We start from the raw sequence: 461,373 nt of genomic DNA on the forward strand, positions 1-461,373 counted from the left end.
GCCCTTGATCCTGAAATGGTTGGAGACGTACTTGAAGTGATGCAAAAATTAGCTGATCAAGGCATGACTATGCTAGTCGTGACTCATGAGATGGGCTTCGCTAAAGAAGTAGCAGACCGGGTTATTTTTATGGATGGCGGCTACATCGTTGAAGAAGGCAAACCTGAACAAATCTTTAACCATCCACAACACGAACGGACTAAAAACTTTTTAGAAAAAGTTTTAGTCTAAAAAAAAGATTCTCCACTACATAAAATCGTGTAGTGGGGAATCTTTTTTATTTCAAACCTTTTATCTATCCTATGCTTCAGCTAGTTCTTTTATTTTTTCTGTTTCCTGTTCGTTATTCCTTACACTCTTTCTTTCTAGATTGAACATCGTCAGTATAAGTAAGCCGTTGAAAACTAGTATTATACTAATCATAATAACACTTGCTTCCCAATAAATATCATTTCCTAAACCACTGCTGATGGCTTGTCTAAAGCCATAAACTGAGTAGGTCATTGGCAACAGTAAGTGGATAACTTGAAAGAAATCATTCGTCAATGGAATAGGGAACGTTCCACCTGAACCGCCTAATTGCAAAACGAGTAATACCATTGCTAAAAAGCGGCCAACATTATCGAATGCAACTACTAGCATTAATACAATAGACATGAATGCTAGTGAAGTAAGTATCGCTAGTAAAAAGAACTTTCCGACAAATAGTACTTCTAAACCGATCATTAACAAAATCCCACATTCAATAACAGCCATCAAAATTGCAACAAGCATGGCAACCGAAGTTTTACTGTGCCACCACGCTAAGCTTGATTGTCCTTGAAGTGCTTTCTTGCGGACAGGGTAGATCGTCGTGAAGACCAGTGCTCCGATATATAATGCCATCGACATAATGTACGGAGCTAATGCTACACCATAGTTTGCGACTTCACTATATTTTTCTTGTTTTAAATCGATCGGACTTGCAAACATATCCGTTGTTTTATCCGTTGCATCTACTTCATTAACATTTACAGAACCCTCTAATAAACTAGTTGTTAGTTGACTGGTTCCATCTTTTAATGTTTTAATTCCATTTTCTAATGTTTGCGATCCACCACTCAATGCTTGTGAACCTTCATTAAGTTGTAAGGACCCCTCTGCTAATTTTGTTACACCACTATTCAGACCAGCTGAATTCTCGTTCAAAAGAGACGTTCCTTGAACTAATTGATTTGAACCACTATTCAATTGATCGATCCCTGCAACAAGATTTGGCATTTGAGCAGTTAATTGTCCTATACCATTGCTTAGTTGTTCAGAACCTGTATTCAATGCTGTTGAATTTGCGTTCAATTCATCTGTTCCAGATTGTAATGAATTCACTCCATTTGTGTAGTTTGTTACTCCATCTACTAGACCATTTTCTCCTGACAAACCACTTTGGATACTGGCTAAACCTTGATTCAATTCAGTCATCCCTTGAATGATCCCTTTATTTTCGTTAGTTCCTTGTCGTTCTAAAACTGATTGAATGCCTGTTAAACCTGCAATCAACTCACTCATTGCTTGATTCGTTGCTGGCAATAGTTTGTTAGAACTTTGAGCTAACGTATCTACTTGCACTTTAAGTTCAGTTAATTGGTCAGTAAATCCGCTAATGGTTACCAATTCTGTCTGCAAATTAGTTAATGAAGTGCCGGCTTCAGTAGCATCAGATACCGTTTGGTTTATATTTTGACTTGTATTATCGATTTGCTCTTTTATTGTAGTCAATTCATTTAATTCACTATCTTTTAGGTTAGTTGTTGTTGTTTCTACCGCGTTCAACAATTCATTTTGCTGTTCAGAAGATAGACTGTTGAATGCCGTTGTACCAGATAATGCTGAAATGGTCGCTTCATTACCTGATTGGACCGTTTTCTCAAGTGTATCAACTGCAGCTGTTACTTCAGTTAAACTCTCCCCCGTTCTTCCGGTGTCTTGAGCAACTTCGGTTAAACTTGCTCCAGATTGCTGTAAATTCGTTTGGATACCACTAAAGTCAGCACCACCTGTTTGTTCATTGAGAAGAACATCTAATTTTTGAATTCCTTCGTTCATCGAAGACAAGTTTCCCATTAAAAATTCCAACTGTTCAGCATTTTCAGTTGATAAACTTTGATCTAATTCTGAGGAAAGTTGATTCAAACCGGTCAACAATTGATCACTGCCTAACTTAACTTGATCAACTCCATTGCTAACTTCAACAGTACCATTTTGTAGGGCTAAAGAATTTTCATTCAATACTTTTGTTCCATCAGCAAGCTGTGAAACGCCTGCAGTATAAGTCTTTAGTCCGTTTGTTAGTTCTGTTGAACCATTTTCTAAAAGCAATCCGCCATTTTCTAATGGCTCTACATTTGAAGATAGTTGATTGATTCCATCGTTTAGTTGTTCTGCTCCATTGTTTACCTGTGCCACTCCATCTGTGTACTTTCTTACTCCAACTTCAAGCGTCTGTGTCCCTTCTTCAAATGTCAACGTGCTTGAAGCTAACTTTTCTAGATTCTTTGTTAATTTTTGGCTTCCATCAGCTAACTCTCCAGTTCCTTCGTTGATTTTCCCAGCCCCATCTGCCGCCTCTGAAAAACCTGCTCCGATAGTGCTTATTTGTTCAAAAATTGCTTCAGTGTAAGCTTTTGTTACATTAGCAGATACCTCTGATTTGACTTCTTTTGCCGCAGAATTGCTGATGACCTCTCCAATGTAATTTAAAGACCCGTTTGTTTCATAGTCGATCATCATCTTTTTTGGATCCGTCTCCATCAAGGTGGCAGCATTTGTTGAAAAATCAGACGGTAGTGTCATTACCATATAATACTCACGGTTTTCCAAACCCTTTTCTGCTTCTTCTTGAGACACAAAATGCCAATTTAATGTCTCATTTCCCTTGAGCTTTTCAACAACATCAGATCCTATATCAAGTTGTGAACCTTGGTAGTCGACAGCATGATCTAAATTAACTACCGCCACAGATAATTCGTCTGTACTCCCATAAGGATCCCAGTTTGATTTCAAGAAGAATCCAGCATACATAATAGGTATAAATAACATAACGATACAAGAAATCAGCATCATTTTATTAGAGACTAATTCCTTCCATTCTTTTTTTAACATTTCCATTACTACATACATTCCTTTCAATTGATCCTTATCTCTTGTTCCAATCCATAACCGGTAATTCACTATTTCCTATCGTAGACCAGATAAGCTGGTCTACAGTTTGCTGTTTGAGGAACTCTGTATAATGCTTATCCGCTTCTTCAAAGGTTTTCATTAATATTTTTTCACCGTTGATAGCTTTTTTACTGATATCTGAGAAAACTTGGTTGATCATCCCAGAATTCGGATAAGTAATGATTTTTCCTTCAAGTGCTTCAACAATTTCTAATAAATTAATTTTTTCAAGTCTTTTTGCTAATGTAAAACCGCCGTTACTTCCTGGAATCGATGTTGCTAATCCGCCGACTACTAATTTTCGAATGATCTTTCGAATATAAGAATGAGACGTTCCCTTTAAGCGATCATTTAGTGCATGCGAAGTGAGCGGAATCCGCTTATCTTGAGTAGAAAGCATGGCTAAGATACAGATTGCTTGTTCTAACCCTTTTGTTAACTTCATTATTTTCCTTCTTTCTTGTTCGTAAACTATACATCCGCACTTCTAATGTGGACTTCAAATGTCCACGATGAATAATATACCTCTTTACTTATAAAATTGCAACTGGTTTATTACTACCTTTTATATGGTTATACTGGACAAGTCTATTTGTTCAAGTTATCATAAATTTAAAGAATCAGAAGGAGGTCGTTTACATGTTTTTGGACATAACTGAACGTGCTCAACAAAAAATCAAACATGCATGCTCTCACCATCAGGGTCAACTAGTGCTCTATTATGAATCTAGAATTGGCTGTACATGTGGAAATAATGGTATCTTTTTATTAAAAATCACACAAAAAAATGATCCTGAACTTGATTCAACATTGCCAACATCATTAGGTGACTTACCCATTCAAGGCTGGAGCCTGTCTTTCTTAGATGAAAAGATGAAGCTAGATTATATTCAATCTAAAAATGCTCTGGTTCTAAGCAGCGATAGCGGTCTTATAAATAACAATGTCCTAATTCTAAATGACGATGATCAGCCCATTTCTTAAAACTGTTAGCTATATTGGACCACAAAAAATAGTTTGATTTTAAAAAACGGTGGTAGATGGATCAATAATAAAGTAACTATTTTAGATGATCATAATACTAAGCTTATTTAACTTGTTTCAACATTAAAAGCCGAGACAAAGGATTTTTCCTTTGTCTCGGCTTTTTCAATTCTCTATTCAAGAGCTTCTTTAATTTTTTCAGCTGTTTTTAGGGGGATGCCAAGCCCTTTTATTTCTTCAACACTTGCTTCTTTTACTTTTTTCATTGATTTAAAATGCTTTAGTATTTTTGTCCTTGTCTTTGGTCCAACGCCTTCAATACGATCTAACTTAGAAGATAAGCTATTTTTCCCGCGTAACTGGCGGTGGAATGTAATCGCAAAACGGTGGACTTCATCTTGGATCCGTTGAACAAGGTAAAAAGCTTGACTAGTTGTTTTAAGGGTCACTTTTTGAAGGTCTTCTCCAAAAATCAGAGAAGAAGTTCTATGTTTATCGTCTTTTACCATACCGGCTACAGGAATCGATAATCCAAGTTCATTTTCAAGGATATTGATGGCCCCATTAACCTGGATTTTTCCACCATCCATTAAAATCAAATCTGGTAAAGGCTTGCCTTCTTTTAAAAGCCGCTCATAACGTCTTCGAATAACTTCTTCAGTTGTAGCCAATTCATTACTTCCAGAAACATTTTTTATTTTATATTTTCGGTAATTACTCTTATCTGGTCGTCCATCCAGAAAAGATACCATCGCTGAAACTGGATTCGTTCCTTGAATATTAGAGTGATCAAATGCTTCGATGCGACTGACCAGAGGCAAATGCAATGCTTCTGACAGCTCTTTGATTGCGCCAATCGTTTTACGATCATCCATTTCAATGAGTTGGAATTTTTCATTCAACGAAATTTCACTATTTTTTGTTGCGAGATCCAGCATATCTTTTTTACGGCCTTGTAACGGAACTTTGACTGGTATTTCTAATACTTCGGATAATGTTTTAGTGTCTAAGCCACTTGGAACCAACACTTCCCTCGGTAACAAATGGTTCTCTTCTTGATAAAATTGAACGATATATGACGCTAATTCTTCCTGCGGTGTATCATAACAAGGAAAGATAGTGGCTTCTCGTTTGATCAACGTAGCCTGTCGAATAAAGAATACTTGAATCGAGATCCAACCTTTGTCCATATAATAACTGAAAACATCTCTTGTCGTAAAATCATTGGTGATGATGTTTTGTCTTTCTACGGTCGTTTCGATATATTGAATTTGATTACGGTATTCTGCTGCTCGTTCAAAAGCCATTTCATCAGCTGCTTGTATCATTTTACTTTTCAATGCTTTTTTGATTTCCTTTACATCGCCATTCAAGAAACGCCTTATTTTATCGATTTGAGCATCGTATTCTGCTTTAGGTATCTCATGATCACAAGGACCAATGCACTGTCCGAGTTGATAGTACAAACACGCTCTCTTTTGATATCCGTTGCATTTCCTCAATGGGTATACTTTTTGAATGAATTGTTGTGTTTCACTCGCTGCATATACATTTGGATAAGGGCCAAAATAATGACCCCCATCCTTTTTCACTTCAGATGTAATAATCAGTTGTGGATCTTTTTCATTTGTAATTTTCAAATACGGGTAACTTGTTCCTTGTTTTAATTTAATATTGTATTTCGGTAAGTGTTTTTTGATCAATGTAATTTCGAGCAATAAACATTCTTTATCTGTTGAGGTGATAATAGTTTCAAAATCTGCGATCTCATCAACCAGCAGTTGGGTTTTTCCTTCATGTGTTCCTCTAAAATAAGAACGGACTCTTTTTTTTAAATTTTTAGCTTTCCCGATATAAATAATTTCATTTTCTTTGTTTTTCATTAAGTAGCATCCTGGAAAATCAGGAAGTAACGTCAGTTTATTATTAATATTTGTACTAACCATGTTCATGATTCTCCTTATAGTAATTCATTTTTTTATTATTGGGTATTATTTTTATTTAACTAGTTTACCACTAAACAGTAAAACAACGACAGAAATATTCCTCTGTCGTTGCTTCCACCCTTTTTATTATCTTTTAGCAGCACTAAATAAAAACCAATTATTAAATGTACTGTAATCTGAGTAACCTACTTTAACCTCTTTATATGAGAACGATTTTCCAAGTTGATGTTCACCCGACTGATATTTTGATTCAATATCTTGTGCAATTTCTTGGTACAACTTTTCTAATTGTTCTTCATTGAGTTCACCGTACTTGTCTTCCCATGATTCTAAAAAAGTTACTTCATCACTATCTAAATAAAATTCTATCTCTACTTGATCTGCCATTTGACTCACCTTTTCTAAAAGAACTCTTAATTTAAAATATTGACTGTAATCGTTTTTCTACCAAAATTATTAGCTTGTTGAACAGTAGAAAAATGGATATCGATTTTGTTGCCTTTAATTGCCCCACCAGTATCACCAGCTATGAACGTGCCATATCCCGGTATTTCAACTATAGAACCTAAAGGAATCACACGTGGATCTACCGCAATAACCATTGGATTGCTTTCTAAATTGATCCCAGTAGCTGTATGAGTACTCAAATTAGCTTGTTTTGTTGAATAACCGGTTGCAGATACAACGATTGATTTTCCTTTTGAAGCTGTTTTAGTACTTTCAGCAGCTTTAGTTGTTTCAGTTGTTTTAGTTTCCACTGTTGCTTCTTGTTTTTTACTTTCTGCTTGATTATTTGAAGAAGCTTTTGCTGTCTTCGTTACTGTTGCAGTTTCTTTCTCAATTTTTGTTTCGATTGCTGCAGCAGTTACTTTTTCTTCTTTTTCAGCTGCTTCTGCCTCTAATTTTTCTTCTTTTGCTTTAGCTTCTGCAGCTTCTTTAGCTTCTTCCTCAGCAATTCTTGTTTCTTCAGTAGTACGTTGTTTGTCTAATTCATTTAAAATTTCTTGGTTGTTGTCCATTGTTTCTTGAAGACTTGCAACTTGCGTATCCAATTCAACTTTTTGTTCTTTAGCTTCATTTGTTTGACTTTCTAATAAAGTTAAATTATCTTCAAGTTCAATTTTTAATGCTGCTAACTCTTCTTGCTCATCTTCAGCTAATTCCAATTGATCATTTCCAGCTGATTGTAAGGTAACGAGAACATAAGCACGATTAAATAAATCTGTAACACTTTCAGATTCGAATAATGACACTACTACGTTCTGGTTGATTTCGGTTGTCTGCATTGATAAGATACGTTCTTTTGCTTGATCCAAACGTTCTTCGACAACTTCTTCTTGTTCATTGACCGTTTCACCGGTTGCTTGGACTGTTTCTTTTAAAATATCAATTTGAGTAGTTAATCCTTCTAGCTCACTATTTTTTTCATTTACCTTTGTTAATGCTTTATTGATTTCGCTATCGATTTCTGCCATTTCTTTTTCTTTTATAGTTTGTTGCGATTCAATCTCATTTAATGTCGCTGCAAAACCTGTTGCAGGAATGACGTTAACCAATACTAAAGCCAACATAAGGCTAGAAACTAGTTTTTTTATACTCACAAATTGACAACACCCTTCTTTATCTACTTTTTTATCTTCTATTCTTGCTCTCCAATGATTATAACGAAAAAGACACCTTGTTATATTTCTTTACGGTTACTTTTTATTACAAAATCTTTTTATAGTATGCTAAAATTGTAATAATCGTATTAGGAGGAGAAAAAATGCCGGAAAAAGTCTATTTTTGCAAGCCCACTCTTTTCAGAAATGGAGCGACTTTATAATGAAAAAATTGTACTAAGTATTCGCGAAACCTATCCTGAAATTGAAGTTTATGTTCCTCAAGAACAAGGAGAGATCAATGATAAAAATGCTTACGCTGATTCTATGGCTATCGCTAAATATGACACGGATGCTTTATTAGCAAGCCGATTGATGGTTGCCGTTTTAGACGGATCCACTATTGATGTTGGTGTTGCTACCGAAATTGGGGTTGCCTATCAAGCTGGTATTCCTATTATTGGTTTATATACCGATTCACGTCAGCAAGGTGCTGAAAACAAGCAAAAATTAGCCGCTTTAAAAGAGGTCGCAGAATCTCAATTCTCTTATATCAATCTTTACACCGTTGGTATTATAAAAATGAATGGTGCCATTTATAATACTTCAGAGGACCTTATTACAATTATTAACGATTATTTGTAATATTTCGCAGATAAAAAGAGCAATGGAAACGAAAATCGTTTCCATTGCTCTTTTTAATTTTGAATCAAGTTCATTAACATGTCTTATATGACACGAGGATTCGGTTTAGTAACTAGACTGATCAGGATCCCAACGATAAATCCGATTGAAGCTGGCAAGATCCATCCCATTCCAATAGTAAACAAAGGAAGGTACTCACTGCAAAAAGCTAAGAAACTTTGGATACCATTTAAATTACGAACAGTTTCAGGCAAAGCATTTAACAAGTCTGCGATACTTACAATTATAGTGAAAAGTGTTGTAATGACATAAACTACTTGACGGTTTCTGAAAAACGGAGACAATAGCGCTAATAGGATCAGCGTTATAGCTAATGGATATAAGAACATCAATACTGGTAATGAGTAGGTAATAATATTTGTTAAACCTACATTAGCGACTAATGTTGTCAATACACTGAAAACAACTACGTACATTTTATAGCTGATAGAGTTAGGGAACATTTCTTTAAATGTCTCTGCACAAGCCGTAATTAAACCAATAGCCGTTTTTAAACATGCGATTGTCACAATAATAGCTAGTAATACGTTCCCAAGTGAACCAAAATAGTATTGCGAAATTTGTGTTAAGGCGATCCCACCATTTTCTGAAATTGGAAATTGTCCAACACTCATTGTTCCTAAATAAGATAAGCTGGCATAAATGATACCCATTAAAATAATGCTGATCAATCCAGACTTAACAGTATCTTTTGCAATTTCACTTGGTTTCGTCACACCCAAACTTTTAATGGTTTGAACAACAACGATCCCGAAAGCCAGAGAAGCTAAGGCATCCATTGTGTTGTATCCCTCAAGGAAACCACTAACAAAAGGCTCATCGACATAATTACCAGTAATAGGTGCCTCAGCGACCGTGCCCATTGGACGAATAAATGCTGTTACAATTAAAATACCTAAAAAAACTAAGAAAATAGGATTTAGTACTTTCCCAACATAGACTAAAATCTTTGTTGGTTTTAAAGAAAGAAATAATGTTACTCCGTAAAATAAAACAGAAAAAATGGCTAACCCTATTATTTGGTACTCTGGGTTGATATAAGGTGTCAATCCAATTTCATAAGAAACGGTACTTAATCTTGGTAGTGCAAAAAATGGTCCAATCGTTAAATATAAAGCAACTGTCATAAAATAGCCGTAATAAGGATGAATACGACTAGCTAAATCAAATAATCCATTGCTTTTAGAAAGCCCGATTGCTATTACGCCTAAAAATGGCAATCCGATACCGGTTACTAAAAAACCTAATGTAGCCCAACTTACATTTGCTCCAGCTGCTTGACCCATATGAACTGGAAAAATCAAATTTCCTGCTCCAAAAAATAAACCAAACAACATAGATCCTATGTATAAGTAGGAAGATAATGATAATTCTTTTTTCATAAAACCGTCCTTTCTAACGTATTTATGCAACACGTAACTTAAATAATAGCTTTTTTGGCCTCCCCCTTCAAGCAAAATTCGTTTTTATTTGTTCTTTCTACTATAAAAAGATCCTCATCTGCCAGATTACGACAAACAAAGATCTTTTGGATTTATATTTTTTGATATTTTTTTAGATCCTTGATATGGCTGCAAGCAACTTAACTTCACTTATTTTTTATTTTATTACACCAATAAGCTTTGCCAAACGACCATTATTTTATCTATTTCAGTTTATATAGATAGATGCTTTCTTTTCTAGATAACGCTGAAAAATTGTGAATACGCTACATATAGCCCAATAGATTAAAGCCACTAGAATATACATTGTCATATAATCAAATTCTCGCCCTCCAACAATCTTAGCCTGCTGGAAAATTTCTGGCACCGTGATCATGGCTGCCAAAGAGGTCCCTTTAATAAGATCCAACATAACGTTACTCATTGGCGGTATTGCGAGCCTCATTGCTTGAGGTATGATTACTTTTCGCATAATAAATGGCCATTTTAAACCAAGTGCATAAGCAGCTTCCCATTGCCCATGATCAACAGAATGCAAAGCTGCGCGGATGATTTCTGCACTATACGCTGCAGAATTTAGACTAAAACCTATTATGGCTGCATTTACAGCTTCAAATTGGATTCCGATAAAAGGAAAACCAAAATACAGAATAAACAAAAAGACTAAAATGGGTGTCCCTCGCATAAATGAAATATATGTACGGGCGATAATACTTAAGCTTTTACTATTCGACATGCGCATGATCGCTAATAAGAATCCTACTATTGTTCCAAAAACCATACTGGATAATGAAATTCCTAAAGTGTATCCTAACCCCTTTAGAATATAACTAAAGTTGTCAATAGCTAATGCAGGATCAAAAATATATTGCCATTGAATTTCAGACACATCCTGTCACCTACTTTCTATTAGCCTTCTACTAGTTCAATTTCTGGAAAATCATACTCAATTTGTTCTGATACATCATCACCATCATAGAACTGTTTAGATAATTCTGTTAAAGTTCCATCAGCTTTCATTTCTTCTAATGCTGTATTAATTTTATCGGTCAATACATCATTTCCTTTTTTGATGGCAAAGTTTGTTTCACTAGGGTTATAAAAAATGTCGTGTACTTTTACTGGGATTTCCGGTAAAGCAGCCACAGCCATTTTTTGTGAATAGAAATCATTCAGTATTACGTCTGTACGACCATTGGCTACATCTTGAAGATACTGGTCATTAGTTGCATTATCATAGATCACTTCTTCAGCTCCGTAATATCTTGCGACTTTCATGTAGCTCGTCGTAGCTGCACCGGCTGCTTTTTTCCCTTCTAAATCTTCTAAATTTTTAATATCAGAATTATCTGATTCGCGTACGACCATTGCTCCAAAAGAATATTTATAAGGTGTCGTATAATTGTATTTATCTGCATTTTCACCATTACGATCTATTCCCATTGCAGCAACATCAATTGCACCGCTGTTAACTGAAGTTAACATGCCGTCTACTCCCATTTCTGTAAATTCTATAGCTAATGCTAATCGATTTGCGGCTTCTCGAATAACTTCTACTTCGTATCCAGTCAAATCATCCGTTTCCGCTTCATGGAAAGAACCTGGATAAAGTGTTCCAGATGTGGCTACTTTTAAGGTTCCTGTTTCTTTAATTTCACTCCAACTTGTATCCGGAGTATTTACAGACGAATCAATAGCCACTTCATTCGATCCACACGCTGCTAAATTTAATGATATAAAAGTAAGCAATCCAAAACTTGTAATTTTCCCCAACATATTCGCATCCTTTTTTACTTTTTTTAACTTCATCAACAAGAATAACAGTGCTTCTTTTTATAGTCAATTTCCCTTTTAAAAAAAGATTGATTTTCAATTTCCAAAAAATCAAACACATAAAAACAGCGTTAAATCAGCGTTTTTTCATTTTTCAAGAAACACAATCATGTTTTCATTTAAAATATAACAGCTAGAAAAACTCTTCTGATCATAAATATTTTACAAACAAAAAACACCTCTTTAATCAAAATGAGGTGTCTACATGAACTCAAACTTTTTAGTATTGGTTATCGTAGTCTATTAAATTGATTGGCAATGTTTCTCCATCTAAGTAAGCCTTTAGATTTTCTTCAAAAATGGCAAACAATCTTTTTTTGAAGTGTTCTGCGATCCCAGCAATATGAGGCGTGATCAAAACATCTGCTCTGGTCCATAATGCGCTTGTTTCTGACAAAGGTTCGGTTTCAAAAACATCTAATCCGGCAAATGCTAATTTCCCACCATCAAGAGCCTCTATTAAATCATCCGTTTTAACCGTCGGGCCTCTTCCAACATTGATAAAAAGAGTTCCATTCTTCATTTGTGAGAAAATCTCTTGATTGAAGAAATGATGGGTTTGATCCGTAAACGGCAAAATATTTACTACGATATCAGCTTGTTTCACTTGTTCAATTAACCTTGGCTGCTTAATCAACAGGTCCATGTAAGCAACTTCTCTTCCACTACGATTTACGCCAATTGTCTTCATATTAAATGCTTTAGCTAAGCGCCCAACTTCAACACCTATTTTACCAGTCCCAACGATCATAATAGTTTTCCCATGCAATTCCATTAGCTTATCTACTTGTTCCCATTTTTTTGTTTGTTGATCTTTCACAGCTTTTTGAATGCCTCGAGCATAGGCCAGCAACATACCAAAAACTGATTCTGCAATCGAAATACTATGTATTCCACTTCCGTTAGTCAGCAACACCTTGTTCTCTTTAAGCTTTTCTAAATCAAGAAAATCGACACCAGCGGCTTTCCCTTGTACCCATTTCAAATTATGTTTACCATCCAATAACAGTTCTTCTGATCGTTGCCCTGTCCATCCATATATGATTTCAACAGACTTTAAAGGAACATTTTTTTCGTCTATTTCCCATCCATTGATCAACTTGTATTCCGGAGCTAGATCTTTTAAGGTTTGAAGTTGTTCTTTTGTCGTTTCTTGTATTAGCCATATACTCTTTTCAGTCATTTTTTTTATCTCCTTTTCATTTTTTCTTTTTATTATCTCATTCAAAAAAAGGATAGCAAATATTTTTTCTATTTTCATTTTTCATTAATTTTAATCGATTAAATGGTACAATAGATGAAAGATTCAGCTTTAGAACGGGGTGTTTGAATGGATAAAGAGCATTTACTAACGACAAAATTGATCATTGATGGCCAATTCCATGATTTTCAGCTCTACAGTGGAAAATTTTATTTATGGACTTCTCAAAAAGAATTGAACGTCTATGACTGGAATAAATGGATGAAGCAACTCGCTGACATTGATCGACCTATTTACCTTGAGCCTCAGCCTACTGAACAATTATATGTCACCCTTGAAGAGTTGACACCTTTTTTAGAACGCACCATTTCTTTTATTGAGCCGATTTATGATTGTGCGATATTCAATCATATCTTATATTTTTCTGACTATAGCGGCTTTTATCGTTATCCTTTAACAAAAAAAGACGCTCAAAAAGTTCGAATATGGGAACAACCGATTTATTCTATTTCACTTTCTACTAAAGGGAGGATGGCTCTGTCTGCAGGAGAAGCGGGCCTTTTTGAATATTTACTTTCCTCCCATTACTACTATGACCAGCTTGACCGCCAAATAACAGCGCGTGTGTATCAGTTAAATCAACACTTTGCTTCTCAATCAGTATGGGATCATCATGATCTTATCCAATATGACAAACACAAGAATAGCCCAACTTACTTGAATCAATTCACTGTACAAAAAGGCCAATTGCACCTAGCCCGTGTTCTTCCTGTCACTCAACTAAGTGAACCTTTAACTAACCATGTAAAAGAATACTTACTGCCTTTGTCTTTAAATCCACCTTCTATGAAGGATGGTTTGCTCTTTTCTTTCGAAATGGACCACCAAAAAGTAAAAAAAGATTCTTTGTATCGCTCAAAAACGATTCGTTTGGTCGTTAAGCCGCCAGCTATTCTTGAACAGCAACAAGATTTAACCGATTTTTTGATTGTTGTCCCTGATTCGCTCTTCTTCAAAGTTATTTTACAAAACGATTGTTTATTAGAGATCCCAACCAAAGATATCAAGAAGTTCAGAATTTACGATCGAACCAGACATTACCGTAATCAACTACACATCTTAAAAAGTGATTCCTTGATCTTATACCTTTTTACAGAAATCAACCGTTAAAAAGAGCCCTTAGATTAACACCTAAGAGCTCTTTGTTTTTGATTTTTTTATTTTTTAAGCATCAAGAGGATTTTTACCTAGATAAGCTTGCAGCATCCAAATCGTCTTATCTATGCCAAATTTGTACCCGATCAATAAGTCTTGTGTTGGATCATCTCCTGCTTTTCCAGTAAGATCGATTCCTTTTTGTAATTTTTCGCCAATAATTTTATAATCGGAAATAGTAGAGGCAACCATTTCTTCAGCCGTTTCTTTTCCATTATATGGTGTTTCCTTAACTAAAGAATGTTCTAAAAATTCTCCTAAAGTTGCGTAAGGTTTGCCGCCAATTGCAATGAGACGTTCTGCTAACTCATCAAATTGTTCGGTCACCCCATCATAAAGTTCTTCAAATTTTTCATGTAGGTTAAAGAAATGAGGTCCTTTTACGTAGAAATGATGTTGATACAATTTTATGTTAAAGACACCAAAAGTTGCAACTAGGTCATTTAATTGTTCTTGTACTTCCACTTGTTTTTCCACTATCTAATTCCTCCTATTTTTAATTATTTTATTGACTAACTCGGATTTATTATAATCTTAAAATTAACTATAGTCTAACGATACGATTTTACTTCTCATTATTTTGTCTTCACGTATGATATCTGTAAATGGATACTATTTTTTGAGCATTTACAATAGAATACTGCCGATTTGACAAGAAAAGAATCCCAAACATCGCATTTATTGATTATTTGTGCTAAAATAGTCAAGATATATACAAAGAATAGGGGTAAATAAATTAAATGATTACAGTAACTAATGTAAGTTTACAATTTTCAGATAGAAAATTGTTCGATGACGTAAATATAAAATTCATTCCAGGCAATTGTTATGGTCTTATTGGTGCAAATGGTGCAGGTAAGTCAACTTTCTTGAAAATTTTGGCTGGCGAGATCCAACCTTCAACCGGTAATGTTTCTATGGGTCCCGATGAACGTTTGACTACTCTAAGTCAAAATCACTATGGTTTTGAAGATTCTACTGTTTTAGAAACAGTTATCATGGGTCACAAACGTTTATACGAAATCATGAAAGAAAAAGATGCTGTCTATATGAAAGAAGATTTCACTGATGCTGATGGTATCTTAGCAGCTGAATTAGAAGGCGAATTTGCTGAATTAGATGGTTGGGAAGCTGAACCTCAAGCAGCGGTTATGCTTCAAGGTCTAGGTATTACAGATGATATGCAAGATAAAAAAATGAGCGAATTAACAGAAGGCTTTAAAGTAAAAGTATTGTTAGCACAAGCTCTATTTGGCAAACCAGATGTTCTTTTATTGGATGAGCCAACCAATGGTTTAGATACTCAATCGATCGAATGGTTAGAAGAATTCTTAATTGATTTCCCAAATACCGTTATCGTTGTTTCACATGACCGTCATTTCTTAAACAAAGTATGTACGCATATGGCTGACGTTGACTTTAGTAAAATCAAGTTATATGTTGGGAATTACGATTTCTGGTTAGAATCAAGCCAATTAGCTTCTAAATTACTAGGTAACGTAAATGCTAAAAAAGAAGAACAAATCAAAGAATTACAAGCCTTTATTGCTCGATTTAGTGCGAATGCATCTAAATCAAAACAAGCAACTTCCCGTAAAAAAATGTTAGAAAAAATTACATTAGATGACATTCAACCTTCTTCTCGTCGCTATCCATTTGTTGGATTTACACCTGATCGTGATATCGGGAACGACTTACTGCGTGTTGAAAATCTTTCTAAATCAATTGATGGTAAAAAAATATTAGATAATATTACTTTTACATTGAATAAAGACGATAAAGTTGCTTTCACTAGTAAAAATGATATTGCCATTACTGTTCTATTCAAAATATTGATGGGCGAAATGGAACCTGATTCAGGTACATTCAAATGGGGAGTAACGACTTCTCAATCATATTTACCAAAGGATACTACTGACGAATTTACTAATGAAAAGTTGACCGTTGTTGATTGGTTACGCCAATTCGCTGCTGCTGAAGAAAATGATAATACATTCTTACGTAGTTTCTTGGGTCGTATGTTATTCTCTGGAGAAGATGTTTTAAAAGAAGTCTCTGTCCTTTCCGGTGGAGAAAAAGTTCGTTGTATGTTGTCTAAAATGATGTTGAGTAAATCGAACGTTTTAGTAATGGATGATCCAACAAATCACTTGGATCTAGAATCTATCACAGCTTTAAATGACGGTTTGATTGCTTTTAAAGGCTCAATTTTATTTGGATCACATGACCACCAATTTATCCAAACAATTGCGAACCGTATTATCGAAATTTCTCCAAATGGAGTAGTCGATCGTGCTGAAACAACTTATGATGATTTCTTAGATAATAAGTCTGTTAAAGAACAAGTTGCTTCTTTATATAATTAATAGTCCATTAACAGATGGTATTAGTGTTCCAGAAGAAATTTCTTTTGGGACAACAATACCAAAAATTGTAGACTCTCATTAATGGGACAATCAAAAAAGCACTTACGAAAATAATTATTTTCGTAAGTGCTTTTTTTTATTTTCTAGCTTTACGTACTTTCAATGTCTTACCTTTGATCGTACGACTTTGCATTTCTTCAATCACTAATGGACCTTTTCCATTTAAAATATCAATGTAAGTAACATTTTCTTGGATCGTGATGATCCCAATGTCCTCCGCATCAACACCTGGAATTTTAGCAATCGTTCCAACAAAATCGACTGCACGCATTTTTTTCTTTTTTCCACCATTAAAATAAACTTTAGTAATGTCGCGGTTCAGTTCTTTTGAACGAACTTGCTTCAAAGGTGGGCGTTCTTGTAATTTCTTCTCGAAAGCCGATTTATGACTTTGAACGACACGTGTAGTTGGCAACGAAATTTCAATAACTGTTTGACCAGCGTATTCTTTGACTTCCGTCCACCATCTTTCTTCTCTAGGTGTAACCAATGTCAATGCCATCCCCGTTTTTCCGGCTCTTCCTGTACGGCCAGTACGATGCACAAAACTCTCTTTTTCTACCGGCACATCAAAGTTGACTACATGTGTAACATTTTCAATGTCGATTCCCCTTGCAGCAACATCTGTAGCTACCAAATAACGGAATCTTCCTTGTCTGAAATCTTCCATTACAGAGAATCGATCTTCCTGGACCATTCCACCATGGATTTTATCAATTGGCAAACCAGCTTTACTCAAAAATGTGTATAAGTTATTCACAGCTTCTTGCGTATTACAAAAAATCATACATGAATCCGCATTTTCTACTGTTAATAAATCCAGCAATTGTTGTTCCTTTTGGTCTTCTTTTACCTTGACACTTGATTGAATGATTTTTGGTTTTGATAATTCATTTGTCTCAATTACAATAGACTGTTTGTCCGACTTCATGTAAAAACTTGCTATGCGTTCAATTTCTTTAGGCATTGTTGCTGAAAAAAGCAACGTTTGGCGTTCTGTAGGTAAGAAGTTGATAATGGCTTCTACTTGATCCGCAAATCCCATATTCAGCATCTCATCAGCTTCATCTAGCACTAAACATTGTATTTCCTCGATTTTAAAAGTTCCCTTTTGCAAATGGTCTAATACTCGACCTGGTGTTCCTACAACGATATGGCTTTTTTGCTTTAACTCAGATTTTTGAGTATCGAATGAGGCTTTGCCATATACTGCAGTGGCTTTCACTCTCTTTAGACGACCAACATTCATTAAGTCTTCTTTTACTTGAATTGCTAATTCTCTTGTTGGTACTAAAACAAGCACTTGCGGTTTGTTTTCTTCCCAATCGACTCTTTCACATAGCGGCACTCCATAACTAACTGTTTTCCCGCTTCCTGTCTGCGATTCTACAATAACATCTTTTCCTTCTAATGCTAATGGAATGACTTCTTCTTGAACTTTAGTGGGATGAAAATAACGCAAACTTGTTAGCGCCGTAACTATTTCATCACTGATTGCAAATTCTTCAAATGTTTTCTTTTTATTCATAATAACCTCTTTCAATTGTCCATTTTCTTTCAGTATAACAGCATATTCACAAAAATACCGTCATTTGGAAGGATATTTTAATAAAAATACCCAAATAACAGCAAACTGTCAAAAATCCGACCATTTTCAGCTCTAATTGTCAGCTGTTGGAAAAGACTGCAAACGTGGTATACTACTAAACGAAACGAAAACAACCAAGCTATATATTTGAAAACCAATGTCTATTCCGATTTGATTGAACTAAGGCTCGTTGCACTTACTCAAATGAAAAATGATTCTGAGCTAGTCGAACTAGAGCTTGTTGCGCTTACTCAAATGAAAAATGGTTTTGAGTTCATCGAACGAAGCCTCGTTGCGCTTACTCAAATGAAAAATGGTTTTGAGTTCATCGAACTAAGCCTTGTTGCGCTTACTCAAATGGAAAATAGTTTTGAGTTCATCGAACTAAGCCTTGTTGCGCTTACTCAAATGGAAAATAGTTTTGAGTTCATCGAACTAGAGCTTGTTGCGCTTACTCAAATGGAAAATGGTTTTGAGTTCATCGAACTAAGCCTTGTTGCGCTTAACGAAACAGTTTTAAAACACTCATAAGGCTCTTATTTATTTTTATTCTTGTATTGGAGGAATTATTGTGAAGACTATTCTTGTATTGCATACCGGTGGAACCATCTCAATGAGCGAGGATCAAACAACTGGAAAAGTTTCTCCTAGTTCAGAGAACCCTTTGAACAAACGCGGTCACTTGTTTGATGATGTGGCCAATATGATCGTAGAGGATTTTTTACACCTGCCCTCTCCACATATAACACCTAAAGAAATGCTCCTTTTAAAAAATCGAATCGAAAAAGCAATTGTTGCTAATGAAGCAGATGGCGTTGTGATCACTCATGGGACAGATACATTGGAAGAAACAGCTTATTTTTTAGATTTAACACTTAAGACAACGATCCCGATCGTTGTGACAGGAGCCATGCGCTCAATCAATGAAATTGGTTCAGATGGATTATACAACTTTCAAAGTGCTATTTGGGTAGCTTTATCTGATGATGCTAAAGAAAAAGGTGTTCTGGTCGTGATGAATGATGAAATTCATACTGCTCGTTATGTCACTAAAACACATACAAGTAATGTTGCTACTTTCCGTACACCTACATTTGGTCCAATTGGATTGATCTCAAAAAATGAAGTCTTATTCTTCCAGAAATTAATTGAAGAGGAAATCTACGCTATTAACAATGTAGCTAAAACGGTCTATTTACTTAAAATTTATGCTGGTATGGATGGAACGTTATTTGATGCTATCAATCAACCAACTACTGATGGACTTGTTATTGAAGCGCTAGGTGCGGGAAATTTACCGCCTGCTACTCTGCCTGCTCTTAAAAGGATGCTAGCCAATGATATTCCTGTGGTTCTTGTATCACGCTCATTTAACGGTATTGCACAAGATGTGTATGATTACGTTGGTGGTGGCAAACGCCTGAAAGAAGATGGTGTTATTTTCACAAATGGATTATCCGGTCCAAAAGCACGAATCAAACTACAAGTTGTCTTGAGCCAAAGTACTTTGAACCGTTCCCTGGAAGACTATTTTTAGGTCAACAAAAAGCAACTTCATCTTCTGAAAAAACTACTTTTGTTTTTTCAAAAGATGAAGAGGTTAGCTTTTACAAAATCAAGTAAGAAGAGTATGATAAAAATATGAGAGCGTTAACTTTTCCGGAAACTTTCTAAGCCAGCTAGGCACTCCCTTGTCTGGACCATGTTGAAAGAAAAGGCCTTAAGTAACTACAAAATCCTGATGTACTTGGGTTCGGAAGGAGGTGACAAGAGATGACAGTCTTCAAAAAAAGTATTTTCATCAATGCTCCGTTGGAAGAAGTCTACAAGTACACGATAAATCCTGAAAATTGGTCACAATTCTACAACGGCTTATCTGAAGCGGAGAGAATCAAAGGTGACGGCGAAGTAGGGACTATCGTAAAAACCAAATATTCGATGTTGGGTATACACTTCCCGGTAAAGATTGAAGTAACCGCATGCGAGATGACGCCCGAAGGTGCAAAATGGAGCGGCGATATGACAGGAAATTTCCCTAGCGAACAAACAAGTATATATGTACCAAAAGACGATGGTACTGAATTGACCTTCGAAATCGACAGTAGTGGTACCCCAGAAAATTTATTCGGTAAGATCATCGATAAACTGGTCACGGATAAAATGGAAGAAAATTCGGCTATGCACACTTTAGAGAACATTAAAGCAATTTGTGAAGGAGCCCATTCAGTATAAGGAAAGCATCAGGGAAAATCTCCCTGATGCCTTTTTTGAGTAGTCGTATTATTTTTTTTGATTATTTTATAGTTTGTATTCTACCCTGATGTTCCTTTTATAGTATTCAGGATATGTTTCTCCACTGAATTTCTTATAGGCAGTTATTTACGCAATCCATTTGGCCCCAAGGTTTTGTACGCATTGACCCACCGCTTAAGAGGAGAAACACTTGGCATTTCGTTCTTTCCGGCGACTGATATACACTCAAAAGGTCCTTCCAAATAATCTTTTACTGCTTTCAATTTAAATTTATAACTATAACTATTTCTCATCAAAAAGCGACCCCCAAAAGTTAGATTTTCACTCTAACTTTTGGGAGTCGCTACTAAGTACAGCGATTTCTATTATTCCTTTAAAAATTTCATTTAGGCTGTTACTTTCCAAACAATACTTGCCTCACAATTTGTAACGCCCTCCGTTAGGATCCGATGAGCCGTAACGATCCCGTTTTCTTGGTTTTTAGTTGAGCTTATTTCGCTTTGGATCAACTGGCCATAATGAACTTCTTTTTCAAACTTGATCGTCATCGTTTCTATTTCATGAGTTGTCAGAAATTCAAGATCTAACGTATCCATTGCCCATTCAATGTATTTAGAATTATTCACATGGCAATTGCTATCGATATCAAGGTATCTCACTTGATATTCTTTAGATGTCATTTTTTCTTCATCAACTTTTACCGGTTTTGGCATACGAATCAATTTTTTAGAAAATTCTGATTCATATGGTGCTATAAGTTCAGCTGGTACTCGTGCCATCTTACGTTCTTGTACATTCATTAAGGCAAATGTACTGTTAACGCTCACACATAGATTGCCTTGGCTATCATATACTTTAAAAGCCCGATAGCAAAACAACTTATTATAAGAATTTGCTTGTGTTGTGATTTTAATTGACTCATAAAAAGCCGGCATCCGTTCAACTTCAACTTCGTATTGAAGGATGATCCAAGCTAAGCCTTTCTCCGCTACGACTTCATCTCCTACTCCTAATGAATAACTTTGCTCACCAGATACGTGTAGCATGATATTTATTAACATAGAAATCGTCATTTTTTGTTTTGTATCACACTCGTAATATTTTATTTGATGCTCTTTTTCATATATTTTACCACTCATTTAAGATCCTCATCTCTTTGTAAATATTCCACTTTAAGAATAGCACGCTTTTATTAAAAATGCCTGAAAAACAAAAATCATTATTCCCATTTTAATCATATAAAAAGATCTGAGACGCTCGAATTGACCCCTAAAACTAGCTTTTTAAGCTGAATTTAAGGAGTCGCTACGGCTTTATCTCAGATCTTTTTGTTTACATTTTCTTCAATAATTCGGCTTGTGTTGAATATAATTGATAATACAAACCTTTTTGCGCCATCAATTCATCATGGCTGCCTGATTCTCTAATTTTCTTATCTGCAATATAAAAAATACGCGAACTATTTTTGATAGTAGACAGTCTATGGGCAATAATAAATGCCGTCCTACCTTCCAGTAAACGGTCTAAACCTTCTTGTAATAGCATTTCTGTTTGCGTATCGATACTAGACGTTGCTTCATCTAGTATCAATACTTTCGGATCAGCCAATAAAGTACGTGCAAATGAAATCAACTGCCGCTGCCCAGCGGATAAGGTGCTTCCGCGTTCTTTAACAACTGTACGATAGCCATCTTTTAAAGCTATGATAAAGTCATGTGCTCGGACGATTTTTGCAGCACGTATGATTTCTTCTTCTGTGGCATCCAACTTGCCTAAACGAATATTTTCAATAATGGTTCCTGAAAAAATAAACGTATCTTGAAGCATGATCCCAATTTCATTTCTTAATGAATTTAAGGTTACTTTTCGAATATCGATCCCATCTACCAGAATTTCGCCGTCATCTACATCGTAAAAACGAGTCATTAAATTGATGATCGTTGATTTACCTGAACCAGTAGGACCTACTAATGCGATTGTTTCGCCGGAACGAACGCGGAAAGAAAGATTTTCAAAAATAGGTTGGTCTTTTTTATACCCAAAAGTTACATCATTAAAAACAACGTATCCTTGAATAGGAGGCAATTCAAAAGCATCAGGTGCATCTTGGATCTCCGGTTCAATATCCATTACTTCAAAAATGCGTTCCAAGTAAACCATACCTGTTACTAGACTGTTATAAAAATTACCAATATTGATCATTGGGTTCCAAAAGTTATTAACATAACCGATAAAAGCTATTAAAATACCGGTAGAAACATCAATGCCAAAACCAAAATTACTCAGACCAACAAAGTAAATAATTGAAATAGTGATTGCTGCAATATTTTGGATAAATGGGGCTAATAGAAATTGGATTTTCACTGCATGCATCCAAGAGGTGCGTTGGTCTTCACTAACCTCCGCAAAGATATCTTTATTAACATTCTCTCTTGTATAAGATTGAGTAACCTTTATTCCGGCTACACTTTCATGGATATACGCATTTAGACCAGCTTGTTTGCTACTGACCTCTTCGTATGCTTTACGTTGTTTATTTTGGATCACAACCGTTGCAATAAATAAGATTGGCAATAAAATAAAGCTATAAAGTGTTAATCGAACATCCATGGTGAACATAATAGCTAACGTAACAACTAAACTCATTATGTCAGATAATACGTTGATCAAACCATTTGACAGCAGATCGCTTAATGAATTGATGTAATTCACGACACGTATAACGATTTTTCCATGCGGACGACTATCAAAAAATGAAAAGGGCAGTTTTTGCAAATGGACGAAGATATCCGTACGCATATCTCTCAGCACATTTTGGCCTAATAAGGTGATATTTTTGATACGGTATCTTGAAGACCAGCCTCCAAATAACTGCGCTAGTGAAAATAGAATAATGATCCATGTTAGTTGCGTTGTATCTTTATTTGGAATGCTCTCATCTATGATCACGCTCGTAAAATAAGGTCCAAGGACCAGAACAAAATTGGAAACTAAAATCGCAAAAATGAGTTTTAAAAACCCACTTTTATAAGGTGCTAAATACTTCGCTACTCTTCTTATGAGATGGGTATTTTTTCGACTGTTTTTTTCTTCAGTTGAGGGATTAGTCTGTTCCATTTGTCCCCACCTCCTCTTCATCAGATTGTCCTAATTGTTTCTGATAAATTTTATAGTAGTAGCCTTTCTTATCCAGTAATGAAGCATGATTGCCTCTTTCGATTATTTCACCTTTAGACAGGATGATAATTTCATCAGCTTTTTTTACAGAAGATATTCTATTGGCAATAATAAAAGTTGTTTTTCCTTCCATTAATTCGCCTAATCCTTGTTGGATTTTCACTTCTGTTTCCATATCCACGGCAGAAGTCGTATCATCTAAAATGAGAATAGAAGGATCCTTCATTAATCCTCTTGCTAAAGATAACCTTTGTCGTTGTCCACCAGATAATCCGCTGCCCCGCTCTCCTAAATACGTGTTGTACTGATCAGGCATAAGTTGGATAAATGGATCTGCATCTGCTACCCGTGCACTTTTTTGAACTTGTTCAAGGTCTGCTCCAGGAGTTCCAAATGAAATATTCTTTTTGATTGAATCTGAAAATAGAAAAACATCTTGCATAACAATAGCAATGTGACTTCTCAATTCTTTTACATTCCATTGTTTTGCATTAATGCCATCAATCAATACATTTCCCTCTGTAGGATCAAAAAAACGTGAAATAAGGTTGACCAATGTTGATTTTCCAGAACCCGTCTCGCCTAAAATACCAATCGTCATCCCCGGTTTAGCCTTTAAAGAAATATGACTTAAGATAGGCGTTTCAGGATCATCTGCAAATGAAAACGAAACATCTTGGAATTCAACGATCCCTTGAATCGTTTTAGCCGATTCTTTTTCTTCGATTGGGATCATTGGCTTAGCGGCTAAAAGTTCTCTAATTTTATAAGAAGAAGCAATAAATCGTTGCAGATCATTTACATACCAACCAACATTTCGCATAGGCAAGTTTAACATCCAGATAAAGCCATTAAAAGTAACTAAATTCCCTATGGTCATTGAACCGTTGATTACTAAAAACCCTCCGTAGCCTATCGTAATGACCGATAAGAACCCCGCTAGCGTTTCTAGTGGCGGCAAATAAGTTTTTGTGACATCTGCAGAATCCATATTGCGTTGTTTGTAATCATCATTGAACTTATCAAATTTTTCTTTTTCATAGTCTTCTCTAGCAAAGGCTTTGATAACTTTATTTCCACTTACGTTCTCTTCTACCATCGAATTTAATCTAGAAAAACTTTCTCGGATCTCATAATAAACAGCATTTGCTTTTCCCGACAATAAAACCGTCAACAAACCAATAAACGGTGTAACGATCAATAAAGCTAACATTAGCCGCCATTCTATGAATCCCATAACTAAAATAGCCGACACTAAAAGTAAAAGATTATCTAAGACATTATACGATAACCATGAAATTGCATGGCGAATGGCATCCGTATCTCCTGACATCCGAGCCATGATATCTCCTACTCGTGTATTATTAAAAAATGCAAAATCTAATTCTTGGAGCTTCTTGTACATTCTTTCCCTTATTTGGTAGATAGCATCCTGTCCTATCCGTTCAAACATGATTTGATACACATATCTTAATACTGTACGTAATACTGTTGAGCCTATCATGAGGGCTAATAAGGGGATAAGCATATTATTCTGCTCATCAATGATCACCCTATCAACGATTTCTCCGCCGATCAATGGTGAAACGATATTCAATACAGCAACTATTACTACCATAATGATTCCCACCAACGTTTTAACCTTGTTTGATTTAACGTATTGCAAAACCCATTTAATGCTTTCCATATGGATGTACCTCCTTATCTTACTTTTCACTTTATCCTTTAGACTAAATCAAGAATATCAGCGGTACAAAAGTTATTCATATGACTCTTTTGAATAGTCGTGCTCTTAAAAATCAACCTATGATCTCCTATACATTATATTTGATTAAGAAAGTGAATACACTTATTCTGCTCGCTGATTGTATTTATGTAAAAAGCTATTCACCATTTTTTACGGTCAGCTCTTTAAAAATAATCTTAAGAATTTGAAGTATTGTACTTAACTACCAAAAAAAGATGAAGTGGAACAAAAAGTTCCAGCTCATCTCTCTATTATGGTTGAATTTGTCTTGCTGCTCCTTAGAGTGATTTGGTTTCTTTTTTGATTGGGAAAAAGGTTTTTCCGCGAATATCAAAATAATTTTCTTTAAATGGATGGTTAGAATCTGCATTCCATGGTTTCGCATGCCCACAGAAATGAATGACAGCTGGTTTTTTTATCGCTTCATCCCATCTTGCTTGTCCTTGAATCGTTGGATGTTCCTTTTCTTGCAACATCATGTACGTTTGAGCATTCCAACGCGGATCAAGTTCTAACCATCGGCCATGTAGAATAGCATTCAATGCATCTTGATCATGAAATGTTAATTTTCCAGGATTGTTTTCAATGAAGCCTAAAACTTTTTCGGTTATTTTTTCTTCGCGCCATTTCTCTAGATCCATCACCATAAGACCTGAATTAAAGTAAAGATCAGTTTCACTTTCAATTCCCATCTTTTCTAGCCGATCATGGAACCCCGCATCTTCTACTGCACCTAACAGTTGTTCACCTAAGTCAGCTTCCCACAAGGCTTCAATATCTTCTAACGTGATCATATCGCAATCCATATAAATCGCACGTTTATTTTCTTTTAATAAATTCGGAATTGAGATACGGTAATAAGCGGTTTGTGGAATACGGTCACTTTCTACTGCGCCTGAAAAATCGGTAGGGTCAATCGTAACATAACTGATTCTAGCATTGAATTCCCCAACTGTCCGATTTAACAGGAATTTTGACCGTAATGAAATATCATCATCAATTACATAAAAGTGAAACGTTGTATTTGTTTGTTTTGTTGTTAAAAGGGATAGAAAGAGCGTTGCCAAATGTGGTACAAATGCTTCATTGCTCGACGAAACAATTGAAATACTTCTTTGTTCAACCATTAATGATTCCTCCTTAAAATTGCCGCTTTTCTGATCCTGACTCATTCATATTTATGAACGATATCGGACTAACATTTTTTAGAAGAATATCTCTTCTAATCCTTTAAAAGTTAAATTAAAAAACTAGTTGACCATATCTTTTTTGGTTTTTCTATCGCTAAAAGGTGTTTTACTTAATTCTGCTAAATATTTTTCATTATAGGGATGGTATTCAGCTGAATTCCATGGTTTATCGTGTCCCGTAAAGTGTACGATGGATGGCTGGCGAACCGCTTCTTTATATAACTTAGCATATTCACCATTTGGCGGTTGATGCCTTTCAAATATTAGGGAAGTTTGAACATTCCATTTTGGATGAAGTGCATACCAGTTCCCATAAAGCGTTCCATTTAAGGCATCTTGATCATGATAGATAATTTTATCCATTTGCTCTTCAAGAAATAGTAAGGTTTTTTCAGTAATTTTTGCTTTGCGCCAATTGTTTAAATCGATCAAGAGCAATCCTGAATTAAAATAATAGTCAGCTGTTTCAATTCCTAATCTAGGGTGAACTAAGGCTTGTCCCGGATCAACAACAGCACCTGCTGCTTTTTCTCCTATATCCGTTTCATATAATTTTGAAACATCATCTAATACTAAAACATCACTGTCTATATACAACACTTTTTCATAATTTTTGTCTTTAAGCAAATCTGGTAACGAGATCCTATAGTAAGCTGTTTGTGTTATATGATCGCTTTCCATTACATTCGCATACAATTCTGAATCAACTTCTAAGTAGTCGATCGTAGCCGTATGATTGGAAATAACGTCTGCTAATTTTTTTTTATTGTCTGCAGATATGTGATCATCAATGATATGAAAAGCTACTTCATAATCGTCAGAAAGATGATCTAAAATCGTTTTTAGAGTGACACTCAAATATGGTGCGTAGTTGTTATCAGCAGCACTTACAATTGGAATTAGTTTTCTTTCTCCCATTTCCAACCATCCTTTCTATTTATTTATTAAATGAAAGTGAGTATTTAATTAACATTTGAGTTCTATCTATCCAAAATACTACCCCTTTATTCTTTTTTTTACAAACGAAACGCCTTGATATAACAATGTTCATTTTAATTTCTTTGAAAAATCGCTTCATTTATAAGTGTTAAAATATAGCATCCGCTTGCTTTCATTCTATTATTTAAAATGAATTTAGTCTTTAACCTACTAGAATTTTTTTGAGATTCATGTATACTAAAAATGGGTTCTAAAAGATGAAAAAATTACAAATTATCCTAAATTCAATAGAAATTGAGTCTATCTGATTTTTATTAAATAAAACGTAAAGAGATGAAGGTCTTATAATGAAAATTTACCTTATGTTAACAGATACAAATACTATTCTTTCTAAAACCATTAAATTATATACCAAAGCAACTTATAACCATGCTTCTATTGCATTAGAGCCTACTTTACTAAAACCTTATAGTTTTGGCCGGAAGTATGCGCATAATCCTTTTTCAGGTGGTTATGTAGAAGAAGATCTATCTCGCCATTATTTTTTAAGAGCTCAATGTACTATCTATTCTTGTGAGATATCGGAACAACACTATGAAAATCTAGTTGAACTTCTCTCTTTCTACAATGAGACTCAAAGCCTTTATCGTTATAATCTACTTGGTTTAGTCACCTTAGCCCTAAATGTTGATTTTGATCGGAGAGATGCTTTCTTTTGTTCGCAATTTGTGGCATCTGTTCTTAGTGAAAGCGGCATTTATGAATTTGAAAAAGAACCTCATTTTATTACTCCTGAGGATCTAAGCCAACTCCCTATCTTTGCACCCATCTATTCTGGTTCATTGCAAGATTATTTGTTCAGTATTTCCGAAGAACAGACCAAGCCACAGTTATTATTATCATAAGCACAAAAAAAGTTGCTAGGAGAAAGCCCTGGCCAAAAAAGCAGGCAGAGAAGTTTTTCTTCTCTGCCTGCTTTTTAATTTGCTAGACTTTGATCGTAGCATAACTTCCATTTGAAGATTTTGTTACTTCAATATGGACTGGTATTCTTGTTTTCAACTCTTCAACATGCGAAATAACACCCACTAAACGACCTCGTTGATTTAATTCAAATAAGGTTTCAATCGCACTATCTATCGACTCAGCATCCAATGTCCCAAAACCTTCATCAATAAATAACGTGTCTACGCTAACTCCACCGCTACGATTTTGAACCACGTCACTTAACCCTAAAGCCAGTGCTAAAGAGGCTTTAAAACTTTCCCCGCCAGATAAGGTCTTGACACTTCTTTTCATACCCGTGTAATTATCGAATACATCTAAATCCAATCCTTTAGGGCCCGCACCCTTTGTTTTATCTTTATTTCGAATAAGAGCATACCGATTAATGGTCATTTGAGTAAATCTTGTATTGGCTGCCTCAATGATCTCTTCAAAATAGATCCCCAAGACAAAGCGTTCAAATGAGATATAGTCTGTTTCTTTTGAACCATTAGCCATTTCTGACAATTCTTTGTATAGCAAATATTCTTCTTGTTCTTCTTTTTTCGCATGATCGTTCAGTTGGATCTGAGAAAGAATAGATTGGTTTGTTTTTTCTGTTCCAATCAGCTCACGTTGCTGTTCTTTTAATGTCTTACTTTCCAGTTCTATTTCTTGATTCTTCGTTACGTAACCTTCAACTGGTTGATCAGTTCCTTCTTTTTCAAGAGCTGTTCTTTTCTCCGAAAAATTAGTTTGATTCAACCAATTTTTTTTGTCAAAAGCTTCTATTTCTTCGATCAACTGCTGTTTAATTTCTTTTCCCAACAGATATTTTTCAAATGCAGCATCTAATTGCTTTGCTGCTAGCTGTTCAGTAAACGTTGTTTGCATGTCGACCTCACGCTCGATCAATGTGCTCAATTGTTTTTCAAAAGCTTTTGTACTTGTCTGATACTGTGTTTGCAATTTTTCTAAATCAACTTTATTTTCTTGTGCCTTGCTATAACCTTCTTCGATATGACTAATTTCATTTGTTTTTTCATCAATTTGAACTTGTATCGCAGATAGACTAGTCGCCGTTAGTTTAGTTATCAGTGTGTCAATTTCACCTTTTAATTCAGCAATGCGCTTTGCATTATGCTCAACAGCAGCTTTTAGCAGTTGGATTTTCGATTCTGTTTCTCTTACTTGAAGTGCCGTTTTTTGTTTCTCTTTTTCTGCTGTTTCCTCGTTATCCACGGTTTTTTGCAACGCTTTTACTATTTCAGTTAATTTTTCTTGCTTTTCAGCTTCCTCAGACAATCGTCGTTGGATTTTAGCCTGTTCAGCAGGTACCTCACTTTGTTGCATGGCCAACTGTTTTTCACTTGATTGAATGGCTTCGCTTAATCCTTTCAATTCAATCGAGATTCGGTCAAACAGTTTACCTATTTCATTTTTTTGCGCTTCTGATTCTTCTAAAGCCTCTTTTGATACCGAGTTCCGACCTAATTTTGCAGGAGCAGGGTGATCCAGCGATCCACAAACAGGGCATTCTTGCTCTTCTTTCAAGTCACTAGCTAGCATTCCAGCTATATTTCGGTTATACGTCAATCGTTGCTCTTGGTAGTGACTTTCTATTTGAGTGTACTTATTTTCTATTTCTTGAAATTCTTCCTGCTTAGCGTCTTTTTTGGCTAAATATCCGCTGAACTCGATCAGCGCTTCTTGCTGTTTTTTAGTTTGATGTTGTTCTTGTTGCAGACTGCCTGCCTCGCGTTGTTTCTCCATAATGCTTGTTTTAGCTTGCTGGATTTCTTTCAGTTCATACTCTTGTTCTTTTAACTGCGCTCCATCAGCGATCACTTGCTTGTTCAACTCATGGATCACTTGTTGATTATTCTGATTCTCTTTCACTAACTCAGTTCGAGCTTCTTCTTTAGCTGCTCGTTCGCAAAGTTGTTTTTCTTGCTCTTTTAAATCCGCTAAAACTTCTCGCTTCTTCGGCAATTCTCTGTGTGCTGATTGTAGTACATGATAGTTTTCCTCTGTTTCTAGTAAGCGCTCTGACGTTTCAGCTAACTGCTTTTGTTCTTTGATCAGCTCTTGTTGAATGGCTCTTTTTTCATTGGAAATGTTCTCTACTTGTTGTTTTATTTCAAAACACTCTTCAGCTTTTTTTGCTAAAGATACGCCCAAACGTTTCGCTTCGATCAGCTCTTTGTTGGCTTCTAATGATTCTTTTTCTTTTTCAAGGACAGCTAAAGCTGCTATCAAATCGATTTTCCGTTGATTATCATGGTACGTTTCATCTAGTGCAATCAACTCTTTTTCAAGTAAATGGATCTTTTTTTGATGACTTTCTACTAAATGGCTCAATTCTGTTATGATTACCGGAATATCAAATAAACGGATTGCTTCTTCTAATGTTTCATTGGTATCCTTAGCGATCATGCCAACAAATTGTTGTAAGGTACTTTCATTCTGATCTATTCCTTGTTTTAAGCTGCTAGCTTTATCTTTTAATAAAGATTGAAGTTCTTTGATCGTATCCGTTTGAAAAATATTCCGAAAAATTTTTTCTTTATCCGCACTGTTGGATTCCAACATTTTTTTAAATTCACCTTGGGGCAGCATGACGATTTGTTTGAATTGTTCATATGACAACGAAAGTAATTCCTGTATCTCTTTATTGGCTTCTTTGATTTTAGTGGTCACTGTTCCATTATGATGAAATTCAACTTCTGATGACCACTTTTTCAACTTTCCATTTTTTCCTGGGCCTTTTTGTTCCGGAATTCTTTTTATAAAATATTTTTTTCCAGCTAATTCAAATTCTAACTCTACGAAACACAATACATCATCTGAAACAAATTGTGATTTAAAGGAATCTTTCCCTCGACTTGTTCCACTTGCATCATCATATAGTGCGTAGGCAATAGCATCAAAAATGGTGGTTTTTCCTGCTCCTGTTGGTCCACTAACTAAAAAAAGTGTTTGGTGATGAAATTGAGTGAAATCGATTACGACTTTTTCTTTATAAGGACCAAAAGCATTCATAACTAATTTTAATGGTCTCATCTTATTCGCCTCTTTCCATTTGATGCAACATAGTGTCAATAATGTCTTTACGCTCGACCGTTAACTCTTTTTCTTTGTAGTAAGCATAGAAATCCGCAAAAATATCTTGAACGGATAATTTTTCTAACTGTGCTTGATGGATGGCTGATATACTTTCTGCTCGTTCTTTCTTAGCTGCGTATTCCAAGCCCATTGCGTTTGGATAGCGTCGTCGCAATTGATTCATTGCATCCATAACAAAATTTTCATCTAGTAGTTCAAAAAAGACATAATCATCTGATTGCTGTCCCATTATTGTATCAAACAAGCCTTTTATGACCCGCATATCTCGTTTTGGCTCGATATATATCGGTTCGATAGCAACATGATTCTTTTCTAACGTCACTAATGATACTTGTTTTTTATGCACAGCTTCTGATTTAGAATACTTTAATATTGAGCCGCTATAGCGTATCCGGTCGTGTTTTACCTTTTGAGCTTTATGCAAATGCCCTAAAGCGACATAATCAAAATCTTCAAATAACTCCACACTTACATATTCGGCTGTTCCAATGCTGAGTGGTCTTTCTGATTCAGTTGTTTCAGATGTATCATTACTCAAATTAATAACATATCCATGGGCAATCAAAACATTGATTTCCGCTGGGTCCATTTCTTTTTTTATCATTTCGATTTGTACTCTAGCAGCATCTTCTAAGCTTTTGATCGTCTCATCCTGCAGCAGTTCTCTAATATAGGCATAGTCCGCAAAAGGCAATAAATAAAAGTTGACGCCTTTGATAGTTGCTTTTCGTGTCACTTCTTTTACCGTTCCTTCAATATACAACTGACTGGTTGCCAACAGATCTGCTCCATACTCTACACGTTCATTGCTATCATGATTTCCAGCTATAACCAAAACAGGTACTTTGACTTCTTGAACGATCCTAGTCAATACCTTGTTAGCTAAGGCAACTGCTCCTTTAGAAGGCATAGCACGGTCATATAAATCACCTGCCATGATCAGTGCATCTACTTCTACCGTTTTCAATTTTTCAATGAGTTGATCAAGAAAATATTCTTGGTCTTCCAACATCGACATTTCATTGACAATTTTCCCAATATGCCAGTCTGCTGTGTGTAATAAGCGCATCGCTATTCTCCTTTGTAACATTTATTTAAATATACCTGCTTATGCTTTTTTTAATTTCGTCTTCCCAATAAGTATACTACGAATAATTCAATGAAAACACTAAGTAAAGAAAATGAAATCGATCTATTTTTATTCTATTCAGTTGCGCGTTAAAAAAAGGTTATTTAAATAATATTCTTACTTATGCTATCCTATGATTAAACAATAGATAGGAATGAGGCATAAACATGGAAAGAAATTTCGCGTTATACGAACACCAAGCACAATATTATGAAACCGACCAAATGGGGATCATTCATCACTCAAATTATATACGCTGGTTTGAAGAAGCAAGAACTAATTTGTTGGATCAAATGGGTTTTGGCTATGATCAAATGGAAAAACTTGGTATTATCGTCCCAGTTCTAGCTATTACCTGTACCTATAAATCAATGGTCTATTTCAATGACCGCGTTTATATTATTCCTAAAATTGAAGCATTTAATGGTATTCGCTTGAATATCTCTTACCAAATATTTGATAAACTGACCAGTGAATTGCGAACGACTGGCGAAAGCAAACATTGTTTCTTAGATAAGAATAACCGGCCTGTTTCATTAAAAAAACAACAACCAAAAATATATGAATTGTTTAATGACTATTTAGGAGTCGATTTATCAAAGTAAAATGACACCGCAACGAATAAACCAAGCAGACTTTTTCCCTTAGTCTGCTTGGTTTATTTAGTTCTAGGTAAAATAGTGTGGATGCTTCAAGCTAAAATTTCTTCTGGAATATACGGCTTTGCTTGTGGAGCCATGGAAGCGCCTGAAGCCTAAAAGAAAGTTGTCATGGTTGTTGCTGCTTTAGCAGCTTACAAACAGGATACACTTGGGCGTTATTTGCCCACAGTGCTTCATTTTAGGCTACAAGCAACCCCTATTCCGCCACAAATTTTTAGTGTGTCATTTAATTAATTTATCTACACCTAAAATTATACAGCCGTTTATTTTTATTAAGAATTTATTTCAGTAATAATTTTTTGAACAGGTATGTCAAAAGATTCGATTGGAAGTCCTGATAGTACTTGTTTTGAATAGATAAGTGCAATCGTCTGATTGGGGAAGTCTTTTAAAAAGCGATCATAATACCCTCCACCAAAACCGATCCGATATCCTGTCCTATCAAAAATCAGACCAGGGACTAAAACTAAATCGATATCTGTTTTATTCACTTCTTTTGTCTCTTGAGGGTTAGGCTCAATGAGCTGATGGAATCCCTTTTCTAATTGCTCCAATTTCGTAAAGTCATAAAAAACCATCGCTTTATATTGTGGGATACACTTTGGAGCACAAACCTTTTTGCCTTCTTGCCATGCTCGTTCAATGATACCTAGCGTATTCCATTCAAATCCCTGAGAGAGCGTCACCCCGACACGTTCAGCTGCTTTCCATTCTTTTGAATCAAATAAATTTTTCTCTAACTTTTTTTCAATAACTACTTTTTCTTCTAAAGAGATTTTTTTCAAGAAAGAAATCATCTTCTGACGTGAGACTTGCTTGTCTTCTTTTTCTGTCATTGATTGCCTCTTTCTATTCCTATATTTTATTGATTTGGTAATGTATAAAACTAACCTGTTTTTTGGTAAACGTTAATTAAAACTAAGTTTCTTTTCCTAACAGCTGACCAGTATTTTGGTTGAAGACTTCTTTATCTTATAGAGGAATTAAAATAATCCAGTGACTCTGCCATCAGCCATAATATCGATCGATTCAGCCGCTGGCACTTTAGGCAATCCTGGCATCGTCATGATGTCCCCTGTTAAAACAACGATAAAACCTGCTCCGGCAGAAACAGTCACTTTTTTTATCGTAACGGTGAAATCTTTTGGACGCCCTAATTTATTCTTATCATCTGAAAAAGAATATTGCGTTTTTGCCATACAGATAGGCAGATTTCCGAATCCAAGAGCCTCTAAACGGTTGATTTCTTTTTTCACTCCAGGAGCTAACGTGATTCCTTCACCGCCATATACTTTTTGAACGACTTTAGTCATCTTATCGACTAACGCATCCTCTAATTCATAAGCATATGTCAAGGTACTTTCTTGATCCGCCAACTCCACAACTGCTCTAGCTAAATCTTGACCACCATTACCGCCGTTTTCCCAGACATCTGATAAAACAACATTGACACCAAGTGCTTGACACTTTTCTTCTACTAAAGCTAATTCTTTTGTGGTATCTGTCGGGAACTTATTGATGGCTACAACGGTCGGCATTCCAAATACCGTTTGCATATTTTCGATGTGCTTCATTAAATTCGGCATCCCTGCTTCAAGTGCTGAGAGATTTTCTGTCACCAATTCTTTTTTGGCCATCCCGCCGTGCATTTTCAAAGCTCTAACCGTTGCTACAACAACAACTGCTGCTGGTGCAATCCCTGATAAACGGCATTTGATATCCATGAATTTCTCTGCTCCTAAGTCAGCTCCAAAACCTGCTTCTGTCACTACATAGTCAGCGTATTTCAATGCCAACCTTGTTGCTTTGATGCTGTTGCACCCATGCGCGATATTAGCAAATGGCCCACCATGCACAAAAGCCGGCGTATGCTCCAATGTCTGAACGATATTTGGCTTCAATGCATCTTTTAATAATACAGCCATAGCTCCGTGTGCTTTTAAGTCTCCAGCTGTAACCGGTTGTCCAGTCAAGGTATATCCTACAATAATGGCTTTTAACTTTGCCTTCATTTCTTCCATATTCATGGATAGGCATAAGATAGCCATAATTTCAGAAGCCACAGTAATAGTAAATCCATCTTCGCGCGGGACACCATTTGTTTTGCCATTTAAGCCATCAACAATAAATCGTAATTGCCGATCATTCATATCCACTACCCGTTTCCACGTAATGCTGCGTGTATCGATTGCTAGCGAATTTCCGTGATGGATATGATTATCCAACATAGCAGCTAATAAATTGTTAGCTGCTCCGATCGCATGGAAATCACCTGTGAAATGCAGATTCAAATCTTCCATCGGTACAACTTGAGCATAACCGCCTCCAGCTGCACCGCCCTTCATGCCAAATACTGGTCCCAATGAAGGTTCTCTTAAGGCAATCGCTGCTTTCTTGCCTATTTTTTGAAGACCATCTCCTAATCCCACTACTGTAGTTGTTTTACCTTCTCCAGCTGGTGTAGGCGTAATAGCCGTCACTAGGATCAATTTCCCTTCTTTTCTAGTAGCCAAGTCAGCAATTTCTGTTTCATCAATTTTCGCTTTGTATTTCCCATATTGTTCAATAGCATCACTATCGATCCCTAACTTTTCAGCTATCCCTACTATCGGTTCCATTTTAGCTTCTTGTGCGATCTGTACGTCTGTTTTAAATTCCAATGGTATCCCTCCAACTTGTTTTAAATTATTTCTGTTTAACTGTATATTACCATTTTTCTTGTATGATTCAATCTAATGACGAACATTACCTATTAATTTTTCAAAAAAAAGACGTTTTTGCTCATTATAAGCTCAAACGTCTACTTTTTTGGTTCTATTCAATCGGTTCTTTTAAAATATGTTTATGATAAATTTTATCCATGATGACCGCAATGGCATTATCTCCTGAAACATTCGCTGCTGTTCCAAAACTATCTTGTGTCAAATAAAGTGTGATCAAAAGGTTCCCTAGCGTACCCGTAGGATCTATGCCAACCATCGTCATGAAAGGTAACGCGCTCATGATTGCTCCACCCGGTGCTCCAGGTGCTGCTACCATTGCTACACCTAACATAGCGATAAAACCTGCCATCATACCGAACTGTGCGGGCATATTGTACATTAGAAGTACCGCTGTCACACATGAAGTCACCGTTACGATACTTCCAAGTAGATGGATCGTCGCAGCCAATGGGATAATAAATTCACGTATTTGAATCGATACGCCATTTTTTTTAGCAATCTCTAAATTCACTGGAATAGTAGCCGCCGAAGATTGTGTTCCAACAGCTGTTATATAACCTGGAATCTGGTTTTTCATCAAAATCAACGGATTTTTCTTTGTATAGACTCCTGCAATAACAAAAAAGATTGTTACAAGTATCAGTTGCAAGCTGATAATAATAATAAATACTTTCCAAAAAATTGAAAGAATTGAAAATACACTTCCTGCATAGCTCAAGTTTACAAAATTACCAAATATAAAAATCGGTAATCCAGGAATAATCAGCGAACTAAGCAACTTAACGATAATCAAATTGAATTCGCTAAAAAAGTTGTACATCGTTTCCCCCTTACCTTGTCCCTTTAACCAAGAAATAGAAATACCAAACATAAAAGAAAATACGATGGCAGAAGTGACATCTAGTAGAGGTTCTAAAGGAATGGAAAATAGCGGTTCAAGGCTTGATTGATCACCTGAAACACCCTCACTTAAACTAGCATCAATAAACAAAGGAAATACATTTATAGCAACAAAGTAAGCGGTAATCCCCGCAATCAATGTTGACGAATATGCCATCAATGTCGTGATCCCAAGTAGTTTCCCTGCTCCTTGTGTCAAATCTGCGATCCCAATTACGACAAATCCAAGAATCATTAGTGGGATAATAAACTTTAACAAACTGCTAAATATAGCAGAAATCGTAACGGGTATCTGAATAATAAAATCTGGTAAAAACGCCAATTGACCAAAAATAATACCTAAAACAATAGCTATCAGTAACTTAGCTACTAATCCCAATTTAATTCTTTTCATCTTTTCCACTCCTCATATAAAAAAAAGCAAAATTTATTTTCCAATAAATTCTTCATAAGCTATAATAACACATTTTTTTATTTCTAACTGTTTTTTAATCGAATTTTAATTTTTATTTAAATTATCTTCTTGTATCGATTATAACCTGTTCTGATCCTCTAAAAAGAAAAATAAACAAGGGTATGAAGTTAATAATTCTTCAACCCTTGTTATCCATTTATTTATTTAACTAATGCTAAAGCACCCATAGGGTCCCAAGGTTCTAATTCGATCGTAGGTTCCTCTAAAGCTTTTAACCATTTCTCAGAAATATATTTTTTATCCACTGCGATTTGGTAATTGAACTCTTCAAACCATTTATCACTCATAGAATAGATCCCTTTTTTACCAACTTTATCTCCCCAGCTATTTTCAACTTTCCAAGTTAAAGGTTGGCCTTGTTCATCTAGATCTACTCCAACAAAAACCATTGCATGAGTCAAAAGACTGTCTCCATAATCTAGACGCTGAGCTTTTGTCAAACCACTGCCCTCACCTAGTGTCAATTCATAATGATAGCTATGTTCATCCATGATACCAGCATCTTTGATTAACATTTTGCCTACATCACAACCAAACCAAACTGGTTGATTATCTTTAATAGAAGCAACCGCTGCTTCTTTTAAAGCTTGAATGGGTACATTGATGTATTGGATCGGTTTAGCTTCTTTGACCGTTCCTAAATATTTAACCGTGTATGCTCTACCAAATGGTTTATCTTCTGTTGGTGCATTCAATAAACTCACTAGGTTTGTCAGATCCCAACCCACATATTCTTTGAAAAAAGCTTGTGGTGTAGTGTCTTTGATGCGACAGTATTCGCCGTCTTTAGTTCGATAAGAATAATCGAACGTTTCAGGAACTTCTCCCAATGCTTTTACCAGTACGCTGTAAATAAAATACAACATACTCTCTTTTTTAGCTGTTGATTCATCTAATGATGATCCTGCATGATGTCCTTCGCGCAGTTGGCAAGCAAATTCTCTTAATTTAGATGTCAGTACTTCATTTAATTTACTTGTGTTAGAAGAATGAAAGGTTTCTGGCATAGCTGATTTAGGAACAGCACCATATTTTTCTAATAACCCTGAAAACATATCCCATTGTCCGCCATCTTGAACTGGATCCATCAATAGATGAGAAATGATTCTCGAATCTTGAGCTTCATCGAGTGTTTCCAAAATGCTATCTAAGAAATAATTTGATTTCTCGAATTTATCCCAAAACAATGTATAATTTTGTGAAAATTCAAAGCTTTCCATATTTAATTTCTCCATTGTATCTACTCGAGCCGTATTCAAAGCCGCAAACATCCAACAACGACCACTAGACTTTTGATTCGTCATTGTTCCGCGTTTTGTTTCATTTGAAAACTCAAAAGAGTGCCTTCTTAAAACGTTATTATCTAAAGAAGCGTCATTTATGCCTACTTTTGCAATTGCACCTTTAATTACTTGATTTGTGCTGTCTGCATCAAATCGGTTCTTAAATTCTGTTAATAATTTATTATCGATTCCCATTTTCATTCCCCCTAAAACATACTTGATATGTTACTCTTCTTTGTTTTATCTAGCAAGTCGATTTATTTAAGCCATAAAAAAAAGGCTGGACATATTCCAGCCTTTCTTGGTGTTTATTTAACTAATTTGTAGTTTGTATCGCTTAATGCTTGGATAAACGCCTTTTCATCAATCTCATTTTGGCTTTCAACGGTAGCTTGTTTCTTTTCTAAATCAACGACTACACGTTCAACACCTTCAATAGCTTGGAATTTTTCAACTACTGTGCTAGCACAACCTTCACATTTCATACCTTCGATCGTCAATTCTTTTTTCATTCTTCATCGCTCCATTTCTTATAATTTTTTTAACTCTTCTATTTAGAAGAAGGTTTAAATCTTTTTAAGCGCAATGCATTGATCAGTACCGAAACTGAACTAAAACTCATTGCGGCACCAGCTAACATCGGATTCAATAATGGACCGCCAAAAATATGGAGCAGTCCCATAGCAATTGGAATCCCTAAAACGTTGTACCCAAATGCCCAAAATAAATTTTCTTTGATATTTTTGATAGTCGCTTTACTCAATTCAACAGCAGTTGGTACATCCATCAAATCACTTCTCATCAGCACAATATCTGCCGATTCCATTGCAACATCTGTACCCGATCCAATAGCGATCCCGATATCTGCTTGAGCTAAGGCTGGAGCATCATTGATTCCATCCCCAACCATCGCAACGGTTTTTCCTTCAGCTTGTAATTTTTTCACTTCATTTGCTTTTTCTTCTGGCAATACCTCACTCAAAACACGATCGATCCCGACCTGTTTTGCAATAGCTTCAGCTGTCCGTTTATTATCACCCGTGATCATTGCTACTTCTAGACCCATCTCATGCAATTTTTCGATGGCTTTCAGGCTGCTTGCTTTCACCGTGTCTGCCACGGCGATCATGCCAGCTAGTTGACCATTTTTAGAGATATACATTGGCGTTTTACCTTCTCCAGCCAACGCGTCAGACGTTTTTTCTACTGCATCAAGTGCAATCCCGCGGTCGATCATTAATTTTTTATTGCCTAATAAGAGCGTTTGATTCTCAATCGTCACCTCAATGCCGTGTCCTGGGATCGCATTAAACGAGTGCGTTTTAAGAAGTACTAATGCTTTCTTTTCTGCTCCATGAACGATGGCTTCTCCCAATGGATGTTCGGATCCTTTTTCAGCAGATGCTGCAAGAACGAGCAATTCATCTTCCGTCATTCCATTCACGGTTAGGATATCTGTCACTTCAGGTTTTCCTTCCGTGATCGTACCCGTTTTATCAAAGATGATCGTCTGGATCTTATGTGTTTTTTCTAATGCTCCACCACTTTTAATTAAAACGCCGTATTCTGCCCCTTTACCTGTTCCGACCATAATAGCGGTCGGTGTCGCTAGACCTAGTGCACATGGACAAGCAATCACTAATACAGAAATGGCGATCGTTAAAGCAAACACGCCTGATTCTCCTGCTAGATACCAAGCTGATCCAGATAAAACAGCTAGCACGATCACAATTGGTACGAAATATCCAGAAATAATATCGGCTAGTTTGGCAATTGGCGCTTTTGAACCTTGTGCGTCTTCAACCAGCTTAATAATTTGAGCTAATGCTGTATCTTTGCCGACTTTTGTAGCTTTGTACTGAATCGTTCCGTTTTTATTGATACTGGCTCCAATGATCGCATCGCCAATTGTTTTTTCAACCGGGATACTTTCTCCAGTCAGCATCGCTTCGTCTACTGAAGTGATCCCTTCAACAACGACCCCATCGACCGGCATTTTTTCACCTGGTTTAACGATGATGATGTCATTTACTTGGACTTCATCAATGGCCAGTTCAACTTCTTGTTCGTTCCTTATCACTCTAGCTTTTTTAGGAGCCAACCCGATTAATTTTTTTATCGCCTCAGATGTCTTTCCTTTTGAAAGAGCTTCAAAGTATTTCCCAAGCGTGATCAATGTCAAAATAACGGCCGCAGATTCATAATAAAGATCCATCGCTATCTCCGTATTTCCTATCCATATGCCTATCGTTACAGCTAAACTATATAAGAAGGCTGCACTCGTTCCTAACGCAACAAGTGAATCCATATTGGGGTGGCCTTTGAATAGAACCTTAAAGCCTACTATGAAGAACTCTCTGCCTAAAACTAAAACAGGCAATGTCAAAATCAATTGAATTAAAGCAAACGATCCGGCATTCATCATAGGATCGATTACTCCGGGCAAAGGCATTCCTAACATATGTCCCATTGAAATATACAGTAACGGAATGGTAAACACTGCTGATATCCAAAACCGCTGCCACATATCCTTTATATGCTGAGCTTTTTTTTCACGATCTAAGTCGATTGCATCCCCTGTTTCAATTTCTTCATGAGCTTCATAACCGGCTTCTTTAACAGCATTGGTAAGATCAGATAAGACCAATTGTTCTGGATTATATTGAACAGCCATTTTTTCTGTCGCTAAATTAACATTAGCACTCATGATGCCGGGTAATTTCCCAGCAGCTTTTTCAACTGTTTGAGCACAAGATGCACAGGTCATCCCTTCGATCACAAAGGTTTTCTTTTTGGTATCTGGTGCGACTTTATAGCCAGATTGGCTTACGGCTTCTTTGATGTCTTTATCTGTAAGACTGGCTTCATCATATTTAACATGCATTTTCTCAGTAGCTAAATTGACACTTACTTCTTTTACTCCTGTCATCTTTCTCATTGCTTTTTCAATGGTTTGAGCACAAGATGCACAACTCATACCTTCAATCTTAAATGCTTTTTCGATCAATTCCATTCACCCCTTTTTATTAACCGTTATGTTTATGATTCTGGCACTCGCATTGCCCCGGTATACAATTACATGGAACAACATCGACCGCTTCGGCTTTTTTTTGTTGTAGAAGTTCCTCTAACATTTGAATGTCCGTATGGCTCAATGTTGCTTCCCTAACAAGATCGGCAATAGTTGTCCCAACTTTCCGATTACATAGGTGATCAAAGAAATCGCTGGTTTTACTCTTCAAGCTCTCTTCTTCAGAAATGAGTGGACTATATAAGTACTTATTGCCAACAGCTTCTGTTTTCAACATTTCTTTTTCAACTAATCGGCCGATCAATGTTTTTATTGTTGCTTGTTTCCAATTCATTTTTTCTTTTACTATTTCTGTGATTTGTTTGCTGGTCACGGTTTGGTTCGCCCAAACTACCCGCATGATCTCCCATTCAGCATCTGAAATATTGGGTTTGATTTTGCTGATCATCGTGATTCCCTCTTTCTTTCGACTACATTCGTAATCGTTTCAATGATTTAAGTTTACACTCGTAACCGTTTTTTGTCAACAGCTAAACTCTCATCTCTATTCAACAAAAAGACCGGTCATTCTACGCGAATAGAATGACCGGTCTTTTTAATTTCTGTTATTGTCTTTTTAAAACTAGTGATCTGGTAGATTTAAACCATTTCGTTAAGCGGACTATTATTTAAGCAAGTGCAACAAGCCTTAGTTCGATCCAAATATTAGTTACCGCTATTTCCCAATGTCAGACCAAAAAGCTAGAACAATCATTAGTTTTTAACATCATTTCTTTCTTCTAAGCTTTTAAACTCATTATTCAACGATTTCAAACCCCTTTTGAATGCCTCATTACCTATGTCCGTTAGATCGCACTGAATGATTTCATTTAAGATTGCTTTTGAAATAGCTTTTTTAGATTGCTGACTTTTTTCAGTTAATGTGACGACCACTGCTCGCTTATCACTATCTGAGGCTACTTTTTGGATCCAACCTTGAGCTGTCAATCGATTGAGTATGGGATTCAATGTTCCGATACTCATCCCTAATCGATCACTAATATTTTTTATGAAGATATGATCTTCATCCCATAATGCTAGTAAAACAAGGTATTGAGGAAAAGTTATCCCAAATGACTTCAACGCTCTGCCGTACATTCTTGAAAATCCGTTCGAAGCTTTGTATACTTCAAAACACAACTGGTCTTCTAATGATCGGACAAATGTCGTTTCATCCAAATAAAGCTCCCCTTCCATTAAATTGATTTTTTTCATCTTGAACTAAGATTAGTCGGATTCTCTTAATGTTAAAATACCATCCTGCATAACATACACTTTATCACACTGACTGATCAATCGTTCATCGTGAGTAACCATTATTGTGGCTTTTTTCTTACTTTTCGTTTCGCGTGCTAATATTCCAACTACTTCAAATGCCTTTTCAGAATCTAAACTAGCTGTTGGCTCATCTGCTAAAATGACAGATGGATCATGATATAAAGCTCTAGCGATAGCTACACGTTGACGCTCTCCACCTGATAAATCGCTAGGATATTTGTCTTTCAAATCAAGAATGCCTAGTTCCTCTAGTAATTTTTCTTGTTTTTCTTTATCTACTTTTGACTTTTCGACTTTATTCACCAAATTTAGTTGGTCTTTTACCGTTAAAAAAGGAACCAGATTGGATGCTTGTAAAATAAATCCAATCTCTTTGAAGCGCAAAGCAGCTCGTTTTTTTTCAATAACGTTGCTGAATGGTTTTTCATTTATCTTAACAGTGCCTTTTGAAGGCATCTGTAAACCTCCGATAATCGTCAAAAGTGTACTTTTCCCTGAACCGCTTGGGCCAATAATGGCAATGAATTCTCCTTCTTCTATAGAAAAAGAGGTGTCTTTCAATGCATCTACTCGTTTATGTCCTTCACCAAACGAACGACTTACGTTTTCCAATTCGATTAATTTCATATCTCGTGTTCCTCCTTTTTATCCGATTGCTTTCAGTGGATCGATTTTAACAACCGTTCTTACTGAGAACAATGCTCCTAAAACAGCTATTATTATCAGTAGCGCTGTTATTCCTGCAATAAACAACCCATTTGTAGTGTAAGGGACCGCTGTCGGAAGAACAAGGGATGTGATAAGCGTTAAAATCAAACCTATTCCGACCCCGATAGTAGACAATAAGAATGTTTGTGCTACAACTGACTTCGCTATATAGCCTGAAGAAATTCCTTGGGCTTTCATAACGCCAAACATACTCGTTTTTTGTAAAGTCAATACATAAATAAAGATTCCAATAACGACTGCTGCGATCACAATCAAGAAACCGATCATTAAGCCGAATGTCAATACTTGAGCGTTATACCCAGGTATTTTTAAAATATAGTCTCCAATAGAATAAGCGGCTAATTTTTCGGAATCTGCTACCACTTCGTCAAAAGATTCTGCTGCATCGCGAACCACTACTGCACTGATTCGACCATTGGCTGAATCATCAGTTGCTTCAAAGCGTACTTCTTGGTAGGCAGCAATCGTAGTATATAAAACAGGTGCCACACTGAACTTAGCATTTTCAGTAAACCCCACTACTTCCACTTCTTTATCGCTTCCAGCAAGTTGAATAGTATCTTCTAATTCAATACCAGTTTCTTCTTTCAAGCTGATGTCAGCCACAACTTCATCATTATTTTCAAATGCTCGCCCATCGATAACTTCAGGCATAATAAATTCATCTGCATCGACTCCAAAAAAAGTAACATTGATTTTCGCTGCTTCGCCTGTTTCGCCTGCTTTTCTAATTACACTAGGCGCTAACCCTAGCAAAGCTGTTTCATCTGCTCTGACTTTACCTGCCTGTTCAAAGGTCATCATTGACATATTGATGTTGGTATTTGATTCATCGGTTAGAACAATGGCATCAGCTTCCCATTTATCCACACTTGTCCGATTATCTTGTGCTAATCCATACGCTAATCCGGTCAAAAAATAAACCAAATAAGATACTAATACCATGACCCCAATAATCAAAGCGAATCTGGTTTTTGAATGTTTAATTTCTTTCCATGCTAAAAACATGTTGAATCCTCCTCTTAAAATAGCTATTTCTTTTAAAATAATGAACTAAATTGCTTGTTTTATGTATGCAATCCACCCCAATAATATATCTCACACGATATATTATACAGCAAATAAAATGCATTGTATATTTTTTAATTATTATTTCCCACTCTTTTTTCTCTAATTTTCCGTCTTCTTTTTCGTCCGATTTTTGTGCTGCTTTAGTAACTCTATAAAGTGATCTGTGAAGCTGGCTGTAAATCCCCATAATGTGTGTTCATTCAAAGTATAGAATGGTACAGCATGCTTTCCTTGCTTCCAGTTGTATTTCTCACCTCCTGGTATCAGGTCAAAAGGGAAATCTTTTTCATGTTCTAATTTTACGTTGGCACTATAATAAATAGGTTTGTGAGCTAAAAAATAAGTTAGCGGAACGGTATATAGTTTCTCTACTTCTTCATTAAATTGGATATCTTCTAGCTTGATATTTTTAAGTTCTCCCACAAAAGCTCGAATAACCACTTGCTCATTCACAATGTAATCCATTTCGCCTAAAATTTGGATGGTTTCTCTTGAAATAGTCAATTCTTCCATTGTTTCACGAATAGCTGCCTCTTTATACGTTTCACCCGCTTCTACTCTTCCACCAGGAAAAGACGTTTCGCCCGGTTGAGAGATTTTTTTACTGCGTATTTCATATAAAAGATGGATTTCGTCATCAACTTTTATCAAAGGGATCAGCACTGCAAAATGACGTTGCTTACTGATTGGTTTTACTTCATGGTGCTCCAACATATCATTTATATCTTCTAACATTATTATTTCTCCTCTATATTACATCTTTTAATTTATTTTAATTGATCAGATTGTCATACATTCATATAATTCTTGCTAATTCTACAATGAGTTCATTACAATAGAAGAAACAAATCAACTCATTCTTTCATACAAAAGGGAGATCATTATGGAACAAGTAGAAGAAAGCTTTTATTTTATAAACGACCAAAAAACACCTGTAGAGGATACCACTGTTTTTAACCAATTGGAAGGGAAAACGATTTATGAAGTTATCCGCGTTCAACAAGGGATCGCTCTTTTTTTAGAAGATCATTTAGAACGGTTCAAAGCTTCCGCTGCTGCTACAGATTTGTTTTTGAAAGATTCAGATGCTGCGATAACGCAGCGTATTTACCAACTGATTTCAATAAACCAGGTTACCCATAAAAATATCAAACTTATTTTGAACGCTTCAAAAGGATTATTGATTTTTTTCACAAAAACCGTTTACCCACCACAAGCTTATTATCTAAACGGTATGCATACGACCTTATTTAAAATGGAAAGAACCGATCCAACCATCAAGACTTTGCGCAATGATTATCAGAAAGCCGTTTTAGCTGAGCGAGAAAAACAGCAGGCCTATGAAGTGTTGCTCGTTGATCAAACCGACCATGTGACAGAGGGCAGCCGTTCAAATTTGTTTATTGTCAAAAACAATAAGTTATATACGTCTCCTGCCAAAAATGTACTACTTGGTATTGTTCGAAAAAAAACATTGGCATTATGTGCAATGTTAGGTCTTGAAGTCATAGAAGAAAACATTTCTGTCTCAAAATTAGTTGAAATTGATGGAGCTTTTATTACAGGAACCGGAAATAACATTCTGCCTATCCAATCAATTGGAGATCTAACTTTACACTCTACCAACAATCCGATCATTAAAGCCTTGATGAGCGAGTATACGAATCTTGTTGCAACGTATATCAATGAGCATCAGGCTATTGATCCGCTCATTTAATTAAAAAATCAATTTTAAAAATCAGACTTTGTCCGACAAACTGAAGAAGCCAAGATCACAAACCGTGATTTTGGCTTCTTCTATAGGATCTAGTCTGCTTTTTTCATATACTGGACTCTTGTTATTACTTTAAAAATCGTATCCATAGTAAAAATAGCCAATGCAATCATCCCTGCTACTTGCATCGTATTTTGCAGATGCCCCTGTGCTAATGCATTATTGCCTTGAATAAATTCATAGACTGTCAAATACATACCTGAGCCTGGAACTAATGGATAAAAACCAGGTAAAAAGAAAATCGTTACTGGAACTTTAAATATCCGCGAGAAAACATGTGATAGGGTAGAGATCACTAACCCTGAAATATATGTAGCTAAAACAGATCCTAGTAATCCAATACAAAGTAAATAAGCTCCCCAGCCCACAGCTCCTACAATGGCTGCTGAAAAAATATGTTTTTTTGGGGCTTCCAAAATTATAGTAGCTGCCAAAACTGCTAGAAAAGCTCCTATGATTTGACTGATCAATACAATGCACCTCCAATAACAAGTCCGATCGCAACTCCCAAAGCAATGGACAAGGCTACTACAAATGCCTCTAGAGCTTTAGCCCCGCCAGACATGTAATCCCCTTGTAACGTATCTCGGATCGCATTCGTAATAGCTGTTCCTGGTACTAATGGCATGATCGTACCTATTATTACTATATTCATATTGACTGTTGGGAAAATAAAGGACTGCATCAATACCGCACCTACTGATATAACAGCAGATGATAAAACATTTCGTACAAATGATCCCATATCTAATTTTTTTTCACCTTTTAGTACTAGGGCCAATAAACCGCCGTTGATTCCAGCAGCAAGTATTTCAAAAAAACCGCCACCTAATAATAATGCAAAAGAAGCCGTTAAAGCTGCTGTAGCAATATCTTTGTAGAGCCGTTTATACTGTACTTCCCCAATACTCTGCAAGGCCGCATACGCCTCTGGAATCGTTATTTTCTCACTGGTCAATTGGCGCGAAATAGTATTTACTTTGGTAATATTGTTTAAATTTATATCTCGTATGCTGATCCGTTTGACGATCGTGATTGGGTCATCGATACTAGGGTCATCTAAAGTAGCAACTAGTCCCGTTGTCATTGCTAATGCTTCGGTTGTTTCAAATTTTGATGTTTTTAAAATACGATTCATCGTGTCTTCTACACGATAGGTTTCAGCGTTACTTTCTAACATGATTTTCCCTGCTAGTATAGCCGTATCCATTAATGTTTTGTAATCCATTCCGGGTCTTCATCCTTTCCCTACACTAGCCATTATTCATTTTTCCAATTACAGTATGCCCTGCAAATTCAAATTTAGTATAGCATAGTTTCTTTTACCGATTAGACCCTTTCCATTCTTTCTTATCTCTTTATTACTAATCTTTGAAGAGTCGATTATTTCTAAACAAAAAACAGAGTAGGATGCCCTACTCTGTAAACTATTGACTGGTCTTCTTATTAGGCTCTTTGCTGATTTAACTTAATCAACTTCGATCATAATTTTACGAACTTTACTCATTTCTTTAGCTGTTTTTTGATAAATTGGAATAATCTTCCGGTATTTTTCTGCGGTCCTTTCATTAGGCTGCAGCCAGATTCCCGTTTCTTCTCTGTCCTTTAGCAAACCAGCACTCTTTTGTGGTGAGGAACTTCCCGAGATTTCTTCGGCTAAGTTTCCCAACATTACTGCACCTAAACAAGAACTTTCAAAACTGGTCGGCTGTTGCATCGCTCTGTCGAATATATCTACAAGCATCTGTTTCCACAAAGGCGAGTTCAAAAAGCCACCCGTTACTTTAATCGTTTTAGATGGTCCTCCAACTTCTTGGATAAGTTGCCAGACTTCATAAAGATTAAATAAGACGCCTTCCATTGCTGCTCTTACCATATGTCCAGTAGCGTGACGAGAAGCTAAGCCAATGTAACTGCCAGTAGCTTCTGATTCCCATAATGGTGCACGCTCACCATTTAAATAAGGTAAGAAGAACAGTCCATCCCCACCTGGAGCGACAATTTCGGCAAGTCGATTGAGCTGCTCCAACTCTGTTTCGACAGCGTTGCCCACTTGTCGCTTTCCTTCTGGGAAAAAGACAGCTATCAACCAGGCCATCACATTGCCGCCGTTATTTACAGCGCCGCCGATGACCCATCGACCTTTGGACAAATAGTAGCAAAATGTTCTGCCTTCTTCGTCCAATACAATTTGGTTGGTTACCATTCGGATTGCTCCGCTAGTACCGATCGTGATCGCTGTTTCACCAGGTTCTAATGCCCCTACGCCAAGATTGGATAAGCAGCCATCGCTAGCACCGATCACTAAATTCGTTTTTGGATCGATCGTCATTTCTTCAGCATAGGATGCTCGGATAGCATCCCATTTATAAGTCACATCAACTGGTTCAGCTAACATAGACTCTTCAATTCCAACAAGTTTTAGGATATCTTTATCCCAGGTCAACTCATGGATATTAAACAGTCCTGTTGCTGAAGCAATCGAATAATCGATTTTGTATTCTCCAGTCAATTGGTATAAAATGTATTCTTTGATACCGATAATTTTTTTGGCTTTTTCTAAGCTACCAGGGAAATATTCTTTCAGCCACATGATTTTACTCAGTGGTGTCATAGAATGAACTGGCGTCCCCGTTTTCTGATATATTGCTTTCCAATCCGAAGTTTTTTTTAATTGTGCAACCAGCTTTGCTGGACGATTGTCCGCCCATATAATACAATTGGTCAACAATTCATCTTCTTCACCCACAACAATGACACTGTGCATAGCACTTGAGAACGAAATAAAGTCCACTTGCTGTCTGATGCTCTTGTTTTCTTGCATCAACGATCGAATAACCGTAAGTACAGCTTGGAAAATCACTTTTGGATCCTGTTCTGCCATGCCTATCTCTGTTTGAATAATGTCATATCCTATATAAGTACTATCGATTACTTGCAGATCCTCTTTGTACAATACGGCTTTCGTGCTTGTTGTGCCAATATCGACTCCAATCGTATATCTTTGCTGCTTTATCATTTTTTGACCCTCCTTGCTTTGAACCGAATTCATTGCCGATCATACTACCTTTTTTTAAAAATAATTTTAATTTTGTGGAAAAATAACAAATCGTCAAAAATTTTAAAATTACTGGAGCCGGAATATACAGTTTCAGCTGTTCTTGATTTCCGCCAATTATCATCAAAACCAGAAAATTCATATTATTTATTTCCACTAAAAAAGCAAGAAAAGGTGAGCGTATTCCACTTTTCTCGCTTAGTTCATTATACTCTTTTTAGCTCAATTCTGGCCAGAAACCTTTATTAGCTAAAATCAACTCATCCAATATATTTTTAGCAACTTCTGCACTTGGAATTGTTTTGGAAAGTGTTAATGCTTGCCACAATGTTTGGTAGCTTCCAGTAATATAGGCTTCCACAACCAATTTTTCTACCGTTACTTGTTGGTGCATCAAGGCTTTTTCAAATGCTGGGATTTTACCTTGAGCTAGCGGCTCTGGTCCATCACTGCCCACGATACAAGGAACTTCAACCATTGCGTCATCATCAAAATTAGCGATTGCTCCATTATTTTCTACGATCATCAGCATTCTTTCATGCGTATTAAAGGCAATAGCACGTGCTAAATCTACAATAAATGACGCATGACTATCTATGGTGAATCCGCTGTTTTCGGCAGTTCCTTTTTCGACTATTTTTTTAGCTGCTGTAAAGACCGTTTTTTCTCTGCCATCCATTACTTCATTTGCACGTGAATAAGTACAGTTTGAATGTTTTACTTCATAATCTGGAAAAAGATAATATTTTAAATACGTATTTGGTAAATATCTTGGGTTGACTGCTATCAAGTCTTTAGCTTTCTTATGAGTTTCTTGCCAGCTTTGATCCATGTGTTGTGTATCAACTTCAACTTTTGTTAAGTAGCCATTCTCAGCGACATATTCGCGAATTTCCGGTAGATATTCATGTCCTTCTTTATCTTTTACGCTCGTCCACCAGCCAAAATGATTTAAGCCAAAATAACGGACTTCTAGATCTCCAGGATTTTTATTAATGATTTGAGACATTCTTCTTAACGTTCCCACTGGCATATCACAGATATTCAAAACCTTAGCTTTTGGACGCATCACTCGGCACGCTTCTGCAACAATGGAAGCGGGGTTAGAATAGTTTAGCATCCAGCATTTTGGAGAATATTTTTCCATGTGATCAATAATTTCCATCATGCCGCCGATACTTCTCATTCCATAAGCGATTCCGCCTGGTCCACATGTTTCTTGGCCAACTACTCCATAATTTAATGGGATTTTTTCATCTTGCTCACGCATCGCATATTTACCAACACGAATATGCGCCATACAAAAATCGACATCTGTAAAAGCTGTTTCTGGATCTGTTGTATAAGAAAATTCAATATCAGGAGCTTGCTCCTTTAATAGTATTTCAAGAGCGCCGCCCAAAATAGCTTGTCGATCTCCATCATTGTCATATAATTTCAACTTCCGAATTGGAAAGCGATCAATATTATCCAGCATCATCATAACGATCCCTGGCGTAAAGGTACTTCCGCCACCTGCGATTACGATTGAAAATTTTTTCATTTTATATACTTCCTTTCATTTCGCCTAATTGTTTTATTCCTCTGATTCTCTACCTAAATAATGATCGACAGCTTTTCTGACCTTACTAACTTGTAAGCCGTAAACAACGTGGACATTATGGTCTTTAATAATCACACCACTTGCTCCTGTATTATTTTTCAAAAATATTTCATCCACTTTATCAGGGTGGTTTAATGTTAATCTTAATCGTGTGTAACAATTGGTCACAGTGTTGATATTATCTGGTCCACCTAATGCCCCTACGATTGCGCTAGCTAAACCTGTATCTCCTTGTTCCTCTACAGCACTTGAGGAAGTTTTTTTAGTCTTACTTTCGTTGTATTCACCTTTAGAATAAAGTTTTGTTTCCTCACCAGTATCCTCACGACCAATCGTTTTAAATTTGAATTTCGTAATCAAGAAACGAAATGTCATATAATAGATTGCGAAGAACATAATACCGACCAAGACATACATTGGCCATCCTGTTTTTTCGATACCTAATGGCACATTGTATAACAAGAAATCGATAAATCCATTTGGTCCAATAGCTCGAACACTCAATAGATTTAATACAACCATGCTTAATCCACTTAGAACTGCATGGACGATAAACAGTAACGGAGCTACAAACATAAATGAAAATTCGATTGGTTCTGTTACCCCTGCTATAAATGAGGTAACAACTGCCGGGATTAGAATAGCTTTTGCCTTATTTTTATTTTCTGGGCTTGCGGTATGGTACATTGCTAAACATGCACCAATCAGTCCAAACATTTTAGAAATCCCACGCGCATCCCAGATAACGCTGCGAGACAGAATGCTGACACTAGGATCTGCAATCTCTGCAAAATAAATGTTTCTTGCACCTTCAAATATTTGGCCCCCAACTTCTTGGATACCTCCTAGTGAAGTGTATAAGAAAGGCGTATAAACTAAGTGGTGCAATCCAGTCGGGATCAATAAACGCTCTAATGAGCCATATAAGAAAATCCCGAAATTCCCACTTTGGTTTATCAATGTTCCTAAACTATTGATGCCACCTTGGAAAAACGGCCAGATGTACGTGAATAAAATAGCCAATAAAACAACAACTGGAATCAGAAGAATGAAGACGAAGCGTGTTCCGCCATAAATTTGAAAAGCATTATTAAATTCTTTTTCACAAAATTTATTGTGTACAAGCGCTGTTACTATACCTAATATAATACCAAGAAAAACACCCATATCTAGAACTTGGACACCCATTACCATAGTCTGTCCTGTTCCCTGTAGGGACTCTCCTTCAAATAATGACCCGTTAAGTTCCATGAACTTATTCATTGCATTAATAAATACTAAGTAGCCTAATACAGCTGTAAACCCTGCTTCGGATTTTTTCTTGTTTGCTAATCCTACTGCTAATCCCATACAAAATATTAGGCCTAAATTAGTTAAAATTGACACTAAGGAGCCTGATAAAATCATTCCAAATCCCATTGTGATAGGATTGTCCAAAAAGGGAACGGTTTCAATTAGCTTTGCATTTGTGAACAGATTGCCGATCGCAATTAATATCCCTGCAATCGGTAAAATTAACACGGGTATAAACATGGCTTTTGAAAAACGCTGCATGCCATTCATTAATTTCTCCTTCATCATTCTTACCTCCAATTTTTTATTTCACTTCCTTTTATGAACTCAGTTTATCTTGAAAGCGATTTATTGTATAGCTCTTTGAGCATATAAAAAACGTGTTCCGCAATTTAGAAACACGTTTCATTTATTTGCTATTTTCTTTTGTAATCCATCAAGATAAGTTTTAAAAATAAATTCTACTAACATCAACAGTCTAGGGAAAAAACTATTCGGCAACATGTTCCGATCGTCAAGTTTATAATTATCTGTAATTTTAAAATTTAAATCCGATAATTCCGCTGCCCGATTTGCTGTTTCTTTTGTAAACGTGATCGTAAAAATGCCCTGATCTTTTGCTACAAGTAATTTATCAATGACTTGCTGTGTTTCGCCAGATTTTGAGATCACAATAAATGCTCCAATATCTTCTAAATTATTTTCGAATACGCCAATAGAGTCAGTCCCTGTTGCAATAACCGTTTTTTTACCTAATACCAATAGTTTTTTATATAGATACTCTGCCGCTATTGCAGAAAATCCTGTTGCATAAATAAAGATGTACTCTTGCTTCAAATGTAACACTTGTTGAACAAACTGATCGATATCTTCTTTTCTATTTTCTTTAAAAAAATCTTGTTGACTGATACTTAGAAACGCTTCATCATTATCTAATTGAAGCCCTTCAGTCTTTTTAACCATTGGAAGCAACTGATAATATAAGTCGATAAAACCTGTATAGCCCAATTTCTTTGATAATCTTATGACGGTTGATGGAGAAGTGTAGTTGTCCTTTGCTACACCTCGTACACCTTTTTCTAACACATTGTCGATATTTTCAATAATATAATGCACGATTTTTACATCTAATTCTGATAATTTTTTCCCTTGAATTAGTTTACTGATGTCTTTCATCCACATTCACTCCTATTTTTGATGAGCATTCCAGTCTTTCCCTACTACTTCAATCTGAATTTTCACACTGCTAGTATGTCTTACTAACATAAGGACAAGGCAACTCGAAAGTTTCCCTTAAAACGATTTGAAACGCCCGTTCATTTTTATTTTAGCGAACCGATTATTTTAACTTTTACATTTTATCATGTTTCCTGTAAAAAAAAATGGTAATCTAGCTTTTTCATTATTTTTTTGTTATACTAATATGGTAAGGGTTTTGAACGTACTTTTCTAGTTTGACTAGCAAAAGTTAACATTAACCACTCATTACCATAGTTTGAAAGGGGAAAAATATATATGAAAATCAATGCTACTTTAAGAACAGAGGTCGGATCTTCAGCGGCTAGTCGTTTCAGAAGAGAAAAAAAAGTTACAGCCGTAATTAATGGAAAAGGCGTCACAAGTACTCCAGTATTATTAGACAGCAAAGAATTAGATGTTATTTTAAAAAAATTAGGTAAAAATGCGATTTTTGATGTTGCCGTTCAAGATGGAGATACTCACCAAGTGATTATCAAAGAAATCCAAAGTGCAACTCTTATTGATCAAATTTTAGACGTTGAATTACAAGTTATTAAAAAAGGTGAAAAATTAACGGTTACTGTTCCAATTCATGTTGAAAACGCTGATAAAGTTCAACGTGGTATCGTTTCTCAAACATTGAATGAACTAGAAATCGAAACTCTTCCAGCTAATATCCCAAATTCATTTACTGTTGATGTTGGTGAACTTGAAATAGGAGACGCAATATCAGTTGCTGATATTAAGGTTGCTAAATCTATCACAGTATTAAGCGATCTTGAACAATCTGTCGTAAGTGTATTGCCTCCATCTGCTGAAGAACCTGAAACAGCTGCTGAACCTACTGAAGCTGCTGAACCTGAATTAATTGGTGAAAAAGAAGAAGCTTAATCATCTTCAACCAGCTAAGTAAGGTATAAAATAACCTTTAAAAACCTTTCATGTGTTACTCTTAGGAGCAATGCATGTAAGGCTTTTTATTTAGGCTAAATATAAATAATTTCAAGTAACTGAATAGAGTATGGTAAACTTTGGATAAAAAAAAGCGCAAGGAGAATACTGCTATGGATAAAACCCATTTAGATAAATTTTATAAAAAAAACCATGCTGAAAGAATGAAGGCCCTTATTGCTGCAGATATTCTAACTTCAGATGATTTACTATTAACAGATGCCTTACATTTAACAGATGAGCTAGCAGATAATATGATTGAAAATCATTTGGCTAATTATGAACTTCCGCTAGGAGCAGCCCTAAATTTTCTAGTTGATGGAAAAGAATATGTTGTCCCAATGGCTATCGAAGAGCCTTCTGTTATCGCAGCTGCCAGTGCTGGTGCAAAAATTATTGCTCAAGCTGGTGGATTTAAAACAACGATTTCTGATCGTACTATGATTGGCCAAGTTGCTTTGAAAGATATCCCTGATTTAACAGTTGCAAAAAGTAATTTGGTTCAACACAAAAAGGCTATTCTAAAAAAGGCTAACGATGCGCATCCCTCTATTGTTGCACGCGGAGGCGGAGCAACCGACCTTTTCGTTCGCTTTATTGAAGCCGATAATGAAGCCGCAACGCCTGAATTTTTAGTGGTGCATTTGCATGTATCCACTCTGGAAGCTATGGGAGCGAATATTATTAATACTATGTTGGAAGGCATTACAGCTTACCTTGAAGAATTAACTGGCGGTACAGCTTTGATGAGCATCCTTTCTAACTACGCAACTGAATGTCTGGCAAGTGCTGTTTGCCAAATTCCAGTGGACCTGCTGAAAAAGAACGATTATACGGGTGAAGAAGTACGAGATCGTTTAATTGAAGCTAGTCAATTGGCTTATGTGGATCCTTATCGGGCCGTCACTCATAATAAAGGCATTATGAATGGCATTGACGCAGTTGTTTTAGCCTCCGGAAATGACTGGCGTGCTATTTCTGCCGGTGCACATGCTTATGCCTCACATAGCGGGCAATATCGTTCTCTTTCTGTGTGGAAAAAAGCTGATAACGGCGATTTGATTGGACAATTGACTTTACCGCTTCCTGTTGGATCAGTTGGAGGCTCTATTTCCATCCATCCGGCTGCCCAATTCAGCAAACGATTGATGGGCTACCAATCGGCAAAAGAATTAGAAGCTGTGATCGTTTCTGTCGGCCTGGCTCAAAATTTTTCAGCTCTTAAAGCCCTTGTGACTGAAGGGATCCAGAAAGGTCATATGGGACTTCAAGCTCGATCTCTGGCTATCAGCGCTGGTGCTTCAGGGAACGCTATCGAAAAAGTAGCTGAACAATTAAAACAATCTAAAAATATGAACCTCGCTACAGCAAAAGCCTTGCTGCAAGAAATCCTGACTTTAGAAGAGTAAAAAAACAGTGGTGTGAGGATAAACCTCACACCACTGTTCATCCTCACTTTCCCATGGATAAGTGAGGATTTTTTTTGCGTTCACTTCTACATGAAACTAGCCTTGACGGAAGAGTTCATTTCGATTTTAATGTCACTCTTTCGTCAAAAGCCTTTCCACGAAGAAGTATACTTCGTTTTCTGCTCTACTCTTTCGTCAAAAGCGGTTACACGAACGAGTGACACTCCCCTGTCTCCTAACTATTAAAAAAATTCAAAAAAGAACCCATTATTATTTTTGATGATAGCTTTCATCAGAAGTAAGAATGGGTTCTTTGATAGGAATTCATCCTATTAATATCGATTTTTTAGTTTGTTTTATTCTCGTATTGGCGCATATTATCTTTTATACCTTTTAATTGAATCGGTGCAGGATCATTTGTGCTACCAAACACTGCAGTAGATCCATCAACTGGAACCGTTTGTTGGAACATTTTTTCATACTCTTCGATCGAAACTTCTGTCCTAGAAGCAAATAATTCAGCGTGTTTTTCGGAATACAGATATTCTTGATAATTAGGTTGCAAGATCCCCGTAAAGAATTCTCCTACTGCACCTGAACCATAACTAAACAATCCTATTCTTGAACCAGATTTGAACTGTTCACTTTGTTCAAGCAAAGAAACTAGGCTTAAATATAATGACCCTGTATAAATGTTCCCAACATTTCGATTGTAGAGCGTGCTTGATTGGTAATTAGCCAATAAGCGTTCTTGACTTTCTTCTGATGCTTCTTCTAGAATAGTTCTCAATGCTTTGAGCCCTATTTTAGTATAAGGTAAATGGAAACAGATGGCTTCAAAATCATTCAACCCTAAGTTCGTTTTTGTTTTGTATTGTTCCCAGACTGTTTTGAAAAATAAAACATATTGTTCGTTTGAAAATTTGCCATCAACAAAAGCAAAATCTGAATAAATAGGACGCCAAAAGTCCATAATATCAGCCGTTAGATAAGCACTTTGATCTTCTAACGCCAAAATTTTAGGATCAGCACTGATCACCATTGCTACAGCCCCAGCTCCTTGTGTCGCTTCACCAGCTGTATTCAATCCGTATCGTGCGATGTCAGAAGCTAATACCAATACTCTGCTGTCTGGGTTCAAAGCAATATGGCCTTTTGCCATTTGAATTCCCGCAGTCGCTCCGTAACAAGCTTGTTTCACTTCAACAGAACGAGCATTAGGGTTTAGACCTAACAAGCGATGAACATAGACCGCTCCTGATTTCGAATTGTCGATACCCGACTCTGTACCAAAAATAACAAAATCAATTTTCGCTCTATCTTCTTCATCTAATATAATTAGTGCTGCATTTGCTGCTAGGGTTACTGGATCCTGTGTGATTGGTGCAACTGCCATTTTTTCTTGTCCTATACCGATTGTAAATTTTTCGGGCTCTACATTTCTAGCCGCTGCCAACTTGTTCATGTCCACGTATAAGTGTGGCGCATAAAAACCAATTTTGTCTATTCCAATTTTCAAAAGAAAGGACTCCTTTTTTATTTAATGACTTTTTTTATAAAAAGCTTTATTTCAGTGTATGATTGCCTGTTGGCTCTTTTGACTGAGCATTATAATAAATAATAAATTATTCTTAGTTAAAAAACAACCGTTTACGCCTAATCTAAAGAGAAGCTTAATAATCTGTCCTAAGAGTTATGTAAGAGATGAAAAGAGTTGGCTTTCTTTTTTCTATTTCTAGTTTAATTTCTGCTAATTTAGCGGTTCCCTTTTTTAACCAACTCATCAAAGACTAGCATATTAACTACGATCGTTTCTTTATTCAAGTTTTCTCTTCCTTAATAAATTATTTCATTTTATTGTAAGCAAAAAATGGCGACCCATTACTACTAGGTTACCATTTTCCGCCTATTTAGTCTTATCAACTTTTAAAGGGAGATTTCTTTAGTTGATTTCTGTTTTATCTGCAACTTCAAAAGTACGGCTTTCAATCAGATTTTTGTACCAGAAAGCCGATTTTTTTAATGAGCGATCGCGGTTATTATTTAAATCGATTCGAACCAATCCATAGCGATTCTTGAACGCATTCATTGGAGATACACAATCTGTAAAGGCCCACAACATATACCCTTTGCAGTTTGAACCAGCTTCAGTGACCTCGATCAAACAATTCAAATGCTCTGAAATAAATTCAATTCGGTAATCATCTTGTACGACTCCATTGCTGTCCATGAACCGTTCTTCGTCTTCGATGCCCATGCCATTTTCTGTAACTATCCATGGGATATTCTCATAGTCATTTTTTATACGCATACCAAAATCTACCATCATCTGGGGATAAATTTCCCAGCCTCTTGATTTGTTCATTTTACGTCCTGGTAATTCAAAATGGTCATAGTAATAAGCTGGGTGAAAGGGTGTTTGCTCATTCCATTGGTAGCTTGGAGCTTTCACACGATTTGGATAGTACAAATTGATCCCTAAGTAATCGACCGTATTGTGTGCAATACTATCTATTTCTTCTTTTGTGTAATCAAATTGGATACCGTGCTTTTTAAGTAGCGGGAACAATTCCTCAGGATAACTTCCCTTAACTAAAGGATCTAAATAAATACGATTAAAAAATAAATCATACATTTCAGCTGCTTTTTTATCTGCTTCTGAGGATGATCTTGGATACGTTACTTCTGGATTCAGCACAATACCGATTTGACCATCGTAGTTTTTCCTATGATATATTTCGACAACTTTTGCAGTTGCCAAAACTTTGTGGTAATTCCACTGCATCCATTTTTTTGTATCTTGCTCATGTGGATAACGAATGGCATCTAAGTAAGTACGCGTTTGAATAACGACCGGTTCATTAAATGTAAACCAATATTTCACACGGTCTGCATAACGGTCAAAGACAATTTCCGCGTATTGAGTAAAAAGGGCAACGACTTTCTTAGAACTCCATCCATCATATTTATCTTGTAAGTAAGTTGGCAGTTCATAATGTTCTAGACAAAGCATCGGGGTAACACCCGCTTTAATCAAGCTATCCACGAAACGATCGATATATGCAGCATAGTCTTCATCCACCTCTAGAGTCTCATAATCAATGAAAAATCTTGACCAGTTAATAGACGTTCGAAAATGAGTCAAGCCGATTTCTTTCATTAAATCAACGTCTTCTTGGTAGCGTTCATAAAAATTAGTTGCGACTCCCGGTCCATATCCTTCGTGCCATACCTGTTTTTCATTTTTATACCATGTATCGAGATAAGAATCCTGTCCTTCTTTTTTACCTTTCCACCCCTCTGTCTGCCATGCTGATGAGCCTGCACCGATAATAAAGTTTTCTGGAATCCGCTTTTTCAATTTATATTCTCCTCCATTTATCATTCCACCTGAAAACGGCATTGTTCTATGAAGACGATAAGGTCAATTTATCATCTTAGTAGAACGATAAAAAGCCATAAAATAAAGCTTTTATGACTTTTTATGAACCACTATGAAATTATAGTTAATCTATTGACACGCCTGCCATTTTTTTATACACATCAACAACTTCAGATGCTAGATCTCTAAACGTAATAGCATTCATCAGATGATCTTGACTGTGCACGGCTAATAAAGAAACCGTTAATTCCTCACCAGAAGCTTCTTGTGTTAATAAACTTGTTTGCGCATGATGAGCTTCTACCAATGACTTGTTTGATTCTTCTAATTTTTGGGTTGCTAATTCAAAATCATCATTCTTTGCAGCGTGAATAGCCTCCATTGCATCACTTTTAGCATTTCCACCATGAATGATCAAACCCATGATTGTTTCCATTTCTATTGCTTGTCCCAATTTACAACTTCCTCTCAATTATCTGTTTTTTTATTCTTTTATTAATTTAAGAGCTTGATCTAATACGTTTTCGCCATTCATTCTGCCATAATCTAGCATATCGATTATTTCTAAAGGAATATTTTTACCAGCTAATTTTTTCTCGAATTGACCTTTCATGAAGCGGACTTGCGGTCCTAATAACAAAACGTCAATTTTTTTATTTGCAATATTTTCATCAGCTGCTGCTGCGGATACTGCAAAAATTTCTGTATCCAGATTACGTGCTTTTGATGCCGCTTGCATTTTAGTTACCAATAAACTTGTACTCATACCTGCTGAACATACTAACATAATTGTTTTTTCTGCCATTATTTATCACTCCAATTATTTATTTGCTTTACATCTATATATTGCAATTATCATGCCAACTTTAATAAATGCAAACCCATTCAGAAAGCCTTTTCTTTAAATATTCACCGTTACACACTCGAACTAAAAAAATACACACTTAGAAAAGTGTGTATTTTTTGGCTGTAGGTCAAATGGTGTGGATGCTTCAAGATAAAATTTCTTCTGGAATGTACGGGTTTGCTTGTAGAGCCATGGTACCGCCTGTAAGCCTGTAGTCTTACAGACTTTCAAGCTTCAAACAAACCGTAATCGCGCTAAAGCGCCAACGGTTTGTAATTCTCATTGAATCCTTTACATGGCTACAAGCAACCCTATTCCTCCAGCAATTTTGGGTGAATCTTTTGATTAATTTATTCATCCACACCAAAAATTAGACAGCCAATTTTTTAGTTCATTTTAACTTTATTTTCAATAATCATCTGAGTAATATAAGCAATCTCATCTTCCGGAATAATAAGCTGGTATTGCTTTTCTAACGGAATCAAGGTTGCTTTAACAACATCCATCATCATTCTATTTTTTTTAGCATATTCTTCTAATTCAGAAAATTCTCGGACGATCGTACCTGTTTTTAATCCTTCAATTAGAAAAGCTACATGCAATATAATACCTGTTTCTACACCTGCTGGAATCATGATGTTCAATTCCTTCTTTAATTGCTGCATTAATTTTTGCAGAAAATACATCAACTGTTGAATAGATCCCACTTTTTTCAAGGTACCTGTCAACGATTGTATCATCTCGTTTATCGGAAGCTCTTCTTCTATTTGGGTCTTTAACAACAGCAATTTCTCATCATTAAATACATCATAAGCTGTATAAAAGGGAATATTTTGATAATCAAATTCTACCGTTCCAACTATAGCTTTAATATCATACGATTCCATTAATTGATCAATTTGTTGTTTAAAGGCTTCGCGATGTAAAAATTGTAAAGGAATGATCGTTACCTTAGTAGAGTCCAAGACAGGTTTAATGCGTTCCTCTAATTTTTTTGCTACTCCTTCACCCGTAAAACAGGTTACCAGTACGGCTTTCATTTTCTTTACGTCTACTAATGTTAACTGCTTTGTACTGCTTTTTAATACTGTTTGACAACTTTGGTAAATGTCTTCTAGGGTACGGCCAATGCTTGCCATTCTCACTGCTTCTAAAACGACTGGAGTACTCACCATCGGCAATGATTTGATCCGCAAACCCAAATCTTCTGCTAACATATTCCCGAAAGTATTTAGTGAACCCATATCCGTCAAAATCAACAGTCCTTGCTGATACCTTTCCTTGTCCTTTAAAATCGTTTGACGCACTTGTTTATACATGTCTTGGACTTTCATCGTCAGCGGCATATTGATAGCTATACCGACAGTTGTTTCTAATAACTCTTGTACTGTTTCCATCATGCTGCTTGCCGTTGTTTTTCCATGCATCAAAACCATAACAGAAGTTGTTTTCTCTTGTTTTTGACTCATTTCTGCTTCTTCTTGTTTGGTCAAAAATAACGCAATAAATCCGATTTCTTCAAAAGGAACATCAACTGAGTAGGTTTCTTCAACCATAGCCGATAAATCGATCGCTACTTGAAATTCTTTTGGATAATTTTTCCGAATCGCGTTTAAGTTAGAAATATCGATCGGCTGCTTCTCTTTTATACGTTCCAAAGCACTTTGTAAATGCAAAGCAAAGGCAAATTCGATCTTAGCAGAATATGTGCGCTGCAGCTGCTCTTTAGCAACTAAATACATTTTTTCAACTAATTCTTTTAGCACTGGATCAATGATATGTTTGCGTATATCAGATGTTGTGGAAAGGGTTTTGACATATTCATTAAAATAAGATTTTTGTTCTTTGTGATCTGATCCTTCTAAGTGATACGTTTCTAAAAGATTCTCATTTGTTTTTTTTATGAGATTTTTGGCCATCAAAGGATCGATAGCTGTCTTATTGAGTTGGTTTGCTAAGTTCTCTGTTGGTTCACTTGTAGGCATATAGGTAAATTCAGCTTTATCTTGTTGAATCAACCGCTCCATTTGTTTGGGCATCTCTTTGATCGACAACAATCCTTTTTGAACTTGAAAAGGCAAATCTTTTTGATCGATTTTTAAGCTTTTCAAAGACTGACTTTTCTCTGTCTTAAAATTCAAATAAGCTTTAGCACAAACTAACTTTAGATCTCTTTGAAATTGTCCAATATTTCCTTCTGGCTGATACAACATAAATGCGAGCAAAACTTCTCTTTTAATCGTTATTTTTTGGTTAAGGCGCTGAGCTTCCTGTTTTAAAAAGCTATCAACCAGTTCATACCGTTCTTCAACTGTACGTTCTACTAAATCGGGTAAGGTTATCGTCATTGGGATCCTACGAGTAAACGTTGATAGCATCACATCAGGTTTTTCCGTCGTTGCCCCAATGATCAATACATTTGCATGATACGTTTCATTGCTTTCACCTAAAGGACGATAGATGCCTTTATCAATAAAAGTAAACAGCATTTCTTGCCCTTCAGGTGGCAATCGGTGAATTTCATCTAAAAATAAAATACCATTATTCGCTTCATGGATGAGCCCTGTCCGGTCTTGAGAAGCACCGGTATATGATCCCTTTTTCACTCCAAAAATATGTCCAAATAATAATTGCGGATTTTGAGCATAATCTGCACAATTATAGGTTATAAAAGGAGCATCTTTAGCTAAGACGCGCGCTTCTAAAGCGTATTCGTACATACATTCTGCAAATAACGATTTTCCTGTACCCGTTTGCCCAAAAATGATGGTGTGTAGTCCATTGGGAGGATATAAAATAGCTGCTTTGGCCTGTTGAACCATCTCTTTTAAAGACGCTTCATAGCCAATTAAGCGAGAAAAAGCTTTTTCATCGTTGCCCTCTTGTTTACCTTCCTGCAAAGAAATGGCTTGATACAATACTGGACGTCCAGGTATCTTTTTTATTTGATTTTCCTTATGCAATTCATTCAAATATCGACTAATGTTGGTTCGATCTAAGGATAATGCCGCTGCAATTTCTTTTGCGGTAACAGCTTTACCTAATGTGTTTAAATGATCCAATACTAATTTTTTACGATTATTGATCACTTTACCTCCACCTTATTTTAAGAGTGTCTTTTTTTAATTCAGTCAAATTTTTTTATTCATATCAATAAAGGTATAACTACGTGTGTCATAACGATGACGGCTTCGCGAATACTCAAAAGGACGTCCATCTTTTAAGTACACAATTTGTTCCACTTCTAATATAGGATCATGAACGCCACAATTCAAGTATTCTTGATCGTATTTTGATGACTTATCCGCGCGAATTTTGCGATAGGCTCCGCTAAATTTAATCTTTAATTCATCATGAATATATTTATAAATAGAACCTTTGATGATATCTTCCGTTAAGCCTGTTGTTAAATCTGTTGGCATATAGGTATGTTCTAAAACATATGGCTTATCGTCAACAATTCTTAACCTGACCAGATTATAAACCGGCATATTTTTTTCAATCATCAAATGCTGCATGATCTCCTCATCTGGAAACTCAACTGTAAATTTAATGATCCTACTTTCTAATTTATGGCCCTGCATCTGTTTGGTCAAGCCGTCGTACTCATTGACTGCGGCATTTTCTTCGTTTAAAGGAGAATTTTTCATTACAAATGTTCCAGAACCACGCTGGCGATAAATCAATCCTTCTAAAGCTAAAATATCCAATGCTTTCTTTATGGTCATTCTGCTGACTTTAAATTCTTCTGATAATGACACTTGATCTGGAATAAGAGATTCCACTTTGTAAGTTCCATCTGTAATGCGATGTCTTATTTCATTTGCTATCGCTTCATATTTTACCATTATGGTACCTCCATGTTCTTGTCTATACAATTATCATAGCTCAAACAAAATAATAAGACTAGCCTTTTACTACAAAAAAACATTTTTTATTAAAACATTTTTGAAAACTAATGACTGGTCTAATTTTTGATCTAATAAGTGAAGGCATGAGTCAATTCAATTGGTTTTCTATTCTGAGTTCATCGAATTAAGCCTTGTTGCATTACCTCAAATGGAAAACGACTTTGAGTTACTCGAACTGAGGCTCGTTGCATTAACTCAAATGGAAAATGGTCTTTGAGTTAATCGAACTAAGCCTTGTTGCACCTACTCAAATCGAAAAGTGCCTTTGAGTTCATCGAACTAAGGCTCGTTGCATTAACTCAAATGGAAGAGTGCCTTTGAGTTACTCGAACTGAGGCCTGTTGCATTAACTCAAATGGAATAGCGCCTTTGAGTTCATCGAACTAAGGCTTGTTGCATTAACTCAAATGGAAGACAGACTTTGAGTTACTCGAACTAAGGCTCATTGTTGCAACTCAAATGGAAAACGGACTTTGAGTTACTCGAACTGAGGCCTGTTGCATTAACTCAAATGGAAAACGGACTTTGAGTTACTCGAACTGAGGCCTGTTGCATTAACTCAAATGGAAAACGGACTTTGAGTTAATCGAACTGAGGCTCGTTGCACCTACTCAAATCGAAACCGGACTTTGAGTTCATCGAACTAGACCTCGTTGCATTAACTCAAATGGAATAGCGCCTTTGAGTTACTCGAACTAAGGCTCATTGCACCTACTTAAATAATATTCAACGTTGAGTCAGCATTTGCCTCTGCTCTCACTATCAATTTGGTTTATTTTCGGAGCAATGTGGCCTATTGCAACCTAGTATGTAACTTCAAAAAAATTTGATTAACCTTTGTCTATCTGGCAGCTATTTTTCGCTTAACGAATGTTTTTAAAATATGCCTTAAAAGCAACAAAAAAGAACTTGCCTCCAAGGAAGAGGCAAGTTCTTTTTATATTATTGACTTTATGATTCGTCAGCCATAGAAACAGTATTTAGATTTACTTTATCGACTAATTTAAGGAATGGGAACCAAATTACTCCGATAAGAGCCATATCGATAACTTGAAGTAATCCACCCATAAATGAGCTTGTGGCCATAATACCGTTAATAACAACTGGTATCGTCCATGGGACTATGACACCTGTTGGAATTGGGAATATTCCTGTAGCCATCATAGCATAGTTGAATGCTGTTGTTACCAATGGAGCAAGGATCCAAGGAATAAAAATGGAAGCATTTAAAACTAAAGGCATTCCGAAAATCAATGGTTCATTTACGTTGAAAATTGCGGGTCCTAAAGCTAAGCGGCCGATATCTTTATTTTGTCTGCTTTTCATAACAAAAGCTAATAATAAGACAACGACTAAAGTACTACCAGATCCACCCATACCAACAGTGTAAATTTCCATAAATGGTTTAGTTACAATATGTGGTAAAGCTTCGCCAGCTTTATACGCATCAAGATTTTCTAAAGCTAAGGTATTCCAGATAGGATCCATTACTGAGTTAACAATAATTTGACCATGTAGTCCGAAGAACCATAGGAATTGAACAAAGAATACGGCAATCAAGGTAGCAGGTAATCCACTTCCAAGAGCTGTTAAAGGTTGTTGAATAGCTGTATACACAACATCATGTAAGTTTGTATCAAAGAAACCAACAACTGCTGCATTAACTAGTAAGAAACTAAATAATGTAATAAGAGCTGGTAACAAAGCTGCAAATGAATTAGCAACTGCTGGTGGAACACCATCTGGCATTTTAATTACGATGCCTTTTTTAACAATACGAGTATAGATCTCACCAGCTATGAAGGCTGCGATCATACCAATAAACATTCCTTTTGCACCTAAGCGATCTAATGCTAAAACACCTGTTACGGCTTCGCCTGATTCAGTCAACATTGAGAATGGTGTCAGAATAAGGTAAGCAGCTAATGAAACAGCCCCACCAAAGATAGCTTCAACATCGTATGATTTACTTAAATAATAACCGATACCAAATGTAACAAAAATGGTCATGATCGACATCGTCGCATTTTGTCCGTTTCCGAACAAGTTTCCTAAAGTTCCTTTTGTTGCATCATTGAAAAATGGCAAGTTATTTAATACGACAACAATTGATCCAAACATCGTAATAGGGAAAGCAAGCATAAATGCATCACGTAAAACTTTAAGGTAACGATTTTCACCAAGTTTTCCGGCAATAGGAAGTAATTTTTCTCCTAATTTATCAATAAATCCATCCACTAGTATTCCTCTTTTCTTTTTCTATGTTATAAACTCTAACTAAAAAGAGGCCTCTTTTTAGTTTTATCAATTATTTGAAATCGATTACATATAGATAATATCATTATATTTTTTATATGTCTAGTCTTTTGTTTAAAAAAACTAAACTTATTTATTTAGTAGTATTAGATTTCCCGAGAAGGGAAAATCTAATACTATCACTTTTTTTCTTAATCAAAACCATTAGCATCGGATACTTTTTTAAACCAGTGTCCACTCTTCTTCACCGTTCTTTTTCCTTGGTTCTCGATATCAACTGCTATAAATCCATAGCGATTTTTATAAGCATTTGTCCATGACCAATTATCCATACATGTCCACATGTGGTAGCCAAGCACATTACTGCCTTCTTGGATCGCTTGATGCATGAATGTCAAATGATCTTCGACGAATTCGATCCGGTAATCATCTTCAATTACGCCATCTTCATTTACAAAATCTTCTTCGCCTTCTACACCCATTCCATTTTCAGAGATGTAGCAACGAATATTGCCATAGTTTTCTCTTAGGTTCGTTAAAATATCATAAACCCCTTTTTCATAAATTTCCCATCCACGGTATGGATTCATTTTACGATCAGGTTTGATGTAATTGTCAAAATAATCATCTGGCATAGGGCCATCAGCTAGTTTTTCGTTAGATTCTTTGGCTTTGATTCGACGAGGTTGGTAATAGTTAACACCTAACAAATCGACCGTATTATTTTTGATTGTTTCTAAATCGCCTTCTTCGATCACTGGTAAATGATCGATTTCTTTTAATAAATCGACTAAATCTGTTGGGAATTCCCCTTTAACTGAAGGATCTAAGAATGAACGATTAAAGAATGCATCAGCAAGTTGTGCTGCTTTTACATCTTCAGGATTAGATTCATCTCTTGGATAACTTGGTGTTAAGTTTAGAATAATTCCAATTTCACCGTCTAAGTTCATTTCATGATAAACTTTGATTGCTTTAGCACTCGAAAGCACTTCATGATAAGCAACCTGAACAGCTTTTTTCATATTCACTTCATTTGGATAATGGAATTGGTATAAGTATCCACCCTCAACCGGTACGATAGGTTCATTATGTGTAAACCATTTTTTAACTCGATCACCAAATAGTTCAAAACATATTTTGGCAAATTCTACGTACGCATCTACCGTTTCACGGTCTAACCAGCCGCCTTTTTCTTGCAACTTCATAGGCATATCAAAATGATACAAGTTGATAAACGGTTCAATATCATTTGCAATCAATTCGTCGATAACATCATTGTAGAAAGCAACTGCTTTTTGATTAACTTCCCCAGTTCCATTGGGAATTAAGCGACTCCATTGGATTGATGTTCTAAACGTCGTATGACCTGTTTCTTTCATCAATTGAATATCTTCTTTATATTTTTCATAAAAGTAAGAAGTTTTTTCTGGTCCTACTTGATTGAAGAATTTTTCTGGTTCTTCGCGGTACCAATGATCCCAAATATTGTCCCCTTTGTTATCGCCTTCAAAAACACCTTCTGTTTGCGGTCCACTTGCTGCAGATCCCCACCAGAATCCTTCTGGAAATTCATATTTCATGGTATTAAACACTCCCTTTTTTATCTTAAAAGCTAAACTAATTGTCTAGTCTTTTGTATAAAACGATTATACATTTATTTCGATAAAATTACAAGCTGTTAGCGCTATATTTTAAAGTCTAAAAAAGAAGGAAAACAACTTTAGCAGTTGTTTTCCGGCTGTATAATTTTTGGTGTGGATGAAGAAATTCATTCGCACCTATTTTTTTATAAAAAAATAGAAACAAATGAATTTTCCAGTTAGAATAAAGTCACGACAACCCACTAGAAAGGAAAATTCATATGTCTCATAATAATTGTATCCGAACTGCACTTGATTTAAAAGATAAAAATATCTTTTTTGATGAAAAATTTTGCGAGGAGAAACGAATCAAAGGGTTCAGATCAAAAGTTTTCTATGCCACTTTAACGTACAAACCCACTCACTGTGAGTGTTGTGGGATGAAGAACCACGCCTACTCTATTGTAAAGAATGGGTATTTAACCTCTAGGGTTAAATGGGTCAGTTCGACTCATTATGCAACGTCTATTCGATTAAAGAAGCAGCGGTTTCTTTGTAGAGCATGCGGTGTTACCTTTGTTGCACGTTCTCCTGAAATTGAAGAAGGTTGCTTCATCGCTAAACGGGTCAAACAGTCTATCGCGGTTGAATTAGCCGACACTATTTCTATAAAAGACCTGTCTAAACGGCATTTTGTTTCTCCTACCACTGTAGACAGAGTCTTGAAACAACTCAATCAGTCTGTTAAAAATACCTTCAAATCCTTGCCGCAACACCTCTCTTTCGATGAATTTCAATCCGTTAAAAACGTCGAAGGAAAAATGAGCTTTATTTATTCGAATGCAGACACACATGAACCAATCGATATCTTGCCAACTCGGCTGCTACTAGCTTTACGCCGTCACTTTCTTCGCTATCCCTATAAGACGAGGATGAACGTAAAAACGATTGTCGTAGACATGAACGCGGCCTACTTTACATTAGTTAAAGATCTCTTTCCTAATGCTAAAGTGATCATTGACCGTTTCCATATCGTTCAGTTGATATCACGCTCGTTGAATCAAACCAGAGTTCAAACAATGAAACAATTCCATACCTCTAATTCAGAAGATTTAAAGAATTACAGAAAATTTAAAAGGTACTGGCAACTCCTGTTAAAGGATTCAGACGACTTAAATTTTAAGGATTACCGCTATCAACGACTCTTTAAAAAACCTTTACCGAATACAGAAATCATCGACTACCTACTTACGCTCGACGAGACTCTTAAAGCGACGTATGATTTGTATCAAAATCTTCTTTATTATTCTAAAAAAAATGACTATAAAGGGTTTAAAAACCTTGTACTTAAGGCTTCTCCTAAAGAGTTATCTCCTTTTATGCAGACTGCCCTTAAAACCCTGCGTAAACACTTGCCTAGGATAAAACATACTTTTATGTATCCCTATTCTAACGGTGCTTTAGAAGGGTCAATCAATAAAATAAAAGTCATCAAACGGGTTGCTTATGGTTATCGGAATTTTCAGAACTTTAGATGTCGTATTTTGATTAGTTTTAAAGCAAAAAAAAGCAGCGCGAGAAGATTCTCTCACGCTGCTTAAACAAGACGTTATTTCCAACTAAATTTAGCTCATCCACACCATTTGACGTAGAGCCTGTTTTCCTCCTTTTTTAGACTAACCAATCGATTTGATTAGAACGCTATTTTTTTGGGTTCCCGTTTTTCAAATACATAGATCCCTTGAAATCCGGCTTCTTTTGCCATCTTGATCGCAACTTCTTGATTTGATCCTACTGTTTCCGTACGATGCGAATCAGAACCAATCGTTAAGATTTTTCCTCCTAATGAATGATACAACCGTAATACGTCCATTGAAGGCAATGTTTCGTTTAATGCTTTGTTTGATAAACCAGAAGTATTGATCTCGATTCCAATACCACGTTCAATTGCTTTGCGCATTATTTTTTCGATGATCGACTTGTAGTCATCAAATTCGTAGTTGCCCGTTGATTCTACTGCATACCGTTTGATTAAATCTAAATGAGCGATCACATCGATATCAGCATGAGCAACCATTGCGTAGACTTCTTCAAAATACTTCTGATAGATTTCTTGCGGAGTTTTACCTACCATGAAGGTTCGTAATTTTTCTTCTTTGATATTATGAACAGACCCCATTATAAAATCTATTTCTAGATCGTTTAAAACGTCTCTGTATTTTTCTTTCATTAGGTGGGGTTCACATAATTCAATTCCAGCTTTGATAGTTAATTGATTTCCAAATAGTTTACGACATGCTTCAATTTGGGAAAAATATTTTTCAAAATTCATATGTCCGTACGTAGGTACTTTAGGATTAACAGAAAAATGTTCAGTAAAACAAATTTCATTTAGTCCTTTTTCTATAGCATGTTCGCATACTTCTTTCATTTGTGCTTGAGAATCAAATGAATTGTCTGTGTGATGATGGTAATCTGCTAAATACATATTTATCTGCTCCTTGATCTGCTTTTAAAAAATAAGGTGATTTCGATTAGATTCTCCTATTTTAGTTGATACTTGAACACTTAGCCACCTAATGTGACATCTTGATCTTGATACCATTGCAATGCTGCATGGACTTGACTAGTATTGTAATCTGGCCATAATTCATCGACTACGTAAAAATCAGAATAAATCGATTGGATCGGTAAAAATCCACTTAACCGTCTTCTACCGCCCCAACGGATGATGAGATCCATTCTTGAGATATCTGACGAAGCAATGGTTTTGGTAATATCATCTTTCGGATCAAAATCTGCTTGTTTTACGCCATAATTCAAGTCCCAGCTCCAACTGTAATTTACCAAGAAATTGATTTTTATCAAACCTTTGCCGAACTTAGTTCTTTTAGTATAAGGCAATAGTTCTTTTGGAAACAGTTTAGAATTAGTGTTTCCAACGACCAATAGATCCACATCTCCATCTTTCAGTTTATTTACCGCAGCTACACAAGCATCTTGAAAAGCTTTTGTCTGTTCTGCTGGGCGTTTAGTATTGTCTACCGTGAATCCGTAAAAAGTCATTTCTTTAATGCCCAACTCTATACAAAGCTGATACAGTTCTACCCCAGGCTCTACCCCAAATTTGTAGCCTTCTTGTTTTTCAAGACTATGCCCTTGAGCCCATCTTCTATTTCCATCTGGAATAATCCCTATATGTTTGGGTAGACGTTTGTATGTTTCCATGTGATTTCCCCCTTTGACTTAACACTTCACTATTATTGTAACTGAATTCTGACTAAATAAATAATATATGGCATTAGACCAAAAAGAAATCGCTCAAATTAGTGCTTTTGAGCGATTTCTTTTTTTATTCAATTTATTATTTTATTCATTTTGGAATGAACGAAGACTATAAAGTGTCATTAGTTTCTCTAAAGGTTTATCCATATATTTAAAATTCAATAGATGGTTTGTTTCATCCACAAAATACCTCAACGTGAAAACTTCTTCTCCTTTGTTCAAAAACAACTCTACTAATGAGCTTTCGACCAATAATCGTAACTCTGTCAGCTCATGCGTTAAAAAAGCTGTTCGTTCTTCTCTTGCATTCGTTTTCCAATTTGTTCGTGTTACGGTCATTTTTTTAGTTTCAGCTTGATAATGGATATCAAGCTCATTTCTTAGATTTATGACAAAGTCAGGTGCTGCTGAATTCCATTCAATCAGAATATCTTGTTGCAGCGAAGGCAGATGGATAACTTCATTTTCAGCATTCTTACTAGTTATCGGATTTGCTTCTCTCAATTTTATTGTTTCAGAAAGCGGGTATTGAGTAAGTTGCCCATTTTTATAATGCACCTCTCGCGGACTGGTTAATGCATGCAGCCACCCTTGTTTTATTGTAGGTACCGCCTTTTCAACTTCAGGTTCCATAACGCCGGCCCATCCATATAAAATCGTGCGGCCACTATCATCAAGGAAGGTCTGAGGAGCATAGAACTCAAAGCCATGATCCATTTCTTCAAATGGCTGATCGTCTTTAATAAATTTCCCATTTTCTAAAAAGCGTCCTGTAAAGTATCCTGTTTGATAAATATTCTTGTATTTTTCACCTTCAGCTTCTAAACCTTGTGGGGAAAAGACGAAAACATCTTTTTCAGCAAACTTCAATAAATCAGGACATTCCCACATGAACCCTAATGAAATAGGTTCATCTAACATTGATCCAGTTAATGTCCAGTCGACTAGATTGGTGGATTTGTACATCAACACATCACCTGTTAAATTTTTTTTTTGCGCTCCTAACACCATCCACCAGTTTCCATCTTCTCCTTGCCAGACTTTAGAATCTCTGACATGGGCGGTGTAACCTTTTATTGGGAACGCTAATATGGGTCCTTTTTTCTCAAAATGGATGCCATCTTCTGAAACGGCTAAGCATTGATAACTACTTCGTTCACCCTGTTCTCCTCGAACATTTCCCGTATAAAATAAATAGAGTTTTTCTTTAAAAACAACAGCACTTCCAGAATAGCATCCGTCTTTATCATACCAATCAACAGGTTCTAAGGCTGGTTTGTGAGACTTCCAATGGATAAAATCCTTAGTCGTAACATGACCCCAGCTTTTTGATTGATGCGTAGTGTCTGTCTGGTTCCACTGAAAGAATACATGATAAACACCTTTATAATGTACCAATCCATTGGGATCATTTAATAATCCTTTAGGAGGTGTAATATGGTATCCAAGTTCGTAATCGTGCACTTTTTCAGTTTCTTTCATCTTTCTAAACGTCCTTTCGAGCTTCGATTTCTTCTTTCATTTTATCACTAAATCCAAATAGATAAGTTAATACAAAGGCTACACCTATTGCAATAATATTAGTTAAAATGTATAAAAAGATTTGATCATTTAAATAAAGTAACGTTCCAGGTATAACGGTGACTGCCATTCCGGTTGCTTCTAATCCAACCAAATCCCCGAAGAAACCACCGACTCCTCCGCCGACTAATCCAAAGACGAATGGCTTAAAGTACCGTAAGTTTACCCCGAAAACAGCAGGTTCAGTAATACCCAAGAAAGCTGATAAAGTAGATGGATAAGCCAATGCTTTTAATTTTTTTGATTTTGTCTTCATTGCAACAGCTAATGAAGCTCCACCTTGTGCTGCAATACTGGCTGTGATAATTCCGTTAAAAGGATTCACTCCAGTGTTTGCCAATAATTGAATCTCCAAAAAGTTGAAGAGATGATGAATACCCGTTACAACAATGATTTGGTTTAAAGTACCAATGACTAAACCGGCTAGTCCAAATGGCAATCCTAATACCCAAATTGTTCCGTTTAATACTACTTCTTCTAAAGAATGAAAAACTGGGCCAATAATAAACAAAGACAAGATACTCATGACTAGCAATGTCATGAACGGTGTAAGCAATAGATCAAGACTTTCCGGTACCCGTTTGCGGATCCATCTTTCTAATTTTGCGCCTACAAAACCAGCAATAAAGGCTGGTAATACAGTTCCTTGATACCCAACTACTGGGATAAAACCAAACATCGTGATTGGATCTGCTGTTCCACCTGCTACTGCATAGGCATTTGGAAGAGCAGGATTAACTAGCATCAATCCTAAAACGATCCCAATAATGGGTGATCCTCCAAATACTTTAAATGAAGACCAAGCGATGAGCGCTGGTAAAAAGGCAAACGCTGTATCCGTTAACACTTGAGTGTATAATAAAAAATTAGGGCTGATATCCGTTGGTACCATTCCAAAAACAGCTAAAACTTGCTCTTGAGTCAATAACCCACGCAATCCCATAAATAGACCGGTTGCAACCAAAACTGGGATGATAGGAACAAATACATCACCGAATGTACGAATCATTCGCTGGAAAGCATTTCCTTGTTTCTTAGACTCTTCTTTCACTTGACTGGCGGATCCTTCACTTGCACCTAATCCAACAACTTCTTCATAAATCTTATTAACGGTACCGGTTCCAAAAATGATTTGAAATTGTCCGGAATTATAAAAGGTTCCCTTTACTTTTTCAATATCCTCTACTTTGTTTTTATCTATTTTACTTTCATCGCTCACCATGATTCGTAATCTAGTTGCACAGTGCGTAACAGAATTGATATTCTCTTTTCCACCAACTGCTGCAATGACTTGTTTTGCTATTTCTTTGTTATCTGACATGATTTTTTCCCCCTTTTCACTTTTTGGAACCGGTTTCTATTTTTATCTTACCTTATTTTTGTTTTTTTGTCTACTAAATTATATTAAAAAGTTCGAAGCAACTGAACACGTTACTTCGAACTTTTTAAATATACAGTTGACTCTCTTTTGATCAGCTCATTAGGTAATTCTAGGTTGCTTACGATCTCTTTCCCTTCAACTAATTCAATTATATTAGCTACTGAAAGGGCACCCAACTTCTTATAGGGATATTTCACTGTCGTTATAGATGGTGTGACGATCGATGCGACTGTATAGCCCCCAAATCCTGATAAGGAAAAATCGTTTGGGATGCTCAATCCTAATGTATGTGCTGCTTTCATGACCGCTAAAGCAATATTATCAGTAGCACAAAGAACATACGTAGCAGAAGTAGCAGGTAATACATCCATAGCCTTTTCGTAAGCCTTTGAAAAAGAAAAATTTGTTTCAATAATTTCAATAAAAGTATCTGGATATTTTCTCAATGCGTCTAAAACACCTTTTGATCTCAACTGACCTACTGCTTTGTCTTCTTCAGGTACCGTAAAAAACAAGAACTTTTTATGGCCTAAATCAATTGCATGACTCCCCATCTTGAAACCAGCTTCATACTCTTGATGGACGATCGTATGTAACCCTTCTGCCGATTGCCCCAGCAATAAGACTGGTATTCCAACTGCTGCTATCGCTGCTCTATGAGCCTCAGTCACAACGGTTGCCAATAATATGATTCCATCTACTTTTTGTTTTGCTAAAGTATAAATATTTTCCACTTCACGTTCAATATTTTGATTTGTATTTGTAATGATCAATTGATACTGTTTCTTTCTTAATTCTTCGTCAATACTCGCTAAGATTGCATTTGTTGCAAATGAATCTAAGCGTGGAATAATGGTACCAATCATATTTGTTTTTTTCGCTTTTAAACTTTGCGCAAAAGTATTCGGTGTATAGCCCGTTTCATTAACGATTTGATCCAATTTGGCTTTGGTCTTTTTACTGACTGATCCGCCGTTCAGATACCTTGAAACAGTACTTTTAGCTACTCCAGCTTGTTGAGCGATATCTTTTATGGTCACCATCTTATCACCTTATATTTCTTTGAACTTTTTTTATTTTTCTTCACTAGCCATCAGCAAACAACCCATGATCCCCGCATTATCTTCAAGTTCAGGCGTCACGATGTACTCATCTAAAGAAGGAGTATCGACATACCCTGCCATCAATTTAGTGAATTCTTGTTTGATCAAAGATAGCAGTTTTGTTTGCTTCATAACGCCTCCGCCTAAAATGATTTTTTCTGGGCTGAGAATCAAAGTATAATTCACTAGAGCTTGCGCCAGATAAAAAGCCTCTATTTCCCAAACTTTTTTATCATCTGCTAAATCAGTTCCTTTTTTCCCATATCGTTTTTCAATAGCTGGGCCTGCAGCAATACCTTCTAAACAATTCCCGTGGTAAGGGCAAGCACCTTTAAAATCATCATCAGGATGCATTCTAACTAAGAGATGTCCCATCTCTGGATGGCCAAAACCACTCAATACTTTGCCGTCAACAACTGCTCCGCCTCCAATACCTGTTCCAATGGTCAAGTATAGGCAGCTCTCAGCCCCACGTGCACTTCCCTTTTTGTATTCACCGTATGCAGCTGCATTGACATCTGTCGTCCAAGCTACGGGAACACCATATTGCTGTTTGACCGCTCCTAAAAAATCGAAATTCTTCCATGCTGTTTTGGGAGTTGATGTCACATATCCATATGTAGCTGATTTTTCATTTACATCGATAGGACCAAACGAACCTATCCCGATCGAATTTAACGTATACTGATCAAAAAAATCAAAGACCTGTTTGAGCGTTTCTTCAGGTGTAGTGGTAGGAATACTTACACGTTCTTTTATCTCTAATTGCTCATCACTAACTGCACAAACAAATTTTGTTCCGCCTGCTTCAATTGCGCCATACATCATATATTTTCCTCCTACTGTTCTCAGTATTGACTACTGAAAAGGTTTTCTTAGCTCTAATAGTACCACAGAATTTTTAGGAGTACTAGAAGAGTATCGGCCATTATATAGGCTAAAACAAAAAAAACTCTTCGAAGAGATCTCTCTTCTTTAAGAGCTTTTGGCAGTCATTCTTTGATTGCGATAACCTTTTTATACAAAGATCAACGCTTCATTCTGTATAAGAATTGAAATAAATGAGGTCTTTAAACAAGAAAAACTTATGATCATAGGCTAACTTATCCATTTCTTTCAACTTTTTGATGGTGTTTCCCACTGTTTCTCTCGAGCAGCCGCTCATATTCGCTATTTCATTAATGGTTATAGGATATTCGATTTTGACCATGGTAGGGTTTGTATAATCACCTAGCTCTTGCATCAAATAATTCAACGTTTTAATAATACGATTACTCGCATTTGATACGACCATATACTGTACCCTTTTTTCGTGGCTTTCAAGAATTTTGGATAATTTATGATAGAAATAAATGATTTGTTTCGGCTTTTCGGCTACAAGACTTTCAAAAAGAGCTGTCGGAATATAGTACAACTCAATATCTGTAACAGCACTCGCAGAATAATGGTACATTTCATCGGAGAACATGCCACCATATGGAAATAAGGTTTCTTTTTTCACATAATCTGTGTAAGTGTAAAAAGCACTCTCATCATATTTTTCGAGTCTAACTAATCCATTGACTAAATAAAATATTTTCTCACGAACGTCACCTTCATCAAATAGAACTTGTCCTTTTTTATACTTACGTAAACACATGTTTTTGCGGATAAGATTAAATTCGGGATCAGTAAATTCTGAAAAAATTGGACTATAACGAAGTTCGTATAAATTGGTCATCTTTTTTTGAATAGTTGTCATCAAAACACTCCTCAACTCAACGTTCTTATTCGTTCTACTGATAGCTTTAATAAAATGGTATAGATAAATTATTCACAATCTTATTGTAACATAAAAGCAAAAAAAGCCTTCATAAAAGGTGCTGACCCCTAAAAGTTAGAGTTTTTATTATTCAGCTGATTGGCTGGTTTGAATTCGGTATTCTACCGGACTTAAGCCAGCCAATTTTGCTTTTGATCGAACATGATTATACCATTCGATATATTCTTCAATTCTTGATTTCAATTCCTCATAACTGACTAATTTCTCCCCATGATACATTTCTTGTTTTAGGATGCCGAAGAAATTTTCTATTGCCGCATTATCTGCACAAGTCGCCTTGCGAGACATACTCTGAAAAACGTTATTTTTCTTTAGTGTTTTGACCCAATGATTATGCTGATACTGCCAACCTTGATCAGAATGAAGAGTGGTACGAACCGTGGCGTATTCTTTAAGCATGCCGATGGCTTCTTCCAAAGGTTTCATCACTAAGTCCAGGATAGGTCGTTTATTTATTCCATAAGCTATCACTTCACTATTAAATAGATCTAGAATAGGACTAAGGTAGAGCTTTTCTCCGCCTGTACATTTAAACTCTGTCACGTCGGTGACGAGCTTCTGTAAAGTGATGGATGTAGAGAAGCGTCTATTTAACTTATTCTTGGCAATAGTGCCTACTTTTCCTTTATAAGAGTTATATTTCCGAGATTTTCTAATAAATTTAACACACTTCAAACCCATTTCTTTCATGAGACGATAAACTTTCTTGTGATTGACACTATAACCTAGTTTCTTCAGTTCATTTGTAATGCGTTTGTATCCAAATCGCTCTTTGAACTGAAAGAAAAGTTGTTCAATCTGTTCTTTTAGTCGCTGATTACTATCTATTTTTTTTAATTGCTTTACGTAATAGTGATAGGTTGACTCTGGAATACCCACCACCAGAAGGATATCTTTTAGTTTGAATCCTTCTTCTTTAAGTTCGTATGCCACTGCTGCTTGTGCTTTTCGAGAAAGACGTCGGGATTCTTCTGAAAAGCTTTCAACTTTTTTAAATAGGCATTCTCCAATTTCAGTAGTTCAATTTCTCGTTCTAATTCTTGTCTAGAACAATCTGCTGATGTGCCTGGTTTCAGTTGCTGTTTTTTTGGTTTTTTAGTCATTGAAGGACGCCCCTTTGGGTGTGGTTTTAGGCCTTCAATTCCCTTGCCTTGGAAAGCTTGATTCCAATTTGCGATAAGGGAAGGATTATTCATGCCGAAGGTAATGGCTGTATCTGAATAAGAAGTGCCTGTCTGTTTTATAAAGTGTAATACATCTACCTTAAATTGAACAGAGTAAGCTGCTTTCGTCTGTTTCCTTTTTAAACCGTCCAAACCAAGTTTTCGGTATGCCTTTACCCAATTATTAAGGGGAGTTGTAGAGGAAAGAGCATATTTCTTCGCTAGTAATTGAAAGCCCAAAGGGCCGTTTAGATACTCTTGAACAACTTGTAACTTAAATTCTTCACTATATTTTGTCATAAAAACAACCCCCAAAAGTTTAGATTTCACTCTAACTTTTGGGGGTCGCTACCAAAATAGGCTTTTTTGCTTTATTATGTGTTGTTTCTAATAGCGCTTACTTCATTTTGTAATAATTGTGCCTGCTCCTTCTGTTAGTACATGTTCAATATTTTCTAAAGAAGTAATGATTGCTTTTCCACCTTTTGAGTTTTCGACAAAAGCAATTGCAGCTTCTACTTTTGGCAACATGCTTCCCGGAAGAAATTGATTTTCAGCAATATAACCTTTCATTTCTTCAACGGATACTTCATTTAATTGTTTTTGATTTGGTTTATTGAAATTGACGAATACATTATCTACGCCTGTTAAAATAACCAACAGATCAGCTTCAATCAATTCTGCTAATTTTTGAGAGGCAAAATCCTTATCAATTACGGCTTCTATCCCTCTTATTTCGGTACCTTTTTTCACAACTGGGATCCCGCCGCCACCAACGGTAATAGGAATCACACCGTTCTCAACCAATTGATTGATCACAAGATGTTCCTTTATACTGATTGGTTTTGGAGAAGGAACTACTTTACGCCAGCCTCTCCCTGCATCTTCTTTGAAAATTGCTTGGGATTTTTCCATTTCTTCTTTAGCTTCTGCTTCAGATAAAAATGGACCAATTGGCTTGCTTGGATTCTTAAAGGCTGGATCAGCTTCATCTACTATTACTTGAGTGATCAATGAAACCACTTGATTCGTTAGATTTCGTTTTTCTAATGCACGTGAGAGCGCATTTTGCATCCAGTACCCAATGCTTCCTTGAGTCATCGCTACACAAGTATCTAATGGCATAGCTGGATTTTTAACACTATCCGCTGCAACTTGCTGTAACAACAAGTTCCCTACTTGTGGACCATTACCATGAGAAATAACTAAATCGTCCCCATTTTCAATAAATTTAACTAGGTATTCTGATGTTTCTTCAAGAGCTTTCTGTTGAGCTTGCGCACTTGCATCGTTTGACAATATAGCATTTCCGCCTAAAGCTACGACAATTTTTCTTTTTCCCATATTTATCACATTCCTCTACATATTAGTAATTACAATTACATATTACCTATATCAATTGAACCATTTATTATTTGGAAGATTGCTACTAAGAAAAGTGCTACTACGACTCCAGCTGCAACCCATTCACTTTTAGTAAAGATTTTTTCTTTATTTTCTTTCTGTACCCAAGCATAAATGATGATTCCTGGTGCGTATAAAAACATTGTTAAGAGCAAGTAATCCATCCCACCTGCATAAATCAACCATACCGCATAAATACTTGCTACTAATCCAATAAAGATATTTTGGTTACGACGCGGTGTAACGCTTTTTTCCATCAATGAAAGTTTCAATTGATAGAATGCAGTAAATGCATATGGAATCAAAATAGCTGATGAAGCTAGTGAAAAGGCAAAATTATAAGCTCTTGAACTAATCAAGAAGGTAAATAGGAATATTTGGATCAATATATTTGTGAACATCAATGAATTGACTGGTGCGCCATTTTTATTTTCTTTAGCAAAGAACTTAGGAAAGGCACCTTGTTTAGCAGCTTGGTAAGGCAATTCAGCCGCAAACATCGTCCAAGCAAGCCAAGCACCTGATACAGAAATAATTACACCGATATTAATTAATATTGCACCCCATTTACCTACAACACTTTCTAACAAATAAGCCATTGCTGGTTGAGGCAATTCTGACAATTCAGGTCTCGTTAAGACGGCCATTGACAGAATCGTTGTCAATAAATAAATTGAGATAACGGTCACTAAACCAATGATGGTTGCTTTCCCAACGTCAGATTTATTCTTGGCACGGCCGGAGAATACCACAGCTCCTTCAATACCAATAAATACCCATACCGTTACTAACATTGTTCCTTGAACTTGAGCCATTACTTCTGAGAATGTAAAGTCTCCTGAAATCGTTCCCCAGAAATCAGCTGTAAAAACATCTAATTTAAAGGCTACAAACATTGCAACAAAAAAGATTGCTAATGGAATCAGTTTAGCTGCTGTAACGATCATATTGATGAAAGAAGCCGTTTCGATCCCTTTTAATATGAGTGCATGAACTGACCATAACATGATAGACGCCCCGATAACTGAAGCGAAGTTTTGACCATCCCCAAAAATTGGAAAAAAATACCCGATCGAACTAAACAATAACGTCCCATAAGCGACATTTCCTAAGAAAGCTGATAACCAATAACCCCAAGCAGAATTGAATCCCATATATTTCCCGAATCCTTCTTTTGCATAACTATAAATCCCAGCATCTAAATCAGGGCGTTTAGCTGATAAATTCTGAAAACTAAATGCTAAAAATGCCATACCTATGCCGGCAATGGCCCAACCAATAATAACTGGACCTACAGAAGCTTCAACTGCCATATCTGACATTAAATTAAAAATTCCACCACCAATAATTGATCCTACAACTAGGGCAACTAAAGGAGCCAAACCTAATTTCTTTTCTTCCATTATTTTCTTCCTCCATTTTCCAACTTTACTGTGCAGCTAATTTATTCGTATAAACAAAAGTATGAGAAGCTACAATTCTCATACTTTTTTATTTATACAAATTTTATTATTAAACTTTAGGAATAAATAGGTTACCTAATGTTGCAGCCATGATAGCTTTGATTGAATGCATGCGATTTTCAGCTTGATCAAATTGACGTGCATGCTTACTTCTGAATGCTTCATCTGTAATTTCCATTTCTTCAATATTGAATTTCTCTTTTACGTCTTGGCCATAATCTGTAGTTGCATCATGGAAAGCTGGAAGACAATGTAAAATGATCATATCTTCTTTGCCAGTTGCACGGACCATATCCATATTTAGTTGGTAAGGAGTCAATAATTCGATTCGTTCTGCAAACTTATCTTCTTCTCCCATTGATACCCAGACATCAGTATATAAAACATCTGCATCCTTAACACCTTCTGCAACATCTTTTGTGATCATTAGTTTGCTACCAGATTTTTCGGCAAAAGCTTGAGCCATGTCTACTGTCTCTTTTGTTGGGAACAATGATTCAGGAGAGACGATTCGAACGTTCACACCTAAAAGTGCACCAGTAACTAATAAACTGTTTGCCATATTATTGCGGCCATCTCCAACATAAGCTAAAGTAACACCCTCAACGTGACCAAAGTTTTCTTTAACCGTTAAAAAGTCAGCAATCATTTGTGTTGGATGCCATTCATCAGTCAAACCATTCCATACAGGAACACCAGAAAACTCAGCTAATTGTTCCACTACACTTTGTTTGAAACCGCGAAATTCGATACCGTCGAACATACCTCCTAATACACGTGCTGTATCTTCAACAGATTCTTTTTTACCTAATTGGATATCATTTTTCCCAAGATACTCAGGATGTGCACCTAAATCGATTGCTGCGGTAGTGAACGCTGCGCGAGTACGAGTTGAAGATTTCTCAAATAGTAATGCAATGTTTTTTCCTTCTAAATAATGATGTGGGATTCCTCTTTTTTTCAAGTCCTTTAAATGTGCAGATAAATCGATCAAATACATTAATTCTTCTTTTGTAAAATCTTTTTCAGCTAATAAACTACGTCCTTGGAATACTTGTTCTGTCATTTTTTATTCCTCCATATACTTTTAATTTATTTTAAAATCAATTTTATCTTGCTGGTAGATCTTCACGTACTAAAGGCATACTCATACAACGAGGACCACCACGACCTCTAGATAATTCACTTGAAGCAACTTCAATAACTTCGATACCATGTCTTCTTAACAGATCATTTGAAACGTAGTTACGGTCATAAGTGACCACTACTCCTGGTGCAATAGCTAATGTGTTAGAACCGTCATTCCATTGTTCACGAGCTGCAATGATCGCATCTCCGCCACCACAAGGAATCAATGTTAGTTTTGGTACATCCAATGCTTCACGTAATATTTCTTGTAAATCAGAACGATGAGTTATCTTAACCGTTCCAGGTTTTTCGCCTTTTTCTAAAATATACGTATCTACTTCGCCATTGTTTTTTTGTATTCCTGGATGAATAGTAAATTTATCGTAATCAACCATTGTAAACACTGTATCCAAATGCATCATAGCACGAACATTGGGTATTTTTATTGCTAAAACTTTTTCAAAATTAGAATTGTTATCAAATAATTCAATTGCTAGATCTTCAATAGCTTTAGCCGAAGTCCGCTGTGAAATCCCAATAGCCAATACTTTATCATTTAAAATCAATTCATCTCCGCCTTCGATCCGAGATGTATGATTACGGTCACGCCATACACTCACGTCTTGACCGGCAAATCTTGGGTGATGATCCATGATCACTTCCATGAATAATGATTCTCTATTGCGAGCTTCAAAAGCCATATGGTTGATAGTCAAGCCATCTCCCATAGCTGCAGCTGGATCTCTTGTAAAGTAAAGATTTGGCATAGGATCCATAAAGAATGGGTACACTTCTTCTTCTGAAATATCTGACAAATGATTGCTCTCGATAGTTACATCTTTTTTACGTACACCAGCCATGATGACATCCACCATTTCCTGTGTATCAAAACTTAACAAGTATTTTTTTAGTCCTTCTCTAACAGGTTTTGTTTCAAGATTTGATTCATCTAAAATACGCTCAACAAACTTCTCTTTGTAGTTTCCTGCATCGATTGCTTCTGCAGATAATTTTTCCAAATACAGTACTTCTACTCCACGATCGATCAAAGCTTGAGCGAATGCATCATGTTCTTTTTGGATGACTGACAAGTGAGGAATATCGTCGAATAATAAGCGCTCCATAATTTCAGGGGTTAAATTTTCTACCTCTTTGCCTGGTCTTTTCAATAAAACAGTCTTCAATTTTCCAATTTCAGACATTACATGAATGGGTGTTGTCATTGTTGTTAACCTTCCCTTCTTGTTGCTTCTTGTTGCTTCTTATTGATTACATACATATAATAACGCTTACTTATCTTTATTAAAAGTTTAAAGCCTGCATCAGGAATGTCGATTTGGTCACATTATTTTTCCTCTTTTTCATATATATTCTTTTTATAGAATATTCACTCCAAAACAAATCTTTATACTGTATATGAATCGCATTTATACATTTTTTATGAATTACTTTTTTTTAGAAAAAATTTTTAGAGAAGAGGATTATCATGAAGAAAAATAAACGATTATTTGCAATTAAAAATCTTATTCTTACCCACGATATTGCGACACAACAGGAATTGATGGAGCTCCTGAAGAAAGAAGGATTTCAATCTACTCAAGCCACATTATCCAGAGACATAAAAGAATTAAATTTGATCAAGGTAAGTCAATTGGGTCGGACAACGAAATATGCCTTCTACCATGATGTTTATCGTGAAAAAAGTCTTTATTTCAGATTAGAAAAAGCGCTGCGTAATTACGGGATAAAAGTTATATCTGTCCACTTTTTAGTTATACTTCTAGTTGCACCCACATATCCAAATATTATCGCTTCTTTGATCGACGAATTAAAACTGCCAGCAATTGCTGGTACGATCGCTAGCTTCGATACTTGTCTGATTATTTTAAATACAGACGATGACGCTCACTTATTATCCGAAATTTTTTCTAAAGTTATTCACGACCAATCCATCACTGATTTTGAAAAAGCGATGTCTCCCTTAGTACAAAAACAACTTATGTAACTATACAAAAAAACTAACCTGAAAAAAGAGGCTTCAAGACCTCGCTTCTTCAGATTAGTTTTTTATTTTGCTGATTTTTTTATTTGTATTCTACAACTTTTATTGCAACATCGATATTGTTTTGAACAGCTTTAGAATATGGGCAGAATGCATGTGCTTTTTCTGCTAATTCTTTTGTAACTTCAAGGCTTTGTCCTTCAATTGCGACAATAAGTACCACAGAAAGTTTAACACCATTATCAGTTGGATCTGAATGTAAAGAAACCTCAGCCGTAACTTCCGATACAGCCTCGATTTTAGCTTGTTTGACCATGATTTCTAGTGCTGAATTGAAGCATGCACTGTAGCCTAAAGCAAATAATTGCTCTGGGTTGCTGCCTTGTCCAGGACCACCCATTTGTTTTGGAGTTGATACTTTTACCGAAAAAGAGCCATCTGGTAAATGACTTTCTCCATTACGCCCGCCTGTGTTGATTGCTGTTGTTTGGTACAATATTTTTGATTCAGTCATTATTGATTCAGTCATTATTGATTCCTCCTAAAGTTTTTGTTAGTTGGTTCATCTTTTCTAATAAGTCAAAATAATCTTGTTCGTTCAAATTTAGCAGGGCTAAGCAGGCAGAGACCTTTTTAAGTAACTCATCCTTTAAGTTATCAGCTTTTGGAGTAGTTGCGATGATTACTCTTCTTTCGTCTTCCGGATGACGTTTTCGAGTAATAAATCCGTTTGACTCCATCCGCTTTAGCATCGGTGTTAGTGTTCCGCTATCCAATCCTAGTTTTGTTCCCAATGATTGAACACTTAGATCAGATTTCTCCCACAGTACCAGCAAAGCTACATACTGAGTATACGTAAGAGCATACGGTTCTAAAACTGGACGATAAAGTTTCGTAAACTGCTTCGATAAAGTATAAGTTGAAAAACATAATTGTTCTTCTAATAAAAAGTTGTTCCCTTTCATTTTTGTTCCTCCTAAATAAGTTGTGCACAATTAGATTGTACACTATCTTTTTTTCGAATACAATCCTTTTTGACGATTCTTAAAATTTTTCATTATTTTTAGCCTTCAATAATTTTCACAAAAAAAGTTCGATTCCTTGGACCGTCAAATTCGCAAAAGTAAAGACTTTGCCAGGTTCCTAAAATAAGACGCCCTTTCAAAATAATCAGTGTTTCACTGGCCCCTACTACTGACGATTTTATATGTCCATCTGAATTCCCCTCCAGATGAGCATATTCGGCTTTATTAGGAAACGCTTGATTTAATCCTGAAATCAGATCTTTTTTTACGCCTGAATCGGCATTTTCATTAATTGTGATCCCAGCTGTCGTATGAGGACAAAATACCAACATAATGCCGTTTTTCACGCCACTTCTTGATAAAGCCTTCTGTAAATGATCATCGATAGTTATAAATGCTTGTTTCTCCTCTGTCGAAATATCAAATGAATAAAGGTTATTAGTCATACTGTTCAGCTCCTTTTACTCTTTGCTTCCATCATACAGTATTCTAAAGTATTCCTAAACATATAAGTTAGCAACTGGTATACTAAGACTATAAAATGATTAGAAAGTCGGTGAAATCTTGCAAATTTATATTGATGCAGATGCCTGCCCAGTAAAGAATATTATTATTGAAGAAGCTTCAGCAAAAGAAATACCAGTGACACTTGTGACTAGTATTTCGCATTTTTCGACCAAGGAACAACCTCCAGGAGTAGAAACAGTCTACGTTGATACAGGAGCAGAAGCAGCAGATTACCGTATCATTAAACTCATAAAAAAAGGAGATATCCTTGTTACACAAGATTACGGCTTAGCTTCATTAGGGCTAGGAAAAGGCTGTATCGTTCTTCACCATACGGGTTATGTCTACACCTCTGAGAACATAGATCAATTGTTGCAATCGCGTTATTTAAGCGCTATGATTCGAAAAAGCGGTAAGCGAACAAAGGGTCCTAAACCTTTTACAGAAGAGAACCGTAAAGAATTCAGACTGCGATTCAAAGAAATCCTTGCTCAGTTTCAAGATTAACTTTATTAAAAAGGCTAGATTAGGACAAGTTTCCATCCCAAAATCGATTGCCAATAGAGGTCACTCTTTCGTGGAAGGACTTTAAACGAAAGAGTGGAGCGAAAAATAGCCGTCACTTCTTTATAGATCGGTCTTTCACGAAAGAGTGACACCAAAGAAAATCGTCTCTTATACGTCAAAGTTGCTTACACGTATAAGTAAATCAAAAATTAAACCTCACTCTTCCATGAAAGAGTGAGGTTTTGTCATTTATATGATTGTTTAACAAATGGTGTTGGTATTCTAAAAGAAATTTCTTCTGGAATGTACGGGTTTGCTTGTGAAGAGCCATGGTACCGCCCTGAAGCCTTTCGTCTGAAATTCCAGGTAAGTGATCAAACTAATAGTTGATAGTCAAACTTGTAGAGCTTGAATTGGTTTTATTTTTTGATAAAAAAATAGGTGTGAATGAATTTCTTCATCCACACCTATAATTATACAGCCATTTATATATGACTGATTTTTATCTAGGCTTTACTTTTAACTATCTTTCGCTTATATCTTGAAACGCCCAACCATTTCAGCTAGATTTTCAGCTAAACTTGAAAGCTGTTCAGAATTCCCAGCAACTTCTTCCATTGAACTAGTGATTTGTTGTGAAGCCGCAGAGGTTTGTTCAACTCCAGCAGCTGATTCTTCTGAAACGGATGCAATTTCTTCGATTGAACTATTCATGATCTCACTATTGAATTTGATGCTTTCCAAGTTCTCAGAAATACCTTTGATACCCTCTGCCATTGTAGTAACAGAAGCGTTGATTTGGTTGAAGGTTTGACCAGTCTTAGCGATCTGACTCGTACCTTCTTCTACTTCAGCGTAGCCTGTTTGTAATGAATCGCTTACTCTTTTAGATTCAACTTGGATTTTTTCGACAAATCCGGTAATGTCTGCGATAGAAACGGCTACTTGTTCAGCCAATTTTCGAACTTCATCGGCCACTACAGCAAAACCTCGGCCATGTTCGCCAGCACGTGCTGCTTCAATTGCTGCGTTTAATGCCAATAAGTTGGTTTGATCAGCAATTTTTTGAATTATCACGACTAAATTATTGATTTCTTTTGTCTGATTGTCTAAAGTAGCCATTTTTTTCACGGCATCTTGAACGATTCTGTCTATTTTTGCCATTTGTTGGCTTGTGTCTTCCATGTATTGCTTGCCTTCATTGGTCATAGACAATACGCCAATTGAAGAGTTTTTGATCTTTTCCCCACTCTTGTTTGTATTTTGGACTTTTTTAGTGAAATTTTCCATAACCACTGCCAAATTACTTGCCGTCGTCGCTTGTGTTTCTGAACCTGTTGCCAATTCTTGCATCGTGATCGCTACTTGTTCAGAACCTGATTTCACTTCACTTGCAGCTTGGGTAAGTTCTTCACTGTGACTGCTCAACTCTTCAGATGCATGTGATATCCCCTCCATCACACTTTTAACCGTTTGTTGCATTTTATTCATAGATACACTTAGTTTCCCTGTTTCATCTTTTTCTGTTATTTTTAACGGTTCTAAGCTGAGATCGCCCTCAGAAATACTTTGCATCCGTTTCATCACTACGTTAAGCGGTTTTGTAATATTGTTAGCTGTTAAATAGGCTACGAGTAAAGATAATAGCGCTACAAGGATCATGATACCTACACTGATGACCCTAACACGCTCACCATTTTCAATTACTTGTTGACCAATCACAGTAATATCTTTTTCACGTTCATCAGCTAGAGCAGAAAATCCTGCAACTAGTTCTCTTTCGATTGGCTGAGCTTGTTCGATCATAATTTCGCTGACTTTTTCCCGTTCCCCATTATCATAGGCTGTCAAAGCTTCATCAGTTAAAGTGCCCCATTCGATTTTCTTGCTGATCAAATCATTCAATTCTTCTGAATTGCTTAATTCCAAAGCTTGATTTTCTAATGCAATGCTTGCCGTTAGTTCATCTTCAAATTCCTGTCTGTATGATTCATCTTCATACAGCATGAATCCTCTCATAAGACTCGTGCGTTTGTTCATATTCACTGAAAGTTTTTCGTCAACGATCAGAAGTGCCATCTCTTTTTCTAATATATCCCTTATTGAATCATTTGTATTATTTACTGAGTTGATCGTATAAACACTTAATATAAGCATTAATCCGATTGTGATCATAAAACCCGCTAAAATTTTTGCTCGAATACTTTTCAACAAAATCCTTTTTTTCATTTGTTTACTCCTTCTTATCTATTAATGGGTTTAAACTGCCTAAATGACCGTTTAAACCCACTAAATTCCTTTTGTTATCTTTTTTACAGGTACCGTTATTAATATTAAATAAATCTATTTTTAATACTAGGCTTTAGATTTTAAATTCTGCGACCATCTCGGCTAAACCTTTAGCTAAGTCTGCAAGTTGTTCCGAATTCCCTGCAACTTCTTCCATAGAACTAGTGATTTCTTGTGAAGCAGCAGACGTCTCTTCGACACCAGCAGCAGATTCCTCTGAAACAGAAGCAATCTCTTCAATCGAACTATTCATGATCTCACTATTTACTTGGATACTTTCTAAATTATCAGATATGTCTTTGATGCCTTTTACCATTGTCGTAACAGAAGCATTAATTTGGTTAAAGGTATCTCCAGTCTTCTTGATTTGGCTGGTTCCCTCTTGAACTTCAGTGTAACCTGTTTGTAAAGAGTCGCTCACTCGTTTAGACTCAGTCTGGATTTTCTCAACAAATCCGGTAATATCAGAAATAGATACGGCAACTTGTTCAGCTAATTTACGGACTTCATCTGCGACCACTGCAAACCCTCTGCCGTGTTCACCAGCTCGTGCAGCTTCGATTGCAGCATTTAAAGCCAATAGGTTCGTTTGATCAGCAATTTTTTGGATGATCATAACTAAATTTGTGATTTCTTTTGTTTGGTTATCCAGTGTGGCCATTTTAAATACGGCATCCAACACAATTTCATCGATTTTAGCCATTTGACGGTTCGAATCTTCCATGTATTCCTTACCTTGAGTAGTCATGGATAACACACCCATTGAAGAGTCTTTGATTTTTTCGCCGCTTTTATTTGTGCTTTGGACCTTTTTAGTAAAATTACCCATCACAACGGATAAATTGCTTGCAGTTGTCGCTTGTGTTTCTGATCCAGTTGCCAATTCTTGCATTGTTATCGCAACTTGCTCAGAACCTGATTTCACTTCATTGGCAGATTGGGTAAGTTCATTACTGTTGTTGGTCAACATCTCTGAAGCTCTTTTTATGCCTTCCATAACTTCTTTTTCCATTACTTGCATTTGATTAATAGCCATAGCCAACTGTCCTGTTTCATCCTTGGCAGTTATTGCTAACGGTTCGGAGGTGAGATCACCATAAGCGATCGTCTGCATGCGTTCCATAACTTTTTTGATTGGTTTTGTGATCGAATTAGACGTTAATAAAGCAATCGTGATTCCAAGTATAATCACTAAAACACTAATGATGAACGTTAACATCAATGAGCTCTTACCTAGATTGGTCACCGATTGGGCTTGTGCATTGATAGAATCCATTCGTATATCTGATAGTTTTTCAAATTCTTTTATTAAATCATTTGAATAGGGCTCTACAGAAGAACGCAAATAACTGGCTGCTCCAGCTTCATCCCCACTGTCGTATCGTTCAAATACATCCGTAAGGACCATTGCTTCCCAATCTACGCTCCTATCGATCACTTCTTGGGTTTCTTTTTTAGTTGATAAAGCTAAAACTTGTTTTTCATACTTCTGACTTTTTTCAGTATATTGATCAAACAAATTTTTATATAGGCCATCTCCAAACAATATGTATCCTCTCGCTGCTGCGATCCTTTGCGAAATACTCAATGTCAATTGATCATTAGCTATCAAAAGTGTTAATTCTTCGTCGATCATTTGTTCTGTTTTATTATTTGTCTTTGAAATAGTTACGATCATTATCGTTGCTAATACAATAACTAGTAAAATAATTGTCATAAAAGCTAAGAGGATTTTAGTTTTTAAACTCTTAAAGTTCAATGCACTTTTTAACTTTGTTAGATCCCAGTTTTTAATATTCCATTTGCTTGAGGCGATATTTTTTTCTTCTATATTATTTTCCAACTACTTTTCACCCTTCCATTTCTGTTAAAAATAACTTGATTCATTTTTTACTCTTCGCATATCTTCTATTATATCGGTCTATTTTCAGAAAACTTTAGCCTAACTTTATGAATCTTTCAATCTAAATTTGACCACATAAAAAAGACAAGCTTAGCACCCTGAATCAATGCCCTAGCTTGTCTTTTTTATGATCTAACATCTTATAGAGCTGTCTTTTACATTATTACACAGCCACGTATTCTCCGAGCGAGATATCGTATTGGATCACGTCATCGCTTCTATTTTCATCCCAAATAATTTTACCTTGTTCTATTTCCACTACTCGATTACGAAATTTTTCTACAATACTACGATTGTGGGTGACCATTAAAATGGTCGTTCCTCTTTGATTGATGCGATAAAATAAACGCATGATCTCTAAAGCCGTTTTTGGATCTAAATTACCTGTTGGTTCATCCGCAATGATCAACTTAGGTGAATTAACGATTGCACGAGCGATCGACACGCGTTGTTGTTCTCCACCGGATAATTCGGTTGGTTTATCATTTGCCTTGTCTTCTAGATTAACATACCGCAAAGCTTGCATCACAAGCGGCCTGATTTCTTCTGGTTCAGTACCGATCACTTCTAATGCATACGCAATATTTTCAAAAACAGTACGGTCTAACAATAATTTGAAATCTTGAAAAACGATTCCAATCTGTCTTCTAAGTTTTGGGATATCTTTTCCCTTCATTTTAGAAAGCAGTTGACCACAAACTTCGATCTGACCTTTGTTTGCTGCTTCTTCTCGGTACAATAATTTTGCCAATGTTGATTTTCCAGAGCCGCTAGCTCCAACTAAATAAACAAACTCGCCATCTTCAATTGTTAGATCAACGCCTCGAAGAGCTTTTACTCCTTTAGAGTAGCTTTTAACAACATTCTTCATTCTAATCATGATCAATCACCCGATTTACCTCAAATTCTTTCCTGACGCTCGTTTTTGCGTCAACCCAAATCCGATAGTGTATGTGCCTAAAGATATATGTACCTTTTCCTGTTATTCGTCTAACTCTTATTGTTTAAATTGGTTGATGACCGAAGCCATTTCATCTGTTCCTTGTGCGACTTTAAGGTTCAATGAATATGACCGTTGTGCCAACATCATTTCAGTAATAGAAGAGGCTAAATCAACATTTGATGCTTCTAAATAATTTTGTTGGATCGTACCGTCTCCTGCTCCAAATGTCCCATCATAGCTGAATTTATTCTCTCCAACAGGCTGCATAGCATTCGTTCGAGTAGGATAAAATAAAGGGATCGTTCCAACCAGCGTACTGCCATTCTCTGAGTGGATCGTTACTTCACCATTCTCAGCAATGGATACATCTCCTTCAGGCCATTGGTTGGTTGGAATAGTTGCTTGGATCTCCAAAGTATCCCCATTACCGTTTGTGATCGATTTGTCTCCATTTACCTGAAAAGCTCCGTCTCGTGTCAAATACTGCTCGCCGTTTTCGCCGATCACCCCAAAGAACCCTTCTCCGGCAATAGCCAAGTGGTAATCGTTTGAATCGGAAACAAGTGAACCTTGTGCGAAGTTGGTAGAAGTAACAGCGCTCTTAGATCCGATCGCAATTCCTGAACCTTGAACAGTATCTGATAAGTATGAAGCTTCTGCGTTCATATCATTCAGCAACAACTCATTAAAACTGATATTCTTTGACTTATAACCAGTTGTATTGATATTTGCGATGTCATTTGATACTGCATCCATTTGATTTTGAATGGCATTCATGCCACTTTTACTAACACTTAACGGTATACTCATCTTCTCATCCTCCTAAACTTTCCCAACTTCATTGACTGCTTTTCTTAACGTTTCATCCGCTGCACTGAGGGCCTTTTGATTCGCTTCAAATGCTCTTGAAACTTGCATCAAGTTCGTGATCTCATCGACCGTTTCGACATTAGATGTTTCCAAGTAACTTTGTTGCACAACCGTGCCGCCAACTTGTGCTGTTGTGCCACCTTGCCCCGTATATAATGTGTCGCCAGCTCTTGTCAAGCTAGCCGTGTCTTCAAATTCAGTGATCATCAAACGGTTTCCCGTTCCAGCAATGTTGCCTCTGTTATCAATTGCAAAATCCGCTCCATTGACTTGGATAGGTGCCGATTGCCCATCAGCTGACACTCCCATGACGCGATAGCCTTCTTGCGTGACCAATTCTCCTGTATCGTTAACGTTGAAATTCCCGTTACGTGTGTAGGAAGTTTCGCCGTTTGGTGCTTGAACTGTGAAAAAGCCGTCCCCTTGGATCGCTACATCTGTTGTAGAAGTTGTTGCTTTTAAACCACCTTGACTAAAATTTTGAACGATCTCATCAATTTGATTGCCAAAAGTGAATCCGCCGATATCTTGCTGACGATTTAACAATGGTCCATCTAAATGGTTTGACATCACTTCTGATGCGCGTGTGCTTTGAATGATTTCTTGTGATTTATATCCAGCAGTATTGATATTAGCTACATTTGCACTAATATTTTCTTGCTTTTTTTGCAAAATGTTAAAGCTATTGTTGAGCGTTGTTAAACTTCTAATCATCGTATTCTCTCCTCATCGATTCTTTTAATTTCAAAATCGTTTTGCCATGTATCTGTGAAACTCTAGGAACCGAAATATCAAAGATATACGCAATTTCTTTAAGTGACAACTCTTCAACATAATACAAATTCAAAATCGTTTGCTCTCTCTTATCCAATTTGGTCACATTTTTAGTCAGCAGTTGTTGACGTTCCTTATCCAACAAGACATCTTCAGAACCTGTTTCACTTTTGTCTTCTAAGAAATCCATCAATTCGATTGAATTGCCATCATCGCTAAACATCACTTTTTCTAATGATACCGAGGCCAAATTATGAACTGTTTCATGGATCTTTGCTAAAGCTTTTTCATCGATTTTCAATTCTGAACAAATTTCTTTCTCAGTTGGTGTACGCATGAACGATGCTTCTAATTTTTCTTTGGCACGATAATAGTCGTTCAGTTTTCCCATCCGGGTCCGCGATACCGGAGCTGTTTTTCTGATTTCATCAATAATCGAACCCTTAATTCTAATATACGCATACCCTTCAAAAGGAACTTTTTTCGATTTATCGAATTTTTCCAGTGCATCCATTAGACCAATGACTCCTATATTATATAAGTCATCTCTGTCATACTGGCTTCGCTTAACATCTATTCGATTAACGATTTTTTCTACTAAGGGAAGGTATTTAATGATTTCCTTTTCCCTATCATTTTCGTAATACATTTATACCCCTCCCCCATTAAGAACTAGCACGAACTGACATGAAAAACAGTCACACTATCCCAATCCTTTCACCAGTCTACTTAGCTCTTATCTATCATCATCCATTGATCATACCCACTGTTTCAATTGGAATGTCATTCGGTACTTCGTTCAATGACACAACTGCTAAATCAGGAAAATTATACGAAATCAGATTTTTCATTGCTGGTCTTACTTTTGGTGAAGCCAATAAAACATGCGGGATCCCTCTTGCCGAAAGCTGATTGTGAATAGCTGTGATACTGTCAAAAATTTTCGTAACCGTTTCGGGCTGCAAAATCGGGATCGATCCAGCAGAAGATTTTTGGATACTGCGTGTGATCTGCTCTTCCGTATCCGGCAGTATAGTCACGACTTGAAGAACATTTTGTTCATCTAAGTAAGGTTTAACGATCGTCCGTTTAAGCGATTGGCGCACATATTCGGTCAGCATTTCGATGTCTTTCGTTGTATTTCCATAGTCCGCTAACGTTTCTAAAATAGTCACCAAATCATTGATTGGGATACTTTCTTTCAATAAGTTTTGTAAGACTTTTTGGACTTCTCCCAAACGAAGGATATCTGGGATCAGTTCATCGATCACCACGCCATATTTATCTTTGATGCCTTCAAGCAATTGTTTGACTTCTTGTCTGCCTAGCAATTCATAACTAGATTTATAAATCGTCTCTTTTAGGTGAGTAACTAAAACGGTTATCGGATCGACTACTGTGTATCCCCTCAAATCGGCCGCTTCTCTATCGCCTTCGTTGACCCACATGGCGTCTAGGCCAAAAGCCGGTTCTTTTGTTGGGATACCATCGAAGTCAAACTCTGTTTCGCCTGGGTCCACGATCATATATTTATCTAAGTACAATTCGCCGCGAGCCACAACGTTACCTTTGATTTTGAGCACATAATCATTGGCTTTGAGCTGTAAGTTATCTCTGATGCGTATCGGACTCAATAAGATCCCCAATTCATGAGCACTTTGTTTACGAATCGTTGTGATATGACTCATTAAATTATTGTCTTGATTTTCATCGGTTATTGGGATCAAACCATAACCGATCTCGATGGAAATCGGATCCACTTGAAAAGAAGCCACTGATTCATCTGAGCTTTTTTCTTGTTTCGTCCGCTGCAAAGCTTTCGAACGCATTTCTTTAGCTTTTTGATTCGAGTTCTTTGATTTTTCATTTTCCATCAATAAGTACCCGGTCGCACCTGCCATCAATCCTAATACTAGAAAGGGAAACGTTGGAAAACCCGGCATAACTGAAAATGAAATCAAAATCACTGATAGTATCAGCATAACTTTTGGTGAATGGAATAATTCTTCCCCTATGGAACTACCAAAACCTTTGATACTTCCAGAGCGGGTAACTAAAATTCCCGATGCTACCGAGATCAATAATGAAGGAATTTGACTGACCAGTCCATCACCAATCGTTAACTGCCCGAATGTTGTCAAAGCTTCCATGACTTCCATGTCATTTTGCAGCGAATGGATCGCTACTCCGCCGATCAAGTTGATGATCGTGATGATCAGACCAGCAATAGCATCTCCTTTGACGAACTTACTTGCTCCATCCATTGCTCCGAAAAACTGGGTCTCTCTTTCAAGGTCTGACCGTCTTTTTTTAGCCTGTTCTTCGTTGATCAGCCCTGAGTTCATGTCCGCATCGATAGCCATTTGTTTACCTGGCATAGCATCGAGTGTAAACCTTGCTGAAACTTCAGAAACACGACTGGCCCCATTTGTTACGACCATCATTTGAATGATCACGATGATGATAAAGATGACTGCTCCAACGATGAAATTACTTCCGGTTACGACGTTAGCAAATGTTTCAATAACCGCTCCTGCTTTTCCTTCAGTTAAAATCAACCGTGTAGAAGAGATGTTCAGTGCTAACCGAAACATGGTAGTGATCAACAACATGGTTGGAAAAGTCGAGAATTCTAACACGTTTTTTGTAAACAGCGTCAGCAGCAATATGGTGATCGATAATGCTATGTTGATGATCAGCATAAAATCGAGTAGTCCAGCTGGTAATGGAATAATGATCATGCCCAGAATAGCCATGACCAAAAAAGCAACGATCACATCCAAAGAACCGGTTAGTTTTTCAATTTTCCCCCAAAAGGCAGTAGACATATTTTTGAACTCCTCATCTTAAAAAGCATTAAATCTTGTATTTGTTCATTTCTTCCGTTTGGTAAACCAATGCGAGTATTTCAGCAATAGCTTGGTAAAGATCCATTGGCACTGGCTGGCCGATTTCGACCGCCTTATACATAGCTCTAGCGACAGGTTTGTTTTCAATGATTGGAATATCGAGCGCTTTAGCCAGTTCTCTAATTTTTGCAGCTTGATGATCTGCCCCTTTAGCCACGATGATCGGTACTTCGTCTTTGCCTTTCTCATAACGAATCGCAATGGCTAAATGAGTCGGGTTTGTGATAATGGCCGTTGCCGTCTCCACATCGTGCAAGCCCCCTTTTGTCAACTGACGGTAGCGTTGTCTCCTTTGAGACTTGATCTGCGGGTCACCTTCAGCTTCCTTGTATTCATCTTTTAATTCTTGTTTGGACATCTTCAAATTTTTCCGGTAGTCATAAACTTGATAAATGTAATCGATCAAGCCTAATATAAGCAGCAACACACCTAATTGGGTTGCCAATTCCATGACAAGATCAGACATTAAAAAAAATAATTTTTCTGTCCCTACATTGCTGGAATTAAGGATCAAGTAAACCGATGTTTCAAGTGTTTTATAGGCCATCCAAAAGACTAAAGTTAACTTAGCAACATTTTTAAACAGTGTGAACACGGTCTTTTTACTGAACATATTCTTAAATCCACTGATTGGGTTTATTTTGCTTAGCTTGAATTTAATAGGTTCTATCGAAAATAAAAAGCCAGTCTGTACAATAGTGGATACAAATGCTGCGACGAATGCAATAACGAGGAACGGACCAGCCAACACCATTATAAATATGATCGACCTCATCCCAATATTTGCTAAATTATTTTCTAAGCCATCTACTGTCAATCCAGCCGATAAGTAATTTTGCAAATAGAGCAAACTATATTTCAATATGTAATTTCCTAAAAAGGTTGCTGCAAGGATAAAGACGATAAATGTCACAGCGGAAGTTAAATCTGGGCTCTTAGGAATCTCGCCTTTTTTTCTAGTGTCCCGCAGTTTTTTGGGACTGGCTTTTTCTGTTTTCCCATCTTTTTCCGCCATTCATTTTCACCTCGCCTTTTTTTACAATAACTGAATAAATTCATTCATGTATTTCACCATAAGTGGCAGCGTCGTTTGGATCGTTTCGATTAACGTTGGCAAGAATATCAGCATCAGAACAAAACTAGCCGCTATTTTTAAGGGCATTCCCAAAATCAATACATTGATTTGAGGAACCGAACGTGAGATCAACCCTAAGATAACTTCTGTCAATAAGGCCACGATTACCATTGGTGCTGCTATATTAAAAGCCAATTCAAAAATAATGCCAAGTAGCTTCATCATGCCTTCTACACCAAAATCACCTAATTCAGTACTGAAGATTGGCACGGATCGGAACGATTGTACCAAGCTTTTGATCACGACATGGTGGAGGTTGGTGATGTAGAATACACACATGGACAACCAATAATAAATCTTCCCATAATAAGAAACATTTATCCCCATGGTTGGATCATAAACAGCTCCCATTGAGAACCCAACTTGAAAATCTACAAAATTACCGGCAATCTCAATTGCAGAAAAAAAGAGTTTTGTAATAAATCCAATAGCCATCCCAAGCAAAACTTCTTTTAGGATCAAAATCGCAAAAAAGAGCGTATCCGCTACTTCATTCATGGCCGGTACGGCTGAATAAGCTGCAAGTGTGATCCCCATTGCTAAAGCGATTTTTGCTACATTGGGTAGACCTTTAATGGAGAATCCAGGACTTACAACTATAAAAGATGTCACCCGTATGAATATTAAAATGATGGTTTGCAATTGTATGGTCATGGTCGCTCACAGTTCCGCGATCATTTCGAAAATTTTCTGCGTGAACATAATAAGACTATTCATCATAAAATTTCCAAAAACAATCAATGAGACGATTACCGCTAAGATTTTAGGTACAAAACTCAACGTTTGTTCTTGAAGCTGTGTGGTTGCTTGGATGATACTAATAAATAGCCCCACCACTAGGGCAATGATCAACGTCGGACCTGCTACGATTATCATCACCATGAAGGCTTCTCTTATAATGTCTAAAACTTTTTCCATTGTCATTTTTTTACACCTCTACTGAAATCCTGTAACTAGCGATTCGACCACTAAATACCATCCATCGACTAAAACAAATAATAATAATTTAAATGGCAATGAAATCATCACCGGAGACAACATGAACATCCCCATCGACATCAGGATACTAGCCACGACAATATCAATGACTAAAAACGGAATAAAGATCAAGAATCCAATACTGAATGCTGTTCTCAATTCACTGATAATAAAAGCTGGGATGGCTATATTCAATGGCAAATCATCTATAACTGTTGGTTCGTCAGTTTCAGATATATCCAAAAACAATTGAATGTCTTCATCTCTTGTTTGTTTGTACATGAATTTTTTAATAGGTTGTGCGGCTGATTCAAATGCCTCTTGACCAGATATTTCTTCATTTATGTATGGCGTAATAGCATCCGTCATCACTTCAGTGTATACAGGTTGCATAATAAACAAAGATAGAAATAGTGCGATCCCTATTAACACCAAATTAGGCGGATTTTGTTGCGTCCCTAATGAACTTCTGACAAATGACAGCACAATAATAATGCGTGTGAAACTTGTCGTTAGTACTAGAAATGTTGGTGCGATACTCAATGCAGTTGTTAAAAGAAATAACTGAACGACTTGAGAGGTTTCTCCAGCGCCATTTTCAAATACCTTCGATAACCCGCTCAGGCTATCTGTTAGTTCAGCCGCCGAAGCGACTTTTGGAAAGAGAACGAAGCTAATTAAAAAGAGGGACAAGCCTAAAATCCATTTATTTTTCTTTTGCAACTTTATTTCCTCTTTTCATAGAAAGACTGATACCGGGACCGCAATGATTTAAAAGTCTGAACCAAAATCTGAACCAATTTCTTACCCATTTGTTGGTTATCTGATCTCGTAGGGAAATATGGTATCTTTTCTTCTATACTACTTGCGATTTTCTCTTTTTCTACTGCTGTCAGTTCTTTTAAGATTTCATTGCGAGTATCTGTAAAACTCATTAAGTAGTACGTATCTGCAATTTCTACAATACTCAATGCCGAACTTTTACTGGTTGGGGTTCTCTCAATCACTTTAATTACTTGGTTTTTTTTCGCCATAAACGTATTTAAGTACTTTAACCCATAATTTGCTGCCCATATGATAACAATTAATGCTACGACACTTTTCAATACATAAACCAGTCCAAGTCCCAATTTTCTATTTCTCCTTCTCGCTTCTTATTATTGCGTCACAATATTCGTGATAAAGATAGCATCCACAAGATCCTCATCCATTTTGACATTAACGGCCTCGATCAATTCTTGTTTGATCAATAACTTATTATCTTCTTCTTTAAAGACAGTATCTTCTGTTTTATTCCGCAAAACAGTAATAACTGAATCTCTAATTTGAGCCATATTTGCAGTCAATTTTTCCCCTGCACCTTCTTTTGAACTATGTAAAGAAAGTTCTATTTTTAAAAAGGTCTTTTTAATAGATGTACCAGAGTCTAAATTGATTAAAAATTCTTCTAAAGGAACCGTTGTTTCTACAATTTCTTCTTTAAATAAATCTGAAATGATTACCTGTGCCTTACCAGAAGTAAAACCATAACTAACGACTCCTATTATTACTATTGCAAAGAAAATACTAACAACCCATAACTTTTTTTTCTTTCCTTTAGTTCCTTTAGTCGTTTTACTTTTTTTTGTCGGTTTTGCTTTTTCAGATGCCATATGTATCTACTCCTCCTGATGCTCATAAACGAGTACAATGTTTACTCGTCTATTTCTCGCTCTATTTTCATCTGAATTATTTGGAACAGATGGGTGATACTCCCCATACCCCTTAGCTGATAATCTTGTTGGTGTAACGCTTCTCTCTTCACTTAAATACCGTAAGACGGATAAAGCTCTGCTTGTGGATAATTCCCAGTTGCTGCTAAAATTAGCATTGTTCATTGGAACATCGTCCGTATATCCTTCTATTACGACATCATTTTCGAATTGTTGGACCAACTCTCCTAAATTATTTAATGTATTTATTCCAGAATCAGCAATAATAGCACTTCCACTTCCAAATAAAATAGATTCTTGAATGTTTACATAAATCCCATCTTGATCGTATTTAACGCTTGCTTGAGCTGTCATATCTTTTGTTTCTAAAAATTGAACGACTTCGTCATACATCTTGATTAATTCTGGATCAACGGCATCTTCACTTGGTACTGCTATAATATCTTCGCTTGGCTCAGTTTCAGTATCGGTTACTGTATTTTCTTCGATTACGGACTCTCCACCATTAAAGGCTGATTGGATCGAATTAGACGCTTCATTAAATTTGTCTAAGCTTACACTTGACATAGAATAGAGCAGGATAAAGAATGTCAGCAATAACGACATCAAATCTGAAAAAGTCGTTATCCACCCTCCTCCGCCAGAGCTACTGCTATTGGTTTCTTTCTTTTTCCTTCTTCTAGCCATAATTTTGTTCCTCTTGTTGGAGCTTCGCTGCAGCTTTCAAGGTTTCTTCTTTATTTTCAAAAGGCAAATACCCTTTCAATTTTTGTTCGATCACACGTGGGTTTTCTCCAGCTTGTAAGGATAAGACACCTTCAATGATCATTTCACAACTTTTCATCTCTTCATTCGTTTGCATTTGCAAATTGCTTGCGATTGGAATAAACACCAGATTAGCTAAGAAGCTTCCATAAAAAGTTGTTATCAAAGCCGTTGCCATTCCTACACCAATCGTACTAGGGTCATTTAATTCTCCCAACATAATGACTAAACCAATCAGTGTACCGATCATTCCGAAAGCCGGAGCCATTTCGCCCCATTTTAAAAAGATGTCCTGGCCGATTCGGTGTCTTTTCTCAATATTTTCTGCTGTGATTTCCATGATGTCTCTGACGGTTTCTGGTTCTAGCCCATCAACAGCCATCTGTAGTCCGATTACCATTAATTCATTATCTTGTTCCTCAATATCTGCTTCAATCGCTAAAATTCCTTGGCTTCTTGCTTTTCTAGATAATGCCGCAAACGTTTCAATCAATTTAGCGTAATCAGGATTTGGATCAAGCAATAAGTTTTTTAAAATAGACGGCAATTTCTTGATCGATTTCAATGGAAAACTAATCAAAATCGCACTAAATGAACCGCCAAGCGTAATCACTAGAGAAGGCGCATTTAAAAAACTAGCAATATTTCCACTAGAAGTAATCGACCAAATAATCAACCCAATACCTAAAAATAAACCGACTATTGGTACAATATTTTTTTTCATAATTCTCCTTCTGAAAAACCGTTGACTATTTTTCTTCTGTACTGAATGATTTTTTCCACTATTTCTTTTTCGGTCTCGGCAACGCGTAAGCTTTTACCATCCGTCAATGTAATAATAGTGTCGAAAGAACGGTCTATTCGATAAATTAAATCGCAATTCAAATAAAATTCTTTTCCTGAAATAGTTGTTAAAGCAATCATACCTAAACCCCAATCTGCTTTCGTTTTCTTCATCAAGATAGAAGGCTTCTCGGACTTTCAGAAAAACCTCCTTACTAGAAATTAATTATCTTTTTAGATTGATCAATTCTTCTAACATCGTATCAGAGGTTGTAATACTTCTTGAGTTTGCCTGGTAAGATCTGCTAGTAATGATCATTTCAGTAAATTCATTCGCTAAATCTACGTTAGACATTTCTAAGAATCCAGAACGTACACTCCCATATCCAGCATCTCCCGGATTCCCTGCTACTGGATCACCTGAGTTAGCCGATTCGGTATATAAGTTTCCACCACTTTTTTCTAGTCCATCTGGGTTAGAAAATGAGGTCAATCCCACCCGGCCTAGTACCATCGATTTTCCACCGCTGTATGATCCTACAATAAGTCCATTGCTGTCTATGTTATAACTTTGTAATTCAGCTCCATCAATGGTTTGAGGAATAGTTATAGGTGCCATCGTTGTTCCTAAAGCGGCAGGATCAAAGCCGTCAATATTTTCATCAGGCATACCTGCCTTGAATCCTTGTACTTGTAGCCCCCCGCTTGTTACCAAGTTGCCATTAGGGTCTACGTAGAATCCACCATCTCTCGTATAAAAAGTTTTTGTTCCATCTGTTACATTGAAAAATGAGCTGTCGCCATTTTCGATTCCGAAATCTAGTGCTCTTCCAGTCGATTGCAAAGAACCACCTGACATAACGGTATCGATTGATCCAACTTGAACCCCTAAACCAACTTGTTGTGCATTGGTACTTGCTTGTGCTGATACATTTGTTTGACTCAACATATCCTCAAAACGAACTCTGCCTGTTTTAAACCCAGTTGTACTGACATTGGCAATATTATTTGAAATTACGTCCATTTTCGTTTGAATATTTCTCATTCCGGTAACACCTGAGTATAGTGATTTTAACATGTCTTTTCCTCCATTCAATTGTCCCACTTCAGTCGATCCATGGGATGATAGCCTCTTTTTCAGTCCAGCTAGTTATACGTTTATTTTTTTCACACTGTCAATGTTAGTGATGGTTTCCATTTCACCGGTGTTCATAGCCGTGATAATGGTTCGATTATCAATACTGGCAATCAACGCTATATCTTTATACACGATCAATGAATTTTTTGATCCCTTTTGATCCAACTCCTCTAATGCATCTGCAATAGTTGTTAAGTCCGATTGGTCTAACAGAATGCCTCTTTCGTTCATGCGTTTTTGGGCATGATTAGAAACTTTTATTTCTGTAGAAGGACTCTGCTGTTGGAGCGATCCTGTCAAAAAAGAACCGAATGTTCGATCAATTCGTTGATTGATTGGATTGGATTTGTTAGCTAGTGTTTGATTTTGCATACCTTCAACGCGAAGAGACATTAAGCTTGGTCACCGACTTCTAAAATATCATTTAATACGTAATCTTTCCCATCTACTTGGATCGTCGCGTAACCTTGATCGAATTTAACCTTATCCACGGTTCCACTGATAAAACCTGATTCTGCACCCGCTACTTTGACTTCTTTTCCTAATAGACTGAGTGCTTGTTGCTGTTGCGTCATTAAAACGTTCATATTCATCATTTCTGACATACTTGTCAACTGATCCAATGTATTAAATTGAGCTAATTGAGCCAGATAATCCGTTTCGCCACCGCCACTGCTGCCACTACCGCTTTCTCCAGGCATAGACGGCATTTTTATGGATGCTGCCATGATCTGTAGAAAATCTTCTGTTGAGAGTTCTGCACTTTTTGTTTCAGTAGATGTACTGTTATTGATTGATCCCATCATAAAATCGGTTGGAAATTCCATTTTTTTCTTCCTCTCACACTAAGATACTGAGTCTGCCTGTATCTATTTTTCCCTCAGATTTCAGTGTCTTTATTTCATTATCTGAAATTTTTGCTTGTTTTTGTCCAAAAGTCCGTTTCTGCTCTTCTCCCTGTCTTTCTTGAGAAGCCGAATCAGCTGTTGCATGCTCGTTCAATTGAATCGTTAATTCTCCTAAGCGAATGTTTTGGCGGTCTAAATTATCTGTTAACCGGTTCATACCACTTGTCAGTAATTCTCTCGTTTCAACGTTATCGACAACGATTTTAGTCATCAGCACGTTGTCGATCAATTCTACTGTGATTCTCACTTCACCCATTTTTTCAGGTGATAAAGTCACATGTGCAATGGATTTTTTGCCGCTTAAAAGGGATTCAGCTTCTTGTATGATCACTTCGCTCACCAGCTGGATACTCGCTTGTTTGACCGATTCTACTACACTTGATTGCTTGATCGCTAAAGCTTCAACCATCGACTGCTGTTGGATTGGTTGCCCCTGCTGATCTACTTCAGCAATTTGTATGGATTGTTCGGTGCTTTCTAGATCTTTCATAAAAGAAATGGGATTTTTAAGCAATTTTTCATTTGAGTTAAGTTCCGCTAAGCCTCCCAATTTGCTCTCGATTATATCCGATTTTGGTTGTTGCAGCTGCTCATTGTCGCTTATTGTTCCACTCAGTTCAATTGGTTGAACGGGTTCAGCTATGAGTTGGGTAATACCCATTCGTTCGTTTTTCCATTCCTCAGTCAAAAACCGTCCAGTTGGTAAAATCGTTCCACCCAGTTTATTTTCTTTCACAGTCACCAGAACCTGATTTGCTTCACTCGGATCAGATTCTTCCGCTAAAAGGTTATCCCCATTTTTTATAATTTGAGCCTTTTGATTATCCAGCATGCTAGCTTCTTTTTGATCAAAGGCGTCTATTTTTTCCGATTCATCTGCTACTTGTGCTGCAAAAACCGGTTCACTACTATTTAGTAGTTTGTCCACTTCAACTAGTGGCTGTTCACTATCATTCAGAGCACTTTTTACTGGTTGTTGCTCTTGTCTTGCGTTAAATGGCCCACTATAAAGCAGCGATGATTCTGAGGTAAGTATTTCCTCAGTTGGTTCCTCTTGACTGTCTTCATTTGTTTCTTCTTCAGGCATTTCTTTCGAACTTTCTTTATGTAACGTATGAGGTTTTTCTTTTGCTAAATACCCGGTAAATTGTGCTTTAAATTTTTCAGGACGTACTTCTTGCTGAAGCTTAGGTTTTAGTTGGATGCTATTACTACTGGCAGAAACAGGAGTTGGGTTCAATGTCATTTTCACCTCCTTTCAATGGATAATGGATCCACTTTCTAGTACCTATGTATATTAATAAAAGGATTTTCCAAAACTTAAAGCTGCCATTTCATCTAATTGTTTTTGTTCATCTTGTTTTTCTTGTTCCATCGTAAAGGTGTATTCTTTTTCCCTTAACTTTTCCATAACTTTTCGGTCTTTATGGGCTTCCATTAATGCAATACGTGCCACTTCTACATTTTTTTCCGCTTTATTAACCACATTTTTTTGGTGAATAATTTTTTCATCGATCATATCTTTGTATAAATTTTGACGCCGCAAAACATCGATACGACTAGTTGTTAAACTATCATTCTTTATTTTTATGTTTTCTCCTATCAATCGTTGTAAGATGGTTTCTTGTTGCAGTTTATTCTGTTGGACTTGTGCTAGATTCTTTTTCTTTTCTTCTTCAGTATCAGAACGCCAATCAAGAACTTTTTCCATTGAAAATGTATAGTTTGCCACTTCATCCACCCCAAGTCATTTATTGATTACCGAACTGCTGTACGTCAAAGAGTGTTTTTAATTGGTCAACAACTTCATCAAAGGCATATCTCTCATCAACTCGTTGTTTTAAAAAGTTTTTTATTGGCGTATTTAACTGAACGGCACGATCGACTAGCGGGTTGCTTCCCTTACGGTAAGCTCCTACATCGATCAGATCTTTTGAATCCGCATAAATCGCCATATTTTCTTTTAATTTCCCTGCCGCAGCAGAATGCTTTTCGGCCGCAACGTCTTTCATCAAACGGCTGATGCTATTTTGAACATCGATCGCTGGGTAATGGTTTTCTGATGCAATTTTTCGCGATAACACAATATGTCCATCCAAGATTCCACGTACGGAATCGGCGATAGGTTCATTCATGTCATCCCCTTCAACCAATACAGTATAAAAGGCCGTTATCGAACCCGTTTCAGACATTCCGCTTCGTTCTAATAACTTAGGCAATGTTGTAAAAACAGAGGGCGTGTACCCTTTAGTTGTTGGTGGCTCGCCAGTTGCTAACCCAATTTCACGTTGGGCCATAGCGACACGCGTAACCGAATCCATCATCAAGACGACTTTCTTGCCTTGATCTCGAAAATACTCAGCAATAGTGGTTGCTACGGCTGCCCCTTTTAACCGAACCAATGGAGGCATATCTGACGTTGCACAAACTACGACTGATTTCCGGTATCCTTCTTCACCTAAATCTTTTTCGATAAATTCCAGTACTTCTCTTCCACGTTCTCCAATCAATCCAATTACGATGATGTCTGCTTCAATGTAGCGCGCCATCATGCCTAGCAACGTACTTTTTCCGACCCCGCTACCTGCGAAGATCCCGATTCGTTGTCCTTCTCCGACAGTCAATGTTCCATCAATGGCTTTTATCCCTGTCGACATAACATCTTTAATTTTTTTTCGCTTAAAAGGATTTGGTGAGCTTCGATTGACATCGTAAAACGTACCATCGACTTTTAACGAGGTATCCATCGGCCGGCCTAAACCATCCAACGTATTGCCGAGCAATTTTTCACTGATTTCAACTTTTAATGTTTTGCCTGTCGGTTTAACTAAACAGCCCGGTCCAATGCCTTCTAATTCATCCAAAGGCATCAGTAAGACCGTCTCATCTACGAATCCAACGACTTCACTCAACGCCACTCTACCAGATGATTTGATCAGTATCTCGCACACTTCACCGACAAATGCATCCAATCCATCTACTTTAATGATCAGACCGGTCACTTGACTGACTTTCCCCATCTTTAAGTAGTAACTTTTCCTATTCAATTGATTATGATACGTTTCAAAAGGAATATCAAACAACATCATCACTCCGAATTCTTCATCTCGTCTATCATCGCGTCTAATTGTTTTCTAACTTGCAGGTCAACGATTGCGTGGGCGTTTTCAACAATACACCCATTTTTATCCAATGTATTATCTGACAGTACTGCAAACCGAATATCTTGGTTCTCTTTTTCAAACTCTTTTACCTTTTCTTTGACCAACTCTTTTTGTTCCGGTCTGACCATTAACGTAATAAATTGATCCTCTCGTTTCAAACGATGCAGGACCGGTTTGATCAAATCCATCACTTGATCCGATGACACATCAATGCTTTTATGGACGATTGTTTCAGCCATATGTCCCGCAAGATCTATGAATGCATTTTTTTTAGCTTGATAATAACTTTCAACTACTTCTTGGGCTTCATCCAGCATATTATGGATCGTTTCTCTCAAACGCAAGCTTTCTTCTTCAGCCTTTTTCATGCCATCTGTGTAGCCCATCTCGTATCCTTGTGCCGTGCCTTCCTCAAACCCTTTTTTTTTTGCCTTTTCTTTCAGCTGTTTCGCTTCTTCTTGGGCTTCAGAAAGGATCACCCTTTTTTTTTCATGTGTTTCATCTAATAAAACTTTAGCTTGCATGACTTCAATGGGTTCTACTACCGGCAACTCACTTGAGTGCCCTTGATCTGACTCTTTAGGTCGTTTCACGGCTAGCATTTCCGTTTGGATAAATGAACGACTTTCTTGAGTAAACGACTGGCCTTGTTTGATGATTTTATGAGATGATGGCATCTTGATCGCCTCTTCTCAAATAAATCTCCCCTTTTTCATCTAAGCGACGAATCACAGTCACAATAAGCTGTTGAGCTTCTTCGACGGCTGATAAGCGAATAGGTCCCATGAATTCAAGTTCTTCTTTGAGCGACTCAACTGCACGAATGGAGAGGTTACTATAAATAAAGCTCTTGATTTCATCCGATACTCCTTTAAGAGCCAATGCCAAGTCATCATTGTTAACGTCTCTAAGAACTTTTTGGACATCGCCTTTTTCAAGCGTAATAATGTCTTCGAAGGTGAACAGACTAGCTTTGATTTCTTCAGCCAATTCTGGTTGTCTTTTTTCCAATACACTAATGATGTTTTTCTCAGTACTTCTGCCAACAGAGTTCAAGATTTCAACCAATGTACGAACGCCACCGACTAATTCCAAATCATTTTCAATGTAAGTGAAAAATTTGTTTTCAATAACCTTTTCGATCTTCTCTATAATTGCTGGAGATGTACTCGTAATGGTTCCAATTCTTTCAGCGATTTGCGATTGCATTTCAATCGGAAATTCAGACAAAATCACAGCTGCTTTTTCCGGCTGCATGTAGCATAAAATCAAAGCGACCGTTTGCGGTTGCTCATTTAACAATAAATTGATAAGCTGTTGCGGATCGGCTTTTCGGGCAATATTAAAGGGACGCTCTCGCAATTGAATTTGATTCAACATATCAATGATTTCTTTAGCTCTTTGAGGACCAATCGCCTTATTCAATAAATTTTTAGCGTAGTCGATTCCTCCTTCAATCATGTATTCTCTTGCTTGAGACATCTCAATAAATTCATTGATAACCGAATCTCGTTCTTCTGGGTTCACCTGATCAATATTGGCTATTTCATAACTCACTTTTTGAATATACCTATCCGGTAGATTTTTCATAATCTTCGCTGATGTTTCCGAGCCTAACGATATCAGTAATATAGCTGCTTTTTTTAACCCATCTACTTCATTCATATCTTCACCTACTTATCTTTCATCCAAATTTTGATCAAATCAGCCGCGCCCTCTGGACTTTCTTTCGCATATTCTCTTACTGTACTTTCTTTTGCAGACATATTTTTGTTTAACTCTCTTTTAATTTCAGCTTTTTCTTTTGCTTCCTTTTGATCTGCTGTGGGTTGATCGGATCGGATCGGTTTTGCTGTTGGTTCTTCCTCATCAAAGAAATCCAATTCATCGTCATCTGTGCGTTTACGCATCAGAAGAATGATGAAAATCAGTATCCCTAAAAGAACGGATCCTCCCACTAGATAAGGCCAATAACGTAAAAGCATATCTCTGATACTGATCTTTAATTGTTCTGTTTCATTCTCTTCGGTTGCTTCAACAGCAGTAGCAAAATCTATTCCTTGTACCGTGACCACATCGGCACGTTCTTCAACTGTGCCGATTGTTGTGGCAACAATCGCTTCTAAAGATTCTTGATCAGCTGGACTTAAATTGCCATCAAAAATAACTGAAGCACTTAGTTTTTCTACTTCTCCGGGTGCTTTAATGGTGTTCGTAGTCTCTGAGTTCAGTTCATAATTCGTCGTTCGGTCATAGGTAGCGTTACCGCCTTCCTCACCACTTTGTACCTGGTTGATGCTATTGTCGAATCCTTCTCCTTCTTCAACATCAATGGTCTCACCACCTGCAGAAACAGTTTCACTGCGGACAGAAGAGTCGCCGTAATTGATAATCTCGCTTTCATTGGAATCGAAATTCATATCGGCATTAACTGCAATGGTCAATTTATCGATTCCATAGATTGGTGCTAGCGTTTGAAGCAGCTTTTGTTCCAATTCTTGTTCATAACTTTTGGTAATAGCTTGGTATTTACTGACCAGATCGGTCGCATTTAAGTTCGCTTCATCTTCTAGCGCTGTGCTTAATAAATTGCCAGCTGTATCGACAATTTTAATGTTTTCTTTTGGCAGATTATCGACTGCTCCAGAGATCAATGACGCGATTCCTTGAATAGCCGAAACGGGAACTTGAGACCCGCTTAACGGAGTCAATACAACAGAAGCTGAAGCTTTTGATTGATTTTCTTCATTTGTAAAAACACTATCTTCCGGTAGCGATAACAATACTTTTGCCTCTTTAATAAAGTCCAGTGCCGAGATGGATTGTTCCAATTCACCGGTGACTGCTCTTTGATACATGATTTTACGATCTTCGTCAGTTGCCATCATACTGGTTTCATCAAAAATTTCAAAACCGGTCGTACTTTTTGGCAGTAGATCATCTACTGCTAATTCAATTCTATATGTATCAACTTGGGATTGATCAATTAAAATGGTTGTCCCATTATCTTCCAACTTATATGCAATTCCTTTTGTTTTAATATCATTTACAATCGTACCCGCATCTGCTTCTTCTAACTCTGAGAATAGTGTGGCATACTCTACTTTCTGCGTATAGTAAGTCAAGCCTGTTACAATGCTGATGACAAAAAAGAGAACCAAAACTAGTCCGATTCGTTTACTTTTGTCAAGATCAGTCCAACCGTCCTTAATTCCCGTCCAAATTTTCTTCATTCCATCCATAATTAACCTAACTCCCTCAAGTACTCATTAAAATTGCATGTTTTTTATTTCATTGTATGCTTCTAGACCCTTGTTTCTTAATTGCAAGGCCATTTCTAATGACAATTGTGCCTCGGAAGTTTGGATCATCACATTATGTAAATTATCTGTGTCTCCAGTTATCAATCCTTGCACACCTTGATCTGCTGCAACTTGTTGATCATTTAATGAACTCATTGCGTTTTCTAACATACCTGAGAATGAGGATAAACTGTTTGGTACTTCGTCCGTTTGCGGATTCATTCCACCAGTCAAGCCTGTTTGTGCTGGACCGTTTACTAAGTTGCTAAAAAGTGCATCGACATTCATTTAAATTCTCCTCTAAATTGATTTATTAACCGATTGTGATTTGTAGCGCCTTTGACAGCATTTCTTTGCTAGCGTTCATAGCGGTCACATTGGCATCATACGTCCGTAATGTCGTCATCATATCGACCATTTCATCGGCCATATTTACATTTGATTGCTGAACGTAGCCTTCTTCATTTGCATCTGGGTGAGTTGGGTCGTATTCCATGACGATATTTTCTGTATTTTCACTGATTTCAATCGGTTTGACCCCAAAACTTTTTTCGGTACCTTGGCCAATCAAAGACGTTTCAACTTGTTTCAAGCTCTCTTCAAATAGGACCGTTTTTTTCAAGTACGGGCCTTCGCCATCCTCTGTTCGTGTGGTGTTCACGTTCGCGATATTAGTTGAGATCGTATCCAACTTCAATCGTTCTAAACTCAATCCGCTCGCATTTATCTGCATGGAATCAAATATCGACATTGTGCTACCTTCTTCCTTTTTTCAATGACTACTTAGTAATTACACTACGCAACATGGCGTATTTAGCGTTTAATTGAGTCACTAAACCATTGTAATAAATACTGTTGCTAGCTTCTTCTGCCATTTCGATATCGATATCGACATTATTGCCATTCTCTTTCACTGAAGTGTCTGTTCTTTTTGACACGACTGGTGTTACTTCATTTAAATTTCCGAAACCCATATGTAAATCATTCGTTTTTTTCATCGCTGTACCATTTGAAACATTTTCTAAAATATTTTCAAATTCTACTTTATTTACTTTGTAACCATCTGTATTCACATTCGAAATATTGCTTGAAATCATTTCTTGTCTCATTGATGCGGCATCTAATGCATTTTTTATCAGATTATAAGTAGGGTCACTCATTGATTTTTCCTCCCTAAATCGATTTTTCACCTAGTTTATACTAGGCTGTTGCTGTATTTATGTATAATAATCGATAAAATACATACGTTATTAATTATTATGCAGTTATTTTTCGTTTTTTTGAGTAACTATTCAGTTATATCAATACTTAGAAAGTATATACGATTTTTTTTTATTCAGCAATAGACTTTACCGAAATATTACATTCATTAAAGAAACAATCTTGTTTTCTATGAATGTTAATTTTCTCTAAGTATTTTTTTCTAGTTTGATCATCAAAGCAAAATGCCTTTGCTCTACAATTCCAATAAAAAAAGCCTTACTTTTCCCAAGTAAGGTGGAGGGTAGGTTATTTGATTGACCGTTTAATTTCGACCATTTTTAAAATGTGTCCAAAAAACAACACTTGTCGTTTTGAAAAATTAGTCCATTTCGATCCAAGCATCGCGTAATTCTTCAACCAATCGACGATTGCGTTTTACATCTTCTGCATCTTTCGATACATTTGCTTTAATCAATTCACTAGCGAGGTATTCATACATCCGGTATAGATTTTCTGCGACCTCTCCGCCTTTTTCAAAATCCAACGTGTTCATTAATTCAGCAATGATATCTTGTGCTTTAATCAATGCTTGGTTTGTTCTTTCAATGTTCTTTTCAGCAATATGTAATTCAGCTAATTTTAAATTTTTGATACAGCCTTCGTACAAAAGAACAATCAATTTTTTTGGCGATGCATTTAGAATTTGATTTTGTTTGTAAATGTCTGATCCATTTTTTTGGTACATGCTCTTTACCTCCTGCTTCTCTATTAAACGCCTTTATCTATAAATACCGAAGCGCGTTCTACAGATACATAATTGTCTCTGACTTTATTTTTTTGATTGATCTGCTTCATCTTATTCATTAACTTTAATTTTTCGCCCCGAATTGCCGCCATCATTTGTTGTTGACAAGGAATAATCACGGTTAACAATTGTTTTTCAGCTTGCGTATATTGAAACGCTGCATCCTCGCTCAATTTTTGCTCAATAGCTTTTAAATGATCCAAATTCTCTTGATTCCCAGCTATTATCTCAACAGCCTCATCCGGACTTCCATTCCATGTTTCCATTAAAATCATAATATTTTTTAACACATTCGTTCGCAATTCCGCCCATTCCGTATCAGTTGTCATAATGAGCACTCCTTTCTTAACCGGTTAATCAATAAATCGTGTCAGTGTTTCAAAAGAAATTTCTTCTGGAATAAACGGGTCTGCTTGTGGAGAGCCACGGGAACACCTGAAGCCTAAAAATAAATTTTCAGGCTTTCAAACTTCAAACACATCGTAATCGCTGAAGCGTTAACGCTGTGTAATTCTCATTGACTCCTTTACATGGCTACAAGCAATCCCTATTCCATGAGAAATTCTAAGTAAGTGATCCACCTGTTCTAGCAATACAAAAAGTAAGATTTATGATATTTCAATAAGAAATTTCTTCTGGAATAACGGATTTGCTTGTGGAGAGCCATGGGAACGCCTGAAGCCTGAAGAGAAAGTCTTCCGGCTTTCAAGCTTCAAACACAACGTAATCGCTGAAGCGTTAACGCTGTGTAATTCTCATTGAATCCTCTACATGGCTACAAGCAATCCCTATCCCATCAGAAATTTCAAGTAAGTAATACACCTGATCCACTAACTCTAAAAATGATAGACCTTCTTAAAATCTTAAACTACTTAATCGGTTGTGCTAAATTGACTTTGTAAGTAAGCTAATTGCGATTCAGCTTCCATCATAGCCGAATCTAAACGAGAAAACATGGCCACATAGTTTTCGCGCTTTTTATCTAACCGTTCATTAAACTTTGTGATGCTTTCAGAAATATCTTTCAATGATTTATCAAAGGTATCCGATTTGGTAGCAATAATACCCGTTTCATCTGAAATATATGTATCCACTAATGAACGCATCTTTTGCGCCATGCCGACTTCTTTTTCAGTCGTTACCGTCGTTACAATTCCATTCTCATCTGTACTTGTTGTATCAGTTGAGATGGTTTGGAACAACATTTTTTTTACAGCCGTTGGGTCATCTGCTAAAGCGGTCTTTAATTTAGTTGTATCAAGAGTAGCTGACCCAAAACGGTCGACTGAGATCCCAATCGATCCTAGATGGTTGTATGCAGGATTGCCAGAATTCACACTCTGAGTCATTAACGAACGCAAACTAGATTGCAACCGCATTAAAGAACTGTCACCAGCTAACGCTCCGGTCTTATTTTTATCAGCAGAAGGATCCCCGACATCTAGTTGATCGCTAACAAATGTCATCGTTGAATTGTATTGATCCACAAAGGATTGGAACGCTTTAACTGTCGTGTCCGTATCTTCTTTAATTCCGACTACAACAGGTTTTGAAGCTTCCGTTAACCCTTTTAATTCAATAGTCAAACCTTCTACAGCGTCTGTGATGCTATTCGTATCACGTGTAACTGTGATACCATCTATTGTAAGTACAGCTGACTGTCCAGCTGCTTGATCTGAAGTTGTTCCAAAACCTAATTCTTCGACCATACTACCCGTACTTCCACCAGAAGTTAATGTTCCACCAAACGTCATCGTACGTGCGCCCATCTTGCTATCCGTCATAATGATACGATTATCAACAATTTTTGCTTCTATGCCCGATTCTTTTGACTGCTCATTGATTTTGCCCACAATGTCATTCAAGCTGTCCTCTGTTAATATATCAATGTCAAAACTTCCAGTAGCGGGCTCACCATTTGCTATTGCATCAGCATTTTCTTGATTCATGATCGTAAATGTACCATTAAGTCCAAGACCATCTTTAACAGTTTTACCTTTAGCTGAATCGATTATACCTGATGTTGCTTGGGTGGAAGTTGCTAATTTGGTTACTTCGATACTATAATTGCTCGCTGCTGCATTTGTACCTGCTGTAATAGCAACTTTAGTCGCATCACTTGAAGTGGTTGTTTTTGATTGGAAGGTTTTATCTTCTTCAAGAGTACCTAACTTGGTAAACAGACTATCTAAACGCGTATTGATGTCTTTCCAAGTATTTTTTTCTGCTGTAATGTTTGTTTGCTTATTTGTATATTGAACAAGCTTACCGGATTCTGCTTCAATCAATGAATCGATTGTTGCCGTATCGATCCCTGAATAAGAACCTAAAAAACTAATACTACCAGCCATACCTTCACTCCTTTAGATCCACTAAAATTCCTGCTGATTCCCATATATTCGCTAACACATCAAGCATTTTTTCTGGTGGAATTTCTTTTATTACTTCTTCTGTCTGTTTATCAATTAGCCTGACAACTGTTTTACCAGTACCTTCATGGACTTTGAAATCAAACTGCGTTTTCAACCCCAATAAAAATTGGTTTGCTTTTTCTACCGCTTGTTCCAGCTCTTCTTTGGTTATTTCAGAAACAATGATAGGTTCTTCTTTTTCTCCTGAACCTGATATTCCTTTTATGTATGATTCTTTTTTATCGGATTGATGAATCGTACTTGATTCAATGGGACGAATTTGAAGAGATTTAGTGACCGCCTGTATGATATCCATATCTGACAACTCCGTTTCTCAACATCGTATAGTTTACTATAAATAAAAAGCCGGCACAACGCCGGCTTTTTTGTGTTGTATTTTTAATTTAGTATTTGACTATTATTGTAGTAATGAAAGAACACTTTGTGGCATTTGGTTTGCTTGAGCCAACATTGAAGTAGAAGCTTGAGAAAGGATGTTTGATTTAGTAAAGCTCATCATTTCTTCAGCCATATCTACGTCAGTAATACGAGAATTAGCTTCAGACAAGTTTTCTTTAGTTGTTGCTAAGTTAGAAACTGTGTGATCCAAACGGTTTTGAACAGCCCCTAAGTTTGCACGTTGAGAAGAAACAGATTCAATTGCTTTATCTAATTTACCTAAAATGTCATCTGCTGTTTGAGTTTCAGAATTCACATCAAGATCTGCAATTCCTAATCCTTTTGCACTCATATTTTCAATTTCAACACTAATTTTTTCACCAGCATTTGCACCAATTTGAAATGAAAATTCTGTTGACTCTGTAGTTTTAAGGTCATTTGCTGATAGATTGTTTTCAGAATTGTATTTTTTAGCAACGTTAGCTTTTTGATTAGTCGTTAGCTCACTTAAAGCAGTTTCTGCATCACCAACATCAGCAAAGGTAGTGCCCGTAGTGCCATTTACTTCATCATAATTCTTAGCCAGCGCAGATAAATCAGCTGTACCACTTACTCCTCCATCTGCTTCAGCTATTGTAATATTATTAGTTGAGTTATATGATTCTATAACTTTATTTAATTCACTATCACTTAATTTCCCAAGGGCTTCAGCTCCAGTATCCTTGTCAAAATCAACAGCTATTGAAGCCCCTGTTCCATCATTATAAGCAACTGTTAAAGCTTTATAGTCTGGATTTGCTGCGTCTAAAGTACTACTATCAGTAACTTTCCCAGCGTTCATCAAACCTTGTGTATTAAATTCAGTATCGTCAGAGATACGATCAATTTCTTCAGTTAATGATGTCAATTCAGCTTGAATGGCTGTTTTGTCATCATCTGTATTAGTTCCATTACCAGCTTGAACTGTTAAATCACGCATACGGTTTAAAATGCTATGCGTTTCGCTTAAAGCACCTTCAGCTGTTTGGATTAATGAAATACCATCTTGTGCATTACGTGAAGCTTGAGTCATACCTGAAATTTGATTTTTCATTTTTTCTGAAATTGCTAAACCTGCTGCGTCGTCTCCTGCTTTATTGATGCGTAGACCTGATGATAATTTAGCTAATGAGCTGCTTTTTGAAGCATTAGCTGAAGTAAGGTTAGTATAAGTATTCATTGCTGCTGTATTTGTATTAATTCTCATGATTGTGTTCCTCCTAAAGTCTATTTTATGTTTATGTTGCCTTATACTTCTTATATCGGCAGGTTTCATTATCTGTTAAGGATGTTTTTATTTTTTCTTTTATTCTTACTTAACATTCTAAACTTCTTCTTGAATCTTGCCTTATATTCCTTATATCGGCAGAATTATTTAGGAGTTAAGTCTTTTTATACTTAAAGTTAAAAAAATACTGAACTATCTTATAGATAGTCCAGTATACTGGTTTGCAATATTTTTGTTCCCATGGATAAGGCAGCTTGATAGGCCGTTGATTCCATCGTATACTCCATGTATTTTTCTGCTAAATCAATATCTTGATTTTCAGATAACATTGTTTTTAGGTTTAACTTTTCACTATCATTCCGTTCTAACGTTGCATTCAAACGATTATAGATAGAGCCTGTTTTTGCGCGATTAGAAACCACATTTTCGATTTCTTGATCAGCTCTGTCTAACAAACTGGATAATTTTTCGGTGTCATCTGAATCTAAAGCTGTTAACACCTCAGAAAAAAAGGTACCTAGATCATCTGATCCATCGGCATTTTGAGCATTCATGAATTTACGGCCATCGGTATTCAGTTCAACTAAAACACCTGGTGCAATTTCACGAGAAAGATTTCCTTTACCCTCATCTGTTCCATTGTAAGTAATACCCGTGATTTCACCGTTGTCATTTTCATCTACTTTAAATGGTTTTTCTGTTGTGTTCATTCCGGCAAAAACGTAACGACCGCCAAAGTTAGTATTTAAAGCATCAACAGTCCCTCTGATTTCAGATTCAATCTCGACTTTATTAGCTTGACGATCGGTATGGCTAAGCGTGTCATTAGCTGAAGATTGAATCAAAGTTTTGATTCGTTGCATCGATTCTGTTACGCTGCTTAACGCAGAATCTTGTACATTTGTCCATTGTATCGCATCATTGATAGTTGCTTTATATTGATCATTTTGAATGATTGAGTTGTTTAAGTCTAAAATCTTTGACACTTTCAAAGGATCATCAGATGGTTTACTGACTTCTTTTAACGTTGACAATTGATTTTGGTATTTCATGACGTTCTCTGTATTAGCTGAAAGATTGCGTAAAAAGTTTTTCGACATTAACGAATCGGTTACCCGCATTTATTACACCCCCGTTCGGTTGATCAATGTATCAAGCATTTCTGAAACCACTGAAATAATCCGAGCGTTGGCTTCAAATGCAGTTTGATAGGTAATCGTATTGGTTACTTCTTCATTGATTGAAACACCTGAAACAGAATCTCTACGGGCTTCAAGCAGACTGACGAGGCTTCCTTGACTGTCTACCATGTTATCCGATTGTTGCTTCACAATTCCCATTTGTGTGACACTATCATTGTAAGCACCAGAAACCGTTGAACCTTTTGTTGAATTTATAATCGACAATGTCATAGTGTCTTTATCGTAAGTCATTCCGGCCTGATTACCAGAGTAATCTAGTTTGGTATTTTGCATTGAAGCAATCGCTTGAGCACGTGTACCGTCTCCACTAACAACTTTATCAAGATTTTTTCCTGCATTGATTGTTGAAACATCATTTAATATTTCTTGTCTCACTTGAATAGAAGCAGCGTAATTACCATCTTCTGTCCCCAATTCAAAAAAATCAGCACCTGTTCCACCGTCACTGTGTATGTTATTTACAGCCGTCGCAAAGGTAAAGGCTAAATCATTTAGTTCTTGTTTTTTAGTATCGATTTCCGTTAAGGCTTCTTGCGAACCTTTTATGTTTCCTGATGTAATAGCGATAGTTTTTCCACCAATACTTAATTGACCATCTATTGGGTCTGTTCCAACACTTAACTCAGCTATTGAATCTTCGGTTAGAACGGATTGGCCACCAACCGTTATACTTAAACGGTTAAATTTATCGTAATTGGCTTCAACTCCAGCAATGCCTGTCAATTCCTTTAACAATTTATCTTGTTGATCCAATAAATCATTAGGAGCTTGGCCTTGAGACGTCACATTGAAAATTTGGTTGTTCAATGAATCTAATTGCGCTACTTTTGAATTAAAATCTAAAACATTTTTTTCAATATCTTGCACTGTACCCTCATGTAGATTATCGATTTGATTTGACATATGGTGCAGAGTATCGGTAAATGTTTCGGAATTTTGAGCTACCATTGTTTTAGCCGTTGCAAGTTCAGGGTTAGAACCTAGATAAGTCCAAGAAGAAAAGACTTCGCTCAAGTTATTATTTAAGCCAGTTGTTGAAGGTTCATTAAAGATCCCTTCCAATTGACCCAAGACATCTGATTTTTGGCTGTACATTTCTAAAGAAGAGTTTTCATTTCGCAATTGGTTGTTCACGTATGGATCAACGATCCGATCAATGGACGCAATTCTAACTCCCGTACCCACTTGGCCGATTCCACCAAGTGTATACGGATTGTCCGCTACCATAGTAACTTTTTGCCTAGAATAGCCTTCTGTATTCGCATTTGAGATGTTGTGACTAGTTGTTTGCAAAGCAGATTGTTGTACATTCAGCCCTTTAGTTGCGTTGTTTAATGTTCCAAATAAACCTGACATTCTTTCACCTCTTTATAGGGATTGATCAATTAGATTGGCTTGTTGTGCGGCACTGTAATCTCCCTGTTTGGAGTAAGTAGAGCCACCTTTTTTGACCCCTGTAGTAATAGCTTTCATCATCATTTCTTGATAACTGATTACTTGCTGCGTCAGAACCAAATTTGTTTGTTGTAGATTTTTGATTTCTTCAACCACTCCGATTAGGTCTTCTTTTTTCAATCCTTCAGTCGTTAAAGTGGGAAGTCTATCTAAAAAAGTTTGTTTTTGTTCTACAAGTGCTTTTACTTTTGCACTGTCATTTTTGATCAACGCGTTTTTTTCATCCATTAATACGGTTTTAAATTGGATTAGCGTATTGAGTGCTGTCGCTTTTTTACTCATTACTCTGAATACTCCCTTTGGTTATTCATCGCTTGCATCATGCCGCTCGCAATTTTTTCAGGTGACACATTGTAAGTGCCATTCAATACCGCTTTTTTGATAGCTTCTACATTTGGTGTCATTGCTGTGCTGTCAGCTGATTTAGCTTTAGCCAGTTGTTTAGCTGCATCAGATATATTGACTGTTACAGATTCTTCATTAACCGTTTCGTTTGTCTTAGCCAATCCTTTACTATGTGTGTTTTCTTGATTTTGACGGACACTGTTGACGTATTGATTGTAGCCATTATTTCCTATTTTCATGGTTAGTGCTCCTTTCCCATACTTTATTCTCTTTTTTATTATTGGATTTTAGTTTTGAGTTTGGTTACTGGCAGTTTATGCCTTACATATTTACTATCGGCAGTTTTTCCAGATACTTAAGCCTTTGATCTAAAATAGTCGCCAGCAATTTAGTATTAATAGATCAGTTGGATCACTCATTTGAAATTTCTGGCGGAATAGGGTTGCTTGTAGCCATATTTTGGATTCAATGAGAATTATACAGCGTTGGCGCTTTAGCGATTACGCTGTGTTTGAAGCTTGAAAGCCGGAAGACGTTTTCTTTAGGCTGCAGGTGTTCCCATGGCTCTCCACAAGCAATCCCGTTATTCCAGAAGAAATTTCTTTTGAATCATCATAAGTCGCTATTTTTAGTATTGAAAGACAATTTGCATCACTCATTTGAAATTTCTGACGGAATAGGGTTGCTTGTAGCCATGTTTTGGATTCAATGTGAATTATACAGCGTTGGCGCTTTAGCGATTACGCTGTGTTTGAAGCTTGAAAGCCGGAAGACGTTCTCTTTAGGCTTCAGGTGTTCCCATGGCTCTCCACAAGCAATCCCGTTATTCCAGAAGAAATTTCTTTTGAATCATTGACACTATTTATTAAACATGCTTATTTTATTATGTACATCCGTTCATGGACTAGACTCTTCTATACTAGCAATTGCTTTTCGATTATTCAAGCAAAAAATAAAAAAGCCAGAACGGTATGTCCTGACTTCTTTGCCTTTTTAACACATTATGAATCATTATCTTTTAATTTGTTTTATGATTAGTTCAAATGTTTGATTCGTTGTTCTTTGCTCAAGATATTGGTGATGCGAATTCCGAAGCTCTCATTGATTACGACAACTTCACCTTCAGCGATCAATTTGCCATTTACATAAATCTCCAATGGCTCATCAGTCATCTTGTTCAATTCAACAACTGAACCTGTTCCCAGTGATAAAATGTCTTTGATCGTTTTTTTACTTTCGCCTAACATAACACTAAATTGCAATGGCACATCCATAATCAGATCCAAATTACGTGGTGTTTTCAAACTGCCGGCATGCGTAAGTTCTTGGAATTCCGGTTTTTGGATCCCAATCTTGCCTTCGTTATCTCGCGTTGGTTGACTAGCAGCCTGTTTAGTTGGAGCGGTCATCTCTTCCGTCTCAGCTTTAGCCTTAGCCACTTGGCGATCTTGGATCACTTCGCCTTTATCTGCTAAGACGATACTTGAAATCGTTCGAACAGTTTCAAGCGTGAAGATCTGCATGATTTCACTTTCAATCAACCCATCTACGACCATTTTAAAAGCGATCTTACACACAACTGTGTCACCGCTGATTTTATCGTAATTAACATTATCTTGATCTTTCCACACTTCAACGTCAGGTGGGAAGATATCTACGATGCGTTCTAACATAGTAGCCATTGCTGTTGCAGCAGAGCCCATCATTTGATTCATGGCTTCTCCTACAGCACTCAATTCAAGTTCCGTAAATTTTTTCCCTTCAGCGTCTCCATCACCATCCATCATTAAATCAGCAATAATAATGGCATCTCTTTCATTCATCATCAATAAGTTACTGCCAGCTAATCCTTTTTTGAACTCGATCGTTGTCACCACTTTTGGTGTCATACTTTCATCAAGAATCTCTTGGAATTTCAGAGTAGATACAACTGGAGTCGTGATCGTTACGCGACGATTTAAAATAGAAGACAGTGTTGTAGCAGCTTGAGACATGGAAATATTCCCGATTTCTCCAACAATATCTATTTGTGTTTGATCAAGGATGTCCGTTAGTTTTGGCTCAGGAGCACTTGCATTTCCACTCATCATTGCGTCAATTTCTTCTTGCGTTAATTTTCCACTGCTCATTCGTCTGTCTCTCCTCCAATATACTGTAATACTTCAACCGCCATTTTTTTTCCTTTTAATCCAGGTTTAACAAAATACCTTGGGAATTTTTCCACTGTCAAGATTAACGGATCAGATGTCTTACCATCCAAAGGAATGATGTCTCCCAATTCTAACTGTAGAAAATTTTCCAATGTCATGATTGTTTCTCCTAAAAGTACTTCCATATTTACTGGGGCAGTCTGTAGATTTTTTTCTAATTTCCCGCTATCTGAATGGTCCGTTTCCTTTTCAGAATGGAACCAATTGCGTAAACTTAATTTATCTAACATCCCTTCAAAGAAGATATAAGGAACACATAAATTTATAAACGTTCGAATATTATGCACGACAACAGTAAACGTCACCAATACGACTGGTTCATTTGGCGACATCGTCTGCATGATTTGCGGATTAGTTTCGGTTGACTCGATTTCACTTTTGATTTTCACTACATCGCGCCACGCCAATTCAAATGAATGGACAAAGTTGTTTAATACATCTTCTAAAATAGCCATCTCAATATCTGTAAAACTTTCTTTCGTTATTTCCTCTCTACTGTCACGAATTTCTAAACTGCCACACAATAGATCAACCAATTGTAAGCATAGTTGCGGACTGACTTCAATTATCTGTGTCCCTTCTAAAGGAGCTGAATGGAATAAGCCCATCAACGTAAAGCGAGGGACTGAGTGCACAAATTCATCAAAACTCACTTGTTCGATTGAAGCTAGCTGCACGGTTATATTGGTTCTGACTTGAGTAGACAAAATATTGCTAGCTATCTTAGTGAATTCTCCGAAAACCATATTCAAGGTACTTATGTATTCCTTTGCAAGCCGAACAGGACGTTTAAAATCATACAACTTAACTCTATTTTCTTGATCATCGTCATCTAGATCTAAGGTATCGATTTTCCCACTTTCTACTGCCTTCAATAACGAGTCGATTTCTTGTTGTGATAAAACTTGCTTCACTATTTATCCCTCATTTTTATAAAAATAGTTTCTCCATATTGATGACACTCACTATTTGGTCTTTTACTTGAATCACGCTGGACACTAACTCATCAATTTGGTCATCCAACTGTTGAACTGCGGATGGCTCAATATCCAAGACCCAGGCGACATCATCCACCATGAATGCTATTTTTTCCTCATCATTTTTCACAATGATAATATTATTGTACCATATTTCTTTTGTTTCATCAGTGGGAGAAAGTAATTTATAAAAGTTTATCAATGTGATCACATTGCCACGCAAGTTAACGAGTCCTTGGACCCAGGCTGGAGATTTAGGGACTGGGGTCCATGGGATCTTAGTTGTTATCTCTTCAACGTTTTCAGAAGAAAAGGCATAATATTTTTCGTTTAGAGTAAAAATAATCATCTGCATATTTTTGTCACCTTTATAAACTTGCTTTGTCTAAAGCTTTAATAACGCGATCACTATCGAATGGTTTCACGATAAAATCGACTGCTCCAGAACGAATAGCATCCATAACCATACCTTGTTGACCCATTGCACTACACATTACAACGCGAGCAGTTGGATCAAATGCTCTAATTTCTTTTAAAGCATCTACCCCATCCATCTCAGGCATCGTAATGTCCATAGTGACTAAGTTTGGTTTTTCAGTTTTATATTTTTCAACAGCCTCGATTCCATTTTGTGCTTCTGCTACTACATTGTAGCCATTTTTTTCTAAAATATCTTTCAGTTTCATCCTCATAAAGGCTGCATCGTCTACGATCATTACATTTTTTGTCATTTGTTTTTCTCCTCTCAAACTGTTAGTACTTGTAACATTTTTTCTATTATCCCTGGTTTTGGCACGAAATACAATGAAGACTCTAATCGATCTCCTAAATAATAAAACTCATTTTTTATGATCATAATGGAATCATCATACTGATTTTGCTCTATATAGATGCTGCTCATGATCGCACCAAACATATCCTCAATAATAAGAGGCACCGATGTGACTAGGTTTCGATCCATCAATTTCATGACAGCATTCAAAAATGAATTCACTAATATATTTACCAGCTCTTGTAAAGCTGAATCAGCCATAGCTTCCGAGTAAGGTGTATCGTCCGGCAGCATCATAGACACTAGATCTTTTGAAAATTGCTGATCAACCGTAAACAGGAATACGCCTTCTGCATCGCCCATCATTTTTATGACGATTGCTTTTATGACGGTTTCTTCGGCCATGATCTGCTCATATACATCTTCATAAGCCATCATTTCAATCACTGGAACAGTCATATGGACCGGTTTATCAATTAATTGGGATAAACTAGTCGCAGCATGTCCACCACCGATATTGATGATTTCTTTTAGCACATCTAATTCCATTGCTGAATAATTAGACTTCACTGTATTCACCAACTCTTTCATTGCAAATGGCTGACACATCCAAAATCAAGATGATACTACCATCTCCTAGAATAGTAGCTCCTAAATAATTTTTCAACATATTTAATTCTTGGCCTAATTTTTTAACAACGATTTCTTGTTGTCTGATCAAATCATCTACTGCCAAAGCATTGTAACTGTCTCCTTGTTTCACCAAGACCAAATGCAGATTGGATTCTTCTGTTGCTTCCATACCCAATGTTTTATTCAATCGTACGACTGGAACAGCCAGTCCTTCGTATTTATAGACTTCCCGGTTGTGTACGCGAATGATGTCTTGTTCAGTCACTTTAACGATCGTTTTGATTATCCCTAAAGGAATAGCAAAAGCATCTTGCCCGACTTTTACCAATAGCGATTGAATAATAGATAAGGTCAACGGTAGGTTGATTCTAAAAACGGTTCCTTTATTGACCACACTTTCCAATTCAACCGTTCCACCTAATTCAGTGATTTTTTGCTTGACCGCATCCATTCCGACACCGCGCCCAGAAATATTGGTCACTTCTTTGACCGTTGAAAAACCGGGATGGAAGATCAGTTGTTGGATCTCTTTGTCGCTCATCCCTTCAGTTGAAACGCCTTTTCGTTCAGCACTTTCTTTGATCACTGCTGGGTCAACACCTTTGCCATCATCCGTCAACGTCAATACTACTCGGTTTCCTTCTTGATAAGCCGTGATTTTGATCAGACCTTTTGGATCTTTGCCTAATCTCACACGTTCCTCTGGCATTTCTACGCCATGATCTGCTGAATTTCGAAGTAGATGCACTAAAGGCTCACTTAGTTCTGAAACCACTGTACGGTCCAGTTCGGTGTCTTCTCCTTCGATCACTAAATTGAATTCTTTGCCTAATTCGTTACCTAAGTCACGGATCATACGAGGGAAACGAGTCATTACTGTGCTGACAGGCTGCATTCTGATTTTTAAAACCAGTTCTTGCAACTCTGAACTGATCCTGGCAACATGTTCAAGCGGCTCTTTCATTTCAGAAACCAACAATTGGTCGCTTAGATCTTCTAATCGTGTGCGGTAAATAACCAGTTCAGAAACTAGATTCATAAAAGAATCTAATTTCCCAATATCGACTCGAATCGATTGATTCATCGCATGGTTTTGCGCTTTTGCTTTACTTGCTGCTTTCGTTGGTGTTTGACTAGTTTCAACGATGGCTGCTGTTTTTTGTTCCTCAAGTTTTTCAAATTGTTCAGGTTGAACTTTTCCAGCCTCTTTTATCAGCAAGTCATCCGCTTGATGGATCGTTTGGATCAAGACTTCCTCAATTTCGCTGTTGTCTAATGCCAAGTTAAGGACCGTTTCTTCGTCTAGTTTACTGACATAGATCAATTTAAAGATATTGCCAAAGTCATCATTTTCTAGCACTTCTGTCCCTGGTTCTGAATATAAGACGTCTCCGTGCTGTTCCAACTTGCTCATAACGAGATACACACGTGCATTTTTCATTGAACTGTCTTCATCGATTCCGATAGCTAACACATAAGCATTGTAGCCATCTTCTTTAGCTGCTTCAATGATCATTAAATCGGAATCCTCAACTTTTTCTAAAGATAAGTTAAGCAATGAGTCCGTTACCGGTTCGATGACGGATACTTCTATTGTGCTCTCGCCAGAAGACACATGATCCAAATGTTGGATCAGATTTGTGATATCACGCTCTGCATCATTTCCTGCTCTTAGATCTTCCACTAAGTCGGATAATGTATCCAAGCAATCAAACACCAATGCAATCGACGTTGCATCAGCGATGATGATTTTTTTCTTCAACAAATCGAATACGTTTTCCATCTTATGCGTTAATTTAGCCATCGTATCGTAACCCATGGTTGCGGCCATTCCTTTGATCGTGTGAGCTGATCTAAACATAACGTCTACAATACTGGAATCTGCTGGATTGTTCTCTAATTCAAGCACTTGTTCATTTAAACTTTGCAAATGTTCATCTGTTTCTTCAAAAAATAAATCGAGGTATTTGCTATTTTCATCCATAGTATCCCTCCCTTTCATTGTTTCTCATACTTGTACATTAGATTTTTTCATAAATAAATGAAGCGCGTTTAATCAAGCCGTACTTTTCTGGACTGTAAATCGTTTCTGTGGCTCCTGTGAAAAATAAGCCGCCTGGAACGAGCGCATCACTGAATTTTTGATACAATTCTTCTTTTACTTCATTTTTGAAATAAATGGTCACATTGCGGCAAACGATAACGTGATAATCTCTTCCAAATCGATCGCCAATCAAATCATGTTTTTTAAATGCCACTTTATTTTTGATTTGATTAGACAGATAAAAAGTATGGTCTTCATGAGTGAAGTACCGCTTGCGGTTTTCTTCATCAACATTTTTAATTTCGACACTCGTAAAGATCCCTTTTTTAGCTTTTGCTAATATGGTCTCATCAATATCGGTAGCTGTTATTTTCTCTGCTTGGGCAATTTTATGTTTGTCCATGATCATTGCCAGTGAAAAGGCTTCTGCTCCAGTAGAACACGCCGCACTCCAGACTTTTAAAGGACCAAAACGGGGTTCAAGATACGTTACCATCAAGTCTTCAAATTCATCAAAAACTTCTCTATTGCGGAAAAAATCAGTCACATTAATAGTGATATAATTTAAAAAGTTCTTTTTAACGATCGGATCAGCTTGGATTTTAATCGCATATTCTTCTAACGTTGCAGCACCAGTATTCTTCATAATTGTTCCGATACGTCGTTGAAGCTGTTTTTCTTTGTATCCATCTAGATTAATATTCAAATGTTCTTTTGTCCATGCATAAAAAAATTCGAAATTTAACATTAGCTTCGCATCCTTATCATCCAATTGATTAATTCTGATATTTCATTTAAACTCGCAATTTCATCGATCACGCCTTTTTGTACCGCATTGCCCGGCATCCCATAGACAATTGACGTTTCACGGTTTTGCGCCACGGTAAACCCGCCAGCTTTTTTGATTTCAGCTAATCCGGAGGCTCCATCTTGACCCATTCCCGTTAGAATAAAACTAGCTAAGTTACTGCCGTAAGCAGCAGCAGCCGTTTCAAACAAGTAATCTACAGCTGGCCTTACACCGTGGATCTTATCTGCTTCGTTCAATTTGATGCGATTATTTTCGATCAGCATGTGGTATCCGCCAGGAGCGACATAAACGATTCCGCCTTTTATTGCCATACCCTCTTCAGCTTCTACAACAGTTGCGTTTGATTCTTTATCCAACCGTTTGGAGAATGATGTCGTAAATCCTTTAGGCATATGTTGCACAATAAAAATCGGAAAGCTTAAGTTTTCTGGTAAAGAGCGAATGATTGAAAATAATGCTTTAGGTCCTCCAGTAGAAGCACCTATCGTAATAGCTTTTATTTTTTTAGGCAACCTTTTTTCCAATCCGTTTATCTGCAAAAGAGATTTTTCTACTGGCATATCCATTTTCTTTTGTTCAAATAATGGTTTTATCTTGTCTGCTACTTCATTTTTAAATACTTCCGATTGATTTCTGATATCATGCGGTTTTTCAATGAAGTCCATTGCTCCTAAGTCTAGGGCTGCGATCGTATTGTCTTCCCCACTGAATGAACTCATCATGATAACCGGTACATTGTGTTCTTTCTTTATGATCTCAAGTGTCTCTAACCCATTTAATCCCGGCATTTCAATGTCTAAAGTAATGACATCTGGTTGCAGCTGCGGAATTGCCTTTAGTGCATCACGGCCATTTCTAGCCGTGCCAATAACTTCCAACCCATCGATACTCGTTATTGTTTCAGTGATAATTTTTCTCATGAAAGGAGAATCATCCACAACTAATACTTTTATGTTCATTATTTAATATTCCCCTGTCCCTTTTCACAATACGATTATTTCTCTATTCACCATTCGAACCGTTACTGTAAAGGTGGCCAAATCGACGATCATTGTTCTGCCCATGTTCCCTCCAGTATGTATGGCCAATAAAGGAATCCCTAGTTGTTTCAATACTTCTTTAACAGCAATAACATTTCGATCTCCGATACTTCCATGCGGAAGATCTTTAGAAAACTGAAACATACTTGCCCCACCCGCTATCTTAGCAACTAACGGATTGTTTTTTGTTTGTTTATTTATTTCGGATACCATATGAGGGATGGCTAGATCAGCAAATTTTTCGATCTTGTTGGGCTCTTTAAAAGCACTGCTGTCAGGCAGCATAATATGGCTTAAGCCGCCAATTTTTGTTTTAGGATCATATAAAGCGATCCCTACACATGAACCTAACCCCACCGTTATTAAAGAATTCGGCTGCTGTGCTACCTTATAATCTGAGATCCCAACTCTTAATTCATCTGCCATCTATTTTCACCATTCCTCTAATCTACCCATTTTTATCGATTGATCAATGATACTAATTCTTGTTTGCCCGTTCCTGAAAAAATACTATCCACATCTAATTGTAAAATGATACCTTCTTCTGTTCGAATAAAAGCTACTATATAACTAGCTGATTCTTGATCAGCCTCTTCTGACGATTCATGGTCTGTACTTTCAAATGAACGAATATTCGTCACTTTATCTACAGCTAATCCAATTTTTTTGTCTTGCCAATTTATAACGATTACTTTCGTGTCAGGCGTTATCGCTGTTTTATTTTGAAAGAATCGTTCACTTAAATCAATGATTGGTATAATACCTTCATCATAATCTATCGCTCCTAACACATACCCAGAAGTATCTGGAATTCGTGTTAGGTCTTCAACGTGTATAATTTTTTCAGTTACTTCGATCGGAATGGCAAAACTCTGGCCACCGCTACTAAAAACAACGAACTTTCCCATTATGCTTCTCCTCCAGGTTCTCTATTTGATCATATAGGTTCATTCTTATCCGAATGAACCTATATCCGTTTTTTATCTTGATAGGCTACTTTATTTTAAATTGATCTGTTTCTTCTTTTAATTCATTTGCAATGGTTTCTAGTTTAGCAATACTTGATGAGAACTCTTCCATCGTAGCCAAAATTTCTTCTGCATTTGCTGATACTTCTTGAGTTCCAGCCGAATTTTCTTCCGCTGATGCAGCGATGTTTTCAATAGCTACTAATGTTTCATCTTTCTTAGCAGAGATAACATATCCTAAGCTAGCAACGTTCATAATACTTTCAACAAGTTTATCCATTTGGTCGGTTACTTTATTTGCTGAACTGATAGCTTCATCGATCGTTTTTGTTTGGAGTTCACTTTCTGAATGCGATTGTTCAACTTTGCTGACCATTTCATTTGATTTCTCTTGGATCCCTTTGATAATAGCGGCGATATCTTTTGTAGACTCATCACTTTTCTCAGCTAATTTCCTGATTTCATTAGCCACAACAGCGAAACCTCTGCCGCTTTCGCCTGCACGGGCGGCTTCAATAGAAGCGTTTAAAGCTAATAGGTTGGTCTGGTCAGATATTCCATCAATGACTTTAACGATTTTCTCAATATTTTGGATATCTTCATTTACGGCATGGATACTATCACCCAATCTGGCCATTGTTTCGATCGTCGTTTCCCAGTTCACATGAACTTCAGCCATCATTTGGTTGTTTTTCCCATTGGCGATAGTTGTGTCATCCGTGTGTTGTCCCATTTTTTGGATGTTTTGATCGATCTCACCCACTGTTTTCGCTAACTCTTCCATTTTGCTTACGGTATCTTCAGTATCTTTCGTTTGGATACTTGTTGCCTGAGCGATTCCGGTAATCGTCTCAGATACTTCCTCTGTTGCTGAAGTTGTTTGTTTAGAAATATCGTTCAGTGTTTGGGTCATATCCGTTAAGCGATTGCTCTTTTGTTGGATGCCTCCAACCATTTCCCTGAATTGTTGCATCATTTTATTGAACGCAAATGCGATACGTCCGATCTCATCACTATTTTCATCGATTGCTTTTGGTTTTCTGAATTTTTTTAAATAGGGTTTATCCGGCAGCATATTGAAATCATTCCCAGTGATTTCAGTCGTCAAGTCGCCCTCTGCAACTCTGTTGAAGGCCTTAGTTAAACTTGCTGCAACCGTCATAACGAACTTGGAGCCCACCAACGCACTTAGAATGGCAATCATGAGTCCACTAGATAATGAAATCATAGCTGCTCTACCCATAGCATTGATTTCATTAGCCATTTCGTCTTCGCCGACTACTCCATAAACAGTCATACCGAGACGGCTGACTTTGGCATAATAACTGCCAACTTCTTGCTTATCGTGAATATATCCCGTTTGTTCGGTAGCTTCTTTAATCAAATCACTCTCACCGATATTTGTTCCAATTTTCTCCGGATCATTAGACATCATATACTCGCCTGCTTCAGAAAGCACAAAAAAGTTTCCGGTATTTCCATTTTGGATAGAGGTTAAATAATTATTCATTCGCGTTAAATCTAAATCAATGGCTAGGACGCCATAAAAAACATCGTCGACAATGATTGCTCTAGAAATCGTCATCGCCATCGTCCCTGTAATGGCATCGCTGTAAGGATCACTCCAGATCAATGCCCCATTGCGTTCAACCGCTCTTTGGTACCAAGTTGTTGCACTTGCATCAAAGTCCGTTGGCAAATTTTCGACCGTTCCGATTATTGCTTGATCTTCAGGAGCATAATAAGCATTTCCTATGTACATACTATTAGTCTTAACAGATTGCATATCTTCTTGGATAGCTGTTTGGATAGCTTCAGATTGAAATTCATTAAATTCTTGGAATTCCGTTTTTTCTGCCAAAGAATTGATTGTATTTTCTAATTCTAGACCGATCCAGTCTAATTGGGTCGTAAATTGGGTCGCTAAATTCTTTTCACTTTGCTCAATACGTTGGGATAACAAATTTTGTGTGCTGTAATAATTCATAACCAACACAATGACAATCGGTATGGTGATCATTGCTATTAGTGTAGGAATGATCACTACTTTTATACTTTTCTTTCTGCTATTCTTCTTTTTGCGTCTGTTTTTCACCGACAGTTCCTCCTTATATAAACCTTCTTTAAAAAACACTTTTCACACCCCAACGTGTATTTGATTGGAAGTTCTCACGAGTACTTTTTTTAAACGTTTACTAAATAACATATCGGTATTTTCCTTTATTTCTTAAGGGGCTAATTTTCTTTTTTTATTTGTCTGATTTGTCAAATTAAGCTATACAAAATATCTTCATCCATGTAACTCATAAAAACTTCCAGCGGTGTTTGGTAATTTAATGACTTTCTTGGAATTATATTCCGTTTGTGTGCAACAGACGATACGAAAGCCTGATCAACTTCGTTGAAATCCATTTCTTTTGGCAATCCATCTTTTCGAAGAAGCCCATTAGAATTCTCGTTTAAAGCTCGTTGTGAAGGCGTTCCAGGGTCAGCGAAGTAGATAGCGACATCATGCTGGTTGCACAAAGATTTCCAGTTGGAGAACTCCTTACCGCAATCAAAAGTAATGGATTTGAATAATTTTTTTGGTATGGATTGGAACCATTGATTCATAGCACTCTCAATGTCGCAGGCTTTACGCCCTTTGGGCTTTAAGGTAATGATAGCTTTCGATAAAATCTCTACTAGAGTAATGACCGCACTTTTGTGGCGGACACCTACAATGGTATCTCCTTCGATATGACCAAATTCTTCTTTAAATGTTGGATAATCTATTATTCTTTCAGAGATATTTCGTTTATAAGCTTGTCTACCTCTACGTTCTTGATGTCCGTTAGGCTTTCTTTTCCCTTTCATTGGAAGGGTAGCTTCATCGAATGTTTTTTCTTTAAATTGTCTATAAAGTGTTCGTACGGAACAGTCTATTGTCATTTCTTTACGGCCAATAATGACATCAGGCGTCCAGCCTTCAGCTACTTTTTCCTTGATATAAAGATGTTGTTCTTCTGGTAAAACAACTTTTTCGCGTCCACACTGCTTCTTGTTTTTCTTATACCGTAGGTAATACTCGAAAGCTGTATGTCCTGCTCTGAAGAACCTGATAACATTATTAATCGGTGTTCGAGTACGATTCAAGTAAGCAGCTATTTTAGCAACTGGAATACCTTGATGGTAATAAGCTTCTATCATCACTAGTTCATCCATGGTAATATGGGTATAGGTCATTTGTGATCACTCCTTGTTTTCTATGGTTGGAAATACAATTAGAGTGTATCACGAATGGCTTTTTTATTTGTATAGCTTAATCTTACAATCCACGTTGTTCTTAAATACTGTCACACATTATTTATTTTGACAGAAAAAAAGGTATTCCTTTGATCGATGATACCCTACCCGAAAACTAGACACTCAAAAAAAAGAGTGTTTTTAGTTTTTGGGTTATTTTTTTATTTTATTTTCGTTATACTTTAATAGAATTGTTTCTAAGTGGAGGTTTCTTTGATGAGCAAAAAATTATATACAGAATATGAAATAGAGATATTGCAAAAGAATCCTAATGTAAAATCAGCATCTTCAAAAAGCATTACCTACTCACCTGTTTTTAAAATTAAAGCAGTAAAGGAAAGTAAGAGCGGAATGACCTCAACGGTCATATTTGAAAACGCTGGTCTGCCTGAAAATCTTCTAGGCAAAGGAAAAGCTCATAAATGTGTGGGTCGTTGGAAAAATAGTATGGCAATAAGAGGACAAGAAGGTTTCCATACTGAGACTCGCGGGAAAGGTACACGATCAGAAGGCGAAAAAATGGGATCTATCGAGGAGCAGTTGGAAGAAGCAAAAGCACGTATAGCTTATCTGGAAGGCAATTTGGAGTTAGTAAAAAAATTAGAATTTCAAGGAAGGAGCGTGAAAAACGAAAAAGGAAACGTTCTGAAAACCCGTGAGCGGTATGAATTAATCAATTCAATCATAAGAGAATATAGTCTTAAAGGCATGGTTAAGTCTTTGTGTGAAATTGCCGAAGTTAGTCGTAGTGGTTATTATTATTGGAAGAACAATGAGGCCACACGTTATAAGAGGTACGAACAGGACAGCAATGATTTCGAATTGCTTTATCAAGTATACATTGAGAAAAACAAATGTGGTGTAGAAGAAATAAAGATGGCATTAGAAGCTGAATATGATATCGTAATGAACCATAAAAAAATTCGAAGAATCCTTCGAATCTACGGTATCATGTCGCCCATTAGAAAAGCTAAACCTTACAAGAAAATGATGAAGGCAACACAAGAACACAAAACCAAGAAGAATCTTGTTAATCGTGATTTTGATAGAGGAACGCCTTATAAAGTATTGCTTACTGATATTACATATTTACCTTACGGTAATAGCCAAATGGCCTACCTCTCTGCCGTTAAGGATGGTGCAACAGGAGAGATCGTTGCCCACCACTTCGCTACTTCTTTAAAGATGAATTTGGTTTATCAAACTTTAGAAAAATTAGAATGTATCACAAGTGATATGCCTGATACAGAAAGATACTTGCATTCTGATCAAGGCTTCCACTACACTAATCCTACATATCAAAGTAATGTTGAAAAAATGGGATTTATACAATCCATGTCTAGAAGAGGTAACTGCTGGGATAATGCCCCAATGGAGTCCTTTTTTGGTCATATGAAGGACGTAGTCCTCTCAGAAAGACATGAAAACCTTCAGGGTTTGTGGAATTCTGTAGAAGAATATATTTCGTTTTACAATCATAGTCGTTATCAAAAAAAATTAAAGAAGATGACCCCCGTTGCTTATCGGGATCATCTTCTTTGGACTGCATAATATCGTTTTTTTAAGTGTCTAGTTTAAAGGTAGTAATTCACGAAGTCAAAAGAATACCTTTTTTATTTTATTCTATTTGCAAAAATACTTTTTGCTTACCGTTTATGGCAAAATATTTCCAGCAGCTAGATAGATCTCATACCATTCATCATGAGTCATCGTTACTTCAGAAGCTTTTGCATAACCTTTCAAGCGCTCTAATGTCATTGTTCCAACAACCGTTTGCATATGAGCAGGGTGACGTAGAATCCAAGCAACAGCCACAGCTGCATTAGACAAGCCGTAACGCTCACCGATTTCTTTCAATTTGGCATTCACTTCAGGATAGTTTTTATTATCTACGAAAATATCTCCACCATCTTTTATTGGTGACCAAGCTTGCAAAGTAATATCCTCCAAACGACAATAATCCAATACTCCGCCATCGCGGTTTATCCCACTATCAAACTTCGTATTCACATTGATCCCAGCATCCACCATGCCGGTGTGCTTCAAGCTAAATTGCATTTGATTCGCAACTAAGGGCTGTTTGACGTAACTTTTCAATAATTTAATTTGATGAGGGTTATGATTGCTGACACCAAAGTTGCGTACTTTACCGCTTTTTTCCAATTCATCAAAAACTTCGGCTACAATTTCAGGTTCAACTAATGCATCTGGACGGTGCAACAGCAGTACATCTAAATAATCTGTTTGCATACGTTTAAGGATACCGTCTACACTCTCAAGTAAATACTTTTTCGAAAAATCGTAACTGTCTTTTCGAATACCTACTTTAGATTGAAGCAACATTCTTTCGCGGATAGCAGGGTCCATTTCAATGACCTTTCCAAAAATCTCTTCAGCTTTTCCTCCGCCGTAAATATCAGCTAAATCAAAAAAATCAATTTCTAAGTCCAATGCATTGTTAACTACTTTACTCGCTTCTTGAGGTGACAAATTGCCCATTGTCCAGCACCCTAATGCAATATTTGGCACCATTAATTCACTTTTTCCTAAAAACATTCTTTTCATATCTGTCAGCTCGCTTTCTTTCTATCTGAGAAATCGTTTTCAGTATACCACTCATAAACCTTTTTTACTAAAAAAAATATCTTCATGAGCTTAATCTCTGGAGTTGCTTTAAGTTAGATTCGTTGACGGAGAAGTGAGGACATTTCCATGGTCTACTTTTACATGGAACCTCGTTTGACGTAGGAGTAAACCCATTTTCACGTCTCACTCCTTCATGAACGGCCTATTGACGAAGGAGTTCGGAAGTTTTCTTGTTTCACTCTTTCGTACTAGACCGTTTCACGGAAGACTGTAGCTCCTTCTCTTCTCTACTCTTACATGAAAACTTATTCCCCGAAAAAAACATTTTCATGAACAACTCTCCCATTGAAATGAGGATATAAAAAATGACTTTTGCTATTTTCTTCTTATATTAAAGGAGAATGATCAAAATTAAGGAGCGCGATAAACTAATGCTATTAAAAGAACGAACAAAATCGGTCACCCACCGCATCTTAGAATCTTTGAATTATCGAATGAATTTGCCGGATGAGGAAAAAATAAAATATGAAAATCAATTAAAAGGTTTTGCTGGTGAAAAACAATTTGATGTTTGTATGAGTCGATCTCACCAGTCATGTCTCATATTGAACGATCTTGTTCTGACCCATAGAGATACTGTTTTTCAAATCGATTCCCTTCTCATCACGACTGATGCCGTCTATTTGTATGAAGTTAAAAATTATGCCAGTTCATACTTTTATAGAGAAGAGTCATTTTTCACGGAATCGGGCTACAAAATCCTTAATCCCCTGAGACAAATCGACAGAAGTGTGACCTTTCTTTATAATGTGATGCTTAGTCTAGGGTACCGATTGCCGATACATCCTCTTATTGTTTTTATTGATCCAGAATTCAATCTTTACTCTCTGCTGCCAAACAAACTATTTCTATTTTCAAATCAATTGCCTAAGCACCTTAACACCTTATCTGATCAAAATTTTTCAATCACAGATAAACAGGTGGAACTTGGGAAGAAATTAAAAGCGTTACATAATGAAAATTATCGTCCCGATAATTTACCTATTTATCATTTCGATCAATTGCAGAAAGGAATCTTATGCCCCATTTGCTTCTCAACAAGCTATAGAGATACAAGACAAACTTACTTTTGTGCCGCATGCGGCCACAAAGAAACCATTATAAGTGCCATTGAGCGTAGTATTGTAGAATTTAGACTGCTCTTTCCTGAAAGCTTAATGACGACAAATCGGATTTACCAATGGTGTGGAGCAATCTACTCTAAAGAACGGATCCGCGTGATCTTAAAAAAAAATTACCATCGTCATTTGTCCCGGCAGATGACGTATTATAGTGAAAAGTAGTCAACGCCATTTTTTTCCCGTTTGGCGCATGTTTCATGAAAGAGTGAAAGCCTTTCTAGGGTCTACTTCTACGAGCAGCCTCATTTGACGTAGAAGTAAACATATTTTCATGTCTTACTCATTCGTTAGTACCCTGTTGACGAATGAGTTGACACTATTTCCTACCTTACTTTTACGTGGAAGGTTATTTCACGAATGAGTGCGTATCACAGCCTCACTAAATCACCAACTCATTAAAGCTAAAAAAAACGTTCACCACTCCTAAATCAGAGTGATGAACGTTTTGCTGTTTGATTAAATTGTTTCGCTTTCTAGTGCTGGTTTTTCTTTCAAAATAATGTTCAAAAATAAGGTAACGATCGTTCCAGCGGAAATCCCTGATGAAAATAATCCACCAAGAATTCCTGGCAACCCGGCTACTACTTCAGGCCGGAAAGCCACGCCAAGTCCAACACCTAATCCGGCAGCGACAATGATCAGATTGCGGTTGTCAAAATTCACACGAGACAATGATTTCACGCCAGACGCGGCTACGTTGCCGAACATCAGAACTCCTGCTCCACCTAGAACAGCCATTGGCATGATCGATACAAGTGTCGCAAATTTAGGCAAGAAACTCATTAACATCAATAGAACACCGGCTGCGATCGCAACTGAGCGAGAGGCATTTCGCGTTAAAGGGATCAATCCAGCATTTTGGCTAAAAGTCGCCACCGGGCCTGACCCAATCGCCGGTCCAATAAATGACCCGACTCCATCAGCACGGACACCATTTGCAATATCATCATCGGTTAATTCGGTTTCTGTTACCACACCAATAGTCTGCATCACACCCACTGTTTCAATAACTGTTACTAAGTAGCCTGAGATAAATGGAATAGCAAATTTCAAATCAAAACTCACACCATATTTAAAGAGCTGCGGCATAGCGAACCAATTAGCTCGAGTTACTTGACCGAAATCAACCATTCCAAGCGGGATACACATCACATAACCAACAACGATCCCGATCAGTACTGCTGCAGGCCCGATTTTCGAACTCCCATAATGATTCAGTATAACAATGATCAAAAATACAATTGTAGCAATCGTTAAGTTAAGCAGTGAACCATAGTTAGCTGATCCTACTCCACCGGCTACCCAATCAAAGGCAACAGGCATCAACGTTAATCCCATCAGTGAAATAACGGTCCCTGTTACGGCTGTCGGAAAAAATTTCATTAAAGGTTTAATAAAATAACTTAAGCTGATCTCTAAAACGGCTCCCATCATGGTCCCACCAAAATAACCAGCTATCCCTCCACCCATTGTATTGATGACTGCATTTGCTGGACCGACGAAACCAAAATCGGTTCCCATGATCGTTGGAAGACCGGCTCCTACACGAAACCACTTCGGCCCGATTCCTTTGGATTGAATGATTGAAACAACGCCCGAACCCAACAAGGCTGCACTGATCATATAAGAAGTATCTGCGACCCCAAATCCTGCAATACCAGAGATCACTAAGGGCACAGCTACGATCCCGCCAAAAGCAGTCAGTATATTTTGAAATCCTAAGAGAGTCATCAAGAAAAAGCCTGGTTTATCGTCTACTTGATAAATAAGATTCGATTCGGGTTTCGGTGCAATTCCCCCTTCTCCCCTCTTTTTTTCGGTAATACGATTTTTCTTTCTGGATTTCCTATTCTTTCTTCCAAAATAACCCTCCCGTTAAATACGAACATTTATTTTTAAAAACGTTTCATACTTCGTCTTTATTACTACTTTTTTAGTATAACTGCTTGAAAACATTATGTAAAGCATTAAAAAGCAATCTCTCTATTCTTTTCATAACTAGATTGTTCGTGTTTCCTCCTCAAAAAAAAGGCTGGGACATAAGTCCAACCCCTCTTCACCTTACCCAACCATTGATTTTAAATGTAGCCTCATTGGTAGAAAATGAGACTGCAATTGACTATCATGCCTTAACTCTTTTTAGCAAAGAATTTAGTGGTAATAGATTAGTTTAATCACTTCCTTGAAATTTCTAGCGGAATAGGGTTTGCTTGTAGCCTAAAATGAAGCACTGTGGGCAAATAACGCCCAAGTGTATCATGTTTGTAAGCTGCTAAAGCAGCAACAACCATGACAACTTTCTCTTTAGGCTTCAGGTGTTCCCATGGCTCTCCACAAGCAAACCCGTTATTCCAGAAGTAATTTCTTTTGGAACACTATTTTTTAAACAATCGATATATATATAACAAAATAAGAGTCTGTTCATCAGTTTCCTGATAAGGTGCTGACCCCTAAAAGTTAGAGTTTTTATTATTCAGCTGATTGGCTGGTTTGAATTCGGTATTCTACCGGACTTAAGCCAGCCAATTTTGCTTTTGATCGAACATGATTATACCATTCGATATATTCTTCAATTCTTGATTTCAATTCCTCATAACTGACTAATTTCTCCCCATGATACATTTCTTGTTTTAGGATGCCGAAGAAATTTTCTATTGCCGCATTATCTGCACAAGTCGCCTTGCGAGACATACTCTGAAAAACGTTATTTTTCTTTAGTGTTTTGACCCAATGATTATGCTGATACTGCCAACCTTGATCAGAATGAAGAGTGGTACGAACCGTGGCGTATTCTTTAAGCATGCCGATGGCTTCTTCCAAAGGTTTCATCACTAAGTCCAGGATAGGTCGTTTATTTATTCCATAAGCTATCACTTCACTATTAAATAGATCTAGAATAGGACTAAGGTAGAGCTTTTCTCCGCCTGTACATTTAAACTCTGTCACGTCGGTGACGAGCTTCTGTAAAGTGATGGATGTAGAGAAGCGTCTATTTAACTTATTCTTGGCAATAGTGCCTACTTTTCCTTTATAAGAGTTATATTTCCGAGATTTTCTAATAAATTTAACACACTTCAAACCCATTTCTTTCATGAGACGATAAACTTTCTTGTGATTGACACTATAACCTAGTTTCTTCAGTTCATTTGTAATGCGTTTGTATCCAAATCGCTCTTTGAACTGAAAGAAAAGTTGTTCAATCTGTTCTTTTAGTCGCTGATTACTATCTATTTTTTTTAATTGCTTTACGTAATAGTGATAGGTTGACTCTGGAATACCCACCACCAGAAGGATATCTTTTAGTTTGAATCCTTCTTCTTTAAGTTCGTATGCCACTGCTGCTTGTGCTTTTCGAGAAAGACGTCGGGATTCTTCTGAAAAGCTTTCAACTTTTTTAAATAGGCATTCTCCAATTTCAGTAGTTCAATTTCTCGTTCTAATTCTTGTCTAGAACAATCTGCTGATGTGCCTGGTTTCAGTTGCTGTTTTTTTGGTTTTTTAGTCATTGAAGGACGCCCCTTTGGGTGTGGTTTTAGGCCTTCAATTCCCTTGCCTTGGAAAGCTTGATTCCAATTTGCGATAAGGGAAGGATTATTCATGCCGAAGGTAATGGCTGTATCTGAATAAGAAGTGCCTGTCTGTTTTATAAAGTGTAATACATCTACCTTAAATTGAACAGAGTAAGCTGCTTTCGTCTGTTTCCTTTTTAAACCGTCCAAACCAAGTTTTCGGTATGCCTTTACCCAATTATTAAGGGGAGTTGTAGAGGAAAGAGCATATTTCTTCGCTAGTAATTGAAAGCCCAAAGGGCCGTTTAGATACTCTTGAACAACTTGTAACTTAAATTCTTCACTATATTTTGTCATAAAAACAACCCCCAAAAGTTTAGATTTCACTCTAACTTTTGGGGGTCGCTACCTAAGCAGACTCTTACTGTATAATCTATCATTTTTAATGTTTGTTTTTATTAATGAACAATTGGAAACCAACCCGGTCGGCTTTCAATGTACTCCCACATGGCGTCTGGCAACATAAGATCTTTACGATACTCTGGTTTGATTTTTTTACGAATCGCTGTTTCATTACCTAATTTTACTTTTTGGATCCAGTCAGGCTCAACAATTAATTCCCGACCGATTGCAACAATTGGTATACCCAATTTCATTGTCTCCAAAGCATCATCCGGCGTGATGATCGACCCTACTCCAATGATAGGGAAATCTTTTCCGACAAATTCTTGGATACGTTGAACAATAGGAGTCGCTTCAGCTGGATTGCGAACTGATCCTTGAGACCATTCATTCGTTGAGACATGAATGTAGTCTAATCCTTGCTCTTTCAATTTAGCCACAAGCTGAAGGGTATCATCTATTGTGATACCGGGTTCTTTTATTTCTTCAGGAGAAATACGGTACCCAAAAATAAATGGTTTTTCAGCATAAGTTTGAATGGCTTTTTTTGCAGCTTGGACGACTGCCAAAGGAAAGTTCATACGCTTTTCAAGTGATCCTCCCCAATGATCTTCACGACGATTCGAATGTGGTGAGAAAAATTGTTGGATCATGTAATTATTTGCCCCATGTAATTCGATCCCATCAAATCCAGCTTGGATCGCTCTTCTAGTCGCTTGTCCAAATGCATCAACTAGTTCGTGTACTTCTGCGTCGGATAACGCTCTTGGTACTTCTGCTCCTGCAACATCCAAAGCTACTGCACTTGCACTAACCGGTTGTTCACCTCTTAAAGTCCTTCTGGATCCAAGTCGGCCCACATGGAAAATTTGCAAAATAGCTTTTGGTCCTTCATCTTGGATCGTTGTTGCTAATTTTGAAAGACTATCGATTCGGTTATCGGATGCGGCACTTAACGAACCAGCGAATCGTCCGTTTTCCATCACTTGAGCACATGAAGTCACGACAGCTCCTAGACCTGCAACACGTCTTTTATAATATTTTTTTTCATCTGTTGTGACCATTCCGTTTTCAAAGGAAGAATTCGTTGTCATTGGTGCCATAATTAAACGGTTATCGATTTTGACTCCTGATGCAAATGTAAAAGGTTCAAACAATGGATCGTATTTTGGTTTCATAAATTTTCTCCTACTTTTATTCATTTATTTTTTTTAGTCTTGTCATCCCCTAATGATAAAAGAATTAAACGCTTTTTTCAATCAATTCCACTTACAATTTATCAAAAAACATCTCCGCTAACCTTTTAGGTTTACTTTTGGTATACTAGTCAAAACAACTTATCTTACTGGAGGAATAACTGATGAAACAAGAGAAATCATGCGGGGCCATAATTGTCACAAAAGGAATAGAACCGCCAAAATTTTTATTGATCAAACACCACAATGGAGGACATTGGGCTTTTCCAAAAGGACATGTAGAAGGAACGGAAACGGAAGAAGAAACTGCACTACGAGAGATCATGGAAGAAACGCATCTAACGGTTGAACTAGATACTCATTTTAGACACGTTGTTCACTACTCACCATATGAAGGCACTGTAAAAGACGTGATTTATTTTATTGCGTATGCTGCTGAACAAGCTATTCAAAAACAAGAAGAAGAAGTCCTAGACAGTACTTGGTTAAGTTTCGAAGCAGCCTTGGCTCTCATTACTTATGAAAATGATCGGATCGTCCTCGAAGCGGCCATGAATTACCTCATTAAAAATTAGGTGAATATGGTTCTTAAAGCAGACGTCTGGTTTGTTTCTCGAGATACATTCGATATAAAAAGGTGTTGAGACAAAAGTCTCAACACCTTTTTGTGGTCTTTTTAGTTGTTTAGTGAATTTCAATTTGTTTAGGATCATTTTCATCTGAAACTTTTTTAGGTAATGTTACTGTTAAAATACCATTTTCAAAAGCTGCAACAATGTCTTCATCTTTGACATTTTTTAATAGGAATTGGCGGCTATACGATTTAGTTGAACGTTCTCTGCGGATGTAGTTGCCTTTATCATCTTTTTCATCTTTACTTGTTTCTTGGGTTGCCCCAATAGACAGAACATTGTCTTCATATTTCAATTGAATAGCCTCTTTAGCCATCCCAGGTAATTCAGCTTCTACGATATAAGCATCGTCTTCATCCCGAATATCTACATTGAAATTCGCTGTGCTTGGTAATAAGTGGTCAAAAGGATCTTCGAAAAAATTCTTACTAAAATTCATGAAATCACGTCCTGCTGGAAATAAATTACTCATAAATCTCTCCTTCTTTCTCTTTTTTTTAGACCTTTTGAGCAAGTACATCCTTTGCTCAAATTTAGTATAGGACGTTTAAAAATCTTAGTCAAAGAAGATGATTTATTTTGCCTTTTTTCTGCTATCTTATTATCAGCTCTTTTATCTCTTATTCGTATTAATATTCTTTATTTGTTATACTAGCTAAACAAACACTGTACGGGAGGTATGCGTTATGTTTAACATTATAGGAAAAATTCTATTAGTTATCGGTCTGATGATCATCGTTTTTGGTTACTTTGGACCTGTTAAATCAGGAGACCCGATTATTGGCACACTATTTATTCTAGTCGGCTTGGTTATCATAGCTTTGGCTTTTATCTTAGGGAAAAACCGGACACCTAGAATGTAAACTCCCTAGCACTAAAAAAGGGCATCACTCTCCTGAAAGAAAAAGGAGAGTGGTGCTTTTTTTTGATCTGTCATTAAAGTAACAGCTGATTCTATCATCACACATCCCGGTATATGAAATCCGCTGCTTGTATGTATCGAAGCACTAAATTCTAAGACTTCGAAAATTCATTAGCCTCAGTTGATCCAGTTTAAAAGCGTTCGTAATGTGTCATTTTCTACCATGATAAAGACTCCTAATCCAATAAATACTATTGGTACAATAACTCGTTCATATTTTTCTAAAGTAGTCGAGACAAAAGAAATTTTTGCCAATTTATAACTGATAAAGCAAAGAAGAGCAATAGAGATAACAAATACAACTAGGGCAATGATGATTTCTGAAACAGATAGAGAAGCAAAGTAAGGAATATAAATACCCAGATTATCGCCACCAGAAGCAATCGTTATCAAAGAAACTGTCCAGAACAAGCGACTTGTCCCTCTAGCTTCTAGCTTTTCAGCAACTTCCTCTTCTTCCTCCTCTTCGCCTGTTACAGCAACTCGGATGCCTAAGTAAATCGGGATCAATCCCAGGAGACCAATGATCCAATCTTGCGGAATAAAATTCAGCACATAAGCTGCAAACAAACTTACCATTACTAAAATCCCTGTTCCAAGATATTGGCCCCAATAAATCTGACGTAACCCTTTTTTGGTATGACTTTGGGAAAAGATGATCAGCAAGATAAATAAATAATCAATGCTGGTGGAAATATAAACAGCACTAGCTGAAAAAATACTTTGTAACAAAATAACTCACTCCAAACTAAAATTTTATCGCTAACATTTCTGAGAACTCTATCTATTGTAATACATATGATTTTAATTTGCTCATTCAGTTCAGATTGCTTTATCTGTTATAAGTAAAGGAGGTATACTTTAGTTAACAAGATGGTTGGAGTAAGGAACTGGCTGGATTTAAAAAATAGGATGGACAAATTTATTGAGGAGGAATAAAACTCATGGACACAATAAAGCAATATGTCGAATCGATTTTTGTTAATTTACCCCGGACTTCTAAAATGCTGCAGCTTAAAGAGGATATGCTCACTGATATGGAAGATAAATATCGTCAACTAAAAGCAGAGGGTAAAAGTGAAAATGAAGCCATTGGTGCAGTTTTATCTGAATTTGGCCATACTGATAAACTTATTGCAGAGTATCATTCAGAAACTGAATCAGAACAAACTGATGACCATTCCGTTTATTTGTCAGAAACACAAGTTGAAGCGTTTATGCAGCACCGATCCAAGTATGGAATGGCCATTGGAGCTGGTGTTGCTCTTTGTATTTTAGCTCCGGCTATCATGATTTTATTCCGTGAAGTTGCCATTCTAGTTTTTTCTTCAGCAGCTATGGAAAATATTGATATATTATCAGTTATTCCACTTTTTATTTTTATTGCTATCGCTGTTGGCATTTTCATCATTTTTGGGTCGAAGGAAGAACAATTTGATCTTAATAAAAAAAATATCATTCTTGATCCCGATACGCGTGTCAACTTGAATCGAGAAATGAAAGATTTCAAGCCTAGTTTTGCGAAGGCCATTGCTTCTGGTGTGATCCTTTGTATTTTAGCTCCCATTTCGTTACTGCTAGCGGTTGTTCTTTTAGGTGAAGATAGCGCTTGGTCTGTCATTTTCCTATTGGGTTTTGTAGCTGTTGGTGTTTTCCTATTTGTCTTTTATGGCACTCTGAATTCCACCTATGAAAAGCTGCTCTCAATTGGTGATTATAAACCTGAAAGAGTCATTGCTAGCAAACTGACCGATACGATTGCAGGGGTTATCTTTCCATCAGCTACAGCTGTTTATTTATTCTTAGGTTTTGTTTACAATGCTTGGGGTACGGCTTGGATCATTTTTCCAATAACCGGTATCCTCTTCGCCGCTTTCTCTTCACTCTACCAAGGTTTTATTGAAACAAAACGAAAAAAATAACCTTTTTGATGAACGGGTCGATACAGTTAGACAGGATCTAACTGTATCGACCCGTTTATTAGTTACATAAGTATATTTTATTAGCTGCCAACCAAATATTTAGCTTCTTGATCGAACCCGTTATTTTAACTTTAATTAAATATGTTTCATTACCTTTCTTACAAAAATAAGTCATCTTTTAGGAAACTATTGTTATGCAGAATACCACATTGTATACTTAAGTTTGTCGACGATACACATTAAAAAGATTGGAGTTCTAGTTTATGTATAATACTAAAAAAAACACTCAAAAATGGCCAACTATTTTATTTTCTCTTTCAATCGTGTTGACCATCCTCTCAATTTTTATTCAAAGTCAATTTTCATTGTTTAGCTTTCCTGTTTTTCTTGGTGTTCTCATTGTTGCTGTTTTATTAAGCACGTTATCAATGATTTTATCCTTGAAAGCCAGAAGTCAAACATACACGATTGTCTTTTTCATCCTTAATTTACTGATCATTGCTTTCTTAGCTTTTACTATTTATACACTTTTGATGGCTTGAATCAAATAAAGCTTTCTTCCTAAAATCTTCACACTTTCTTTTATTCATTGTCACAAAATAGGAAGAAATGATCATTAAGTTTTCACACCTAGCGTTTATACTAAAGACATACCAAACCTGAAACTTTTTTTTCTACTTATTTACCCCCATAAATGAGTAATCCATACCCCTTTTAAAGCCTTTGCGATTTTAGCAAAGGCTTTTTCTATGGAAAGGTAGGATCCCAAGAAGCCTTTAGATCTGATTTAAGTAAAAAGGGTCCGAAAAAAACTTTGCTGCACGATAAATCACCTTTGCACTATTTTCATAGCGGAGTAAGAATTTTTTCTTGCTTCACTTTCACGTGAAAACGACTTTGACCAAAGAGTGATGACTTTTTTTAGTCTCACTCTTTGGTACCGGGCTGTTTCATAAGGGAGTGATACTAATATGCCGCTCTACTTGTTCATAAAAAGTCCTTTGATGAACAAGTGGCTCCCGTGGCTCCCGTGGCTCCCGTGCCTCCCACTTCCCCTATCGCTTACCAAGCAAATAGCAAAGTTCAAAAATAGTTGATCCGAAAAAGACTCAGATCTATTTCTGATGAAAGAAACCATCAAAAATGGAGCTGAGTCTTCTGCTAATGATTTAGACAAACTTGTTCTTTTTGCGGATGAAGTTTAAATCGTAATCTCTTTGGTCAATGCAATGATCTTATCAACGGATTCATCTAAATAGTGGATCGTATCAGATAAAGGTTTATCAGTCGTGATGTCAACACCTGCAATTTTAGCAGCTGGAGCTGGACGGTATTGATCACCTAAAGCTAGGAATTCCAACCACTCTTCTACTGCTGGTTGGCCCAGTTCTTTGATGCGTAAAAATGCTTGAGTCGCGATCGTTAACCCGGCAGAGTATGTGTAAGAATACAATCCCATATAATAATGGCTTTGGCGCATCCACGTTAATTCTGCTCCTGGATTGATTTCAACTGCATCTCCCCAGAATTTATTCAATACAGATCGTTTAATGTCGCTTAATGCCGCTGCATCGAAACTTTTGCCTTCATCGATCAGTTGATAAACTTCTCGTTGATAAGCAGCTTCCAATAAATGTGTAATGAAGTTATGGAAGTACGTGTTAGAAATCATATTAGACAAGGCAAAGCGTTGTTCACGAGGAGCATCACTTTTGCGTCTTAAAGATTCTGTTAATAATAATTCATTGAATGTTGATGGAGCTTCAATCAAGTAAAGCGATGGTTCTGATCCTAAAAGGGCATTGTTTTCGCCAGAGAGCATCCCTTGACCAGCATGTCCTATCTCATGGATCAATGTGTAAACGTCAGATAATTGGTTGTTCCATGACATTAAAATATAAGGGTGTTTGCCATATGGAGACGTACAGAATCCACCAGTCGATTTCCCTTTATTTTGAACAAAATCTACCCAGCGTTCTGGATAAGCTTTCATGATCCGATCAACGTAATCTTGCCCTAAGACACTCAGTGCATCTACTACGACCTCTTTTGACTGCTCAACCGTGATTTTTGATGAATAATCGGCATCCAAGTCGATTTTCAAATCAGCATAGGTCATTTTGTCCAACCCATTTACTTCTTTCACATGGCTGATGTACTTTTGCATAACAGGAGCTAGATCATTCATAATGCTGTCGATTTGACGGTTGTATAATGTGCGGTCAACCTCTTGATCGTACAAAAGATAGTCAATAACTGAATCAAAACCACGCATAGTAGCAATTGTTTTTTCTTTTTGGACTTGTGTATAATAAGCTGCTGCTACAACATTTTGGTAATCGCTAAGGACTGCTGAAAATTTATCAAATGCTGCACGTCGAATAGTAGTGTCTGCATGATACATGTACAAGTCTTCGTATAAGACAAAACTCAATGGGTAGTCTTTCCCAGCAGCATTAAATGTTCCAAAATCCATATCTGCCAAGCGTGCTTGTTCGTATATGGCTTCAGGTGCACCAAGGACTGGTGAAAGTTGTGCTAAGGCTTTTTCAACTTTAGGGTCCAATTGAATTGATTTGTCTTCTTTGATGTGACGAATAAAAGACGCAAATTGAGGTTCTTCTTTTTCAACTTGGTCTAAAACAGTCGTATCCACTGCTTTTAATTCAGAATCAAAAAAGGATAATTGAGCACCAATTTCTGCTAATACATTGTCCATGGAACGAGACAATTGGGTATTTTCAGGATTGGTCAAATCAGTAGCAGCTGGTAAAAAGGCATAATGATTTGTCCAGTCTGCCGTTTGCATGATTTCACTGTATTGTTTTAAAGCCGTGCAGATCATTTTAGCATCCGTTAAATTTCCTTCATAAGTCGTACTGAATTGCTTGACCGCTGCTTTCATATCTTCTACTGCAGCTTCAAAGGCTTCTTTAGTTGGGTATAAACCTGTGAGATCCCACGTTAATGCTTCGGAGACCTCAGATCTGTTTTTCAATTCTTCTTGTGCCATTTTATCAAGCTCCTTTATTGGTTACTATCAGTTGATTTTTTTTGATAAATTACTCGTCTAGTATAACACTACTGATGGAAAGGTTGCTAAACTTCTTCTCTATCACTAACAAAAAAATCAGTTGACTTAAGTATTTAAATAACAGCTATTCTTGTATAAAATGCATTCTTTAAAATAGAATCAATCTCTTTTCTAGCAATCAAACTATTTGGATGGTATACTGCTAATTGCGTTTAAAATGAGTTGGATAATCCCTCTTTACTTTTCGGCTTTTGAAAGGAGCTTATTTCATTGAAAAACAGTCTATCTATGGAACAACAACGTGTCCAAACCGTTGTAAAACAAATTCAAACTGAACTGAATCAATTAAAACAAACCGTAGCAAACGATAGTGAAATACAAAAAATGCGTTTAAAAGAATCCGGTGAAATCAAGATCAATCAAGGTTCAAGTGAAAGTATGTGGGAATCAGCAGGCGAATTGCGTTCGATCGAACAAGATTTAATGATTCGTAGTAGAACACTGCTTAAAAACCAAAATCGCGTCATGGCATTAGAAAAAATGGTCAATGATCCTTACTTTGGGCGAATCGATTACGAAGATGAACTTGGTAAGGAAACTATCTATATTGGCATTAGTTCTGTCTTTGACGAATATGATAATTTAGTAGTCGATTGGCGCTCTCCCATTGCTTCGCTTTATTATGAAGGCAATGTAGGCGACACGATCTCTTTGAAAATTGGAGAAGAGAAATTAGCGCTTTTGATTGAATTGAAACGCCAATTTCTAATTCGCCAAGCAAAGATCATCCAACTATTGGATACAGATAATATAATGGGTGACCCTTATTTGCTTGAAGCCTTAGAAGACCGATCCACTTATCAAATGGGTGCTGTTATTTCGACGCTGCAAAAACAACAAAATCAAATCGTACGAGAAACTTCTGCAAAGATCACTTTGATCGAAGGTGTTGCCGGATCTGGAAAAACGGTTGTTTTGATGCAAAAAATCGCATATCTGCTTTACACGTTCAGAGATCAGTTAAAAGCATCTGAAATCATCCTATTCTCACCCAATAAGATTTTCCAAACCTATATCTCTCAAGTTTTGCCTGAATTAGGTGAACTGAATGTGACGAGTCACACTTTCCCCGAATTTATGAATCAAAGAGTTCCAAAATACACGCTCATTTCTAATCAAGATGAAGAGTTGTCTGACGTCACTTTATTAAAAGGGAGCCTACAATTTTCAGAGGCGTTAAAAGACTATACTGATCGATTAAAATCGAACTTTATGCGTTTTTCTTCGCTATCCTTCCAAGATGAAATCATCATTTCAAAAGAAGAAATCAAAGAATTGTTTTACAGTATCGAAAGTGAGGGTACCTTAGCTAGTAAGTTGGCCTTGCTTCAAACATTGTTGCTTCAAAAAATAGCTCAATTTAAACAGACGCAAAGAACAGCTAATTGGGTCGAAGATGCTTTGCTTTCAATGTCTGACAGTGAGTTGCGCCAATACGAAAGCGAATCAAAAAACGAACAAAAGGCTGAAGAAACTTTGATTGATTCGATCCTAGAAACAGCTTATTCACCAGTCGTTAAAAGAATTAAAAGATTAACCTTCATTCGCTGCCAGCATCAATACATCCATTTCTTAAAAACTGTACCAAAATTGCTTTCTTTAGCAGACTTTTCAATTGATGATGACATGTGGACAGAGCATATCCAACAAGTTGTCACGAATATGGCCCATAAAGAATTAGTGTTAGAAGACTTGGATGCCTTTTACAGCCTGTTCCAATTGATGCATGGACCGATCAGCAGCACAAAATTTAAATACATTTGTTTAGATGAAGTGCAAGACTTCTCTCCATTCCAATTACAAATGCTAAAAGATTTTTACCCAACTGCCTACTTTGTTTTGAGCGGTGACTTAAACCAAAATATCCTAATGAAACGTATCTCTTTTAATGATTTAGATGCTATTTTCGCTGGAAATTCTTTTCAACGATATCAGTTGTTAACGAGCTACCGTTCGACAAATGAGATCATTCAATTCTCAAATCGCTTTTTAGAAGAAAATTCTGTAGCGGAACCTAATTTTCGTGAAGGAAAAAAACCAGAATTAATTTTAACTACTGATAATGATCATTACTTGGATTACGTGAAAACAAAAATTGCTGAAAATCAAAAAGCTGGTTTCCGTACAGCTTTTATCAGTAAAAATTATGCAGAAGCAGAACGTTTCTATCAAGAGTTAACAAATAATGGCATTGAAAGCAATTTAGTGTTGAAAGATACTGATAATAGTCATTACCCTGTTATTGTTATCCCTGTTCAGTTAGCTAAAGGATTGGAATTCGACAGCGTATTTGCTCTTTTCCATTATTCGACTCCTACTTCTTCCAATGATTTATCGACTGCTTATACTATCTGCAGTCGTGCTATGCACGAGTTATATTTCATTGCACCTGATCTTCAAAGTCCATTAGTAAGTCGTCTTGAATCAGCTGATTATCATTTAGTTGACTTGAATTAAATAAAAAAAGGGATAAAAAGCAGTCGCTTTTTATCCCTTTTTTTATCTTTTTATTCAATTTAAATAGATTGAAAGCACTTCAGGATTTTTTGTTCCTCTGAGGGCAACGGTGTCTGGTTGGATTTTTAAAACAACGATATTCGGGTCATCTTTCCCTTCAAAGATAAGCTTCATATAGGGGCTCCAAAGATGTTCGATCATCGCTCGATCATCAATGATAGAGACCTGGCCTGCTATTTCAACATAGTTAGTATTCAACATACCAGAGTCATAGCCCAATAAAATAAACGTATAGGGATTTTTTTCTAATTCTTTCACTTTATGTGTTCGCTTGTCTGTTAATGTATACAGAATGAATCCTTCATTAAAAAAAGTCATATAACGAGATACAGGTTTACCATCTGAAACAGTAGACATCGTTCCTATATTATTTTTTTCAATAATTTTTAAAGCTTTATCACGCTCATCAGCCACAATTGCATCCCTCCATTTTTAATTTATTATGACATACCAAGTATGCTTATTCAAAGAATATGTTCCAGTTTTTGTATGCGTTTACTTTAAAAACTATTCAACTTCTGAAACTACTGTATAGCGTTCATTAACGTGTGCTGCCTGCTCGATCTCATCAACGATCGCAATAGCAAAGTCAGCATAACTGATGTAACTTTGATTAGTTGAATTGACAATTACTTGGTCCGTCCCGACTTGGTAAGCACCCGTTCGCTTACCGGTAGCATCAAAATCTAAGGCAGGGCTGACAAAAGTCCATTTTATACCAACTGATTCTTTTAAATCCTCTAGATTTTTAGCTTGATTGATTGCTGTCGGTTTAAAAAAGGTTGGCAAGTCTGGCGTATCCATTACTCGAAGTGTTTTTGCTGCGTTGACATACAAACTTCCTGCTCCACCTACAACGATCAATCTTGTATCAGGTGCTCCTTTTAATGCTTCAATTAAAATTTTGCCAAATTGTACATGTTTCACAGCTTGTTCTTGCTCCATGCCTGTACCAAAAGCATTAACAACGACGTCATATTTTTTCAAATCTTCTGAAGTCAAAGAAAAAAGATTTTTTTCTACTACTTTCAAATCTTTATCTGCTAATCTTTCTGCGTTTCTTACAATTGCAGTCACTTTATGCCCTCTATTTTTTGCTTCTTCTGCAATCAAACTTCCTGCTCTTCCTGTTGCTGCGATAACGGCTACTTTCATCTTGTTTACCTCCTTTAGCTTTACTATCTTCTTTTTATCAGATTAACACATGGGGTATTGTAAATGAAATTTATAGCCTTCTAATATCTTGTTATTTTTTTGTTGAATTAGTCTAAATGTCACATAAATGTGAACTTTAAATGACATTTAGTGTTGCGTTTTGTACATATTCATAGTAACATACTACTTACAATTGATTTTTAATTTTATTTTATAAATTATTAATTAGTTTAACTCTAATTAGGAGAGTGGATATAATGATTACTTTGTATACAACACCTAGCTCGGCTTCATGCCGTAAAGCAAAATCATGGCTAGAGGAAAATAATCTATCTTTTATTGAAAAAAATATTTTCAACGAAAGTTTGACTATTTCAGAATTAAAAGCCATTTTACGTCTGACAGAAAATGGGACAGAAGATATTATCTCATACCGTTCGCAAGCTTTCCAAAATTTAAATATTTCACTAGATGACTTCTCATTATCTGAAGTGTTGGCATTGATCCAACAAAATCCAAGTTTGATTCGTAGACCTATTTTAATTGACGATAAAAAATTGCAAATTGGATTCAACGATGATGATATTCGTCGCTTTTTACCAAGAGAAGTTCGTCGTATCGATTTGTTAGAGATGCAAAAACAGCTTTCTGATATCTCTTAAACTTAAATCAATACTTGATCTGTTTTCTTCACACTTGTAGATCATGCTGCAGATAAATAAAAAGCTAAAAACTAAAAATTTAAAAAACAGCTCTTCCAAAAAATTTCGGCTGTATAATTTTTGGTGTGGATGAAGAAATTCATTCGCACCTATTTTTTTATAAGACGGTTTGTCAAATTAAGTGCAACACCTTTTCCATAAACGCTTCGTATGGTGTTTTCCAGTCCAGGCATTTTCTGGGCCGATTATTAATCAAGGAAAGAGCTTCTTCAACTTCCTCTGTGAGAATGGTATCAAAATTCGTTCGTTTTGGGAAAAACTCCCTGAAAAGGCCATTACTATTTTCATTACTTCCTCTCTGCCAAGCAGCGTACGCATCAGCGAAGTACATTGGAATGTTCAACTCTGATTCAATCACGGTATAACAGGCAAATTCTTTTCCTCTATCCGTTGTAAAGCTTTGAAAGGCTTCTCGTGGATAAAGAGCATGAAGAGTTCGAATGGCTCGCTCCATTGACTTTGCGGAACGATCCGGTATAAGAATGGCTTTATACCAACGGGTTTGACGTTCTACAAAGGTGGCAACACAGCCCTTCGCTTGACCACGACCTGAGACAACAGTATCCAACTCCCAATGACCAAAAGTCGTGCGTTTTCTGATTTCTTTTGGCCGTTTGGAAATCGGTGTGCCGACAACAAATCGACCTCTTGTTTCCTTTGGTTTTTGACGCTTCCCTTTCTGACGCAAGACCGTCAAAGGCACGTCAAGCAAACCGGCATAAATCCAGCGGTAAATGGTTTTGAAGGTCAAGGATCCTTGAAGTAAACGGCCACTAATTTGTTCTGGAGACCACGTTTGATCCAACTTTTCTTGGATAACTATTTTTAGCGAGGCTGTTAGTTTAGAATGAGCCCCGCAGGCAGCTTTCCTTTGATTATAAGATGTTTGAGCTTTTTCCGCTTGGTAGTTTGGGTTTCGTTGGCATTCTCTAGAAACGGACGAGGGAGAGCGATTTAGCTTTTTCGCAATTGTACGAATGGACATCTTAAGTTCAAGATAGACTTCTATTTTGGAACGTTCGGTTATGGTAAAATGAGTGTAGCTCATGACAACTCCTCCAATCGAATGGTAGTGTGGTAACTTCATTCTATACGAGGACGTCATGGGTTTCTTTTATTTCGTCTTGGGTGTTGCACTTAATATTACAATTCATCATAAAAAAATAGAAACAAATGAATTTTCCAGTTAGAATAAAGTCACGACAACCCACTAGAAAGGAAAATTCATATGTCTCATAATAATTGTATCCGAACTGCACTTGATTTAAAAGATAAAAATATCTTTTTTGATGAAAAATTTTGCGAGGAGAAACGAATCAAAGGGTTCAGATCAAAAGTTTTCTATGCCACTTTAACGTACAAACCCACTCACTGTGAGTGTTGTGGGATGAAGAACCACGCCTACTCTATTGTAAAGAATGGGTATTTAACCTCTAGGGTTAAATGGGTCAGTTCGACTCATTATGCAACGTCTATTCGATTAAAGAAGCAGCGGTTTCTTTGTAGAGCATGCGGTGTTACCTTTGTTGCACGTTCTCCTGAAATTGAAGAAGGTTGCTTCATCGCTAAACGGGTCAAACAGTCTATCGCGGTTGAATTAGCCGACACTATTTCTATAAAAGACCTGTCTAAACGGCATTTTGTTTCTCCTACCACTGTAGACAGAGTCTTGAAACAACTCAATCAGTCTGTTAAAAATACCTTCAAATCCTTGCCGCAACACCTCTCTTTCGATGAATTTCAATCCGTTAAAAACGTCGAAGGAAAAATGAGCTTTATTTATTCGAATGCAGACACACATGAACCAATCGATATCTTGCCAACTCGGCTGCTACTAGCTTTACGCCGTCACTTTCTTCGCTATCCCTATAAGACGAGGATGAACGTAAAAACGATTGTCGTAGACATGAACGCGGCCTACTTTACATTAGTTAAAGATCTCTTTCCTAATGCTAAAGTGATCATTGACCGTTTCCATATCGTTCAGTTGATATCACGCTCGTTGAATCAAACCAGAGTTCAAACAATGAAACAATTCCATACCTCTAATTCAGAAGATTTAAAGAATTACAGAAAATTTAAAAGGTACTGGCAACTCCTGTTAAAGGATTCAGACGACTTAAATTTTAAGGATTACCGCTATCAACGACTCTTTAAAAAACCTTTACCGAATACAGAAATCATCGACTACCTACTTACGCTCGACGAGACTCTTAAAGCGACGTATGATTTGTATCAAAATCTTCTTTATTATTCTAAAAAAAATGACTATAAAGGGTTTAAAGACCTTGTACTTAAGGCTTCTCCTAAAGAGTTATCTCCTTTTATGCAGACTGCCCTTAAAACCCTGCGTAAACACTTGCCTAGGATAAAACATACTTTTATGTATCCCTATTCTAACGGTGCTTTAGAAGGGTCAATCAATAAAATAAAAGTCATCAAACGGGTTGCTTATGGTTATCGGAATTTTCAGAACTTTAGATGTCGTATTTTGATTAGTTTTAAAGCAAAAAAAAGCAGCGCGAGAAGATTCTCTCACGCTGCTTAAACAAGACGTTATTTCCAACTAAATTTAGCTCATCCACACCATTTGACGTAGAGCCAAAATTTCGAAAGAAATGTTTTTGGGAAAGCTGTTTTTTATCAATTTCTGATTTGTCAAATTAAGCTATACAAAATATCTTCATCCATGTAACTCATAAAAACTTCCAGCGGTGTTTGGTAATTTAATGACTTTCTTGGAATTATATTCCGTTTGTGTGCAACAGACGATACGAAAGCCTGATCAACTTCGTTGAAATCCATTTCTTTTGGCAATCCATCTTTTCGAAGAAGCCCATTAGAATTCTCGTTTAAAGCTCGTTGTGAAGGCGTTCCAGGGTCAGCGAAGTAGATAGCGACATCATGCTGGTTGCACAAAGATTTCCAGTTGGAGAACTCCTTACCGCAATCAAAAGTAATTGATTTGAATAATTTTTTTGGTATGGATTGGAACCATTGATTCATAGCACTCTCAATGTCGCAGGCTTTACGCCCTTTGGGCTTTAAGGTAATGATAGCTTTCGATAAAATCTCTACTAGAGTAATGACCGCACTTTTGTGGCGGACACCTACAATGGTATCTCCTTCGATATGACCAAATTCTTCTTTAAATGTTGGATAATCTATTATTCTTTCAGAGATATTTCGTTTATAAGCTTGTCTACCTCTACGTTCTTGATGTCCGTTAGGCTTTCTTTTCCCTTTCATTGGAAGGGTAGCTTCATCGAATGTTTTTTCTTTAAATTGTCTATAAAGTGTTCGTACGGAACAGTCTATTGTCATTTCTTTACGGCCAATAATGACATCAGGCGTCCAGCCTTCAGCTACTTTTTCCTTGATATAAAGATGTTGTTCTTCTGGTAAAACAACTTTTTCGCGTCCACACTGCTTCTTGTTTTTCTTATACCGTAGGTAATACTCGAAAGCTGTATGTCCTGCTCTGAAGAACCTGATAACATTATTAATCGGTGTTCGAGTACGATTCAAGTAAGCAGCTATTTTAGCAACTGGAATACCTTGATGGTAATAAGCTTCTATCATCACTAGTTCATCCATGGTAATATGGGTATAGGTCATTTGTGATCACTCCTTGTTTTCTATGGTTGGAAATACAATTAGAGTGTATCACGAATGGCTTTTTTATTTGTATAGCTTAATCTTACAATCCACGATTCTAAAAATCATAGAAACTAGCCAAATTTTAAAAGATTAGACCATCATCCTTTTTTTCAACTCTCTCAGCACTTCTGCTCGATAAAAAATAAAATTGACGATCAGCATAACGGTACTCAATCCTATTGACAGCCATGCTGGTAAAGGATTTGTTACCCAATCAAAGAAAAGAAAAACAGCTGGGATCAAACCAATCAGCGCTGCACACAACAAATATAGAATATAATCTTCGACTTCTACTTTCACCAAACGAACCGCGATATACATAGCGATAAGTGCAAAAATGCAAATCATCGGCACCGCATGAGTGGTTGACCAAGCTGACCATCCCTCTACATAATCCCAATAGATACTTAATAAAGATAAGGAAATAATCAAATAGACGATACTTTTAGCAATGTTTCGGCGTTTGCGAATAATAATCAAAACAACTAGCCACATACTTACAATACCAAAAGAAATAATGTTGAGGCCTCTGGTTGAATTCAAAAAGAACAGTTCAATGATAAGAGATATACTGATAGTCGCAATAGAAATACTCGTCAAAATACGCAAAACTTGTTGCTTATTAAAACGTAACGGGATATCTGGATAAGGATTAGGTGTTGGTATTTCAGAAACCTTTTCCAATGGTTGATGACAAAGAGGACAATTTAACCAATCGCCATTAACAGACACCTTACATTCTTGGCAATATCTCACTCTTCTTCACCTCTCAATTCTAAACCATCTATTCTATTAGCTGAAATAGTTATAGGTACCCCCAGAGCGGTTAAATCTCTAACAAATTGTTTATACAATGTGGTTTCGACGAATGGCGAATTTAAACAAATAGATAAATAGTCTTGGTGACTGATGACACAAAACTGCGGTCTTACGGCAGACGTTTGAAAATAAAATTGATGCACCTTATCATCGATTGATTGAGGTAATTGAACGCTTCCTAAATTAGACATTGCAAAAGTTAACCCGCGATTGTTAAAGTAATTGATCACTTTTAAAATACCATCCTTGACAGGTCTAAAAATTACACGCGTAATAGGATTAAATTCATAGGCAATCAATTTGTTTAATCGTGTTTCTAAACTATTTGGACTAAGTTGTTGCTGCAATTGTTCTTTAAGTGTCTTACAAATAACCGCTAAATTTGTTTCCTCTGACGGCTCATACGTATATTCCAAATGCGTAGTACTAAAAAAGTTTCGAGCAGAAGTTGAATCATAAAATTTCCTCAAGTTGACTGGAACCGATACCGCTATTGTCATCCCGTCTTCTACAACAGGGTTCGTTTTCTGGATGGCTTCGATGAATAATGCCGTTAAATAAATTGTAAGCGAAGCGTTTTGTTCATGTGCTAATTTCAACACCGGTTGAACCGACATATTTAATTCAACGACATGCGTCCGATTATCAATTGTTCGCTTGCCTTTTATTTGATAAACTTTCTTTCGCTTCTTTTTATTTTCTTGATTGGTCATTTCATACCGCATAGCTTTTTTTCCATATTCTAGTGCAAATTTACCAGCTGTCTTACTTGCACCCGTTAATTTACGGATAGAAGACTGCGCGGCTTCTGCATAGGTGCGTTGTCCTTTATGACGGAAGTGATGGATAAAACTATCTGTATGTGCACCCTCTATAGCGCGCTCTGACTGGGAACTTTCCTTGTTTGTTTCAGCAGAGATAAAATCATTTTGAAGGAGAACGTATTCACTCAACAAATCTTCAAAAAACCACATCGCTCCCGTTCCATCTGACAAAGCATGAAACACTTCCAAATGAATTCGATTTTGATAATATACTACTCGGAACAGCAATTCTTTACGATCAAAATGATACAATTGAGAACAAGGAGGTTGTTCATCCAATAAGACTTGCGGTTTCAAATCACTTTCTTCTAAATAGTACCAGAATACACCTCGTCGTAAGACACTATGATAGAGCGGATAGGCTTCAAAGTTCTTGTCTAATGCTAGTTGCAATAATATTGGATCAATGGCTTCTTCCATAGTTGCACTCAGTCGAAAGACCTTCGTATCAAAATCAGTCATGGACGCGAGAAAAATATTAGACGCATTATCAAGACGAACCCAATTTTTCCGTTTCATATTATTTCCCCTTCACTCTACTAAAATTCGCCTTTTTAGTTTACTTTTCGTTTAAAAAATTATTTATAGCCTGATAAGCAGCTGTCACTGGTACCGCGAATTTAGGGTAGGTAATGAAGCCATGTACTGCTCCTCCGATTCGCTGAATGACTACATCATTTCCGGCTTCTCTTAAAGCTATTCCATACATTTCGCCTTCATCGCGTAATGGATCAAATTCCGCTGTAATGATCAATGTTTTAGGCTGATTTTTTAAATCTTTTGCCATCAGCGGCGAGATGTAAGGATTCTTACGGTTAGCTGGATCAGGTTCATACATCTCCATATATTCTTGAACTTTTTTGGCTGTCAAGCCATATTCATACCCATTTGTACGAATGGATTCAAACGGAGAACTCTCTGTATGGTTCCAATAAGTGACTGGGTAAAGTAAAATTTGCTTAGTTGGGACTGCTTTTCCTCTGTCCCTCAACAATAAAGAAACGGCAGCTGCTAAATTCCCGCCGGCTGAATCTCCGATCAACGTGATTTGTGAAGCCTCCATGGATCCGCTTAGTTCCAGATGAGTCATTAAGGTTTCTGCGATTCGGTAGCAATCTTCTAAGCCAGATGGATACGGGTACTCTGGAGCTAGCCGGTAATCGACTGAATACACTACTCTTCCTGTTAAGTCAGCCATATTTGTACAAGCTGTTGTATAAGTATCGATATCCCCGATTACCCATCCCCCTCCATGAAAGAAAACTAAAACATCTTCATTTAAAGGTTCCTTTGGATAAAAAATGCGTACTGGGATATCATGTGATCGATCCTCCGAATAAATTTTCTTATCTAATATTCGATACCCTCTTTTTGGTTTTGACGAAAAGAATTGCTGCACTTTTCGTACCCAGAGATAATCTTCTTGCATGTTTATTTTTGGTGAAGATACTAATTTTAATACGATTCTAAATAATGGATTCATTTTTTTCCTTTCACACTAACCTATTCTTTTTATTCAGCATGAGTTATTCGTTTAAAATTGTCAAGACAATACACCATTGGAATAGGATTGATTCATCATCACCAAAAATTGTAGGACCTAAAAAGCCATTATTTCCAGCTGCAAATAATGACTTTTTTCTTTTTATTTGTCTAATAGACAGCATCTATAAAGGCTTCTATCTCAACAATAGCAGTCATTCTGTATTCGCTATATATTTTTTGAATTTCACTTATCATGGCCTTTCCTACTCCTTCTCCGCGAAATGAAGGGATAACAGCTAAATGTTGGATCAAAAACCCATCTTTTTGGAGGCTGATTCCTATTATTCCAATATATTTTTCATCTTCTTTCCACAAATACATTTCCCAGTTAGGATCTTGTTGATAGCGTTGCATCGTTAGTTGGAGGTGTTTTAATCCCTGCTCTTTTGGCATAAGCGATAGTAAACCTTGAGCCACTTTGTTATGGCTACTTCTATACTTAACTAACACTAGCTACCCCTTCTCTCCTTTAAAGCAAAGCACTTTTCAAACATTTTGATTATAAGAAAATAGTATCATATACCTGATTGTTGCCTAATTGATTGGACCATTAAATTGATTAGATTTTTGACTTTTTTATTCCACGTGGATTGTAAGATTAAGCTATACAAATAAAAAAGCCATTCGTGATACACTCTAATTGTATTTCCAACCATAGAAAACAAGGAGTGATCACAAATGACCTATACCCATATTACCATGGATGAACTAGTGATGATAGAAGCTTATTACCATCAAGGTATTCCAGTTGCTAAAATAGCTGCTTACTTGAATCGTACTCGAACACCGATTAATAATGTTATCAGGTTCTTCAGAGCAGGACATACAGCTTTCGAGTATTACCTACGGTATAAGAAAAACAAGAAGCAGTGTGGACGCGAAAAAGTTGTTTTACCAGAAGAACAACATCTTTATATCAAGGAAAAAGTAGCTGAAGGCTGGACGCCTGATGTCATTATTGGCCGTAAAGAAATGACAATAGACTGTTCCGTACGAACACTTTATAGACAATTTAAAGAAAAAACATTCGATGAAGCTACCCTTCCAATGAAAGGGAAAAGAAAGCCTAACGGACATCAAGAACGTAGAGGTAGACAAGCTTATAAACGAAATATCTCTGAAAGAATAATAGATTATCCAACATTTAAAGAAGAATTTGGTCATATCGAAGGAGATACCATTGTAGGTGTCCGCCACAAAAGTGCGGTCATTACTCTAGTAGAGATTTTATCGAAAGCTATCATTACCTTAAAGCCCAAAGGGCGTAAAGCCTGCGACATTGAGAGTGCTATGAATCAATGGTTCCAATCCATACCAAAAAAATTATTCAAATCAATTACTTTTGATTGCGGTAAGGAGTTCTCCAACTGGAAATCTTTGTGCAACCAGCATGATGTCGCTATCTACTTCGCTGACCCTGGAACGCCTTCACAACGAGCTTTAAACGAGAATTCTAATGGGCTTCTTCGAAAAGATGGATTGCCAAAAGAAATGGATTTCAACGAAGTTGATCAGGCTTTCGTATCGTCTGTTGCACACAAACGGAATATAATTCCAAGAAAGTCATTAAATTACCAAACACCGCTGGAAGTTTTTATGAGTTACATGGATGAAGATATTTTGTATAGCTTAATTTGACAAATCAGACCATTTAAAAACTATTCTTTTCAAAGTTTTTATGATGCATTAACAGAGTCACACAATTCGTGTAACTCTGTTAGGTCTGAGAGGAAACAAAATGCACGTAACCACTCTTATAACTTTTGGTTCTAAAACAAATGGTGTGGATGTTTCAAAAAAATTTCTTCTGGAATGGACGGGTTTGCTTGTGGAGAGCCAAGGGAACGCCTGAAGCCTAAAAAAAATCTTCCGGCTTTCAAGCTTCAAACACACCGTAATCGCTGAAGCGCCAACGTTGTGTGATTCACATTGAATCCTCTACATGGCTACAAGCAACCCTATTCCTCCATAAATTTTGGGTAAGTAATGCCATTAGATTAAATCTATCAACACCAAAAATTATACAGCCTAATTTTTTACCTTTGCATTTTTAGTTATACTTAACTATTTTCCAGCTTATCTTCTATATCTAAGATATCGATTTGAATCAGGGATTTTTATCTTCACTAGAATCGTCTTTTGCCGCTCCAGATTTCTTTACAACACCAGGAATGATAGGACCTGCGCCAAATCCAGGAACACTATTATTTATAGTCGGCGTTATAGGGACGGTGCGCTTTTCTTGATCATAACTTGAGGGCTCTGTTTCATCATCAATGATCACTACATATTCCCCATTTTTGATAGCTTTCGTATAGTCTTCTGTTTGCTTTTTATTAAAACCATATTTTTTAAGTGGATCATCTTCATCATTTGAGAAAACCTGTTTTACTTTTTCCCATATCGAATCTGGCTCCTCTTCAGTTGTAACGGCCTCAAATTCTGCAATAATATGATCTTTAATAGCCTTGATTTTTTCTTCTTTTGCCACTACCGTAATATTATCAGATCTATAGCCTTCCTTTTGCAACCGTTCAACTTTTGCTGTTGTTTTTTCAAGTGTAGGATAAGCTCCTAAGATTTTTTTCATTGATTCTCACACCTTTCATCTTCTATTTTTTCTTTATCATACCAAATAAAAGAACTGCTTCCAAAGATAACGCTTTCTTTATTTATGTTGGCTATTTCATGCTAGTTTGCCTTATACGATCGTTCATTTATCTAGTTACGATTGCTATTTTTAAAAAATTATAAGTGCTATAATAAAGAAACAAAATAAAATTGGTATAGAGAGAAATCATTATTTGATTTTAAAGGAGCGTACATATATGAAAGTGCAATTTTATAAACTTGGATTACTATCTTTTACCTCACTTGCAGTATTAAGTGCATGCGGAGATGCAGAACAAGAAAATACTGAAAACACTGGTGAAGAGCAGCAAGTTTTACATTTAGCCGCTGAATCAGAAATGGATACGATGGATACAACGATATCCACCACTAATTTCACACCGATGAATAATGTTTTTGAAGGCTTGGTTACCTATGATCTAGATGGCAACTTAGTTCCTGGGAATGCAGCTTCCATGCCTGAAGTATCAGAAGATGGACTGACTTATACGTTTACTCTTCAAGAAGACGCTAATTGGTCAAATGGGACTACTGTTACTGCAAATGATTTTGTTTTCGCTTGGAAAAGAATGGTAGATCCTGAAAATGGATCCGGATATGCCTATCTGTTTTCGGGTATCATAAAGAATGCTGAAGCTATTTTAAATGGTGAAGCAGAAGTTGATACATTAGGTGTTGTTGCCCTTGATGACAAAACGTTAAAAGTAACATTAGAAAAACCAGTTCCTTATTTTCTTGATGTCTTAACGATTCCCAGTTATTTCCCCCAAAACGAAGCTTTTGTGACCGAACAGGGTGAAAATTACGGATTAAATGCAGAAAATGCTATTTACAATGGTCCATTTACATTAGCTGACTGGGATTCTGCTTCAGGTGATTCTTGGAACTATCAAAAAAATGACGAATACTGGGGCAAAGATACTGTTAATTTAGATGAAATCACTACACAAGTTGTCAAAGAAGTCGGTACCGGACTTAACCTGTATGAATCTGGTACCCTGGATTCCATTTCTTTATCCGGTGATTTTGTTGCTCAATACACAGAAAATGCTGATTTTAAAACAAATGACAAAGCCTGGATTTATTATATTGAAGTCAACCATGAAGTACCCGAATTAGCGAATGAAAATATTCGCAAAGCTTTATCTTACGCTATCGATCGTCAAGGATTCACAGATAATGTTCTGTTAGATGGATCTCAACCTATTTTTGGGCATGTTCCAAACGGATTAGCTAAAAATCCAGAAACAGGCGTCGATTTCCGCGAAGACGCTGGAGATGTTGTGCAATCTGATGTAGAAACGGCTCAAGCAGCTTGGCAAGCAGGTCTGGAAGAATTAGACATGGATACTTTCTCGTTGGAGTTGACGACATCTGATTCTGAAGATAGTAAAAAATTAGCTGAATTCATTCAAAGTGAGTTACAAAATAATTTACCTGGTTTAACGATCGATATTCGTCAAATGCCCGATAACTCAAGACTGGACAATATTAAATCAGGAAACTACCAAATTGCTACTTCTTACTGGTTAGCTGATTTTGCAGATCCGATTAATTTTGTCGAACGTTTTGACACAGATATTAACCGCGGCAATTACTCCTTCGAAGATATCGATGCACTCGTGGATCAAAGCAACCAACAATATGATGATGCCTCAGCAAGATGGAATACATTGATCGAGATTGAAAAAACAGCTTTAGGCGAACATTATGTCGATGTTCCAATTTATCAAACAGCTGAAGCTTACCTTGAAAAGCCTTATGTAAAAGATATTTATCGTCCTGTATTTGGCAGCAGAAGTTTTAAATATGCTTCCATCGATGATACTCAAAAAGAGTAAAGCAATTTGTAAATAACCTAAAAAAAGTTAACTTTCACTTAAGTGAAAGTTAACTTTTTTAGGTTAAAATCATTATTCAAAAATAATTTATATTTTTCTGATTTGTCAAATTAAGCTATACAAAATATCTTCATCCATGTAACTCATAAAAACTTCCAGCGGTGTTTGGTAATTTAATGACTTTCTTGGAATTATATTCCGTTTGTGTGCAACAGACGATACGAAAGCCTGATCAACTTCGTTGAAATCCATTTCTTTTGGCAATCCATCTTTTCGAAGAAGCCCATTAGAATTCTCGTTTAAAGCTCGTTGTGAAGGCGTTCCAGGGTCAGCGAAGTAGATAGCGACATCATGCTGGTTGCACAAAGATTTCCAGTTGGAGAACTCCTTACCGCAATCAAAAGTAATTGATTTGAATAATTTTTTTGGTATGGATTGGAACCATTGATTCATAGCACTCTCAATGTCGCAGGCTTTACGCCCTTTGGGCTTTAAGGTAATGATAGCTTTCGATAAAATCTCTACTAGAGTAATGACCGCACTTTTGTGGCGGACACCTACAATGGTATCTCCTTCGATATGACCAAATTCTTCTTTAAATGTTGGATAATCTATTATTCTTTCAGAGATATTTCGTTTATAAGCTTGTCTACCTCTACGTTCTTGATGTCCGTTAGGCTTTCTTTTCCCTTTCATTGGAAGGGTAGCTTCATCGAATGTTTTTTCTTTAAATTGTCTATAAAGTGTTCGTACGGAACAGTCTATTGTCATTTCTTTACGGCCAATAATGACATCAGGCGTCCAGCCTTCAGCTACTTTTTCCTTGATATAAAGATGTTGTTCTTCTGGTAAAACAACTTTTTCGCGTCCACACTGCTTCTTGTTTTTCTTATACCGTAGGTAATACTCGAAAGCTGTATGTCCTGCTCTGAAGAACCTGATAACATTATTAATCGGTGTTCGAGTACGATTCAAGTAAGCAGCTATTTTAGCAACTGGAATACCTTGATGGTAATAAGCTTCTATCATCACTAGTTCATCCATGGTAATATGGGTATAGGTCATTTGTGATCACTCCTTGTTTTCTATGGTTGGAAATACAATTAGAGTGTATCACGAATGGCTTTTTTATTTGTATAGCTTAATCTTACAATCCACGTTTTATTAAAGCTTTTCCTATATACTCAATTTACAACTTATTTTAAGAAGAGCATTCAATGAAATTAAAAATTGTAACCGATTCAACTGTCGAATTAACCGATGAAGAAGTAGCTCGTTATGGTATTCAGATTATCCCGTTATCTTCTATGATCGACAACGTGGTCTATCATGATGATATTGAGATAACAAATGAAGAATTTCTACAGAAAATGAAACAATCACCTGAGCTGCCGAAATCCTCTCAACCACCTGTTGGGAAATTTTTAGCTACCTATAATGCTTTAACGGCTGATGGAAGTGAAGTTTTGTCTATTCATGTAACCGAAACATTGAGCGGGACTGTCCATTCAGCACATCAAGCAGCAGCATTAGCTGATGGTAAAGTAACGGTCGTCGATTCTCAATTTTGTGCTCGCGGTATGGCTTTTCAAGTCCTTGCAGCAGCCGAATTTGCAAACCTTGCTTCATCAACAGAAGAGATGCTCGATCATTTAGAAAACGTAAAATCTAGAACGATACTTTATATCAGCATCGTAAATCTTGAAAATATGATAAAAGGCGGCAGAATAGGTAAAACGATGGGCAAACTGACTTCCCTAATGGATATCAAAGCAACTTTACAAATGACAGATGGAAAACTCCATTCCGATTCAAAAGGACGTGGAACGAAATCAATTGTAAAACGCTATAAGGCAATTTGCCAAACCTTACATGATGCTCCAAAAAAGGTAAGCGCTATCGGATTTACACATGTTGGAATGAGCGATTACTCGACTACTATTTTAGAAATGTTAAAAACGACTTTCCCCCATATTGAACCTATGGTGTCTTATGCAAGTCCTAGTGTGATGACTCATGCTGGTCCTGAAGCCGTCTCTGTCCAATTTTTATTAGAAAAATAAGTAAGCACTGTCTATTTGACACAGAATCAACCTTAGTACTAAATGTAATCCTCTATTTATGATTCAGGTATATAGAGTCTATATTTTTAGGTGTTAATAGATTCGTTTGATCACTTACCTGGAATTTCTTTTAGAACACCGACACCATTTAGTAAACAATCGATATATATACAGCCAAAAAAATCTGTTCATCAGTATCCTGATAAACAGATTTTTTTTATTTAGTTTTTTAATTGTTTTCGGTCGTTATAAAATTCTTTATACGCCATATAACTTGCTATGACGGATGCGATACTTGTTGTGGATAATAGCATAAACGTTACCATGATTTGATATTTGATGGCGCGCGTTGGATCCACACCGGCAAACATCAAGCCGGACATCATACCTGGTAAACTAACAATACCAATTGTTTTTGCTGAATCAATGGTCGGTGACATTCCAGCACGAATACTATCACGCACAATTGAAACGGAAGCCTGTTTTAGATCTGCTCCTAAAGCTAACTTCTCTAAGACCTGCTGGCGTTGATCGGTAAATTTTGCATTCAAGTTTCGGTAAGCGATGCCGATCGCAATCATTGAATTACTGGCGATCATTCCTGTAATAGGTATCACTTGCGAAGGAATAAATAGAACAGAACCCGATAATATTAAAACGAGCAACGTTAGACCTGTTGCAGTAAAGATGGCAATAAAAGAGATTTTAAATGCATTTGATATCCCTTTGCTCCTCTTACCTGCGTTAAAAGAAGCATTAAAAATAATCACTAAAACAAGTGCTAATGTCACAATAACATTATTCAACTCAAAGACGTAACCTAATAAATAACCAACTGCAAATAACTGGATAACAGCCCGAAAAACACTTATAAGAATATCTTTACCTAAACCTAATTTTTCTTTGTAAACGATTAGCAGTGCTATCCCAACTAGCGCTGTTGCAAAGAATAACGAGGTATTGTTTATTGCTAGATTCATTTAGCTTCCTCCATTTCTCCATCGACCAAATGAATGACTCGATTTGACAAGTCGATTTCTGTCTGATTATGTGTCACCCATAATACTGTGACACCACGCTCTTCGTTTATGGTACGGATCAACTTACGAATAATTTCTTGGTTCGCTGAATCTAAAGCACTTGTAACTTCATCTAACAACAATATTTCAGGTAAAAATAATAGATTACGAATCAATGCTATCCGCTGCTTTTCCCCACCAGACAAAGTCGTTACTTGTTTAGTCAGATACTCTTCCCCTAAACCGACTTCATTTAAAGCCGAAACAGCTTTTTGTTCATCAAAAGTTTGATTTCTGATTTCATATGGAAAGGCTAAATTATCTTTTACAGTCTCTCCAAAGAGGGTGGCTGTTTGAAAAGAATAAGAAACTTCTTTTCGATAAACAGTTGGTTCATACTCTTCAATGCGTTTATTTTGATACAGGATATCTCCCGAAGTTTGTGATACCATAGAAGCAATGATTTTTAACAAGGTGCTTTTGCCACTTCCAGAAGGTCCAGTGATCGTCACAAATTCGCCTTTTTCGACTGAAAAATCAATACCTTTCAGAATGACTTTCCCATCTGTTTCGTAGCCTAACTGGTCGATCTTTAATAACGGTACATTCATTTATTTTCCTCCCAGAATCATTCTTATTTATGTATCGCTAAAGAATAACCACTATTTCTATTTGTAACAATTATTTATTTATAATAATTATAAATAAAACGAATGTTTATGTCAATTAAAATTCAGAATACCAAAAAAACTGCCTAATCTCAAGAGAGGAGGCAGTTTTTTGTATCTTTTAATCATTTTCTACAGATAAGAATTCCCCAGTTTCAGCGTTTAAATGAACATCTACTTCGTTATTTCCTTCTTCAAATTCTCCTGTAAACAATGGTATATTCGTATCCTCATCTGCTTCTAAATTCCAAGAAAGAAGGACTGCATTCGGAGCTTCTTCCTCCGATTTTGCAATCAATTCATTAATGGTCATTAAATTGTCTACTGCTAATTCTTGATCATCAAAGTCTGGATCTTTCTTCTCTATGTTATTTTTTGTTTCTACTCCATTTTCAGCATTTACTTCCCATTCAATTTCTTGCATATCATCGAAACCACTGATTTCAAATGTATACTTACCAAAATCCTTGTCAAAATCAACTGAAGAGATAACTGCATTTGGATAAGCTTCCTGGAAATCAGCAACAGCTTGTTCATACGTTACGGAGAAAGTTTTACCATCAAAGTTTTTTGATGTAGAACTAACATCATCTGATCCTGTTGTTGTTGAACTTTCCATTGAACTAGCGGTTGATTCTGATGTTGAATTTATGGAATCATCTGTAGGCGCTTCTGCATTGCCACAAGCTGATAAGAGTATCAAAGCAATTCCACTGACTGATCCTGCTTTTATTGTTGTTAACAGGGTCTCACCTTCTCTTATTAATTCTATAGTACCAAACTAACTAAAACATGGTATTTTATGGCTTCCATTATAGTAGGAATCAATTTTAAATTGTTATTTTAACCGGCTTTAAGCTGATCACTAGATTCTTCTCACAAAGAGAACCGTGTTACCTTTTCTCAAGTTCTGCTTTCAAAAAGTTCGCCAACTTTAACATGGCATACTTTTCAGCAATTTTTTCAGCATCTGCATTATAATTTGTATTTGTATTTACATCATAGGCATAGGCTTCTCCGTTTGCATCAAATATAAATTCAATGGCCGCTACATCAATTTCTTGTTCTTTTAGAAACTGCTCATACAAATCAACTTGTTCACTTGGCAGGGAATCAATGATCGTAAACTTGTTAGTCGCTGGTATATCACCGATTTGGCAGCTGTCTGCTGGACACAACTCAAATCCATCGCTTGAATCAACTTTTACGGCATAGAAGAATTTTCCACCGATAAATTCAGAACGGACGATCGTTCCATCAGCCGGTTTGATGTATTCTTGGATCAAACTGATTCCATCAATTGAATCTTCAAATCCCAGTCCATAAACATAGGCTTTTAATTCTGCGATCGAATTTAATAAACGGACACCTAATCCTTTACCGGCACGATTATGCTTGATGATGAAAGGAAATTGATTTAATTTTTCAGCTGCTTTAAGAATCTGTTCTTTACCAACTGCTCCGTATGTTTCAGGTGTTTGGATACCATTTTTTTGTAAAGCTAAGTGTTGTTTCAGCTTGCTGACTTCTAATTCAATCGCTTTTGTCCCATTAAATACAACGGCATCACGACTTTCCAGCCAAGTCAAAAGATTATCCGTTAACTCAGGTGCGTAACGGTGGCCACGTGTATGCGAAGAAGCACTCATACGGTTATAGAAAATTCCTTCCGGCGGTTCTGCTTGAATATCGATCATGCCATCAGATAGATCCCACAACGCATAAGGTGCATTGATTTCATCCAGTTGTGCTGTCAGATGTCTTGTCCAATCATTATTTTCATGAATAACATAAATTTTTTTCATTTTATCTTCTCCTCGTCTTTTTTAAATTGCTTTATTTTTATTCATTCATTTCAGTCGCTGTTTTTTTGTAGTCTACTGTTTTATTGTATACAAACGCATCTTCAGATTGAGCAATCAGGACTGGGGCTAAAGCGTTCCCTATCACATTGACTGCAGAACGACCCATATTGATAAAGAAATCAACTGAAACCATTAGCGCTACTCCCTCAGCAGGTAAACCAAGTTGTGTTGCTGCTGCTAACAATACCACTACTGCCCCTGATGGAACAGTTGCGATTCCCTTGGTAATGACCGTTAAAAATAAAACGAGTGCAACAATTTCGCCGAATCCTAAAGTCACATCATACATATTAACAATAAACATCGTAGCCAAACTAATGTAAACACCTGCTCCATCGAGATTAAATGAATAGCCTAGTGGTGTTACAAACGAAGAAACTGATGGTGAAACACCAAATTTCTTTAAGCGGTCAATTAAAGAAGGCAAGACCACACTTGAACTTCCTGTCGTAAACACAACTACGACTAAATCGCTGATTTCTTTTAGCATTGTAAAGTAAGAAACATGGAAAAACCAAGCAATGATTGGAAAGATAATCAAAATAACGATCATGAATGCTAGGTACGTAAATAAGACAAATTGTCCTAAAGAAAATAGATTTTCTATCCCATACGCTGCTATATCATAGGCCAAAAATCCAAATACCCCAATGGGTGCAAAAGAAATCGCATAATCAACCATTTTAAACATCGCTTGAGACCACGATTCAAAAAAAGTAATGACCGGTTTTCCTTTTTCACCTATCGATACTAAAGCTAGTCCAAGAAAAATCCCAAAAAAGATGATTGGCAATAGATTTCCATCTGCAAAGGCTTGAAATAGATTACTTGGTACAATACTCAGAAAAAAGCTTTGAAAGTCAATTCCGCTTGCGATACCATCAAGCGACTCAATCGAAACGGCTCCAGTTTGAAAATTGCTGCCGATCCCGGTCCATTTTCCAGCTAAAACACTGAGAATGATCAGACCTGTCGTTACAGAAAAGAAATAAATAAAAGACTTTCCTGCTACTTTTCCAAAACTTTTTGTGTCACTGATATTGACTATCGCTAAAATAATAACTGGAAAAATAAGCGGCACAATGATCATTTGAATCAAATTCATAAAAATCGTACCGAGTATTTCTAGTTGGAGACCCGTTGTTTTGCTGAAATAGCCTACAAGTATACCCGCTAATCCACCAATAACAACTTGTAACATAAGACTTGGTTTCTTTATCTTTCTTTTATTTACTGACATTTTTTATTTTCCTCCTAGTCGATCGATTATTGTGCACAAAAAAAGTGCATGAGTTGTTTACACTCATGCACAGTTGATCCATCTTTAAAATAAATTAGAAGAGTCCACCCCTGAACAAAAACAGGCTTTTTTCTTATAATTGATCATAGAGCTAACATTGATTTATTCAATCAGAAAGAAGCCCTATGAAAAGATGATTGCTGATAACATGAGTGGTTCATACAACATGGACAACACAACATGCTTAAACAGTTCATCTTTTTCATTATGGCTTCCTCCTTTTTTTAGTTTATTTTTTCTTTAACGGTGAGCGCTCACCTATTTAAAGTAAGCTCATTGTAACAATGTGAAAATTCATTGTCAACTGTCAATTTTATATTTTGGTCCTATAATTTTTCTAGTATTACCTTTTCTTGCAGATTCTGAGCATCTTTCACACTAAATGTCGTACTGTCATCGTGCTGTACTTTGCTGGCTGAACAAGCAGTAGCCATCGTCAATGCTTCAGCAAAGGTTTTTTGCTGCGTTAAGGAAGCTAAAAAAGAACCTACAAAACAATCCCCTGCTCCAGTATCATTTTTAACAACCACGACTGGAGGAGTGATTTGATAAAACTCATTTTTATGCCCGCATAAACTGCCTGCTCCGCCTTGCGATACGATAACGTAATCAATCGTTTTGGTTAGTTCTTTTACCGTATCTAACAGCGACCTGCCTTGCTCAGCAATTTCTAGTATTTCAAATCGGTTTGGTTTAATAAAATTTATACCTGCTTTTACTGCCGCTTTTAAAGCCTCTCCTGAGAGATCACAAGCAATAAAACAGCCTATCTTATTTAACAAGTTTATTAATTTTTCTAAATCCTCAATTTCAAAACCTGGAGGCATGGAACCAGCAATCAACACTGTATCCTCAGCTTCGACTTTTTCCTCAATTTTATCGAATAATAACGATTTATCATAGTTTGATACAGCATATCCTTTTTCGGTGATCAAAATACTGCCGCTAACGTCTTTTTCTAAAAGAACATAACTTTCCCTAGTTGGTTTACCATAAACTTCAACAAGATCATGATTAATGCCCTTCTCTTCTAGTATCTTTTCAAGTTTCCTTTTATTGGTTGTTCCACAAAATCCTAATGCTTGATTTTCCACACCTAATTTACTCATCGCATAAGAGCCATGATGCCCTTTGCCACCTAAGTCATATGCGATACGATCCAAACGATTGTTCTTCTCCTTTGTCAACTTCCCTCCAAGATACAATAATCGGTCAATTGTCGGGTTTAATGTAATGGTATAAATCATTTGATAACCCCCTCTTTTTTAAAGCTGATACTATCATTTTGCTGCAAAATACTCATATATTTTTATTATACCATTTAACTAAAATGGTCCATAAAAAAAACCACTATTAAAAGTGGTTTCACTGAAATACTTTGGTTTCATAATTTTTTCAATACAAACAAATTAGTTCAATCAATTTTCAACATTTGTGCATTTATTGCAACAATGATTGTACTCAACGACATTACAATTGCACCTATAGCTGGCGTGATCAAAATATTTTGATTGATTAAAACGCCTGCTGCTAGTGGGATAGCAATCACATTATACCCGGCTGCCCATACAAAATTTTCAACCATTTTTTTATGGCTGGCTTTAGATAATTTAATAATATTCAATACATCTACCGGATTGCTATTCACTAAAATAATATCTGCTGTTTCAATAGCGACATCTGTACCTGCTCCTATTGCTATCCCAACATCAGACTCCGCTAATGCCGGAGCATCATTGATTCCGTCTCCGATCATGGCGACCCTTTTACCATCTTTTTTTAATTCAGATACATTCTTAGACTTTTCATGAGGAAGAACTTCAGCGATCACTTGTGAAAGTCCCAATTTATCACCTACATAATTAGCTACTCGTTTGTTATCTCCTGTCATCATAATGGTCTCAATACCTAACTCATTCAACTGTTTGATTACTTTATAAGAGGATTCCCTGATGATATCAGCTAATGCGATCATTCCTTGCAATTTATTGTTTTTCAAGACAAACACGACTGTTTTCCCTTGTTGAGCCATTGCTTCATAGCTTTTTTCATCAAATGAAATTTGATCGTTTTTCATGGCTCCTGGGCTGACAACTGAAACTTCCGTATCTTTTACAGTCGCTGTTAATCCTTTGCCCGCTAGATTACGGTAATTTTTAACATCATAGATTTCTAATCCACGTTCTTTTCCTGCTTTAACAATACCTTTAGCAATTGGATGATCCGATTGTGTCTCAACTGAATAAGCTAACGTTAATAACTCAGATTCGCTTACACCTTCAGCAGGTTGAATGTCTGTTACACCAAAATTACCTTCTGTCAACGTACCTGTTTTATCAAAAACGATTTTATCGATCTTATATGCTCCTTCAAAAGCGATCCGATTGCGGATCAACAAACCTTTACTAGCTGCAATCGAAGTTGATCTTGAAGTAACTAAAGGACCTGCTAGTCCCAATGCGTGTGGACAAGCAATGATCAAGACTGTCACCATCCGTTCTAAAGCAAACTCGAAATCACCAGTGACCGACCAATAGATAAGCGTAACTATACCAGTTACAACAGCTACATAGAAGAGCCATTTAGCTGCGATATCAGCAAATCCTTGCGCTTTAGATTTTGTGGTCTCAGCCTCTCGGACTAACTGGATAACTTGAGAAAGATAAGTATCATTCCCAATTTTATTTACTTCAATTTTCAAAACGCCTTCACCATTTACGGATGCACCGATCACATTCATTCCGGGGTCTTTCTCTACTGGTACAGATTCTCCAGTCAGCATCGATTCATCTACAGTAGATGAGCCTTCATAAATACTGCCATCTAGAGGGATCTTTTCACCTGACTTGACAAGGATTTTATCCCCAGGTTTTAAATCTTCTACTGTTACTTCAATAATATTGCCTTTTTCATCAATTTTGTGTGCTTCTTTTGGCATTAATTTAATTAGTGCTTCTAAGGCTTTTGAAGCTCCCATGATCGACTTCATTTCGATCCAATGTCCAAGTAGCATGATAGCAATTAAAGTAGCCAATTCAAAGAAGAAATCACTACCTGAAATAAAGAACGTGGTCAACGTACTATAGAAATATGCTGTAATGATCGCTAACGAAATCAGCATCATCATTGCTGGGGTTCGCGCTTTCAGCTCACTCCATGCTCCTGTCAGGAATGGTTTCCCACCATAGAAAAAAAGAATGGTTGAGAGAACAAACAATAGGATGTCACTTCCTAAAAATTGAATATCATATCCAAAAAGCATTTGGAACATTGGCGATAAAATAGAAATAGGAACTGCTAGAATCAATGAGACCCAAAATCTCTTTTTAAAATCTTCGATCATCATTGCGTGATGTCCCGAATGCCCGCCATTATGGTTCATACTGCTATGGTCTATGTCGCTGTGATCCATTTCGCTGTGGTCCATTTCGCTGTAATCCATTTCGCTGTGGTCCATTTCGCTGTGGTCCATACCGCCATGATCCATATCATTGTGATCCTCATGATTTGTTTGCTCTTTGTATTTTGCCATATCTATCTCTCCTTCTTCTATTCCTTAATTTCGTTTACGTTTGTAATCATATCACTTTTAACTTTATACTTATTAAATAAAATTGTCAAGAATAGTCTTCTTATAAATGACTTTTCAGTCTACTACTATATATATATAGTACATAAAAACTATTATACATACCAACATTCGCGTTCTACGTTAAAACCATCGTTGAAGCATCTAATGGTAATAATGAGTGGCTTTTTTGATTTAATGCATTTTTTTACCTTATCAAATACTTTTAACTACAAAAAAACTCTTTACCTTTTAGGCAAAGAGTTTTCTACTTTAGCTTAAACATTTCCGACTGGTTTTACTTTTAGTAAATACAGATCTTCTTTAATAAATAACGTCATAATGAAGGCTGCCAGCGAGAACAGTCCTACTAATTTGAAGACCATTTGAAACCCTGCTAAATCAGATAATTCAGGTGATAAATGCTGTGTTGCACCATTTTGAGAAGCAATTGTCATCACAACGACGAACAGAGCCGTTCCCATTGAACCCGCTAATTGGCGTTGGGTATTGAACATTGCTGAAGCATGTGAAGCTAAGGCTAAAGGCACCGCGTTGAAAGCAGCTGTTTGGATGGGCATCAAAGTTAATGAGAACCCTAATGAACGAACTATTTGAAGTAAAACAATGTATTTGATGGGTGTATTAAGATCAATTAATCCTATAATAAAGGTTCCGATAGTGACTAATACTAACCCACTCATGGCTAACCTTTTAGAACCATATTTATCAAACATTCTGCCAGTTATCGGACTCATGATAGCCATCACGATTGATCCAGGTAATAGGACCATTCCTGATTCCATCGGTGTCATCCCGCGCATTGTTTGGAAATAAATCGGCAACAACATGATTGCTCCGTACATCCCTGCTGTTAACACAAATGAAATAATAAGATTTAATCGGAATCCTTTGTATTTAAAAATACTGAAATTCAGTAATGGTTCTTTTGAACGATTGGAACGATTGACCAATAGAACTAAAGAAACAACCCCAATAATTAAAGGCAAAGCCACATTAGCGCTTATAAAGTTATTTGAAGATGCATTACTAAGTCCAAATAGTAATCCGCCAAAACCTAATGTTGAATAGATGACACTGATTCCATCTAGTTTAGGTCGACTTGTTTCTCCAACATTTTTTAAAATGAAGAAGGCAACCACAACATCTATAATAGCAAATGGTAAAATGAAATAGAACAACATATTCCATTGGTAATTTTGCACTACCCACCCTGAAAATGTCGGTCCAATAGCTGGAGCGAAATTCATCGCTAGACCAATCAGTCCCATCGCTGAACCTCTTTTTTCAATTGGAAAAAGGTACAATATAACAATCATTTGTAATGGCAAGATGATGCCTGCTCCGATTGCCTGAATCATTCGTCCAATGATCAGTACTCCGTAGATATTAGAAGTTGCCGCCACAAAAGTACCAATTGAAAAGACGATCATCGAAAACAGGTACAATTGACGGGTTGTAAAGCGGTTAACAAGATAGGCCGTGATAGGTACCATGATCCCATTGATCAGCATGTATGCAGTTGTTAACCATTGCCCTTGAGTCGCTGTGATCGAAAATTCTTTCATAATACTCGGTAGGGCGGTACTCATAAGCGTTTGATTTAATATGGTCACAAAGGACCCCATTAAAATAACTCCTAAAATAGACCCGACTTGTGTGAATGACATATTTTGATTTTCTGCTTGAATCATTACTTTTTTTCCCCTTTATTAAATTTTTAAATCTGTTTTTTTCTGCGAATCAATCATTCGAAGGGTAAATACTTTGCAATAGCTTATCTTTTTAATTTAAATTATGAAATGCTATACTAATCATTGAAAGGTTTATTACCCATTCACTGGGTTGACCTCTCTTATTTATTATTTTCTTAAAACTAATCTAAGGAGCTGAACTAATGCAAAAAGAACAATTCGAACGAATGAAGAACGGAAGAGGTTTTATTGCAGCATTGGACCAAAGCGGTGGAAGTACTCCGAAAGCTTTAGAAATTTATGGCATAGCACCTGACACTTATTCAAACGAAGCTGAAATGTTCGACTTAGTTCATGATATGCGGACTCGTCTGATGACTTCTGCAGCTTTTAATTCTGACTCGATCTTAGGAGCTATTTTATTTGAACAAACAATGGATCGCAAAGTTGAAGACCTTTATACAGCTGATTATTTATGGGAGAAGAAAGGCATAGTCCCTTTCTTGAAAGTCGATAAAGGATTAGCAGAAGAAACTGATGGTGTTCAGCTAATGAAACCTAATCCTGACCTAGATGAATTATTGCAAAGAGCTGCTGAACGTCATATTTTCGGAACAAAGATGCGCTCATTAATTAAAGAGGCAAACCCTGAAGCAATTAAGCAAGTCGTTGACCAACAATTTGACGTTGCTAAACAAATTATTGCTGCCGGACTTGTACCAATTATTGAACCAGAAGTAGATATCAACAGTAAAGATAAGGAAAAGTCTGAAGTTCTCTTGAAAGAGGAGATTTTGAAACAGCTAGATGCCTTAAACGAATCAGCTAACATCATATTAAAACTATCGATTCCAACAATTGCTGATTTTTATAAAGAATTGATCGATCATCCTAGAGTTATACGAGTAGTAGCTCTTTCTGGTGGCTATACCCGTGAGAAAGCAAATAGAGCTTTGTCAAGTAATCATGGGCTGATTGCTAGTTTTTCAAGAGCATTATCCGAGGGTTTAAGTGCTAGTCAGTCAGATGTGGATTACAATGCAATGTTAAAAGAATCTATCAAACAAATTTATAATGCTTCAATCACTTAATAATCAGTGCTCGGAAGCTAAACAATAAACACAACGTATAGTAATAGAGGAAAGTCCTCTAGCTTATACGTTGTGTTTTCACTTTAACAGTATACTCTTGTTTACATAATAAATCAAAATATTTTACTTTTCTTTATTTTTATAATTATTTTGAGATCCATTGAACTCATAGCTTACTGTTATCCTTATTCCAGCCTTCCAACATCATATCAAATTCTTCGATTGGTTCTGGTCCCCGCATAACATTTTTTTGAACGGTAAAAACACCTTTTTTACTTACTTTAGTTTCCCATCTTACCAACTGGACTTCTCCTCCGGTTATTTCAATTCCGGTAATGCTCGTGGGGTAAACACAGCAACCCGTGTTGAAGTAAGGAAGGTCCTTATTTTTCGGGTATTTAAAACGGTGTGTGTGGCCGCAAATAAGCATTATTTTATTTTTCTTGATCCATTTATTGAAATTTCGCTCGATTTTATGTCGTTTTGCTACATTTTTTACCGGACTTGTAGGATTTCGAATGCCAAACCCATGCAAAAAACGCCAAAAGAATTTTAATGATAACATCGTGAAAAAAGCAAATTGATCATTTGGCGCATCACCTTGGTGGCCATGTACGGTCAAAATTTCTTGTCCTGTTTTTTTATACCTCAACACCATTGCTTCAATAGGTTTAAGTCCCTTTAAAAAATCAAAAAATTCCTCTGTGTATTCATCATAATTTGTATAATAATTATCTTTTACAAATTTAGGATTCTTTAAAGCAATATCATGATTGCCATACAATTTTATTAGGCGATCGTCATCAAAAAACTGTTTGATAACATCATATACTTCTCTATGTGCATTTTTTGTGAAAGTAAAATCAGAATACTCTAATAGTTCGTCTCCATCTCCAGCCTCTACATAAGTAAACCTATTTTTATAATAATATTTTAAAGCATGCAAGTAGATATTTCGGTTTCGCGTGAACTCATCGGTTATGTTTCCATTACCGCGATGGACATCACTAAAAAATATATAATTAGAATTCTCATCAAACTCTTCTACTCTAGCGTTTTTGTATGCTTCCGTTAACTTTCTGTCTGTAAACATTTTTTCCACCTCATAATTAATTGTCACTCTTTTTCATGAGCAACCGAATTGTTAGCCTTGTTAACAGTATACTTTATCTAGTCTGGTAAAAAAAATAATTGTTGCTATATTGCTAAAACTGGACAACTAATAGCTGAAATTTTAATTAGGTTTGGATCCATTCCATGGCTGCAAGCAACTACTCTTCCTACAGAATTTCCAACTAAGTGATTAAACTAATCTATTTTGGTATAAAAAAATAGGTGCAAATGAATTTCTTCATCCACACCAAAAATTGTGTTGCCTCTTTAACAGCGTCTAGACGACAGGGCTATTTTGATCTACTTAACTATTTTCAACTACTTGTTGAAATTTCCTGTGCAACTCATCCATGACAACAAACCTTGCCTCACGAATTACTTCTTTCCCCTCAGCAAATAACAATAAAGCAGGAACAGTAAACACCGTAAATTGGCCGGCAACTTCAGGAACGTCATCTGCACTGACCTGAATAGGTTTGATAGTTGGAAATTCTTCCAACATTTCTTGTACTTGTGGTTGAACAGCGTGGCAAACACCACAATTTTTTCTTGAAATATAAACGAAAGCAAGCGCGTTTTCATCTATTAAACGTAAAACTTGATCTATGGATGTTGCTTGAGGAAATGTATTCATTTTTTTCATTCTTCTTTCTATGAGTTGATTGTTTATTTATTTTAATCAAGTAAGATAGTCTTCTTTGAGGATGGAGTAGTAGACATCATCTACATAGCGTTCTTTGTGGATTCTATTTTTTCTTAACGTTCCTTCATATGTCATCCCAAGACGCTTTAAAACTTTTCCAGAAACTAGATTTTCACTATCATGACAAGCATAAATTCGTTCCAATCCTAATTTTTCAAATCCTAACTCAAGTATTAATTTTCCTGCTTCTGTTACATACCCGTTTCCCCAAAAACTTTTATTTAATGTGTAGCCAATTTCCGCACTATTGTGTTCTTCTTTCAACCTTATATCAATTGTGCCAATCATTTTCCCAGTTTTTTTCAATTGAATAGCATACTTTCCAAGTGGCTCTTTCATGAAATAATTGGCAATATTTTTTTTCGTTTCTGCTAAATTTCCATGTTTTTCGAAAACAAATTTAACAGTTTCATCATCAGAAGCATATTCATACATATCCGCTGCATCTTCCAATGTCATCGGCCGTAATAGGATCCGCTCTCCACCTAAATAGCTGCAAAGACTTAATTGGTATATTTTTTCTTCCATAATAAATCCCCCACTTTATCCTAACTACTACTTTCAATTTAGTTAGACAGATAGATTCATTCGTTAGATTTAAAAGATTTAAACCATCTTTTGTATAAGAACTTAGGATTGTTCATCCACTTACATTTTGTAAGTTATTTAATATTATGCCACAGATCAAAAGGTATTTCAAGCGGAAACACTTCAAGTTAAGCATCTCTTTCATAACATTAGAAAAATTTGTAAGACTAACTATTTTCTTAAATAAAAACAGCCAGTCAATAGACAATAACTTTTGTGCTATTCCGTTATTTCAACGGCATGAATAAAAAGTCGTCCGTCATTAACATCGTAATTACAAGTAACCAGCGTTAAAATCTTATCTTCTGGGGAAACAGGAGTATCGGTTAGGAAAATAGATTCATTTTTTAAGGTGTCAACAAAATCAGGAAATTCATTATCTTTAAAGGACACATCGAGGAATTTAGGATCAGCATCAGACGGGTGCACGGAAAAAATTTTATAGGTTCGTTCTGTGAAGGCATCGGTAAAAATAAATTGAGAATTATCAGTTAAAAAATCTTCTGATAGATATTGATCTAAATCCTTGAACATTTGGCCGTATTTAGCGTAATGCCCATAAATAATGGTGTGTTTATCTATGCCCATACCGACGTTTCGATAATCCATGAATACTGCTCCTAAAACATCTTCTTCTTTGTAAAAATTATGTTTTAAATAATACTCATTATCGGTTCCGCGTACAACAGGATAATCAATAACGGTATTACCGATATTTAACCAACCAACATAATCAGAATTAAGCAGGTAATGATCTGTTGCCGTATTTTTTTCAAACACCATTTCTTCTACAATGTTTTTTTCGGTATCTATTTTTGTAGTAGGTACAACTTCTTTTGGGACCACATTTTCTTTAGGCGTTGATTGAACTAAAACACTCTCTGGAACTTTGACCTCTTTGCGTTGAGCCGTTACCATGTTGTAATAATAAGCACTCTGTACCACTAGCAAACCTGATAAAATCGCTACCCAATATTTTTTTTTCATATATATACCTCCATTTTCTTTTTCCTCGGAGTTATCTTTTGACATCGATTACATTATGATGATATTATAACTTATGTAGACAGAGATAACAAAATATAACTTTGTCACAAAGGAGATGGATAGAAATGAAAAAGTTTTCGAAGATTGCATTTTCCCTTGTCACTCTGCTGTTACTATCGCCAATTTTTGCCGCAACTGCTAATGCAGAAAGTCATGTTACAGATGACGTAGTCGGTGTCGCTCTAGGTAACCCTGATTTCAGTATCCTTGTGTCCGCTCTTCAAAAAGCTGAACTAGTTGAAACACTTCAAGGAGATGGCCCATTTACTGTATTTGCACCAACTAATGCAGCATTTGAAAAGCTATTAACGGAATTAGATATTACAGCAGAAGAATTGCTGGCACAACCTGACTTGGCAAAAGTTCTTACCTATCATGTTGTTTCTGGAAAAGTTTTGGCTTCTGATTTAACAGATGGAATGACAGCACCAACTGTAAATGGCGAAGAGTTGACGTTTGATCTTTCAGGAGATCCAATGGTCAATAAATCTATGATCACTCAAACTGATATTGAAGCAACAAACGGTGTTGTCCATGTTATTGATACTGTTTTAGTTCCTTCAGACTTTACATTACAAGAAGTTGATATGGAAGAAGCAACAGTTGCAAAAACAGGACTTGAAAGTAGTGCACCAATTCTTGTAGCTATGCTTGTTACAGCTGGTGCAATTATTTTTATGGTTATCAAAAAGAAAGAAGCATAAACTAAATGACATGAGTTACCCTAGTCAACTGGGCCATTTAAAATGGCTAACTGTTTGGACTAAAAAAATAGTGTTGGTGAGTAAACAAACTCAGCAACACTATTTTTATTGTCTTTAGAATCATAAATAGCAAAAACGGGATGTTTTCTATGCTATTATTTTAACTAAAATTCTTCCTTTCATTTTACCTGCTATGATTTTAGAAAAAGATTCTGGCAATTCTTCGAGTGTGACTTGATGATCGATCATACGCTCCAGTTGTTCTGGTTTCATATCCGTTGCAAGACGATCCCACAATGCCATTCGTTTGGTCAACTCAAAATCAACTGAATTAATTCCATAGATACCGATTCCTCGTAAAATAAATGGCAATACGGTAGATTCAAACTTTACCCCTCCTGCATTTCCACTTAAAGCAACTGCACCATTTAGGGCAAGTTGCGCAAGGTAATCGGAAAGGTACTCTCCTCCAACAGGGTCGATTACTGCCTGCCATCTTTGCTTAGCTAATGGCTTGCGTTTTTCTAAATGCGCCTCATCTGGGTGGATTACTCTGTTCGCACCAATAGCTATTAAATAATCCTGTTGTGCTATTTTTTTACGCGATTCAGCTTCAACAGAGTAACCCAATTTAGAAAGCATTTGAATAGCCATACTGCCGACTCCTCCAGTAGCACCTCGCACAAGAACGGGAAGCATGTTTGTTTCTAATCCATTTTTCTCTAAAGCCTGAACAGATTGTCCAGCTGTAAAACCAGCTGTTCCGATGATCATTGCTTCTTTTAAGCTTAGACCTTGCGGCAACTTCACTACCCATTCTTTTGGAACACGAACATATTCACTAAATCCACCAAAATGATTGATGCCTAAACCGTAACTCGTTACAATGACACTCTCACCGATTGGATGATCTTCTGTTGTAGACTCTACTACCTCACCACTCAGATCAATTCCCAGAACGATTGGATAAGAGCGGATAACTCCGCTTTTACTATTTGTCGCTGCAAGTGCATCTTTGTAATTCACACTAGAATAATGCACTTTGATAAGTACTTCTCCTGGTGGCAAATCATTTTTTGACAACACTTTTACTTCTGTTACAACTTCTCCTGCTTCATTTACATCAGCCCATAATGCTTTAAAATTATTCATTTTTCAAACTTCCTTTCATTCTCAATTACCCGTTCTATAGTGAGTTTTAAAAAAGCACCTTATGGCTTCATGAAAAGCGTACTAAAAACAGCTCAATAAAGCAACCGTTTCCATATATAACGGCTGTATAATTTTTGGTGTTGATAGACTTAATCTAATTGCATTGCTTACCCAAAATTCATGGAGGAGTAGGGTTGCTTGTAGCCTAAAATGAAGTACTGTGGGCAAATAACGCCCAAGTGTATCATGTTTGTAAGCTGCTAAAGCAGCAACAACCATGACAACTTTCTTTTAGGCTTCAGGCGTTCCCTTGGCTCTCCACAAGCAAACCCGTCCATTCCAGAAGAATTTTTTTTGAAGCATCCACACCATTTCTTGTAGAACCTATATAACAAATTTTTAAAAAGAGAAAATAAGATCAATTTCAAACAAAAAAGAACTCCTAATATTTAGAAGTTCTTTTTTGTTTAACATATGGTTACACTTTTTCAGCTTCTTTTCTTACTTGAGTAGAATTCATTTGTGTATCATCTGAAAGCAGCTTATTAGCAACTAGGAAAAGAATCGGTAAGATAACGTCATCTGCATATCCAACTATAGGGATGAAGTCAGGGACAAAATCGATGGGACTAATAATATATAGAATGATTCCCGCTACCATTAGTTTCTTTTTCCCACTTGTTTTTGTATTAAATAGAGAAAGGATCAGCGATTTCACTTGTGCCATTGGGGTCTTGGCTTGTTTTGTTTTCAACTTCATCTTTACATGACCTCCATTCAATTTGGATACAGTTAGTATAGCTTCATTTTCGCTACAATGTATCAGTCTAAAGCATGATTTTTTATTTTCTTAAGTTAGCTCTTTAGCTTTTTTTGAAAAAAACGTCATTTCAGCTGCTAGATTAGAACGTAAAGCAGATAAATCATTATTCACCAGTTTTTTGTTTCGAACTACTGACGTTCCATTAATAAAGGCATCTTGCACATTTGACGCATTTGCAGAATAAACTAGTGCTGCATAAGCATCAAAAATAGGAAACATATTTACAGAAGTTGTTTCAACTAATACTATATCAGCTCTTTTTCCTACTTCCAAAGAGCCGATTTGATTTGCCATATTTAATACTTTTGCGCCTTCAATAGTCGCCATTGCAACAATCTCTTTGGCAGGAAAAATACTTCTATCGTGTAAATTTGTTTTATGAAAATTAGCAACTAATTTCATTTGTGTAAATAAATCAAGTGTATTGCCGCTGCTAGGTCCATCTGTTCCTAAACCTACTGGAATTGATAATTCAAGCATATCTTTTATGCGAGCAATCCCTTTAGCCGACTTGGTATTGGCTCCAATACAATGAGCCACACCTACACCTTCCTTTTTTAAAATCTGTAGATCTTGGTCTGATAAATGGATACAATGAGCCGCGATAAGACGAGGACTAAGAACGCCGATTGATTGTAAAAATGCTATAGGTGTAGCGTTATACTTTTCGCTAAAATGGTTCATTTCATAATCCATTTCTGCTATATGCATGGTCATTGGAACCCCGTATTCTTCTGCTAGCGCAGCAGCTGCTTTCAATGATTCTGGATCATTGGTATTTGGGGCATGAGGTGCAATAGCTGGTGTGATCAACTCATGATTGAGCCATTTTGGAATGAATTTTTTTGCATAGTCAATTCCGCCATGGGCTATTGGGGTATCACAAGTTGGGAAATCAACAACTGTTTCACCTAAAATAGCTCGCGACTTCATCTCATCAGTAGCTTGTGCCAGAGCATCTTCAAAATAATACATATCGGTAAACGTAGTAATACCAGCCAATTGCATTTCTGCAATTGCGTATTTGCCACTATGATATGCTAACTCTTTTGTCATGCAAGCTATTTCTAATGGAAATAGCACACGATGCAATCGATCAGGGCAGTCATCTCCTAATGAGCGAAAGGGAATCATTCCAATATGAGTATGCGTATTTATCATTCCAGGAATCGTAATAGTATGATGACCATCAATCACTTCATCAAAATCGATTTCTTTTTGTATTAATTGATCATAGGACCCAATTTCTAAAATTATACGATCTTCTATTATTAGATAACCTTCAGAATATTCTGTTCGTTTTTCATCCATCGTTAAAATATGGCTATTTTTTATTAGAGTCTTCATCTAATTTCCTCCAGTAATGGAATTGGACAGTGACTGCGTACATCAAACATTCCTTTATCCGTAATTTTAATAGCCGGAGAAACCGGTAAAGACAACGTTGAAAATGACATGATCACGTTAGAGTTGCAGTAGCCTAAAGCAACCATGCTTTGTCTTACCTCGTTTAATTGTTGTCCAATAACTTGAACAGGTGCATCACTGATAATTCCTCCGATCAAAAGAGGACAACAGCTGACCACTTGCTCATTTTGAACCGTCAGATAGCCTCCTTGTATAGCAACCAACTTATTTTGTGCTACTATTAAATCTGCAATTGACGTTCCCATAACCATTAAATTATGGTGATCATGTGCCCATGTTGTTCCTATTGCTCCTTTTTCTGTCAGTGCATTCTCAACTAAGCCATATGCTCTATTCCCGTTTTTTCCATAGCGTTCCATTACTACTATTAACGCTAAACCACTTGACTCCCAGTCTAAATAACCTTTTTTTATTGGCAGTTCCATTTGGATACATTCCGTAAATGTTCCTACTTCGGCTATACGAATCACATTACAAACTGCTGAACTTCCTTCAGCTCGTATCTGAAAATCACTTCGTCCAGTTTTTTCACACTGTACGGAAGAATAAAAAGAATCAGGGAAATAAGGTTTCTTTTCAGGGTAGCCTATCTCACTTCCCTTTTCATGCACTAATTTTCCAGCTTTATAAACAGCTGAAGCTTCCATTTTTTCTAAGGCTTCCACCAGAATAAAATCAGCTTTAAAACCAGAAACAATTGCCCCGCGGTCTTGGAAACCCATCCGTCTTGCAGGAGTATACGTAGCCATATATATTGCTTGTTCAATAGGCAGACCTGCTTCAATAGCCAATTGAACGTTCTTATTCAAATGACCATTCAGCAGCTCGTCTGCCATAATATCATCCGTCACAATAGCACAATATTCATAAAAATGATTTTGAACGATGGCTGCCATATTTTCTTTAGTTATCGATTTGTGCTGCAGTTCAATAAACATGCCACTACTAATTTTCTCATAAATGGACTCTGGACTCTGTTGTGTATGATCAGCCGTTATACCTTGATACATAAATTTCGCTAACTCTGATCCTGATACTAAAGGTACATGTCCTTCAATCGGCATAAAGGGTTTCTTTTTTTGGACGGTATGCAAAATTTGACGAATCAAAGAATCTGGATCATTTACGATACCGTCAAAATTCATGGCTTCTCCAAGAGCAATCACTTTAGGGTGGTTCAATAGTTGTTGAACTTCTTCTACTCCCATAAAACCACCAGTGGTTTCTAATTCTGGAGTAGTTGAAGGGACCGAAGAAGGGATCGCATAAAAGATATCCATTTCCGTTTCTTGATCCATAAATGCATTCATACCTTCAACTCCAAACACATTCACTATTTCATGAGCATCTGCAACAACCGTTGTTACGCCATGAGACAAACCTGCTTTAGAGAAAATAGCAGGAGGTACCATGGAACTTTCGATATGCATATGGATATCAATCAATCCTGGGATCATGTAGCTTCCTTTTGCATCAATTACATGAGTTGGTTTCAGATCTGTTAGAATGTCTATTCCCATTGAAAAAAATTTACCATTAAGAATGGCAACATTTTTCAATTCAAATACTTTTAAAAAACTATTAAATACTTGAGCGTTTGTAATAAGTGTATCTACTTTCATACCGTTCCCACCTTTCTATTAACCTCCCAAGCTAAAAAAATAACCTCTTAAAGAGGTTATTTTTTTAGCAGACCTTGATCTATTGATTCATCGTTCTGTTCCACATATCGATCCAATCGTCCATTTGCGTATTTACAAAGTCAAAATCAACCAATTTTGTTAATTCAGCAATCTCACCATATGTCTTATTTTCAGCAATTTCTCCACTTAATTCAACATTTTCATTCGTAGGAGCCTCATTTAAAGAAGCTGCAGTGATCATTTGTAATTCTTCACTTAATCTCCAGTTTACAAAGTTATAAGCCATTTCTTTGTTTTCAGAATTAGTATTAATATTTACAGTATTAAAATTTGCATACGTTCCAGAAAGAGGAACAACATATTGAACAGATGGCTGAGCTTCAGAGATCATTGGAATTGCAAAATCACCTACCACCGCTGCAACGATTTCACCTGACTGAAACATATTGGCTAAGTCAGACGATTTAGAATACGTTTTAACAACATTCGGAGCGAGTTCTTCCAACCCTTCAAAAGCGGCTGCTCCATTATCGGTTGTAATGTCTACACCTTTATATTCACTAGCTACGTACATCATAGAAGGTCCAAAAGTTGTGGCAATATCTGGAATCGATATCTTCCCTTCAAGTGAAGGATCCCATAAATCAGAAAATTCGTCGATTTTCATACCCGCAGCTTCTTCATCATAAATGATTCCAATACTATTTACGGTATACGCTGCTCCAGAACCGTTTTCACTTAAAACTTTTGCACTATCGATCAAATCAGCTAAATTTGGGATCTTTTCTGTATCGATTTCTTCAAATAATCCTTCAGCTGCTCCTTGAGAAGCATTGGATTGAGGTAAATCAATAATATCAATAGTAGAGTTAGGATTGCTTTCAAATTTAGTGTATCGCTCAGAACTCGTACCTGTTTCCACCACAATATCCACTCCATATTCTTCTTCAAACGGTACAAATACATCTTCTTGCATAACGTCTTCACTTAATCCAAATGTCGAGATCACTAGTTCTTTATTCTCTTTATTCTCTCCATTTGCTTCTTGCCCACATGCCCCCAACATTAGTGCACTCATTGCGGTTAAACTTGCCAATACCATTTTCTTTTTCATTACTTAAAATCCCCCTTTTTGTAGTTGCTTACACTAAAACTAACTTTTCCTTTGGGATAACTAAACGAACTTTATCTCCAACTTGGTAGGCTTGTATCTGAGCATCATTGACTAAGAGCTTTCCAATAGTTGTTTCTATCTCATACTGGTAACTGTTTCCTAAAAAAGTACGCATTTGGATAGTTCCTGACAAACTATTAGCCGGTGCTTCTGGAGCGTAAGCAAGAACTTCAATATCATCTGGACGAATCGTTCCGGTTACTTGTTTCTTATCTGCTGTATGAACTGTCTCAATCTGTGTTCCATCGACTGTTGTATACGAATACGAACCCTTTTTTGTTAAAGCAAAAAAATTTTCAAATCCAATAAAGCGAGCTACAAATTCTGTTTTTGGGTTTTTATAGATTTCTTCAGGAGAATCGTATTGCTCAATGACTCCGTTGTTCATGACCGCTACTTTATCTGAAATAGAGAAACATTCTTCTTGATCATGTGTAACAAAAACTGTTGTGATACCTAATTTGCGTTGAATTCGTTTGATTTCGATGCGCATATTGATACGCAATTTAGCGTCCAAATTACTTAAGGGTTCATCTAGCAATAATAATTGAGGTTCAATCACTAAGGCTCGAGCAAGAGCTACACGTTGACGCTGTCCCCCCGAAAGTTGTTTTGGATAACGCTCAGCGTAATCAGATAGATCCGTAGCCGCTAAAATGGCTTGTACCTTTTTTTCAATATCGTCTTTTTTTTCTTTTCTCATCTTCAACCCAAAACCAACATTTTCTTTCACGGTTAAATGTGGAAACAAAGCGTAACTTTGAAAGACCATACCGAAGTTGCGTTTATGAACCGGGATCTTTGTCAAATTAGTATCACCTACAGTAAAGGTTCCGTCATTAGGTTCAATCAGACCTGCAATAACCCGTAAAGTAGTAGTTTTTCCACAACCTGATGGCCCTAGTAAAGAGACCAACTCCCCTTTTTCCATGGAAAGATTCAGTTCTTTCAATATATTATTTTTCCCATCGTAACTAACACGGATATTTTCTAAGTCAACAAATGACATAACAGTACATGTCCTCCTTAAGGATATTCAACTAAAATTTTGTCATTTACAGTAAGCATTTGAATTTTTCACCCTTGCCGTAGCTTACCTATCTATTATATAAATCATTTACTAGACTACTTTTGCTAACCCAAGTGTTTTTTCAATCAAAAACATTAAAATAATCGTTCCCAGCATTAAAAGGACCGATAAAGCAGAAACAATTGGATCATAATTGTATTCAATATAATTCATTAAAGTAGTGGGTAACAGTGAAATTCCAGGACCAGATAAGAATTGCGAAACAGGTATATTATTAAAAGAGTTAATAAACGCCAACATGAAGGCAGCAAATATGCTGGAAGAGATGTTCGGTAACACGATACTAGTAAAAGCTTTTACCTTAGTGCTTCCTAAAGTCCAGGCTACTTCTTCTATTGAAAAATCTAGTTGTTCTAAACTAGAGCCTACTACTCGGATAATGTACGGTATGCTAATTAAAAAGTGTCCCAATAATAAACCTTGGAATATAGGTACCTGCAAACGAATAACAATAAATTGAAATAAAGAATATCCTACTACTACACCCGGAATGATGGTTGGCGATAAGAAAAAACTTTTGATCCAATTTCTCCCTTTAACAGCTTGTCTTGTTAATGCATAAGCAGCTGGGATCCCAACAGCTAAGGCCAATAAAGTTGCAAGAAGAGAAATTTCTAAACTTAATAAGAAGCTATCTATGAAAGATTGATTTTCAAAAACAGCTGCAAACCAACTAAAGGTTAACCCAGTAATAGGAAATTGAATGGTCGGTTTTTCTCCAAATGCTGTTATTGTTATAATAATTAAGGGAATGAATAGGAAAGCAAATACCGCTCCTGCAACTAACGATAACCCTCTTTGTTTACGCATCTTGTTCACCTCGCTTATCGATTCGATTGGCGATCAAGTTAAAAACTTTCATTACAACTAAAGTGGTCACAATCATAAGCAGCGCAATGACACTTGCATCTTTCCAATTACCTAGAGTCATTGCGTTCTGATAAAGAAATGTTGACAGCATCATATTTCGGTTACCTCCAAGCAGTTGAGGGGTCGTATAAGCCGTTAGAGTTCCTGTGAACACTAAAATGCTTCCTACAATAATTCCAGGACTACTCAATGGCAAAACTACTTTAATGAATGCTTTTATACGACTAGCTCCAAGTGTTTCAGCTGCTTCCATAATTTCTGGATTGATATTTTCCATTATGCCTACTAATGTAATAATCAAAATTGGTAAAAACAAGTATATTGAACCAATAACAATTGAAAATTCTGTATATAATAAGGTTAATGGTTTAGAAATAACTCCAATACTAGACAACACTTTATTGATCACACCGTTTTGTCCTAGTAAATTGATCCAAGCAAAACTTCGAATGACGGAATTAGTCAACATTGGAAATAACGTGAGTGACATTAGTAGTCCTCTCCACTTCGGTGTTGTTCCAGCTATATAGTAGGCCGTAGGGACACCTAAAAAAATACAACTGACCGTCACAATAAGTGAAACACGAATGGTACGAACAAAAACTCCTACATTATATGAGTCTTGAAAAAAAGAAGTATAAGAGTCAAATGATAAGGCTCCATCATAAAAAGTTGGCCAGATGACTGACACTAGAGGTACCAACAAGAATAAAATCAATAAGATAAACCCCGGCGCTAGGATTAGATACGGGATTTTTTTCGCCATACAGTAATTCCTCCTTAGAAAATAAAAAAGGCACAAATCCTCTTTAAAAACTTGTACATTTCCCTTTATTTCTTAACATTAATGATTCTATATAAATCAGTATAACTGTTTATAAAAGAACGGGCAATGAAAATAACGAATATATATTCATCTTTAATATTCAATGTTCGTGTTTAATTAGTTTCTTTATATTTACCAGGTTCTTTAGCCAAATTATCTTTTCTTTCAAATTAAAAAAACATTAGAGTAAGATGAGGGGAAATTCCTCGAAAAAAATAAGCCGCTAAATGTTTTTAAAATGGACCCTATAGAATGGACACCAAAAAAAGGTGCTCTCTATAGGGTCTATTTTTGTATACTGATATAAAGAAGAATAGGTTAATACTTGCACTTCGTGCAGAAAGGAGCGGATAAATGTCAAAATTAACATTTACACCAGAACAAATTCAAATTTTAAAAGCAAACCCATACGTTAAAAATGTATCGGAGAAAAGTATTACTTATTCCGATGAGTTTAAACGCTACTTTGTTTCAGAATCATTGGGTTCAAAAACGGCTAAGCAACTATTTATTGAAGCTGGATTTGATCCGGAAATGATTGGTAAAAGTAGGATAAGATCATTCGCTGGTAAATGGCGAAAAAGATACCGTGATAATGGTGTTTTGGCATTGAAAGATACACGACAAGATTGTTCAGGCAGACCTCGAAAAACACCATTAACACTTGAACAACAAATTGAAAAGTTACAGGCCAAAATCCTATTATTAGGACAAGAAAATGACTTGTTAAAAAAATCAGAATGGAGCGAAAGGAGGCCAGAAAACAGCGAAAAGATTAGCAGAATCTTTTCAAGGATCCATGAAATGAAAACCAAGGGTTCCTATACAGGAACCCTCATAGATGCCTGTAAAGCGTTGGGTGTTTCTCGTTCAGGTTACTACAATTATGTTAAAAGTTTAGACAGTAGAAATGCACGTGATGAGGAAGATCAAGTCTGGAGAACTCAAATTGAAGAAGCTTATAACTACCGTGGTTACGAGAAAGGTTCTCGAAGTATCGTAATGTACTTCCTAAACGTTCTGGGCATTACCGTCAATCGTAAAAAAGTACAGCGCCTGATGAGGAAATTTAATATCTTCTGTCCTATTCGTAAAGCAAACCCCTATAAAAGAATGGCAAAAGCCACCAAAGAACACAGCACTGTTGAGAACAAGTTGAAACGTCAGTTTGATCAAGGAATAGCCCATAAAGTTTTATTAACAGATATCACTTATTTACCTGGAACCGGCGGGTTTATAGGTTATTTATCAACTGTAAAAGATGGAACAACGAAAGAAATTCTAGCTCACTATGTGTCTGACAGTTTAAAACTTGATCTTTCATTAACAACGGTTGATTTATTAATGAGTGCCCATAGCACAACGCTACATAAAGATGCCTTTATCCATTCAGATCAGGGAGTCCATTACACCAGCCCTAAATTCCATAAGAAATTGGCTGATAATCAGTTAGGGCAATCCATGTCCAGAAGAGGGAACTGTTGGGATAACGCTCCACAAGAGTCGTTCTTTGGACATTTGAAAGATGAAATAGAGTATAAAGATTGTGGGAATTTGGAAGAACTTCGAGCAATTGTGACTGATTATATGGACTATTACAACAATGAACGTGGACAATGGAATCTGAAAAAACTGCCCCCTGTTCATTACAGGGAGCAGCTTTTATTGAGTGTTTCATGAGGTCTCTTTTTTAAAATGTCCTTGACACAGGGTCCATTTCATTTCATTTAGCGACCCATTCATATTTTTTATTTCATTTAAATTAAGTTTCACCATTCTTCTTATTAGAGCCCTCCTAAAAAAGCACCAACAACATAAGCAACTAGAGCAGCCAGACCGCCCACTAGTAACATTTCAAAACCTGATCTCAGCCAATTAGTATGGATAACTTTGGATTTCATCGCTCCTAAACTAAACAATGTCATTCCAGTAAGGATAGATGCAATAAAAAAACTATTATCCAATAAGCTTGGTATATACATCGCTAATACATATATCAAAAGTGGGACTACACCAAAGATACTGAAAGACAAAAAAGTCACTACTGCATTTTTTACAGGTGAACCTTCTGTGGTATTAGAGCCGTATTCCAATTTCATCACCTGGTTTACGAATGGTTTATCATACTTGGCAAGTGTGTCTACTAGTAAGTTGGCATCATTTGTATTGATTCCTTGTTCGACAAGAGAATTCATCAGCTGTCCTTTTTCCTGTTCAGGGTGTTGCGTTATATCTACCTGCTTTTTATACCGTATATTTTTTTCATACTCATTTTGTGATTTTGTTGAAAGAAAATCTCCCACCGCCATTGAAAAGCCATCAGCTAGTAGATTTGAAAAGCCTAAAATCAAAGCAACTTTAAAGGATAATTCTCCACCAACACTTCCTGCTACTACAGCAAAAGTTGTAATAATACCGTCTAATCCCCCATAGACAATGCTCTTGATGTATTGCCCACCACGATTCTTAGGAGTTTCTGCATCTTTTTCCATTTTATTAGCCCCCACCTCTAATTCAATTAACTGCACCAACTTGTTCAACTTTTATCTTGCTAGTATGCTTATCGTCGCTATAATCGCTGAATTATTGCTAATTTGATCGTTAAAAATCTTATATTTTTATTATACTATACTGTTTTTTTTATTCAAATAAATGAGAGGATTCATTATCAAAACAAAGGATGTGACCTCCAAACATCAGGCTTTATGTTAAGCATCTAATTGACTAGCATGAGAACAAAATTTAGCAAGCCTATATTTGGATCATCTAGGTTTTGTCGCTATATTAGGAAGGTTTCTTTTTTTTACTCCCTTATTTATTATGCTAAAGGTATCAATAGATATGAGGAATATAATTATGAAAAAGGCCATTTATATATATATATTAATTAGAAACGTCGTCTTATATCAAAAAACCTGCTTTGTTAGTCAAATGGAAGCTTGTTTTGATGCTCATTTAATCAATTAACCTACTTTGTTAGTCAAACGGTAGCTTGTTTTGGTGCTCATTTAATCAATTCACCTACTTTATTAGTCAAATAAAGCCTTATTTAACATCTGTTTAATCAATAATCCTTAACAAAAAAATATTTACCAAGTGATGTTGGTATTTCAAAATGAATTTCTTCTGGAATAAATGTATTTTCATATAAAGGGTTGGATCCTTTATATGATTGCAAGCAATTCCTGTTTCTTCAGAAATTCAACTAAGCTCGTTTATTCGTCCTATCAGCGCTAACAATTATTGACCCCGCAAAAAAAGGAGGACAGATTTTTATCTGTACTCCTTTTTTTACATTTGCTTACTTAATGATTTTGGCAATCTGAAATTCAACACAGGAAGCTTGCATGTACTTTTTAGATCGTAATTTCTATCAAATTGCCTTCTGGATCGGCTACAACGCTTTCGTAGTAACCGTCTCCAGTCCAGCGAGACTGTCCGACAATCGTATGTCCCTCGCCTGCAATGACGGTCGTTAAGTTATTTACTTCTTTTTCACTTCCAACACTGATAGCTAAATGTGCCCACCCTAGTGGTGTCTCTTCTGGTTGATCGGTAATTGTAGGCTGCTGCATCAATTCTAATTTCGTTTCTGCTCCAGGAAACGTTAAAAAATAGCTGGCAAATCCACGATTTGTATTCTCATAACGTTCTCCCGCTTGTGCGTTAAAGTAGGTTTCATAAAATTGACGCATACGCTCAATATCCTTAGACCATAATGCTACATGTGAAATTTTCATCTGATAGTACCTCCCTTAATTTCAGCGTCCTGTTCAATGGCAACTTCTGCCCAATAGGCCGCTTGCTGTTCTTCCCACTTTATTTTGTCTGCTTGGGTGATTTCTCGAATGACACGGCATGGATTACCAGCTGCTATCGTATTCGCCGGAATATCCTTAGTAACCACAGATCCAGATCCAATAACAGCGTTATCTCCTATGGTGACACCAGGATTCACTAAAGCACTTCCACCAACCCAGACGTTGTTCCCAATTGTAATTGGCATGCCGAATTCTAATCCACTGTTGCGAACTGTCACATCAATGGGGTGTCCTGCCGTATAGAGACACACTCGCGGTCCAAACATAACATTGTCTCCAATCGTAATTGCAGCAATATCTATCATAATACAATCAAAATTAGCATAAAAATGCTTTCCGATAGTAATATTTTGCCCATAGTCTAACCGTAAAGTTGGTTCAATGTAGATTTCACCTGCTACTTTACCGAAGATTTCCATTAACAATTGCGTACGGTACGGTTTTTCTTCTTCAGTAGTAGCATTAAATAATCGAACCAATTGTTGTCCTTTTTTTCTTATAGCTTTCAATTCTTCACCTTGAGCCAGATACAATCTTCCTGCTAACATTCGCTCTCTTTCTGACATCTTTTCTACCCCCTGTTAAAGATTCTGCTGTTTCGCTTGATGCTGAACAATTTATATACTCCAGTCACTATTCTATTTGTTCCTTTATAAATTATAGCTATTTTATTTTACCAGATAGTCAACAATGTTTACCGGGATTGTTTATCATGACTATACCGTATCCGCTTGCATTTGTCCGTTTTCAAAGCGTTTTAATTTGTAAATCTGGTTCACTAGTCAAAAAAATATATGTTATAGTGGACATGCTGATTTAGTATATTCAGTTGAATAATGGAGGTAGTTATTTGAACAACAATGGGAAGAAAAAAAGATTTTTATTATATGGCGTTGTCTTGCTATGTATAGTTGCATCTATGTTATTTATTCAAAATAACTATAACCTGTATGACCAACCGATAGCAGAAGTTGTAACAGTGACACTTAAAGAAATAAAGAACGTTGATGACGCAACGAATAAAGATGAGTTATTTTATCAAACGCTAGTTGGAAAAATCAAAAATGGAACGCAAAAAGATCAATTAATCTCACTAGAGAACAATTACTCCTCATCAGGAGCCTTCGACCACCATTATGAAGTTGGCGACGAACTATTTGTTTCCATTCAAAGCAGCGATAACGTTCAGTTAACCGGAACTATTGATGGCCCAAAACGAGACAAATATGTTTTAGCTGCAGCATGGCTATTTATACTAACTGTCTTACTTGTCGGGAAAAAGAACGGCTTGTTTTCATTGATCAGTTTAACAATCAATATACTTGTATTGTACCTCGCTTTAAACAGTTATATCAACTCAGAACGAGCCAGTTTATTGCTTATCTCTAGCGGATTAGCTGTTTTTTTCACTGTAACATCTTTATTATTAGTTAATGGAAAAAACGAGAAAACCCTTATCGCTGTCTTAGCAACTTTAATTGGTACTTTTTCTGCTCTTCTAATCGCCTATATTGCAATGTGGCTGACAGCAGAACAAGGTCTGAGATACGAAGAAATGGCATTTATCACAAGATCGCCACAAAAAGTATTCTTAGCCAGTATCTTAATTGGTTCTTTAGGTGCGGTAATGGATATTGCAATCACAATAACTTCTTCATTATATGAGCTATATGATAAGAATAACGCTATTTCCTTAAAAGATCTAAAAGTATCAGGAAATGAAATAGGCAAAGATATCATGGGGACAATGACGAATGTGTTGTTTTTTGCCTATGTTAGTGGCGGTATTCCCATGATTCTGCTTTATTTAAAAAACGGTTCAACATGGGGGTACACTTTATCGATGAATTTATCCTTAGAATTGACTAGAGCACTTGTTGGAAGCATCGGGATCGTGCTGACCATTCCAATAAGTATTCACACAGCGCTTTATTTTATTCATAAAAGGAGTATAACTAAATGAATGTATTAGTTCTTTTATCAATTATTTTATTCGTACTGATGAAGTCCATCAGTGGCGAAAAAGGCACAAAATCGTTCATCGCTCTTTTTTTAAACTTTGGTATTACGCTTTTGACTATACTGTTGATCGCTAAAGGAGTAAGCGATCCGATTTTTCTAACCTTGATTGCCTGTATCATCATTAGTTGCATTAATTTATTTTATATAAATACAATCAACCTTAAATCAATTATTGCTTTCATTTCTACAATGATCACATTACTTTTTTTAGTAATTGTCATCTTCTTTATCGTTGAAAAAGCTAACATACAGGGATTTGGGATAGAAGAGATAGAAGAACTTAGTTTCTTCAACCTTTATGTAGGAATAGATTTCCTTAAGATCGCGATTAGTACGATCATTATGGGATCTATTGGTGCCATTACAGATACTGCTATTTCTATTGCCTCTGCAATGAATGAGATATGGTTACACAATCCTAAACTAAGTCGATCTGATCTATTTAAATCTGGCATGAATGTAGGTAAAGATATTTTAAGTACGACTACAAACACGCTGTATTTCGCCTTTATTGGCGGATATCTAGCTTTATTATTATGGTTTAACGATCTATCCTACTCACTTGGTGAAGTGATCAATTCTAAAGTATTTAGTTCGGAAGTTATTTCGATTTTCTGTATCGGAACAGGTGCAATTCTGGTTATTCCTGTTACAGCTTGGCTTACGGCTTATATTTTTACCAAGTATAAAAAAGAATTTCCTGTAACTAAATCCGCTTCTGAATAAAACAAATGAAATGACATGATTTGCTTAAACCAATAGCAAACCGTCTAAATCAACTATTTTAATCCGTTTATGAGTGATTTGTTTGATATATCCACGCTCCTCTAAATCATTAAATTTGCGGCTGATTGTTTCAGGAGTGGTTCCTAAATAAGAGGCTAAATCTTTTTTACTCATGGACAGTGTAAACTCAATAGTTCCAGTACCTTCTTGATCAAGACTTTCTGCTAAATATAAAGCAATACGCGTTTCGACTTTTTCTGTTGAAAAACGAGTTGTTTGCTTCTCAGATGCCTCAAGTCGATTTGAAAATTCAGCAATTACTTTTAGAGAGACAGAAGGATATTTCACTAAAAATTCTTGTAGATCTGAACGTTTGATCAGACAAATTTTTGTATTCACCATAGCTTCAGCATATGATTCGTGTGTAGATTCAGAAAACAATGCCATTTCACCGGTGAAATCGCCGGGATTTAAAATGCGGACCAACTGTTCTTTTCCGGACTCCGCTAATCTATAGATCCTTACTTTTCCTTTATTAATAATATAAAGAGAGTCAGATTCATCTCCAGCATGATAAATAAGTTCATTTTTTTTATATGAAACGGATTGTGTGGCTCCCATAATTTCGTCTAACTGTTCATCCTCTAAATGATTAAACATTGGAACTAACGATACGCACGATTTATGCGATTTACCCGTATGATGATGGTGTATATTACCTTTATCCATTTTATTCCCTCCAAAAAGACACTTTCTTGAGATCATTAATTGCAACAATCAAATTAAGTATACCACTCTATCCGTATTCTTCGAGTAAAGTTGAATACTTCTTTTTTACCTGAATTTAATCAAAGTAGCCTGTTACAGCAATAAAGCCCCACTTGTAGCAGGCTATTTTTCATTCAATAAGATCACTGTGGCTTTCTGGCTTTATCTTGCAGCTTGAGAAGCGGTTAAGAACTAGGATGAGTTTTAAAATTATTTCTTTAAAAGGAAAATAACCGCTATATATAGACAAAGGCTAAATAATTTTTTGTTTTATTTATGCCCTACTGTAATAGGCCGCCACTACTTTGAAAATGATTCGATTTGATATTGAGAAAAGAAATAGATCCCGACTCAAAGTAGATTATCATTTGAGTCGGTGTAACTGGCCTTGGTTCGAGCAACTCAGAGACGCTTGTCAATTTGAGTATCCGCAACGAGGCTTAGTTCGTGCAACTCAAAGACGTTTGTCAATTTGAGTATGCGCAACAAGCCTTAGTTCGATCAACTCAAAGCTGCTTACTCATTCGAGTATGCGCAACGAGCCTTAGTTCGATCAACTCAAAGCTGCTTGCTCATTCGAGTATGCGTAACAAGCCTTAGTTCGATCAACTCAGAATAAAAAGACAAATTTTGGGCTAATTGAATCTGTTTTCCAAAAAAAAAAAGATTCCCACTTCTGAAAGTTGGAATCCTTATTCAGATTATTTTTTAATTTTTGTATAGCTAAATGACATTATGATACTTTAGCAGATAACACTGGATAACCTAATTTTTGAATCGTTTCTTGAATTTTGCTAGCTTTGATAGCTGTTTCGTCAAATTCTGTTTTGACTTTGCTAGAGTTGAACATCACTTTAGCAGATTCGATACCTGCTGTTTTATTTAGGGTCGTCTCGATTTTCTTGATACATGATGGACAAGTTAATGGTTCTAATTGATATACGGCTTTACTCATAATTGTTTTCCTCCTATTTGTTGATACCTTTAGTATAGCCGGTACTGCTGATTAAAAAATTGATCCTTATCAAGTTTTCTGACTTAATCCATAATAAGAACTATTATAAAAAATGAGAAACAAAAAGTCGAAAGCGGATGTCAATCGCACTTTCGACTTTTATAATGTTATAGCTTTGTGGGTTCAAGCTTCTTGATCCCTATATTTGTAAATCCGCTAATGACCGTTAAAACAGGACAAAGCAGACAAAAGAAAGCGTAAGGCAAGTAAGTCAACGTTGGGACACCTAGAGCTGTAGAAATAAACACTCCACTTACACCCCAGGGAATCATAGAGTTAATAACCGCACCGGCGTCTTCTAATACGCGAGAAAGAGCTAATGGCGATAAACCCATTTGTTTGTATGTTTTCTTAAATGCATTACCTGGCAGAACAATAGCTAAGTACTGCTCTCCGACTAAGGCATTCACTCCAATAGCAGACAATGCTGTAACAAGAATTAAATTCCCAACAGACATACGAGCATTAGAGATAGGAGACATGACAGTATCAATGATATTGAACTCCATCAGCAACCCTCCAAGCGCAAGAGCTAGAATAATCAGTGAAATGGACCACATCATACTCTGCACGCCACCTCTTGACAATAGAGCATCGATTATTTCATTGCCTGTTGTCGAAACGTAACCTTCTTGAATGTAACTTGAAATTTGCGAAAGTGTAACAGTTGGCGAATTAAATTTTAATAATCCAATCGATAATGCAATATTGATCAATAACGTTGGGATAGCTGGGATTCGTTTCCATGAAAAAATGAAAATGAAAATAATTGGAATTGCAGCTAACCAATTCACTTGAAAATTAGATTCTATAACTTTTGTTAAACCAGCAACTTGATTCGTCGTTGCAAGTTCTTTATTCATACCAAAAAATAAAAATAGTAAGGTAGATAAAATCAAACTTGGAATCGTTGTCCACATTAGATTTTTTATGTGTCTAAACAGATCGACTTCTGCAACCGCTGCAGACAAATTTGTGCTATCTGATAATGGTGACATTTTATCGCCAAAAACACTTCCTGATACAATCGCACCTGCTACTAAACCAGGTGTAAAACCCATAGCCGTTCCCATTCCAAGGAAAGCTAAGCCAATTGTAGAAACAGTGGTAAATGCTGAACCGATAGATGTACCCACCACGGCACAAATCAAAAAGACGGATGGAATAAAGAAGCTAGGATTCAATAGTTTGAACCCAATGACCATCATGGAGGGAATGATCCCAGCTGCGATCCAAATGGAAATGAGCGCACCAATCAGAATAAAGATGATCATTGGTATGATACCTGTTTTAACGCCTTTTTTGATACCATCATGAATCTCATCCCAACTATATTTATGGAATCTCCCCCAAAAAATCAGCAACATGATGGCTAATAGCAAGGGTGTTTGTGGATCTAATTTAAATTTGATAATGCTGACACCAATCATCATTAATAACAGAATCAGTAACGCAAAACTTTCTCGTATCGACAATTTTTTCATTCTATACACTCCTAATTTTTTATAGTGCTGAAGTAAAATTAGTCATACGATAATATGCGATGCCCCCTGTAGTATTGCACAAAAACATGCCCCTACTTCCTTTCTTTCATTTATGTATTGACCTACCTAGTCTATCCAGTAGAAAAAACTATTTCCTTAGTATGTACTATTGATAAAAAATTGTCAAAATAAAATCAGGACACAAAAAAATAAGAGGGGTTTCATAGATAGATGACCCGCTCTTATTCTTTAATTCACTTCTTTTCTATTTTAGAAAACCATGACTTTCTAGTTGAAACTTATTTTACTATTTGGATCACCGATTTTTTGCTAATGCGAAAAATTTAGCATATTTATAATTGTGAATAACTTTTGAATGGTTAAAAACCTTTCCATTTGAAAGAAAAACGGTCTCTTCAGTAACCATCGATGGATCTGATTCATTTAATTGAAGATGATCACTGTCTATTTTTGATAGTTTTTCAACAGAAATATATTTATCAGCAAAGCCAATAGATAAGTTTAAATCGTTCTCAATATAATTATAAATAGATTTTTCAGCAATTTCTTTTCCAAGATAAGGAATAATATTCTTATTGAAATAACTATACTCGATTGAAAAAGGTTCATTTTCAACATATCGAATACGATTAACAAAATAAACCGGCGTTCCTATCTCACATTGAAGTTTAAAGCTTATTTCTGCATCTGCTTCTACTTGTTCTAATTTGATAACTTTTGAATGTATTTTTTTATTTTTAAACTCTTCTTTAAATCCTTTGATCGAATTAATAGTAATCGTATCCGGATAAATTGGTTTACGAATATAAATACCGCTACCTTGAACTCGATAAAGGATACTTTTATCAACCAATACATCAATAGCGTTTCGCAAAGTACTTTTACTAACGCTGTACGCTACAATTAAATCTTCTTCTGTCGGTAAGCGAAGTTCGTTTTTGTATTTCCCATGTGTGATTTCCTCTAAAAGTTGATCAGCAACCAGTCTATATTTCCTCATTGTCTATCCTCATTTCAATAAATGTTAGCTGTTGTACCTCATTATTATAGCGAAAAGAAAAGGATTAAGCCAATACTGACTTAATCCTTTTTTTTTATAAAGTATTTTCTTTTGCTACATTTAAATCAATTTTTTCGTTTTCAAGTTCTGCTGCTATTTCAAGTTCTTCCAACATGAACTGTTTGTCTTGTTTGATTAGGAATGGGTAATAAATCCCAGTAGATGCAAAGATAATTGTCAATTGAACGGTCAATCCTTGCCAACCACTTAACAGGAAGCCTGATATCAATGGTGGTGTTGTCCAAGGAACTTGGACTGCAGTAAAGGGTTGGATAAAGCCAGTGATTATAGCTCCATAAGTAATTAAAACAGCTGTTATAGGAACTAGAATAAATGGTATCAACATGATTGGGTTGAATACAATTGGCAAACCATAAATAACAGGTTCATTAATATTGAAAAGACTAGGGACAATAGAAAGTTTAGAAATTTCCTTTAATCGTTGTGATTTAGCAAATAATAACGCTGCTATCAACAATCCAATCGTAATTCCTTGTCCTCCAAATTTAGCAAATACATCAATTAATTGAACAGTCATGATTTTTGTATTTTCTCCAATGATAAGTTCTTGCCCTGAATCAAGAATCTGTTGGTTATCTAATGCGTTAGCGGTTAAGATAGGTCCCATAATTCCCATAACAATATTTGGTCCATGAATACCAGCCCAGAAAAGAATAGACATTAAGAATGTAATGAAAAGTCCACCAGGTAGCGTATCAGAAACATTTTGAATAGGTGTTTGAAGCAGTTTAAAAATAAGCGCCGTTAAAGATGCTCCGGTAAATCTGCTTGTCAATGTATAAACTACCATTGAACCAAACATAATAACAAATCCTGGAATCATCGCAGAAAATGCATTTGCTACACCAGCAGGTACAGTCTCAGGCATTTTTATTCTGATATCGCGGTTAATAAAGAATGCAAATGTCTTAGCTACTATAATAGCTACTATGATAGCAGTAATGATACCATTTCCGCCTGTCCAACCTTTAGGAATAACTCCAGTTATCATTTCGCCACTTTCAGTAGTCACAAATGAATCGGTCAGTATCAAGAAGGATACAAGTGATAAAATAGCTGTACTAATAGGATCAATTTTTTCATTTTTAGCATACGTGTAAGAAATTCCTAATACAGCAACGATTGCTAAGATATCAAATGTTGAACCTGCTACTTGATTTAAGGGTGCAGACCAATCACTTCCGAATAAACTCGACATCCAAGTATCCCATTGAGGGATTGGAAAATTAGCAACTAAAAGAAAGAGAGAACCTACAAGGGTAATGGGCATGGTCAATAAGAATCCATCTTTGATGGCCATCATTGCTTTTGTATTAACTAATCTTAAAAATGGATCAAGCATTTTATTAAAAAGATCATTGAATTTATTCATTTTTTTTCCTCCAAATTTTTCATTTCTATTTTAGCAATCTTTATAAGTTCTCTCCACGTGTAGCAATCACCTCTTGATACCAATAAAATGAATCTTTTTTCTTACGGTTTAAATGATCTTTGTGATCCACATAAATAAAGCCATATTGCTTTTTGTATCCATTTAACCAACTCAATAAGTCAATAACTGACCAAGCAAAGTAACCTTTGATATTAAGGCCTTCTGAAATACCTTTTTTCACAAATTTCAGATGCTTTTCAATGTAGTCGATACGAGCAGCATCCTTGATTTCTCCTTCAACAATTGGATCTTCATCCCCTAGGCCATTCTCAGTGATATAAATTGGAATATTACCATATTCATTTTTCAATAAATGCATTCCATCTAATAAAGCTTCTGGTGAGATCTCCCAACCCCATTTAGTATATGAATGATCCGGTACTTTAACCGTTTGGTAAACACCGTCGTAAGAAACAGCCCCAGCTCCGCCAGTACTAGATTCTCTAGTTATTTCTCTTGACGTGTTTGAATCGTTTGCGATCACACGCATTGGTTGATAATAGTTGATTCCAATAAAGTCATTCAGTGGAGCTGCTTTCAATAAGATCTCTTGGTCTTCTTGAGACAATTCGAAAGCGTAGCCTTTTTCTTTCAATTGATTCAATACGTATTCTGGATAAGTTCCTTTTAGAATTGGGTCATAGTATAAGAATGTATCAAACATGTTTGCATGCTCTGCTGCTTTTTTACTCGATTCTTTATCATCTGCAGGAAAAGCTGGACTAAAAACATGTGTGATTCCAATATCGCCTTGATAACCTGAATCCTTAAAATTCAAAACAACCTTAGCATGAGTTAAGAAAACATTGTGTAAAACTTGATAGTAGTTTTTAAAATCATTTAAAATTCCTGGTGGGTGTGCTCCAAAAATGTAGCCATGACGAGAAAAGATAACGGTCTCATTAAATGTAATCCAATGTTTGACGCGATCGCCAAAAGCTTTAAAACATGTATCAGCATATTGTTGAAAGGCTTTTAATGTTCTTTCGTTTGTCCAACCACCATTTATTTCTAGTTCTTGAGGTAAATCCCAATGGTAAAGTGTAACGAAAGGAATAATATTGTATTTTAAACATTCATTGATGACATTATTGTAAAAATCTAACCCTTTTTGATTTAATTCTCCATCACCGTTAGGATAAATCCTTGTCCAAGAAATTGAGAATCGGTAAGATTCCAGTCCCATTTCAGCCATTAAAGCAATATCTTCTTTATAACGATGGTAGTGATCTACCGCAACATCTCCATTTGTTTCCTGATAAGTTTTTCCATCTATTTTTGAAAATACGTCCCAGTTTGAAACTCCTTTACCGTCTTCGTTCCATGCACCTTCAACTTGGTAAGAAGCTGACGCGGCTCCAAATAAGAAATCTTTTGAAAATTTCATTTTGCTCCCCCTTTTGATACCTATTAAAAAAATTCATACTAATGAATCCATAAGTTAATTATAATCTTTTTCCTTGATAAGTAAACCCTTTCTTTTGCTTTTTTTTAAAATAATTATTTTAATCCCCTTTAGATAAAAAAACTCCCTTTAAAGTCACAATTTCTACTTTAAAGGGAGCATAAAAGAATCAGAAAGCTTGATGATTCTTTAGCTATATTAAATTATCTATTCTTTTTAGTCTTGACCCGCTTCTAAATAGCGGTAAAATTTTATCTTTATCAGTTCAAAAAAATCCAATAAGATCTACTAGTTATTTGCGTAAATCAAAGTATTTGCTGTTCATCACACTATAAATACTTATCGCTTGATAATAAATAGCAAGAGATCTATGATCTTATTTTTCTAAGAGTTTTTTATAAGAAAGATCTATAAACGTTGCACCTAGTGGAGCAGTCAAAATGATAGCAAGAACGGCGACAGTTAGAATAAGACTACCTGCTGGAACTCCCATTGCAAGCGGAAGAGAACCGATCGCGGCTTGTACTGTCGCTTTTGGTGTGTAGGCTCCAGCTGTAAATAATTTTTCTTTAAATGTTAGATTTGTACCAGATACACTTAAAAAGACTGCTATCATACGGAAAACCAAAGAAATCAAGATCAATAGAACAACAGCCAAACCTGCTTCACTAAGTGCCGTTATATCCGTTACTGATCCTACCAAAACAAATAAAAATACTTCTGCACCTAACCAAACTTTTGAGAATTTAGTGTTTATCCGTTTAGCTAAAATTGGATATAGCTTCAATATAATACCACCTAAAGCCATAACACCTAATAGACCTGAGATAGGAAAAAAGCCTTTTAAGTTTTCTTCTAGAGAAACCATTAGGAAACAGATACTTAGAATCAATAACACTTTTACGGTATCACGAATATGAAAATACTTGAATAGTTTAACCATGATATATCCTACTAGAACTCCTAGCAGAAGACCAAAGAAAATTGCCAAGGGTACAGAGAGCAACGAAAAGAAGTCAAATCCATTGCCTTGAAACATTCCTAAAAATGACGTGAATAATACAATGACGAAAACATCATCTACAGAAGCTCCTGCTAAAATCATCTGTGGGATCCCTTTAGCTTTCCCATAGCCACTTTCAATAAGTCCAATCATTCGCGGAACCACAATTGCGGGAGAAACAGCCCCTAAAACAGCCCCTAGAATAGCGGCTTCTAAAGTGCTGATCCCAAAGAATATTGGAGCTAATAGTGTTACAATTATTATTTCAAATGTAGCCGGTAAAAAAGTCATTAGAATAGCGGGACGACCATTCTTTTTTAAATCACTAATATTCATAGTCAAACCTGCCCTAAACAATATAACGATCAATGCAATTTGACGTATATCAGTTGATATAGACAATATCTTAGGATCTAGAAGATCTAAATAATAGGGACCTAAAATAATTCCGGTTAGAATGAGACCTAATAAACCTGGTAAACGTAACCGAATAAAAATTGAACTTAATATAAAACCAACAATTAATATCAAAGCAATACTCAAAAGCATTATTTATCCAACCTCCATTTTTAATAAAAACTAACTATCATATGTAATTCTTATCCACCTAAAAAAAACTGATGACAGACTGCGGCCTATGCGCAGAAGTCATCAGCTTTAGTAAGCGGTTTAAGCAGTGTGCTTAGGGAGACATTCATTCCCAAAAGATATTACAGTAATACTATATATTTTTTTGCTGTATAAGTCAAAAAAAAAACGGATAAAAAACAATCCAAAAACGAGATACTCGTTTTTGGATTGTAGTTTAGTACATTGTTCACGATTCCTTTTTTTGGAAATAGTGAACGTTTGATCTCTATGCGTTTTTTTAGACTACCCAAATTTCCCTGATACATAATCATTTGTTCGCTTATCCTTAGGGTTCGAAAATATTCTTTCCGTCTCATCAAATTCAATCAATTCTCCGTTTAAGAAAAAGGCTGTTTTATCTGATACCCGGGCAGCTTGTTGCATATTATGTGTGACGATTATAATACTGTAATCTTTTTTCAGGTCATGCACTAAGTCCTCTATTTTTGCTGTAGATAAAGGATCTAGAGAAGCTGTTGGTTCATCCATTAATATTACTTCTGGTTCAACTGCTAATGCACGTGCAATACAAAGTCGCTGTTGTTGTCCTCCGGAAAGACTGAAAGCATTTGCTTGTAATCGATCTTTTACTTCGTCCCACAAAGCGGCCCCTTTCAGACTATTCTCTACCACTTGATCTAGGATTTTTTTGTCTTTTATGCCATGAATGCTTGGACCATAGGCAATATTATCATAGATAGATTTAGGGAAAGGATTCGGTTTTTGAAACACCATGCCAACTTCTGTACGCAAGACTTCAACTTGTGTATGAGCGTCATCAAAGATGTTATTATCTTTATAGTATATCCCTCCCTCCATCCTAACAGAAGGTGCCAATTCTACCATGCGATTTAACGTTTTAATAAAGGTTGATTTTCCGGAACCAGAAGGTCCGATGATTGCTGTTACTTTTTTTTCAGGTATCTCCAAAGAAATATCTGTAAGCACTTGCTTATCTCCATACCATAAATTGAAGTCCTTCACAGAAAAAACCGGTCGAATACTATTTATATCACTCATTTTAATCCTCCATTTTAATTGCGTTTAGAAAATTTGTTACGTATGCCTATCGCTATTGAATTCATTGCGATCAATATAATTAATAAGACAACACTTCCTGCGGCGGCAACTGCTTGAAATTCAGCTTGAGGTCTGCTCGCCCAACTAAATATTTGGATAGGTAACACTGTGAAGCTTGAAAATATAGATTCTGGGACATAGGCAATAAAAGTCATGGCACCAATCATTAGCAAAGGAGCCGTTTCACCTATAGCGCGAGATAATGATAAAATGGCACCCGTTAAAATCCCCGGAGTCGCTGCGGGGAGCACAACCGTCCGGATTATTTGCCATTTTGTCGCTCCCATAGCATATCCAGCTTCATATTGATCTTGAGGAATTGAACGGATCGCTTCTTTTGATGAGACTACAATAACAGGTAAAATCATTAATGCCATAGTCAGTCCCCCAGCTAAAACACTTCTTCCCATCCCTAAATATCGAACAAAAAGGGTCAGGCCTAACAATCCAAACACAATAGAAGGCACACCAGCTAGATTAGAGATGTTTAATTCTATAAATTGAGTGAATTTATTATTCGGAGCGTATTCTTCTAAATAGATAGCTGTTCCTATCCCCAAAATCAATGCCACAGGGATAGTGACCGACATTACCCATAATGTTCCCAATAAGGCAGCCTTGATCCCAGAATTTTCTGGATTTCGGGAAGCAAAATTAGTTAAAAGATCCAAATTCAAATAACCAGCACCTTGCGTGACGATTCGAATGATTAGAACGGCTAATACTGCTAACCCAAAAAATGTAGCTATGAAAAAGACTATTCGAGCTGCTTTATTTTTGCTAATTCTTTTTTTTATTTGTTTCTCATCAGGATTTACATATTTTTTTTGTGTTCTCATTAGTAGACCTCCCTATATCGACGAGATACATAATCAGCAAGAATGTTCATTCCGAAAGTAAAGATGAATAGAGTCATTCCCACCGCATAGATACTATAATAAATAGTAGAGCCGTAAGTTGCATCTCCCATACTTACTTGCACAATATAAGATGTCATCGTTTGAATAGACTCGGTAGGATTAAAGCTCATATTTGGAGTTGAACCTGCAGCTGTAGCAACGATCATTGTTTCACCAATCGCGCGTGACATAGCAAGAACTAATGAAGATATTATACCACTGAATGCAGCTGGTACAACTACTTTAATGGCTACTTCAAGCTTTGTTGCTCCTAAAGCGAATGCGCCATCTCTCATAGCTTGAGGGACAGCACTCATAGCATCTTGAGACAAAGAAGTGATTTGAGGGATGATCATTATCCCCACCACTATACCCGGACTCAACGCATTAAAAATAGGCAGACCACCTATGAAAGACTGCAACAAAGGCGTGACAAACGTTAAGGCGAACAAACCGTAAACGATCGTCGGAATGCCTGCTAACACTTCCAAGATAGGTTGGATGATTTTCTTGCTTTTTTCGCTAGCATACTCACTCAGGTAGATAGCAGCAGACAATCCTATAGGAATAGCAACTGCCATTGCAATAAAAGCAATTAGAAAAGTTCCTGAAATCAGTGGCCAAATTCCAAAACTAGGGTCATTCTTAAAAAATGGGTACCACTCTGTCCCTGTTATAAATTCAATAAAAGAGACATCCCCAAAGAATAATATCGTTTCTGTCAACAATGTAACGATAATTCCAATCGTTACCAGAATAGAAAGCGAAGCGATCAACAAAAAAAGCGTAGGCATTATTTTTTCTATTCGACTATATAAAGAACGGCTTTCTTTCTTTTTTTTAATCATCTCTTTCATAGATGGTTGCATGGTGAAACTCTCCCAACTTTATAGTTTCCAATTTATAAAACTAAATCACATAAATTGAAATCACTTTCTTTTTTTAATTTATACTTATCTTTTAGCTTAATTAATGAAAATGAGATCCTAAAATAGAAAATACGGCTACAAATACGATTCGCAACTTATTTATCTTGCTCATTAGGCAAAAATTTGGACTGTTTAAAAACAAATAAAACAGTAAAACGTCTGAAGGAAACTTCAACAGACATTTTACAGTTCTGATCCTATCGATTATATTACCAATACATCCTATTTTATATCTTTGTATTTTTTGTAAAAGGTAATCCTTATTTCAATTCTTCAAGTTTGCTCAAGCCTTCTTGATATATTGAATCTTCTAAAGCAACATAACCTACTTCAGTAGCCATTTCACCTGACATCTCTAGCGTATACTTAGCGAATTCATATGCAGCATTGTTGGTTTTCATTGATTCATTTTTAACATAAATGAACAGTGGTCTAGACAACGGCTCATATGTTCCGTCTTGTACCGTTTCACTTGATGGAGTGATTGCTTCACCTTCACCATTCACAATTGGAACAACTTTAACATTGTCTTTGTTCTCTGCATAATAAGCATAACCAAAGTATGAAATTGCATTTTCAGAACCCATCACACCTTGAACTAAAACGTTATCGTCTTCAGATAGTGCTGCTTCGCGATTGATCTGTTCTCCATCTAAAACAACTTCATCAAAGTAATCATATGTTCCAGAATCTGTCCCCGGACTGAATAATTCAATTTCCTCTTCAGGCCAGCCTGGACGTACGTCAGCCCATGTTTCTACATCACTTGTATCTAACCAAATGGTTGATAATTCTTCAATAGTCAAGGAATCTACCCAGTCATTGTCAGGATGAACCACTACGGATAATCCGTCTAAGGCTAAATTGAATTCGGTGTATTCAATCCCTGCTTCTTCAAGCATAGCAGCTTCTTCTTCTTTCATAGGACGAGAAGCATTAGTGATATCTGTTTCTCCAGCAATGAATTTCTCCATGCCTCCACCAGTTCCCGAAACTCCAATGGTAACTTGCGCGTCTGGATTTTCAATTGAAAATTCTTCTGCAACTCCTTCCATAATAGGGAATACTGTTGAAGAACCATCTACTTGCACAGAACCAGATATACCTTGTGTTGTATCTCCGTTTTCTGATCCACTTTCATTATCAGTCGTTTCATTTCCACATGCTGCTAAAGTCAATACTGTTCCAAGTGTTACGAATAATTTACTTGCTTTTGCTAAGTTCATTAATTCATCCCCTTTTTCTTATTGTGTCTCTCTCTTCTACCTATTGCTTATTCTACAGACCAATTATTTAGATGGTATTGTTTTAATGTAAAGATTGTGTAAAGGCTCGTAAATTTTAAGGCGGACGGGAGTTATTAGTAGCTCGTAAGCGTAACTGAGAGGATAATTAACAGCACTTTGATGGTAGAGGTCGCTTTTTGAATCAATTACTACGTCTCAGGAAATTATCAGGACAGTAGCTATATATGCTTTCTTCCAAAGAAATCGCTTTCTTGAATTATACAATATACGTTGAACAAAAGAAATCTTTTGAACTAATAATCCAGAAAAAAATATAGCTAGTAAAACAATAAGTGCTGAAAAAAGCTTGATTCTAAAAATAACTACTTTATCCACTAGAATCAAATAAAAAAAGAAGATAGCTAGTAAGATTCTACTAGTATCTTCTATTAGTTATAAGGAAAGTCTCAATTGTTTAAGATTGAAAGACTTCTAAGCGTAGGTGGTCAAAATACCCCAGACGAATTTCACAACTTATCAGCTACTACTTGGCTAGAAAAACTAAACAAGTACCTAGGATATGTGTTATAAAAACACTATTCTTTATCATTAATGAGTGGAAATAGGAACTAAAAAATACTCAAACTGCTTTGTCCAAGACAAAGTTAGTTTAATTTTTTTCATCAGAATGTTCCTATGTTTATACTGACCCTCATTATTAATTTTCAGAATATTCCCTACAACTATAACTAACTACAATTGTAGCATACATAGTAGTTTAATTCTTAATTAAGTCATTACTAGCACTAAAATAAAATAACGAGTATAATTAATCTAAGAACTAACTAGTGGGAACTCTCTTGCTTTTACTAAATAAAATAGTCGAAAATCATAGAAGAACTATACTGTTCTTATCGTTAATATGTAATCGCAATCAATGATTTGATTTTTAAGGCGCACCAGATTCTCTATCAAATGCTTCTACAATAAAGACATTATTGTTCAAATAATTGGTAAGAACACTTTAGTATATAAAGGCAAAATTGTATTTATCTTTGTATGCGTATCTGATGGTACAGCGGGCGAACCTAAAAAAACAAATCATTAAACATATAGTAAAGTGATGAAAGTACCCACTTTAATTTTGAATCTCTACCCAAAAACTAGATACTCGAAAAAAAAAAAGTATTTTAGTTTTTGGATTATTTTTTATAAAATCCTTACTTATGTAGTAGATAATCTGTATTAGAAAAACATATGAGTAAATAGTTGGACTATGAAAGAAGGAAGCCTGTATGAGATATTCATTTCTTCCAAAAACATCAAAAGGGAAATGGTCAGTCAGTCTTTTCATTATATTTTTTATATTATCACTCGTAGGAACTTTTATTTCTTCATATCTAGGAAATACGATTGAATACCCCAATCCGATCAATAGTCCATTTTTGGGAACTGTCATTTATCTTAGGTTTTTGGCAGCTATAATGTCTTCCTTAATGGGACTAATAGCCATAAAAAAAGACCATGAACGCTCGATTTCAGTTTATCTATCCGTACCTCTTGGAATTTTATTTTTTGCAGTTATTGTAATATTCCTGATTGCTAATCTTATTGGACCACCAAATTGAAACTAAGTCTTTTTAGAACTACAATTGCAGAAATCATAGTCTCGACTACTACCAAAAAAAAGTAGGAACCTACTCAAAAAAAAAACAAAATTGCCAACATACTATTTAGTTCAGCTATGGTACACAATAATTTAAAAGAGTAGACTTCTGCAACTATGAAATAATTAGGAAGTATACAGTAACATACCTGATGCAGTTTTTGCTTTATATAAGAAAGGAAGGAATATAATCATGAAGCTAAAGTTTTGGTCTAAAACAACGACCGGAAAATGGGCAAGCATCTTAACTTTGCTTTTCGCTGGGTTAATGTTCATAAAAATTACATCACTTGGAATCTCAGTCAGACTGCCCTTTCCTTCTCCTTTTATAGCTACCTTTGGAGTAATCGGCTTCATTATAGGGCTGATTGCCATTATAAAAGATAAAGATCGGTCGATAATGGTAATCTTGACAATTCCGATTGGGTTATTGATTATTTTCTGGATAATGGCAGAACTTGCTTATCCACATTAGTTAATGAATAAAATCTATGCAATTAAAAAATAAAGAGATAGAAGTAGTCTAGACTTCTATCTCTTTATTTTTTAATTGCTTTTATCTTATACCTATCCTTTAATGTTCACTAACTCAATTCGCATAATTCAATATATACTGATTTAATTAAAAAAAAATGAACCTGAGGGAATTTGCTCGTAGCTTTATTTCATATTATGTGTTGAGTTCTTATTAAATAACTCTTTGCTTTGTTCATTAGCATTGATAAAGGTTAAACCAGATTTTTTATTTTTACTGATCAATTTATCAATAGCTTCAACAGCCGTTGAATCCCATAAAGTCATAGCACTAACGTCGATAATTAATTCACCTTCATGTTCAAAGTCATGTACAAAAAAATCTAAAAACTTTTCAGCTGATGCGAAGTAAAGATGTCCGTGTGCCTTGTAATGATATTTATCACTATCTGTTCCTTTTTCTACTTGGAAATGGGTCATTTTAAAGGCTGCAAAAACAGCACTTGTTAGGGTACCAGCAACGACACCATAAGCTAAATTATGCGTAACTAAAACAATTCCAATTGTTAAAATCATAACAAAACTTTCATCTTTAGGCATGACATTTAATCGTTTAACAGATTTCCAGTCAATCGTTTCATAAGCTACGACTACCATTACCGCTGCTAGAGCAACGATTGGAATTTGCACTACTACTTGATTGAATAATACTACAGACATTAGCATAAAGAAGCCCGACAAGAATGTTGCTAAACGACCAATTCCGCCATAATTAAGATTAATGATCGTTTGGCCGATCATACCGCAACCAGCGATTCCACCGAAGAAACCAGCTACCATATTTCCAAGTCCTTGACTCATAGACTCCTGATTTTTATCACTTGGCTCGTCTGACAGCTCATCCACCAATTGTGCTGTCAATAATGATTCTACTAACCCAACTATTGCTACAGAGAGTGATGTGGGTAAAATAATTTTCAGTGTTTCTAGATTCATAGGCACACTTGGAATACCAAATTTAGGTAAGTCACTTGAAATAGTCCCTAAATCACCTAAAAGTTGTGCATTTAAATCTAACCCTAAAACGAGAGCTGTAACGACTATGATTGAAATAATAGGTGCAGGAATTATTTTTGTTAGCTTGGGGGCTAAAAATATAATAGCAACTCCAATAATCCCAAGTACAAGCAAGATTGAATTCCCTTTAAAATGATCTAATTGCGACAAGAACATCATAATACCTAAACCATTCACGAACCCAAGCATTACAGGCTTTGGTATGTAGCGCATTAATTTGCCTACCTTAAATAAACCCAATATAACTTGTATGATTCCAGCTAAAATAGTTGCAGCAAAAAGATATTCTACCCCATACTCAGCTACTAGATAAGCTAGTACTAAAGCGATCGATCCTGCAGCTCCTGAAATCAACCCTGGTCGACTTCCAAAAAATGCAGATATAGCTGTAATGAAAAATGTTGCATAGACCCCTACAATTGGTGCCACACCAGCAACTAGCATGAAGCCGATGACTTCAGGAAATAATGCTAAGCAAACAACAATTCCTGCTAGGATATCTCCCTTTACATTACCAAACCATTCATTTTTATACTTTTCCATAAATACCTTCCTTCTCAAACCTTTAAAAAACGATTCACAATAGATAATAATAACACATGAGTGAATAAAACGGAACAAAAATACACTAATAAGGAAATATTTTAAATCTATTTCGTTAATAGGAAAATAGCCGCTATGTAGATAAAGGCTAAATAATTTTTATGAAGCTTATTGTACTATGTTGCGATAAACCGTCACTACTTTTAAAATGGACATAATTTACCATGAGAAGTGCAACAAAGAATGCCGACTCAAATTAATTAGGCCATCATTTGAGTAAGTGTAACTAGCCTTTGTTCATTCAACTCAAAGTTACTTTTCATTTGAGTAAGCCTAACTAGCCTTTGTTCGTTCAACTCAAAGTTATTTTTCATTTGAGTAAGCCTAACTAGCCTTTGTTCGTTCAACTCAAAGTTATTTTCCATTTGAGTAACCGCAACTTGCCTTTGTTCGATACACATCCTAACGACAAATTAACCTTTATGATCTATTTATGTATGGAATATGTTAATATGATTAAGTGAAAATAAACTTTGCATCTCATTTAGGAGGACACAATGGAAACTGGGAATAGAATTCAAGACCTACGCAAATTAAACAACATGACAGCTAAGGAGTTAGCAGAAAAAATCAATGTTTCTCCTCCTTTTATTTCAGCAATTGAAAATAATGCAACCAAATTATCCCTAAAAACACTCACATCTATTTGTGACGTTTTAGGTGTGACACTTTCTGAATTCTTCAATTCAGAGACAAGTCCGGTGGAGAAAAAACTTATTTCGCAAATCAAACAATTACCTGAAGAGAAACAGCATGAATTATCAGCTTTTTTAACAGGCCTAGTCTAAAAAAATAAATGGCAGATTTATATAGTACAATAAAAAGAGCAGTAGATCTATTGTTGATAGATCTACTGCTCTTTTTGTTTTTAAAATACATAATTTCATGTATCTTTATTTTTGATTTAACATTTTGAGATAACTTTGATAGTTTTTGTTCCCACCAGATAAATTATACACTTTTTCAAATCCATAATTGATCAATACGTTTTGAGCAGCATTTCCTGTGACCCCTTTATTGCAATAAGTGATCGTCACGAGGGTTCTATCCAACTCTTCATTTCTTTCTCTCAATTCTGCAAGCGGAATATGAATGGCTCCTTTTACATGAGCCTTTTCAAAGTCTTTTTTAGAACGTGTATCAACGATTTGCATTGATTCTCCACTATTTTGAAGACTGACTAACTCAGCTGGTGTTACCAACGGGTTACGTTTCAATGCATTATCTAATGCCATCCCAGTATATAAAATAGGATCTTTCGTTGTTGAGAACGGCGGAGCGTAAGCCAAATCTAAATGGAACAGATCTTCAGCTGTTGCTTTAAAGGTGATAGCTGTCGCGATAACGTCGATTCGTTTGTCTACCCCGCCTTGACCGATCGCTTGTGCTCCCAAAATACGACCAGTTTTTTTATCGGCCAATGCTTTGATGATCAATTCTTTACCACCTAGATATTCAGCGTGGTCTGGTTTGATATTATGCAAAATTTCAACATCATAGCCTTCTTTTTTAGCTTCTTTTTCCGTTAATCCTGTTTGCCCAACATGAAGGTCAAAAATTCTAAAGATCCCTGTTCCTAATACTCCACGGTGTTCTAAAGCTCCACCAGTCATGACATCACCCGCGATCCGACCCATTTTATTAGCAGTCGAACCTAATGGACGGTAAATTGGTTTCCCAGTGATCACTGAAAAACTTTCTGCAACATCTCCAACCGCATAAATATCTGGGAGATTCGTTTGCATTTTTTTATTTACCGCGATCGCTCTTGAATCCCCAAGCTCTACGCCAATTTCCTTAGCTAGTTCCGTATTTGGGCGGACACCGGCAGATAGGATCACGATATCCGGTTCGATCGTAATGCCATTGGTCGTGATAACTCTCTCGACTGAAGTTTGCCCTTCAATCGTTTTTACAGTGTCGCTCAAGATTAGTTTAACGCCTTTTTCGCGCATATGTTCTTCTATTCGGAAAGTCATATCTGCATCCATTGGCGGCATGACTTGATCCTCTAATTGGACGACTGTTACTTCCAAACCTTTGTGCATCAATTGTTCCGTCATCTCTAAGCCAATAAATCCAGCACCAATGATCAACGCTTTTTTAGGTTGTTTCGTTGAGAAAGCTCCAATATCTCGCGCATCTTGGATATTGCGGACTTGGAACACATTGTCATACTTTCTTTTGTTGAATGGAGGCGGCGTGAACGGAGAAGCACCTGTTGCAAATACTAATACATCATAGTGATCTACTTTCGTTTCGCCAGAAACAAGATTTGTAACTTCTAATTGTTTGGTTGCATGATCAATTTTAGTTACTTTGTGCTCAGTGAATACAGAAACATTGTATCTCTTTTTAAACCATGCTGCATTTCGAGGTGTCAACGCACTTAATTCTTCAACTTCTCCACCAATTTGATACGGAATGCCGCAGACCGAATAAGAAATATCTTTTCCTTGATCATACACCACGATTTCAGCTTCTTCTGTGTTTCTTCTAGCTTTAGCTGCTACAGATGTACCTGAAGCAACGGATCCAATTACGATGATTTTCATGTCTTCCCTCTTTTCTTTTATATCCCTATGTTTATTTTGAGCTTAATATTCGTATCCTTTAAACCAGTGCTTAGTTCTATTTGCGATCCTGACTAATAACAGCATGATAGGAACCTCTACTAAAACACCTACAACGGTTGCTAAAGTTGCTCCTGAGTTTAATCCAAATAGTGAAATTGAAACGGCTACAGCAAGCTCAAAAAAATTGCTCGTTCCAACCATAGCTGCTGGTGCTGCAATTGAAAATGGTAATTTGCACGCCTTGGCGCCACCATACCCAAGGAAAAAAATCACAATATTTTGAATGATCAATGGAATGGCAATCAATAAAATATGGAAAGGATTGCTTAGAATACGCTCACCTTGGAAAGAGAAAATGATGATCAGAGTTAACAATAATCCTATTCGCGTCGTTCCATCAAATTTATTCACAAAATCTTTTTCAAAATAGTTTGATCCTTTTTGTTTAACTACGTATTTTCTAACGATAATCCCTAAAGCCAATGGGATCACAATAAATACAAAAATTGAAAGTAAAAGTGTATTTATGGGGACAGAAACATTTCCAATTCCCAATAAAAGCGCAACAATTGGAGCATATAGGAAGAGAACGATGATATCGTTTATTGATACTTGTAATAAGGTGTAGGCTGGATCTCCTTTTGTCAATTCACTCCATACAAATACCATAGCGGTACAAGGAGCGGCGCCTAAAAGGATAGCTCCAGCTATGTACTCACGAGCTAAGTCTGGGCTTAAAAATGGTTTGAATACAACCAAAAAGAAAAAGGCAGAGATCGCATACATTGTAAACGGTTTGATCAACCAATTAATAGTTGTCGTCAAAATTAGCCCTTTTGGTTTTTTTGTTGCATTGACAATACTACCAAAATCGATTTTTAACATCATTGGAAAAATCATTAACCAAATCAATATCGCTGTTGGAATCGATACATTATAATACTCAAATTGACTTAAAAATTTTGGAACTGCAGGGGTGAGTTGCCCTAGCAATACACCTATGATCATAGAAAGAGCGACCCATAGGCTTAAGTAACGTTCCCACAGTCCAATTCCACTGTTTTTTTGTGACACTTTCTCTTGCGATTCTTTTTCTTTCATGACTTTCCTCCATCAACCTTTTTTTAACCTGAAATAACAGAAGACAAACTAGCTGTCTCATCCTTATCTCCTTCTACTTTGCAGACACATTCATCTGAATGCATCAATAATTGAACGGTCTCTTGAATGTATTGATCTGCTACTTTTTTATTGATTGAATAATGTTGCCATGTTCCACTTTTCACAGACGTTACCAAGCCTGCTTCCGCTAAAACTTTGATATGGTGGGACAAAGTTGGTTGTGTGAAATCGAAATGTTCTAAAATATCACAGGCGCACATCTCTCCACACGACAACATATCTAGTATTTTTACACGTTTGGGTTCCGACAAAGCTTTGGCAATCTTCGCATAGTCTTCATAACTCATTATTATCTTCCTTTCTACTTCTAAAGTGAGATTTTTGATTCTTTTGGCTATAACTGATTTAAAACCTATAAATAAATAAATAAATAAATAGATAGATAGATAGATACCTATGTATGTACTATAAAACTTTATTTATGTATAGTCAATTGTAAATAACAGGAATCAAAAAAGTGCTGTACAAGAAATTTCCTGTACAACACTTTTAAAAATCTAATTATTTTTTCAATATCTCGATAATTTCTTCCGGTTTAGCTACTTTTCCGTAAGAAACGACTTTCTCGTCGATGACAAGTGCGGGTGTCCTCATAACGCCATACGCTACGATTTCTTGCAGATCGGTCACCTTTGTGATAGTTGCTTCCATGCCTAAAGTCTTCAATGCTTCTTCTGTATTTCCAGCCAATTTCACACAATTTTTACAACCTGAACCTAAAATTTTGATTTCCATAATAAAATTCCTCCTAGTTAATAGTTATAGTTTTTCACATAAAGAATGGTGTAAAGAAGTTAAATAAGTAGCCGATCAGGATAATTCCTAAAACGACGACCATGAAGAAAACAGCCAGTAGTTTCGGCTTTACAACCTGCTTTAGCATGATAAGCGACGGCAAGGACAAAGCTGTCACACTCATCATGAAGGCTAGGACTGTCCCTAAGCCGACACCTTTTGCAGCTAACGCTTCCGCAATCGGCAAAGTTCCGAAGATGTCCGCGTACATTGGTACACCAACAAAGGCCGCTACTAATACGGAGTACTATTTATCTTGACCCAGGATGGCGGTAATAATTGATTCCGGTATCCAGTTATGGATAGCCGCACCAATTCCAACACCAATCAAAATGTAGGGCCATACTTTCTTGACGACATCTTTTACTTGTTCCACACTAAAAGAAATTCGGTCTTTTCTGGTTAATTCCGCTTCGGAAACATCGCCATTGCGAGTACCATAAACAAAAGATGCGACTTGATCCTCCAGATGCGCTTTTCCGATAATAGTTCCACCGGCTACTGCTAGAATCAAACCAACGATCATATAGGCAAAGGCAATCCGCCAATTAAAGATGCTTCCTAGCAAGATGGCGGATGCCAAATCGACTAATGGGGAAGAGATCAAGAAGGAAAACGTTACTGCTAACGGCAATCTAGAACCGGTGAATCCGATGAATAAAGGAATCGAAGAGCAGGAACAAAAAGGCGTCACCGTACCAAGTAAAGCAGCCAATATATTAGCTGTCACGCCACTGAAGTTACCTGAAATCTTTTTCGTCCGTTCTGGTGGGAAGTAACTTTGAATATAAGAAATCATAAAAATCAATAACAATAACAGAATAAAGATTTTTACGGTATCAAAAAGAAAAAAATTGCAAACTAGCCCCGACACGGTCAGTGATATCTAATCCAAAAATATTTTCGACTAATTTACCCATCAGATCGTTTAACCATACCATTTTGAATAGCTGATCATTCAGCCAAGTAAATACATTCATTGTTTTCATCTCCTATATTTTTTTATACAGGCATCCCGCTAGACATATGCTTAAAGAAAGTCTTCAAGGCATTCAAGGATTCGTGGTCGATGGTATATTTCACCATGCTGCCATCTTTTCTGCTGACGACCAAACCGCTATCGCATAAAGTTTTCATGTGATAAGAAAGCGTCGGCTGCGTTATCGAAAATTCTCTCAACAAATCGCAGGCGCATAATTCACCATCCCCTAACAAATCAATGATTTTTAATCTTGTTTCATCCGATAAAACTTTTAAAGCTTTTGCATATACTTTATAATCTTGTTCCATCAAAAACACTCCTTCCATCATTGTCGTCACAATGATCTTTATTCATTTAAAAATAGCAATAACATTCATGAATATCAATATCGAATTTCATCTATATTTATTAGTATATTCTGATATAGATAAATATCAATATCTTTTTTATTTTACGCTACTGACAAAATCAAGATAAAAAAAAGAGGATTCTACTGCTTATACGCGGTAGAATCCTCTTTCAGCTCAAACTATACTTATACTAAAACAACTGTCAGTCTTCTTTTTTTATTATTTTATCAGCGGTTTTGAAACTTTCATGAAAGACCGTTCCTCCACGTTCATAAAGTGGTTCTTTGATGCCTTCATTATGGTTTACGACCCGACCTAATGCAAAAAAGTAATCAGACAAACGGTTCACAAAGATTTGTACTTGCCTATTTGTTTTTTCTTCTTCGTTAATAAAAGTTACTATTCTTCGTTCTGCTCTTCTAGTAACCGCTCTAGCTAATTGCATAAGCGAAGCCACAGGAGAACCCCCTGGAATGATAAATTTATCAACTTCTACGGGGATAGGTGTATAGTAGTCGATACGTTGTTCCAAGAATTTGATTTCTTCTTCCGTGATCTTATATGGTATTTTTTCATCAGGCACTGCTAAATCGGTGCCGCAATCGAATAAGAAATGTTGGATCATAAGAAGTTCATCTTTCAACTCAAGATTTTCCCCATCAACTTGGCTGACAATAAGACCTATTAAGGAATTCAATTCATCGATCGTGCCATAAGCTTCTACTCGAGTAGCGTCTTTACGCACCGTTCTGCCGGTTATAATATTCGTATTGCCTTGATCGCCTCTTTTTGTATAATACTGCATGCTGATTCCCCCAGTTCTTTCATCATTTGATTATACCTACTTAAGATAGATTGTGCCGGTTTATTTTTAAAGAGTCCACAAATTAAAAATAGTTATCTAAAAGCTTCTTAACCATAACTGAATCCTATAAGCCCAATTTGGAACGCTTATTAGAACTTAACTGTTAAAGCTGGACTGGTCGGATTTATTGTAACAGATACAGATTGGAAATGGATGGCAAAAAAGACTGTCCCTTCATTTTTTTCACTAAAATTTGGTTCACGTTTTGTAAATGCCAGTTTTATTTCCTCCGATAATGGTTCCATGCATCGTTCAATAACAGCGTTTTGCACACGAATGTACTCGTATTTAGACTTGATAATAGTTGCAAAAGCTACGACCGGATTTGCAGTAAATTCAACGACTTTTTGTTTATCATTCTTTGTGCGAATATACAAAATTCCTGGCACAGCGGGATTTTCATAATAATTAACGACTCGCACATTGGCTTCCCCCTCAACAGATGTAGCCAATGCTAAATAATTATTTTCATTTAATATTCCATTATACGTTTCAATTAGATTCATGATTTTCCTTCTTTCTAAAAGGTTGATTTTTTTATTTATGGATAATGGAACTTTAGCTATTCTAATATTTTCTTATTTTGTGCTTGATGAGGATTCTGAACACCACTTATCGAGCGCATCAATCAAATTTCGCCATTCTACAACTCTCCTGACCGCTCCCATGGAGTAAGAATCCATTGGGCTTTTCCTAAGAGATTTTCTGCTGGAATGTAAGGATCATCCCACTTTCGGCTATCCGATGAGTGGATCCGATAATCTCCTAAAAAGAAATAGTGGGATTCAGGTACAGTGTACGACCCGTATTCTGTGTCGTTGAACGCAACATATTCTTCATTTAGCATCGACCCGTTCACCTCTACTTCCCCATTCTCAAAAGTCTCGATCTTATCACCTGGAAGACCAATCACTCTTTTGACGAGCGTTTCATCTAACTCCTCTGAATCAAATACAAGAATATCCCCTCTTTCGATCTTCTCTGGTTGGTGAATGCGGGTCGTGAAGATCCGGTCCCCAACATCAATCTTTGGGTACATAGAAAGGCTAGGAACAGATATGATAAAAAAAAGAAATCCTCTGATGAATAGATACATTATTACAGTAAGTACAATAAAAATACTAGACTGTTTCAAGTTTTTTTTCATGATTTTCTCCTACTCCTACTAAAATAAATACCCCTCTCGATCAATTTCTTCGAGAGGAGTATTCATTTTACTTAGCTACGCTTTTTTTCTAGTGAATCCAATAATAGTGGTGATGAAGAATAGACCTGCTAGTCCCCAAGAAAACCAATTTGTTGTTGATTTTTCAACTTCAATTTCATCCACTTCAACAGCTTCTTCTTGTTCTGCTTCTTCATGACCTTCTTCAACATGTCCTCCCTCTAGTTCCTCACCTTCTGCCAAGTGAGTAAAGGTCACATAGTTCATGACATATTCCCTGCCTGCATCTAAATCAGCTGTATCAAAATCTTTTGTTGCTAATACATCACTCAAGCTCTCTTCTAATTCCGGTATTTCTTCGGATTCTACCAAGTCTTTCAATGGATCTAAGTTCCCTATTTTAATACTCTCATCCGCTGCTACTATTTCTTCGGCCATCGGGAATCCTTCTGGTTTCACCCCCGTATAAGGTGCTCCTTCTCCAGCACGATGGACGCGAACAAGATTTTCGAATAAGTATTGATCAGCTAGCTCTTGTGCTTCCGGACTGTCATCCCTTACTTCCATTGTTTGGTTGAAAATGTCTGTTAAATTAGCTTCCTCTTCAGGAGAAACCCATTTAGCAATATAGTTGATATTATTTTCTTTAATAGCCGTTTGTGCATCACCAATAACAGGACCATCCATGGTGTCACAATGTGCACTGGCTGTAACGGGTGAGAGAAACAAAACTCCCACCGCTGACAAAGTTGCTGCGCTAGTCATCAAAAATGTTTTATTCATCGTCTTCTTCTCCTTCAAGAGCTGATTTACCTAGAAAAGCTTGCAACATCCAAATTGTTTTGTCCAGATAGTTCTTGTATCCAACCATAGTATCTTCTAACACATAATCTTTCTCTTTCTGTGCCAAAAGAACTGTTCTTTTTGTCAAATCTCTCGTAATTCGGTAATCATCTACCAATTTTTCGACCATTTCTTCACCTGACAAGTATTTATCTTTAGGTGATTCAGCGACCAAACTATACTTCGCATACTCTTCAGTAGTTGACGCTGGTTTAGCACCTGAGGCAATTAAGCGTTCTGCAATTTCATCATAATACTTGCTATTTTCATCATATAGTTCTTCAAATTTTGCATGTAGGGTAAAGAAATGTGAACCTTTAACATACCAATGGTATTGATGTAATTTCACATGTAAGAAAGCTTGATTAGAAATGATATGATTCGTCATAGCTGCTGCCGTTGGATTGTGGTGATCGTGCTCTTTTTCTTCTTGAGCAATCTCCACTTGATGCAATTCTTCAGTTGTCAGTTCTTTGTGTGTGTTCTTCAGTAATTATTAATTCCTCCTAATAGTTTTTTTCAAGATGTAATTACTTTTTCTAGCTGATCATCTCCTTAAATATTGTGATAAAAACTTCGCTACACACTCCATTTTTTCTTTTGATCAAGCTTTTAAAGGTACTGCAGCTGGTTCTTTAACAGGTTGCATATTTTTACGGTTGAAGCGAATCAAACGCATAGCATTTAGAATAACGATCAATACGCTGGCTTCATGAATGAACATACCCGAAGCTAAATGAACGCTTCCCATTAAAACTCCTGTTAATAAGATGGCTACAACACCGACCGCAATGAAGATATTTTGTTTCATATTTTTAGTTGTTGCTTTAGCTAATGAGTAGGCATGAGAGAACTGCATTAATTTATCTGCCATTAAGACAACATCTGCTGTTTCCATTGAGATATCTGTTCCGCCTTCACCCATTGCTAGACCAATATCAGCCGTTGCGATTGCTGGGGCATCATTGATTCCATCACCTGCCATGGCAACAATATGACCAGACTCTTTCAATTTTTTCACATATTCTACTTTGTCTTCTGGCAATAATTCAGCATGGAACTCATCTAATCCCAGTTCAGTTGCTACAGCTTCCGCTGTATGCTTATTGTCACCAGTCAACATGACAATTTTTTTGATGCCGTTTTCTCTCATTTGCGTTAAGGCTCTTTTAGCATCGTCACGAATCTGATCAGCAATAGAGATGATGCCATCAATTTTCCCGTCAACAGCGATGAAGATAGCAGAGTTGCCGGCTTTTTCACGATTCACTGCATAGTGTTCAGTAGCAGATGATAATGAGATGTTCTCATTTTTCATTAGTTTCCGATTTCCAGCAACAATTTTACGATTGTTCACAACAGCCTTGATTCCGTTTCCTTTGATTGCTTCTCCATCAGATAGTTCCATTGAAGCAAGATCCATGTCGCGGTCCTGCGCTGCTTTCACGATCGTCTGTCCCAAATGATGTTCAGAAATCGTTTCTGCTTTAGCTACTAGGCCTAATAAAGTATCTTTATCGGCCTTGTTAAATACGTGGATATCGGTTACTTCCGGTTTCCCTTTTGTTAAAGTTCCTGTTTTATCGAAGACCAATGTATCCACTTCAGAAAATTTATCCATGATCTCTCCGCCTTTGATCAGAACACCGTTCTTAGCGCCATTTCCGATACCTGCAACATTTGAGACCGGAGCTCCGATAACTAAAGCACCTGGGCATGCGATCACTAAGAAAGTGATTGCCAAATGCAGATCTTTAGTAAAGAGATACACAATGATCGCTAAGACGACTACAGCTGGTGTGTAAATATTAGCAAATTTATCCAAGAATTTTTCTGCTTTAGATTTTGATTCTTGTGCTTCTTCAACAAGTTCAATAATTTTAGCGAATGTCGTATCGTCACCGACTCTTTCGGCAATCATTTCAATGTAGCCATTGTCTAAGATCGTTCCACTAAATACTTTATCGTTGATAGCCTTTGAAGCTGGAACAGATTCACCAGTGATGGCTGCTTCATTAATGGAAGCTTTACCGGTCATGATTTTACCGTCAACAGGGATTTTTCCACCCGGATGAATAACCACGCGGTCGCCTTCTACAACGTCCTCAACTGGAATAATTTCTGTTTTTCCATCAGCTCGCAAAACGGTAGCCTCTTGGGGTGCCATATCAACCAATTCTCTTAGCGATGAACGTGTTTTTTCTAATGTCCTCATTTCTAGATAGTCTCCAAATAAGAATAAGAATGTTACAATAGATGATTCTGTGTATTCTCCGATATATAAAGCACCAAGAACGGCGATACTAACTAACAGATCAATGCTGAAAGCCTTCATCCGTAAAGCTTGAATGGCTTTAATAAAAATAGGAATACTGGCAAGGATAGTTGCGCTAATTAAGGCAATATCTTTTAATTCTCCGTTTCCTACGAAACCAAAGATGAATCCGCTGATGATTAAAATACTTGCTAAAGCAGTGATATGATTTTTATGGTGATTGATATGTGCAATCATTTTTCTTCCTCCTTAATTTTTTATGCAGTTGCTTTTGAATGGACAGGATATCCTGCCTGTAGAATGGCTGCTTCAATTTGTTGGATCGTTACTTTTTTGTTGTCGAATGTCGTACGTATCTTCCCAAGTTGAGGAAAGACTTTCACAGACTCGATTCCGTTTAATTCGTTGACCTGATTTTCTATTTTTTTAGCACATCCAGTGCAGTCAAGTGGGTCGATTTGAAATAGGACTTTAGTCATGAACCTTTCTCCTTCCTTTCCTCGTCTCTTTCTATCTTTATATTATCGCTCAAGAAGCTGTTAAAAATTGATCAGGATCAAGAATGACTAAACTATTCTATTTCTGGTGAATAGACTAACGATTCCACCTCTTAAAAGACGGAATCCACTTTTAAATTACTTTTTAATTGTCTTAAGGTTTCTTTCCTTACGCTAGTTTAGATGATAATACTGGATAACCTAGTTTTTGAATCGTTTCTTGAATTTTTTCAGCTTTGATTTTAGATTCATCAAATTCTGTTTTCACCTTGCTAGAGTTGAACATCACCTTAGCAGACTCGATACCTTCAGTTTTATTTAAGGTAGTTTCAATTTTCTTGATACATGAGGGACAAGTTAACGGTTCTAATTGATACACAGCTTTACTCATAATTGTTTTCCTCCTGTCTTTTGTTATCTTTAGTATATGCAGTCCTGCTAATTAATAAATTGACCCTAATCAATTTTCTATAAAAATGGACATAAAAAAAGAAGCAGCTAAATTGTTTAGCTGCTTCTTTCGATAATTTAGTTTAATGGATCCAACACTATTTTAAAAAAATAGTTTAATTAACTTATAAATCGCCTGTTTTTTCTTGATAAGTCTGCAATTGATACATATCATAATACGTACCTTTTTTATCGATCAATTCATCATGGCTGCCTTGTTCAACAATTTCACCATTATGCAAAACGATGATCTTATCTGCATCTTTAATAGTAGACAATCGATGAGCTATGATCAATGAAGTCCGACCTTTGCGCATATTAGCTAATCCTCTTTGGATTTTTTCTTCCGTTTCTGTATCAATATTGGCTGTCGCTTCATCAAGGATCAGAATACGCGGTGACCGCAAGATCGTTCTAGCAAAACTGATCAACTGCTTTTCTCCAGCAGATAAACTTGCCCCTCGTTCAATAACCTTTGATGCATAACCATTCTTCATCTCAGATATAAACTCATCAGCATAGACAAATTCAGCCGCTTTTCTAACTTCGACTTCTGTATAGGAAGTGTTATACATACGAATATTATCTGCAATATTGCCATAGAATAAGAAACTATCCTGCAATACTAATCCCATTTTATTTCGAAGCCCTTCTATTGGCATATCTTTCAAGGAATGGCCGTCAATGGTTATTTCGCCTTCATTGTACTCGTAAAAGCGCATCAATACATTGATAATTGAACTTTTACCTGATCCAGTTTGACCAACAAAGGCCACTGTTTGACCTGGTTTCACTTCAAAATTGATATTACGCAATACTTGTTTCTTTCCATCGTATGAAAAATTCAGATTTTTAACCTGAATGTGCCCTTCTGTGATCATACCCTCTTTTTCTGATGTAGATTGCGGTGCGAGCTCTTTATTATTCAGCAATTCTTGAATACGGTGCCCAGAAACAATCCCATCTTGTAAAGAACTTAAGCTGTTCATCATTTGACTGATGGGTTGAAAGAACGAGCGAGAATAGGCCGTAAATGCATATACTAAACCAATATCAACTGCACTTTGGTTCCATTCTTGATACCCAAATATAAGCAGTACAGCTACTAGGGCAATCGACTCGATCACATTGATAGCTGGTGCTAATAACAATGCGTTCATGCTGTACATTGAACGACGAGAAGCTACATACTCTTTATTGATATCACTAAATTCATTAATCAAACGCTCTTCTTGATTGTACTTCTGAATAATACTCATTCCACTAATAGATTCACTTAAACTAGCATTCAACTGGCTCAATACCGTTCTCATGCGACTATAAATGAGAGTACTTTTCTTTCGATAGATTCCTGCGATCCACACAATAAAAGGTGTGAAAAAAAGGAATACTAATGCCATCCGCCAATTTAAGGCAAACATAGCAATCGTGATCGAAATGACATTAAATAGTCCATTGGAAATATTTAAAAAGACTGTCCAAAATTCTTTGATCGTTTCTGTATCATTTGTTACTCTAGAAACAACTGTACCTGCAGGTGTTTGATCAAAATACCTCATTCCCAATGAAACAACTTTTTCGTACAATTGATTTCGGATGTTGGCTACCGTTCTTTCAGAAGCCGTATTAAATAGAAAGTCTTTTGCATAAGAAGATACCGCCCTAAGGATGGTCAATACTCCATAAAAGATTACTATACGTACCGTGATCTCCATTGTTGCTGTTCCATTTGTTAAATAAGTGTCAATGTAGCGCTGAATGATAATGGGTAAATAGGCAGTAATTGCTGCACTTAATGCCAGAAACAGAAAAGAAAAGATAAAAATAAATTTATTTGGTTTTGCAAAACGAATCAGACTAAGTAAAACATGTCTGGATTCTTTAGCGGAAAAGGATACTTGTTTTTGTGCGGCCATTAAACTCCCTCCCCATCTAATTTTTTCTCGAGCTGCTGCTTGTGGTACATGTTGTTATACCAGCCTTTTGATTCAATTAATTGTTGGTGAGAACCCCGTTCACTGATACTTCCTTTTTCCATTACGATGATTTCATCTGCATTCATGATCGAACTGATGCGATGTGCAGAAATAATCGTTGTTTTGTTACGTCTTTCTTTTTTCAATAAGCTTAAAATATTTTCTTCTGTCTGAGCATCCACAGCTGAAAGAGAGTCATCTAAAATCAAGCATTCCGGTTCTACAGCTAAAGCTCGAGCAATAGCGATCCGTTGCTTTTGTCCACCAGATAGAGAGACGCCTCGTTCGCCAACTTTTGTATCATAACCTTCAGGAAATTCCAGAATATCTTCATGGATGTCAGCTAATATTGCATATTTCTCAACTGCTTCTTGCGACAGATCAGGATTTCCAAAGCGGATATTTTCTCGAATCGTTGTTGAAAATAAAAAGTTTTCTTGCGGAACGATTGCTATCCCTTTTTTTAACGACTCTAATGCATATTCTTTGATATCAATATCATTGTAAGCGATTCTTCCATCGTACTGATCATATTCACGCATCAATAGTTTATATACCGTACTCTTTCCAGAACCCGTTCTGCCAACAATGCCTAACATATTTCCTCTTTCTAAATGAAAGGAAACATCAGTTAAAACTGGATTTTCATCATCAGGAAAAGTAAATGAATGCACGTCAAAACTGATATCACCGGCTAGCTCTTTACGATACGGATTTTTTATTTCTACAATCGAAGGTTCATAATTTAGTAAAACTTCTACTCTATCATAAGCCGCACTTCCTCGTTCTAGGGTATTGATCAGACCCCCTACAGCTAACAGTGGCCATTGCATCATACCGATATAGCTAATAAACGCTACTAAGTCTCCGATAGATATCCGTCCACTTTGAACATAGTTACCACCTACAAGTATAGCAATCACATAGGTCATTCCCATAATGATTTCTATACTTGGATTCAAGGCTGCTTTTAATTTGTAAACAAGTTGATTTTTATTTACAACACGTTGTGTTTCTTCTTTAAATGCCGTAAAATCTTCTTCTTCTTCACCAAATGTTTTTAAAACTTTCATACCTGTTACACTTTCTTGAACATGATCATTCATTGCGGAAAAAGCTTGCAATGCACCACGGTAACGGGCATGGATCATTTTACCTAGATACGTTGAAACAAAGATCAAGATAGGCAGCGGCAGAATGGAGACAAGTGTAAGCTTCCAATCAATGAAAAAGAACATTGAAAAAAGTGTCACACCACCTAATGATAAGGCATCTGTTAACGTTAAAACCCCATCAGCTGCAACAAATCGAATAGCTGCCAAATCATTTGTAGCATGGGCCATCAGGTCTCCTGTGCGATATTTTTGATAAAATTCAGAATCCATTCGTGTGAAAAATGAGAATAAACGATTACGCAAAATAGATTCAATGAGCGTAGAGTTCCCAAATAACGCTATTCTCCATCCGTAACGTAACACATACATCACAAGTGAAAAGATAAGGATCAATGTGACCCAAAAAAGCAAAATCTGCCAATTTAACGTTCCTGCTATAAAATGGTCAATAATGGTACCGATGATCTTTGGATTCATAACTTGTAAAATAGCACAAATAATTAGAGCTGTAACCCCAAAGGTATAGCTTTTCCAACGCAATTTAAAAAACCAGCCATACTTTTTAAACGTATTAAACATTATTTCATTCCTTTCATTTTGTCTTCCGCAATGCTATGCCGGACTACATCCATATCCATAAAAAAACAAATAGAAAGAAAACTTCCTATTTGTTCTTAATAGTAGTTGTTTTTATTGTTCTATTTTTTTGACTCTATCATCAATCAATACCTCTTGTGCGACCTCTACCGTAATACTTTTATGGCAATACTTGAAAGTCATAAACGCATAATACGCCACAAAAAAAATGGTAATCACTCTTTCGTAAAACACATAAAATATTATACCTTTAAATTCCTCTTTAAACCATCTATTCTTAATATAGGTCATATTCTATCTATGTGCAACTAAATAACCTACATTCGAAAAAATTTATCACTATACCGTTAATAGTGACCATCCTTTTACCAAAGTAAAAACGATACATTTGATTCATGTCATCTGGCTATTACGAGAAATCTATTTTTTGGTTTTCTTGTGGTAACTTAACCCTATCAAATTAGAGTTCTCTATCAAGTGGAGAATGCTGCTTCGGCAATGCTAACATCCGTAATTTTAAATTAAACTAAATTAGTTAGAGAAAGGTTTAAAGGTTAATTTGTAGTCTTCTGTTAATAGAAGTGCAGCTGAAAAAGTTTGTCCGTTTTTTTTCTTAAAGCCTTTTAATAAAGGTGTTTCTTTTGTTATTAAAAGTTTTTTAATCGTTGCTTCAGATAATAATTTCCCTATATAACGTTTCGGCAACGTAAACGTGCACCCATTGCTGTAGCCGCTGCAGCCATAAAACTTCCCTTTATCGACGATAGTTTGTCCACATACAGGACATTTTCCAATCACCTGTTTTGTTTGATTCAAACTAGTTGTATGCGTAGACCAATCTCTACTCTCAATAACTTTGGTACTAGACTCTAATGTATGATGAATAAATTTTTGAATATTGTCTAAAAAAGCTTGCTGTGTACCTTCTTCTTTTTTTATTTTCTTTAAATAGGTCTCCCATTTAGCAGTCATTTCCGGACTGCTTAACAAAGTATTCCCTACTGCTTGACACAATATTGCTCCTTTTTGGGTGACGGTCACATTATTTTTTTGGATCTCAATATAGTGTTGTTTTTTAAGCGTCTCAAGCACATTAGCTCTAGTCGCTTCTGTCCCGATCCCTTCTGTTGCTTTTAAAATTTCTTTTTCTTCCGCATTTTCCAATTCTTTGCCACATGTCTTCATAGCTGTAATCAAAGTACCTTCTGTGTAAGCTTTTGGCGGTGAAGTGAATCCTTCTGAAGTTGATAAATCTGCTTCAACTGATTCATTTTTTTGTACTAAAGGCAACTCTGTGCTCTCTTCTTTATCCGGCTTCTTGCTGTAAGAATACTCCAATTTCCGCCAGCCTTTATCTAGAATTGTCCTGCCTTTGCTTGTAAAAGGCAACCCTTTAACATCCACTGTGATCGTTGTTTCATCATACTTATAATCTGTTTCAAACATAGCCATCGTCCGCTTCAAAATGGTGAAATAAATTTCTTTTTGAATCGATGTCAGCTTGCCTAAATCTTTTTGAGTAGGCACCTTTTTAGTTGGAATAACGGCGTAATGCTCTTGAACTTTTGAACCGTTCACATACCGTTTTCGTTTACTTGTGTTAGGCTGCTCAATCGTATAGTTCAATACACCTTGATACTCGTCGATTCTTTCTAGCAAGTAACGAAACCCTGAATCGGTAATGTGCCGGCAATCGCTTCGAGGATAACTCACTAATTTAGCTTCATAAAGTGACTGGACATGTTTCAACGTATCTGATGGGCTCACTTTATATTTCTTGTTTATAAGACTTTGCAAGTCACTTAAGGAAAATAGAAGTGGTGAGGGCTGAGAGACTCGCTTCATTTCAACTGTCGAGATCATTCCAGGGTTGCTGGCTAATAATTGATGTTTTTTGATTAGATCCTGTAAATCTTTTTTTGTCGGAAATTTTTTATTGTATTTGGCTTTAAACACACCATTTTCAGCTGTCACGGTTGCCTGCATCTCAAAAAATGGTTCTGGAACGAAGTTTTCAATTTCTTTTTGACGTGTATAAATCATATAAAGGGTTGGTGTTTGGACACGTCCTACACTAAACACCCCTTCACTGATTCCTTTTTTCTGCAAAGAAAGTGTATACATGCGAGATAAATTGATCCCCACTAACCAATCGCTGATTTGTCTGGTTTGAGCTTCAACATAAGAAGAATAGAAATCTTTTCCATCTCTTAGATTAGAGAATCCCTTTTGTATTTCATCTGCTTCAAGTGAATTGATCCATAGCCGTTTGATTTCTTTGTTGCCTGCTTTTGCTTGGCTGATGATTGACCGCGCAATATTTTCCCCTTCGCGATCGCTATCAGTAGCGATCACAATTTGGTCTGCTTCTTTTAACAGTCTTTTTATGATATTAAACTGTTTGCTTTTGCCTTGCCCAACTTTAAATTTAAACGTTTGCGGAATAATGGGCAGTTCTTTCATATTCCATTTTTTCCATTCATCTTTGTATTCTTCTGGAGAAGCCAATTCAATCAAATGTCCGAATCCCCAAGTAATGATATCATTAGACGGATTTAAAATAATGTACCCATCTTTTTTTGAAAATTTACCAAAAGATTCAGCGTACGCTTGCGCCTGAGAAGGTTTCTCTGCAAGGATCAATGTAAGTCCCATTTGCTATCTCCCTTACTTTATCTTTTTTATCATTTAAGTATTGTTCTGTTTTCAAATCAAATTAGTGTAATCTCAAACTATTGTACCTTCTATTCTAAAGTATAGCTAATAGCAGTTTTATACTACTATATTATAGACTACTTCCTGCTTTTAGCAGCACTTTTTTCTAAGTTAGCTATTTCGGGTAACCACTATTTGTTGCTTACAGGATAAAACGTGCCTTTCTTTCATTATTATTCAGTGTATGCATGATAAAAAACACTATAGAGATAATCAGGCTGGCTGATTAACCTCTGTAGTGTCCTTTTTTGTTCTTTTGATTAGTAAATCTGTTGGATCCACTCTAATTATTTTTCTAATACTTTAATGCCGTGATTCCCAGCTTCTGGAGCTTCCTAAAATCAGCTTAAACTTTACTTTTTTCTAAGCCTTGTTTATAAAATTCTTCCATATCTTCTTTAGGAACCATACTTCCTCCAGTAGCCCAAGCGATATGTGTTGCCTGATCCATCTTTTCAGTCAATCCTTTTTCTGCTAAATAACGTTTTCCTTCTATTGTACCGAATAAACGAGCTACTCCTGGTACACCAGCTAAAGCTGCTGGTTCTAAGTAGATCTTTTCTTTATCGATCATAGCCGTCAAGAAATGTTGCGCTTCTTTTTCTTGCAGTGTAAAACCGCCGTCAAAGAAGTTTTTCATTAATTTTGAAACAAAACCTGACGTTCTCGGAACTGCTAATCCATCCATTCCTGTTTTACCATCAATATCAAAATCGTCTATCGATACTCCGTCATACTCATTGGTAATCAATCCTAGCATCATTGAAGGCATATGCGCTGGCTCTGAAAAGAAACAATGAACATTGTCCCCATAAACTTGTTTTAATCCGAATGTGATGCCACCTGGGCTTCCGCCAATACCGCATGGCAAGTATACAAACAATGGGTGATCTTTATCGACTTGAATTTTTTGTTCCTCTAATTGCTTTTTAAGTCGACTTCCGGCTACTGTATAGCCTAAAAATAGATCCACCGAATGTTCATCATCAACAAAATAGCACGTTGGATCTTGTTCTGATTGCATTCTTCCGTTTTCCACTGCCTTTGTAAAGTTTGTATTGTGTTCAATAACCGTTACACCATGAGACCTAAGTAAATCTTTTTTCCATTGCTTTGCTTCTACAGACATATGAACTGTGACTTCAAATCCTAGTTTTGCTCCCATTATCCCTACACTGATTCCAAGATTTCCAGTTGTTCCTACCATGATTTTATGTTTAGCAAAGAAATCACGAAAATCACTACTTGCGAAAACAACATAGTCTTCATCAATACTTTTTAGCAAACCATTTTCTAACGCTAATGTCTCTGCATGTTTTAATACTTCATAAATTGCTCCTCTTGCCTTGATCGTTCCAGCAATTGGTAATGTGTCATCACGTTTTAATAATAATCTTCCTTCAATGGCCGTATCATAGTAGCTCTCTAATTCAGCTTTGATTGCTGGAATCGCCGATATTTTTGATTCGATGATGCCTTTTGTTTTTTTGGTCTCTGGAAATGCCGTTTCAATATATGACGCAAAACGAGCTAAACGGGCTTCAGCATCATCTACATCCGTTTTAGAAAGGTTCACTTTTTTTGAGGCCGGTTCAAAGTCACTTTTGAAACGATTGACCCAAAAAACATTTTTCATGTTCATGATATCTTTTAAGACCGGAATCTCTTCTTTCCAATTTTCCAATGTTTTGCCTGCAATCACTTGTTCATTCATATTATTTCCTCCTAAAAGCACTTTAGTGGTATTTTTTATTATTTTCAAATTTCAGACTAATCATTTTGGATCACGATAACAGATTTCAACTTTTCATCTGCACTAATTTCATTAGCGCAGACCTTTTGCTTCTTTAAGATTACCTGTTAGGATAATACTTCAACCGTTCTTTTTTTGGCCAATCCACCGTCTGATCGAATTTCTTCAGCCGTTACGATTTTGGTATCTCTAAAGATATAAGATCCGAGATAGCCGCCAATTACACTTACAATAATAACTCCTAAAGCAGCGATCAATACCTTTCCTGCTGGATTGTACGCGAACATAACTGCAAAACCTGCAATCGGAGTGGCTGTACCTGGAGTATCGTTTACCAGTCCCATAAGTGCTACGATAATACCACTTGCTGCCCCTCCAATAAAGTTTGTTACATAAACAGGAAGAGGATTCGCAGAAATAATATCTGCTTGAGTCAAGGGTTCTATAGCTACCGATATAGTATCTTTTTTACTTCCAAATTTCAATTTGCTAAATAAAATATAATTCATGAATGATGATCCGAATACCGCTAATGCTCCGATAGCCATTGGAACTCCTGTTAAACCTAACATTGCTGTCAATGCCATTGAACTTAAAGGAGCTGTTGCGACTACTGTGATAATCCCCCCTAAGATGATCCCCATCATTATGGGACTAGAGTTAGCAGTAGCAGTCAATATTTCACCAATTTGAAGCAGTGTAGCATCTACGAGAGGAGAACTGATCGCTCCAATCAATCTAGCTAGAGGAGCAGCTACTACAATAATAACGATCAAATCTAATCCATCTGGTATCTTTTCTTCCATCTTCTTAATAACGAAAGAGATAAGATATCCAGCTATAAATCCAGGTAATATTCCCATACCCGATAAAGAAAGACCTACCAAAACAGCATATACTGGAGAAACGCCTAAAGCTAAAGGAACTAATATCGCGGCTGCTACTCCTCCTAGGCTTCCATTAGCTGCACCCACTTCTCCTAGAAACTTCAAATTCAATACATTTCCAAAAAAAGCATAATGAAAAGCTTCTACTAAAAAGCTTGCACAAGCTGCACTAGCCAATGCTCCCATTGCTTTCGAGCCGTGTGGTGCTTTGTAATTGAATATCGTGAAAAAAGACAGTACCGCTAATAGTAAAACCGTTCCAATTAATATATCCATTATATTCCCTCATTTTTCGTTTTTAGTAAAACTACTTTTCTATATCATGAATTATTTTAAAACGGCAATAGCTTCAATTTCGATCATAGCATTCTTTGGAAGCTTCGAAACTTCAAAAGCAGTACGCGTTGGATAAGGTTCTTCAAAAAATTCTGCAAATAATCTATTTACTTCATCAAAATTGGACAAATCTTTCAATAGAACCGTTGTTTTAATAATATCTTTCATTTTCAAATTCTCTTTTTCTAAGATAGATTGAATATTCATTAGCGATCTCTTACATTGTTCTGTAAATGTATCTTCTAGTTCATTTGTTTCAGGATTTATAGGTAATTGCCCTGATGTAAAAAGAAGGCTACCTGCTTTTCGGTATGGAGAATAAGGACCAATAGCTTGTGGTACATTGTACATATTATGTCACCTCCTTGTATTTATATTTTCACTATACCCCGAAAAGAAAACGGTGTCAATAACTTTTTATTATCATTTAAATAAATTATAATCAATGTTAAAATATAAAGTTAAGATACACATTTTTTATCATTGTGGTATAATCTTTGTAACTTACTTACATAATTACATGGAGGAAAAAGGAGGTCTTGTAAAATGAAAGAAGAGATATTTGATCAATACGAGAATTTAGTTTATTTTTTAGGTAAAACATTAGGTACTAATTATGAAATTGTGTTTCATTTGATTGAAGAAGACCATTCTTATATTGCTGCAATTGCAAATAACTCTATCAGTGGAAGAACAAAAAATTCTCCGCTTACTGGTTTTGCCTTAGAACTTATGAAGAAAAAAGAATACTTGAAAAGTGATTACGTAACGAATTATAAAGCGAAATCAAGTGGGGTAAATCACATTCAAGGCTCTACTTTTTTTATTAAAGATAATCAGGGTAATTTGGACGGTATGCTTTGCATCAATACAGATTATACAAAATACAAAAATATTGCTAATGACATTCTTCAGCTCATAAATATAACAAATGATGACTCAGATAGTCAAAACAATACAGTAAAATCCAATCAGCTATCCTCAAGTGCCGCTCAGGAAAATGGCGATGAATTTGTAGAAGTCCTTTCCAGCAATATAAAAGACATTATTTTTGAGGTTATTGGTCCTGGTGTTTTGAATGAGAACTTTTTATTGAATCAAGATGCAAAAATCCATATCGTGGAACAGTTAGAAAAGAAAGGTATCTTCCAACTAAAAGGGGCTGTTTCACAGGTAGCAGAAGTTTTAAATGTGTCAGAACCAAGCGTTTATCGTTATTTAAAGATTATTACAAAAGCGAATCAAGTTTAGAGTGCTGTTAACAGACCCTCGTTGACCAAATTGCTTATCACCTTTGGTTTAATGTCCAAAATAATTTTGCTTAAAAAAGAAATCAAACAGGCTAAGTTCTCTAAAGAACTTAGCCTGTTTGATTGTTTTTTCTATCCTTCTTGCTTACCGATCCACACTCTAAGCCTAATACATCAGAAGCTAGAACTCAGCTTGATGCTCAGTACCTTTCACGTCTCCTATAGAAAAAAAGTTAGTCAAAATCCACTTTATTTTCAATGATTTAGGTACCAACTGCATAAATTTTTGATGGGCCGTTAATTCTTCAATCGTCTTTTCATTTTTTTCTAGATATATCGCGACCCTTTCTAACGAATCTTCTTTCCCGTTAAGTCGTTCAATCATTTTTTTTATATTAGGACCTGTGATCAAAGAATATTTGTCATACAATTGGTATGTTTCTCCCTCTTCTGCAACACTCTTGATAAGAAGCAACAATGCGATATTGAATCGCGTTCCTTTGAAAGTCACGATCCCTATATTCGATTGTTTATCCTCATACCAATAATTTCCTACATCGTAGACCAAAGCACTCTTCAAATACTCAAAATCGTCTGTGATTTTCTCATTGTGCAAGGTCAAATAATTTTCATTTTTCAACAGTAATTCCATATTTTCTCGCACTTCATTGGAAACAAATCCTGCATCACTGATAAATTTTGGGGCCTTTCCTTCTGTTGTCTTTTCGACCATAATACGTTTTGCTTTGATATCGATATCTTTCACGTTCCATACCCTGCCTGCCAACAAAATTTTACTTTCGATTTGAATGTCAGGTGTAAACGGTAGACTACCGATACGCTCATGCTGGTAATGAACGGAAAAGTCACTAGTTGTAAGAAACATGGCGTAGAAATCTCTGGAGTTCAGCAACTTCTCCCCTTCCAAACCCACAATTGCTTCTTCACCTATGATCTCAATGAATTCTTTTTCTACCATATGATCAATCAATATTGCTAAATCTGTATCTGGAATTTCTGTCCATACTGGAAACTCTTTGTTCATTCGCATCAGCTTTTCCATTGGTATACTTGTCTTTTGGAAAAGAATGGCCATCATTTGATGTGCCATAGCATTGTAAGGTACTTCTACCATTTGCATAGCATCCATTTCTTTTCTTTCCAGTAAATCCAACGCTGAATATGTCTGGAGCATTTCCCAAGGGTCATCCTCCACAATATGCAAGATGCTTTGGTGGGTCCTGCGACCACTGCGTCCTAAGCGTTGGCTGAGAGAGGAAGTGGACGGAGGTGCCCCATATTGTACTACACTATCTACTGATCCTATGTCGATACCCAATTCTAATGTCGAGGTACAAGTGATCGTAAATAGATCTCTTTCGTTGTTTTTTGCAAAAAATTCGACCTCTTCACGTAATGCCTTGTCCACTGATGAATGATGAGCAAAATACCGAATAGGTCTATGCTCTTTTAGTGCCATTTTTTCCAATTTATGAGTAATTTCTTCTACCTTGTTCCTTGAATTTGGGAATACTAACATCGTTTCTTTTTGGGAATACTGATAAATTGCCGCTAAAGAATTTCTTGAAATAAATGGCCCTGTTTCGCCACTTGTGTAGTCTATTGTAACAAGCAAGTCATTTTTATCATGATCTACGAGGATATCCGTATCTCGATTGCTCCCAAAGAATGCTTTTGCGTGACCAAAATCTGTCTTGCTTAAGGTCGCACTCATTGCAATGAATCTCGGAGCCTGCATGAATTGGCTGATCCGTTGTATCAGGGATTGAAGATGGATCCCACGTTCTGTTCCTAGAAAACTATGCAGTTCATCAATGATGATCCACTCTACCCCTTTAAATAAGTGCTCCGCTTCGCCTGGGCGGTTCACCAGCATGCCTTCAATTGATTCAGGCGTGATCAACAAGATTCCTTTTGGTTGTTTCACGATTTTTCTTTTCTCTGCTTGGGATGCCTCACCATGCCACCTGGTAATTGGGACGTCCAAATATTGACATAGCTCATTAATGCGTTGAAATTGATCATTTATCAAGGCTTTTAAAGGTGAGATATACAAGATTTTAAGCCCTGTATCCCAGTCTTCCACGCCATTTACTGCCGGAATAAAAGCCGCTTCTGTTTTTCCTGAAGCGGTTGGTGCAGACAAAATAAGATTATGATTGGTTTGAGCAATCTGTTTGATCGAAGCACTTTGGATTCTAGTTAATTTTGACCAGCCTTTATCGTATATATAGTGTTGAATATCCATTTTCAATCTATCAAATGCCTGCATCAGTAAATCTCTATTTCATCATGGTCATCTGTGTCTTTCTCCACTAAAAAGGTCTTTCTTCCAAAACGTTCGGCAAGGATCTGACTAAAGGAATAATCTTGATTTTGGCGTAACAAAGATAAGATCTCAATATAATCTTTGATTACCGCACGTGGTGTCAAGAATGCCTCAGCTCCTGGGCGATTCAACTGTGCTTCCATGTATTCTTCAATAGCACGATCATCAACGACTAACATTGTTTGATTAGCGCTATTGTATATTTCCAACAATTTTTTCAAAAGAATAAAAATTTCTTCTGGAGTCAGTGGCTTCAAGTCGATAACGGTACTATTTACATTGACAAAACCTTTAACTTTCATCAGCTCATTACCAAATCGTGTTTTCAAAGCACCGTAGCTTGCTAACCCTCTTCGCTCATCATAAACTGTGTTTTTAGTTGCTCCAAAATTGATAAATAAACCTTTTGCTTCATTCGTTTTTGTTTCGTTGTACAAATTGAGGATCATTTCGTAATTTTTTTCTCGTGTCAAAGCTCGAGGTAATTTGTACAAATTGACGGATTCATCAAAATTGATGACAAATCCCTTATAACCAATTTTTAAAAATAATTCGGCTAAATTTTTCAATGCAATCAGATAATTTGAATCATTGATAATATTTTTTATGCCTAATTCTTTGGAAGCTTCTGTCTTGGTCGTGATATCCCCGCGGATCCAACGAATAGCCTCAATTTGAAGAGAAACATTGTCTTCTGCAATCCCTTCAAAATATTTCATCAATGCTTGGCCAAATTCATAGGATAGCCCTGACGAGTAAAAAGAATGCGTTGTTTTCAAAATAATATTTTCCACTAATTTCCAATTAGACTTTTCCAGCAACGCAGAGACGGCAAGCTCATTTTCTGCAGCAATCTGCTCGAGCAGCCCCTGGATCCATTGTTGGACAATTGTTTCGATGGCATTCCCATTGCGATTATTCTTAATCGTTATCTTATTGACGACTTCGTTATAAAGCGCCAGTGCTTTTCCTGATGAATCATAAAAACGGCGCGTCGGGGTCAAATCAATTGTGGACACAACAAAGTTCTTTTGCAACGCCAACGATTCAATCGTCCGCAAAACAAAACTTTTACCGGATCCAAAATCACCCACCCAAAAACGCAAGTCACTCGTGCCCTCTTCTAATTTCTGTAAGGTAGCAATAATTTCCTCGACTTCATTGCTCCTGCCTACCAACACATGCTGTACTCCTTTTATAGGAACGACACCTGCTTCTAAAGAGTCAATGATTGCTTGTGCGTCCTTCTTTCTAAGTTTCTTTTCAACCATCGATCCATTCCCTCATTTCTTCGATAAAATCCTCTTCAATGATGACTTGCTGTTGATAAATCGTCAATACTTGATCTTCAAATACGTCGTATAACACGTCATTTAATTCATTGAGATAAGCTTGATAGAGCTTTCCTTTATCAGCAGCTTTTTTCTTAAACTCTTCTAAAGACATTCCATTGTTTAATACTAGATTCGTTATGAATTCCATCTGCTCTACGGTCTGTGCTATTTCTGATTCATTAGTCTCTTCTAGAGTAGAGACCAGCACAGTATTATCAGGTTTCGTTTGTTCCTCTGCCAATGATAGATCCTTGTGTACAAGAATTTTTAAAGCAATATCCGGATCAATTGCTTCTTCGCCCAAATAATCATCGACCATATCAATGATCGTATACAGTGCCGAATTGGAAGCAGTGATCAATTCATTGTCCAACTTGATTTTTCTTCGTGCTGGCTGATTTAGCTCCTTCAAAATTATTGGTAATTTTTTATAAACCAAATCTTGAGCAGCCAGCAATGCTTGATAATCCTCTTGCCGAGTTGAATGAATAAAGCTATTACGTTGCTTTTGCATTTCTTTTGAGAGCGGAAAAGCTCTCTTTTCCATTAAGAAAATAAATACCCTGTTTTTATCTGGATCAGTACTATTCTTGATCACCTTAATGGCTATCTTCTTCAAATCTGGATCTCTGGCTATCTCCTCAAGCAACTCACAAACCTTCTCTACGGATTGCTCAATAATAAAATTTGCCGCCTCATTCCACGCCGTCTTATAGACGGTTCTTAAACTTGTTATGGTTGGATAATCGAATTTTAAAGTTGTTTTTTGATTTAGATATTCTTCAATTTTTTGTATCGATTCATTTGGCAAATATTTCTGTAGACTTTGCTGACTCTCACTAGCCGCCGATAAGCGAAATCCTTCAATTTCTTTACGAATGCTATTTTCAGCAAAGAGATAGAGGTCAGCTGATAGATGATTCGTTTCAAGCCAAACACGTGAATCTTCCAACGGCAACTGGAAATAGTTCCTGAAATAGTTATTGGGTTTTACTTTCCATCTGATTGTCTCATCTTTTAGATCCTCTAATACAATATGCAATAGGTCTGTGTACTTCTCCAAACAAAGTGTCATAAGAGCTGGTACTTCAGTAAACTTGGTGGGTCTTTTCATCAACTTATTGAAATAACTCATCTCAGTACTATCAAATACCTGCTCATCTCGCAACTTCCCTGAGGGATCCCACCAGATGATTTTTGTGCCATAGGAGGTCAATCTAAATTGTTCTCTCGTTTCTGCATTTGGAAAAGGAAGTCCTCCGCGATATTCATCCATTTCTTTTATAAGTAAGAAACGGATATCACTTGATAACATTGATTCCATCATATAAGAAATAAAATCAGCTGATTCTTTACTCTCTTGTCCATAGAAGGAACATACTAGATTTTTGGCTAGACGGTAAATCTCATCAAAAAGAGATTCACGGTAATAGTAGTACTCCGACCTCACATGTTTGATATTTTTATGTTTCTTTTTCAATTCAACATCGATAAAATCACATAATCTATTAAAGAATGCATCAATTTCCTGCTCAACTTGAGGCGTATGACCAGCATTTATTCTCATATAAGGCGTAATATAGCTTAACCATACTCGCTTTTTCTCTTTTTTAGGTTGTTTTTTTTCTACAATAAGATCTCTTGGATTGATAAAGGATTCTTCATTATCTACCAGTTCGATAATAGACATTTTTTGTTGTTCGGTTAATTGTTTCTTTTGAAGTAATTTGTTCAGAAATTCAAATATTTCAGAGCCCTCATTTCTAAGTTTCTAGACAGAATGTGTGTTCTTAGTATACGTCTACTGACAAGTAGATTCAAGGATACAAAACCTATATTCAAGGAACAAACAGCTTTTTTATTGATCTCATAATGAAAAATAGAGAGTGAAATTTTATATGTCCACTGCAATTATCATAAATCAAAAAAAAAAGCTTGATATCATTATACCTTCAGCGTTACTTATGATATGATTATCGTAATTATGTATACTAGAAAATATAATCAGGAGGTATTTATGACCAAATTTATTATCACTACCGAGAGCGGTTCCGACTTATCGCCAGAACTTATCGAACGTTACAACATTTATGTTATTCCAATGCATGTAACAATGGGTTCTGAAACCTTTGACGATGGCAGCTTTGATGTGGAAGATGTTTATCGTTTTTATGATAAAACTGGGACCCTACCTAAGACTTCTGGCTCTACTCCGCAAGACAATAGTATTGTTTTTGAACGTATCGTTGCTAAATATCCTGAAGCACATATTATTCATATCGCTTATTCAGCTGTAACAACTGTTTCCTATAATTCTTGTAACATTGCAGCTCAAGACTTTAAAAATATTCATCTTGTAGACAGCAAAAACGTTTCAGGTGGTTTGACAGCAGTAGTCGTTGCAACCGCAAAATTCATTGAAAAAAATCCAGACAGTACACCAGAGGAAATTGTAGCTTTTGTGGAAGATGTTCGCGAACGCACTCGTTTTGTTTTCCTACCTCAGTCGCTTCTTTATCTTAAAGCTGGTGGTCGTGTTTCAAACGTAGCTTACCTTGGTGCATCTCTTTTAAACCTTCATCCGACAATTATTCTTAAAGACGGCTATTTAGTTGCATCAAAAAAATACCGTGGCTCATTTGAACGCTGTTTAAAAAATACGATCAAAGATTTTTTCAAGAACTATGATATTGATCCAGACACCTTGATTATTGGCGGGACAAAAAGACTTAGTGAAGACCATAAAAAACTTGCTGTCTCTTTATTGCAAGAACATGGTTTCGAAAATCCAGCATCATTTACAGCTGGCGCAGTTATTTCAAGCCATGGCGGACCAGGCGCTTTCGGAATTATTGGGATTGAAAAAAGCTAGCCTCTATGAACGAGCACCCTATTAAAATTCATGTACTTATATTTTCTGACGTACCCGGATCTAGTATTAGAGATCTCGATGTGTCAGTTTTTTTGTGAGGAGCGACTTTTCGATTGCACAAACTATAAGTCAAGAAACAGCTATAGAAGGTTTATATGACCTTGAAAGTGTTGCTCAAGAAATGCAGGATGATGGCATGGATTATCTAACTTTGATGCGAAAAAATTTAAAAGCTTTACAGTTAAGTATTCACTAATTGATGATTGAATTACTTTGAACAGCCAAAATTCGCTAGTCTTATTGACAGATCATCTAATTTTTTGTTATTATAACTATTAAATTGATAGCGTTTGGTTTGCTGCCGAGTAAACCTAGGATATACGTATTTTCTACTCCGATAGGCCCTGCAGGAGTAGAAGTTGCGTGTATCTTTTTTTATTTTGAGGAGGAGATCATTATTTTTTCACTTATTAGTTTAACTGTTGTTACTAGTTTCTTAGATTCTTTCAACCCTTTTGCCATTGTCCAACAATTTACTTTACAAGGTTTATTAAAAAAAACACATCATATTTGGTATTATATTGTAACTCTATTTCTAACAAATTATTTAGCTAGTCTTATTTTCTATTTAAGTGTGACCCTATTAAATGAAAAGTTTATATCAAAATACTGGAATATACTAGCAGTACCAACTGCCCTATTAGCTTTTATTGCTGGTAGTGCACTTATCTGGTATAGCATCCGTTCTTTTTTGATCAATTGGAAATTAAGAAAGTTTCTTGTGGATAGGAGTGATAAGGAATCAAAAGAATTAGAATTAAAATTTTCTAAAAAAACAATGACTCCTGCTTATTTAGTTGGTATCGGCTTTACAACTACAGTCGTTGAATTTTCAACAGCTGCTCCTTTTATTGCCTACCTGACAATTGTTCAGCAATTTCAACCGACACTTGGCCAATTATTATTGCTATTGCTGATCTATAATCTTATTTTTTCTTGGCCGTTATTTGCGTTGTATTTCTTATTTGTAGGTTTTCAATCAACTTTTGAAAAGCTCTATACACGAATGACCTTTGTGTTGCAAATGGTTTCAGCTTTCTTATTACCTGTCTTATTTTTCCTAATTGCTCTTTTCTTAATCGTATTTGCTGTAAATACCATTTTTTAACTTTACTTATTTTGTTACTCTTAAAAATGCAACTACACAGTAAGCTCGTTGAAACAAAATTGAAAAGTAAAGCAACCTAACCATTTTTCAATGGCATACAGAAAAAAAAGTCACCTTATCGACGGATTTAATTTTACGAGAAAGCACTAAGTCCACTTTATAAACAAACCAAAAAGAGCCTTCTTATTGTTTAAAATGGACCCTATAGAATGGACACTAAAAAAAGTGCCCTCTATAAGGTCTATTTTTGTATACTTATATAGAAAAATATAAGTATGGTTGATTTAAGATTATTCAGTCCATTAAAACCGTATTCCACAATGAATGCACTACGTGCAGAAAGGAGCTGCTAAATGTCAAAGTTAACATTTACACCAAAACAAATCCAATTTTTAAAGACAAACCCATATGTAAAAAATGTATCTGAAAAAAGCATTACTTATTCCGATGAATTCAAACGCCATTTTGTTTCAGAATCGTTGGACTCAAAAACGGCTAAACAACTATTTTTTGAAGCAGGATTTGATTTGGAAATGCTTGGTGAAAGCAGGATAAAAGCATTCTCTAAGAAATGGCGAAAAAGATATCGGGATAATGGCGTTTTGGCGTTGAAAGACACTCGACAGGGCCATTCAGGCGGAGTTCGAAAGACAGAACTAACACCTGAGCAACAAATTGAAAAGTTACAAGCCAAAATTTCATTGTTAGAACAAGAAAATGAATTGTTAAAAAAATCAGAATGGAGCGAAAGGAGGCTAGAAAAAAACGAAAAGACTAGCGAAATCTTCGCAAAAATCCATAAAATGAAAAAAGATGGTTCCTACACAGGAACGATTGTAGATGCATGTGATGTGTTGGAGGTTTCCCGTTCCGGTTACTACAATTATTTGAAGAGTTCAGACACTAGGAATGCACGAGATGAGGAAGATCAGGCTTGGAGAACCAAAATTGAAAAAGCTTATAGTTATCGTGGTTACGAGAAAGGCTCTCGAAGCATTGTCATGTATTTCAAGAATATTCTGGGTATCACAGTCAATCGTAAAAAGGTACAGCGTTTGATGAGGAAATTTAATATTTTCTGCCCCATTCGTAAAGCGAATCCCTATAAAAGAATGGCAAAAGCTACCAAAGAACATCGCACTGTTGAAAACCAGCTGGAACGTCAATTTGATCAAGGGATAGCCCACAAAGTTCTATTAACAGATATTACTTACCTGCCTGGAGCTGATGGTTTCCTGGGTTATTTATCAACCATTAAAGATGGTACGACGAAAGAAATTTTAGCTCATTATGTATCTGATAATCTAAAACTTGATATTTCGCTAAACACCGTAGATTCTTTAATGAGCGCCCACGGTGCAACGTTACATAAAGATGCTTTTATCCATTCAGATCAAGGCGTACATTACACTAGCCCTAAATTTCATAAGAAGTTGATAGAGAATCATTTAGGGCAGTCCATGTCCAGAAGAGGTAACTGTTGGGACAACGCTCCCCAAGAGTCATTCTTCGGACATTTGAAGGATGAAATGAACTATGAAAATTGTACGAACCTAGAAGAATTGCGAGCAACTGTGAGTGATTACATTGACTATTATAATAATGAACGTGGGCAATGGAACCTAAAAAAATTGCCCCCTGTTCATTACAGGGAACAATTTTTATCAGGTATTGCATAAGGTCTCTTTTTTTTAATGTCTTTGACATAGGGTCCATTTTAGTTCAAATTGAACAATAAGAAGGTCCTTTTTAGTTTAGCCTTCCATGGTGACCATGGTTTCTTCTTGGTTTTCGACTTTTTCTGCAATAAAATGCTTTTCAATTGCTTTTTGTCGTAATTCTTCACGGAACTTAGGATGAGCTACTTCAATCAGAGCCTCTACCCGTTCTTGTATCGTTTTCCCAATCAATTCAGCTTTTCCATACTCCGTTACAATGGTATCAATATCATTTTTTGAAGTTGAAACAGCAGATCCTAAAGCTAGTTCAGGAACGATCGTAGAAATACTATCGTTTTTAGCTGTTGAATACAAGCAGATGATTCCGCAACCGTTCTTAGCTAATCTGACTCCTTTTGTAAAATCAGCTTGTCCGCCTGTCGATGAATAATATAAACCTCTCACCGTTTCCGAATTACATTGACCTAAAAAGTCCACTTCAACTGTCGAATTGACGGCTTTTAAATTATCAATTTTAGCAATCTCACGAATATCATTCGTCATATCACATGGCAGCATCAATATATCTCTATTGTTATCCATAAATTCATACAATCGTTTTGATCCAATTGCGAATGTAGAAACTGTTTTTGTAGGATAAGTGGTTTTATATTTATTATTAACTACCCCTTTTTCATAGAGTTCTACTATTTTATCTGGAAGCATCTCACTATGGACCCCTAGATTACGTTTATCCATCAAGTAGTCCATCACTGCATTCGGCATCGAACCAAAACCAATCTGAACAGTATCCCCGTCTTTAACAGTTTCTGCAATGATTTTACCAATTGCTAAGTCCTTCTCACTCAAAGTCGGACTCGGTAAAGTCGGCAATTCAAAGTCGTGTTCAACTAACGCTGCCACTTCACTGATATGAATGGTATTTTTTTCACCAAATGTTCGCGGCATGTGTTTATTCACTTCAAGAATAATCGTTTTAGCGTCTTCAATCAATGATGCCACGTAAGAAGGACTTGTTCCTAATGAGAAGTTACCGTCTTCATCCATTGGCGATACGGTCGCCATGATCACTGGACGATTTGTGCGTCTTTTAAGTAATGCAGGTATATCAGAAAAGTGATTTGGTAGTAAATCGATGTTGCCTTGGTTAAAGCCTTTTCGGTCCATACCAGATAAAAATATCGATACTTGTTTTAACTTGTTTGGCGAAATATCGACTGTCGGAAAACTGGGCAGCATCCGATACAAAGTATTTCCACTCAACGTCTCATTGCTAGGTAGCGCTTTCAAAAGTTCTGGTGGTTCACCGGGCATAATTGGGAAAATGATACCCTCCCCTGGCTCAACCAATTGAACCGCATTTTGTGCTGTTGTTTTTTTCTTTTCATACATTTTTTCGTATAATTTTATCATGTCTAAATCCCCCAATCAGATTAGTTTAGTCTTTATTTGTTTTCAAATTGAGCTTTACGTTTTTCAACGAAAGCTGCCATGCCTTCTTTTTGATCCTCAGTAGCAAATAATGCTCCAAAAATTTCTGATTCCAATACCAATCCTTGCTGTAAACCCATTTGCATCCCTTGATTGATGGCTTTTTTGCTGCCTTCTGTACCTAAAGGCGAATTTCTCATTATTTTTTTTGCCATTGTTTTTGTTTCTTCTAATAACGCTTCAACCGCTACAACTTTATTCAACAATCCAATCCGGTAAGCTTCTTCAGCTGCAACATTGGCTCCGGTATAGATCAATTCTTTTGCTTTACCTATTCCAACAAGGCGCGGCAAACGTTGTGTTCCGCCAAATCCTGGAACAATTCCTAATCCAACTTCTGGCTGGCCAAATTTTGCATTCTCAGCCCCAATTCTAATGTCACATGCTAAAGCAAGTTCACATCCTCCGCCCAGTGCAAATCCATTAACTGCAGCAATGGTAGGTTGACGCAATTGTTCTAATTTTGAAAAGACTGCATTTCCTAATGAAGAAAAAATTCTTCCTTCAACCGCATTCTTTTCTTTCATTTCTTTAATATCCGCACCCGCTACAAACGCCTTAGTACCTGAGCCTGTCACAATCAGTACGCGGATCGAGAAATCTGTCTCCACTTCATCAAGTGCAAAGGACAATTCTTCTAACACTTCTTGATTCAATGCGTTCAACATCTTTGGACGATTGATGGTTAAGATTCCGATTCCTTCGTTTTTTTCTAAAGTAAGTGTGTTGTAGGTTGTCATTTCTGCATTCTCTCCTTATGAGGCATAATCATAAAATCCTTTGCCTGTTTTTTTACCTAACCAACCAGCCTCGACATATTTTTTTAATAGTGGACAAGGACGGTATTTTGAATCATTAAATCCTGTATATAAAACTTCCATGATTGCCAAGCAAACATCTAGTCCAATATAGTCCGCCAAAGCGATTGGTCCCATAGGATGATTTGCGCCAAGCTTCATAGCTTGATCTACTTCTTCGGGTGTGGCTACTCCTTCTTGTACCGTGAAAATTGCTTCATTGATCATTGGAATCAAAATACGATTAACAGCAAATCCCGGAGAATCTTTGATATCGATCGTGATTTTTCCGATTTTTTCACTGAGTTCCTTAACAATGGCTGTTGTCTTACCACTCGTTGCCATTCCTCGATTGATCTCAACCAATTTCATGACTGGAACAGGATTAAAGAAATGTAGTCCAATAACTTTTTCAGGACGATTCGTTGCTGCTGCAATTTCTGTGATCGAAAGCGAAGATGTATTGCTGGCTAAAATTGTTTCTTCATCAGTTATTTCATCTAATTCTTTGAAAATAGCTAACTTGATTTTTTTGTTTTCTGTTGCTGCTTCCACAACTAATTGAGCGTCTTTTGCATCTTGAATATTTGTTGAAAGTGTAAAATGAGCCAGAATACTCTCTTTTTCAGCTTCTGTTTTACGGCCTTTTTCAACATCACGCGTTAGCCCTTTCTCAATTTTAGCGAACCCTCGTTGTACAAATTCTTCTTTGATATCATTCAAGATGACACCATATCCGGCTTGTGCCATAACTTGGGCAATACCGCTGCCCATTTGTCCTGATCCAATGACCATAATTTTTTTGATTTCCATTTTTTCCACTCCTCTAAACAAGTAATAAGCAAGCTAAACTTGTGTTTGATTTACCCAATTTTTTGAAATTATTTCGTGTTGCGTTTCTATAGAACCGCCATAAATAGTTGTTAATTTAGCGTCTCTGGCATAGCGCTCAATATCATTGTTCCGCATATAACCATAGCCTCCAGTCACCTGGATAGCCATTTCTGTTACTTCTACAGCAGTATTAGCGGCTTTCAATTTAACCATGGCGATCATCGTCGAATCAGTATGATGACTGCTGACGATTTGGTTTAATAAAGCAGCTGTTGCCTGTAATTCAGTATATGTTTCAGCTAGTTTAAATTGCGTATTGCGTAAATCAATCAATCTTTGGCCAAATTTACGATCTTGACTAACATAATTTAACGCTCGATCAAAAGCACCTTCAGCGATTCCGACAGCTTGAGCAGCAATGGATAATCGTATACGATCGTTAATAGCTTGGCATTGTTCCGCCCCGTTACATTGACCACCTAACACATTCTCTTTTGGAATACGAATATTTTTAAATTCAAGCGAAGCGACTGGAAGAGCTCGCATCCCCATTTTTTCTTCAACATTCCCTATCGTCAGCCCCTGCATTTCAGCATCCAAAATAAAATTGCCGTATCCTTTTGTTCCATCTTCAGCAATTGTCTTACTTCCTACCAAATAGATATTGGCTTTTCCCGCATGTGAAACAAAAGCTTTAGCTCCATTCAATTCCCAATAGTCTTCTCTTTCAACTGCAAGAGTTTCCATATTTTCAAGATCATTATTCATACCTAGCTCATTCAAACCATATGCGCAAAGTAATTCTCCGCTTAACGTACTAGGCAGATACGTTTGTTTTTGGTATTCTGTACCGTATTGGTATATTGGCCAAATTCCCATTGAAGATTGAGTCAGCAAAATACTAGCTGTTGATGCACAATCTCTTGAAACAATTCGAATGACATCCAAAAAATCTTTAAATGACCCTCCAAGTCCACCATACAACCCATCAAACGGCATCCTTAAAACATCCATATCGCTTAATTGTTTCAGTTGTTCTTCAGGATAAGCTTCTGTTTTATCATGTTCAGCAGCGACGGGTTGAATAACTTTCTTTGAAAAGTCGGCAACCTGGCTGATTAATTGATCCATTGTTGCATTCGTCATGTTTTCTTATTCCTCTCTGGTATTGGTTGGTAGTGGGCTGATCAATCCATGGTTAACGTTCGACGATCAGTGACATTCCTTGGCCTCCACCGATACATAAAGTTGCTAAACCGCGTTTTGCATCGCGTTTTTCCATTTCGTGAAGTAACGTGACCAGTATACGAGCACCACTGGCTCCAACTGGATGCCCTAAGGCAATTGCTCCACCATTAACATTTACGATATCTGTATTGAATTTTAAGTCAGTGATCACACTTAAGGCCTGCGCGGCAAAAGCTTCATTTGCTTCGATTAAATCTAAATCATCTACTGTCATACCAGCTTTTTGCAAAGCTTTTTGAGTAGCCGGAATTGGGCCGCAACCCATGATTTTAGGATCTACACCTGCACTTGCGTATGACTTGATGGCAGCTAGTGGTTTCAATCCTAATTCATCTGCTTTTTCTCGACTCATTACAATCAGAACAGCTGCACCATCATTCAACCCTGAAGCATTTCCGGCTGTAACTGAACCTTCTTTTTTAAAGGCTGGTTTCAACTTGGCCAGCGATTCTATTGTAGTGCCAAACCGAGGATGCTCATCTGTATCAACTATTTTAGGATCTCCTCTGCGTTGTGGCACTTCGATTGGTACGATCTCTTCCTTGAAGCGGCCAGATGTTACGGCTTTCTCAGCATTATTTTGACTACGAACAGCTAATTCATCTTGTTGCTCACGCGTAAATTGATACTTTTCAACAATGTTTTCAGCTGTTACTCCCATATGAATATCGTGGAACGCATCTGTTAATCCGTCGGTCAACACCGTATCGATCATTTGACCATTTCCCATTCGTTTCCCCCAACGGGCATCCGGCAATACGTATGGTGCTTGACTCATACTTTCTGTTCCCCCAGCGATAACGATCTCATTATCTCCTGAAAGGATCGATTGAGCTGCCAACGCAACCGTTTTCAGTCCTGAACCACAAACTTTGTTGATGGCAAAAGAAGGTACATGTTTTGGAATACCTGCTTTTACGGCTACTTGTCGAGCAACATTTTGCCCTAATCCAGCACTTAAAACGTTCCCAAAAATCAGTTCATCAATCGTTGCTGGATCTAAGTTGATGCTTTCAATAGCTTTTTTTACCACAGCTGCTCCTAAGTCTACTGCTGTTACATCTTTAAGAGCACCTCCAAATGTTCCTACTGGTGTTCTCAATGCTGATACAATTACGGCTTCTGTCATGTAAATTTCCTCCAAGTAGTGATTTATTTTTTCATACTATCTTTTCCGTTAAGCGTTTACATTGTTATCATATAGGCCTTTACCCTAAAGGTCTAACAAGTATAAATTACAGATTCCATAAGTATCGTTAATAGATTTGTGAAATATTGTACATAAAATGCCAAAAAAAGAAAGAATCAGACAAAAATGTCGACTCTTTCTTTCTCTTAACTTAAAAAAGTTTGTACAATATTTAACTATTTTTGCTTATTTATTCCATCGGCTGATAGAAATAACTTAAAACAGATTCATGTAAAGCTGTTTCGACAGCTGAATAATTATTCTTTATAGGACGACACAACAGAACATTAAACGGAATAGGATTTTTAAATGATTTTTCAACGTACTCATCGCTACTTAAATAACGACGGATCGGTGAAGGTAAAATAGCAATCGTATCACTATGGCGGGTTGTTTCAATTAAGAAATCCCATGAAGAAGAAGTGAAAATAATTTCTGCATTTAACTGGTTTTCCTTGAATGCCCTTTTGACTAAATCATTCGTCACAAAAGATTCATTGAAAGTCGCAATTGGGTAATCATTGATATCTTTCCAATTGATTTTATTCTTCTTACCCAATGGATGGGTAGGCGACATGAAGGCTGTCATCTCATCAATTTGAATAACGTGCTCTTCAAATGATTTTGGATCTAAATTAGTTGGTTCGATCAATACGACGTAATCTAAGTCTTTTTGCAGAAACATCCTTCTGAGTTCATGGCTGCCATCTTCTACGATTTCAATTTTGATCTCAGGATTTCCAACAATAAATTTAGAAAAGAATTTAGAAAATAAGACGCGTAAAATTAAGGAAGGCATACCAATACGAATAGTCCCTTTTTGTTTGGATGATTCTTTTCGGATCATACCCTTCATCTCACCATGCAATTTCAACATATCTAACGCATATCGATATAGCATAGTTCCACTTGGCGTTAGTTCTTCAAGCCGTCCATTTTTACGATAAAAAAGATTTAATTCTTCTTCTTTTTCAAAATTGGTGATCATCTGGCTCAAAGCAGACTGAGAGATATGAATTTTCTTTGCAGCTAACGACAAATTGCAACCGCATTCAACAATGTTAATAAAATAATTTAATTGTGTAATATCCAATTTCTGCTATTCTCCTTTTATATTTCCTTACTTCTAAATAAAACTTTTTTTCTGCTCCATCATTTATATATATGTTTAGCATAACACGGTTTTCTTTAATTGTGTAATGAGAGCAAAAAAAAAAGACTAAGGAAATGGAATACTTGATTCCATTTTTTTAGTCTTTTATCTTTTAAACAAAAGCACCTACGCCTGTCAAATATCTTCCAACAATTAAAGCATTGATTTCATGTGTTCCTTCGTAAGAATAGATGGCCTCTGCATCTGCAAAGAATCGAGCAACATCAGTTTCCAACGTGATTCCATTTCCACCTACCACTTCACGAGCCAATGCAACGGTTTCTCTCATCCGTAAGGCATTATGCATTTTTGCCATTGAAGAATTCACTTCACGGTAATTTCCTTGTTCTTGCATTTGAGCCAAACGGACAGAAAATGCTAAATTAGCAGTCACATTTGCTTGCATGATAGACAATTTTTCTTGAACCAATTGGAAGGATCCTAGATTTTTACCAAATTGTTGACGATTTTTTACGTAGCGCAAAGCTGCTTCAAAAGCACCTGTAGTCAATCCCGTTGCTAAATGTGAAATATCCGCACGAGTGATACGTAAAATACTCGCTACATCTCTAAATGAATTCACTTTTTGCAATCGGCGATCTTCTCCAACCTTTACATCCGTAAAGGTGATATGCCCATTTTGGGTCATACGAAGCGAAATTTTTCCTTCGATTTTTTGAACATGGACCCCTTCAGCTTTACCTGGGATCACAAATGCTTTTACGTTTCCGTCAGCTTCATCGCGAGCAAAAACAGTCATTTCATCTGCTGATCCAGCTCCACCGATCCAACGTTTTTCACCATTAATGATCCATGTATCGCCTTCTTTACGTGCACTTGTTGCCAATCCCCCAGCAATATCTGAACCATGCTCTGGTTCTGTTAAAGCAAAACAGCCTTGAATTTGAAAAGAAGCCGTTTTTTCAGCCCATCGTTCAATTTGTTCTTCGCTCCCACCTTCAAGCAGAGTAGCATAGAACAACCCACCATGAACTGTATAGAATGTTGCAATAGAAGCATCTAGTTTAGCTAACTCAAAATATCTAAACACATTGTACAATTCACTCGGTTTGCGTTTATCCGCACGGTTTTCGAACAATAATGGATTATCCATCATTCGGACTTTTTCTACCTTTTTGAAAGCTTCAAATGGAAATTCGGCTTTTTCCCAATACTCGCTTAATAGTGGTCGTAATTCTGTTTCTAGTGCTTCACGCAATTCTTTTAGAACTATTAATTCTCCGTCGGTTAATGCACTTGAATACTCATATAGATCTGATGGGTAAAAAGTAGCTAAATCAACTGGTCTTTCCTTCGTCATTGTGTTCATCATATTAATCGCCCCTTAAATTTTTTTAATTAGTATTTTATATATGAACCGCTTACAAAGCTTAATTTAAGCCATTTCAAGCTTTTCGTCTACTTATCTATAATTATAGAAGCTATAAGTAAAGCTTAACATCACTCAATGATCCTTGATTGATATTGCTTTTCTACTCATTAGCATAATCAAAAAAACATTATTTGGAATACTGATCCAAATAATGTTTTTTAATTTATTCAAATACGATCTGTGCTTGTTTACTTCTGCTTAATGAATCGACAACATTTTTTCCCGTTTCATCCCATTCGATCATCCGATAATAAGCATCATGATAAAAAATAAATTTATATTGATTTTCATAAGCCTCTTTCATCCATCTCTCTTTACTAAATACCGATGTCATCGGGTAGTCATCATAAGCTAAAACCCATAAGGGATTTTGATGGGCATGTGTCGGCATAATATCAGCCATGTGCAGCAAAGTTTCATTTGCTTGTGTTAATTTTATAACCGCATGCCCCTCGCTATGTCCCCCAGTATGGATCATATCGATACCCGGAACTACTTCAAGGGAACCTTGATAAGTAATGAATTGATCTTGGATTGGTTCCCAATTTTCTTTCCAGTAGGTACTTTTGGAACGTATATTTGGACTTCTCATTTCATCCCATTCAATCTTATTTACATAAATATCGGCATTAGGAAAAGTCGAAACTAGTTTCTTGTTCTCAAAATGTGTCAGCCCACCTGCGTGGTCAAAATGGAGATGTGTCATTAAAACTGCATCAATATCTTCTACACTTAATCCTAATTCTGCTAAACTTTCTTGCATTTTCGTTTCTTCTGCTACCCCATAATTACGCTTTTGTTTATCTGATAATTTCCCTTGCCCTACTCCAGCATCAATCAAATAATTTTTATTTTGGTACTGAATGAGTATTGCATCCGTCGGCAATTCAATTTGGTTTTTATCATTGACCGGATATTTACGTGACCAGAGTGCTTTTGGTACAACACCAAACATCGCACCTCCATCCATCGACGTGATCCCGCCATCCATCCACGTTAAGTTCATGTCGTGAAATAATAAGCTATCCATCTCCATCCTCCTTTTTTTACAAAAAAGCGTTTCCACTCATTTGCAATTGATTATACGCATTTTTTTTATTTATTCAAAGTAAAGTGGTAATCAATTCTGCTATTTCATCTTTTTAGCTGCTAAAATTTGTTATTAAACACAATCAAATAAAAATAAACAAAAAAAAAAATCCAAAGTTATTAGCTTTAGATTTTTTTTCGTTTAAGTCAAAATTTTTATTAGCGTTTGATTCCTAAAATATCTTCTTTCGCATGGATCAATTGCGTAATTTGTTTACAGTATGGTGCTTCAAATCCTTTAACTTCTGATTCTTTTGCAACCACACCATTTAAGAAGTCGATTTCAGTTGGGCGTTTGTTTTTTAAATCTTGATGCATTGAAGGGTAATGTCCCCCAACCTTTTCAGCTGTTGCTTTCAAGTAATTTACGATTTCTTCAACATCTAATTTTATACCTTCAGTTTCTGCTATACGAGAAAATTCACTAACGATCCCGTGATTTAATTCGTCGATTTGAGAAGTTTCAAATAATTGTTTGATATTGCAATCTAGTAAAGAACAAAGTGCATTCATCGTCCCATTAACACAAGCTTTTCTCCAAGTTGTAAAATGAACATTTTGACTGTAGATACCATTTAATCCACAATCTGCCATCATTTTCACAACTTGACGTGTACCTTCTTCTTCATTTTCATCACTATTTTGTACTTCAACAGGACCTTCTCCCATGAAGTGTGTTTTTCCAGGTGCATCTAGCCCACCTGTCCAAACGGTCGTCCCCATAATGATATTCTTTTTAGGAATGTATTCAGAAATGGTATCGGCATGTCCTAAACCATTTAATAGGCAAACCACTTTAGTTTCTTCCGTTAACATATGTTTGATTTTTTCCAACATATTTCTTAAGCCCATTGATTTAGTAAAAATAAAAATCGTATCGAATGTATCCTTTATTTCTTCAGGCTTACCGACTGGAATGATCACATTATCTTCTTTTCCATTTACGGTAACTGATAAACCATTTTCTTTAATGGCTTTGATATGTTCTTCCCAAAAATCTAATAGGGTAACATCATTTCCACCTTTTTGCATCATATAACCAAATCCGCATCCTAAAGCTCCTGAACCTGCAATTGCTATTTTCATATTAAAATTCCTCCATTCATCTAAAATATATTAGTTGATTATTTTGAAACAGGTATAAATTTAAAGATTTCATCATCGTAAATATGCAAGAATTTGCTGCACACCATGTCAATAATGTACCCAGCACCGAAAGGAATAACAAAGTAAGCTATAACAACACTTAACAAGCTTGTTCCCATGTTGAACGCTTGAATGGGTCCAACTAATCCAACGATCCCAAATCCAGCTGTTTGTGGAATACCTTGAATCGTAAGAACATAAACACCTATACCTGAAACGATTGCATTAAGGGTTACAGGAATCATAATTTTGGGGTACTTAATTAAATTAGGAATCATCATTTTCATAGCGCCAAGCAAAATGGCCAACGTTGTTCCTGTTTGATTGACTCGGATAGAACCAATCACAAGGATTGCAGTACAAGCTGTTACTCCTACTGCTGCAGCACCAGCTCCTAAACCGGATACGCCTATCGCAATTCCTATTGCTACTGTTGATATCGGTGAAATAATTAAAATTGAGAAGGCCACAGAGATTAAAACAGCCATCAATAATGGTTGAAGAGTAGTAAAACTGTTGATCAACTGGCCGACTAAAGAAGTTACCATGCCAACATATGGCAACATGAGCAAACCAATCGTCCCTACCCCAACGCCTACAATGATCGGCATAAGAATCAGTGTCAATGAACCCAGTCGTCCTTGCATCGAACGGGTAACAAAAACGGCAATAGCGGAAACAAGCATAACATTTATCAAGTCTCCGATCCCAACTAGTTGAATACCAGTTTCAGTAACTTTGTAAGCTCCTGATCCTAAAAAAGTTGCTGCCCCGATAATGACACTTTCCATTCCGTTCATTTTAAATTGCAGTGCTACGAGTACACCGATAATAGCCGGTGTAATAAATTGCATGGTACTGGCAACAGTTGCTAAGAGAACGAATATAGAACCATAAGGGATAAGGGCTTTAAATATAGAACCTAATATTGCATTTGCGATCAATCCAATAACGATCCCGGTTGCTGTTCCTCCTAAAACCTTGTTTAAATAATCTTTACCTGTATATTTTACTCTCTGTTCCATTAACCTCAACCTTTCTTTTTAGAATTAGTTGAATAATTAATCTTTTTTCATGTTTGTTCAATTATTCACTAATTTCTCTACTCATTGATAATATCACAATAAAAATTTGATTACAACATTAATTTCAATTTTTTCATTTTCAATTCATTTATTTTGTATCCCTTAAAAATAGCGTCAATTTTCGACTGTATATATACATAAATTCACTGCACGTCAACATTACACCCATTAAATTTAATAATATATATTTATTATCCAGATCCAAAAAATAAAATTTAAAGCTAATTCTATTTTCAAAATCTATCTTTTCAATATTGTTCATCATTTAACAACACTACAAATTTATTTAAATCTGCCATCTTGATTCTATAATTTCTTGTTTTTTTTGCATAAATAAACACTTGTTTTTTAATTTTATGCACGTTTAGAATTTTATTATTTCCCTTAAAAAAGGATAAAAAAATCACACCTTTTTATCCTGGTGTGATTTTTTTAAAGAGAATAGATATACTCTTTCAAATCCGTTTATTTTTATCCATTCTCTGATACAAACGTACCAATTGGTAGTTGATCGTTCAGCAACTTGTCTGATGGATCTAGTTCTCTTTTTTGCTTCTTGCCTGTCTCCCAATATAGAACCATTAGGCCAATTGTTACGATAGTACTTAAGATATACGCTAAGGTGGTCAAACCCATTCCAAAACCAATTGGTTCACTAAAGATATACACTACACAAGCATACAACATAAAGATTCCTGGAAGTAAAGTCACCAAGTAATTTTTATTTTTCAAATACAAGTAACGTGTAGAGACTAGTAAAGAAATCACTGCTGTAACTTGATTTGCCCAGTTGAAATATCTCCATAAGATATTAAAGTCAACTTGCGTCAACACTAAAGAAATTGCATATAAAGGAATCGTAACCATCAATACTTTTTTCAATGTACTTTGGTTAATGTGCAGATAATCTGCCGTTATCGTCCGTAAACTTCTAAAAGCAGAAAGTCCTGAAGAAATTGGTAAAACAATTACTCCAATGATTGCAATTGTCCCAAATACACTGCCTAACAACATGTAAGAAACCTGGTTGACTACAAGTGAAGGAGTCCCATTATTGATCATTTGATTAAGTGTTTGTCCGTTGAATAATGACATGGAAGCTGCTGCCCAAATCATTGCGATCACACCTTCAGCAATCATCATCCCGTAAAAAGTAAAGCGTCCTTCTTTTTCATTTTTAGATGTTCTAGCAACCATTGGCGCTTGTGTAGCATGGAAACCAGATATAGCTCCACAAGAGATCGTAAAGAATAACGCTGGAAAAATTTGCGTTCCTGATGGATTAAAGTTTTTCATCGTTCCTGGAGTTAAGTTTGGTATTGTATGTCCTCCAAAAATTAAGCTTAACCCAATAGCTAGTGTACTGATGATCAAAATAGCCCCAAAATAAGGATAAACAACTCCCATGGCTTTATCGATTGGTAAAATGGTTGAAATTAAGTAATAAACAAAAATCAATCCAATGATCATCTCTAACGTTAACCAATTTGGGGTGATACTTTCAATCAAGTTAGCTGGTGATGCAACAAAAACGGTACCAACTAACATCAAAAGCAGCATGGCGAAAATATTCACAACATGTTTTACTGGTTTTCCTAAGTATTTACTGGCTAATTCTGGTAAATGAGCACCATCATTTCGTAAAGAAATCATGCCTATCATATAATCATGTACTGCACCGCCAAGAATACAACCTACAACGATCCAGATGTAAGCAACTGGACCGTAAAGCGCTCCCATTATTGGTCCGAAAATAGGGCCTGTTCCTGCAATATTTAGTAATTGAATAATAGCATTTTTTGGTTTTGACATAGGTACGAAATCATAGCCATCCCTTAACGCTTCTGCAGGAGTTGTCCGATCCGGATCGATTCCAAAATTCTTTTCAATATATTTTCCATAAACAAAATAGCCTAAAATTAATGACGCAATACCACCTAATAATGTAAACATTCTTTCCTACCCCCTTATACTTTGTTCATCGATTTTGATGAACCTTTAATAGCTTCACTTTACTATTAAAATAAGGTTTCGGATGAAATTTAAGCTGAAATAGCAATACGGCCGACTGAAACGCTCATCTGCAGTTCTCAAATTCATTCTATTGACAGGTATGATAATCCCGCTAGTGCTTTTTTTGCAGTTGTTTGTCCACTTCTCACTCTTTTGGGACAAATAAGCTCTTAGTTATTCTCCTTATCCATAATGTACATTATACTAAGCCTACTTCTTCTTTGAATTGCTTCATATAATGTCTGCTCACAGGAATTTTCACCTGATTACTCATAGTAACCAGAAATGTATGGTTAAACCACGGCTGTATTTCTAGGATTTCGTTTGTATTCAGCAGATAGGAGCGGTGCACACGTAAAAAAGCATGTCCTTTCACCTTTTCTTCATAGGCGCTCAAAGGTTCATTTGTACTGTATTCTTTCTCGACAGTATAAACAGTTGTGGTACCTTTTTCCACCGCAATAGCAATAATATTTTCGATTTTAATAATGTAGATGCGTTCGTCCATTTGAATAGGAACCGTCAATAAGCATTCCTGCTTCTCTTCTACTTGCAAAGGCACTTGTTCTTTTTGATAGCTAATATAGGCCTTTTGAACAGCTTCTTGAATTCGAGGCAGTTCAAATGGTTTTAAAACGTAATCCGTTGCATTTAATTCAAACGCCTTAATAGCATATTCATCATACGCTGTAGCAAAAATAACCATTGGCGGGTTCTTTAACTGGTTGATTTTATTCGCTAATGTTAACCCACTCTCACTGGTCAAATGGATATCTAAGAAAATCAAATCAATTTCATATTGCAACATTTTCCCTAAAGCTTCTTCAATTGAATCTGCTTCTACTATTGTTGAGATCCCTTCACAGCGTTCCAGTAAATACGCTAGCTCGTTTCTGGCTAGGGGCTCATCATCCACTATCAATGTCTGCATTATTATCCCTCCATTCCTTGGTAAGGTATCTTGCAAATAATAATCGTACCTTTTTCGGAAGATTCAAAGTTCAATTTAGCTCTATCCCCAAATAAACTGATCAACCGTTTGTTCAAATTTTCCAAAGCTGAACCGGTCCCTCTTTCGGACGAAACACTTTCTTTGCCTAATTTACCAAGCCTATTTTTTTCTATCCCATACCCATTATCTTGCACACTTACCAAAATATCATTATCTATCTTGTTGACCGTTACTTGGACTAAATTATCCATTCTCCGATTTCTAAAGGCATGTTTAAAGGCATTTTCTACCAAAATCTGAATCATAAACGGCGGCAAAAGAATATTATTCAACCCATTTTCTATATTCATCTCTATCTGGTAGCGATCTGGGAAGCGCGCTTGTTCCAATTTTGTATAAGCTTCTACTTGCAGCAGTTCTTTTTCTAAAGGAATCACATTCGTTCTGGCACCCTGTAAATTAGACCGGAAAAAGGTACTCAGCTGTAGCAACATCTCACGAGCCTTCTCGCTATCTATCCGGATCAATGCAGAAATGGTATTGATGGTATTAAAGAAAAAATGCGGGTTTACTTGGGCTTGCAGCGATTTGATTTCCGCATCTTGTAAGAGCTGGCTTTGCAATTCCATCTCACCAAGTTCAATTTGACTGGAAAAGATAGTGGCCAACCCTTCCGCCAGTTGCCTTTCAACAAAGGTCAGTTTTGAGGCATCAGTGAAATACATCTTTAACGTTCCGACCGTTTTACCCTGTGATTTCAATGGAATAACGATTGCTGCTTCTAATGGGCAATCAGGATGATCACACCCAATTTCTTGATGAGAATGCACTTCTTTGATTTCTCCTGTTCGAAGCACTTCTTTAGATAAATTAGTCACTATTTTTTTTGAAGGAACATGATGATCACTGGCTGCGCCAACATGTGCTAAAATACTGTCTTTGTTTGTAATGCTAACAGCTGAAACCTTGATCAGTTTTTGAATAATTTTTGCTGCTTGCGTACAAGATTCCTCATTCATGCCCGAGCGAAAATAAGGCATAGTCTCATTAGCCAATTGGAAAACATCATGCGTTTGGACTGCTCTTGTTTGTTCTTCTTGTCGCAGCGTTGAGTCGATGATCGATAAGAAAATCCCTGTTCCAATACTGTTGGTCAAAATCATTGGTAATCCAATAAACTTGACCAAATCTACTGCTTCTTGAAAATAGCTACTTAATAATAGAATACACATCATTTGAACAACTTCCATTGCTGCGCCAATGATGAGACCCTCTCTAACTTTTGGGAAAGCATTCTTACGGATGGATTTCAGCCCATAGACCCCAGAAAACAAACCAACCAATATAGATGAAATCACGTACACGTACGCATCTATTCCACCTTGAAAATAACGGATAATGCCTGAAATGAGGCCCACACCCACACCTATGATCGGCCCTCCGATCAATCCTGAAACACCGATCGTCAACACACGTGTATTCGCCAGTGAAGAATGACTAGATAAATCAGTGAACGGCTGATCCATCTTGATTTGATTTTGGCCAATCTCTACTCCTGTAAAATTAGAAATCAGGGCAAATAACCCAAATACCACAATCAGTTGGACCATCGTACTAGCTTTTCTTCGATTTCCTAAAAGATTTTTGAAGTAAGGAATATTCATTAAGATATACGCTAAAATAATAATCAATCCGCCGCGTTCAAGCATTAAAATGAATAAGTAGAACATTATTTCACTTCCTATGATTTAATACCTTTAGTTTACCGCATAAAAACTAATTATGTATACAAAGAAATTAGGAAAGGGACTGGGACAAACTCTCCCAATCCCTTTTTGGATGATTTTTTATAGACTCTTATGATCATCATTTTTTATATTCTAATATATCCCCTGGCTGACAATCTAACGCCTCACAAAGGGCTTCTAAAGTTGAAAATCGAACAGCTTTTGCTTTTCCATTTTTCAATATCGAAAGGTTAGCCATCGTAATACCAACTTTATTTGAGAGTTCTGTTACACTCATTTTGCGTTTAGCCAACATTACGTCAATATTAATGATAATTGCCATATTATTCACCTCAGATCAGACTATTAAATCATTTTCTTTTTTCAAATCAATGGCTTCTTGTAAAAGCCGTTGAAGAACCGCTGCAAAAACGGCAATGATTAATGAAGCAAAAATAGGGATCATTCCGACAAGAATAAGTCCTGGAGCATCATCCAACTCTGCTAGACCAAAGATAAATGGCAGAACTACTACATATATCCCACTGATGATCATTGCACAAAGCTTGATATTGTTTAAAGATTTAACAGACCATTCAGAAAATGCTTGTTTCTTATCAATATAGTTCAGCAGTCTAAACGTTTGATATAAAGCCACGAAAAACGGGAAAATGGATACATATATACCAATCAAAACGGGATACAATAGTTGATCATATTCTGGACTTGCTGGATTATTGATCAACCAGGTCACCCCAAATAGGCTTAATGCAAGTACCGGAAGCCCAATCAAAATAACAGCCAACTTTAAAAATAGTGTTGTTTCGAGTTTCATGAATAACCCTCCCATGCTTGTTATAGATTTTATTTTATCATTATATATATTGATTAACAATAAATATATATTGTATTGGAACAAACTTGCATTAAGGCCATTCAAATTTAATTGCTCTTTAAAGCTGTTGGCTAAAATTCAACATTAATAGTATAGCTATGATTTGACTACCTCCTAGGCATCTCTATCTTAATGAACCCTACAATAAAAAGGGCGCCCATAACAACTAGCATAATAGTAATTTCAACCACTGAAAATCTCTATACTCCTTTTAAGATAAAGAATCTACCATATCAACACTAAAAATTATAGAACCCATTTTTCAAAAAAACATACAAAAAAACCAATTCCACACCAAAATTCGAGGTGGAATTGGTTTTTATTTTCGGCCTTATCTAATTGTATTAAGAGCTTTCGTCCATAACAATAAGTCATCAAACATGCCTTGTGCATTTACTTTATTGTAGTCATTTGGTTTGAAAATACTCATATTTTCAAAATCAGTTATTAGAGAGAAATTTGTTGTAGTGCGTACCGAAGCAACACTCAATTCTCCCAAGATCACACGCATATTTTCGTGAGCACGTGCACCACCTAGACTGCCATATCCAACTAAAGAAGCTGTTTTATTTGCAACTTCTGCTTTTAAGAAGTCTAAAGCGTTTTTCAATGCTCCACCTACTGCGTGATTATATTCTGGAGTGATAAATACATATCCATCAAATGAAGCCATTTTTTCAGACCATGCTTGAATTGCTGCACTTGCTGTTGCTTGACGATTTTCAGGAAGCTTAGCTCCTAGTAATGGTAAATCGTAATCTGCCAAAGCGACCATTTCATATTCGACACCTTCATCATTTCTTTTCACTGCAAATTCATGGATCCATTCTGTTACCGCTGCTGAGTTTCTTCCTTCACGTACGCTTCCTGAGATAATACCAATTTTCATAATTTTATTCCCCTTTTCTTCTATTTTTTTAGTTTGTTCATTCTTCCCGAATAAAGCTTCGCTCATTCGAATGAATACCGATTTGTTAGCCAATGTGTTTCCTCCATTACAAATTATTTAATTGAAGGTCACCCACCAATAAACACTTACATTTCGTAAGTACATTTACAAGTATGCCATAGATTTGAAATTGTTTCAAGTCTATTTATTCTTAATTCGAGATATTTAATAAAAATACGCAAAAGAGCAGTTTTTCTCTAAATCAGCTTTTTCTTCCATGAAAGTCTACCGAAAAAAAAGATGAGTTTGTTTGATTTGACAAAAGAGATCAATCATATTACAACTATCTCTAATTAGTAATATATCAATTCGTAATTAAACTATCTTGCTTATAAGGAGCGGTCCACATGAAAAAAACAGCAGGTATCCACCATATAACAGCTATCGTGGGACACCCTCAAGAAAACATTGATTTTTATGCCGGAATTTTATTTGAATTAGCTACCGATGAACCTGGTTTTATAGATGATGAAGAGTCTATTGATATTTTAGGCGAAACACTTGCTTTACCACCAACATTTAGAAATGACCGTGAACGGATCGAGTCATTGGTACGCCCAATCGATACTGTGCGCAGTACTAAAGTATTTGAAAAAGACTATTTAGATTGAATCACCTAACAGATGGAGAAAAAGAATAATAGATTTTTAATAAGGAGGATCTAGTATGAAACATTTATTTATTAAAGGAACAGACCAATCAAAACCTACTTTGCTTTTACTACATGGAACAGGAGGCACTGAACGTGATTTGCTTCCGCTTGCTGCAGAAATAGATTCGGATGCAAATGTTTTAAGTGTTCGAGGTAATGTACTGGAAAACGGTATGTCACGCTTTTTCCGCCGACTAGATGAAGGGATTTTTGATGAAGAAGATTTGATTTTCCGCACGAAAGAGTTGAATGCCTTTCTTGATGAGGCTGCTGCTAAATATGATTTCGACCGTACGAATATTTTGGCTTTAGGGTATTCAAATGGTGCAAATATTGCAGCTAGTTTACTATTTCATTATGCTGATGCTTTATCTGGTGCTATTTTACACCATCCAATGGTCCCTATAAGAGACCTTTCTTTGCCCGATTTAACAAACACGCCTATCTTTATTAGCGCTGGAACAAACGATCCGATCTGCCCAGCAAAAGAATCAGAAGAATTATATGCTTTGTTAGAAAATGCCCATGCTAAAGTTGATATCCATTGGGAAAGCAACCAACATCAATTAACTTTTAGTGAAGTTGCTGCTGCCGCTAAATGGTATCAAGCAACTTACTAATATGAAATCTCTGTTTCACAAAATTCAGTCTATAAAAGAAGACCTATCCAAGAAAGTTTTAAATTATATTAATTTTTTTGAACAATTAAAAAATTATTCCAAGCGGTCCTTTGCCATCTCTTTTTCAGACCTATGGTATAATCGAAAGAAACGAAAGGAACTTGATTATTATGAAAGTATCTTTGACTAATCCTCACACTCGCCAAATAAAACACGCAAAAATCGGTTTTTCATGGACAACTTTATTTTTTGCTTTTATACCAGCTCTTTTTAGAGGTGATATGAAGTGGTTTTTTATTCAACTCGTTTGTTTTGCCCTTTCTTTGGACCTCTCTAGTTTGATTTTTGCTTTTATCTACAACAAATTGTACATCAATAGCTTGCTTGAAAAAGGGTATGTACCAGCGGATAAGCATTCCGCTAAAATCTTAAGCCACAAAGGATATATAGTACCTAATTAAGTCGGCTTTTTGAAGTTCAGATTGACCATCTTTTTAAATACATTTTGAAAAAAAACAGATTAGGGCAATGTTGATCATTGTCCCTGATCTGTTTTTCTCATTCCATTTAAACCACTAAAAAAAACTAACCCCTTTTAACTCAAGTTAGTACATCCATTCCTTCATTCTATTTAAAAAATCACCGCAAAAAAAAGTCAGCTAAACACTAAACTAACGGTTCAGCTAACTTTCAAGTCCACTTCAACAATCATTGCTTAAGGGTTGAATCATTTTCTGCTGTTCATGTTCATCCGGCTATCTGGGAGCCTCTTCACGAGAGTGATGTACTGCTCCTTCTTCATGTTCTGGTCCTGAATATATCGTATATAATTTCAATGGCTTACCGCCTGTGTTAATGATATTGTGCCACGTATTTACTGGTACGAGTATAGCATCGTCCTTAGTGATGGCTCTTTCAAAATCTAGATTATCTTTAGTAGACCCCATTTTACATACACCCTGACCCTCTTCAACGCGTATAAATTGGTCACTTCTTTCATGAACTTCCAACCCAGCTTCATCATTTGGTTCTATAGACATGACCGTCAATTGCAGTTTTTTACCTGTCCAAATTGTCGTACGGAAGTTGTTATTCTGAGCAGTTGCATCTTCAATATTAAACATATAAGGCTTTTTACCATAATCTTTATGATCCATTACTATTTCCTCCTTTTGATCTGGTTTCTTAAAGCTATATTACTTAATTATACTAGCATTCCAAACTAATTATAACGCTTTCAATTTAAAAAGTCATCTCTTAGCCACTTTAAGAATAACCGCTGAAATAAAAAAACCACTAATAAGAGATCCTGCGAATAATGCTAGTGACGGAAATGCTTGATTCAGATTTTCTCCATAGAAATAATCTTGGAATAACTTGAAAACACCGAAACCAATGATCGCAGATACTAGAAATCCAATAATATAAAATAACAACATATGTGTAAAAGAGTTATTATCGCTAACTCTTTCATCATCATTATTCATACTCCCTCCAGTGTGCATAGGCTCAGCACTATCTAATGAATTTTTATCAGCATCTTGGCCTACATTTACTCTAGCATACAAAGAATTTGAGATATTGCTCTGCTGGTTGTATTTATTTTGTTTGTCGCGATCACTCATTTTCTTAACCCTTCCTCTCACTCTGTCTAATCACTAAGTATTCAACCTATTATGAAGTAATTGTAACTTTATCTTATAAATATTGAAAGCGTTACCTGTAATTCTGCTCACAGCAACCGAAGCTGAACTGTTAGCCAATCAATTCTGGTGCTATCAAAGCAAAAAAAATGCCGCTAATAATTTACATTAGCAGCTTCTTCTTTATAAAAACAATCCAACAAACATGGCAGACAAGATAGGAACAATAAACCCGCCTAACATTCCTCTTAGCGCAAGTTTAGATAAATCATTTTTTCTAGTTGGCGCAAATACGGATAAACCTGTTACACAAATAGCGATACTGGCAAATGCTCCAAAACTTCCCACAGCAATAGATAACATAGCGACAGCTCTTTCAGATAGTTCAGCCATCATAGGTGCTAGATCTGCATAAGCTACAAATTCATTAATAGACATTTTTGTACCTAAAATTTGTCCAGCAATCATTGCTTCAGAGCCGTTTAACCCCATCAGCCAACCGATTGGCAGAAAGATATAACCTAGCGCCTCTGTAAAACTCGTACCTACTAGACCTAAAATACTATTTAGTAATGCCACGATCGAGATGACGGCAATCAAACTAGCTCCGATACCTAAAACCATTTGCAACCCATTATTGATTCCTTCAGACATAGCAGAAAAAACGGATGTATTAGCACCTTTACGGTTTAATGTCACATCTGATACTTTACTGATTTCTGTTTCAGGTGTCAAAATTTTGGCAACTAATAGTGAACCAAAGGGAACCAAAGCTGTTGTGATCAGCAGCCATTTCATAGGAATACCCAGCAGGCTATACCCAACTAAAATAGAGGCTGACACTGAGCCCATCCCTGAAACCATAACTGTCATCAACTCTGACTTTGTCATATTTGGTAAATATTTCGCAACTAGGAAAGGTGCTTCTGTCTGGCCTAAGAACATATTAGCCACAGCTACAAACGACTCAGCTTTCTCAGTACCTAATATTTTACCTACCGCTCCTCCTATTATTTTTACTATCCAGCCGACTACACCTAAATAGCTTAGGATACCTGTTAAAGCAGATAAGAAAATAATGACACCCAGCACATCAATAAAGAAATACCCTTGTCCAAATAGATCACCAAAAACAAAGGTTAGTCCTTCATTAGCGAAACTAAACAACTTAGTTACCGCTCTTGCTGACTGTTCGATGATCCAACTACCTAAAGGAACCTTAATTAAAAATAGTGCTAAAACTAATTGCGCTCCTAAAGCAGTAAATACGGTTCTTTTATTGATAGCTTTTTTATTATCCGATAAGAGATAGACGACCCCCAACATAACTATAATTCCTAAAATCGTGATCAATTTATTCATTTATTGCTTATCTCCATCTCTGCTAATTTATCGTTAACCATTGTTACAACCGTGTAGGCATCTTCTGGGTTATTCACTACATCGATCTCATCTATATTGATGATCAACACATCCGATGCATCATAATGTTTAGTGACCCAATCATCATACCCTTCCCAAAGTGCTCTGTAATAATCTAGTAAACCTTGATCTTGCTCAAAATCTCTGCCACGCAAACCAATACGATAAATAATCGTTTCAAATGATCCCTTTAAATACACCATTAAGTCTGGTGATTTTTTAGGTAATTCTTGCAATTCTTCCATCATATTATCAAGTAACTTTTGGTATATACTAAATTCCGTTTCTGAAATACGTCCTAGATTCATGTTTACTTTAGCAAAATACCAATCCTCATAAATTGAACGATCTAAAACATTATTTTTGTTATGTAACGCCTCTTTAATGCTTTTAAAACGACTATTCAAAAACTCCAATTGTAATAAAAAAGGGTACCGTTTTACTCTTTGTTCCTCTTCGCTTGCTGTGTAAAATAAAGGCAAGATTTCATTATCGTCTACATTTTCATAAAACACCTCACTACCCAAAGAACCTCCCAAAAGTTCTGCTACACTTGTTTTTCCTGCTCCGATCATTCCACCAATTACTAAAATCGCCATCTACCCCTCTCCTTATTTCAAGGAAAAAGAGTAGCCCTAGTGAGCTACCCTTTCTCTATTTAATTACTGCTTTATCTTTATGGATGTTCTACATACTCAGCTATTATTTTTTAGCCTACCATTACACATTCATTAATTAGCAACTTTGTTATGATACTATGATTATATAATTATTTCAACCTTAAATTACACAACATATGCTATTTTTTTACAGAAAAGTACAACATGTTGTATGTTAGTTGTTATTCCGCTGTGAAAGCGATTGATTTTAAATGCTTCATTTTATACTATGCCCAAAAAGATAGTTGTAGCAAAGAATAATTTATTTACACAGCATTTTAACTCACTTAATTAGGTGCGTTACAACACTATATGAAACAATAAGCACACTCAAAAAGGTCCATAATTTACTCCTCTATTGAATCCGTGAAAGTTAGCCATTTTTACGCTATACTTGAAACAGAAAGTACAGTCATTAAGGAGGGTCTATATGAATACAAAAAACTTTGCTAAACAAAATAGCCATCTTGATTTAAACGATCCAGAGGTACAAAAAGTTTTTTCTTTATATGAAAATCACGCTGAAGTTCCTTATATTTCACCACAGCGCAACTTGAAAGATTGGCTAAATTTAGTGAGTATTGGTTCCGAAAGCCTCGTTCCTAAACAAAATATGGTTCGATTTGAAGAAGATATCCTTCCTGGTCACCTTATCTTGTTGTGGCGTATTAATTTTGGCACCTTCACAACAATCAGCGGTTATCCAAAATATTTCGAGTACAATTACGGTATCAATACCGCACAAGCCCTAAATGAAATCCAACAAAAAGGGTATGCTAAAGAACTTTCAGCAATCGATTCATTGCCTTATCTGAATGCCGCACAACTAAAAGCCATTTTAAAGAAATTTGGGGTAACGGGTTATTCTAAATTAAAAAAATCAGAGCTCATGGAACTCGCTAAAGAACCATTAACAGAAGAGCAACTTGCCCCACATTTCAAAATTAGAGGGTACCAGATTACACCAGCTGGCGAAGCATTACTGATAAAATATCCTGAAGTAGTTGATCGCCACCCTAAAAAGAAATTCTGATCAAACTTTACGGTTAAATAACGGGTTGTTGGTATTTCAAAAGAACTTTCTTCTGGAATTAAACCGGTTTAACGCTTATTTTATCTCATTTCACAATAAAGGTTCTACATCAAATGGTGTGTATACTTCAGAAATTTTGGCTAAGTAATTGGATTAAATCTATCACCACTAAAAATAGAACCCAACAAAGTCGTTCTCAGTTGAGAACATCTTTATTGGGTTCTATTTTTATATTTATATCATTTCGCATCTACTTCCAATTGCACTTCTGCGACGGTTTGTTCTACTTCCGCTCGGGACATTTTTTTCTGACCCTTTTTCATTGCTGCTAAACTTTTGTGTGCAAAAGCTAGCGGCAACCGGCAAAATAGAACCGTACTTCTTTCATCAAGCGTTTCGATATAAGCATTCGCTTCGGCCAAATTTTCATCTGCGTATGCAAAAAGTTGCTCTCTTGTCCATCCATCTGGAGTAAAGCTGACTCCGCGTTCTTCACTATCTTCCTTTTGGTTACGCAAAATATTAACAGCTTGAAGTCCTCGACCAAACCCTATCGCAAGTTCTTCATTTAATTCTTGATCATAAGACCATTTCCATAGTTTAGAAAGATACACTCCTACACATCCTGCAACATAATAAGTGTAGTCGTCTAAATTTTCTTTTGTGTGTATTTGCCAATTTTTATTTGCCCATTTTGCCATTCCAAATGCCATTTCACTAGCTGTTTCCATCATCAATGAGCAAGAACCCTCTGGACAAGCTTGGATCCACTCATATAAGCGGATAGAAACTTCAGGCAATTGCTCTTTTACAGGAGCGATAATTTCTAAATACTCCTCTTGGGTGAACGGCCGTTTAAAAAGTTCACTAAGCTGCATTAAAAGATCATATTTGGTCTCATTTGAGATGTTTTCATGGTCTTCAATTTCATCTATTGCTCGCAAAACCAAATAAGCAGACGAAACTGAATACTTTAAGTCAGCCTTCAAAAAAGTAATGGGTATATAAAATGTTCGACTAGTCTCTTTTAAAACGCGCATTGCATCTTTAGAATATTTCTCTTTTTTCATCACGCGCCTCCTTTTAAAATGTGTTACCCCTATTGTACAGACTATCCGAAAAGAATTCATAATTCTAAGGAATGAATTAAAATAGCCTTTAGCAAGATAAAGATTCAACCATATTTCTGAATACTACCCTAATAAAAATAGTAGTTCAACCTAATTTCGGTTAAACTACTATTTTTAGTTTGTTTGATCATTATTTTCGACTAACTGAAATTAGTGACTAACTTATCAGAAATTGGTTCTTTTACTACGTGGTATTTTATAGCTGCTTGAGCAGCGGCTAAACGTGCAATCGGTACACGATATGGTGAGCAAGAAATATAGCTAAATCCCAATTTTTGGAAAAATTCAATTGATGCCGGATCTCCGCCATGTTCGCCGCAAATTCCGACCTTTAAATTCGGTTTGATTCGGCGACCTTTTTCAATAGCTATTTCTACTAACTGACCGATACCTTCTTGATCAATAGTATCAAAAGGCCCATTTTCAAGAATACCTTTATCCATATATTCAGAAATGAATTTTCCTGAGTCATCTCTTGAAAAGCCAAATCCCATTTGAGTTAAATCATTTGTTCCAAAACTGAAAAAGTCTGCTTCCTCAGCAATTTTGTCAGCAGTCAAAGCAGCTCTAGGGACTTCAATCATTGTTCCAACATGATAACTTAATGTTTCTCCCTTTTCAGTAAAGACTTTTTTGATTTCATCTTCAATTTCGGCTTTGATATAAGTCAATTCCTTTACATCACTGACCAAAGGAATCATGATCTCTGGCTGGATCTCACAATTTCTATCAGCCTTAAATTCTAAAGCTGCTTCCATGATCGCTCTAGCTTGCATCCTGCTGATTTCAGGATACGTTATCCCTAACCGGACACCGCGATGTCCCAACATAGGGTTCACTTCATGAAGATCTTCGATACGCTCTTTCAACGCTGCTAAACTAAAGGACATCGTCGCAGCTAATCGGCTTATATCCTCTTCTTTTACAGGCATGAATTCATGTAAAGGCGGGTCCAGTAAGCGAATCGTTACAGGCAGTTCACCCATGACTTGATAGATTTGATAGAAGTCGTTTTTTTGTATAGGCAATATTTCATTTAACGCTCTCATTCGCTCCTCAACCGAGTCAGCTAAAATCATTCTTCTGACTGAAGAAATGCGATCTTCTTTGAAAAACATATGCTCAGTTCTAACTAACCCAATTCCTTCTGCACCAAATTCTAAGGCTTGCTTCGCATCTTCTGGTGTATCTGCATTGGTCCGAACTGCCATTGCTTTTACTTCATCGACCCATTCCATTAATTGATCATATTTTCCGCCTAAAGTTGCTTTACTCTTTTCAATTTCGCCTAGGTAAACCATTCCACTTGCCCCGTCCAGTGAAATCAAATCTCCTTCATACAATATACCGCCATTGTATTTCACTCTTTTTTCTACTTCATTAACCTTTAGCTCTGAGCATCCTGCAACACAACATTTTCCCATTCCGCGAGCAACCACTGCAGCATGTGACGTCATTCCCCCTCTAGCGGTCAAGATACCTTCTGCTTTTACCATTCCAGATATATCTTCAGGCGACGTTTCTTGTCTCACTAAAATCGATTTTATTCCTTTTTCAAAGGCTATTTCTACTGATTCCGGAGTGAAGCAAATGATACCTGAAGCCGCACCAGGCGAAGCAGCAAGCCCTTTTGCCAAAATAGTTGCTTGATCAACGGCTTTTTCATCAAAATTAGGGTGCAGCAATTGTTCTAATTGTTGCGGTTTGATTCTTAATAGCGCTTCTTCTTTGGTGATTTTCCCTTCATTGTACAAATCAACCGCAATATTGATAGCAGCCTGTGCCGTTCTTTTTCCACTTCGCGTCTGCAATAAAAATAGTTTGTCCTTTTCAATGGTGAACTCGATATCTTGCATATCCTTATAATGATCTTCAAGAGTATTTGCTGCTGTTTCTAGCAAATTATAAATTTCAGGCATCAGATCATTTAATACTGCAATATCATTTGGTGTACGTATACCAGCAACGACATCTTCTCCTTGAGCATTCAATAAAAATTCGCCGAAGAGTTTGTTGTTCCCATTCACAGGATTTCTAGTAAACGTCACGCCTGTCCCAGAAGTTTCTCCCTTATTTCCAAAGACCATTGCTTGAATATTAACAGCAGTACCTATTAAGGTAGATATCTCATGCATATTCCTATAAAATATCGCTCTTGGATTGTTCCATGATGTAAATACTGCTTTGATAGCCAGTTCTAATTGCACCATAGGATCTTGTGGAAAGTCTTCTTTTACCTCTTCTAAATAAACTTTTTTATACGCTTCTACTACTGACTTTAAGTCATCTCCACTAAGTTCTTTATCTAGCTCAACGCCTTTTTCGGCTTTTTTATTTTCCAATATCGACTCAAAGCGTGTTTTGGGAATTTCCATGACCACATCCGAAAACATCTGGATGAAACGACGGTAACTATCATATGCAAAACGTTCATCAGCTGTATTCTTGGCCAATCCAATAACTGAATGGTCATTTAAACCCAGATTTAAAATAGTATCCATCATACCTGGCATCGATTGAGCTGCCCCAGATCGAACCGATACAAGTAGCGGATTTTCTAGATCTGAGAATTTTTTCCCTGTAGCTTGTTCAAGTGCTTTTAAATGGATGTTTATTTCTTCTTCTAAACTAGACCAAATCTTTTTATTTTCATTAAAAAAGCGGTTACAAGATTCGGTAGTTAAAGTGAATCCCGGCGGAACAGGAAGCAGAAGATTTGTCATTTCAGCTAAGTTAGCTCCTTTACCACCAAGTAATTCCTTCATTTCTTTTTTACCTTCATTAAAATCATAAACGTATTTTTCAGTCATTAGTTCAGCCTCTTTCTTTATTAGGATACATGCATTTTGACTATTTAATATCTTTTCTATTTTCAATCAACATTAAATACCTTTTTATCAATTTTTTTCATATATTCAATAATTAAATTTGCTGTTTCTTCGATGGCATTATTCGAAACATCTATGACTAAACACCCAATTTTTTTCATGATTTTATCCGCATGGTCCAATTCTTCTAAGATACGATTCGTATCTGCATAACTGGCATTTTGCGGCAGCCCTAAGGTTTTCAACCGTTCTCTCCTGATACTGTTTAATTTTTCTGGTGAATTGGTTAAACCAATGATTTTAGTCGATGAAATCTGGTAAATCTCTTTCGGCGGATCTGATTCTGGGAAAAGCGGGATATTTAAAACACGAATATTTTTGTTTGCTAGATAAATAGACAAGGGGGTCTTTGATGTTCTGGATACCCCGAGAAGAACTAAGTCTGCTTTTAATATTCCTCTTGGATCTTTCCCGTCGTCATATCGGACGGAAAATTCGATTGCTTCAATTCTGCTGAAGTACTTTTTATCCATCTTACGGATAATTCCTGGTTCTCCCATTGGCTCTAAGGACGTGATTTTTTGGATGGCTGACATGCCATCGCCTAATATATCAACGAGAAGAAGCTTATTATTCTCAGAAAATGCTGTTAAATATTGTTTCAGCTCTTTTTGGACTAATGTATAAAAAACAACAGCATTTTCATCTTCACTAATATTGACAAGTATGGCTTCTAACATTTGTTTAGTTAATACATGCGTAAACTTTTTGATTTCCCCTACTTCGATTGAATATTGGGATAAGATAGAATGGATCACTTGTTCACCCGTTTCCCCTATCGAGTCAGAAATAAGATAAATTGTTAAAGGTTTCATATGTTCCTCCTAAATTTCATTTTCGATAACATTTAAGAATAGACGGCTGATCAATGTTTTTGAAAATTTACCAGTTACTTTTAATCCTTCTGACCCTTTTCCATCACTGTTGTCTATTACTGGCAAACTATCGACTTCATGAGCTAAAAGTTTCTTTGTCGCGTATTCAACTGAATCATTACTAAGTACATAGACAACATTAGGGACTCTGGTCATTGCCATACTGACGGGCATTTCTTCAATATTCATTTTCCCCATGACAGCTTTTAGTAAATCTTTCCTAGAAACCAATCCGATAAGACTATGATTTTCTGTAACATAAACCGATCCTACATCTTCTAAAAACATTTTGATTATCGTATCTTGAATAGATGTGTTAGAGCTTACAATTACGGGAACACTCATAACGTCTTCTACTTTTTTTTCTTTAATAGCTTTTATGATAAAAGGGTCTACTCTATGTGCATTATAGAAGTAACCTACTTTAGGTTTTGCGATCAACAATTCACTCAATGTTAACAAGGATAAATCAGGCCTTAATGTTGCACGGGAGAAACCTAATGTCGAAGCTATCTTTTCGCCTGTAATGGGTTCGTTATTTTTTACAATTTCGATGATCTTTGTTTGTCTTTCATTTAATTCCATTGCTTGACCCCTTCCAAATAAGATACAGCTTATCCATATAGTATGTCACATTAAAAATAAAGTCAACGAATAAGCAAACACTTTTAAATAAAAAACTAATATTATGTTTTTAAAAAAATCTATTTGCACTTTCTACTTATAAAAATATACATAAAAAGACACACTGCATGAATAGCAATGTGTCTATTAAATAACTATTTAAAATCAACTTTTCAAACAAACCTACTCTATTAGAAAGAATCTGCCTCTATTTATCTACTTTTCATTAACAAATTGATGGCTTGTTGGACACTTTCTTCTCCAGTAGTACCCTCTTCAATATTTTCTTGTACACATTTTATTAAATTTCCTGCTACGATCAAACTTGTAGCACGATCGATACTAGCACGTACAGCTGATAACTGAGTCACAATTGATGCGCAGTCTTGTCCCTCTTCTATCATCTTCAATACACCTTGAAATTGGCCATTTGATCGTTTTAGACGGTTTACAATTTTCACATCATATTCCACTATACGGTCTCTCCTCTCCAAGCTGATATACCACCCATTACATTGGTTACTTTATATCCTTCTCTCGCTAACTGCTGACAAGCCATCGCAGAACGTGCTCCTGAATAACACATAACGTAGTATTCTTGTTTTTTATTTAACTTTTCTTTAGCATCTGATAAATCATTTAAAGGTATATGGATTGCCCCGTCTAAATGACCCGATTGCCATTCATCTATTTCTCGCACATCTACTAACGGAAGTTTCTCTCTTTTCCATTTTTGTTCAAATTCTTGCATTGATATTGAATTAAACATTATTTTTCCACCTTTTCTAGTCTGATTTTTTCTGGTCTGACTGTTGAGTAAAGAGCAAATGCTCCATCTAGATTTTTAACCTTATATCCATTTTGTTTTAAAATTCGTTCAGCAATATAACTACGTAAACCACTGTGACAGCTCACAATAATTGATTTATCTTTAGGTACTTCTGATAATCGGTCTCTTAAACTATTTAAAGGAATATTTATTGATCCTTCTAAGCTGCCATTTATTTCAAGTTCATCTTCTTCACGAACGTCCAGTAATAAATCACCGGCTTCTTGGTTTGCTTCAAGTTCATGCCATTGAATTGACTCACTAACGCCTTCAATCAAGTTTAAAGCAGCATATCCAGCCATATTTACAGGATCTTTTGCTGATCCAAATGGAGGAGCATAGGTAAACTCTAATTCCGGCAAATCTTGAACAGTCATACCTGCTTTGATAGCCGTTGCAATGATGTCGATACGTTTATCTACTCCATCATCACCAATAGCTTGGGCGCCATAAATTTTTCCGTTTTCAGGATTAAACAGTACTTTCAATAAGATCGTACCGGCATTTGGATAGTATCCTGCATGACTTTTTCCTTGGATATGAACAATTTCATATGTTTCGTTTGCTGATTTCAATTGTCTTTCATTTAGTCCAGTCGATGCTGCTACTTGGTTAAATACGCGAACAATTGCGGTACCAATACTACCTTTGTTTTTTCGAGGTAATCCACTGATAACATCTGCAACTTGTCTGCCTTGACGATTAGCAGGAGCAGCTAAAGCGATCATCGTATCTTCTCCATTGATTTGTTGTTTCACTACGATTGCATCTCCAACCGCGTAAATATCTTTTTGACTCGTTTCATAGTTCTCATCTACTAATATACCACCACGTACACCAGTTTCAATATCCGCTGTTAAAGCCAAAGTCGTTTCAGGTTTAACCCCTACTGACATCAATGTCATATCGCTTTCTAAGCGTTCGCCATTTTCAAGCACAACAACTTTTCCTTCTTCTTCAAACGACTCAGCAGCCAATCCCGTATACAATTTAACACCGTTCTCATGCAATTCTTTAGTAATATACGCTGCCATCTCTTCATCTAACGGTGGTAGTACTTGCGGTGCTTTTTCAATAATTGTAACATCTAGTCCACGATGAACTAAACTTTCAGCCATTTCTAAACCGATAAATCCAGCTCCGATCACTACAGCTTTTTTAGGATTGTGAGCATCCATGAAAGCAGTGATTCCATCTACATCCGGAACAGAACGCAATGTGAAAATATTCTTCGCTTCCTCTAGTCCTTTAGCTGGTGGGATAAACGCTTTAGCTCCAGGAGAAAGGATCAATTTATCGTAAGATAGTGTGTACTCTTCTTCTGCCGTACGCACAATTACTTCTTTTAGAGAAGCATCTATCGATACTGCCTCACTATAAGGACGTACATCCAGTTCAAAACGTGCTCGCAAAGCTTCTGGTGTTTGTACCAACAAGCTGCTGCGTTCCTCAATTTCACCAGCCACATAATATGGAAGGCCACAATTGGCAAATGAAACATAAGGTCCTTTTTCTAATATAATGATTTCTGCTGTTTCATTCAACCGTCTCAATCGAGTAGCTGCTGACATTCCACCAGCTACGCCTCCTACAATAACAATTTTCATTACAGTTTTCCTCCCTTTGTAGATCCAGCCCAAGATGACATGCCGCCACGGACATTTACCACATCATAGCCTTGTTTCATTAACAATTTTGAAGCTTTTTTACTGCGCATGCCTGATTGACAAATCACATATGTTTTACCTTTAGGTGTATGATTAGCTATTTTACCTAATGGTACATTCTTTGCTCCAGGTATGTGACCTCCTTGAAATTCATGTGTTTCCCGTACATCAATGATGTGCGGCTTTTCTGCGGTTATTTTCTCTAGTTCACTTGTCGAAATCGATGCTACTGTTTTAAAAAACATAATCTTCCTCCTAATTAGTAGTACTCTTTTTATGACCATCTTTTGGTACTTTATCTATTTCATATACCCTGCTACGTATTCAATATACCTTATGGGGTATATTTTGTAAAGTGTTTTTATTTTATTAGTCTATTTCTATCGTTTTTTTCGCTAAAATTAACAAAATGTAACAAAATTTTTAAATAACGTTATTTTTCGTCAGTTTGATTTTACTTAATGTTATAATCAAGTTAGAGAAAAAGATTTTTTTCTGAAAATGGAGGTAGTATGGTTGAACCAAACGAAAAGACAAGAATTTATTAGCAATTTATTAAAGGTACATGGAGAAATCAGTTCAAAGGAATTAGCTGATAAATTATTGGTATCCATGATGACGATCAATCGAGATCTAAAAGAATTAGCGGCAAAGGAGGACATCCAATTAGTACATGGAGGAGCCATTTACCGAGGTGCAGATATTCTTGAGAATCCTATATCCATTAAAGAAGAAGTCAGTGTCCAAGAGAAAAAAGCCATCGCTAAGTTTTGTAGAACTTTAGTTAAACCAGGCAGCTCTGTTTTTATTGAGACTGGTACTACAACACTGGCTGTTGCAAAAGAAATTTTCACTATCGAAAACTGTCAATTCTACACGAACTCCTTATTGGTTATGAATGCTTTAGCTAAATACGAAGCTATTCAGCTACACAGTGTGCCTGGAAAATATAGAGATCTTTCGAAAGGCTTTTTAGGTTTAGAAACTACTGAGTTTATTCAAAATTTCAATTTTGACATTACCTTTATGGGAGCTGAAGGTATTCGTCTCGACTCAGGCGTTTCCCTTACAAATGAAGAAGATGCATTCACCAAAAAAGCGATCCTAAAACAATCAAAAAAAACGATTCTTGTCGCTGACCATAAAAAATTCGGTTTATCTTATCTGCATAAAGTTGGTACGGTCAGTGAATTTGATATGATCGTCACTGATTTGCCAAGTGATCAAGCAATCTTTAAAGAAATAAGTACCTTTGCCAATATAAAATCCGTTAGAAAAGAGGAAACGAAAAATGAAAATTAATTTATCCACAGTAGCCTTGCCTACGATCCACAATGACCCAAAATCTGTTCTATTGACTGATGAGACTATGAACTCCAGAAAAGAACATTTCTTAACACAAATGCACCATCATTCTATCGATACGGCTATTATTTATGCCGATCGTGAACATGGTGCTAACTTTGAATATTTTACCGGCTTTATCCCGCGGTTTGAAGAAGCTTGTTTAGTGATCCATGCAAATGGTGAGAGTCATTTATTACTGGGAAATGAAAATGTGAAAATGGCTGCGCATTCTAGGATCAAAGCGAACCCGGTTCACGTTCCTTTCTTTTCTCTTCCAAATCAGCCTATGGCCGGTGAAAAAACATTAGACCATTACTTTAAAGAAAGCCATATCACTCCTGATGCGAAAATCGGTATCATCGGTTGGAAACTTTTCACATCAAATCAGTACAACAATAGTGACCTCTTCGATTTGCCATTTTATATCATTGATAGTCTAATGAATTATGTTACGAATAGAAATCAATTACAAAACTTCACTTTTTCTTTGCTTTCTCCAAAAGCCGGATTGCGTACAACTTATAACGCAAATGAGATTGCCCACTACGAATACGGTGCTTCTCTAGCAGGGATCGCGATGTTTCGTGCGATCCAAGAAATCTCTGTTGGAAAAAGCGAAAAAGAAATTGGATCTTTGTTAGCGCAACACGGACAACCAAACTCCGTCACAACGATCAGTGCAACCGGACAACGTTTTACGAATGCCATTATTTACCCTAGAGATAAAACTATTTCTTTAACAGATAATTATGCTCTGACGGTAGGCTACAAAGGCGGTTTGAGCAGCAGAGCTGGTTTTGTGATCTCTTCAGGTGCACAATTACCAGAAAATCAAAAAGATTATTTGGTAAAAGTCGGTAAACCTTACTTCAAAGCCTACGCAACTTGGTTAGAAACCATTGCTATTGGAATTTCTGGAGACGAATTTTATACAAAAATCCAAGAAGTCTTTCCTTCTGAAATCTATGGTTGGAGCTTAAATCCTGGACACTATACTGCAGACGAAGAATGGCTGTCTTCCCCATTTTATAAAGGGTCAGAAGCCGTTATTAAGAGTGGACAATTGCTGCAGATCGATATGATCCCAAGCGTTCCTGGCTACACGGGTGCAAGTTGTGAAGAGCCAATTGCACTTGCTGACAAATCGTTAAGAACTGAACTCAGCCAACAGTACCCTGATGTTTGGGAACGTATCGAGACTAGAAGAACCTACATCAAAGAGGTTATTGGCATCCAACTTTCCGATGATATTCTGCCTTTAAGTGACACAGTTGCCTTTTATACCCCATTTTTCTTAAATAAAACTCTAGCCTGCACAAAAGAAGTATAATGTTAAAAAAGAAACGAATGCTTTCTACAAAATAGTTGTAGAAAGCATTCGTTTCTTTTTTATATAGAACGATCAACAATAAAAAGATCCTTTCCACTAAATGGAAAGGATCCAAAATCGTAAGCATGCAACTAACTGTTTTCTCTTCTCTTTTTCATCTCTTTATCTAAAATTTTTTGAGCTTTTTTAGAACCACGATCTAAGTCTTTCCGTACCTTTCTCGTAAGAAAATCTGTAAAGAGGCTATCTAAATCATAACCTTCTGGATACAATTCTTCAGCCATAGTCAATAACTGGATTCTTTGTCTCGGTACTTCTACAACATCCCTATCGATATAAACAACAACGTTATCTGAACCACTGTCTTCATATATTAACCCTTTCCGCTGGCTTTCTGTAAGAAGGATGCGGTCCCTCTTCCCGAAAGTAGGGATTTTTTCTTTAATCATTTCAGATTTTATTTCATTTTTTGAAAATTCTTTTTTCTGAGTTTGATAATCTTTAGTATCAATATATTTTTGCGCTTGTTTGATCAAATTGGATGCCATATTAACTTTTTTGGCAATCCAAAGTGCTTGGCTGTCGCCACTTTCACCTAAATGTAAAATGAACTTAGGCGTCAAAGACTCTCGATCGAATTCCATTGCTGCAGGAATAAAATCTTCATGTTCTTCAGCAAACCGCTTAATTTCCCCATAATGAGTTGTAGTAACGACTAAGGCTCCCTTAGCATACAGTGCTTCCATAATCGCGATAGCTAAAGCGGCACCTTCATTTGGCTCCGTCCCACTACCGATCTCATCTAACAGGACCAATGAGTGCCGTTTCACTTTATTCAAAATAGAAGCAATGCTATCCATGTGTCCAGAAAAGGTACTTAGGGCATTTTCCATACTTTGTTGATCACCAATATCCACAAACACTTCATCAAAAACTGCAATATCGGTCCCTTCTTGAACAGGGATTTGAATTCCAAACATCGTCATCAACGTCAACAAACCAACTGTTTTTAATACAACAGTCTTTCCACCAGCATTCGCACCTGTAATTACTAACCCTCGATGCCCTTCTCCTAAGGTAAAATCTAACGGTACAGCACCTTTAGGTAGAAATGGATGAATACCTTTCTTGATATGGATCACTTCATTTTTATTTACCTTTGGAGTAATACCGTTGATTTCTCGACTATATTTTGCTCGGGCAAAAATAATATCAAAAGCAGTGATCGTTTCCATGATAAACTCAATAATGGTTTCTTTCTCAGCCAAGTAACCTGTTAATTCAGCTAAAATTTGATACTCTTGTGCAACCTCTTCAGCCTTCAGCATAATCAATTGCTCATTTAATTTTGCTACAGCTGCAGGCTCAACAAAGACCGTTGTCCCTTTATTAGATTGTTCAATTATATTTCCAGCTACTTTATTCTTGTAGCTTATTTTGATTGGAACGGTATAATGTCCATCTTTTTGAACGATTATTCCGTCTTGGATCATCTCTTTATTGCTAGAATTTTTTAAAAATCTCGTCAGCTTATCTTGGATTTCTTTTTCATTTTCACGAATTTGTTTACGGACTTTTCTTAAGTTGCTTGATGCCACATCACTGACTTTTTGATGTTGAATTTTTTGATAAATTTCTTCCTCAATCTCTAACAAGCTTGGCAGACTCTTACTATACTGATAAAGAAGTGGCGTTTGATATTGATTTTTCCCAAAAAATTTATCAATCATGCGACTGCTTCTAAGAAAATCTGCATATTCAATCAAGTCATCAGGGGCTAAAACCATACCCTTTTGAACTTGTGCCATCAAGGAATCAATCCTACTCAATCCCATGAAAGGCACATGCTGATTGCTATCTAAAATCAAACGTGCTTCTTGTGTTTCTTGCTGCCAAACTTTTACGGTTGCTAAATTCGTTTGTGGTGAAAGTTCTCCAATCCGAATTTTACTATAGTTTCCAATTGCTTTAGCTTGTACTTCTTCTTGAACGTTATTAAACTGCAATTTATTAAGTGTTTCTTTATTCATAGCTCTCTCCCTTTCGTTGAAGAGATACCCGTCTTAAAATAAATAATTAAACCTAGAGAGTACAAAAAAAGACAATAGTCGTCATACTATCGTCTTTAGAATATAAAAATTCTATTTATCGACAGGTATCACTTATAAGCATGCCAAATAAACTTTCAGTTTACTGGCTATTCAACTTATTGATTAGATACCTGCTACACTCACAAAAAAATCCCCATTCATCTAGGTTTTATTTATTCTCACTGGAAATATAGCAAGATATATTGTATTTGTCAACCAAAGTAATCTGATGAATCATAATTCTCCGTAAGTTGAACTAATCTCAAAAGAAATTGCCGAAAATATCAATGATATGTTTAAAAAGGTTTTTCTGATGTGAATTTTAATGATTTAATAACTAGAGTGAAGAAGAAATCCTTTATTTAATCGAAATAACCTTGTAAAAGTAAATTGAACGTTATAGTATTAACTATAAGACCAGAAACAGAAAGAGGCCGTGTAATTATGGGAATTATTCAAGCAGAACCAGCTAATATAGAAGAATTAAAAATTAAAGCAAACACAAAAGACAATTGGGAAACAAGACTAGCAGCCGTTAATGAATTAGCGAACTACGATTGTCAAAAATCAAGATATATTTTAACGAAACTTGCATCAAGTGACCGTGTTTTTGCTGTTAAAGAAGCTGCTTTTAATGCTGCTCAAGCAATGGGCGTCACTAAAAAAGGTTTGCCGCTAGTGGCTAAAAGAAAAGATATCGGGTACAGCAGTAAAGACTTTGCTAAAGTTTTCAAACGTGTTAAAAGAGACACTCAAATGGAAGAATTAGATCTAGCTGTTTTCAAGAAACAATTCCAAATTGTGAGTCCTGAAATGTATGATGTGATGCAATACGAAGAACAAGAAAAATTCGATTTATGGATCAGTGCATCTTACGCAAATTTAAGCTAAATTTTGTACGTAAAACTACGGGTACAACTACTTTCTCATTTAGGAAAAGTAGTTGTACCCTTTTTGCTTATTTACGACGCTCTTAAATGTTTGAACTTTCCATTCAGCTTTAGCTTTAGGGTCAATTTTAACTAACTCAATAAAGGACTCAAAAGCTCATTCATTCAACAATATTCTACCTCGTTATGTACACTGTAAATCCCAATCGAATCAATTGACTTTTTTTAGTTACGATTATAAACTCGCTGTATAGACAGACTGGAGGAGTACACATGAGAAAAGAACGGTTGAAATTTTTGACTCAAGGTATTCTTTTGTTTATTTTAGGACTATTGTTTATATCAAATCCTATCCGCCAAGGTTCTTTATTTCTAATGCTTATCGGGATTGCCCTTACTCTTATCGGAATTGTCATTATCATTGATGGGATAGTTTTAACACAAGGACTCAAATACAAATTGTTGCGTATAGTGGAAGGGATTTTATTTAGCGGATTTGGTATAGTCTTCTTTTTAAGAAACCCTGCAAGAGGTGCAGCTTTAATGATCTCCTTTGTCGTTATCATGATGATTGTTTTAGCCGTTGTAAATACGATTGCTGTTTTCAAATCAAATCATAACGTGAAATGGTTGGCTATCTTTTTAAACATTTTAGTGATTTGGTTTGGTTTCCAATCCTTACTCGACCCGCAATTAGCAGTAGCCATTTTCTATTGGACCGTTTCCTTCCAATTAATTTTTACTGGTATCAACCATATTGTTATGTACTTCATCATACCCGATTTATTCGATGTATAATATTTCTAGAACTCAGTTTTCAGTAACGTCAAGACTTCTTGATGTTACTGAAAACTGAGTTCTTTTTTTGATCAAAAACTTTTTTCGTGAAATTCAGTTTATTTGCGCATGTTAATAGTACTAGTTAGTTTGCTAAAGGAGTTTTCACATGATTATAAAAAAACGCAGCCAACCGTTAGTACTGCAAATTTTGGAATCATTGAACGTCCGGACTGTCCTCAGTGCTTCGGAGAAAAAAGATTACGCCAACCAATTAAAAGGCTATCAAGGAGAAGTACTGTTTGATGCCTATTTGGAAAACCTGCAATTTGAATGCCTATAATAAATGACTTAAGGCTTAAAGAAAGTGGCAACATGATCCAAATTGATTCGCTTATTTTGACAAGCGATGTCATTTATTTGTATGAAATCAAGAACTATTCTGGGAGTTATGATTACAAAAATGACGCTCTCCAAGGTCGATTGGATTTCGTCATTGCTGATCCCTTGACTCAAATCCATAAAACCCAACCCTTTCTACATAACTTAGTGCGCAAATTAGGCAGCAAAAAAGTGGTAAAAGCACAAGTTATCTTTATTGAACCAGATTTCTATTTGTACGATTTACCTCGAGATAAGCCTTTTCTTTTTGCAAATCAGTTGACCCGAGAATTTGATTCGATGGAAAAGAGGCATTCCGCTATAAAGAAATCTGATAAACGGCTCGCCAACCAGTTGGGTCAATTACATATCACCGACTATCGTCCAATAGATTTGCCGGAATACAATTATAGCAGTCTTAAGAAAGGAATTACCTGTCCAAATTGTTTTTCATTTGACCATATAAACACACGAAAAACCCGTATTTGTACTTGTTGTGGTTACAAAGAAACCATTTCAGAAGCCATCAAGCGATCGACAGAAAATTTCCAGCTGCTATTTCCTGAAGTTTCTATTACAAAACATCTCATCTACGACTGGTGCGGCAAAGCGTATGATGAACAACGTGTCCAAAGAGTTCTGAGACGCAATTATATTTCTCATGGCAGCTACAGATCAACTTATTACGAGCAAATTCCTCGTGATTAATCAAACGGCGGGTGACTCGGATGTTCATTTGACTAATAGAATAGCTTTATTGATCAAATGAACATCCACTAGCGTTTGTATTTGACTAATAAAATCACTTTATTGATCAAACGAGCTTCATGTCACACTTTTGATTGACTAATAACCCTTTCTTTCGATGTGAAATTGCCGAAAAAGTCTTTATTTCTTCTATAATATACAATAAAATAAAATACTCCTTTCATTATCCTCTACTTATTTCACTATAATTTGTAACAAATAGCTTTTAGTGAGATAATGAAGCTACGTTTCATGCTATTTTGTACATAAATAAATGGGAGGTTAGGAATATGCTGCACAAACAATTGAAAACTATCGGATTTGTCAACAGTCACAAACTCGGAGAGAAGCGGATTGCTTTACTGCCTAAAGATATTACACAAATACAACATCGAGAATCCTTATTTTTTGAAGAGGGCTATGGAAGCGTTCTAAATATTTCAGATACTGAATACGCTGCTTTAGGCTGTCATGTAGTTCCAAGGGAGATAGCTTTGGCACAAGATATCATATGTGATCCCAAAATTGGAGACGCTTCCTTTTTAGAAGGCTTGCATCCAGGCCAAACACTATTTGGCTGGGTCCATGCTGTTCGGAGCGAAAAAGTGACCAATACATTATTAGCTAATGAGCTCTCTGCCTACGCTTGGGAAGATATGTATGAAGATAACCGCCATTGTTACTGGCGCAATAATGAACTAGCCGGCGAAGCGGCCGTCATGCATGCCTATCAATTGAACGGTATCATGCCTTATGATACAAAAGTTGCTATCTTAGGACGCGGCAATACAGCGCGCGGAGCACAACGTATTTTGATTGGATTAGGCGCTGACGTTCACGTTTATAACCGCAGTCAAGAAAAATTATTCCAAAAAGAAATGACCGAATTTGATGTGATCGTCAATGCGATCTTATGGGATACATCTCGTGAAGATCATCTTATTCATCAAAATGATCTAAAGCGATTCAAACCAGGTACAATGTTCATTGATGTCAGTTGTGATGAACATGGCGCTATCGAGACCACTGTTCCGACTTCTCTAGATGATCCGATTTATGAAATAGACAGCGTTATCCACTATGCAGTTGATCATACTCCGACTATTTTTTATCGCTCTGCTTCAAGTGCTATTTCAACCGAGACCGTTAAATACATCGATGATTTGATTGAAAGCCGTCCTAATGTTATTTTGAAGAATGCTCTGATCATTGAGCAAGGTCACATTATGGATAAACGCATCACTCAATTTCAAAATAGGTCTGTATCAGATTTATTGATTGAATCTGACAGACCAGATCCTACTTCAATGATTTAATTAAAAAATAAAAAGTTTCTGGACTCTATTCACTTTTTTAAAATCAGACTTTTAAGTTAAACGACTAATAATGAGTGGGTATAAATTTAGGCTATTGCCGAATTTATATCCGCTCATTTTTTATTTCGTAACACTAGCTGATTATACGGAACTTATTTTTCAGCTAATCCAAATAACCCTAATCGTAATTGATGCCCTGCTCCTTGATTGCCGCAAGCCAAGTTGCATGGTCATATTTCTTTAGGATGCGCAGCCCTCTAAAAGTATTAAATCTCCCTTTTCCAGACTCTTCGAGTGGAAAATAGATCTTACCTGGGTAGGTGGTGCCTTTTCCGACATAGCCCTTCTTAAACGCTTTTTTCACTAATTCTAATGCTTCTTCCATCCGTTCGTCGTAAACATGATCCACTTTCACAAAATATTCTAACGCTCGGAAGCAATCATATTTCCAACGTGGCGGGTAATGAAACGTCTTAAATTCTGATTTGACGACATTGCCGGTTCTAAGGGATCTGAATAAGTGTCTTTTCAGTAAATATGCTTGTGCTGGTACGATCCTGCGTTTGACCTCATCTAAACGATAGGTATAGCCAAATTGTTCGTAGTCCGCTACTCCTTCCAACACCGACATCGTGGTATGGAATGAACTCACAACGGAACGCCCATTCCCAGGTGCATCCCATCGGCAATTCCATCCGCCATCGGTTTGTTGATGCTCAAGGATGTGATCGATAATTTCTTCAACTTTAGGGTCTTGGATCCTCCCATAAGCCACAAGACTCAAAATCATTCCTACAACACACATATCCAAATACCGACCGTTTTTTACATGCCCATGGTTCCTCCACTGATCGTTTAGTACTTTCTTAGTCGCATTTTGGTAAGCAGGGTGGTCGTAACTCATCTCCATGTACTTCAACTCAAGTAATGTGTAGGTGCTAGAAATCCATTTATTGGAATAAGTATTGCTGCCCCACATCTGATCTTCCTCATTGTAAAATGCCAAATAGTCCGCAATAAAACCTTCATTGTGATGATCAAATGGTTTCTCTAACAAATAATTTGTAGTCAAATGTTGGATGACAACGTCTCCTTCTAACAGCCAATCAATCACTTTCATTTCTATCCCTCCACTCTTAACAAGTACTCCGCCATTCTTATGATCTATAGCTCATATTGCTAGATATATTTTGGAAGTTAGTTCTGCAATTAACGTTTCTTATTCCAAATCAAAAGCCGGATCGGTTCGAGTCAATAGTTTCATACTGCTCTTTGTTTGAAAATATGTGTCGACCAAATCCTTTAATTCTTCAATAGCCTCATTAACACGCTGATGTTGTTCTGGAGTGACAGACTCAATGACTAGCACAGCATCCTCGGTATTTTCAGTCAACATAGTACGCTGCGCCTCACGCCAATTCAAACTTCTGCAAATAGCACCGTCATCATCTTGATAAATGATTTCTTCAGGTAGTGCAGGTGCATCCTTTTCAGCTCCCAGTGGCAAAAAACTTTCGCCACCTTTAGCTTTGCCAAGTTGCAGATCTCCAGCGATCATTTGGAGATCTTCACCTCCACAAGGGACACCATATTTTAAAGAAACACTATTATAACTATCAACAAGTGGATTGATTGGATAAAATTCTCTATCTTGATCAACGCGTTTCAATAAAGCTTCAATCGAAGAGCAGGCCCCCCTTTTTTGTTTTAAATTGGCTAAAAGCTTCGCGCCACTCTTGAATAACTTTATTTTGACTACATGTATCTTCCTTTAAAATTTTTTTGCCTCTTGTTTTCCAGCGTTCAATAAATTTAAAAAGTGCTCTTCCTCTTCTGGAAGTTTATGATTGTTGATCCCCTTTATAACCAATACCGCAATTTTAGCTTCCGGAAAAACATCTCAAAATTCGGTTCCAACAATAAAACGTTTCATAAGTTTCACTCCTTTATCTTTTTCACCTCTTTAGTCATGATAAAGTCAGTTTGCTCTTTATCGCCCATAAAAAACGTATGATTGCCAGTTTGAACGAATCCCAATCTTTCATAAAAAGCGATAGCAGCGAAGTTTTGTTCCCAAACTCCTAGCCATATCTTGCTTTTTTGGTACTTACTAGCTAGCTCGGTTGTTTTTTGGATTAATGCTGTTCCTATCGCTTTCCCTTTAAAATCGGTTTGTATATAAATTTTTTCCACTTCTAAAAATTCGGTACCATTTGTTTCAGTTTGCGCTTCATTGATATTTATTTTTAAGTACCCAGCTAATTCATTGTTGTAATAGCTAAAATAAAATGCTGAATCTGTATTCAGCAGCTCTGTTCTTAATTGCTCAGTGTTATAAGCTCTTTCTAAATAGTTTTGCAAATCTTCTGCTGTATTATGATCTTTGAATGTATCACGAAAAGTCTCAGTACTCATTTTTTGTAGCGCAGATAAATTTTCCAGGGTACATTTTTTAATTTCAATAGCCATGTTTTATTCTCCTCATACTAGTTGATTCTAGTTGATTATTTTTTTACGGCTTTTATTTACTGAATTTCAGTCTACAGCAGCCGTTTTTTCACTCTTTCTAGTCGGATAGAACTTGCTTTAGCTTACCTTTCCAAAAAAAATTAAAGTCATATTAGAGTAAGTGCTTTCATCAATTATAACAGATATACCTTCTTTTTTTTATATCAATTATTTGATCAGCCATAAGGGCTGCCATGCTTTCTGAACTCCCTACAAAGAAGAACCTATAAAGCGATAACATTTTCTAAGTTTCACTTAAAGCAGATTATTTCATAAAGCTAGAGTTAAGTGGTAAGGTGCATTTGTACTAAAAAATATTATTGGGGGCCATTTTATTGAAAATTATTGTTGTCGGAACATCGCATGCTGGTTATGAAGCTATCCAAACATTATTGAAAGAGCAGCCAGATGCCGAATTGCATTTATATGAACGTGGTGACACAGCATCATTCTTATCTTGTGGAATTCAAAGTTACTTAGAAGGATTGGCTGATTCTTTAGACAGCTTGCATTATGCAACTGAAGATTCATATATCAAACAAAACATAAACGTCCATATGAATAGTGATGTTGTTGGAATCGATCCAAAAGCTAAAACCATTACTGTAAAAACAACTGATGGCGAAACTCAAGAAAGCTATGATAAATTGATTCTTTCTCCAGGTGCAGTGCCTATTGAAATTCCTATTCCTGGTGCTGACTTAGATAATATTTATTATGTACGTGGCCGTAATTGGGCTGAAAAAGTGAAAGCACGTATGGACCAATCGAAGAAAGCCGTTGTTGTTGGTGGAGGTTACATTGGAATCGAAGTAGCTGAAGCATTTGCAAAATTTGGTATTGAGACTACGGTTATTGATTCCTTAGATCGCGTATTAAATACCTATCTTGATAAAGAATTTATTGATTCTTTAAATGAGAACATGCTACAACATGAACTTACTGTTCGCACGGGCGAAATGGTCAAAGAAGTCGTTGGAAAAAATGGGACCGTTACTAAAGTGGTTACCGATAAAGGCGAATATGAAGCAGATACCGTTATAATGGCTGTTGGAGTCCGTCCGAATACGAAATGGCTTCAAGGAATCGTTGATTTGAATCCAGACGGTACGGTCGTTATTGACGACTATTTAGAGACTTCTGAAAAAGATATCTTTGCAATGGGAGATGCTACAAAAATTCCATTTGCACCAAATCACGGGTCTAAACTAATTGCTTTAGCCTCCAATGCTCGTCGTCAAGGCGTGATCGCGGCTAAAAATATTTTAGAGAAAAAAGTAAAAATGCCTGAAGTATCCGGGACGTCTGGTTTAACATTATTTGACTACAAGTTAGCTTCTACAGGAGTCAAAGATATTGATCAAGATTCCATCGATGCTGAAGTAGATAGCACCTTTGTAGTAGAAAATATCCGTCCGACTTTTATCGATGATGAAAAAGTCATGATGAAAATCCATTTTGAAAAAGAAAGTCATCGTATCGTCGGTGCTCAATTATTATCAACTTATGACGTTACCGCTTCAATCAATGCACTATCTGTAGCTATTTCATCAGGCTGGACACTAGAGCAATTAGCGTTTGCTGATTTCTTCTTCCAACCAGGGTTCAACCGTCCATGGAACTACCTAAATGTCCTTGCTCAAAAAGCATTAGAAGGTAATTTTGATGGTGAAAAATTATAATCTTTTTTCGTTAAAACGCTAAATAAAACACTCCCTGCAAAGGAAACATTAGAAATAAGAAACATTTCTAAGTTGCCTTCGTAAGGGGTGTTTTTTCTTGGATCAGAATCAGTTGATTGGATCATTCTTCCCATAAAAAAAACAGCCCGCAACACCAACCTAATGGCATTACCGACTGAACGATTTCTAAGCGATTCGTTTAATTGAAGACTCTAGTTATTGGTTGGTAGCCAATTGAGCTAAATGAAATTCCAAATGCTCTTCAATAAAGCTCGCAATCGTATAATAACTATGATCGTGGCCTTTTTGCATCCGAATCGTCAACGGATAATTTTCTGCATCTGCAACAGCCGCTAGTTTAGCTGGCTGCAACTGCTTTTCATAAAAAGGATCAGCATCTCCTTGATCGATCAACACTGGGATTTTTTTACTCGTGTCATGTTTCAGAAGTTCCATAGCATCCCATTCACGCCAATTTTCTTTATCGTTTCCTAGATACTCGCTAAAAGCTTTTATTCCCCATGGAACCTGGCTAGGATTAACAATAGGTGCAAAAGCAGATATCGATTGGAACCGTTCTGGATTACGCAATCCGATTACCAATGCTCCATGTCCTCCCATCGAATGACCTGAAATAAATTCTGGTCCAGTCAATTGGAACCGGCCATGAGCGATAGCTGATAATTCTTTAGTGATATAATCATACATCTTATAATGAGATGCCCAAGGTTGTTCGGTAGCATTGATATAAAAACCTGCCCCCTGGCCTAAATCAAAATCTTCTGAGTCTGATGCATCTTCTCCACGAGGGCTAGTATCTGGCATTATCATAGCTACGCCTAAACGTGCAGCAGCTTTTTGTGCTCCAGCTTTGTGCGTGAAATTATCATCCGTACACGTTAAGCCTGATAACCACCACAATAAAGGTGGATTAGAGAATTTTTCTTTGTTTGGTAAAAACAAACTGAAAGTCATTGAACAAGCTAGTGTTTGTGACTCATGACGGTATTTATACTGTGTCCCGTCAAAAACAATGTGCTCTTCAAGAAGTTCTAATGTTGACATGATTATCCCCCTCCTATACATTTGATTGAAGCAATTTAATTGTACGAAAGAACCGTACGGATCGATTTTCCTTCATGCAATAGATCAAAGGCTTCGTTGATTTTTTCAAAAGGCAAGGTATGCGTAATGAATGGATCCAATTGTATCTCGCCACTCATTGCCTTTTCAACCATTCCAGGTAATTCTGAACGGCCTTTTACTCCGCCAAAAGCAGATCCACGCCATACGCGTCCCGTTACAAGTTGAAATGGACGCGTACTGATTTCTTCGCCAGCTCCAGCTACTCCGATAATGACGCTCTCTCCCCAGCCTTTATGACAGCATTCTAAAGCTGAACGCATCACATGTACATTTCCGATACATTCAAAACTATAATCAACACCGCCGTTTGTTAGTTCAACAATAACTTCTTGGATCGGGCGGTCGTATTCTTTAGGATTCAAGAAATCAGTAGCTCCCATTTCTTTAGCTAATTCAAACTTATCCGGATTCGTATCAATAACAATGATTCGCCCAGCTTTTGCTTGAACAGCGCCTTGAATAACGGCTAGCCCGATGGCTCCTAAACCAAACACAGCAATGGTGTCGCCTTCAGTTACTTTTGCCGCATTAGTTACAGCACCGATACCTGTTGTTACACCACAACCCAATAAACAAACTTTTTCTAAAGGCGCTTCAGGATTCACTTTTGCTAAGGAAATTTCAGAAACAACTGTGTATTCACTGAATGTGCTTGTCCCCATATAATGATAAATGGGTTCTCCTTTATAAGAAAAACGCGTCGTTCCATCTGGCATTAATCCTTTGCCTTGTGTTTCACGAATAGCTTGACACAAATTTGTTTTGCCCGACGTACAATACTCGCACTTACCGCATTCAGGTGTATATAACGGGATCACATGATCGCCAGGTTGGACTGAAGTTACTCCTTCTCCGACTTCAACTACGATCCCACCGCCTTCATGTCCTAATACTGCAGGGAAAACACCTTCTGGATCCGTACCGGATAAAGTATAAGCATCCGTATGACAAACAGCTGTATCCGTAATTTTAACTAATACTTCCCCTTTTTTAGGTCCTGCTACATCAATTTCTACTATTTCAAGAGGTTGACCTGGTCCAAACGCAACTGCTGCACGTGATTTCATTTTATTGATCTCCTTTGTCTTCATTCATTTATTTGCTTTATTTGCTGCTCAACTGATTTATTAAAAAACACTTAATAGATAAATCATAACATGCCTCTTCTATTGCGACAACTTGCTTGTTTTTCATTAACTTATTAAAATCAGACTAAAGTCGCTATAAATTTTTATTGAAAATGGTATACTATTTACCGACATTACAATGACAAAGGAAGAGGCGACAAATAAAGATGAGAAATATTCGATTAAAAATTCAAAAATTCATGGTTGGAAGATACGGAATGGATAAACTTTCAACTGTTTTATTGTATGCAGGATTAGCCTTGATCTTTTTATTTAATCTATTGAATATACCCTTCGTTGGATCAATCGGGTGGATAGCGATCGCGATCAGTTATTTCCGAGCATTATCTAAAAATCGTCCAAAACGATTTATAGAAAACCAAAAATATTTAACTCTTAACCGTCGGATGAAACAAAAATTTAACCAAATCCGAAATAAATTTTACCAACACAAACAGTATAAATTTTATACTTGTCCTAATTGTAAAAGGAAATTACGCGTGCCGCGCAAAAAAGGAACGATAAAAATCACTTGTCCCCATTGTAAGAACCAATTTGTTAAAAAAACCTAATACCTTTTTTAACGCTGGTCAGATGATCTCGTGGTAAAAAAAAGCAAAACAGCTAGAATTCAGCTGTTTTGCTTTTTTATTAGCGCTTTTCAGTTAAATGAATTTCAATACAAAGTATAGAATAAACACTCCAGTTAAAACATACATCATTTTAGATACAGCTTTATGTTTTCCAGTGCTTACTTTAAGAAAAGTATGGAATGAGAATCCCCATCCGATTCCATCCGCAATATTAAAAGTCAAAACCATCATTAAGACCATTAGAATTGCCGGGAAATATTCGGTGAAATCAGTAAAATCGATATCTTTCAAATTGCCTGCCACTAGCAGTGAACCTACAATCACGAGCAACGCAGAGATAACGGCTAGTGGAATGAGGGCGATAAAAGGAATAAATAAGATGGTGAAAAGAAAATAAATCCCAACTAAAAATGAAGTCAATCCACTTTTTCCACCTACAGCTATTCCTGTTGCACCTTCTGCACTTGTACAAGTAGAACTGCAACCTAAAACACTTGCCATAATAACAGATAAACCATTTGCTTCTAATGTTTTCTTCAAAACTGTTGGATCTTCAGAATTCAAAAAACTAATTTGGGTTCCTAGATTTTGAAAGACAACTAAAATAAGTAACGAAAAGACTGCGATCCAATAGTTGAAAGAAAGGACACTAGAAAAATCAAACTGAAAAATAAAGGGTTCTAATGACCGGGCATCAATCAGAGAATAAGAGAATGAGCTAATATCCGTAACTCCTAAAAAGATAGAAATGACCACTCCGAATACGATCGTTAACAAAAAATTCCCTCTAACATTTTTAACAAACAAAAACAATCCTACTAATAACGTAGCTAACATCGTCAACGGAATCGGTTGGAAAATATTATTCAAAGCCACGATCGTGTCTGGCGAAGAGACAATAATTTCACTGTTTTTTAAGCCAAGGAAAATCAAGAAAAACCCGACTCCTGCACTCATTCCCTTAATCATTGTAGCTGGTATAGCACGCAAAAGCTGACCTGTGATGTTAAAATAGGTCAATAAGAAAAAGATAATGCCAACAATGAAAACGATCGACAAGCTTTCTTGCCAGGTAAAAGCAAAACCACCTACTAAGATATAAGCGAAAAATGCGTTGTCGCTCATGCCTGGAGCTAAAATTAACGGTGACTTCGCATATAAGCCCATTAAGATATTACTAAAAGCAGTTGTTAAAATAGTTGCAATCATAACGGAATTATAATTCATTCCTGTTTGCGATAGTATAAGAGCATTAACTGCCACAATGTAAACGATCGAAACAAAAGAAGTAACACTAGCTTCTACTTCTGTTTGTAACGTACTCCCTCTTTCTTCTACTTTAAAAAATTGTTGCACCGTTGCCATTATCTCACACTCGCATCATAATGGATCCCTAAAGCTTTTGGTCCACGAGTTTTTCTACCAGTAAAGATAAGAGCCAATAAAGTAACTAGGTAAGGCAACATGTAAAATACTTCTGTTGGGATAGAACTAGCGAAATCTAAAATTTGAATTTGATCTTTGATTGATTGAGCAAATCCAAAAAGCAAAGCACCCGCTAAAACACCATATGGATTCCATCGTCCTAAGATAACAGCTGCGATTGCAATATAGCCTTGTCCTGAGATCGTATTAAATGAGAAATTACCATTTGTAGTTAAGACGATCGTCGCTCCACCTAATGAAGCAATCGAACCACTCATCATAACAGCCCAAAATTTGATTTTCATCACATTGATCCCAGCTGTATCGATAGAACCAGGGTTTTCTCCGACACCTCTTAGTCGCAAGCCTAAAGAAGTCTTAAAGAAAATAAATCCGATTAAAAGTACTGCTGCAAAAGCAATATAGGTCGTAGGATATGAACTGAACAGTGCTTTACCGATTATTGGGATATCTGATAGAAAAGGAATAGAAATTTTTAAAAACATATTTTTCAAACGAGGTGTTTCTGCCGAGCCATCGAATAGCAGTTTAACTAAGAAAAAAGTAACGTTAGCTGCTAATAAATTAATAACAACCCCACTGATAACGTGGTTTGCTTTGTATTTTAATGTTGCTAAAGCATGCATTCCTGAGAATATTGTGGTACATATAAAAGCTGCCAACAAACCAATAAAAGGACTTAAGCCTCCCATGCCAGCTGATTCAGCATAATAAGCACCTATCGCTGAAAAAAATGCTCCAGAGATCATGAATCCTTCTATTCCTAGATTGATAACACCCGCTCTCTCACTCAACATACCGCCTAGGCCACCAAATAATAAGGCTGCGGCAAAAATCAAACTTCCACTTATAATATTGGCTGTCATCTTACTTTACCTCCCTTTTAAGCGCCTTTTTTTTCGGTAACAACGCTTTAACAATTCCAGGAGCTGCAACGAAGAAGATTATAAGTGAAATAACGATTCCAATAATTTCACTTGGTACTCCTGCACCAAACTGCATTCCTTGTGATCCATAATCTAATGCTCCAATCAAGATACCTGCTAAGGTTGTCCCTATTGTTGAATTGCCTCCTAATAAAGCAACCGCCACACCATCAAATCCTACGCCACTTGTAGAAGATACGATCGCGACATATCCGTAAACGCCTAATGTATCCAAGGCTCCAATTAATCCACCTAATGCGCCAGAAATAAACATTGTCCGTATTAAAATCCCATTTACTTTCATCCCGGAATAATTTGCGGCATCAGGATTTAACCCAACTGTTTTAGTTTCATAGCCCCACCGCGTTTTTTCAAAGAAATAATAAAATCCAAAAATGACGAATGGGATAATTATGAAACCCCAGTGGATACGTGCACCGCTGAACAAATCATTTAATGAAGGAAAACTGACACTAGCTGATTCTTTAATAAGAGATGAGCGTGCTGTTCCCTCTTGTGCTGCAAAACTTTTGATTAACATATGACTCAGATACAATGCAATATAGTTCAACATGATTGAACTAATAACCTCATTGATCCCGAACTTAGTCTTAAGACTAGCGATCAAGACCCCCCATAAACCCCCAGCAATCACACCAACTATTATAGCTACTATTCCATGTATAACAGGAGGTAAATCAATTAATGTACCTACTAAGAGAGAGCTGACTGCCCCCATAATAATCTGTCCATCAACCCCAATATTAAAAATACCAGCTTTACTGGCAACCGCAACTGCAAATCCACTTAAAATAAGTGGAATAATAGCACGGACGGTTTCACCTATATCGTAAGGTGAACCAAAAATCTTTAAAACTAATGATTCATAGGCTGCTATTGGGTCATATCCACCAATCAGCATGACGATTGCTCCAATAACTAACGCAATTAAAACTGCAATCAGTGGAATAGTTGCTTGGCTATTCTTAAAGTCTTGTCTAATTTTTTCCATGGTCTCATTCATCACCCGATCCTTTACCAGCCATCATTAGACCTAATTCTCTATCATTTGTTTCATTTGGTTTTGTTTGTCCGACTATTTGACCATCAAAAATAATATCTATTCTATCTGATAAAGTTAGTATTTCTTCTAATTCAAAAGAAATAAGTAAGACCGCAACACCTTTATCCCGTAAGCGAATAACTTGACGATGGATAAAATCAATCGCGCCAATATCAAGTCCACGGGTTGGTTGTACAATGATAAGCAGTTCTGGATCACGGCCAATTTCTCTTGATAAAATGACTTTCTGTTGGTTCCCACCAGACATACCGCGTACAATCGTTCGTTCATTCTCAGCGCGAACATCATAATTTTTCATAGCGGCCCTTGCTTCTTCGTACATCAATGTTTTATTTAATTTGATCCCTTGATTATACTTCTCTTTGTAATATTCGATTAAAATTAAATTCTCTGCAATATCGTTATCCAATACTAATCCATGTTTGTGTCTATCTGCTGGTACATAACTCACACCAGATTCATAGATTTCACGAGTTGATTTGTCTTTTTGAGAGACACCGTTAATTAATATGTCTCCTTCTTGGAAATCACGCATTTTAACAATTGCCTCTGCTAATTCCATCTGACCATTTCCATCAACGCCAGCAATCCCCACAACTTCTCCAGCAGCAACAGATAGATTAATATTGTTTAATAGTTTCTTTTTACTCGGACTTAACATTGTAAGATTTTTGATTTCTAATACCTTTTGTTTAGGATCGTATGCTTGTTTATTAATCTCACGCGAAATATTTTTACCAATCATCATTTCCGCAAGTTCTTCTTTATTTGAGTTTTTTATATCGACAGTAGAAATGTATTTCCCTTTACGAATAACGGTACATTTATTAGCTACTTTCATGATCTCATTTAATTTATGCGTAATCAAAATAATGGATTTACCCTCTGCTACCAACGTTTGCATTACTTGTAATAACTCACCGATCTCATCGGGGGTCAAAACAGCTGTAGGCTCATCAAATATCAATAAATTTGCTCCGCGATATAAGCATTTCAAGATTTCAACTTTCTGTTGCATGCCGACTGGTAGATCCTCGATTTTACTATTTGGGTCTACTTTCAAACCATATTTTTCAGATATATTTCTAACTTCTTTAACAGCAGCCTTCATATTTAAGCGGATGCCGTTTTTTGGCTCCATACCAATAATGATATTTTCCGTGACCGTAAAATTTTCAATCAACTTGAAATGTTGGTGAACCATCCCAATACCTAAATGGATCGCATGGTTTGGATTTTCAATTTTTGTTTCATTTTCGTAGACTGAAATACTGCCTTCTTCAGGTTGGTACATACCGAAAACAACATTCATCAAAGTAGATTTCCCTGCACCATTTTCGCCGAGCAAGGCGTGAATTTCTCCACGTCTTACAGTCAACGAAACGTCATCATTAGCAACAAAATTACCGAATCTTTTTGTAATATGTTTTAATTCTAATACTTTTTCAACTCGTTTTTGTTCCATTGTATGACTCTCCTTTATGGTTTCTCAGGAACTGTAATATCTCCAGAAATAATTTTTGTTTTGTAGTCTTCAACAAGATCTAATATGTCTTTTGGCACATTTTTATCTGATGTTGTTGCTAAGCCTACGCCATCTTCAGCTAAACCTAAACGAACAACTTCTCCACCTGGGAAGTTTCCTTCAGCTGTTTTTTCAGAAATATCATATACTGCTCTGTCTACATTTTTCATCATAGAAGTTAATGTAATATCATCGCCAAATTCTAGTGATTGGTCTTTATCAACTCCGATCACCCAAACTTTTTCTCCATTATCAAAACGTTCTTGAGCTTCATTAAAAACACCATTTCCAGTACCGCCCGCAGCGTGGAAGATAGTATCTACACCATCGTTGTACATTGTAGAAGCAGCTGATTTACCCATATCCACACGGTTAAAGACACCGACGTAGTTTACAACTACTGTTGCTTCTGGGTTAACAGCCTTGACCCCTGCTTCAAAACCTGCATGGAAACGTTGGATAACTGGGATTTCCATTCCACCAACAAAACCAACTTTGTCTGTTTCAGTCATACTAGCTGCAACAACACCTGCTAGAAAAGCACCTTCGTTTTCTTTAAATGAAACTGAAACAATATTTTCAATCCCTTCAATATCTGAATCGATAATACCTAATTTTGCATCTGGATTATTAGCAGCAATCGTTGTCACAGCATCTGCTAACGTTGCTGCGGTAGCCCAAGTCAAATCTGTTTGGCTATTAACAAATTGAAGTAAACTTGGCTCAACTTCTGAATCTGCTTTAGGTTCTAAGTATTTCACTTCATACCCTTTATCTTTTTCTAATTGTTGTAACCCTTCCCACGCGCTTTGGTTAAATGACTTATCATTCACACTTCCTAAATCAGTTACCATGCCTAATTTGAAATCCGTTTTTTCGCTTTCATCCCCAGCTTCACTGGCACTGTCATTTCCACAAGCTGCCAATACTGTCATTGATAATAAAGCGAACCCAATAGTTTTAATAGTTGATTTTTTCATTTTTATCACTCCTGTAGTTTTTTATTTTATCTTTTAATTTAGTTCTGCTAAAAAGCTTTTGCCATTTCCTAATGCCGGTAAATCAAAGTTTGCAGCAATTGTCGCACCGATATCTGAAAAATAATTAGCTGTTTTCAACTCTTTTGCATTTTCAAATTGTTTTGAATAAGCAAGCAACGGAACATATTCGCGCGTATGATCTGTTCCTGGAGCGGTTGGATCATTTCCATGGTCTGCTGTTATCAGCAACAAATCTCCTTCTTCAAGTCTAGCTAGAATTTCTGGTAGACGCCTGTCAAAATCCATCAATGCTTCGCCATAACCTTTTGTATCTCTGCGATGTCCGTAAAGAGCATCAAAATCGACTAGATTAGTAAAAGACAACCCTTCAAATGGTTTTTCCATTACTTTTAATAATTGATCCACTCCATCCATGTTGCTTTTTGTCCGAACTGCTTCAGTAATGCCATGTCCATTAAAAATATCGCTGATTTTACCTACTGCAATAACATCTTTTCCGTTAGCTTTAAGTTTATCTAATACTGTAGAACCAAATGGGCTTAGCGCGTAATCGTGCCGGTTAGCTGTACGTTTGAATGCACCCGGTTCTCCAAGATAAGGACGTGCGATGATCCGCCCGATCATATAAGGATCTTCTTTTGTGATCTCACGAACATACGCACATATATCGTATAACTCTTCTAAAGGGATAATTTCTTCGTGTGCTGCAATTTGAAGAACTGGATCAGCTGATGTATAAATAATCAAAGCTCCCGTTTCCATTTGCTCTTCACCTAATTCATCAAGAATACCTGTTCCAGATGCTGGTTTATTTCCAATAATTTTTCTTCCTGAATATGCGGTGATTTTTTCAAGCAACTCCTCTGGGAATCCCTCTGGAAAAACTCTGAATGGCGTGTCAATTTGCAAACCAGCAATTTCCCAATGACCCGTCATTGTATCTTTACCTACACTTTTTTCAGCTAACTTTGTCCAATACGCTTCACTTGCTGCTACCTTATTGATCCCTTTCAAATCTGCAATATTTCCTAAACCCATTTTTTCTAGGTTTGGTAAGGCTAACTCCATTGATTCCGCGATGTGTCCTAGTGTATGTGAACCTGTATCATTAAATGATGCCGCATCTGGTGCTTCACCAATTCCAACTGAATCTAACACAATCAAATGAATCCGCTCGCTTTTCATATTTCTTTTCCTCCCTATTTAGTGGTACAATCTTATTGCTATTAAAATTTTATTGAGGTGAAAACATGAGTAAAGGTATTAAATTGTTTGATGGTCTTTCAGATGAACAGATCAAAACTATCTTAAATTCCATCCCATCTAGAAAATATAAAAAGAATCATATCCTCATTTTTGAAGAGGATCCCATTGATCAAGTCTATATTATTAAAAGCGGTGCTTTAAAAATTTATAGAGCGTATGAAGATAAAGAAATCATCCTTGACTTTGTTAGAAAACATGAAGTAATCGGAGAAGTTGAACTTTTTTCTAAAAGCCCAGCTCTATCTTCTGTTGAAGTCACTGAAGATGCTGAAATTCATCATCTGTCTCAGGCTGATTTTATTGCTTTAATCTATAAAAATAAAATAATTCTGGAAAATATTTTCCGAATCCACCATCAACGCTTTGAAACATTGAATAAACAAATAAGAAATTTAACTTTCTATAGTGTCCACACTCGCGTTTGTCGTGTTTTACTTGATTTTATCGAGAACAATGAAAAACCCAATGATTTAACGATAAAAAATATCAACCAAAGCACGATTGCTAGTATGATTGGTGTAACACGTGAATCCGTTTCTAAAGCGTTTAAAGATTTACAAGATGAACATATCCTCTCATTACAGCCAAAGACGATAACCGTCCTTGATATGGATAAATTACAAGCATATGCAAATTTTGATTAATGCTCTATCGGCTTGTCTTTATAATAGAACAGAAAGCGCTTTCTTTCGATGACTTATCCAACAGCTTTAGTGTGAACATGATTACCTCTTGTTAGATAACGCTTTCATAACGCTTATCGTTTTTATCCTTTATCATAGGTATTAACCACATAAGAGGAGGAATTTATTTATGAGTTTTCACATTAGTGCAAAAGAAGGTCAAATTGCTGACATCGTTTTATTACCTGGGGATCCGCTTCGTGCAAAATATATTGCTGAAACATTTTTAGAAGATGCTGTTTGCTACAATACTGTTAGAAATATGCTTGGTTATACAGGAACCTATAAAGGTAAAAAAATTTCCGTACAAGGTACTGGAATGGGAATGCCTTCTGCAGTCTTGTATATCCATGAATTAATTAATGATTACGGTGTTAAAACATTGATACGTGTTGGAACGTGTGGAGCTATTCAAAAAGACGTACATATTCGTGACGTTATCATTGCTCAAGCTGCAGCGACAGACTCCTCCCTTATTTTTAAAGACCTAGCGCCAATTTACTTCCCACCAATCGGTAATTATGGTTTGATCAGTAACGCTTTCAATATCGGAACTGAGAAAGACATGACCATTCATGTTGGAAACGTCTTTTCTTCTGACACATTCTATAACGATACTGAAGATACAATGAACAGTATGACAAAACTTGATGTATTAGGTGTAGATATGGAAACAGCCGGTCTTTATTACCTAGCATCTAAATTCCATGTGCGTGCTCTTAGTATCTTAACTGTTAGTGACCACCTGATTACTGGAGAACAAACATCAGCTGATGAACGTCAAACAAGCTTCAGCGAAATGATTGAAGTCGCATTAGAAGCCGCTATTAAATAAATCAATGAACAACAGGAAAAAACCGTTATAAAGTCTTTTTTCAAAAGACACTTATAACGGTTTTTATTTTTTGGGCAACATCAGGATCAACTAGTCTAACGTATTCTTATAAATAGCTAACTTTCACGTAGTCTAGTCTAATTGATTCCGACATAAAGCAAAAATTGATGGGCGTGAGTCCGGTTCGATACAGCATCCACGCCAGCCAATCAGCTGCTTAATATTAAAAGACCTATAATTTTAGTGTTGATAGACTTAATCTAATGGCATTACTTACTCAAAATTTATGGAGGAATAGGGTTGCTTGTAGCCTAAAATGAAGCACTGTGGGCAAATAACGCCCAAGTATATCATGTTTGTAAGCTGCTAAAGCAGCAACAACCATGACAACTTTTTTAGGCTTCAGGCGTTCCCTTGGCTCTCCACAAGCAAACCCGTCCATTCCAGAAGAAATTTTTTTGAAGTATTCTCACCATTTGATGTAAGACCATATTAAAACGTTATCTTTCGGGGGTCAGAACATAGCTGCTAAATCTAGCTATGAAACAAATTCAAAGAACTAAACTTTTAGAATCATTCTTTCTAACACCATTAGTTATCATTATCTATTTTTAAATACTTTTTATTTGAGTTCTACGGTTTAGTATCGACAATACAATCGATCCTAATCCAAAGGACACAGTAATGAAACCGAGGATCCAACCAATAAATGGTATGATCCCTAAAATAGTTAGAATGATCAATCCTAATAAGAATACCCAAAAAGATTGTACATTGGACCAGCTAAATCTTTTCTGGAACCAAAGACTTATAAAAACGGCAAGAATGATCGTTGAAACATAAAGGGATAATCCGTATAGCGTTAATAAGATAAAAGCTAAAGGTATTCCTATAATGGTAAGCATCAAAAGCAACGAAACTATTGGAACTACTACAACAGCTAACGCTCCAAAACCAAGTGCTTTAAGTTGAGAGATCGTTATTTGTTCGGCTAAGTTAGTCCATAAATCAGGTCTGATCCATCTGACAAACAGCCATACGACTAAAGATGCTGCTATGCTAAAGAGAACTTGCATCAAGATTGCGGTAGTGAATATCGCTCTTGAATCTTTATAAGACTCAAGTTCCATTTTTTTCCAAGTTGTTTCGCCTGCGACTTCAGAATTTCCTGAAAAATCAGCCTTATTTTGACTACTGTAGTCTAAATCTCCGCCAATTTTTCCGCCAACAGATAGCGATTCGCTTGAGCTAGATAAATCACCATTGATCACACCATTTTGATAGGCTTGAGATGCACCCACAAAAGCATCTTTCTCAATCACTGCAGCTTTTTCAATGGAGACATTTTGTCCTGCTAGAAAAGCACTACCATTTGTTTGAGATCCCACTTTTAAGGTAGCTCCAGCTAGATAAATAGTATTTTCAACAACACCGTTTACGGTGATATTCTGTCCTGCTACAAATACACTCCCATTGACTGTGCCGTTTATAGTAGCGTTTTGACCTGTAACAAATAAATCTCCATCAATCGTCCCGTTAACCTCTGTGTTAGCAGCTGTTATAAAAGTAGTCGCATTTATATCCCCATCGACACGTACATTTGACCCTGAAAGAAAACTAGTTTTTTCTAAAGTCTCATCTGACTCTACGATGACGTTGTCACCAGAAATCGTTTCAGCTAGAACGCTCACAAAAGGAATCAACATAAAAGCAACAAGCAGAATCGATAGAAGCAAGACGTTGCGTTTTTTATTCCCTTTAATCTTAAACATAAGAGCACCTCTTCCTTAACTAATTTGAAAGAATCGTTAAGTTAAATCATCCTATGCACATTACCTATCCCAAAAGACAACAAACCAATTATCAACTGCTCGCGAGAGTCCTGTTAAATTTTTCCTGCTTTTAGTATCCTTATCATTTGCCATTTATTTTAGACTAGCTCCTAGTGGGAATAACTACTATAAATAATCCTGACAAAATAGCCTCAACCGCCATGAAGTGTACCACTTAGACCCCTTGTTTTGTGGCCATTTCAGCTCTTCTCTTACAAATTAATTATACTACATCGATCTTATAAGAGAAAACAAACAGAATCAGCATATGGGGCCCTCTACTAGGGATAATTTAGATAATCAAATCATAAGCGTATAAAAAATCACTTCCAATTTATATTTGGAAGTGATTTTTTCGTACCCTATTTTTAAATCCATATCATTAGATCTGTTTTTTCTTGAAATGGCGTACAGTCCAACAGACAAAGCTCACTGTCGATCCAATAGCCACAAGACAAGGCAGCCATAATTCCTTAGGTTCTGTCATATTTGTTAATAAATTAGAAGCTTCGGTTAGCAATGCTATCGGATTCCATTTGATAGTTGTCGGAATGATCGCAGCTAAAGATAATGCCCCAAATGCAAGTAGAGCTGCAATAACTCCTCCAGATGAGTTAGCAAAAAATGTATTGCCCCACAGTGTGATCGAAAGAAGGAGCAGTCCGACCAACAAAAGACCAAAAGCAGCAAATACTGTGTGATATACAGTTCCTTGATCCCAATAATAGGCTGTATAGCTATAGGTGATCAGAAAAGATAATGAAATAGCACCGATCCAGTACCCGCTTATTATAAAGAACTTAGTAGTGATTACGGTAGTACGCGACAGGCCCTTCGTCAAAAGCATCGTTAAGGTTCCTTTTTCCAATTCTTTAGATACGATTGTACTAAATAAAAGAATAAAGAATATCATCCCTGTTTGTGGAACATTCTTATGAAACTGCATCCACGAATCCAGCGCACTAGGTTCAGGTAAAGAAACCATTATTTCAGGAAGAAACTTCTCGAACAGAACGGGAGTTATTTTAGCAGTAAAAGGATTAAGAATACCCAGAAATGAAAAACAAGTGACGATAAGCAAGAGCTTATATGACTTTATACTTTCAATCCACTCTTTTTTTAAAAAACCGCTCCACTGATTCATGATAACACTTCCAGTACAAGTTGTTCTAACTGGCGGCTTTGTGGGTGAAGAGATTGGAGAATGAGTCCTTGCGCAACAATTTCCCGCATCATCACTAGTTTCTCTTGATCATTTTGCAGTCGAACGAACAATTGGTTGTCCTTCACTTCCATAAGAAATGGGAGTTTAATTAAGCGCTCCTGGGCTTCACTTGCAGCTACAGTAAAGGTGTACACAAAGTAATCATCGAATTTCTGTTGTAATGTCTGCAATTGGTCTTGGAAAATGATCGTTCCCTCATGCAACATAGCAACGGAGTCGCAAATCTGTTCCGCATCTGAAAGAATATGGGTAGAAAAAAAGACAGTCGTCTCTTGCTTGACTTCTTCTAATATAGAAAGGATCTTTGAGCGTCCTGCAGGATCCAAGGCTGAAGTCGGTTCATCGCAAATAAGTAATTTAGGCCGGTTAAGCAACGCTTGTGCAATCCCTAAACGCTGTTTCATTCCTCTTGAATACGAACCTATCAACGCACTAGTATCTTCCAAACCAACTAAATCTAACAGTTCATCAATTCGAGATTGCCATTCTTTTTTGGGAAGACCTGTGATCACTGCACATAACTCCAAGTATCCTCTTGCATTATAAAAAGGATAAAATTCAGGAACATCAGGCAAATAGCCGACCTGCTCATTCGATTTGGTTCCTCCAAAAATAACCGGCTCATTTGCAATAGTAATAGTTCCAGCGCTAGTGGGCAGCAAGCCTACCATACATTTCATGAGCGTCGTTTTTCCAGCACCATTTGCTCCAATGAACCCAAAAACAGAATGCTCCGGAATAGACAAATGGATGTCCCGCAGCACTTCTTGGTCGCCAAATTTTTTAGAGACTCCTTTGATCTCAACGATCATGTTCATCGCCTCTTCCAAAAACAAAATAGACTAGTGGGCCAATCCACTGAATAAGAAGAACTACCAGCAACCACATCATTCGATTCCCGAATCTATAATGGGGATGACGAACGACATGAACGGCTGAGAAAATAGCAAGACCTATCTGCAACAAAATAAGTGGAGCAATAAAGGGTAAGTACTCGATCAGTAAATCTATGTTTGTATTCATTGATATTCCACCATTCCTAAAAATAATTATTTAAGTAACTTTTATATTCTTTCTTCTACAACTTTTATCGTCATTTGGAGACAGAAGCTTTAGGCAATCAACACTACCGAGCTAACACGAGCTCTGTTCCTTAGCGTTATTCTCGCTCTCGCAATAAATAAGAACATTCCTAATTGTAACGTTTGGTCATGTTCTCTATACACCCTATTATATAGTTAAAAAACAGTTGATTCAATAAGCTGTTAAGCGATTCTCAAATAGATTAATAAACTAGGGGACAAAAATACTTGGATAATGAACCATTCCAAAAAAATTCGCTCGTCCGCTGTCTTTTTGCGCTCTTTTTTGGTAGACTGAATTGCTTAGATTGCTTATAAAGCTCTCTATTTTATATAACTAATAAGTGAATACTAAGGAGAAAAAATATGAAAATTGCTATTATTGGAATGGGCGTTGCCGGTATTAGTGTACTAAGAGAATGGACAAAAGAAAAAGAAATCGATCCTTCAATAGAATTAACGGTCTTTGGAGACGAAAATACTTTTGGAACTGGTACACCTTATCAAAAAGATAACGAAGTTTTACTCATGAACCAACCTTCAGAAACGATTACTATCATTCCAGAAAACAAGAATGATTTTGAAGAATGGGCACAGAAAAATCAAAATCAAGAAAATAAAACATCAAACCATTATCCCCGTCAATTATTTGGCGCTTATTTAACCGATCGAATGAACGATTGGCTTTTAGAATCAAAAGCAGAAATCATAAAGGAAAAAGTTGAGATGGTTCAGATGCTGCCAAATAACCAGCTCAGATTGACTTCGTCTTCCAGTGTAAAAGATTTCGATGCAGTCCATCTTTGTATTGGCGGTCTTGCTTACAAAGATTACTATCAACTGATCAACCACCCGAACTTCATTGTTAATCCTTTTCCCGTCGAAAAAAAACTATCCATTATTCCTAATGGAGCAACAGTCGGTGTAGTAGGTACTGGTCTGACTGGTATCGATATTTTTCGATACACTTATTACAACCGACCTGATTTAAAGGTATCTTTCTTTTCTCCATCCGGAAGATTTAAATCCATCCGAGGCAAATCTAAGGCAATCGACTATCAGTTCTTTACAGCAGAGAATATCAAGAGTGCTAAAGAAAAAAACAATGGTTTCATTCCATTAGAAACGTATATCGAATGGTTCAAAAATGAAGTAGCCTATCAACAATTATCATTAAAAAACAATTGGAAAAATGATCAGCTAGGTTCTAAAGATATGCTCAAAGAAGAATTACGCGATGCCAAAGAGATTGGTGCGATCCAAAATCTGCTCCACGATATGAGTCCGTTTCTAGCAGAAATATGGATGGCTCTTTGCGAATCAGATAAACAAGTTTTCTTTGACAAGTACTACGAAAAATGGGATAAACTACGCAGTTCGTTCCCTGCTGCTACCGGCAAGGAGTTGGTAACTGCTTGGGAAGAAAATAAAATCAGTGTATTTGATAACATAATCGATATTGTTGAAAACGAACAATCATTTGAATTTATTCTAAAAGACCAAAAGTCACAGCACACAGACTATCTTATCAATGCTGCAGGTACCGAAAAAAACATTTCATTCAAAATGGATCGGATGCCGCTCGTTAGCCAATTAGTCAATGAACGTCTTCTTCAACCTGAAACATTTGGCGGTGTTCAAATTAGCTTGCCTAGTTTAAGTGCTGTCAGCCAAAAGTATGGTATCCTTCATACCCTAAAAGTTCATGGTGAATTGATTTCTGGAATCCAATTTGGAAATAATTCAGTGAATATTGTTTCCGAAAGTGCTCGACCTGCCGTCCGAGACATAGTACAACAGCTCAAAGGTAAATAAAGCCAGTCAAATTGATGATCGGTACGTTTGATATAAGGGATGTAAATAGTATGCTATTCATCTCCTCATATCCTGGCAGAGCTATTTCTAGTTGTGAACAACTTAAAATGTTGCACTGACTGCTTAAAATGAAAATATTAAAAAGACTGAGAAGAATTCCTCAGTCTTTTTCTTTTTTCAATTATATTAAATTACCATTCTGCTATAGTACCATCAAAGTTTTTCCATTGAGGATTTGTCCAAATTAGCCCTTCTTGGGAAATTTCTTCAATCAAATCCTCATTTAATTCTAAACCAAGACCAGGTTTCGTTGGAAGACCAACAAAACCATCTTTATATTGAAAAATTTCTTTGTTATGAACAAAATCTAGCAAATCAAAGCCCTTATTATAATGAATTCCTAAACTTTGCTCTTGGATGAACACATTTGGCGTACAAGCGTCAACCTGTAATGTTGCAGCCAATGCAATAGGTCCATATGGAGCGTGTGGCGCAACAGCCACATCATAAGCCTCAGCCATTGCTGCTATCTTCTTAGTTTCTAAAATACCACCAACTAAAGCAACATCTGGTTGTATAATGTCTATACTTCCTTGTTTAAAAATATTTTTGAATGCCCATCTAGAATACAAGCGCTCTCCAGTTGCTAATGGTGTAGAAACATGTTGTGCTATTTCAGAGAATGCTTCCTCATTTTCTGGCAAGACAACTTCTTCTAAAAACATGGGTTTTAATGCCTCAAGTTCTTTTGCCAATACTTTAGCCATTGGTTTGTGAACTCTACCATGAAAATCTACAGCAATCTCCATTTCATATCCTAATTTTTCACGGATTGAAGCAACTCTGTCTACTACTTTTTGAACCTCTTTAAACGAATCAATATAATGCAATTCTTGAGTAGCATTCATTTTTACAGCTCTAAATCCTCGATCGTAACGATCCATTGCTTCAGCTACTACGTCTTCAGGTCTATCACCACCGATCCAAGAATACACTTTAATGCTATCTCGTGCAGCTCCACCTAGTAATTCGTAAACAGGGACATTAAAATATTTCCCTTTAATATCCCACAAGGCCATCTCAATGCCAGAAATAATTGTTCCGTTTATTGGTCCTCCTCTGAAAAATGAACGGTGTAACTCTTGCCATAATCTTTCGATTTCAAACGGATTTCGACCAATAATTCTTTTACCCATCTCATAGGCTCCAGAGACAACTGTTTCCGTTTTTGTACCAGAAATCATTTCTCCCCAACCCTCGATACCTTCATCGGTGCTTATCTTGATAAAAATCCATCTTGGCTTAATTTTGTAGACTTTAACATCTGCAATTTTCATTTTTCATCCTCCATCAATTAGTTATATAGGTTTTTCTTCTGTTTCCAACTCTCTTTGTTCTCTAGCTAATTTAGTTTTGGGTTTCATAATTTCAAAGTAATACCAGAAGATTGCAATAATAATAAGCATTATTGGCATAGTAATTAGTAACGGACCAATAAAGGCAAAGAATACTAAGAAACTATGTGATAAGCTGGTTGCTGAAAATGATGAGATAAATAAAGCACCACCTGCAACCGCTACTTCAATACCTATTGAAGATGCAAGCTCAGTTAGAATAGGTGCAGTAATTGAACCTGCATATAAAATAGCTGTGGTAGTTGCTAGCCCAATAATAATATTTTTAAAAAAGTTTCCACGTGTAAGTGCAACAACAAAGGCAATTCTAAAAGGAATAATCGCTAGATCAGCGAAAGGTAACATTCTATTTCCGGGTAATATAAACGCAAGTCCAATAGTTAAGGGAATTAAAATCAAAGCTGTAGTAATAACATCTTGATTACCTACTACAACAGCTGCATCAAGTCCAATAAATAATTTTCTGTTTTTGAATTTTCTTTGAGACCAATTTTGTGCTGCTTCTGAGATAGGCATTAAACCTTCGACAAATAAAGAGGTCATTTTAGGAATGATAACTAGTACTGCAGACATACTTACTCCTAATTGCAATGAAGCTGTAATATCGTATCCACCTAATAAACCAATAGCTGAACCTAATATCAAACCTAATATCATTTGATCTCCAAAAAAACCAAGATACTTTTGAACATCTTTAAGGGTCACATCAATTTTATTTATGCCAGGAATTTTATCTAATAACCAATTTAAAGGCCAAGCAAGTAACAATGTAGAAGTTGCCGATACTGTTGGCAGTGAAACTCCAGGAATACCGAAGAATTTTTCAATTAATGGTTGAGACCAATCGGCAATCTTAAAGGTTGTCATTGCCATAACCACTGATGCACCTATACCAAGCCAAATATTGCCTGTGACATAGTGAACCATAATACCCACAATTGCCATATGATGATAATTCCAAATATCAACATCTAGCGTGTTGGTTGTTTTGGTTAATAACATAATGATGTTTACTGCAAATATTGAAAGAACAATAAAAACAATAATAGGAGAAGACCATGTGACAGCTGCGATAGAGCCCCAACCTACATCTAAAACATCTAAGTTTATTCCCACATTTTCAACCATTGCTCTAGAAGCAGGTCCTAAGTTTGAGGACATGTAATCTAGTAACAATCTGATTCCAGCAAAACCAATACCTAATGTTAAACCTGATTTAAATGCTTTTCCTAATTTTAAACCAAAGAATAATCCAATAATGGTTATAATAACTGGCAACATAACCGTTGGCCCAGCATTGATAAGCCAATCAAATCCTGACATTATTGCTTTCCACATAATTTTCCCTCCTTGATCTGCTTTTTATTTTAGATAACTCAAAATCTCTTTAAGCGTATCTTCTTTACCAATACCAGTTAATAAAGATAAACCACCTACAATAGGAGCATTAACTTTACCGCCAAATTGACCTGTTGTAACAACTAAATCATAATCATCGCCTTTTCCAGGAACCTCCATTAATTTACATTGCTCCGTTTTAATACTTACTCCTTCTTTTTCAGCATAATCTCTTATTTTAGATGCTACCACCGTTGATGTTGCGATTCCATTGCCACAAGCTACTAATACTCTTTTCATAATATTTCCTCCTAATAGTTTTTTAATTTAAGTAGGGTTCTAACACACTTAACACTTTATCCTTATCCGTCATTTCTGTAATTTTTTTGGTTAACTTATCATTTTGGATAATTGATACAACTTTCTGTAACATTTCTATTTGACCATGAGGTTCTTTTATAGCTAACATCATAACGATTTGTACATCTAATTCTTTCTCAATATTTTCCATTGAACAAAATTTTGCGGCTTTTTTTAATATACCGATAGCAATAGTCGTTTTGTTTACTAGGTCATTATCTGCATGAGGAATAGCGATATTAACTCCTAAAGAAGGTAAACCAGTTGGATAAATATTTTCCCTATCAATAATAGCTTTTTGATAACCTGGCTTTACATATTTATATTCAAGCAATTTGCCAGACATAAAATTTAGAACATCTTCTTTTTTTTCAAACTCTAAGTTAGGAAAAATCAAATTTTTATCAAGATTTAACTTCATACAGGAATTACCCCCTCTCTTATTTTTTATTTAGAATCCATTTTACAGAGTACTTTTTTGTCAAATAAAGTTAATGATTCTTTTAATCCAGTACTATTTTGACTTAATATATCTTCTTTATTAAAAATCCCAGATGCTATTCCTACATACGCAGCTTGATTATCAAAGAATTCAAGCGCATTACCAGAAGAGACCCCTCCGACAGCCATTAATGGAAGTTTTCCTAATGGAGCTTGAATATCCTTGAAAAATTCAACTCCTACTATGCTAGCTGGAAATATTTTTATAATATCTGCACCATTATTTTTAAGTTCCATTACCTCAGTCGCTGTCATGGCTGCTGGAATACTTAATATTTTTTTTGCTTTACATACATCTAAAATTTCTTTACTTAATTTGATTGGTGATAATATAAACCGAGCTCCTGCATCTATAGCATTATTTGCATCTTCTAGAGACAAAACAGTCCCAGCACCAATATAAAATTTTTCGCCAAATTCTCTTGAAATTTTGTTAATTGTAGTAAAAACATCTGGTGAATTTAAAGTGATTTCAAGTGCAAACTGTTGATGCTTATCTTTTAAAACTTCCATAACTGTTTTTACCTGTTCATAAGTATAGCCTCGCAAAATAATGGTAACCTTTGGAAAGTTATCTTTCATTTTCCCACCTCCTCTGTATACCTTTATATATGCAAGTAGCATGCCAAGTTTTGGCTTATAATGTTATCTTAGTTAGAATAGAATGGATTTCTTCATTTGATGTAGACTCCAGAAGGAGCTGAGAAATGTTATCTTTATAAAGAAGCTTATACAAATCTTCAATTTCTTTTCCATTATGTTCAGTTAATGCAAGAAGAAAAATAAGACTGACATATTGATTATTTTCCCATAATATAGGTGTGGCTAGTTTTGTAATTGAGATGGCTGGTTGTGTAATATACTTACTTTCTCCATGTGGAATAGCAATCCCACCTTCTAAAAATGTATTTCCCATTGTTTCTCTTTTGTATACGCTTAATATGTATTCACCTGTTACTTTTTGCTGTTTTATTAATTTTTTCGTCATTCTGTCTAACACATCATTTTTTGTAACAAAATTATTTTCTATATGAATTAATTCTAAATCTATATAATTTTTTAGTGTATTTTCTCTATAAATCTTTCCCTTACTATTTAAAATGTGAAGTAATTTATTGCTTTTACTTAACAAATCTTCAGCGGATACAAATGATACATTATTATAATTCGGATTAATTGTTCCTACTATTGCAACAATCTCATTCGAGTGACCAATTTTGTCAAGTGCAGTAGAAGTATCTTCTGTAGAGAAAAAACCCATAGGAACAATCTCAATATCTTCATCAAAATCCATAATTGATGTTTCAATATAATTTTTTAATACTTTAGCTGCGCCTTCTCCTGTTAAACATAAGGTTACAATCACTTTTTTTCTTTTTATTGGTGACACAAAAGTGCTTCCTGTTAAAAATTTTTTTGAATCAATTTCATCAGCAAGATTATCTAGTGTGTCCTCCGGCAATAGCGCACGTCTGACGGATTCTATAACCATTAAAGTATCAACTCTACCAACTACTCGCACTAATATACCTGTCCGTGCTGAAATAATATCTCCAAATAAAATTAATGATCCCATATCGGCTAATATAAGTACTCCTTTTCCTTGATCAGCATTTTTAACGAGTGGAATAGTTTTTTCTAGCATTAAATTCGGAGAGTCTGTTAAATCCATTTCTAACCCTAATGCATGGTCTACACCTAACAATTTATTTGCTACATCTGCCATACCTTTAGCGACATTCCCGTGCGATAGTACAACTACTCCTATCTTTGTGGTTTTAATTTGCATATCTTCTTTAAAATTTTTGAGATACATTGCTATAAAACCAACTTCATCTTGAGGTAAATTTATATCATATTCTCCATCGATAAATTCTTTTATAAAAGTAGCAGCCTTATATTCTTCTTTATATTCTTGTTTAATATTATTTAAATTTGGATTTATTGTTACTTTATTAGAAAAAAATCGATTAATAGCTGAATTCAAATGGATGGCTAATGGAAAAATCAATTTACTATCTAAATTGCTTAAATACTTGTCTGCTATTTGAAAACTTTTTTTTGTAGCTTCTAGAGCTTCCGTACCGATTATATTTTTTAGTATTTCGTAGCTCATTTCTTTTTTGTAACTAATTTTAGAAAGACGCTGCATTTCTCCATCAATTCTTTCGCTTAAAATCGATTTGATGTTATCTTCTGTATAATTCTCTAATTTCATTGTCTTATAAGTATTTTCAATAAAGTCATAAATAGTTTCTGTTTGCATAAGTACTGAAACTGCTCTCATTTCTTTATTTTCGTTTTCTTTACTGTCACTTTCGTTGATGATTAAATCTGTATGGCTGAATAAATAAACTTCTTCATCAAAATTATTTTTATTAATAATTTCTCCAATAATTTGCTTAGGTAAATCTTGAAAATTTATTATAATTTTACTCTTTTGATTTATTGTTGCATGAAGAAAACCCTTAGCAGAAGTAGCTTGTATGTCACTTTTCAACTGTCCAATATTGCCTTTACAAGAATAAGATAGTAGTGATTTTATTACATCTCTTTTTATTTTAAAAGGTTTGTTAACACGTTTGCTTTCATTTTCAAAAAACATTTTTATAAAATTATATTTTTCATTAGTTGTTCTTTCATGGTAACTAGGCATTTCAATATTAATAGGAATTCTTCTTCTAAAAGTTAGTAATAATGTTTTCGAAGGATCTTCTGTAGTCGCTCCTATTAAAAGTAACTTACTTTTTCTTGTTAACTCAGTTTCTCCTAGTCTTCTATATAAATTTTGATCTAAAAGATAAAACAAAATCTCTTGTCCTTCAGGTGGTAAACGATGAATTTCATCTAAGAATAAAATACCTCCATCACATAATTCTACAAGACCTTTTTTATCTTCTGTTGCTCCTGTAAATGCTCCTTTCACATATCCAAAAAGTTGAGAAAGCAGTAGTTGGGGATTTTCTGCATAATCTGCACAGTTAAATATTTCAAAACGAACATTTTCTTTAAAATTTTTTGTCGTTTTACTATATTCATACATTTTTTGTGCAACAAAACTTTTTCCGGAACCAGATGGACCAACAATAAGGGTGTGCAACCCCATTGGAGGATAAAGAATAGATGCTTTGGCTTGATTGATTTGTGTTTTCAGGCTATCATTCGATCCAATCAGATCTTCAAATGGATCAACTTCTTCTTTTGGTTTAAGTACTTCAGGAACAAATAGTTTCTCTTGCACATCTTTTCGATATTTGTTTACTGAAGACCGCGCGATAATGAAACCGTATGCATTTAGTTTTTCAGTTAATTTTCTTTCAGATATTTTGGGTTGTTTTGTTAAAATATTAACGATTTCGTATTCTATTAATTTTTTTCGTCTAGTTCTCGAATCTGGAATACTTGCTTCAATTCTCAATTTTGTTATATTTTCTCTAAAAGTATTTAATAATTCAGCAAGCTCAATATCAGTGTGAGGGTTTCTAGAATCTTCATTTTCTATTATATTCTTCAAGTTATTTATCATTATTGTAATCTCCCTTTTTTACATAGATTACCTTATTATACAATAATGAGGTATAGATATAATTTTTTTTGAATAATAAGCAGTATTATAGTTAACCTCGTAATAAATTTTAGCATTGCTAAAGTGATTACAATTAGCTATTTGATCTGTTTAACTTAACAAATCTTAGGTAAATATTATTATTAAAATATTCGCGAAATCATAATCAATTTTTCAAAATCGAAAAAAACAAATTTCCTTAAAAAGAAGCTCATCTGTTTTATGGACTATTCTATTCTTTACTAAAGCAAACTTTTCAGGGAAATTACTCAGTATCATTATCTTGGCTTTCTAATAGACTGTTTAAAAATATTTTTACTCTTCTTCATTATCAAAATTCGTTTTATTAGGGTTATTGATCAAATGAGTAGCGAGCTGAGGTTCTATTTGACTAATACCACAGGGGTATTGATCAAATGAGCAGCGAGCTAAGGTTCTGTTTGACTCATACCATGCGAGTATTGATCAAACGAGTAGCGAGCTAGGGTCCCATTTGACTAATATTACTACAGGGATTGTTTAAATGTAGGATTTTCCCCGAAATAGTCTACTTATTCATCAAGTTAGAGTTATTTAATGTGAAAAAAACATCATCTATTAAATTGTTCATCCGAAATTTATATATTTTAAATAGTAGCAAAATGCTCTAAGGTACGCACTCTGGTAGATACCAACTCATATTCATTACCATACCAAGCAAGCTATTTTAACTATGTAAAATAAAATGTTACTATAAATTTAGGTTATATAGATTCAGATTTATACTTTTTTTGCTAGCTAGTTATACAATTTAAGGAGGAGATAATATGAAAAGTTACATTCGTTTCGGGTTAATGATTTTAACCTCTACCGTTATAATGTATTTTTTGATGTTCTTCAATATTTTTGAACTATCTCATTTTACTTTTAGTGAGACTCGTATTTATATGTCTATTATGATGGGATCTGTTATGGCCATTATCATGCTGCTCTTTATGTGGAAAATGTACCAAAAGAAAAAATTGAATTACCTCATTTTAGGCATTTCTATCCTTACATTTGGCACCTCACTTTGGTTGGTAAGAAGTCAAGCAACAGTTGACGATACTTCTTGGATGAAATCGATGATCCCTCATCACTCCAGCGCTATTCTAACCAGTGAAAAAGCTGATATATCTGATCCTCGTGTTCAAGAGCTTAGAGATGCGATCATTAAAGCACAAGAAGTAGAAATTGCAGAAATGAAAAAGCTAATTGAAGATATTGAGGTAAATGGTGAAATAGATTAACTTTCTGATTAATCTATTTTTGATACTATTATTATTCAAAATAAAACTATATAAATATACTATTCAGCCTATTAGAAAGTCTGCGGGAGCAACGTGCTCCTACAGACTTTTTTGTATTTATACAATCATTCCAAATTTACTCGTCAAAAGCACTATCTTTTTTCTACTTTTGTGACTTTGGTAATAATCGTTATTGCTGTGATTAGCGTTAACTATTTTTGCTATTCCCACTATTCCGAGCCAATTGTATAATTCTCTTATGTAACGCCGTAGATTCTTATAATCCTATTCATGTCTTTAAGCCCTCATATCTCAATCGATTTGGCAGACTATCTGATTTGACCAACCACTCCTTTTTCAAGGATCGTTAGACTAGATAAGAATAGGATAAATAGCACAAAGTCTCCTCTTTAAAACACATACCCCTGAAGGTAAAAATGTACTTTTTTAATTTTTCGGCTAATTCACTTGTTGTAACAGCACTTTCATTTCATCTTTAAAACGCTTGACTAGCATACCCTTGTAGGGTATGTTTGTATTGTGAAAAATAAAGCAATTTCAAAGGAGAATTCCCCATGGTACAAAAAATACTTATTATCGGCGGTGTAGCTGGTGGCGCAACTGCGGCTACTAGACTTCGTCGTTTAAACGAAGAAGACAACATTATTTTATTTGAAAAAGGTGAATACATTTCATTTGCCAATTGTGGCCTTCCTTATCATATCGGAGGAGAAATTAAAGAACGTGATAATTTACTATTACAGACTGTTGAAGGAATGGAACAGCAATATGCACTAGATATTCGTAATTTTTCTGAAGTAACAACGATTGATCCAATAAAAAATGAAATCAGCGTTTTGAATCACCAAACAGGCGAAACATATACAGAATCTTTTGACAAACTAATCATTTCAACTGGTGCAAAAGCAATTACACCACCTATTCCAGGTATGGAAGCTGCTAAAAACATCTTTTCGTTACGAAATATTCCGGATATGGATCTTATCAAAGAATATATTGCTAAGCACGACATCCAAACTGCAACCATCATTGGTGGTGGCTTCATCGGATTAGAAATGATGGAAAATCTTAAAGTCTTGGACCTTAATGTTCAATTAGTAGAAATGGCACCTCAAGTTATGCCAAATATAGACTTTGAAATGGCTCAACAATTACACACTCAAATCAACATGCACGGTGTTAATTTGTTACTAAATGACGGTTTGAAAGAATTCAAAGATAATGGAAAAAAACTATTATTGACGAGTGGCAAAGTGCTGGAAACAGATCTAACTATTTTATCGATTGGTGTGACTCCTGAAAACACTCTTGCTAAGGAATGTGGCATCGAACTTGGTTTCAAAAATGCAATCAAAGTAAACGATCAACTTCAAACAAATTACCCAGATATCTTCGCAATCGGAGATGTTATCGAAGTCAAAGATTTTGTAGATCAATCTCCTACAAATATCCCTCTTGCATGGCCTGCTAACCGTCAAGGACGTTTAGTTGCAGATATCATCAATGGGATTCCTGCAATGTACCCAGGAACACAAGGAGCTTCTGTTGCAAAAATTTTCGAATTAACAGCTGCTTCTACCGGAAACAGTGAACGGATGCTTAAAAACAAAGGTATTGATTTCCAAGTGATCCATATCCACCCAAATTCACATGCTGGTTATTATCCTGGTGCTAGCCCTATTCATCTAAAATTACTTTTTGGAAATGATGGTAAAATTTTAGGTGCTCAAGGTGTTGGGACAAAAGGCGTTGAAAAACGGATCGATGTTATTTCAACAGCTATGAAATTTGGCGGAACGGCTGATCAACTAGCTGGTCTAGAGCTAGCATACGCTCCTCCTTATTCAAGTGCAAAAGATCCTGTTAATATGTTGGGGTATACGGCTGATAATATGATGAACCAAAAAGTCAAAACGATCCAATGGCACGAAGTCGATGCTTTATTAGATCAAAATGCTTACTTTCTAGACATTAGAGAAGACTTTGAACTTGCAACAGGTTCATTGCCAAATAGTACAGTGATTCCATTAAATCAATTACGAAATCGACTAGACGAATTGCCAAAAGATAAAACAATCTACGTTTATTGTCAAGTTGGTTTACGTGGCTATAATGCTTCAAGAATCTTGATGCATCATGGTTTTGATGTAAAAAATCTTGATGGTGGTTATAAGACGTACAAATTAGCAACTTATGTAATGAAAAATAAACCTTTTAAACTAGCACCTAAACAACAAGTTAGTGCTTCAACCATCGATAGTTCTTTAAAAACAATTGAAGTAGATGCTTGTGGATTGCAATGTCCCGGACCTATTTTAAAAGTAAAAGAGCATATGGATCAAATGACTGATGGACAGAAAATGGTTGTTCAAGCCAGTGATTTTGGTTTTAGTGCTGATATTGAATCTTGGGCTAAAAGTACAGGAAATACCGTACTGACAAATGAGATCAAAGGCGATAACGTTGTAGCTACCATAGCTAAAGGAAACAGCTTACAAGCAAATGTTGCTTCTCTTCCTCAAGACGGTTTATTGAGAGAAACAAAAAATGGCGCAACAATGGTTGTCTTTAGTGGCGACATGGATAAAGCTTTAGCATCAATGATCATTGCTTTAGGCGCAGCAGCAATGGGTAAACAGGTCACGATCTTCTTTACTTTCTGGGGATTAGGCGTTTTGAAAAAACAAAAAGTAAAAAAACAAGGTTTAGCAAAATTATTCGACATCATGCTTCCTAATAATGCAGAAAGTTTGCCTATTTCTTCTATGAATATGGGTGGAGCTGGCGCTAAAATGATCAAGTCAGTCATGAAACAAAAGAATGTAGATCCTTTACCAGTCATGATTGAAAAAGCTAATAAAATTGGCGTTAAATTTATTGCTTGTACCATGAGTATGGATATTATGGGAATCGAAAGAGAAGAACTATTTGATTTTGTTGAATTTGGCGGCGTCGCAGCTTACCTGGGTGATAGTGAAGATTCTAACTTGAATTTGTTTATCTAATACTATTTGCCAATTCTATTTAAAAAGGTATAATGTAAACGACTTTTAGAAAGAAGGTATACGATGAATACTGATACTAAACAAGCTGAGCAAAAGAAAATCATTCATCGTTTAAGACGAACTGAGGGCCAGATTCGTGGTGTTCAAAAAATGATCGATGAAGATAAAGAATGCATTGATATCATTACCCAATTAAGTGCTGTTCGCTCTAGCATTGATCGTGTAATGGGAATGATCGTTGCTGACAATTTGAAAGACTGTTTTGAAAATCCCCAAACGGATGCTCTAGACCAAGCTGGAAAAATTGATCAGGCTATTGCGATGATCATAAAGAAATAACTGAACAGAATATCAAAAAAGCTGATTCCATTTTTATTGGAGTCAGCCTTTTTTGTATATTTCTCGAAATATTTTATATTTAAAGCATTTGATGGAAACCTTCATAGTACAGTAGGAATCGGTTCGATCAACAACATTTGGTGATTTATGTCATAGTAAGTAACTTGGTTTAATACTAAATCACTTGTCCAAAGAGAAACACCAGCTTTTCCAGCTAGTTCACAAAAGGTTTCAAAATCAAACGCTCCAAATCGAGCTTTTTTCACAGCCTCTTTGATAGCCTCATGATCACTTTGTTCAGCAACTTGTTTGGATTTCCCGTTCAATGGTAAGTCGATTGAACTTTCATCATCGAAATAACGATGTATTCCTTCAGCAACTAAATAATCATACCGTTTAACGCCTATTTTTTTGAATTCTTGCATCAATTGAGCAAATTCACCAGTATTCTTTTCTGCATAAACAGCCTTTTCAATCTCTTGTTTATCTAAACTCATAATTATTCCTCCTTTTTATGAATGGCTATTTGGCTGCACTGCATCCACTTTCGGATGATCAACTTCAACAGTACTCTTTTCTTGGTAGTTTATGCCCCAATCCTCCATCGCATCCAAAACAGGCTTTAAACTTTCACCTAATTCGGTCAACGTATATTCAACGCGCGGGGGGACTTCCGCAAAAATTTCGCGGTCAACTAATCCATCTTCCTCCATAGAACGCAAATGTGAGGTTAACACTTTTGGTGAAACAGTCCCAATTGCTTTTCTTAATTCACCAAATCGTTTAGTCCCATCTAATAGCTTCTCTTAATATCAAAATTTTCCAGCGATCATTTATCAATAAAAGTGTCGTCTCTACTGGACAACCCACTAATTTATTGCGCATAGAAACCCCGTCCTTTCACGATAGTTACTTTTTAGTTACTATGTTACTCATAAGTACTTACTTTACATAAGTTACTTAGAGTCCTATTATAGTATTAGAACTTAAAGGAAACAAGCGTTTTAAAAAAACTAAAAATAGAAAGGTTGATACTACATGAATTACTTATTGACCGGTGCCACAGGAGAACTAGGCACTCATGCCTTACATTACTTGAAAGAACAAGTTGGAACGGATGAAATCGCAGCTCTAGCGCGAACAGAAGAACAAGCCGCTAAACTACGTGAACAGGGTATTGATGTTCGTGTTGCGGACTTTAGCGACTATGCAAGTTTACTTGAGGCCTTTGATGGGATCGATCGCATGTTGTTTGTTTCCTCACAACCAGGTGGTGCGGTTTCGCGTGGTGAACAACACAAAAATGTAGTCCAAGCTGCTAAAGAAAAAAACGTTTCATTTATTGCTTATACTAGTTTCCCTAAGGGCGCGGACTCAGCTAGCCCGTTAGCCCAAGATCATATTTTAACAGAAAAAATGATCTCTGATTCTCATATTCCCCACACTTTTTTACGCAACAATTGGTATATAGAAAATGAAGCAGATACATTACATGCAGCAGCGGAAGGCCATCCTTTCGCGTACTCTGCTGGAGAAGGCAAAGTTGGTTGGGCATTAAAGCGTGAATTTGCCGAAGCGGCTGTAAATGTCTTAACTGGAAAAATAACTGCACCAGAAATACTAGAGTTATCAGGCACCCCCATTACTTATACAGAATTAGCAGCGGCCCTTAAAACTGCTAGTGGTAGAGAATTTGAAGTTGTCGCTATGAATGACGCAGATTACAAAGCTTCATTGATCAAAAATGGCGTTCCAGAGTCGATCGTTGGTTTTATTTTGATGATTCAAAATGATATTCGTAATGGTGAACTAGCTGTCATTTCGGATGATTTTGAAAAAGTATTAGGTAGGCCATTAACGCCTATGGTTGAGGCTTTAAAAGAGTTTTTGCAAAACTAAGCTAACAAAAAACAGAAAAAAGAACCTATTACAGGTTCTTTTTTCTGTTTTTATATTTAATTCGCTTCATAATTGTGTATTACGACTCTTTAACGAGTGCTTTATACTCGTTGATGATTTGGATACCTGCACTCGTTCCTAGTCGCTCTGCTCCAGCTTCCACCATTGCTTTAGCTGTTGCAAAATCACGTATGCCCCCTGCTGCTTTCACCTTAACGTCTGCTCCAACGGTCTCTTTCATTAATCTTACATCTTCGATCATAGCCCCACCAGTACCAAAACCAGTCGATGTTTTCACAAAATTCGGTTTGACTCTTTTAGCAATTTCACAGACAGCAATCTTTTCTTCATCTGTCAGATAACAGTTTTCTAAGATCACTTTACTTAAAATATTGTTTGCTTGACAGACACTTACGATTCCAGTCATTTCCTGTTCAATATATGCTAAGTTCCCATTTTTTAGTTCACCAATATTGATCACATAATCGATTTCATCAGCCCCATTTTTGATTGCATCCGTGGCTTCAAAAACTTTCGTAGCAATTGTGGTCTGGCCGAGTGGAAAACCAATTGCTGCTCCAACATGAACGGAACTTTCTTTTAATAACTCTTTACAGAAAGCAACAGGCGCTGAATTGATGGCTACCATTTTAAACCCATATTCATCAGCTTCTTGACACACTTTTTCAAACGCTGCTTTCTTTGCATCTGCTTTTAACAAAGTATGGTCTACCATATTTGCTAGTTCTGCTACACTTAATTGGAATGTCATTTTTTCTTCCTCCTCTAATTGAATCCGATTTCATTTTACCACAATTAAGGTCCTTGTATAGCTGACCCTAGAATAAAAGAAGCCCTTCTTCCTAAATTATGAAACTTCTAATTTTCACTATTTTAGGTGAATAGTCTATCCGCATCATGATACACTGAACATAATGTTCAGAATACCTCAATTTATTTAGCAGCGAGAAGAACATGAGAACCTTAATGACTGAGTAATGACTTATTTCAATCATTTTCATATATAATCTAATTATCACATACTATAGGAGGTTTTTTTATGTTAACAATAGCTTATATCGGTAATGGAAAAAGTACGAATCGCTATCACTTACCTTTTTCACAAAAATCAGAAAACATTAACGTGAAGACTATTTATTCTCGTGATGCAGCTAGTCCTTGGGATAAAGTTCCTGGAATCCATTACACAACGAATTTAGAAGATATCTGGAATGATCCAGAAATTCAATTAGTTGCGATTTGCCTCCCAAGCTCATTACATTTTGAATTCGCAAAATTAGCCTTAGAAAAAGGAAAAAACACACTAGTTGAAAAACCTTTTACTGAAACAGCTCAAGAAGCAAGGGAACTATTTGAGTTAGCAAAATCAAAAAATTTACTTGTTCAATGTTACCAAAACAGACGCTATGATTCAGATTTTTTAACCGCTCAAAAAGTTATTGACAGTGGCCTTATTGGTGAATTACTGGAAGTTGAAATGCATTATGATTATTTTAGACCAGAAGTTCCAGAAAATTCTAAAGAGTTTTCGGCTGCTTCAAGTTATTTGTATGGGCATGGATGCCATACCATTGATCAAGTTCTTTCCTACTTTGGAGAACCAGATTCTATTCATTATGATGTGAGACAGTTATTAGGTCCTGATCGAATGAATGATTATTTCGATTTGGATTTTTATTATTCAAAAACGAAAGTTTCGGTTAAATCGAGTTATTTCAGAATCAAATCACGTCCAAGTTTTGTCTTATATGGTAAAAAAGGGATGTTTACCAAGCAAGAGAAGGACAGACAAGAAGAACACCTAAAACTATTCTATATGCCCACTAACCCGGATTTTGGCATCGATACGCCTGATCATTATGGTACGTTGACCTATGTAGATGATAATGGTCTCTATCACGAAGAAAAAGTCGTTTCAGAAATTGGGGATTACAGCCATGTTTATGAAGGCTTACATGAATCAATTGTAAATGGAGCAGATAAGCTAGTGAAAGATGAAGAAACCATTCGCCAACTAGAAATACTCGAAGAAGGTATTCAAAAAATAAATAACTAATTTATGTTATTGGTTAAAAATACGAATTACTCAATCAAGAAAGAAGGTTTACCATGAAACTTGCGATTATAGGTTCAGGAATGATAGTGAATGATTTTTTAACGATGATTGGCGATATTCCTAAGATTCAGTTAGAAGCAATTGTGGGTACTGAAAGAAGCAGCGATAAAATGAGGCTTTTAAAAGACAAACATGGCATTAATCAAGTCTTAACTAACTATGAAGATTGTTTGAAAAGCGATGACGTAGATACCGTTTATATTGCATTACCCAACCATTTGCATTTCTCTTTCGCTAAAAAAGCCATCCTTAGCAAAAAGAATGTTATTTGTGAAAAACCCTTTACTCTCAAATCGTCTGAAATGAAAGAGTTGCGAGAACTAGCTTTTACAAATAAAGTACTTTTATTAGAAGCTATAACCAATCAATATTTAGCCAACTATAAAAAAATAAAAGAATCGCTAAAGGATATTGGAGCTATCAAAATAGTCGAATGCAATTATTCACAATATTCTTCACGATATGACGCCTTTAAAAAAGGAGAAGTGTTACCTGCTTTCAATCCTAAAATGGGTGGCGGAGCTTTAATGGATATCAATATTTATAACATCCATTTTGTAACAGGTCTTTTAGGGAAGCCAAAAAAAGTAGCTTATTTAGCCAATATTGAAAAAGGAATCGACACTTCTGGCATACTTAGTCTTGATTATGGGGATAAAAAAGTAGTCTGTATAGGCGCTAAAGATTCTACAGCTCCGATCAGAACCATTATTCAAGGCGATAAGGGAGCTATCATTATTGAAGGCCCTACAAGTACTATCGATAAAGTTACTGTAATAGATAGTCAAAATAAGAGCAAAACGATTGATTCTAAAGTTCATGTGCATCGAATGTATGAGGAATTCACCGAATTTGAAAGGATCATAAGCGAAGCTGACTTTGAAACGATGACGAAACACCTTGATCACAGCGAAATAGTTATGGGTGTTGTCGATAAAGGATTAGAATCTGCTGGTATAACATTAGGATAATTTTTATTAGAGGAAAATTGTACTATCTCATAGATGACCATCTCTATATTTCTTCAGATAGAATTCCTTTTTCAATCAGAGCTTGTTTTTTCTTCAAATTTGCTAGATTATTCCTGTATTCTTTTGCATATAAAATAGAATAGATTGTGTTCAAAATATATTCAAACGCAACTTGCGATGCAAACGTTCCAATCTTTACAAAGTCATATTCTTCTTGAACGACTAGTATTGTTTTAGTAGCTAACTTAATCAAATCAGAGTTTGGATTCCCCGTTATCAAAATTGTTGGAATCGTTTCATTAGAAAAATGTTGTAGAATTCGATTATTATGCGGACTAATCCCCCCATAAGATAGAAATATAGCACAATCATTTGGGGTGAGATTGGATGCATTCCAAGCTACATCTGCATATTCTTCAGAAATAATGGCGAATTTATTGATCTTCATTAATTTACTTTGAAAACTTCTAGCTCGGACTTGTGAATCACCACGAGAAAACAAAAAAATACGTTCCGATTTATAAATCATCTCTGCCACTGATTTTAGCAATTCTTCATCTAATTGAGCTAACGTTTTTTTCACCGTATCAATAGTTAAATCTGCCATATTCTTAGCGATATCCATAGTCAAATCCTCTTGTTTAAAAGGGAAGTTTGCATCTACTTCACTAGGCAAATGCAATTGGTTATAAACTACTTCTGAAATAGCGACTTTAAAACTTCTAAACCCATCATATCCTATTTTTTTACAGAGTCGGATAATCGTTGAGTGAGAAGTGTATGTTAATTTTGCTAGAACATCAATATTTATCGTTGGGATAGTAGTGATATTTTGGATAATATAGTCGGCAATTCTCATTTCCGTATTTGTAAAGTTCGTTTGATTTTTCAACATATTCAATACTTGCACTACATTTAACAACTCCTTTATAGAATGATTTTATATCATTTAGCGATAGTTTACTACATGACCGTGAGTTTAAACAATTATTAGTTTAAATTTAAAACGGCGGATCGTCATAAAGAAGAAGCCCCTAACGTTAGAGCTTTTAAATTTAACGTCATAGGGGTTTCTTTATGACTCTCAATTATATGTTTCCAAATTTTATACTAGGTTGTTCTCTTTCACCCATCCTTCTTGAAAAATCACTTTTGTGGATTCCAAATATATGAGATACTACTAAGCGTGACTGAAAACGGAGGGAACAATATGATCTATATAAAAGAAGCCATTTTACACATTTTTGATTTGAACAGTAACGAACCTATCTTCTCTTTTGCCGGGCTAGACCTTACGGAGAAATTTACATTTGACTATCTTCATGCCATGATTGAGAAAGTAGAAGATTCAGATAATATGAAAACGGGGATATTAGCAGCAGACAATCCTTTGATCCAAGCATTTTCTACTACCCAAACTGATTTTATTGAGACAACTAAAACGTTGACCAAAAAATTCTTTTCGATTACGAAACTCAATCCAGAAATACCACCAGCTGATTTATTATTTGTCTACTTTACCTTGGATGAAGTGCCGCATTTAGGATTGTTCAAATTAAATTACTCTGACAGTATCACTCACTATGTCTCGTACGAAGAAGAAACGCTGACGAACCAGTTGATCATTAACCGTTCTATCTTGCCGAGCGCTCGCCAAGCGATCCATGAAGGCATGGTATTAAACTTGAACAACATGGAATACCATGTGATCGAGAAAAAGCATCTGATTGCTGAATTAGCAGAGAAAATTTATTATTTCACCGAATTATTTTTAGAAGATAAGCCACAACCAAGTCTTAAAGAGAATATTTCGATCATTAAAAAAGCTGTTCAAAAAACCAGCAAAGCCTTTGATGATGAAGAATTCCAAGTACTAGCTGATACGAAAGATGCATTGGTTCATAGTATGACGGAAGAAAATGTCATTGATAATCTAGTGATCGCTGAGACGCTTTACGGCGATAACCATGCAAAAAAGGAAAAGTTTTTTGAAGAAATCAAAGAATTGGGTTATGTAGATCGTGCTCCTGCTGAAGTAGCCGTAGCTGGACCAAAATACTCAAAACAGAAATTTCGTTTAGATAACGGGATCGAGATCAGTATCCCGATAGAACTTTACCGAGATCCAGACGTTGTCGAGTTCATCAATAATCCAGATGGAACTACTTCTGTTATGATCAAAAATATTGAAAAAATAAAAAACTTGTTTTAAGAAATCTTCCTTTGTACGAGCCTTTCAATGCTCAATACAGAGGAAGATTTTTAACTTATGGTAACGCTTGTTTAAATTTAGACAGCATCCATTGGATCAGTTGGATCTACTTCTTCTATATTCTCGTACAGCTGTGGATAATCATGACACTTCATATTTCTAGGTGTACATATTTCTTTCCCGAATGAGATCATAGCTTGGTGTGCTCTCCCCCAGTATTTTGCTGGGATAATTTCTGTTATGCGTTCTTCAATTTGTTTAGGTGTGGCATTTTCGTCTACTATTTTGTGGTGTTTACAGATTCGGGTGACATGTGTGTCTACCGCAAAGGCGTCTTGGTTAAAGGCGACATTCAATAATATATTAGCTGATTTAGGTCCGATCCCAGTTAACGATTCCAGTTCCTTACGTGTATTTGGAACTTTCCCATCAAATTTTTTAAGTAATTGACCACTGCTTTTATAAATATATTTTGCTTTATTTCGGTAGAGTCCGACTGTTTTTATGTAGGTTTCAATTTCTTCAGGTGAAGACTCGATAACCGCTTGAGGATCTGGGTAGCGTTCGAATAACTGATCTTTCACTTTAGCAACTGACTCATCTGTTGCCTGAGCACTTAGTATGACGACCATCAACAATTGAAACGGATTTTGATAACGCATCGTTGGTATAGCATCAGGATAAAGTTTCATAATTTCATAGATAACATGTTGAGCGGATTCTTTTTTCAGCATAGTATTTCCTTCCTTTTATTCAGTTTTTTTTAATATAACATATTTTCAGCAGCATTAAAATCAGGGTTACAATATCTTGATTTCTATGAAGCTAGGATCATAAGGACAGGTTTAGTTAGAATCATGCCATTCTAACTTTTAATATTTAAAATAACGTTTCAACAGTTCTTTAGTACTGTTAGCTGAGGTATAATAGAAAAGAGAATTGTTCTTAAAAATATGCCTATGGAGGGTCTTCGATATGAGACAGAATGACGAAGAAACGCTCAACAGTTTATATAATCTGATCCTTGATCCAGCGACTCGTGAATGGGAACGGTCATTGTTATCTTCGATCAAGAATGCCTTAGAAAACGGAGCAAATTTTGACGAACAGCTTGCAAAACTTGAGGCTGATTTACGTCCACTCGCCTTAAGAAATAATTTAACTCCCAATGTAGCCGATTTTTATAACCATATGACCGGTCATGCAGCTGCTGACGTTTCATTTGATTTCACGAAGCACGCTATAGATGATCTTACCTATCAAGATTCCGCGATATTTGCGGGTGGTTGTTTCTGGTGTATGGTAGAACCTTTTGAAACCCTTGATGGAATCGTTTCAGTCTTATCTGGCTACACCGGAGGGCATGTGGCTCATCCCACTTATGACCAGGTGAGCGGCAAGTATACCGGCCATGTCGAAGCGGTCGAGATTATTTTTGATACGCGGATCATACAATACGCCGATCTGGTAAAACTTTACTGGCAGCTGACGGATCCAACAGATGAATTTGGTCAATTTCAAGACCGAGGCAGCCAGTACCGCCCTGTTATTTTTGTTAAAGATAAGCACCAACAACAGATTGCTGAAAAATCAAAACAGCAATTAGCGGATTCTGGCAAATACAAGCAACCGATTGTCACATCAATTGAACCAGCCACCGTATTTTGGCCGGCTGAAAATTATCACCAGCAATTCTATAAAAAAAATCTTACGAGATACAAAAGAATCGAACGAGCGCGTCAACAATTTTTGACCTTCCAACGCTTGCAAAGTAAACTCCGGACCGAACTCAGCCGATTTACTAAGAAACAAGGATAGTTAAGTGGTAAGCAGCTGTTTCTCTTTTTGAACATTCTGCTTATCCTATCAAAAGAAAGGACGCTACTATGAATAAAATAGTCAAGATCAATGATAAGATGCAAAAAGGGGAATATGAATTGACCCAAGAACCGGGTGAAAACTTCGATCCTGAATTTAAACCTGAACTGTCCCCCAAGGAACTCTTGGAAATGGGTATTTTCGGCGGAAAATACATGACTGATTGTACGGATGAATTTCCGAGTGATTGGTTTGAACATGCTAAATTATCTCCTGAAAAGAAAGATATTTCTTTAAACTATTATCAAGTCGATGCTTCATTGTCTTTGAAGGCGTGGCAAGAAAAAGGCTGGATCCATTTGGGCGATCCTCGAGGCTGGTTCCAATGGTATTGTCGTTATTACTATGGCCGCCGATTGCCTGAAGAAGATCAGATCCAAATTAAAAGATGGAAAGCCATAAAAAGACATGCTGGAGCTATCAAAAAAAACTGCGAGAAAAAAGACCAGAGCTGTAGAAAAAAACAAAGACAAACTCTTCTTCATTGGGCATATGATAGTAGAAAAATCTAACTCTAAAAAATCAGATAATAGAAAAAGACCTCAAAAGGCAAACTGTTAAAAGTCTGCCTTTTGAGGTCTTTCGTTTAACTTTTTTCTGATCCTAATCTGTATTTCCTAAGCTCTTTCAGCCGTGCAACACTTAATTATAATTTTGCTGTTGCCCGAATCGTGTTTTTTATTTCTAGAATGATCACAACTTGCTGATAGCTTCTTCAACAGCTGTATTACCAGCCAGAACTTCAAATTCTTGCTTGATCGTGTTGTCATTATGGAGTACCGAAACCAACGCCTGAGCCACATCTTGACGTGGAATTTTATTGATTTCCTGTCCCATACCAACTTTTATTTGATTGGTACCAGGTTCATCAACTAATATACCAGGATGCACGATTGTCCAATCGAGTTTGGTACGATTCTTCAACCATTCATCAGCATAATTTTTTGCGATCGTATAAATTTGCAAATCCTGTTTTTGAGCCATTGCTTCACGGCCTGTACGGAAAGTGCTGACCATGACAAAACGGTTAACACCAGCTTGTTCTGCAGCAGTCATTGCTTTGATAGCTCCATCTAAGTCGATCAAAACAGTTTTATCTAACCCACTTCCACCGGCTCCAGCACTGAAGATCACCGCGTCGACATCTTTCATGGCTTCAGCCAATTCAGCTACTGAATTATTGACAAGATCTAAGAGAACTGTTTCGATCCCTCGTTCTTCGAAAAAACTAGCTTGTTCAGCACTTCGGATCATTGCACGTTCTTCAATAGAAGGATCCTCTTTAATAAAATCAGCAAAATGACGAGCTACTTTCCCATTGGCACCTATAACTAATACTTTCATTTGAAAACTCCTTTCGATAAATGATACGAATTTAAGCAAGTATACCTAATATCTCTTATTTTTTGTTGTGTTGTGATTTAAACACTGGCATAGCTTCATCATCACCATACGTTTCGATAAGCGGCAACTCATTTAAAGCCTTCATATCTTCCTCAGAGATCGTAAAATCGACTGCAGCGTTCGATTTCATATGATCTTTATTAGTCGATTTAGGTAAAGCAACAGTGCCTAATTGTAGGACATAGCGAATACTTAATTGTGCAGGCGAAGCCTTATATTTTTCAGCTATTTCCTTAACCACCGGATGATCAAGAATAGCACCATGAGCGATCGGTGAGTAAGCTTCGACAACAATATCATGGCTTTGACTGTACTCGATTATATCGGTAGGAACATTTGTAATGTGTGCGAGAATTTGGTTCACCATTGGTTTGACTTTCCCATTATTTATTAAGTTTTCCAGATCCTCTTTTTCAAAGTTAGAAACCCCGATTGCGCGTATTTTACCCGCTTCATAAGCTTCTTCTAAAGCACGCCATGCTGCTAGATTACCTTCAAAGTAATGGTTGCCATCACGGAAGTTCTCCCATGGCTGTGGACTATGAATGATCATTAAGTCGATATAATCCATATCCAAGCTTTTAAGCGATCCAGCGATTGCTTTGACAGCTTCATCGTAGTTTTTGATATTGCCTCCAAGCTTTGTAGTGACAAAAATATCTTCACGGTCAACACCTGACTCTTTGATACCAAGACCTACACCTTTTTCATTGCGGTATGCTTCAGCCGTATCGATATGACGGTAACCTAAATCAAGAGCATCCTTTACAACTTGAACAACGGCCTTATTGTTGATCATCCATGTTCCTAAACCTAATTTAGGGATCTTAACGCCATTTGATAATGTATAAGTTTCATTTAATACCATTTTATTGCCTTCTCTCGTTTAGTTTTATTAATACGTCGTTATATTGTCCTTTTTTGTCTTCAATGGTGCCAAATCTAGGAGCAAGTGTTGTACTTTTAACTAGCTCCGGTATTTTGTAATAGGTGAAGTGAAGAAGCTGATAAACTAAATCGGAACTTGATCCCTTTTTTAAACCTCCCCTTCTCCATATACAACATCTTAAACCTTAGAGTTAACTCTAGGTCAAGTAATTTGCTTCGTTTTCTTTTAATTTTAGCGAAATACACGCATTTATCTAAACGAGTGCACGACTATTTAACCGGTTGATTTTAAATAAAGTGAAGTTGTCACACAAGAGTACTGCTTTGACGCATCAAGATAATCGTGCTAAACTTTGGGCCTACTCTATTAGAGTTAGCTCAAAGTTTAGTTTTCTAGAAAGGAAGAAAATTGATGGATACCTATTCAATCAGCGAAGTAGCAAAAAAATTAAATCTTACCACGTATACCTTACGTTACTACGATAAAGAGGGGTTAATACCTTTTGTCAAACGCACACCAAGTGGAACTAGACAATTTAGAGACTCCGATGTCGAAGCCTTAAAAATAATTGAATGTCTAAAATCTACCAGTATGCCTATAAAAGAGATCAAACATTTTATTGATTGGTGCTCTATGGGAGACTCTACGCTGCAAGAAAGATACGATATGTTCTTAGAACGCAAAGCTATAGTAGCAGCACAGATCAAAGACTTGGAGCAAGCTATGGAGCTTCTCGAACATAAGTGCTATTATTACAAAACAGCCCTTGAGGCCGGTACAGAAGATGTTCACCAGACTAAAAAAATAGAGGTTCCCCATCACTAGAAAATCTATTTCAAACCATTCGACTAGAAAAGGTTAATTAGTTGAGCAATTATTTCTGAATTCCTCTATCTTATTGACCATTGCTCAATCCTAGCAACTATTCTATCAAGCTTGAAAGGATCTGTTCAAAAATGGAGATCGAAAATGTGCTTAGAATTAAGACTAGACAAGATTTAAGAGATTGGCTTGAGATACATTCAGCAACAGAAAATTTTTGTTGGGTGATCATCAATAGGGCTGCTGGAACCTATCTTGTTCAGTACTTAGACATTGTTGAGGAAGCATTGTGTTTTGGTTGGATCGATGGCATCAGGAAAAAGATATCTGATACCGAATTAGCGCAACGAATCTCCCCGAGAAAGAAAAAAAGTAACTGGACAGAATTAAATAAAGAAAGAGCAAGAAGATTAGCTAAATTGGGTTTGATGAAAGACAGCGGCCTGAAAGTTCTTCCCGATATGCAGCCTGAGTCTTTTTCTATCGATCAAGTTATTGAAAATCGTTTGAAAGAAGATGACCAGTTATACCAAAACTTCATTAACTTTCCTGACCTGTATAAAAGGATCAGAGTGGAGGCAATACAAGGTTATAAACATGACCCTGCTATTTTCAATAAACGATTGGACAAGTTCATTAAAAATACAAAACAAAATAAAATGTATGGCCAATGGAATGATAATGGGCGCCTACTCGATTATTGATGATATCCACCTAGTTATTAGAATACAACGACAAAATCTTGTATGTGAAATTTACTTAGAAGCCTCTCTAGTTACTCAATAAATGTGAAAAGAGGACGCACTCTTTTCTATTTGATTACAAAAAAAGCTTTGATATTATATATATCAAGGCTTTTTCACACGCAAATTTTTTCTGTTTTATCACCCTGATAAATAGTCATCAGAAGGACAGCAATTTAAATTTCATTTCAACCCTTTTCTTATTTTTGGTGCTAATAAAAGATAGATAATACTGCTTAGAAGTAAAACAATTCCAGCGTACATAAAGATTTGTCCCCAAGTTCCCGTTTGAGACAAGATAATATCATTCCCTTTATAGGCCCAATAGAAGGGATTCCAATAAAAGAATTTTTGCCATTTATCTCCTAGCATCTCAATTGCTAGTACACCTGCAATCAAAGGCAAAAATAAGAGTTTGATACTGCCAGCGGCACTCATAATATCTTTATTTGTAACCCCTTGGATAAACCCTACAATGATACTGAGTAAACTAGTTACCAATAAAATAAGTAGTAATTGCACTAGATTTATTTCGCTAAATCCGGTAAGCATAATTAACGCAATTGATCCGAACAGTGTAAAAATAACACCTATAACACTCTTACCTAAAATAAAGGTTGATCTACTTGTTGGTGTTACATTGATTGCACTTAAGGTGTTTTCTACTTTCTCCTCAACGATATTTAGAGCAATCAACATTCCAGCAAGTATCGATATAAAGAGTATCGAAATATTCACCAGTATCTTCTTGAGAGGCGGAACCGTTCGTCCAAACTCAATGATTTCGCTAGTTGAATCTTCTACATTCATATCTAGTTCATAAAAGCTGGTCAATAATTTTGCGTATTCAACGACACCTTCCGGTTCATCTCCTTGTGTCATTAAATAGTAGCCATCATTTTCAGGAATGATACCGATAATAGCATCTCTCTTTTCAACTCTGTCCTTTATTTCAGCTGTATTTTCGAACAGTTCTATCTTAGCAAATTGCTCTAAATATTCTACTTGGACCGTATTTCCTCCTTTTATTAAAGCCAGATCAACAGTCGTATCATTTATCCCTGGTGAAAAAACATTGATCAATACCGCGAATAAGATGGGAACCACCAGTATATAAAGAGAAATGAAATCTTTTGAATTTACTTTTAAGTCCCGCTTGAAAATGATCCATATTTTATTTAGCATACTTGATCCTCCTTACCTTAAAAGTGTTTTTTTGTATCTGCTATTTGAAAGCATGAATAAAATAGATCCAGCAATTAAAAAGCCCCCTGATATGGTTAAAACATATGCCCAATCATTATTCCCAAGGAGGACTGACTTGAATCCTTCTAGCATTTGATAAGATGGGATCAATTTTATAAAACTTGGACTCCAACTTGGGATAAGATACGCGATATTCGGGATAATCATGAGCATCATAAAGACATAAATAGCTCCAAATGCTTCCATAATATTCCTATAGAAACTAGCTATCAACAATCCAAGTGAGGATGAAAAGAAAGCTGTACTAATTAATAGGGCTAATAATAATAAATAGTCTGGTTTAAACCTCATGATCGGAAGAAGAACAATAAAGCTTGATACGATACTAGTCACCATGATCACGCCTATTTTGCTCAATAAATAGTGCCAGACAGGAGATGGTGTCAGCGCGTAAGCTTTTATGACCCCTTCTTGTTTATCCAAAAAGATATAAGCCGCTATAATAAACAACCCCATAAGAGCTCCGTTAAATACTAAGACTGACGGCATCATATTTTCTTTATCTGACAGAGACAATGCAGATGTCGTAGAAAGGGGTCTGACATCCTGGCTGTCCATAGTTGTTTCTAGCGTTTCACTTGATTCGACATGGAGTATTTTCAACAAATTTTTAAATTTATCTGATTCATAGCCTTGCAAGTAGTATTGATACGTTAACTTTTGTTCGCTATCCATTGTAATCACCGCAGCCACTTTTCTTTCTTTATCTGCCAGATACTCAGCGTCTTCTCGGCTGTTCAATAGATAAATTTCTTTGTCTTCTGTGGTGTATAAAGAAGCCTGCTTTTCTTTTTTATCAACCTCTATTTTTACAGCTTCAGACTTGCCATCTAAATCTTCAGCGGCTATTGCTTTTAAATAGACCTCACTTGCTTGATTTGGCATATCTAAGTAGAGGTATTCTGATGCTTTATTATTAAAATTATCCGGAACTGCAAATAGGAAGATTACTACTATTAAAACAGCCATAAATAATTCAATGTAAAAGTAAAAACCTCTAGAGGCTATTTTCAACTCCTTTATAAAGCTTGAAAAGAGTTTCATCTTAAATAAGCCCCCTTCCAGTGACCTTGATAAAGATTTCTTCTAGTGTTGCTTCCTTTGTATGCATCGTTTGTATTTCATGGTTTTCAATAATTTTCTGAAGCAACTTTTTGTCTTCTGTAAGCACGGTAGACAACGTTTCTTTGATTACCTTTCCTTTTTCTAAATACTCTATATCTACTAACTTAGCGCCATATTGCAATTTAAGGTTTTTTGGAGAATCGATCAACTTGATTTCTCCGTCAACAATAAACGCTACTCGGTCGCAAAGTTCATCGGCAATAAACATATTATGGGTCGTTAAAAATATCGTAACGCCTTCTTCATTTTTTTGCTTGATGATATCTTTAATATCTGCAGCAATTGCTGGATCAAGACCCGTAGTAGGTTCATCTAAAAACCAAAGATCAGGATTATTTATCATAGAGCGTGCAAATGTAAGTCTGTGTTTCATTCCCTTTGAAAATTCTCCCGCCTTAACATTTTCTTTTCCTTCTAACCCCACAAGCTTCAAAAGCGTCATTGGATCGATTGTGGGAACATCGAATAACTTCCCATAAAATGCCAGATTTTCTTTAGCGGTTAATTTGCTATAGACATTTGACTGTTCAAAACTCATACCTATTTTGTTAAAGCAATCTTTTGAAGGATCCTTTATATCGTAACCCGCAACAGACACCTCGCCCTTTTGCAACTCTAAAAGACCCGTCAGGATATTTTGCGTCGTTGATTTACCTGCACCTGAGGGCCCTAAAAAGCCAAACACCTCACCTTTTGCAACTTCAAAACTAACATCTTTCACTTGATACTTGCCGTCATTATTGTATGAATGATATAAATTTTTAACACTGATCATAGAAAACAGTCCTCTCATTAAAAGATTAGTTTGATTTGTAGAAGCTCGACTTAAGGATAGTTATATAACTTAAAAATTCTTTTTCAATGAACCGATAATCAAATTCCCTCTGGCCTTTTTGTATTTCTAGTCTAACTTCATCGCTATATTTTTCTAAGGTCCATCTGATGATATCGATTGCTTTTTTCACATCTACATCTTCTTTAAAAAGAGCATAATCAACATTTTTGGTATAGATTTCACTATAAAGTTCTAACGGAAAATCAGGGTTTATACGCATGATTTCATCAGCTGTTTTCTCTTTAAATACGATCAGGGAAAAGTCGGTTAGATAGGGATATTTTTGAAATACTTTAAGTTTGATCAATGCTATTTCTTTTAATCGTAAGATGATATCTTTTTGCTCCCAATCTAATCCCTCAATGATACTTTCCATAATGACTTTGATCACAAAATATTCTAAGTAGTTATATAATTTTTCTTTATTGCCAAAATAATGAAACAATAGCCCCTTAGATATAGCTGCATCTTCGACGATCGTATTCGTTGAAGCTTTTTGGAATGTATTTACACTAAATTCTTTCATCGCACTGTTAATGATTCGTTCCTTTTTTTCAGGGTCTACATTTATTAATAATTCTTCCATTTCTTTATCCCTTCTTTGATAATCATTTTTTGACTACTTCGGTCAATTCGATTATAACTTATTTTGACTAAATTGGTCAAAATATTTCACTAACTAGAGCACATAAAGTTAAAAAATTTGTAGTTTAAAGGCAACTACCCACCTCTTTTTTTATGAACTGGATCTGCATCATATTCTTCAATCAAGATAAGTTTTTTTGTGGCCTCAGGACTTCTTCAACTAAAAAGTAAGCGTTTCATGTTACACTGTGACTAGATTTTGATTATAAATATACTTTGAGAAAGGAAGACAGCAATGACAATGAAAGATGTACAATTAAATTCACACTATCAACTTTTGATTAATGGAGAATGGACTTCTGGTACCGGAGATAAAAAAATAACTGCCTATAATCCAGCTAATGGAGAAAAATTGGCAGATATTGTAAATGCTACTAATGAAGATGTTGATGCTGCAGTTGCAGCAGCTCAGGAAGCATTTAAAACCTGGTCTCACACTTCTGTTAAAGAACGTTCTGCATTACTCCTTGAGATTGCCGATCGGATCGAAGCAGAAGCTGATCGCTTTGCTATGATCGAAACACTAGACAACGGGAAACCAATCCGGGAAACGGCTGGGGCAGACATTCCTTTAGCCATTGATCATTTCCGTTATTTTGCTGGCGTTATCCGTAGTGAAGAAGACACTGTCAAAATGATCAACGATAATACGATGTCAATCATTATACGCGAGCCACTTGGGGTCATCGGACAAATTGTTCCATGGAACTTCCCATTCCTAATGGCGGCTTGGAAGCTTGCTCCAGTAATCGCAGCGGGTGATACATCGGTCATTAAACCTTCCTCTACTACTTCTCTAAGTGTGTTAGAACTAGGAAAAATCTTTAAAGATGTTTTACCACCAGGAGTGATAAACATCATTACTGGAAGTGGTTCTGATACAGGAGAATATTTGCAACACCATAAAGGCTTAGACAAACTGGCCTTTACCGGTTCAACTGAGGTAGGACGTCAAATCGGAATTTCAGCAGCAGAAAATCTGATCCCTGCTACTTTGGAATTAGGTGGTAAATCAGCTAATATCTTCTTTGATGACATGGATATGGATCAAGCGCTTGAAGGTGTGCAGTTAGGCATTTTGTTCAATCAAGGACAAGTCTGCTCTGCCGGTTCTCGTATTTTTGTGCAAGAGTCTGTCTATGATGAATTCATGGAACGCTTGAAAGAGGAGTTTGCTAAAGTTAAAGTCGGCATGCCTTGGGAAGAACATACGATGATGGGTGCTCAAGTCAACGAAAATCAAATCAAAACCATTGAAAAGTATGTCACAATTGGAAAAGAAGAAGGCGCTAAAGTGATCACCGGAGGAAGCCGTTATGATGAGGGTGACTTGTCACAAGGAGCATTCTACAAACCTACACTACTTGAAGTAACAAATGACATGCGCGTAGCACAAGAAGAAATCTTCGGCCCAGTTGGGGCAGTTATTAAATTTAAAGACGCCGATGATGTCATCGCGATGGCTAACAATAACGAATATGGGTTAGCAGGCGGTGTTTGGACAACTAACTTGAATACTGCATTCAAAGTAGCTCGCGGCATTCGTACCGGTCGCGTATGGGTAAATACTTATGCCAGTTTTGAGGCTGGGGCACCATTTGGCGGTTACAAGAATTCAGGTATCGGTCGCGAGACGCATAAAATGATTCTCAACGCTTATACCCAAACCAAAAATATTTATCTAAATTTAAACGAAGGCCGTCAAGGAATGTACTAATAGACAACTGAAAAACACTTGAAGATTCCGATAGTCTGGGTCTTCAAGTGTTTTATTGTATTTAAACAGTAACGATTCGATTAGTTGCGGACGGTCTTTCGTAATGCTACAGTTGCAGTAACTTACACACAACGAGGGAGGAATTTTTGTATGAAAGCAATCGCAATTGAAGCATTTGGTTCAGCCGAGCAATTAAAGGAGGTAGAAATGGCTAAACCTTCGATCAAGGAGCATCAAGTACTGATTGAAGTCCATGCCTTTTCTATCAATGCCATAGATTGGAAAAGACGCAGTGGGAAAATGGGCGGCAAGTTGCCTCTTGTTCTTGGCGGAGATGTCGCAGGAATTATCAGCGAAGTCGGCGCAAAGGTGACCGATTTAAAACCTGGTGATCGTGTTTTTGCAAACGCGGCTAGGACCTATGCTGAATTCACTAAAGCACGAGCTGAAGTTACAGCAAAAATCCCCGACAATCTTTCATTTGAAGAGGCTGCTTCTATTCCTTTGACCGGCCAAACCGCCTGGGAAGCTTTAGTGGAGCAAGGACAATTACAAGCTGGAGAAAAAGTTTTGATCCATGCAGGCGCAGGCGGAGTGGGATCATTAGCGATTCAGATTTCCAAACACTTCAATGCCTATGTAGCAGCAACTGCGAGTGAAAAAAACCAAGAATTTTTAACTTCTTTAGGTGTAGACCGTTTTATTGATTATAGAAATGAAGATTTTGAACACGTACTAACTGATTTTGACTTAGTCCTCGACCCAATTGGCGGAAAAACACAAGAAAAAAGTTTTTCTGTGCTCAAAAAGGGCGGCCGCTTGATTTCTTTAGTTCAAGAACCTGACCAAGAAAAAGCTGCTTCTCTGGGCATCACTGGGACTTATTTTAGTATGGCTCCTACTGGTGAACGTTTGCAAAAATTAGCCCAATTACTAGCTTATGAAGCCATTAAACCGATAGTCACTCAAACATATACCTTCACACAAGAAGACCTTCGAAAGGCACATGAGCAGATTGAGACCGGCCATACTAGAGGGAAAATCGTGATCAAAGTAAACTAACTAATTTTTATAGCCCATTTTAAAAAAAGAACCATCCTTTTTTGTCATTATTATATGACAGAATGAAATGGACCCTGTGTCAAGGACATTTTAAAAAAGAGACCTCATGAAACACTCAATAAAAGCTGCTCCCTGTAATGAACAGGGGGCAGTTTTTTCAGATTCCATTGTCCACGTTCATTGTTGTAATAGTCCATATAATCAGTCACAATTGCTCGAAGTTCTTCCAAATTCCCACAATCTTTATACTCTATTTCATCTTTCAAATGTCCAAAGAACGACTCTTGTGGAGCGTTATCCCAACAGTTCCCTCTTCTGGACATGGATTGCCCTAACTGATTATCAGCCAATTTCTTATGGAATTTAGGGCTGGTGTAATGGACTCCCTGATCTGAATGGATAAAGGCATCTTTATGTAGCGTTGTGCTATGGGCACTCATTAATAAATCAACCGTTGTTAATGAAAGATCAAGTTTTAAACTGTCAGACACATAGTGAGCTAGAATTTCTTTCGTTGTTCCATCTTTTACAGTTGATAAATAACCTATAAACCCGCCGGTTCCAGGTAAATAAGTGATATCTGTTAATAAAACTTTATGGGCTATTCCTTGATCAAACTGACGTTTCAACTTGTTCTCAACAGTGCTGTGTTCTTTGGTGGCTTTTGCCATTCTTTTATAGGGGTTTGCTTTACGAATAGGACAGAAGATATTAAATTTCCTCATCAGGCGCTGTACTTTTTTACGATTGACGGTAATGCCCAGAACGTTTAGGAAGTACATTACGATACTTCGAGAACCTTTCTCGTAACCACGGTAGTTATAAGCTTCTTCAATTTGAGTTCTCCAGACTTGATCTTCCTCATCACGTGCATTTCTACTGTCTAAACTTTTAACATAATTGTAGTAACCTGAACGAGAAACACCCAACGCTTTACAGGCATCTATGAGGGTTCCTGTATAGGAACCCTTGGTTTTCATTTCATGGATCCTTGAAAAGATTCTGCTAATCTTTTCGCTGTTTTCTGGCCTCCTTTCGCTCCATTCTGATTTTTTTAACAAGTCATTTTCTTGTCCTAATAATAGGATTTTGGCCTGTAACTTTTCAATTTGTTGTTCAAGTGTTAATGGTGTTTTTCGAGGTCTGCCTGAACAATCTTGTCGTGTATCTTTCAATGCCAAAACACCATTATCACGGTATCTTTTTCGCCATTTACCAGCGAATGATCTTATCCTACTTTTACCAATCATTTCCGGATCAAATCCAGCTTCAATAAATAGTTGCTTAGCCGTTTTTGAACCCAATGATTCTGAAACAAAGTAGCGTTTAAACTCATCGGAATAAGTAATACTTTTCTCCGATACATTTTTAACGTATGGGTTTGCTTTTAAAATTTGAATTTGTTCTGGTGTAAATGTTAATTTTGACATTTATCCGCTCCTTTCTGCACGAAGTGCAAGTATTAACCTATTCTTCTTTATATCAGTATACAAAAATAGACCCTATAGAGAGCACCTTTTTTTGGTGTCCATTCTATAGGGTCCATTTTAGAAAGGGATGGTCTTTTTTAATTTCATTATTTTTCTTCTTCTAATAATTCTTCTTCAGAATCATAACCTAAATCATCTAATGTTTCAGCCAACTTATCAGCCGGAATAGTTTGATCTTCAGTTGGTTCTGCCGGTGTACCATGGACATTTCCGTGCTCTGATTCTGGTTCATAGGAATAATCAGCTTCATGTTCCGTATCAGCTTTGTCCATGTAGTCTTCTTTCAAGTCTTGGGCTTTTTCTACGCCCTTTTCTTTCAGGTCGTGACCTTTTTCCATACCAGTATCTTTTGCTTCAGTGAACTTATCTTTTATGTCTGTCCGTAATTCTTTCCCAGACTTCGGTGCAAACAATAATCCAGCTAACGCACCTGCTATAGGTAAAACAATTAATTTCGCTAGTCTCATTCGTTTCATTTTTTCTGGCATTGCATTAGTGACTACCTTTGCGAGCTTCTCATCAGTCTTCTTCTTCGATTTAGCCAACTCATGTGTCCCTGGAAAATAATCTTTAGCCACATCGAACGCGTCATGTGCCTGTTCTTTACTCATATTGATTAATTTTGATGCTTTCATCTTATTCGTGCTCCTTTCAATCTTTATTTCCCTATCTTTCATCTACTTATCGTATAAGTATTTCTATAAACATCATATAACACAAAAGGCATTGTCCAAAACAAAAGGCATTAAAAATAGAAGAAAACGATGCATTCGATTGATTATGCAAAGTCATCTATTGATAACTTTCTGTGTTAAATTTATTTTATAGAACTGAACCTGTTTTTAAAAAAATAAATCAAAAAAATTTCTAGTCAGAACAGAAATGAATCTGTCTTTTTTAGAAATTTTTTTATTTTCTTTTCACATGATAAAAAAAGCATTCAACGCTGCTTATTTAGCTTTTGATCGATAGACTTCTTTACTTAGTTCATATAATTCAATTGCCATTTTCCGTCTATCTTTATGCGAAACAATAGGCGCTGGGTAATCTTTACCAATGATCACACCAAAACTGTCCTGTTCAGCAACTGATAGCTTTGAAGGGTCATGTATTTTTTTATTGTTGATTTCACGTAGTTCAGGAACGTATTGTTTTATATACAAACCATCTTTATCAAAGCGTTCTGACTGTGTAGTAGGATTAAAAACCCTAAAATAAGGAGCGCTATCAGCGCCAGTCGAGGACGCCCACTGCCAACCGCCAATGTTATTAGCACTGTCATAATCAATAAGATGCTCTTGAAAATGACGTTCCCCCCATCTCCAATCGATCAATAAGTCTTTCGTTAGAAAAGAAGCTGTTATCATACGTAAGCGATTATGGATCCAACCGGTTTCTTTCAATTGCCTCATAGTCGCATCAACAATCGGGAAACCCGTTTCACCTTCTTTCCAGCGATCAAAAGCCTCTTCATTATTGTCCCATGAAATATAATCAAACTCAGGGTTGATCGCTTCATTTTTTTGATTAGGATAAGAAGTATAAATCATATTATAAAAGTCTCTCCACGCGAGTTCTTTTATAAATGTTTCTTTGCCTTGAAAACCTTCAGCCTGGCTAACACGATCGTAAACGGTTCGAATTGAAATTTCACCTGTTCTTAAATAGTGAGACAAATGGCTTGTTGCATCTTGAGATGGATAATCTCTTGCTTCATCATATTTCTGTAAGTTATTTTCTACGAATGTATCTAAACATTCTTTCGCAGCAACACTCCCAGTTTGAATAGTTGTCATACGAGGGTGTTTTTCTATAAACGATTCGAACCTTAACTTGTCTTCTTTGAATAAAGAACTAGTAACTATTTTCTTTTCATCAAACTCGACCTTGATCATACTTGGTTTAGAATACTCTTTCCATTTATTAAAGTAAGGTGTAAAAACCTTGTAAGAAGTCTGGGTATTTGTTTTTACTTCATGAGCCGAATGGAGATAATGATCATGAAAAGCATGGGTCCTAATACCAAGGTCATATAAAATACTATCCGCCAGTATATCTCGTTTCAATCCATAACCATTTTCGTCCCTATTTACATATATATCCGTCCACTCTGGAAATTTTTTCTTTAGTTTCGTGAAACAATCTGTTAGATTCCCAAATGACAAATGAAGTGTCGCGCCACGATCGTCTAGTGTTTTTCTAAATGTTTCTACACTTTTAAAAAAAGCAGCCTCATTTTTAGAGGTCTCATTTAACAATTGTTCTGAGTTAACATGAAATAATAAAATCAATGAATCAGCTTCCTCTAATGCATGTTTAAGTGCAGTATTATCTTCCACTCTCAAATCTCTTCTAAACCACATGACTGCTACCAATTTATCTCCCCCAAATGATTAAAATCAATTGTTCTAAAATCTGTACGTTCTCATAGTAAGTTTACTTAATAACTAACTTAAATCCATTACTTCTGAAAAATGATAGTCAAATCTATCATACTCACTTAATAAAATCAAAAGCTAAGAAACGGGCTTTAAAAGTTATTCTAGATGATAAACGAAAAAAACATCAGATAAACGTCCTATCTTAAATAAAAAAGTTATCCTCCTTAAAGGGCTTTTTTTGATGAAATAAATACTTGGAACAGATAAACTACTTGAAATTAAAATTCCTAAAAGTTGTTTCCCATCAAAAAAACTCCTTTAGCTATGGATCATCAACCTTGTCTAGATCCATAGCTTTTTTAGCAAAGATCGTTATCAAAATATATTCGATGCAAAAAGGAGGGTTGCATTATGTCACCCCTCCTTTTTTATTGAATATTATACTATTAACTCATTAAGTCTTTTATTTAACTTGTCATCACTAGCATACATATATAATCCATGGACACCACGTTTCATCAATACATTAATCGAATTTAAAATGATTTCTTCTTTCACTTTTTCAAATTCATGAAGTTCTAAATCAGCTCTTTTTCTAAAAGCTTCTGTGTCCTTATATTTTGATGTGTCAATTTTTAATCTGCCTGTTTTTTCATCATAAGAAATTGATGGGCCTAGTATCACTCCTACATAGTTCAAATCAAATCCTTGAATTGTATAAATTGATCCAACTTCATTGATCGTATCTTTGTGTTCAGCCCACGTATCTTTGTAGCCTGTTCTATTCCATGGTAACCTAAAAGTACCTTCTTCTATAAAGTAATCTTCCCCATCTTTTTTATGGATATAGTCAAATGTAGAGACTATCCTTGAGAGTCCTACTTCTTTACTTTTTTGCTGAATAGCTTGATACATCTCTTCTGCATCACTAAAGAACTTCAATTCAAAGGAAGAATCACTGGTATTTTTGATTTCAGGGATAGGAAGAATCTTCTTATTGACAAAAGCATCCATCCAATCAATTATTTCATCATCCGCTTGTATCCTAAACTGCGTTGTAAGTTCAAATGTATCACTTTGATAATTATTTTTTATTTGTTTTATTTTTTCTTCATTCCAATAACTTTTTATCTTTAAAACCTGTTTACTATCATAAACGACAACTGTAACTTTGCTTCTTTTAATTATCTCATCTAATTGATTTTCATAACTAAAGTTATTATAATTATCCTCTTTTGATAACAATAGATGTGCTTCATCCACAAAAACAATATCTGCTTCTTCAATACTTCCTTTATCAATTTTATTGATAAAGGAAGTTGGCTTTAAAAAGTTTTTCTTTTTTAAATTTGGTAAGCTTTCAGATATCTTTTCATATGTTTTTTTCATTTCTGAATGATTGATCAATAAATAATTTTTAGATTTATAAAATGTTGAGTCTTTTTCGGTTGCAAGGTCCTGTAATGTATTAAAGGTTGAACTCAATACAACACTTTTACCTGTACCAGCATCTCCTTCAACAAAATAAACAAACTTTGTGTTATCATTGATATGTTTTTCGCAAATATTGATGATCCGTTCTTTTAATTCTAATTGCTCTTCTGAAAGTTCTTTATAAGGAGATAGTTTAAATACATCTTTATTTTTTAATGTTTCAATATCATCGTTGACCAACTGTTCTTCTTTTAATACCGACCATAACTCTTGAAAGATTTCATTATTGTAATAGCTCTTTTGGTAGTAATCATGCACACGATTACTGGCTGTTTGGCTTTTATTCTGTAAACTAAATTTGCCATCCGCAATAAAATAATTAATTAAATTTGTTTCTATATTATATGTAGCCGATTGATTAAACTTTTTATGCCCAACAATTAAGATTTCTTCTAACTGTTTTCTAGATGAATTTTTGTAATGTTCCTGCATTCTTCTTTTTGCATGAACGGTTTGACCAATATAAGCAATCTGTTTATTTGAATTTTTTTTATATAATATGTATACGATTGGGAAATTTTTAAAATCGCCTAGCTGAATTTTTTCAATTCCTTCTTCGTTAAAAGAAAATATTTCACTTTCAAGTATATCTCCCATTGTCTCACCTATTATTCTTTCTTTTTAAGTACGTTAGTAATAGTATTATATTATCACACAATTTTTAACTGCGTAGTATAAATAAAGAACAATAAGTTATTTAAAAAGGAGTTCATTATGGATAAAGATATTATTGATAGTGTAAAGAATTTTAGAGAAAATAGAAATTGGAGTCAATTCCATAATCCAAAGGATCTCGCTATTTCCATTTCTCTTGAAGCATCAGAACTACTTGAAAACTTCCAATGGAGCGGAAAAGACCTTCATGCCGAAAAGAAAAGACAACAAATTAAAGAAGAGTTGGCAGATGTACTTATCTATTCTATTATGATGGCAGATACGATGGATTTTGAATTATCAGAAATCATTTCAGAAAAATTAAAAATTAATAACCAAAAGTATCCAGTAGAGAAAGCCTTTGGAAAAAAAGATAAGTATACTGAATTATAAAAAGTAAGAAACGCTTTATGCTTGTATGATTCAAGATATTATTTGACTAAAGCCATTGTCCAAATCACTAGTATTTCCCAAGGTTCATAATATTAATAATCAAATAAATTGAGTCAAAAAAATAAAAAAGGTTATATTTCTCACTAGAATACTAAGTACTTAAATAAAAAATTGGCTAGTGTGAGTACGTTTAAATACCGTATCCATACTAGCCAATCAGCAGTTTAATATAAGAATCTAATTTCTGAAGGTACCGAAATTTTCAGTTTCAGTCTATCTGTATTTTAATAGCAAATGATTTATTTAGGTGTAGTTAGAGAATAACTCTTCTAGCCAAGAATTTTTTCAATCGTAGAGTACATTTCTACTGATATCTGTCAATCCATCGATTTGATTGCAAAATCAGATATTATTACAGTTCTCCAGTGATAAACTGAGCTTTTCCGTATCCAAATGACCAATCTTCATCATTATTTTCTACAATAGAAATAAGAACATCCTTAGGATCGATTTCATTTCTTTCTTTAAGTTTATCAGTTACAAGTTGATAAAATCTCAACTTGCTTTCTTTTGTTCTCTTACGGCTGACAACAGTAATAGCTATCGCGTTTTTTGTTCTTGTAAATCCTAAACCAGTATCCCCTAGGATCATTTCATTTTCTTTATGTTGATTGACAATTTGATATCGATCCCCAGCTGGAACCTCAAAAGCTTCAACAACAGCTTCATGTAAATTGTCTAATAATGATTTTAATTCAGCTGCTTCTTTAAAATCAAATAAATCGATTTTTATTAATGGCATATTTTTATCTCCTTTATTAATATTCGTTATGTTTATACACTTTAGTGCCACATTACTCTAAAAAACAAACAAGTACAAGTAACTTAATGGTTATTTGCTCGTCATGTTCTAGGCTAGTTATGTTTAATAGACTTACAATAGTCGCCTATTCACATATTTATAAAAAAAACGATAATTATTTTTAAAACATTTGATAACTATTATTTATTCTCTGTATATGACTTATTATTTGAAGTACGCTAAACAGATATTTCCGTTCAAATTGATTTTTTTATTCATTAAATTCATTATTAGATTAAACTATTATCATACTAATTTTTGTTTTTTTCATTTTTTAAAATAAGATTTATAAATATTTTATACACTTCTTCTTCAGTTTTAAGCGTATAGATCACCTCAGTACTTGCTGCTACTACTTGTATTGTTAAAATTTTTTCTATAATAATTTTTCCATCCGTATACATTTTATTGCTTCTTTATCTATATTAATTAAATAAAATCATTACCAAAAACAAGTGTTTTTGGTAATGATTTTACAGAAGATACTACAGTCAAAACCCTTAAGTTTTGACTGTGATGTCCTGATTTAAGTACCTTATGAGGTAAGGGGAAATGCTGATTGTTCGATAGTTATATATAGTCAATTCATATATTTTTATAGATTGTTCCGTTAAACCTTCCGTGGGTATATATAGTTAAAATATACCATTGTTATACTTATATATATTAGCCTGAATAATTCATACTTTTTCTAAAACGCTCTGGAAAAACTGTTCTAACGCTAGTTTGAGTTAATTTTCTCAGCACCCTTTGGGTGTGCAAAAAGAACCCCAATCTGCTATGGTTAAAGCGACTAAACCTAACCAAAGAAAGGGGTTCTCTCTATGGCAACTTTACATGAAAATCGTTTGCTTTTCAATTCAAACATTACGGTATCTCACTCTGGGGGTAATTTATCCTCAGATTCCGGATTGATATTAGTTAAGGAATTCATGCACACCATTAATTTCTCTAACATTTTGAAACAAACCCTCACTATTAACGATGATCGACTTTACTATAACCATGCTAATCATTCAATTATTGAACAAATCCTTTTTCAATTGATTGCTGGATATCAAACGGATTCTTCGGCTGACGTTTTATCAAAAGATCCCATTTTCCAGAGTCTATTAGCTAAAGAGCAACTCGCTTCACAACCGTCTATTTCTCGTTTATGGGATCGGTTAAGTCAAGAAAACATTTCCCAATTACAAGAAGTCAATCAAATCCTGATTGATAAAGTTCGTACTGCTCGTAATACAACTGAAATGATTTTTGATCTAGACTCAACACATTCGGATACCTTTGGCAATCAGGAGAAGTCGAATTATAATGCCCATTACCAAACGAATGGCTATCATCCACTTGTTGCCTTTGAAGGTCTGACTGGCGACTTTTTGAAAGCAGAACTTCGTTCTGGTAATGTGTACACATCCAATGGTGTTGCAGATTTTGTCCGACCACTTTTTGACCATTACCAAGAAACCGTACCTGTAAGTTCCATTCTAGTGCGTGCAGATAGTGGTTTTGCAACTCCTGAATTATATGAACTGTGTGAAAAACGTCAAAATTTTTATATTGTTCGATTGAAATCGAATCGCAACTTAGGAAAAATCGCTGAGCAATTTGTATCTATAAATGATCAGCAGGATTGGGATAAAAAAGAAGTTCACTACGCTTCTACACTCTATCAAGCGAAGAGCTGGACACATCCACGAAGAATTTGTATTAAATCTACGCGCGAAGCAACCGAATTGATTGCTCGACATGAATTTATCATAACCAATTTATCAGAGAACCTTTCTGCAGAAGCGGTCTTTCAAACCTATTCTAAAAGAGGCACCATGGAAAATTATATTAAAGAGGCCAAAAATGGATTTTATTTCGATAAAACCAACAGTCCTCGTTTTTTAGAAAATCATGCACGTATGATGGTGAGTGTACTAGCTTACAACATCGTCAATTTTATGCGTACTCTTTGTTTTACGAAAGAAACCAAAGGTTTTCAAGTTTCAACTATTCGTTTGCTCTTATTTAAAGTAGCGGGTAAACTTGTTCATTCTGGACGAAAAACCTTTTTAAAACTCAGTTCCTATCACGTTTACCATGAACTTTTCCATAAAATTTTGCGGAATATTCAGCATTTCAAATGGCAGTAACACTCACACCTAATGGAATAGTTTAAAAAAAAAGGCTAATTTCAAGGGGTTAGTATGCCTAAAAATCTTAATTTTCTGACAAAAAAATGAGTGACTTGGAAATTTGAAGTAAAATAAGTAAACCTAACAAACTAATGACCTGAAAGAAGTGAAAAATGCACCAATTATTATTTTTTTTAAAAGTATGAATCATTCAGGATTAGATATCTCATATTCTTTCTCGAAAATGGAATAATATGACTCTAACTTCCATTTCTGATATAATAGACCAGTCATGCTATTTCTCAGAGAAACTATATACTTGTTCGGATCAGGTCGATTTTTGAAAGATAGTCAGACTCTTGTATGCTAAACCAACCTAATCCGAAACACATTTACAAAAATCAAATGCATGTATAACATGCCGAGGGAGAACAACTTGTTATTTAATGAATTAGAATTAAACCAACACCTATTGCACGCACTGAAAGAAGCAGGCTATACGAAAGCAACGCCTATCCAAGAGGATGCCATTCCGCATCTGATGAACAACAAAGACTTGTTGGGTTGTGCCCAGACTGGTACTGGTAAGACAGCTGCCTTTGCCTTACCCATTCTTCAAAATATTATGGAAGAAAAAACAGTTGGAAAAGGTGCCATCAAAGCCTTAATCCTTGCTCCTACCCGTGAACTTGCCATACAAATCGGTGAAAGTTTCCAAATATACGCTAAATACCTTCCATTGAATATCCAAGTAATTTTTGGTGGCGTTTCCCAGAATCCTCAGACAGCCACGCTGAAACGCGGAACGGATATCCTAGTCGCGACGCCAGGCAGACTATTGGACCTTATCAGACAAGGATTTGTCAAGCTGAACCAGGTTGATTTCTTCGTCTTGGATGAAGCCGATATGATGTTGGATATGGGGATGCTACGTGATGTACGCCATATTATCCGCGAATTGCCTAAGAAACGTCAGAGCATGTTCTTTTCAGCAACGATGCCGAAAGAAATCGAAAAACTTGCAGGAACCATTTTATCAAACCCGGTAAAAGTGGTGGTCAATCCGGTTTCATCAACTGTTGAAGTCATCCAACAGAGCGTTTATCACGTAGCCAAGACCGACAAAACTAACCTACTTATCTATCTTTTGAAGAATAAGCAGGTTGAGCGCTCTCTAGTCTTCTCCAGAACCAAGCATGGCGCCAACAAAATCGTCAAAAAACTTTTGCAAGCGGGTTTCTCCGCCGAAGCGATTCACGGCAACAAGTCCCAGAATGCGCGTCAGCAAGCTTTAGAAAACTTCAAGACCATGAAAACTAGCGTTCTCGTAGCGACAGATATCGCAGCCCGTGGTATCGATGTGCCTGAGCTTTCGCAAGTTATCCAATTTGACTTGCCTGAAGTTCCAGAAACCTACGTTCACCGTATCGGCCGTACAGGACGCGCAGGGCTAAGCGGAAAAGCTATCTCTTTCTGTGATGAAACAGAATCAGACTTGTTGCGCGACATTGAAAAACTTAGTAAGAGGAAAGTTCCAGTCATAAAAGACCATCCTTATCTGTTGAAAGAAGGCACTCAAGCACCAACACAGCAGGCGAGAAAAACAGTTTCCACGCGTAATAATGGAACACAATCAAAAAAGAAACAAGGTCGAAGAGGCGGTCAAAAAGCTGCACAAAGGCCTCGTGTACAAACGCAAAAAACACGTAAAGTAACTGGTTGAAAAAGCCACCCACTTGTACATCGGTAATGACTTAGTTGAAGTAGAGGAAATCATCAATTTACAATCAAAGAACATACAAATAAAATACACTCCCACTACTGAACCATTTGTTCAGTAGTGGGAGTGTATTTATTTGGAAAGTTTTTTTCTCCAGCTTCTTAATTTGTCTATGGAATCATATTTTTGGCGATCAAATTTTAACTGAATCAGTTGTCGATCGGTTTATTCATCATTCGCATCCCCTAATGGTAATTCACTGTTTAAAGAATTGAAAGCTTTAACTATTTTCTCAATAGTGAACCCATAATTTTCAATAATTGTTTCACCAGGAGCACTTGCTCCAAAGGTGTCGATTCCGTATGCCAGACCGTCTAAACCAACATAACGTTCCCAGCCGAATGTAGCACCCATCTCGATTGACATTCTGGTACGCACTTCAGAAGGAAGAACGCTTTCTTTATAAACGTCTTCTTGTTTTTCGAATAAATCAAAGCTTGGCATTGAAACAACGGAAACATCTTTTCCCTGTTTTTTAAGTTCTTCTTGAGCCTTTAAAGCCAAATGAACTTCTGAACCAGTCGCAATCAAAATCCCTTCAGGTTTTTTGCCTTCTTGAGAAGACAATATATAAGCTCCCTTTTGAACAGAAGATTGTGCCAATTTCTCTGTATTCTGCAATATTGGCAAGTTTTGACGTGTTAATACTAAAACAGTTGGATGATCATTAGAAGTCAATGCTAATTTCCAAGCAGCTACTACTTCATTTCCATCAGCTGGACGGATAACCGATAAGTTCGGCATGCCTCTCAAACTAGACAACTGTTCAACCGGCTCATGAGTTGGCCCATCTTCTCCTACAGCCACTGAATCATGTGTAAAGACATACGTTACTGGCAAGTTAGAAATGGCTGCAAGACGAATAGCTGCTCTCAAGTAGTCTGTAAAGACAAAGAATGTCCCAACATAGGTTTTTGATCCCCCATGCAGAGCAATACCATTTGCCGCTGCCGTCATTGCAAATTCTCGCACGCCATACCAGATATTACGTCCTTCGTATTGACCAGGCTGAAAGTCTTTTTCTCCGTCAATCATTGTATTATTAGACGAGGATAAATCAGCTGATCCACCCCACAAATTAGGAACATTTTTAGCAATCATATTTAATATTTGACTGCTTGTTTTCCGAGAAGCAGCTGATTGATCTGATACATTAAAAATTGGTAGTTCACTATCCCAGCCAACTGGCAGTTTACCAGATAATGCTAATTCAAATTGGTTTGCTAGATTTATATGTTCTTTTTGGTATTTCCCTAAAGTTTCTTCCCATTCTTTTTCGGCTTTTTCACCTGTTTCTTGCATAGTTTGTTGGAAACGTTCAGCAACTTCAGCTGGAACAAAGAAATCTTTGTATTCCCAACCATAAGCTTTCTTAGCAGCTTTGATTCCTTCGGTTCCTAGTGGGGCTCCATGAACTTTATTCGTCCCTTCATCTGGAGCACCAAAACCAATAACTGTTTTTACTTCAATTAATGTAGGTTGGCGAGTATTTTTTTTTGCTTTTTCAATAGCCTGATTGATTTCATCCAAATTATTGCCATCTTTAACTAGAATATGTTCCCAATCATAAGCCTCGAATCGTTTGCCTACATTCTCTGTGAAAGCTTTAGAAGTAGGTCCATCTAAAGAGATATCATTTGAATCATATAAGACAATCAGCTTGCTAAGTTTCAAATGGCCAGCCAAACTAGCCGACTCTGCAGAAACACCTTCCATCAAGTCTCCATCACCGCAAAGTGCGTAGGTATAATGATCAATAACTTTATGACCTGGTTTATTGTATGTTGCTGCAAGATGAGCTTCTGCCATTGCCATTCCGACACTATTTGCAATTCCTTGGCCAAGAGGACCAGTTGTAGCTTCCACTCCGTCGGTATTGTGAACTTCTGGGTGGCCAGGTGTCTTACTTCCCCATTGACGGAATTGTTTCAGGTCATTTATTGATACATTATAACCTGACAAATGCAGCATGCTGTAAAGAAGCATAGAACCGTGGCCAGCCGATAAAACAAAACGATCACGGTCAGCCCATTGTGAATTTTTAGGATTCGCTTTTAAATGCTTAGTCCATAATACATATGTCATAGGAGCTGCACCCATAGGCAAACCGGGATGTCCAGAATTAGCCTTTTGAATTGCTTCTATACTCAATGTACGAATTGTATCTATTGCTAGTTGATCTGTTTTATCGAACAAATTAATCATCCTTTCGTTTCCTAAATCTCATAATTTCCACAAACTAATTGCTAATAAAAAGAAACACAGCGTAAAATGAAGCGAAATAAATATCGCTTCATCCTACTTTATTTTCCTAAAGTATAATCTTACTTATTTTAGTTTACTTCAACAGTTTTTTTTCTTTCTTTGCTCGTTAAAGTTAGCCCAATCATGATGGCTAAAACAGCAAATATTCCAGCGACTACAAGCGTTTTCCCTCCCATTTTTCCTAGTACTCCTAAGAATAAACCTGAAATTGCAAAGTCAGTATCAGAGAAAGTAGATCCTGCAAAACCTAAATCTCCTAGCACAGGGAGTAATAACATAGGTAAGAAACTAATTAGCATACCTTGAATGAATGAACCTAGTACAGCACCTCTCAAGCCTCCTGAAGCATTTCCTATTACACCTGCTGTTGCGCCACAGAAGAAATGAGGAACTACACCTGGCAAAATGATAACTCCACCTGTAAAGATCATAATGATCATACTTAATATACCACCAAGGAAACTTGAAAAGAATCCAATCAATACTGCGTTGGGCGCATAAGGAAAAATGACTGGGCAATCCAATGCTGGTTTAGCATTTGGAACTAATTTTTCTGAGATTCCTTTAAATGCAGGTACTATTTCTGCTAATATCAAGCGAACACCAGCTAGGATAACGAAAACTCCTGCAGCAAATGATCCTGCTTGTTGTAAAGCAAAAATTATATGATTTGTACCACCACTCAAGTTCTCACGAATATAAGCCCCACCTGTAAATATAGCAACAATCACATAAATAAAAGCCATAGTAATAGCAATACTAACTGTAGAATCTCTTAAGAATCCTAATCCTTTAGGAAAGTTAATATCTTCAGTAGATTTTTCTTTATTACCGAACACTTTTCCAACATAACCGCTTAATGCATATCCTACTGCACCAAAGTGTCCTAAAGCTACATTATCATTACCTGTCAGTTGTCGCATAAATGGCTGTACGATTGCTGGAGATAGTGTCATTACTATACCAACGACTAAACCGCCTAATAAAATTAATGGTCCTGAAGTGAAACCCATTACTGATAAGATTACTGCAACCATACAAGATAAATATAACGTAATATGTCCTGTTAAGAATATATACTTGAACTTTGTAAAACGTGCAATTACAATATTGGAAATCATTCCTGTCAACATAATTAGCGCTGTTACTGTTCCATATTTAGTTAAAGCTAACGCAACAATGGCTTCATTATTAGGAATGATCCCTTGCATATTAAAAGCTACCTGGAACATCTCTCCGAACGGTGCTAGTGCTGATTCAACTACTCCAGCTCCTGCTGTTAGAACTAAAAACCCTACAAAAGTTTTAACTGCACCTTTAACAACATCTGCTGTACTTTTCTTTTGCAATGACGGTTTGTCAAATTAAGTGCAACACCTTTTCCATAAACGCTTCGTATGGTGTTTTCCAGTCCAGGCATTTTCTGGGCCGATTATTAATCAAGGAAAGAGCTTCTTCAACTTCCTCTGTGAGAATGGTATCAAAATTCGTTCGTTTTGGGAAAAACTCCCTGAAAAGGCCATTACTATTTTCATTACTTCCTCTCTGCCAAGCAGCGTACGCATCAGCGAAGTACATTGGAATGTTCAACTCTGATTCAATCACGGTATAACAGGCAAATTCTTTTCCTCTATCCGTTGTAAAGCTTTGAAAGGCTTCTCGTGGATAAAGAGCATGAAGAGTTCGAATGGCTCGCTCCATTGACTTTGCGGAACGATCCGGTATAAGAATGGCTTTATACCAACGGGTTTGACGTTCTACAAAGGTGGCAACACAGCCCTTCGCTTGACCACGACCTGAGACAACAGTATCCAACTCCCAATGACCAAAAGTCGTGCGTTTTCTGATTTCTTTTGGCCGTTTGGAAATCGGTGTGCCGACAACAAATCGACCTCTTGTTTCCTTTGGTTTTTGACGCTTCCCTTTCTGACGCAAGACCGTCAAAGGCACGTCAAGCAAACCGGCATAAATCCAGCGGTAAATGGTTTTGAAGGTCAAGGATCCTTGAAGTAAACGGCCACTAATTTGTTCTGGAGACCACGTTTGATCCAACTTTTCTTGGATAACTATTTTTAGCGAGGCTGTTAGTTTAGAATGAGCCCCGCAGGCAGCTTTCCTTTGATTATAAGATGTTTGAGCTTTTTCCGCTTGGTAGTTTGGGTTTCGTTGGCATTCTCTAGAAACGGACGAGGGAGAGCGATTTAGCTTTTTCGCAATTGTACGAATGGACATCTTAAGTTCAAGATAGACTTCTATTTTGGAACGTTCGGTTATGGTAAAATGAGTGTAGCTCATGACAACTCCTCCAATCGAATGGTAGTGTGGTAACTTCATTCTATACGAGGACGTCATGGGTTTCTTTTATTTCGTCTTGGGTGTTGCACTTAATATTACAATTCATCCAATACTAAACCTAATATAGCAATCAAAGCAACCAACAAAGCAGGTGTACTAGCTATATCTATAATTAACTTAAGTGCTCCATCCATATTAAACACTCCCTTTTCTTATTAATTCAAGTTAAATCAAGCCTTTATCCTTACAAGCTTGTTTTACCTTCTCACGTAATTCATTCATATCAATGATACTCTTAAGAACTCTTACATCTCCTAGATCTTTAGCAGCATCTTCTAAATCTGCTCCCACAAACCAGACGTCTGCAAGACCGAAAGCAGTAGATCCCATATCGTAATGTTCTACCTCTACTTGTGAGCTATCAATCTTTAACTCTTTTAATACAGTTTCAATATTCATTTCCAACATAAAACTAGAACCCAGTCCTGAACCACATGCTGTAGCAAATTTAATCATTTTAATTTACCTCCTGTTTTTCTTTTATTATTGTTAAAACTTCTTGTTTTGTTTTTGCTGCTTTTAACGCTTTTAATCTGTCCCCATCACTAAGAATTTTTGTTAATTGTGACAAAGCTTTTAAATGAGACTTATTATCTATTGCTGCTAACGTGATAATCATATCCACTGCATGGTTTGGTTCATCTAGCAAGCATACTGATCTATCTAACTTTAAGAATGTCATCCCTAATTGGTTTACACCAGTTTCAGGACGAGCATGCGGGATAGCAATTCCTTGTCCCAAATCTATATATGCTCCATGTTCGCGAATACTATCAATAATCGCGTCGGTATAACTTTCCTCAATATATTTTTTCTTTATTAACGGTCTACTGCTCAATTTAATTGCTGACTCCCAAGAGAGACCTTCAGCTGAACTAAACTGAATCATATCTTCTGTAATTAGATCTTCTAACATTGGCAATTCATCCCTTTCCTGTTCATGCTGAGTTATTATTCTTTTCGATAAATCTTTATACAATTTTTCTTCGTCAATTAAAATAGCATGTTTTTTAATTATTTTCATCAGATCCTGCACATTAAATGTTGACAAGCCAGTAAGCTTGAAATCATTCATCACATTTTGCAAGAGATAATTTTTAGTTGTTTGATTCATGATTGGTTTTACAATATATAATTTTTTATCTGTTCGAATATAAACGGTTGAAAAAATCATATCGTAGGATTCCTCAGATAAATTTTTCAATTCGTTTACAGAATGCTCACCTAACCAATGAATTTGAGGAAACAACTGTTTCAATTCTGATATTAAGATCAATGAAGAACTAATACCATTTGGGCAAATAACTATAGCATGATAAGTTTTAGTTTTTTTTATTTCTCGTTTAAACTGTCCGCCAAAATGGATAGTAAAGTACGCAATTTCTTCATCTGGTATTTCTTCCATTTTCAGCATTTTTTGAAGTGGCACCAGTGCTTGTTTTACAAAAACAAATAGTTCTTTATGTTCTCTTTTTATTTGATTAACCATAGAGTTTTCTAATTTCATTCCAAATAACAAACGATAAAAAGTAGGAACAACATGCATATATAGTGATTCTCGTAGTGCTTCCTTATCTTCAAACTCTATCATAGCTACTTGTTCCATTGTATTAATAATATCTTCTGTTAATTGATAAAATTTTTCATCTTTATAAAGAGAAGTATTTCCTTCGGCTATTCCTAAAAGTAATCTTGTTATAAATCCGACCTCATCTTCAGAGTAAGGAAGATGAAAAAATTGTGATAAAATTTTGCTACTGATTTGATTCATGCTACTATTTTGCAAAACTTCTTTTTCTTCTTGTGTAAAAGAAGACTTCACTCTTTTTTGTCTTAAATAAATAAAATAAATTAGCCCTACGACATCTCTTAATCGATCCTCTACTAATTTTATTTGCAACTCTCCAGCTAGATTTTCAATCATCTTCTGTAGTTGATCTAATTTAAGTTCTTCGTTCCAACTTTTTGCTATATAATTTAAAGCCCACGGACCTATAGCCGTTTGTAATATAGAAGATATACAATAGGCAGCCATCCTTCGTTTGTCTAATTCTTCACCTTCTAAATAATATCCATTACTTCGTGTATACTTTAAATAAATATTATATTGACTGCATTTTGTTCTAAGTTTATTTATATCACTTAGTGTTGTATTTTTGCTTACTTGAAGTAATTCTTGGTAGTGATAATTAGAGATATTTTCTTTTCTAATAAAAGTATATAAGTAAATCAGATGCTGTCGTTCATCCTCCTGTAGAAAAATTTGACTATTCTTTAATTTAGCTTGTATTTCTATTTTTTGGATAATCAAACTTTCAGGTACTTGGTACTCTCCATCTTTGATAGCTATTTTTAAAAACCCTAATTTTTCCAGTGTATCATTTAACTCATGAATGTCACTCTCCAAACTTTTAACTGATTGATTAAGAAAAACACTTAATTTCCATATATCTAAATGAGGCATCTGAATCATATGATTCAGTAAGGCTAATAACCGGTTATCAAACATACTTTACCTCCTTACAAATTAACTATACTATGAAAACGTTCTCTTTATTATAATAATTCAGTCCAGTTTTATTAAATTTCTTCAGAGCTTATTGGGCTGAAGTAAAATAAACCTGGAATTTTATACTAAACCAATAAGGGTGTTTAAAAAACCTTGTCCTTTAAAATGACGAACCATAAGAATTTAATTTCTAGGATCCGTCATTTTAGTAGTTTAAGTTCTTTCAATAATATATTCGTTATAGCCTGAATAATTCATACTTTTTCTAAAACGCTCTGGAAAAGCTGTTATAACGCTAGTTTGAGTTAATTTTCTCAGCACCCTTTGGGTGTGCAAAAAGAACCCCAATCTGCTATGGTTAAAGCGACTAAACATAACCAAAGAAAGGGGTTCTCTCTATGGCAACTTTACATGAAAATCGTTTGCTTTTCAATTCAAACATTACGGTATCTCACTCTGGGGGTAATTTATCCTCAGATTCCGGATTGATATTAGTTAAGGAATTCATGCACACCATTAATTTCTCTAACATTTTGAAACAAACCCTCACTATTAACGATGATCGACTTTACTATAACCATGCTAATCATTCAATTATTGAACAAATCCTTTTTCAATTGATTGCTGGATATCAAACGGATTCTTCGGCTGACGTTTTATCAAAAGATCCCATTTTCCAGAGTCTATTAGCTAAAGAGCAACTCGCTTCACAACCGTCTATTTCTCGTTTATGGGATCGGTTAAGTCAAGAAAACATTTCCCAATTACAAGAAGTCAATCAAATCCTGATTGATAAAGTACGTACTGCTCGTAATACAACTGAAATGATTTTTGATCTAGACTCAACACATTCGGATACCTTTGGCAATCAGGAGAAGTCGAATTATAATGCCCATTACCAAACGAATGGCTATCATCCACTTGTTGCCTTTGAAGGTCTGACTGGCGACTTTTTGAAAGCAGAACTTCGTTCTGGTAATGTGTACACATCCAATGGTGTTGCAGATTTTGTCCGACCACTTTTTGACCATTACCAAGAAACCGTACCTGTAAGTTCTATTCTAGTGCGTGCAGATAGTGGTTTTGCAACTCCTGAATTATATGAACTGTGTGAAAAACGTCAAAATTTTTATATTGTTCGATTGAAATCGAATCGCAACTTAGGAAAAATCGCTGAGCAATTTGTATCTATAAATGACCAGCAGGATTGGGATAAAAAAGAAGTTCACTACGCTTCTACACTCTATCAAGCTAAGAGCTGGACACATCCACGAAGAATTTGTATTAAATCTACGCGCGAAGCAACCGAATTGATTGCTCGACATGAATTTATCATAACCAATTTATCAGAGAACCTTTCTGCAGAAGCGGTCTTTCAAACCTATTCTAAAAGAGGCACCATGGAAAATTACATTAAAGAGGCCAAAAATGGATTTTATTTCGATAAAACCAACAGTCCTCGTTTTTTAGAAAATCATGCACGTATGATGGTGAGTGTACTAGCTTACAACATCGTCAATTTTATGCGTACTCTTTGTTTTACGAAAGAAACCAAAGGTTTTCAAGTTTCAACTATTCGTTTGCTCTTATTTAAAGTAGCGGGTAAACTTGTTCATTCTGGACGAAAAACCTTTTTAAAACTCAGTTCCTATCACGTTTACCATGAACTCTTCCATAAAATCTTGCGGAATATTCAGCATTTCAAATGGCAGTAGCACTCACACCTAATGGAATAGTTTAAAAAAAAAGGCTAATTTCAAGGGGTTAGTATGCCTAAAAATCTTAATTTTCTGACAAAAAAATGAGTGACTTGGAAATTTGAAGTAAAATAAGTAAACCTAACAAACTAATGACCTGAAAGAAGTGAAAAATGCACCAATTATTATTTTTTTTAAAAGTATGAATCATTCAGGTATAGTATAACATTTTAAGTTTTATTAAATAAAACTTACTATCATTTATATTTTCAATCACCCCAGCAATGGAATAAAAACATCGACATATTAAATTATTTAAAGTAATATATTTAGAATCTTATTAAATTAAGGGCTCTTTTAAGAGGAAAAAAGCTTTTTTAGAAGAAACCTTAAGATTGAAACGTGAACAAGGTTTCACTGTTCCTTAAGCCTTAGATGTTCACCTCCTACTCGTCATAGTTAATAACGAATAGAAAGTGAAAAGTGTTTCCTAAGAATAAAAATCACACTTACAAGTTTCCCTTTAAAACATGAAATTGCTTAAAATCGTGTATCAAATAGTAATCGTATCTTGAAATTTGAATAGAATAACTCATAATTGAAAATAGCCAAGGGGGAAATTTTTATGAAAAGAAAACAAATGTGGGATAAGTTTATAAAACAACATTCAGAATATAAGAATAGCCGTTACAGTGCGTGGAGTTATGGAGCACTTGTTGATCAACTAGCAGAATTGACTGTAAAAAATATCAAAACGGCTACAGCTTCTGCTTATGAATTATACGCAGTAGATAACGATCCATTGCCACAAGTAAATGATTTTAATATTATTTTAGGTAGCAATGATGAAGCTGTTTGCATAACTAAAACAACCAAAGTTTCGATTGTTCCGTTTCTCGAAGTTTCTGAAGAGCACGCTTTTAAAGAAGGAGAGGGAGATAGATCATTAGATACATGGAGAAAAGAACATACTGAGTTATTTACACAATGGTATGAAGAAGTACATCTTGAGATTCATGATAATATACCAGTTGTTTGCGAAGAATTTAAAGTAGTTTATAAATAGATATTTTTCATGGATACATGAAATTACATAGAATAGTGTATCTGGAACCTCGTTAAATCAAAGTTATTTTTAGACGATATCCTAATCTACAAAACACCATAATATAATAAAAATCCTTGAATCGATACAAATAAAAATAAAGCTATATTAAGCCAGCCATTTAAATAGAGTCGTTTTGTTATAGGTAATAATAAAAAGAAAGGTATTCCTTTGAAAACAATAGTCTTTAAAAGGTTGATGAGGTTATATGTAAGTAAAATAATCATCATTATTATTACAGTAATGATGTTTAGTTTGAACACGAATGACAACTTTGCTAAATTGGATATTTAAAAGAAAAAAAAGACTAGATAGCTAGTCTTTTTTAGTATATATACATGATATTTAATGAATAATCGATAATTACCTGATTAATTTTGGTGGTCTTACCACTAAGGTTAATATGAAACCCCCGACAGCGAGCATACTTGCGATAAAGAAAGCATGAGTATCCTGGCTCGTTAACCCCAGAATAAACGGTCCCGCTAAAGAGGCCACACCATAAGCCTGATAAATCAAGCCATAGTTCGATCCGAAATAAAACGAACCAAAATAATCACTTGTGATGGCCGGGAACGTGGCTAGAAATCCGCCGAAACTGCTGACTATCAGTGCAAGGATCAAAAAATACACAATAGCGTTATGTGTCCAGAAGCTGAGCGTCAGCATTGAAAAGGCTGTGATGAGGAACAACAAACTAAACACTTTCAGTCTTCCGAAAATATCGGATACAGCCCCCCATCCGATTCGGCCGGATGCATTGGCTACAGCGGCGACCGCTACAGAGTATCCTGCAATTTGAGGCGTGAGACCAACAACTTCCCGCGCGATATCCTGTGCTAGTCCAATGACGATAAGACCGCTTAAACTGCCTAAAAAATAAATGATACATAAAAGATAAAATGTTCTTGTTTTTAACATCAAAGTCGGTTTAAAGTCGATTTCGTTTACCAGAATTGTCGTTCTTCCTTCTGATTGTTGAGGAACACTGAGCATTTGAGCACCGATCAATCCGACGACAGCGTAAACAAATGCCTGTACGAGAAAGGTTTGAGATACACCAATTGTCTGAATCAGATAACTCAAAACAAAGTTGAAAACGAAGCCACCTAATCCGAATGCACCGATAATGATGCCGGTGATCATCCCTTTCTTTTTAGGATACCATTTAAGCGACGTAGATAACGGACAGACATATACCATTCCGACACCTATCCCTCCCAACACGCTATAGCCTAAATACAGCATCGGGAGCGAACGTGCCATCGAGGCGACGATTAATCCCGAACTAAAGAAAAGTATCCCGATCGTTGCGACTTTTCTGGGACCGATTTTATCCTGCAGGCGACCAGAAAAAATTGTAACAAATGCAAAGATAAAGATAATTAATGAATAGGCCGTGTAAACTTCCGTACGTTCCCAACCGTAAGCATCGATTAAAGGCTGATTAAACAGGCTCCAAGTGTAAACACCTCCGATACAGAGCTGCATTAAAACACCACCCAACAGCGCCTGCCATCGTTTTGTCTCAATAGATTTTTCTCGCATTCCCATCTCCCCTTTTTTAGAAGTATAAAGAAAGAAGCCCTAAAAATAAAGAGGATTGAAGAAATTTAAATAATAACATTAACCTGAATAATTCATACTTTTTCTAAAACGCTCTGGAAAAACTGTTCTAACGCTAGTTTGAGTTAATTTTCTCAGCACCCTTTGGGTGTGCAAAAAGAACCCCAATCTGCTATGGTTAAAGCGACTAAACCTAACCAAAGAAAGGGGTTCTCTCTATGGCAACTTTACATGAAAATCGTTTGCTTTTCAATTCAAACATTACGGTATCTCACTCTGGGGGTAATTTATCCTCAGATTCCGGATTGATATTAGTTAAGGAATTCATGCACACCATTAATTTCTCTAACATTTTGAAACAAACCCTCACTATTAACGATGATCGACTTTACTATAACCATGCTAATCATTCAATTATTGAACAAATCCTTTTTCAATTGATTGCTGGATATCAAACGGATTCTTCGGCTGACGTTTTATCAAAAGATCCCATTTTCCAGAGTCTATTAGCTAAAGAGCAACTCGCTTCACAACCGTCTATTTCTCGTTTATGGGATCGGTTAAGTCAAGAAAACATTTCCCAATTACAAGAAGTCAATCAAATCCTGATTGATAAAGTTCGTACTGCTCGTAATACAACTGAAATGATTTTTGATCTAGACTCAACACATTCGGATACCTTTGGCAATCAGGAGAAGTCGAATTATAATGCCCATTACCAAACGAATGGCTATCATCCACTTGTTGCCTTTGAAGGTCTGACTGGCGACTTTTTGAAAGCAGAACTTCGTTCTGGTAATGTGTACACATCCAATGGTGTTGCAGATTTTGTCCGACCACTTTTTGACCATTACCAAGAAACCGTACCTGTAAGTTCCATTCTAGTGCGTGCAGATAGTGGTTTTGCAACTCCTGAATTATATGAACTGTGTGAAAAACGTCAAAATTTTTATATTGTTCGATTGAAATCGAATCGCAACTTAGGAAAAATCGCTGAGCAATTTGTATCTATAAATGATCAGCAGGATTGGGATAAAAAAGAAGTTCACTACGCTTCTACACTCTATCAAGCGAAGAGCTGGACACATCCACGAAGAATTTGTATTAAATCTACGCGCGAAGCAACCGAATTGATTGCTCGACATGAATTTATCATAACCAATTTATCAGAGAACCTTTCTGCAGAAGCGGTCTTTCAAACCTATTCTAAAAGAGGCACCATGGAAAATTATATTAAAGAGGCCAAAAATGGATTTTATTTCGATAAAACCAACAGTCCTCGTTTTTTAGAAAATCATGCACGTATGATGGTGAGTGTACTAGCTTACAACATCGTCAATTTTATGCGTACTCTTTGTTTTACGAAAGAAACCAAAGGTTTTCAAGTTTCAACTATTCGTTTGCTCTTATTTAAAGTAGCGGGTAAACTTGTTCATTCTGGACGAAAAACCTTTTTAAAACTCAGTTCCTATCACGTTTACCATGAACTTTTCCATAAAATTTTGCGGAATATTCAGCATTTCAAATGGCAGTAACACTCACACCTAATGGAATAGTTTAAAAAAAAAGGCTAATTTCAAGGGGTTAGTATGCCTAAAAATCTTAATTTTCTGACAAAAAAATGAGTGACTTGGAAATTTGAAGTAAAATAAGTAAACCTAACAAACTAATGACCTGAAAGAAGTGAAAAATGCACCAATTATTATTTTTTTTAAAAGTATGAATCATTCAGGATTAATTAATGATATTATTTAAATAAATTAGGTGAAATAATTTTGTTTACAACAATACTAGGTGTGGGATCTTATTTTGTACCTTTACTAAACAACGGAATTATTAAATCAGAAATAGTTGCAGAAGCTGCTCAGAGTAAATATACTCATAATCATGGGGCGTATACTTTTTATAAGATAACCAGTTACATGTCATACTCGGCTGCAAAAAAATGGTACCACAAGGTAAACAGATTAAAGGTATATCCAATTTATTAGCAATTGCTGGTGGTATCTATAAAAAATTGGGCTGGTGGATTGATAAAAGTATAGCTAAAATTGGTATTTTCAGGATATCCATAGAGATAACATACATCAATAAATATAGCTTTAGATTTCAATACCTAAGACTAAAATGGTATAACCTACAATTAAGGCAATTATAAAACCCAGTGCTGTAACGATTAACGCAGCTTTTTTGTTAGACGCTAGTAATGGAAAAATTCCATCTCCACTGGTTGCAATGCCTGCTGCAATTAAAGCCGCTACTGGAAAATTTTGGATAGTTATAAAGGCAACCGCAACAGAAATCATCCCGCCACACCCTGGTGTAGCTCCTATGAGGGCAGCAATGATTACCACAACGAAAGCTGATGAAGTCATCCACGCATCAAAAGTCTCTGGTCCTACTAAAATATCAATGACATAATTAGCAATTAATAGTCCAGCAAATACATAAACAATGACAGTAGAAATGTCTAATACGGCATGCAATAAAGTTGTTTTCATATTGTTGTCGCAAGAACACTCACTTCCTTTGTAATTAAACTTATACACAAGATAATAAATAATTGAAAAAATTGTAAATAAAATGGCTACCCAAACTGATAAGTCATCATAACCTGTAATACCACCACCCCATAAAGCCATTATTGATCCAGGTAGCAAAAAAGCACTAAAAGTTAGAATGAAATAAAATCCGACATACTCAACAACTACATATGGTATTGTTGTTGCTTTACTTGCGGGGTAATTTTTTTTGACACTTTTATTTTGGAACTCATACACGTTGGCATTTATTCCAAGCATATCAACTAGATAACCAACAATAATAGCAACAATAGCGCCTACCAAAGTGACTATTAGAAATGCTTTTAGATTTGCGGCAACACTCGCTTCGTCAGAAGCCCCAAGTAATACAAATGATCCTTCTCCTAATGTTGCTATAAATGCAGCAAATAATCCACCAAATGATATTTTTTTATTCTTATATAACGATGAAACCACAATTGTTGCGCCGCACCCTGGTATTATCCCTAACACTGCTCCGATTATAGGATGAGCCCAACTCGGTCCTATTTGATTATTTCCTGAAAGTTTCCCTCTTGACGCGTAAGTAATTAAGGAAACACCGATAATTGAGATAGAAATATAACCACCTATAACACCGGTAGCTTCAAGGTTTTCCAGTATGAAGCTCCATAAATTAAAATCCATAAAATGTTTCGTCCTTTCATTTTTTGTTGGTAACTGATTCAAAAAAATATATATAATAATGATTATTATTGTCAATTAAAACTAATCTGTAAATTTTTTAAATCAATACATGAAATTAGATACAATAGTGTATCTGGAACCTCGTTAAATCAAAGTTTTTTTAGACGATATTTTAATCTACAAAATACTATAATATAATAAAAATCCTTGAATCGATACAAATAAAAAAAATAAAAATGAAGCTATATTAAACCAGCCATTTAATTTGTCGTTTTTTGAAATGATTCTATCTCTTTTAATAATGCAGATAAACTTAGAAGTAACATCATAAAGTGTATTGTTTCATTAGTATTATTTGTAACGAATCCATAAACCGCGAATATAATAATAAGTACTGCTAAAATAGAATTTAGTTTTTTTAACATAAGGCGACATTCTTTCTTTGCCACTGTGTCCCTCTTAATAGCTTAACAAACATGGTTATATAAAAGAAAGCTTATTAAGTAAACAAGAAATTCTTGATTCTATTTAATATATTTATTTATAGAGTTTTTTATTCTTCTAGTTTCTCTTTGGAATTCCAATAAGGTATGACTTACTCTTTTTTCAATCAAAGTAAAAAATCCCCTTTGCCTTTTTGGTAGGGGATTTGTTTACGCTATATTAAAATTTTCAGCAGGACACTATTTTTAAAATTCTGATTTATCAAATTAAGCTAGACAAAATATCTTCACTCATGTAACTCAAAAATACTTCCAATGGCGTTTGATACTTCAATGATTTTCTTGGAATATTATTTCTCTTGTCTGCAACAGAGGAAACAAACGATTGGTCGACTTGATTAAAATCCATTTCTTTTGGCAAGCCATCTTTTCGGAGGAGACCGTTAGAATTTTCGTTTAAAGCGCGTTGTGAAGGTGTTCCAGGATCCGCAAAATAAATGGCGCTATCGTGGCGGTTGCATAATGATTTCCAGTTAGAAAATTCTTTTCCACAATCAAACGTGATAGAGCGGAATAAGTTTCTTGGAATGACTTGAAACCAATGATTCATAGCTGTTTCAATGTCTCTGGCCTTACGTCCATCAGATTTCAAGGTAATAATGACTTTCGACAGACGTTCCACTAACGTTATAATGGCACTTTTATGCTGGACACCTACAATGGTGTCGCCTTCTATATGGCCAAATTCTTTAGTGAATTGAGGGTAATCTTTCACTCTTTCTGCGATATTCCGCTTGAAAGCTTGTTTTCTTCGACGTTCTTTATGACCATTTGGCTTTCTTTTCCTCTTCATTGGGAGTGTGGTTTCATCAAAGATTTTTTCTTTGAATTGGCGGTAAAGGGTACGAACAGAACACTTAATGGACTCTTCCGCCCGACCAATAATGACATCAGGAGTCCAACCTTGAGCGACTTTATCTTTAATGTAGGCCTGTTGTTTCTTTGGGAGAACGATTCTGTGACGCCCGCAACGCCTTTTATTTTCCTTGTACTGTTGGTAATACTCAAGGGCTGTATGGCCTTCTTTTAAGAAGTTGATGACGGTATAAATGGGTGTACGGGTTCGGTTTAAATAGATGGCTATTTTGGCAACTGAGATATTTTTGTGGTAATAAGATTCTATCATCACTAGCTCATCCGTGGTAAGATGTGTGTAGGTCATTCGTGATCACTCCTATGTCTTCTTTTGTCGGAAATACATTTTGAGTGTACCACGAATGGCTTTTTTATTTGTCTAGCTTAATTTTACAATCGGCGTTTTTAGATGGTAATGAAAAAATACCTAATATAATACTTACGAATACAATAATATATAGTTCTTTGTAAGTAATACTAATGTTTGAATTGTTTCTTACAAAGAAATAGTTATATAAAATTAAAAGAAGAAAAAAATTTGCCATAAGGTTCGAAGTTTTTTTAAAAAAAATTTGTATAACATTAAAGTAACTTTGCTTCATATATAACCACCCTCTTAACTATAGAAAAACTTACTTTGTCTCTAGTATTATCTCTTATTTTAATAGAAAAGTAACGCACCCTTTGATTTACAACTAGCAACCATTGGTTTACATTTATCAAAGAAGGACTCTATTATTTAAAAGCAATAGAGTCCTTCTTACATTAAACAAACGATTCTACATAGAATCGTTTATCCATAAACTAATTAAATTAAAGGCTTATACAAAAAGGGAAACAGCTGCTAAAATCAAGCGACTGTTTCCCTTTTTATTGCGCAGATAAAAACTAAAAAACATCCGAATGCGTCCCCGTTCGGATAAAAGAGACAAGCTTTTGAGAAGGGTAAAATTTATAGATCAATAGCCAATCGCTATTGCGTCCAGAAATATGACACTCCCAACAATCGAGATAATCTTTTGTCGGCTCTAAGATATGAGCACGGTATTCTTCTTCCAGTAAGGGCACTTCTTCAACGATCATTTGTATAACCGTTTTGAGTTTTTCAAGATTAGCATTTCGTTTCTTTAGTCGTTTCAGGTCTTTTTTGAATTTGGTTGTCTGCTTCATTTCTAACATACCAACTAATCTCCTAAAGCATCTTTAAAAAGATCGTCAACAGAAGTGTAGCTTTTTCCAGTTCCATTTTTGACCATTTCGTCCGATTCCTTAATTGCTGCAAGGGTTTCGGTATTGAATTTTGCTTGTTTTGGTTGAAATGGCAGACCGTTTTCTGCGATTACTTGCCTGAAAAAGACGTTAATAGCGGTGCTCGTGTCCATACCTAGGTTATTTAAAACGGCTACGGCCTGACTTTTAACGGTTTCGTCAATACGAACTTGTACGACCGCTTTTTTTTGTTTTGTTTCCACTTAAATCGCCTCCTTATTAATCTTAATTATACGCTAGTGTAATGCAATTGTAAATACATTGTAGTGCAATTTGTTTTATGTGAATACATGAAATTGCTTAAAAAGGGTATGAAGAAACTTGTTAAATAAAGAGTTTTCTTTTTATAGTACAGGAAATAAATTTAAGTGCAGCTAGCGATATGTGACACTTTTCCAATGAAAAAATGATCATCAAATACAGATAGTATCTGTTCGTATTTTTTTAAAAAGGAATAATCCTGCTACTTATAACAAACTCAGTTTTTGTAAATTGAAAATTATCTAACAATTTATTAGACTAATGAAATGTACTATTGTAATAATATTAAGAATTTTTTTTAATATACAGCTTTAGTGCTTTTATAGCTAGAATCAAAGTGTATACAGCAAGCAATGATAGGGTGAAGACAAAAGCCATTTGAATTAACGGTAATATATAAAACATTGCTGAATTCACAAATAGAACCTCCTTATCTTTTAATTAAAATACCATAGGTAAAACAAGTATTCTAGCTGAATTCACTCAATTTTTATTGTGACAAACTTACCTTCATTTTAGGATACTTTATTTTAGATAGAATCATGTATCCTAAAATAAGAGTTCTAACACTTTTCATTAAAGTGTTAGAACTCTTATTTCATTAGTTTATACGATTTCCAGCTATATTATAGACGGTTTCTTTATCTCTTTTTCCAATAAAAACGACTTGGATCACTTCAAATTTCCCTTGTTCTTTTCTGAAAATAATGCAAAGTCTTATTTTTTTATTTTTCAGTTTATTATACTGAGCTAAAGCGCCGTTTAACACGTTGGCAACAAATTAAATTTCTTAATTTGACAAATCAGAGCAACAAAGTTAGTTTATTTATTATATTTCTTTTTAAATTGACTAACCGTTTGACCTGTCCAACTTCTAAAAGCCCTATTAAAAACATTGGCATCTGAGTAACCAACCAAAAAGGCAACTTCATCGGTTGACATAGACTCATTTTTCAAATAATTTCGTGCTACCAATTCTCTGGTATGATTTAATTGTTTGATGAATGTAGTCTTTTCTACAGCAAGTCTCCGTTGAAGCGTCCTTGGGCTTACTCCTAAATCTGTTGCGACATCGTCTACTGTATAGGCACCACCCGGAATTAATTCTATTAATTTATTTCTAACCTTAGCAGCATACGAATCATCCGATTCTAACTCGTCTATTCGTTTCTTCAACTCTGGTTCCAGATACTGCCACATTGTATTATTCGCGGTAAGGAACGGCTCTTGCATATCAGCTAGATCAAACGAAAGCTCATTCTTTTCACCAATATGTGGTTTGACTCCAAAATATTGTTCAAATTCATCACCGTACTCATATAGCGAAGATACTTTTTTAGGTACAATATTCATCCCTGTAGCTTTTCTAAGAATCGCTACTATAAGAACTTGTTCGCTTAACACCGTAAATCTGGGAATGGGTGTATGGTAATCATCAAACACGAACGCTAACTCAAGTGTACGGCTATGCTTGACGATAGTTAGTGCAAAAGGACCCATCAGTTGCTTATACGTCGCTAATCGTTCAATGCATTTCATACCGTTTCTGGCACACATCGCTGCAAATAAAGGCGGGACAAATAAAACTAGTTCTTCAACATTACTAAGCTTCAAAATATGTTCGTTAGTCGTTACTGTTTCCATGCTATTCATAAATGAAACATATTGTTCTTTATTAATACTGATACCTTCATCATCAATATTTTCGTATGGAATACCCGCTTTTTTAAAAATACGCTCACCATTGACACCGATACTATCTAGAAAATTTTTATAAGATTGATCTACCAGAAAAAAACTCCCCATTACTTCACCTACTCTTATAATTACATTTGTGATTTAATAATTTTATCAAAAACTTTATCTGACACCAGTTTTCGAATGAAAATAGCTGGCTTAGCACCCATACCAACGAGATATCTAGTTTTTGGCTTTTTAACTGTTGCTGCCTTGACAATTGCTTCTGATACCACTCTAGGATCAGACAGTTGTGTGCCGCTATAGTTTTTGCGCATTTTATCTGCCGTTTCTTTTGCACTCGTTTCATATACACTATTTTTGGATGTTTTTATCAGATTATCGGCTGAAATAATACCCCAATCAGTTTTAACACCACCGGGTTCAATAACTACAACATCTATGCCAAACTGTGCAGTTTCTAATCTCATACTGTCGCTTAAACCTTCTACAGCAAATTTAGTGGCATGATACCATCCGCCAAAAGGAGTATAAATCTTACCTCCAATGGATGAAATATTAATAATTCTACCAAATTTATTTTTCCTCATATGTGGCAAGGCTAACTGACTCATTCGTGCAAGACCAAACACGTTTACTTCTAATTGTCGTCGAGCTTCTTCCATTGGGACATCTTCTAATGCACCGTATGACCCATAGCCTGCATTATTAACAAGAATATCCAAACGTCCTTCATTATTAATTATCGTTTCTATACTTTTAACCATCAATTCTTCACTCGTGACGTCTAATTCTATAATGTGTATTCCTTTATCCTCAAGACTCTTAAGCTTGTCCATTCTTCTAGCGGCTCCATAAACAGTAAATCCCGCATTGTATAAATCAATCGCTGCTGCATAACCGATACCACTACTAGCGCCCGTTACTAATGCTACTTTTTTACTCATTCTTGCACCTCCATAATTATTTGCTCACGAAGCAATCAAAACGATTTAACCATCCGAGCTATGATTTAACTATACAGTATTGATCGTTTCATTTTAATTGCAATACATGACACAAAACGAGCAATTCACGCCACTAAAAGTATTTTCAAGTTACCTTGATGAGCAAGTATTGTCTAACTTAATTTAGAAACTTATTAGAAGAGGGTTCAATATGTGACAAACAGTAAGTTACTATCTATCTATAAGTCAATTTTCAGAAATATATAGCATAAGTAAAAATGAGGCACGGAGAAAATTTAAAAAAGCAGATTAGAAAACTAGCAATAAAAACATATTAAGTTTAGCAGTGTAGACACCACTAAGGTGGGATCTATACTGCTCACTTCAGATTAAACATTTACTTGAAGTGAGCAAAACTGAGTCGGAATCCATTCTTTTTGTCCCCAAATTTTTGTACTTCCAAAACAATAATATTTTTTTTCAGTAACTCTTGTAGAATATTGTCTACTTCTGCTTTTGTTTTTTTCGGAAAAAGGCAATATAAGTGGAATCCACCTTTAGCCGGTTGAAATTCTATATCTTCTCCAAATTCTATTCTTAACCATTTCTCCATAAGGCGGGCTCTTTCTGCTAACTTATTTTTGATCTTTTTTTGGTGCTCATCCACCTCGATTCGTAAATAATGATCGGCCATAAACTGAGATAGAAAACTGAGCTCTGAATCAATTTGAATTCGAATATCTGCCAGTTCCTTCAATACCGTCTTGGGACCGACCATCCAACCAATTCGCAGATGATTTCCTGCTAATTTGGATAAAGTGCCTAAATAAATAACCTGTTGTTGTTGATCCATCTTTTTCAAGGGACTATTATCGACTGACTGATCAAAAGACAATGCGCCATATGCGTCATCTTCTACAATGGGAATCCGTTTCATCAGGCAATAATCAAGAATGTCCGCTTTCCGTTTAGAACTCATCACAAATCCGGTTGGATTTTGAAAAATGGGATTCAGGAAAATCATTTTTAAAGGATAGTTTATGGACGCTTCTTGCAATCCTTTAATTGTCATACCTTCCGTATCCATAGAAATAGGTATAATACGAAGGCCTGCTGCTTGAAATAAGCGGAGAGAATAAAAATGAGAAGGAGCTTCGATACCAACTGCATCTCCTGGTTTTAATAGCCCTTGTGAAATAAGAAATAATGCGTTTTGGGTCCCAGAAGTAATCATAATTTCTTCTATCGGAACTTCCATTTGATACGTTTTTTTGAGATACAACTGGACACTTTCTCTTAAAGAATGCATTTCACTATTTAAGGGACTCTGTTTTTTTTCTTGCTGGATTAATTCTTTCCAAGATAAACTTGGTGACTGAAGTTCCGGCAATAAATCCGCAGGTAAGTTACCATTTGATAAGTCAATGACTTTGTCCTGTTCCTGCTCCCTAAATCTGGCAATAGCCTGTTGATAGTCACTCTTTTTTTTAAAACTATCAGTAGTGAGTGAAGTACCCCAGTTGATCAAAGGTTTTGTTTGTAATCCCCATTTGTCTGGGTTCACATAGGTCCCACTCCCTTTTTTTCTTGTCAGTACTCCTTGGGCTGTCAATTCCTCCATTGCTCGGATGACAGTGGATCGATTCACTTTTAGATATTCAGCTAATTTTCTTTCCGCAGGCAAACGGATTCCAGGCTTTAATTCACCAGACTTAATTTTTTCTTCCGTCAGCAACATGATTTTTTGATATAATGGCATGCTATGATCTCGACTAATACTCCATTTGTTCATGATATTTCCTCTTTCTTAGATATTTATTTTATTGTATCACGAATTGGATGGTAAATTTGTAATCCAATTGGATGTAGTCTACCGGTTTTTTCTTGCGTATACTTTCAATCAGTACTAGCGCAGTAGAAATAAGAGGAGGAATTAATATGAATAAAAATATTATTGCCAGCACAAGAGTCAAACGTGGAATGGCTCAAATGCAAAAAGGCGGTGTCATTATGGACGTGGTAAATGCTGAACAAGCTAAAATTGCAGAAGCAGCAGGAGCCGTCGCGGTCATGGCTTTAGAACGCGTACCTTCTGACATACGAAAAGAAGGTGGAGTTGCCCGTATGGCAAATCCTGCTATTATTGAAGAAGTAATGAATGCCGTTAGTATTCCTGTAATGGCTAAGGCACGTATTGGACATATTTCTGAAGCACGTATTTTGGAAGCTATGGGAGTAGATTACATTGACGAAAGTGAAGTCTTGACTCCAGCAGATGACGCCTTTCACTTACTGAAATCCGAGTATGTAGTGCCATTTGTCTGCGGCTGCCGAGACCTAGGTGAAGCTTTAAGGCGCATTGGAGAAGGAGCATCGATGCTTCGAACTAAAGGGGAACCTGGAACCGGAAATATAGTAGAGGCTGTTCGTCACATGCGCAAAGTAAATAGTCAAATACGTGAACTTTCTACTAAGACATATGATGAGTTGATGACTTTTGCTAAAGAGATAGGAGCTCCTTATGAATTAGTAAAGGAAATAAAACAACTTGGAAAATTGCCAGTTGTAAATTTTGCTGCTGGTGGAGTGGCTACACCAGCTGATGCAGCCTTAATGATGAGTCTTGGAGCAGATGGTGTGTTTGTCGGTTCTGGTATTTTTAAATCCGAATCACCAGAAAAATTCGCTCATGCCATTGTTCAAGCAACTACGAACTACGAAGACTACGAATTGCTAGCTAAGCTTTCTAAAGGTTTGGGTGAACCAATGAAAGGAATAGAAATCAGTCAATTACTTCAATCTGAACGGATGCAGGAAAGAGGTTGGTAAGCATGTCAAAAACTATAGGAGTTCTCGATCTGCAAGGTGCCGTTACGGAACACCTTATTGCCTTAAAAAATTTAGGCGTAAATGCAGTATCTGTCAAGAATACTAAGGACTTTGATGCTCTAGATGGCCTAATTATTCCAGGCGGAGAATCAACAGCAATTGGTCGATTGATTCGAGAAAAAGAGTTGGAGAATCGTCTGCGTTCTTTTCATAAAGAAAAAAAAGCTATTTTTGGAACATGTGCAGGTCTTATACTCTGCAGCACGGACGAAAGTCATACCACGGACGATTTGCGCCTGGGTTTTATTGATATGGAAGTAGAACGGAATGGTTTTGGAAGACAAGTAGACAGCTTTGAAACTTCTCTCCGTTTTTCAGGTATCGATCAAGAAGTCGAAGCGGTGTTTATCCGTGCTCCTTACATTCAATCTGTCGGACCAAATGTAAAAGTTCTGGCTTCTGTCAATCAAAAAATTGTAGCTGCAGAGCAAGAAAACGTACTGGTGACTGCTTATCACCCTGAACTAACTGAGGATTATGCTGTCTTGAACTATTTTTTAAATAAGATTCGTTAATCAATCTACTTAATATAAAGACCTAATACATGAATTTAGATTGAATCATGTATTGAAATAAAAAAAGTAACCGTTAAAATTATACGGTTACTTTTTTTATTTTTGGTTATCCACTATTTCTTGTAGCAATCCATTGTCATCGTTACTATCAAGTGAATTAATTTTTTCGCTTTCCATTTCAACTCTGCCAGTTGTAGTACTAGTATTATTTGCAGCAGTATAGGTTACTGTTACTTTAAATTGATAACGTTCGGGTCTGTCTTCATCTTGTACAACACTAATTTCATTAGTAGCTATGCTATAGTTTGCATGATCTGCTTCAACTGAATAATTGAGTCCTACACTAACTCTTTATTCAAAGTTACACACGGTACTCCGTCTTCATAATAGACGTCAGACTCTTTGGTGTAACCTAGTTTTTCATAAAACCCAACGGCACTTAGTTCACCATGTATGACGGACGTCGTACACCCCAGTTTTTTACCCAAAGCTTCCAATTCTTTAACGACTACTTCTCCCAATCCTTTTTTACGATATTCCTTGAGAACGGCAATTCTTCCGGGCCGGATAGTATCTGAGTCGATTTGCTTATACCGTCCGGTTGCCACAGGTCTCTCTCCATCATAAATGACGACATAAATCGTCTCGTCATGATCCTCTAAATCAAATTCTTCTTTGAGCGGAATACCTCGTTCCATGACAAATACCTGCATGCGAACATATAAAGCAGCAGCTCGATTCCATTTTTCTTTCCCAATGTGTGTTTTCATTGTCAGTCCCTCTTTTCTTAAAAATATTTTTCTGGAATTAGGATGTGTTTGAAAACTAATAACTATTCTGATTTTTGGGCTAACTGAGAAAGGTAGGATTGATTAAAATAGATATCGAACAACAAGAGCGACCTAATGAATCATGGAGTTAAATAAAATTATCTTCTATTGTGAAGTTACTCGAATTAGCGCTCGTTGCGGCTACCCAAATGAAAAAAGCAGTAAACGTAAATTAAAATAAACCTTATAGTTAGCGATCCCCAAAAAATTAGAGTGAATTCTAAACTTTGGAGGTCGCTTTTTTTAATTCTTTACATAGGGTCCATTTCAGTTCTTCTATTAATTGAATTTTTTTAAAGTCTGTTCATAGAGTTCAATAATTTCTTCACGACTAATTTGCTGTTTTTTCTCCTTATACCAAAAGACGGATTGAATCGTGATACCCATAATGATCTGTGCTTTATAACTAAGCTCCATGGGTAATTCTTGGTCACTAGAACCTTTCTTTATCTGGTTACCTAACATGCTCTTCCCATACTCGCGCACACTTTCAAGTTCAAAAATGATATTGGCATTCATTTGAATACTGAAAATGAGATATAGAAGATTATCAAATTGATCCAATAGCTGTTCAAAAACAATAATAAAAAAGTTATCTTTTTCTTCATTTGAGTTTTTGACAGCAAAATCAAATATTTCATTCATTTTATGTTTAATAAAAAAGGTTATAAAATCATATTTATCCAAGAAATGATTGTAGAAAGTTGGTCGTCGAACCATAGCAGCATCACATATTTCTGTTACTGAAATATTTTCAAATTCTTTTTCATGTAATAAGCTTTCAAATGCTTCTATAAGTGCCTTATGCGTTTTTTGAACCCTTAAATCTAACTTTTGCATATAATGCCTCCTTTTTAGAGAAAAAATTATCAATTATCGTAAAAATGTAAATTATTTATCAGATACTGAAATTATGTATCTTGTTCTCCTTTGTACGACTAGTATAATAAATATTATAACATTTGTAAATAAAGAAACAAATGTAAATTATTTTACAATCGACATTTAAGAGAAAGGTGGAAATACGATGTCAGTTATTGAAGTAAAACATGTAACCAAAGACTATGGGTATGGACGTGGAATATTTGATGTTTCCTTTGAGATAGCAGAAGGAGAAGTCTTCGGATTTCTAGGGCCCAACGGTGCTGGAAAGACCACTACTATTCGTCACTTGATGGGATTTTCCAAAGCTCAAGAAGGTGAATTATATATTAATGGTAAGGATTGTTGGAAATCAGCTGATATCATTAAACGCGATGTTGGTTATTTACCTGGAGAGATGGCTTTTCCCAAAGGAATGACCGGAAATAATTTTATTCAGTTCATGGCTGAAGAAAGACAAATCATCGATATGTCTAGAACAGATTATCTTAAGGAACTTTTTGAATTGGATACATCAATGGAAATTAAAGAAATGAGTCTTGGATCTAGACGAAAGTTGGCATTGGTGACAGCTTTTATGCATGATCCCAAAGTGTTAATTCTAGATGAACCAACCTCAGGCTTAGACCCCATTATGCAAGAGCGTTTCATCCAATTTATCTTAGCTGAGAAAAAAAAAGGTAAGACTATTCTACTCTCTAGCCACATCTTCAGCGAAGTGGATGCAACTTGTGACCGTATTGCCATTATAAAAGAAGGGGAAGTGGTTTCAACCATTGAAGCTGCTAAGTTGAAAAACAGTACGAATAAAGCTTTCAAAATTGAATTCGCAACGAATAAAGATTATCAACAGTTTCTGTCTCTTACGCAATTTAAAATTCCAGTTGAGCGACCTGATCAGAATCAAGTTAAGTTAAATCTGACGGATGAGACCATGCAGAATTTATTTATTGAACTAAGTAATGTGAACATTAATTTTATTTCAGAAATCAAATTTACACTTGAAGATTATTTCATGGATTTTTATGACCGTAAGAAGTCTGTAGCAGCTGGAGAGGAGAACTTAGAACATGCCATACATTGATATTAAGCACCTGACTAAGGACTATGGAAACGGACGTGGCATTTTTGATATGTCTTTAGCAGTTGAAAAAGGTGAAATATATGGTTTTGTTGGCATCAATGGTGCAGGAAAAACCACGACTATTCGACATATGATGGGATTTTTAACTCCAGATGAAGGAACAGTCACCATTAATGGGCTTGATGCTACTAAAAGTAGTGCAGAAGTTAAACGATATGTATCTTATATACCTGGTGAAATTAATTTTCCCGGTAACTCTACAGGGGAAGACTTTTTAAAGGATCAACTCTATTTATCAGGTCGTGGAGATTGGACACATGCCGTTAAGATTAGTGACCAGTTTCAATTAGATGTGACAGCTAATGTACGTTCTATGAGTAAAGGGATGAAGCAGAAAACAGCAATTGTATCAGCCTTTGCCTCTGATGCCGATATCTTGATCATGGATGAGCCAACGACGGGCTTAGACCCTTTGATGCGAGATATCTTCATTGAACTACTGAAAGATGAAAAAGCAAAAGGTAAAACCATTTTTATGTCTAGTCATATTTTCCAAGAATTGGAAGAAATCTGTGACCGAGTCGCAATTATTCGTGATGGTACGATTATTGATGTCATTGATATGAGGGATATTCGCTACAACAAGACTAAAACTTATAAAATGGAGTTTAAATCATTTGAAGATTTCGATCATTTTCGCAGCCTAGGTTACAACTTGAATCGAATTAAGTTGGAAGATTTACAATTAAATATTACGATTCATGATAAAGATATCAACCATTTAATTCAAGATTTAAAACACTTTGATTTAGTCTATTTCAAGGAAATCAAAGCTACATTCGAAGCCTATATTACTCAAATATTTAAGGAGGAAAAATAAAATGTTCTCAAAACCAGTTTTTAAACAAAGTGTTCAAGCTAATTGGAAGTTATGGGCTATTGTCACCGTGGTTGCGTCACTGATTCTATCCACTTTTATGGTTACTTTTGATGCAGAAGGCTTCGCCACAATAGCATCTGCTGCTGAGGGAACAAGATTTTCTAATTTGTTATCGACGATGACTAGTCTGTTGGGAAGTCTAGAAAACTTCTATAAACTGATTGCCGTTATATTGGGAATCGTCTATGTAGTGTTTACTGCGAATAATCTAGTGGTGAATGAAGTAGATTCTGGCTCAATGGCTTACACCTTGTCCACGCCGATTAAACGGTCTAGTGTTATTTTTACTAAATCAATCTATTTAATCTTTTCCATTGTTCTAATGTATAGTATTATTGGGAATGCCGGTCTAGGTGCCGCTCAATTTCAATATCAAAATGTGACCGGCTATCCAATCACAGATGATGTACGAGCAGCCGCTGAGGCATTAAATCAAGATGAAGGCTATGTATCAGAGCGCTTATATTTAATTCTAGAAAACGATCATGCCATGAAGGAAGCAGCCACTGCGAGAGATATGGATACTGAATCTTACCCACTTTATTTGGAGGGTCTCATTAATGAACGTTCATATCAAGAAACAGCGGACATTATTACGGATGAACGTTGGGATATCTATAAAGACGACGAGGACATGGAAGATGAGGATATTGAAATCACAGCGAAGGAATTGACTGACGATCCAGCTATGATTCTATCAAGTAATGATGCCCTTGTCGCAGGAGCCAAAGTAAAAGGAATGTCAGTGAATGTATTCCAACAATTTGTTAATGATGAAATAACTACGCTTGAAAAGGAAATTGAATTGCCTAATAAAGGCGAAATTGTTAATGAAAAGGATACAGAAATCTTATTACAATTAGTGATTGAAGCTTCATCCAAAGCATTGAATATGGAGAGCGATCAAGTTGCTGAAAATATTTCCTTAATTAAAAATCCTGTGGCGATAGAAGCTGCAACAGAAGCAACGGACTTAACGGAGCAACAAATAATAACTATGTCCAATCAGGCCATGATCGCATCTGTAAGATCTGTCGATGAGGCTCTAGATTTCGATACAGAAGCCTACTTCTGGTTAAGTGCAGGACTCTTATTGTTAATATTGGCCTTAAGTTCAATTTCCTTCTTTGCATCAACCTTATTTAACCGCACAGGCTTGGCTTTAGCTATTGGTGGAGGTATTCCATTTGCTTTCTTCCTCATTGCCATGATTCAACAATTGATGGATACTGCAGGAATTCTTGAATATATAACTATAACGAGTTTATTTGATACTGAGGCAATTCTAACAGGTGGAGATTTCGGTTGGGGCTTAGTCGCTTTAGGAGCTATTACCTTCGTCTTGTACGCTGCATCGAATGTTATCTTTACTAAAAAGGATTTACCTCTATAAAGAATTATTTTTGTACAAATCATACTTTATAATCATGTATTGCAAAATAAGAGCTCTAACACTTTTTATTAGAGTGGTAGAGCTCTTATTTAATTAATTTATACGATTTCCAGCGATTTTATAGCCGGTTTTGTTATCCCTTTTTCCAATAACAACTACTTGAATCACTTCAAATTTACCTTGTATTTCTCTAAAAATAACACGAAGGCCCATTTTTTTGTTTTTCAGTTTATTACATTGAGTTAAAGCGCCATGTAATGGTTGACCAGCGTCCATGCCACGTACTTTAATACGATTAAGGGCTTTATCGACAAAAATCTTTTGGCTTCCGTCAAGCTTATCATAATCATCTCTTGAGTATTCTGTCCATTCAATTTGGTACAACGCTTACTCCCACCCATCTTCTTCGTCGATAGTAGGCACTTCATTTGCTATTGATCCACGGAATTCACTATCAGAAAAAGTAGCTACTTTTTCATTTAGTAATCTTTTTTCAGCGATTAAATCAGCAATTTGATCATATAAACTGTCAACTTCTTTATTTAATGTTTCATATTGTTTTTGTGTTAACATAACTCCGGCTACTTTTTCTCGATTAAAGATATAAACCCCAGCAGCTTCTTTATCAGCTTTTTGAAAAACCTCCATAGGAGACCTTTTTACTTCGGAAATAGAAGACGTTGGAATATCTAATATTTTCATGGCCATATAAATCCTCTCCTTTACTTAAACCTATTTTAAGCCTTTTAAAAAACTTTTTAAAGTCTTTTTGCTCCTTTCTAAACATTTAATGATAAAAAAACAAATAAAAGAGGTTCACCTATGCTTGAAATGGACCCTGTGTCAAGGACATTTTAAAAAAGAGACCTCATGAAACACTCAATAAAAGCTGCTCCCTGTAATGAACAGGGGGCAGTTTTTTCAGATTCCATTGTCCACGTTCATTGTTGTAATAGTCCATATAATCAGTCACAATTGCTCGAAGTTCTTCCAAATTCCCACAATCTTTATACTCTATTTCATCTTTCAAATGTCCAAAGAACGACTCTTGTGGAGCGTTATCCCAACAGTTCCCTCTTCTGGACATGGATTGCCCTAACTGATTATCAGCCAATTTCTTATGGAATTTAGGGCTGGTGTAATGGACTCCCTGATCTGAATGGATAAAGGCATCTTTATGTAGCGTTGTGCTATGGGCACTCATTAATAAATCAACCGTTGTTAATGAAAGATCAAGTTTTAAACTGTCAGACACATAGTGAGCTAGAATTTCTTTCGTTGTTCCATCTTTTACAGTTGATAAATAACCTATAAACCCGCCGGTTCCAGGTAAATAAGTGATATCTGTTAATAAAACTTTATGGGCTATTCCTTGATCAAACTGACGTTTCAACTTGTTCTCAACAGTGCTGTGTTCTTTGGTGGCTTTTGCCATTCTTTTATAGGGGTTTGCTTTACGAATAGGACAGAAGATATTAAATTTCCTCATCAGGCGCTGTACTTTTTTACGATTGACGGTAATGCCCAGAACGTTTAGGAAGTACATTACGATACTTCGAGAACCTTTCTCGTAACCACGGTAGTTATAAGCTTCTTCAATTTGAGTTCTCCAGACTTGATCTTCCTCATCACGTGCATTTCTACTGTCTAAACTTTTAACATAATTGTAGTAACCTGAACGAGAAACACCCAACGCTTTACAGGCATCTATGAGGGTTCCTGTATAGGAACCCTTGGTTTTCATTTCATGGATCCTTGAAAAGATTCTGCTAATCTTTTCGCTGTTTTCTGGCCTCCTTTCGCTCCATTCTGATTTTTTTAACAAGTCATTTTCTTGTCCTAATAATAGGATTTTGGCCTGTAACTTTTCAATTTGTTGTTCAAGTGTTAATGGTGTTTTTCGAGGTCTGCCTGAACAATCTTGTCGTGTATCTTTCAATGCCAAAACACCATTATCACGGTATCTTTTTCGCCATTTACCAGCGAATGATCTTATCCTACTTTTACCAATCATTTCCGGATCAAATCCAGCTTCAATAAATAGTTGCTTAGCCGTTTTTGAACCCAATGATTCTGAAACAAAGTAGCGTTTAAACTCATCGGAATAAGTAATACTTTTCTCCGATACATTTTTAACGTATGGGTTTGCTTTTAAAATTTGAATTTGTTCTGGTGTAAATGTTAATTTTGACATTTATCCGCTCCTTTCTGCACGAAGTGCAAGTATTAACCTATTCTTCTTTATATCAGTATACAAAAATAGACCCTATAGAGAGCACCTTTTTTTGGTGTCCATTCTATAGGGTCCATTTTAGCTGACGTGTTCCTCTTTTATTTAGATAACGTTAATTTAGTTGAGTTTTTAGGGCAACAATTGCACTTTCAATAATTTATTGTTGAGTAGCCAGAATTAGAAATTCCGTTTCTAGACACTCTTTTATTTCTTCAACAAGTACTAAAATAGCGCTATTAATTGGCAAATATACGTCTGCTGATGGCATGATTTTCACATCCTGTTTGTTATAAATAATAACGAGTAAGAAGTGGGAAATGTTACTTAGACTTCTCTCAATACATGAAATTGCTTAAAAGTATGTATCGAGAAACTTAATTTACCGATGTTGTAGGTACGTCATTTCCGGCTATTCTACAAGCAAATATAATTTAGTATTCAAGTCTTTTTGAGTATATATTTTTCAATTACTTTGGAATAAATAATGATAACAAATAATATATAGATTGTTTTACCAATAGTTCCTTCGAGATCAAATGCTACAAAAAACATTGGTAAAGAACCAACAACGTAACCCCATAATATAGTGGGAGCATTTAAAAAATTCCATAGTCTTTTTATCACATTCACTTAACCCCTCCTGAATAAAAAAAAGATATTAATTTGATAATAACAAAAAAAGTGAGCATTTCCATGGTCTTTAAAGCTTATACTAAGAACACATGAACTTACATAAAAACATGTATCCAGAACCTTAATAGAACAACATTCTTTTTTTATCTATTACTCATTTTTATAAGTAGTTTGCGATCCTAAAAAGCTGCTGTGCTTACAATAGCACTGCTAGTAATAGTTATTTAAAATTATATGAATTATTCAGGACAATAAGATAAGATTTTTACCTAAAAAATAAATTTATGATGTTATGAATTACAGCAACGATTGATGCCAACTCACAGCCCTCACCTTTTATTATGGTTATAGTTTTTTAGAAATATTCTCTAATGGTATAATATGTTTAAGAGTTACATCGGGTTGGTAAAATAGTATAAACTTTAATTCAGAGCTTGCATTTCAATAATAATGGGCCATTAAATAGAGCAAAGGAGGAATAAATCATGTTTGATTTTATAGGCACATATTGGCCATTACTATTCTTGGCTTTGTTAATACTTATTGCAATTGTACTTCGAAAAAAAACACATTTTTTTATTGGGCGGCAAGAATTGTAGCAATATTAGATATTATATTCTTAGTATGGGAGTCATTAAAGAAGGAAAGCTATAAACTTAATAATTTCTTTTCAGATAATATTCTGACGAGTATCCCTTTGTTGATTATACTGATAGTAGCCTGGAAATACGAACTTGCCGGTGCAATAGGATTTTTTCTAACAGGAGTATTTTTTCTTGTCTATTTTGAATGGGGAGATTTCCCAATTGGAATTGTTCCACTTTTTGTTGGGGTTTTATTCGCTATAAGTTGGTTTAAAAACCGGAAAAAATAAGTTGGAATTTGAATATTATCTTATGAAGATATTACGGTAAACATATAATGTTTTTCGTGGTAAAAAATATATAAAAACAAACTATAATTTGCTTTTACGACATTTAACATGAGAAAGTACATCATCAGAAGTTTTCTCCCTTAGGCTAGCTCTTCTACCGCAACACAAAAATAGTTTCATTCATTCATCAGTTTTCTAATGAATGAAACTATTTTTATGTTTTTATCTAGTAACGTCCTATCTTCTTTTTGCCACGTTTACTTGTTTAATAAGCTCCTGATGAATAAGTTACTTCGTAGCTATGACTATAAATCTCAAATACAATACCAAATGGATCTTCTACATAACACATTTTATAAGGTTTTTCATTCGGATAATACTCTCTAATTGGCATTCTTTGTTTGCCACCATGAGCTACGATTCTTTCAACCATGCCTTCTACATCTGGGTCTTGAACACTAAAATGGAATACTCCAGTTTTCCAGTATTCAAAATTATTTGCTGGGCTCTCACTATTTGGAAATCCAAAGACCTCTACACCGATTCCATCTGATGTTACCATGTGAGCAATCCGTAAATTTCCCCAACCTTCCCCAAAAACATCTATACACATCTGTCCAATAGCTGTTTCACTTTCTTCCACTACATCAGACGGCAGCATAACAATATACCAGCCCATAACCTCTTTATAAAAATTTATAGCTTTATCTACATCCGGAACGGATAGTCCAATATGTGAAAATGCTCTTGGATACATCATCTAATCTCTCCTACCTGTACAACAAATTTATGGTATTATTATGCTGTATCTTTTTCCTTTAACATCAACTATTGTAAATCGAATCTTTTATGAGAACAATACGGCACAATTTTGTGGGGGAGTTACTAAAAGGATACTAATGGATTAGTCCAGGAGGCTGAAATGGGAAAAATTAAAACTAGCTATATCTGTTCTTTGGGACTTACCATAGATTTGATAGGTGGAAAATGGAAATTAGTCATTCTTTGGTATTTAATAGACAACACAAAAAGATTTACCGAACTTAGACGTTTAATACCGACGATCACACAAAAAATACTTACAGAACAGTTAAGAGAATTAGAAGTTAGTCATATTATTTCTAGAAAAGTGTATCCAACTGTACCTCCTAAAGTAGAATACTCACTTACTTCTTATGGTGAGAGTCTGATTCCAATCATAAATAGTCTATGTGACTGGACTGAGTCTTATGCGGAAGAAAATAATATCACTTTATAAACAGATTTTTTAATCAGGAATCTTATTTCATTAAAAGTAATACATGAAATTGTATAGAATCATGTATCGCAAAATAAGAGCTCTAACACTTTTCATTAGAGTGTTAGAGCTCTTATTTAATTAGTTTATACGATTAAGAACCTTATCAACAAAAATATTTTGGCTTCCATCAAGCTTATCGTAATCATCTCTTGAGTATTCTGTCCATTCAATTTGGTACAAATTTTACCCCCACCCATCTTCTTTATCGATAGCTAGTACTTCATCTGCTATTGATCCACATACTTCACTATCAGAAAAAGTTGCTACATTTTTATTTAGTTGGATTTTTAGGGCGATAATTGCATTTTCATTAATATTTTGTTGAATGATTTGAATTAGAAATTACGTGTCTAGACACTCTTTTATTTCTTAAACAAGTACTAAAATAGAGATTTTAATTAGGGTGTGTCTTAAAACTGACTCCTAAGATGGTTCCTGGTACAATAAAAGGCAGTGATATCATTGGCAATCGTGCTTACGGCTCTTTAGGTTTTCGAACTTATGTGAGTGATCACGATGCGATCTACACCATTACATTAAAGAAAAATACAAAAGAACCTTGGGATATCGATTGGTGGATGTATAAAGAACGTCTTTTAGTTAAGTGTTTTTTTTATGATTAAAGCATTTCCGTCATATCGTGACACGTTAGGATGATCTTGTAAAGTCCTACTTAGCCTTTGTATATAACGGCTATTTTTCTCTTGACGAAATAGTTTTAAGACACGCCCTAGTACATATACGTCTAATAATTTATTAAATTTTACCTTTTCCTATTTATGTATTTCATAATTTTTGATCCATTTTCACTATTTCTATGTGGTACCACATTTATTTTGTCTCGCATATAAAAAGGCTCTACCTAATAGAACTATTAGATAGAGCCTTTAGTACTAGAATAGTCTTAAATAATTGTACGAATAATCTTTCTCTATCCTCTATTCTTGTGATAATTCATCTTCTGTTTTTGGCCATTTCCCCACCATCTGTTTGTAGATATTCCAAAATGTAAACTGTTGTCTTTTCAACAGAATATATGGTGGCAGTCACACCTTCCATGTGGCTTGTCTCTAAAGTTACTTCTGTTCATTCACTTAAATGTTCTTCTTGATTGCACGCCTCTGGTATTTCTTCTTTTAATACCCATTGTCGTCCATATTATTATCCATATCTCCTGGTTCATTCATCATTTGAGAATCGGAACTATTTTCAGCGGCTGGAATACTGGATTGTCCACTTGTATCATCGGACTCCTGATTTTCATTATCTTGAGGTGAGCAAGCTGCTAGCAGAGTTAAAGAGGATAAGGTTATCATCCCAGTAACGATTTTCTTTTTATTCATAATATACCTTCCTTTCTTTATTTGCTGTTTGCGTTTGTGAAATTATACTTAGAGTTTAACTTTTTTATACCGAAAAATCAAAGAATCAACTTTATAAAAAGAATTCATTCAAACTAATTTTATTTTTGATAAAAATTAAGAAAGCAAATAGCTAGATTGGAAAACATCTTACGAAGCGTTTATGGAAAAGCTGTTGCATCTAATACTGTAATTCATCCTTTAAAAAAATAATACATGAAATTGGATACAGACATGTATCAAGAAACTTGCTAATCCAAGGTTCTATTTTTATATTCGCGTAAAAAATGAGGAATATAAAAATAAAACGAGAACGGTTTCATATGATTTGATGCGTAATAGTAGATCAAACAACCAAAAATGAATGTGTTTTATAAAAAAAAAGATATTGTGCCCTCGATGATTAAGGCGTACAATTAAATAAAGTTAGGTATGCCTTAACAATAAAAGGAGTTTTTTTAATGGAGTTGTCAAAGTTAGATAAAGATGATCTGGTAGTAGTGACCGAAATTGCTCATCCTGATGCACAAATGCAACAACGATTAATGGATTTAGGTTTTTATCCAGGTGGAACAGTCAAATTGGTATTGGTTAGTCCTAAGAAAGATCCGAAAGCTTTTGAAGTAAGAGGAACGGTTATCGCAATCCGTAATGAAGATGCCAAATATATAAAAGTAGCACTAAAGGAGAAAAATGATGTCAGATGAATTTGTGTTGCACAACGAAAAAAATGGTCATGTTATTTCGTTAGCAGGAAATCCTAATGTTGGAAAAAGTACGGTTTTTAACCAATTAACCGGTTTAAAACAACATACAGGTAATTGGCCTGGTAAAACAGTTGGTATTGCAGAAGGAACGAGTCAACACAAAAATACCTATTATTGTTTAGTAGATCTACCAGGGACCTATTCTCTCTCCTCTAATTCTGAAGAAGAAGAAGTTGCACAAGATTTTATCCAATCTGATTTATCCGAAGCAACTATTTGTGTTTGTGATGCTACCTCATTAGAACGCAACCTGAATTTAGTGCTGCAGATCATGCAAATGTCGGATAAAGTAGTGGTTTGTGTTAACTTAATCGATGAAGCACGTAAAAAAGGAATAGAAATTAACATAGAAAAATTGCAGTCATTATTAGGTGTCCCTGTTATTGCTACAGCAGCACGCCAAAATGAGGGATTAGACAGCTTGATGTCTGCTTTAGATAAAGTAGTCTCTGAAGAAATTAAAATGAATCCATATATGAAAAAAGCCTTAGTTAGTTTAAAGGAAAATCAAGAAGAGAATACAAAGGCCTTGTTAGATCGAGCTACAGTCATAGCTAATGATGTGATTAGTTTCACAAAAAAAGACCATAATCGCCGTGATCGTAAGTTAGATAAGATTTTAACGCAAAAATTAACCGGTATTCCAATTATGATCTTATTGTTAGTGGTTGTTTTTTGGTTAACGATACAAGGAGCTAATGCACCATCAAATGCTTTAGCAAATATGTTCGGCACAATAGGTGTTTATTTGAATCAATTTGCTGTTTCTATTAATATGCCTGAGTGGTTAAGAGGGGCATTAATGGATGGAATTTATAATGTTCTCTCAACAGTTATTTCAGTGATGCTGCCCCCAATGGCTATTTTCTTTCCATTATTTACTTTATTAGAAGATTTTGGTTATTTACCGCGTGTCGCATTTAACTTAGACAAATATTTTGCAAATGCCGGAGCATGTGGCAAGCAAGCATTAACGATGTGTATGGGATTTGGTTGTAATGCAGCAGGTATAACAGGAACCAGAATCATCAATTCTCCTAGAGAAAAATTGATTGCTATTGTAACAAATAATTTTGTTCCATGTAATGGACGCTTTCCTATTTTGATTTCAATTATTACTATGTTTTTTGTCGGAAGCTCAATAAGTTTGGGGAGTAGTTTACTTTCAGCTGTTATTCTAGCAAGTACCGTCATATTAGGTGTATTAACGACTTTTTGGACTTCTCAATTACTCTCTAAAACTATTTTAAAAGGCGTTCCTTCTTCATTCACCTTAGAATTACCACCTTATCGTAAACCGCAATTTGGATCAGTTATTGTTCGCTCTATTTTTGACAAAGCATTATTTGTTTTATCGCGTGCAATTATCGTTGCTGCACCAGCAGGTTTAGTTATTTGGGTAATGGCCAATGTGATGATCGGTGATTCTAGTATATTAACTTTGGTAACAACCGCAATTGATCCGTTTGCTCGTTTAATGGGCTTGGATGGAACAATACTGATGGCTTTTATCCTAGGTTTTCCTGCTAATGAAATTGTTATCCCAATTATGGTCATGGGTTATTTAAGTAAAGCAACGCTTTTTGAGTTCGACTCACTAGATCAATTTAAAACGCTTTTGTTAGATAACGGTTGGACTTGGTTAACCGCCGTGAATACTATTTTATTTACACTTTACCACTGGCCTTGTTCTACAACTTTATTGACGATATACAAAGAAACGAAAAGTGCTAAATGGACATGGATATCTTTCTTAGTGCCTACCGTAATGGGGATTGCAACAACTATGATTATTACCTTTTTAGCCCATCTTTTTCATTTAGTTTAAAATAAAAGAATTAAGCAGGTTAAAAACATGTGTCAGGAATCCTATTACAATAGGGTTCTTTTTTTATATCGGTCTTTAGCACATAATTGTGTGGCATAACAAACAAAAATGAGTCTCATTGCTATGACTATTTAGATTTATTTTTATAATTCGTATAAGAAAACCAACAGCCTAATCAAACGAACAAACTAAAATATATATAATCTACACCATTTGAAAATCCTTTAGCACTTCTTAATACATATGTTAGTAGTGCTAATATCAGTATTACTCAAATTTGCTTCTTCATTCTCATTTTGATGCTGCATGTCCTTATGGGTACTCCATTGTACTATTTTTTTTATTTTACTTTCCGTTTGATTCTTTTCATAATTTCATATTTCAAGAACCAAGAAACTGCAATTAAAGTTACCAAACCAAGTAGTTGAATTTCGAATGTTGCTTTTAACCATAGTTTAGCAGTTATTAAAATGATAAATAGTAAAAGACCAATTAAAGTTCCTGTTTCTTTTTTCATACATACCCTCCAAAGTGGCCATTATGTTTTTTTAAAAGCCTTTTATTTTTTAAATTTATTGTTTTTATAGCACCTAAATTAATCGATTTTTAATAATATTGATTGATTTAAGTACCCCACCTAGCAAGGGATCTATCACAAAAAAATGTACTAAATAAATGGTTTAAGTAGAGAATCTTAAGTCAATTTCATTATATAACAAAATCAGGAATTCAATTGCACAAAGGATTTTTATTTTCTGCAAAAAAGTTCAAAAATATTAATTTTCCTGTTTCTCATGTGACTTAACGGGCAAAGATAACGTTTTCATGATACAATGAAATTATCACATTAAGAGGAGGTTATTTTTATGGCAAAAGAAACATTTCGTGCAGTAGCTCAATCAATGGGTGGAATGAAAGTTTCATGTACATCAAGGAATTTTGAATTTATTTTAGATGAACCAAAAAATTTAGGCGGATCAAATGAAGGAATGAATCCGGTAGAAGCTTTATTATCCTCTCTTGGGGCATGTAAAGTTATTGTAGCTCAGTCTTTCGCTAAAGCGCATGGCATAAATTTAAACGATATCCGTGTAGAAATAGATGGAGTATTAGATCCTGATGGTTTTATGGGGAAAAATAAAGCAGCTAAAATAGGCTATTCTGCAATCGTTTCTAAATTTTATATTAAAGCTGATAATACTGATGAAGAAATTTCAGATTTTATCGCTTTTATCGATCGTACTTGTCCAGTAGCTGATACTATTAAAAATGCACCTAAGACTGAATCAGAAATCCATAAATTATAAACTATGAATTAAAAAAAATTCCTTTCATCTTATATTGCACCCTAGAAATTAGAAAAAAACTAATTTTTGGAGTGTTTTTTTAGTTGTGTATCTACAATACTATTAAAAAATAGCTACCCAAAAAATTTAGATTTCACTCTAACTTTTGGGGTAGCTACTTTTAGAAACTCTTCGGCACTCTTTTTTAAATGGTTATTCTTTTTTCTCTGTCTCTTGTTCTGGAACATTAATTATGGCTGAAGTACCTTCTCCTTTAACCAATGGTTCTTTTCCGTCCCATTTTTCGATGTACTCTTTTTGCAACAATTCAGGAGAAATAGATTGTTGTAACACTTCGTTTGCTTTAGCTTCACCTTCTGCTTGAATAATACCAGCAGCGGCTTCACCTTCTGCAACGATCCGTTTTTGTTCAGAGTCTAATTTGGCATTCTCGATTTGTGTTTTCTTTAATTCATTTTCTTGAGAAGCCTTAACACGTGCATCGATGCTTTTTTGTGTTTCAGCATCTGCTTCAGGAGTACCCAGTGTTACATCTGTGATGATAAACCCCATATCTTTCACTTCTTCAGCAAACTTATCTGTTATCGCTTGAGAAGCCTCACCGGATTTAGAACCATAAATATCAAGAACGGTGTAACTACTCACAACATCGCGAGAGGATTTGTAAAGTTTGTTATACAAGTAACCCTCTTGAATATCTTCTACATTTTGAGAGCCTAACTCTTTAAAGATATTTAGAACTTTTTTCTTGTCTACCTGCATTTGGTAACGCACAGACATTTTCAATTTCTTTCCGTCTGTTGTACTTACGGATACACTATTTTTCATTGTTTGAACACGTATTGGGTACTCAGTTGTTTTCTCCATCAAACCAATTAGGTGCCAACCGGCGCTAAGGACTTCCTTGCTCCCACCTGAAGGGGAATAAACAACAGCTACTTTACCTTCGTCAACTTTTTCTACAAATAATAAAAATCCAAACACCAATACAATTGCTAAAATAAGACTAATAACTAAATTTTTAATTGCTTTATAACTCATCTTTCTCTTCATCCTTTTCTTGTTTCAAATTTTGTTTCTCTGCTACATGTTCGATGTTCTCTACTACTGAAAATAATTTATTCAATAAAGGCAGGATGATTAAAAAAACGATAACCACAGCAATGATTACGAATACCGCCATTCTTAACATAATGACTACCGCGCTCCTTTCATTTAGTACTTCTATCTAACTAAGTATATACGCTTGATGAAAAACACCAATAAAATGGGTTCTCACAATGGCAACCTTACATGAAAATCGCTTACTTTTCAATTCAAATATTATAGTAACCCACTCTGATGATGATTCATCCTCAGATTCCAAGCTGATATTAATAAAAGAATTTATTTAACCTGTTATATATTACATGTTTTTTGTTTAGTACATCATATTTCATTTTCAAAAAATACTACTTCAATTATAAATTTTTCTGTTTCTCCGGTTAACGACCCAGAAAAAACAACGTTTTCATAATACAATGAAGCTATTAAATTAATAAGAAGTTATTTTTATGGCCTACGAAACATTTCGTGCAGTAGCTAAGTCGATCTGATACGAAAGAATATTTACCTGGAGAACTAACAGGTGGTGTGAGTACTGTTGTAAAAGGAGATGCATATAGAGTTTATTAGCATTTATTTTTGCACATATTAGATCAATCCTTATGCTTCAAAAAATACAATTCAATTAGTAGTAGCTACAATTTAGATTGTCCTTATTTGAAAAAAGAGTGCTCCCAAATAATTGGCTCTTCGTCAAATGGTATGGATACTTCAAAATAAAATTTCTTCTGGAATGGACGGGTTTGCTTGTGGAGCCATTGGACCGCTTGTAAGCCTGTAGTTTTACAGACTTTCAAGCTTCAAACAAAACATAATCGCTAAAGCGCCAACGTTTTGTAATTCTCATTGAATCTTACACATGGCTACAAGCAACCCTATTCCTCCAGAAATTTTGGGTAAGTAATTCGATTAAATCTATCAACACTAAAAATTATAGAACCAAATAATTTTTGAAGTACTCTTTCTTAGTTTATAGGAATATTTATAAACTTGCTGATTCCTTATTCATTTTATCAGGACATCCTATATTTAGTACTAACAAATTCTATTTCCCGTTTTTACTGCGCTGAGTATGGTAAAATCAAAGCACTATTATTGGTTAAAAAACAGCTTTTATTTGGTAGAAAAATCAAGAAAATCAGTAGATTTATAAAACACTTTATTTAAAGGAGGAAAACAAAATGAAAGCTGCAAAAATCGTTGCATGGATTTGCTTGCTGGCTATGACAGCCGGATTGGTTAATGCATTCGTAAATGGGGATTTTTTGGTTGACGGTGGAACATTACTCGAAAATCCATGGGGAATCATGTCTATGATCGATCTATACGTAGGATTCACCCTATTTTCAATATGGATCGTCTACCGGGAAAAAACTATGTGGAAAACCATCATCTGGGTTGTCACAATGATGATATTTGGTTTTTTCATAGGCAGTATTTATGTTTTAAAAGCACTGTATGAGTCAAAAGGAGACTGGTCAGTCGCTTTCCATGGCGTACAGAGGAGTGTTAGTGATGGAGAAAATTAAAGAGTGGCTAGAACAACTTTCACTTGTATTTGAGAAAAAAACAATCGATGCTCTCTTCCCCCCGTTGATATTTTTTCTAGCTAATCAGTTCCTGTCTCTTGAGCTTGCTAGTGGGGTAACCCTGCTTTACCTGCTTCTCGTCATCCTATATAGAATAATTAAAGGTCATACAAAAAAATACGTTCTAGTTGGCGTAGGAGGTGTCTTGCTTTCTATTGGATTTAGTTTATTGTCTGGAGATGCAATCAATTATTATCTTCCAGGTTTAATTACAACAAGCCTGATTGTCATCGCATGCGTTGTGTCTCTTGTTATTCGCCGCCCAATGGCCGCTTTGTTGAGTCATTTAACCAGAGGATGGCCAATCGAATGGTACTTGCGAGACGATATTCGTCCTGCTTATCGAAACGTCACGATAATGTGGGCTGCTTATTTTATGCTCCGACTAAGCATACAAGTTCCGCTATTTTTAATGGGCGAATTCGCGATTTATTTTTATATCAATTCTATTTTGGGTTGGCCGATGACTATAATTCTCCTTATTTCCACTTATGTATTAGGAATTAAAGGTCTGAGAAAATTATCAGGTCCAAGCGTTGAAGAATTTTTAAACGGAAAAAAACCTCCTTTTGAAGGCCAGAAAAAAGGGTTTTAACATAGCCTCCATATTAAAAGCACGTATCTCAAGCGATACGTGCTTTTTCAAGGTCTATAATTTTTGGTGTTAATAGATCAGTTGATCACTTACTTGAAATTTCTGGCGGAATAGGGTTGCTTGTAGCCTAAAATGAAGCACTGTGGGCAAATATCGCCCAAGTGTATCATGTTTGTAAGCTGCTAAAGCAGCAACAACCATGACAACTTCCTTTTAGGCTTCAAGCTTTCCCATGGCCACACAAGCAAATCCGTTTTTCCAGAAGAAATTTCTTTTGAAACACCAATACTATTTGACGCAGAACCTATATTAAAAGCACGTATCTTAAGAGATACGTGCTTTTTTTGATTGCATTTTTTTATTTAAAGCATAGCAGAAAAATAATAACTAATAATTGATACGAGTCCGCCTAAAGTTGTACCCCAAGTCAAATCGATAATAGTAATTTTTAATGGCCATTTATCGAGCGTTGCTAAATTGGTCAAATCATAAGTTGCGTAAGTAATAAAACCAAAGAACATCCCTCTTAGCAGTGCTTCAAGTATGCTTTCTGACAATAAAGCTGGGTCAATAACAAAGAATACTAATCCAAGGACAAAAATCAAATAAAATATGATAGCTGCTATCCAATTAGGTTTATCTTTCATAATAAAGCCAATTTGATCTTTATATAACTTATTGGCAATTAGAGCTAACCAAACTATATCAATTAAGAAAAATACGGCAAGCGTGATCATGTAAATAATAACATATTCCATCATTAGACAACCTCCTATTTAGTAATGTACGCCACTGCAACGGCACCAACACCAGCACCTAATGCGATCACTCCGGAACTATTCGTAATGTATTCTGGTTCTTTATTTAATGTATTATTCAGTGCATCAGCAAATTCTTTCCCTAACTGAGGATCATCTACATATGTAACAGCGTAGTGTTCGATCCCTTTTGTTTCGTTGATATGTTTCATGTGTTTCAGGATTTTTTTAAGTGCTCTGTTGGGGTCAAAAGCAATCTTAAAAATCTTACCTTCACCCTTTTCATCCAAGGTGATGATCGGTTTTAACCCTACTTTCTTGGCGATCCCACCTGCGCGCACACTTAGTCTCCCTGAAGCGATCATATTATCCAGCGTATTGATTTTAACCAAGATTTTAGACTGGTTAATCGATTGTGCTGCAGCTGACAAAATCTCATCAACTGATTTATCAGCTCTTAAGTTCTCAATCGCTTGCCAAACGATTAATCCTTCCGCAACGGAATTTTGTTTCGTATCTATGATATGGATTGCTTGCTTGTTCTCATTGAACTTTTCAGCAGCTTTTGAAAAAACATTATAGGTCCCGCTTAATGCTTGTGCAACGGAGAAAACCACAACATTCTCATAATAAGACAATAAATAATGATAAGTATTTTCGATACTCTTGATTGTTGGTTGTGATGAAGTTGGGTGGATATTTTTTGCCTTAGCTATATCAAAAAGTTTTTCATTAGTAACTGTTAACTTATCGATATACGATTCCTCTCCGACCAACAGCGATATATGGACCACATGAACTTGTGCGTCATCAATCAACTCTTTTGGTAAGTCTGCGATCGAATCAGTCATAATAACAGTCTTGTATTTTCGATTGTGGATTCGGTCATACTGTTGAACCATATCATCGACCTTCTGTTCAATGATCTTTCCATGCCCTGAAAGACGTTCAAACAATTCGGCTGGATCATTAGTATGGATGTGTAATCTAGTTTTCTTTTTCCCTTTAACTTGAACGATCGAATCACCAATATCAGATATAAGACCTTTTAAATCAGCAACATCTGACCCCTGCTCAATTAAAGCTTCAGTACAATACCGATAACGATAGTCACCATTATCATGATCATGCTGTTCGATTGCTGGAATAATTTCTTCTATTTCTGTGATTTCCTTTGAAATCAAACGCCCTTGAATGCCATCTAAAAAGCCTTTGATAAAGTACGCAAATCCTTTAGCCCCTGAATCAACGACAAATGATTTCTTTAGAACTTTTAACTGATCAGTTGTGTTTTCAACTGCATCCTCCACCTTTTTTAAAGCTGTTTCAAGTAGTGTATCAAAGGTTTCATGACTACTTAGTTCTTTGCTTAATGCATCATAAAAGACGGTCATGGTGGTTAGCATTGTCCCTTCAACAGGATTTTCTACTGCTTGATAGGCATATTCCATCCCGTTTTTACTTGCCAAAACAAAAGCTTCTTTTGTAATGACTTTTTCTGCCGTTATCCCTTCGCTAAATCCTTGAAAGTATTGGGCAAAAATCAAACCCGAATTCCCTCTTGCTCCAATAATAGCTGAATCTGCAATAGACTCTAAGGTTGTCTTGGTATTTTCTTTTAATTCTGAATGGTAAACGATGCTGTTCATAGTAGAGAAGAGATTACTTCCTGTATCCCCATCAGCCACTGGAAAGACATTAATATTATTTAAGAATAATCGGTTGTTCATGACCTCTTTTGCACCATTGATCAAGCTGTTATATAATTCGTCGTGTGTTATTGTATCCATATTTGTCCCCTATCTTTTTGTTACAGTCAGATCAGTCAATTACACTTTGATATACGTTGCGTCCATACAATAATTTGAAATCACTTTTTGCTTACCCTGTTGCTTTAACTAAGAGTTGATTCCCTATACTATAAGCAACTAAATAGCTCTATTAAGAAATTTGTATAGGTCTAACTATCTGACGAACGTAACAAAATGGTTAAATGAGTTTAGTGTACATATCTACATAAATTGTACACTAAAATGTATAAGTCTGTCATTAAAACTGACTGATTTATACAGTTAAAAAATCAAATTGGTTTAATTTGGTTATGTGGCTCTTTTTTAAATAGACACAAAAATTAATTATCATAAAAAACCATGTGTGAGGAGTAACTACTACCTTCCCCACACACAGCTTCATAAACTTCATTTAGTAAACTATTTTTAACGCTCAGCTATACTACATTATTTTTTAGTGAAAGGAAAAAGCATTGGAACTCTTTTGGTATAGTCTTCCCATCCATCGTATTTCTCCATATTCTTCTCTAGCAATGGAGTTGATACTTTGATCAATACGGTACTCATTAAAATAGGTGAGATCACTAATAACATATAATAAAACGGGTTGATAGAATTAGTAAAGAACAATGTAATACCACTAGCATATAATCCGATCCAAATTATGATCTCGCCAAAATAGTTTGGATGGCGTGTGATTGACCACAATCCCGATTGTAGAAGGGAATGTGTTTTTTTATTGATGTGTCGTCTTAGTTGTTCATCACCAACTACTTCAAAGAACAGTCCTACTAGTGAAATGAACAATGCCGCATACACGAAATAGCGGTGAGCTGAATCAAAACTAAATTCGTTGTATTTGATTACCACATAGCTTGCAGATCCAACGATAAAGTTAATAATGCCTTGGATCATGAACACTCTGAAAAAGGCGATGATGACTACTTGATCACCCCACTCTTCGCGCCACTGTGCATATCTGAAATCTTCGGGTTTGCCATAATTTCTTTTTAATAACCGGAATGATAACCTAAGACCCCACACACTAATAAATCCAACAATAGCATATGATAAAACTGTGGGCTCCTCAGTGACAAATAATGTGAGCCAACTTCCCACAACGAAGCCCATTCCCCAACCGATATCGACAATTGAATTGTTTTTAATCACTGTTGCGATAATAAAGATGATCGTAAAATAAACAAAAGTAAAAATTAATGGAACAAGTAGTCCGTCCAAACCTATATTCGTGAATCCTTGTGTTGCTATTGCTAATGTTGCTAAAAGTAATAGCGTATAAATTAAAATTCTTTTCTTATCCATATTCCACCTCTTTCAAATTTTTATCCATCGTGCTATACCAAAAAAAACAAAATAATTTAGCTAGTCCCATCCATATGGGATATTAGTTTCATTATACACTAATATATAATAAGTAATCGAGACAAATCTTTAAACTTAGTCCCAAATTTATCCTCCTTTTAATTAGAACGATTTCTATTTAGGATTTTAGATCCAATAAAGTAAATAATTACACCTGATATAGCTGATAAGTAGATAATTAAATTGTTGAAACTTGCGCCCCCAAAGAAAAACAGTAAAAGAACCGTCGCGCTATACAAAATTTGACTTGCTAATTGTTTAGATCTATTTACTTTGTTGCCTCTATCATCTTCGGTTTCATCTTTTGATAAAAACCAAAACGTTATAAGAGAGAGACCTATTAAAACGATTAAAAATAAGGATACAGTATTTGAATAATCTATCCTATTGAATGATAAATAGTTTATAAAAAAACGATCTACTGCAATAACTCCTATACTGATCGCACCAGCTATCAATGCTTCTCTCGTTTTTGCTCCAGCTTTTACGCTAAAGACCATGGCTAAAATAAAGACCATTAAGTATATACTGTTTCCGTTATTTAAAGATAGGTAGGTAGTAAGTCCTAGCACTGAAAATATATCAAACGTGGTCAACTCTTTTCCTGTAATCCCATTTACGATCCTCATAAGTACAAGTATCCAAACAACCACTAAGAGCTGAACATTTTCATAATAAAACACATTTAGAAATGAAAATGCAGCAGCTAGAAATGCTGCATACTCATGTTTTGGATCAAGTTCTCTAACGAGCGCCCACGTTAAAAACACCCCAAAACCGATATAAACACCTGATAGAACATTTCTGGTCAACATCCATCCGATAGCAGCTGTTAATACTGATGATAGTGCTATCATCTGATTTGTTTTATAACTAAAATCCATATTTCTTCCTAATGTAAACATACATCCACTCCTTAATGAATACATTATACCCTAACTTTAGATAATTAATAAACCATTGCCTCGGCTCTATTTTAAAATCCGATCCAGTTCTTCTGCTATTACTTGATACCCTGAACCATTTGGATGAAATTCATCTGGAGAGAGATATTCGGTTAAATGGTATTTAAACAATTCATAAGTCGGTACATAGGCAAATTTAACATCTGAATCGATGATTAAACGCGTTTCATAGTTCCATTCTAAAAGTAATCTAGTTTTTTCTGGTTCCTCTTTGCTGTATGGATCGTATAAACCGATCAACGCTAGCTGTGCATCTGGATTAATGGTTCTGATCTCTTTTATAATAAGCGCTAGATTTTCTTTGTAGTTTTTGAGTGCTTCTTCAAACGCAAGTGTTAAAGAGACACTGTCTTCATACTCTAAGCGGTTTAAATCGTTTCCTCCAATTGAAATAATGATCAAATTTGCCTTTGAAATACTAGCTTTATTCTCGGCACTTTTAATCAAATTTACGAGTTCATTACTTTCGTAGCTTGGTACTGAAATATTCGTGATAGTTCTTTTATTCCCATCTTCCTCATCAATCAAATCGAGATATCTTTTTCCGATACCTAAATTTTCTTCATCCCCTACTCCAAATCCGATCGAGTCGCCAAGGATGAGTATTTCAGAAGCATCCTCTGAGATACTCTCTCCTTCTTCTGGTTTAAGGGTTGAGCTTTCAAACTGTTGTTCTGTAGGAACACTCTCTTCACTCTTACTTACAACTATAGAGGCAATAAAACCTGTTATAAATACAATCGATAATACTATTGAAATCACTAATAACAGTGGCCATATGACTTTTTTATACATAGCTATGCTCCTTAATAGTCGATTTAAACTAAGACATCTTTGCGATTAAAGACTGTAAAACTTATTACCAATGATAATACCGCCCAAGCACTTAATGTAAGAATCGAAAAGTTTAAACTCATTCCTTCAATCGGCTGATAGGACCCCGTTAAATAGCGAGTAAGATCTAAATTTGTCACAAAAAAATACTTGACTAATTTCCATTCAGATAAGAAAAACTGTAAAAATTGTCCACCAATTAAAGCTGCCATCAATATACCTATAGCTGACGAGCTATTATCAACTAGCACTGAGATCATCAGCGTTATCGAGGCTATCACGATAGACACAAACCACAACAACGAATATATCAATAAAGTGTATTGAAATCGGGAGATCAATATCGTTGAAGTTGAATTCAATTCACCCTCAACTAAACTAAACCCGGTTACTATAGGTTCACTAAATCCCCATTGTTGAAAAAACAAATAGGATACTAAAGTAGCTAGGACAGCAATAATGAACACTAGAATCGTAGTCATAATTATGAGTGCTACATACTTACTCAATAATATTTTCCATCTGGGTACTGCTCTCGTGAGTAAAATTTTAATGGTTTTTTTAGAGAATTCATTTGAAACTAAATCTGCAGCTAAAATCACAATAAGCAGCGGTATAAATAACGTGATCCCTTGTTCGACAAATTGAACATTAAATTTAGACGCTGTAGGCGTTATAGGGTTGATATCATTCTCAATAAAATAATTCAATTGCTGAATTTCTCGATCGATCGATGCTCTGACTTCCTTTGGTATGAATTCATTATTACTCCGTTCTTCAAGATCATCGAGTCGTTGGGTAGTCAAGGCTTTCCAATCGTATGCTACACCACCAGATTCCGCTTCAAATTTTTTTATATTATTATCATAAGAATATTTTTGTCCATATGAAAGCAAACTCACAAAAATTAGAAGTAACATAACGATCAGGAGCATTTTTTTCTTTAATAAAATTTTTATTATCTCATTTTGTGTTAACGAAATCATGCTATCACACCTTTATCCGATTTTATGTTTATCTGTAAGGGTTAAAAATAAATCTTCTAACGTTCTCTTTTTATTTTCAACATATTTGATTTCTATCCCCGAATTGAATAAAGCTTTATTTATTTCCGAAAGCCTTTCTACGCTAGCTAATGCTGTTACATTTTTTGCATCAATAGCTGACTCGATAGCAAACTTATTTTTAAGGACGGATTGAGTCTTTTTGGGATCATCTACTGTCCAAACAACTTCACCCGTAGCTAAAACTTCATCGATTGCTGCATTTCTAATAATGCTTCCGTCATCTATGATACTGACTCGATCACACATCAATTGAACTTCACTAATTAGATGCGAAGAAATCAACACTGAAATACCCTTTTCTTTAGCCAATTTTTTTACGATTTCTCTAAACTCATGTATGCCTTGAGGATCAAGTCCGTTTGTAGGCTCATCCAAAATCAACAGTTTCGGTTTGTGGATCAGTGCCTGAGCTAACCCGATTCTTTGTTTCATTCCCATTGAATAAACCTCAACTTTATCATGGATCCGATTTCCCATACCGACTAACTCTACAGCTTCATCGATATCTTTTTTAGTGACCCCTGTTGACATACTACCTAATATTTCAAGATTCCTATACCCGCTCATATAATCATAAAGATCAGGACCTTCAATAATACAACCTACATTAGACATTGCTTTTATATAATCTTTTTTGATGGAATACCCACAGATTTTTATATCTCCGGAAGTCGGCTTTGATAAGCCTACGATCATCCTTAAAGTTGTTGTTTTTCCAGATCCATTGGGTCCTAAAAAACCTAATATTTCCCCCTGTTTGATATCAAAACTGACATCTTTTATAATTAGCTTTTTCTTGATTCGTTTTGTTATATTTGAAACTTTCAATACCGATGTCTCCATAATAAACCTCTTTTCAAAGATTGTTTTATCCCAGTGAGTTTTCGTCAATTTCTTTTTAGATCAGACTACTTCGTCGCTTTTCTTTCACTGTTTGGATGCAATACGACATCCTGAAAACAGTTGGATTTTCTGATCAAATAAGCGACCGCTATTCTTCACCTACGTTAGTTGATTTAAAATCAAATAAAGTAGTAGTATAGATTCCATCCTTATGGTTTCTATACTACTACTCTTACTACAATTTGTATCTTTTTAAGTCTGGTATCTTAAAAAATCGACTTTTATGCTTCGAATATTTGTTGCTGAAATTTAATAATTTTTTTTACCCATTCTAGCAATGGATTCATACTAATTTTTCACTTATCGATGTGTAATTCTTTTAATTGCTGTTCAACGGCCTCTTGGGTTACACCAGCTTGTAAGAGCGCTGCTGCAGTATAAGCCCCTTCAACTATCGGCACATCGTAAATAGTGATTGATTTATCACTAAGCTCTTTCACCATATCCAAATTCATCTTGGCACTGCCTAAATCATAAAAGGCAAGTAAATTGTCCGATGGATGTTTGTTGACGACTTCAAGAATACTATCAAAACTTGTCCCGATTTCAGTTTCAGATAGGCCTCCAATCACTTTGATATCAACATCGCTAGCGACTTCTTGAAGTAATCGGTCGATTCCTTTTGCAATCTCATACACGTGGGAGATTATAATAATACCGGTTTTGGTCATTGTTCAGCCTCCGCTTCTAGCATAGCGTGAAATAGTAAGGCTGAGGAATAAGCACCTGGATCGATATGTCCAATGGAGCGTTCGCCTACATATGAAGCACGCCCTTTTTTAGCTTTTAATGGTTTCGTTGCTTCAACGGCCTCATCAATAACTTCATCCCTTAGTTGCTCGTTTTCTGTTGCCTGAACAACGGGTGCCCAAACATCGATCATCGTCTTATCGCCAACTTCGGCTTTTCCACGTTTTTGGATGCTTTCTAATCCACCCTGTAGTACTTTGCCCCATGATGATCCATCTCCTTGATATGTTTTCAGCATACCCATAAAAGCTGAACCATATAGTGGACCTGATGCGCCCCCAACTTTGCTTAATAAAGTAGTCGTAACCAGCTTTAACAGCTCTTCGAGTGAATCAGGAGATTGCGTGTCGATTGCTTTGACAACATGAGCCATGCCTCGTGACATATTATTGCCATGATCGCTATCCCCAATCGGTGTGTCCAGCTGCGTGAGATAATCTTTTTCTTGTTGGATCTTCTCGTTAAATAATTCCATCCAACGAATTCCTGTTTGTATATCCATTATGGGTTTGGCCCCTTTCGTATAACCTATAATCTGTCAACGTGCTTACCAGCTTATAGTTGTAACTGGTGCGTTTAATGCTTCAATATAAAAATCATTTTCTAAATAGAGTAAAGTCAATGACAATCCTTGCATTTCAAGTGACGTCATATAGTTACCTATTTTGTAATAGTCCACTGATAATTTACGTTCGTCCATAAGCTGCTGTACATCATTTGTAAAAACATATTGTTCCATTAATGGCGTTCCACCTAGTCCGTTAACGATTACCGCAAATCGATCTGATGGTTTAACATCAAATTCGTTGACTAATTTTGTCAATAACTCATTTGCAAGGTTGTGAGATGTTTGCAATTTTTCCCTGCGATAGCCAGGTTCACCGTGGATCCCTACTCCGTATTCAATCTCGTCTTCAGCTAAAACAAAGCTTGGTTGAGTGCTTCCTGGTGTAGTTACTCCAGTCAGTGCGAGCCCGATGGATTTGATATTCGGAATTAAGTTGTCAGCTAATTCTTTGATTTCTGTGATTGACTTTCCTTGTTGTGCTGCGTAGCCTACTATTTTGTGAACGAGAATCGTTCCAGCTACTCCCCGTTTTCCTTGAGTATACAAGCTGTCTTCAACAGCAATATCATCATCTACAACCACACTTGCGACTTCTATTCCTTCCATTTCAGCCAATTCTTGAGCCATTTCAAAATTCATGATATCTCCAGAATAATTCTTGATTATCATGAAGACACCGGCACCTTCATTGGCTGCCTTAATGGCTTCTAAAATTTGATCTGGCGTTGGGGAAGTAAACACTGCTCCGCAGACAGCAGCAGATAACATACCTTCGCCGACAAATCCAGCATGAGCGGGTTCATGTCCGCTCCCGCCTCCAGAAATAATAGCTACTTTTCCTGATTTTTCTGTTTTACGTTGGATGATGCCAGTCTCTGGTATTCTTTGGATCAACTCAGAATGGCCTATGATCATGCCTTGTAACATTTCGTCAACTATATTACTCGGGTCGTTTACAATTTTTTTCATCAGTTCCCATCCTTTAATCTATAGTTTATTAAATAGTTTATTTTACTGATTTACGTTTCTTGTAGTCTCGTCCGATTGCATCAGCTGCAATGATAGCTTGAGCTACACTTTCAGGTGTTACTTCAAAAGGCATAGCATGAATAGATTCTTCAGGGATGCACGCTTTTTCAGCTACTTTAAGGATTTCTTCATACTTCACTTCTACTACATCCAAATCTGCTAATGATACAGGTAGTCCAACAGATAAATTGAAGTCTAATAAAGCTTCAACTTCATCATTTGGTGCATTCTCAAGAATAAGTTGAACAAATGTTGTAAATGCTACTTGCTCTCCATGGAAGTAATTATGAGGACCATCTAGAACTGTCAAGCCGTTATAAATGGCATGTGCTGCAGCTAGTCCGCCTGATTCAAATCCAAGACCAGATAATAATGTATTTGCTTCAATGATATTCTCTAAAGCTGGTGTAACAACATTATTGTCACATGCAATCTTTGCATTATAGCCATTTTCAATCACTGTTTCGTAACAAGCTCTAGCTAATGTGATGGATGCAATCGTACCTTTAGCAGGTGCTGTATCTCCTGTGTGGTATCCATTCGGTAAGCCAGCGTTTACATTTGAATTTGATCGACGAGTCGCACGTGCTTCATAATAAGTAGCTAGTGCATCTCCCATGCCGGAAATTAAGAATCGAGCTGGTGCTTGAGCAATTACCGTAGTATCCATTAATACTACGCTAGGGCTTTGGATAAAATAAGCATATTCATCAAAATGATGATCTTTCGTATATAACACTGCTGAGTGGCTAGTTGGTGCATCTGTAGCTGCAATCGTTGGGCAGACAATTAGATTATGACCATTAGCAACTGTTTTAGATGTATCAATTGCTTTTCCACCACCTACTCCAACAATGATATCTGTTCCTTTTTCTTTCGCTAATTTTTTAAGACGATTTACTTCTTCGCGTGTCGCTTCTCCACCAAAATCTGCAAGGTGTAAGGTTATGCCAAAACGTTCAGCTGTTTTGTCCAACTTGTCTTGAACCCGTTCGATATCGCCTGGATTCCCGATAACTAATGCAGATTCACCAAAGGATTTAATATAAAAACCTAAATTTAATAACTCGTTTTCTCCTTGGACATATTTTGTTGGACTAATAAATGCTTTTCTCATTTCTATTCCTCCTATTTTTAAAATATTTGATTTATAAAATGATCTAACAAACAACTTAATAAACTGATGCATGACTTCCTTTAGGACTGAACAAAGCTTAACAAGTAAGCGTTACCATTTCAACAGACAAAAGATTATCTTTGTCCGCTTCAATTACTTTTGAGTATGAAGTATAATGAAAAGTAATTGAATGTGGTAGCTAATAAGTTGTCGAAGGAGTCACAAAAAATGAACCAACAAAACGCAACGAAGGAAATTATTTCTTGTTCTCTCAAACATCTAACCAGTGAAAAAGCTATTGATAAGATATCAATAACGGATATAATGGATCAGACTGATTACCGTCGCCAGACTTTTTATGATCATTTTGATGACAAATACGATTTAATTACTTGGATTTTCTCCCATGAAGTCTCTGAATTGATCCAATCGATCATGAATTGGGAAAAATGGGAAGAAGCATTGTTCCTTCTATTAGAGTATCTTGAAGCGAATAAAAAATATTATAAGAAGATATTTTCAAATATAAAGCTAGATTCCTTTAAAGATTATCTTATGTATTATATCAAACGAAGTATCCAAACCATCTCAGATGATTATTTTCAAGCGCACCTTGTTGCTGATAACAACCAACTTTTCATCAAAGCGACAACTGACTTTTACGCATATGGTTTGTCTGAGATGCTCTACTGCTGGGTACTTGAAGACTGCGAACCGGACAGCAAAAGTTATCATGAAGTGCTTGTTCAAGTGATCCACCACAAATGCTAATCGTAAACGATTTTAGGTTAATTATAATTTCTAACAGTATTAAAATGACTGTTTTACCATGCAATCTATTTAAGGAGGTAATTGCTTATGCCAGAATATATTTTAGCAATTGACCAAGGAACCACTACAACGCGTGCAATTATGATTGATCGCCAAGGAAATTACATCAGCACAGCAGCTCAAACTTTTGAACAGCAGATACCACAAACCGGCTGGGTCGAACAAGATCCAAATGCCATTTGGCAATCAGTCTGCGACGTGCTTCTTAAAGTTACGAAACATTCCGGAGTCTCATTCCATCAGATCAAAGCACTAGGCATCACAAATCAACGCGAAACAACCATTGTATGGGATCGTAAAACTGGTCAACCAATCCATAACGCAATTGTCTGGAGTTCCAATCAGTCACTAGCTATTATTAATCAACTTAAACAAAAAAATGTTGAAGATTCCATTCACGAAAAGACTGGTTTAGTTTTGAGCCCTTATTTTTCTGCTAGTAAAATTCGTTGGATCCTAGATCATCATCCTGGCGCACAAGAACGAGCAGATCGTGGAGAGTTGGCCTTTGGCACGGTTGATAGTTGGCTCATTTGGAACCTGACCAATGGTAAGTTACACTGTACCGATCACACGAATGCTTCACGGACGATGTTGTTCAATATCCATACACTAGAATGGGATGAACAGCTGTTAAGTCTGTTTAATATCCCTAAAAGTATGCTGCCGAAAGTTCATCCAAGCTCTCATATTTATGGAATAACCGATTTAGATCTTTTTGATGGTGCAAAGATCCCAATCGCCGGTGTTGCGGGAAACCAGCAGGCAGCGTTATTTGGTCAATTAGCTTTTCAACCTGGCCAAGTAAAAAGCACTTATGGTCAAGGAACCTTCATCGTTATGAATACCGGCTCTGAACCAAAACTATCCGAACACAAATTGCTCACTACTATCGGATATTCGATCGACGAGAAAATAACTTATGCTCTTGAAGGTTCGGCTCTTATTTCAGGTAGTGCCATTGAATGGTTGAAAGACAGCTTAAATTTATTTGAATCAATGGATGATTCAGAATCGTTAGCCCTTGCAGCAGCGCCTAATTCAGGCGTTTATGTTATCCCCGCCTTTCGAGGAATTGGTGCGCCCTATTGGGATTCAAATGCACGAGGAGCTATTCTCGGAATTGATGAATCTACCAGCCATCGGGAATTGGTTCGAGCAACTTTAGAATCGCTTGCTTATCAAGTCAGCGATATTATTGAGTTAATGGAATTAGATACTGGAATTATAGTAGATCTTCTTCACGTTGATGGTGGGGCTGCACAAAATAATCTGTTGATCCAATTTCAAGCAGATATTCTCGGAAAAACGGTTAAACGCATCGAACGATTGGAGACGACCGGACTAGGAGCTGCATATCTCGCTGGATTAGCTGTTGATTATTGGCGCGATCAAGATGAGTTAGCAGCTTTAGTTTCTGCGGATGAGCAATTTGAACCTCACATGACCATTGAAGAACGACAAGTTAAACTGCACGCTTGGCATAGTGCTATCAAAGCAATACGTTATTATGCTAAATTACTGCATGAGTAATCATCGTGCGCTGACTAAAAAAAATTAAATGGATCATCTATCTATTTTTATCTATTTTTTATACATGATGATTCCCTAAAAACGCAGTCTATCAAAGTGAGGAACATACTCGAATACTTAACGTATTCAAGTGTGTTCCTCACTTTTTTTAGCATAATACTTGCGTACTTTTGTTCTATTGCCGCAAACTTCCATTGAACACCATTTTCGTCTTCCACTTGTATCAACGAATAATGCATAACAGGTATCAGATTTACATTTTTTGATTTTAGGAAACAGACCATTATGGTGAGCCGTAAGCATATCGTAAGCAATAAGTGAAATCAGTCCATCAGTCCCACCTTTACTTGGTGTAGGTCTGAACGCTTTATCGAAAAACAGTGGTGCTTTCTCAGTATTTGATGCTAAATTTTCTAAAAATATTGATTTTGTTTCGGGTTCTAAAAAGAAAGCTCTACACTGCTCACGAAATAATTGGATTTTTTTTATATCAATTGGGGATTCGTTTATTTTCGCCACTTGTTCAGAATTCAATAAGCTTCTTTCTTTCATCAATGACAGCCACTCATCCATTAGGCCTTCTTCTTCAAGAAAATCGGTAAAAATATTGTTTCTTCCGTTGATCGTATTAAGTAAATTAATGAATAAATAGTCAGATAAATAAGAATATCTTGCCTCTAGTTTTTTGATCATTTAAAATTCTCCTTTAAATTGATTGGTTGATTGGTTGATTGATTGACTTTAATAATACCATACTGTATGGTTAACACCTAACCACTTAGATTAGTTTTAATGGTTAAAAAATAAAAAGGAGTTTCTCAACCAGAAAACAGACTAACTATTACACAATCAGATAGTGAGAAAAAAATGGAATAGGAGAGATTCAAATGGCTAAAAAAATTGAACGAATTACAGCAACTTCAAAAGGGATGCAAACAATAGCAGATTCTAAAGGACATCAGGTGATCATTGATGAGCCTAAACAAATGGGTGGGAAAGATGAAGGCGCCAATCCACTAGGATCCTTTCTAGCTTCACTAGCAGGATGTGAGAACGCGATAGCTAACATGGTAGCTAAAGAAATAGGTTTTGATCTTCAAGGTATAGAATTCGATATCAGAGCAGAAATGAATCCAGAAGGTATGATGGGCAATAAAGATGTTCGTCCCTACTTTCAATCAGTCAGCATAAATGCTCGCGTGAAAACAAGCGAATCTGAAGAACGTCTCACTGAATTACAACAAATCGTTGACTCAAGATGCCCAATATATACAGTATTAGAAGCTGCCAATGTCGAAATGACTCCAAATTGGGTAAAAGAATAAAACTAAAGAGTTAGCACATACGCTAAAAGGAGCTGAAGAGATGATAAAAACGGTATTATTTGATATGAACGAAACGTTATTAGACTTAAGTGTCTTAAAAGAAAATTTCGGTAAATATTTTGAAGATAAATATGTTCTTAATTACTGGTTCGCTAAACTTCTTCATTCGTCTACTGTTATAGGCGGTATGGGTGAATATACTGATTTTGGAAAACTTTCAGAAGCCGCGTTAGAAAGTGTCTTTTTAGAGAGCGACAAAGAACTAACTGATGAAATCAAAACAGATATTCTAGGATCGTTCAGGAATCTTCCTGCGTACGACGATGTATCTGACGCGCTAAAATTATTGAAGGATCACAACGTCAAAGTTATTTCAGTAACCAATTCTTCTTATAAGATGGTTGAAGAACAGCTGAATAATTCTGGCCTGATTGATTTATTTGACTCTTATTATTCAGTAGATTCAGTAGAAAAATATAAACCCTTTAATGATATTTATCATTATGTCATCAATGAAGAAAAAATCAATGCCGCTGAAACAGTCATGGTTGCTACTCATGATTGGGATTTATTCGGTGCTAAAAAAGCTGGACTTCATACAGCCTATATTAAACGCAAAGAAGATCAATACAATCCTTACTACTTGAAACCAGATATGACAAACAGAAACTTAGTAGATTTAGCCCAAGAAATTGTGGATTTCAACTAGGTTGTGTCTTAAAACTATTTGGTTAAGAGAAAAATAGCTGCTATATATACAAAGGCTAAGTAGGACGTTGCGAGTTTATCATAACGTGTCGCGATATGACGGAAATGCTTTAACTTATTAAAGAAACACTCCACCAAATGACGTTCTTTATATAGCCACCAATCAACAGTCCAAGGTTCTTTTGTATTTTTCTTTGGTGGAATGGTATAAGTCGCATCGTGATTCGTCACATAAGTCCGAATGTCTAAAGAACCGTATGCACGATCGCCAATAACATTACTGCCTTGTATTTCAACGTGTTGAAGAACTTCAATAGCGAGAACACTATCATGGAGATTTCCACCTGATAGCTGAAAATATAATGGATTTCCTAATCCGTCTACGATGACATGTATTTTTGTTGTGTGCCCACCACTGCTTTTACCGATATGTTGCGAGATGACAGAATTTAGCCCCCTTTTTTTGCACCGGCACTCTGCTGATGCGCCGTTACAACGGTTGAATCGATACTCAAGTTTTCGTAATCTGCTTCATAATTCAACGTAATAAAAAGGGATTCAAGTAAACCAGTATCACGCCATAAACAAAAGCGGCTATAGACCGTTTTCCATGATCCGTAACGTTCTTTTGGCAGATCTCGCCAAGCAGCACCGCTTCTAGCAATCCATAAAACAGCATTGAACATTATACGATTGCTTTTAGGTGGTCTACCTGTGTGATATTCGGGAAACAGATTTTTGATTTGATTCCACTGCACATCAGTCAGCTCATAACGTTCAATACTCATCATGATCACTCCTGTTTTCTTTTATTATACCGAAAATCAGGATGGCAGTCAGTTTTCAGACACGCCCTAATCGATCGCAGTACTTATCAAAAAAATATTTATCTAAAAGATATTAGGTTGTGTCTTAAAACTATTTGGTTAAGAGAAAAATAGCTGCTATATATACAAAGGCTAAGTAGGACGTTGCGAGTTTATCATAACGTGTCGCGATATGACGGAAATGCTTTAACTTATTAAAGAAACACTCCACCAAATGACGTTCTTTATATAGCCACCAATCAACAGTCCAAGGTTCTTTTGTATTTTTCTTTGGTGGAATGGTATAAGTCGCATCGTGATTCGTCACATAAGTCCGAATGTCTAAAGAACCGTATGCACGATCGCCAATAACATTACTGCCTTGTATTTCAACGTGTTGAAGAACTTCAATAGCGAGAACACTATCATGGAGATTTCCACCTGATAGCTGAAAATATAATGGATTTCCTAATCCGTCTACGATGACATGTATTTTTGTTGTGTGCCCACCACTGCTTTTACCGATATGTTGCGAGATGACAGAATTTAGCCCCCTTTTTTTGCACCGGCACTCTGCTGATGCGCCGTTACAACGGTTGAATCGATACTCAAGTTTTCGTAATCTGCTTCATAATTCAACGTAATAAAAAGGGATTCAAGTAAACCAGTATCACGCCATAAACAAAAGCGGCTATAGACCGTTTTCCATGATCCGTAACGTTCTTTTGGCAGATCTCGCCAAGCAGCACCGCTTCTAGCAATCCATAAAACAGCATTGAACATTATACGATTGCTTTTAGGTGGTCTACCTGTGTGATATTCGGGAAACAGATTTTTGATTTGATTCCACTGCACATCAGTCAGCTCATAACGTTCAATACTCATCATGATCACTCCTGTTTTCTTTTATTATACCGAAAATCAGGATGGCAGTCAGTTTTCAGACACGCCCTAATTAAAATAATAAAAAAAGAAACCACTAATTTAAATTAGTGGTTTCTTTTACTGTATAAAATTCAGTAGCATCGTGTATTCTTTTTAAAATAGCCCGAGTCTTATTTAATCAACGACTGCTCTGTCTAGCTAACTCTAATTTCTTTTTGCACGCTTACTTTTTGGTTATGCCTTATTTGAATACGTAGTCGAATAAATTTATCGATTTCAACTACAATCAATACAACGAGTCCACACAAGACTGAAATTAACCATTCTAGTCCCGTCATTGAACCAGTATGGAACGCTCCTTGCATAACTGGCACATATGTCAAAATCAATTGTAAGACTATCATGATCCCAATTATCAAGAATGCTTTAGGGTTCGTGAAAAAGGAACGAGAAAAAGCGAGTTTTGAGGTTCGGATATTAAAAAGATAGAAAATTTTACTGAACACGATAATATTGACCATCATCGTACTTGCGGTTACTTGATCAGCTCCCGTATATATCAACCATTCATAAGAAATAATGCTTATGATCGCCATTAAAATCGAAACATACGTCATTTGGAAAATATCTCTTTTATTCATAAGGCCTCTGCCCGTTTTTCTAGGAGGCTTTTCCATGATACCCTCTTCAGCCGGTTCAAAAATAAACGCAAACTGAATCGTAATTGCCGATACCATGTTGATCCAAAGCAATTGGGTAGCTTGCAATGGCATATCGCGTTGCATCAAAATCGTGATCGCAATGATCAGCCCTTCGGCAAACGATGTCGGCAGCAAGAAGAGTATACTCTTTTTGATATTGTCATAGATACGACGTCCTTCTTTAATAGCGACAGACATAGTTGCAAAGTTATCATCCGCTAGAATCATATCTGCAGAGTCTTTGGCTACGTCGGTCCCTTTGATCCCCATGGCAACACCAATGTCTGCTTTTTTTAAGGCTGGAGCATCGTTTACTCCGTCTCCTGTCATGGCAGTTATTTTTTCACTTGCTTGAAGCGCAGAAATAATCTCCAATTTATTTTTAGGCGTGGTTCTGGCAAAGACTTGATAGTTTAGAGCAGCTATTTGCTGTTCTTCTTCTGACATCTTGTCCCACTCTGGACCTGTAATAACGCTGATTTTATCGGCCAAACCTAACTTCTCACCAATAGTTTTGGCAGTAAGCGGATGGTCTCCAGTAATCATATTGACTTCCACGCCTGCTTTTCGCATCTCTTTTAAAGAGCCAATAACCTCTTCACGTGGTGGGTCAATAATACCAGCTAAGCCTAGAAAAGTTATCCCCGAAAACAGCAGATCATGAGTGATCTCATTCACTCCATCCGAAATCAATTGGTACCCAACTGCCACCACTCGTTTTCCTTGGAGAGAAAGATCTTCAACTTTTGAATCCCACTTTACTTTATTAAATCGTGGATCCTGGGTAGTTGCCATTGGAAATAGCTTGTCGGGTGATCCTTTAATAAAGAGGATTTTTTGATTAGTCTCTGTATCCAAAACCAATTTCGCCATGTAACGGTAATCAGAGTCAAAAGGGATCATATCTAGTTCTTGATACTGGTTTTTATAGCCGTATTCATATATTTTATGATACAACGTCAAGAATGAGCCATCTGTTGGTTCTCCATTCAATGACCAAGTATCACCTTCTTTTATAAGTGTTGTGTCATTAGCTTCGTATCCCGCATCTAAAAAGAGTGTTAAGTGTTGATTTAATTCAACACGATTTTTAAATTCTGTGATTTCCCCTTTAGGTTCATAACCATCACCCGTTACTTCATAATGGTGGTTATCAATATAAATATCTTTAACCGTCATTTCATTTTTCGTTAACGTTCCGGTTTTGTCTGTCGCAATAATATCGACCGATCCCAAAGTTTCAACTGCGGGTAGTGATTTAACAATGGTGTGTTTCTTTTTCGCCATGTCACTTACACCCATAGCCAAAATTACAGAGGTGGTCGCTGGAAGTCCTTCTGGTATAGAGCCTACGATCATTGTTACTACTGCTAAAGAAAGGATGGACAAGGAATGGGTTTCTAAGAGCATTCCGATGATAAAGAGGACAATTGCCGCACCGATCACGACATAAGATACCCCTTTTCCTAGCCCGTCGATTTCTCGCATCAAAGGAGTTTTTCTTTCTTTTACCCCTTTAACTTCTAACGATATTTTTCCGATTTCTGTTTGTTCAGCTGTCGCGACTACAACACCTAGTCCACTCCCATTTGTCACAGAAGTCGAAGCAAAGGCGATGTTCGTTTGCTCTGCCAATGCAACATCATTATCTGCTAGTGTTTGGATTGTTTTCTCGACTGAATCTGCTTCTCCTGTAAGGGCAGATTCTTGAATGCGTAAGCTATCTATATCTATGATTCGTAGATCCGCTGGCACGCTATCCCCTGCTTCTAGAAAAACAACATCGCCTGACACTAACTCTTCTGCAGGAACATCTAATCTCTGCCCTTCACGGTAGACCGTTGCTTGGGTCGATAACATACTTTTTATTTTTTCTAGCGCATCTGAGGCATTCACTTCTTGGTAATACCCAATCAAAGCGTTGACGATCACTACAAATCCAATAATAACCGCATCTGACACGTGTCCCATTACTAGCGTTAACAAAGCAGCAAAAATCAAGATGTATATGATCATATTATTGAATTGTCGAACAAAAAGTTTCCATTTGGGTGTTGTTTCGGTGACCAGTTGATTAAGGCCATCTGCTTCTAAACGCTTCTTTGCTTCTATTTGGCTTAATCCTGATTCAAAATCCTCTTGTGCATAATTTTTAGATAAACTTGCAACAGTTTTTTGATAATTTTTTATATTTGGTTTCATTTTCTTATATTCCTCTCTTATCTTCATTTTAAGTGCATGCAAAATAGCACCTCATCTTTTGATGACGCACCTAGCTACTCTATTTGAAGAGATAAAATATAAAAAAACTTGTACAAATCACCCTCGTCATCATCTGACATTTAAAAACCACCCCCGCCATATTTACCTCTAGGTTAACATACCTCTCATCTATCTTCAAATATGCTCAATCTTATTCTCGCTGCTGGAATATCCTCGATTTTGACCAAATAACCGATTGGTTGCTTAAGAGAATGGATAATGGGAACAAAAAAACACTGTGCAAAACTTTAGAATATAAGCTATCGTTAGCCCAATCATTTATAAAATAAACAGTTTTATAAATAAAGTCTTCAATAAACACAAATGTGCATCGAAGACTTTACATATTTAATCCTGAATAATTCATACTTTTTCTAAAACGCTCTGGAAAAGCTGTTATAACGCTAGTTTGAGTTAATTTTCTCAGCACCCTTTGGGTGTGCAAAAAGAACCCCAATCTGCTATGGTTAAAGCGACTAAACATAACCAAAGAAAGGGGTTCTCTCTATGGCAACTTTACATGAAAATCGTTTGCTTTTCAATTCAAACATTACGGTATCTCACTCTGGGGGTAATTTATCCTCAGATTCCGGATTGATATTAGTTAAGGAATTCATGCACACCATTAATTTCTCTAACATTTTGAAACAAACCCTCACTATTAACGATGATCGACTTTACTATAACCATGCTAATCATTCAATTATTGAACAAATCCTTTTTCAATTGATTGCTGGATATCAAACGGATTCTTCGGCTGACGTTTTATCAAAAGATCCCATTTTCCAGAGTCTATTAGCTAAAGAGCAACTCGCTTCACAACCGTCTATTTCTCGTTTATGGGATCGGTTAAGTCAAGAAAACATTTCCCAATTACAAGAAGTCAATCAAATCCTGATTGATAAAGTACGTACTGCTCGTAATACAACTGAAATGATTTTTGATCTAGACTCAACACATTCGGATACCTTTGGCAATCAGGAGAAGTCGAATTATAATGCCCATTACCAAACGAATGGCTATCATCCACTTGTTGCCTTTGAAGGTCTGACTGGCGACTTTTTGAAAGCAGAACTTCGTTCTGGTAATGTGTACACATCCAATGGTGTTGCAGATTTTGTCCGACCACTTTTTGACCATTACCAAGAAACCGTACCTGTAAGTTCTATTCTAGTGCGTGCAGATAGTGGTTTTGCAACTCCTGAATTATATGAACTGTGTGAAAAACGTCAAAATTTTTATATTGTTCGATTGAAATCGAATCGCAACTTAGGAAAAATCGCTGAGCAATTTGTATCTATAAATGACCAGCAGGATTGAGATAAAAAAGAAGTTCACTACGCTTCTACACTCTATCAAGCGAAGAGCTGGACACATCCACGAAGAATTTGTATTAAATCTACGCGCGAAGCAACCGAATTGATTGCTCGACATGAATTTATCATAACCAATTTATCAGAGAACCTTTCTGCAGAAGCGGTCTTTCAAACCTATTCTAAAAGAGGCACCATGGAAAATTACATTAAAGAGGCCAAAAATGGATTTTATTTCGATAAAACCAACAGTCCTCGTTTTTTAGAAAATCATGCACGTATGATGGTGAGTGTACTAGCTTACAACATCGTCAATTTTATGCGTACTCTTTGTTTTACGAAAGAAACCAAAGGTTTTCAAGTTTCAACTATTCGTTTGCTCTTATTTAAAGTAGCGGGTAAACTTGTTCATTCTGGACGAAAAACCTTTTTAAAACTCAGTTCCTATCACGTTTACCATGAACTTTTCCATAAAATTTTGCGGAATATTCAGCATTTCAAATGGCAGTAACACTCACACCTAATGGAATAGTTTAAAAAAAAAGGCTAATTTCAAGGGGTTAGTATGCCTAAAAATCTTAATTTTCTGACAAAAAAATAAGTGACTTGGAAATTTGAAGTAAAATAAGTAAACCTAACAAACTAATGACCTGAAAGAAGTGAAAAATGCACCAATTATTATTTTTTTTAAAAGTATGAATCATTCAGGTTAATAGCTATATGATTTTTTATATGGATAAATTTAGCTAAAATTCACTCGATTGGCAAAATAAAAAAAGCAGCGTGAGATAATTCACTCACGCTACTTAAACTAGCTTTCATTTAAATACTTACTTTAGCTCATCTACATCGTTTAACCAAGAGCTTTTTTTCGTCAGTTCTGTTGAAAAAAACTCTTAGCTTTTAATTCTCTTTCCAATAACATTTCCTGCCCATCCACCGATGATCATAACAACGAGGAATATCCATCCAGAAAGCGAGAAGTTTGCGATTGGTGTATACAAGGCTGCATTAGAACTTTTTATAAATAACATCATTACATATATTTTCACTGCTCTTTTATTTCCTTTCTTTCTTATAAAAAAATAAATATACAAGATAGTACAATAAAGTGTTAGAGAATAACATTTTTAATGCACTCATTTGGATAAAGTTATTTAAAGAGAATCTTGCATAGAAAAGACCGCTAGCACTTTATTAAAAAGTATTAGCGGTCTTTTCTCATTAATTCATCTTATTTCTAGCAATCTTATACATTTTTTCTAATTATAATTCTTCGCCATTAGTAGCAATTACATTCTGATACCAATCAAAGGAAGATTTTTTGAGACGTTCAAGTGTTCCGTTTCCTTCATTATCCTTATCCACATAGATAAAGCCGTAACGTTTTTCCATTTCTCCAGTAGAAAAACTCACAATATCGATACAGCCCCAAGGAGTGTAACCCATTAGGTCTACCCCATCTTCTTCGACAGCTATTTTCATCTGCTGAATGTGCTTTTTAAGATAATCAATACGATAATCATCCTGGATAGTACCGTCTGCTTCAATTTTATCGTACGCACCTAAACCATTTTCGACGATAAATAAAGGCAGATGATATCTTTCCGTTAGGATATTTAAAGTATATCTTAAGCCAACTGGATCGACCGGCCAGCCCCATTCACTTTTCTCAAGGTAGGGGTTATCGGTTAATTTCAATTGATCCACTGAGCCATCTTGCCAACCCGGTATAGAATCTAAGGCTGTAACAGTACTTGACATGTAATAACTCAAACCGATGTAGTCGATAGTTCCTTCACGCAATAGTTGGAGTTCTTCTTTGTTATAGTCAATATGGTAGCCTTCAGTTTCCCACAATCTCAGAGTAGCCGCCGGAATCTCACCGTGTACATGAATATCATTGTAGAAGAATCGACGATCCATCGCTTTTACAGAAGCGATTAAATCTTCAGGATTAGAAGAATATGGATAAACCGGCACATAGGCCATCATGCAGCCAATTTGGAAGTTGCGATTTATTTCATGACCAATTGCCACTGCCTTTGCACTGGCAATCAGTTCGTTCAGACTTGCTTGATAGACCACTTCTGCTTTATTGTCGCCTTCATTAAAAACCAAAGCCGAATTATTAAAGACATGTAAGTCTCGGTAGCCATCTGCCTGATTATTAATTTCGTTAAAGGTCATCCAGTACGTCACTTTATCTTTGTAACGCTCCATGACCGTTTTTGCGTAATGAGCAAAAAAATCAATCAGCTTCTTATTCCGAAATCCCCCGTATTCTTTACACAAATGGTAAGGAATTTCGAAGTGAGATAAAGTCACGACCGGCTCGATGTTATATTTCAATAATTCATCAAATAAATCATCATAAAATTGCAATCCTGCTTCATTTGGTTCCTTTTCATCACCTAAGGGGAAAATCCGACTCCAGGCAATAGAGGTACGAAAACATTTAAAGCCCATTTCAGCAAACAAAGCGATATCTTCCTTGTACCGGTGATAGAAATCGATTGCCTCGTGACTCGGATAATCATAACCCTCTAATATACCTTGGGTTATTTCTCTCGGAACAGAATGCGTACCTTTAGTAATGACATCCGCTGTGGAGATACCTTTTCCGGCTTTGTTCCAACCGCCTTCTATTTGATTAGCCGCCACAGCGCCGCCCCAAAGAAAATCTTTTCTGAATCCTTTCACTTCTCTTGCCCTCCTTTTGTCAAATTGAATCTTCCATTAAGTTTGGACTGACTTGTACAAATTGACCAACTTTTTATTTTAGCCTCATTTTATCGACTAACTGGATCGCTTTCTTGTTTTTCACTTTCCAGCTTTCTTTCGCGGTCTTCTTTCATAGCTTTATAGCTTGCGCCAACAATACCTGCGTCGTTGAGGAAATGACACGGCACTATTTTTGCCAGCGTCATATTTTTCATATCACGATGTCCCGCTTGTAAACCTTGTACTCTTCGATTCAATTCTTGTATAAAACTTTGATTAGCGCTGATGCCTCCTCCTACCAGAACGACCTCTGGATCCAACGAGACCAACACGTTGTAAATGCCGATTGCAAGATGGTCGTAAAAAGCATCAATCACATTTTTGGCTCGTAGATCTCCCGCCTCTGCAAGTTGGAAGATATCTTCCCCATCAAGATCTTGTTGGGGCATTGTCGCGTCAGATCCATCTAAGTATCTTTGGACTAAGCCGGATTGAACTGAACTCGTCAGGCTCACGGATGAAAGTCGGGTGTCACCATTTAAAACGGGCGCATTGATCATAAAACCAAATTCCCCAGCTGTTGCATGTGCCCCGCGGTAGATATCATTATTGATCATAACGGCTCCGCCAATTCCTGTTCCTACTACGGCCGTAAAATAGTTCTTGTATTTTCGCCCGGCTCCGAGCCATTTTTCGGCTAAAGCTGCACTATTTGCATCATTCTCGACTGCGACGTGCAGCCCTAATTCTTTTTCCAAGATATTTTTTAAATGGACACCATAGAAATCAAAAATCGCACCTCCCGTCGTCATAAAACCTGATTCTTCTACGATGCCTGGTGCACTGATGCCCACAGCTCTTATATCATGAGCTTCTTTATAATTCTCTACGATTATTTTGATATTTTTGATTATTTCAACACCCTCTGAGCTGGTCTTGATTTTGTCCTTATGCAAGATATTGCCTTTTTCATCTAGGAGGCCGTATTTAATATTTGTTCCTCCTATATCGATACCAATATATTTCCCCATTTTTTTCCTCATTCCTGAACAATAAGTCGATATAGAAATATTTTTACCCTAAGGTCACGTGCATGCTTTTCACGGTCTTATTTCTTATATCTATTGCTTCTTGATTTAGTATGCGATCGCCTTCGATCACCTTAACCTGATCATCCGCGTATAGAATACTGTAACGGATTGGTTTCACACCCTTTTCACCGTACGTATGTTGCATTTTAGCATTACTGTAAGTCACCTTTATTTCACCTAACAAGGTGAATTGAACGGTACCGTCCTCCTTGAATAGCTCTTTATGTAGCGCTGGTAAGAGTTGAAAAGATAACTGTTTTTTATCCTTGTCATAGGTAAATGGACGTTCACCTATAAACATTTGAACCCACATATTCAAGAATTCAACCGTTGAACCACTGAGACGTGCCACAAAACCTTTACCATGGATGCTCTCATCTGGATTCGCACTACTAGCGATAAAGGAAGAATTTTCTAGGATACTTCTACCGTAAATGTTCGGATCCAAGTTGGGGATCAACATAGTTTCAAGGTCTTCATAAAAAGCGTCATACAAGCCACTCTTTAATAATGCCAGTAAGTATTTATAAGTCATATGCAAGAAAACAGATTCATTTTCTAACCATCCCGGTGTGAAGAACTTGGCTCTTCCTAGTTCAATGGGCTCATTCGTCAATGGTCCGCTTGTCTTATACATCTGTAGCTTACGATCATAGATTTCTGATTCCTTGACAGCCTGATATATATTATACGCTTCTTTCGTGCTGTTCGTTACTTTTAGTTTTTTGACCAAACCTTCTAAAAATGGGGTTACTGCATGTGGTTTCAATGTTTCATCATTTTTTTCAAAGTAAAAGTATGTTGGCAGCAAGGCTGGTCCATTATACTTTTCTACTGCCTCAATGGCTTGATCTACTCGCTTGGTTAAGGAATAAACCAACTGCTCAACCGCCTCTTGATTGAGAACTTTCATTTCTCCGGAAAGATCTTGGTAAATGTCTGCTCGGTATTTTTCTAGCAGTCTTGTAGTTTGTTCCCAAAATGCTTGATCATCGTCTTGCATCAACGTCAGATGTTCTTGTAGTTTTTCAAGGAATCGGAACGCTTCGATTGGTAAAGCGTAGACGCATCCCTCTAGATCCACTTGCTCGATTAAAGTCATTAAACGTTTCAGTTCAAATAACTCGGAAGTGCTGGTCCCGAACAAGCTAGGCAATCCATTCAAAGAATCATTCCAACCCGGTTTTCCGGCTTCCATCCCGATACCATAACCAAACGGAGCGATCGTTGCCGTTTTGATGGCGGCTAACAAAAGGAGCTTAGAGTAAAGGTTGGTTGTGATAGGCGTTTTATTTGGTGCTTCTACCCACTGGCTACTGTCGCCTTCCTTATGGTCTAGAGCGTTATATTGTCGGTATTCATTGTCTTTCTGGACATATTTTATTTCCCTAGGTTGGACACAAACTTTATTTTGATAGTACTTGTATGGGCGTTCAAATAATAAGGTCTGTTTCTTATCTGGGTAAATAGCCAAATAACTTTCGATAAGATCGATGTTGTAGGTCCAATGATCGATCCAGAATCCTTCACCATGATCTGCTTCTAGGTTTTCACTGCTGGCGAACAGGACGTAGGCTAACAGCTCCTCAAAAGAGCTAGTCAAATCAATTGTATTTTCTTCAATAAAACGCAATAATTCGCCTGGTTCAAATGGTTTATCAAAGAATGAAAGCAGCATCTTTTTCTGTTCTGTTTCTTTCAAGAACGGGGCGATATCTGTATCGGTACCATTGAAAGTAAAAAGAACCTTTTTTATCACAAGTGGATTGTAACCATCCAGTTGGATCAATTCCATGAAATGGCGGATATTAGCATCCTCTACTTCAGTTGTGAAATAAACATCCATCCGTCGATTTTGGTTGATATCGCGGTAGTTCCCATTCCCTTGTGAGTAATAGGTAGGAGACGTCGAGAAGAAATTATAGTCTCTTTCTAAATCGCCATGCTTACGCGAATAAACGTAATAAGCTTGTTGCTTATCCTTATAGGTGTGGATCGTTGGAAAGCCACCCCGCAACCCATTATCTAAGTAAGATTGTCGGGCGTATTGGTCAAATTTCGTACTAGCAGTACTTGTTTGAATGACGTCGGTCAACTCATCCGTTAAACCTTGTGCAGTAATAAAGGCTTGCTTTACTGTATCTTCGTTTAAGTGTTGAGACAGATATTTCGAGACTGTGTCCTCATCTTTTCCATAACCAACCAGCGTCATCAACTCAACACTTTTTCCTGGTAACAACTCCCCTTGCCATAGTGTAAATCCAGCAGAGACTCTATTGGTACTGACTTGATTTTGTTTATTTATTTCAGAAACAGCGTTCTGATTAAAATGGTCAGCTTTGCGTAATGTTTCATCCTTGCCGAAAATAAGCTGGCGGTCATAAATAATTGATGCCGGTGTTACTTTTTCATTTTCCTTTACCAATGACGTATAGAAGTTGCCGCTATGCATCTCCTTAACCTCCACAGTATCTTCTGTGCTCCCTCGCAAGTGATAAAAGTTAAAGGAATTATCAACCTTTTTGACATCAAACCAACTCTTCAATGTGTTGCTGATTTCTTTGTAGTCTGCATTTGCGATTCCCGCCGGCAGAATTGCCGCCAAACCGTCTGCTACTTCGAGACTGACTGCTTCATTACTATTATTCACGATATTAACGGTACGAACCAGTGCTCCAATCGGTGCATGCGGCAAACTGTAATAGCGAACAACAAGACTTAGGTTTTCATCATGCTGCTTGTAGTTTAATGTCAGATGATTCATACCGATCGTCATTGTTTCCGTAGCATTTTCGCTCGGGTCAGAGAACGGTTCAAAAGCGGTTGTTTCACCCTCTCTTCGAACTTTTAAAAAAGTTCGAAACCCTTGCAAAGGTGTGTGTTGATAGGCTTTATCTGCTGGCAGGAATTCTGAGATTGCTGAATCCTTATTCTCTATTCCAAAACTACTGATCGCTTGGCCCCGATTGATGTAGAACATCCAAAGAGGGATCCCTTTTAAGCCCACGATTCCCGGTAAGAAACTTGAGAAGGCAGAAGTTGTTTGGTAATTTTCAATAATAAATTCATTTTTTTCATTTAGTTTATACAAAGATTTACACCCTCTTTAGTTATTTTACAGCACCAGCCGAGATACTGTTGATGATGTGTTTTGATAAGAAGATAAAAGCTACCATGATCGGTACTACTGAAATAGCAATTCCTAAGTACATCGCTCCTAAGTTCATTGCCACTGGGGAACCGCTTAAAGCACCCATCATGACTGGCAAGGTAAACTTGCTTGGTGTTCTTAACATGATCAATGGCGTCATATAGTTGTTCCATGTTCCGATAAAAGTGAAGATTGCTTGGGTCGCGATTGCAGGTTTTAGGATAGGTAAAACAATTCGATGGAACATATAGATCTCTGATGCACCGTCGATCCGGGCTGCTTCTAAAATGGAAATTTGCATTGAAGAAACCAAATATTGGCGAAAGAAGAATACTGTGAAAGGCGCAGCAATCGCTGGAATGATCAAAGGCCAATACGTATCTAGAATTCCTAAAGTACTGTTCAATTCATATTGTCCTAAAAGTCCAAGCTGTCCTGGGACCATCATAACGACTAGGAAAGCACCGAAAATAAAAGTTTTTCCTTTGAACTCGTAGAAAGCCATTGCAAAGGCAGTCAATGCTGAAAAATAGGCATTCAGTACGGTCACGGTTGTCGCAACAAACAAACTGTTTGCGAAGCCACGCCAGACATTCATGTAGCGGATCAACACATCATAGTTGTCGAAGAATGATGTCCCAGGGACCAATGTGAATCCTCGAATGATTTCGGTGTTTGAACGAGTCGCATTGACCATCATCATAACGAAGGGGATGATGGAAATTACGGATAATAGTATCAAAAAGATATAGAGGATCACTTTCAAAATTTTGATACGGTTTTTAAATACTTTCCCGATTGGAGCAACGGTTGGATCAACGACCGGCTCAATGCTAACTGCTTTATCATTTTTCATAACTAGACACCTTTCTTAACCGGTTTAGTTTTCATAGTTCGGAATATGATAATGGAGAAAACAACAGTAATCATAAACAAACCATAAGCAATTGCAGATGCATAACCGAAATTATTGTATTTGAAGGCTTGATTGTACAAGTAGAGAACCATCGTGCTCAATGCCCCACGTGGTGCACCCATACCATCAGTCAGCAACAGCGGTAAATCGAACATTTGCAAACCTCCAATAAGAGAAGTGATCATGACGTAGAGCATTATTGGCTTCAGTTGCGGTAAGGTAATGTGATAGAATCGTTGCCACCAGTTGGCACCGTCGATCATAGCTGCCTCTAAATAATCTGTCGAAATGCCGCTGATTCCTGCTAACAGAATAATAAAGGTTTGACCAAACCACATCCATGTATTGATTGCTGAAACAGCACCTCTGGAATAGACTGCATCACTTAGCCAATTGATTGGTTGGTTGATAATGCCGGTATCCAGCAGCATTTGGTTCAAAGCACCATAATTCCAGTCCAATACTAAGTTGAATAAGAGGGCTACAGATGCAACGGTTATAATATTAGGTAAGTAAAAGAGGGTCCGGAAGAAGCCCACCCCTTTGATTTTAAGCTGAATATCACTGAAAATGAGGGCTAAACCAAATGCAATTGCTAATTGAATAAAAAAACCACTTCCCCAGATAATCAGCGTGTTGATCAATGATTCAATAAAATACTTGTCTTGTGTTAAACGTAAATAGTTCTCTACCCCAACAAAGGCTGCATTGTCAATGCCCCCAGCTCCACTATAGCTCGTGAGACTGAAGTAAAAGGTCAACAAAATTGGATAGATGTTAAATGTTAAAAATACTATAACAAATGGGGCAATGTACAGATAAGCTTTATTTGAATTTTTTCCCATTCCGATCCTCCTCTAAACTAAATAAAAACTGGGATTCTTTGGAAGAACCCCAGATTATCTGTCAATTATTTTTCATCAGGTGTAACAATATCTGGGAAGGCATTGTTAACTTGGTTATAGAATTCTTGAACCCCTTCTTCTTTGCTGATCTCACCTTCAACATAAGCTCCGACTTGTGTCCCAAATAACTCATTCAATTGTTGATCGTAAGGTGTTACAACGTTAGCATCAATTTTTTCTGCTTCTTCTAAGAAGAATTCGTAATGATTTTGACCGCCTAAGAAGTCATCTGACATATCATCTTTGATTGCTTCTGTTACGGGTTTATAACTTAGTACATCCCCAGTTTCTAAAGCACGTTCTGTCAAGAATTCTTCATCATGTACCATCATTTCGACAAATTTGAAGGCTAGATCTTTATTCTCAGATCCTTCATAAACGCCTAACCATGTTCCACCTTCAAAGTAAGATGATGGGCCATTTGTGACAGCCCAGTCACCCGCATTTGCATTAGATGATTGTTTGAAAACAGCATCCAGTGCCCATGTTGGAAGTGCTACTGAGAATACTTCGATTTGGCTATTTGCTTCTGCCTCTGCTGCAGTCGCTGCTTCTCCTTCTAATTCTTCCCAACCCATATTATAGTTGATTGGGCCGTTGAAAGATTCATACCAAGATGGTGACCATGCTGGTGCAAGAGCAGTATATTGCTCATCTCTTAATGTTTTCGCATAGTCAAAATAAGAAAGACGCTCATCAGTTACGACTAGTTCGTTATCTTCATTTACCCATGGTTGTGGGTCGCTTCCACCTGTTGCAAAACTGGTGAATTTAGATATAGAACCTTCATCAGGGAACAGAGCATAACCTGCTTCTTTCATTTTTGCTCCAACTTCAAATAAATCATCCATGTTTGACATCATTGCTCCGACTTCTTTTGGATCATCTGTACCTAATACTTCTTTTGCAATGCTTCTGCGGTAGTAAATACCACCTGGTGTCGTTTGCCAAGACATTGCACGGACGTTGCCATCTTCGTCTTTTCCTAGGTCATAAACATAATCTACATATTCGTCTTCCCACTCAGTCACATTGTAGGGCTCTGCCGAAAGATCCGTCCAGTAGTCAGCGTTGAGCCATTGTTGCATGTACGCAATTTCTCCTGTAAAGATATCCGGTGCTCCATCGCCACTTTCTAACGTTGGTTGCATTGTTTGACGATAATCCGCAGTCGGGATAATTTGGAGTTCAACTGTAACATCATTAATTTCTTCAAACTTATCGATTGGCCCTTGCAACTCATCTGTAAAGGACGTTATCGTTAAATCTGGTTTATCCTCACCACAACCTGCTAGCGTTAAACCCAAACCTGCTACACTCAAAACACTTACCCATTTTTTCATTTTTGATTGCTCCTCTTTGGTTAGATTAACGCTTTCATTTATATGTAAAGCGCTTTACACTTTTGACAAATTTTTTTATTACCGTTCTATAATAAAAAAATTCGTTATTTTTTCACTTGTCTTGTTGTCTCACGCTTGATCAATCGCACGGGAATCGTCTTCTTGACCGGCAAGCAATTCGGATTTAGAATACTTTCGATCGCCAATAATCCTGCTTGTTGACCGATTTTTTCTTTATCTTGAGCGATTGTCGTTAAAGCTGGTTCCATATATTTAGCGATCTCGATATCGTCGAATCCCACGACCGATATATCTTCCGGAACACTTAAACCATACTCTTTGATTGCTTGGATCGCCCCAATCGCCATTTGATCCCCAGACACAAACACCGCGGTTGGAGGCTCACTTAGGCGAAGCAATTTCATCATGGCCATTCGACCACCATCCGCTGAGTAATAACCACCATTCATGATGTACTCCTCTGGTGTGTTCAAACCATGTGCACTGATCGCATCGTTGAAGCCTCTCATTCTTTCTACACCAATAAATCCAGTACTTTCTCCGTGTATATGCGCAATTTTTTGATGCCCTAATGCAACTAAATGATCAACTGCCATTAGTGCACCATGATAGTTATCGCTATATACAGAATTAAAATCATTTACTTCCATATCGATAAAGACACATGGGATACCCAGCTCACGATAGATTTTCAGATCAGATTGATCCGAATCGGTACTGAAGACAACAATACCATCGACACCCCTGCGAATCAGCTGGTTCGTGTAGCTTTCTTCCCCTTTGATACTTCTGGATACAAATAATAAGTCATAATTATGCATATCAACAAATTTCCGGAAACCTTCAATTACTGGTCCAAAAAACGGATGAGCCATACCAACACCTAAATTTTCTGAGAACACCACTCCAATCATATTTGATTTTTTGGTTGCCAACGTGCGCGCAGACGAGTTCGGAACGTAATCCAAGGTCTCGATAGCTTCCAAAACCTTTTTTCTGGCTCGACTACTCACATTGGTGCTGTTGTTCAGCACTTTCGAAACAGTTGAAATTGAGTAAGCTGCTTCTTTTGCAACATCATAAATCGTAGCCATATGTATTCTTCTCCCTCGCTGCTTTCATTAGTAAAGCGTTTTACTAATTTAAATATACCCATCTTAGGGATAATTGTCAATAACTTTTAAATATAAACATTGATTTGACAACCTTGTTAACGTTTACTATTATAAAGAAGAATCATTAGTCTTAAAAAAAGAATTAAAAGGGGTGTAAAGGGCTTTATGTCAGAATCAGAAAATTCGTTAATTCATACTTTAATGCTTGGAATGCAGAGGTTATCTTCCCTTGTCTATTTAAATTTATTGTGGTTGCTAGGTGTACTAGCTGGAGGCATTATTCTCGGTATCGGCCCTGCAACCCTGAGTCTCTGTGCTGTTCTAAGAGAGCAAATATGGAATCAGCGAGATATTGAAGTAAGTTCGTTCTTCTTCAAGGAATATAAACGCGTTTGGAAAGAAAGCAACCGATTTATCTTTTTATTTTATGGCATTTATCTATTTTTATGGATCGATTTCTGGGCAATCATACGCTTTGCGCCCTCCATTTTCATTGTATTTGCATTTTTCACGGTTCTTATTTTTCTGGTAACTTGTTATTATTTTTTATTTTACGAAGTACTTAATAGACCATTCTGGACAAAACTTAAGAATAGTCTATTGCTCCCATGGCTATTCCCCGCACAATCGTTGGGCATAATAATTACAGCTGGCGGATTTTTACTGTTGCTTAATCAGTTTCCAGTTGTGTCTGTTCTTTTTTCCGTAAGTGCACCTTTTTCAGTTTTTTTCTATATGCTGCGAAAGAAATACTGGCGGAATTTCCGTAGTATAACCTAACAAAAGACAACACGTTAGTTCTATTTATCCCTGTTCACTTCTCAAAAGATTAGCGCATAAAAAATGACTTTCATATTAAACTAATATGAAAGTCATTTTTTTGATCCTTATTAATTTTAATAGGTTGCCGATTATTACTAGCTAATGCAATATGATCGTGTATCATAGTACATTTATTGCAGCTATTCCACCTTATTACAACTTCAATGTCTTTAATATAGTTTGAAATTCTTCATCTGTTATTTCACCACGAGCGTAACGTGATTTTGCAATTTCTTCAGCTTCAGTAACTGTAGAATTCCTTGTATTTAATGCTGAAACTGTCGTTTGTTGTTTCTTTTTTTTAAAAACGAGGTATAGTGCAACGACAATAAGCGCAACTATAAGCACTGTCAGTAGAGGAGAACCATTTGCCATCTTATCAAACGAATTAAATCCTCGCTGCATGCTATTATATCCACCCTTTCCAAAGTAACCCATATATCCTCCGTTCATCATCCTAACGTCTCCATTCTATAACTATTTGATCGAAGTCAGTTTTACAATATTGCTTTTAGTTTGTCATATTCTTCAGTAGAAATCTGACCCGATGCATATCTATAATCGATCACTTTTTTTATTTCATCTGTATTATTGTTGCTCTCTTTTTGACTATTGGCAGCTGATTTTTGTGCTTCATCTTTTTTGTATAGATAGAAACCGATAGCCAAAATTAGGAATAAACCCATTTCTAGTTTCCTCCAATCATACTATTTTAAAATTTCTGTACTAACAGGCCAATTACTCTGACCAACTCAGAATTTTTAATACATGTTGCCCATTCCTCTAAAATTACTACTTTGAGATGAACCACCAGTTCCATGCATTTCCTTGTACCATTCATTTGATTCTTGGTTATCTAGATCAGGATGCGTTTCACTCATATGTGATTTCATTCGTCCAAAATTCACATTGCCTTCTTCCATGAATTTTTCCATATCATCGAAGTTTACGTTGCCCTCTTCCATGAATTTTTCCATATCATCGAAGTTTACATTATCCTCTTCTATGTCAGATTCTACTTCCGCGTCAACAGGTGATAATTCACTATCAGTCATCCACTTATGATTTTGAACCAGTTCGCTGCCATCTGTTGGTTGGTAATCTATTACATAAACGGTCGTATCCTCTACCGCTTCAATCGTTGCGGTTGCACCTTCCATGCCAGGCATATGATCGGCTTCCAAAATGACTTCAGTTCCAACTTCAAATGATTCTTCTCCTGCATCTGCAATTTCTTCCTGTACGACCCATTTATGATCATTTACCGGTTCTCCACCATCCGTAGGGGAATAGCTTACGGAATATGCATGAGTAGCAAAAGCACCCACTACTTCTGCTTGGGCTCCCATCATTCCAGGCATATGGCCTTCCGTGATGGTGACCTCTTCACCAGGACCGTATGTTGGATCCATTGCTGGTTCTATATTTGTGGGTATGATGTCGGAATTATATAAATTAGTGTAGTTACGGACAGCTGAACCTTTATGGCGAGCAGCGCTTCCTGTTTTGTTAGAAGCATATTCACTGATATGCTGACCTTGATGTCTCATTTGTTGTGTGTGGTTAGTTGTATCCACTCCTGCTTCTCTTTGAACATTAGTATAAGCGGAAAGCGTAGTGAGCGAAACAAAGGAAAGTATTCCGACTCCAATTATTTTTTTATTCATTTTTATTTACACCCTTTCTTGATTCTTCCAGTATGACTAAGGCTTAGGCTAAGTTAGTAGAGATGATTCGTTTTTTAGTTACTCTTGTCTTATGGCGCTTTTCGAATCGTAGATCTATCCGCTGAAAAAAACAGCACCTACTATTTCCAAAACTGGCCATCCCTCAGCCTCTATCAATCTGTACTATCAAGATAACGTATTATTGTGTAGAGAATATGGAGAAAGCACTTCAAATAGAATTGAAGCTAAAAAAACAGCTTTTCTTTTTAAAGTTATTTCAGATTAAAAATAACTCGTTTGTCATTTAATTCACTTTTCACACCCTCAATTCAATTGGTTGTATGCTATAATTTCTACAATCAGACTTCTGAAAAAAGAAAATAGAGGGCTATCCCTATAGGAAATTTAGACTTAAAAAAGGAGTGGAGTTTTTAATGGGTGCCGTATTCACACAAGCCATCAGCTTTTTATTGATTATTCTAGTAGGCTATTTATTTAAATTTTTTGGCTTATTAGAAACAAAGGATGGACATACCGTTTCAAAAATCATTCTCAATTTAACTTTGCCTGCCACTATCATTATTGGATTCAATACAATTGAGATCAACAGTACTTTGATCATCCTGATGTCGTTAGGTTTATTGGCAAATTTTTTACTGATCACTATCGGCGGATTCCTCTGGCGGAAAAAGAGTTCAGCTGATCAAGCTCTGATGATGTTTAGTCAAGCAGGTTACAATATTGGGAATTTCACTATTCCTTTTGTACAAGGCTTCTTCCCTCAAGCTATTCCTTTTATCGGAAGCTTTGATACCGGAAACGCGTTAATGATCTTTGGCGGTACTCCTCTTCTAGCAGATAAAATGACTGGTCAAAAGCGTGGAACACGTGGCGTAAAAGACGTTATTTTCAGTTTATTCCGTTCTCCATCTTTTTCTACTTACATTGCCATGATTATTTTGGCACTCGTAAATATAACGATTCCAGAAAGTGTTCTTGGTGTAGTTGAGCTTTTTGCTAGCGGAAATGCTTTTCTATCGATGTTTATGATCGGCCTTTACTTAGAACTCGCCATTTCTCGAGTAGATTTAGTAAAAGTAGCCAAACTTCTTTTTACTCGTTACGCTTTAGGTATTTCACTTGCCCTGATCTTTTATTTCTTATTGCCTTTACCAAAAATCGTTCGGTTATCTTTGGTTCTGGTGGCCCTTGCACCCGTTGGTACGGTTTCTACTATCAACATGGTCGCTTATGGAAATAAAACCTCACTTTCAGGCTTTTTATCTTCTATCAGCATCATTATTTCATTGCTTTTAATGACAACAGCTTTAATTTTTATGGGTCTATAATTTGGGGTGTGGATGAAGAAATTCATTCACACCTATTTTTAGACAAAAAAACAGTATGAGACAAATCACTCACACTGCTTCACTATTATTTGATCGTTTTTCTGTTTGATTTAAGGACTAAATCATGAATGAAACAGTTGATTCACAAAAGGCAGCATCATTCTCCATACTTGGATATAGTCATTTTATAATATACCTGAATAATTCATACTTTTTTTGAAATGCTCTGGAAAAACTGTTCTAGCGCTAGTTTAAGCTGGATTTCTCAACACCCTTTGGGTGTGCAAAAAAAACCCCAATCTGTTATGGTTAAATCACCTAAACGTAACCAAAGAAAGGGGTTCTCTCTATGGCAATTTTACATGAAAATCGGTTACTTTTCAATTCAAACATTTCGGTATCACATTCTGGTGGTAATTTATCCTCAGATTCCGGGTTAATATTAGTTAAGGAGTTTATGCACACCATTAATTTTTCTAATATTTTAAAACAAAACCTCATCATTAATGATAATCGACTTTATCATAAACATACTAATCAGGCGATAATTGAACAAATTATTTTTCAATTGATTGGTGGCTATCAAACAGATTCTTCGGCTGACATTTTATCAAAAGATCCCATTTTCCAGAGCCTATTAGCTAAAGAACAACTTGCTTCACAACCGTCTATTTCTCGCTTTTGGGATCGGTTAAATCAAGAAAATATTTTCCAATTGCAAGAAGTCAATCAAATCCTGCTTGATAAAGTACGGACTGCACGTAATACAACTGAGATGATTTTTGATTTAGACTCAACTCATTCGGATACCTTCGGGAATCAAGAAAATTCGAATTATAACGCTCATTACCAAACGAATGGCTATCATCCGCTAGTTGCCTTTGAAGGCTTGACCGGTGATTTATTGAAAGCAGAACTTCGTTCTGGTAACGTGTACACATCCAATGGTGTGGCAGATTTTGTCCAACCACTTTTTGACCATTATCAAGAAACCGTACCTGTAAGTTCTATTCTAGTGCGTGCCGATAGTGGTTTTGCAACTCCTGAATTATATGAGCTATGTGAAGAACGTCGAAATTTTTATGTTATTCGATTGAAATCGAATCGCAAATTAGGCAAAATCGCTGAGCAATTTATCTCTATAGATGATCAACACGATTGGTATAGAAAAGAAGTTCACTACGCTTCTGTACTCTATCAAGCGAAGAGCTGGTCACATTCACGAAGAGTTTGTATTAAATCTACGCGTGAAGCAACAGAATTGATTGCTCGACATGAATTTATCGTAACTAATTTATCAGAAGATATTTCTGCAGAAGCGGTCTTTCAAACTTATTCTAAAAGAGGAACCATGGAAAATTATATTAAAGAGGCCAAAAATGGGTTTTATTTCGATAAAACCGACAGCCCTCGTTTCTTAGAAAATCATGCACGCATGATGGTGAGCGTACTAGCTTATAACATGGTCAATTTTATGCGTACTCTTTGTTTTACGAAAGAAACCAAAGGTTTTCAAGTATCAACCATTCGCTTGTTCTTATTTAAAGTGGCAGGTAAGCTTGTTCATTCGGGAAGGAAAACCTCTTTGAAACTCAGTTCCTCCCACGTTTATCAGAAACTCTTTCGTAAAATCTTGTGGAATATCCAGCATTTTAAATGGGAGTAGCACTCATACTCAATACAATAGTTAAAAAAAATGGCTCATTCCAAGGGGTCAGTATGCCCAAAAATCTTAATTGCCTGACAAAAAAATGAGTGCTTTGTAAATTTGAAGTAAAATCAGTAAACCAAACAAGCTACTGTCCTGAATGAAGTGAAAAACACACTAATTTTTATTTTTTGAAAAAAGTATGAATCATTCAGGATATAGTATCTAAATCAATTTTTTGCATTGCTTCCTTGCAGAAAAAATTGTGAATGCTCATAATTATAAATGGTTTTAGAAAAATCAAACGGTTCACCCGTATTCAAATAGAACAGTTCTTCTACAAATAAAGCTGGTGATTTATCAGGGAGTTGCAATTGAGCAGCTAATTCGGTGTTGATTTTCCCAACTTTTAGATATTTATCAGAGTAACCAATATTGATATTTAATGCATTTTGCAAGTATTCAAAAATAGAATCATTTAAGATCTCCTTATTTAGATAAGGGACAATTTCTTTTTTATAATAAGATTCTTCAACACATAGCGTTTGTCCATTAATATAGCGAATTCTTTTGGCCCAATACACTTCTTCATTAGCTGAACAGTTTAAATTATTCATAATTTCTTCATTAGGATAAATAATTTCTAAGTTTAGAATAGTAGAAGTCAAATTAAATTCTTCTAAATCATGTGTAAATCCTTGGTTCTCCATGAAATTAATGTAGCCTTTTCTTTTTCTTTTTCTAACAAAAATCCCACTTCCTTGAACTTGAAAAATAATACCTCGATTTTCTAAAACAGCTAAAGACTTTACGATCGTACTCTTACTCACCTGATACTGCGTAATCAGTTCTCCCAAACTAGGCAGTCGGCTTCCTTGTTCTAAATTTTCAAAATGAATCTTCTTTTCGATTTTTAAAGCTATCTCTTGGTATTTAAGCATAGTTATCTCCATATCCTTCTATAGTTTTATTCCTATTATAACTATACTATGCATCCATGTATAGTTTTTTTGTTTGTGCATTGACAAATTGTGCACGTACAATTACAATGTTAGTGTACAAGGTAGTGATTGAAGCCATAAACTAAGGAGTGAAAATATGACAAGCAAAGTGAGAGATTACGAAAGGTTATCAAAAGAAATTCTGAAAGCGGTTAACGGGAAAGAAAATATTGCCGGAGCAACTAGATGCGCTACACGGTTGCGTCTTGTATTGAAGAAGACACCTGAGAATGCTAAAGCTATTATTGCAGAAATGCCTGGTGTGATCACCGTAGTAGAAAATAGTGGTCAGTTTCAAATAGTTATCGGTACACACGTTGGTGAGGTATATGATGCGTTTATCGATCTTGTCGGTATCGATGAAACCGAAGTTGTTGAAGCTCCTAAAACAAGTATACTAAATCGAATTATTGCCACCATGTCAGCGGTATTCGCACCTTTTATTTATATCTTAGCAGCTGCTGGTATTTTGCAAGGTATGCTTATATTAGCAAATTTAGCTTTCCCAAGTTTTTCTGCTACCGGAACTGCTCAAGTTTTTAGTTTTATTTCTTGGGCTCCATTTACCTTTTTACCAATTTTTATAGCTATTACTGCATCAAAACATTTTAAATCTAATATGTATATAGCAGTAGCTTGTTCCGCTGCGTTGGTTTCTCCTACATGGGCCGAATTAGCCGCTCAAATTGCTAATGGGACGCCTGTTTCATTTTTAACTATTCCTTTGTCTCAGACAGTCTATACATCGTCTGTTTTGCCTCCACTTTTTCTAGTTTGGTTTTTATCCTATTTTGAACACTTTATTGAAAAAAGACTGCCAGAAGTCATTAAGCCATTATTAGTTCCATTATTGAGTCTAGTCATTATGGTGCCTCTAACAATTGTTTTAATAGGACCCGCTTCATCTATGGCAGCACAAACCATTGCAAATGGTTATAATTTCCTTGCAGAGTATGCCCCTCCATTGGCTGGATTGATCATTGGTGGATTTTGGCAAGTATTAGTTATTTTCGGGGTACATTGGGGCATTACTCCAGTAATTTTAGAAAACTTTAACATCTACGGCCGGGATTCTTTTCAAGCCTTTCAAACAATTGCTGTAGTTTCACAAGTCGGCGCTGTATTAGGTGTCTTTTTAAAAACAAAAAATAAAGAACTGAAAGGGATCTCCTTTTCGGCATTTATTACAGGGATATTTGGAATTACTGAACCAGCTATTTATGGTGTGACATTACGTTTCAAAAAACCTTTTATATTCGGTTGTATTTCCGGCGCAGTTGGTGGGGTCGTAGCTAGCTTCTTTAACCCTTATTATTACGCTTACGCCGGTTTGCCTGGATTACTAACCATTGTTAATGGAATCAGCTCTGAAAATCCAAGTTCATTTATTGGGATCGTTATTGGTTCTTTGATCGCTATAATTGGACCCATCGTTTTAATTCAAATTTTTGGATTTGGTGAAAAGATTGAAGATGTTGAATCAAAAGAAACTAATCAATTTTCTCAATTAGTAAATTCTGAGATTTTCAGCCCACTTAAAGGAAAGGTCATTCCATTATCTGAAGTCGCTGATGACGTATTTGCTTCTGGTGCAATGGGAGAAGGTGTAGCTATTGACCCAACAGATAATAAAGTCTATGCTCCATTTGATGGTACTGTTGAAGTAATAGTGGATTCAAAACATGCGATCGGTTTGAAATCCGACGACGGAATAGAGCTGTTGATCCATGTTGGCTTAGATACTGTAAAAATGAACGGTCGAAACTTCGATTATTCAGTAATAGCAAATCAAAAAGTGAAGAAAGGCGATTTGTTGCTAACATTTGACATGGATGCTATTAGAGATGAAGGTTTCTCATTAATTACGCCTGTAATCATCACTAACTCTACTGAGTATAATAAAGTATCAATATCAACAAATGTAGATTCAATTATTAATGAACCGATTCTAGCATTGCATAATGCATAAAATATAACTTTAGGAGGAAATAGATATGAAAAAAGATTTTTTATGGGGCGGCGCTTTAGCAGCCCATCAATTTGAAGGCGGATGGAATGCTGGTGGAAAAGGACCCAACGTTATTGACGTTATGACAGCAGGAGCCCACGGTGTCGCTAGAGAGAACACCGGTACAATTGATCCTAATAAATATTATCCCAATCATGAAGCAATCGATTTTTACCATCGCTATAAAGAAGATATCGCATTATTTGCAGAAATGGGACTAAAATGTTTGAGAACATCTATCTCATGGACACGTATTTTTCCAAATGGCGATGAAGAAACACCTAACGAGGAAGGTTTGAAATTTTATGATGCGGTATTTGATGAGTTGTTAGCTCATGGTATCGAACCAGTAATCACGTTATCTCATTTTGAAATGCCCTTGCATCTAGCAAATCAGTACGGCGGTTTTAGAAGTAGAAAAGTAGTCGATTATTTTGTTAAATTTTCAGAAGTTTGTTTTAACCGTTATCAAGATAAAGTAAAATACTGGATGACGTTTAATGAAATCAATAATCAAATGGATACAAATAACCCGATCTTTCTTTGGACTAACTCTGGAGTGACAGTAAAACCTGGCGAGAATCCGACAGAAGTCATGTATCAAGTAGCTCATCATGAATTGCTGGCAAGTGCTAAAGCAGTGATCATCGGGAAGAAAATCAACCCCGATTTTGAAATTGGCTGTATGATCTCACATGTCCCGATTTATCCTTATTCATGTGACCCTAAAGATGTTATGGCTGCAGAAGAAGCTATGCATCAGCGCTTCTTTTTCTCAGACGTTCACGTTAGAGGCTATTACCCAAGTTATGCTCTAAAAGAATTTGAGCGTGAAGGTTATACGATCGGTATCGAAGAAGGCGATTTAGCTATCCTTAAAGAAGGGACCGTTGATTACGTTGGCTTCAGCTACTACATGTCTACAGTCGTTAAAACCGATGTAACGAATGATAATTTAGGCAATGTAGTCAATGGCGGCTTATCCAATGCAGTAACGAACCCTTATATTGAAACCAGTGATTGGGGTTGGGCTATTGATCCAGAAGGCTTACGTTACACAATGAACCGCCTTTATGACCGTTATCAATTACCCCTATTTATTGTTGAAAATGGCTTTGGAGCTGTTGATACACTTGATGAAAATGGTCAAATTCACGATCCAGAAAGAATAGACTATCTGACTAAACATATCAAAGCTATGCAAAAAGCGGTAGACTATGACGGTGTCGATCTAATGGGCTACACACCTTGGGGAATTATTGATTTAGTTTCCTTTACCACTGGGGAAATGAAAAAAAGGTACGGTATGATCTACGTCGATCGAGATAACGAAGGAAACGGATCACTGGATCGCTCTAAAAAAGATTCATTTGAATGGTACAAGAAAGTTATAGCATCAAATGGCACCGATTTATCTTGGAAACAACTTGATTCGTTCGATAAGGTAAAAAACAACTAATTATCTTTAAAGGCTCGCATACTTGCGTTAAGGAACTGTACAATTTTAGGTGTGGATGAAGAAATTCATTCACACCTATTTTTTTGTATGAAAATAGAACTAATTTAGGTTCTACACAAGCAAACCTGTTCATTCCAGAAGCAATTTCTCTTGAAAAACCAACACCGTTTGTTACACAAAAAAAAATAAGTGCCAACTTCTCTTTAAGAGAAATTGGCACTTATTTTATGCATTTTAGGTTTAGAGTGCTTCTTTTAGAGGTTGGCAAACTTCACACTTACGTTGATTTTTATTTTTAAATTTCGTAAATGATTTTTCAAAATGGTTGCCGCATGCACATTCAAATTGTAGTTTTTGCGAAAAACCATGATATTCTGTCGTTAACAATTTACTGTCTGAATTCTTTTTAACAAATTCTTGAATAGTTTCGATAGTCCAATGTTTATTCATTTTCTTACACCTCCATATTTTATTGCTAAGCGGAGGCTTGCTTGGCATCCGTTATAAGTAAAGATCTTCATTTCCTTAAGCTCTTCATTATAACATGAGTTGATACAATTAAATAGCTGAAGTATGCTTCTAACGAATTTATTTCTCTTAGTATTGGTTCTTCACATATTCAGCAGCTTGCTGACCGGCTTGGCGCCCAAACACAATGATTTCGGCAACTGAGTTCCCACCAATACGGTTATTCCCATGTAATCCTCCAGCCAACTCACCTGCAACATACAAACCTTCAATCGGTTGATTTTCTTTATTCAAAACTTCGGTTCGCGTGTTTACTTTGATACCTCCCATTGTGTAGTGGATCCCGGGAGCAATTTTTATGGCAAAATAATCTGGTTTAGTTAAGCCGTTTTCCATTGCAGTGGTACGATTAAATTCTTTGTCTCTCTTGTCAGCAACGCTTTGGTTCCATGTGACAACCGTTTTATCTAATTGACTACCTGGTATATTAAGCTTCTCTGCTAACTCTTTTAGATCCTTACCACTACTAACATACCCTTTTTTATCATAAAATTCGATTGCTTTTGCGCGGTCACGTACCCCTTGATCAAAAATCAAGTAAGCTGATTTTTCCGGTAGATCAGTAATCGCTGCAGAAACTTTATCACGCGTATCTAACTCATTAACAAACCGACTTCCCGCTTGATTTACTAGGATAGCTCCTTCGCCACGAACCACTTCGCCTATTAAGATCCCTTCATCTTGCTGAACTGTTGGATGGATTTGAATTTGTTCCATATCGATTGCTTGGCCACCCAGCTTTTCGATCATCTTGATCCCGTCACCAGTACTGCCTTTTTGATTAGTTGATATGTAGCCTTTTAACTCTGGTCTAAATTTTTCAATCATTTCTTTACTTGCCCCAAATCCTCCAGTTGCAACTATAATAGCCTTTGCTGTCAGTGTTTTAGGTTCTGCTCCACTTATTTCAACAGTTACTTGATCAACCTTGCCCTCATTTTTATTGATAGCTGTCACAGCTGCATTTACAAGAATGGGAATGTTTCGTTTGTGGACAGCTTTTAATAATCCTTTAATCAAATAACTCCCAATTGCCGAACCATCAGATGGACGATGAGTTCTTTTTTGCTTCATGCCGCCAGTTATCGTTAAATTATTTAATTTGATGCCCTTTTGATCTAGCCAATCAATAGCGGCGGCAGAGTGATCCACAAAATAACGCAGCAACGCTTTATCATTAGTCCCATGACCGCCCGCTAAAATTTCCTCGTAAAAAGCATCATTGCTATCTTCTATTCCTTCAGCCTCTTGGAATTTAGTAGTTGAAGCATTCATACCACTTGATGATTTCACCGTATTTCCTCCAGCGAAAGGCATTTTTTCTAGAATGATCGGATTTAAACCGGCATCTTTCGCTTCAATAGCTGCAGTCATCCCTGCACCACTTGCGCCAACGATGATGATATCATAATCATCTGTCAAATCACTAAAATCAGCATAAGTCTGTTCTGAAGTATTTGATCCACCTTTAGTTTCCTTGGTAGCGTCTTCCTCAGCTTTCAAATTTTTTGATCGTTTATTTTTTCCAACCACTCTGTAGGATGCCATAAAAATACCAGTACCAAATACAAGTGCACCATACCAAAAAGAATTCTTTTTCATAATTTCCTCCTTAAAAATAAACAATACAAATCATCCCTTATGACCCTTTTATTTTACCATATCATTTATAAAAAAAAATCCATGAATTTTCAATTCCACTGTATGTTACCCCTACAACACTTGTAGAGCATTTTTAGAAAAAAAGTTATACTAGTAAAATGATTTAGTACTTGCATCATTTTACTAGTACCCTTATTTTGTAAACTGGATGGCTTTCTCTCCAATATCAAAACGATAGAACGTATGCGCGATTGGATTATTGGTTAAATAATGGTAAGCCTTGTCTTTAGCTTCTTGCAGCGTTGAGCCTTGAGCTGCGACAAAAAAAATACGGCCTCCATCAGAAATGAGACAGCTTTTTCCTTGCTTCATACCCGCATGATAAATGGTGCAACCTGAACCCTCTATGTTCATCTGCGGTAACGGGATATCGGTTATTGTTTTTTCAGGATAGCCTTCAGCTGCAACAACAACACCCAGCGTGTAGCGGTCCGTGTGCAATTTGATAACAGGATCTTTCCCATTCAAGATATCATCGATCACTTGTGCCAAATCAGAATCCAGCTGGTTCAAAATGACTTGAGTTTCAGGATCACCAAAACGGGCATTAAACTCGATGACTCTCAGCCCTTTTTTTGTCATCATTAATCCAGCGTAAATGACTCCTTTGAAAGGACGTGCTTCGGCAACCATTGCATTAACAGTCGGCTTTATGACTGTTTCTAAAACTTCTTGAATCAAGGCTTCAGAAACTTGTGGTACTGGAGAATAAGCACCCATACCACCCGTATTCGGCCCTTTGTCTCCATCATAGGCCCGTTTATGATCTTGAGCAACCCCGGTATAATAATATTTCGTACCATTTACAAGAGCAAACAAAGAAAATTCTTCACCCTCAAGATATTCTTCAATAACAACTTTCGGTTTGCCCGCTGCGAATTTTCCTTTTAATAGCATATCGCTTAAAGCATTCGTTGCTTCCATCAGAGTCATTGCAACGACTACCCCTTTTCCAGCAGCTAAACCATCTGCTTTGATGACAATTGGTACGCCTTGTTCTTCCACATAAGCCAAAGCTGCATGATAGTCTTCGAATATTTCATACGCTGCAGTAGGAATAGCATATTTCTTCATCAAATCTTTTGCAAATTCTTTTGAGCACTCTAAGTCTGCTGCTTTTTTATTTGGTCCAAAGACTTTTAATCCAGCTTTATCGAAGGCATCGACCAGCCCTTCAAACAGAGCTATTTCCGGTCCAATGAAAGTCCAAGCAATTTTTTCTGATTTTGCAAAATGAATCAACGCTTGATGGTCATTCTCTGCAATATCAACCAATTGGATGCCATCTTTTTTCATTCCAATATTCCCTTTAGCACAATAAACAGTTTCAACTAATGAGCTTTCTGCAAGTTTTTTTGCGATGGCATGCTCACGGCCACCACTACCAATAACAAGAAGTTTCATCTGCGTAATCCTCCAACTTTTTTTTATTAGATTAGGATGTGTTTGAAAACTAATAACTATTCTGATTTTTGGGCTAACTGAGAAAGGTAGAGGTGATTAAAATAAATATCGAACAACAAGAGCGACTTAATGAATCATGGAGTAAAATAAAATGATCCTCTATTTTGAGGTTACTCGAACTAACGCTTGTTGCGGCTACTCAAATGAAAAATCGACTTTCAGTTACTCGAACTAGCGCTCGTTGCGGCTACTCAAATGAAAATCTACCTTGAGTTACTTGAACTAGCGCTCGTTGCGGCTACTCAAATGAAAAATTGACCTTCAGTTACTCGAACTAACGCTTGTTGCGGCTACTCAAATGAAAATCAACTTTCAGTTACTCGAACTAGCGCTCGTTGCGGCTACTCAAATGAAAAATCGACCTTCAGTTACTCGAACTAGCGCTCGTTGCAGCTCAGCAGCAGTCTTTTTAGTCTATTTTTTTAATGTCTGAAGTGGCGTACACTTGTTTTCAGCATTGTCATGCCGTATTTATTCGCCATTTCGATAGAATCTTTATCTTTGATACTCCCACCTGGTTGAATGATCGCCTTGATGCCATGTTGTGCTGCGAATTCAACACTATCATTCATAGGAAAGAACGCATCACTAGCCAATACTGCACCTTCTATGGCATTACTTGCTTCAGCTTGATCGATTGCAATCTTAACAGATCCGACACGGTTCATTTGACCGGCCCCGATCCCAACGGTCTGCTTGCTATTTGCCAGCACGATCGCATTGCTCTTTACGTGCTTAACTATTTTCCAAGCAAAGTCCATAGCGTTCATTTCTTCTTCGGTTGGTTTACGGTCTGTCATGACTTCCCAGTTAGCCGGTATATCTTCGGTACTGATATCTTGTGTTTGTTCCAATAAACCGCCCAATACAGAAACAACTTCTTTGCCGCCTACTTTTGCAGCTGAGAAATCTAAGGTCATGATACGAATATTTTTTTTCTTTGATAAAATAGCTAAGGCTTCCTTTGAATAACTTGGTGCAAGAACGATCTCTAAGAACATCTTATTGAGTTTTTCTGCTGTCACACTATCTAATTGACGGTTGGCAACTACGATCCCGCCGAAGATAGAGATTGGATCAGCTGCATAACAGCGATCAAAAGCTTCTTCAATCGTTTCAGCAATACCCACTCCACATGGATTCATGTGCTTGACTGCGACCACTGCTGGTCCATCAAATTCACGTATGATACGAATGGCTGCGTCCGCATCCTTAATGTTATTGTACGATAATTCTTTCCCGTGTAATTGATGAGCGTTTGCAATCGAGAATGGTACAATAAGCGTTTCTTGATAGAAATTAGCGACTTGATGTCCATTTTCACCATAGCGTAGTTTTTGTTTCAAATCATAGGTCAACGTTAATTTTTCAGGTTCTTCTTCACCAACGCTATTGGTCAAATATTGCGCGATCAATGCATCATAGCTGGCGGTGTGACGGAAGACTTTTGCAGCTAAAGCTTGACGTGTTTTTAAAGTTGTTGCTCCTGTTTCTTCCAATTCACTGATGACGCTACTATAATCAGTTGGATCAGTCAGAACCGTCACACTTGCATAATTTTTAGCAGCACTACGCAGCATACTAGGGCCGCCAATATCAATATTTTCAATGGCTTCCTCTAAGGTGACATCTTTTTTACTGATGGTTTCTTTAAATGGATAAAGATTTACCACTACAAAATCAATCGGGATGATATTATGTTTTTCCATTGCCAATATGTGTTCGGGTAAATCACGTCTCCCCAATAAACCACCATGGATAAGTGGATGCAATGTTTTAACACGACCATCCATCATTTCTGGGAATCCAGTCACCTCTTCAACAGAAATTGTCGGGATACCTGCCTCTTCCAATGCCTTCTTAGTTCCGCCAGTTGAAATAATTTCGATATCCTTTGCCACTAATGCTTGTGCGAATGGTACAATACCTGCTTTGTCTGAAACGCTGATCAATGCTCTTGTCACTATACGCCACTCCTCAATTTTTATTCACTCTTTTTAATGGTTTTATTTTCAATCAATTCTTGAATGACCTGCGGAAAAAGACGGTGCTCTACCTGATGTATTTTTGCCTCCAAAGAGTCTAATGTGTCTTCAGATAAAATAGCAACTTCTTCTTGTGCGATAATCGGTCCAGTATCTACCCCTTCATCAATAAAGTGCACCGTTACACCGGTTTTCTTTTCATTTGCTTCAAAAGCGTCTCGAATGCTGCTTTTACCAGGAAAGCATGGCAATAATGAAGGATGGATATTCAAGATACGATTTGCATACGCCGTTAGCAATGTCGGTCCAATAATTCTCATGTATCCTGCTAATACAACCAAATCAACTTCCTTTTTTTCAAGCTGTTCCAGTAGTTCAGTCTCATAGGCTACGCGACTATCATAGTTTTTCGGACTGAAGACAGTATAAGGGATACCTATTTTTTTTGCACGGTCTATGGCATAGGCTTTCGGATTGTCGCAAAACAGGAAGCAAATGGTCGCATCTACTTGTTTGGAGGCAATTGCCTCTGCTATAGCTTGGAAATTGGAACCATTTCCTGAAGCAAATACAGCTATTCTCATAGTTGCTTCTCTTTCAAAACAACCTTTTCTTCTGATTCCTTTGAAACTACCGAACCAATCATATATCCCTTTTCATTATTCGCTGCAAGGGTAGCTAATACTTCCGGTACTTTTTCAGGAGCAACAGCAAGAACCATGCCAATCCCCATATTGAATATTTCGTACATTTCAAGTTCTTGAATCTTGCCGACTGTTTGCATCGTTTGAAAAATCGGTAATACTGGCCAGCTCCCTAATTGGATCTGAGCTTGTACATTTTCGGGAAGCATCCGCGGGATATTCTCAACGAATCCGCCCCCAGTGATATGTGCAACACTGTGAAGCAATTGTTTTTTTATCAATGGCAGCAAAGCATTCACATAAATTTTTGTTGGCGTCAATAAAACATCACCCAACTCTTGATTATCCATTCCAGGTATTTTATCCGTTAAGGTATACGCGTTATCTTTAAAGAAGATTTTTCGTACTAAGGAATAACCATTTGAATGGATACCCGTTGAAGGTAGCCCAATCAAACAGTCACCTTCTTTGACTAATGCAGCGGATAATAAAGCCTCTTTTTCTGCAATACCGACTGTAAATCCTGCCAGGTCAAAATCTTCAGGATCGTACATATCTGGCATTTCAGCTGTTTCACCACCAATTAAAGCCGCTCCCGATTGGACACATCCTTCTGCGATACCAGCTACAATTTGCTCGATTTTTTCAGGATGATTTTTCCCGATTGCAATATAATCTAAGAAATAAAGCGGTTCTGCTCCTTGTGCCACAATATCATTGACGCACATCGCAACACAATCGATTCCAATCGTATCCCATTTCTCAGATTCAATGGCTAACATTAATTTTGTACCAACACCGTCTGTCCCAGATATAAGAACGGGCTTTTTATAGTCGAGTTCACTAAGATCAAAATGACCGCCGAATCCACCGATTTCACCAAAGACACCCGGTCGTTTCGTACGTTCGACATGTTTTTTGATGCGTTTGACCGTTTCATAACCAGCAGTGACATCTACGCCCGCTTTCGCATAGGTATTTCCCATCGTTATCCTCCCCTAAGATTTTCTTTTTGAATTTCAGTCATATTATTCAGATAATCTTCTTCATAGTCGTATAGCCCTGCTGGATAATCACCGTTGAAACTATCCATACATAGACCTGAGTAGGGCATATCAAATTTCAATCCGATTGACTCAATCAGGCCTTCTTGGCTAAGGAATGACAAACTGTCTGCCCCGATAGACTCACATATTTGGGGAATGGTCATTCTTGCGGCAATCAGTTCAGCTGACTTGCTGATATCGATTCCGTAAAAACTTGGATACATCAAGGGTGGAGAAGCGATGCGAACATGGACTTCTTTCGCTCCGGCTTCTTTCAATAACGTGACAATTCGGCTGCTTGTTGTACCTCGGACAATCGAGTCATCTACCATAACAACAATTTTCCCTTGTACTACCCCTTTAACGGCTGATAATTTCATTTTCGCACCCAATTCGCGTAGTTCTTGTGTCGGCTGGATAAACGTACGTCCTACATACTGATTCTTGATCAGCCCCATCTCATAAGGTATGCCACTCTCTTCAGCAAAACCGCTAGCTGCCGATAATGACGAGTTAGGAACACCAATAACGATATCGGCATTGATCATAGGGGATTCTATCGCCAACCGTTTCCCCATCGTTTTACGAGCCGTATGCACATTCACGCCCGCTATGTTCGAATCTGGTCGAGCAAAATAGATATATTCCATTGCCGCGATGGAAATGGTTGTATCCTCCGTGTATTTTTCAATCGTCAAGCCATCGACGTCAATAATTGCCAATTCTCCGGCGTTAATATTACGAACAAACTCTGCACCAATCGTATCGATCGCACACGTTTCACTTGCCATCACATATGCCCCATTTGGCATTTTCCCAATAACAAGTGGGCGCAACGAGTTCGCATCAACCGCACCGAACATTTTTTCCTCCGTCATGAGAACATAAGTGAAGCCACCTTTAACAAGGTTCAGGCTTTCTTTTATTTTATCGATCAACGTGCCTTTCTGGCTACGTCTAATGAGATGGATCAATACTTCTGTGTCTGATGTTGAATGAAAGATCGCTCCATCTTCTTCTAAATTACGTCGCAAGCTCTTGGCATTAACCAAGTTCCCATTGTGACAGATGGCGATATCTAAATCATAGAAGTGGTACAAGAAAGGCTGTACATTTTCGATACTATTCTGTCCAGATGTAGAATAGCGCACGTGTCCGATTGCACGATCGCCTGACAATCGTTTAAGATCGTCTAAGTTTTTGAAGACTTCACTTATCAACCCGAGATTGCGATGAACCATTAGCTTTCCTTTATCACAAGACACGATGCCTGCACCTTCTTGTCCGCGGTGCTGTAAACTATGCAATCCAAAATAAGTCAGTTGGCTAGCACTTGGATCGCCCCAAATGCCGAACACCCCACACTCTTCATTTAAGCTTTTTGTTTCAGCAAACATGGGATAGCCTCCTGCCATTTCATTTCTACTTCTTTTACAGCTAAAGTAATTGTCTCGTTTTCAGTAGCAATTTTCGCTATTCCATTATTCTTCACTGTTCCGATGTCTGTTGCACTTGATTTAACTAGCGCTTTGAATGCAGGAACATTTTCAGGTTTGACTGTTAATATGAACCGCGATTGCGTTTCGCTGAATAACCATTTCTTATCCATCGCAACTGTTACATCGAATCCTAGTTTGGTATCAAAGACACTCTCCATCAAACCAACTGCTAATCCGCCTTCTGATAAATCATGGGCACTTTCTATCAGGCCAGCTTGGATGGCTTTCAAAACAGCATCTTGGTTTTCTTTTTCGATCGTCAAGTCGAAGTCCATTAGTTTCCCTTCGATTTTCCCTAATTCTAATTTTTGTAATTCGGACCCATTAAAGTCTGCTTTTGTATCACCAATTAAGAAAATCCGATCATTGGCATTTTTAAATGCCTGGGTTGTGATATGTTTACTATCTTCGATCAGACCGACCATTCCAATCAACGGTGTCGGATAAATAGCTTCGCCATCCATTTCATTGTAGAGCGATACGTTGCCCGAGATAACGGGGGTATCAAATAAACGACAGGCTTCTGATATGCCATCTGCAGAAGTGCTCAATTCCCAGAAAATTTCTGGTTTATCAGGATTTCCGTAATTCAGACAATCTGTGATAGCTAATGGTTTCCCTCCACTAGCAACGATATTACGCGCGGCTTCTGAAACAGCGATCTGTCCACCAATCTCAGGGTTCAAATAGATATAACGGCTATTGCAATCAGTCGTCATCGCAAGTGCTTTTTCAGTTCCACGTATGCGAATAACGGCAGCATCACTTCCAGGTCCCACCACGGTGCTCGTACGGACCATAGAATCATATGTCTGATAAATATTTTTCTTTGAAGCAAGCGTTGGTTGTTGCAACAAACTAACCAGTGTTTCCGCAGCAGACGTAAAGGTTGGCTGGTAGTCAGCCATTGCAGCAAACAACGCGATACGAGCAGGCTCTTGCTTTGGTTTAATGTACTCCGGCGCATCCTCTGCTAAAGCATCGACTGGTAAGTTAGCCACTTCTTTTCCATCATGGAACAGACGGTATAACCCATCATCTGTGACTTCACCGATAGTAACAGCTGCTAATTCATATTTTTCAAACAACTCAATAATCCGTTGTTCTTCGCCCTTCTTGATACACAACAACATCCGCTCTTGCGATTCAGAAAGCATGATTTCATAAGGGGTCATATTTGTTTCACGTTGTGGGACATCATCCAAATTCAAAATCAATCCACTACCCGCTTTTGAGGCCATTTCAGCACTTGAAGAAACAAGCCCTGCAGCTCCCATATCTTGGATCCCAATCAACGCGTCAGAATAATCATAGATACATTCTAGACAAGCTTCCATCAATAGTTTTTCCATAAATGGATCTCCTACCTGAACAGCTGAACGTTGGGCTTCTTCTTCCTCTTTGAATTCAACAGAAGCAAAAGTCGCTCCATGAATACCATCACGTCCCGTTTTTGCGCCCACATACATGATCGTATTCCCTGTCCCTTTAGCTTGCCCTTTTTGGATATCTTTTTGGTCGATCAAGCCGACACACATCACATTCACCAGAGGATTCCCTTTGTAACATGGATCAAAAACCGTTTCTCCACCAACCGTTGGAATACCAATGCAATTACCGTAACCACTAACTCCAGCTACAACTTCTTCGAAGATATATTTTGTGCGTTCGTTGTCTAACTCCCCAAAACGCAGAGAGTCAAGGATCGCTATTGGACGAGCTCCCATACTAAAAATATCACGAATAATACCTCCGACACCAGTAGCTGCTCCTTCGTATGGTTCAACCGCAGATGGATGATTATGGCTTTCCACCTTGAAGACCACCGCTTGTCCATCACCGATATCAACGATACCGGCACCTTCACCAGGTCCTTGCAGCACTTGTGCCCCTGAAGTAGGAAATTTTCGCAAGGTCGATTTTGAATTTTTATAAGAGCAATGTTCACTCCACATAACAGAAAACAGGCCTGTCTCGGTATAGTTCGGTAACCGGTGTAAAATATCTTCACTGATGCTTGCGTACTCTTCGTCAGTTAATCCCCATTCACGATAAATTTCCAACTCTTTTACTTGTTCAGGTGTCGGTTCCAAGAAAACCATTATTTGCACAGCTCCTTCTGATAATTTTTATACATGGACTGGAATAATTTTAACCCATCTTCAGAACCCAGTAATGCTTCAACAGCTCGTTCAGGATGAGGCATCATACCCAACACATTCCCTTGCTTATTGATAATGCCCGCTATATTTTCGACACTTCCATTTGGGTTATCATTCGTATAAGTAAAGACGATTTGATCGTTGTCCTTCAATTGCTGCAACGTTTCTTTATCGCAGTAGTAATTCCCTTCACCGTGTGCGATGGGCAAGGTAATGATTTCTCCTGGTTCATACGCTGTTGTAAATGACGTATGAGTATTTGCTACTTTTAGCTTTTGTTGTTTGGAGATGAATTTCAGTGAATCATTGCGCCGTAATGCTCCCGGTAATAAACCAACTTCTGTCAAAATTTGAAATCCATTACACGTTCCAAAAACAGGCTTTCCCTCTTGAGCGAACCGGATGACTTCAGCCATAATATTGGAAAACCGGGCAATAGCTCCCGTACGCAGGTAATCACCGTATGAGAATCCTCCAGGGAGCAATACTGCATCGAACCCTTGCAAACTTTTTTCATAATGCTGAACATATTCCGCATCTACCCCTAGAATATCTTTTACAGCTGCATACATGTCTAAGTCACAATTTGATCCAGGAAAAACAATGACTGCGAATTTCATTAAATTTCAACCTCCTGAATATCATACCGGTATGTTTCCATTACGACATTTGCTAAAAGTTTGTCACAAATTTCTTCAATTACTTGCTCGATATCATCTTCATCCTTAGAAACTTGAATTTCAAAATATTTTCCAATACGGATATTTTCAACTGAATCATATCCCATACGATGAACCGCACCCTTAACTGCTTCCCCTTGTGGATCCAGAACTGAATCTTTATAAGTTACATAAACGGTTACTTTATACACGATGAAACGCCTCACTTTTCTGTTTTGATTTATATTGGTAAATCTTTTCGTTATTCTTTATCTACATGAAGGAATGATTCGTTTAGTCACATGTTTTTCAGCCGTTGCAATACTTCTACGTAAACAGGAATAATATCTCCTAGATCACGGCGATAAAGATCTTTGTCTAAATGTTCCTTTGTATTCACATCCCATAAACGGCAAGTATCCGGGGATATTTCATCAGCGAGGATGATTTTCCCATCAGCTGTTTTCCCAAATTCAATTTTAAAATCAATTAAGCGAATAGCAATTTTTCTGAACATTTCAACTAAGGCAGCATTGATCTCTAATGCTTGCTTTTTTATTTCCATGACCTCTTCGTCTTTCGCAACGTTCAGCATCTTAACGTGTGAGTCATTGATAAATGGATCATCCAGCTTATCATTTTTGTAATAAAACTCAATAATTGGAAAAGGCAAATTGATTCCTTCCTCCATACTAAACCGTTTTGCAAAGCTGCCGGCCGACACATTACGGACAACGACCTCTAAAGGAATCATTTCAACTTCTCTTATCAATTGTTCGGTTTTAGACACTTCTTGGATATAATGGCTTGCAACCCCTTTTTCAGCTAAGTAGTTGAATATTAGACCCGTTATTTGGTTATTCAGTTCTCCCTTCCCTTCAACATTTTCTTTTTTAGCGCCATTTAGTGAAGTTACTTGGTTTAAATACTCTGCTAAAAGAACCGTCTCTTGATTTGTCGCATACATCTTTTTAGCTTTCCCGGTATAAAGCAATTCTTTTCTTTCCATTATTCCACCCTCTCAATTGACGAACATTATTTTTTTATAATGTCAAATCATTCGCTTTAATTGTATCATCCAACCTTTGATTGTCAATGAAATATTCCTTATTTTTTTAATGAAGTAAAATAACTAAAATTATTTTACTTCATTAAAAAAGACCGGAGCAATAGCCCCAGTCTTCCCTATTGATCTACTAATCCTACTCTTTCAAAAATACGATCGACCTGATCTAAATGATACTCATAATTGAAAGCATCATTGATATCTTCTTTGGTTAATTTAGACATTATGGTCTTATCTTGTTCTAATAATGACCGAAAACTTATTTGATTATCCCAAGAATAAGCCGTTTTAGGTTGTATCAAGTCATATGCTTCTTCACGATTCATTCCATGGTCGATCAATTTCAATAATACTCGTTGGCTATAAATCAAGCCATATGTCGCATCCATATTACGGATCATATTTTCAGGGAAAACAGTCAATTTCTCTATAATAGTCGCAAAACGATTTAATTGGTAATCCAATAAAATAGTACTATCCGGTAAGATGATTCTTTCTGCAGAAGAATGAGAAATATCACGTTCATGCCATAAAGCTACATTTTCATATGCCGTCATCATATAGCCTCGGATAACGCGTGCTAGGCCAACTACATTCTCGGAACCAATAGGATTACGTTTATGCGGCATAGCTGAAGAACCTTTTTGTCCTTTTTCAAAAAACTCTTCCACTTCGCGTACCTCTGATTTTTGCAAACTTCGAATTTCAGTAGCAAAACGCTCCACACTCGTTGCAATTAAAGCAATTGCAGCAAGATATTCAGCATGCATATCTCGGGGCAATACTTGCGTTGAAATTTCTTGTTGTCGTATACCCAGCTTTTTACAAACAAATTCTTCCACAAAAGGCGAGATATTCGCAAATGTTCCTACTGCTCCACTTATTTTTCCCGCTTCGACACCCTCAGCTGCGTGCTCAAATCGTTCGATATTGCGTTTGATTTCAGAATACCAATTAGCTAATTTCAAACCAAATGTTGTTGGCTCCGCGTGGACACCATGTGTACGGCCCATGCATACTGTATTTTTGTGTTCTTTTGCTTTGTTTCCAATGATTTCTAGTACGTTTTGTAAATCTTTACGAATAATATCGTTCGCTTGTTTCATTTGGTAGCCGTATGCAGTATCGACAACATCGGTACTAGTCAATCCATAGTGGACCCATTTTCTTTCCTCACCCAATGATTCAGAAACGGATCGCGTAAAAGCTACGACATCATGTCTAGTTTCTTTTTCAATTTCTACCATACGATCAATATTATACGTTGCGTTTGACCTTATCTTTCTAACATCTTCTGTTGGGATCTCACCTAAAATAGCCCAAGCTTCAACTGCTAAAATTTCAACTTCTAACCAACTATTATAGCCATTTTGTTCCGACCAAATCTTAGCCATCTCAGGACGTGTATAACGTGTAATCATCTTAATTGCTTCCTCCATTCCAGATCCCGGTATTATCTATTTCAATCAATGTTGCTTCTACATCGTTCGTCAAAATAGTGATGTGTCCGATTTTTCTATTCAGATACATTTCTTTTTTACCATAGTAATGAAACGACCAGTCCGCTTTTTTATCTCGAAAAGCTAAACTGTCCTCCAAATGTTGTCCCAGTATATTGACCATAACGACATCCGAAAGTAAGCGGGCTGTTGGCATCGCCAACCCAGCTACCGCTCGGATATGTGCATCAAATTGTGAAAAAGACATTGCTTCAATCGTATAGTGCCCTGAATTATGCGGACGAGGTGCCAGTTCATTGATAAAGATGCCATCATCTTTTGTTAAAAATAGTTCAATTCCTAATGTGCCAACTAATTGCAAAGCATCAGCAATTTGTTTAGCCGTATCCACGGCTTTTTTGCTTACTATAGGAGAGATCCGGGCAGGTACAATGCTTTCATGTAAAATATTATTTACGTGGATATTCTCAGAAACAGGAAAAATTGTCGCTTCTCCTTTTTGATTGCGAACAATCATGACCGATAGTTCTTTCAAAAAAGGTACCCAAGCTTCCAGAATACAACTATTATCAGCGATCAATGCTTCTGCCTCTGCTTTATCCGCCTCAGATTTCAAAACAACTTGCCCTTTACCATCGTATCCAAAACGCGCTGTTTTCAAGACGCAGGGATAGCCAATTTTTCCAAGTGCACCATTCAGTTGGTCAGTTGTTTTCACAACCTCAAAAGCTGCAATTGAAACCCCAATAGACTCTAAAAACTGTTTTTCTTTGATTCGGTCTTGTGTAATGCTTATTATTTCGCTACCTTGCGGGATAGCTGACAAATCTTCCATCTCTCGCAATGCTTCTGCATCAATATTTTCAAATTCAAAGGTTAGAACCGTTACTTTTCTCGCAAATTCACGTAAAGCTTCTTTATCTGCATAATCAGCGCGGATATTCCAATCAGACACTTGAGCTGCTGGACAATTTTGATTAGGATCCAAAATACCAACAATAAATCCCATCTTTTTTGCTGATTGAGCCATCATTTTTCCTAATTGCCCGCCTCCAATAATTCCAATAGTATCTCCTGGTTTGAGCGACTTATACAAGTTCTTCACTACTTTCTATTACATTTTTCTTAAGCCTATCACGTCTTACTTCCAATTTTTTTGCTAATTTTTCATCTTCAATAGCAAGGATCTGAACAGCAAGAAGTCCTGCATTCGCGGCTCCTGCTTTCCCAATCGCCACCGTAGCAACCGGTATACCTGCTGGCATTTGTACAATGGACAACAATGAATCTATCCCGTTAAGTGCTTGAGATCGTATCGGTACGCCTATAACTGGCAATGTTGTTTTTGCTGCGATCATGCCCGGTAAATGAGCGGCGCCTCCAGCTCCTGCAATGATTATTTTTGTTCCCGACTCTCTTGCTTGTTCAGCAAATTTGAACATCAAATCTGGTGTCCGATGGGCCGATACCACCTTTTTTTCATAGGCTACTTCAAATTCATCTAAAATCGTACAACAGTCTTTCATTGTTTCCCAATCAGAAGTGCTCCCCATAACAACAGAGATAATGGTATCCATGCATTTTCCTCCGCTCTATTTTCTCACGTTCAATATAGCACAACACAACAAACTTTTACAAACGTTTTATCAAATTAAACATTATTCGTTCGTTATTAAACCCGTTTCAGTCTATCTAAGTAACTTATCCAGTTAATTCTGATAGATAATCCAAAAAACAGTACATTTTATCCTCTAATGATGAAAATAATAATTCTGCCAGTAGAAAAACTTCATCTGCTTCCAGAATCAGCCCAAATTGGCGACGCTTCATTATTAAACTCTGGATCCACCATCCGCTCGGTATGATAAATTTTAAAACAGGTTCAATATGGAACCTCAAAAATCCTGTCCAAAAAAAATAAATTTTGCCAAATGCAGCTATATGATTGTTCCTGTTTGTTTACTTATAGCATCAAAGGCATCCATTAGCTCTATCTAGCTAATGGATGCCTTTGATTTTTTATATTAGACTCTTCTTTTATTCCTCTAATTAGAGTATCATCTATATTAGTAGACCGTTCATCTGGTTACGCTAAATAGGGATGGAATAATCGGGATTTCAAAAGAGATTGTCATTTATAACAAAACAATTATTATAGCCATTGATTAGTACAATAAAATGATTAAGATTGCAAGGTTTCCTTATATAAATCCAATACATACTCTAGATATTCCTTAAACTAATAGGTGTTACTGTAATAGGCGTTGAAAGCGACTATTGACCCCTATTTTTGGATTTTTCTTCGATAGATGTCATACGATGACTCATCATTGGAAGGAGGTGAAAAAAAGTGTTAACTACTATCTTAGAAGACCCACTGTACTTACAATTTGCTTTTGCAGGCTGTATAGCATTAGCCATTTTGACATTACCGCTAAAAGATATTATCAGTGTCGGCTTTTACGACATCAGTGATTTCTTTGTCACGGGTATGATTGCTTTTTTTATTACATACGGGATCCTCTTGACCAATCGCTCAATCGTATCCATTTGGTTATTTGCGGGTATCTTTTTTGTCAGTATGATTATCATTATGCTCATGAATATTCTCGTTATCCTGCCCTTTAAGAATCGTGCAGAAAATTCAAGCATTACTTCAATCTATGAATTAGAAGGCAAAGAAGCGAAAGTATCCATTCCGATCACACTCAACGGAACAGGAGAAGTCATCGTCTCTACTGGTTTTACAAGGGTTAACAAAATGGCTAAAATCTATGACAATACGGATGGTATAACCGATATTCCAAAAAATGAGAACGTATTGATTATGGATGTCCGCGACAACATTCTTTATGTACTTCCCTATACAAACAGCATTAAAACAATCGGTAAACCAATGCCGACATGGAATAAGAAATAAAAAAATAACCCCACTATCAAAATCAGACACAAGAAAGTAGGAATTTACACATGAATCCAGCATTATTCGGAACCGTTGGCGCAGTCGTCATCGCAATCGTTTTACTAGTAGCATTGGTCAGTCGTTACCGTACAGCTTCTCCCGCGGAAGCCTTAATTATCAGCGGTACAGCATTAGGCGACAAAAATGTTTATATTGACCCCAATACGGGCAATAAAATGAAAATCGTTAGTGGAGGCGGTACATTCGTTTGGCCAATTATTCAATCTGTTCATAAGTTGTCATTATTATCGTCTAAATTAGACGTGCGCACACCTGAAGTGTATACCGAGGAAGGTGTTCCGGTCGCAGTTGATGGGACTGTTATTATTAAAATCGGCTCCACATCAGAAGATATCGCAACAGCCGCTGAACAATATCTTGGTAAGTCAACAGAACAATTAGAAAGCGAAGCGAAAGAAGTCCTAGAAGGACATTTGCGTTCGATTTTAGGTCGCATGACTGTTGAAGATATTTATCAAAACCGTGATAAATTCAACCAAAATGTTCAAGATGAAGCATCTGGCGATTTAGCTAAAATGGGATTGGTTATTTTATCTTTTACAGTAAAAGAAGTAACGGACAAAAATGGTTACCTAGATTCATTAGGTCAAGGACGTATTGCCGAAGTTAAACGAGATGCCGATATCAAAACAGCGAATGCGGATAAAGAAACACGTATTCAACGAGCACTAGCTGAACAACTGTCTCAAGAAGCTGAATTGCAACGACAAACACAGATTGCCGAAGCTGAAAAAGTGAAAAGTCTTCGCATATCTGAATACGGCAGAGAACAAAATATCGCAAAAGCTGAAGCTGAAAGTGCATATGACTTAAAGAAAGCTGAATTAAAGAAAAAAGTTATCATCGAAGAGGGTAACGCTCAAATCATTGAACGTGAAAAACAAATCGAATTGCAAGAAAAAGAAACCATCAAGCAAGAACGCGAATACGACGCAACTGTCCGTAAAAAAGCTGATGCTGAACGTTACTCTGTTGAGCAACGTGCCGAAGCTGATAAAAACAAAGCTATTGCTGAATCTGAAGCGAGAGCCAAAGAAATCGAATTAAATGGTATGGCTCAAGCCGAAAGTATTCGTTTAATCGGTCAAGCTGAAGCAGACAGCAAGACAGCATGGGCTGAAGCTTTGAAACAATACGGTGATGAAGCCATTGCAACCTTACTGATTGAAGCTTATCCTGCAATTGTTCGTGCTGCTGCTGAACCATTGAGTAACATTGACAAAATCACAGTTGTAGATAGCGGAAACGGAAATGGTGCATCAGCCATTACTAAAACAGCCCTAAATACATTGGCAGCTTCTCAAGAGGCCTTTAAAGATGCAACGGGCTTAGACATCAACAATTTAATCAGCTCATTTGCTGGAACAAAGAATGTAGGTCGTCAAATCAGTAATTTAAACGACACCTTCACTCAAACAACTACCGTGGCTGAAGAACCAAGTACCACAGAAGATTCAGAATAATCATTTAAATACCTATATTAGTGCACGGCTAGGGGCCTTGTGGTGGTTCGATTCCACCTCGTGTATTTTAATTAGATCAAACGGTTTCCAAAAACAACTCCAATAAAAAATTTTTCGTTAAAAGGTTGATCTGGAATCAAGATAGAATATACATAAACCTATGCATATATAATGTTTGATCATTGTCAGTTCTTATACTGGTGAATCTGTACGCAACTAAAGAGTAAGCTATCATTTCAGCCCCACCTACCAGACATCAGCAAACTAGAACGGTATTTTAATGGACATATAAATCAAAAAAAGAGGTAAGCTTGATGTAAACAAGCTTACCTCTTAAAAATATCAAGACCTTTTCGCATGTTTTTTAGAAATGTTTTATACCACATCTATTTTTTTACGTTCTATCGAAAGCAATCAATTTAAGCATGTTTCCCCTACATTCTTCAGACGATTTCCTTTGCTTTACCTAATGAAACTACCAAAGGAGATTCATTTAGGCTAAAAAAATTCTTTCAATTTTTTGCTGTGTGCTTACTATTTACCAAACATCTATATCTTTTCGTTCACCTTTAAAATTGTTGCTTTTTTGATGGCGCTCAGCCAACACTGCGGCAACATTATCAACGGCAACGCCTTGATCATGTAGCAAGACTCCAAGGTGGTACAACAAGTCAGCTGTTTCATTGGCAGTTTCTTTTTTGTCTGCATTTTTTGCGGCAATGATGACTTCAACTGCTTCTTCACCAAATTTTTTGGCTATTTTATCGATTCCTTCTGTTAACAGGTAATTTGTGTAGGAAGCTCCTGCTTTTTCTTTTTCCCGGTCTTGAATCGTTTGCTCGATATCTTTCAGCGTAAACGCTGGAGCGACATCAAAACAGCTTTCCGTATTTCGGTGACACGTTGGGCCTGCTGGGTTTACCATTATGAGCAATGCATCTTGATCGCAGTCCAAATACATTTCTTTTACATATTGGACATTCTGACTGCTTTCGCCTTTTTTCCATAATCGCTCTTTGCTTCTGGAATAGAACCAAACGACTTCTTCTTTTTTTGTAATTTCAAAAGCTTCTTCATTCATGTACCCAACCATTAGTACGTTTTTATTCGTGTAATGTTGCAAGATAACCGTCAATAACCCTTTTGAAAAATCAGGCTTCAACTCATCGTAATTAGACATAACGCATCGGTACTCCTTTCTTTGTACAGCTATCTTTTACTTCTGCAATTAAGATTTCTTCATCATGGAAAATAGAAGCGGCCAATCCAGCAGATACATTGGTCTCTTTGAATAACTCTGCAAAGTGTCGGGCGTTTCCGCCACCTCCAGAAGCAATGACCGGAATATGAACGGCTTGTTCAATTAGCCTCAATAGACGATGATCAAAACCTTGTTTCATTCCATCATAATCCATACTGGTGACCAATAATTCTCCGGCACCTAATGCCTCAACTTCTTTTACCCACTCGAGCGTTCGCTTAGCCGTTCGCTTTTTCCCGCCATGAGTATAGCAGAACCAGTCTTCTTCTTCCGGTTCCCATTGTGCATCGATCGCGATACAAATGCATTGCGAGCCAAACTTTTCACTAGCCTCTTTAATGAATGCAGGATTTGCCAGTGCAGCAGAATTCAAGCTGACTTTATCCGCTCCTGCATTGAGTAACTGGGAGATGTCTGCTAGATTTTTAATGCCCCCTCCGATAGTTAAAGGAATAAACAATTCTTTAGCTGTCTTGCGGATGACATCAATCATGAGTGCATGTCCGGTTTCTGTTGCAGAAATATCCAAAAAAACCAGTTCATCCGCTCCGAGGGCATTGTATTGTTTCGCCATCTTAACAGGATCGCCAATTTCTCTTAATTGTTTAAATTGAATACCCTTGACCACTTGGCCGTCTTTTACATCCAAGCAAGGAATGATCCGTTTTTTAATCATCGTCTAGTCCCTCCCAGAAAGCATGTGTGTTGGCTGCTTTTCCAACAATCGCTGCAGCAACACCCGCTTTCTCTAATTTTCGGATATCTTCAAGACTACGTATACCGCCTGAAGCCGTGATAGGGTGTTTGGAAAACCTGGCTAATGCACCGGTCACTTCCACATTTGGACCACCCATTTTCCCATCTTTTGTAATGTCTGTATAAATGATTCCTCCTAAAGGCAAATCGTTTACCGCTTCGGCTACTTCGTAAATGGTCTGTTCACTGACTTCTGTCCAGCCATTCAATGCGACTTTCTCTCCTTTCGCATCAAGTCCCAAGTAAATCTTTCCGGGATAGCGTGTGGTCATTTTCGCGAGCCAGTCTCTATCCTGAAGACCTTTGGTTCCAACAATGACATAAGAAGCTCCTGCTTCAAGGTAATGCTGGATGGTCTTTTCAGAGCGGATTCCCCCACCGATTTCTATCGGGACGGTACTTCTTTTAAATAGTGTTTCGATATAAGCGCTAGAAGTTGGCTGTTTCTTGACTGCTCCCATCAAATCAACAACATGGATGCGTGTGACTTGAGGATACCGAGTGTAAAAAGCAATAGCCTCTTCAGGCGTTCGTTTCATTTCTTCTTTGGTTGCATAATCCCCCTCTGTCAGACGGACACTTTTATTGTCGATCAAATCGATTGCTGGCCATATCTCAATCATTCAAATCCTCCTTGCAGTGCTTGATTTAAAATCGCCAATCCTATTTTTCCGCTTTTTTCAGGATGGAATTGAATACCTAAAATGTTATCTTTTTGCACAATTGCTACCACTTCTTGCCCATAATCAGTTGTAGCGACAATATTTTCCTTGGTGACTGCTTTATAGGAATGAATGAAATACACATCGCCATTTAAACTTGGAAGAGTTGAGTGCAACGCATTCCATCCGAGATGCGGTACAGGGTGCGGGCTAATGATTCTTTCAACTGTACCAGGCAGATAGCCAAGACCGTCGACATTCCCTTCTTCACTGTGCTCAAACAACAACTGCATGCCAAGGCAAATCCCCACCAATCGTTTGGTTTCTTTTAACTCATTCAATAAAGGAACTAGGTCTTGTGCGTGAATTCGGTCCATAGCATCTTTGAAGTGTCCGACACCTGGCAGGATAATGGTGTCTGCCTGCCGAAGAGTATCTTCATCTTTGGTTACTTCTACCTCATAACCCAGAAAACGGATGGCATTGGTTAAATTGGCAATGTTTCCCAAACCATAATCCATGATTGCTATCATTCAATCACTCCTTTAGAAGAGGGCAGACGGTCGACACCTGAATCGCTCAGCGCTATCCGAACACTTTGGGCAAATGCTTTGAATAAAGCCTCAATTTCATGGTGCGTATTTCCTCCCCTGATTAAATCCAGATGAGTTGTGTACCGGGCATGAATGACGACCGCATAGAAAAACTCTTTAACCAGTTCCACATCAAACGTTCCAACAGTCGCTTTTGAAAAATCTGCATCAAAGTGCAAGTAAGGGCGTCCGCTGATATCGGTCACTGATCGAGCCAAGGTTTCATCCATCGGTACATAAGCTGTACCATAGCGTGTCATACGCTCTTTTTCTTTACCCAATTCAGCCAACAATTGTCCCAATACGATGCCAACATCTTCAGTCGTATGATGAGCATCCACATCTGTATCCCCATCGACTGTCAAATTTAGTACAAAATGGCCGTGAAAAGCAAATAAATTCAGCATATGATTTAAAAAACCAACTCCTGTTTCAATGTTAGAAGGATCGAAACCTTGTTTCAACGACATACTGATTTTTGTTTCTTTGGTATTGCGTTCTATAAATACTGTCATAGTCTTATTCTCCATTCTTTTATAATTGATTCAAGTTGCGTTAATTGTTCATCTGTCGCTATTGAATAGCGGACGGCTTTTTGCAGTAACGGATGGGACGAATCAGGATACGTTCTCGGCTGAAATCCGCTTTGTTGGATGTACTTCCCTAATTCCAAGGCAACTTCACCGTAAGTAAAAACGAAGTTCGCTTGACTTGGCAGCACAGTCATCACATCACTGACTTCTTTCTTAAAAATGTCTTTCAATTTTCCAGCTAGCTTTCTTTGATGATTCATAAAGGTTTCCAGTTTAGTTGTATTTTCGAATAAGTATGCAGCTATATTAATAGATAAAGTATTTATCGGATAAGGGTGAGCGACTGAATTCAACAACGTCATCGTTGCCAAACTGCTGGTCACTATTCCGATGCGCAAACCCGCCAAACCATATATTTTGGAAAGTGTCTGCATGACAATAACATGCTCCCCTTCTGGACGAACGGCTTTTTGTTCCGCGAAGTCCATATAAGCTTCGTCGATAATCAAATACCCATTCAGTTCTTGCATCAGATCCGCCGCAGCCTGAACAAATCCATCTGGATGAAGCATCCCAAGCGGATTGTTCGGCTGGGAAAAAATGAAGAATGATGGTTTGATTTTTTCCATCTGTACAAGCGTACTTGCATAATCAAATGATCCATCCTCGTTACACTCCACATTATGGATAGGACGCTTCAATTGATTGGCGTATTCTTCGTACATTGAAAAATCTGGCTCAAAAGTCATTACAGGACCCGTTCCTAGAACCATCATACATTTTTGAATCCATTCATCTGAGCCGTTGGCGAAACTGACCAATTCAGGATCCAATCCATAGAATTCTGCGTACACCTTCGCCAGATGTTTGTACTCATCATCCCCATATTGATTGAAAGGCGTTTTTAGCACAATTTCTTGCAATTCTTCATCTGTCAATGAACGGTACGGACTTTCATTTTTGTGGATACGAATCATTTTTCTTCCTCCTTCCACCTGACAGCAAGAGAATCATGGTGCGCTTGTAATTCTTCTTCCTTTGCAATACGCATACCGAAAGGAGCCATTTTTTGGAACGTCTCTTTTTTCAACTGGATCACAGAATTAGTTCGCAGAAAGTCGTTCACTGTCAATCCATTGGCAAATCGAGCATTTCCATTGGTTGGCAGAACATGACTTGGACCTGCAACGTAGTCCCCGATTGCTTCTGGTGAATACGGACCAATAAAAAGAGCCCCCGCTGTTTTTATTTCAGAAATGTACTCTTCAGCGTTCTTTGTCTGGATGGATACATGCTCTCCAGCAATCAGGTTCACGATTTCAATGGTTTCTCGTTTCCCACTAGTCAAAATTGTGTAGTGATGGTCTTTCAGACTTCCGTTGATGACACTTAACCGGCTTTGCTTCAGTTTTTGCTTGTCAATTTCTGCTTCAACAGCGGCCAACTTTTCTTTATTGGTACTGATTAAAAATGTACGAGCCATCTCATCGTGTTCAGCCTGAGCCAGCACATCTAGGGCTACCCATTCTTCGTTAGCAGTCTCGTCTACTACCAAAACGATTTCGGAAGGTCCAGCAATAGAATCAATTCCGACATCGCCATATACCAGTTTCTTTGCCAACGCTACGTACTGGTTTCCGGGACCTACTATTTTATCAACCTTTGGAATCGTTTCAGTTCCGTAAGCCATTGCGGCTATGCCCTGAGCTCCGCCTGATTGATAGACATGATCGACTTGGGCAATAAAGCAGGCAGCTAATGTGGTCTTATTGATTCCACCCGGTTGAGGAGGAGTGACAATGATTGTTTCTCTCACTCCAGCTACATTGGCTAAAGTGGCTGTCATCAATACCGTTGACGGATAACTTGCTTTTCCACCAGGCACATAAATCCCTATTCGATTTAACGGCTGAATATTTTGATAAAGTTCTGACTTCGGCATGGTTGACCACTTAATGGACTCTTGATACTTATAGATTTGTTTATACGCTTCTTCCAATGCATCGCGCAGTTCGCTGTCCAATTCATTGTAGGCTTTTCTCATTTCGGCAATTGGAACTTCCAGCTGATCCGAATCCAATTCCACTCCATCAAATTGTCTAGCGTAATCAATAAGAGCGTCATCCCCACTTTCCTGAACTTTATGGATGATATCCATTACCGCTTTAGCCTTGGAAAGATCAGTCTGATTTGCAGATTTATACTGGTTTTTAAATTCTTCTGCTGTATACATCAATTCACCTTCAATACATTAATAATTTTTTGGATTTCCTCATACTTTGAAAAATAGGCATGTTTGTTGGAAATAAGGCGAGCGTTTATCTCGTCTAGTCTTACTTGTTCGCTCAACCCATTTTCACGCAAAGTGGTCCCGGATTGAACGATATCCATGATGGCATCCGCCATGTCGATCGTCGCAGCCAATTCAACGGAACCTTTCAAGGCAATAATTTTGACGGGTTGCATGATAGTATCAAAATAACGCTGCGTGTAGTGTACATACTTAGTTGCCACTATTGGATACTCGTTCTGAGGATGCTTGCTAGCCAAAGCAAAATGACAATAACCAAATGGTAAGTTCATTAAGTTATTAAGCGTTCGATTTTGTTCAAACAATACATCACTCCCGGTTATTCCTAAATCGGCTATCCCCTCTTCCACATAGACTGGAACATCTTCTCCTTTAACAAGCAAAAACCGAATATCTTCTATAAGGACGACTAGCTCTCTTGATACTGATTTCAATGCAGTTGACCATTCAGTCAACTGAATGGAATCAAGGTAATTGATGAAATCTTTCAGTTGTCTTCCTTTTGATAAAGCAATTGTTATCATGCTGACACTCCCCTTAAATTGTTATCGCCATTCCGAAAGCTTTTGAAGAACTCGTATACTGTCCTCCAGATCCAATGGGATTCACTGCATTTTTTTCATAAACGTGGATAAAAATTCCTTTGTAATAAGATTGCACAGGGACAGCTAATAAATCAGAATAAACATATTCGACTCCCAATGAATCTAATTGATCTTGCCACTGCTCGATTTCCTTTAATTGATCCGCTAATTCAGGAAAGTGTTTCTTTAAATAGTCCCCTTGATCAGCAGGGGCTTCTTTCATCAATCTAACTAACAGATGATCTTTTCCTAAGCGAGAACCCAATGCATCATAGTTTCTGTCCCTAATGTATTGCTGAACCAATTCATCCTCATGTTCATCTTTGTTTAAAAGTTTTTTTAATAACATGTTATGACTGATGACTCCTACTGAAAGTGTCGTATGCAGTTCCTGTTGCAAGAAACAAATCATATCCTCCAAAACCTTAAACTGTTCCTTCACATTTGCCGAAAAGATCTCGACCCCCAGTTGCTTGCGCTCACTATCAACTGTATAAACCGATCCAACATAAGCAATTTTATCAGCATGTAACTGGTACTTCTTACGGTAGCGCACAATTGCATTCGTCCAGTCGCTACGTAAAGCAAACAATGTTCCGTTTCTTTCCCATTTATGCCGACGTTCCATCAAATGTAAATCATCTTGAGATAAATCCTTCCATTGAAAAGATTCGACTAGCCCTAAATCAATCAACTCATAATTGCGTTGCTGAAAATGATTCAGAAATCCCAACTCTTGCTGCTTTATTTTCATTA

Annotated in this window: 423 protein-coding genes, 6 pseudogenes and 1 riboswitch (2 of these 430 cut by a window edge); of the genes and pseudogenes, 100 read left to right on the plus strand and 329 right to left on the minus strand. The window is 36.3% G+C overall.

Annotated elements, in window-relative coordinates:
• On the plus strand, window positions 1-231 hold the final stretch of the coding sequence (locus BR50_RS02920) for an amino acid ABC transporter ATP-binding protein (protein ID WP_034546097.1). Its footprint begins 501 nt before the window's first position; the window shows 231 of its 732 coding nt (coding positions 502-732); its start codon lies off the left edge, out of view; its stop codon occupies window positions 229-231.
• 69 nt (window positions 232-300) lie between these two features.
• On the opposite strand, the gene BR50_RS02925 is transcribed toward BR50_RS02920, so the two are convergent.
• Together BR50_RS02925 and BR50_RS02930 are read right to left on the minus strand one after the other, a co-directional pair.
• A complete protein-coding gene (locus BR50_RS02925) occupies window positions 301-3,144 on the minus strand; it encodes a YhgE/Pip domain-containing protein (RefSeq protein WP_051905810.1) in 2,844 nt (947 codons plus the stop codon).
• Window positions 3,145-3,172: 28 nt separating this feature from the next.
• Entirely contained in the window at window positions 3,173-3,643 is a 471-nt protein-coding gene (locus BR50_RS02930; RefSeq protein ID WP_034546099.1) for an Rrf2 family transcriptional regulator, read from the minus strand.
• A gap of 194 nt (window positions 3,644-3,837) precedes the next feature.
• Here BR50_RS02930 and BR50_RS02935 point away from each other — a divergent pair, with 194 nt between their 5' ends.
• Entirely contained in the window at window positions 3,838-4,182 is a 345-nt protein-coding gene (locus BR50_RS02935; protein WP_034546102.1) for an iron-sulfur cluster biosynthesis family protein, read from the plus strand.
• A gap of 173 nt (window positions 4,183-4,355) precedes the next feature.
• Here BR50_RS02935 and uvrC read toward each other — a convergent pair whose 3' ends face one another.
• The 3 genes from uvrC to BR50_RS02950 form a co-directional block, all read right to left on the minus strand.
• Window positions 4,356-6,128 carry an excinuclease ABC subunit UvrC gene (uvrC, locus tag BR50_RS02940; protein WP_034546105.1) on the minus strand — a complete coding sequence of 591 codons (1,773 nt, stop codon included), beginning with the start codon at window positions 6,126-6,128 and terminating at the stop codon, window positions 4,356-4,358.
• 126 nt (window positions 6,129-6,254) lie between these two features.
• On the minus strand, window positions 6,255-6,515 hold the full coding sequence (locus BR50_RS02945) for a hypothetical protein (RefSeq protein WP_034546108.1): 261 nt from the start codon (window positions 6,513-6,515) through the stop codon (window positions 6,255-6,257).
• 26 nt (window positions 6,516-6,541) lie between these two features.
• On the minus strand, window positions 6,542-7,729 hold the full coding sequence (locus tag BR50_RS02950) for a 3D domain-containing protein (RefSeq protein ID WP_245792817.1): 1,188 nt from the start codon (window positions 7,727-7,729) through the stop codon (window positions 6,542-6,544).
• A 180-nt stretch (window positions 7,730-7,909) separates the two neighbouring features.
• Between BR50_RS02950 and BR50_RS02955 the strand changes: the two genes are divergently transcribed.
• Window positions 7,910-8,374 carry a nucleoside 2-deoxyribosyltransferase gene (locus BR50_RS02955; RefSeq protein ID WP_034546111.1) on the plus strand — a complete coding sequence of 155 codons (465 nt, stop codon included), beginning with the start codon at window positions 7,910-7,912 and terminating at the stop codon, window positions 8,372-8,374.
• 83 nt (window positions 8,375-8,457) lie between these two features.
• Here BR50_RS02955 and brnQ read toward each other — a convergent pair whose 3' ends face one another.
• The 4 genes from brnQ to BR50_RS02975 form a co-directional block, all read right to left on the minus strand.
• Window positions 8,458-9,816, minus strand: coding sequence for a branched-chain amino acid transport system II carrier protein (brnQ, locus tag BR50_RS02960; RefSeq protein WP_034546114.1), 1,359 nt, complete (start codon window positions 9,814-9,816; stop codon window positions 8,458-8,460).
• A gap of 268 nt (window positions 9,817-10,084) precedes the next feature.
• On the minus strand, window positions 10,085-10,765 hold the full coding sequence (locus tag BR50_RS02965) for an amino acid ABC transporter permease (protein WP_034546116.1): 681 nt from the start codon (window positions 10,763-10,765) through the stop codon (window positions 10,085-10,087).
• Between the two features lie 20 nt (window positions 10,766-10,785).
• The gene (locus BR50_RS02970) at window positions 10,786-11,652 is read right to left on the minus strand and encodes a transporter substrate-binding domain-containing protein (RefSeq protein ID WP_034548910.1); all 867 of its coding nucleotides are present in this window, start codon (window positions 11,650-11,652) and stop codon (window positions 10,786-10,788) included.
• Between the two features lie 277 nt (window positions 11,653-11,929).
• The gene (locus tag BR50_RS02975) at window positions 11,930-12,892 is read right to left on the minus strand and encodes a phosphoglycerate dehydrogenase (RefSeq protein ID WP_034546118.1); all 963 of its coding nucleotides are present in this window, start codon (window positions 12,890-12,892) and stop codon (window positions 11,930-11,932) included.
• A 147-nt stretch (window positions 12,893-13,039) separates the two neighbouring features.
• Here BR50_RS02975 and BR50_RS02980 point away from each other — a divergent pair, with 147 nt between their 5' ends.
• Window positions 13,040-14,080 (plus strand): hypothetical protein, encoded by a 1,041-nt coding sequence (locus BR50_RS02980; protein WP_034546121.1) that lies wholly within the window; start codon window positions 13,040-13,042, stop codon window positions 14,078-14,080.
• Between the two features lie 54 nt (window positions 14,081-14,134).
• Here the strand turns inward: BR50_RS02980 and BR50_RS02985 are convergent, their stop codons facing one another.
• Window positions 14,135-14,602, minus strand: a complete 468-nt coding sequence (locus BR50_RS02985; RefSeq protein ID WP_178377455.1) for a Dps family protein — start codon at window positions 14,600-14,602, stop codon at window positions 14,135-14,137.
• Window positions 14,603-14,865: 263 nt separating this feature from the next.
• On the opposite strand from BR50_RS02985, the gene BR50_RS02990 reads away from it, so the two are divergent.
• Complete coding sequence (locus tag BR50_RS02990) at window positions 14,866-16,491, plus strand: ABC-F family ATP-binding cassette domain-containing protein (protein WP_034546125.1); 1,626 nt, start codon at window positions 14,866-14,868, stop codon at window positions 16,489-16,491.
• Between the two features lie 136 nt (window positions 16,492-16,627).
• On the opposite strand, the gene BR50_RS02995 is transcribed toward BR50_RS02990, so the two are convergent.
• Window positions 16,628-18,079: a DEAD/DEAH box helicase gene (locus tag BR50_RS02995; protein WP_034546127.1), complete on the minus strand. Its 1,452-nt coding sequence runs from the start codon at window positions 18,077-18,079 to the stop codon at window positions 16,628-16,630.
• Between the two features lie 207 nt (window positions 18,080-18,286).
• Between BR50_RS02995 and BR50_RS03000 the strand changes: the two genes are divergently transcribed.
• The 3 genes from BR50_RS03000 to BR50_RS03010 all read left to right on the plus strand — a co-directional run bounded on the left by BR50_RS03000 (window position 18,287) and on the right by BR50_RS03010 (window position 20,371).
• Entirely contained in the window at window positions 18,287-18,670 is a 384-nt protein-coding gene (locus BR50_RS03000) for a hypothetical protein (protein ID WP_143298373.1), read from the plus strand.
• 40 nt (window positions 18,671-18,710) lie between these two features.
• Window positions 18,711-19,676, plus strand: coding sequence for an asparaginase (locus tag BR50_RS03005; protein ID WP_034546133.1), 966 nt, complete (start codon window positions 18,711-18,713; stop codon window positions 19,674-19,676).
• A 236-nt stretch (window positions 19,677-19,912) separates the two neighbouring features.
• Window positions 19,913-20,371: an SRPBCC family protein gene (locus BR50_RS03010; protein WP_034546136.1), complete on the plus strand. Its 459-nt coding sequence runs from the start codon at window positions 19,913-19,915 to the stop codon at window positions 20,369-20,371.
• A gap of 143 nt (window positions 20,372-20,514) precedes the next feature.
• On the opposite strand, the gene BR50_RS12715 is transcribed toward BR50_RS03010, so the two are convergent.
• The 6 genes from BR50_RS12715 to BR50_RS03040 all read right to left on the minus strand — a co-directional run bounded on the left by BR50_RS12715 (window position 20,515) and on the right by BR50_RS03040 (window position 27,424).
• Window positions 20,515-20,688: a transposase gene (locus BR50_RS12715; protein ID WP_143298374.1), complete on the minus strand. Its 174-nt coding sequence runs from the start codon at window positions 20,686-20,688 to the stop codon at window positions 20,515-20,517.
• Window positions 20,689-20,778: 90 nt separating this feature from the next.
• Complete coding sequence (locus BR50_RS03020) at window positions 20,779-21,531, minus strand: acyl-[acyl-carrier-protein] thioesterase (protein WP_034546138.1); 753 nt, start codon at window positions 21,529-21,531, stop codon at window positions 20,779-20,781.
• A 193-nt stretch (window positions 21,532-21,724) separates the two neighbouring features.
• Entirely contained in the window at window positions 21,725-23,509 is a 1,785-nt protein-coding gene (locus tag BR50_RS03025; RefSeq protein WP_034546141.1) for an ABC transporter ATP-binding protein, read from the minus strand.
• The gene (locus tag BR50_RS03030; RefSeq protein WP_034546145.1) at window positions 23,496-25,256 is read right to left on the minus strand and encodes an ABC transporter ATP-binding protein; all 1,761 of its coding nucleotides are present in this window, start codon (window positions 25,254-25,256) and stop codon (window positions 23,496-23,498) included. Before BR50_RS03030 ends, BR50_RS03025 begins: the two co-directional genes overlap by 14 nt.
• A gap of 338 nt (window positions 25,257-25,594) precedes the next feature.
• A complete protein-coding gene (locus tag BR50_RS03035) occupies window positions 25,595-26,443 on the minus strand; it encodes a glycosyltransferase family 8 protein (RefSeq protein WP_034546148.1) in 849 nt (282 codons plus the stop codon).
• 123 nt (window positions 26,444-26,566) lie between these two features.
• Window positions 26,567-27,424 (minus strand): glycosyltransferase family 8 protein, encoded by an 858-nt coding sequence (locus BR50_RS03040; RefSeq protein ID WP_034546151.1) that lies wholly within the window; start codon window positions 27,422-27,424, stop codon window positions 26,567-26,569.
• Window positions 27,425-27,792: 368 nt separating this feature from the next.
• Between BR50_RS03040 and BR50_RS03045 the strand changes: the two genes are divergently transcribed.
• Window positions 27,793-28,350, plus strand: coding sequence for a hypothetical protein (locus BR50_RS03045; protein ID WP_034546154.1), 558 nt, complete (start codon window positions 27,793-27,795; stop codon window positions 28,348-28,350).
• Window positions 28,351-28,432: 82 nt separating this feature from the next.
• Here the strand turns inward: BR50_RS03045 and BR50_RS03050 are convergent, their stop codons facing one another.
• Entirely contained in the window at window positions 28,433-31,492 is a 3,060-nt protein-coding gene (locus BR50_RS03050; RefSeq protein ID WP_034546158.1) for an AAA family ATPase, read from the minus strand.
• Between the two features lies 1 nt (window position 31,493).
• A complete protein-coding gene (locus tag BR50_RS03055) occupies window positions 31,494-32,624 on the minus strand; it encodes an exonuclease SbcCD subunit D (RefSeq protein ID WP_034546161.1) in 1,131 nt (376 codons plus the stop codon).
• A 227-nt stretch (window positions 32,625-32,851) separates the two neighbouring features.
• Between BR50_RS03055 and BR50_RS03060 the strand changes: the two genes are divergently transcribed.
• Window positions 32,852-33,289 (plus strand): acyl-CoA thioesterase, encoded by a 438-nt coding sequence (locus BR50_RS03060; protein WP_034546165.1) that lies wholly within the window; start codon window positions 32,852-32,854, stop codon window positions 33,287-33,289.
• A 329-nt stretch (window positions 33,290-33,618) separates the two neighbouring features.
• On the opposite strand, the gene BR50_RS03065 is transcribed toward BR50_RS03060, so the two are convergent.
• The 11 genes from BR50_RS03065 to BR50_RS03115 all read right to left on the minus strand — a co-directional run bounded on the left by BR50_RS03065 (window position 33,619) and on the right by BR50_RS03115 (window position 45,610).
• Complete coding sequence (locus BR50_RS03065) at window positions 33,619-34,182, minus strand: 5-formyltetrahydrofolate cyclo-ligase (protein ID WP_034546168.1); 564 nt, start codon at window positions 34,180-34,182, stop codon at window positions 33,619-33,621.
• A gap of 147 nt (window positions 34,183-34,329) precedes the next feature.
• On the minus strand, window positions 34,330-36,006 hold the full coding sequence (locus BR50_RS03070) for a formate--tetrahydrofolate ligase (protein ID WP_034546170.1): 1,677 nt from the start codon (window positions 36,004-36,006) through the stop codon (window positions 34,330-34,332).
• Window positions 36,007-36,160: 154 nt separating this feature from the next.
• Window positions 36,161-37,363, minus strand: a complete 1,203-nt coding sequence (locus BR50_RS03075) for a dicarboxylate/amino acid:cation symporter (RefSeq protein WP_034546172.1) — start codon at window positions 37,361-37,363, stop codon at window positions 36,161-36,163.
• Between the two features lie 221 nt (window positions 37,364-37,584).
• Entirely contained in the window at window positions 37,585-38,922 is a 1,338-nt protein-coding gene (locus BR50_RS03080) for a C1 family peptidase (RefSeq protein ID WP_034546175.1), read from the minus strand.
• A 113-nt stretch (window positions 38,923-39,035) separates the two neighbouring features.
• Window positions 39,036-39,239 carry a heavy-metal-associated domain-containing protein gene (locus tag BR50_RS03085; protein WP_034546177.1) on the minus strand — a complete coding sequence of 68 codons (204 nt, stop codon included), beginning with the start codon at window positions 39,237-39,239 and terminating at the stop codon, window positions 39,036-39,038.
• 38 nt (window positions 39,240-39,277) lie between these two features.
• Window positions 39,278-41,734: a heavy metal translocating P-type ATPase gene (locus BR50_RS03090; RefSeq protein WP_143298375.1), complete on the minus strand. Its 2,457-nt coding sequence runs from the start codon at window positions 41,732-41,734 to the stop codon at window positions 39,278-39,280.
• Between the two features lie 19 nt (window positions 41,735-41,753).
• On the minus strand, window positions 41,754-42,206 hold the full coding sequence (locus BR50_RS03095; RefSeq protein ID WP_074200275.1) for a CopY/TcrY family copper transport repressor: 453 nt from the start codon (window positions 42,204-42,206) through the stop codon (window positions 41,754-41,756).
• Between the two features lie 305 nt (window positions 42,207-42,511).
• Window positions 42,512-42,976 carry a MarR family winged helix-turn-helix transcriptional regulator gene (locus BR50_RS03100; protein ID WP_034548911.1) on the minus strand — a complete coding sequence of 155 codons (465 nt, stop codon included), beginning with the start codon at window positions 42,974-42,976 and terminating at the stop codon, window positions 42,512-42,514.
• 48 nt (window positions 42,977-43,024) lie between these two features.
• Window positions 43,025-43,702 (minus strand): ABC transporter ATP-binding protein, encoded by a 678-nt coding sequence (locus BR50_RS03105; protein ID WP_034546183.1) that lies wholly within the window; start codon window positions 43,700-43,702, stop codon window positions 43,025-43,027.
• A gap of 18 nt (window positions 43,703-43,720) precedes the next feature.
• A complete protein-coding gene (locus tag BR50_RS03110; protein WP_034546186.1) occupies window positions 43,721-44,812 on the minus strand; it encodes an ABC transporter permease in 1,092 nt (363 codons plus the stop codon).
• 162 nt (window positions 44,813-44,974) lie between these two features.
• Window positions 44,975-45,610, minus strand: coding sequence for an NUDIX hydrolase (locus tag BR50_RS03115; RefSeq protein WP_034546188.1), 636 nt, complete (start codon window positions 45,608-45,610; stop codon window positions 44,975-44,977).
• A 148-nt stretch (window positions 45,611-45,758) separates the two neighbouring features.
• Here BR50_RS03115 and BR50_RS03120 point away from each other — a divergent pair, with 148 nt between their 5' ends.
• Window positions 45,759-46,592, plus strand: a complete 834-nt coding sequence (locus tag BR50_RS03120) for an aminotransferase class IV (protein WP_034546190.1) — start codon at window positions 45,759-45,761, stop codon at window positions 46,590-46,592.
• An 89-nt stretch (window positions 46,593-46,681) separates the two neighbouring features.
• On the opposite strand, the gene BR50_RS03125 is transcribed toward BR50_RS03120, so the two are convergent.
• The 6 genes from BR50_RS03125 to BR50_RS03150 all read right to left on the minus strand — a co-directional run bounded on the left by BR50_RS03125 (window position 46,682) and on the right by BR50_RS03150 (window position 53,779).
• Window positions 46,682-47,119, minus strand: coding sequence for a threonine/serine exporter family protein (locus BR50_RS03125; RefSeq protein WP_051905721.1), 438 nt, complete (start codon window positions 47,117-47,119; stop codon window positions 46,682-46,684).
• Complete coding sequence (locus tag BR50_RS03130) at window positions 47,116-47,877, minus strand: threonine/serine exporter family protein (protein ID WP_034546194.1); 762 nt, start codon at window positions 47,875-47,877, stop codon at window positions 47,116-47,118. The genes BR50_RS03125 and BR50_RS03130 overlap by 4 nt, the downstream gene beginning before the upstream one ends.
• A 240-nt stretch (window positions 47,878-48,117) precedes the next feature.
• Complete coding sequence (locus BR50_RS03135; RefSeq protein WP_034546196.1) at window positions 48,118-49,668, minus strand: gluconokinase; 1,551 nt, start codon at window positions 49,666-49,668, stop codon at window positions 48,118-48,120.
• A 256-nt stretch (window positions 49,669-49,924) separates the two neighbouring features.
• A complete protein-coding gene (locus tag BR50_RS03140; protein WP_034546198.1) occupies window positions 49,925-51,250 on the minus strand; it encodes a 6-phospho-alpha-glucosidase in 1,326 nt (441 codons plus the stop codon).
• A gap of 33 nt (window positions 51,251-51,283) precedes the next feature.
• A complete protein-coding gene (locus tag BR50_RS03145; protein WP_034546200.1) occupies window positions 51,284-52,888 on the minus strand; it encodes a PTS transporter subunit EIIC in 1,605 nt (534 codons plus the stop codon).
• A 120-nt stretch (window positions 52,889-53,008) separates the two neighbouring features.
• On the minus strand, window positions 53,009-53,779 hold the full coding sequence (locus tag BR50_RS03150; RefSeq protein ID WP_034546202.1) for a MurR/RpiR family transcriptional regulator: 771 nt from the start codon (window positions 53,777-53,779) through the stop codon (window positions 53,009-53,011).
• Between the two features lie 339 nt (window positions 53,780-54,118).
• Here BR50_RS03150 and BR50_RS03155 point away from each other — a divergent pair, with 339 nt between their 5' ends.
• Together BR50_RS03155 and BR50_RS03160 are read left to right on the plus strand one after the other, a co-directional pair.
• The gene (locus BR50_RS03155; protein ID WP_034546204.1) at window positions 54,119-54,733 is read left to right on the plus strand and encodes a 50S ribosomal protein L25; all 615 of its coding nucleotides are present in this window, start codon (window positions 54,119-54,121) and stop codon (window positions 54,731-54,733) included.
• 140 nt (window positions 54,734-54,873) lie between these two features.
• Entirely contained in the window at window positions 54,874-56,202 is a 1,329-nt protein-coding gene (locus tag BR50_RS03160) for a hydroxymethylglutaryl-CoA reductase, degradative (RefSeq protein ID WP_342741937.1), read from the plus strand.
• A gap of 346 nt (window positions 56,203-56,548) precedes the next feature.
• On the opposite strand, the gene BR50_RS03165 is transcribed toward BR50_RS03160, so the two are convergent.
• The 8 genes from BR50_RS03165 to BR50_RS03200 form a co-directional block, all read right to left on the minus strand.
• The gene (locus BR50_RS03165) at window positions 56,549-57,721 is read right to left on the minus strand and encodes a hydroxymethylglutaryl-CoA synthase (protein WP_034546208.1); all 1,173 of its coding nucleotides are present in this window, start codon (window positions 57,719-57,721) and stop codon (window positions 56,549-56,551) included.
• Between the two features lie 423 nt (window positions 57,722-58,144).
• Complete coding sequence (locus tag BR50_RS03170) at window positions 58,145-59,563, minus strand: glycoside hydrolase family 1 protein (RefSeq protein ID WP_034548914.1); 1,419 nt, start codon at window positions 59,561-59,563, stop codon at window positions 58,145-58,147.
• Between the two features lie 145 nt (window positions 59,564-59,708).
• A complete protein-coding gene (locus BR50_RS03175) occupies window positions 59,709-60,020 on the minus strand; it encodes a PTS lactose/cellobiose transporter subunit IIA (RefSeq protein ID WP_034548916.1) in 312 nt (103 codons plus the stop codon).
• 48 nt (window positions 60,021-60,068) lie between these two features.
• The gene (locus tag BR50_RS03180; protein WP_034546209.1) at window positions 60,069-60,389 is read right to left on the minus strand and encodes a PTS sugar transporter subunit IIB; all 321 of its coding nucleotides are present in this window, start codon (window positions 60,387-60,389) and stop codon (window positions 60,069-60,071) included.
• 428 nt (window positions 60,390-60,817) lie between these two features.
• Window positions 60,818-63,517: a sigma-54-dependent transcriptional regulator gene (locus BR50_RS03185; protein ID WP_034548917.1), complete on the minus strand. Its 2,700-nt coding sequence runs from the start codon at window positions 63,515-63,517 to the stop codon at window positions 60,818-60,820.
• Window positions 63,518-63,562: 45 nt separating this feature from the next.
• Window positions 63,563-64,279, minus strand: coding sequence for a GntR family transcriptional regulator (locus tag BR50_RS03190; RefSeq protein WP_034546210.1), 717 nt, complete (start codon window positions 64,277-64,279; stop codon window positions 63,563-63,565).
• Window positions 64,280-65,293: 1,014 nt separating this feature from the next.
• Entirely contained in the window at window positions 65,294-66,580 is a 1,287-nt protein-coding gene (gene celB, locus BR50_RS03195) for a PTS cellobiose transporter subunit IIC (RefSeq protein ID WP_034546211.1), read from the minus strand.
• 209 nt (window positions 66,581-66,789) lie between these two features.
• Entirely contained in the window at window positions 66,790-68,181 is a 1,392-nt protein-coding gene (locus BR50_RS03200) for a glycoside hydrolase family 1 protein (RefSeq protein WP_034546212.1), read from the minus strand.
• 281 nt (window positions 68,182-68,462) lie between these two features.
• Between BR50_RS03200 and BR50_RS03205 the strand changes: the two genes are divergently transcribed.
• Window positions 68,463-69,782, plus strand: a complete 1,320-nt coding sequence (locus tag BR50_RS03205; RefSeq protein WP_034546213.1) for an ISL3 family transposase — start codon at window positions 68,463-68,465, stop codon at window positions 69,780-69,782.
• Between the two features lie 92 nt (window positions 69,783-69,874).
• Here BR50_RS03205 and BR50_RS03210 read toward each other — a convergent pair whose 3' ends face one another.
• From BR50_RS03210 to arcA, 13 genes and pseudogenes are all read right to left on the minus strand, one after another.
• On the minus strand, window positions 69,875-70,669 hold the full coding sequence (locus tag BR50_RS03210) for a histidinol-phosphatase HisJ family protein (RefSeq protein WP_034546214.1): 795 nt from the start codon (window positions 70,667-70,669) through the stop codon (window positions 69,875-69,877).
• 80 nt (window positions 70,670-70,749) lie between these two features.
• Window positions 70,750-71,409 (minus strand): undecaprenyl diphosphate synthase family protein, encoded by a 660-nt coding sequence (locus BR50_RS03215; protein WP_034546215.1) that lies wholly within the window; start codon window positions 71,407-71,409, stop codon window positions 70,750-70,752.
• A 141-nt stretch (window positions 71,410-71,550) separates the two neighbouring features.
• Entirely contained in the window at window positions 71,551-72,948 is a 1,398-nt protein-coding gene (locus BR50_RS03220) for a glycoside hydrolase family 32 protein (protein WP_034546217.1), read from the minus strand.
• A gap of 40 nt (window positions 72,949-72,988) precedes the next feature.
• Window positions 72,989-74,368: pseudogene (locus tag BR50_RS03225) on the minus strand (sucrose-specific PTS transporter subunit IIBC); the annotation flags it as partial.
• 110 nt (window positions 74,369-74,478) lie between these two features.
• The gene (locus tag BR50_RS03230) at window positions 74,479-75,471 is read right to left on the minus strand and encodes a LacI family DNA-binding transcriptional regulator (RefSeq protein WP_034546221.1); all 993 of its coding nucleotides are present in this window, start codon (window positions 75,469-75,471) and stop codon (window positions 74,479-74,481) included.
• 30 nt (window positions 75,472-75,501) lie between these two features.
• Window positions 75,502-76,359: an ROK family protein gene (locus BR50_RS03235; protein WP_034546222.1), complete on the minus strand. Its 858-nt coding sequence runs from the start codon at window positions 76,357-76,359 to the stop codon at window positions 75,502-75,504.
• Between the two features lie 208 nt (window positions 76,360-76,567).
• Window positions 76,568-77,272: a Crp/Fnr family transcriptional regulator gene (locus tag BR50_RS03240; protein WP_051905722.1), complete on the minus strand. Its 705-nt coding sequence runs from the start codon at window positions 77,270-77,272 to the stop codon at window positions 76,568-76,570.
• Between the two features lie 147 nt (window positions 77,273-77,419).
• The gene (locus tag BR50_RS03245; RefSeq protein WP_081884465.1) at window positions 77,420-78,286 is read right to left on the minus strand and encodes an IS3 family transposase; all 867 of its coding nucleotides are present in this window, start codon (window positions 78,284-78,286) and stop codon (window positions 77,420-77,422) included.
• On the minus strand, window positions 78,250-78,816 hold the full coding sequence (locus BR50_RS03250; RefSeq protein ID WP_034546224.1) for a helix-turn-helix domain-containing protein: 567 nt from the start codon (window positions 78,814-78,816) through the stop codon (window positions 78,250-78,252). Before BR50_RS03250 ends, BR50_RS03245 begins: the two co-directional genes overlap by 37 nt.
• A 102-nt stretch (window positions 78,817-78,918) precedes the next feature.
• Window positions 78,919-79,860, minus strand: a complete 942-nt coding sequence (gene arcC, locus BR50_RS03255) for a carbamate kinase (protein ID WP_034546227.1) — start codon at window positions 79,858-79,860, stop codon at window positions 78,919-78,921.
• A 35-nt stretch (window positions 79,861-79,895) separates the two neighbouring features.
• Window positions 79,896-81,323, minus strand: coding sequence for an arginine-ornithine antiporter (arcD, locus tag BR50_RS03260; RefSeq protein WP_211249819.1), 1,428 nt, complete (start codon window positions 81,321-81,323; stop codon window positions 79,896-79,898).
• A 109-nt stretch (window positions 81,324-81,432) separates the two neighbouring features.
• Window positions 81,433-82,449, minus strand: coding sequence for an ornithine carbamoyltransferase (gene argF / locus BR50_RS03265; protein ID WP_034546231.1), 1,017 nt, complete (start codon window positions 82,447-82,449; stop codon window positions 81,433-81,435).
• 43 nt (window positions 82,450-82,492) lie between these two features.
• Complete coding sequence (gene arcA, locus BR50_RS03270) at window positions 82,493-83,734, minus strand: arginine deiminase (protein ID WP_034546234.1); 1,242 nt, start codon at window positions 83,732-83,734, stop codon at window positions 82,493-82,495.
• Window positions 83,735-83,997: 263 nt separating this feature from the next.
• On the opposite strand from arcA, the gene BR50_RS03275 reads away from it, so the two are divergent.
• On the plus strand, window positions 83,998-84,516 hold the full coding sequence (locus BR50_RS03275; RefSeq protein ID WP_034546235.1) for an arginine repressor: 519 nt from the start codon (window positions 83,998-84,000) through the stop codon (window positions 84,514-84,516).
• A gap of 79 nt (window positions 84,517-84,595) precedes the next feature.
• Here BR50_RS03275 and BR50_RS03280 read toward each other — a convergent pair whose 3' ends face one another.
• The 3 genes from BR50_RS03280 to BR50_RS03290 all read right to left on the minus strand — a co-directional run bounded on the left by BR50_RS03280 (window position 84,596) and on the right by BR50_RS03290 (window position 85,984).
• Window positions 84,596-85,027: an organic hydroperoxide resistance protein gene (locus tag BR50_RS03280; protein WP_034548919.1), complete on the minus strand. Its 432-nt coding sequence runs from the start codon at window positions 85,025-85,027 to the stop codon at window positions 84,596-84,598.
• Between the two features lie 7 nt (window positions 85,028-85,034).
• Window positions 85,035-85,478, minus strand: coding sequence for a MarR family winged helix-turn-helix transcriptional regulator (locus BR50_RS03285; protein WP_034546236.1), 444 nt, complete (start codon window positions 85,476-85,478; stop codon window positions 85,035-85,037).
• A gap of 98 nt (window positions 85,479-85,576) precedes the next feature.
• Window positions 85,577-85,984 carry a secondary thiamine-phosphate synthase enzyme YjbQ gene (locus BR50_RS03290; RefSeq protein WP_034546238.1) on the minus strand — a complete coding sequence of 136 codons (408 nt, stop codon included), beginning with the start codon at window positions 85,982-85,984 and terminating at the stop codon, window positions 85,577-85,579.
• A gap of 118 nt (window positions 85,985-86,102) precedes the next feature.
• Between BR50_RS03290 and BR50_RS03295 the strand changes: the two genes are divergently transcribed.
• Window positions 86,103-86,552, plus strand: a complete 450-nt coding sequence (locus BR50_RS03295; RefSeq protein WP_034546241.1) for a YaiI/YqxD family protein — start codon at window positions 86,103-86,105, stop codon at window positions 86,550-86,552.
• 534 nt (window positions 86,553-87,086) lie between these two features.
• Here the strand turns inward: BR50_RS03295 and BR50_RS03300 are convergent.
• The 49 genes from BR50_RS03300 to BR50_RS03540 form a co-directional block, all read right to left on the minus strand.
• The gene (locus tag BR50_RS03300) at window positions 87,087-88,781 is read right to left on the minus strand and encodes a methyl-accepting chemotaxis protein (protein WP_034546243.1); all 1,695 of its coding nucleotides are present in this window, start codon (window positions 88,779-88,781) and stop codon (window positions 87,087-87,089) included.
• A 133-nt stretch (window positions 88,782-88,914) separates the two neighbouring features.
• Complete coding sequence (locus BR50_RS03305; protein WP_051905723.1) at window positions 88,915-90,684, minus strand: methyl-accepting chemotaxis protein; 1,770 nt, start codon at window positions 90,682-90,684, stop codon at window positions 88,915-88,917.
• A gap of 223 nt (window positions 90,685-90,907) precedes the next feature.
• Window positions 90,908-91,624 carry a cell division ATP-binding protein FtsE gene (gene ftsE / locus BR50_RS03310; RefSeq protein WP_034546246.1) on the minus strand — a complete coding sequence of 239 codons (717 nt, stop codon included), beginning with the start codon at window positions 91,622-91,624 and terminating at the stop codon, window positions 90,908-90,910.
• Between the two features lie 117 nt (window positions 91,625-91,741).
• A complete protein-coding gene (locus BR50_RS03315) occupies window positions 91,742-92,497 on the minus strand; it encodes a flagellar hook-basal body protein (RefSeq protein ID WP_034546248.1) in 756 nt (251 codons plus the stop codon).
• 12 nt (window positions 92,498-92,509) lie between these two features.
• Complete coding sequence (locus BR50_RS03320) at window positions 92,510-93,271, minus strand: flagellar hook-basal body protein (RefSeq protein ID WP_034546250.1); 762 nt, start codon at window positions 93,269-93,271, stop codon at window positions 92,510-92,512.
• On the minus strand, window positions 93,264-93,980 hold the full coding sequence (locus tag BR50_RS03325; RefSeq protein ID WP_034546252.1) for a sigma-70 family RNA polymerase sigma factor: 717 nt from the start codon (window positions 93,978-93,980) through the stop codon (window positions 93,264-93,266). The genes BR50_RS03320 and BR50_RS03325 overlap by 8 nt, the downstream gene beginning before the upstream one ends.
• 97 nt (window positions 93,981-94,077) lie before the next feature.
• Window positions 94,078-96,159 carry a flagellar biosynthesis protein FlhA gene (flhA, locus tag BR50_RS03330; RefSeq protein ID WP_034546254.1) on the minus strand — a complete coding sequence of 694 codons (2,082 nt, stop codon included), beginning with the start codon at window positions 96,157-96,159 and terminating at the stop codon, window positions 94,078-94,080.
• A gap of 28 nt (window positions 96,160-96,187) precedes the next feature.
• Window positions 96,188-97,255 carry a flagellar biosynthesis protein FlhB gene (gene flhB, locus BR50_RS03335; RefSeq protein WP_034546255.1) on the minus strand — a complete coding sequence of 356 codons (1,068 nt, stop codon included), beginning with the start codon at window positions 97,253-97,255 and terminating at the stop codon, window positions 96,188-96,190.
• A gap of 21 nt (window positions 97,256-97,276) precedes the next feature.
• Window positions 97,277-98,029: a flagellar biosynthetic protein FliR gene (gene fliR, locus BR50_RS03340; protein ID WP_034546256.1), complete on the minus strand. Its 753-nt coding sequence runs from the start codon at window positions 98,027-98,029 to the stop codon at window positions 97,277-97,279.
• 6 nt (window positions 98,030-98,035) lie between these two features.
• Window positions 98,036-98,299: a flagellar biosynthesis protein FliQ gene (gene fliQ / locus BR50_RS03345; RefSeq protein WP_034546257.1), complete on the minus strand. Its 264-nt coding sequence runs from the start codon at window positions 98,297-98,299 to the stop codon at window positions 98,036-98,038.
• A 12-nt stretch (window positions 98,300-98,311) separates the two neighbouring features.
• Window positions 98,312-99,076, minus strand: a complete 765-nt coding sequence (gene fliP / locus BR50_RS03350; RefSeq protein ID WP_034546261.1) for a flagellar type III secretion system pore protein FliP — start codon at window positions 99,074-99,076, stop codon at window positions 98,312-98,314.
• Between the two features lie 2 nt (window positions 99,077-99,078).
• Window positions 99,079-99,483 (minus strand): flagellar biosynthetic protein FliO, encoded by a 405-nt coding sequence (locus BR50_RS03355; protein ID WP_034546263.1) that lies wholly within the window; start codon window positions 99,481-99,483, stop codon window positions 99,079-99,081.
• Between the two features lie 27 nt (window positions 99,484-99,510).
• Window positions 99,511-100,005: a flagellar basal body-associated FliL family protein gene (locus BR50_RS03360; protein WP_034546267.1), complete on the minus strand. Its 495-nt coding sequence runs from the start codon at window positions 100,003-100,005 to the stop codon at window positions 99,511-99,513.
• A 6-nt stretch (window positions 100,006-100,011) separates the two neighbouring features.
• Window positions 100,012-100,752 (minus strand): flagellar motor protein MotB, encoded by a 741-nt coding sequence (locus BR50_RS03365; protein ID WP_074200277.1) that lies wholly within the window; start codon window positions 100,750-100,752, stop codon window positions 100,012-100,014.
• Window positions 100,745-101,554: a motility protein A gene (locus BR50_RS03370; protein ID WP_051905724.1), complete on the minus strand. Its 810-nt coding sequence runs from the start codon at window positions 101,552-101,554 to the stop codon at window positions 100,745-100,747. The genes BR50_RS03365 and BR50_RS03370 overlap by 8 nt, the downstream gene beginning before the upstream one ends.
• Window positions 101,551-101,787 (minus strand): flagellar FlbD family protein, encoded by a 237-nt coding sequence (locus BR50_RS03375; RefSeq protein ID WP_425429679.1) that lies wholly within the window; start codon window positions 101,785-101,787, stop codon window positions 101,551-101,553. Before BR50_RS03375 ends, BR50_RS03370 begins: the two co-directional genes overlap by 4 nt.
• 52 nt (window positions 101,788-101,839) lie before the next feature.
• The gene (locus BR50_RS03380) at window positions 101,840-102,691 is read right to left on the minus strand and encodes a flagellar hook-basal body complex protein (protein ID WP_034546271.1); all 852 of its coding nucleotides are present in this window, start codon (window positions 102,689-102,691) and stop codon (window positions 101,840-101,842) included.
• Window positions 102,692-102,763: 72 nt separating this feature from the next.
• Window positions 102,764-103,144, minus strand: a complete 381-nt coding sequence (locus BR50_RS03385; RefSeq protein WP_034546273.1) for a TIGR02530 family flagellar biosynthesis protein — start codon at window positions 103,142-103,144, stop codon at window positions 102,764-102,766.
• Window positions 103,144-103,578: a flagellar hook assembly protein gene (locus BR50_RS03390; protein WP_034546274.1), complete on the minus strand. Its 435-nt coding sequence runs from the start codon at window positions 103,576-103,578 to the stop codon at window positions 103,144-103,146. The genes BR50_RS03385 and BR50_RS03390 overlap by 1 nt, the downstream gene beginning before the upstream one ends.
• A gap of 13 nt (window positions 103,579-103,591) precedes the next feature.
• Entirely contained in the window at window positions 103,592-104,905 is a 1,314-nt protein-coding gene (locus BR50_RS03395) for a flagellar hook-length control protein FliK (protein ID WP_034546276.1), read from the minus strand.
• Between the two features lie 51 nt (window positions 104,906-104,956).
• On the minus strand, window positions 104,957-105,391 hold the full coding sequence (fliJ, locus tag BR50_RS03400) for a flagellar export protein FliJ (protein WP_245792819.1): 435 nt from the start codon (window positions 105,389-105,391) through the stop codon (window positions 104,957-104,959).
• Between the two features lie 19 nt (window positions 105,392-105,410).
• A complete protein-coding gene (gene fliI, locus BR50_RS03405) occupies window positions 105,411-106,745 on the minus strand; it encodes a flagellar protein export ATPase FliI (protein ID WP_034546278.1) in 1,335 nt (444 codons plus the stop codon).
• 2 nt (window positions 106,746-106,747) lie between these two features.
• Window positions 106,748-107,500, minus strand: coding sequence for a FliH/SctL family protein (locus BR50_RS03410; RefSeq protein WP_034546280.1), 753 nt, complete (start codon window positions 107,498-107,500; stop codon window positions 106,748-106,750).
• Entirely contained in the window at window positions 107,484-108,488 is a 1,005-nt protein-coding gene (fliG, locus tag BR50_RS03415) for a flagellar motor switch protein FliG (protein ID WP_034546283.1), read from the minus strand. The genes BR50_RS03410 and fliG overlap by 17 nt, the downstream gene beginning before the upstream one ends.
• Before the next feature lie 8 nt (window positions 108,489-108,496).
• On the minus strand, window positions 108,497-110,065 hold the full coding sequence (gene fliF, locus BR50_RS03420; protein ID WP_034546286.1) for a flagellar basal-body MS-ring/collar protein FliF: 1,569 nt from the start codon (window positions 110,063-110,065) through the stop codon (window positions 108,497-108,499).
• A gap of 27 nt (window positions 110,066-110,092) precedes the next feature.
• Window positions 110,093-110,413, minus strand: a complete 321-nt coding sequence (gene fliE, locus BR50_RS03425) for a flagellar hook-basal body complex protein FliE (protein ID WP_034546288.1) — start codon at window positions 110,411-110,413, stop codon at window positions 110,093-110,095.
• Window positions 110,414-110,438: 25 nt separating this feature from the next.
• Window positions 110,439-110,876, minus strand: a complete 438-nt coding sequence (flgC, locus tag BR50_RS03430) for a flagellar basal body rod protein FlgC (protein ID WP_034546291.1) — start codon at window positions 110,874-110,876, stop codon at window positions 110,439-110,441.
• Between the two features lie 28 nt (window positions 110,877-110,904).
• Window positions 110,905-111,285, minus strand: a complete 381-nt coding sequence (gene flgB, locus BR50_RS03435; RefSeq protein WP_034546293.1) for a flagellar basal body rod protein FlgB — start codon at window positions 111,283-111,285, stop codon at window positions 110,905-110,907.
• 422 nt (window positions 111,286-111,707) lie between these two features.
• The gene (fliS, locus tag BR50_RS03440) at window positions 111,708-112,073 is read right to left on the minus strand and encodes a flagellar export chaperone FliS (RefSeq protein WP_034546295.1); all 366 of its coding nucleotides are present in this window, start codon (window positions 112,071-112,073) and stop codon (window positions 111,708-111,710) included.
• 23 nt (window positions 112,074-112,096) lie between these two features.
• On the minus strand, window positions 112,097-112,462 hold the full coding sequence (locus BR50_RS03445; protein ID WP_034546297.1) for a hypothetical protein: 366 nt from the start codon (window positions 112,460-112,462) through the stop codon (window positions 112,097-112,099).
• A 543-nt stretch (window positions 112,463-113,005) separates the two neighbouring features.
• The gene (gene fliD / locus BR50_RS03450) at window positions 113,006-114,484 is read right to left on the minus strand and encodes a flagellar filament capping protein FliD (RefSeq protein WP_034546300.1); all 1,479 of its coding nucleotides are present in this window, start codon (window positions 114,482-114,484) and stop codon (window positions 113,006-113,008) included.
• A 4-nt stretch (window positions 114,485-114,488) separates the two neighbouring features.
• Complete coding sequence (locus BR50_RS03455; RefSeq protein WP_034546302.1) at window positions 114,489-114,860, minus strand: flagellar protein FlaG; 372 nt, start codon at window positions 114,858-114,860, stop codon at window positions 114,489-114,491.
• A gap of 102 nt (window positions 114,861-114,962) precedes the next feature.
• A complete protein-coding gene (locus tag BR50_RS03460; RefSeq protein ID WP_034546304.1) occupies window positions 114,963-116,189 on the minus strand; it encodes a flagellin N-terminal helical domain-containing protein in 1,227 nt (408 codons plus the stop codon).
• A gap of 218 nt (window positions 116,190-116,407) precedes the next feature.
• Window positions 116,408-117,331, minus strand: coding sequence for a flagellar hook-associated protein FlgL (flgL, locus tag BR50_RS03465; protein ID WP_034546306.1), 924 nt, complete (start codon window positions 117,329-117,331; stop codon window positions 116,408-116,410).
• 3 nt (window positions 117,332-117,334) lie between these two features.
• A complete protein-coding gene (flgK, locus tag BR50_RS03470; RefSeq protein WP_034546309.1) occupies window positions 117,335-118,768 on the minus strand; it encodes a flagellar hook-associated protein FlgK in 1,434 nt (477 codons plus the stop codon).
• Window positions 118,769-118,780: 12 nt separating this feature from the next.
• Window positions 118,781-119,149, minus strand: a complete 369-nt coding sequence (locus BR50_RS03475) for a flagellar motor switch protein (protein ID WP_034546311.1) — start codon at window positions 119,147-119,149, stop codon at window positions 118,781-118,783.
• Window positions 119,149-119,451 carry a flagellar biosynthesis anti-sigma factor FlgM gene (gene flgM / locus BR50_RS03480; protein ID WP_034546313.1) on the minus strand — a complete coding sequence of 101 codons (303 nt, stop codon included), beginning with the start codon at window positions 119,449-119,451 and terminating at the stop codon, window positions 119,149-119,151. Before flgM ends, BR50_RS03475 begins: the two co-directional genes overlap by 1 nt.
• A 795-nt stretch (window positions 119,452-120,246) precedes the next feature.
• On the minus strand, window positions 120,247-121,341 hold the full coding sequence (gene fliY / locus BR50_RS03485) for a flagellar motor switch phosphatase FliY (RefSeq protein ID WP_034546315.1): 1,095 nt from the start codon (window positions 121,339-121,341) through the stop codon (window positions 120,247-120,249).
• A complete protein-coding gene (gene fliM / locus BR50_RS03490) occupies window positions 121,338-122,336 on the minus strand; it encodes a flagellar motor switch protein FliM (RefSeq protein WP_034546317.1) in 999 nt (332 codons plus the stop codon). The genes fliY and fliM overlap by 4 nt, the downstream gene beginning before the upstream one ends.
• Before the next feature lie 16 nt (window positions 122,337-122,352).
• Entirely contained in the window at window positions 122,353-122,754 is a 402-nt protein-coding gene (locus BR50_RS03495) for a chemotaxis protein CheW (RefSeq protein WP_034546319.1), read from the minus strand.
• Between the two features lie 13 nt (window positions 122,755-122,767).
• A complete protein-coding gene (locus BR50_RS03500) occupies window positions 122,768-123,130 on the minus strand; it encodes a response regulator (RefSeq protein ID WP_034546320.1) in 363 nt (120 codons plus the stop codon).
• A gap of 14 nt (window positions 123,131-123,144) precedes the next feature.
• Window positions 123,145-123,741, minus strand: a complete 597-nt coding sequence (locus BR50_RS03505; protein WP_245792821.1) for a chemotaxis protein CheC — start codon at window positions 123,739-123,741, stop codon at window positions 123,145-123,147.
• A complete protein-coding gene (locus BR50_RS03510; RefSeq protein ID WP_034546325.1) occupies window positions 123,731-125,788 on the minus strand; it encodes a chemotaxis protein CheA in 2,058 nt (685 codons plus the stop codon). The genes BR50_RS03505 and BR50_RS03510 overlap by 11 nt, the downstream gene beginning before the upstream one ends.
• A 37-nt stretch (window positions 125,789-125,825) precedes the next feature.
• Entirely contained in the window at window positions 125,826-126,596 is a 771-nt protein-coding gene (locus BR50_RS03515) for a CheR family methyltransferase (RefSeq protein ID WP_034546327.1), read from the minus strand.
• Entirely contained in the window at window positions 126,596-127,618 is a 1,023-nt protein-coding gene (locus BR50_RS03520) for a protein-glutamate methylesterase/protein-glutamine glutaminase (protein WP_051905726.1), read from the minus strand. Before BR50_RS03520 ends, BR50_RS03515 begins: the two co-directional genes overlap by 1 nt.
• Window positions 127,619-127,642: 24 nt before the next feature.
• Entirely contained in the window at window positions 127,643-128,125 is a 483-nt protein-coding gene (locus BR50_RS03525) for a chemotaxis protein CheD (protein WP_034546329.1), read from the minus strand.
• Window positions 128,126-128,157: 32 nt separating this feature from the next.
• Window positions 128,158-128,607 (minus strand): chemotaxis protein CheW, encoded by a 450-nt coding sequence (locus tag BR50_RS03530; protein ID WP_034546331.1) that lies wholly within the window; start codon window positions 128,605-128,607, stop codon window positions 128,158-128,160.
• A gap of 85 nt (window positions 128,608-128,692) precedes the next feature.
• Entirely contained in the window at window positions 128,693-130,762 is a 2,070-nt protein-coding gene (locus BR50_RS03535) for a methyl-accepting chemotaxis protein (protein WP_034546334.1), read from the minus strand.
• 170 nt (window positions 130,763-130,932) lie between these two features.
• Window positions 130,933-131,892 (minus strand): IS30 family transposase, encoded by a 960-nt coding sequence (locus tag BR50_RS03540; protein ID WP_034546336.1) that lies wholly within the window; start codon window positions 131,890-131,892, stop codon window positions 130,933-130,935.
• Window positions 131,893-132,168: 276 nt separating this feature from the next.
• Between BR50_RS03540 and BR50_RS12540 the strand changes: the two genes are divergently transcribed.
• A complete protein-coding gene (locus BR50_RS12540; protein ID WP_034545794.1) occupies window positions 132,169-133,503 on the plus strand; it encodes an IS3 family transposase in 1,335 nt (444 codons plus the stop codon).
• Between the two features lie 102 nt (window positions 133,504-133,605).
• On the opposite strand, the gene BR50_RS03550 is transcribed toward BR50_RS12540, so the two are convergent.
• Window positions 133,606-134,517, minus strand: coding sequence for an aldo/keto reductase (locus BR50_RS03550; RefSeq protein WP_034546338.1), 912 nt, complete (start codon window positions 134,515-134,517; stop codon window positions 133,606-133,608).
• A gap of 452 nt (window positions 134,518-134,969) precedes the next feature.
• Here BR50_RS03550 and BR50_RS03555 point away from each other — a divergent pair, with 452 nt between their 5' ends.
• The gene (locus BR50_RS03555) at window positions 134,970-135,881 is read left to right on the plus strand and encodes a nuclease-related domain-containing protein (RefSeq protein WP_034548931.1); all 912 of its coding nucleotides are present in this window, start codon (window positions 134,970-134,972) and stop codon (window positions 135,879-135,881) included.
• A 294-nt stretch (window positions 135,882-136,175) separates the two neighbouring features.
• On the opposite strand, the gene BR50_RS03560 is transcribed toward BR50_RS03555, so the two are convergent.
• The 4 genes from BR50_RS03560 to BR50_RS03575 all read right to left on the minus strand — a co-directional run bounded on the left by BR50_RS03560 (window position 136,176) and on the right by BR50_RS03575 (window position 140,808).
• Window positions 136,176-137,450, minus strand: coding sequence for a nucleobase:cation symporter-2 family protein (locus tag BR50_RS03560; protein ID WP_245792823.1), 1,275 nt, complete (start codon window positions 137,448-137,450; stop codon window positions 136,176-136,178).
• 738 nt (window positions 137,451-138,188) lie between these two features.
• Window positions 138,189-139,055, minus strand: a complete 867-nt coding sequence (locus BR50_RS03565; protein ID WP_081884465.1) for an IS3 family transposase — start codon at window positions 139,053-139,055, stop codon at window positions 138,189-138,191.
• Window positions 139,019-139,585: a helix-turn-helix domain-containing protein gene (locus BR50_RS03570; protein WP_034546224.1), complete on the minus strand. Its 567-nt coding sequence runs from the start codon at window positions 139,583-139,585 to the stop codon at window positions 139,019-139,021. Before BR50_RS03570 ends, BR50_RS03565 begins: the two co-directional genes overlap by 37 nt.
• Window positions 139,586-139,686: 101 nt before the next feature.
• On the minus strand, window positions 139,687-140,808 hold the full coding sequence (locus tag BR50_RS03575; protein WP_034546343.1) for an NADH-dependent flavin oxidoreductase: 1,122 nt from the start codon (window positions 140,806-140,808) through the stop codon (window positions 139,687-139,689).
• A 182-nt stretch (window positions 140,809-140,990) separates the two neighbouring features.
• On the opposite strand from BR50_RS03575, the gene BR50_RS03580 reads away from it, so the two are divergent.
• Window positions 140,991-141,401, plus strand: coding sequence for a bis(5'-nucleosyl)-tetraphosphatase (locus BR50_RS03580; protein ID WP_034546344.1), 411 nt, complete (start codon window positions 140,991-140,993; stop codon window positions 141,399-141,401).
• A 109-nt stretch (window positions 141,402-141,510) separates the two neighbouring features.
• On the opposite strand, the gene BR50_RS03585 is transcribed toward BR50_RS03580, so the two are convergent.
• Window positions 141,511-141,930, minus strand: coding sequence for an Hsp20/alpha crystallin family protein (locus tag BR50_RS03585; RefSeq protein WP_051905728.1), 420 nt, complete (start codon window positions 141,928-141,930; stop codon window positions 141,511-141,513).
• Between the two features lie 214 nt (window positions 141,931-142,144).
• Between BR50_RS03585 and BR50_RS12865 the strand changes: the two genes are divergently transcribed.
• Entirely contained in the window at window positions 142,145-142,321 is a 177-nt protein-coding gene (locus BR50_RS12865; RefSeq protein WP_170206178.1) for a hypothetical protein, read from the plus strand.
• Window positions 142,322-142,497: 176 nt separating this feature from the next.
• Here BR50_RS12865 and BR50_RS03590 read toward each other — a convergent pair whose 3' ends face one another.
• Entirely contained in the window at window positions 142,498-143,112 is a 615-nt protein-coding gene (locus BR50_RS03590; protein ID WP_034546348.1) for a CadD family cadmium resistance transporter, read from the minus strand.
• 212 nt (window positions 143,113-143,324) lie between these two features.
• On the opposite strand from BR50_RS03590, the gene BR50_RS03595 reads away from it, so the two are divergent.
• Entirely contained in the window at window positions 143,325-144,302 is a 978-nt protein-coding gene (locus tag BR50_RS03595) for a permease prefix domain 1-containing protein (RefSeq protein ID WP_034546349.1), read from the plus strand.
• Between the two features lie 263 nt (window positions 144,303-144,565).
• Window positions 144,566-144,844 (plus strand): hypothetical protein, encoded by a 279-nt coding sequence (locus BR50_RS03600; RefSeq protein WP_034546351.1) that lies wholly within the window; start codon window positions 144,566-144,568, stop codon window positions 144,842-144,844.
• A 659-nt stretch (window positions 144,845-145,503) separates the two neighbouring features.
• Here BR50_RS03600 and pepF read toward each other — a convergent pair.
• A complete protein-coding gene (pepF, locus tag BR50_RS03605) occupies window positions 145,504-147,315 on the minus strand; it encodes an oligoendopeptidase F (protein WP_034546353.1) in 1,812 nt (603 codons plus the stop codon).
• Window positions 147,316-147,606: 291 nt separating this feature from the next.
• Between pepF and helD the strand changes: the two genes are divergently transcribed.
• Window positions 147,607-149,853: an RNA polymerase recycling motor HelD gene (gene helD, locus BR50_RS03610; RefSeq protein ID WP_245792743.1), complete on the plus strand. Its 2,247-nt coding sequence runs from the start codon at window positions 147,607-147,609 to the stop codon at window positions 149,851-149,853.
• Between the two features lie 54 nt (window positions 149,854-149,907).
• Here helD and BR50_RS03615 read toward each other — a convergent pair whose 3' ends face one another.
• Window positions 149,908-150,327, minus strand: a complete 420-nt coding sequence (locus BR50_RS03615; RefSeq protein ID WP_034546355.1) for a pyridoxamine 5'-phosphate oxidase family protein — start codon at window positions 150,325-150,327, stop codon at window positions 149,908-149,910.
• Between the two features lie 93 nt (window positions 150,328-150,420).
• Window positions 150,421-151,068 carry an NAD(P)-dependent oxidoreductase gene (locus BR50_RS03620; protein ID WP_034546357.1) on the minus strand — a complete coding sequence of 216 codons (648 nt, stop codon included), beginning with the start codon at window positions 151,066-151,068 and terminating at the stop codon, window positions 150,421-150,423.
• Window positions 151,069-151,325: 257 nt separating this feature from the next.
• On the opposite strand from BR50_RS03620, the gene spxA reads away from it, so the two are divergent.
• Entirely contained in the window at window positions 151,326-151,730 is a 405-nt protein-coding gene (gene spxA / locus BR50_RS03625) for a transcriptional regulator SpxA (protein ID WP_034546359.1), read from the plus strand.
• A gap of 172 nt (window positions 151,731-151,902) precedes the next feature.
• Here spxA and BR50_RS03630 read toward each other — a convergent pair whose 3' ends face one another.
• Window positions 151,903-152,838: an IS30 family transposase gene (locus tag BR50_RS03630; protein ID WP_034546361.1), complete on the minus strand. Its 936-nt coding sequence runs from the start codon at window positions 152,836-152,838 to the stop codon at window positions 151,903-151,905.
• 180 nt (window positions 152,839-153,018) lie between these two features.
• Between BR50_RS03630 and BR50_RS03635 the strand changes: the two genes are divergently transcribed.
• Complete coding sequence (locus BR50_RS03635; RefSeq protein ID WP_034545665.1) at window positions 153,019-154,338, plus strand: ISL3 family transposase; 1,320 nt, start codon at window positions 153,019-153,021, stop codon at window positions 154,336-154,338.
• A 110-nt stretch (window positions 154,339-154,448) separates the two neighbouring features.
• Here the strand turns inward: BR50_RS03635 and BR50_RS03640 are convergent, their stop codons facing one another.
• The 5 genes from BR50_RS03640 to BR50_RS03660 all read right to left on the minus strand — a co-directional run bounded on the left by BR50_RS03640 (window position 154,449) and on the right by BR50_RS03660 (window position 159,088).
• On the minus strand, window positions 154,449-155,408 hold the full coding sequence (locus BR50_RS03640; RefSeq protein ID WP_034546336.1) for an IS30 family transposase: 960 nt from the start codon (window positions 155,406-155,408) through the stop codon (window positions 154,449-154,451).
• A 132-nt stretch (window positions 155,409-155,540) separates the two neighbouring features.
• Entirely contained in the window at window positions 155,541-156,206 is a 666-nt protein-coding gene (locus BR50_RS03645; RefSeq protein ID WP_034546362.1) for a DUF6320 domain-containing protein, read from the minus strand.
• Window positions 156,203-157,612 (minus strand): alcohol acetyltransferase, encoded by a 1,410-nt coding sequence (locus tag BR50_RS03650; RefSeq protein WP_034546363.1) that lies wholly within the window; start codon window positions 157,610-157,612, stop codon window positions 156,203-156,205. Before BR50_RS03650 ends, BR50_RS03645 begins: the two co-directional genes overlap by 4 nt.
• Before the next feature lie 40 nt (window positions 157,613-157,652).
• Window positions 157,653-158,576 carry an alpha/beta hydrolase gene (locus BR50_RS03655; RefSeq protein WP_034546365.1) on the minus strand — a complete coding sequence of 308 codons (924 nt, stop codon included), beginning with the start codon at window positions 158,574-158,576 and terminating at the stop codon, window positions 157,653-157,655.
• A gap of 170 nt (window positions 158,577-158,746) precedes the next feature.
• Window positions 158,747-159,088 (minus strand): GNAT family N-acetyltransferase, encoded by a 342-nt coding sequence (locus BR50_RS03660; protein ID WP_034546366.1) that lies wholly within the window; start codon window positions 159,086-159,088, stop codon window positions 158,747-158,749.
• Window positions 159,089-159,316: 228 nt separating this feature from the next.
• Between BR50_RS03660 and BR50_RS03665 the strand changes: the two genes are divergently transcribed.
• Window positions 159,317-160,276, plus strand: a complete 960-nt coding sequence (locus BR50_RS03665) for an IS30 family transposase (protein WP_034546336.1) — start codon at window positions 159,317-159,319, stop codon at window positions 160,274-160,276.
• Window positions 160,277-160,745: 469 nt separating this feature from the next.
• Here the strand turns inward: BR50_RS03665 and BR50_RS03670 are convergent, their stop codons facing one another.
• A complete protein-coding gene (locus tag BR50_RS03670; RefSeq protein ID WP_034546368.1) occupies window positions 160,746-161,228 on the minus strand; it encodes a general stress protein in 483 nt (160 codons plus the stop codon).
• Between the two features lie 238 nt (window positions 161,229-161,466).
• Between BR50_RS03670 and BR50_RS03675 the strand changes: the two genes are divergently transcribed.
• On the plus strand, window positions 161,467-163,110 hold the full coding sequence (locus BR50_RS03675) for a peptide ABC transporter substrate-binding protein (RefSeq protein ID WP_034546370.1): 1,644 nt from the start codon (window positions 161,467-161,469) through the stop codon (window positions 163,108-163,110).
• 105 nt (window positions 163,111-163,215) lie between these two features.
• Here the strand turns inward: BR50_RS03675 and BR50_RS03680 are convergent, their stop codons facing one another.
• Window positions 163,216-164,175 (minus strand): IS30 family transposase, encoded by a 960-nt coding sequence (locus tag BR50_RS03680; RefSeq protein ID WP_034546336.1) that lies wholly within the window; start codon window positions 164,173-164,175, stop codon window positions 163,216-163,218.
• Between the two features lie 152 nt (window positions 164,176-164,327).
• Here BR50_RS03680 and BR50_RS03685 point away from each other — a divergent pair, with 152 nt between their 5' ends.
• On the plus strand, window positions 164,328-165,173 hold the full coding sequence (locus BR50_RS03685; RefSeq protein WP_034546372.1) for a DegV family protein: 846 nt from the start codon (window positions 164,328-164,330) through the stop codon (window positions 165,171-165,173).
• A gap of 221 nt (window positions 165,174-165,394) precedes the next feature.
• Here the strand turns inward: BR50_RS03685 and BR50_RS03690 are convergent, their stop codons facing one another.
• From BR50_RS03690 to BR50_RS03725, 8 genes are all read right to left on the minus strand, one after another.
• The gene (locus BR50_RS03690; protein WP_034546374.1) at window positions 165,395-166,153 is read right to left on the minus strand and encodes an ABC transporter permease; all 759 of its coding nucleotides are present in this window, start codon (window positions 166,151-166,153) and stop codon (window positions 165,395-165,397) included.
• On the minus strand, window positions 166,150-166,803 hold the full coding sequence (locus BR50_RS03695) for an ABC transporter ATP-binding protein (RefSeq protein ID WP_034546376.1): 654 nt from the start codon (window positions 166,801-166,803) through the stop codon (window positions 166,150-166,152). Before BR50_RS03695 ends, BR50_RS03690 begins: the two co-directional genes overlap by 4 nt.
• 178 nt (window positions 166,804-166,981) lie before the next feature.
• Window positions 166,982-167,563 carry a PepSY domain-containing protein gene (locus BR50_RS03700; protein WP_245792744.1) on the minus strand — a complete coding sequence of 194 codons (582 nt, stop codon included), beginning with the start codon at window positions 167,561-167,563 and terminating at the stop codon, window positions 166,982-166,984.
• 190 nt (window positions 167,564-167,753) lie between these two features.
• Window positions 167,754-168,665, minus strand: a complete 912-nt coding sequence (locus tag BR50_RS03705; RefSeq protein WP_034546380.1) for an ATP-grasp domain-containing protein — start codon at window positions 168,663-168,665, stop codon at window positions 167,754-167,756.
• 37 nt (window positions 168,666-168,702) lie between these two features.
• On the minus strand, window positions 168,703-169,965 hold the full coding sequence (locus BR50_RS03710) for a dicarboxylate/amino acid:cation symporter (protein WP_034546382.1): 1,263 nt from the start codon (window positions 169,963-169,965) through the stop codon (window positions 168,703-168,705).
• 386 nt (window positions 169,966-170,351) lie between these two features.
• Window positions 170,352-171,272 (minus strand): 1-phosphofructokinase family hexose kinase, encoded by a 921-nt coding sequence (locus BR50_RS03715; RefSeq protein ID WP_034546384.1) that lies wholly within the window; start codon window positions 171,270-171,272, stop codon window positions 170,352-170,354.
• A gap of 167 nt (window positions 171,273-171,439) precedes the next feature.
• The gene (locus BR50_RS03720) at window positions 171,440-173,557 is read right to left on the minus strand and encodes a copper-translocating P-type ATPase (protein WP_034546387.1); all 2,118 of its coding nucleotides are present in this window, start codon (window positions 173,555-173,557) and stop codon (window positions 171,440-171,442) included.
• 314 nt (window positions 173,558-173,871) lie between these two features.
• Complete coding sequence (locus tag BR50_RS03725; protein WP_143298329.1) at window positions 173,872-175,308, minus strand: MDR family MFS transporter; 1,437 nt, start codon at window positions 175,306-175,308, stop codon at window positions 173,872-173,874.
• Between the two features lie 203 nt (window positions 175,309-175,511).
• Between BR50_RS03725 and BR50_RS03730 the strand changes: the two genes are divergently transcribed.
• Window positions 175,512-176,399 (plus strand): fructose bisphosphate aldolase, encoded by an 888-nt coding sequence (locus BR50_RS03730; protein WP_034546389.1) that lies wholly within the window; start codon window positions 175,512-175,514, stop codon window positions 176,397-176,399.
• 166 nt (window positions 176,400-176,565) lie between these two features.
• On the opposite strand, the gene BR50_RS03735 is transcribed toward BR50_RS03730, so the two are convergent.
• The 4 genes from BR50_RS03735 to srtB form a co-directional block, all read right to left on the minus strand.
• Window positions 176,566-177,492 carry a metallophosphoesterase gene (locus tag BR50_RS03735; protein ID WP_034546391.1) on the minus strand — a complete coding sequence of 309 codons (927 nt, stop codon included), beginning with the start codon at window positions 177,490-177,492 and terminating at the stop codon, window positions 176,566-176,568.
• A 324-nt stretch (window positions 177,493-177,816) separates the two neighbouring features.
• Window positions 177,817-178,155, minus strand: a complete 339-nt coding sequence (locus BR50_RS03740; RefSeq protein WP_245792745.1) for a thioredoxin family protein — start codon at window positions 178,153-178,155, stop codon at window positions 177,817-177,819.
• A 36-nt stretch (window positions 178,156-178,191) separates the two neighbouring features.
• Window positions 178,192-178,743 (minus strand): GNAT family N-acetyltransferase, encoded by a 552-nt coding sequence (locus BR50_RS03745; RefSeq protein WP_034546395.1) that lies wholly within the window; start codon window positions 178,741-178,743, stop codon window positions 178,192-178,194.
• A 279-nt stretch (window positions 178,744-179,022) separates the two neighbouring features.
• Window positions 179,023-179,790 carry a class B sortase gene (gene srtB / locus BR50_RS03750; protein ID WP_034546397.1) on the minus strand — a complete coding sequence of 256 codons (768 nt, stop codon included), beginning with the start codon at window positions 179,788-179,790 and terminating at the stop codon, window positions 179,023-179,025.
• A 125-nt stretch (window positions 179,791-179,915) separates the two neighbouring features.
• On the opposite strand from srtB, the gene BR50_RS03755 reads away from it, so the two are divergent.
• Window positions 179,916-180,554 (plus strand): fasciclin domain-containing protein, encoded by a 639-nt coding sequence (locus tag BR50_RS03755; protein ID WP_074200248.1) that lies wholly within the window; start codon window positions 179,916-179,918, stop codon window positions 180,552-180,554.
• 147 nt (window positions 180,555-180,701) lie between these two features.
• Here the strand turns inward: BR50_RS03755 and BR50_RS03760 are convergent, their stop codons facing one another.
• The 8 genes from BR50_RS03760 to BR50_RS03795 all read right to left on the minus strand — a co-directional run bounded on the left by BR50_RS03760 (window position 180,702) and on the right by BR50_RS03795 (window position 189,500).
• On the minus strand, window positions 180,702-181,706 hold the full coding sequence (locus BR50_RS03760) for an acrylyl-CoA reductase family protein (RefSeq protein ID WP_034546399.1): 1,005 nt from the start codon (window positions 181,704-181,706) through the stop codon (window positions 180,702-180,704).
• Between the two features lie 478 nt (window positions 181,707-182,184).
• A complete protein-coding gene (locus tag BR50_RS03765; protein WP_051905729.1) occupies window positions 182,185-182,466 on the minus strand; it encodes a YkvA family protein in 282 nt (93 codons plus the stop codon).
• A gap of 90 nt (window positions 182,467-182,556) precedes the next feature.
• Entirely contained in the window at window positions 182,557-183,876 is a 1,320-nt protein-coding gene (locus BR50_RS03770; RefSeq protein WP_034546401.1) for an amidohydrolase, read from the minus strand.
• Entirely contained in the window at window positions 183,873-185,579 is a 1,707-nt protein-coding gene (locus tag BR50_RS03775; RefSeq protein WP_034546403.1) for an adenine deaminase C-terminal domain-containing protein, read from the minus strand. The genes BR50_RS03770 and BR50_RS03775 overlap by 4 nt, the downstream gene beginning before the upstream one ends.
• A 79-nt stretch (window positions 185,580-185,658) precedes the next feature.
• Window positions 185,659-186,714 (minus strand): ABC transporter substrate-binding protein, encoded by a 1,056-nt coding sequence (locus BR50_RS03780; RefSeq protein ID WP_034546406.1) that lies wholly within the window; start codon window positions 186,712-186,714, stop codon window positions 185,659-185,661.
• 28 nt (window positions 186,715-186,742) lie between these two features.
• A complete protein-coding gene (locus tag BR50_RS03785; RefSeq protein ID WP_034546408.1) occupies window positions 186,743-187,783 on the minus strand; it encodes an ABC transporter ATP-binding protein in 1,041 nt (346 codons plus the stop codon).
• 111 nt (window positions 187,784-187,894) lie between these two features.
• The gene (locus BR50_RS03790) at window positions 187,895-188,674 is read right to left on the minus strand and encodes an ABC transporter permease (RefSeq protein WP_034546417.1); all 780 of its coding nucleotides are present in this window, start codon (window positions 188,672-188,674) and stop codon (window positions 187,895-187,897) included.
• Complete coding sequence (locus tag BR50_RS03795) at window positions 188,667-189,500, minus strand: ABC transporter permease (RefSeq protein WP_034546420.1); 834 nt, start codon at window positions 189,498-189,500, stop codon at window positions 188,667-188,669. Before BR50_RS03795 ends, BR50_RS03790 begins: the two co-directional genes overlap by 8 nt.
• 414 nt (window positions 189,501-189,914) lie before the next feature.
• On the opposite strand from BR50_RS03795, the gene BR50_RS03800 reads away from it, so the two are divergent.
• A complete protein-coding gene (locus BR50_RS03800) occupies window positions 189,915-191,240 on the plus strand; it encodes an IS3 family transposase (protein ID WP_034545653.1) in 1,326 nt (441 codons plus the stop codon).
• Window positions 191,241-191,344: 104 nt separating this feature from the next.
• On the opposite strand, the gene BR50_RS03805 is transcribed toward BR50_RS03800, so the two are convergent.
• From BR50_RS03805 to BR50_RS03815, 3 genes are all read right to left on the minus strand, one after another.
• Entirely contained in the window at window positions 191,345-192,052 is a 708-nt protein-coding gene (locus BR50_RS03805) for a VIT1/CCC1 transporter family protein (protein ID WP_034546422.1), read from the minus strand.
• Between the two features lie 864 nt (window positions 192,053-192,916).
• Window positions 192,917-193,300, minus strand: a complete 384-nt coding sequence (locus BR50_RS03810) for a VOC family protein (protein ID WP_034546423.1) — start codon at window positions 193,298-193,300, stop codon at window positions 192,917-192,919.
• Complete coding sequence (locus tag BR50_RS03815) at window positions 193,297-193,947, minus strand: sugar O-acetyltransferase (RefSeq protein ID WP_034546425.1); 651 nt, start codon at window positions 193,945-193,947, stop codon at window positions 193,297-193,299. Before BR50_RS03815 ends, BR50_RS03810 begins: the two co-directional genes overlap by 4 nt.
• Window positions 193,948-194,231: 284 nt before the next feature.
• Between BR50_RS03815 and BR50_RS03820 the strand changes: the two genes are divergently transcribed.
• Together BR50_RS03820 and BR50_RS03825 are read left to right on the plus strand one after the other, a co-directional pair.
• Window positions 194,232-195,344 carry a YibE/F family protein gene (locus tag BR50_RS03820; protein ID WP_034546428.1) on the plus strand — a complete coding sequence of 371 codons (1,113 nt, stop codon included), beginning with the start codon at window positions 194,232-194,234 and terminating at the stop codon, window positions 195,342-195,344.
• Window positions 195,341-196,129 carry a YibE/F family protein gene (locus BR50_RS03825; RefSeq protein WP_034546430.1) on the plus strand — a complete coding sequence of 263 codons (789 nt, stop codon included), beginning with the start codon at window positions 195,341-195,343 and terminating at the stop codon, window positions 196,127-196,129. Before BR50_RS03820 ends, BR50_RS03825 begins: the two co-directional genes overlap by 4 nt.
• A 24-nt stretch (window positions 196,130-196,153) precedes the next feature.
• Here BR50_RS03825 and BR50_RS03830 read toward each other — a convergent pair whose 3' ends face one another.
• The 11 genes from BR50_RS03830 to BR50_RS03880 form a co-directional block, all read right to left on the minus strand.
• Window positions 196,154-196,858, minus strand: coding sequence for a Crp/Fnr family transcriptional regulator (locus BR50_RS03830; RefSeq protein ID WP_034546432.1), 705 nt, complete (start codon window positions 196,856-196,858; stop codon window positions 196,154-196,156).
• 772 nt (window positions 196,859-197,630) lie between these two features.
• A complete protein-coding gene (locus BR50_RS03835; RefSeq protein ID WP_034546434.1) occupies window positions 197,631-197,852 on the minus strand; it encodes a heavy-metal-associated domain-containing protein in 222 nt (73 codons plus the stop codon).
• 167 nt (window positions 197,853-198,019) lie between these two features.
• A complete protein-coding gene (gene nhaC, locus BR50_RS03840) occupies window positions 198,020-199,396 on the minus strand; it encodes a Na+/H+ antiporter NhaC (protein WP_034546436.1) in 1,377 nt (458 codons plus the stop codon).
• Between the two features lie 316 nt (window positions 199,397-199,712).
• Window positions 199,713-200,417, minus strand: a complete 705-nt coding sequence (locus BR50_RS03845; protein ID WP_034546438.1) for a GntR family transcriptional regulator — start codon at window positions 200,415-200,417, stop codon at window positions 199,713-199,715.
• A 94-nt stretch (window positions 200,418-200,511) separates the two neighbouring features.
• Window positions 200,512-201,870: a PTS sugar transporter subunit IIC gene (locus tag BR50_RS03850; protein ID WP_034546440.1), complete on the minus strand. Its 1,359-nt coding sequence runs from the start codon at window positions 201,868-201,870 to the stop codon at window positions 200,512-200,514.
• A gap of 40 nt (window positions 201,871-201,910) precedes the next feature.
• Window positions 201,911-203,317, minus strand: a complete 1,407-nt coding sequence (locus BR50_RS03855; protein WP_034546442.1) for a glycoside hydrolase family 1 protein — start codon at window positions 203,315-203,317, stop codon at window positions 201,911-201,913.
• A gap of 394 nt (window positions 203,318-203,711) precedes the next feature.
• The gene (locus BR50_RS03860; protein WP_034546444.1) at window positions 203,712-204,887 is read right to left on the minus strand and encodes a cation:proton antiporter; all 1,176 of its coding nucleotides are present in this window, start codon (window positions 204,885-204,887) and stop codon (window positions 203,712-203,714) included.
• Window positions 204,888-204,973: 86 nt separating this feature from the next.
• A riboswitch (Fluoride riboswitch) is annotated at window positions 204,974-205,049 on the minus strand.
• Between the two features lie 162 nt (window positions 205,050-205,211).
• On the minus strand, window positions 205,212-205,988 hold the full coding sequence (gene pstB, locus BR50_RS03865) for a phosphate ABC transporter ATP-binding protein PstB (RefSeq protein ID WP_051905731.1): 777 nt from the start codon (window positions 205,986-205,988) through the stop codon (window positions 205,212-205,214).
• Window positions 205,989-206,002: 14 nt separating this feature from the next.
• Window positions 206,003-206,887, minus strand: coding sequence for a phosphate ABC transporter permease PstA (pstA, locus tag BR50_RS03870; RefSeq protein ID WP_034546448.1), 885 nt, complete (start codon window positions 206,885-206,887; stop codon window positions 206,003-206,005).
• The gene (gene pstC / locus BR50_RS03875; protein ID WP_034546450.1) at window positions 206,887-207,816 is read right to left on the minus strand and encodes a phosphate ABC transporter permease subunit PstC; all 930 of its coding nucleotides are present in this window, start codon (window positions 207,814-207,816) and stop codon (window positions 206,887-206,889) included. The genes pstA and pstC overlap by 1 nt, the downstream gene beginning before the upstream one ends.
• Before the next feature lie 320 nt (window positions 207,817-208,136).
• Window positions 208,137-209,102, minus strand: a complete 966-nt coding sequence (locus BR50_RS03880; RefSeq protein ID WP_034546452.1) for a PstS family phosphate ABC transporter substrate-binding protein — start codon at window positions 209,100-209,102, stop codon at window positions 208,137-208,139.
• Window positions 209,103-210,961: 1,859 nt separating this feature from the next.
• Between BR50_RS03880 and BR50_RS03890 the strand changes: the two genes are divergently transcribed.
• Window positions 210,962-211,243 (plus strand): hypothetical protein, encoded by a 282-nt coding sequence (locus tag BR50_RS03890; protein WP_034546456.1) that lies wholly within the window; start codon window positions 210,962-210,964, stop codon window positions 211,241-211,243.
• Between the two features lie 185 nt (window positions 211,244-211,428).
• Here BR50_RS03890 and BR50_RS03895 read toward each other — a convergent pair whose 3' ends face one another.
• Entirely contained in the window at window positions 211,429-212,862 is a 1,434-nt protein-coding gene (locus BR50_RS03895) for a SulP family inorganic anion transporter (protein ID WP_034546458.1), read from the minus strand.
• A gap of 557 nt (window positions 212,863-213,419) precedes the next feature.
• On the opposite strand from BR50_RS03895, the gene BR50_RS03900 reads away from it, so the two are divergent.
• Entirely contained in the window at window positions 213,420-213,710 is a 291-nt protein-coding gene (locus BR50_RS03900; protein WP_034546460.1) for a helix-turn-helix domain-containing protein, read from the plus strand.
• 105 nt (window positions 213,711-213,815) lie between these two features.
• Here the strand turns inward: BR50_RS03900 and BR50_RS03905 are convergent, their stop codons facing one another.
• The 21 genes and pseudogenes from BR50_RS03905 to BR50_RS04000 all read right to left on the minus strand — a co-directional run bounded on the left by BR50_RS03905 (window position 213,816) and on the right by BR50_RS04000 (window position 234,632).
• Window positions 213,816-215,477, minus strand: a complete 1,662-nt coding sequence (locus tag BR50_RS03905; protein ID WP_034546462.1) for an FAD-dependent oxidoreductase — start codon at window positions 215,475-215,477, stop codon at window positions 213,816-213,818.
• 42 nt (window positions 215,478-215,519) lie between these two features.
• Entirely contained in the window at window positions 215,520-216,599 is a 1,080-nt protein-coding gene (gene arsB / locus BR50_RS03910) for an ACR3 family arsenite efflux transporter (protein ID WP_034546464.1), read from the minus strand.
• 23 nt (window positions 216,600-216,622) lie between these two features.
• Complete coding sequence (locus tag BR50_RS03915) at window positions 216,623-216,967, minus strand: ArsR/SmtB family transcription factor (RefSeq protein WP_034546466.1); 345 nt, start codon at window positions 216,965-216,967, stop codon at window positions 216,623-216,625.
• A gap of 214 nt (window positions 216,968-217,181) precedes the next feature.
• Window positions 217,182-217,415 carry a thioredoxin family protein gene (locus BR50_RS03920; RefSeq protein WP_034546468.1) on the minus strand — a complete coding sequence of 78 codons (234 nt, stop codon included), beginning with the start codon at window positions 217,413-217,415 and terminating at the stop codon, window positions 217,182-217,184.
• A gap of 34 nt (window positions 217,416-217,449) precedes the next feature.
• Window positions 217,450-218,349, minus strand: a pseudogene (locus BR50_RS03925) (permease).
• Window positions 218,315-218,455, minus strand: coding sequence for a hypothetical protein (locus tag BR50_RS13100; RefSeq protein WP_425429665.1), 141 nt, complete (start codon window positions 218,453-218,455; stop codon window positions 218,315-218,317). The pseudogene BR50_RS03925 and the gene BR50_RS13100 overlap by 35 nt, the downstream one beginning before the upstream one ends.
• Before the next feature lie 22 nt (window positions 218,456-218,477).
• The gene (locus BR50_RS03930) at window positions 218,478-218,765 is read right to left on the minus strand and encodes an ArsR/SmtB family transcription factor (RefSeq protein WP_034546470.1); all 288 of its coding nucleotides are present in this window, start codon (window positions 218,763-218,765) and stop codon (window positions 218,478-218,480) included.
• A 244-nt stretch (window positions 218,766-219,009) separates the two neighbouring features.
• Window positions 219,010-219,612 (minus strand): cob(I)yrinic acid a,c-diamide adenosyltransferase, encoded by a 603-nt coding sequence (locus BR50_RS03935; RefSeq protein WP_034546472.1) that lies wholly within the window; start codon window positions 219,610-219,612, stop codon window positions 219,010-219,012.
• Between the two features lie 149 nt (window positions 219,613-219,761).
• Window positions 219,762-220,178 carry a pyridoxamine 5'-phosphate oxidase family protein gene (locus BR50_RS03940; protein WP_034546474.1) on the minus strand — a complete coding sequence of 139 codons (417 nt, stop codon included), beginning with the start codon at window positions 220,176-220,178 and terminating at the stop codon, window positions 219,762-219,764.
• 137 nt (window positions 220,179-220,315) lie between these two features.
• Window positions 220,316-220,819 (minus strand): signal peptidase I, encoded by a 504-nt coding sequence (lepB, locus tag BR50_RS03945; RefSeq protein ID WP_034546476.1) that lies wholly within the window; start codon window positions 220,817-220,819, stop codon window positions 220,316-220,318.
• Window positions 220,820-220,894: 75 nt separating this feature from the next.
• A complete protein-coding gene (locus BR50_RS12960; protein ID WP_245792746.1) occupies window positions 220,895-221,620 on the minus strand; it encodes a DUF6448 family protein in 726 nt (241 codons plus the stop codon).
• On the minus strand, window positions 221,613-222,149 hold the full coding sequence (locus BR50_RS03955; RefSeq protein WP_034546478.1) for a Dps family protein: 537 nt from the start codon (window positions 222,147-222,149) through the stop codon (window positions 221,613-221,615). The genes BR50_RS12960 and BR50_RS03955 overlap by 8 nt, the downstream gene beginning before the upstream one ends.
• A gap of 135 nt (window positions 222,150-222,284) precedes the next feature.
• Entirely contained in the window at window positions 222,285-224,192 is a 1,908-nt protein-coding gene (locus BR50_RS03960) for a heavy metal translocating P-type ATPase (protein WP_034546480.1), read from the minus strand.
• Between the two features lie 20 nt (window positions 224,193-224,212).
• Window positions 224,213-224,434, minus strand: a complete 222-nt coding sequence (locus BR50_RS03965) for a heavy-metal-associated domain-containing protein (RefSeq protein ID WP_034546482.1) — start codon at window positions 224,432-224,434, stop codon at window positions 224,213-224,215.
• A 187-nt stretch (window positions 224,435-224,621) separates the two neighbouring features.
• Window positions 224,622-224,843 (minus strand): heavy-metal-associated domain-containing protein, encoded by a 222-nt coding sequence (locus BR50_RS03970; protein WP_034546484.1) that lies wholly within the window; start codon window positions 224,841-224,843, stop codon window positions 224,622-224,624.
• A 184-nt stretch (window positions 224,844-225,027) separates the two neighbouring features.
• Entirely contained in the window at window positions 225,028-226,818 is a 1,791-nt protein-coding gene (locus tag BR50_RS03975) for an ABC transporter ATP-binding protein (protein ID WP_034546486.1), read from the minus strand.
• Window positions 226,818-228,572, minus strand: coding sequence for an ABC transporter ATP-binding protein (locus tag BR50_RS03980; protein WP_034546488.1), 1,755 nt, complete (start codon window positions 228,570-228,572; stop codon window positions 226,818-226,820). Before BR50_RS03980 ends, BR50_RS03975 begins: the two co-directional genes overlap by 1 nt.
• A gap of 549 nt (window positions 228,573-229,121) precedes the next feature.
• Window positions 229,122-231,245: a type IA DNA topoisomerase gene (locus BR50_RS03985; RefSeq protein WP_034546490.1), complete on the minus strand. Its 2,124-nt coding sequence runs from the start codon at window positions 231,243-231,245 to the stop codon at window positions 229,122-229,124.
• Window positions 231,246-231,651: 406 nt separating this feature from the next.
• Window positions 231,652-233,019 carry a D-serine ammonia-lyase gene (gene dsdA, locus BR50_RS03990; RefSeq protein ID WP_034546492.1) on the minus strand — a complete coding sequence of 456 codons (1,368 nt, stop codon included), beginning with the start codon at window positions 233,017-233,019 and terminating at the stop codon, window positions 231,652-231,654.
• Window positions 233,020-233,165: 146 nt separating this feature from the next.
• Window positions 233,166-234,221 (minus strand): PTS sugar transporter subunit IIC, encoded by a 1,056-nt coding sequence (locus BR50_RS03995; RefSeq protein ID WP_034546494.1) that lies wholly within the window; start codon window positions 234,219-234,221, stop codon window positions 233,166-233,168.
• A 51-nt stretch (window positions 234,222-234,272) separates the two neighbouring features.
• Window positions 234,273-234,632, minus strand: a complete 360-nt coding sequence (locus BR50_RS04000; protein WP_034546496.1) for a RidA family protein — start codon at window positions 234,630-234,632, stop codon at window positions 234,273-234,275.
• A 195-nt stretch (window positions 234,633-234,827) separates the two neighbouring features.
• On the opposite strand from BR50_RS04000, the gene BR50_RS04005 reads away from it, so the two are divergent.
• Window positions 234,828-235,532: a helix-turn-helix transcriptional regulator gene (locus BR50_RS04005; RefSeq protein ID WP_034546498.1), complete on the plus strand. Its 705-nt coding sequence runs from the start codon at window positions 234,828-234,830 to the stop codon at window positions 235,530-235,532.
• Window positions 235,533-235,712: 180 nt separating this feature from the next.
• Here the strand turns inward: BR50_RS04005 and BR50_RS04010 are convergent, their stop codons facing one another.
• The 3 genes from BR50_RS04010 to BR50_RS04020 are packed head-to-tail and all read right to left on the minus strand — an operon-like array spanning window position 235,713 to window position 240,905.
• Window positions 235,713-237,824: a DEAD/DEAH box helicase gene (locus BR50_RS04010; RefSeq protein ID WP_034546500.1), complete on the minus strand. Its 2,112-nt coding sequence runs from the start codon at window positions 237,822-237,824 to the stop codon at window positions 235,713-235,715.
• A complete protein-coding gene (locus tag BR50_RS04015) occupies window positions 237,824-239,152 on the minus strand; it encodes an ATP-binding protein (RefSeq protein WP_034546502.1) in 1,329 nt (442 codons plus the stop codon). The genes BR50_RS04010 and BR50_RS04015 overlap by 1 nt, the downstream gene beginning before the upstream one ends.
• Window positions 239,145-240,905 carry a tellurite resistance TerB C-terminal domain-containing protein gene (locus tag BR50_RS04020; protein WP_034546504.1) on the minus strand — a complete coding sequence of 587 codons (1,761 nt, stop codon included), beginning with the start codon at window positions 240,903-240,905 and terminating at the stop codon, window positions 239,145-239,147. The genes BR50_RS04015 and BR50_RS04020 overlap by 8 nt, the downstream gene beginning before the upstream one ends.
• A 327-nt stretch (window positions 240,906-241,232) precedes the next feature.
• On the opposite strand from BR50_RS04020, the gene BR50_RS04025 reads away from it, so the two are divergent.
• From BR50_RS04025 to BR50_RS04035, 3 genes are all read left to right on the plus strand, one after another.
• The gene (locus BR50_RS04025; protein ID WP_034546505.1) at window positions 241,233-242,087 is read left to right on the plus strand and encodes a DegV family protein; all 855 of its coding nucleotides are present in this window, start codon (window positions 241,233-241,235) and stop codon (window positions 242,085-242,087) included.
• Between the two features lie 355 nt (window positions 242,088-242,442).
• On the plus strand, window positions 242,443-243,255 hold the full coding sequence (locus BR50_RS04030) for a hypothetical protein (protein ID WP_034546507.1): 813 nt from the start codon (window positions 242,443-242,445) through the stop codon (window positions 243,253-243,255).
• 353 nt (window positions 243,256-243,608) lie between these two features.
• The gene (locus BR50_RS04035; RefSeq protein WP_034546509.1) at window positions 243,609-244,934 is read left to right on the plus strand and encodes an IS3 family transposase; all 1,326 of its coding nucleotides are present in this window, start codon (window positions 243,609-243,611) and stop codon (window positions 244,932-244,934) included.
• Window positions 244,935-245,009: 75 nt separating this feature from the next.
• Here BR50_RS04035 and BR50_RS04040 read toward each other — a convergent pair whose 3' ends face one another.
• The 16 genes from BR50_RS04040 to BR50_RS04115 all read right to left on the minus strand — a co-directional run bounded on the left by BR50_RS04040 (window position 245,010) and on the right by BR50_RS04115 (window position 262,928).
• Window positions 245,010-246,347 (minus strand): acetyl-CoA hydrolase/transferase family protein, encoded by a 1,338-nt coding sequence (locus BR50_RS04040; protein ID WP_051905732.1) that lies wholly within the window; start codon window positions 246,345-246,347, stop codon window positions 245,010-245,012.
• Between the two features lie 32 nt (window positions 246,348-246,379).
• A complete protein-coding gene (locus BR50_RS04045; protein WP_034546518.1) occupies window positions 246,380-247,165 on the minus strand; it encodes an enoyl-CoA hydratase-related protein in 786 nt (261 codons plus the stop codon).
• Window positions 247,166-247,180: 15 nt separating this feature from the next.
• Complete coding sequence (locus tag BR50_RS04050; protein ID WP_034546520.1) at window positions 247,181-248,035, minus strand: 3-hydroxybutyryl-CoA dehydrogenase; 855 nt, start codon at window positions 248,033-248,035, stop codon at window positions 247,181-247,183.
• A 33-nt stretch (window positions 248,036-248,068) separates the two neighbouring features.
• The gene (locus BR50_RS04055; protein WP_034546522.1) at window positions 248,069-249,202 is read right to left on the minus strand and encodes an acyl-CoA dehydrogenase family protein; all 1,134 of its coding nucleotides are present in this window, start codon (window positions 249,200-249,202) and stop codon (window positions 248,069-248,071) included.
• A gap of 52 nt (window positions 249,203-249,254) precedes the next feature.
• On the minus strand, window positions 249,255-250,433 hold the full coding sequence (locus BR50_RS04060; RefSeq protein ID WP_034546524.1) for an acetyl-CoA C-acetyltransferase: 1,179 nt from the start codon (window positions 250,431-250,433) through the stop codon (window positions 249,255-249,257).
• A gap of 250 nt (window positions 250,434-250,683) precedes the next feature.
• Window positions 250,684-251,586, minus strand: a complete 903-nt coding sequence (locus BR50_RS04065; RefSeq protein ID WP_034546526.1) for a LysR family transcriptional regulator — start codon at window positions 251,584-251,586, stop codon at window positions 250,684-250,686.
• Window positions 251,587-251,758: 172 nt separating this feature from the next.
• Complete coding sequence (gene fadE / locus BR50_RS04070) at window positions 251,759-252,979, minus strand: acyl-CoA dehydrogenase FadE (RefSeq protein WP_034546528.1); 1,221 nt, start codon at window positions 252,977-252,979, stop codon at window positions 251,759-251,761.
• Window positions 252,980-253,202: 223 nt separating this feature from the next.
• The gene (locus BR50_RS04075) at window positions 253,203-254,069 is read right to left on the minus strand and encodes a YtnP family quorum-quenching lactonase (RefSeq protein WP_034546530.1); all 867 of its coding nucleotides are present in this window, start codon (window positions 254,067-254,069) and stop codon (window positions 253,203-253,205) included.
• Between the two features lie 218 nt (window positions 254,070-254,287).
• On the minus strand, window positions 254,288-255,214 hold the full coding sequence (locus BR50_RS04080) for a 2-dehydropantoate 2-reductase (RefSeq protein WP_034546532.1): 927 nt from the start codon (window positions 255,212-255,214) through the stop codon (window positions 254,288-254,290).
• A 38-nt stretch (window positions 255,215-255,252) separates the two neighbouring features.
• Entirely contained in the window at window positions 255,253-256,299 is a 1,047-nt protein-coding gene (locus BR50_RS04085) for a PTS sugar transporter subunit IIC (RefSeq protein ID WP_034546534.1), read from the minus strand.
• A gap of 531 nt (window positions 256,300-256,830) precedes the next feature.
• Window positions 256,831-258,312 carry a carbon starvation CstA family protein gene (locus BR50_RS04090; protein ID WP_034546536.1) on the minus strand — a complete coding sequence of 494 codons (1,482 nt, stop codon included), beginning with the start codon at window positions 258,310-258,312 and terminating at the stop codon, window positions 256,831-256,833.
• A 259-nt stretch (window positions 258,313-258,571) separates the two neighbouring features.
• On the minus strand, window positions 258,572-259,303 hold the full coding sequence (locus BR50_RS04095) for a LytTR family transcriptional regulator DNA-binding domain-containing protein (protein WP_034546538.1): 732 nt from the start codon (window positions 259,301-259,303) through the stop codon (window positions 258,572-258,574).
• Between the two features lie 2 nt (window positions 259,304-259,305).
• Window positions 259,306-261,054, minus strand: a complete 1,749-nt coding sequence (locus BR50_RS04100; RefSeq protein WP_034546540.1) for a sensor histidine kinase — start codon at window positions 261,052-261,054, stop codon at window positions 259,306-259,308.
• A 136-nt stretch (window positions 261,055-261,190) separates the two neighbouring features.
• Complete coding sequence (locus BR50_RS04105; RefSeq protein ID WP_034546542.1) at window positions 261,191-261,394, minus strand: helix-turn-helix domain-containing protein; 204 nt, start codon at window positions 261,392-261,394, stop codon at window positions 261,191-261,193.
• A gap of 15 nt (window positions 261,395-261,409) precedes the next feature.
• Window positions 261,410-261,886, minus strand: coding sequence for a DUF2975 domain-containing protein (locus BR50_RS04110; RefSeq protein ID WP_034546544.1), 477 nt, complete (start codon window positions 261,884-261,886; stop codon window positions 261,410-261,412).
• Window positions 261,887-262,277: 391 nt separating this feature from the next.
• Window positions 262,278-262,928 carry an NADPH-dependent FMN reductase gene (locus BR50_RS04115; protein ID WP_245792748.1) on the minus strand — a complete coding sequence of 217 codons (651 nt, stop codon included), beginning with the start codon at window positions 262,926-262,928 and terminating at the stop codon, window positions 262,278-262,280.
• 314 nt (window positions 262,929-263,242) lie between these two features.
• Between BR50_RS04115 and BR50_RS04120 the strand changes: the two genes are divergently transcribed.
• From BR50_RS04120 to BR50_RS04130, 3 genes are all read left to right on the plus strand, one after another.
• Entirely contained in the window at window positions 263,243-263,506 is a 264-nt protein-coding gene (locus tag BR50_RS04120; RefSeq protein WP_034546546.1) for a VOC family protein, read from the plus strand.
• Window positions 263,507-263,561: 55 nt separating this feature from the next.
• Window positions 263,562-264,167: an alpha/beta hydrolase gene (locus BR50_RS04125; protein ID WP_034546548.1), complete on the plus strand. Its 606-nt coding sequence runs from the start codon at window positions 263,562-263,564 to the stop codon at window positions 264,165-264,167.
• Between the two features lie 170 nt (window positions 264,168-264,337).
• A complete protein-coding gene (locus BR50_RS04130) occupies window positions 264,338-264,628 on the plus strand; it encodes a hypothetical protein (protein WP_034546550.1) in 291 nt (96 codons plus the stop codon).
• A gap of 294 nt (window positions 264,629-264,922) precedes the next feature.
• Here the strand turns inward: BR50_RS04130 and BR50_RS04135 are convergent, their stop codons facing one another.
• The 4 genes from BR50_RS04135 to BR50_RS04150 form a co-directional block, all read right to left on the minus strand.
• On the minus strand, window positions 264,923-265,330 hold the full coding sequence (locus BR50_RS04135) for a cupin domain-containing protein (protein ID WP_034546552.1): 408 nt from the start codon (window positions 265,328-265,330) through the stop codon (window positions 264,923-264,925).
• Window positions 265,331-265,417: 87 nt separating this feature from the next.
• On the minus strand, window positions 265,418-265,792 hold the full coding sequence (locus BR50_RS04140; protein WP_034546554.1) for a hypothetical protein: 375 nt from the start codon (window positions 265,790-265,792) through the stop codon (window positions 265,418-265,420).
• A gap of 201 nt (window positions 265,793-265,993) precedes the next feature.
• The gene (locus tag BR50_RS04145) at window positions 265,994-267,172 is read right to left on the minus strand and encodes a NupC/NupG family nucleoside CNT transporter (RefSeq protein ID WP_034546556.1); all 1,179 of its coding nucleotides are present in this window, start codon (window positions 267,170-267,172) and stop codon (window positions 265,994-265,996) included.
• Window positions 267,169-267,831, minus strand: a complete 663-nt coding sequence (locus tag BR50_RS04150) for a deoxynucleoside kinase (RefSeq protein WP_034546558.1) — start codon at window positions 267,829-267,831, stop codon at window positions 267,169-267,171. Before BR50_RS04150 ends, BR50_RS04145 begins: the two co-directional genes overlap by 4 nt.
• A 490-nt stretch (window positions 267,832-268,321) precedes the next feature.
• Here BR50_RS04150 and BR50_RS04155 point away from each other — a divergent pair, with 490 nt between their 5' ends.
• Complete coding sequence (locus BR50_RS04155) at window positions 268,322-268,924, plus strand: hypothetical protein (RefSeq protein ID WP_034546560.1); 603 nt, start codon at window positions 268,322-268,324, stop codon at window positions 268,922-268,924.
• Between the two features lie 239 nt (window positions 268,925-269,163).
• On the opposite strand, the gene BR50_RS04160 is transcribed toward BR50_RS04155, so the two are convergent.
• The 8 genes from BR50_RS04160 to BR50_RS04195 form a co-directional block, all read right to left on the minus strand.
• The gene (locus BR50_RS04160) at window positions 269,164-269,994 is read right to left on the minus strand and encodes a squalene/phytoene synthase family protein (RefSeq protein ID WP_034546562.1); all 831 of its coding nucleotides are present in this window, start codon (window positions 269,992-269,994) and stop codon (window positions 269,164-269,166) included.
• Between the two features lie 200 nt (window positions 269,995-270,194).
• Window positions 270,195-272,864: a pyruvate, phosphate dikinase gene (ppdK, locus tag BR50_RS04165; RefSeq protein WP_051905733.1), complete on the minus strand. Its 2,670-nt coding sequence runs from the start codon at window positions 272,862-272,864 to the stop codon at window positions 270,195-270,197.
• A gap of 62 nt (window positions 272,865-272,926) precedes the next feature.
• Window positions 272,927-273,757, minus strand: coding sequence for a pyruvate, water dikinase regulatory protein (locus BR50_RS04170; RefSeq protein ID WP_034546564.1), 831 nt, complete (start codon window positions 273,755-273,757; stop codon window positions 272,927-272,929).
• A 9-nt stretch (window positions 273,758-273,766) separates the two neighbouring features.
• A complete protein-coding gene (ccpN, locus tag BR50_RS04175) occupies window positions 273,767-274,402 on the minus strand; it encodes a transcriptional regulator CcpN (protein WP_034546566.1) in 636 nt (211 codons plus the stop codon).
• Between the two features lie 251 nt (window positions 274,403-274,653).
• Window positions 274,654-274,914, minus strand: a complete 261-nt coding sequence (locus BR50_RS04180) for a metal-sensitive transcriptional regulator (RefSeq protein ID WP_034546568.1) — start codon at window positions 274,912-274,914, stop codon at window positions 274,654-274,656.
• Window positions 274,914-275,210, minus strand: a complete 297-nt coding sequence (locus tag BR50_RS04185; RefSeq protein WP_034546569.1) for a rhodanese-like domain-containing protein — start codon at window positions 275,208-275,210, stop codon at window positions 274,914-274,916. The genes BR50_RS04180 and BR50_RS04185 overlap by 1 nt, the downstream gene beginning before the upstream one ends.
• The gene (locus tag BR50_RS04190) at window positions 275,210-276,877 is read right to left on the minus strand and encodes an FAD-dependent oxidoreductase (RefSeq protein ID WP_034546570.1); all 1,668 of its coding nucleotides are present in this window, start codon (window positions 276,875-276,877) and stop codon (window positions 275,210-275,212) included. The genes BR50_RS04185 and BR50_RS04190 overlap by 1 nt, the downstream gene beginning before the upstream one ends.
• On the minus strand, window positions 276,877-277,182 hold the full coding sequence (locus tag BR50_RS04195) for a rhodanese-like domain-containing protein (RefSeq protein ID WP_034546571.1): 306 nt from the start codon (window positions 277,180-277,182) through the stop codon (window positions 276,877-276,879). Before BR50_RS04195 ends, BR50_RS04190 begins: the two co-directional genes overlap by 1 nt.
• A 271-nt stretch (window positions 277,183-277,453) precedes the next feature.
• Between BR50_RS04195 and BR50_RS04200 the strand changes: the two genes are divergently transcribed.
• The gene (locus BR50_RS04200; protein ID WP_034546572.1) at window positions 277,454-278,239 is read left to right on the plus strand and encodes a DeoR/GlpR family DNA-binding transcription regulator; all 786 of its coding nucleotides are present in this window, start codon (window positions 277,454-277,456) and stop codon (window positions 278,237-278,239) included.
• Window positions 278,229-279,614 (plus strand): M24 family metallopeptidase, encoded by a 1,386-nt coding sequence (locus BR50_RS04205; RefSeq protein ID WP_034546573.1) that lies wholly within the window; start codon window positions 278,229-278,231, stop codon window positions 279,612-279,614. The genes BR50_RS04200 and BR50_RS04205 overlap by 11 nt, the downstream gene beginning before the upstream one ends.
• 131 nt (window positions 279,615-279,745) lie before the next feature.
• On the opposite strand, the gene BR50_RS04210 is transcribed toward BR50_RS04205, so the two are convergent.
• The gene (locus BR50_RS04210) at window positions 279,746-281,644 is read right to left on the minus strand and encodes an endonuclease MutS2 (RefSeq protein WP_034546574.1); all 1,899 of its coding nucleotides are present in this window, start codon (window positions 281,642-281,644) and stop codon (window positions 279,746-279,748) included.
• Window positions 281,645-282,148: 504 nt separating this feature from the next.
• Between BR50_RS04210 and BR50_RS04215 the strand changes: the two genes are divergently transcribed.
• The 5 genes from BR50_RS04215 to BR50_RS04230 all read left to right on the plus strand — a co-directional run bounded on the left by BR50_RS04215 (window position 282,149) and on the right by BR50_RS04230 (window position 285,815).
• The gene (locus BR50_RS04215) at window positions 282,149-282,595 is read left to right on the plus strand and encodes a hypothetical protein (protein WP_034546576.1); all 447 of its coding nucleotides are present in this window, start codon (window positions 282,149-282,151) and stop codon (window positions 282,593-282,595) included.
• A gap of 272 nt (window positions 282,596-282,867) precedes the next feature.
• Window positions 282,868-283,392 (plus strand): DUF308 domain-containing protein, encoded by a 525-nt coding sequence (locus BR50_RS04220; RefSeq protein WP_034546578.1) that lies wholly within the window; start codon window positions 282,868-282,870, stop codon window positions 283,390-283,392.
• 148 nt (window positions 283,393-283,540) lie between these two features.
• Window positions 283,541-283,714, plus strand: a complete 174-nt coding sequence (locus BR50_RS12720; RefSeq protein ID WP_156097498.1) for a hypothetical protein — start codon at window positions 283,541-283,543, stop codon at window positions 283,712-283,714.
• Between the two features lie 32 nt (window positions 283,715-283,746).
• Window positions 283,747-284,460, plus strand: coding sequence for a nuclease-related domain-containing protein (locus BR50_RS04225; protein WP_051905734.1), 714 nt, complete (start codon window positions 283,747-283,749; stop codon window positions 284,458-284,460).
• Window positions 284,461-284,789: 329 nt separating this feature from the next.
• The gene (locus BR50_RS04230; protein ID WP_034546582.1) at window positions 284,790-285,815 is read left to right on the plus strand and encodes a N(5)-(carboxyethyl)ornithine synthase; all 1,026 of its coding nucleotides are present in this window, start codon (window positions 284,790-284,792) and stop codon (window positions 285,813-285,815) included.
• Window positions 285,816-285,993: 178 nt separating this feature from the next.
• Here BR50_RS04230 and BR50_RS04235 read toward each other — a convergent pair whose 3' ends face one another.
• The 3 genes and pseudogenes from BR50_RS04235 to BR50_RS04245 all read right to left on the minus strand — a co-directional run bounded on the left by BR50_RS04235 (window position 285,994) and on the right by BR50_RS04245 (window position 288,284).
• The gene (locus tag BR50_RS04235; RefSeq protein WP_143298331.1) at window positions 285,994-286,929 is read right to left on the minus strand and encodes a prenyltransferase/squalene oxidase repeat-containing protein; all 936 of its coding nucleotides are present in this window, start codon (window positions 286,927-286,929) and stop codon (window positions 285,994-285,996) included.
• Window positions 286,930-287,034: 105 nt separating this feature from the next.
• Window positions 287,035-287,694 (minus strand): annotated as a pseudogene (locus BR50_RS04240) (B3/B4 domain-containing protein).
• Between the two features lie 59 nt (window positions 287,695-287,753).
• A complete protein-coding gene (locus BR50_RS04245) occupies window positions 287,754-288,284 on the minus strand; it encodes a GNAT family N-acetyltransferase (protein WP_034546585.1) in 531 nt (176 codons plus the stop codon).
• Between the two features lie 374 nt (window positions 288,285-288,658).
• Here BR50_RS04245 and BR50_RS04250 point away from each other — a divergent pair, with 374 nt between their 5' ends.
• The gene (locus BR50_RS04250; RefSeq protein ID WP_034546586.1) at window positions 288,659-290,005 is read left to right on the plus strand and encodes an FAD-dependent oxidoreductase; all 1,347 of its coding nucleotides are present in this window, start codon (window positions 288,659-288,661) and stop codon (window positions 290,003-290,005) included.
• 216 nt (window positions 290,006-290,221) lie between these two features.
• Here the strand turns inward: BR50_RS04250 and fghA are convergent, their stop codons facing one another.
• Entirely contained in the window at window positions 290,222-291,070 is an 849-nt protein-coding gene (gene fghA, locus BR50_RS04255) for an S-formylglutathione hydrolase (RefSeq protein WP_034546588.1), read from the minus strand.
• A gap of 35 nt (window positions 291,071-291,105) precedes the next feature.
• The gene (locus tag BR50_RS04260; protein WP_034546590.1) at window positions 291,106-292,218 is read right to left on the minus strand and encodes an S-(hydroxymethyl)glutathione dehydrogenase/class III alcohol dehydrogenase; all 1,113 of its coding nucleotides are present in this window, start codon (window positions 292,216-292,218) and stop codon (window positions 291,106-291,108) included.
• Window positions 292,219-292,496: 278 nt separating this feature from the next.
• On the opposite strand from BR50_RS04260, the gene BR50_RS04265 reads away from it, so the two are divergent.
• Window positions 292,497-292,850, plus strand: a complete 354-nt coding sequence (locus tag BR50_RS04265; RefSeq protein ID WP_245792749.1) for a zinc-ribbon domain-containing protein — start codon at window positions 292,497-292,499, stop codon at window positions 292,848-292,850.
• Between the two features lie 93 nt (window positions 292,851-292,943).
• Here BR50_RS04265 and BR50_RS04270 read toward each other — a convergent pair whose 3' ends face one another.
• The 6 genes from BR50_RS04270 to deoB are packed head-to-tail and all read right to left on the minus strand — an operon-like array spanning window position 292,944 to window position 300,038.
• Window positions 292,944-294,236, minus strand: a complete 1,293-nt coding sequence (locus tag BR50_RS04270; protein WP_051905736.1) for an NCS2 family permease — start codon at window positions 294,234-294,236, stop codon at window positions 292,944-292,946.
• On the minus strand, window positions 294,236-295,183 hold the full coding sequence (locus BR50_RS04275; RefSeq protein ID WP_034546594.1) for an ABC transporter permease: 948 nt from the start codon (window positions 295,181-295,183) through the stop codon (window positions 294,236-294,238). The genes BR50_RS04270 and BR50_RS04275 overlap by 1 nt, the downstream gene beginning before the upstream one ends.
• A gap of 1 nt (window position 295,184) precedes the next feature.
• Complete coding sequence (locus tag BR50_RS04280; RefSeq protein WP_034548954.1) at window positions 295,185-296,255, minus strand: ABC transporter permease; 1,071 nt, start codon at window positions 296,253-296,255, stop codon at window positions 295,185-295,187.
• 4 nt (window positions 296,256-296,259) lie between these two features.
• Entirely contained in the window at window positions 296,260-297,792 is a 1,533-nt protein-coding gene (locus BR50_RS04285; RefSeq protein WP_034546596.1) for an ABC transporter ATP-binding protein, read from the minus strand.
• 14 nt (window positions 297,793-297,806) lie between these two features.
• Window positions 297,807-298,832 (minus strand): BMP family lipoprotein, encoded by a 1,026-nt coding sequence (locus BR50_RS04290; RefSeq protein ID WP_051905737.1) that lies wholly within the window; start codon window positions 298,830-298,832, stop codon window positions 297,807-297,809.
• A gap of 33 nt (window positions 298,833-298,865) precedes the next feature.
• The gene (deoB, locus tag BR50_RS04295) at window positions 298,866-300,038 is read right to left on the minus strand and encodes a phosphopentomutase (protein ID WP_034546598.1); all 1,173 of its coding nucleotides are present in this window, start codon (window positions 300,036-300,038) and stop codon (window positions 298,866-298,868) included.
• 65 nt (window positions 300,039-300,103) lie between these two features.
• On the opposite strand from deoB, the gene BR50_RS04300 reads away from it, so the two are divergent.
• Window positions 300,104-300,763 (plus strand): Crp/Fnr family transcriptional regulator, encoded by a 660-nt coding sequence (locus tag BR50_RS04300; RefSeq protein WP_034546600.1) that lies wholly within the window; start codon window positions 300,104-300,106, stop codon window positions 300,761-300,763.
• Between the two features lie 169 nt (window positions 300,764-300,932).
• Complete coding sequence (gene deoD / locus BR50_RS04305) at window positions 300,933-301,637, plus strand: purine-nucleoside phosphorylase (RefSeq protein ID WP_034546602.1); 705 nt, start codon at window positions 300,933-300,935, stop codon at window positions 301,635-301,637.
• Between the two features lie 611 nt (window positions 301,638-302,248).
• On the opposite strand, the gene BR50_RS04310 is transcribed toward deoD, so the two are convergent.
• The 4 genes from BR50_RS04310 to BR50_RS04325 form a co-directional block, all read right to left on the minus strand.
• A complete protein-coding gene (locus BR50_RS04310) occupies window positions 302,249-303,409 on the minus strand; it encodes a DUF8173 domain-containing protein (protein ID WP_034546604.1) in 1,161 nt (386 codons plus the stop codon).
• A gap of 442 nt (window positions 303,410-303,851) precedes the next feature.
• The gene (locus tag BR50_RS04315; RefSeq protein ID WP_051905738.1) at window positions 303,852-304,613 is read right to left on the minus strand and encodes an ABC-2 transporter permease; all 762 of its coding nucleotides are present in this window, start codon (window positions 304,611-304,613) and stop codon (window positions 303,852-303,854) included.
• Window positions 304,610-305,512 (minus strand): ABC transporter ATP-binding protein, encoded by a 903-nt coding sequence (locus BR50_RS04320; RefSeq protein WP_034546606.1) that lies wholly within the window; start codon window positions 305,510-305,512, stop codon window positions 304,610-304,612. The genes BR50_RS04315 and BR50_RS04320 overlap by 4 nt, the downstream gene beginning before the upstream one ends.
• Entirely contained in the window at window positions 305,496-305,717 is a 222-nt protein-coding gene (locus BR50_RS04325) for a PLDc N-terminal domain-containing protein (RefSeq protein WP_034546608.1), read from the minus strand. Before BR50_RS04325 ends, BR50_RS04320 begins: the two co-directional genes overlap by 17 nt.
• 425 nt (window positions 305,718-306,142) lie before the next feature.
• Here BR50_RS04325 and BR50_RS04330 point away from each other — a divergent pair, with 425 nt between their 5' ends.
• Complete coding sequence (locus BR50_RS04330; RefSeq protein ID WP_034546611.1) at window positions 306,143-307,591, plus strand: FAD/NAD(P)-binding protein; 1,449 nt, start codon at window positions 306,143-306,145, stop codon at window positions 307,589-307,591.
• Between the two features lie 191 nt (window positions 307,592-307,782).
• Here the strand turns inward: BR50_RS04330 and dgoD are convergent, their stop codons facing one another.
• Genes dgoD through BR50_RS04360 form a run of 6 tightly spaced genes read right to left on the minus strand, consistent with a single transcriptional unit; the run spans window position 307,783 to window position 314,731 of the window.
• Window positions 307,783-308,928, minus strand: a complete 1,146-nt coding sequence (gene dgoD, locus BR50_RS04335) for a galactonate dehydratase (protein ID WP_034546613.1) — start codon at window positions 308,926-308,928, stop codon at window positions 307,783-307,785.
• A 21-nt stretch (window positions 308,929-308,949) separates the two neighbouring features.
• Window positions 308,950-310,344, minus strand: coding sequence for a PTS galactitol transporter subunit IIC (locus BR50_RS04340; protein ID WP_034546615.1), 1,395 nt, complete (start codon window positions 310,342-310,344; stop codon window positions 308,950-308,952).
• A gap of 24 nt (window positions 310,345-310,368) precedes the next feature.
• The gene (locus BR50_RS04345; protein WP_034546617.1) at window positions 310,369-310,644 is read right to left on the minus strand and encodes a PTS sugar transporter subunit IIB; all 276 of its coding nucleotides are present in this window, start codon (window positions 310,642-310,644) and stop codon (window positions 310,369-310,371) included.
• Window positions 310,645-310,666: 22 nt separating this feature from the next.
• The gene (locus BR50_RS04350) at window positions 310,667-311,125 is read right to left on the minus strand and encodes a PTS sugar transporter subunit IIA (RefSeq protein ID WP_034546619.1); all 459 of its coding nucleotides are present in this window, start codon (window positions 311,123-311,125) and stop codon (window positions 310,667-310,669) included.
• A 26-nt stretch (window positions 311,126-311,151) separates the two neighbouring features.
• Window positions 311,152-311,787, minus strand: a complete 636-nt coding sequence (locus tag BR50_RS04355) for a bifunctional 4-hydroxy-2-oxoglutarate aldolase/2-dehydro-3-deoxy-phosphogluconate aldolase (RefSeq protein ID WP_034546621.1) — start codon at window positions 311,785-311,787, stop codon at window positions 311,152-311,154.
• Window positions 311,788-311,842: 55 nt separating this feature from the next.
• The gene (locus BR50_RS04360; protein ID WP_034546624.1) at window positions 311,843-314,731 is read right to left on the minus strand and encodes a sigma 54-interacting transcriptional regulator; all 2,889 of its coding nucleotides are present in this window, start codon (window positions 314,729-314,731) and stop codon (window positions 311,843-311,845) included.
• Between the two features lie 845 nt (window positions 314,732-315,576).
• On the opposite strand from BR50_RS04360, the gene BR50_RS04365 reads away from it, so the two are divergent.
• From BR50_RS04365 to BR50_RS04375, 3 genes are all read left to right on the plus strand, one after another.
• On the plus strand, window positions 315,577-316,038 hold the full coding sequence (locus BR50_RS04365) for a DUF305 domain-containing protein (protein ID WP_034546626.1): 462 nt from the start codon (window positions 315,577-315,579) through the stop codon (window positions 316,036-316,038).
• Window positions 316,039-316,613: 575 nt separating this feature from the next.
• A complete protein-coding gene (locus BR50_RS04370) occupies window positions 316,614-319,064 on the plus strand; it encodes an FAD-dependent oxidoreductase (RefSeq protein ID WP_034546628.1) in 2,451 nt (816 codons plus the stop codon).
• Window positions 319,065-319,127: 63 nt separating this feature from the next.
• Window positions 319,128-319,403, plus strand: a complete 276-nt coding sequence (locus BR50_RS04375) for a metal-sensitive transcriptional regulator (RefSeq protein WP_034546630.1) — start codon at window positions 319,128-319,130, stop codon at window positions 319,401-319,403.
• Between the two features lie 101 nt (window positions 319,404-319,504).
• On the opposite strand, the gene BR50_RS04380 is transcribed toward BR50_RS04375, so the two are convergent.
• Complete coding sequence (locus BR50_RS04380) at window positions 319,505-319,900, minus strand: DUF1398 family protein (RefSeq protein ID WP_034546631.1); 396 nt, start codon at window positions 319,898-319,900, stop codon at window positions 319,505-319,507.
• A gap of 15 nt (window positions 319,901-319,915) precedes the next feature.
• Window positions 319,916-320,288, minus strand: a pseudogene (locus BR50_RS04385) (winged helix-turn-helix transcriptional regulator).
• Between the two features lie 153 nt (window positions 320,289-320,441).
• Between BR50_RS04385 and BR50_RS04390 the strand changes: the two are divergent.
• The gene (locus tag BR50_RS04390; protein ID WP_034546632.1) at window positions 320,442-321,302 is read left to right on the plus strand and encodes an SDR family oxidoreductase; all 861 of its coding nucleotides are present in this window, start codon (window positions 320,442-320,444) and stop codon (window positions 321,300-321,302) included.
• A gap of 79 nt (window positions 321,303-321,381) precedes the next feature.
• On the opposite strand, the gene deoC is transcribed toward BR50_RS04390, so the two are convergent.
• Window positions 321,382-322,074 (minus strand): deoxyribose-phosphate aldolase, encoded by a 693-nt coding sequence (gene deoC, locus BR50_RS04395; RefSeq protein WP_034546634.1) that lies wholly within the window; start codon window positions 322,072-322,074, stop codon window positions 321,382-321,384.
• A 288-nt stretch (window positions 322,075-322,362) separates the two neighbouring features.
• Here deoC and BR50_RS04400 point away from each other — a divergent pair, with 288 nt between their 5' ends.
• Complete coding sequence (locus BR50_RS04400) at window positions 322,363-323,379, plus strand: Gfo/Idh/MocA family oxidoreductase (protein WP_034546636.1); 1,017 nt, start codon at window positions 322,363-322,365, stop codon at window positions 323,377-323,379.
• A gap of 53 nt (window positions 323,380-323,432) precedes the next feature.
• On the plus strand, window positions 323,433-324,410 hold the full coding sequence (locus BR50_RS04405; RefSeq protein WP_034546638.1) for a Gfo/Idh/MocA family protein: 978 nt from the start codon (window positions 323,433-323,435) through the stop codon (window positions 324,408-324,410).
• Between the two features lie 43 nt (window positions 324,411-324,453).
• Here BR50_RS04405 and BR50_RS04410 read toward each other — a convergent pair whose 3' ends face one another.
• Entirely contained in the window at window positions 324,454-325,320 is an 867-nt protein-coding gene (locus BR50_RS04410) for a MurR/RpiR family transcriptional regulator (protein WP_034546640.1), read from the minus strand.
• A gap of 300 nt (window positions 325,321-325,620) precedes the next feature.
• On the opposite strand from BR50_RS04410, the gene BR50_RS04415 reads away from it, so the two are divergent.
• A complete protein-coding gene (locus tag BR50_RS04415; RefSeq protein ID WP_034546642.1) occupies window positions 325,621-326,622 on the plus strand; it encodes a nucleoid-associated protein in 1,002 nt (333 codons plus the stop codon).
• Window positions 326,623-326,699: 77 nt separating this feature from the next.
• Here the strand turns inward: BR50_RS04415 and nth are convergent, their stop codons facing one another.
• Window positions 326,700-327,356, minus strand: coding sequence for an endonuclease III (gene nth / locus BR50_RS04420; protein ID WP_034546644.1), 657 nt, complete (start codon window positions 327,354-327,356; stop codon window positions 326,700-326,702).
• 241 nt (window positions 327,357-327,597) lie between these two features.
• On the opposite strand from nth, the gene msrA reads away from it, so the two are divergent.
• Complete coding sequence (msrA, locus tag BR50_RS04425; protein ID WP_034546646.1) at window positions 327,598-328,440, plus strand: peptide-methionine (S)-S-oxide reductase MsrA; 843 nt, start codon at window positions 327,598-327,600, stop codon at window positions 328,438-328,440.
• 68 nt (window positions 328,441-328,508) lie between these two features.
• On the plus strand, window positions 328,509-329,012 hold the full coding sequence (locus BR50_RS04430; RefSeq protein ID WP_034546648.1) for a hypothetical protein: 504 nt from the start codon (window positions 328,509-328,511) through the stop codon (window positions 329,010-329,012).
• 181 nt (window positions 329,013-329,193) lie between these two features.
• Here the strand turns inward: BR50_RS04430 and BR50_RS04435 are convergent, their stop codons facing one another.
• Window positions 329,194-329,844: an SDR family oxidoreductase gene (locus tag BR50_RS04435; protein ID WP_034546650.1), complete on the minus strand. Its 651-nt coding sequence runs from the start codon at window positions 329,842-329,844 to the stop codon at window positions 329,194-329,196.
• Between the two features lie 55 nt (window positions 329,845-329,899).
• Entirely contained in the window at window positions 329,900-330,772 is an 873-nt protein-coding gene (locus BR50_RS04440; RefSeq protein ID WP_034546652.1) for an aldo/keto reductase, read from the minus strand.
• Window positions 330,773-331,204: 432 nt separating this feature from the next.
• Here BR50_RS04440 and BR50_RS04445 point away from each other — a divergent pair, with 432 nt between their 5' ends.
• Together BR50_RS04445 and BR50_RS04450 are read left to right on the plus strand one after the other, a co-directional pair.
• Window positions 331,205-331,618: a MerR family transcriptional regulator gene (locus BR50_RS04445; protein ID WP_034546653.1), complete on the plus strand. Its 414-nt coding sequence runs from the start codon at window positions 331,205-331,207 to the stop codon at window positions 331,616-331,618.
• Between the two features lie 131 nt (window positions 331,619-331,749).
• Window positions 331,750-332,319 carry a YdeI/OmpD-associated family protein gene (locus BR50_RS04450; RefSeq protein ID WP_034546655.1) on the plus strand — a complete coding sequence of 190 codons (570 nt, stop codon included), beginning with the start codon at window positions 331,750-331,752 and terminating at the stop codon, window positions 332,317-332,319.
• A 222-nt stretch (window positions 332,320-332,541) separates the two neighbouring features.
• On the opposite strand, the gene BR50_RS04455 is transcribed toward BR50_RS04450, so the two are convergent.
• The 4 genes from BR50_RS04455 to BR50_RS04470 are packed head-to-tail and all read right to left on the minus strand — an operon-like array spanning window position 332,542 to window position 336,170.
• Window positions 332,542-333,543 carry an ABC transporter permease gene (locus tag BR50_RS04455; RefSeq protein WP_034546657.1) on the minus strand — a complete coding sequence of 334 codons (1,002 nt, stop codon included), beginning with the start codon at window positions 333,541-333,543 and terminating at the stop codon, window positions 332,542-332,544.
• 12 nt (window positions 333,544-333,555) lie between these two features.
• Complete coding sequence (locus BR50_RS04460) at window positions 333,556-334,668, minus strand: ABC transporter permease (protein WP_034546659.1); 1,113 nt, start codon at window positions 334,666-334,668, stop codon at window positions 333,556-333,558.
• 1 nt (window position 334,669) lies between these two features.
• A complete protein-coding gene (locus tag BR50_RS04465; RefSeq protein ID WP_034546661.1) occupies window positions 334,670-335,524 on the minus strand; it encodes an ABC transporter ATP-binding protein in 855 nt (284 codons plus the stop codon).
• Window positions 335,525-335,549: 25 nt separating this feature from the next.
• A complete protein-coding gene (locus BR50_RS04470) occupies window positions 335,550-336,170 on the minus strand; it encodes a TetR/AcrR family transcriptional regulator (protein WP_034546663.1) in 621 nt (206 codons plus the stop codon).
• Window positions 336,171-336,464: 294 nt separating this feature from the next.
• Between BR50_RS04470 and BR50_RS04475 the strand changes: the two genes are divergently transcribed.
• Together BR50_RS04475 and BR50_RS04480 are read left to right on the plus strand one after the other, a co-directional pair.
• Complete coding sequence (locus BR50_RS04475) at window positions 336,465-337,946, plus strand: aldehyde dehydrogenase family protein (RefSeq protein WP_034546665.1); 1,482 nt, start codon at window positions 336,465-336,467, stop codon at window positions 337,944-337,946.
• Between the two features lie 150 nt (window positions 337,947-338,096).
• Window positions 338,097-339,008, plus strand: coding sequence for an NADP-dependent oxidoreductase (locus BR50_RS04480; protein WP_034546667.1), 912 nt, complete (start codon window positions 338,097-338,099; stop codon window positions 339,006-339,008).
• Between the two features lie 104 nt (window positions 339,009-339,112).
• On the opposite strand, the gene BR50_RS04485 is transcribed toward BR50_RS04480, so the two are convergent.
• The 4 genes from BR50_RS04485 to BR50_RS04500 all read right to left on the minus strand — a co-directional run bounded on the left by BR50_RS04485 (window position 339,113) and on the right by BR50_RS04500 (window position 344,970).
• A complete protein-coding gene (locus BR50_RS04485) occupies window positions 339,113-340,438 on the minus strand; it encodes an IS3 family transposase (RefSeq protein WP_034545653.1) in 1,326 nt (441 codons plus the stop codon).
• Between the two features lie 146 nt (window positions 340,439-340,584).
• On the minus strand, window positions 340,585-341,133 hold the full coding sequence (locus tag BR50_RS04490) for a YtxH domain-containing protein (RefSeq protein WP_034546669.1): 549 nt from the start codon (window positions 341,131-341,133) through the stop codon (window positions 340,585-340,587).
• 315 nt (window positions 341,134-341,448) lie between these two features.
• Window positions 341,449-342,873: a cryptochrome/photolyase family protein gene (locus tag BR50_RS04495; protein ID WP_034546670.1), complete on the minus strand. Its 1,425-nt coding sequence runs from the start codon at window positions 342,871-342,873 to the stop codon at window positions 341,449-341,451.
• Between the two features lie 444 nt (window positions 342,874-343,317).
• A complete protein-coding gene (locus BR50_RS04500) occupies window positions 343,318-344,970 on the minus strand; it encodes a DUF2075 domain-containing protein (protein ID WP_034546672.1) in 1,653 nt (550 codons plus the stop codon).
• Between the two features lie 117 nt (window positions 344,971-345,087).
• On the opposite strand from BR50_RS04500, the gene BR50_RS04505 reads away from it, so the two are divergent.
• Window positions 345,088-345,420 carry a nucleotide pyrophosphohydrolase gene (locus tag BR50_RS04505; RefSeq protein WP_034546674.1) on the plus strand — a complete coding sequence of 111 codons (333 nt, stop codon included), beginning with the start codon at window positions 345,088-345,090 and terminating at the stop codon, window positions 345,418-345,420.
• 412 nt (window positions 345,421-345,832) lie between these two features.
• On the opposite strand, the gene BR50_RS04510 is transcribed toward BR50_RS04505, so the two are convergent.
• Both BR50_RS04510 and BR50_RS12725 read right to left on the minus strand, forming a co-directional pair.
• Window positions 345,833-346,222 carry a tautomerase family protein gene (locus tag BR50_RS04510; protein WP_034546676.1) on the minus strand — a complete coding sequence of 130 codons (390 nt, stop codon included), beginning with the start codon at window positions 346,220-346,222 and terminating at the stop codon, window positions 345,833-345,835.
• A 311-nt stretch (window positions 346,223-346,533) separates the two neighbouring features.
• Window positions 346,534-346,686, minus strand: a complete 153-nt coding sequence (locus tag BR50_RS12725; protein ID WP_156097499.1) for a hypothetical protein — start codon at window positions 346,684-346,686, stop codon at window positions 346,534-346,536.
• Between the two features lie 420 nt (window positions 346,687-347,106).
• Here BR50_RS12725 and BR50_RS04515 point away from each other — a divergent pair, with 420 nt between their 5' ends.
• From BR50_RS04515 to BR50_RS12970, 3 genes are all read left to right on the plus strand, one after another.
• Window positions 347,107-348,423 (plus strand): IS1380 family transposase, encoded by a 1,317-nt coding sequence (locus BR50_RS04515; RefSeq protein WP_034546678.1) that lies wholly within the window; start codon window positions 347,107-347,109, stop codon window positions 348,421-348,423.
• 418 nt (window positions 348,424-348,841) lie between these two features.
• A complete protein-coding gene (locus BR50_RS04520; RefSeq protein ID WP_034546680.1) occupies window positions 348,842-350,128 on the plus strand; it encodes a DEAD/DEAH box helicase in 1,287 nt (428 codons plus the stop codon).
• Window positions 350,129-350,235: 107 nt separating this feature from the next.
• Entirely contained in the window at window positions 350,236-350,400 is a 165-nt protein-coding gene (locus BR50_RS12970) for an ATP-binding protein (RefSeq protein ID WP_245792750.1), read from the plus strand.
• Here BR50_RS12970 and tkt read toward each other — a convergent pair.
• From tkt to BR50_RS04545, 5 genes and pseudogenes are all read right to left on the minus strand, one after another.
• Window positions 350,351-352,390: a transketolase gene (gene tkt / locus BR50_RS04525; protein ID WP_178377436.1), complete on the minus strand. Its 2,040-nt coding sequence runs from the start codon at window positions 352,388-352,390 to the stop codon at window positions 350,351-350,353. The two genes, BR50_RS12970 and tkt, sit on opposite strands and share 50 nt — an antisense overlap.
• A gap of 128 nt (window positions 352,391-352,518) precedes the next feature.
• A pseudogene (gene ulaA, locus BR50_RS04530) lies at window positions 352,519-353,799 on the minus strand (PTS ascorbate transporter subunit IIC); the annotation flags it as partial.
• Window positions 353,800-353,809: 10 nt separating this feature from the next.
• Window positions 353,810-354,745 (minus strand): IS30 family transposase, encoded by a 936-nt coding sequence (locus BR50_RS04535; protein WP_034546361.1) that lies wholly within the window; start codon window positions 354,743-354,745, stop codon window positions 353,810-353,812.
• 225 nt (window positions 354,746-354,970) lie between these two features.
• Window positions 354,971-355,261 (minus strand): PTS sugar transporter subunit IIB, encoded by a 291-nt coding sequence (locus BR50_RS04540; protein ID WP_034546683.1) that lies wholly within the window; start codon window positions 355,259-355,261, stop codon window positions 354,971-354,973.
• Window position 355,262: 1 nt separating this feature from the next.
• Window positions 355,263-357,314 carry a BglG family transcription antiterminator gene (locus BR50_RS04545; RefSeq protein WP_034546684.1) on the minus strand — a complete coding sequence of 684 codons (2,052 nt, stop codon included), beginning with the start codon at window positions 357,312-357,314 and terminating at the stop codon, window positions 355,263-355,265.
• Window positions 357,315-357,712: 398 nt separating this feature from the next.
• Between BR50_RS04545 and BR50_RS04550 the strand changes: the two genes are divergently transcribed.
• Together BR50_RS04550 and BR50_RS04555 are read left to right on the plus strand one after the other, a co-directional pair.
• The gene (locus BR50_RS04550; RefSeq protein WP_034546678.1) at window positions 357,713-359,029 is read left to right on the plus strand and encodes an IS1380 family transposase; all 1,317 of its coding nucleotides are present in this window, start codon (window positions 357,713-357,715) and stop codon (window positions 359,027-359,029) included.
• 607 nt (window positions 359,030-359,636) lie between these two features.
• Window positions 359,637-360,077 (plus strand): ASCH domain-containing protein, encoded by a 441-nt coding sequence (locus BR50_RS04555; protein WP_034546687.1) that lies wholly within the window; start codon window positions 359,637-359,639, stop codon window positions 360,075-360,077.
• A gap of 402 nt (window positions 360,078-360,479) precedes the next feature.
• On the opposite strand, the gene BR50_RS04560 is transcribed toward BR50_RS04555, so the two are convergent.
• Window positions 360,480-361,664 carry an L-lactate MFS transporter gene (locus BR50_RS04560; RefSeq protein WP_034546689.1) on the minus strand — a complete coding sequence of 395 codons (1,185 nt, stop codon included), beginning with the start codon at window positions 361,662-361,664 and terminating at the stop codon, window positions 360,480-360,482.
• A 236-nt stretch (window positions 361,665-361,900) separates the two neighbouring features.
• On the opposite strand from BR50_RS04560, the gene BR50_RS04565 reads away from it, so the two are divergent.
• A complete protein-coding gene (locus BR50_RS04565; protein ID WP_034546678.1) occupies window positions 361,901-363,217 on the plus strand; it encodes an IS1380 family transposase in 1,317 nt (438 codons plus the stop codon).
• A gap of 567 nt (window positions 363,218-363,784) precedes the next feature.
• On the opposite strand, the gene BR50_RS04575 is transcribed toward BR50_RS04565, so the two are convergent.
• From BR50_RS04575 to BR50_RS04615, 8 genes are all read right to left on the minus strand, one after another.
• On the minus strand, window positions 363,785-364,891 hold the full coding sequence (locus tag BR50_RS04575) for a putative manganese transporter (RefSeq protein ID WP_034546694.1): 1,107 nt from the start codon (window positions 364,889-364,891) through the stop codon (window positions 363,785-363,787).
• 260 nt (window positions 364,892-365,151) lie between these two features.
• Window positions 365,152-365,340 carry a hypothetical protein gene (locus tag BR50_RS04580; RefSeq protein WP_034546697.1) on the minus strand — a complete coding sequence of 63 codons (189 nt, stop codon included), beginning with the start codon at window positions 365,338-365,340 and terminating at the stop codon, window positions 365,152-365,154.
• A gap of 256 nt (window positions 365,341-365,596) precedes the next feature.
• On the minus strand, window positions 365,597-366,556 hold the full coding sequence (locus tag BR50_RS04585; protein ID WP_034546699.1) for an IS30 family transposase: 960 nt from the start codon (window positions 366,554-366,556) through the stop codon (window positions 365,597-365,599).
• Between the two features lie 581 nt (window positions 366,557-367,137).
• Entirely contained in the window at window positions 367,138-367,428 is a 291-nt protein-coding gene (locus tag BR50_RS04595) for a type II toxin-antitoxin system mRNA interferase toxin, RelE/StbE family (RefSeq protein ID WP_034546703.1), read from the minus strand.
• Window positions 367,429-367,433: 5 nt separating this feature from the next.
• Entirely contained in the window at window positions 367,434-367,721 is a 288-nt protein-coding gene (locus BR50_RS04600) for a type II toxin-antitoxin system RelB/DinJ family antitoxin (protein WP_034546705.1), read from the minus strand.
• 880 nt (window positions 367,722-368,601) lie between these two features.
• A complete protein-coding gene (locus BR50_RS04605; RefSeq protein WP_034546707.1) occupies window positions 368,602-369,585 on the minus strand; it encodes an AraC family transcriptional regulator in 984 nt (327 codons plus the stop codon).
• Window positions 369,586-369,605: 20 nt separating this feature from the next.
• Window positions 369,606-370,424 carry an oxidoreductase gene (locus BR50_RS04610; protein ID WP_034546710.1) on the minus strand — a complete coding sequence of 273 codons (819 nt, stop codon included), beginning with the start codon at window positions 370,422-370,424 and terminating at the stop codon, window positions 369,606-369,608.
• 397 nt (window positions 370,425-370,821) lie between these two features.
• On the minus strand, window positions 370,822-372,216 hold the full coding sequence (locus BR50_RS04615; protein ID WP_034546712.1) for an aminotransferase-like domain-containing protein: 1,395 nt from the start codon (window positions 372,214-372,216) through the stop codon (window positions 370,822-370,824).
• Between the two features lie 146 nt (window positions 372,217-372,362).
• On the opposite strand from BR50_RS04615, the gene pdxS reads away from it, so the two are divergent.
• Window positions 372,363-373,253 carry a pyridoxal 5'-phosphate synthase lyase subunit PdxS gene (gene pdxS / locus BR50_RS04620; protein WP_034546713.1) on the plus strand — a complete coding sequence of 297 codons (891 nt, stop codon included), beginning with the start codon at window positions 372,363-372,365 and terminating at the stop codon, window positions 373,251-373,253.
• Window positions 373,254-373,255: 2 nt separating this feature from the next.
• On the plus strand, window positions 373,256-373,828 hold the full coding sequence (pdxT, locus tag BR50_RS04625) for a pyridoxal 5'-phosphate synthase glutaminase subunit PdxT (RefSeq protein WP_034546715.1): 573 nt from the start codon (window positions 373,256-373,258) through the stop codon (window positions 373,826-373,828).
• Window positions 373,829-374,166: 338 nt separating this feature from the next.
• On the opposite strand, the gene BR50_RS04630 is transcribed toward pdxT, so the two are convergent.
• Both BR50_RS04630 and BR50_RS04635 read right to left on the minus strand, forming a co-directional pair.
• Window positions 374,167-374,598 (minus strand): GNAT family N-acetyltransferase, encoded by a 432-nt coding sequence (locus BR50_RS04630; RefSeq protein WP_034546717.1) that lies wholly within the window; start codon window positions 374,596-374,598, stop codon window positions 374,167-374,169.
• A gap of 339 nt (window positions 374,599-374,937) precedes the next feature.
• A complete protein-coding gene (locus BR50_RS04635) occupies window positions 374,938-375,498 on the minus strand; it encodes a TetR/AcrR family transcriptional regulator (RefSeq protein WP_034546719.1) in 561 nt (186 codons plus the stop codon).
• 187 nt (window positions 375,499-375,685) lie between these two features.
• Between BR50_RS04635 and BR50_RS04640 the strand changes: the two genes are divergently transcribed.
• The 3 genes from BR50_RS04640 to BR50_RS04650 are packed head-to-tail and all read left to right on the plus strand — an operon-like array spanning window position 375,686 to window position 378,957.
• Window positions 375,686-376,624: an ABC transporter ATP-binding protein gene (locus tag BR50_RS04640; RefSeq protein ID WP_034546721.1), complete on the plus strand. Its 939-nt coding sequence runs from the start codon at window positions 375,686-375,688 to the stop codon at window positions 376,622-376,624.
• On the plus strand, window positions 376,611-377,504 hold the full coding sequence (locus tag BR50_RS04645; protein WP_034546723.1) for an ABC transporter ATP-binding protein: 894 nt from the start codon (window positions 376,611-376,613) through the stop codon (window positions 377,502-377,504). Before BR50_RS04640 ends, BR50_RS04645 begins: the two co-directional genes overlap by 14 nt.
• 1 nt (window position 377,505) lies before the next feature.
• Complete coding sequence (locus tag BR50_RS04650) at window positions 377,506-378,957, plus strand: ABC transporter permease subunit (protein ID WP_034546725.1); 1,452 nt, start codon at window positions 377,506-377,508, stop codon at window positions 378,955-378,957.
• Window positions 378,958-379,050: 93 nt separating this feature from the next.
• Here the strand turns inward: BR50_RS04650 and BR50_RS04655 are convergent, their stop codons facing one another.
• From BR50_RS04655 to BR50_RS04670, 4 genes are all read right to left on the minus strand, one after another.
• Window positions 379,051-379,341, minus strand: a complete 291-nt coding sequence (locus tag BR50_RS04655; protein ID WP_034546727.1) for a type II toxin-antitoxin system RelE family toxin — start codon at window positions 379,339-379,341, stop codon at window positions 379,051-379,053.
• A 3-nt stretch (window positions 379,342-379,344) separates the two neighbouring features.
• Window positions 379,345-379,665: a hypothetical protein gene (locus BR50_RS13105; protein ID WP_034546729.1), complete on the minus strand. Its 321-nt coding sequence runs from the start codon at window positions 379,663-379,665 to the stop codon at window positions 379,345-379,347.
• A gap of 160 nt (window positions 379,666-379,825) precedes the next feature.
• Window positions 379,826-381,151 carry an IS3 family transposase gene (locus BR50_RS04665; RefSeq protein WP_034545653.1) on the minus strand — a complete coding sequence of 442 codons (1,326 nt, stop codon included), beginning with the start codon at window positions 381,149-381,151 and terminating at the stop codon, window positions 379,826-379,828.
• A gap of 477 nt (window positions 381,152-381,628) precedes the next feature.
• Window positions 381,629-381,820: a hypothetical protein gene (locus BR50_RS04670; RefSeq protein ID WP_034546731.1), complete on the minus strand. Its 192-nt coding sequence runs from the start codon at window positions 381,818-381,820 to the stop codon at window positions 381,629-381,631.
• 511 nt (window positions 381,821-382,331) lie between these two features.
• Here BR50_RS04670 and BR50_RS04675 point away from each other — a divergent pair.
• Window positions 382,332-382,697 carry a DUF7670 domain-containing protein gene (locus tag BR50_RS04675; protein WP_034546733.1) on the plus strand — a complete coding sequence of 122 codons (366 nt, stop codon included), beginning with the start codon at window positions 382,332-382,334 and terminating at the stop codon, window positions 382,695-382,697.
• 265 nt (window positions 382,698-382,962) lie between these two features.
• On the opposite strand, the gene BR50_RS04680 is transcribed toward BR50_RS04675, so the two are convergent.
• On the minus strand, window positions 382,963-383,457 hold the full coding sequence (locus BR50_RS04680) for a lactoylglutathione lyase family protein (protein WP_034546735.1): 495 nt from the start codon (window positions 383,455-383,457) through the stop codon (window positions 382,963-382,965).
• 162 nt (window positions 383,458-383,619) lie between these two features.
• Here BR50_RS04680 and BR50_RS04685 point away from each other — a divergent pair, with 162 nt between their 5' ends.
• Both BR50_RS04685 and BR50_RS04690 read left to right on the plus strand, forming a co-directional pair.
• Window positions 383,620-383,955 (plus strand): winged helix-turn-helix transcriptional regulator, encoded by a 336-nt coding sequence (locus BR50_RS04685; RefSeq protein WP_034546737.1) that lies wholly within the window; start codon window positions 383,620-383,622, stop codon window positions 383,953-383,955.
• Window positions 383,956-384,425: 470 nt separating this feature from the next.
• Window positions 384,426-384,620 (plus strand): hypothetical protein, encoded by a 195-nt coding sequence (locus tag BR50_RS04690; protein ID WP_074200252.1) that lies wholly within the window; start codon window positions 384,426-384,428, stop codon window positions 384,618-384,620.
• A gap of 331 nt (window positions 384,621-384,951) precedes the next feature.
• On the opposite strand, the gene BR50_RS13110 is transcribed toward BR50_RS04690, so the two are convergent.
• Window positions 384,952-385,056: a DUF1541 domain-containing protein gene (locus tag BR50_RS13110; protein WP_143298332.1), complete on the minus strand. Its 105-nt coding sequence runs from the start codon at window positions 385,054-385,056 to the stop codon at window positions 384,952-384,954.
• Window positions 385,057-385,133: 77 nt separating this feature from the next.
• Window positions 385,134-385,340, minus strand: a complete 207-nt coding sequence (locus BR50_RS04695; RefSeq protein WP_034546739.1) for a hypothetical protein — start codon at window positions 385,338-385,340, stop codon at window positions 385,134-385,136.
• 479 nt (window positions 385,341-385,819) lie between these two features.
• On the opposite strand from BR50_RS04695, the gene BR50_RS04700 reads away from it, so the two are divergent.
• Both BR50_RS04700 and feoB read left to right on the plus strand, forming a co-directional pair.
• Complete coding sequence (locus BR50_RS04700) at window positions 385,820-386,065, plus strand: FeoA family protein (RefSeq protein WP_034546741.1); 246 nt, start codon at window positions 385,820-385,822, stop codon at window positions 386,063-386,065.
• On the plus strand, window positions 386,055-387,953 hold the full coding sequence (gene feoB / locus BR50_RS04705) for a ferrous iron transporter B (protein WP_211249820.1): 1,899 nt from the start codon (window positions 386,055-386,057) through the stop codon (window positions 387,951-387,953). The genes BR50_RS04700 and feoB overlap by 11 nt, the downstream gene beginning before the upstream one ends.
• A gap of 340 nt (window positions 387,954-388,293) precedes the next feature.
• On the opposite strand, the gene BR50_RS12735 is transcribed toward feoB, so the two are convergent.
• Entirely contained in the window at window positions 388,294-388,470 is a 177-nt protein-coding gene (locus BR50_RS12735; RefSeq protein ID WP_156097500.1) for a hypothetical protein, read from the minus strand.
• 349 nt (window positions 388,471-388,819) lie between these two features.
• Here BR50_RS12735 and BR50_RS04710 point away from each other — a divergent pair, with 349 nt between their 5' ends.
• Window positions 388,820-389,260, plus strand: coding sequence for an OsmC family protein (locus BR50_RS04710; protein ID WP_034546745.1), 441 nt, complete (start codon window positions 388,820-388,822; stop codon window positions 389,258-389,260).
• Window positions 389,261-389,452: 192 nt separating this feature from the next.
• Here BR50_RS04710 and BR50_RS04715 read toward each other — a convergent pair whose 3' ends face one another.
• Both BR50_RS04715 and BR50_RS12740 read right to left on the minus strand, forming a co-directional pair.
• Window positions 389,453-390,301, minus strand: coding sequence for an SPFH domain-containing protein (locus BR50_RS04715; RefSeq protein WP_051905740.1), 849 nt, complete (start codon window positions 390,299-390,301; stop codon window positions 389,453-389,455).
• On the minus strand, window positions 390,291-390,452 hold the full coding sequence (locus BR50_RS12740) for a hypothetical protein (RefSeq protein ID WP_156097501.1): 162 nt from the start codon (window positions 390,450-390,452) through the stop codon (window positions 390,291-390,293). The genes BR50_RS04715 and BR50_RS12740 overlap by 11 nt, the downstream gene beginning before the upstream one ends.
• A gap of 1,093 nt (window positions 390,453-391,545) precedes the next feature.
• On the opposite strand from BR50_RS12740, the gene BR50_RS12405 reads away from it, so the two are divergent.
• Both BR50_RS12405 and BR50_RS04725 read left to right on the plus strand, forming a co-directional pair.
• Window positions 391,546-391,893 carry a DUF1475 family protein gene (locus BR50_RS12405; RefSeq protein WP_051905741.1) on the plus strand — a complete coding sequence of 116 codons (348 nt, stop codon included), beginning with the start codon at window positions 391,546-391,548 and terminating at the stop codon, window positions 391,891-391,893.
• Entirely contained in the window at window positions 391,880-392,548 is a 669-nt protein-coding gene (locus BR50_RS04725) for a DUF3159 domain-containing protein (RefSeq protein WP_034546749.1), read from the plus strand. Before BR50_RS12405 ends, BR50_RS04725 begins: the two co-directional genes overlap by 14 nt.
• A 362-nt stretch (window positions 392,549-392,910) precedes the next feature.
• Here BR50_RS04725 and BR50_RS04730 read toward each other — a convergent pair whose 3' ends face one another.
• The 11 genes from BR50_RS04730 to BR50_RS04780 all read right to left on the minus strand — a co-directional run bounded on the left by BR50_RS04730 (window position 392,911) and on the right by BR50_RS04780 (window position 403,712).
• Window positions 392,911-393,309, minus strand: a complete 399-nt coding sequence (locus BR50_RS04730) for a DUF2177 family protein (RefSeq protein ID WP_245792751.1) — start codon at window positions 393,307-393,309, stop codon at window positions 392,911-392,913.
• Window positions 393,310-393,320: 11 nt separating this feature from the next.
• Window positions 393,321-395,096: a DegV family protein gene (locus BR50_RS04735; RefSeq protein WP_051905742.1), complete on the minus strand. Its 1,776-nt coding sequence runs from the start codon at window positions 395,094-395,096 to the stop codon at window positions 393,321-393,323.
• Between the two features lie 447 nt (window positions 395,097-395,543).
• Entirely contained in the window at window positions 395,544-396,419 is an 876-nt protein-coding gene (locus BR50_RS04740; protein WP_051905743.1) for a DUF1295 domain-containing protein, read from the minus strand.
• A gap of 158 nt (window positions 396,420-396,577) precedes the next feature.
• Entirely contained in the window at window positions 396,578-397,384 is an 807-nt protein-coding gene (locus BR50_RS04745; RefSeq protein ID WP_034546751.1) for a hypothetical protein, read from the minus strand.
• A gap of 66 nt (window positions 397,385-397,450) precedes the next feature.
• On the minus strand, window positions 397,451-398,239 hold the full coding sequence (locus tag BR50_RS04750; protein ID WP_034546753.1) for a GDSL-type esterase/lipase family protein: 789 nt from the start codon (window positions 398,237-398,239) through the stop codon (window positions 397,451-397,453).
• A gap of 23 nt (window positions 398,240-398,262) precedes the next feature.
• Complete coding sequence (locus tag BR50_RS04755; RefSeq protein WP_034546755.1) at window positions 398,263-399,264, minus strand: ABC transporter permease; 1,002 nt, start codon at window positions 399,262-399,264, stop codon at window positions 398,263-398,265.
• A gap of 12 nt (window positions 399,265-399,276) precedes the next feature.
• Window positions 399,277-400,188, minus strand: coding sequence for an ABC transporter ATP-binding protein (locus BR50_RS04760; protein ID WP_034546757.1), 912 nt, complete (start codon window positions 400,186-400,188; stop codon window positions 399,277-399,279).
• Between the two features lie 356 nt (window positions 400,189-400,544).
• On the minus strand, window positions 400,545-400,919 hold the full coding sequence (gene dhaM, locus BR50_RS04765; protein ID WP_034546759.1) for a dihydroxyacetone kinase phosphoryl donor subunit DhaM: 375 nt from the start codon (window positions 400,917-400,919) through the stop codon (window positions 400,545-400,547).
• Entirely contained in the window at window positions 400,916-401,500 is a 585-nt protein-coding gene (gene dhaL, locus BR50_RS04770) for a dihydroxyacetone kinase subunit DhaL (protein WP_034546761.1), read from the minus strand. The genes dhaM and dhaL overlap by 4 nt, the downstream gene beginning before the upstream one ends.
• A 45-nt stretch (window positions 401,501-401,545) precedes the next feature.
• On the minus strand, window positions 401,546-402,535 hold the full coding sequence (dhaK, locus tag BR50_RS04775; protein WP_034546763.1) for a dihydroxyacetone kinase subunit DhaK: 990 nt from the start codon (window positions 402,533-402,535) through the stop codon (window positions 401,546-401,548).
• Between the two features lie 37 nt (window positions 402,536-402,572).
• Window positions 402,573-403,712 (minus strand): glycerol dehydrogenase, encoded by a 1,140-nt coding sequence (locus tag BR50_RS04780; RefSeq protein WP_034546764.1) that lies wholly within the window; start codon window positions 403,710-403,712, stop codon window positions 402,573-402,575.
• 228 nt (window positions 403,713-403,940) lie between these two features.
• Here BR50_RS04780 and BR50_RS12410 point away from each other — a divergent pair, with 228 nt between their 5' ends.
• Window positions 403,941-404,483, plus strand: coding sequence for a TetR/AcrR family transcriptional regulator C-terminal domain-containing protein (locus BR50_RS12410; RefSeq protein WP_051905744.1), 543 nt, complete (start codon window positions 403,941-403,943; stop codon window positions 404,481-404,483).
• Between the two features lie 87 nt (window positions 404,484-404,570).
• The gene (gene glpK / locus BR50_RS04790) at window positions 404,571-406,076 is read left to right on the plus strand and encodes a glycerol kinase GlpK (RefSeq protein ID WP_034546766.1); all 1,506 of its coding nucleotides are present in this window, start codon (window positions 404,571-404,573) and stop codon (window positions 406,074-406,076) included.
• Window positions 406,077-406,202: 126 nt separating this feature from the next.
• Here glpK and BR50_RS04795 read toward each other — a convergent pair whose 3' ends face one another.
• Complete coding sequence (locus BR50_RS04795) at window positions 406,203-406,769, minus strand: CGNR zinc finger domain-containing protein (protein WP_034546768.1); 567 nt, start codon at window positions 406,767-406,769, stop codon at window positions 406,203-406,205.
• Between the two features lie 194 nt (window positions 406,770-406,963).
• Between BR50_RS04795 and BR50_RS04800 the strand changes: the two genes are divergently transcribed.
• Together BR50_RS04800 and BR50_RS04805 are read left to right on the plus strand one after the other, a co-directional pair.
• The gene (locus BR50_RS04800; protein ID WP_034546770.1) at window positions 406,964-407,401 is read left to right on the plus strand and encodes an OsmC family protein; all 438 of its coding nucleotides are present in this window, start codon (window positions 406,964-406,966) and stop codon (window positions 407,399-407,401) included.
• Between the two features lie 40 nt (window positions 407,402-407,441).
• Entirely contained in the window at window positions 407,442-408,110 is a 669-nt protein-coding gene (locus tag BR50_RS04805; RefSeq protein WP_034546772.1) for a haloacid dehalogenase type II, read from the plus strand.
• A gap of 14 nt (window positions 408,111-408,124) precedes the next feature.
• Here the strand turns inward: BR50_RS04805 and BR50_RS12545 are convergent.
• The 3 genes from BR50_RS12545 to BR50_RS04820 all read right to left on the minus strand — a co-directional run bounded on the left by BR50_RS12545 (window position 408,125) and on the right by BR50_RS04820 (window position 412,703).
• Window positions 408,125-408,900, minus strand: a protein-coding gene (locus BR50_RS12545) for an IS5 family transposase (RefSeq protein ID WP_143298334.1) whose coding sequence is annotated in 2 segments (ribosomal slippage) — window positions 408,125-408,561 and window positions 408,561-408,900 — 777 coding nt in all. Because the reading frame shifts where the segments join, the coding sequence is not laid out codon by codon here.
• A gap of 127 nt (window positions 408,901-409,027) precedes the next feature.
• Window positions 409,028-409,803, minus strand: a protein-coding gene (locus BR50_RS12550) for an IS5 family transposase (RefSeq protein WP_143298334.1) whose coding sequence is annotated in 2 segments (ribosomal slippage) — window positions 409,028-409,464 and window positions 409,464-409,803 — 777 coding nt in all. Because the reading frame shifts where the segments join, the coding sequence is not laid out codon by codon here.
• 191 nt (window positions 409,804-409,994) lie between these two features.
• Window positions 409,995-412,703, minus strand: coding sequence for an HAD-IC family P-type ATPase (locus BR50_RS04820; RefSeq protein WP_034546774.1), 2,709 nt, complete (start codon window positions 412,701-412,703; stop codon window positions 409,995-409,997).
• 567 nt (window positions 412,704-413,270) lie between these two features.
• On the opposite strand from BR50_RS04820, the pseudogene BR50_RS04825 reads away from it, so the two are divergent.
• Window positions 413,271-414,587, plus strand: a pseudogene (locus tag BR50_RS04825) (IS1380 family transposase).
• 755 nt (window positions 414,588-415,342) lie between these two features.
• On the opposite strand, the gene BR50_RS04830 reads toward BR50_RS04825, so the two are convergent.
• From BR50_RS04830 to BR50_RS04860, 7 genes are all read right to left on the minus strand, one after another.
• On the minus strand, window positions 415,343-416,779 hold the full coding sequence (locus BR50_RS04830) for a 6-phospho-beta-glucosidase (protein ID WP_034546776.1): 1,437 nt from the start codon (window positions 416,777-416,779) through the stop codon (window positions 415,343-415,345).
• Between the two features lie 89 nt (window positions 416,780-416,868).
• Window positions 416,869-417,831 (minus strand): ROK family protein, encoded by a 963-nt coding sequence (locus BR50_RS04835; protein WP_051905745.1) that lies wholly within the window; start codon window positions 417,829-417,831, stop codon window positions 416,869-416,871.
• A 43-nt stretch (window positions 417,832-417,874) separates the two neighbouring features.
• Window positions 417,875-420,982, minus strand: coding sequence for a hypothetical protein (locus BR50_RS04840; protein WP_034546778.1), 3,108 nt, complete (start codon window positions 420,980-420,982; stop codon window positions 417,875-417,877).
• A 19-nt stretch (window positions 420,983-421,001) separates the two neighbouring features.
• Window positions 421,002-421,898 carry a carbohydrate ABC transporter permease gene (locus tag BR50_RS04845; protein ID WP_081884480.1) on the minus strand — a complete coding sequence of 299 codons (897 nt, stop codon included), beginning with the start codon at window positions 421,896-421,898 and terminating at the stop codon, window positions 421,002-421,004.
• A gap of 2 nt (window positions 421,899-421,900) precedes the next feature.
• Window positions 421,901-422,803 (minus strand): carbohydrate ABC transporter permease, encoded by a 903-nt coding sequence (locus tag BR50_RS04850; protein WP_034546780.1) that lies wholly within the window; start codon window positions 422,801-422,803, stop codon window positions 421,901-421,903.
• A gap of 65 nt (window positions 422,804-422,868) precedes the next feature.
• On the minus strand, window positions 422,869-424,206 hold the full coding sequence (locus BR50_RS04855) for an ABC transporter substrate-binding protein (protein ID WP_034546782.1): 1,338 nt from the start codon (window positions 424,204-424,206) through the stop codon (window positions 422,869-422,871).
• Between the two features lie 104 nt (window positions 424,207-424,310).
• Window positions 424,311-425,321, minus strand: coding sequence for a LacI family DNA-binding transcriptional regulator (locus BR50_RS04860; protein WP_034546784.1), 1,011 nt, complete (start codon window positions 425,319-425,321; stop codon window positions 424,311-424,313).
• Window positions 425,322-425,507: 186 nt separating this feature from the next.
• On the opposite strand from BR50_RS04860, the gene BR50_RS12415 reads away from it, so the two are divergent.
• On the plus strand, window positions 425,508-426,122 hold the full coding sequence (locus tag BR50_RS12415) for a DUF624 domain-containing protein (protein ID WP_051905746.1): 615 nt from the start codon (window positions 425,508-425,510) through the stop codon (window positions 426,120-426,122).
• 195 nt (window positions 426,123-426,317) lie between these two features.
• Here the strand turns inward: BR50_RS12415 and BR50_RS04870 are convergent, their stop codons facing one another.
• The 3 genes from BR50_RS04870 to BR50_RS04880 form a co-directional block, all read right to left on the minus strand.
• Window positions 426,318-426,620, minus strand: coding sequence for an SHOCT domain-containing protein (locus tag BR50_RS04870; RefSeq protein WP_034546786.1), 303 nt, complete (start codon window positions 426,618-426,620; stop codon window positions 426,318-426,320).
• Between the two features lie 41 nt (window positions 426,621-426,661).
• The gene (locus BR50_RS04875) at window positions 426,662-426,850 is read right to left on the minus strand and encodes an SHOCT domain-containing protein (RefSeq protein WP_034546787.1); all 189 of its coding nucleotides are present in this window, start codon (window positions 426,848-426,850) and stop codon (window positions 426,662-426,664) included.
• 75 nt (window positions 426,851-426,925) lie between these two features.
• The gene (locus BR50_RS04880) at window positions 426,926-427,831 is read right to left on the minus strand and encodes a YdhK family protein (RefSeq protein WP_051905747.1); all 906 of its coding nucleotides are present in this window, start codon (window positions 427,829-427,831) and stop codon (window positions 426,926-426,928) included.
• Between the two features lie 434 nt (window positions 427,832-428,265).
• On the opposite strand from BR50_RS04880, the gene BR50_RS04885 reads away from it, so the two are divergent.
• Together BR50_RS04885 and BR50_RS04890 are read left to right on the plus strand one after the other, a co-directional pair.
• Window positions 428,266-429,180, plus strand: coding sequence for an AEC family transporter (locus BR50_RS04885; RefSeq protein ID WP_034546788.1), 915 nt, complete (start codon window positions 428,266-428,268; stop codon window positions 429,178-429,180).
• A gap of 349 nt (window positions 429,181-429,529) precedes the next feature.
• On the plus strand, window positions 429,530-430,846 hold the full coding sequence (locus tag BR50_RS04890) for an IS1380 family transposase (protein WP_034546789.1): 1,317 nt from the start codon (window positions 429,530-429,532) through the stop codon (window positions 430,844-430,846).
• Between the two features lie 212 nt (window positions 430,847-431,058).
• On the opposite strand, the gene BR50_RS04895 is transcribed toward BR50_RS04890, so the two are convergent.
• Window positions 431,059-431,769: a GntR family transcriptional regulator gene (locus tag BR50_RS04895; protein WP_034546790.1), complete on the minus strand. Its 711-nt coding sequence runs from the start codon at window positions 431,767-431,769 to the stop codon at window positions 431,059-431,061.
• A 157-nt stretch (window positions 431,770-431,926) separates the two neighbouring features.
• Between BR50_RS04895 and BR50_RS04900 the strand changes: the two genes are divergently transcribed.
• Window positions 431,927-433,798 carry a beta-glucoside-specific PTS transporter subunit IIABC gene (locus tag BR50_RS04900; RefSeq protein WP_034546791.1) on the plus strand — a complete coding sequence of 624 codons (1,872 nt, stop codon included), beginning with the start codon at window positions 431,927-431,929 and terminating at the stop codon, window positions 433,796-433,798.
• Between the two features lie 25 nt (window positions 433,799-433,823).
• Entirely contained in the window at window positions 433,824-435,296 is a 1,473-nt protein-coding gene (locus tag BR50_RS04905; protein ID WP_034546794.1) for a 6-phospho-beta-glucosidase, read from the plus strand.
• Between the two features lie 240 nt (window positions 435,297-435,536).
• Here BR50_RS04905 and BR50_RS04910 read toward each other — a convergent pair whose 3' ends face one another.
• From BR50_RS04910 to BR50_RS13045, 15 genes are all read right to left on the minus strand, one after another.
• Entirely contained in the window at window positions 435,537-435,746 is a 210-nt protein-coding gene (locus tag BR50_RS04910; RefSeq protein WP_034546796.1) for a hypothetical protein, read from the minus strand.
• Between the two features lie 147 nt (window positions 435,747-435,893).
• The gene (locus tag BR50_RS04915) at window positions 435,894-437,426 is read right to left on the minus strand and encodes a flavocytochrome c (protein WP_034546798.1); all 1,533 of its coding nucleotides are present in this window, start codon (window positions 437,424-437,426) and stop codon (window positions 435,894-435,896) included.
• A 192-nt stretch (window positions 437,427-437,618) separates the two neighbouring features.
• On the minus strand, window positions 437,619-438,890 hold the full coding sequence (gene purD, locus BR50_RS04920) for a phosphoribosylamine--glycine ligase (protein ID WP_034546799.1): 1,272 nt from the start codon (window positions 438,888-438,890) through the stop codon (window positions 437,619-437,621).
• 482 nt (window positions 438,891-439,372) lie between these two features.
• Window positions 439,373-440,914 carry a bifunctional phosphoribosylaminoimidazolecarboxamide formyltransferase/IMP cyclohydrolase gene (gene purH / locus BR50_RS04925; protein WP_034546800.1) on the minus strand — a complete coding sequence of 514 codons (1,542 nt, stop codon included), beginning with the start codon at window positions 440,912-440,914 and terminating at the stop codon, window positions 439,373-439,375.
• Between the two features lie 20 nt (window positions 440,915-440,934).
• The gene (gene purN / locus BR50_RS04930; protein ID WP_034546802.1) at window positions 440,935-441,519 is read right to left on the minus strand and encodes a phosphoribosylglycinamide formyltransferase; all 585 of its coding nucleotides are present in this window, start codon (window positions 441,517-441,519) and stop codon (window positions 440,935-440,937) included.
• Window positions 441,516-442,565, minus strand: coding sequence for a phosphoribosylformylglycinamidine cyclo-ligase (gene purM, locus BR50_RS04935; protein ID WP_034546803.1), 1,050 nt, complete (start codon window positions 442,563-442,565; stop codon window positions 441,516-441,518). Before purM ends, purN begins: the two co-directional genes overlap by 4 nt.
• 2 nt (window positions 442,566-442,567) lie before the next feature.
• Window positions 442,568-444,022 carry an amidophosphoribosyltransferase gene (gene purF / locus BR50_RS04940; RefSeq protein ID WP_034546805.1) on the minus strand — a complete coding sequence of 485 codons (1,455 nt, stop codon included), beginning with the start codon at window positions 444,020-444,022 and terminating at the stop codon, window positions 442,568-442,570.
• Entirely contained in the window at window positions 443,998-446,226 is a 2,229-nt protein-coding gene (purL, locus tag BR50_RS04945; RefSeq protein WP_034546807.1) for a phosphoribosylformylglycinamidine synthase subunit PurL, read from the minus strand. The genes purF and purL overlap by 25 nt, the downstream gene beginning before the upstream one ends.
• Window positions 446,226-446,906, minus strand: a complete 681-nt coding sequence (purQ, locus tag BR50_RS04950; RefSeq protein ID WP_034546808.1) for a phosphoribosylformylglycinamidine synthase subunit PurQ — start codon at window positions 446,904-446,906, stop codon at window positions 446,226-446,228. Before purQ ends, purL begins: the two co-directional genes overlap by 1 nt.
• Window positions 446,906-447,157 carry a phosphoribosylformylglycinamidine synthase subunit PurS gene (gene purS / locus BR50_RS04955; RefSeq protein ID WP_034546811.1) on the minus strand — a complete coding sequence of 84 codons (252 nt, stop codon included), beginning with the start codon at window positions 447,155-447,157 and terminating at the stop codon, window positions 446,906-446,908. Before purS ends, purQ begins: the two co-directional genes overlap by 1 nt.
• 86 nt (window positions 447,158-447,243) lie before the next feature.
• Window positions 447,244-447,954 (minus strand): phosphoribosylaminoimidazolesuccinocarboxamide synthase, encoded by a 711-nt coding sequence (purC, locus tag BR50_RS04960; protein ID WP_034546813.1) that lies wholly within the window; start codon window positions 447,952-447,954, stop codon window positions 447,244-447,246.
• A gap of 176 nt (window positions 447,955-448,130) precedes the next feature.
• Window positions 448,131-449,432 carry an adenylosuccinate lyase gene (gene purB, locus BR50_RS04965; protein ID WP_034546815.1) on the minus strand — a complete coding sequence of 434 codons (1,302 nt, stop codon included), beginning with the start codon at window positions 449,430-449,432 and terminating at the stop codon, window positions 448,131-448,133.
• Between the two features lies 1 nt (window position 449,433).
• Window positions 449,434-450,567: a 5-(carboxyamino)imidazole ribonucleotide synthase gene (gene purK / locus BR50_RS04970; RefSeq protein ID WP_034546817.1), complete on the minus strand. Its 1,134-nt coding sequence runs from the start codon at window positions 450,565-450,567 to the stop codon at window positions 449,434-449,436.
• The gene (gene purE, locus BR50_RS04975) at window positions 450,560-451,048 is read right to left on the minus strand and encodes a 5-(carboxyamino)imidazole ribonucleotide mutase (RefSeq protein WP_034546819.1); all 489 of its coding nucleotides are present in this window, start codon (window positions 451,046-451,048) and stop codon (window positions 450,560-450,562) included. Before purE ends, purK begins: the two co-directional genes overlap by 8 nt.
• A 124-nt stretch (window positions 451,049-451,172) precedes the next feature.
• Window positions 451,173-451,301: a hypothetical protein gene (locus BR50_RS13045; RefSeq protein WP_281247041.1), complete on the minus strand. Its 129-nt coding sequence runs from the start codon at window positions 451,299-451,301 to the stop codon at window positions 451,173-451,175.
• 520 nt (window positions 451,302-451,821) lie between these two features.
• Here BR50_RS13045 and BR50_RS04980 point away from each other — a divergent pair.
• Both BR50_RS04980 and BR50_RS04985 read left to right on the plus strand, forming a co-directional pair.
• Entirely contained in the window at window positions 451,822-452,391 is a 570-nt protein-coding gene (locus tag BR50_RS04980; RefSeq protein ID WP_034546821.1) for a membrane protein, read from the plus strand.
• A 50-nt stretch (window positions 452,392-452,441) separates the two neighbouring features.
• Window positions 452,442-453,917, plus strand: coding sequence for a flotillin family protein (locus BR50_RS04985; RefSeq protein ID WP_034546823.1), 1,476 nt, complete (start codon window positions 452,442-452,444; stop codon window positions 453,915-453,917).
• Between the two features lie 538 nt (window positions 453,918-454,455).
• On the opposite strand, the gene hisIE is transcribed toward BR50_RS04985, so the two are convergent.
• The 9 genes in view from hisIE to BR50_RS05030 are tightly spaced (at most 13 nt apart) and all read right to left on the minus strand, a layout consistent with a single transcriptional unit that may run on beyond the window.
• On the minus strand, window positions 454,456-455,097 hold the full coding sequence (gene hisIE / locus BR50_RS04990) for a bifunctional phosphoribosyl-AMP cyclohydrolase/phosphoribosyl-ATP diphosphatase HisIE (RefSeq protein WP_034546825.1): 642 nt from the start codon (window positions 455,095-455,097) through the stop codon (window positions 454,456-454,458).
• Window positions 455,090-455,854: an imidazole glycerol phosphate synthase subunit HisF gene (hisF, locus tag BR50_RS04995; protein WP_034546827.1), complete on the minus strand. Its 765-nt coding sequence runs from the start codon at window positions 455,852-455,854 to the stop codon at window positions 455,090-455,092. Before hisF ends, hisIE begins: the two co-directional genes overlap by 8 nt.
• Window positions 455,847-456,557, minus strand: a complete 711-nt coding sequence (gene hisA, locus BR50_RS05000) for a 1-(5-phosphoribosyl)-5-((5-phosphoribosylamino)methylideneamino)imidazole-4-carboxamide isomerase (RefSeq protein WP_034546829.1) — start codon at window positions 456,555-456,557, stop codon at window positions 455,847-455,849. Before hisA ends, hisF begins: the two co-directional genes overlap by 8 nt.
• Complete coding sequence (hisH, locus tag BR50_RS05005) at window positions 456,554-457,129, minus strand: imidazole glycerol phosphate synthase subunit HisH (RefSeq protein ID WP_034546832.1); 576 nt, start codon at window positions 457,127-457,129, stop codon at window positions 456,554-456,556. The genes hisA and hisH overlap by 4 nt, the downstream gene beginning before the upstream one ends.
• Window positions 457,126-457,704 (minus strand): imidazoleglycerol-phosphate dehydratase HisB, encoded by a 579-nt coding sequence (gene hisB / locus BR50_RS05010; RefSeq protein ID WP_034546834.1) that lies wholly within the window; start codon window positions 457,702-457,704, stop codon window positions 457,126-457,128. Before hisB ends, hisH begins: the two co-directional genes overlap by 4 nt.
• Window positions 457,701-458,699, minus strand: coding sequence for an aminotransferase class I/II-fold pyridoxal phosphate-dependent enzyme (locus BR50_RS05015; RefSeq protein ID WP_034546836.1), 999 nt, complete (start codon window positions 458,697-458,699; stop codon window positions 457,701-457,703). Before BR50_RS05015 ends, hisB begins: the two co-directional genes overlap by 4 nt.
• On the minus strand, window positions 458,696-459,955 hold the full coding sequence (gene hisD / locus BR50_RS05020) for a histidinol dehydrogenase (protein WP_034546838.1): 1,260 nt from the start codon (window positions 459,953-459,955) through the stop codon (window positions 458,696-458,698). Before hisD ends, BR50_RS05015 begins: the two co-directional genes overlap by 4 nt.
• The gene (gene hisG, locus BR50_RS05025) at window positions 459,955-460,557 is read right to left on the minus strand and encodes an ATP phosphoribosyltransferase (RefSeq protein WP_034546840.1); all 603 of its coding nucleotides are present in this window, start codon (window positions 460,555-460,557) and stop codon (window positions 459,955-459,957) included. Before hisG ends, hisD begins: the two co-directional genes overlap by 1 nt.
• A 13-nt stretch (window positions 460,558-460,570) precedes the next feature.
• Window positions 460,571-461,373: the 3' portion of an ATP phosphoribosyltransferase regulatory subunit gene (locus BR50_RS05030; protein WP_034546842.1), read on the minus strand. 28 nt of this gene lie beyond the right edge of the window; the window shows 803 of its 831 coding nt (coding positions 29-831); its start codon lies beyond the right edge, outside the window — the gene reads right to left on this strand; it ends in the stop codon at window positions 460,571-460,573.

It is taken from the genome of Carnobacterium alterfunditum DSM 5972 (genome assembly GCF_000744115.1).
Taxonomy (GTDB): domain Bacteria; phylum Bacillota; class Bacilli; order Lactobacillales; family Carnobacteriaceae; genus Carnobacterium_B; species Carnobacterium_B alterfunditum.

What these genes read in the sequence shown, in the direction of transcription:
- BR50_RS02925 (WP_051905810.1), bottom strand. Translation starts at nt 3,144, where the DNA reads ATGGAAATGTTAAAAAAAGAATGGAAGGAATTAGTCTCTAATAAAATG.
- BR50_RS02930 (WP_034546099.1), bottom strand. Translation starts at nt 3,643, where the DNA reads ATGAAGTTAACAAAAGGGTTAGAACAAGCAATCTGTATCTTAGCCATG.
- BR50_RS02935 (WP_034546102.1), top strand. Translation starts at nt 3,838, where the DNA reads ATGTTTTTGGACATAACTGAACGTGCTCAACAAAAAATCAAACATGCA.
- uvrC (WP_034546105.1), bottom strand. Translation starts at nt 6,128, where the DNA reads ATGGTTAGTACAAATATTAATAATAAACTGACGTTACTTCCTGATTTT.
- BR50_RS02945 (WP_034546108.1), bottom strand. Translation starts at nt 6,515, where the DNA reads ATGGCAGATCAAGTAGAGATAGAATTTTATTTAGATAGTGATGAAGTA.
- brnQ (WP_034546114.1), bottom strand. Translation starts at nt 9,816, where the DNA reads ATGAAAAAAGAATTATCATTATCTTCCTACTTATACATAGGATCTATG.
- BR50_RS02970 (WP_034548910.1), bottom strand. Translation starts at nt 11,652, where the DNA reads ATGTTGGGGAAAATTACAAGTTTTGGATTGCTTACTTTTATATCATTA.
- BR50_RS02975 (WP_034546118.1), bottom strand. Translation starts at nt 12,892, where the DNA reads ATGACTGAAAAGAGTATATGGCTAATACAAGAAACGACAAAAGAACAA.
- BR50_RS02980 (WP_034546121.1), top strand. Translation starts at nt 13,040, where the DNA reads ATGGATAAAGAGCATTTACTAACGACAAAATTGATCATTGATGGCCAA.
- BR50_RS02990 (WP_034546125.1), top strand. Translation starts at nt 14,866, where the DNA reads ATGATTACAGTAACTAATGTAAGTTTACAATTTTCAGATAGAAAATTG.
- BR50_RS02995 (WP_034546127.1), bottom strand. Translation starts at nt 18,079, where the DNA reads ATGAATAAAAAGAAAACATTTGAAGAATTTGCAATCAGTGATGAAATA.
- BR50_RS03010 (WP_034546136.1), top strand. Translation starts at nt 19,913, where the DNA reads ATGACAGTCTTCAAAAAAAGTATTTTCATCAATGCTCCGTTGGAAGAA.
- BR50_RS03020 (WP_034546138.1), bottom strand. Translation starts at nt 21,531, where the DNA reads ATGAGTGGTAAAATATATGAAAAAGAGCATCAAATAAAATATTACGAG.
- BR50_RS03025 (WP_034546141.1), bottom strand. Translation starts at nt 23,509, where the DNA reads ATGGAACAGACTAATCCCTCAACTGAAGAAAAAAACAGTCGAAAAAAT.
- BR50_RS03030 (WP_034546145.1), bottom strand. Translation starts at nt 25,256, where the DNA reads ATGGAAAGCATTAAATGGGTTTTGCAATACGTTAAATCAAACAAGGTT.
- BR50_RS03035 (WP_034546148.1), bottom strand. Translation starts at nt 26,443, where the DNA reads ATGGTTGAACAAAGAAGTATTTCAATTGTTTCGTCGAGCAATGAAGCA.
- BR50_RS03040 (WP_034546151.1), bottom strand. Translation starts at nt 27,424, where the DNA reads ATGGGAGAAAGAAAACTAATTCCAATTGTAAGTGCTGCTGATAACAAC.
- BR50_RS03045 (WP_034546154.1), top strand. Translation starts at nt 27,793, where the DNA reads ATGAAAATTTACCTTATGTTAACAGATACAAATACTATTCTTTCTAAA.
- BR50_RS03050 (WP_034546158.1), bottom strand. Translation starts at nt 31,492, where the DNA reads ATGAGACCATTAAAATTAGTTATGAATGCTTTTGGTCCTTATAAAGAA.
- BR50_RS03055 (WP_034546161.1), bottom strand. Translation starts at nt 32,624, where the DNA reads ATGCGCTTATTACACACAGCAGACTGGCATATTGGGAAAATTGTCAAT.
- BR50_RS03060 (WP_034546165.1), top strand. Translation starts at nt 32,852, where the DNA reads ATGGAAAGAAATTTCGCGTTATACGAACACCAAGCACAATATTATGAA.
- BR50_RS03065 (WP_034546168.1), bottom strand. Translation starts at nt 34,182, where the DNA reads ATGACAGAAAAAGAAGACAAGCAAGTCTCACGTCAGAAGATGATTTCT.
- BR50_RS03075 (WP_034546172.1), bottom strand. Translation starts at nt 37,363, where the DNA reads ATGAAAAGAATTAAATTGGGATTAGTAGCTAAGTTACTGATAGCTATT.
- BR50_RS03080 (WP_034546175.1), bottom strand. Translation starts at nt 38,922, where the DNA reads ATGGGAATCGATAATAAATTATTAACAGAATTTAAGAACCGATTTGAT.
- BR50_RS03085 (WP_034546177.1), bottom strand. Translation starts at nt 39,239, where the DNA reads ATGAAAAAAGAATTGACGATCGAAGGTATGAAATGTGAAGGTTGTGCT.
- BR50_RS03095 (WP_074200275.1), bottom strand. Translation starts at nt 42,206, where the DNA reads ATGATCAGCAAAATCAAACCCAATATTTCAGATGCTGAATGGGAGATC.
- BR50_RS03105 (WP_034546183.1), bottom strand. Translation starts at nt 43,702, where the DNA reads ATGAAATTAATCGAATTGGAAAACGTAAGTCGTTCGTTTGGTGAAGGA.
- BR50_RS03110 (WP_034546186.1), bottom strand. Translation starts at nt 44,812, where the DNA reads ATGTTTTTAGCATGGAAAGAAATTAAACATTCAAAAACCAGATTCGCT.
- BR50_RS03115 (WP_034546188.1), bottom strand. Translation starts at nt 45,610, where the DNA reads ATGTTAGAAGATATAAATGATATGTTGGAGCACCATGAAGTAAAACCA.
- BR50_RS03120 (WP_034546190.1), top strand. Translation starts at nt 45,759, where the DNA reads ATGGAACAAGTAGAAGAAAGCTTTTATTTTATAAACGACCAAAAAACA.
- BR50_RS03130 (WP_034546194.1), bottom strand. Translation starts at nt 47,877, where the DNA reads ATGGATTACAAAACATTAATGGATACGGCTATACTAGCAGGGAAAATC.
- BR50_RS03135 (WP_034546196.1), bottom strand. Translation starts at nt 49,668, where the DNA reads ATGATAAAGCAGCAAAGATATACGATTGGAGTCGATATTGGCACAACA.
- BR50_RS03140 (WP_034546198.1), bottom strand. Translation starts at nt 51,250, where the DNA reads ATGAAAAAATTTTCAATCGTAATCGCAGGTGGCGGAAGTACCTTTACG.
- BR50_RS03145 (WP_034546200.1), bottom strand. Translation starts at nt 52,888, where the DNA reads ATGAAGGAGAAATTAATGAATGGCATGCAGCGTTTTTCAAAAGCCATG.
- BR50_RS03150 (WP_034546202.1), bottom strand. Translation starts at nt 53,779, where the DNA reads ATGAAAGACATCAGTAAACTAATTCAAGGGAAAAAATTATCAGAATTA.
- BR50_RS03155 (WP_034546204.1), top strand. Translation starts at nt 54,119, where the DNA reads ATGAAAATCAATGCTACTTTAAGAACAGAGGTCGGATCTTCAGCGGCT.
- BR50_RS03175 (WP_034548916.1), bottom strand. Translation starts at nt 60,020, where the DNA reads ATGGAAACAATCATGGGTTTGATCATTCATGGTGGAAATGCTAAAAGT.
- BR50_RS03180 (WP_034546209.1), bottom strand. Translation starts at nt 60,389, where the DNA reads ATGGCAGAAAAAACAATTATGTTAGTATGTTCAGCAGGTATGAGTACA.
- BR50_RS03190 (WP_034546210.1), bottom strand. Translation starts at nt 64,279, where the DNA reads ATGGTAAAATATGAAGCGATAGCAAATGAAATAAGACATCGCATTACA.
- BR50_RS03200 (WP_034546212.1), bottom strand. Translation starts at nt 68,181, where the DNA reads ATGAAATATGAATTTCCAGAAGGATTCTGGTGGGGATCTGCAGCAAGT.
- BR50_RS03205 (WP_034546213.1), top strand. Translation starts at nt 68,463, where the DNA reads ATGTCTCATAATAATTGTATCCGAACTGCACTTGATTTAAAAGATAAA.
- BR50_RS03210 (WP_034546214.1), bottom strand. Translation starts at nt 70,669, where the DNA reads ATGTATTTAGCAGATTACCATCATCACACAGACAATTCATTTGATTCT.
- BR50_RS03215 (WP_034546215.1), bottom strand. Translation starts at nt 71,409, where the DNA reads ATGGAAACATACAAACGTCTACCCAAACATATAGGGATTATTCCAGAT.
- BR50_RS03220 (WP_034546217.1), bottom strand. Translation starts at nt 72,948, where the DNA reads ATGAAAGAAACTGAAAAAGTGCACGATTACGAACTTGGATACCATATT.
- BR50_RS03230 (WP_034546221.1), bottom strand. Translation starts at nt 75,471, where the DNA reads ATGGTGACCATAAAAGATATCGCTCAACAAGCTGGAGTAGCTAAAAGT.
- BR50_RS03235 (WP_034546222.1), bottom strand. Translation starts at nt 76,359, where the DNA reads ATGATGTATGGCGCAATTGAAGCAGGCGGAACAAAATTTGTTTGTGCA.
- BR50_RS03240 (WP_051905722.1), bottom strand. Translation starts at nt 77,272, where the DNA reads ATGACAACTATTCAAAAAAAGATGACCAATTTATACGAACTTCGTTAT.
- BR50_RS03250 (WP_034546224.1), bottom strand. Translation starts at nt 78,816, where the DNA reads ATGACAAAATATAGTGAAGAATTTAAGTTACAAGTTGTTCAAGAGTAT.
- arcC (WP_034546227.1), bottom strand. Translation starts at nt 79,860, where the DNA reads ATGGGAAAAAGAAAAATTGTCGTAGCTTTAGGCGGAAATGCTATATTG.
- arcD (WP_211249819.1), bottom strand. Translation starts at nt 81,323, where the DNA reads ATGGAAGAAAAGAAATTAGGTTTGGCTCCTTTAGTTGCCCTAGTTGTA.
- argF (WP_034546231.1), bottom strand. Translation starts at nt 82,449, where the DNA reads ATGACAGAACAAGTATTCCAAGGACGTAGTTTATTAGCTGAAAAAGAT.
- arcA (WP_034546234.1), bottom strand. Translation starts at nt 83,734, where the DNA reads ATGACAACACCCATTCATGTAATGTCTGAAATTGGAAAATTGAAGACT.
- BR50_RS03275 (WP_034546235.1), top strand. Translation starts at nt 83,998, where the DNA reads ATGAAGAAAAATAAACGATTATTTGCAATTAAAAATCTTATTCTTACC.
- BR50_RS03280 (WP_034548919.1), bottom strand. Translation starts at nt 85,027, where the DNA reads ATGACTGAATCAAAAATATTGTACCAAACAACAGCAATCAACACAGGC.
- BR50_RS03285 (WP_034546236.1), bottom strand. Translation starts at nt 85,478, where the DNA reads ATGAAAGGGAACAACTTTTTATTAGAAGAACAATTATGTTTTTCAACT.
- BR50_RS03290 (WP_034546238.1), bottom strand. Translation starts at nt 85,984, where the DNA reads ATGACTAATAACCTTTATTCATTTGATATTTCGACAGAGGAGAAACAA.
- BR50_RS03300 (WP_034546243.1), bottom strand. Translation starts at nt 88,781, where the DNA reads ATGAAAAAAAGGATTTTGTTGAAAAGTATTCGAGCAAAAATTTTAGCG.
- ftsE (WP_034546246.1), bottom strand. Translation starts at nt 91,624, where the DNA reads ATGATTAGAATGAAGAATGTTGTTAAAAGCTACTCTAAAGGAGTAAAA.
- BR50_RS03315 (WP_034546248.1), bottom strand. Translation starts at nt 92,497, where the DNA reads ATGAGTATACCGTTAAGTGTTAGTAAAAGTGGCATGAATGCCATTCAA.
- BR50_RS03320 (WP_034546250.1), bottom strand. Translation starts at nt 93,271, where the DNA reads ATGATTAGAAGTTTAACAACGCTCAACAATAGCTTTAACATTTTGCAA.
- BR50_RS03325 (WP_034546252.1), bottom strand. Translation starts at nt 93,980, where the DNA reads ATGTATTACGAAAATGATAGGGAAAAGGAAATCATTAAATACCTTCCC.
- flhA (WP_034546254.1), bottom strand. Translation starts at nt 96,159, where the DNA reads ATGTCTACTGCCTTTTGGGGGAAAATTGAAAAACTAACCGGTTCTTTG.
- flhB (WP_034546255.1), bottom strand. Translation starts at nt 97,255, where the DNA reads ATGGCGGAAAAAGATGGGAAAACAGAAAAAGCCAGTCCCAAAAAACTG.
- fliR (WP_034546256.1), bottom strand. Translation starts at nt 98,029, where the DNA reads ATGACCATACAATTGCAAACCATCATTTTAATATTCATACGGGTGACA.
- fliQ (WP_034546257.1), bottom strand. Translation starts at nt 98,299, where the DNA reads ATGACAATGGAAAAAGTTTTAGACATTATAAGAGAAGCCTTCATGGTG.
- BR50_RS03360 (WP_034546267.1), bottom strand. Translation starts at nt 100,005, where the DNA reads ATGGCATCTGAAAAAGCAAAACCGACAAAAAAAAGTAAAACGACTAAA.
- BR50_RS03365 (WP_074200277.1), bottom strand. Translation starts at nt 100,752, where the DNA reads ATGGCTAGAAGAAGGAAAAAGAAAGAAACCAATAGCAGTAGCTCTGGC.
- BR50_RS03370 (WP_051905724.1), bottom strand. Translation starts at nt 101,554, where the DNA reads ATGAAAAAAAATATTGTACCAATAGTCGGTTTATTTTTAGGTATTGGG.
- BR50_RS03375 (WP_425429679.1), bottom strand. Translation starts at nt 101,787, where the DNA reads ATGAAGAAAACGAAAGCAGATTGGGGTTTAGGTATGATTGCTTTAACA.
- BR50_RS03380 (WP_034546271.1), bottom strand. Translation starts at nt 102,691, where the DNA reads ATGTTAAAATCACTATACTCAGGTGTTACCGGAATGAGAAATATTCAA.
- BR50_RS03385 (WP_034546273.1), bottom strand. Translation starts at nt 103,144, where the DNA reads ATGTCTCTTCGCGTTGAAGGTATGCAAAATCAAACACTAGCTAACAAA.
- BR50_RS03390 (WP_034546274.1), bottom strand. Translation starts at nt 103,578, where the DNA reads ATGGAATTTCCAACCGATTTTATGATGGGATCAATCAATAACAGTACA.
- BR50_RS03395 (WP_034546276.1), bottom strand. Translation starts at nt 104,905, where the DNA reads ATGACATTGAACCCAACTCCTGTTTCTGCCAGTAGTAATAGCATCCAA.
- fliI (WP_034546278.1), bottom strand. Translation starts at nt 106,745, where the DNA reads ATGTTGTTTGATATTCCTTTTGAAACGTATCATAATCAATTGAATAGG.
- BR50_RS03410 (WP_034546280.1), bottom strand. Translation starts at nt 107,500, where the DNA reads ATGCCATCATCTCATAAAATCATCAAACAAGGCCAGTCGTTTACTCAA.
- fliG (WP_034546283.1), bottom strand. Translation starts at nt 108,488, where the DNA reads ATGAATGAAGTAGATGGGTTAAAAAAAGCAGCTATATTACTGATATCG.
- fliF (WP_034546286.1), bottom strand. Translation starts at nt 110,065, where the DNA reads ATGGATGGAATGAAGAAAATTTGGACGGGAATTAAGGACGGTTGGACT.
- fliE (WP_034546288.1), bottom strand. Translation starts at nt 110,413, where the DNA reads ATGAATGTCGATGCACTTTTTAGCAACTTAGTAAACGGTCCAGCACAA.
- flgC (WP_034546291.1), bottom strand. Translation starts at nt 110,876, where the DNA reads ATGTCGATATTTGATTCCATGCAGATAAATGCGAGCGGATTGAGTTTA.
- flgB (WP_034546293.1), bottom strand. Translation starts at nt 111,285, where the DNA reads ATGAGTGACCCTACTTATAATCTGATAAAAAATGCATTAGATGCCGCA.
- fliS (WP_034546295.1), bottom strand. Translation starts at nt 112,073, where the DNA reads ATGTACCAAAAAAATGGATCAGACATTTACAAACAAAATCAAATTCTA.
- BR50_RS03445 (WP_034546297.1), bottom strand. Translation starts at nt 112,462, where the DNA reads ATGACAACTGATACGGAATGGGCGGAATTGCGAACGAATGTGTTAAAA.
- fliD (WP_034546300.1), bottom strand. Translation starts at nt 114,484, where the DNA reads ATGGCTGGTAGTATTAGTTTTTTAGGTTCTTATTCAGGGATCGATACG.
- BR50_RS03455 (WP_034546302.1), bottom strand. Translation starts at nt 114,860, where the DNA reads ATGGATATCATACAGGCGGTCACTAAATCTCTTCAAATTCGTCCCATT.
- BR50_RS03460 (WP_034546304.1), bottom strand. Translation starts at nt 116,189, where the DNA reads ATGAGAATTAATACAAATACAGCAGCAATGAATACTTATACTAACCTT.
- flgL (WP_034546306.1), bottom strand. Translation starts at nt 117,331, where the DNA reads ATGCGGGTAACCGATTCGTTAATGTCGAAAAACTTTTTACGCAATCTT.
- flgK (WP_034546309.1), bottom strand. Translation starts at nt 118,768, where the DNA reads ATGTCAGGTTTATTTGGAACATTAAACAACGCAACTAAAGGGCTGAAT.
- BR50_RS03475 (WP_034546311.1), bottom strand. Translation starts at nt 119,149, where the DNA reads ATGAGTAAAAAAGCGACAGCACTCAATACGCTAATCCAATTTAAAACC.
- flgM (WP_034546313.1), bottom strand. Translation starts at nt 119,451, where the DNA reads ATGAAAATAGGAAATAATGGCTACAATCAATACGTCAACAGTGTCCGT.
- fliY (WP_034546315.1), bottom strand. Translation starts at nt 121,341, where the DNA reads ATGAGCAGTGGAAAATTAACGCAAGAAGAAATTGACGCAATGATGAGT.
- BR50_RS03495 (WP_034546319.1), bottom strand. Translation starts at nt 122,754, where the DNA reads ATGCAGATGATTATTTTTACTCTAAACGAAAAATATTATGCCTTTTCT.
- BR50_RS03500 (WP_034546320.1), bottom strand. Translation starts at nt 123,130, where the DNA reads ATGACAAAAAATGTAATGATCGTAGACGATGCAGCCTTTATGAGGATG.
- BR50_RS03510 (WP_034546325.1), bottom strand. Translation starts at nt 125,788, where the DNA reads ATGGATGAAAATAGCAAATACCTCGATTTATTTTTTGAAGAAACAGAT.
- BR50_RS03515 (WP_034546327.1), bottom strand. Translation starts at nt 126,596, where the DNA reads ATGTTAAATTTCGAATTTTTTTATGCATGGACAAAAGAACATTTGAAT.
- BR50_RS03520 (WP_051905726.1), bottom strand. Translation starts at nt 127,618, where the DNA reads ATGAACATAAAAGTATTAGTTGTGGATGATTCTCCTTTCATGAGAAAA.
- BR50_RS03525 (WP_034546329.1), bottom strand. Translation starts at nt 128,125, where the DNA reads ATGGCAGATGAATTAAGAGTTGGGATCTCAGATTATAAGGTAGCACAG.
- BR50_RS03530 (WP_034546331.1), bottom strand. Translation starts at nt 128,607, where the DNA reads ATGGGAAAGTTCGTTGTTTTTAGTAGCGGTGGCCAGAGTTTTGCCATT.
- BR50_RS03540 (WP_034546336.1), bottom strand. Translation starts at nt 131,892, where the DNA reads ATGACCTATACCCATATTACCATGGATGAACTAGTGATGATAGAAGCT.
- BR50_RS12540 (WP_034545794.1), top strand. Translation starts at nt 132,169, where the DNA reads ATGAGCAAAAAATTATATACAGAATATGAAATAGAGATATTGCAAAAG.
- BR50_RS03550 (WP_034546338.1), bottom strand. Translation starts at nt 134,517, where the DNA reads ATGAAAAGAATGTTTTTAGGAAAAAGTGAATTAATGGTGCCAAATATT.
- BR50_RS03555 (WP_034548931.1), top strand. Translation starts at nt 134,970, where the DNA reads ATGCTATTAAAAGAACGAACAAAATCGGTCACCCACCGCATCTTAGAA.
- BR50_RS03560 (WP_245792823.1), bottom strand. Translation starts at nt 137,450, where the DNA reads ATGACTCTCTTAGGATTTCAAAATATACTGACTGCTTTTGGCGGGATC.
- BR50_RS03570 (WP_034546224.1), bottom strand. Translation starts at nt 139,585, where the DNA reads ATGACAAAATATAGTGAAGAATTTAAGTTACAAGTTGTTCAAGAGTAT.
- BR50_RS03575 (WP_034546343.1), bottom strand. Translation starts at nt 140,808, where the DNA reads ATGAAACCAAAATACGATCCATTGTTTGAACCTTTTACATTTGCATCA.
- BR50_RS03580 (WP_034546344.1), top strand. Translation starts at nt 140,991, where the DNA reads ATGAAACAAGAGAAATCATGCGGGGCCATAATTGTCACAAAAGGAATA.
- BR50_RS03585 (WP_051905728.1), bottom strand. Translation starts at nt 141,930, where the DNA reads ATGAGTAATTTATTTCCAGCAGGACGTGATTTCATGAATTTTAGTAAG.
- BR50_RS12865 (WP_170206178.1), top strand. Translation starts at nt 142,145, where the DNA reads ATGTTTAACATTATAGGAAAAATTCTATTAGTTATCGGTCTGATGATC.
- BR50_RS03595 (WP_034546349.1), top strand. Translation starts at nt 143,325, where the DNA reads ATGGACACAATAAAGCAATATGTCGAATCGATTTTTGTTAATTTACCC.
- BR50_RS03600 (WP_034546351.1), top strand. Translation starts at nt 144,566, where the DNA reads ATGTATAATACTAAAAAAAACACTCAAAAATGGCCAACTATTTTATTT.
- pepF (WP_034546353.1), bottom strand. Translation starts at nt 147,315, where the DNA reads ATGGCACAAGAAGAATTGAAAAACAGATCTGAGGTCTCCGAAGCATTA.
- BR50_RS03620 (WP_034546357.1), bottom strand. Translation starts at nt 151,068, where the DNA reads ATGAAAGTAGCCGTTATCGCAGCAACAGGAAGAGCAGGAAGTTTGATT.
- spxA (WP_034546359.1), top strand. Translation starts at nt 151,326, where the DNA reads ATGATTACTTTGTATACAACACCTAGCTCGGCTTCATGCCGTAAAGCA.
- BR50_RS03630 (WP_034546361.1), bottom strand. Translation starts at nt 152,838, where the DNA reads ATGAGCTACACTCATTTTACCATAACCGAACGTTCCAAAATAGAAGTC.
- BR50_RS03635 (WP_034545665.1), top strand. Translation starts at nt 153,019, where the DNA reads ATGTCTCATAATAATTGTATCCGAACTGCACTTGATTTAAAAGATAAA.
- BR50_RS03640 (WP_034546336.1), bottom strand. Translation starts at nt 155,408, where the DNA reads ATGACCTATACCCATATTACCATGGATGAACTAGTGATGATAGAAGCT.
- BR50_RS03650 (WP_034546363.1), bottom strand. Translation starts at nt 157,612, where the DNA reads ATGAAACGGAAAAATTGGGTTCGTCTTGATAATGCGTCTAATATTTTT.
- BR50_RS03655 (WP_034546365.1), bottom strand. Translation starts at nt 158,576, where the DNA reads ATGAATCCATTATTTAGAATCGTATTAAAATTAGTATCTTCACCAAAA.
- BR50_RS03665 (WP_034546336.1), top strand. Translation starts at nt 159,317, where the DNA reads ATGACCTATACCCATATTACCATGGATGAACTAGTGATGATAGAAGCT.
- BR50_RS03670 (WP_034546368.1), bottom strand. Translation starts at nt 161,228, where the DNA reads ATGAAAAAAATCTTAGGAGCTTATCCTACACTTGAAAAAACAACAGCA.
- BR50_RS03675 (WP_034546370.1), top strand. Translation starts at nt 161,467, where the DNA reads ATGAAAGTGCAATTTTATAAACTTGGATTACTATCTTTTACCTCACTT.
- BR50_RS03680 (WP_034546336.1), bottom strand. Translation starts at nt 164,175, where the DNA reads ATGACCTATACCCATATTACCATGGATGAACTAGTGATGATAGAAGCT.
- BR50_RS03685 (WP_034546372.1), top strand. Translation starts at nt 164,328, where the DNA reads ATGAAATTAAAAATTGTAACCGATTCAACTGTCGAATTAACCGATGAA.
- BR50_RS03690 (WP_034546374.1), bottom strand. Translation starts at nt 166,153, where the DNA reads ATGAATCTAGCAATAAACAATACCTCGTTATTCTTTGCAACAGCGCTA.
- BR50_RS03695 (WP_034546376.1), bottom strand. Translation starts at nt 166,803, where the DNA reads ATGAATGTACCGTTATTAAAGATCGACCAGTTAGGCTACGAAACAGAT.
- BR50_RS03705 (WP_034546380.1), bottom strand. Translation starts at nt 168,665, where the DNA reads ATGAAAAAAATTTATGTTATTCATGAAAATAATGATTGGACAAGACAT.
- BR50_RS03710 (WP_034546382.1), bottom strand. Translation starts at nt 169,965, where the DNA reads ATGTCAGTAAATAAAAGAAAGATAAAGAAACCAAGTCTTATGTTACAA.
- BR50_RS03715 (WP_034546384.1), bottom strand. Translation starts at nt 171,272, where the DNA reads ATGATTTATACCATTACATTAAACCCGACAATTGACCGATTATTGTAT.
- BR50_RS03720 (WP_034546387.1), bottom strand. Translation starts at nt 173,557, where the DNA reads ATGGCAAAATACAAAGAGCAAACAAATCATGAGGATCACAATGATATG.
- BR50_RS03725 (WP_143298329.1), bottom strand. Translation starts at nt 175,308, where the DNA reads ATGATTCAAGCAGAAAATCAAAATATGTCATTCACACAAGTCGGGTCT.
- BR50_RS03730 (WP_034546389.1), top strand. Translation starts at nt 175,512, where the DNA reads ATGCAAAAAGAACAATTCGAACGAATGAAGAACGGAAGAGGTTTTATT.
- BR50_RS03735 (WP_034546391.1), bottom strand. Translation starts at nt 177,492, where the DNA reads ATGTTTACAGACAGAAAGTTAACGGAAGCATACAAAAACGCTAGAGTA.
- BR50_RS03740 (WP_245792745.1), bottom strand. Translation starts at nt 178,155, where the DNA reads ATGAAAAAAATGAATACATTTCCTCAAGCAACATCCATAGATCAAGTT.
- BR50_RS03745 (WP_034546395.1), bottom strand. Translation starts at nt 178,743, where the DNA reads ATGGAAGAAAAAATATACCAATTAAGTCTTTGCAGCTATTTAGGTGGA.
- srtB (WP_034546397.1), bottom strand. Translation starts at nt 179,790, where the DNA reads ATGAAAAAAAAATATTGGGTAGCGATTTTATCAGGTTTGCTAGTGGTA.
- BR50_RS03755 (WP_074200248.1), top strand. Translation starts at nt 179,916, where the DNA reads ATGAAAAAGTTTTCGAAGATTGCATTTTCCCTTGTCACTCTGCTGTTA.
- BR50_RS03760 (WP_034546399.1), bottom strand. Translation starts at nt 181,706, where the DNA reads ATGAATAATTTTAAAGCATTATGGGCTGATGTAAATGAAGCAGGAGAA.
- BR50_RS03765 (WP_051905729.1), bottom strand. Translation starts at nt 182,466, where the DNA reads ATGAAGTTGAAAACAAAACAAGCCAAGACCCCAATGGCACAAGTGAAA.
- BR50_RS03770 (WP_034546401.1), bottom strand. Translation starts at nt 183,876, where the DNA reads ATGAAGACTCTAATAAAAAATAGCCATATTTTAACGATGGATGAAAAA.
- BR50_RS03775 (WP_034546403.1), bottom strand. Translation starts at nt 185,579, where the DNA reads ATGAAAGTAGATACACTTATTACAAACGCTCAAGTATTTAATAGTTTT.
- BR50_RS03780 (WP_034546406.1), bottom strand. Translation starts at nt 186,714, where the DNA reads ATGAAAAAGAAAATGGTATTGGCAAGTTTAACCGCAATGAGTGCACTA.
- BR50_RS03785 (WP_034546408.1), bottom strand. Translation starts at nt 187,783, where the DNA reads ATGTCATTTGTTGACTTAGAAAATATCCGTGTTAGTTACGATGGGAAA.
- BR50_RS03790 (WP_034546417.1), bottom strand. Translation starts at nt 188,674, where the DNA reads ATGCGTAAACAAAGAGGGTTATCGTTAGTTGCAGGAGCGGTATTTGCT.
- BR50_RS03795 (WP_034546420.1), bottom strand. Translation starts at nt 189,500, where the DNA reads ATGGCGAAAAAAATCCCGTATCTAATCCTAGCGCCGGGGTTTATCTTA.
- BR50_RS03800 (WP_034545653.1), top strand. Translation starts at nt 189,915, where the DNA reads ATGTCAAAATTAACATTTACACCAGAACAAATTCAAATTTTAAAAGCA.
- BR50_RS03805 (WP_034546422.1), bottom strand. Translation starts at nt 192,052, where the DNA reads ATGGAAAAAGATGCAGAAACTCCTAAGAATCGTGGTGGGCAATACATC.
- BR50_RS03810 (WP_034546423.1), bottom strand. Translation starts at nt 193,300, where the DNA reads ATGAAAATTTCACATGTAGCATTATGGTCTAAGGATATTGAGCGTATG.
- BR50_RS03815 (WP_034546425.1), bottom strand. Translation starts at nt 193,947, where the DNA reads ATGTCAGAAAGAGAGCGAATGTTAGCAGGAAGATTGTATCTGGCTCAA.
- BR50_RS03825 (WP_034546430.1), top strand. Translation starts at nt 195,341, where the DNA reads ATGAATGTATTAGTTCTTTTATCAATTATTTTATTCGTACTGATGAAG.
- BR50_RS03830 (WP_034546432.1), bottom strand. Translation starts at nt 196,858, where the DNA reads ATGGATAAAGGTAATATACACCATCATCATACGGGTAAATCGCATAAA.
- BR50_RS03835 (WP_034546434.1), bottom strand. Translation starts at nt 197,852, where the DNA reads ATGAGTAAAGCCGTATATCAATTAGAACCATTAACTTGTCCATCATGT.
- nhaC (WP_034546436.1), bottom strand. Translation starts at nt 199,396, where the DNA reads ATGAAAAAATTGTCGATACGAGAAAGTTTTGCGTTACTGATTCTGTTA.
- BR50_RS03845 (WP_034546438.1), bottom strand. Translation starts at nt 200,417, where the DNA reads ATGAGGAAATATAGACTGGTTGCTGATCAACTTTTAGAGGAAATCACA.
- BR50_RS03850 (WP_034546440.1), bottom strand. Translation starts at nt 201,870, where the DNA reads ATGAATAAATTCAATGATCTTTTTAATAAAATGCTTGATCCATTTTTA.
- BR50_RS03855 (WP_034546442.1), bottom strand. Translation starts at nt 203,317, where the DNA reads ATGAAATTTTCAAAAGATTTCTTATTTGGAGCCGCGTCAGCTTCTTAC.
- BR50_RS03860 (WP_034546444.1), bottom strand. Translation starts at nt 204,887, where the DNA reads ATGCTTTTGAGTATTGCTTTGATATTAATTGTTGGTTTTATATTAAGT.
- pstB (WP_051905731.1), bottom strand. Translation starts at nt 205,988, where the DNA reads ATGAGTGATATAAATAGTATTCGACCGGTTTTTTCTGTGAAGGACTTC.
- pstA (WP_034546448.1), bottom strand. Translation starts at nt 206,887, where the DNA reads ATGAGAACACAAAAAAAATATGTAAATCCTGATGAGAAACAAATAAAA.
- pstC (WP_034546450.1), bottom strand. Translation starts at nt 207,816, where the DNA reads ATGCAACCATCTATGAAAGAGATGATTAAAAAAAAGAAAGAAAGCCGT.
- BR50_RS03880 (WP_034546452.1), bottom strand. Translation starts at nt 209,102, where the DNA reads ATGAACTTAGCAAAAGCAAGTAAATTATTCGTAACACTTGGAACAGTA.
- BR50_RS03890 (WP_034546456.1), top strand. Translation starts at nt 210,962, where the DNA reads ATGAAGCTAAAGTTTTGGTCTAAAACAACGACCGGAAAATGGGCAAGC.
- BR50_RS03895 (WP_034546458.1), bottom strand. Translation starts at nt 212,862, where the DNA reads ATGGAAAAGTATAAAAATGAATGGTTTGGTAATGTAAAGGGAGATATC.
- BR50_RS03900 (WP_034546460.1), top strand. Translation starts at nt 213,420, where the DNA reads ATGGAAACTGGGAATAGAATTCAAGACCTACGCAAATTAAACAACATG.
- BR50_RS03905 (WP_034546462.1), bottom strand. Translation starts at nt 215,477, where the DNA reads ATGAAAATCATCGTAATTGGATCCGTTGCTTCAGGTACATCTGTAGCA.
- arsB (WP_034546464.1), bottom strand. Translation starts at nt 216,599, where the DNA reads ATGAAAGAAAAAGAATCGCAAGAGAAAGTGTCACAAAAAAACAGTGGA.
- BR50_RS03915 (WP_034546466.1), bottom strand. Translation starts at nt 216,967, where the DNA reads ATGAGTTATGAAGACTATGCGAAGATTGCCAAAGCTTTGTCGGAACCC.
- BR50_RS03920 (WP_034546468.1), bottom strand. Translation starts at nt 217,415, where the DNA reads ATGGAAATCAAAATTTTAGGTTCAGGTTGTAAAAATTGTGTGAAATTG.
- BR50_RS13100 (WP_425429665.1), bottom strand. Translation starts at nt 218,455, where the DNA reads ATGAATGTATTTACTTGGCTGAATGATCAGCTATTCAAAATGGTATGG.
- BR50_RS03930 (WP_034546470.1), bottom strand. Translation starts at nt 218,765, where the DNA reads ATGGAACAAGATTATAAAGTATATGCAAAAGCTTTAAAAGTTTTATCG.
- BR50_RS03935 (WP_034546472.1), bottom strand. Translation starts at nt 219,612, where the DNA reads ATGCAGTATTATACAAAAAGAGGCGATCAAGGCAATACGAATATTATA.
- BR50_RS03940 (WP_034546474.1), bottom strand. Translation starts at nt 220,178, where the DNA reads ATGAATCTAATTGAAACGTATAATGGAATATTAAATGAAAATAATTAT.
- lepB (WP_034546476.1), bottom strand. Translation starts at nt 220,819, where the DNA reads ATGAAAAAAAACTTGAAACAGTCTAGTATTTTTATTGTACTTACTGTA.
- BR50_RS12960 (WP_245792746.1), bottom strand. Translation starts at nt 221,620, where the DNA reads ATGAATAAAACATTTTTGATGACTAGCGCAGCAACTTTGTCAGCGGTG.
- BR50_RS03960 (WP_034546480.1), bottom strand. Translation starts at nt 224,192, where the DNA reads ATGATTGCACATATCAATCACCATAAAAATCATATCACTGCTTTAGCA.
- BR50_RS03965 (WP_034546482.1), bottom strand. Translation starts at nt 224,434, where the DNA reads ATGACTAAAGTCCTATTTCAAATCGACCCACTTGACTGCACTGGATGT.
- BR50_RS03970 (WP_034546484.1), bottom strand. Translation starts at nt 224,843, where the DNA reads ATGAGTAAAGCTGTGTATCAATTAGAACCGTTAACTTGTCCCTCATGT.
- BR50_RS03975 (WP_034546486.1), bottom strand. Translation starts at nt 226,818, where the DNA reads ATGGCCGCACAAAAACAAGTATCCTTTTCCGCTAAAGAATCCAGACAT.
- BR50_RS03980 (WP_034546488.1), bottom strand. Translation starts at nt 228,572, where the DNA reads ATGTTTAATACGTTTAAAAAGTATGGCTGGTTTTTTAAATTGCGTTGG.
- BR50_RS03985 (WP_034546490.1), bottom strand. Translation starts at nt 231,245, where the DNA reads ATGGGACTTACATTGATCCTTGCAGAGAAACCTTCTCAGGCGCAAGCG.
- dsdA (WP_034546492.1), bottom strand. Translation starts at nt 233,019, where the DNA reads ATGAATGAACAAGTGATTGCAGGCAAAACATTGGAAAATTGGAAAGAA.
- BR50_RS03995 (WP_034546494.1), bottom strand. Translation starts at nt 234,221, where the DNA reads ATGGATATATTAATTGGAACGGTTTTACTATTAGCGGTACTGTCTTTT.
- BR50_RS04000 (WP_034546496.1), bottom strand. Translation starts at nt 234,632, where the DNA reads ATGTACAATGTACCACAAGCTATTGGTCCTTATTCTCCATACCGAAAA.
- BR50_RS04005 (WP_034546498.1), top strand. Translation starts at nt 234,828, where the DNA reads ATGAAAGAAGAGATATTTGATCAATACGAGAATTTAGTTTATTTTTTA.
- BR50_RS04010 (WP_034546500.1), bottom strand. Translation starts at nt 237,824, where the DNA reads ATGCAGGCATTTGATAGATTGAAAATGGATATTCAACACTATATATAC.
- BR50_RS04015 (WP_034546502.1), bottom strand. Translation starts at nt 239,152, where the DNA reads ATGGTTGAAAAGAAACTTAGAAAGAAGGACGCACAAGCAATCATTGAC.
- BR50_RS04020 (WP_034546504.1), bottom strand. Translation starts at nt 240,905, where the DNA reads ATGTCTATTATCGAACTGGTAGATAATGAAGAATCCTTTATCAATCCA.
- BR50_RS04025 (WP_034546505.1), top strand. Translation starts at nt 241,233, where the DNA reads ATGACCAAATTTATTATCACTACCGAGAGCGGTTCCGACTTATCGCCA.
- BR50_RS04035 (WP_034546509.1), top strand. Translation starts at nt 243,609, where the DNA reads ATGTCAAAGTTAACATTTACACCAAAACAAATCCAATTTTTAAAGACA.
- BR50_RS04040 (WP_051905732.1), bottom strand. Translation starts at nt 246,347, where the DNA reads ATGATAAAATTATACGAAAAAATGTATGAAAAGAAAAAAACAACAGCA.
- BR50_RS04045 (WP_034546518.1), bottom strand. Translation starts at nt 247,165, where the DNA reads ATGACAACCTACAACACACTTACTTTAGAAAAAAACGAAGGAATCGGA.
- BR50_RS04050 (WP_034546520.1), bottom strand. Translation starts at nt 248,035, where the DNA reads ATGGAAATCAAAAAAATTATGGTCATTGGATCAGGACAAATGGGCAGC.
- BR50_RS04055 (WP_034546522.1), bottom strand. Translation starts at nt 249,202, where the DNA reads ATGACGAATGCAACAATGGATCAATTAATCAGCCAGGTTGCCGACTTT.
- BR50_RS04060 (WP_034546524.1), bottom strand. Translation starts at nt 250,433, where the DNA reads ATGACAGAAGCCGTAATTGTATCAGCATTGAGAACACCAGTAGGAACA.
- fadE (WP_034546528.1), bottom strand. Translation starts at nt 252,979, where the DNA reads ATGATGAACACAATGACGAAGGAAAGACCAGTTGATTTAGCTACTTTT.
- BR50_RS04075 (WP_034546530.1), bottom strand. Translation starts at nt 254,069, where the DNA reads ATGGATAGCTTATTATTTCACGACATGAACTTAACGTGGATGGATGGC.
- BR50_RS04080 (WP_034546532.1), bottom strand. Translation starts at nt 255,214, where the DNA reads ATGAAAATAGCAATTGCAGGTTCAGGAGCTTTAGGATGCGGATTTGGT.
- BR50_RS04085 (WP_034546534.1), bottom strand. Translation starts at nt 256,299, where the DNA reads ATGGAACAGAGAGTAAAATATACAGGTAAAGATTATTTAAACAAGGTT.
- BR50_RS04090 (WP_034546536.1), bottom strand. Translation starts at nt 258,312, where the DNA reads ATGTTTACATTATTAGGTGGTATTGCGTCATTAATTTTAGGCTATTTT.
- BR50_RS04095 (WP_034546538.1), bottom strand. Translation starts at nt 259,303, where the DNA reads ATGCAGACATTGATAGTGGATGATGAGCCCCTAGCCAGAAACGAGCTA.
- BR50_RS04100 (WP_034546540.1), bottom strand. Translation starts at nt 261,054, where the DNA reads ATGTTCTACTTATTCATTTTAATGCTTGAACGCGGCGGATTGATTATT.
- BR50_RS04105 (WP_034546542.1), bottom strand. Translation starts at nt 261,394, where the DNA reads ATGGCAATTATCATTAATATTGACGTAATGTTGGCTAAACGCAAAATG.
- BR50_RS04110 (WP_034546544.1), bottom strand. Translation starts at nt 261,886, where the DNA reads ATGAAACTCGAAACAACACTATTTTTAAAGTTGGCTGTTATTTTGATT.
- BR50_RS04120 (WP_034546546.1), top strand. Translation starts at nt 263,243, where the DNA reads ATGAAAAAAACAGCAGGTATCCACCATATAACAGCTATCGTGGGACAC.
- BR50_RS04125 (WP_034546548.1), top strand. Translation starts at nt 263,562, where the DNA reads ATGAAACATTTATTTATTAAAGGAACAGACCAATCAAAACCTACTTTG.
- BR50_RS04130 (WP_034546550.1), top strand. Translation starts at nt 264,338, where the DNA reads ATGAAAGTATCTTTGACTAATCCTCACACTCGCCAAATAAAACACGCA.
- BR50_RS04140 (WP_034546554.1), bottom strand. Translation starts at nt 265,792, where the DNA reads ATGAGTGATCGCGACAAACAAAATAAATACAACCAGCAGAGCAATATC.
- BR50_RS04145 (WP_034546556.1), bottom strand. Translation starts at nt 267,172, where the DNA reads ATGAATAAATTGATCACGATTTTAGGAATTATAGTTATGTTGGGGGTC.
- BR50_RS04150 (WP_034546558.1), bottom strand. Translation starts at nt 267,831, where the DNA reads ATGGCGATTTTAGTAATTGGTGGAATGATCGGAGCAGGAAAAACAAGT.
- BR50_RS04155 (WP_034546560.1), top strand. Translation starts at nt 268,322, where the DNA reads ATGAATACAAAAAACTTTGCTAAACAAAATAGCCATCTTGATTTAAAC.
- BR50_RS04160 (WP_034546562.1), bottom strand. Translation starts at nt 269,994, where the DNA reads ATGAAAAAAGAGAAATATTCTAAAGATGCAATGCGCGTTTTAAAAGAG.
- ppdK (WP_051905733.1), bottom strand. Translation starts at nt 272,864, where the DNA reads ATGACTGAAAAATACGTTTATGATTTTAATGAAGGTAAAAAAGAAATG.
- BR50_RS04170 (WP_034546564.1), bottom strand. Translation starts at nt 273,757, where the DNA reads ATGAAACCTTTAACAATTTATCTTATTTCTGACTCGATAGGGGAAACG.
- ccpN (WP_034546566.1), bottom strand. Translation starts at nt 274,402, where the DNA reads ATGGAATTAAATGAAAGACAAACAAAGATCATCGAAATTGTAAAAAAT.
- BR50_RS04185 (WP_034546569.1), bottom strand. Translation starts at nt 275,210, where the DNA reads ATGTTTAATTCAATATCAATGCAAGAATTTGAACAAAAATGGAAAAGA.
- BR50_RS04190 (WP_034546570.1), bottom strand. Translation starts at nt 276,877, where the DNA reads ATGAAAATTGTTATTGTAGGAGGCGTAGCTGGTGGAATGTCAGCAGCT.
- BR50_RS04195 (WP_034546571.1), bottom strand. Translation starts at nt 277,182, where the DNA reads ATGTTTTTTAAAACAGTAGCATCGATTTCGACAAGTGAACTAGAGAAA.
- BR50_RS04205 (WP_034546573.1), top strand. Translation starts at nt 278,229, where the DNA reads ATGAAAATTAATTTATCCACAGTAGCCTTGCCTACGATCCACAATGAC.
- BR50_RS04210 (WP_034546574.1), bottom strand. Translation starts at nt 281,644, where the DNA reads ATGAATAAAGAAACACTTAATAAATTGCAGTTTAATAACGTTCAAGAA.
- BR50_RS04215 (WP_034546576.1), top strand. Translation starts at nt 282,149, where the DNA reads ATGGGAATTATTCAAGCAGAACCAGCTAATATAGAAGAATTAAAAATT.
- BR50_RS04220 (WP_034546578.1), top strand. Translation starts at nt 282,868, where the DNA reads ATGAGAAAAGAACGGTTGAAATTTTTGACTCAAGGTATTCTTTTGTTT.
- BR50_RS12720 (WP_156097498.1), top strand. Translation starts at nt 283,541, where the DNA reads ATGATTATAAAAAAACGCAGCCAACCGTTAGTACTGCAAATTTTGGAA.
- BR50_RS04225 (WP_051905734.1), top strand. Translation starts at nt 283,747, where the DNA reads ATGATCCAAATTGATTCGCTTATTTTGACAAGCGATGTCATTTATTTG.
- BR50_RS04230 (WP_034546582.1), top strand. Translation starts at nt 284,790, where the DNA reads ATGCTGCACAAACAATTGAAAACTATCGGATTTGTCAACAGTCACAAA.
- BR50_RS04245 (WP_034546585.1), bottom strand. Translation starts at nt 288,284, where the DNA reads ATGGCTATTGAAATTAAAAAATGTACCCTGGAAAATTTATCTGCGCTA.
- fghA (WP_034546588.1), bottom strand. Translation starts at nt 291,070, where the DNA reads ATGTCAACATTAGAACTTCTTGAAGAGCACATTGTTTTTGACGGGACA.
- BR50_RS04260 (WP_034546590.1), bottom strand. Translation starts at nt 292,218, where the DNA reads ATGAAATCACGTGCAGCAGTTGCGTTTGGACCAGGTCAACCTCTTGAA.
- BR50_RS04265 (WP_245792749.1), top strand. Translation starts at nt 292,497, where the DNA reads ATGGATAAACTTTCAACTGTTTTATTGTATGCAGGATTAGCCTTGATC.
- BR50_RS04270 (WP_051905736.1), bottom strand. Translation starts at nt 294,236, where the DNA reads ATGGCAACGGTGCAACAATTTTTTAAAGTAGAAGAAAGAGGGAGTACG.
- BR50_RS04275 (WP_034546594.1), bottom strand. Translation starts at nt 295,183, where the DNA reads ATGACAGCCAATATTATAAGTGGAAGTTTGATTTTTGCCGCAGCCTTA.
- BR50_RS04280 (WP_034548954.1), bottom strand. Translation starts at nt 296,255, where the DNA reads ATGGAAAAAATTAGACAAGACTTTAAGAATAGCCAAGCAACTATTCCA.
- BR50_RS04285 (WP_034546596.1), bottom strand. Translation starts at nt 297,792, where the DNA reads ATGGAACAAAAACGAGTTGAAAAAGTATTAGAATTAAAACATATTACA.
- BR50_RS04290 (WP_051905737.1), bottom strand. Translation starts at nt 298,832, where the DNA reads ATGAAAAAATCAACTATTAAAACTATTGGGTTCGCTTTATTATCAATG.
- deoB (WP_034546598.1), bottom strand. Translation starts at nt 300,038, where the DNA reads ATGAAAAGCGAGCGGATTCATTTGATTGTGTTAGATTCAGTTGGAATT.
- BR50_RS04300 (WP_034546600.1), top strand. Translation starts at nt 300,104, where the DNA reads ATGAGTAAAGGTATTAAATTGTTTGATGGTCTTTCAGATGAACAGATC.
- deoD (WP_034546602.1), top strand. Translation starts at nt 300,933, where the DNA reads ATGAGTTTTCACATTAGTGCAAAAGAAGGTCAAATTGCTGACATCGTT.
- BR50_RS04310 (WP_034546604.1), bottom strand. Translation starts at nt 303,409, where the DNA reads ATGTTTAAGATTAAAGGGAATAAAAAACGCAACGTCTTGCTTCTATCG.
- BR50_RS04315 (WP_051905738.1), bottom strand. Translation starts at nt 304,613, where the DNA reads ATGAATCAGTGGAGCGGTTTTTTAAAAAAAGAGTGGATTGAAAGTATA.
- BR50_RS04320 (WP_034546606.1), bottom strand. Translation starts at nt 305,512, where the DNA reads ATGAACATGATCGTTGAGATCAAAGGAGTCTCTAAAAAATTTGGCGAC.
- BR50_RS04325 (WP_034546608.1), bottom strand. Translation starts at nt 305,717, where the DNA reads ATGAATACAAACATAGATTTACTGATCGAGTACTTACCCTTTATTGCT.
- BR50_RS04330 (WP_034546611.1), top strand. Translation starts at nt 306,143, where the DNA reads ATGAAAATTGCTATTATTGGAATGGGCGTTGCCGGTATTAGTGTACTA.
- dgoD (WP_034546613.1), bottom strand. Translation starts at nt 308,928, where the DNA reads ATGAAAATTGCAGATGTTAAAGTCTACAAAATTAAGCCAAGATGGATT.
- BR50_RS04340 (WP_034546615.1), bottom strand. Translation starts at nt 310,344, where the DNA reads ATGTGGAAAGCAATAATGTCAGGATTTGATTGGCTTATCAATGCTGGG.
- BR50_RS04345 (WP_034546617.1), bottom strand. Translation starts at nt 310,644, where the DNA reads ATGAAAAGAGTATTAGTAGCTTGTGGCAATGGAATCGCAACATCAACG.
- BR50_RS04350 (WP_034546619.1), bottom strand. Translation starts at nt 311,125, where the DNA reads ATGAAGTTAAATCTTGATAAAAATTTGATTTTTCCTAACTTAGAGTTT.
- BR50_RS04355 (WP_034546621.1), bottom strand. Translation starts at nt 311,787, where the DNA reads ATGAAAGATAACTTTCCAAAGGTTACCATTATTTTGCGAGGCTATACT.
- BR50_RS04360 (WP_034546624.1), bottom strand. Translation starts at nt 314,731, where the DNA reads ATGATAAATAACTTGAAGAATATAATAGAAAATGAAGATTCTAGAAAC.
- BR50_RS04365 (WP_034546626.1), top strand. Translation starts at nt 315,577, where the DNA reads ATGAAAAGTTACATTCGTTTCGGGTTAATGATTTTAACCTCTACCGTT.
- BR50_RS04370 (WP_034546628.1), top strand. Translation starts at nt 316,614, where the DNA reads ATGGTACAAAAAATACTTATTATCGGCGGTGTAGCTGGTGGCGCAACT.
- BR50_RS04375 (WP_034546630.1), top strand. Translation starts at nt 319,128, where the DNA reads ATGAATACTGATACTAAACAAGCTGAGCAAAAGAAAATCATTCATCGT.
- BR50_RS04380 (WP_034546631.1), bottom strand. Translation starts at nt 319,900, where the DNA reads ATGAGTTTAGATAAACAAGAGATTGAAAAGGCTGTTTATGCAGAAAAG.
- BR50_RS04390 (WP_034546632.1), top strand. Translation starts at nt 320,442, where the DNA reads ATGAATTACTTATTGACCGGTGCCACAGGAGAACTAGGCACTCATGCC.
- deoC (WP_034546634.1), bottom strand. Translation starts at nt 322,074, where the DNA reads ATGACATTCCAATTAAGTGTAGCAGAACTAGCAAATATGGTAGACCAT.
- BR50_RS04400 (WP_034546636.1), top strand. Translation starts at nt 322,363, where the DNA reads ATGTTAACAATAGCTTATATCGGTAATGGAAAAAGTACGAATCGCTAT.
- BR50_RS04405 (WP_034546638.1), top strand. Translation starts at nt 323,433, where the DNA reads ATGAAACTTGCGATTATAGGTTCAGGAATGATAGTGAATGATTTTTTA.
- BR50_RS04415 (WP_034546642.1), top strand. Translation starts at nt 325,621, where the DNA reads ATGATCTATATAAAAGAAGCCATTTTACACATTTTTGATTTGAACAGT.
- nth (WP_034546644.1), bottom strand. Translation starts at nt 327,356, where the DNA reads ATGCTGAAAAAAGAATCCGCTCAACATGTTATCTATGAAATTATGAAA.
- msrA (WP_034546646.1), top strand. Translation starts at nt 327,598, where the DNA reads ATGAGACAGAATGACGAAGAAACGCTCAACAGTTTATATAATCTGATC.
- BR50_RS04430 (WP_034546648.1), top strand. Translation starts at nt 328,509, where the DNA reads ATGAATAAAATAGTCAAGATCAATGATAAGATGCAAAAAGGGGAATAT.
- BR50_RS04435 (WP_034546650.1), bottom strand. Translation starts at nt 329,844, where the DNA reads ATGAAAGTATTAGTTATAGGTGCCAATGGGAAAGTAGCTCGTCATTTT.
- BR50_RS04440 (WP_034546652.1), bottom strand. Translation starts at nt 330,772, where the DNA reads ATGGTATTAAATGAAACTTATACATTATCAAATGGCGTTAAGATCCCT.
- BR50_RS04445 (WP_034546653.1), top strand. Translation starts at nt 331,205, where the DNA reads ATGGATACCTATTCAATCAGCGAAGTAGCAAAAAAATTAAATCTTACC.
- BR50_RS04450 (WP_034546655.1), top strand. Translation starts at nt 331,750, where the DNA reads ATGGAGATCGAAAATGTGCTTAGAATTAAGACTAGACAAGATTTAAGA.
- BR50_RS04455 (WP_034546657.1), bottom strand. Translation starts at nt 333,543, where the DNA reads ATGCTAAATAAAATATGGATCATTTTCAAGCGGGACTTAAAAGTAAAT.
- BR50_RS04460 (WP_034546659.1), bottom strand. Translation starts at nt 334,668, where the DNA reads ATGAAACTCTTTTCAAGCTTTATAAAGGAGTTGAAAATAGCCTCTAGA.
- BR50_RS04465 (WP_034546661.1), bottom strand. Translation starts at nt 335,524, where the DNA reads ATGATCAGTGTTAAAAATTTATATCATTCATACAATAATGACGGCAAG.
- BR50_RS04470 (WP_034546663.1), bottom strand. Translation starts at nt 336,170, where the DNA reads ATGGAAGAATTATTAATAAATGTAGACCCTGAAAAAAAGGAACGAATC.
- BR50_RS04475 (WP_034546665.1), top strand. Translation starts at nt 336,465, where the DNA reads ATGACAATGAAAGATGTACAATTAAATTCACACTATCAACTTTTGATT.
- BR50_RS04480 (WP_034546667.1), top strand. Translation starts at nt 338,097, where the DNA reads ATGAAAGCAATCGCAATTGAAGCATTTGGTTCAGCCGAGCAATTAAAG.
- BR50_RS04485 (WP_034545653.1), bottom strand. Translation starts at nt 340,438, where the DNA reads ATGTCAAAATTAACATTTACACCAGAACAAATTCAAATTTTAAAAGCA.
- BR50_RS04490 (WP_034546669.1), bottom strand. Translation starts at nt 341,133, where the DNA reads ATGAAAGCATCAAAATTAATCAATATGAGTAAAGAACAGGCACATGAC.
- BR50_RS04500 (WP_034546672.1), bottom strand. Translation starts at nt 344,970, where the DNA reads ATGGGAGATATACTTGAAAGTGAAATATTTTCTTTTAACGAAGAAGGA.
- BR50_RS04505 (WP_034546674.1), top strand. Translation starts at nt 345,088, where the DNA reads ATGGATAAAGATATTATTGATAGTGTAAAGAATTTTAGAGAAAATAGA.
- BR50_RS04510 (WP_034546676.1), bottom strand. Translation starts at nt 346,222, where the DNA reads ATGCCATTAATAAAAATCGATTTATTTGATTTTAAAGAAGCAGCTGAA.
- BR50_RS12725 (WP_156097499.1), bottom strand. Translation starts at nt 346,686, where the DNA reads ATGTATACGGATGGAAAAATTATTATAGAAAAAATTTTAACAATACAA.
- BR50_RS04515 (WP_034546678.1), top strand. Translation starts at nt 347,107, where the DNA reads ATGGCAACTTTACATGAAAATCGTTTGCTTTTCAATTCAAACATTACG.
- tkt (WP_178377436.1), bottom strand. Translation starts at nt 352,390, where the DNA reads ATGATTAATTTGTTCGATAAAACAGATCAACTAGCAATAGATACAATT.
- BR50_RS04535 (WP_034546361.1), bottom strand. Translation starts at nt 354,745, where the DNA reads ATGAGCTACACTCATTTTACCATAACCGAACGTTCCAAAATAGAAGTC.
- BR50_RS04540 (WP_034546683.1), bottom strand. Translation starts at nt 355,261, where the DNA reads ATGATTAAATTTGCTACAGCATGTGGTTCAGGACTGGGTTCTAGTTTT.
- BR50_RS04545 (WP_034546684.1), bottom strand. Translation starts at nt 357,314, where the DNA reads ATGTTTGATAACCGGTTATTAGCCTTACTGAATCATATGATTCAGATG.
- BR50_RS04550 (WP_034546678.1), top strand. Translation starts at nt 357,713, where the DNA reads ATGGCAACTTTACATGAAAATCGTTTGCTTTTCAATTCAAACATTACG.
- BR50_RS04555 (WP_034546687.1), top strand. Translation starts at nt 359,637, where the DNA reads ATGAAAAGAAAACAAATGTGGGATAAGTTTATAAAACAACATTCAGAA.
- BR50_RS04560 (WP_034546689.1), bottom strand. Translation starts at nt 361,664, where the DNA reads ATGCGAGAAAAATCTATTGAGACAAAACGATGGCAGGCGCTGTTGGGT.
- BR50_RS04565 (WP_034546678.1), top strand. Translation starts at nt 361,901, where the DNA reads ATGGCAACTTTACATGAAAATCGTTTGCTTTTCAATTCAAACATTACG.
- BR50_RS04575 (WP_034546694.1), bottom strand. Translation starts at nt 364,891, where the DNA reads ATGGATTTTAATTTATGGAGCTTCATACTGGAAAACCTTGAAGCTACC.
- BR50_RS04585 (WP_034546699.1), bottom strand. Translation starts at nt 366,556, where the DNA reads ATGACCTACACACATCTTACCACGGATGAGCTAGTGATGATAGAATCT.
- BR50_RS04595 (WP_034546703.1), bottom strand. Translation starts at nt 367,428, where the DNA reads ATGTTAGAAATGAAGCAGACAACCAAATTCAAAAAAGACCTGAAACGA.
- BR50_RS04605 (WP_034546707.1), bottom strand. Translation starts at nt 369,585, where the DNA reads ATGGGGAGTTTTTTTCTGGTAGATCAATCTTATAAAAATTTTCTAGAT.
- BR50_RS04610 (WP_034546710.1), bottom strand. Translation starts at nt 370,424, where the DNA reads ATGAGTAAAAAAGTAGCATTAGTAACGGGCGCTAGTAGTGGTATCGGT.
- BR50_RS04615 (WP_034546712.1), bottom strand. Translation starts at nt 372,216, where the DNA reads ATGAACAAATGGAGTATTAGTCGAGATCATAGCATGCCATTATATCAA.
- pdxS (WP_034546713.1), top strand. Translation starts at nt 372,363, where the DNA reads ATGAATAAAAATATTATTGCCAGCACAAGAGTCAAACGTGGAATGGCT.
- pdxT (WP_034546715.1), top strand. Translation starts at nt 373,256, where the DNA reads ATGTCAAAAACTATAGGAGTTCTCGATCTGCAAGGTGCCGTTACGGAA.
- BR50_RS04630 (WP_034546717.1), bottom strand. Translation starts at nt 374,598, where the DNA reads ATGAAAACACACATTGGGAAAGAAAAATGGAATCGAGCTGCTGCTTTA.
- BR50_RS04635 (WP_034546719.1), bottom strand. Translation starts at nt 375,498, where the DNA reads ATGCAAAAGTTAGATTTAAGGGTTCAAAAAACGCATAAGGCACTTATA.
- BR50_RS04640 (WP_034546721.1), top strand. Translation starts at nt 375,686, where the DNA reads ATGTCAGTTATTGAAGTAAAACATGTAACCAAAGACTATGGGTATGGA.
- BR50_RS04645 (WP_034546723.1), top strand. Translation starts at nt 376,611, where the DNA reads ATGCCATACATTGATATTAAGCACCTGACTAAGGACTATGGAAACGGA.
- BR50_RS04650 (WP_034546725.1), top strand. Translation starts at nt 377,506, where the DNA reads ATGTTCTCAAAACCAGTTTTTAAACAAAGTGTTCAAGCTAATTGGAAG.
- BR50_RS13105 (WP_034546729.1), bottom strand. Translation starts at nt 379,665, where the DNA reads ATGGCCATGAAAATATTAGATATTCCAACGTCTTCTATTTCCGAAGTA.
- BR50_RS04665 (WP_034545653.1), bottom strand. Translation starts at nt 381,151, where the DNA reads ATGTCAAAATTAACATTTACACCAGAACAAATTCAAATTTTAAAAGCA.
- BR50_RS04680 (WP_034546735.1), bottom strand. Translation starts at nt 383,457, where the DNA reads ATGATGTATCCAAGAGCATTTTCACATATTGGACTATCCGTTCCGGAT.
- BR50_RS04685 (WP_034546737.1), top strand. Translation starts at nt 383,620, where the DNA reads ATGGGAAAAATTAAAACTAGCTATATCTGTTCTTTGGGACTTACCATA.
- BR50_RS04690 (WP_074200252.1), top strand. Translation starts at nt 384,426, where the DNA reads ATGGTTCCTGGTACAATAAAAGGCAGTGATATCATTGGCAATCGTGCT.
- BR50_RS13110 (WP_143298332.1), bottom strand. Translation starts at nt 385,056, where the DNA reads ATGGAAGGTGTGACTGCCACCATATATTCTGTTGAAAAGACAACAGTT.
- BR50_RS04695 (WP_034546739.1), bottom strand. Translation starts at nt 385,340, where the DNA reads ATGAATAAAAAGAAAATCGTTACTGGGATGATAACCTTATCCTCTTTA.
- BR50_RS04700 (WP_034546741.1), top strand. Translation starts at nt 385,820, where the DNA reads ATGGAGTTGTCAAAGTTAGATAAAGATGATCTGGTAGTAGTGACCGAA.
- feoB (WP_211249820.1), top strand. Translation starts at nt 386,055, where the DNA reads ATGTCAGATGAATTTGTGTTGCACAACGAAAAAAATGGTCATGTTATT.
- BR50_RS12735 (WP_156097500.1), bottom strand. Translation starts at nt 388,470, where the DNA reads ATGAAAAAAGAAACAGGAACTTTAATTGGTCTTTTACTATTTATCATT.
- BR50_RS04710 (WP_034546745.1), top strand. Translation starts at nt 388,820, where the DNA reads ATGGCAAAAGAAACATTTCGTGCAGTAGCTCAATCAATGGGTGGAATG.
- BR50_RS04715 (WP_051905740.1), bottom strand. Translation starts at nt 390,301, where the DNA reads ATGAGTTATAAAGCAATTAAAAATTTAGTTATTAGTCTTATTTTAGCA.
- BR50_RS12740 (WP_156097501.1), bottom strand. Translation starts at nt 390,452, where the DNA reads ATGTTAAGAATGGCGGTATTCGTAATCATTGCTGTGGTTATCGTTTTT.
- BR50_RS12405 (WP_051905741.1), top strand. Translation starts at nt 391,546, where the DNA reads ATGAAAGCTGCAAAAATCGTTGCATGGATTTGCTTGCTGGCTATGACA.
- BR50_RS04725 (WP_034546749.1), top strand. Translation starts at nt 391,880, where the DNA reads ATGGAGAAAATTAAAGAGTGGCTAGAACAACTTTCACTTGTATTTGAG.
- BR50_RS04730 (WP_245792751.1), bottom strand. Translation starts at nt 393,309, where the DNA reads ATGATGGAATATGTTATTATTTACATGATCACGCTTGCCGTATTTTTC.
- BR50_RS04735 (WP_051905742.1), bottom strand. Translation starts at nt 395,096, where the DNA reads ATGGATACAATAACACACGACGAATTATATAACAGCTTGATCAATGGT.
- BR50_RS04740 (WP_051905743.1), bottom strand. Translation starts at nt 396,419, where the DNA reads ATGGATAAGAAAAGAATTTTAATTTATACGCTATTACTTTTAGCAACA.
- BR50_RS04745 (WP_034546751.1), bottom strand. Translation starts at nt 397,384, where the DNA reads ATGTTTACATTAGGAAGAAATATGGATTTTAGTTATAAAACAAATCAG.
- BR50_RS04750 (WP_034546753.1), bottom strand. Translation starts at nt 398,239, where the DNA reads ATGTATAAAAAAGTCATATGGCCACTGTTATTAGTGATTTCAATAGTA.
- BR50_RS04755 (WP_034546755.1), bottom strand. Translation starts at nt 399,264, where the DNA reads ATGATTTCGTTAACACAAAATGAGATAATAAAAATTTTATTAAAGAAA.
- BR50_RS04760 (WP_034546757.1), bottom strand. Translation starts at nt 400,188, where the DNA reads ATGGAGACATCGGTATTGAAAGTTTCAAATATAACAAAACGAATCAAG.
- dhaM (WP_034546759.1), bottom strand. Translation starts at nt 400,919, where the DNA reads ATGACCAAAACCGGTATTATTATAATCTCCCACGTGTATGAGATTGCA.
- dhaL (WP_034546761.1), bottom strand. Translation starts at nt 401,500, where the DNA reads ATGGATATACAAACAGGAATTCGTTGGATGGAATTATTTAACGAGAAG.
- dhaK (WP_034546763.1), bottom strand. Translation starts at nt 402,535, where the DNA reads ATGAAAAAAATTGTAAACGACCCGAGTAATATAGTTGACGAAATGTTA.
- BR50_RS04780 (WP_034546764.1), bottom strand. Translation starts at nt 403,712, where the DNA reads ATGAGAAAAGCATTTATTAGTCCAACAAAATATGTCCAAGGAGAAAAC.
- BR50_RS12410 (WP_051905744.1), top strand. Translation starts at nt 403,941, where the DNA reads ATGAACCAACAAAACGCAACGAAGGAAATTATTTCTTGTTCTCTCAAA.
- glpK (WP_034546766.1), top strand. Translation starts at nt 404,571, where the DNA reads ATGCCAGAATATATTTTAGCAATTGACCAAGGAACCACTACAACGCGT.
- BR50_RS04795 (WP_034546768.1), bottom strand. Translation starts at nt 406,769, where the DNA reads ATGATCAAAAAACTAGAGGCAAGATATTCTTATTTATCTGACTATTTA.
- BR50_RS04800 (WP_034546770.1), top strand. Translation starts at nt 406,964, where the DNA reads ATGGCTAAAAAAATTGAACGAATTACAGCAACTTCAAAAGGGATGCAA.
- BR50_RS04805 (WP_034546772.1), top strand. Translation starts at nt 407,442, where the DNA reads ATGATAAAAACGGTATTATTTGATATGAACGAAACGTTATTAGACTTA.
- BR50_RS04820 (WP_034546774.1), bottom strand. Translation starts at nt 412,703, where the DNA reads ATGAAACCAAATATAAAAAATTATCAAAAAACTGTTGCAAGTTTATCT.
- BR50_RS04835 (WP_051905745.1), bottom strand. Translation starts at nt 417,831, where the DNA reads ATGGGGAAATATATTGGTATCGATATAGGAGGAACAAATATTAAATAC.
- BR50_RS04845 (WP_081884480.1), bottom strand. Translation starts at nt 421,898, where the DNA reads ATGAAAAATGATAAAGCAGTTAGCATTGAGCCGGTCGTTGATCCAACC.
- BR50_RS04850 (WP_034546780.1), bottom strand. Translation starts at nt 422,803, where the DNA reads ATGGGAAAAAATTCAAATAAAGCTTATCTGTACATTGCCCCATTTGTT.
- BR50_RS04855 (WP_034546782.1), bottom strand. Translation starts at nt 424,206, where the DNA reads ATGAAAAAATGGGTAAGTGTTTTGAGTGTAGCAGGTTTGGGTTTAACG.
- BR50_RS04860 (WP_034546784.1), bottom strand. Translation starts at nt 425,321, where the DNA reads ATGGCTACGATTTATGATGTTGCAAAAGAAGCAGCTTACTCAATTTCA.
- BR50_RS12415 (WP_051905746.1), top strand. Translation starts at nt 425,508, where the DNA reads ATGTCAGAATCAGAAAATTCGTTAATTCATACTTTAATGCTTGGAATG.
- BR50_RS04870 (WP_034546786.1), bottom strand. Translation starts at nt 426,620, where the DNA reads ATGATGAACGGAGGATATATGGGTTACTTTGGAAAGGGTGGATATAAT.
- BR50_RS04875 (WP_034546787.1), bottom strand. Translation starts at nt 426,850, where the DNA reads ATGGGTTTATTCCTAATTTTGGCTATCGGTTTCTATCTATACAAAAAA.
- BR50_RS04880 (WP_051905747.1), bottom strand. Translation starts at nt 427,831, where the DNA reads ATGAATAAAAAAATAATTGGAGTCGGAATACTTTCCTTTGTTTCGCTC.
- BR50_RS04885 (WP_034546788.1), top strand. Translation starts at nt 428,266, where the DNA reads ATGGGTGCCGTATTCACACAAGCCATCAGCTTTTTATTGATTATTCTA.
- BR50_RS04890 (WP_034546789.1), top strand. Translation starts at nt 429,530, where the DNA reads ATGGCAATTTTACATGAAAATCGGTTACTTTTCAATTCAAACATTTCG.
- BR50_RS04895 (WP_034546790.1), bottom strand. Translation starts at nt 431,769, where the DNA reads ATGCTTAAATACCAAGAGATAGCTTTAAAAATCGAAAAGAAGATTCAT.
- BR50_RS04900 (WP_034546791.1), top strand. Translation starts at nt 431,927, where the DNA reads ATGACAAGCAAAGTGAGAGATTACGAAAGGTTATCAAAAGAAATTCTG.
- BR50_RS04905 (WP_034546794.1), top strand. Translation starts at nt 433,824, where the DNA reads ATGAAAAAAGATTTTTTATGGGGCGGCGCTTTAGCAGCCCATCAATTT.
- BR50_RS04910 (WP_034546796.1), bottom strand. Translation starts at nt 435,746, where the DNA reads ATGAATAAACATTGGACTATCGAAACTATTCAAGAATTTGTTAAAAAG.
- BR50_RS04915 (WP_034546798.1), bottom strand. Translation starts at nt 437,426, where the DNA reads ATGAAAAAGAATTCTTTTTGGTATGGTGCACTTGTATTTGGTACTGGT.
- purD (WP_034546799.1), bottom strand. Translation starts at nt 438,890, where the DNA reads ATGAAACTTCTTGTTATTGGTAGTGGTGGCCGTGAGCATGCCATCGCA.
- purN (WP_034546802.1), bottom strand. Translation starts at nt 441,519, where the DNA reads ATGAGAATAGCTGTATTTGCTTCAGGAAATGGTTCCAATTTCCAAGCT.
- purM (WP_034546803.1), bottom strand. Translation starts at nt 442,565, where the DNA reads ATGGGAAATACCTATGCGAAAGCGGGCGTAGATGTCACTGCTGGTTAT.
- purF (WP_034546805.1), bottom strand. Translation starts at nt 444,022, where the DNA reads ATGTTTGCTGAAACAAAAAGCTTAAATGAAGAGTGTGGGGTGTTCGGC.
- purL (WP_034546807.1), bottom strand. Translation starts at nt 446,226, where the DNA reads ATGGTTTTCTTGGAACCGACACCTGAACAAGTAAAAGAGTTGGAAATT.
- purQ (WP_034546808.1), bottom strand. Translation starts at nt 446,906, where the DNA reads ATGAAATTCGCAGTCATTGTTTTTCCTGGATCAAATTGTGACTTAGAC.
- purC (WP_034546813.1), bottom strand. Translation starts at nt 447,954, where the DNA reads ATGGAAAGAAAAGAATTGCTTTATACCGGGAAAGCTAAAAAGATGTAT.
- purB (WP_034546815.1), bottom strand. Translation starts at nt 449,432, where the DNA reads ATGATTACACGTTATACACGTCCTGAGATGGCTAAGATTTGGTCGGAA.
- purE (WP_034546819.1), bottom strand. Translation starts at nt 451,048, where the DNA reads ATGGATACCATTATCTCTGTTGTTATGGGGAGCACTTCTGATTGGGAA.
- BR50_RS13045 (WP_281247041.1), bottom strand. Translation starts at nt 451,301, where the DNA reads ATGAAGCGTCGCCAATTTGGGCTGATTCTGGAAGCAGATGAAGTTTTT.
- BR50_RS04985 (WP_034546823.1), top strand. Translation starts at nt 452,442, where the DNA reads ATGAATCCAGCATTATTCGGAACCGTTGGCGCAGTCGTCATCGCAATC.
- hisIE (WP_034546825.1), bottom strand. Translation starts at nt 455,097, where the DNA reads ATGTCTAATTACGATGAGTTGAAGCCTGATTTTTCAAAAGGGTTATTG.
- hisF (WP_034546827.1), bottom strand. Translation starts at nt 455,854, where the DNA reads ATGATTAAAAAACGGATCATTCCTTGCTTGGATGTAAAAGACGGCCAA.
- hisA (WP_034546829.1), bottom strand. Translation starts at nt 456,557, where the DNA reads ATGATTGAGATATGGCCAGCAATCGATTTGATCGACAATAAAAGTGTC.
- hisH (WP_034546832.1), bottom strand. Translation starts at nt 457,129, where the DNA reads ATGATAGCAATCATGGATTATGGTTTGGGAAACATTGCCAATTTAACC.
- hisB (WP_034546834.1), bottom strand. Translation starts at nt 457,704, where the DNA reads ATGACAGTATTTATAGAACGCAATACCAAAGAAACAAAAATCAGTATG.
- BR50_RS05015 (WP_034546836.1), bottom strand. Translation starts at nt 458,699, where the DNA reads ATGATTCGTATCCACAAAAATGAAAGTCCGTACCGTTCATTGACAGAT.
- hisD (WP_034546838.1), bottom strand. Translation starts at nt 459,955, where the DNA reads ATGTATACAGCAGAAGAATTTAAAAACCAGTATAAATCTGCAAATCAG.
- hisG (WP_034546840.1), bottom strand. Translation starts at nt 460,557, where the DNA reads ATGATAACAATTGCTTTATCAAAAGGAAGACAACTGAAAGATTTCATC.